General features: G+C 71.3%; 396 protein-coding genes, 1 tRNA gene, 1 other RNA gene and 3 pseudogenes (2 of these 401 only partly in view). 180 read left to right on the top strand and 221 right to left on the bottom strand.

Annotated elements, in window-relative coordinates:
* Positions 1-245: the 5' end (the start) of a hypothetical protein gene (locus tag IPH07_19740; GenBank protein ID MBK6919637.1), read on the bottom strand. It extends 874 nt beyond the left edge of the window; the window shows 245 of its 1,119 coding nt (coding positions 1-245); it begins with the start codon at positions 243-245; the stop codon falls past the left edge of the window.
* Positions 246-350: 105 nt separating this feature from the next.
* A complete protein-coding gene (locus tag IPH07_19735; GenBank protein ID MBK6919636.1) occupies positions 351-1,781 on the bottom strand; it encodes an NCS1 family nucleobase:cation symporter-1 in 1,431 nt (476 codons plus the stop codon).
* A 199-nt stretch (positions 1,782-1,980) separates the two neighbouring features.
* Between IPH07_19735 and IPH07_19730 the strand changes: the two genes are divergently transcribed.
* Both IPH07_19730 and IPH07_19725 read left to right on the top strand, forming a co-directional pair.
* Positions 1,981-3,363: a hypothetical protein gene (locus IPH07_19730; GenBank protein ID MBK6919635.1), complete on the top strand. Its 1,383-nt coding sequence runs from the start codon at positions 1,981-1,983 to the stop codon at positions 3,361-3,363.
* A gap of 209 nt (positions 3,364-3,572) precedes the next feature.
* The gene (locus tag IPH07_19725; protein MBK6919634.1) at positions 3,573-4,922 is read left to right on the top strand and encodes a hypothetical protein; all 1,350 of its coding nucleotides are present in this window, start codon (positions 3,573-3,575) and stop codon (positions 4,920-4,922) included.
* Positions 4,923-5,005: 83 nt separating this feature from the next.
* Here the strand turns inward: IPH07_19725 and IPH07_19720 are convergent, their stop codons facing one another.
* The 4 genes from IPH07_19720 to IPH07_19705 all read right to left on the bottom strand — a co-directional run bounded on the left by IPH07_19720 (position 5,006) and on the right by IPH07_19705 (position 8,845).
* Positions 5,006-5,644, bottom strand: a complete 639-nt coding sequence (locus tag IPH07_19720; protein MBK6919633.1) for an NAD(P)-binding domain-containing protein — start codon at positions 5,642-5,644, stop codon at positions 5,006-5,008.
* Positions 5,645-5,674: 30 nt separating this feature from the next.
* Positions 5,675-7,072, bottom strand: coding sequence for a dihydropyrimidinase (gene hydA, locus IPH07_19715; GenBank protein MBK6919632.1), 1,398 nt, complete (start codon positions 7,070-7,072; stop codon positions 5,675-5,677).
* Positions 7,073-7,217: 145 nt separating this feature from the next.
* Positions 7,218-8,261 carry a hypothetical protein gene (locus IPH07_19710; protein MBK6919631.1) on the bottom strand — a complete coding sequence of 348 codons (1,044 nt, stop codon included), beginning with the start codon at positions 8,259-8,261 and terminating at the stop codon, positions 7,218-7,220.
* Positions 8,262-8,410: 149 nt separating this feature from the next.
* Positions 8,411-8,845 carry a rhodanese-like domain-containing protein gene (locus tag IPH07_19705; protein ID MBK6919630.1) on the bottom strand — a complete coding sequence of 145 codons (435 nt, stop codon included), beginning with the start codon at positions 8,843-8,845 and terminating at the stop codon, positions 8,411-8,413.
* An 83-nt stretch (positions 8,846-8,928) separates the two neighbouring features.
* Here IPH07_19705 and IPH07_19700 point away from each other — a divergent pair, with 83 nt between their 5' ends.
* The 9 genes from IPH07_19700 to IPH07_19660 all read left to right on the top strand — a co-directional run bounded on the left by IPH07_19700 (position 8,929) and on the right by IPH07_19660 (position 20,493).
* Positions 8,929-10,344 (top strand): hypothetical protein, encoded by a 1,416-nt coding sequence (locus tag IPH07_19700; GenBank protein MBK6919629.1) that lies wholly within the window; start codon positions 8,929-8,931, stop codon positions 10,342-10,344.
* Positions 10,345-10,583: 239 nt separating this feature from the next.
* The gene (locus IPH07_19695; protein ID MBK6919628.1) at positions 10,584-12,908 is read left to right on the top strand and encodes a hypothetical protein; all 2,325 of its coding nucleotides are present in this window, start codon (positions 10,584-10,586) and stop codon (positions 12,906-12,908) included.
* A gap of 278 nt (positions 12,909-13,186) precedes the next feature.
* Positions 13,187-14,680 (top strand): CoA-acylating methylmalonate-semialdehyde dehydrogenase, encoded by a 1,494-nt coding sequence (locus IPH07_19690; GenBank protein MBK6919627.1) that lies wholly within the window; start codon positions 13,187-13,189, stop codon positions 14,678-14,680.
* Positions 14,681-14,691: 11 nt separating this feature from the next.
* Positions 14,692-14,952 carry a hypothetical protein gene (locus IPH07_19685; protein MBK6919626.1) on the top strand — a complete coding sequence of 87 codons (261 nt, stop codon included), beginning with the start codon at positions 14,692-14,694 and terminating at the stop codon, positions 14,950-14,952.
* A 1,355-nt stretch (positions 14,953-16,307) separates the two neighbouring features.
* The gene (gene preA / locus IPH07_19680; GenBank protein ID MBK6919625.1) at positions 16,308-17,576 is read left to right on the top strand and encodes an NAD-dependent dihydropyrimidine dehydrogenase subunit PreA; all 1,269 of its coding nucleotides are present in this window, start codon (positions 16,308-16,310) and stop codon (positions 17,574-17,576) included.
* 98 nt (positions 17,577-17,674) lie between these two features.
* The gene (locus IPH07_19675) at positions 17,675-18,160 is read left to right on the top strand and encodes a hypothetical protein (GenBank protein MBK6919624.1); all 486 of its coding nucleotides are present in this window, start codon (positions 17,675-17,677) and stop codon (positions 18,158-18,160) included.
* 134 nt (positions 18,161-18,294) lie between these two features.
* Entirely contained in the window at positions 18,295-19,377 is a 1,083-nt protein-coding gene (locus IPH07_19670) for a hypothetical protein (protein ID MBK6919623.1), read from the top strand.
* Positions 19,378-19,450: 73 nt separating this feature from the next.
* Positions 19,451-19,870, top strand: a complete 420-nt coding sequence (locus IPH07_19665; GenBank protein MBK6919622.1) for a transcriptional repressor — start codon at positions 19,451-19,453, stop codon at positions 19,868-19,870.
* A gap of 86 nt (positions 19,871-19,956) precedes the next feature.
* Entirely contained in the window at positions 19,957-20,493 is a 537-nt protein-coding gene (locus tag IPH07_19660) for a peroxiredoxin (GenBank protein MBK6919621.1), read from the top strand.
* A gap of 85 nt (positions 20,494-20,578) precedes the next feature.
* Here IPH07_19660 and IPH07_19655 read toward each other — a convergent pair whose 3' ends face one another.
* The 4 genes from IPH07_19655 to IPH07_19640 form a co-directional block, all read right to left on the bottom strand.
* On the bottom strand, positions 20,579-23,269 hold the full coding sequence (locus IPH07_19655) for a hypothetical protein (GenBank protein MBK6919620.1): 2,691 nt from the start codon (positions 23,267-23,269) through the stop codon (positions 20,579-20,581).
* Complete coding sequence (locus tag IPH07_19650; GenBank protein MBK6919619.1) at positions 23,266-24,924, bottom strand: ATP-binding protein; 1,659 nt, start codon at positions 24,922-24,924, stop codon at positions 23,266-23,268. Before IPH07_19650 ends, IPH07_19655 begins: the two co-directional genes overlap by 4 nt.
* On the bottom strand, positions 24,921-26,603 hold the full coding sequence (locus tag IPH07_19645; GenBank protein MBK6919618.1) for a hypothetical protein: 1,683 nt from the start codon (positions 26,601-26,603) through the stop codon (positions 24,921-24,923). Before IPH07_19645 ends, IPH07_19650 begins: the two co-directional genes overlap by 4 nt.
* Before the next feature lie 119 nt (positions 26,604-26,722).
* Entirely contained in the window at positions 26,723-27,451 is a 729-nt protein-coding gene (locus tag IPH07_19640; GenBank protein ID MBK6919617.1) for a hypothetical protein, read from the bottom strand.
* 254 nt (positions 27,452-27,705) lie between these two features.
* Between IPH07_19640 and IPH07_19635 the strand changes: the two genes are divergently transcribed.
* Positions 27,706-28,647 (top strand): glutathione S-transferase family protein, encoded by a 942-nt coding sequence (locus IPH07_19635; protein MBK6919616.1) that lies wholly within the window; start codon positions 27,706-27,708, stop codon positions 28,645-28,647.
* Between the two features lie 112 nt (positions 28,648-28,759).
* Here the strand turns inward: IPH07_19635 and IPH07_19630 are convergent, their stop codons facing one another.
* Both IPH07_19630 and IPH07_19625 read right to left on the bottom strand, forming a co-directional pair.
* Positions 28,760-30,472 carry a hypothetical protein gene (locus IPH07_19630; GenBank protein MBK6919615.1) on the bottom strand — a complete coding sequence of 571 codons (1,713 nt, stop codon included), beginning with the start codon at positions 30,470-30,472 and terminating at the stop codon, positions 28,760-28,762.
* A 197-nt stretch (positions 30,473-30,669) separates the two neighbouring features.
* On the bottom strand, positions 30,670-31,734 hold the full coding sequence (locus IPH07_19625) for a hypothetical protein (GenBank protein ID MBK6919614.1): 1,065 nt from the start codon (positions 31,732-31,734) through the stop codon (positions 30,670-30,672).
* Between the two features lie 251 nt (positions 31,735-31,985).
* On the opposite strand from IPH07_19625, the gene IPH07_19620 reads away from it, so the two are divergent.
* The 4 genes from IPH07_19620 (at position 31,986) to IPH07_19605 (ending at position 37,860) form a co-directional block, all read left to right on the top strand.
* A complete protein-coding gene (locus IPH07_19620; GenBank protein MBK6919613.1) occupies positions 31,986-32,969 on the top strand; it encodes a thermonuclease family protein in 984 nt (327 codons plus the stop codon).
* On the top strand, positions 32,957-34,189 hold the full coding sequence (locus IPH07_19615; GenBank protein MBK6919612.1) for a hypothetical protein: 1,233 nt from the start codon (positions 32,957-32,959) through the stop codon (positions 34,187-34,189). The genes IPH07_19620 and IPH07_19615 overlap by 13 nt, the downstream gene beginning before the upstream one ends.
* Positions 34,190-34,224: 35 nt before the next feature.
* The gene (locus IPH07_19610) at positions 34,225-35,850 is read left to right on the top strand and encodes a hypothetical protein (GenBank protein MBK6919611.1); all 1,626 of its coding nucleotides are present in this window, start codon (positions 34,225-34,227) and stop codon (positions 35,848-35,850) included.
* Positions 35,851-35,964: 114 nt separating this feature from the next.
* Complete coding sequence (locus tag IPH07_19605) at positions 35,965-37,860, top strand: sigma-70 family RNA polymerase sigma factor (protein ID MBK6919610.1); 1,896 nt, start codon at positions 35,965-35,967, stop codon at positions 37,858-37,860.
* Between the two features lie 87 nt (positions 37,861-37,947).
* Here IPH07_19605 and IPH07_19600 read toward each other — a convergent pair whose 3' ends face one another.
* Positions 37,948-38,709 (bottom strand): hypothetical protein, encoded by a 762-nt coding sequence (locus tag IPH07_19600; protein ID MBK6919609.1) that lies wholly within the window; start codon positions 38,707-38,709, stop codon positions 37,948-37,950.
* A gap of 109 nt (positions 38,710-38,818) precedes the next feature.
* Between IPH07_19600 and IPH07_19595 the strand changes: the two genes are divergently transcribed.
* On the top strand, positions 38,819-39,736 hold the full coding sequence (locus IPH07_19595) for a metallophosphoesterase (GenBank protein ID MBK6919608.1): 918 nt from the start codon (positions 38,819-38,821) through the stop codon (positions 39,734-39,736).
* 13 nt (positions 39,737-39,749) lie between these two features.
* On the opposite strand, the gene IPH07_19590 is transcribed toward IPH07_19595, so the two are convergent.
* The 4 genes from IPH07_19590 to IPH07_19575 all read right to left on the bottom strand — a co-directional run bounded on the left by IPH07_19590 (position 39,750) and on the right by IPH07_19575 (position 44,035).
* Positions 39,750-41,279, bottom strand: coding sequence for a serine/threonine protein kinase (locus IPH07_19590; GenBank protein ID MBK6919607.1), 1,530 nt, complete (start codon positions 41,277-41,279; stop codon positions 39,750-39,752).
* 81 nt (positions 41,280-41,360) lie between these two features.
* Positions 41,361-42,008, bottom strand: a complete 648-nt coding sequence (locus IPH07_19585) for an SAM-dependent methyltransferase (protein MBK6919606.1) — start codon at positions 42,006-42,008, stop codon at positions 41,361-41,363.
* 16 nt (positions 42,009-42,024) lie between these two features.
* A complete protein-coding gene (locus IPH07_19580; GenBank protein ID MBK6919605.1) occupies positions 42,025-43,680 on the bottom strand; it encodes a VWA domain-containing protein in 1,656 nt (551 codons plus the stop codon).
* Between the two features lie 100 nt (positions 43,681-43,780).
* The gene (locus IPH07_19575; GenBank protein ID MBK6919604.1) at positions 43,781-44,035 is read right to left on the bottom strand and encodes a hypothetical protein; all 255 of its coding nucleotides are present in this window, start codon (positions 44,033-44,035) and stop codon (positions 43,781-43,783) included.
* Here IPH07_19575 and IPH07_19570 point away from each other — a divergent pair.
* The 3 genes from IPH07_19570 (at position 44,034) to IPH07_19560 (ending at position 46,904) form a co-directional block, all read left to right on the top strand.
* Entirely contained in the window at positions 44,034-44,873 is an 840-nt protein-coding gene (locus IPH07_19570) for a hypothetical protein (GenBank protein MBK6919603.1), read from the top strand. The two genes, IPH07_19575 and IPH07_19570, sit on opposite strands and share 2 nt — an antisense overlap.
* Before the next feature lie 120 nt (positions 44,874-44,993).
* Entirely contained in the window at positions 44,994-45,479 is a 486-nt protein-coding gene (locus IPH07_19565) for a hypothetical protein (protein ID MBK6919602.1), read from the top strand.
* Between the two features lie 267 nt (positions 45,480-45,746).
* Positions 45,747-46,904, top strand: coding sequence for a metallophosphoesterase (locus tag IPH07_19560; protein ID MBK6919601.1), 1,158 nt, complete (start codon positions 45,747-45,749; stop codon positions 46,902-46,904).
* Positions 46,905-46,935: 31 nt separating this feature from the next.
* Here the strand turns inward: IPH07_19560 and IPH07_19555 are convergent, their stop codons facing one another.
* From IPH07_19555 to IPH07_19540, 4 genes are all read right to left on the bottom strand, one after another.
* Positions 46,936-47,730 carry a cupin-like domain-containing protein gene (locus tag IPH07_19555; GenBank protein MBK6919600.1) on the bottom strand — a complete coding sequence of 265 codons (795 nt, stop codon included), beginning with the start codon at positions 47,728-47,730 and terminating at the stop codon, positions 46,936-46,938.
* Positions 47,727-48,854 (bottom strand): aminotransferase class III-fold pyridoxal phosphate-dependent enzyme, encoded by a 1,128-nt coding sequence (locus tag IPH07_19550; GenBank protein MBK6919599.1) that lies wholly within the window; start codon positions 48,852-48,854, stop codon positions 47,727-47,729. The genes IPH07_19555 and IPH07_19550 overlap by 4 nt, the downstream gene beginning before the upstream one ends.
* Positions 48,855-48,976: 122 nt before the next feature.
* Positions 48,977-50,710 carry a cobalamin-dependent protein gene (locus tag IPH07_19545; protein ID MBK6919598.1) on the bottom strand — a complete coding sequence of 578 codons (1,734 nt, stop codon included), beginning with the start codon at positions 50,708-50,710 and terminating at the stop codon, positions 48,977-48,979.
* Positions 50,707-51,888 (bottom strand): hypothetical protein, encoded by a 1,182-nt coding sequence (locus IPH07_19540; protein MBK6919597.1) that lies wholly within the window; start codon positions 51,886-51,888, stop codon positions 50,707-50,709. The genes IPH07_19545 and IPH07_19540 overlap by 4 nt, the downstream gene beginning before the upstream one ends.
* 346 nt (positions 51,889-52,234) lie before the next feature.
* Between IPH07_19540 and IPH07_19535 the strand changes: the two genes are divergently transcribed.
* Positions 52,235-53,473 carry a YcaO-like family protein gene (locus IPH07_19535; protein ID MBK6919596.1) on the top strand — a complete coding sequence of 413 codons (1,239 nt, stop codon included), beginning with the start codon at positions 52,235-52,237 and terminating at the stop codon, positions 53,471-53,473.
* 118 nt (positions 53,474-53,591) lie between these two features.
* Here the strand turns inward: IPH07_19535 and IPH07_19530 are convergent, their stop codons facing one another.
* The 5 genes from IPH07_19530 to IPH07_19510 are packed head-to-tail and all read right to left on the bottom strand — an operon-like array spanning position 53,592 to position 58,545.
* Entirely contained in the window at positions 53,592-53,765 is a 174-nt protein-coding gene (locus tag IPH07_19530; GenBank protein ID MBK6919595.1) for a hypothetical protein, read from the bottom strand.
* Between the two features lie 59 nt (positions 53,766-53,824).
* Positions 53,825-55,228, bottom strand: coding sequence for a radical SAM protein (locus IPH07_19525; protein MBK6919594.1), 1,404 nt, complete (start codon positions 55,226-55,228; stop codon positions 53,825-53,827).
* Positions 55,225-56,712 carry a radical SAM protein gene (locus IPH07_19520; GenBank protein ID MBK6919593.1) on the bottom strand — a complete coding sequence of 496 codons (1,488 nt, stop codon included), beginning with the start codon at positions 56,710-56,712 and terminating at the stop codon, positions 55,225-55,227. The genes IPH07_19525 and IPH07_19520 overlap by 4 nt, the downstream gene beginning before the upstream one ends.
* Before the next feature lie 10 nt (positions 56,713-56,722).
* Complete coding sequence (locus tag IPH07_19515) at positions 56,723-57,544, bottom strand: SDR family oxidoreductase (GenBank protein MBK6919592.1); 822 nt, start codon at positions 57,542-57,544, stop codon at positions 56,723-56,725.
* On the bottom strand, positions 57,541-58,545 hold the full coding sequence (locus tag IPH07_19510; protein MBK6919591.1) for a methyltransferase domain-containing protein: 1,005 nt from the start codon (positions 58,543-58,545) through the stop codon (positions 57,541-57,543). The genes IPH07_19515 and IPH07_19510 overlap by 4 nt, the downstream gene beginning before the upstream one ends.
* A 134-nt stretch (positions 58,546-58,679) precedes the next feature.
* Between IPH07_19510 and murE the strand changes: the two genes are divergently transcribed.
* On the top strand, positions 58,680-59,936 hold the full coding sequence (gene murE / locus IPH07_19505; protein ID MBK6919590.1) for a UDP-N-acetylmuramyl-tripeptide synthetase: 1,257 nt from the start codon (positions 58,680-58,682) through the stop codon (positions 59,934-59,936).
* Positions 59,933-60,859: a C40 family peptidase gene (locus IPH07_19500; protein ID MBK6919589.1), complete on the top strand. Its 927-nt coding sequence runs from the start codon at positions 59,933-59,935 to the stop codon at positions 60,857-60,859. Before murE ends, IPH07_19500 begins: the two co-directional genes overlap by 4 nt.
* A gap of 35 nt (positions 60,860-60,894) precedes the next feature.
* Here the strand turns inward: IPH07_19500 and IPH07_19495 are convergent, their stop codons facing one another.
* Together IPH07_19495 and IPH07_19490 are read right to left on the bottom strand one after the other, a co-directional pair.
* The gene (locus IPH07_19495; protein MBK6919588.1) at positions 60,895-61,398 is read right to left on the bottom strand and encodes a sigma-70 family RNA polymerase sigma factor; all 504 of its coding nucleotides are present in this window, start codon (positions 61,396-61,398) and stop codon (positions 60,895-60,897) included.
* Positions 61,399-61,438: 40 nt separating this feature from the next.
* Complete coding sequence (locus tag IPH07_19490) at positions 61,439-61,651, bottom strand: DUF2892 domain-containing protein (protein ID MBK6919587.1); 213 nt, start codon at positions 61,649-61,651, stop codon at positions 61,439-61,441.
* Between the two features lie 211 nt (positions 61,652-61,862).
* Here IPH07_19490 and IPH07_19485 point away from each other — a divergent pair, with 211 nt between their 5' ends.
* Entirely contained in the window at positions 61,863-62,315 is a 453-nt protein-coding gene (locus tag IPH07_19485) for a hypothetical protein (protein MBK6919586.1), read from the top strand.
* A gap of 70 nt (positions 62,316-62,385) precedes the next feature.
* Here IPH07_19485 and IPH07_19480 read toward each other — a convergent pair whose 3' ends face one another.
* From IPH07_19480 to IPH07_19445, 8 genes are all read right to left on the bottom strand, one after another.
* Positions 62,386-64,053, bottom strand: a complete 1,668-nt coding sequence (locus tag IPH07_19480) for a Mur ligase (protein ID MBK6919585.1) — start codon at positions 64,051-64,053, stop codon at positions 62,386-62,388.
* A 5-nt stretch (positions 64,054-64,058) separates the two neighbouring features.
* Positions 64,059-66,842 carry a cyanophycin synthetase gene (cphA, locus tag IPH07_19475; protein ID MBK6919584.1) on the bottom strand — a complete coding sequence of 928 codons (2,784 nt, stop codon included), beginning with the start codon at positions 66,840-66,842 and terminating at the stop codon, positions 64,059-64,061.
* A gap of 48 nt (positions 66,843-66,890) precedes the next feature.
* The gene (locus tag IPH07_19470; GenBank protein ID MBK6919583.1) at positions 66,891-67,703 is read right to left on the bottom strand and encodes a polysaccharide deacetylase family protein; all 813 of its coding nucleotides are present in this window, start codon (positions 67,701-67,703) and stop codon (positions 66,891-66,893) included.
* Positions 67,704-67,767: 64 nt separating this feature from the next.
* On the bottom strand, positions 67,768-69,135 hold the full coding sequence (locus tag IPH07_19465) for a HAMP domain-containing histidine kinase (GenBank protein ID MBK6919582.1): 1,368 nt from the start codon (positions 69,133-69,135) through the stop codon (positions 67,768-67,770).
* A gap of 5 nt (positions 69,136-69,140) precedes the next feature.
* Positions 69,141-69,818, bottom strand: coding sequence for a response regulator transcription factor (locus IPH07_19460; GenBank protein ID MBK6919581.1), 678 nt, complete (start codon positions 69,816-69,818; stop codon positions 69,141-69,143).
* 74 nt (positions 69,819-69,892) lie between these two features.
* Complete coding sequence (locus IPH07_19455; GenBank protein ID MBK6919580.1) at positions 69,893-73,030, bottom strand: efflux RND transporter permease subunit; 3,138 nt, start codon at positions 73,028-73,030, stop codon at positions 69,893-69,895.
* Positions 73,031-73,035: 5 nt separating this feature from the next.
* Positions 73,036-74,085 (bottom strand): efflux RND transporter periplasmic adaptor subunit, encoded by a 1,050-nt coding sequence (locus tag IPH07_19450; protein ID MBK6919579.1) that lies wholly within the window; start codon positions 74,083-74,085, stop codon positions 73,036-73,038.
* A complete protein-coding gene (locus IPH07_19445; GenBank protein MBK6919578.1) occupies positions 74,082-75,353 on the bottom strand; it encodes a TolC family protein in 1,272 nt (423 codons plus the stop codon). Before IPH07_19445 ends, IPH07_19450 begins: the two co-directional genes overlap by 4 nt.
* A 105-nt stretch (positions 75,354-75,458) precedes the next feature.
* On the opposite strand from IPH07_19445, the gene IPH07_19440 reads away from it, so the two are divergent.
* The 3 genes from IPH07_19440 (at position 75,459) to IPH07_19430 (ending at position 78,698) form a co-directional block, all read left to right on the top strand.
* The gene (locus tag IPH07_19440) at positions 75,459-76,118 is read left to right on the top strand and encodes a YdeI/OmpD-associated family protein (GenBank protein MBK6919577.1); all 660 of its coding nucleotides are present in this window, start codon (positions 75,459-75,461) and stop codon (positions 76,116-76,118) included.
* 104 nt (positions 76,119-76,222) lie between these two features.
* Entirely contained in the window at positions 76,223-78,049 is a 1,827-nt protein-coding gene (locus IPH07_19435; GenBank protein MBK6919576.1) for an amidohydrolase family protein, read from the top strand.
* The gene (locus IPH07_19430) at positions 78,003-78,698 is read left to right on the top strand and encodes a TetR/AcrR family transcriptional regulator (GenBank protein MBK6919575.1); all 696 of its coding nucleotides are present in this window, start codon (positions 78,003-78,005) and stop codon (positions 78,696-78,698) included. The genes IPH07_19435 and IPH07_19430 overlap by 47 nt, the downstream gene beginning before the upstream one ends.
* On the opposite strand, the gene IPH07_19425 is transcribed toward IPH07_19430, so the two are convergent.
* From IPH07_19425 to IPH07_19410, 4 genes are read right to left on the bottom strand one after another with little or no spacing between them, the layout of a single operon-like run.
* Positions 78,603-79,928 carry a hypothetical protein gene (locus tag IPH07_19425; GenBank protein ID MBK6919574.1) on the bottom strand — a complete coding sequence of 442 codons (1,326 nt, stop codon included), beginning with the start codon at positions 79,926-79,928 and terminating at the stop codon, positions 78,603-78,605. The two genes, IPH07_19430 and IPH07_19425, sit on opposite strands and share 96 nt — an antisense overlap.
* Before the next feature lie 53 nt (positions 79,929-79,981).
* Entirely contained in the window at positions 79,982-80,875 is an 894-nt protein-coding gene (locus tag IPH07_19420) for a transcriptional regulator (GenBank protein MBK6919573.1), read from the bottom strand.
* A 31-nt stretch (positions 80,876-80,906) separates the two neighbouring features.
* Positions 80,907-81,740 carry a cyanophycinase gene (locus IPH07_19415; protein MBK6919572.1) on the bottom strand — a complete coding sequence of 278 codons (834 nt, stop codon included), beginning with the start codon at positions 81,738-81,740 and terminating at the stop codon, positions 80,907-80,909.
* 21 nt (positions 81,741-81,761) lie between these two features.
* A complete protein-coding gene (locus IPH07_19410; GenBank protein MBK6919571.1) occupies positions 81,762-82,931 on the bottom strand; it encodes a beta-aspartyl-peptidase in 1,170 nt (389 codons plus the stop codon).
* 205 nt (positions 82,932-83,136) lie between these two features.
* On the opposite strand from IPH07_19410, the gene IPH07_19405 reads away from it, so the two are divergent.
* Positions 83,137-83,658, top strand: coding sequence for a GNAT family N-acetyltransferase (locus IPH07_19405; protein ID MBK6919570.1), 522 nt, complete (start codon positions 83,137-83,139; stop codon positions 83,656-83,658).
* Positions 83,659-83,706: 48 nt separating this feature from the next.
* On the opposite strand, the gene IPH07_19400 is transcribed toward IPH07_19405, so the two are convergent.
* Genes IPH07_19400 through IPH07_19390 form a run of 3 tightly spaced genes read right to left on the bottom strand, consistent with a single transcriptional unit; the run spans position 83,707 to position 86,390 of the window.
* Positions 83,707-84,621, bottom strand: a complete 915-nt coding sequence (locus IPH07_19400) for a radical SAM protein (protein ID MBK6919569.1) — start codon at positions 84,619-84,621, stop codon at positions 83,707-83,709.
* A gap of 59 nt (positions 84,622-84,680) precedes the next feature.
* Positions 84,681-85,484, bottom strand: coding sequence for a hypothetical protein (locus tag IPH07_19395; GenBank protein MBK6919568.1), 804 nt, complete (start codon positions 85,482-85,484; stop codon positions 84,681-84,683).
* Between the two features lie 60 nt (positions 85,485-85,544).
* Positions 85,545-86,390: a transcriptional regulator gene (locus IPH07_19390; GenBank protein ID MBK6919567.1), complete on the bottom strand. Its 846-nt coding sequence runs from the start codon at positions 86,388-86,390 to the stop codon at positions 85,545-85,547.
* A 177-nt stretch (positions 86,391-86,567) separates the two neighbouring features.
* Between IPH07_19390 and IPH07_19385 the strand changes: the two genes are divergently transcribed.
* On the top strand, positions 86,568-89,411 hold the full coding sequence (locus IPH07_19385; GenBank protein MBK6919566.1) for a protein kinase: 2,844 nt from the start codon (positions 86,568-86,570) through the stop codon (positions 89,409-89,411).
* A gap of 7 nt (positions 89,412-89,418) precedes the next feature.
* Here IPH07_19385 and IPH07_19380 read toward each other — a convergent pair whose 3' ends face one another.
* Positions 89,419-90,819 carry a rhodanese-like domain-containing protein gene (locus tag IPH07_19380; protein MBK6919565.1) on the bottom strand — a complete coding sequence of 467 codons (1,401 nt, stop codon included), beginning with the start codon at positions 90,817-90,819 and terminating at the stop codon, positions 89,419-89,421.
* Between the two features lie 140 nt (positions 90,820-90,959).
* On the opposite strand from IPH07_19380, the gene IPH07_19375 reads away from it, so the two are divergent.
* Complete coding sequence (locus IPH07_19375) at positions 90,960-92,105, top strand: hypothetical protein (protein MBK6919564.1); 1,146 nt, start codon at positions 90,960-90,962, stop codon at positions 92,103-92,105.
* A gap of 38 nt (positions 92,106-92,143) precedes the next feature.
* On the opposite strand, the gene IPH07_19370 is transcribed toward IPH07_19375, so the two are convergent.
* The 4 genes from IPH07_19370 to IPH07_19355 are packed head-to-tail and all read right to left on the bottom strand — an operon-like array spanning position 92,144 to position 95,485.
* Positions 92,144-93,229, bottom strand: coding sequence for an SUMF1/EgtB/PvdO family nonheme iron enzyme (locus tag IPH07_19370; GenBank protein MBK6919563.1), 1,086 nt, complete (start codon positions 93,227-93,229; stop codon positions 92,144-92,146).
* Positions 93,226-94,134: a hypothetical protein gene (locus tag IPH07_19365; GenBank protein ID MBK6919562.1), complete on the bottom strand. Its 909-nt coding sequence runs from the start codon at positions 94,132-94,134 to the stop codon at positions 93,226-93,228. The genes IPH07_19370 and IPH07_19365 overlap by 4 nt, the downstream gene beginning before the upstream one ends.
* 39 nt (positions 94,135-94,173) lie before the next feature.
* Positions 94,174-94,911 carry a PEGA domain-containing protein gene (locus IPH07_19360; protein ID MBK6919561.1) on the bottom strand — a complete coding sequence of 246 codons (738 nt, stop codon included), beginning with the start codon at positions 94,909-94,911 and terminating at the stop codon, positions 94,174-94,176.
* Positions 94,904-95,485: a sigma-70 family RNA polymerase sigma factor gene (locus tag IPH07_19355; GenBank protein ID MBK6919560.1), complete on the bottom strand. Its 582-nt coding sequence runs from the start codon at positions 95,483-95,485 to the stop codon at positions 94,904-94,906. Before IPH07_19355 ends, IPH07_19360 begins: the two co-directional genes overlap by 8 nt.
* 263 nt (positions 95,486-95,748) lie before the next feature.
* Between IPH07_19355 and IPH07_19350 the strand changes: the two genes are divergently transcribed.
* From IPH07_19350 to IPH07_19320, 7 genes are all read left to right on the top strand, one after another.
* Positions 95,749-97,020, top strand: coding sequence for a hypothetical protein (locus IPH07_19350; GenBank protein MBK6919559.1), 1,272 nt, complete (start codon positions 95,749-95,751; stop codon positions 97,018-97,020).
* A 110-nt stretch (positions 97,021-97,130) separates the two neighbouring features.
* Positions 97,131-98,081 carry a hypothetical protein gene (locus IPH07_19345; GenBank protein MBK6919558.1) on the top strand — a complete coding sequence of 317 codons (951 nt, stop codon included), beginning with the start codon at positions 97,131-97,133 and terminating at the stop codon, positions 98,079-98,081.
* Between the two features lie 12 nt (positions 98,082-98,093).
* The gene (gene pyrC, locus IPH07_19340) at positions 98,094-99,125 is read left to right on the top strand and encodes a dihydroorotase (GenBank protein ID MBK6919557.1); all 1,032 of its coding nucleotides are present in this window, start codon (positions 98,094-98,096) and stop codon (positions 99,123-99,125) included.
* A 91-nt stretch (positions 99,126-99,216) separates the two neighbouring features.
* Positions 99,217-100,476 (top strand): pyridoxal phosphate-dependent aminotransferase, encoded by a 1,260-nt coding sequence (locus tag IPH07_19335; GenBank protein MBK6919556.1) that lies wholly within the window; start codon positions 99,217-99,219, stop codon positions 100,474-100,476.
* Between the two features lie 177 nt (positions 100,477-100,653).
* On the top strand, positions 100,654-100,815 hold the full coding sequence (locus IPH07_19330) for a DUF1328 domain-containing protein (GenBank protein ID MBK6919555.1): 162 nt from the start codon (positions 100,654-100,656) through the stop codon (positions 100,813-100,815).
* Between the two features lie 104 nt (positions 100,816-100,919).
* Positions 100,920-101,426, top strand: coding sequence for a hypothetical protein (locus tag IPH07_19325; GenBank protein ID MBK6919554.1), 507 nt, complete (start codon positions 100,920-100,922; stop codon positions 101,424-101,426).
* 46 nt (positions 101,427-101,472) lie between these two features.
* Complete coding sequence (locus IPH07_19320; protein MBK6919553.1) at positions 101,473-102,342, top strand: BON domain-containing protein; 870 nt, start codon at positions 101,473-101,475, stop codon at positions 102,340-102,342.
* A 114-nt stretch (positions 102,343-102,456) separates the two neighbouring features.
* Here the strand turns inward: IPH07_19320 and IPH07_19315 are convergent, their stop codons facing one another.
* The 8 genes from IPH07_19315 to IPH07_19280 form a co-directional block, all read right to left on the bottom strand.
* Complete coding sequence (locus tag IPH07_19315) at positions 102,457-103,524, bottom strand: hypothetical protein (GenBank protein MBK6919552.1); 1,068 nt, start codon at positions 103,522-103,524, stop codon at positions 102,457-102,459.
* A gap of 13 nt (positions 103,525-103,537) precedes the next feature.
* A complete protein-coding gene (locus IPH07_19310; GenBank protein MBK6919551.1) occupies positions 103,538-104,350 on the bottom strand; it encodes a hypothetical protein in 813 nt (270 codons plus the stop codon).
* 21 nt (positions 104,351-104,371) lie between these two features.
* Complete coding sequence (locus IPH07_19305) at positions 104,372-106,153, bottom strand: hypothetical protein (protein ID MBK6919550.1); 1,782 nt, start codon at positions 106,151-106,153, stop codon at positions 104,372-104,374.
* The gene (locus IPH07_19300; GenBank protein MBK6919549.1) at positions 106,153-106,899 is read right to left on the bottom strand and encodes a hypothetical protein; all 747 of its coding nucleotides are present in this window, start codon (positions 106,897-106,899) and stop codon (positions 106,153-106,155) included. Before IPH07_19300 ends, IPH07_19305 begins: the two co-directional genes overlap by 1 nt.
* Positions 106,900-106,995: 96 nt before the next feature.
* Complete coding sequence (locus IPH07_19295) at positions 106,996-108,468, bottom strand: alpha/beta fold hydrolase (protein ID MBK6919548.1); 1,473 nt, start codon at positions 108,466-108,468, stop codon at positions 106,996-106,998.
* A gap of 5 nt (positions 108,469-108,473) precedes the next feature.
* Positions 108,474-109,139 (bottom strand): SdpI family protein, encoded by a 666-nt coding sequence (locus IPH07_19290; GenBank protein ID MBK6919547.1) that lies wholly within the window; start codon positions 109,137-109,139, stop codon positions 108,474-108,476.
* Positions 109,136-109,447 carry a winged helix-turn-helix transcriptional regulator gene (locus tag IPH07_19285; protein MBK6919546.1) on the bottom strand — a complete coding sequence of 104 codons (312 nt, stop codon included), beginning with the start codon at positions 109,445-109,447 and terminating at the stop codon, positions 109,136-109,138. Before IPH07_19285 ends, IPH07_19290 begins: the two co-directional genes overlap by 4 nt.
* A gap of 81 nt (positions 109,448-109,528) precedes the next feature.
* The gene (locus IPH07_19280) at positions 109,529-110,797 is read right to left on the bottom strand and encodes a hypothetical protein (protein ID MBK6919545.1); all 1,269 of its coding nucleotides are present in this window, start codon (positions 110,795-110,797) and stop codon (positions 109,529-109,531) included.
* A gap of 103 nt (positions 110,798-110,900) precedes the next feature.
* Here IPH07_19280 and IPH07_19275 point away from each other — a divergent pair, with 103 nt between their 5' ends.
* Entirely contained in the window at positions 110,901-112,454 is a 1,554-nt protein-coding gene (locus IPH07_19275; GenBank protein MBK6919544.1) for a hypothetical protein, read from the top strand.
* 24 nt (positions 112,455-112,478) lie between these two features.
* On the opposite strand, the gene IPH07_19270 is transcribed toward IPH07_19275, so the two are convergent.
* The 3 genes from IPH07_19270 to IPH07_19260 form a co-directional block, all read right to left on the bottom strand.
* A complete protein-coding gene (locus IPH07_19270) occupies positions 112,479-113,045 on the bottom strand; it encodes a hypothetical protein (protein ID MBK6919543.1) in 567 nt (188 codons plus the stop codon).
* 129 nt (positions 113,046-113,174) lie between these two features.
* Positions 113,175-114,068, bottom strand: coding sequence for a hypothetical protein (locus tag IPH07_19265; GenBank protein ID MBK6919542.1), 894 nt, complete (start codon positions 114,066-114,068; stop codon positions 113,175-113,177).
* Between the two features lie 117 nt (positions 114,069-114,185).
* A complete protein-coding gene (locus tag IPH07_19260) occupies positions 114,186-115,394 on the bottom strand; it encodes a hypothetical protein (GenBank protein ID MBK6919541.1) in 1,209 nt (402 codons plus the stop codon).
* Between the two features lie 155 nt (positions 115,395-115,549).
* On the opposite strand from IPH07_19260, the gene IPH07_19255 reads away from it, so the two are divergent.
* Entirely contained in the window at positions 115,550-116,845 is a 1,296-nt protein-coding gene (locus IPH07_19255) for a hypothetical protein (GenBank protein MBK6919540.1), read from the top strand.
* The gene (locus IPH07_19250) at positions 116,842-118,080 is read left to right on the top strand and encodes a metallophosphoesterase (protein ID MBK6919539.1); all 1,239 of its coding nucleotides are present in this window, start codon (positions 116,842-116,844) and stop codon (positions 118,078-118,080) included. The genes IPH07_19255 and IPH07_19250 overlap by 4 nt, the downstream gene beginning before the upstream one ends.
* Here IPH07_19250 and IPH07_19245 read toward each other — a convergent pair.
* The 5 genes from IPH07_19245 to IPH07_19225 are packed head-to-tail and all read right to left on the bottom strand — an operon-like array spanning position 118,065 to position 129,080.
* Positions 118,065-119,255, bottom strand: a complete 1,191-nt coding sequence (locus IPH07_19245) for a thioredoxin domain-containing protein (GenBank protein ID MBK6919538.1) — start codon at positions 119,253-119,255, stop codon at positions 118,065-118,067. The two genes, IPH07_19250 and IPH07_19245, sit on opposite strands and share 16 nt — an antisense overlap.
* A gap of 36 nt (positions 119,256-119,291) precedes the next feature.
* Entirely contained in the window at positions 119,292-121,574 is a 2,283-nt protein-coding gene (locus tag IPH07_19240; protein ID MBK6919537.1) for an ATP-dependent Clp protease ATP-binding subunit, read from the bottom strand.
* The gene (locus IPH07_19235; protein MBK6919536.1) at positions 121,571-125,290 is read right to left on the bottom strand and encodes an ATP-dependent Clp protease ATP-binding subunit; all 3,720 of its coding nucleotides are present in this window, start codon (positions 125,288-125,290) and stop codon (positions 121,571-121,573) included. Before IPH07_19235 ends, IPH07_19240 begins: the two co-directional genes overlap by 4 nt.
* Before the next feature lie 34 nt (positions 125,291-125,324).
* Complete coding sequence (locus IPH07_19230) at positions 125,325-128,690, bottom strand: ATP-dependent Clp protease ATP-binding subunit (GenBank protein MBK6919535.1); 3,366 nt, start codon at positions 128,688-128,690, stop codon at positions 125,325-125,327.
* Positions 128,691-128,750: 60 nt separating this feature from the next.
* Positions 128,751-129,080: a hypothetical protein gene (locus tag IPH07_19225; protein ID MBK6919534.1), complete on the bottom strand. Its 330-nt coding sequence runs from the start codon at positions 129,078-129,080 to the stop codon at positions 128,751-128,753.
* Between the two features lie 222 nt (positions 129,081-129,302).
* Here IPH07_19225 and IPH07_19220 point away from each other — a divergent pair, with 222 nt between their 5' ends.
* Together IPH07_19220 and IPH07_19215 are read left to right on the top strand one after the other, a co-directional pair.
* Positions 129,303-130,568, top strand: coding sequence for a transposase (locus tag IPH07_19220; GenBank protein MBK6919533.1), 1,266 nt, complete (start codon positions 129,303-129,305; stop codon positions 130,566-130,568).
* Between the two features lie 21 nt (positions 130,569-130,589).
* Positions 130,590-131,822 (top strand): CoA transferase, encoded by a 1,233-nt coding sequence (locus IPH07_19215; GenBank protein ID MBK6919532.1) that lies wholly within the window; start codon positions 130,590-130,592, stop codon positions 131,820-131,822.
* Here the strand turns inward: IPH07_19215 and IPH07_19210 are convergent.
* The 5 genes from IPH07_19210 to IPH07_19190 are packed head-to-tail and all read right to left on the bottom strand — an operon-like array spanning position 131,819 to position 138,996.
* On the bottom strand, positions 131,819-133,567 hold the full coding sequence (locus IPH07_19210; GenBank protein MBK6919531.1) for a glycosyltransferase family 39 protein: 1,749 nt from the start codon (positions 133,565-133,567) through the stop codon (positions 131,819-131,821). The genes IPH07_19215 and IPH07_19210 overlap by 4 nt on opposite strands.
* On the bottom strand, positions 133,564-134,514 hold the full coding sequence (locus IPH07_19205; GenBank protein MBK6919530.1) for a hypothetical protein: 951 nt from the start codon (positions 134,512-134,514) through the stop codon (positions 133,564-133,566). Before IPH07_19205 ends, IPH07_19210 begins: the two co-directional genes overlap by 4 nt.
* Positions 134,511-137,180, bottom strand: a complete 2,670-nt coding sequence (locus IPH07_19200) for a hypothetical protein (GenBank protein MBK6919529.1) — start codon at positions 137,178-137,180, stop codon at positions 134,511-134,513. The genes IPH07_19205 and IPH07_19200 overlap by 4 nt, the downstream gene beginning before the upstream one ends.
* The gene (locus IPH07_19195; protein ID MBK6919528.1) at positions 137,177-137,815 is read right to left on the bottom strand and encodes a class I SAM-dependent methyltransferase; all 639 of its coding nucleotides are present in this window, start codon (positions 137,813-137,815) and stop codon (positions 137,177-137,179) included. Before IPH07_19195 ends, IPH07_19200 begins: the two co-directional genes overlap by 4 nt.
* The gene (locus IPH07_19190; GenBank protein MBK6919527.1) at positions 137,812-138,996 is read right to left on the bottom strand and encodes a glycosyltransferase family 2 protein; all 1,185 of its coding nucleotides are present in this window, start codon (positions 138,994-138,996) and stop codon (positions 137,812-137,814) included. Before IPH07_19190 ends, IPH07_19195 begins: the two co-directional genes overlap by 4 nt.
* Before the next feature lies 1 nt (position 138,997).
* On the opposite strand from IPH07_19190, the gene IPH07_19185 reads away from it, so the two are divergent.
* Both IPH07_19185 and IPH07_19180 read left to right on the top strand, forming a co-directional pair.
* Positions 138,998-139,756, top strand: coding sequence for a methyltransferase domain-containing protein (locus tag IPH07_19185; GenBank protein MBK6919526.1), 759 nt, complete (start codon positions 138,998-139,000; stop codon positions 139,754-139,756).
* A 58-nt stretch (positions 139,757-139,814) separates the two neighbouring features.
* Entirely contained in the window at positions 139,815-140,651 is an 837-nt protein-coding gene (locus tag IPH07_19180; GenBank protein MBK6919525.1) for a hypothetical protein, read from the top strand.
* Between the two features lie 102 nt (positions 140,652-140,753).
* On the opposite strand, the gene IPH07_19175 is transcribed toward IPH07_19180, so the two are convergent.
* Positions 140,754-141,296, bottom strand: coding sequence for a TetR family transcriptional regulator (locus tag IPH07_19175; protein ID MBK6919524.1), 543 nt, complete (start codon positions 141,294-141,296; stop codon positions 140,754-140,756).
* Positions 141,297-141,329: 33 nt separating this feature from the next.
* On the opposite strand from IPH07_19175, the gene IPH07_19170 reads away from it, so the two are divergent.
* The gene (locus tag IPH07_19170) at positions 141,330-142,682 is read left to right on the top strand and encodes an AarF/ABC1/UbiB kinase family protein (GenBank protein ID MBK6919523.1); all 1,353 of its coding nucleotides are present in this window, start codon (positions 141,330-141,332) and stop codon (positions 142,680-142,682) included.
* 22 nt (positions 142,683-142,704) lie between these two features.
* Here the strand turns inward: IPH07_19170 and IPH07_19165 are convergent, their stop codons facing one another.
* Both IPH07_19165 and IPH07_19160 read right to left on the bottom strand, forming a co-directional pair.
* Positions 142,705-144,012, bottom strand: a complete 1,308-nt coding sequence (locus IPH07_19165; GenBank protein ID MBK6919522.1) for a sigma-54-dependent Fis family transcriptional regulator — start codon at positions 144,010-144,012, stop codon at positions 142,705-142,707.
* On the bottom strand, positions 143,987-145,258 hold the full coding sequence (locus IPH07_19160) for a HAMP domain-containing histidine kinase (GenBank protein ID MBK6919521.1): 1,272 nt from the start codon (positions 145,256-145,258) through the stop codon (positions 143,987-143,989). Before IPH07_19160 ends, IPH07_19165 begins: the two co-directional genes overlap by 26 nt.
* A gap of 162 nt (positions 145,259-145,420) precedes the next feature.
* Between IPH07_19160 and IPH07_19155 the strand changes: the two genes are divergently transcribed.
* Positions 145,421-146,056: a hypothetical protein gene (locus tag IPH07_19155; protein ID MBK6919520.1), complete on the top strand. Its 636-nt coding sequence runs from the start codon at positions 145,421-145,423 to the stop codon at positions 146,054-146,056.
* 55 nt (positions 146,057-146,111) lie between these two features.
* On the opposite strand, the gene IPH07_19150 is transcribed toward IPH07_19155, so the two are convergent.
* Positions 146,112-146,741, bottom strand: a complete 630-nt coding sequence (locus IPH07_19150) for an RNA polymerase sigma factor (GenBank protein ID MBK6919519.1) — start codon at positions 146,739-146,741, stop codon at positions 146,112-146,114.
* 83 nt (positions 146,742-146,824) lie between these two features.
* Here IPH07_19150 and IPH07_19145 point away from each other — a divergent pair, with 83 nt between their 5' ends.
* The 15 genes from IPH07_19145 (at position 146,825) to IPH07_19075 (ending at position 170,807) form a co-directional block, all read left to right on the top strand.
* Entirely contained in the window at positions 146,825-149,509 is a 2,685-nt protein-coding gene (locus IPH07_19145) for a serine/threonine protein kinase (GenBank protein MBK6919518.1), read from the top strand.
* A gap of 161 nt (positions 149,510-149,670) precedes the next feature.
* The gene (gene hsdR, locus IPH07_19140; protein MBK6919517.1) at positions 149,671-153,057 is read left to right on the top strand and encodes a type I restriction-modification system endonuclease; all 3,387 of its coding nucleotides are present in this window, start codon (positions 149,671-149,673) and stop codon (positions 153,055-153,057) included.
* Between the two features lie 12 nt (positions 153,058-153,069).
* Entirely contained in the window at positions 153,070-154,494 is a 1,425-nt protein-coding gene (locus IPH07_19135) for an N-6 DNA methylase (GenBank protein ID MBK6919516.1), read from the top strand.
* Positions 154,491-156,674, top strand: a complete 2,184-nt coding sequence (locus IPH07_19130) for a restriction endonuclease subunit S (protein ID MBK6919515.1) — start codon at positions 154,491-154,493, stop codon at positions 156,672-156,674. The genes IPH07_19135 and IPH07_19130 overlap by 4 nt, the downstream gene beginning before the upstream one ends.
* Positions 156,674-157,606 carry a three-Cys-motif partner protein TcmP gene (gene tcmP, locus IPH07_19125; protein MBK6919514.1) on the top strand — a complete coding sequence of 311 codons (933 nt, stop codon included), beginning with the start codon at positions 156,674-156,676 and terminating at the stop codon, positions 157,604-157,606. Before IPH07_19130 ends, tcmP begins: the two co-directional genes overlap by 1 nt.
* A gap of 3 nt (positions 157,607-157,609) precedes the next feature.
* On the top strand, positions 157,610-158,404 hold the full coding sequence (locus tag IPH07_19120; GenBank protein ID MBK6919513.1) for a phage Gp37/Gp68 family protein: 795 nt from the start codon (positions 157,610-157,612) through the stop codon (positions 158,402-158,404).
* A gap of 7 nt (positions 158,405-158,411) precedes the next feature.
* Positions 158,412-160,226 carry an AAA family ATPase gene (locus tag IPH07_19115; GenBank protein ID MBK6919512.1) on the top strand — a complete coding sequence of 605 codons (1,815 nt, stop codon included), beginning with the start codon at positions 158,412-158,414 and terminating at the stop codon, positions 160,224-160,226.
* Between the two features lie 42 nt (positions 160,227-160,268).
* Positions 160,269-160,754 carry a hypothetical protein gene (locus IPH07_19110; protein ID MBK6919511.1) on the top strand — a complete coding sequence of 162 codons (486 nt, stop codon included), beginning with the start codon at positions 160,269-160,271 and terminating at the stop codon, positions 160,752-160,754.
* 78 nt (positions 160,755-160,832) lie between these two features.
* On the top strand, positions 160,833-161,966 hold the full coding sequence (locus IPH07_19105) for an ImmA/IrrE family metallo-endopeptidase (GenBank protein ID MBK6919510.1): 1,134 nt from the start codon (positions 160,833-160,835) through the stop codon (positions 161,964-161,966).
* Between the two features lie 2 nt (positions 161,967-161,968).
* Positions 161,969-162,475 carry a DUF4411 family protein gene (locus tag IPH07_19100; protein MBK6919509.1) on the top strand — a complete coding sequence of 169 codons (507 nt, stop codon included), beginning with the start codon at positions 161,969-161,971 and terminating at the stop codon, positions 162,473-162,475.
* Positions 162,476-162,862: 387 nt separating this feature from the next.
* Positions 162,863-163,291, top strand: coding sequence for a hypothetical protein (locus tag IPH07_19095; GenBank protein MBK6919508.1), 429 nt, complete (start codon positions 162,863-162,865; stop codon positions 163,289-163,291).
* A gap of 45 nt (positions 163,292-163,336) precedes the next feature.
* On the top strand, positions 163,337-164,998 hold the full coding sequence (locus IPH07_19090; protein MBK6919507.1) for a hypothetical protein: 1,662 nt from the start codon (positions 163,337-163,339) through the stop codon (positions 164,996-164,998).
* Positions 164,991-167,057 carry a DUF2029 domain-containing protein gene (locus tag IPH07_19085; protein ID MBK6919506.1) on the top strand — a complete coding sequence of 689 codons (2,067 nt, stop codon included), beginning with the start codon at positions 164,991-164,993 and terminating at the stop codon, positions 167,055-167,057. The genes IPH07_19090 and IPH07_19085 overlap by 8 nt, the downstream gene beginning before the upstream one ends.
* A 156-nt stretch (positions 167,058-167,213) precedes the next feature.
* Positions 167,214-169,301: a proprotein convertase P-domain-containing protein gene (locus IPH07_19080; protein ID MBK6919505.1), complete on the top strand. Its 2,088-nt coding sequence runs from the start codon at positions 167,214-167,216 to the stop codon at positions 169,299-169,301.
* A gap of 168 nt (positions 169,302-169,469) precedes the next feature.
* Complete coding sequence (locus IPH07_19075; protein MBK6919504.1) at positions 169,470-170,807, top strand: ATP-dependent 6-phosphofructokinase; 1,338 nt, start codon at positions 169,470-169,472, stop codon at positions 170,805-170,807.
* Positions 170,808-170,911: 104 nt separating this feature from the next.
* On the opposite strand, the gene IPH07_19070 is transcribed toward IPH07_19075, so the two are convergent.
* Entirely contained in the window at positions 170,912-171,340 is a 429-nt protein-coding gene (locus IPH07_19070; protein MBK6919503.1) for a PDZ domain-containing protein, read from the bottom strand.
* A gap of 184 nt (positions 171,341-171,524) precedes the next feature.
* Between IPH07_19070 and IPH07_19065 the strand changes: the two genes are divergently transcribed.
* On the top strand, positions 171,525-172,565 hold the full coding sequence (locus tag IPH07_19065; GenBank protein ID MBK6919502.1) for a DUF459 domain-containing protein: 1,041 nt from the start codon (positions 171,525-171,527) through the stop codon (positions 172,563-172,565).
* Between the two features lie 88 nt (positions 172,566-172,653).
* The gene (locus tag IPH07_19060) at positions 172,654-173,847 is read left to right on the top strand and encodes a penicillin-insensitive murein endopeptidase (GenBank protein ID MBK6919501.1); all 1,194 of its coding nucleotides are present in this window, start codon (positions 172,654-172,656) and stop codon (positions 173,845-173,847) included.
* 61 nt (positions 173,848-173,908) lie between these two features.
* Here IPH07_19060 and IPH07_19055 read toward each other — a convergent pair whose 3' ends face one another.
* The 3 genes from IPH07_19055 to IPH07_19045 form a co-directional block, all read right to left on the bottom strand.
* Positions 173,909-174,622, bottom strand: a complete 714-nt coding sequence (locus IPH07_19055) for a hypothetical protein (GenBank protein MBK6919500.1) — start codon at positions 174,620-174,622, stop codon at positions 173,909-173,911.
* Positions 174,623-174,726: 104 nt separating this feature from the next.
* Complete coding sequence (locus tag IPH07_19050) at positions 174,727-175,653, bottom strand: hypothetical protein (GenBank protein ID MBK6919499.1); 927 nt, start codon at positions 175,651-175,653, stop codon at positions 174,727-174,729.
* A 69-nt stretch (positions 175,654-175,722) separates the two neighbouring features.
* Positions 175,723-175,962 (bottom strand): hypothetical protein, encoded by a 240-nt coding sequence (locus tag IPH07_19045; GenBank protein MBK6919498.1) that lies wholly within the window; start codon positions 175,960-175,962, stop codon positions 175,723-175,725.
* A gap of 119 nt (positions 175,963-176,081) precedes the next feature.
* Between IPH07_19045 and IPH07_19040 the strand changes: the two genes are divergently transcribed.
* The gene (locus IPH07_19040; GenBank protein ID MBK6919497.1) at positions 176,082-176,543 is read left to right on the top strand and encodes a hypothetical protein; all 462 of its coding nucleotides are present in this window, start codon (positions 176,082-176,084) and stop codon (positions 176,541-176,543) included.
* 25 nt (positions 176,544-176,568) lie between these two features.
* Here the strand turns inward: IPH07_19040 and IPH07_19035 are convergent, their stop codons facing one another.
* The 5 genes from IPH07_19035 to IPH07_19015 all read right to left on the bottom strand — a co-directional run bounded on the left by IPH07_19035 (position 176,569) and on the right by IPH07_19015 (position 180,516).
* Positions 176,569-177,138: a sigma-70 family RNA polymerase sigma factor gene (locus tag IPH07_19035; protein ID MBK6919496.1), complete on the bottom strand. Its 570-nt coding sequence runs from the start codon at positions 177,136-177,138 to the stop codon at positions 176,569-176,571.
* A gap of 33 nt (positions 177,139-177,171) precedes the next feature.
* Complete coding sequence (locus IPH07_19030) at positions 177,172-178,206, bottom strand: hypothetical protein (GenBank protein ID MBK6919495.1); 1,035 nt, start codon at positions 178,204-178,206, stop codon at positions 177,172-177,174.
* Between the two features lie 101 nt (positions 178,207-178,307).
* The gene (locus tag IPH07_19025) at positions 178,308-179,156 is read right to left on the bottom strand and encodes a pirin family protein (protein MBK6919494.1); all 849 of its coding nucleotides are present in this window, start codon (positions 179,154-179,156) and stop codon (positions 178,308-178,310) included.
* On the bottom strand, positions 179,153-179,752 hold the full coding sequence (locus IPH07_19020) for a hypothetical protein (protein ID MBK6919493.1): 600 nt from the start codon (positions 179,750-179,752) through the stop codon (positions 179,153-179,155). Before IPH07_19020 ends, IPH07_19025 begins: the two co-directional genes overlap by 4 nt.
* Before the next feature lie 47 nt (positions 179,753-179,799).
* Positions 179,800-180,516, bottom strand: coding sequence for a DsbA family oxidoreductase (locus IPH07_19015; protein MBK6919492.1), 717 nt, complete (start codon positions 180,514-180,516; stop codon positions 179,800-179,802).
* Between the two features lie 164 nt (positions 180,517-180,680).
* On the opposite strand from IPH07_19015, the gene IPH07_19010 reads away from it, so the two are divergent.
* Complete coding sequence (locus tag IPH07_19010; GenBank protein ID MBK6919491.1) at positions 180,681-182,855, top strand: metallophosphoesterase; 2,175 nt, start codon at positions 180,681-180,683, stop codon at positions 182,853-182,855.
* A gap of 180 nt (positions 182,856-183,035) precedes the next feature.
* On the opposite strand, the gene IPH07_19005 is transcribed toward IPH07_19010, so the two are convergent.
* From IPH07_19005 to IPH07_18990, 4 genes are all read right to left on the bottom strand, one after another.
* A complete protein-coding gene (locus IPH07_19005; GenBank protein ID MBK6919490.1) occupies positions 183,036-183,557 on the bottom strand; it encodes a hypothetical protein in 522 nt (173 codons plus the stop codon).
* Between the two features lie 399 nt (positions 183,558-183,956).
* On the bottom strand, positions 183,957-184,454 hold the full coding sequence (locus IPH07_19000; GenBank protein MBK6919489.1) for a hypothetical protein: 498 nt from the start codon (positions 184,452-184,454) through the stop codon (positions 183,957-183,959).
* A 201-nt stretch (positions 184,455-184,655) separates the two neighbouring features.
* The gene (locus IPH07_18995) at positions 184,656-185,948 is read right to left on the bottom strand and encodes an RNA polymerase sigma factor (GenBank protein MBK6919488.1); all 1,293 of its coding nucleotides are present in this window, start codon (positions 185,946-185,948) and stop codon (positions 184,656-184,658) included.
* A complete protein-coding gene (locus tag IPH07_18990) occupies positions 185,945-186,994 on the bottom strand; it encodes a hypothetical protein (GenBank protein ID MBK6919487.1) in 1,050 nt (349 codons plus the stop codon). Before IPH07_18990 ends, IPH07_18995 begins: the two co-directional genes overlap by 4 nt.
* 426 nt (positions 186,995-187,420) lie before the next feature.
* Between IPH07_18990 and IPH07_18985 the strand changes: the two genes are divergently transcribed.
* The gene (locus tag IPH07_18985; GenBank protein ID MBK6919486.1) at positions 187,421-189,409 is read left to right on the top strand and encodes a sigma-70 family RNA polymerase sigma factor; all 1,989 of its coding nucleotides are present in this window, start codon (positions 187,421-187,423) and stop codon (positions 189,407-189,409) included.
* Between the two features lie 176 nt (positions 189,410-189,585).
* Here the strand turns inward: IPH07_18985 and IPH07_18980 are convergent, their stop codons facing one another.
* Positions 189,586-190,653 (bottom strand): hypothetical protein, encoded by a 1,068-nt coding sequence (locus tag IPH07_18980; GenBank protein MBK6919485.1) that lies wholly within the window; start codon positions 190,651-190,653, stop codon positions 189,586-189,588.
* Between the two features lie 108 nt (positions 190,654-190,761).
* Here IPH07_18980 and IPH07_18975 point away from each other — a divergent pair, with 108 nt between their 5' ends.
* The 3 genes from IPH07_18975 to IPH07_18965 all read left to right on the top strand — a co-directional run bounded on the left by IPH07_18975 (position 190,762) and on the right by IPH07_18965 (position 193,022).
* Positions 190,762-191,658 (top strand): hypothetical protein, encoded by an 897-nt coding sequence (locus IPH07_18975; protein ID MBK6919484.1) that lies wholly within the window; start codon positions 190,762-190,764, stop codon positions 191,656-191,658.
* A 161-nt stretch (positions 191,659-191,819) separates the two neighbouring features.
* On the top strand, positions 191,820-192,311 hold the full coding sequence (locus IPH07_18970) for a cytochrome c maturation protein CcmE (protein ID MBK6919483.1): 492 nt from the start codon (positions 191,820-191,822) through the stop codon (positions 192,309-192,311).
* A gap of 60 nt (positions 192,312-192,371) precedes the next feature.
* Entirely contained in the window at positions 192,372-193,022 is a 651-nt protein-coding gene (locus IPH07_18965) for a DUF4328 domain-containing protein (protein MBK6919482.1), read from the top strand.
* 45 nt (positions 193,023-193,067) lie between these two features.
* Here the strand turns inward: IPH07_18965 and IPH07_18960 are convergent, their stop codons facing one another.
* The 3 genes from IPH07_18960 to IPH07_18950 form a co-directional block, all read right to left on the bottom strand.
* Positions 193,068-193,658, bottom strand: coding sequence for a PepSY-associated TM helix domain-containing protein (locus IPH07_18960; GenBank protein MBK6919481.1), 591 nt, complete (start codon positions 193,656-193,658; stop codon positions 193,068-193,070).
* Entirely contained in the window at positions 193,651-194,373 is a 723-nt protein-coding gene (locus tag IPH07_18955; protein MBK6919480.1) for a molybdopterin-dependent oxidoreductase, read from the bottom strand. Before IPH07_18955 ends, IPH07_18960 begins: the two co-directional genes overlap by 8 nt.
* Positions 194,374-194,517: 144 nt before the next feature.
* On the bottom strand, positions 194,518-195,195 hold the full coding sequence (locus IPH07_18950) for a hypothetical protein (GenBank protein ID MBK6919479.1): 678 nt from the start codon (positions 195,193-195,195) through the stop codon (positions 194,518-194,520).
* Between the two features lie 113 nt (positions 195,196-195,308).
* Between IPH07_18950 and IPH07_18945 the strand changes: the two genes are divergently transcribed.
* From IPH07_18945 to IPH07_18925, 5 genes are all read left to right on the top strand, one after another.
* Positions 195,309-198,002 carry a serine/threonine protein kinase gene (locus tag IPH07_18945; GenBank protein ID MBK6919478.1) on the top strand — a complete coding sequence of 898 codons (2,694 nt, stop codon included), beginning with the start codon at positions 195,309-195,311 and terminating at the stop codon, positions 198,000-198,002.
* A 36-nt stretch (positions 198,003-198,038) separates the two neighbouring features.
* Positions 198,039-198,647 (top strand): sigma-70 family RNA polymerase sigma factor, encoded by a 609-nt coding sequence (locus IPH07_18940; GenBank protein MBK6919477.1) that lies wholly within the window; start codon positions 198,039-198,041, stop codon positions 198,645-198,647.
* Positions 198,648-198,750: 103 nt separating this feature from the next.
* Positions 198,751-199,467 (top strand): hypothetical protein, encoded by a 717-nt coding sequence (locus IPH07_18935; protein MBK6919476.1) that lies wholly within the window; start codon positions 198,751-198,753, stop codon positions 199,465-199,467.
* 130 nt (positions 199,468-199,597) lie between these two features.
* A complete protein-coding gene (locus tag IPH07_18930; protein MBK6919475.1) occupies positions 199,598-200,029 on the top strand; it encodes an acyl-CoA thioesterase in 432 nt (143 codons plus the stop codon).
* A 58-nt stretch (positions 200,030-200,087) separates the two neighbouring features.
* On the top strand, positions 200,088-201,482 hold the full coding sequence (locus tag IPH07_18925; protein ID MBK6919474.1) for a hypothetical protein: 1,395 nt from the start codon (positions 200,088-200,090) through the stop codon (positions 201,480-201,482).
* Here the strand turns inward: IPH07_18925 and IPH07_18920 are convergent.
* The 6 genes from IPH07_18920 to IPH07_18895 all read right to left on the bottom strand — a co-directional run bounded on the left by IPH07_18920 (position 201,445) and on the right by IPH07_18895 (position 207,699).
* Positions 201,445-202,896, bottom strand: a complete 1,452-nt coding sequence (locus IPH07_18920) for a hypothetical protein (GenBank protein ID MBK6919473.1) — start codon at positions 202,894-202,896, stop codon at positions 201,445-201,447. The two genes, IPH07_18925 and IPH07_18920, sit on opposite strands and share 38 nt — an antisense overlap.
* Before the next feature lie 54 nt (positions 202,897-202,950).
* Positions 202,951-203,580 carry a hypothetical protein gene (locus IPH07_18915; GenBank protein ID MBK6919472.1) on the bottom strand — a complete coding sequence of 210 codons (630 nt, stop codon included), beginning with the start codon at positions 203,578-203,580 and terminating at the stop codon, positions 202,951-202,953.
* Positions 203,577-205,082, bottom strand: a complete 1,506-nt coding sequence (locus IPH07_18910) for a DUF1585 domain-containing protein (protein MBK6919471.1) — start codon at positions 205,080-205,082, stop codon at positions 203,577-203,579. The genes IPH07_18915 and IPH07_18910 overlap by 4 nt, the downstream gene beginning before the upstream one ends.
* Positions 205,083-205,126: 44 nt before the next feature.
* Complete coding sequence (locus IPH07_18905) at positions 205,127-206,095, bottom strand: hypothetical protein (GenBank protein ID MBK6919470.1); 969 nt, start codon at positions 206,093-206,095, stop codon at positions 205,127-205,129.
* Complete coding sequence (locus IPH07_18900) at positions 206,088-206,714, bottom strand: RNA polymerase sigma factor (GenBank protein MBK6919469.1); 627 nt, start codon at positions 206,712-206,714, stop codon at positions 206,088-206,090. Before IPH07_18900 ends, IPH07_18905 begins: the two co-directional genes overlap by 8 nt.
* A gap of 139 nt (positions 206,715-206,853) precedes the next feature.
* On the bottom strand, positions 206,854-207,699 hold the full coding sequence (locus IPH07_18895; protein ID MBK6919468.1) for a helix-turn-helix transcriptional regulator: 846 nt from the start codon (positions 207,697-207,699) through the stop codon (positions 206,854-206,856).
* Positions 207,700-207,814: 115 nt separating this feature from the next.
* Between IPH07_18895 and IPH07_18890 the strand changes: the two genes are divergently transcribed.
* Both IPH07_18890 and IPH07_18885 read left to right on the top strand, forming a co-directional pair.
* The gene (locus IPH07_18890) at positions 207,815-208,492 is read left to right on the top strand and encodes a dienelactone hydrolase family protein (GenBank protein MBK6919467.1); all 678 of its coding nucleotides are present in this window, start codon (positions 207,815-207,817) and stop codon (positions 208,490-208,492) included.
* 82 nt (positions 208,493-208,574) lie between these two features.
* The gene (locus IPH07_18885; protein MBK6919466.1) at positions 208,575-209,663 is read left to right on the top strand and encodes a DUF3524 domain-containing protein; all 1,089 of its coding nucleotides are present in this window, start codon (positions 208,575-208,577) and stop codon (positions 209,661-209,663) included.
* Positions 209,664-209,706: 43 nt separating this feature from the next.
* Here the strand turns inward: IPH07_18885 and IPH07_18880 are convergent, their stop codons facing one another.
* Positions 209,707-209,883 carry a CPXCG motif-containing cysteine-rich protein gene (locus IPH07_18880; protein MBK6919465.1) on the bottom strand — a complete coding sequence of 59 codons (177 nt, stop codon included), beginning with the start codon at positions 209,881-209,883 and terminating at the stop codon, positions 209,707-209,709.
* 47 nt (positions 209,884-209,930) lie between these two features.
* Between IPH07_18880 and serC the strand changes: the two genes are divergently transcribed.
* From serC to IPH07_18865, 3 genes are all read left to right on the top strand, one after another.
* The gene (gene serC, locus IPH07_18875) at positions 209,931-211,064 is read left to right on the top strand and encodes a 3-phosphoserine/phosphohydroxythreonine transaminase (GenBank protein ID MBK6919464.1); all 1,134 of its coding nucleotides are present in this window, start codon (positions 209,931-209,933) and stop codon (positions 211,062-211,064) included.
* Positions 211,061-211,774, top strand: coding sequence for a suppressor of fused domain protein (locus IPH07_18870; protein ID MBK6919463.1), 714 nt, complete (start codon positions 211,061-211,063; stop codon positions 211,772-211,774). Before serC ends, IPH07_18870 begins: the two co-directional genes overlap by 4 nt.
* A 73-nt stretch (positions 211,775-211,847) precedes the next feature.
* A complete protein-coding gene (locus tag IPH07_18865) occupies positions 211,848-212,687 on the top strand; it encodes a putative metal-binding motif-containing protein (GenBank protein ID MBK6919462.1) in 840 nt (279 codons plus the stop codon).
* Positions 212,688-212,739: 52 nt separating this feature from the next.
* On the opposite strand, the gene IPH07_18860 is transcribed toward IPH07_18865, so the two are convergent.
* The 10 genes from IPH07_18860 to IPH07_18815 all read right to left on the bottom strand — a co-directional run bounded on the left by IPH07_18860 (position 212,740) and on the right by IPH07_18815 (position 222,550).
* Complete coding sequence (locus IPH07_18860; protein ID MBK6919461.1) at positions 212,740-214,233, bottom strand: hypothetical protein; 1,494 nt, start codon at positions 214,231-214,233, stop codon at positions 212,740-212,742.
* A 35-nt stretch (positions 214,234-214,268) separates the two neighbouring features.
* The gene (locus IPH07_18855; protein ID MBK6919460.1) at positions 214,269-215,405 is read right to left on the bottom strand and encodes a hypothetical protein; all 1,137 of its coding nucleotides are present in this window, start codon (positions 215,403-215,405) and stop codon (positions 214,269-214,271) included.
* Positions 215,406-215,493: 88 nt separating this feature from the next.
* Positions 215,494-215,790, bottom strand: a complete 297-nt coding sequence (locus tag IPH07_18850; GenBank protein ID MBK6919459.1) for a glutaredoxin — start codon at positions 215,788-215,790, stop codon at positions 215,494-215,496.
* 150 nt (positions 215,791-215,940) lie between these two features.
* On the bottom strand, positions 215,941-216,765 hold the full coding sequence (locus IPH07_18845) for a hypothetical protein (GenBank protein ID MBK6919458.1): 825 nt from the start codon (positions 216,763-216,765) through the stop codon (positions 215,941-215,943).
* 188 nt (positions 216,766-216,953) lie between these two features.
* Positions 216,954-217,616, bottom strand: coding sequence for a DUF4349 domain-containing protein (locus tag IPH07_18840; GenBank protein MBK6919457.1), 663 nt, complete (start codon positions 217,614-217,616; stop codon positions 216,954-216,956).
* Positions 217,617-217,677: 61 nt separating this feature from the next.
* Positions 217,678-218,145: a hypothetical protein gene (locus IPH07_18835; protein MBK6919456.1), complete on the bottom strand. Its 468-nt coding sequence runs from the start codon at positions 218,143-218,145 to the stop codon at positions 217,678-217,680.
* Between the two features lie 124 nt (positions 218,146-218,269).
* Positions 218,270-219,643, bottom strand: coding sequence for a hypothetical protein (locus tag IPH07_18830; protein MBK6919455.1), 1,374 nt, complete (start codon positions 219,641-219,643; stop codon positions 218,270-218,272).
* A gap of 231 nt (positions 219,644-219,874) precedes the next feature.
* Positions 219,875-220,627, bottom strand: a complete 753-nt coding sequence (locus tag IPH07_18825; GenBank protein MBK6919454.1) for a PH domain-containing protein — start codon at positions 220,625-220,627, stop codon at positions 219,875-219,877.
* A gap of 28 nt (positions 220,628-220,655) precedes the next feature.
* Positions 220,656-221,183, bottom strand: coding sequence for a PH domain-containing protein (locus IPH07_18820; protein MBK6919453.1), 528 nt, complete (start codon positions 221,181-221,183; stop codon positions 220,656-220,658).
* 26 nt (positions 221,184-221,209) lie between these two features.
* The gene (locus IPH07_18815; protein ID MBK6919452.1) at positions 221,210-222,550 is read right to left on the bottom strand and encodes an acetyl-CoA hydrolase/transferase family protein; all 1,341 of its coding nucleotides are present in this window, start codon (positions 222,548-222,550) and stop codon (positions 221,210-221,212) included.
* A gap of 107 nt (positions 222,551-222,657) precedes the next feature.
* Between IPH07_18815 and IPH07_18810 the strand changes: the two genes are divergently transcribed.
* The 3 genes from IPH07_18810 to IPH07_18800 are packed head-to-tail and all read left to right on the top strand — an operon-like array spanning position 222,658 to position 224,519.
* Complete coding sequence (locus tag IPH07_18810; protein ID MBK6919451.1) at positions 222,658-223,548, top strand: hypothetical protein; 891 nt, start codon at positions 222,658-222,660, stop codon at positions 223,546-223,548.
* A 39-nt stretch (positions 223,549-223,587) separates the two neighbouring features.
* Positions 223,588-224,244, top strand: a complete 657-nt coding sequence (locus IPH07_18805) for a hypothetical protein (GenBank protein ID MBK6919450.1) — start codon at positions 223,588-223,590, stop codon at positions 224,242-224,244.
* Between the two features lie 11 nt (positions 224,245-224,255).
* A complete protein-coding gene (locus tag IPH07_18800) occupies positions 224,256-224,519 on the top strand; it encodes a GIY-YIG nuclease family protein (GenBank protein MBK6919449.1) in 264 nt (87 codons plus the stop codon).
* 31 nt (positions 224,520-224,550) lie between these two features.
* Here IPH07_18800 and IPH07_18795 read toward each other — a convergent pair whose 3' ends face one another.
* Positions 224,551-225,744: a hypothetical protein gene (locus IPH07_18795; protein ID MBK6919448.1), complete on the bottom strand. Its 1,194-nt coding sequence runs from the start codon at positions 225,742-225,744 to the stop codon at positions 224,551-224,553.
* A 103-nt stretch (positions 225,745-225,847) separates the two neighbouring features.
* Here IPH07_18795 and IPH07_18790 point away from each other — a divergent pair, with 103 nt between their 5' ends.
* The 3 genes from IPH07_18790 to IPH07_18780 all read left to right on the top strand — a co-directional run bounded on the left by IPH07_18790 (position 225,848) and on the right by IPH07_18780 (position 230,121).
* Positions 225,848-226,252: a hypothetical protein gene (locus IPH07_18790; protein MBK6919447.1), complete on the top strand. Its 405-nt coding sequence runs from the start codon at positions 225,848-225,850 to the stop codon at positions 226,250-226,252.
* Positions 226,253-226,588: 336 nt separating this feature from the next.
* Positions 226,589-228,562 (top strand): DUF4139 domain-containing protein, encoded by a 1,974-nt coding sequence (locus IPH07_18785; GenBank protein ID MBK6919446.1) that lies wholly within the window; start codon positions 226,589-226,591, stop codon positions 228,560-228,562.
* Positions 228,563-228,576: 14 nt separating this feature from the next.
* A complete protein-coding gene (locus IPH07_18780) occupies positions 228,577-230,121 on the top strand; it encodes a mucoidy inhibitor MuiA family protein (GenBank protein ID MBK6919445.1) in 1,545 nt (514 codons plus the stop codon).
* A 9-nt stretch (positions 230,122-230,130) separates the two neighbouring features.
* On the opposite strand, the gene IPH07_18775 is transcribed toward IPH07_18780, so the two are convergent.
* Positions 230,131-231,522 carry an efflux RND transporter permease subunit gene (locus IPH07_18775; protein ID MBK6919444.1) on the bottom strand — a complete coding sequence of 464 codons (1,392 nt, stop codon included), beginning with the start codon at positions 231,520-231,522 and terminating at the stop codon, positions 230,131-230,133.
* A gap of 40 nt (positions 231,523-231,562) precedes the next feature.
* Between IPH07_18775 and IPH07_18770 the strand changes: the two genes are divergently transcribed.
* The gene (locus tag IPH07_18770; GenBank protein MBK6919443.1) at positions 231,563-232,618 is read left to right on the top strand and encodes a transposase; all 1,056 of its coding nucleotides are present in this window, start codon (positions 231,563-231,565) and stop codon (positions 232,616-232,618) included.
* An 83-nt stretch (positions 232,619-232,701) separates the two neighbouring features.
* Here the strand turns inward: IPH07_18770 and IPH07_18765 are convergent, their stop codons facing one another.
* From IPH07_18765 to IPH07_18755, 3 genes are all read right to left on the bottom strand, one after another.
* Positions 232,702-233,433 carry a hypothetical protein gene (locus IPH07_18765; GenBank protein ID MBK6919442.1) on the bottom strand — a complete coding sequence of 244 codons (732 nt, stop codon included), beginning with the start codon at positions 233,431-233,433 and terminating at the stop codon, positions 232,702-232,704.
* 436 nt (positions 233,434-233,869) lie between these two features.
* Positions 233,870-234,229, bottom strand: a complete 360-nt coding sequence (locus tag IPH07_18760; protein ID MBK6919441.1) for a hypothetical protein — start codon at positions 234,227-234,229, stop codon at positions 233,870-233,872.
* Positions 234,230-235,017: 788 nt separating this feature from the next.
* Positions 235,018-235,209 (bottom strand): hypothetical protein, encoded by a 192-nt coding sequence (locus IPH07_18755; protein ID MBK6919440.1) that lies wholly within the window; start codon positions 235,207-235,209, stop codon positions 235,018-235,020.
* A gap of 539 nt (positions 235,210-235,748) precedes the next feature.
* Here IPH07_18755 and IPH07_18750 point away from each other — a divergent pair.
* Positions 235,749-237,644, top strand: a complete 1,896-nt coding sequence (locus IPH07_18750; protein ID MBK6919439.1) for an ABC-F family ATP-binding cassette domain-containing protein — start codon at positions 235,749-235,751, stop codon at positions 237,642-237,644.
* Between the two features lie 14 nt (positions 237,645-237,658).
* Here IPH07_18750 and IPH07_18745 read toward each other — a convergent pair whose 3' ends face one another.
* Positions 237,659-238,555 (bottom strand): pirin family protein, encoded by an 897-nt coding sequence (locus tag IPH07_18745; protein MBK6919438.1) that lies wholly within the window; start codon positions 238,553-238,555, stop codon positions 237,659-237,661.
* A gap of 54 nt (positions 238,556-238,609) precedes the next feature.
* Positions 238,610-238,918 (bottom strand): hypothetical protein, encoded by a 309-nt coding sequence (locus IPH07_18740; protein ID MBK6919437.1) that lies wholly within the window; start codon positions 238,916-238,918, stop codon positions 238,610-238,612.
* 34 nt (positions 238,919-238,952) lie between these two features.
* On the opposite strand from IPH07_18740, the gene IPH07_18735 reads away from it, so the two are divergent.
* Positions 238,953-239,807, top strand: coding sequence for a DMT family transporter (locus tag IPH07_18735; GenBank protein MBK6919436.1), 855 nt, complete (start codon positions 238,953-238,955; stop codon positions 239,805-239,807).
* Between the two features lie 58 nt (positions 239,808-239,865).
* Positions 239,866-240,252: a hypothetical protein gene (locus IPH07_18730; protein MBK6919435.1), complete on the top strand. Its 387-nt coding sequence runs from the start codon at positions 239,866-239,868 to the stop codon at positions 240,250-240,252.
* Positions 240,253-240,262: 10 nt separating this feature from the next.
* Here IPH07_18730 and IPH07_18725 read toward each other — a convergent pair whose 3' ends face one another.
* From IPH07_18725 to IPH07_18705, 5 genes are all read right to left on the bottom strand, one after another.
* Positions 240,263-241,234, bottom strand: a complete 972-nt coding sequence (locus IPH07_18725) for an NAD-dependent epimerase/dehydratase family protein (protein MBK6919434.1) — start codon at positions 241,232-241,234, stop codon at positions 240,263-240,265.
* Positions 241,231-242,526: an aspartate kinase gene (locus IPH07_18720; protein MBK6919433.1), complete on the bottom strand. Its 1,296-nt coding sequence runs from the start codon at positions 242,524-242,526 to the stop codon at positions 241,231-241,233. The genes IPH07_18725 and IPH07_18720 overlap by 4 nt, the downstream gene beginning before the upstream one ends.
* Positions 242,523-243,710, bottom strand: a complete 1,188-nt coding sequence (locus IPH07_18715; protein MBK6919432.1) for a hypothetical protein — start codon at positions 243,708-243,710, stop codon at positions 242,523-242,525. Before IPH07_18715 ends, IPH07_18720 begins: the two co-directional genes overlap by 4 nt.
* Before the next feature lie 119 nt (positions 243,711-243,829).
* The gene (locus tag IPH07_18710; GenBank protein MBK6919431.1) at positions 243,830-244,330 is read right to left on the bottom strand and encodes a hypothetical protein; all 501 of its coding nucleotides are present in this window, start codon (positions 244,328-244,330) and stop codon (positions 243,830-243,832) included.
* Between the two features lie 50 nt (positions 244,331-244,380).
* Complete coding sequence (locus IPH07_18705; protein ID MBK6919430.1) at positions 244,381-244,734, bottom strand: hypothetical protein; 354 nt, start codon at positions 244,732-244,734, stop codon at positions 244,381-244,383.
* Positions 244,735-244,774: 40 nt separating this feature from the next.
* Between IPH07_18705 and IPH07_18700 the strand changes: the two genes are divergently transcribed.
* Entirely contained in the window at positions 244,775-246,601 is a 1,827-nt protein-coding gene (locus IPH07_18700; GenBank protein MBK6919429.1) for a hypothetical protein, read from the top strand.
* Positions 246,602-246,628: 27 nt separating this feature from the next.
* Here IPH07_18700 and IPH07_18695 read toward each other — a convergent pair whose 3' ends face one another.
* Positions 246,629-247,063, bottom strand: a complete 435-nt coding sequence (locus IPH07_18695; protein MBK6919428.1) for a tellurite resistance TerB family protein — start codon at positions 247,061-247,063, stop codon at positions 246,629-246,631.
* Positions 247,064-247,513: 450 nt separating this feature from the next.
* On the opposite strand from IPH07_18695, the gene IPH07_18690 reads away from it, so the two are divergent.
* Entirely contained in the window at positions 247,514-248,458 is a 945-nt protein-coding gene (locus IPH07_18690; GenBank protein ID MBK6919427.1) for an FHA domain-containing protein, read from the top strand.
* A gap of 3 nt (positions 248,459-248,461) precedes the next feature.
* On the opposite strand, the gene IPH07_18685 is transcribed toward IPH07_18690, so the two are convergent.
* The 5 genes from IPH07_18685 to IPH07_18665 all read right to left on the bottom strand — a co-directional run bounded on the left by IPH07_18685 (position 248,462) and on the right by IPH07_18665 (position 254,786).
* Positions 248,462-250,720, bottom strand: coding sequence for a bifunctional SulP family inorganic anion transporter/carbonic anhydrase (locus IPH07_18685; GenBank protein MBK6919426.1), 2,259 nt, complete (start codon positions 250,718-250,720; stop codon positions 248,462-248,464).
* Positions 250,717-250,887 carry a hypothetical protein gene (locus IPH07_18680; GenBank protein ID MBK6919425.1) on the bottom strand — a complete coding sequence of 57 codons (171 nt, stop codon included), beginning with the start codon at positions 250,885-250,887 and terminating at the stop codon, positions 250,717-250,719. The genes IPH07_18685 and IPH07_18680 overlap by 4 nt, the downstream gene beginning before the upstream one ends.
* Before the next feature lie 333 nt (positions 250,888-251,220).
* Positions 251,221-251,583 (bottom strand): hypothetical protein, encoded by a 363-nt coding sequence (locus IPH07_18675; GenBank protein ID MBK6919424.1) that lies wholly within the window; start codon positions 251,581-251,583, stop codon positions 251,221-251,223.
* Positions 251,584-251,649: 66 nt separating this feature from the next.
* Positions 251,650-252,522: a hypothetical protein gene (locus tag IPH07_18670; protein MBK6919423.1), complete on the bottom strand. Its 873-nt coding sequence runs from the start codon at positions 252,520-252,522 to the stop codon at positions 251,650-251,652.
* A 44-nt stretch (positions 252,523-252,566) separates the two neighbouring features.
* Complete coding sequence (locus tag IPH07_18665; GenBank protein MBK6919422.1) at positions 252,567-254,786, bottom strand: protein kinase; 2,220 nt, start codon at positions 254,784-254,786, stop codon at positions 252,567-252,569.
* Positions 254,787-254,904: 118 nt separating this feature from the next.
* On the opposite strand from IPH07_18665, the gene IPH07_18660 reads away from it, so the two are divergent.
* The 3 genes from IPH07_18660 (at position 254,905) to IPH07_18650 (ending at position 259,457) form a co-directional block, all read left to right on the top strand.
* Complete coding sequence (locus tag IPH07_18660) at positions 254,905-256,209, top strand: hypothetical protein (protein ID MBK6919421.1); 1,305 nt, start codon at positions 254,905-254,907, stop codon at positions 256,207-256,209.
* 35 nt (positions 256,210-256,244) lie between these two features.
* On the top strand, positions 256,245-256,997 hold the full coding sequence (locus IPH07_18655; protein MBK6919420.1) for a GAF domain-containing protein: 753 nt from the start codon (positions 256,245-256,247) through the stop codon (positions 256,995-256,997).
* A gap of 303 nt (positions 256,998-257,300) precedes the next feature.
* Entirely contained in the window at positions 257,301-259,457 is a 2,157-nt protein-coding gene (locus IPH07_18650; protein ID MBK6919419.1) for an amino acid permease, read from the top strand.
* 172 nt (positions 259,458-259,629) lie between these two features.
* Here the strand turns inward: IPH07_18650 and pstB are convergent, their stop codons facing one another.
* From pstB to IPH07_18630, 4 genes are read right to left on the bottom strand one after another with little or no spacing between them, the layout of a single operon-like run.
* Complete coding sequence (pstB, locus tag IPH07_18645) at positions 259,630-260,412, bottom strand: phosphate ABC transporter ATP-binding protein (GenBank protein MBK6919418.1); 783 nt, start codon at positions 260,410-260,412, stop codon at positions 259,630-259,632.
* Positions 260,409-261,272, bottom strand: a complete 864-nt coding sequence (pstA, locus tag IPH07_18640) for a phosphate ABC transporter permease PstA (GenBank protein ID MBK6919417.1) — start codon at positions 261,270-261,272, stop codon at positions 260,409-260,411. The genes pstB and pstA overlap by 4 nt, the downstream gene beginning before the upstream one ends.
* Entirely contained in the window at positions 261,269-262,195 is a 927-nt protein-coding gene (pstC, locus tag IPH07_18635) for a phosphate ABC transporter permease subunit PstC (GenBank protein ID MBK6919416.1), read from the bottom strand. Before pstC ends, pstA begins: the two co-directional genes overlap by 4 nt.
* A complete protein-coding gene (locus IPH07_18630; protein MBK6919415.1) occupies positions 262,192-263,151 on the bottom strand; it encodes a PstS family phosphate ABC transporter substrate-binding protein in 960 nt (319 codons plus the stop codon). Before IPH07_18630 ends, pstC begins: the two co-directional genes overlap by 4 nt.
* A gap of 197 nt (positions 263,152-263,348) precedes the next feature.
* Here IPH07_18630 and IPH07_18625 point away from each other — a divergent pair, with 197 nt between their 5' ends.
* Positions 263,349-264,833, top strand: coding sequence for a hypothetical protein (locus IPH07_18625; protein MBK6919414.1), 1,485 nt, complete (start codon positions 263,349-263,351; stop codon positions 264,831-264,833).
* Between the two features lie 11 nt (positions 264,834-264,844).
* Here the strand turns inward: IPH07_18625 and IPH07_18620 are convergent, their stop codons facing one another.
* Complete coding sequence (locus tag IPH07_18620) at positions 264,845-266,182, bottom strand: cation:dicarboxylase symporter family transporter (GenBank protein MBK6919413.1); 1,338 nt, start codon at positions 266,180-266,182, stop codon at positions 264,845-264,847.
* 119 nt (positions 266,183-266,301) lie between these two features.
* Here IPH07_18620 and IPH07_18615 point away from each other — a divergent pair, with 119 nt between their 5' ends.
* Positions 266,302-267,576, top strand: a complete 1,275-nt coding sequence (locus IPH07_18615; protein ID MBK6919412.1) for a GNAT family N-acetyltransferase — start codon at positions 266,302-266,304, stop codon at positions 267,574-267,576.
* A gap of 75 nt (positions 267,577-267,651) precedes the next feature.
* A complete protein-coding gene (locus tag IPH07_18610; GenBank protein ID MBK6919411.1) occupies positions 267,652-268,935 on the top strand; it encodes a 1-acyl-sn-glycerol-3-phosphate acyltransferase in 1,284 nt (427 codons plus the stop codon).
* Positions 268,936-268,947: 12 nt separating this feature from the next.
* On the opposite strand, the gene IPH07_18605 is transcribed toward IPH07_18610, so the two are convergent.
* The gene (locus IPH07_18605; protein ID MBK6919410.1) at positions 268,948-269,598 is read right to left on the bottom strand and encodes a protocatechuate 3,4-dioxygenase; all 651 of its coding nucleotides are present in this window, start codon (positions 269,596-269,598) and stop codon (positions 268,948-268,950) included.
* Between the two features lie 471 nt (positions 269,599-270,069).
* Here IPH07_18605 and IPH07_18600 point away from each other — a divergent pair, with 471 nt between their 5' ends.
* Together IPH07_18600 and IPH07_18595 are read left to right on the top strand one after the other, a co-directional pair.
* Complete coding sequence (locus IPH07_18600) at positions 270,070-270,759, top strand: response regulator transcription factor (GenBank protein MBK6919409.1); 690 nt, start codon at positions 270,070-270,072, stop codon at positions 270,757-270,759.
* Positions 270,756-272,264 (top strand): HAMP domain-containing histidine kinase, encoded by a 1,509-nt coding sequence (locus IPH07_18595; GenBank protein ID MBK6919408.1) that lies wholly within the window; start codon positions 270,756-270,758, stop codon positions 272,262-272,264. The genes IPH07_18600 and IPH07_18595 overlap by 4 nt, the downstream gene beginning before the upstream one ends.
* On the opposite strand, the gene IPH07_18590 is transcribed toward IPH07_18595, so the two are convergent.
* Positions 272,216-272,680 carry a PTS sugar transporter subunit IIA gene (locus IPH07_18590; protein MBK6919407.1) on the bottom strand — a complete coding sequence of 155 codons (465 nt, stop codon included), beginning with the start codon at positions 272,678-272,680 and terminating at the stop codon, positions 272,216-272,218. The genes IPH07_18595 and IPH07_18590 overlap by 49 nt on opposite strands.
* A 135-nt stretch (positions 272,681-272,815) precedes the next feature.
* On the opposite strand from IPH07_18590, the gene IPH07_18585 reads away from it, so the two are divergent.
* A complete protein-coding gene (locus IPH07_18585) occupies positions 272,816-273,526 on the top strand; it encodes a 4'-phosphopantetheinyl transferase superfamily protein (protein MBK6919406.1) in 711 nt (236 codons plus the stop codon).
* A gap of 23 nt (positions 273,527-273,549) precedes the next feature.
* Here IPH07_18585 and IPH07_18580 read toward each other — a convergent pair whose 3' ends face one another.
* The 5 genes from IPH07_18580 to IPH07_18560 all read right to left on the bottom strand — a co-directional run bounded on the left by IPH07_18580 (position 273,550) and on the right by IPH07_18560 (position 278,075).
* Positions 273,550-274,455, bottom strand: coding sequence for an alpha/beta fold hydrolase (locus IPH07_18580; GenBank protein ID MBK6919405.1), 906 nt, complete (start codon positions 274,453-274,455; stop codon positions 273,550-273,552).
* 112 nt (positions 274,456-274,567) lie between these two features.
* On the bottom strand, positions 274,568-275,008 hold the full coding sequence (locus tag IPH07_18575) for a CBS domain-containing protein (GenBank protein ID MBK6919404.1): 441 nt from the start codon (positions 275,006-275,008) through the stop codon (positions 274,568-274,570).
* Positions 275,009-275,109: 101 nt separating this feature from the next.
* Positions 275,110-276,717, bottom strand: coding sequence for a hypothetical protein (locus IPH07_18570; protein ID MBK6919403.1), 1,608 nt, complete (start codon positions 276,715-276,717; stop codon positions 275,110-275,112).
* Between the two features lie 6 nt (positions 276,718-276,723).
* Positions 276,724-277,149 (bottom strand): peptidoglycan-binding protein, encoded by a 426-nt coding sequence (locus IPH07_18565; GenBank protein MBK6919402.1) that lies wholly within the window; start codon positions 277,147-277,149, stop codon positions 276,724-276,726.
* 215 nt (positions 277,150-277,364) lie between these two features.
* Positions 277,365-278,075 (bottom strand): pseudouridine synthase, encoded by a 711-nt coding sequence (locus IPH07_18560; protein MBK6919401.1) that lies wholly within the window; start codon positions 278,073-278,075, stop codon positions 277,365-277,367.
* Between the two features lie 113 nt (positions 278,076-278,188).
* Between IPH07_18560 and IPH07_18555 the strand changes: the two genes are divergently transcribed.
* Together IPH07_18555 and IPH07_18550 are read left to right on the top strand one after the other, a co-directional pair.
* Positions 278,189-280,156 carry a radical SAM protein gene (locus tag IPH07_18555; protein MBK6919400.1) on the top strand — a complete coding sequence of 656 codons (1,968 nt, stop codon included), beginning with the start codon at positions 278,189-278,191 and terminating at the stop codon, positions 280,154-280,156.
* A 201-nt stretch (positions 280,157-280,357) separates the two neighbouring features.
* Entirely contained in the window at positions 280,358-281,209 is an 852-nt protein-coding gene (locus IPH07_18550) for a hypothetical protein (protein MBK6919399.1), read from the top strand.
* A gap of 44 nt (positions 281,210-281,253) precedes the next feature.
* Here the strand turns inward: IPH07_18550 and IPH07_18545 are convergent, their stop codons facing one another.
* Both IPH07_18545 and IPH07_18540 read right to left on the bottom strand, forming a co-directional pair.
* Positions 281,254-281,667, bottom strand: a complete 414-nt coding sequence (locus tag IPH07_18545; protein MBK6919398.1) for a hypothetical protein — start codon at positions 281,665-281,667, stop codon at positions 281,254-281,256.
* 126 nt (positions 281,668-281,793) lie between these two features.
* Complete coding sequence (locus tag IPH07_18540; protein ID MBK6919397.1) at positions 281,794-282,762, bottom strand: ribulose phosphate epimerase; 969 nt, start codon at positions 282,760-282,762, stop codon at positions 281,794-281,796.
* A 281-nt stretch (positions 282,763-283,043) separates the two neighbouring features.
* Between IPH07_18540 and IPH07_18535 the strand changes: the two genes are divergently transcribed.
* Positions 283,044-283,559 (top strand): hypothetical protein, encoded by a 516-nt coding sequence (locus IPH07_18535; protein ID MBK6919396.1) that lies wholly within the window; start codon positions 283,044-283,046, stop codon positions 283,557-283,559.
* Between the two features lie 25 nt (positions 283,560-283,584).
* On the opposite strand, the gene IPH07_18530 is transcribed toward IPH07_18535, so the two are convergent.
* Positions 283,585-284,280, bottom strand: a complete 696-nt coding sequence (locus IPH07_18530; GenBank protein MBK6919395.1) for a hypothetical protein — start codon at positions 284,278-284,280, stop codon at positions 283,585-283,587.
* A 217-nt stretch (positions 284,281-284,497) separates the two neighbouring features.
* Here IPH07_18530 and IPH07_18525 point away from each other — a divergent pair, with 217 nt between their 5' ends.
* The 3 genes from IPH07_18525 to IPH07_18515 all read left to right on the top strand — a co-directional run bounded on the left by IPH07_18525 (position 284,498) and on the right by IPH07_18515 (position 288,810).
* Positions 284,498-286,315 (top strand): serine/threonine protein kinase, encoded by a 1,818-nt coding sequence (locus IPH07_18525; GenBank protein MBK6919394.1) that lies wholly within the window; start codon positions 284,498-284,500, stop codon positions 286,313-286,315.
* Positions 286,312-288,261 (top strand): protein kinase, encoded by a 1,950-nt coding sequence (locus IPH07_18520; protein ID MBK6919393.1) that lies wholly within the window; start codon positions 286,312-286,314, stop codon positions 288,259-288,261. Before IPH07_18525 ends, IPH07_18520 begins: the two co-directional genes overlap by 4 nt.
* A 147-nt stretch (positions 288,262-288,408) precedes the next feature.
* Positions 288,409-288,810, top strand: a complete 402-nt coding sequence (locus IPH07_18515) for an anti-sigma factor antagonist (protein ID MBK6919392.1) — start codon at positions 288,409-288,411, stop codon at positions 288,808-288,810.
* An 18-nt stretch (positions 288,811-288,828) separates the two neighbouring features.
* On the opposite strand, the gene IPH07_18510 is transcribed toward IPH07_18515, so the two are convergent.
* The 4 genes from IPH07_18510 to IPH07_18495 form a co-directional block, all read right to left on the bottom strand.
* Positions 288,829-290,745, bottom strand: a complete 1,917-nt coding sequence (locus IPH07_18510; GenBank protein MBK6919391.1) for an alkaline phosphatase D family protein — start codon at positions 290,743-290,745, stop codon at positions 288,829-288,831.
* Between the two features lie 117 nt (positions 290,746-290,862).
* On the bottom strand, positions 290,863-291,396 hold the full coding sequence (locus tag IPH07_18505; GenBank protein MBK6919390.1) for a hypothetical protein: 534 nt from the start codon (positions 291,394-291,396) through the stop codon (positions 290,863-290,865).
* Between the two features lie 95 nt (positions 291,397-291,491).
* Positions 291,492-292,364 carry a universal stress protein gene (locus IPH07_18500; GenBank protein ID MBK6919389.1) on the bottom strand — a complete coding sequence of 291 codons (873 nt, stop codon included), beginning with the start codon at positions 292,362-292,364 and terminating at the stop codon, positions 291,492-291,494.
* 146 nt (positions 292,365-292,510) lie between these two features.
* A complete protein-coding gene (locus tag IPH07_18495) occupies positions 292,511-292,984 on the bottom strand; it encodes a hypothetical protein (GenBank protein MBK6919388.1) in 474 nt (157 codons plus the stop codon).
* A 203-nt stretch (positions 292,985-293,187) separates the two neighbouring features.
* On the opposite strand from IPH07_18495, the gene IPH07_18490 reads away from it, so the two are divergent.
* Positions 293,188-293,850, top strand: a complete 663-nt coding sequence (locus IPH07_18490; GenBank protein ID MBK6919387.1) for a hypothetical protein — start codon at positions 293,188-293,190, stop codon at positions 293,848-293,850.
* Between the two features lie 10 nt (positions 293,851-293,860).
* On the opposite strand, the gene IPH07_18485 is transcribed toward IPH07_18490, so the two are convergent.
* Positions 293,861-295,165 carry a hypothetical protein gene (locus tag IPH07_18485; GenBank protein MBK6919386.1) on the bottom strand — a complete coding sequence of 435 codons (1,305 nt, stop codon included), beginning with the start codon at positions 295,163-295,165 and terminating at the stop codon, positions 293,861-293,863.
* Between the two features lie 299 nt (positions 295,166-295,464).
* Between IPH07_18485 and ssrA the strand changes: the two genes are divergently transcribed.
* Positions 295,465-295,827, top strand: a transfer-messenger RNA (tmRNA) gene (ssrA, locus tag IPH07_18480).
* Positions 295,828-295,970: 143 nt separating this feature from the next.
* On the opposite strand, the pseudogene IPH07_18475 reads toward ssrA, so the two are convergent.
* Both IPH07_18475 and IPH07_18470 read right to left on the bottom strand, forming a co-directional pair.
* Positions 295,971-296,983 (bottom strand): annotated as a pseudogene (locus tag IPH07_18475) (IS3 family transposase).
* A gap of 49 nt (positions 296,984-297,032) precedes the next feature.
* Positions 297,033-297,377: pseudogene (locus IPH07_18470) on the bottom strand (transposase).
* Between the two features lie 280 nt (positions 297,378-297,657).
* Between IPH07_18470 and IPH07_18465 the strand changes: the two are divergent.
* Both IPH07_18465 and IPH07_18460 read left to right on the top strand, forming a co-directional pair.
* Positions 297,658-299,403: an RNA-directed DNA polymerase gene (locus IPH07_18465; GenBank protein MBK6919385.1), complete on the top strand. Its 1,746-nt coding sequence runs from the start codon at positions 297,658-297,660 to the stop codon at positions 299,401-299,403.
* A gap of 227 nt (positions 299,404-299,630) precedes the next feature.
* Positions 299,631-300,341, top strand: a complete 711-nt coding sequence (locus IPH07_18460; protein ID MBK6919384.1) for a hypothetical protein — start codon at positions 299,631-299,633, stop codon at positions 300,339-300,341.
* 105 nt (positions 300,342-300,446) lie between these two features.
* On the opposite strand, the gene IPH07_18455 is transcribed toward IPH07_18460, so the two are convergent.
* From IPH07_18455 to IPH07_18440, 4 genes are all read right to left on the bottom strand, one after another.
* Positions 300,447-303,518: a type I restriction endonuclease subunit R gene (locus tag IPH07_18455; protein ID MBK6919383.1), complete on the bottom strand. Its 3,072-nt coding sequence runs from the start codon at positions 303,516-303,518 to the stop codon at positions 300,447-300,449.
* A 320-nt stretch (positions 303,519-303,838) separates the two neighbouring features.
* On the bottom strand, positions 303,839-304,921 hold the full coding sequence (locus IPH07_18450; protein MBK6919382.1) for a virulence RhuM family protein: 1,083 nt from the start codon (positions 304,919-304,921) through the stop codon (positions 303,839-303,841).
* A complete protein-coding gene (locus IPH07_18445) occupies positions 304,918-306,201 on the bottom strand; it encodes a restriction endonuclease subunit S (GenBank protein ID MBK6919381.1) in 1,284 nt (427 codons plus the stop codon). Before IPH07_18445 ends, IPH07_18450 begins: the two co-directional genes overlap by 4 nt.
* 7 nt (positions 306,202-306,208) lie before the next feature.
* Positions 306,209-308,098, bottom strand: coding sequence for an SAM-dependent DNA methyltransferase (locus IPH07_18440; protein MBK6919380.1), 1,890 nt, complete (start codon positions 308,096-308,098; stop codon positions 306,209-306,211).
* A gap of 714 nt (positions 308,099-308,812) precedes the next feature.
* On the opposite strand from IPH07_18440, the gene IPH07_18435 reads away from it, so the two are divergent.
* Complete coding sequence (locus tag IPH07_18435) at positions 308,813-309,202, top strand: hypothetical protein (GenBank protein MBK6919379.1); 390 nt, start codon at positions 308,813-308,815, stop codon at positions 309,200-309,202.
* Here IPH07_18435 and IPH07_18430 read toward each other — a convergent pair.
* Both IPH07_18430 and IPH07_18425 read right to left on the bottom strand, forming a co-directional pair.
* Positions 309,199-310,212 (bottom strand): IS3 family transposase, encoded by a 1,014-nt coding sequence (locus IPH07_18430; protein ID MBK6919378.1) that lies wholly within the window; start codon positions 310,210-310,212, stop codon positions 309,199-309,201. The genes IPH07_18435 and IPH07_18430 overlap by 4 nt on opposite strands.
* 49 nt (positions 310,213-310,261) lie before the next feature.
* Positions 310,262-310,606, bottom strand: a pseudogene (locus tag IPH07_18425) (transposase).
* 78 nt (positions 310,607-310,684) lie between these two features.
* Here IPH07_18425 and IPH07_18420 point away from each other — a divergent pair.
* The 4 genes from IPH07_18420 to IPH07_18405 all read left to right on the top strand — a co-directional run bounded on the left by IPH07_18420 (position 310,685) and on the right by IPH07_18405 (position 313,913).
* Positions 310,685-310,912: a hypothetical protein gene (locus tag IPH07_18420; GenBank protein ID MBK6919377.1), complete on the top strand. Its 228-nt coding sequence runs from the start codon at positions 310,685-310,687 to the stop codon at positions 310,910-310,912.
* Positions 310,913-311,304: 392 nt separating this feature from the next.
* Positions 311,305-312,183: a hypothetical protein gene (locus tag IPH07_18415; protein ID MBK6919376.1), complete on the top strand. Its 879-nt coding sequence runs from the start codon at positions 311,305-311,307 to the stop codon at positions 312,181-312,183.
* A 171-nt stretch (positions 312,184-312,354) separates the two neighbouring features.
* Positions 312,355-313,011 carry a hypothetical protein gene (locus tag IPH07_18410; protein ID MBK6919375.1) on the top strand — a complete coding sequence of 219 codons (657 nt, stop codon included), beginning with the start codon at positions 312,355-312,357 and terminating at the stop codon, positions 313,009-313,011.
* Positions 313,012-313,076: 65 nt separating this feature from the next.
* Positions 313,077-313,913: a hypothetical protein gene (locus tag IPH07_18405; GenBank protein ID MBK6919374.1), complete on the top strand. Its 837-nt coding sequence runs from the start codon at positions 313,077-313,079 to the stop codon at positions 313,911-313,913.
* Between the two features lie 640 nt (positions 313,914-314,553).
* On the opposite strand, the gene IPH07_18400 is transcribed toward IPH07_18405, so the two are convergent.
* The 5 genes from IPH07_18400 to IPH07_18380 form a co-directional block, all read right to left on the bottom strand.
* Positions 314,554-315,297, bottom strand: coding sequence for a hypothetical protein (locus IPH07_18400; protein ID MBK6919373.1), 744 nt, complete (start codon positions 315,295-315,297; stop codon positions 314,554-314,556).
* A 225-nt stretch (positions 315,298-315,522) separates the two neighbouring features.
* Positions 315,523-315,957 (bottom strand): hypothetical protein, encoded by a 435-nt coding sequence (locus tag IPH07_18395; protein MBK6919372.1) that lies wholly within the window; start codon positions 315,955-315,957, stop codon positions 315,523-315,525.
* Between the two features lie 7 nt (positions 315,958-315,964).
* On the bottom strand, positions 315,965-316,600 hold the full coding sequence (locus IPH07_18390; GenBank protein MBK6919371.1) for a hypothetical protein: 636 nt from the start codon (positions 316,598-316,600) through the stop codon (positions 315,965-315,967).
* 223 nt (positions 316,601-316,823) lie between these two features.
* A complete protein-coding gene (locus IPH07_18385; GenBank protein MBK6919370.1) occupies positions 316,824-317,348 on the bottom strand; it encodes a hypothetical protein in 525 nt (174 codons plus the stop codon).
* A 135-nt stretch (positions 317,349-317,483) separates the two neighbouring features.
* Complete coding sequence (locus IPH07_18380) at positions 317,484-318,581, bottom strand: carboxypeptidase regulatory-like domain-containing protein (protein MBK6919369.1); 1,098 nt, start codon at positions 318,579-318,581, stop codon at positions 317,484-317,486.
* Positions 318,582-318,772: 191 nt separating this feature from the next.
* Here IPH07_18380 and IPH07_18375 point away from each other — a divergent pair, with 191 nt between their 5' ends.
* Complete coding sequence (locus IPH07_18375; protein ID MBK6919368.1) at positions 318,773-319,966, top strand: hypothetical protein; 1,194 nt, start codon at positions 318,773-318,775, stop codon at positions 319,964-319,966.
* 13 nt (positions 319,967-319,979) lie between these two features.
* On the opposite strand, the gene IPH07_18370 is transcribed toward IPH07_18375, so the two are convergent.
* From IPH07_18370 to IPH07_18355, 4 genes are all read right to left on the bottom strand, one after another.
* On the bottom strand, positions 319,980-320,471 hold the full coding sequence (locus IPH07_18370; GenBank protein ID MBK6919367.1) for an SRPBCC domain-containing protein: 492 nt from the start codon (positions 320,469-320,471) through the stop codon (positions 319,980-319,982).
* A 40-nt stretch (positions 320,472-320,511) separates the two neighbouring features.
* Positions 320,512-320,871 carry a winged helix-turn-helix transcriptional regulator gene (locus IPH07_18365; GenBank protein ID MBK6919366.1) on the bottom strand — a complete coding sequence of 120 codons (360 nt, stop codon included), beginning with the start codon at positions 320,869-320,871 and terminating at the stop codon, positions 320,512-320,514.
* A gap of 99 nt (positions 320,872-320,970) precedes the next feature.
* Positions 320,971-321,705: a hypothetical protein gene (locus tag IPH07_18360; GenBank protein ID MBK6919365.1), complete on the bottom strand. Its 735-nt coding sequence runs from the start codon at positions 321,703-321,705 to the stop codon at positions 320,971-320,973.
* Positions 321,706-321,842: 137 nt separating this feature from the next.
* A complete protein-coding gene (locus IPH07_18355) occupies positions 321,843-322,406 on the bottom strand; it encodes a hypothetical protein (protein ID MBK6919364.1) in 564 nt (187 codons plus the stop codon).
* Positions 322,407-322,550: 144 nt separating this feature from the next.
* On the opposite strand from IPH07_18355, the gene IPH07_18350 reads away from it, so the two are divergent.
* On the top strand, positions 322,551-323,351 hold the full coding sequence (locus tag IPH07_18350) for a DUF4253 domain-containing protein (GenBank protein MBK6919363.1): 801 nt from the start codon (positions 322,551-322,553) through the stop codon (positions 323,349-323,351).
* A gap of 3 nt (positions 323,352-323,354) precedes the next feature.
* Here IPH07_18350 and IPH07_18345 read toward each other — a convergent pair whose 3' ends face one another.
* Both IPH07_18345 and IPH07_18340 read right to left on the bottom strand, forming a co-directional pair.
* Entirely contained in the window at positions 323,355-324,317 is a 963-nt protein-coding gene (locus IPH07_18345) for a hypothetical protein (GenBank protein ID MBK6919362.1), read from the bottom strand.
* 86 nt (positions 324,318-324,403) lie between these two features.
* Positions 324,404-325,786 carry a VCBS repeat-containing protein gene (locus tag IPH07_18340; GenBank protein ID MBK6919361.1) on the bottom strand — a complete coding sequence of 461 codons (1,383 nt, stop codon included), beginning with the start codon at positions 325,784-325,786 and terminating at the stop codon, positions 324,404-324,406.
* Positions 325,787-325,930: 144 nt separating this feature from the next.
* Between IPH07_18340 and IPH07_18335 the strand changes: the two genes are divergently transcribed.
* From IPH07_18335 to IPH07_18300, 8 genes are all read left to right on the top strand, one after another.
* Entirely contained in the window at positions 325,931-326,530 is a 600-nt protein-coding gene (locus tag IPH07_18335; GenBank protein MBK6919360.1) for a hypothetical protein, read from the top strand.
* Positions 326,531-326,606: 76 nt separating this feature from the next.
* Positions 326,607-328,259 (top strand): hypothetical protein, encoded by a 1,653-nt coding sequence (locus tag IPH07_18330; GenBank protein MBK6919359.1) that lies wholly within the window; start codon positions 326,607-326,609, stop codon positions 328,257-328,259.
* Positions 328,260-328,293: 34 nt separating this feature from the next.
* Positions 328,294-329,760: a hypothetical protein gene (locus IPH07_18325; protein ID MBK6919358.1), complete on the top strand. Its 1,467-nt coding sequence runs from the start codon at positions 328,294-328,296 to the stop codon at positions 329,758-329,760.
* A gap of 865 nt (positions 329,761-330,625) precedes the next feature.
* Entirely contained in the window at positions 330,626-331,714 is a 1,089-nt protein-coding gene (locus tag IPH07_18320) for a slipin family protein (protein ID MBK6919357.1), read from the top strand.
* 69 nt (positions 331,715-331,783) lie between these two features.
* A tRNA-Pro gene (locus tag IPH07_18315) sits at positions 331,784-331,859 on the top strand.
* A gap of 249 nt (positions 331,860-332,108) precedes the next feature.
* Entirely contained in the window at positions 332,109-333,116 is a 1,008-nt protein-coding gene (locus tag IPH07_18310; protein ID MBK6919356.1) for a hypothetical protein, read from the top strand.
* Positions 333,117-333,245: 129 nt separating this feature from the next.
* Entirely contained in the window at positions 333,246-334,511 is a 1,266-nt protein-coding gene (locus IPH07_18305) for a hypothetical protein (GenBank protein ID MBK6919355.1), read from the top strand.
* Between the two features lie 106 nt (positions 334,512-334,617).
* Positions 334,618-335,232: a sigma-70 family RNA polymerase sigma factor gene (locus IPH07_18300; GenBank protein ID MBK6919354.1), complete on the top strand. Its 615-nt coding sequence runs from the start codon at positions 334,618-334,620 to the stop codon at positions 335,230-335,232.
* Between the two features lie 18 nt (positions 335,233-335,250).
* On the opposite strand, the gene IPH07_18295 is transcribed toward IPH07_18300, so the two are convergent.
* From IPH07_18295 to IPH07_18270, 6 genes are all read right to left on the bottom strand, one after another.
* A complete protein-coding gene (locus tag IPH07_18295) occupies positions 335,251-336,936 on the bottom strand; it encodes a DUF1588 domain-containing protein (GenBank protein MBK6919353.1) in 1,686 nt (561 codons plus the stop codon).
* Positions 336,920-337,429 carry a hypothetical protein gene (locus IPH07_18290; GenBank protein ID MBK6919352.1) on the bottom strand — a complete coding sequence of 170 codons (510 nt, stop codon included), beginning with the start codon at positions 337,427-337,429 and terminating at the stop codon, positions 336,920-336,922. The genes IPH07_18295 and IPH07_18290 overlap by 17 nt, the downstream gene beginning before the upstream one ends.
* Positions 337,387-338,250: a DUF1552 domain-containing protein gene (locus IPH07_18285; GenBank protein MBK6919351.1), complete on the bottom strand. Its 864-nt coding sequence runs from the start codon at positions 338,248-338,250 to the stop codon at positions 337,387-337,389. The genes IPH07_18290 and IPH07_18285 overlap by 43 nt, the downstream gene beginning before the upstream one ends.
* A 23-nt stretch (positions 338,251-338,273) precedes the next feature.
* Positions 338,274-338,702 (bottom strand): hypothetical protein, encoded by a 429-nt coding sequence (locus tag IPH07_18280; GenBank protein MBK6919350.1) that lies wholly within the window; start codon positions 338,700-338,702, stop codon positions 338,274-338,276.
* Between the two features lie 65 nt (positions 338,703-338,767).
* Positions 338,768-341,833, bottom strand: a complete 3,066-nt coding sequence (locus IPH07_18275) for a serine/threonine protein kinase (GenBank protein MBK6919349.1) — start codon at positions 341,831-341,833, stop codon at positions 338,768-338,770.
* A gap of 55 nt (positions 341,834-341,888) precedes the next feature.
* Complete coding sequence (locus IPH07_18270; protein MBK6919348.1) at positions 341,889-342,587, bottom strand: ubiquinone biosynthesis protein; 699 nt, start codon at positions 342,585-342,587, stop codon at positions 341,889-341,891.
* 171 nt (positions 342,588-342,758) lie between these two features.
* Between IPH07_18270 and IPH07_18265 the strand changes: the two genes are divergently transcribed.
* Both IPH07_18265 and IPH07_18260 read left to right on the top strand, forming a co-directional pair.
* Positions 342,759-343,421 (top strand): TetR/AcrR family transcriptional regulator, encoded by a 663-nt coding sequence (locus IPH07_18265; GenBank protein MBK6919347.1) that lies wholly within the window; start codon positions 342,759-342,761, stop codon positions 343,419-343,421.
* Complete coding sequence (locus IPH07_18260) at positions 343,418-343,855, top strand: hypothetical protein (GenBank protein ID MBK6919346.1); 438 nt, start codon at positions 343,418-343,420, stop codon at positions 343,853-343,855. The genes IPH07_18265 and IPH07_18260 overlap by 4 nt, the downstream gene beginning before the upstream one ends.
* A 53-nt stretch (positions 343,856-343,908) precedes the next feature.
* On the opposite strand, the gene IPH07_18255 is transcribed toward IPH07_18260, so the two are convergent.
* Genes IPH07_18255 through IPH07_18240 form a run of 4 tightly spaced genes read right to left on the bottom strand, consistent with a single transcriptional unit; the run spans position 343,909 to position 347,361 of the window.
* Entirely contained in the window at positions 343,909-344,538 is a 630-nt protein-coding gene (locus tag IPH07_18255) for an ATP-binding cassette domain-containing protein (GenBank protein MBK6919345.1), read from the bottom strand.
* Positions 344,535-345,218 carry a molybdate ABC transporter permease subunit gene (gene modB, locus IPH07_18250; GenBank protein MBK6919344.1) on the bottom strand — a complete coding sequence of 228 codons (684 nt, stop codon included), beginning with the start codon at positions 345,216-345,218 and terminating at the stop codon, positions 344,535-344,537. The genes IPH07_18255 and modB overlap by 4 nt, the downstream gene beginning before the upstream one ends.
* The gene (modA, locus tag IPH07_18245) at positions 345,215-345,955 is read right to left on the bottom strand and encodes a molybdate ABC transporter substrate-binding protein (GenBank protein ID MBK6919343.1); all 741 of its coding nucleotides are present in this window, start codon (positions 345,953-345,955) and stop codon (positions 345,215-345,217) included. The genes modB and modA overlap by 4 nt, the downstream gene beginning before the upstream one ends.
* Positions 345,952-347,361, bottom strand: coding sequence for a hypothetical protein (locus tag IPH07_18240; GenBank protein MBK6919342.1), 1,410 nt, complete (start codon positions 347,359-347,361; stop codon positions 345,952-345,954). Before IPH07_18240 ends, modA begins: the two co-directional genes overlap by 4 nt.
* Before the next feature lie 154 nt (positions 347,362-347,515).
* Between IPH07_18240 and IPH07_18235 the strand changes: the two genes are divergently transcribed.
* Positions 347,516-348,391 carry a helix-turn-helix domain-containing protein gene (locus IPH07_18235; protein MBK6919341.1) on the top strand — a complete coding sequence of 292 codons (876 nt, stop codon included), beginning with the start codon at positions 347,516-347,518 and terminating at the stop codon, positions 348,389-348,391.
* Positions 348,392-348,395: 4 nt separating this feature from the next.
* Here the strand turns inward: IPH07_18235 and IPH07_18230 are convergent, their stop codons facing one another.
* The 3 genes from IPH07_18230 to IPH07_18220 are packed head-to-tail and all read right to left on the bottom strand — an operon-like array spanning position 348,396 to position 352,206.
* On the bottom strand, positions 348,396-348,854 hold the full coding sequence (locus IPH07_18230) for a DUF192 domain-containing protein (protein MBK6919340.1): 459 nt from the start codon (positions 348,852-348,854) through the stop codon (positions 348,396-348,398).
* Positions 348,851-351,136 carry a c-type cytochrome gene (locus tag IPH07_18225; protein MBK6919339.1) on the bottom strand — a complete coding sequence of 762 codons (2,286 nt, stop codon included), beginning with the start codon at positions 351,134-351,136 and terminating at the stop codon, positions 348,851-348,853. Before IPH07_18225 ends, IPH07_18230 begins: the two co-directional genes overlap by 4 nt.
* 59 nt (positions 351,137-351,195) lie before the next feature.
* Positions 351,196-352,206, bottom strand: coding sequence for a hypothetical protein (locus tag IPH07_18220; GenBank protein MBK6919338.1), 1,011 nt, complete (start codon positions 352,204-352,206; stop codon positions 351,196-351,198).
* 235 nt (positions 352,207-352,441) lie between these two features.
* Here IPH07_18220 and IPH07_18215 point away from each other — a divergent pair, with 235 nt between their 5' ends.
* From IPH07_18215 to IPH07_18185, 7 genes are all read left to right on the top strand, one after another.
* Positions 352,442-353,482: a hypothetical protein gene (locus IPH07_18215; GenBank protein MBK6919337.1), complete on the top strand. Its 1,041-nt coding sequence runs from the start codon at positions 352,442-352,444 to the stop codon at positions 353,480-353,482.
* Between the two features lie 59 nt (positions 353,483-353,541).
* On the top strand, positions 353,542-354,111 hold the full coding sequence (locus tag IPH07_18210) for a sigma-70 family RNA polymerase sigma factor (GenBank protein ID MBK6919336.1): 570 nt from the start codon (positions 353,542-353,544) through the stop codon (positions 354,109-354,111).
* On the top strand, positions 354,108-354,914 hold the full coding sequence (locus tag IPH07_18205; GenBank protein ID MBK6919335.1) for a hypothetical protein: 807 nt from the start codon (positions 354,108-354,110) through the stop codon (positions 354,912-354,914). Before IPH07_18210 ends, IPH07_18205 begins: the two co-directional genes overlap by 4 nt.
* A gap of 29 nt (positions 354,915-354,943) precedes the next feature.
* Entirely contained in the window at positions 354,944-355,627 is a 684-nt protein-coding gene (locus IPH07_18200; protein MBK6919334.1) for a hypothetical protein, read from the top strand.
* 232 nt (positions 355,628-355,859) lie between these two features.
* A complete protein-coding gene (locus tag IPH07_18195) occupies positions 355,860-356,537 on the top strand; it encodes a hypothetical protein (GenBank protein ID MBK6919333.1) in 678 nt (225 codons plus the stop codon).
* 24 nt (positions 356,538-356,561) lie between these two features.
* Positions 356,562-356,921 (top strand): phage holin family protein, encoded by a 360-nt coding sequence (locus IPH07_18190; protein MBK6919332.1) that lies wholly within the window; start codon positions 356,562-356,564, stop codon positions 356,919-356,921.
* Between the two features lie 174 nt (positions 356,922-357,095).
* Positions 357,096-357,728: a hypothetical protein gene (locus IPH07_18185; protein ID MBK6919331.1), complete on the top strand. Its 633-nt coding sequence runs from the start codon at positions 357,096-357,098 to the stop codon at positions 357,726-357,728.
* 20 nt (positions 357,729-357,748) lie between these two features.
* Here IPH07_18185 and IPH07_18180 read toward each other — a convergent pair whose 3' ends face one another.
* Positions 357,749-358,207: a hypothetical protein gene (locus tag IPH07_18180; protein ID MBK6919330.1), complete on the bottom strand. Its 459-nt coding sequence runs from the start codon at positions 358,205-358,207 to the stop codon at positions 357,749-357,751.
* A 232-nt stretch (positions 358,208-358,439) separates the two neighbouring features.
* Here IPH07_18180 and IPH07_18175 point away from each other — a divergent pair, with 232 nt between their 5' ends.
* Together IPH07_18175 and IPH07_18170 are read left to right on the top strand one after the other, a co-directional pair.
* Entirely contained in the window at positions 358,440-359,498 is a 1,059-nt protein-coding gene (locus tag IPH07_18175) for a trypsin-like serine protease (GenBank protein MBK6919329.1), read from the top strand.
* 196 nt (positions 359,499-359,694) lie between these two features.
* On the top strand, positions 359,695-360,777 hold the full coding sequence (locus IPH07_18170; protein MBK6919328.1) for a hypothetical protein: 1,083 nt from the start codon (positions 359,695-359,697) through the stop codon (positions 360,775-360,777).
* Between the two features lie 63 nt (positions 360,778-360,840).
* Here IPH07_18170 and IPH07_18165 read toward each other — a convergent pair whose 3' ends face one another.
* Entirely contained in the window at positions 360,841-361,596 is a 756-nt protein-coding gene (locus IPH07_18165) for a hypothetical protein (protein ID MBK6919327.1), read from the bottom strand.
* Between the two features lie 164 nt (positions 361,597-361,760).
* On the opposite strand from IPH07_18165, the gene IPH07_18160 reads away from it, so the two are divergent.
* Positions 361,761-362,378: a sigma-70 family RNA polymerase sigma factor gene (locus IPH07_18160; GenBank protein MBK6919326.1), complete on the top strand. Its 618-nt coding sequence runs from the start codon at positions 361,761-361,763 to the stop codon at positions 362,376-362,378.
* A 39-nt stretch (positions 362,379-362,417) separates the two neighbouring features.
* Here IPH07_18160 and IPH07_18155 read toward each other — a convergent pair whose 3' ends face one another.
* On the bottom strand, positions 362,418-363,035 hold the full coding sequence (locus IPH07_18155; protein ID MBK6919325.1) for a hypothetical protein: 618 nt from the start codon (positions 363,033-363,035) through the stop codon (positions 362,418-362,420).
* 137 nt (positions 363,036-363,172) lie between these two features.
* Here IPH07_18155 and IPH07_18150 point away from each other — a divergent pair, with 137 nt between their 5' ends.
* Positions 363,173-365,974 carry a serine/threonine protein kinase gene (locus IPH07_18150; protein ID MBK6919324.1) on the top strand — a complete coding sequence of 934 codons (2,802 nt, stop codon included), beginning with the start codon at positions 363,173-363,175 and terminating at the stop codon, positions 365,972-365,974.
* On the opposite strand, the gene IPH07_18145 is transcribed toward IPH07_18150, so the two are convergent.
* The 3 genes from IPH07_18145 to IPH07_18135 all read right to left on the bottom strand — a co-directional run bounded on the left by IPH07_18145 (position 365,958) and on the right by IPH07_18135 (position 370,366).
* On the bottom strand, positions 365,958-367,298 hold the full coding sequence (locus tag IPH07_18145) for a hypothetical protein (GenBank protein MBK6919323.1): 1,341 nt from the start codon (positions 367,296-367,298) through the stop codon (positions 365,958-365,960). The genes IPH07_18150 and IPH07_18145 overlap by 17 nt on opposite strands.
* Entirely contained in the window at positions 367,277-368,611 is a 1,335-nt protein-coding gene (locus IPH07_18140) for a hypothetical protein (GenBank protein MBK6919322.1), read from the bottom strand. Before IPH07_18140 ends, IPH07_18145 begins: the two co-directional genes overlap by 22 nt.
* A 96-nt stretch (positions 368,612-368,707) precedes the next feature.
* Entirely contained in the window at positions 368,708-370,366 is a 1,659-nt protein-coding gene (locus tag IPH07_18135; GenBank protein ID MBK6919321.1) for a VCBS repeat-containing protein, read from the bottom strand.
* Between the two features lie 206 nt (positions 370,367-370,572).
* On the opposite strand from IPH07_18135, the gene IPH07_18130 reads away from it, so the two are divergent.
* A complete protein-coding gene (locus IPH07_18130) occupies positions 370,573-373,506 on the top strand; it encodes an insulinase family protein (protein MBK6919320.1) in 2,934 nt (977 codons plus the stop codon).
* A 44-nt stretch (positions 373,507-373,550) separates the two neighbouring features.
* Here the strand turns inward: IPH07_18130 and IPH07_18125 are convergent, their stop codons facing one another.
* Positions 373,551-374,936: a hypothetical protein gene (locus IPH07_18125; protein ID MBK6919319.1), complete on the bottom strand. Its 1,386-nt coding sequence runs from the start codon at positions 374,934-374,936 to the stop codon at positions 373,551-373,553.
* A gap of 164 nt (positions 374,937-375,100) precedes the next feature.
* Positions 375,101-376,780, bottom strand: a complete 1,680-nt coding sequence (locus IPH07_18120) for a hypothetical protein (protein MBK6919318.1) — start codon at positions 376,778-376,780, stop codon at positions 375,101-375,103.
* A gap of 9 nt (positions 376,781-376,789) precedes the next feature.
* On the opposite strand from IPH07_18120, the gene IPH07_18115 reads away from it, so the two are divergent.
* The gene (locus IPH07_18115) at positions 376,790-377,119 is read left to right on the top strand and encodes a DUF2325 domain-containing protein (protein ID MBK6919317.1); all 330 of its coding nucleotides are present in this window, start codon (positions 376,790-376,792) and stop codon (positions 377,117-377,119) included.
* Positions 377,120-377,189: 70 nt separating this feature from the next.
* A complete protein-coding gene (locus IPH07_18110; protein MBK6919316.1) occupies positions 377,190-377,774 on the top strand; it encodes a helix-turn-helix transcriptional regulator in 585 nt (194 codons plus the stop codon).
* A gap of 115 nt (positions 377,775-377,889) precedes the next feature.
* On the opposite strand, the gene IPH07_18105 is transcribed toward IPH07_18110, so the two are convergent.
* The 5 genes from IPH07_18105 to IPH07_18085 form a co-directional block, all read right to left on the bottom strand.
* A complete protein-coding gene (locus tag IPH07_18105) occupies positions 377,890-378,663 on the bottom strand; it encodes an inositol monophosphatase family protein (protein MBK6919315.1) in 774 nt (257 codons plus the stop codon).
* Between the two features lie 52 nt (positions 378,664-378,715).
* Positions 378,716-379,750 (bottom strand): hypothetical protein, encoded by a 1,035-nt coding sequence (locus tag IPH07_18100; protein MBK6919314.1) that lies wholly within the window; start codon positions 379,748-379,750, stop codon positions 378,716-378,718.
* Between the two features lie 83 nt (positions 379,751-379,833).
* Positions 379,834-380,334 (bottom strand): SRPBCC family protein, encoded by a 501-nt coding sequence (locus tag IPH07_18095; protein ID MBK6919313.1) that lies wholly within the window; start codon positions 380,332-380,334, stop codon positions 379,834-379,836.
* Positions 380,331-380,705, bottom strand: coding sequence for a winged helix-turn-helix transcriptional regulator (locus IPH07_18090; GenBank protein ID MBK6919312.1), 375 nt, complete (start codon positions 380,703-380,705; stop codon positions 380,331-380,333). Before IPH07_18090 ends, IPH07_18095 begins: the two co-directional genes overlap by 4 nt.
* 131 nt (positions 380,706-380,836) lie before the next feature.
* A complete protein-coding gene (locus tag IPH07_18085) occupies positions 380,837-381,937 on the bottom strand; it encodes a hypothetical protein (GenBank protein ID MBK6919311.1) in 1,101 nt (366 codons plus the stop codon).
* Here IPH07_18085 and IPH07_18080 point away from each other — a divergent pair.
* The 3 genes from IPH07_18080 to IPH07_18070 all read left to right on the top strand — a co-directional run bounded on the left by IPH07_18080 (position 381,909) and on the right by IPH07_18070 (position 385,553).
* Positions 381,909-382,214: a hypothetical protein gene (locus IPH07_18080; protein MBK6919310.1), complete on the top strand. Its 306-nt coding sequence runs from the start codon at positions 381,909-381,911 to the stop codon at positions 382,212-382,214. The two genes, IPH07_18085 and IPH07_18080, sit on opposite strands and share 29 nt — an antisense overlap.
* A 232-nt stretch (positions 382,215-382,446) precedes the next feature.
* Entirely contained in the window at positions 382,447-384,252 is a 1,806-nt protein-coding gene (argS, locus tag IPH07_18075) for an arginine--tRNA ligase (GenBank protein MBK6919309.1), read from the top strand.
* Positions 384,253-384,341: 89 nt separating this feature from the next.
* The gene (locus IPH07_18070; protein ID MBK6919308.1) at positions 384,342-385,553 is read left to right on the top strand and encodes an acetyl-CoA C-acyltransferase; all 1,212 of its coding nucleotides are present in this window, start codon (positions 384,342-384,344) and stop codon (positions 385,551-385,553) included.
* A gap of 22 nt (positions 385,554-385,575) precedes the next feature.
* On the opposite strand, the gene IPH07_18065 is transcribed toward IPH07_18070, so the two are convergent.
* Complete coding sequence (locus IPH07_18065) at positions 385,576-385,920, bottom strand: hypothetical protein (GenBank protein MBK6919307.1); 345 nt, start codon at positions 385,918-385,920, stop codon at positions 385,576-385,578.
* A gap of 152 nt (positions 385,921-386,072) precedes the next feature.
* Here IPH07_18065 and IPH07_18060 point away from each other — a divergent pair, with 152 nt between their 5' ends.
* Both IPH07_18060 and IPH07_18055 read left to right on the top strand, forming a co-directional pair.
* Positions 386,073-386,654 (top strand): hypothetical protein, encoded by a 582-nt coding sequence (locus IPH07_18060; protein MBK6919306.1) that lies wholly within the window; start codon positions 386,073-386,075, stop codon positions 386,652-386,654.
* A complete protein-coding gene (locus IPH07_18055) occupies positions 386,654-387,412 on the top strand; it encodes a homocysteine S-methyltransferase family protein (protein ID MBK6919305.1) in 759 nt (252 codons plus the stop codon). The genes IPH07_18060 and IPH07_18055 overlap by 1 nt, the downstream gene beginning before the upstream one ends.
* On the opposite strand, the gene IPH07_18050 is transcribed toward IPH07_18055, so the two are convergent.
* Complete coding sequence (locus tag IPH07_18050; GenBank protein ID MBK6919304.1) at positions 387,382-388,794, bottom strand: hypothetical protein; 1,413 nt, start codon at positions 388,792-388,794, stop codon at positions 387,382-387,384. The genes IPH07_18055 and IPH07_18050 overlap by 31 nt on opposite strands.
* Positions 388,795-388,923: 129 nt before the next feature.
* Between IPH07_18050 and IPH07_18045 the strand changes: the two genes are divergently transcribed.
* From IPH07_18045 to IPH07_18035, 3 genes are read left to right on the top strand one after another with little or no spacing between them, the layout of a single operon-like run.
* The gene (locus tag IPH07_18045; GenBank protein MBK6919303.1) at positions 388,924-389,478 is read left to right on the top strand and encodes a sigma-70 family RNA polymerase sigma factor; all 555 of its coding nucleotides are present in this window, start codon (positions 388,924-388,926) and stop codon (positions 389,476-389,478) included.
* Entirely contained in the window at positions 389,475-390,491 is a 1,017-nt protein-coding gene (locus IPH07_18040; protein MBK6919302.1) for a FecR domain-containing protein, read from the top strand. Before IPH07_18045 ends, IPH07_18040 begins: the two co-directional genes overlap by 4 nt.
* Positions 390,492-390,500: 9 nt before the next feature.
* Positions 390,501-391,724, top strand: coding sequence for a hypothetical protein (locus IPH07_18035; protein MBK6919301.1), 1,224 nt, complete (start codon positions 390,501-390,503; stop codon positions 391,722-391,724).
* 19 nt (positions 391,725-391,743) lie between these two features.
* Here IPH07_18035 and IPH07_18030 read toward each other — a convergent pair whose 3' ends face one another.
* The 3 genes from IPH07_18030 to IPH07_18020 form a co-directional block, all read right to left on the bottom strand.
* On the bottom strand, positions 391,744-392,829 hold the full coding sequence (locus tag IPH07_18030) for a hypothetical protein (GenBank protein ID MBK6919300.1): 1,086 nt from the start codon (positions 392,827-392,829) through the stop codon (positions 391,744-391,746).
* Entirely contained in the window at positions 392,798-393,805 is a 1,008-nt protein-coding gene (locus tag IPH07_18025; protein ID MBK6919299.1) for a hypothetical protein, read from the bottom strand. Before IPH07_18025 ends, IPH07_18030 begins: the two co-directional genes overlap by 32 nt.
* 94 nt (positions 393,806-393,899) lie before the next feature.
* Positions 393,900-395,411 (bottom strand): trypsin-like serine protease, encoded by a 1,512-nt coding sequence (locus tag IPH07_18020; protein ID MBK6919298.1) that lies wholly within the window; start codon positions 395,409-395,411, stop codon positions 393,900-393,902.
* Between the two features lie 127 nt (positions 395,412-395,538).
* Between IPH07_18020 and IPH07_18015 the strand changes: the two genes are divergently transcribed.
* Positions 395,539-396,201, top strand: coding sequence for a glutathione S-transferase (locus IPH07_18015; GenBank protein MBK6919297.1), 663 nt, complete (start codon positions 395,539-395,541; stop codon positions 396,199-396,201).
* Between the two features lie 94 nt (positions 396,202-396,295).
* Here the strand turns inward: IPH07_18015 and IPH07_18010 are convergent, their stop codons facing one another.
* Complete coding sequence (locus IPH07_18010; protein MBK6919296.1) at positions 396,296-397,066, bottom strand: PEGA domain-containing protein; 771 nt, start codon at positions 397,064-397,066, stop codon at positions 396,296-396,298.
* A 154-nt stretch (positions 397,067-397,220) separates the two neighbouring features.
* Here IPH07_18010 and IPH07_18005 point away from each other — a divergent pair, with 154 nt between their 5' ends.
* Entirely contained in the window at positions 397,221-397,931 is a 711-nt protein-coding gene (locus IPH07_18005; GenBank protein ID MBK6919295.1) for a hypothetical protein, read from the top strand.
* A gap of 79 nt (positions 397,932-398,010) precedes the next feature.
* On the opposite strand, the gene IPH07_18000 is transcribed toward IPH07_18005, so the two are convergent.
* The 4 genes from IPH07_18000 to IPH07_17985 form a co-directional block, all read right to left on the bottom strand.
* Positions 398,011-398,337 carry a hypothetical protein gene (locus IPH07_18000; protein ID MBK6919294.1) on the bottom strand — a complete coding sequence of 109 codons (327 nt, stop codon included), beginning with the start codon at positions 398,335-398,337 and terminating at the stop codon, positions 398,011-398,013.
* 164 nt (positions 398,338-398,501) lie between these two features.
* On the bottom strand, positions 398,502-399,227 hold the full coding sequence (locus IPH07_17995; GenBank protein ID MBK6919293.1) for a hypothetical protein: 726 nt from the start codon (positions 399,225-399,227) through the stop codon (positions 398,502-398,504).
* 893 nt (positions 399,228-400,120) lie between these two features.
* Positions 400,121-402,490, bottom strand: coding sequence for an endopeptidase La (gene lon, locus IPH07_17990; GenBank protein ID MBK6919292.1), 2,370 nt, complete (start codon positions 402,488-402,490; stop codon positions 400,121-400,123).
* A 52-nt stretch (positions 402,491-402,542) separates the two neighbouring features.
* Entirely contained in the window at positions 402,543-403,445 is a 903-nt protein-coding gene (locus IPH07_17985) for a PDZ domain-containing protein (protein ID MBK6919291.1), read from the bottom strand.
* Positions 403,446-403,657: 212 nt separating this feature from the next.
* Here IPH07_17985 and IPH07_17980 point away from each other — a divergent pair, with 212 nt between their 5' ends.
* The gene (locus tag IPH07_17980) at positions 403,658-404,341 is read left to right on the top strand and encodes a response regulator transcription factor (GenBank protein ID MBK6919290.1); all 684 of its coding nucleotides are present in this window, start codon (positions 403,658-403,660) and stop codon (positions 404,339-404,341) included.
* Between the two features lie 22 nt (positions 404,342-404,363).
* Here the strand turns inward: IPH07_17980 and IPH07_17975 are convergent, their stop codons facing one another.
* A complete protein-coding gene (locus IPH07_17975; protein ID MBK6919289.1) occupies positions 404,364-406,313 on the bottom strand; it encodes a protein tyrosine phosphatase in 1,950 nt (649 codons plus the stop codon).
* Positions 406,314-406,487: 174 nt separating this feature from the next.
* On the opposite strand from IPH07_17975, the gene IPH07_17970 reads away from it, so the two are divergent.
* On the top strand, positions 406,488-407,774 hold the full coding sequence (locus IPH07_17970) for a VCBS repeat-containing protein (protein MBK6919288.1): 1,287 nt from the start codon (positions 406,488-406,490) through the stop codon (positions 407,772-407,774).
* A 29-nt stretch (positions 407,775-407,803) separates the two neighbouring features.
* Here the strand turns inward: IPH07_17970 and IPH07_17965 are convergent, their stop codons facing one another.
* On the bottom strand, positions 407,804-408,568 hold the full coding sequence (locus tag IPH07_17965; GenBank protein ID MBK6919287.1) for a sulfite exporter TauE/SafE family protein: 765 nt from the start codon (positions 408,566-408,568) through the stop codon (positions 407,804-407,806).
* Between the two features lie 94 nt (positions 408,569-408,662).
* Between IPH07_17965 and IPH07_17960 the strand changes: the two genes are divergently transcribed.
* Positions 408,663-409,016, top strand: a complete 354-nt coding sequence (locus IPH07_17960; GenBank protein ID MBK6919286.1) for a hypothetical protein — start codon at positions 408,663-408,665, stop codon at positions 409,014-409,016.
* Between the two features lie 24 nt (positions 409,017-409,040).
* On the top strand, positions 409,041-409,763 hold the full coding sequence (locus IPH07_17955; GenBank protein ID MBK6919285.1) for a metallophosphoesterase: 723 nt from the start codon (positions 409,041-409,043) through the stop codon (positions 409,761-409,763).
* A gap of 10 nt (positions 409,764-409,773) precedes the next feature.
* On the opposite strand, the gene IPH07_17950 is transcribed toward IPH07_17955, so the two are convergent.
* Positions 409,774-411,342, bottom strand: coding sequence for a M20/M25/M40 family metallo-hydrolase (locus IPH07_17950; GenBank protein MBK6919284.1), 1,569 nt, complete (start codon positions 411,340-411,342; stop codon positions 409,774-409,776).
* 122 nt (positions 411,343-411,464) lie between these two features.
* Between IPH07_17950 and IPH07_17945 the strand changes: the two genes are divergently transcribed.
* Together IPH07_17945 and IPH07_17940 are read left to right on the top strand one after the other, a co-directional pair.
* A complete protein-coding gene (locus IPH07_17945) occupies positions 411,465-412,328 on the top strand; it encodes a DUF4349 domain-containing protein (GenBank protein MBK6919283.1) in 864 nt (287 codons plus the stop codon).
* A 2-nt stretch (positions 412,329-412,330) separates the two neighbouring features.
* A complete protein-coding gene (locus IPH07_17940) occupies positions 412,331-412,939 on the top strand; it encodes a hypothetical protein (protein ID MBK6919282.1) in 609 nt (202 codons plus the stop codon).
* Positions 412,940-412,966: 27 nt separating this feature from the next.
* Here IPH07_17940 and IPH07_17935 read toward each other — a convergent pair whose 3' ends face one another.
* Complete coding sequence (locus tag IPH07_17935) at positions 412,967-414,520, bottom strand: hypothetical protein (GenBank protein MBK6919281.1); 1,554 nt, start codon at positions 414,518-414,520, stop codon at positions 412,967-412,969.
* Positions 414,521-414,611: 91 nt separating this feature from the next.
* Here IPH07_17935 and IPH07_17930 point away from each other — a divergent pair, with 91 nt between their 5' ends.
* The 3 genes from IPH07_17930 to IPH07_17920 are packed head-to-tail and all read left to right on the top strand — an operon-like array spanning position 414,612 to position 417,218.
* Complete coding sequence (locus IPH07_17930) at positions 414,612-415,328, top strand: hypothetical protein (GenBank protein ID MBK6919280.1); 717 nt, start codon at positions 414,612-414,614, stop codon at positions 415,326-415,328.
* 36 nt (positions 415,329-415,364) lie between these two features.
* Positions 415,365-415,934 (top strand): hypothetical protein, encoded by a 570-nt coding sequence (locus tag IPH07_17925; protein MBK6919279.1) that lies wholly within the window; start codon positions 415,365-415,367, stop codon positions 415,932-415,934.
* Positions 415,935-415,964: 30 nt separating this feature from the next.
* On the top strand, positions 415,965-417,218 hold the full coding sequence (locus IPH07_17920; protein ID MBK6919278.1) for a hypothetical protein: 1,254 nt from the start codon (positions 415,965-415,967) through the stop codon (positions 417,216-417,218).
* Between the two features lie 38 nt (positions 417,219-417,256).
* Here IPH07_17920 and IPH07_17915 read toward each other — a convergent pair whose 3' ends face one another.
* From IPH07_17915 to IPH07_17900, 4 genes are all read right to left on the bottom strand, one after another.
* Entirely contained in the window at positions 417,257-418,549 is a 1,293-nt protein-coding gene (locus IPH07_17915; GenBank protein ID MBK6919277.1) for a hypothetical protein, read from the bottom strand.
* Complete coding sequence (locus IPH07_17910) at positions 418,546-419,733, bottom strand: sigma-70 family RNA polymerase sigma factor (GenBank protein MBK6919276.1); 1,188 nt, start codon at positions 419,731-419,733, stop codon at positions 418,546-418,548. The genes IPH07_17915 and IPH07_17910 overlap by 4 nt, the downstream gene beginning before the upstream one ends.
* A 16-nt stretch (positions 419,734-419,749) precedes the next feature.
* Positions 419,750-420,814: a hypothetical protein gene (locus IPH07_17905; GenBank protein ID MBK6919275.1), complete on the bottom strand. Its 1,065-nt coding sequence runs from the start codon at positions 420,812-420,814 to the stop codon at positions 419,750-419,752.
* Positions 420,815-420,895: 81 nt separating this feature from the next.
* Positions 420,896-421,231, bottom strand: coding sequence for a gamma-glutamylcyclotransferase (locus IPH07_17900; protein ID MBK6919274.1), 336 nt, complete (start codon positions 421,229-421,231; stop codon positions 420,896-420,898).
* Positions 421,232-421,430: 199 nt separating this feature from the next.
* On the opposite strand from IPH07_17900, the gene IPH07_17895 reads away from it, so the two are divergent.
* Complete coding sequence (locus tag IPH07_17895; protein MBK6919273.1) at positions 421,431-421,613, top strand: hypothetical protein; 183 nt, start codon at positions 421,431-421,433, stop codon at positions 421,611-421,613.
* Here the strand turns inward: IPH07_17895 and IPH07_17890 are convergent.
* The 4 genes from IPH07_17890 to IPH07_17875 all read right to left on the bottom strand — a co-directional run bounded on the left by IPH07_17890 (position 421,607) and on the right by IPH07_17875 (position 427,401).
* Positions 421,607-424,558, bottom strand: coding sequence for a serine/threonine protein kinase (locus IPH07_17890; GenBank protein ID MBK6919272.1), 2,952 nt, complete (start codon positions 424,556-424,558; stop codon positions 421,607-421,609). The two genes, IPH07_17895 and IPH07_17890, sit on opposite strands and share 7 nt — an antisense overlap.
* A 37-nt stretch (positions 424,559-424,595) precedes the next feature.
* On the bottom strand, positions 424,596-426,248 hold the full coding sequence (locus IPH07_17885) for a VCBS repeat-containing protein (protein ID MBK6919271.1): 1,653 nt from the start codon (positions 426,246-426,248) through the stop codon (positions 424,596-424,598).
* A gap of 91 nt (positions 426,249-426,339) precedes the next feature.
* A complete protein-coding gene (locus IPH07_17880) occupies positions 426,340-426,711 on the bottom strand; it encodes a hypothetical protein (protein MBK6919270.1) in 372 nt (123 codons plus the stop codon).
* 93 nt (positions 426,712-426,804) lie between these two features.
* The gene (locus IPH07_17875) at positions 426,805-427,401 is read right to left on the bottom strand and encodes a sigma-70 family RNA polymerase sigma factor (GenBank protein MBK6919269.1); all 597 of its coding nucleotides are present in this window, start codon (positions 427,399-427,401) and stop codon (positions 426,805-426,807) included.
* 34 nt (positions 427,402-427,435) lie between these two features.
* Between IPH07_17875 and IPH07_17870 the strand changes: the two genes are divergently transcribed.
* Complete coding sequence (locus IPH07_17870; protein MBK6919268.1) at positions 427,436-430,009, top strand: serine/threonine protein kinase; 2,574 nt, start codon at positions 427,436-427,438, stop codon at positions 430,007-430,009.
* 203 nt (positions 430,010-430,212) lie between these two features.
* On the top strand, positions 430,213-431,451 hold the full coding sequence (locus IPH07_17865) for an RNA polymerase sigma factor RpoD/SigA (protein MBK6919267.1): 1,239 nt from the start codon (positions 430,213-430,215) through the stop codon (positions 431,449-431,451).
* 19 nt (positions 431,452-431,470) lie between these two features.
* Here the strand turns inward: IPH07_17865 and IPH07_17860 are convergent, their stop codons facing one another.
* Positions 431,471-432,928 carry a deoxyribodipyrimidine photolyase gene (locus IPH07_17860; protein ID MBK6919266.1) on the bottom strand — a complete coding sequence of 486 codons (1,458 nt, stop codon included), beginning with the start codon at positions 432,926-432,928 and terminating at the stop codon, positions 431,471-431,473.
* A gap of 115 nt (positions 432,929-433,043) precedes the next feature.
* Here IPH07_17860 and IPH07_17855 point away from each other — a divergent pair, with 115 nt between their 5' ends.
* From IPH07_17855 to IPH07_17830, 6 genes are read left to right on the top strand one after another with little or no spacing between them, the layout of a single operon-like run.
* Positions 433,044-433,973 carry a MerR family transcriptional regulator gene (locus IPH07_17855; protein ID MBK6919265.1) on the top strand — a complete coding sequence of 310 codons (930 nt, stop codon included), beginning with the start codon at positions 433,044-433,046 and terminating at the stop codon, positions 433,971-433,973.
* A 58-nt stretch (positions 433,974-434,031) separates the two neighbouring features.
* Positions 434,032-435,396: an allantoinase AllB gene (gene allB, locus IPH07_17850; GenBank protein ID MBK6919264.1), complete on the top strand. Its 1,365-nt coding sequence runs from the start codon at positions 434,032-434,034 to the stop codon at positions 435,394-435,396.
* On the top strand, positions 435,393-436,460 hold the full coding sequence (alc, locus tag IPH07_17845; protein ID MBK6919263.1) for an allantoicase: 1,068 nt from the start codon (positions 435,393-435,395) through the stop codon (positions 436,458-436,460). Before allB ends, alc begins: the two co-directional genes overlap by 4 nt.
* Before the next feature lie 11 nt (positions 436,461-436,471).
* Positions 436,472-436,987: a 2-oxo-4-hydroxy-4-carboxy-5-ureidoimidazoline decarboxylase gene (gene uraD / locus IPH07_17840; GenBank protein ID MBK6919262.1), complete on the top strand. Its 516-nt coding sequence runs from the start codon at positions 436,472-436,474 to the stop codon at positions 436,985-436,987.
* A gap of 17 nt (positions 436,988-437,004) precedes the next feature.
* Positions 437,005-437,346 carry a hydroxyisourate hydrolase gene (uraH, locus tag IPH07_17835; protein MBK6919261.1) on the top strand — a complete coding sequence of 114 codons (342 nt, stop codon included), beginning with the start codon at positions 437,005-437,007 and terminating at the stop codon, positions 437,344-437,346.
* 8 nt (positions 437,347-437,354) lie between these two features.
* Positions 437,355-438,788, top strand: coding sequence for a phosphoenolpyruvate kinase (locus IPH07_17830; protein MBK6919260.1), 1,434 nt, complete (start codon positions 437,355-437,357; stop codon positions 438,786-438,788).
* 7 nt (positions 438,789-438,795) lie between these two features.
* Here the strand turns inward: IPH07_17830 and IPH07_17825 are convergent, their stop codons facing one another.
* On the bottom strand, positions 438,796-438,987 hold the full coding sequence (locus IPH07_17825) for a hypothetical protein (GenBank protein MBK6919259.1): 192 nt from the start codon (positions 438,985-438,987) through the stop codon (positions 438,796-438,798).
* Positions 438,988-439,584: 597 nt separating this feature from the next.
* Here IPH07_17825 and IPH07_17820 point away from each other — a divergent pair.
* Together IPH07_17820 and IPH07_17815 are read left to right on the top strand one after the other, a co-directional pair.
* Positions 439,585-440,193, top strand: a complete 609-nt coding sequence (locus IPH07_17820) for a hypothetical protein (GenBank protein ID MBK6919258.1) — start codon at positions 439,585-439,587, stop codon at positions 440,191-440,193.
* Positions 440,190-442,040: a PQQ-binding-like beta-propeller repeat protein gene (locus IPH07_17815; GenBank protein MBK6919257.1), complete on the top strand. Its 1,851-nt coding sequence runs from the start codon at positions 440,190-440,192 to the stop codon at positions 442,038-442,040. Before IPH07_17820 ends, IPH07_17815 begins: the two co-directional genes overlap by 4 nt.
* Before the next feature lie 81 nt (positions 442,041-442,121).
* On the opposite strand, the gene IPH07_17810 is transcribed toward IPH07_17815, so the two are convergent.
* The 6 genes from IPH07_17810 to IPH07_17785 all read right to left on the bottom strand — a co-directional run bounded on the left by IPH07_17810 (position 442,122) and on the right by IPH07_17785 (position 450,282).
* Positions 442,122-443,462 carry an acetyl-CoA C-acyltransferase gene (locus IPH07_17810; protein ID MBK6919256.1) on the bottom strand — a complete coding sequence of 447 codons (1,341 nt, stop codon included), beginning with the start codon at positions 443,460-443,462 and terminating at the stop codon, positions 442,122-442,124.
* 60 nt (positions 443,463-443,522) lie between these two features.
* The gene (locus IPH07_17805; protein ID MBK6919255.1) at positions 443,523-444,947 is read right to left on the bottom strand and encodes a 3-oxoacyl-ACP reductase; all 1,425 of its coding nucleotides are present in this window, start codon (positions 444,945-444,947) and stop codon (positions 443,523-443,525) included.
* A complete protein-coding gene (locus tag IPH07_17800; GenBank protein ID MBK6919254.1) occupies positions 444,944-445,918 on the bottom strand; it encodes a hypothetical protein in 975 nt (324 codons plus the stop codon). Before IPH07_17800 ends, IPH07_17805 begins: the two co-directional genes overlap by 4 nt.
* Before the next feature lie 36 nt (positions 445,919-445,954).
* Positions 445,955-447,886: an acyl-CoA dehydrogenase family protein gene (locus IPH07_17795; protein MBK6919253.1), complete on the bottom strand. Its 1,932-nt coding sequence runs from the start codon at positions 447,884-447,886 to the stop codon at positions 445,955-445,957.
* Between the two features lie 14 nt (positions 447,887-447,900).
* On the bottom strand, positions 447,901-448,566 hold the full coding sequence (locus IPH07_17790; GenBank protein ID MBK6919252.1) for a TetR/AcrR family transcriptional regulator: 666 nt from the start codon (positions 448,564-448,566) through the stop codon (positions 447,901-447,903).
* A 192-nt stretch (positions 448,567-448,758) separates the two neighbouring features.
* The gene (locus tag IPH07_17785) at positions 448,759-450,282 is read right to left on the bottom strand and encodes a hypothetical protein (GenBank protein MBK6919251.1); all 1,524 of its coding nucleotides are present in this window, start codon (positions 450,280-450,282) and stop codon (positions 448,759-448,761) included.
* A gap of 150 nt (positions 450,283-450,432) precedes the next feature.
* Here IPH07_17785 and IPH07_17780 point away from each other — a divergent pair, with 150 nt between their 5' ends.
* The 8 genes from IPH07_17780 to IPH07_17745 all read left to right on the top strand — a co-directional run bounded on the left by IPH07_17780 (position 450,433) and on the right by IPH07_17745 (position 458,953).
* Positions 450,433-451,383: a hypothetical protein gene (locus IPH07_17780; protein MBK6919250.1), complete on the top strand. Its 951-nt coding sequence runs from the start codon at positions 450,433-450,435 to the stop codon at positions 451,381-451,383.
* 127 nt (positions 451,384-451,510) lie between these two features.
* The gene (locus IPH07_17775; protein ID MBK6919249.1) at positions 451,511-452,389 is read left to right on the top strand and encodes a hypothetical protein; all 879 of its coding nucleotides are present in this window, start codon (positions 451,511-451,513) and stop codon (positions 452,387-452,389) included.
* 107 nt (positions 452,390-452,496) lie between these two features.
* Complete coding sequence (locus IPH07_17770; GenBank protein ID MBK6919248.1) at positions 452,497-453,081, top strand: RNA polymerase sigma factor; 585 nt, start codon at positions 452,497-452,499, stop codon at positions 453,079-453,081.
* Complete coding sequence (locus tag IPH07_17765) at positions 453,078-453,866, top strand: tetratricopeptide repeat protein (GenBank protein MBK6919247.1); 789 nt, start codon at positions 453,078-453,080, stop codon at positions 453,864-453,866. The genes IPH07_17770 and IPH07_17765 overlap by 4 nt, the downstream gene beginning before the upstream one ends.
* A gap of 33 nt (positions 453,867-453,899) precedes the next feature.
* Complete coding sequence (locus IPH07_17760) at positions 453,900-454,964, top strand: class I SAM-dependent methyltransferase (GenBank protein MBK6919246.1); 1,065 nt, start codon at positions 453,900-453,902, stop codon at positions 454,962-454,964.
* Positions 454,958-456,694 (top strand): bifunctional isocitrate dehydrogenase kinase/phosphatase, encoded by a 1,737-nt coding sequence (aceK, locus tag IPH07_17755; GenBank protein MBK6919245.1) that lies wholly within the window; start codon positions 454,958-454,960, stop codon positions 456,692-456,694. The genes IPH07_17760 and aceK overlap by 7 nt, the downstream gene beginning before the upstream one ends.
* A gap of 67 nt (positions 456,695-456,761) precedes the next feature.
* Positions 456,762-457,703: an FHA domain-containing protein gene (locus IPH07_17750; protein ID MBK6919244.1), complete on the top strand. Its 942-nt coding sequence runs from the start codon at positions 456,762-456,764 to the stop codon at positions 457,701-457,703.
* A gap of 86 nt (positions 457,704-457,789) precedes the next feature.
* On the top strand, positions 457,790-458,953 hold the full coding sequence (locus tag IPH07_17745) for an FHA domain-containing protein (GenBank protein ID MBK6919243.1): 1,164 nt from the start codon (positions 457,790-457,792) through the stop codon (positions 458,951-458,953).
* A gap of 126 nt (positions 458,954-459,079) precedes the next feature.
* On the opposite strand, the gene IPH07_17740 is transcribed toward IPH07_17745, so the two are convergent.
* Positions 459,080-461,373 carry the 3' portion of a thrombospondin type 3 repeat-containing protein gene (locus IPH07_17740; protein ID MBK6919242.1) on the bottom strand. It continues 1,723 nt past the right edge of the window, so only the last 2,294 of its 4,017 coding nucleotides appear in the window; its start codon lies beyond the right edge, outside the window; the stop codon is at positions 459,080-459,082.

The raw sequence follows: 461,373 nt of genomic DNA, 5'->3' as shown, positions 1-461,373 counted from the left end.
AACAGCGGTGTGGTGCCACCCTCACCGAGTGACTCGCCAGCCGAGTCGGCCTCACCGCCGTCGCTCTCGACCGCCGTGCCGCCGCTCTCCTGCGAGCCGCCGCGCTGCGAGCCGATGCTCGAGATGCCGCTGCCGCCCGCGGTGCCGCGGCCGTCGTCGTCGCCGCCGCACGCGGCCAGTCCCAGCGCTACCGCGATGGCTGCGCACGTCGTCCCTCGACCCAAGTTGGCTGTGGTGTGCTTCATCCGGCCCTGACCCCCGGTAGACCACGTTCGACCCGCGAGTTTCCAGGCTCCCGCGGCGCGATTCGTCGGGGTCCTCCGCGTGGCAGCGCGGCGGTGTCAGCTTCGTCAGGAATCCCGTCGCGCGTCCGGCTCGCGGATGCGCCCCATGCCGAGGCGGTACACCAGCGCGGCGAGGCCGAAGCCGATGAACCATGTATAGGCGTAGAGCTGGTCGAAGATCGCGGGGACCGCGTCGACCCACGCCACCGCGTGCAGGAAGCCGGGCACGTTCGGGGCGACGCCGACGACCAGCGCGATCACGGCCCAGCGATTCCACCCCCGCGCGTACTCGTAACGACCGCCACGGCGGTACAGATCGGCGACCACCAACACGCGGTCGCGCACGAGCCAGTAGTCCGCCACGAGGATGCCGCCGATCGGTCCCAACAGCGCGCCGTAGCCGTTGAGCCAGCCGAAGACGTAGTTGTTCTCGAGCTTCCAAGGAAGGATCACGAAGCCGAGTGCGGCGGTGAGGTAGCCGCCGAGCTTCACGCTGATGCGCCGGGGCGCGAGGTTGGCGAAGTCGTTGGCGGGGGAGACCACGTTGGCCGCGATGTTGGTCGAGAGCGTCGCGACCACCAGGCCCAGCAGCCCGAGCACGACCACCAGCGGCGAGGAGAAACTCGCGATCAACGTGCTGGGATCCCAGGTCCCGGTCGCGCTCGAGACCGCGGCGCCGATGAAGGAGAAGTACGTCATCGTGGCCGGCAGGCCGAGGGTCTGGCCGACGACCTGGTCCCGCTGCGTGCGACAGAACCGCGAGAAGTCGGGGATGTTGAGCGCGAGCGTCGCCCAGAACCCGACCATCGCGGTGAGGAACGGCCAGAAGGTCGACCACCACGCGGCGCCGTGGAGGCCCTCGCGGCCGAGCAGCGCGCCGGTGCCGTGGGTGCTCCAGGCCCACACCAAGAGCGCGGTACCGCCGAGCAGCAACAACGGCGCCGCCGCCGACTCGAGCCACTTGATGGCCTCCATGCCGCGCGCGATGAAGTACACGTTCACGAGCCAGAAGGCGGTGAAGCACGTCAGCTGCACGCCGTTGATGCCGAGCACCGGCCACGCTGCACCGCCGCCGTGCCCGGCCACCGCTGCGATGGCGTAGATCGCCTTGCCGCCGATCCAGGTCTGGATGCCGAACCACCCGCAGGCGACCAGCGCGCGGGCGACGGCGGCGAGGTTGGCCCCGCGGACGCCGAACGATGCGCGGGCGAACACCGGGAACGGGATGCCGTAGGCGGTGCCCGGGTGGGCATTGAGGATCATCGGGACCAGCACGATCACGTTGCCGAGCGCGACCGTGACGATCGCCTGCAACACGCTCATGCCGGCCTCGACCATGTCGGCGGCCAGCAGGTAGGTCGGGATGCAAACGGCCATGCCGACCCACAGCGCGGCGACGTGCCAGCGCGACCACGTGCGTTGCGCCGTCGGCGTCGGCGCGAGGTCGTCGTTCCACAGACCAGGTTCGTGGGGCACGGGGGGCAGGGCGCCGGACATGACGGGTGGAGATACCGCGGCTCGCCGCCGAGCACGAGGTCGAAGCTCGCGGCGCGCGCCGCTTTCGGTGGGGGTCGGCGGGCGCCTGGAGGGCGGTGGGGCTCGCCGCCGACCCGACGAGAAATTGTTCGGAACACTCCAAGGCGCGGTGATCCTGCGCTATCCTTTCCTCCTCTAGCTGGGGACGAGGATGGGGACGATGACGATGCGGGGACGAACTGCACTTGCGACGCAGCTGCTCTGGGCGCTGCCACTGCTGGCGTGCGGAAATTCCGACACGCTCGCGGGCGGCGAGTCGACCGGCAACACCAGCCTCACCGGCGGCGGATCGTTGACCACCTCGGTCGGCACCGACGGCACCACCGGCAACACACCGACGACCGCCGACGCCACGACTGCGACCACGCAGACCACCGCGGAACCGGGCGACTCGAGCGGCGAGCCGTGGGACACCGGCCCGAAGTTCGACGTCAACATCGACGGCTTCTGTGCGATGCGCGAAGCCGGTGTCTACTGCACGAGCGAGAACCGTGCAGTCGAGTGCGACGCCAACGGCGAAGAGATCGACAGCCAGAACTGCAACCCCGACAAGTGCCTGCCGGACGTCGGCTGCGTCGAGTGCTTCGACGGCGACGTCTCGTGCCTGGCCAACAAGGTCCTGCAGTGCAACGTCGACGGCGTGCCCCACTGGGAGGTCGTCGAGGTGTGCAACCCGGCCAACCAAGAGGGCTGCGACGTGCCCTCGGCCTCGTGCGTGCCGCTGCAGCCGGTCGGCACCAACGTGCCCACCGGTGAGTACTACCAGTTCGCCGATTTCCACACCGGCTCGGGCTTCCTCGGTGGCTACGACGTCGACGGCTTCGACGACAAGCTCTACGTGCTGGGCAACTGGACCAACATCATCGACGTCTACCAGATCGAGCTCGAGGACTCCGACGGCGACGGCAAGCTCGAGCCCAATCAGCACCCGAACAACCCCGACGCGATGGGGCCGATCGAGAACCGCGTGATCACGCACCTCGAGACGATCCCCGCCTTCGGCACGCCGTCGCCGAGCGTGTCGGAGCTGTTCGCGCTCGACGACCGCCTGTACATCGGCGGCAGCCAGCTCACCGAGAACATCCTCGGCGTCGGCACCAGCGTGATCGCGACCCCGCCGGGCTGGCTCGGCGGCTTCTCGCAGATCGGCCACGACGACGTCAACGACGTGTGGTTCGCGTCCAACGAGAGCTACCGCCGCGTGATGCAGTACGACGCGAGCGACAACAGCTGGGGCATCGCGTTCTACTATCCGTCGCTCGCCGGCGACCACATGGACGGCATGGAGGTCGTGCCCTCGCCGACCACCGGCGTGGTGTACGTCTACGTCTCGGACATGACGAGCGACTTCATCGGGCAGTATCGCCTGCACCCGGTGCAGGGCTGGATTCAGGAGAACCTGTTCAGCTACGTCGGCACCGCCGGAGTGCTGCTCGAGGGCATGGGCTTCGGGCCGCTCAACCACTTCTGGGCGACCGGCGGCGAGTCGCTGTACGAGCTCGGTGGTGGCGACCTCGCGGAGTTCACCGAGCCCCCGGGCTGACCCGGCGCCAGGGATCTGTCACTCGCAGGCCCCGCGATAGCTCCAATACCTGATCTGCGCCGGTGCGCCGGGCCTCTTGGGGGCCCGGCGACCCCGCGTGGGCTCTCCGTTTTTCTCGCGCTGCCCTTGTGACCACTCGCCGACGGCGGGTTATCCTGGGAACGCGGAGCTCGTGTCGTGGGGGCGCGAGCAGGACGAGGGGGAGAGCAATGAAGACCAAACAACTGTTGTGGGCACTGCCGCTGTTGGCGTGCGGGACCTCGTCGCCCGGCGGCGCCGATGATTCCACCGTGAGCATGACCAGCCTGACGGGGGGCTCGCTGACCTCGACGCCCGACACCGACGGCACGACCGCGGGCTCGAACAGTGCCGGCAGCGACGACGCGGTGTCGACTCTGCCCGGCGACTCGAGCGGTGTGGCCGAGGGCGGCCTGAAGTTCGACACCAACCTCGACGGCTTCTGTGCGATGCGCGACGCCGGGGTCTACTGCACGAGCGAGAATCGGGCGGTCGAGTGCGGCAACCAGGGCGACGAGGTCGACAGCGAGGACTGCAACCCCGATCTGTGCCTGCCCGGCACCGGTTGCGTGGTCTGCCTCGAGGACCAGTACTCGTGCCTGGCCAACAAGGTCCTGCACTGCAACACCGCCGGTGTCCCGTTCTGGGAGACCGTCGAGGTCTGTGACCCTTCGGCCAACGAGGGCTGCGATCTTGCGATGGGCACCTGCGTGCCGCTGCAGCCGGTGGGCACCGCGACACCGACGGGCGAGTACTTCCAGTTCGCCGACTTCCAGACCGGCGCGACGCAGTTCTCGGGTGGTTACGACGTCGACGGCTACGACGACCTCCTGTACGTCCTCAACGGCAGCATCGTCGACGTCTACCAGGTCGCGTTGCTCGACTCGGACGGCGACGGTCAGCTCGAGCCCAACCAGCACCCCAACAACCCCGATGCGATGGGTCCGATCGAGGAGCGCACGATCACCAAGCTCTCGAGCTTGGCGGCGTTCGGCACCCCGTTCGGCAGCGTCTCCGAGCTGTTCGCGCTCGACGACCGCGTCTACATGGGCGGCACGCAGCTCACCGAGAACATCATCGGCGTCGGCACCAGCGTGGTCGCCACGCCGCCGGGCGGGTGGTTCGGCGCGTACTTCTCGCAGATCGGCCACGACGACGTGCACGACGTCTGGTACGCGTCGAACGAGAGTAACCGCCGCGTGATGCAGTACGACGCCAGCGACAACAGCTGGGGCATCGCGTTCTACTACCCGCCGTTGGCCGGCGATCACATGGACGGCATGGAGGTCGTGCCTTCGCCGACCACTGGCGTCGTCTACGTCTACGTCTCGGACATGACGAGCGACTTCATCGGTCAGTACCGGCTGCATCCGCAGCAGGGGTGGATCCAGGAGAACCTCTTCAGCTACTTCGGCACCGCCGGCGTGGTGGTCGAGGGCATGGGCTTCGGTCCGCTCAACCACTTCTGGGCGACCGGCGGCAGCTCGGTGTACGAGCTCGGCGGCGGCGACCTGGCCGAGTTCACCGATCCGCCGGGCTAGCAGGGTCCGGAAGAACGCGAAGCGTTCTTCCGGACACCCGACGGTCCCGTGCCCGACGGTCGGGCACGGGCGCCGCGCCAGCGCTATGCGGGCGGGCGCCCCACCAGCTGCCACGCGATCTCGCGACCCTGTCCACCGGCCATCGCCAGGTGGATCCACAGGATCGCGAGGTTCTCGAGCAGGCTGGCGTTGCGCAGCGGCCCGCAGTCGACCGGTGCGAAGCCGGCGGTCCGCGCAAGCTCGGCGATCGCCGCCTTCGCGTCGGCGTCGTCGCCGGCGATCGGCACCGTCACCGGCCCGGCGGCCGTGCGTGGGTCGCCGTGATACTCGTGCCCGAAGGTGTTGAAGGCCTTCACGACGCGGGCCGACGGCACCGCAGCCGCGATCGCCTGCGCCAGCGAGCCCTCGGGCGGCGGATTCCACACCGGGCCCCGATCCATCTTCAGGCAGTTGTTGGCGTCGACCACGATCTTGCCGTCGAGATCACCGAGTCCGCGGGCGACGTCGACCACCACGTTGGCCGGCAGCGCCAGCACGATCGCGTCGGCCTGGGCCGCGGCCTCGGCCGGGCTCGCGAACCCGACGTTGGGCCCCGCGAGCTTGGGTAGATCCTTGCCGCCGCGCACACCGAAGATCACCCGCACGCCGCTCGCGGCCAGGCGCGTGCCGAGGTCGCCACCGACATTGCCGGGGCCGATCACTGCAACCGTTCGAATCGTCATCGTCATCGTCGCTCGCGCTCCTTCATCGCGCTACAGGCCCCACGTGCCACGGCGCTGGAACTGGCCCTGGCCGGCCTTGCCCAAGAAGCTACCCGCTCGCACCAAGGTCTGCCCCCGCTGCATGACCAGGGTCGGGGCCCCGACGAATTCACGGCCCTCGAGCGGGGAGTAGTCCACCCGCATGTGCAGGGTCTTGCTGGTGATGGTGTGGCGCTTCTCGGGATCCCACACCACGATGTCCGCGTCGGCACCGATCGCCAGGGTGCCCTTGCGGGGGTAGAGCCCGAAGATCTTGGCCGGCGCCGTCGAGCTGATCTCCACGAAGCGGTTCATCGAGAGCTTGCCCTCGCGGACCGCCTGCCACAGCAGGTAGAGCCGGGTCTCCACGCCGGGCATGCCGTTGGGGATCTTGCTGAAGTCGCCGCGGCCGAGCTCCTTCTGGTCCTTCATGCAGAACGGGCAGTGATCGGTCGAGACCACCTGGAGATCGTAGTTGGCCAGGCCGCGCCACAGGTGATCGTGGTGGTGCTTGGGCCGCAGCGGCGGCGTGCACACGAACTTCGCGCCCTCGAACTCGTCCTCGGGCGTGCCGCGCAGATCGTCCTCGCTGAAGAAGAGGTATTGCGGGCAGGTCTCGGCGTAGGCCGGCAGCCCGCGGTCCCGGGCCTCCATCACGCGTTCGAGCGCGCGTTGGGCCGAGAGATGGACCATGTAGACCGGCACGTGGGCCATCTCGGCCAGCGCGATGGCCCGCTCGGTGCCGGTGGCCTCGGCGACCTCGGGGCGGGTGAGCGCGTGGTAGATCGGCGCGGTGTGGCCGGCTGCGAGCGCCCGCTCGACCAGCACGTCGATCGGCTGACCGATCTCGGCGTGCATGCAGATGAGCGCGTCGAGCTCCCCGGCGCGCAGCATGGCGCGGAAGATCGACTGGTCGTCGACCATCAGCACACCGGGATAGGCCATGAACAGCTTGAAGCTGGTGATGCCCTCGCGGACCAGGTCGCCCATCTCGCCCAGCACCGGCGGCGGCACGTCCGTGACGATCATGTGGAAGGCGTAGTCGCAGACCGCCTTGCCCTCGGCCTTGGCGTGCCAGGTGTCGAGTGCGGACTTGAGCGAGCTGCCCTTGGGCTGGATCGCGAAGTCGATCAGGGTGGTGGTGCCGCCGCAGGCCGCCGCGGTGGTGCCGCTCTCGAAATCGTCCGATGAGGTGGTGCCGCCGAACGGCATGTCGAGGTGGGTGTGGGCATCGATGCCGCCGGGGAACACGAGCTGGCCCTTGGCGTCGACGGTCTCATCGAAGGCGCCGAGGGCGGCGGCGCTGCCGGGGCGCAGCAGCGCCGCGATCTTGCCCTGCTCGACCACCACGTCGGCGGCGAAGGTGTCGGTTGCGGTGACGACGGTTCCACCCTGGATCAGCGTGCGCATGCGGGCGCGATCCTATCAAGCGCGGCCCCGCCACGCGACCGTCGGCGCCACGCCATCGTCGGCGCCACGCGACCGTCGGCGCCACGCTCCGCCGGACGCTTCGCTTCGCGGCGTGCTCGCGTCGGGGCCCCCTTACCGCGGCCTGCTAGCCGGGCGGCACGAACTCGTCGCAGGCGGTGACGATCGACGACAGCGCGCTGTCGAAGAAGGCCGCGTAGTTGGGCTCGCAGACCGAGACCCACGCGCCGTACTCGAACGACTCGACCCACGCGCGCAGATGCAGCGACGGCTGCGAGCCGCTGTTGTCGGTCGGATCGAAGGGCGGGCACAGGCCGCCCGTCACGTCGGAATCGCCCAGCAGGCCCAGCATCACGACCGCCGACGCGTTGCCGTGCTTGGCGGTGACCAGTGCGTCGTGCCAGCTGTCGGCGTCGCCGGGCGAGGCCAGGGAGTCGTCCTCGTCGGAGATCAGCGTGACGATCAACAGCGCGTCGTCGCGCAGGAACCCCTCGTTGCACTCGCCGGCGCTGGCGAGGGGGCCGAGCGCGGTGAGCAGCGCCTGTGCCGGGCGCTCGCTGGGGTCACCGTCGATGCCGACCGCGGCCATGCAGTTGAACGCACCGAATGGGTCGGCGAGCGTCGCGTCGATGAAGCGGTGGCTGCCCAGGCCGCAGTCGTTGCCGGCCGCATCGGTGACCCGACCCGCGCCCAGGAGCTCACCGCACGGTCGCGGACTCCACGGGCCGCAGGGCTCGCCGTTGCACTCGCAGTTGCAGCCGTCCGGACAGTTGGCGTTGCACCACAGGCCGCAGTCGAACGAGTTGTACATGACCTCGTAGCAGCCGTCGCCGACGCCGACGTCGGTGTCGACGACCATCACGTGGAAGTCGTCGCCGAGCATGCCCTGGATCGAGGTGATGAAGCCGGGCACGCTGGCGATGAGCTGCTGCTGCTCGTCGGCCATCGAGGCGGAGTTGTCGACCACGAACACGAGATCGATCTTGCTGCAGCCCATCTGCGGCTCGACGCCGGCGAGGTCGAGCTTGTCGCCGCCGCTATCGGAGCCGCTGGCATCGCCGGCGGAGCCGAGCGTGGTCGCGGCACCCGTGATGCCCATCGTGACGCCCGCGCTGACGCCCGCGTCGGTGCCGGCCTCGCGCTCGCCACCGCAGGCGAGCGTCAGCAGCACCGCCAGCCATGACGTCGATGGCCGCCGGGGCGCGGATGTGCGGCGCAGATTTCGACCCACGCCCCAGCTTGTCGCGGGCGCGTGCCGACGCGCAAGGCCGCGGCCCCATGGCCTACGCGATTCCGGCGTGTCCTCACCGCAGGCGTCGGTCACCACGCCGACATCGGGCCGAGGTCGAAGACGTCGGCGTGGCCCTGGGCCTGCAGGATCCGCGTGGCCTGGGCGCTGCGGTTGCCGCTGCGGCAGTAGACCACCACCGCCCGCTCGCTCGCGCCCAGCTCGCCGATGCGCGCCGACAGCTCCGCGACCGGTATGTTCATCGCACCGCCGATGTGGCCCTGCTCGAACTCTTCGGGCGTGCGCACGTCGAGCAGGACCGCGCCGTGCTCGACCCGCGCACGCGCGACGGCGCCGGGGGATTGCACGGCCGCCGTCCCTGGCTTCGCGGCGCTCGCGTTCACGTCCGCCGCGCTCGCGGCGGCCGTGCTCCTGCAGCCCGCTGTCGTCGCCGCGGTGAGCAGCAGCACCAGCGTGACCGTGGGCCGAAGGGCGGCGCCCCACCCAGACGGTGCATCGTCGTTCATGTCGGTGGGAGCCCACCGCGGGGCCAAAGGGTTCGCGGTCGCGCAAGGGTTCCGACCCGGCTGCTACGCTTGGAGGTCCGCCGATGGTCGACGCGCAACAGCCCGCCACCACCGGCCCCGCAGACCCGGAGCAACGGCTCGGCCTGCGCGTGGCCGCGGGGCTCACCCTGGTCGTCGCGCTCGCGCGCGTGGTGGTGTGGATCCGCGTGGCTGGTCTCGAGGCCCAGGCCGAGGGTGCCGAGCTCGGCAGCGAGGCCTGGCAGCACACGCTCGACGGCGTCATCACGTTGCAGACGCTCCTGCACCACGTCGACGGGGTCTACGTGCTGGCGATCGCGGCGCTCGCGTCGGCGTGGTCGCGCGGGCGGCCCGCGGTGCGCGTGGCCCAGTGGATCGCGGTGATCTCGACGCTCGCGCAGACCGGGGCGATGGCCCTGCTCAGCCAGGGTGGCGACGAGCCCTTCGAGGTCCGCGAGGCCCGCTTCGAGCTCGCGCAGCACGTGATGGCGTGGGCCGGCCTCGGGTCGACGCTCGCGCTGGTCGGCATCGCGGCCGGTGCCGCCAGTGCACGTTGGGCCCGCACCGTCCTGACGGTCGTGGTCGCGCCGTGGGTCGTGCTCGCGGTGCTCGGCCGCGCCGGTGTCGACGTCTCCGCGGTGTCGCCGTCGCAGTGGGGTGCGTTGGCGACCGCGCTGATGGCATCGCTGGCGATCGCGTGGTGGTCGGCGGCGTCGCGCGAGGCGCACGGCCGCACGCCAGTCCACGCTCGCGCGATCCAAGGGCTGTGGCTGCTGCAGACCGCGCTGTTGCTGCGGATCGGCGCCTCGGTGATCGCGTCGACGGGGCTCGCGGTCGCGATGTCGGCCCGACGCGGCGTGGGGGCGCTGCTGGTGGCCCACGTGATCACCCACGCGCTGCTCGCCGCGACGGCGCTCGTCGGCCTGCGTCGCTACGCGTCGCTGCCCGCCGCGGGCCATCGACGTGACGTCGTCGGCTGGTTGGCGGCCTGCGTCGTGCTCGGCGTGGTGCTCGAGGTCGCCGCTGCGCTGGCGCTGTGGCGGTGGCTGACGGCGATCGAGGGCCCTGGCGAGGGTCCGTTCGGCATCGTATCGACCGCGAGCCTGGTGCCGCTGCAGCAGGCGGCGACCTGGATCGGGCGTGCCGCCGCGGTCACGGGGCTGGTCACCGTGCTGTCGTTGGTCGCGACCCTGCGGCACACGGCGCGCTGGCTCGCGCAGCACCTCGAGGACGAGCGCGGCCAGCTCATCGCGTTCGTGACCGTGCTGCTCGCGGTGGCCATCGCGATGGTGATGGGGGCACTGACGCTGCTGCGCGAGGCCTCGCCGCCACCGACGTTGATCGTCATCGTCGGCGTCGGCGTGATCGCGACCTCGCTGTGGTTGCTGTCGGCGTGGCTGCGGCTGTTCGGCGCCCTGCGAGGGGCGCTGCAGGCCGGACGCGGGGCGGCGGACTCGAGGGCCGTGACGGCTCGATTTTGAACCGCAGAGGCTCGGCCCCGCGGCCATGCGCGGTCGATTCGTTGGCGAGACTGCATCGGTCGTGGCGCCGAGCGTTGCGGGAAACACCAACGTCCGACGGAACGTAGCGGGGATGGTCGCCGGCCTCGTGCCGCTCCGGGCGGTGCGCCGGGCCCCGTCGCGTCGGGCTATCATCCGTGGCCCCCATGCGTCGACGAATCATTTCACTTGGTACTGCAACCCTCGGAGTGCTCGCGGCGATGACCGCATCGAACCCGGCTGCGGCGGCCGTCAGCACGCCCGATGCCGCCGGCTATGCGTGGTACGACCAGGCCAGCGGCGCGACGTACAACTACGTCGACATCTCCGCGACCGGTACCAACGTCATCAGCGGCGACGACTCGCGCACGTCGCTGGCATTGTCGGTGCCGTTCACGTTCTACGGCGTCTCGCTCAACCAGGTCGACGTCAGCACCAACGGCTTCATCGCCAGCGCGACCCCCAACTCGGACTTCGGCAACACCTGTCCGCAGCCGGGCTTCGTCGACGGCGGCGGTGCACGCATCGCCGTGTTGCACGACGACCTCGTCTCGACGGTGTACCACCAGTACTTCAACGCCGCCCAGGCCACCGCGATCGGCTTCCCTGGTACGACCAACGGCGTCACCATCGTGCAGTGGGTCGGCACCCACTTCACCGGTAGCACGGCGATGAACGCCCAGGTGGTGCTGTTCCACGACTCGGGCGCGATCCAGATGCAGTACCTGGTCGACGTCGACACCGGCAGCGGTGCGACCATCGGCATCCAGAATGCCGCCGCCACGATCGGTCTGACGTATGCCTGCAATACCCTGGGCAGCATCTCCCCTGGCGCCACCGCGGTCCGCTTCGCACCCACGCCGCAGGACTTCCACATCAACGAGCTGCGGGTCGACCAGGATGGCACCGACAACGACGAGTACGTCGAGATCGTCGGCCCACCCGGCGCGGCACTCGACCGCCTGGCGTACGTCGTGCTCGGCGACAGCCCGACGGGTTCGATCGAGAGCGTCACGTACCTCGGCGGGCGCTTCATCCCGTCGGACGGTGTGTTCTTGCTGGCCGAGAACACCCTGAGCCTGGGCACGCCGGATCAGGTCGGCAGCCTCAACTTCGAGAACACCGACACCGTCACGCACATGCTGCTGCGCGACTTCAGCGGTGCACTCAACGGTGACGTCGACACCAACGACGACGGCACCCTCGACGTGACGCCGTGGAGCTCGGTCGACGACGTCGTCACGCTGGTCAACGCGACCAGCACCGAGTTCGACTACGGCCCGGGCGCCAGCTGCGTGGCCGGAACCGACTGCAACAGCATCGCGACCGGCAGCGGCCCCTTCCAGGTGTTCCGCTGCGGTGACGGCACCGGCAGCTACAACCTCGGGCCCAGCAACTTCTCGGCGGTGCCGGTCGTCGACAGCCCCGGCGAGCCGAACCACTGCGCCTGCGGCGACGGCATCCCCGTGAACGGCGAGACCTGCGACGAAGGCGGCAACACGGTCGCATGCGACAGCGACTGCACGCTGCCCAGCTGCGGCGACGGCCTGAGCAACCCCGCCGCTGGCGAGGCCTGCGACGACGGTGGCGAGTCGGCGACCTGCAACGCGGACTGCACCGCCGCGGTGTGCGGCGACGGTGTGCTCAACGCGGCGGCCGGCGAGCAGTGCGACGACGGTGGCGAATCGGCGACCTGCGATGCCGATTGCACGCCGGCGGCCTGTGGCGATGGCACCGCCAACGTGACGGCCGGCGAGACCTGTGACGACGGCGGCGAGTCGGCCACCTGCGACGTCGACTGCACCGCGGCGGCGTGTGGCGACGACGTCGTCAACGTCAGCGCGGGCGAGCAGTGTGACGACGGTGGTCGCTCGGCGATGTGCAACGCCGACTGCACCAACGCCAGCTGTGGCGACGGGGTCGTGAATGCAGCGGCCGGCGAGGCCTGCGACGACGCGGGCGAGTCGGCCACCTGCAACCTCGATTGCTCGGCGGCGAGCTGCGGCGACGGCATCGTCAACGCGACCGCCGGCGAGGCGTGCGACGACGCGGGCGAGTCGGCGAGCTGCGACGACGACTGCAGCGACGCCAGCTGTGGTGATGGTGTGCTCAACGCGACCGCGGGCGAAGCGTGCGACGACGGCAACACCGACGACGGTGACGGCTGCTCGGCGATCTGCGAGGAGGAGAGCGGCAGCTCGAGCGGCGGGTCCGACTCGGGCGGGAGCTCCGGCGGCTCGGACAGCGGTGGCTCGGACAGCGGTGGCTCGGACAGCGGCACCACGGGCGTCGCCGATACCAGCGGTGGCACCGCGGCCGATAGCTCGGGCTCGGCGAGCGCCAGCGACACCGACGCGACGGCCAGCGCGAGCGCGAGCGACAGCGACACCAACGCCGACTCGGGCGACAGCTCGGGCACCGCGGGCGCCGGCGGCACCGACAGCGGCTGCAGCTGCAACGGTGGTGCGGGCGATGCCGGCAACGCCGGCTGGGCGGGCCTCGGCCTCTTGGGCCTGGTGGCCACGCGTCGCCGCCGACGTCGCTAGCACGAGGGGCGAGCGCCGGCGTGGAAGCGCCGGCGCTCTCGCCTGTGCGCGTGGGGGCCCGCTTCGGCCCTGTGGTCGACATCGCTCCCCGGTTGGGGCGCGCGTCTTGGTCCGTCGCGGAGGTGGCGCGTCGGGGCCGGGCCGTGCTATGCGGGGCTTTCGGCCGTAGCGAACGGCGGAGGGCGACAGGACCGTTCTTGGTCGCGTGCCCGCGTCCGTCCAAGGGAGCATCGATCCCGTTCGCGTCGGTCCTGACCCACGTGGGGAGTGACGAGTTCATGCGCACCATCGAACATTGGATCGCCGGCAAGGCCTCATCGCGCGCGGCCGAACGCAGCGGCGACGTCTTCAACCCTGCGACCGGTGAGGTCACCGCCAAGGTCGCATTCGCGTCGCCCGGCGACGTCGATGCCGCGGTCGCGGCCGCCCAGGCCGCGCTGCCGGGCTGGCGCGACGCTTCGCTGGCCAAGCGCACCAAGGTGATGTTCGCGTTCCGCGAGCTGCTCGAGCGCCACAAGGTCGAGCTCGCGAAGCTGGTCACCGCCGAGCACGGCAAGGTCGCCAGCGACGCGCTCGGCGAGGTCAACCGCGGGCTCGAGGTGGTCGAGTTCGCCTGCGGCATCGCGCAGCTGCAAAAGGGCGAGTTCTCCGAGAACGTCTCGAGCGACGTCGATAGCTACTCGCTGCGTCAGCCGGTCGGCGTAGTCGCCGGTATCACGCCGTTCAACTTCCCGGCCATGGTCCCGATGTGGATGTACCCGATCGCGATCGCGTGCGGGAACACCTTCGTGCTCAAGCCCTCCGAGCGCGATCCGTCGGCAGCGAACTTCTGCGCCGAGCTCATGCAGCAGGCGGGCCTGCCCGACGGCGTGCTCAACGTCGTGCACGGCGACAAGGTCGCGGTCGATCGCATCCTCGTGCACCCCGACATCGCCGCGGTCAGCTTCGTGGGCTCGACCCCGATCGCGCAGTACATCTACGAGACCGGCACCCGTCACGGCAAGCGCGTGCAGGCGCTGGGCGGCGCGAAGAACCACATGCTGGTGCTGCCCGACGCCGACATGGAGCTCGCGGCGGACGCGGCGATCGGTGCCGCCTATGGCTCGGCGGGCGAGCGCTGCATGGCGATCTCGGTGCTGCTGACCGTGGGCGATGCCGCCGATCGGCTGATCCCGATGTTGCGCGAGCGCATTGCCAAGCTCGCGGTCGGGCCCGGTGAGGATCCGAAGAGCGAGATGGGCCCGTTGGTCACGCGCGCGCACCTCGACAAGGTCCGCGGCTACGTCGACGCCGGCGTGGCCGAGGGCGCGGTGCTGCTCGAGGACGGCCGCGATCCCAAGATCCCCGGTGGCGAGCACGGCTTCTTCCTGCGGCCGTGCCTGTTCGACCGCGTGACGCCGGCGATGACCGTCTACAAGGAAGAGATCTTCGGCCCCGTGCTGGTGGTGGTGCGCGCCGCGACCTACGACGAGGCGTTGGCGATGATCCACGACAACCCGTACGCCAACGGCGTCGCCATCTTCACCAACGACGGCGGCGTCGCGCGCAAGTTCCAGCACGAGGTGCGCGTGGGCATGATCGGCGTCAACGTGCCGATCCCGGTGCCGATGGCCTACTACTCCTTCGGCGGCTGGAAGGCGTCGTTGTTCGGCGACACCCACGTGCACGGCCGCGAGGGCGTGCACTTCTACACCCGGGGCAAGGTCGTCACCGCGCGCTGGCCCGACCCGCGCTTCCGCGGCGTCGACCTCGGCTTCCCGCAGAACCGATGAGAGGTGGGGCGATGGCCAGCATCATTGCAGTCAGGGTCGATGGTCGCGGCGAGGTCCGCGACGGTCACAAGCGCAGCGACACCACCGTGGTCGCGAAGTGCGATCTGTGCGACGCCGTGGTCGACGCGGTGGCATCGATCACCCCCGCGGCCGACGGCGCGTTCGCGTGCAAGGTCTGCCTGCGCCAGCGACTCGAGGCCGTCACGGTCGCGATGTACGAGCTGCGCGAACCCGGCAACACCGGCCTGCCGTGGGGCAAGCTGAGCGGCTAGCCGCCAACCCCAGAACCAACCTCGAGAAAGGACTGCCATGGCCAAGCTGGACAGCAACCGCAGCGAGACGGCATTCGCGGACTTCAAGCCGCCGTACGACCGCGACCAAGCGGTCATCGAGGCCAACCGCTGCCTGTACTGCCACGACGCGCCGTGCGTGACCGCGTGCCCGACCGGCATCGAGATCCCGGAGTTCATCCGCAAGATCGCGACCGACAACGTCAAGGGCGCCGCGCGAACCATCTTCGACGCCAACATCCACGGCATGAGCTGTGCGCGGGTGTGCCCGGTCGAGGTGCTGTGCGTGGGGGCGTGCGTGCACAACCTGCAGGACGTGCCGCCGATCCAGATCGGCAAGCTGCAGCGCTACGCCACCGACCTCGCCTACGCCGAGGGCTGGCGCTTCTTCACCCCTGGCGCGCCGACCGGCAAGAAGGTCGCGCTGGTCGGCGCGGGGCCGGCCTCGCTGGCGTGTGCCCACGAGCTGCGTCGGTTCGGCCACGCGTGCACGATCTACGAGAAGCGCGGGCTCGCGGGCGGCCTCAACTCGACCGGTGTCGCGCCGTACAAGATGCGCGCGGACCAGTCGCTCGCCGAGGTCGAGTGGATCATGGGCATCGGCGGCATCGAGCTGCAGACCGGCGTCGAGGTCGGCGCGCGCCCGACCTGGGCCGAGCTCGAGGCGTCACACGACGCCGTCTTCCTCGGCTTCGGGCTCGGGCCCGACACCGCGCTGGCAGTGCCGGGCGAGGAACTCACCGGGGTCTGGGGCGCCGTCGAGTACATCGAGCGCATGAAGCTCTCGAAGGTCTCCGTCAGCGCGGTGCGCAACGCGGTCGTGGTCGGCGGTGGCAACACCGCGCTCGACGCCGTGCGCGAGTTGCTGGGCCTCGGCGCGCGCACCGTGACGATGGTCTACCGCGGCACCGAGGCGGCCATGAGCGGCTATGCCCACGAGTGGGAGGCGGCACGGATCGACGGCGCGCGGGCGCTGTGGCAGGCGCAGCCGGTGGCGGTGCTCGGTCGCGATCGCGTCGAAGGCCTGCGGTGCCTGCGGGTCGACGACGACAAGCGCCCGATCCCGGGCACCGAGTTCGATCTCGAGGCCGAGCTGGTGCTGCTGGCCATCGGTCAGGGCAAGCTCGGGGAGCTGGTCGCGGCGCTGCCGGGTATCACAGTGGCGCGCGGTCGCATCGTCGTCGACGAGCACGGCTTCACCGGCCGGCGCGGCCGGTGGGCCGGCGGCGACTGCGCCAACGGCGGCAAGGAGTCGTCAACGCCTCGGCCGAGGGCAAGAAGGCCGCGCGGGCGATCCATGCCGCGCTCGGCGGTGTGGCAGAGAAGGGAGCCTGAGCATGGTGGACATCAGCGCGAACTGTGGCGGCATCCGCTCGCCGAACCCGTTCTGGCTCGCCTCGGCGCCGCCGGCCAACTCCGGCGCGCAGATCCAGCGCGCCTTCGATCACGGCTGGGGCGGCGCGGTGTGGAAGACGCTGGGCACGCCGATCCAGAACGTGTCGAGCCGCTTCGGCGGGGTCGACTACCGCGGCTCGAAGAACATCGGCTTCAACAACATCGAGCTCATCACCGACCGCCCGCTCGAGTCGAACTTCCGCGAGATCTACGAGACCAAGCTGAAGTACCCGAAGCACGCGATCATCGTGTCGCTGATGGTCGAGACCCGCGAGGAGTGGAAGGACATCATCAAGCGCGCGATCGATGCCGGCGCGGATGGGCTCGAGCTCAACTTCGGCTGTCCCCACGGCATGTGTGAGCGCGGCATGGGCTCGGCCGTCGGGCAGGAGCCCAAGGTCAACCAAGAGATCACCTCCTGGGCGGTCGAGTACTCGAGCGTGCCGGTGCTGGTGAAGCTGACGCCCAACGTCGCCAACATCGTGCCCCACGGTCTGGCGGCGCAGCGCGGCGGTGCCCACGGCGTCTCGCTCATCAACACCATCAAGAGCATCATCGGCGTCGACATCGAGCACTTCGTGCCGCAGCCGTTCGTGGCCGGCCGCTCGACCAACGGTGGCTACTGCGGCGCGGCGGTGCGGCCGATCGCGCTGCACATGGTCGGCGCGCTCGCCCGCGAACCCGAGTTCCGCATCCCCATCAGCGGCATCGGCGGCGTCACCAATTGGCGCGATGCGGTCGAGTTCCTGCTGCTCGGATCGAGCTCGGTGCAGGTGTGCACCGAGGTCATGCTGCGGGGCTATCGCATCGTCGAGGACATGATCGAAGGCCTCACCAGCTACATGGAGCGCAAGGGCTTCGAGAAGCTCGACGACATGATCGGCAAGGCGGTGCCGAACTTCACCGAGTGGGGCGAGCTCGATCTCAACTACGAGACGGTCGCGAAGATTGACGCCAGCAAGTGCATCGGTTGCCACCTTTGCGTGGTCGCCTGCGACGACGGGGCCCACCAGTGCATCCACCCCGCCAAGGACACCCGCGTGCCGGTGGTCGACGAGGCCGAATGCGTGGGGTGCAACCTGTGCCAGATCGTGTGCCCGGTGCCGGGCTGCATCACGATGGCCCCGGTCGACAACGGCTTCGCGCCTGCGACGTGGAACGAGCACGTCGGCGACGGCCGGCCGCTGCGGCCCAAGAAGGCCGCGCACTAGCCTACGGTCCATCCCCCGCGGTCCACCCCCGCCGTGCAACCGTGCGCGACCCCGTGTCGTCGCGCACGGCACGGCGGTTGCTCGCTTGGGTCGGCGACATGCCCGACCGAAGGTACCTGCTCGTCCTCGCGCTCTCCCTCGTCGCGTGTGCACGCGAGACCACCGCCCCGGCCGACGCGCCAAGTGAGCCGGCGGCGAACCTCGCGGTCACACCGGCGGCGGCCGACGCCGACCCCAACCCCGGCGGTGCCGGCGAGGTCGATCTCGAGGTGGTGAGCCTGCGGTTCGTCGCCCGACTCGACACCGAGCTCGATCTCGACGACAGCCAGGCGACCGCGCTGCGTGAGATTTTCACCGACTACACGGCGCAGCTGCAGCCGCACATCGCGTACATCCGGTCGAAGCCATCCACCGTCGCCAAGCTGCAGGCGGCCCGCGAGCGCCGACCCGAGATCCGGCAGCTCCGCGCGGCCAACGACGCTGCGATCGCGCCGGTGCTGACGCCCGACCAGTTCGCCCGCTATGTGCAGCTGCGCGACGAGTTCCGCGAGCAGCTGCGCGAGCGCTTCCTCGAGGGGGTCTGAGGTCCGGCCGGCGGGCGCGGCCGCGGCCAGACGGCCACCGCGGGCGTCTCCGCTTTCTTGCCGGGCCGCGCGCGATCGTGGCATCTGGCGGGCAAGCCATGATCGGGCGACGTGCGCGTGGATTCGGGGCGGCGGTGGGTGCCGCGGTCGTGCTGGTGGGGCTCGCCGGCTGCGGCATGATCCTGAACCGCAGCGCCGAGACCATCCGGCGCCAGCAGAACCGCGCCGACCCGTTCGCGACCGGTGAGGACATCGGCACCAAGCGCAAGCCCGCCGAAAAGCCGGCCCGCGCCATCGTGCACACCGCCAGCTACGACGCCGCCGATGGCCTCGTCGACGGCGCACTCGATGCCATCAGCGAGCCCAAGCGTCGTGAGCAGCTCGATGCACTCGGTGACAGCCTCGAGCTGCGTGTCGGCGGCGTGAGCAAGACGGCGGGCGAGTCGATCATCGTCGGCATCGGCGAGAAGGTTCCCGCACTGCGGCCGGTGTTGGCCGAGATGATCGGTGGGCTGAAGTCCGATCTGCACCTCGATCCCGAGGGCACCGCGCGCCGCGTGACGCGGGCGGCGTTGTCGGAGGCCGGCGACGGCATGCGCACCGAGCTGCGGCCGCAGATCCGCAAGCTGGTGTCCGACGACATCATCGGCTCGATCCGCGGCGGCATCGATCAGCTGATCGGCCCGCAGCTGCAAGAACGCGTGCGCGACCACGTGGTGCCGGCGATGAAGGAGCTCACCAAGGACGCACCGCAGCTGGCCGAGGATCTCGGCAAGGGCGCGGCCAAGGGCCTCGGCGACGGTATCGCGGCGTCGCTCGACACGGTCGATCCCAACAGCCTCGGCAGCCGCATCAAGGCGCTGATGGGCGATGCCAAGGGCCAGGTCGACGACTGGCTCTCGCGCGCGTTGCTGCTGGCGCTGGTGGTCGCGTTCGCGGCGATCGTCGTGGCGGTGTTCAAGTGGCTCGGCGAGCGCAGCCGGCGGCAGGCCGCCGTGGCCGCGCGGGTCGGCGCCGAGGAGCAGGCCAAGCGCCACGAACGCATGCTCGAGCTGGTGACCGCGGCGATCCACCAGGTGGGCGCCCGCGGCTCGCTCGAGGACTTCCGCGAGACCATCAAAGCGCTGTCGAGCGACGGCGCGCCGCTCGAGACCCGCGCCGCGCTCAACGAGTTCCTGACCCGCCGCAAGCTCAAGCTCGAGACGCCGCGCGCGTGAGCACGAGCTCGCGGCGCGCGGGTGGTGACGACCGCTTGAATCCGGCGCCTTTCGGCGTCACGATCGATCGTCGATGCCGGCTGCCGCCGACCAAGTGATCGAGCGCCTGCGCGCAGCGGGCATCCAGCCCTCCGCGCAGCGGGTCGCGGTCGCGCGTTACGTGCTCGTCACGCAGGAACACCCGTCGGCCGATCGCGTGTGGGCGCAGGTCAAGCGCAGCCTGCCGGTGATCTCGCGCGCGACCGTCTACAACACCCTCAACCTGTTGGTGCGCAAGGGCCTGCTGCGGGAGCTGGCGCTGCGCGAAGGCAACGTGGTGTTCGACCCCAAGCTCGAGCCGCACCACCACTTCATCGACGACCGTACCGGTCGCATCGTCGACGTGGCGTGGGACGCCGTCGATCTGCCGGCGCCCCGCGTGCCGGGGCTGCAGGTCCGCGAGTGGCAGGTCGTGATGCGCGGCCGCGTGCAGTCTGCGCGCACGCGGCGTTGAGTGCGGCCGCAGGTGCGCACGCACACGGCACCCCACGCGCGCGTCGGTCTAGACAAAGTCTAAATCGAGACACAGACTCTGCCGCGATGCTGACGATTGGAGACACCCTTCCGGAGTTCCGCCTGCAGGCCGTCGTGGACCGCAAGCCCGGCCACGAGTTCGCCGAGATCACCGGCGCGAGCCTGCGTGGCAAGTGGGCGGTGCTGTTCTTCTGGCCGATGGATTTCACCTTCGTGTGCCCCACGGAGATCGCCGAGTTCGGTCGGCACGAGAAGGACTTCGCGGCCCGGGGCGCCAAGCTGCTCGGCGCCTCGACCGACACCCACTACGTGCACCTCGCGTGGCGCGAGCAGCACCCCGATCTCCGCGAGCTGCCGCTGCCGATGCTGGCCGACACCAAGCGCGAGCTCTCGACCGCGCTCGGCATCCTGCACCGCGAGGACGGCGTGCCGCTGCGCGCGACCTTCATCGTCGACCCCGAGGGCGTCATCCGCCATGTCTCGGTGAACGACCTCTCGGTCGGCCGCAACGTCGACGAGACGCTGCGCATCCTCGACGCGCTGCAGACCGGCGAGCTCACCCCCTGCGGCTGGCACAAGGGCGACAAGACGCTCTCGGGCTAGCAGCGGGCGTCGTTGCAGCGCCGAGCAACGCCGCGATGGGGCCCGAGGGCGGCGTCATTGCGGCGCGGAGTTTCACCACGGCCTGTCAGGCCACGCTCGGCGCTCGTGCGGCCCGCGCCAGCGCATCGGCGATGCGCCCGGCGCTCGCCGACGATCGGGCCAGCAGCTTCGCGACGATCAACATCGCCGCGAGGCGCAGTTGCTGGGGCGTAGCACCGCGTCGCAGCGCGGCGCCGATCCAGGCATGGCGGGCGCCGATCTGCAGGCGGTCGCCGCGGCGGGCGACCGCCGCCCACGAGAACGTGCGCCGCTCGAGTCGGAGCGCTTGTCCGAGCGCCGCGGCGCACAGCTGCTCGAGCGCATCGACGGTGGGCTCCGGGCGCGTCGACCGGGACACGCTGCCGGGCTCGAGCGGCGGCTCCGCGGTGGGCACGTGGGCCCGCGCGGCGACGACGAACTGCCGCAGTGCGGCGTAGCGTGGGCTGCGAGGGTCGGTGCGGACCATGGCCTGCGCCGCGAGCCTGCAGCTGCGCCAGCCGCACTGCAGCAACAACCGCTGCAGCGCCTCGGGGTTCGCATCGTCGCGCTCGCGCAGCGCGAGCTCACCGCGTAGCGCGGCGAACGGTGAAGGCAGCACGCTCGTGATCAGCGACACGCCATCGATGCTGATGGTCACGCCCGCGCTGTCGCCTTCGAGCACGACGTCGAGGTGGCCGAGCAGGTCGGCGTCGGTGAGGTCGACGCGGAACGTGGCGACCTCGCGCACCGCGGGCGTCGGCGCGGACGTGGCGACGACCGGGCGCGCCGCATCGAGCCCGCGCGGCGGCGCGCGGGTCGGCGCCGGGGCGTCCGCGTGCGGCGCGAAGGGCAGTGCCCCGAACAGCTGCGACCAGACCGACTGACCCAGGGCCGAGGGCACGCATGCCCGCGCCAGCTCGGGCGCCAAGGCAGCGGCGGAGCGTGCCCATTCGAGCGCGGACTCGAGGGTGAGCGCACCACCGTCATGCCGGTGCCCGATCACACACGCCAACAGCGGGTGCTCGATCCAGCGCAGCGCGCCGGCTGGGCCACCGTCGCGGTGGAGCCCGACGTCGGCGGCCGTGAGGGCGGCGAGCTCCGATCGCAGGAACGTGCAGCGTTCGACTTGCGCCGCCGTGGTCGCGTGGCCGGACGCGTGCGCGACCAGCTCGTGCAGACGGCCACGCACGAAGCGGTGCGCGTGCTCGAGCAGCGCCCGCGTACGCGGCGAGGGGGTATCGGGGGGCAACAGCTGCGCCGGCGTGTCGTCGCGCGCATGCACGAGGATCGCGACGCCCGGGATTGTCCGCTCGGGGGCATCGTCGAAGGCGCAGCGCACACCGGCGCGCAGCAACACCGCGGTGCCGTTGGTCGTCATGCCCGCGCGGTGGATGAACACCGACACGTCGAGCTGCTGCAGTGGTTCGGTCTCGGCGACGGTGCGACCCAACGTGAGCAGGGGCAGGCTGGCCTCGGCCAGCGCGGTCCAGTCGCCGCGGGCACTCGCCTCGTCGAGCCGCACCTCACTGGCGGGCACGATCGGGAGCTGCGGGAGGTCGCGTCGCAGCAGCTCGAGATCGGACGGCCACATCACCAAGGTCTGCGCGCGCCACCTGGGCGGGACGGCGGCCGCTTCGTGGGGCCACGCCACCACCGCAGGGATGCCGGCCGCGGCGGCCCGGCCCAGCTCGGAGAGGTCGTACGTGCGTCCGTCGGCGGCCTGGACTCGCGCGAGCGCGTGCGGCCACTGGCAATCGACGATCGCGCGACGCTGACCGCCGCCGACGCGGGGGTCGGCGATGGGCCATCGCACGCCGCGCGCGACCAGGTCGTGCAGCCACGCCGCCAAGAGCGTGCTCGCCGGATCGGGCACCACGCTGCGCTCATCGAAGGTGAGCGCGAGCCCGGGAGCGTCGATGATGCCGGCCAGCACCGACACATCGACGCCGTGCTCCCGCATGGCGGCGTCGAGGTCGGCGCCCATCAACACGCCGTCGACCAACAGCCGTAGCCCGCGCTCGCGCGGCGTGGGCCAGTAGCGGGCGGTGGGCGTCGCGCCCAGGCGCACGTGCGGCAGGTCGGGCATCGTGCGCAGCACGCCGCCGTAGGCCTCGACGGTGGCACCCGGCACGGTTCGGTTCAGCACCTTGAGCGATTCGAACGCGCCGTCGTCCCCCGCGAGTCGCTCGAGACCCTCGTTGATCGACCGAAGCGTGATCTCGAACTCGAGCGCGTGGGGTGACGCGGTCGTCACGACGGCGATGTGCTCCTCGTAGTCGAGCATGGTCGGGTGCACCGCCGCCAGCGAGAACGTGTGCTGGTGGGTGGGCGTGCGAACCAGCAGCGCGCTCGGACCCAGGGCGAGCGCCTCGTTGACCGCGCGGCCGAGCAGTCGCTGCGCACGGGTGAGGCGCTCGTCGGCCCGACTGCGCACCGCGGCCCCGACCGGCTCGAGCGCAACGTCGAGCAGCGGTAGCGGCGACATCGACCACAGCGTCGCGGGGTCGAACGCGAAGCACAGTCGGGTGCTCCGCAGGACACCGTGGCGCGCCACTTGGAACCGCAGGTCGCTGTATGGGGTCAGGCTCAGCACGCTGCGCGCGAGCGTCGACACCCAGCCCCACCGCTGCAGCCCGTGGCGGTTGCGCAGGCGACCGAGGGCCTCGGCCCGCGCCAGCGAGAACGTCCTGCGCTCGCTCTCGCCGATCGAGGGGCGCCGACGCGACGCCAGCAGCGTGTGCAGTGTGTCGCCGCTCATCGTCGCCGCGGGACCTTCTGACGCGCGAGCTCGTCGTCGATGGCGCGGCGCACCGCCTCGAGGTCACCGCGGAGGATCGTCGTGATCGCGAGCGCGAGCGCGGCGGGTCCGACGGTGATGTCGTGGTCCGGCATGCACGCGCCGATGGCGTACAGTGGGTGCCGATCGTCGAGCCACAGCGGCACCGGCTCGCGGATCGACAGTGGCACCACCGGCACGACCGCGTGTGTGGTTGCGCCGGGCAGGCCCACACCCAACGGTAGTCGCCCGTCGCCGCCGAGATGCCCGCGTCGCACCGAGGCCGCGACACCGGCGTCGACGAGCAGCGCACATGCCCGCGCGACACCGGGATCGAGCTCGCCTGCGGCCGGTGACACCTCGCGGACGAGCTGTTCCCGCGATGCGCAGTGGAGCTTGCGACTCGCCAACAGCGGCGCGAGCCACGGCTCCTCGTCGTCGTCCGAGGCCCACAGCTCCGGCACCACGCCCGTCAGCAGGTCGAGCTCGGCGGCCTCGGGCGACGTCCGCGAGACCACGCCCCAGCGCGCGGCCTTGCGCAGCGCGAGGAGGTTGGTCGCACCATCGCGGGTACGGAACAGCGGATGCGTGTCGAGCACGCGCGCGGGGATCGAGCGCTCGCAGGCGACGTGCGCGTGCAGGAACGTGTACTGCCGCTGACGCTCCTCGTCCCACGGCGCGGCCGACTCGACCAGCTGCCGGATCTCCGCGAGCGCACGTTCGCCCAGCTGCCCGATCATGTCGCCGATCCGCTGCTCGATGAGGCGGCGGCCGGCGTCGTGCAACACGCGATCGCGACCGATGTCGGTCGACAGCGAAGGGGAGCTGGCCCACACGTCGAGGTGGTCGAGGCTGCCTGCATGCTGCGACGCCAGCGCGGGCAGCACGTGCTGCGGCTCGCCCTGTGCGAGCACGAGGCCGTGCCGCAGCAACACCGCGCGGGGTTCGCTGGTGAACGACACGACGATCGTGGTGTCGGCGCTCGCGTGCACCGCTTCCAGGGGCTCTCCGCCCGGCCGCCGCTCGTGGATGCGTTCGCGTCGCGCGCTGGCTTCGTGACCATCACCGAGATCGCAGAAGTCGATCGCGATGGGGCAGAAGCGGCACCAGCGATGCAGGCTCCGTCGCACCGCCAGCGCGATGCCGGCGTACTCGCTGGCGTGTCCGCGGCGCAGCAGGCGGACGCACGTGCCCTCGATCGGATCGACGAGCCGTCGCTTGACGTAGGCCGCCTCGGCGTCGAACTCGATCTCCCAGCCCTCGTCGCGGCGGCCGGTCTGCACCAACACGACCTCCGGCTCCCACGCGAATACGCTGACGAAGCCGACCCCGAAGCCGCCGGCCATGGTCAGGTCGCGGGTCTTCTGCGAGGCGAACATGCGCGTGAACTGGTCGTCGATGATGGCCTCGTCCATGCCCGAGCCGGCGTCCGTCACCGCGATCTCGAACACCACGCGGTCACCACCGCCGTCGCGGTGCATCGACAGCGCGACCTCGCAGCTGTCGCTCTGGGCGTCGATCGCGTTCTGCACCAGCTCGCGCAGGAAGTCGTACGGCGAGGCGAACTGCTGCACCAGTCGCTCGAGCATCGCGGACGCGACGCTGGCCGTGGCATCGCGCTCGCGCGCCACTGTCACGGCATCACGCCGTCGAAGACGATCGCCTGCCCGCCACCGAGCGGCGCGGCGTGCTCGAAGTCGGCGCTGCCGCGGGGGCGACCGCCGTCGAGGCGCACGTCGCCGAACAACAGGCGCAGCTCGCCGGCGTCGTGGGACGACGCGGCGAGCCCCTGCAGGGCCAGCGGCGCCGCGAAGCAGTGACTGGCGATCTCGACCCACGCGTCACCGTCGAGCGAGCCCTCACCGGTCGCGCACAGGCCTTCGTCGTCGATCGTCAGGCGCAGGAACGCGGCCGCGGGCGGGTCGACCGTGTCGGGCGCGACGATGTCGTCCTCGACTGCGGTGCTGTCGTCGCCGAAATCGGCGCGCCACTGCACACGCAGCGGCTCGTCATCGGCCGGTCGACACACGGCGAAGTAGGGACTGTCGGAGGCGAGGCTCACCCTCGCCATGATGCACGCCTTGGCGAACGGTTCCACGTGGCTGTTGGCCGACGACGCGAACGCGGTCCACACGCCCGCCGGTGCCCCCGAGCGGTCGTCGTGCACGAAGAACCCCGAGTCGTCGCTGCCCCACACGTCGCCGGAGTCGACGGTCATGCCGAGCACCGCGCCCTCGGCCACCACGGTCGGCTCGCAGCTCGCGCGACACGCGAACGGCCAGCCGTCGTCGTCGTGGGTGCGCGCCCACGGGTCGACCTCGGCGTTGACGTTGTCGGTGCCGAGGTGGTGTACGCCGGCGTTGCGTGCCGCTTGCCACTGGTCGGCGTCGGCGATGCCCCACACGCGGGTGATGAAGCCGGCGTCGGCGGCCCCCGCCGCAGCGTCGAGGCGCTCGACCGGGTAGTTGAAGACGACGGTCTGCGGCCACTGCTCGGCGTCGCCGAGGCCGTCGAGCTCGGGCGCGACCAAGGCCCGTCGATGCTCGGGATCGTCGTCGTGGTACGCACGCAGCACCGCGGCACCGCCGGTCAGCACCACCAGCACGCGGCCGCGCAGCGAGGCGAGCGTGGGCCAGCCGCAGCCGTCGGGGCCGACCGCCGCCTGCACCGTGCTCGCGCCGTTGCAGCCCTCGCGCAGCTCGGCGCCGTCGACGAGCGCGCTGCCGAAGGCCGCCTCGAGTGCGGCATCGAGTGCGGCCGGATCGTGGGTCTCGTCCCAGTCGTCCTTCAGATCGATCCACAAGGTCGTGACCTCGTGCTCGGGCACCGCGTGGGTGAACGCGGTGATGGCATCGAGGCAGTCGTCGAGGTGGGTGCACCAGGTCTCGTCGTCGAGGACATCCTGGTGATAGACGTACCAGCTGCCGGCTTGGGTCGGCTGCAGCGTCTTGCCGACGTGGATGTCGAGCTCGAGCGAGCGCACGCGGTGGTACACGAGCAGATCGATCGGCGCCTCGAGCCGCTGATAGCTGTTGTGTGCCGACTTCTGCGCGACCTCGTCGTAGCGCAGGCCCGCATCGATCGGCCCACCCGAGTCGCTGCCCGAGTCGCTGCTGTCGCCGTCGACCCCGGTGCCTGCGGTGCCGCTGGCCCCGGTGCTGCCGCCGTCACTGCCCGCATCCGTGGTGGTGTCGCCGATGGGCGGGCCGCCGCTGCTGTCGGCGCCGGTCGAGCTGCCGCCGCCGTGCTCGGCGCCCCCGGGCCCACGCGCGCAGCCGAGCACCAGCACACCGCATCCGAGGACGAGTCGTCGCATCGACCGCCATCGTAACCGGCGTGGCCGCGCGGCGTGGCCACGGATCACCCGCCGAGGTGATGCGCCTGCGGTCTCGTTGCACGGCGCCTACGTAGCAGTACGCAGGGCGCTGGCGCCGACTAGGGCGTCGGCGGCTGCGACAGCGCCAGCGCCTCGTCGAAGAATTCCGGCCGTGCGGCGACGGCCGCGATGCGGTGACCGTTGGCGCAGCCGATCTCGTCGCGCTGCGAGCCCGGGCCGATCGCCACGCCCACCAGCGCGCCACCCTCGGCGAACGCACCCGCGCCGCCGTCACCGTGGCAGTTGGGCGGCGCCTTGGTGGCCTCGAGCTCGTCGCCCTCGAGGCAACCCGACCACAGCCACCGCCCGCGCGCGTCGCCGCGCACGACGTACAGTGGCGCCACGCTGGTGAGGCCGCAGCCATCGTGCTCGTCGTGGAGATCGGCCGGCACCAGACCCCGCACGGGCTCGCGCAGTCGCAGCGCCGCGAGGGCCTCCTCACCCGCGATCTCGGGGTCGGCCTCGATCACGACCTCGTCGATCGCGAAGCGTCGATCGGACAACGCATCGAAGCCAACGCCGAGGTGGCTGGGGTGCCAGCCGTCGACGCACCAAGCCGCCGTCACGACGACGTCGGGTGCCACCAACGTCGCGCCGCACCACGGCACGATCGGTGAGTCCTCGAGCTCCAACCAACCCGCGGCGGGCAGCGCGACGGCGCGCGAGGGCCCGCCCGGTAGCGCCGCGGTGACGAGCGCCGACTCGACGGCATCGTCGTGGTCGTCGGAGAAGCCCGCGACGGCGAGTGGCCCGTCGTCGTCGGTCGACGCGGGATCACAGGCGAGCACGGCGGAGGCGAGCAGGACGGGGCAGATGCGAGTGATCCGAGTTCCAAGGCGCACGCGCAGAGGCATCGCAAGTCGCGTTCCACTCGCGCTCTCGATGCGGCGTGGCGACCATCTAGCGTCCGCAGCGTCGAGCAGCGATGATTCGGACGCGCGCGCCTGCGCTCGAGTGGGCGCAGGTGCACGCGCGGGCGCCGTCGAAAATTGCCGACGACACGTCCCCGCGAGCGCTCGAGCTGGGCCATCATGCCTGCACCATGGGACACGTCGAAGAGGGGCGCTGGGTGCGGGCGGATGGCTTTCCGAGCGATCGCGGGGGTGCCTACGCGCGACCCGCGAGCAAGTTCCGGTGCACGTTGGGAGCGCAGGACGTGGCCGCCGGCCGCTATCATCTCTACGCGTCGTACGCGTGCCCGTGGGCCCATCGCACGCTCATCGCCCGTGCGCTCGGCGGGCTCGAGTCGGCGATCTCGCTGTCCATCGTGAACCCCTTCATGGGCGAGGATGGCTGGACATTCGCACCCGCCGACGGGGTCATCGTCGATCCGATCCACGGCGCGGAGTTCCTGTGGCAGGTCTACGTCGCGGCGCAGCCGGACTACACCGGCCGCGTCACGGTGCCGATCCTCTGGGATCGCGAGCGCAACAGCATCGTCTGCAACGAGTCGCGCGACATCCTGCGCATGCTGACGACGGTGTTCGCCCCCATCGGTCGCGCCAGCGTCGAGCTCTCCCCACCCGCGCTGCGCGAGCGCATCGATGCCGTCATCGATCGCAACTACGACGCGATCAACAACGGCGTGTATCGGGCCGGCTTCGCGCGCAATCAGGAGTCCTACGAGGCTGCGGTGGTGCCGTTGTTCGCGGCCCTGGACGCGTGGGAGCGCGAGCTCGAGCACCAGCGGTTCACCTGCGGTGACCAGCTCACCGAGGCGGACATCTGCCTGTTCACGACCCTGGTGCGCTTCGATGCCGTGTACCACGGCCACTTCAAGTGCAACGTGCGGCGGATCGTCGACTACCCCAACCTGTGGGGCTTCGTTCGCGACGTCTACCAGACCCCCGGCGTGGCGGCGACGGTGCGGCTCGATCACATCAAGCAGCACTACTATCGCAGCCACGGGCACATCAATCCCACCCGCGTGGTTCCGGTCGGCCCCGCGCTCGACCTCGACGCGCCCCACGGTCGCGGCGGCTGACGGCCGCGGCGGTCTCGAGCCACCGACGATCGCGAGCCTGCAGACGCGCGAAGGGGTGCGCCGCCGATCATGGCGGGCACCCCTTCGTCGCGTGAGCGCTCGGCTCGGGCGGCTAGTTCGGGATGTAGAGGATCTCGAGCCCGTCGCTCAGATCCGGCGTGTTGCAGCTGAACTGCACGCCGCCCGACACGCTGTCCTGCTGCAGGCCCACGGTGGCCTCTGCACCGAAGTCACCTGCGTTCGCCGCGCTCTGGACGTCGGGGTAGCAGACCGTGATGTTGCCGGTCGCCTCGTCCATCATGGCCTGGAAGCGCAGCAGGTCGGTGGTGTCACCGCTGTAGTGCGGCACGTCCCACTGCACGATGAAGCGCTGGCTGCCGGGCAAGCCCAGCGTCTGGTAGCGAACCGCACCGGCGGCGTTGGGGTTGAGGTCGTCCCAGAACACGAAGAGGTCGTCGTCCGAGGGGTTGGTCGCCGAGGGCATGCAGACGTTGCTGAACGACATGTACGTGCCGTCGCCGCCGAAGTGGATCGCGCCGTTGGACTGGATCGTGACCTGGTCGAACAGCGTGCCGTACAGCGGGAAGCTGAAGCCGATGTTGGCGACCGCTTCCGAGTCGTCGGTGAGTGAGGCGTTGGTGCCGGTCACGCTGATGTCGTCGCACGGCAGCACCGGCGGGGTGAACGAGTAGCCGTTGTAGAAGGCGTCGCTGCCGAACAGCAGGCCGGGGATGTCGCAGCCGCCGAAGTCGTAGGTGCAGCTGCCGCTGCACGCGAGCTCGCCGCCCTCGAGGCCCAGCGACGCACAGGTCGCGCCGCCCAGCAGATCACCGTCGCAGGCCTCCGAGCCGTCGATGACCCCGTTGCCGCAGGTGCCACACGAGGCGGTGTCGAAGCCACCGCACGCGGGCAAACACGCCAGCGTGCCGCTGTTGAAGCCGAGGCCCTGGCAGGTCTGGCCGCCGACCGAGAAGCCGTCGCAGAACTCGTCGCCATCGACGATGTCGTTGCCGCAGTTGCCGCAGGTCGAGAAGTCGAAGCCGGTGCAGTTGGCCGCGCACGACACGACGCCGCTGTCGTAGCCGTTGTCGGTGCAGAGCTCGCCCGCGACGTTGTCACCGTCGCAGAACTCGGTGCCATCGATGACGCCGTTGCCACAGTCGCCGCAGTCGCTGAAGTCGAAGGTGCAGTCGGCGTTGCAGTGCAGTGCGCCGCTGTCGTAGCCCTGGCCGACGCAGCTCTGACCGCCGAGCGAGACGTCGCAGTCCTCGCCGGCGTCGATGATGCCGTTGCCACACTGCGCGCAGCCGGTGGTGTCCAGCGAGGCGCAATCCGCCGCGCACGCTAGTGTGCCGCCGTCGAAGCCCTCGGTCATGCAGGTCGCCGCGCCGAGCTCGGTACCGTCGCAGACCTCCTTGCCGTTGATGGTGCCGTCGCCGCAGTTCGCCATCGTGCACGCCGACAGGTCGAAGGTGCAGTCGGCGTTGCACGCGAGTGTGCCGCCGTCGTAGCCCTGCGCCGCGCAGTCGGAGCCGGCGAGGTCGCTGCCGTCGCAGGCCTCGGAGCCGTCGACGACCCCGTCGCCGCAGCTGCCACCGTCGGTGGTGTCGGCGAGCGTGTCGTTGGTGGTCGAGGTCGCGTCGGTGTCCGTGTCACCCTCGGTCGCGGTCGCGGTCGCGCTGGTGGTCAGCGTGTCCGAGGCGGATGGGTCGGCGGCGGTCGAGGAGCTGTCGTTGCCAGTGCTGGCATCGGTGTCGGTGACGAGCGAATCGCCACCGCCGTTGCAGGCGGCGAGCGCCAACGCGGCGCCGCCGAGGAGTTCCAAGGTGCTTCTGCATGGTGGGCCGCACAGTAGCAGTGTCGGATCCGAACGGTGACGGTGCGTCGACGGGGCGCATGCCCTCGTGACACAGCTCGACGCACACCGAACGCGGCACGAGTGATCTGGCGCCGGGACTCTGCGCACGTCAGCGGGCGCGCTCTCGATCTCGCGCGCCAGCCTTGGCAGTCTCGTGAGGCTCGTCAGGGGCGACAACAGACCGTGACGGGCTCGCTCTCGACGACGTCACCCAGGAGTTCTCCCCCACCGACGTTGGCGTTGCACGAGCCCTGCGAGGTGATCGCCGCCGAGAAGAACGTGACGCTGTCGCCGTCCGAGGAGTTGAGCTGGAGGCACTCGCCGCCGCTGGTGAGGGTCGCGTCGAAGAAGCCGACGCTGCAGATCTCGACGTCGATCTCGCAGCTCTGGCCGGACGGTGAGCACGTGCATGCGCTGCACTCGCGGGTGTCGTCGAACCCGCGGTGATGGAGCGTGCGGTCGTCGAAGCCGACCGGGCACGCGAGGTCGCCGTCGTGGGAGATGCACACCGTGGCGACATCGGGCAGGCAGGTGCCGCCATCGCACGCTGCGCCCGCGGCCGGGTCGCCGCACAACACCGCGTCGGTCTGCCAGCTGGGTGTCGCCGGCACGTCGACGAACGACTGCGAGCACGTGGCGTCGACGACCGCCGACATGCACTCGTCGTCGACCGGCGGGTCGTCGCAGCTGCCGGCCGGCGTGAACGACTGCCCCGAGTTCTCGAGGAAGAGGTGACAGCTGACGCTGCCGATGTTGCACGAGCAGCTGCACTGCGGGACCCCGGGCACCAGGCCCTCGTGGACGTCGATGCCGACGGTCGGGAACTCGGCGGGGCAGCTGCCGTCGCCGAGGACGAGCGGGCCGTTCCAATCGTCGGGGATCGTCGGCACGCAGACCTCACCGCCGCCGCAGCTGCCCTGCGTGGGATCGGTGTCGCTCTCGCTGGTCGAGTCGGTGCCCTGCGTGGTGTCGACGGCGGTGGTCGAGCTCATGGTCGTCGACGCGGTGGTGCTGTCGGTGGCAGTGCCGTCGGTGGCCGAGGTGGCAGTGGTGTTGCCGCTGGTGTTGCCGCTGGTGTTGCCGCTGGTGTTGCCGCTGGTGTTGCCGCTGTCGCCGGAGGTCCCGTCGGTCGCGCCGCCGTCGCCGTTGCCCGCCTGCGTCGGGTCGAAGCACGCGCCGATCAACGAGAGCCCCAGCACCACACCACCGACTCGACCGCGTCGTTGCACCCGGCGACCGTACGTCAAGTGACGTACGGGCGTCGACGGTGCCACGCGATCCCCGAGGCGACGTGGGGTCGTCGCCGATCCGTGACCGCCGCCCGAACGCGACGCGCTCGCCGCTGCCCGGCGATTGCAGCGCCCCGACGGCCCTCGGGTGACGCGCGAGGGCTTTGGCGCGAGGGGTTGTCACCGCCGGTCGTTGGGGGCTAAGAAGGCCCGCCCGCCAGCTCGGCGGGACGTTGTTCGAAGGAGCCACCATGCCGTCGCAGACCAGGTCGTCGTTCGTCTCGGGTTCGTTCGCGCTGGTGATCGCCGTCTTCGTGGGGATTCCCCTGTGGCTCTGGGCCGCCCCGGCCGAGGCCGCGCAGGTACGCACGCGCGTGATCTTGAACGGCGAGGCGGTGCCGGTGTCGTTCAACGATGGCGACAGCTTCCGCGTGCTCGCTGGGACCTACAGCGGCGCGCAGGCGCGGCTGGCCGGCTTCAACACGCTCGAGTCCCACGGCCCGGTGCACGCGTGGGGCAGCTGGACCGAGAAGGAGATGTACGTGCTCGCCAAGATGGCGATGTACCACGGTCGCCGCGGCGTCTGGCACTGCGAGAGCGACGGCAAGACCGACACCTACGGTCGCATGTTGACGTGGTGTCCGGACCTCGCCGAGTCGATGGTGCGGCTCGGGCTCGCGCACGTGATGAGCGTCGACGACAGCCCCGGCAAGCCGGAGCTGATCGAGGCCCAGCGCGAGGCCCAGCGGGCGCGTCGCGGCATCTGGGCCCACGGCATCCCGCCGTTCGTGCTCACCTCGCTGCACTCGGTCGAAGAGGACACCACCGGCGAGGGCACCTACAACCGCCTGGTGTCGACCGACGACGGCCACTCGGTGAAGTGGAAGCACACCGACCGCTACAGCGAGTGCGCCAAGATCTGCCACATGGTCTACGAAGCCGACGAGGCCAAGGTCGACGAGGTCACCGAGGCCGTGGCGACCGATCCCAAGGTGGCCGGGATCGTCGGCAAGCTGTCGCGCGAGGAGCTGCGCCAGGCGATCCTCGAGTTCGCCAAGTGGCGGCACACCAGCCGCGCGATCGCCAAGGACCGACGCCTCGAGTTCGAGGCCTACCTGCAGGGCAAGGCCGACGCCGGCGCGTTCGGGAGCAGCCCGGGGGTGCCGGGCTCGTGCATGGTCCACGTGCCGTTCGAGCGCCGCTACGGCGGGGGTCGGGCCGCATGTCTGCGTTGACGCGTCGTCGCATCGCGCGGTGGCGGACGGCTTCGCTGCTGCTGGGGTCGTTGCCTTGGGCGTGCTGGCAGGACCCGCAGCTGCCGGTCGTCGGCTACGAGAACGACGACCTGTCGTGCCAGGACGGGATCGACAACGACGGTGACACCCTGGTCGATTGCAGCGACCCCGACTGCCTGGTCGAGTCGACGCTGTGTGGCGAGGTCGTGCCGGAGTTCCCGGTCGATGGCGTCGAAGACGACCCGATGCTGTGCCACGACTTCGTCGACAACGACGACGACGGCCAGTTCGACTGCGGTGACCCGGTGTGTCGCTCGATCCCCGAGACCTGCTGCGTGCGGGAGAACACCGACGCCAGCTGCAGCGATGGGCTCGACAACGATCAGAACGGCTTCGCCGACTGCGCGGACTTCGGCTGCCGCAACGGCATGTTCGTGACGGTCTGCGACGAGGGCACCGACGCGACCTGTGCCGACCAGCGCGACAACGACGGCGACGGCAAGACCGACTGCGACGACTCCGACTGTGCGGGCCTGCAGCTGTGCGTCACCGACCCGGGTCCCGAGGACACCCCGGAGCGCTGCAGCGACAACTCCGACAACGACGGCAACGGCTACACCGACTGCGCGGACTTCTCGTGCTCGATGTCGCCGAACCAGCAGATCCTGATGTACTGCGCGAGCCTGCCGGCCGAGAACACGCTGGCGGCGTGCAGCAACGGCGAGGACGACGACAGCAACGGCTACATCGACTGTCAGGACTTCTCGTGCACGAAGTCGGGCAAGCAGGAGATCCTCGAGTACTGCGCTGCGCAGCCGATGGAGGTCTCGGTCGAGGCCTGCAGCAACGGCGAGGACGACGACCACAACGGCTTCATCGACTGCCAGGACTTCTCGTGCTCGCAGTCGACCGATCAGGCCGTGCTCGACGTCTGCGCCGCGGTGCTCGAGATCACGCCCGAGGCCTGCAGCGACGGCGTCGACAACGACGAGAACGGCTACGCCGACTGTGCGGACTATTCGTGCGCGCACAGCAAGGACGCCGACGTCCTGCAGGTGTGCCAGGAGAGCATCGGCGTCTCGGCACAGGCGGTCGACATCAAGTGCACCGACGGCCTCGACAACGATGGCGACGGCTTCATCGACTGTGACGACTGGGACTGCAGCCACAACCCGCTCGGCACCAAGTGCCCGATGCCGCGCGTGTGTGAATCGCCATGACCGCTCCTTCTGCCCAAGCCAACGAGACCACTGACGTGACTTCGCTTCCCTCGTCCCCCCTCGCGTGGTGTCGCCGCATCGGCGTGTTCGGAGTGCTACTCGCGGTGCTGTGGCCATGGTCGGCGGTGCGCGCCGCCGAGCCGGTGACGGTGCCCGATGCGGCGGCCGAAACGGCGCCTGTCGGGGGCCGCGGCGGCGACGTGCCCCCGCCGGTCAGCGCCACCGAGACGCAGTGCGGCGACGGCCAGGACAACGACGGCGACACCGTCTACGACTGCGGCGACGCCGACTGCAAGGACGACCGCGCCTGCCAGCCCGGCGGCAACGAGACCGGCGAGGCCGCGTGCCACGACTGGGTCGACAACGACGACGACGGCTACGTCGACTGCGACGACTTCGATTGCAACGGCACCGAGACCTGCAAGGGCTCGTGGGACTCCGCCGCGGGGGTCGGGGTCGCCGGCGGCGCGGGCGGCCCGGGCGACGTCAAGGTCGGTCGCGGTCAGACCGAGGCCGATCTGCTGGGCAAGAACGGCGACAACGACGGCGAGCGCGACAACATCGTCTGCGCCGACGGCATCGACAACGACAACGACGGTCGCACCGACTGCGACGACCTCGGCTGCAAGCTCTCCAGCGAGGTCACGGTCTGCCAGCCGTCGAGCAACTTCCGCCTCAGCGTGGTCGCCCGCGTGGCGCAGAGCTTCGACGTGCAGGAGAAGAAGTCGAACACCGAGTTCGACGTGCTGCAGCTGCGGGCGCTCGGCGAGATGCCGTTCATCCAGAACTCGTTCTTCTTGATCTCCACCCGGCTCGAGAAGACCCCGCGGGTGGTCTTCGCGATGTTCCAGGTGCCGCTGGGCAAGAAGGGCCACTACATGAACGTGAACAGTGGCGGCGGCGGGTTGTCGCTCGAGCTGGTGCGCTCGGTGCACAAGCGCATGCTCGCCGACCCGGCGTTCTACGTGTACAACGCGTTCGAGCAGGGCAACGGCGCCGCCATCGAGTTCGGCGGCCCGATCGACAAGCGCGGCAAGTACCTCTACCGCACGTTCCTGGGCGGCGGCAGCGGTCGCTTCGCCGGCAACATCGGCGGCACGTTCTTCCCCGACAACAACAACAACTACACCTTCTCGGCCGGCGCGCAGTTCTGGATGAACTTCGTGGGCTACTACAACCGCTGGGACACGCCGTTCATCTACACGCCGTCGCCGCTGGCGGTGGCGCTCGCGGTCGGTGGCAAGTACGACCAGCGCTCGCAGGAGCGCTATCCCGCCACCAACGTGCAGTTCATCGTGCGTTGGCGGCGTCTACAGTTCTCGGCCGAGAACTACACGAAGCGCGAGTTGGTCTTCAAGAACTGGCAGACCGCGTACAACGTGCAGCTGGGCGTGCTGGCGATCTCGAAGCGGCTGATGTTCGCGGCCGACTTCGGGCAGTACCTGGCGACCAAGTTCGAGGATCCGCCGGCCGTGCTCGGCTACGACCTGAGGCGGCAGATCCAGGAGCTGCAGTACCGCGCCGCCGCCCACGTCTACCTGTGGCGCGACGTGCTGTACCTGACGGCGATCTGGCGTGACCGCCGGCTCGAGCCGCCCGCCGGCCAGACCGGCATCCAGGTCCAGCAGGACCTGCGCCTGCTGCTGACCTACCGCTGGTAGGCGGCGAAGAAGGCCCGCGCGGGGTCGCCCTGGGGGCGCCCGCAGGCAAGGCCCCAAGTTTTTTTCGCGTGCCCTGTCATGTCGCGGCGGTTCGCCGTGTCATGGGGGCAGACGATGGAGCTTGGTACCGATGCGACGCCGGCGATGGCGATGGGTGAGGGCGGCTTCGCGGCGCTCGTGGACCGCTACCACGCACTCGTGTGCGCGGTCGCGTACGGCGCAACCGGGGACCATGCGCTCTCGGAGGACGTTGCGCAGGACACCTTCGTGGTCGCGTGGCGTGGCCGTCATACCCTGCGCGATCCGTCGCGAGTGCGCCAGTGGCTGTGCGCGATCGCCAGGCACCTCGCGCTCAACACCCGTCGCAGTCGCCAGCACGAGCCGTTGGCGGACGACGCCGCACTGCCGGCCGATGTGGATCTGCACGCGCGACTCGAGCACGCCCAGCGTGATGCACTGGTGTGGCAGGCCGTCGCGGCGATCCCCGAGACGTATCGCGTCGCGCTGATCCTGTACTACCGCGAGGACAAGTCGATCGCCGAGGTTGCGAGCGCGCTCGGCATCACGGAGGCCAACGCGTTGCAGCGACTCTCCCGCGGGCGGCGACAGCTCGAACGCGGCGTCGAGGACCTCGTCGAGCGTTCGCTCGCGTCGAGCAGGCCCGGTCGCGAGCGGCGTGATGCCGTGCTGGGCGCGGTCGCGACGCAGAGCATCCCCATCGCATCTGCCGACGCGGCGCTCGAGGCCGCCCGCGTCAGCGTCGAGTCCGCCTCGTGGAAGGTAGTCATCATGAAAGTTGCAATCGGAGCGGGTGCCATGGTCGCAGCGGTGACGATGGTGCACTGGGGCTGCGCGGGCACTCCCGAACAGGAACCTGTCGCGGCCACGTCGCGGCACACCAATGTCGAGGTCGAGCGTCGCATCGACGATGCAGATCGTGACGCGGCGCAGCGCGGCCAGAGCGAGCAGGTGACGCGAGCGCGGGCCGGTGCCGCCGCCGGGACCACGCGGCCCGAGCTGCCGACGTACCGTCTCTCGATCCTCGACGCCGGCAGCGTCGCGGTGAACCTTGCCGGCGGACCATCGGAGCTCATGAGTGCCAGCGAGGCCCTCGGGATCGAGATCCCGGGTGAGCCCGCGAGGGCCCAGCGGCGCCTCGTCGGCCGTGTCGTCGATGCCTCGGGTGCGCCCGTGGCCGGCGCGGTCGTGATCGCAGGTGCGCACCTCACGATGTCGCTCGACACCTCGGTGTCCGCGCAGGCGGGAGACGAGACCGACGCGCAGGGGCGCTTCGCGCTCGACGTCGCGGCCGACGACGCGTGCGCCGTGCTCGCGCTCCACGGTGCTGGCTGGTCGCAGTTCGAGCGCATCGCGGCTGGGGCCGACGAGGCCACCATCGAGCTCCAGCTCGACGCGCCGGCGCGCGTGCACGGCGTCGCTCGCCGCGGTGGCGACCGACAGGACGGCGCAGTGCTGCTCACCGATGCGAGCCGGAGCGTGCTCTGGTCGTACCCGACCGACGACGATGGTTCGTTCGCGATCGTCGTGCCGCGCGGGGCCTTCACGCTCGGCTTCCGGCCCGGTGAGCGGCACGCCGTGGGTAGTCCGCTCCTGCGCGAGCCGGTCGACCTCCGGGCCGGGGTCGATCTCGAGTGGAATCCCAACCTCGCGGTGGGTACGCGCTTGGTGGTCGACGTGCCCCTGCCACCTGGCGATGCCGAGCGCCTGGGGATGATCTGGGTCGGCGTGGTGCCCGGTCGCGCTGCGCCTGCCGACGCGGCGGCCCTGCGCGAGCTGGCGAAGAAGGACGATACGGCACGCCTGCGGGGCTTCGGCGGCGAGGACCTCGAAGAGCTGTTCGAGTTCGAAGACCTCGCGGCCGGTAGCTACACGGTGTGTGCCGACGCGGAAGCACGCCGCGGTGCGGCCACGGGATCACTCGCGTTCGCGTGCCAGGCGATCACCCTCGCCGAGGGCGAAGACGTGCGCGAGCTGAAGCTGACGTGGTGAGTGGCGAACGGTAGCTAGTCGCTGGCGTCCCCTCGACGAATCCGAGCATCGCAGCTGCTCGGGCGGCGCGAGGTCGCGCGGGGGCGATCACTCGTCGAAGCCGAGCGGCAGCGCGTGCACGGCTGCCATCGCGGTGATGGCGATGCCCTGCAGCTCGGGCTGCTCCGTGGGCGCGACCCAGGCCCACTCGGGGCGCGCGGCGATCATCGCCGCGATCGCGGTGCGATCGCGGCGCAGCTGCAGCACCGGGTCGGGCAGGTGGCGTCGGATGAGCTTGAGCCGCGCGACCCACAGCAGCACCTCGAGGGTGAGCGGCGCGATCGCGGTGGCGCCCTCGGGCTTCAGCTCGCCGCCCAGGTTCTTGTCGAGGCGGCCCTGCGCGAGCAGGTGCCAGCGCGCGTCGCCCTGCAGCTCGCACTCGATGCGGACCTCGTCGTTGGCGACGTCGGCGACCTCGCCGTAGTCGGCGCCCATGGTCGGCAGGCGGTGCGCGGTGCAGGTCGCGGTGTACGAGCGCGCGGGGCCGCGGACGGTGAGCGTGAGGTCGTAGCGCCAGCCGGGCTTGCGCGGCGCGGCCTCGGGGGTGCCGAGGTCCTGGCCGATGGCCTGCTCACGCACGCGCGCGCGCTCGATGGTGAATGGGCCGAGCTCGTACTCGCCGAGGCCGGCGCGCTGGCGCTCCCATCGCGGCGACTTCGCGAGCGTGGGGTCGACGGTCTTGAGCGCCGCACGACGCACGCCGTTGCAGCCGATCGCGGCCAGGCCCACCAGCACCAACGGCAGCACACGGGCGACACCGGCGCGTCCGCGGACGCGGATCGAGTTCGTGGTGGAGCCGGACGATCGCACGCGCGTGGCCCTGACTAGCACTTGGGGCCGGTCGTCGTCACCTGTCGATGGGATGGCCCGCGATGCGGTGGTTTGCGCGCGTGCGCGGCGGCCTGCTAGAAGCGAGGGCGTGCACGTGCCCACCGCAGGACGCATCGCTCCCCGGGCCTGCGCGGCGTTGCTCGCCGCCACCGCCTGCCACGCCGCGCCGGCCGAGCCGCCGGCGTCGCAGCAGCTGCGGGTGGCCCAGCCCGGTGACGCGGTCGAGTTCGCGATCATCGGCGACTTCGGCAAGGCCGGCCCCGCCGAGGCCGACGTCGCCGCGATGGTCGTGGGTTGGACGCCGGCGTTCATCCTCACCACCGGCGACAACAACTACGACTTCGGCGCGGCGTCGAGCATCGACGAGAACATCGGCCAGTACTACCACGCGTTCATCGCCCCCTACACGGGCAAGTATGGCGCGGGCGCCAGCGAGAACCGCTTCTTCCCGGCGCTCGGCAACCACGACTGGCGCACCGTCGATCTGAAGCCGTACACCGACTACTTCGCGCTGCCCGGCAACGAGCGCTACTACGCGGTGTCGTGGGGCCCGGTCGATGCGTTCATCGTCGACAGCGACAGCCATGAGCCCGATGGTGTCGACGCCAATGGCAAGCAGGCGCAGTGGCTCGAGCACGCGCTCGCCGAGGCCGACGGCCCGTGGAAGCTGGTGCTGATGCACCACCCGCCCTACAGCTCGGGCGATCACGGATCGAGCGAGGTGATGCGCTGGCCCTACCGCGAGTGGGGCGCGACCGCGGTGATCGCCGGCCACGATCACCACTACGAGCGGCTCGAGGTCGACGGCATGCTTTACTTCGTCAACGGCCTCGGCGGAAACCCCGATCGCTACGCCGTCCATCAGCCGCTGCCCGGGAGTGCCAAGCAGTACAACGACGACCACGGCGCGATGCGGGTCTACGCCGACGCGCAGGGCATTCGCTTCGACTTCGTGAATCGCAAGGGCGAGCTGGTCGACACGGTGTCGCGCAAGCGCGAACCCTGACGGCGAGCGGCCGTCAGCGCGGCTCAGGGGTGCCCGCGGGCGCGGGGGTCGGTGGCGGCTCGCTCGGCGCCTCGGCGGCGGTCGTCGACGGCGGCGTCGATGGTGTCGGCGCAGCGGTGGTGGGGGCCGGCGGCGGCTCGCCGGTGCTGCCCTCGGCGGGTCGCGTGGGCTCGTCGAGATCGGCGAGCCCGGGCAGCTTGGGCGACGTCGCGTCGGTGTCGCGGTCCTGCTCGGCCTTCGGAAGCGCGTTGCGATCGCCGACCGGGCCCGCGCCCGTGTCCGCCGGCGGCGCGTCCTTCGGCTCGCGATCGGTATCGCCGTCGGTGTCGTGCTCGTCGCGCTGCGGTGGCAGCTCGAGCACCGAGGGTAGACCATCGGCGCCGCTGGTCGCGGGCGGCTGCGGCGGTGCGGCCGGGGGCGCGGCGGGCTCGGCCGCGGTCGTGCCGACCATGCCGGCGTCGACGGGCGCGGGGTCTTCGTCCGCGGGCTGTCGCGACAGCCACACGGCGAGTCCGATCGCGAGCGCACCACCGCCCGCGATCATGCCGAGCGCGAAGCGGGACCACCCACCGCTGCGCGGCTCGGGCAACGGTGCGCGCGTGCGCTCGAGCGCTTCGATGAGCGCGTTCATGTCGGGAAAGCGCGCTGCGGGCTCCCGCGAGAGCCCGCGCGCGAGCGCCTGTCGCACGCCGAGCGGCACGCCGGGCAGCTCGGGCGGCAGGCCCGGCAAGCCCTCGAGCGTCGCGGCCATGAGGGCCGGCAGGTCGCCGCCCTTGAACGGACGATGACCGTAGATCGCCTCGTAGAGCGCGACGCACACGCTGAACTGATCCGAGCGCCCGTCGGTGGGCTGGAACAGGAACTGCTCCGGGGCCATGTAGGCCGGCGTGCCCATGAACGCGCCAGTGGTGGTGAGCGTCGCCGCGAGCGCGTCGAGATCGGGGCGGGCGCGGCCGTCTTGATGCGGCACCACGTCGTCGCCCGCTTGCGTCGCGAGCCCGAAGTCGAGCACCTGCACGGTGCCGTCGGCGCGCACGAGCACGTTGCCGGGCTTGAAGTCGCGGTGCACGAGGCCCACGGCGTGCACCGCCGCGAGTCCGCGCGCGGCCTCGCAGAACACCTGCACGATCTCGCCGCAGGTGCGGTGCTCGGCCGCCAGCCAGGTCTCGAGCGTGACGCCGGCGACGTACTCCATCGCGATCCACACGCGACCGCGGATGCTGCCGACGTCGAACACCATCACGAGGTTGCGATGGGACACGCGCGCGAGCGCTTGGGCCTCGCGCAGCATTCGCTTCTGTTGCTGCTCGGACTCGGAGCCCTGCACCGGTCGCAACAGCTTGATCGCGACCACGCGGCCGAGCTCGGGGTCCTCGGCGGCGAACACCACACCCATGCCGCCCTCGCCGATGCGCTCGCGCACGCGGAAGCGGCCGACGAAGTCCCCGGGCTCGATCGGGCGCTTGTCGTCCTCCTCGACCGGTCGACCGTCCGCGCGGCCCGAGGGCAGCGTGTGGGTGAAGCGCGGGTCGTCGTCGGCCATCTGGGGGGGCGGCGTCGATGATGGTAGCAAGCCGATCGGCCCCGCGCGCGCCGGCGAGCTCGCCTTTGGCGCGCGGGGTGGTCAAGGCAATGTCAGCGTACCCGCCTTGCGCGCACGCTTGGGCGAGCGCTCGACGCCGACGGCCGCAAAGCCGTGGCGATTCGCGACCGCCAACATCGTCCCGACGCCGCAGAACGGGTCGACCACCGTGCGGCACGCGGTCGCGCTGCGCAGGAACTCGCAGATGCGATCGCAAGCCTGCGTACCCATCGCGCGCGACCACGTCATCTCGCCCAGCTCGGGCAGCACATCGGGCGCGCCGTGTCCCTGCGGCAGTCGGCCGTTCACCGAGAACGCGAGCACGTGGGTGTAGAGCGGCCGCCCGAAGCCGAGCGTGCCGGCGGGCTTGCGACACACGATGCGATGGAAGAGACACGAGGCACCGGCCTGGTCGGCGCCGGTGTGCACGAGGTGGCCCTTGTCGATCCAGCGACCGTCGTGCTTGATGTCGCTCTGGTAGAAGATCGCAACCGCATCGGGGTGCACGCGGGTGCAGCACAGCCGCGCGGCGTCGATGAACCAGGTGCGCCAGGCGTCGAGCGTGCCGCCGATCTCGCTGTGATCGGGCATCGAGGTGACGACCGCGTGCGCGGGGCCGAGCTCGGCGGTCGCGAGCCACACGAGCGCGTCGCCGCAGATCACGGTGCGCGTCGGCGCGTCGGGGGTCACTTGCGGTGGTGCGAGCTCAGAGGTCGTCACAGGTCACGCCGGGCGGTCCACGCAGATCGCAGTGCACCGCGATCGACGTGCCCGACGGTACCGGAACCTCCGGCCGTCGTTCCACCACCAGCTCGAGGTTGAAGCCGGTGGTGACGCAGTAGGCCTCCATGTCGTCGACCTTGCGGTTGGTCGAGCCGTCGACGTCGTCCAGCACGCGGTAGCACGCGTCGACGCCGGGGCCAGGGAAGCTCCACACGTCGCCGTTGAGGGCGCAGGGCTCGACCAGGCGATCGGGCTCGCCGAGGTCGGGTGGGAACTGCTCGATGAGCTCGCAGCTGGGCTGCACGCCCGGCGCTGGCTGGAGGTCGAGCACGCAGCCGCCGACGCAGGCCTTCTCGTTGATCTCACCGATGGCACCGGCGATCGACTCGAGCGCGACGCCGTAGTCGTCGGAGCAGACCGAGAACACGTTGGGTTCGTCGGTGGCGAACGCCTCGACCACGCCGCGCAGGCGCACGTCGGGGATGCCCGGCGGATCGTCGATGGTCTCGAGCCCGCGGTTGCACGCCGGGCCGATGCCGAACTCGACGTTGAAGTCGGGCAGGTCCGAATCCTGGAACACGATCTCGTGGGTCTCGGGATAGTCGAGCGGCACACCCGCGATCAGCGAGAGCAGCACCTGGCCCTGGTGGCCGGCGGCCTGGCGCTGCAGCGACAGCTCCTTGATGGCATCGACGTAGCGCTCGGGCGGGTAGAGCACGGCCTCGTCGGGCGGAGACGGTGTGCCGTCGCGGCCCTTGTTCTGCGCGTAGCAGGTGTCGTAGATGCCGGGGCCACCCTCGCAGGTGACGCCCGCGTTCCAGCACGCGCCCGAGGTCGAACGCTCGGGGGTGGTCCAGAACGGCAGGCCCTCGTACTGCAGCCAGGTCTGCTGATCGATCGAGCCCGAGCAATCGGCCTCGTCGGTGAGGAAGATGACCGCGAGCAGGGCGTCGTCGCGCAGGAAGCCACCGTTGTCGGCCTGCAGCACCTGGTACATCGCCTCGAGCGGGCTCTCGTAGCCGGGGCCGTTGATGCCCGGCGGGCCGATGCATTGCAGCGCGTCGGCCATGTCGACGCCGGCCGGTAGGTTGGTGGTGCCCTCGCTCTTCTCGACCCACGGCTCCGACAGTGCGATCGACTCGTAGGCGCAGTGATCGAGGCAGCCGCGCTGGCGCTCGTCGATGGTGCCGAAGGTCCACTCGAACAGGAAGTCCTGCAGGCGGCCGCGACAGCTGGTCGCTCGCAGCACGCCGTCGGCCGCGGTGGTGGTGATGCCGATGCGATAGTTCGCGCCGACCTGCTGTGACTCGAGCACCTCGACGAACGATCGGAAGCTGCGGGTCAGCGTGCCCTGCTCGCCGCCCATCGAGCCCGAGTTGTCGACCACGAACAGGATGTCCACGGCGCGACGCAGGCGGAGATCGATCGGGCACAGGCCGGTGGCGGGATCGCACTCGACCACCACGCCGGTCGATGTGCCGGGTGCGCCGGTCTCGGTCTGACCAGGACCGTCGGTGCCGGTGTCACCGCGATCGTCGCCACTCCCGAGCACAGGACCGAACAGGCCCGTACGCCCACACGACGCGAGTCCGGCCAACACCAACTGGACCCGCGCGACCTCGCGCCACGACCACACCACGGCACGATCATTCGCCACGCGCACGCCGCCGTCAACCGGCGGGGGATGCTCCCGTTCGTGCACGGGGTGATCGCCGGAGGCGGGGGCCTGCGTTGGGCTGCTAGGCTCGCGCCATGCAGACGACGGGGCGATGCGCAGGAACGACGGCGGTGTGGGTTGCGATTGTGACGGCGCTCGGGTGCGGCGGTGGTGGCGGGACCTCGACCGACACCTCCACGGGTGGCGCCGAGTCCACCTCCGACACCGCCTCGACCACGTTGACCACCGACACCAGCGCGAGCGAGGCGTCGGCGAGCTCGAGCTCGACCAGCGCCGAGACGTCGACCACGAGCGCCGACAGCAGCGGCACCACCATGGCTGCGAGCGAGTCGAGCGGCAGCTCGGGCGCAGGGTCGTCGAGCAGCAGCTCGGGTGACACCGAGGGCTGCGTGCCCACCGAGGATGTCGAGGCGACGTGCGACAACCTCGACAACGACTGCAACGGCTACGTCGACGACATCGACGTCGGCGGTGACGGCATCTGCGACTGCCTGTCGATCGGCATCCTCGGCGCGACCGGCTATGCGCCGACCTCGAACTTCGAGGCCTGGCTCACCGCCAACGGCACCTCGGTCACGCGCACGCTGCTGCAGAACCAGCCCGGCGTGGTGACCGACGAACTCCTCGCCGACTACGACCTGGTGATCATCGATCGCGTCGAGCGCGGCCTCGACGACGCCGAGGCGCAGGCGATCGAGGACTTCGTCAAGGTCGATGGCCACGGACTGGTGACGCTCATCGGCTACAACTTCGACAACAACAATCCCGTGCCCGAGGTCGATCGCGCCAACACGGTGGTGGCGCCGTTCGGCCTCGCCTACCAGGGCGGCTACCTGCACGACGACTTCGGCGTCACGCCGACCTTCGATCAAGGCCATCCGATCGGCATGGGTCTGCTCGACGTGAACTACATCGGCGGCGTCGCGCCGGCCGACCTCGAGGACCAGGGCACCTCGGCGATCTTCGCGACCGTGCCGATGGGTGACGCCGGCATCGCCCACGAGACCGCAAGCGGCGGCCGCGTGGTGATGTGGGGCGACGAGTGGGTCACCTTCGACAGCGACTGGGTCGGCTTCGCCGACGTGGAGCTGTTCTGGACCAACGTGCTCGCGTGGGCGCGGCCGCAGGAGTTCTGCGCGCTGCCACCGAGCTGACGGGCCAGCGCGTCGCCGAAGTCGAACAATCGCGGTGACGATCGCGTCCCGCGGATTGCAGCGTACTTGCGGGACGACTCGACGGGCGCCATGACGCAGCCGCACGAAGACACGCACGCCTTGGCCACGACCGCGACGCCGCGCCCCGAAGCGATGTGTCGAGCCCTCTCCGATCGCGTGCTGCGCGGACACACCGGTGCGCTGCTGCTTGCGTGGCTCGTCCTGTCGGTGGTCTTCTTCGGCATCCTCGGCCCTGCGCAGGCGCTGCTCATCAGCGTGCTCTCGGGCGTGCCGCTGTTCGTCGCGGGCTGGCTGACGCACGGCCGGCAACGGCGCGAGCTGCTGCGGCTTTTCCGCGAGGGCGAGCTCGTGTGGGCGACGGTCGGGCCGCCAGCAGCCTCCGAGTACCAGCGGCGGACCGTGGCGGCGTCGTACTTCTCGCTGGCCTTCATGCTCGACGGGGTGCCGCGGCGTGCCGATGCCGGGGTGTTGCGCCAGCAGGTTCCCGCCCAAGGGACGTACGTCGTGCTGTTGGTCTCGCGTGCGACGAAGACCGCGGTCGCGTACCCGGAGCGTGCGACACCGATCCGCGTCCGCGTCCGGTGACGGGCTCCGCTCGAGGGACTTCGGGAACGGCGTCGAGCATCGTGCAAGTCGCTGCCGGCGGCCGTGGCTCGGACGGGTGACGGGCCGCCGCCGGGGTCGGGGATCGGGGCGGCCGGTTCGCGGGTGCGCGCACAGTTTCCGCGAGGTCTGGCCACAGACCGAGCCACGATGGCACGCGCTCCGCGATTCCCACTCGCCCTCGCGCTCACGCAGCTGACGTGCGCGGGCGTCGATTCTGGCTCACAGCCTGTCGGCAGCTCGTCGGCCGTGCCGAACGCCGAAGGCTCGGCATCCGGGCACTCCGGTGAGTCCGCTGGCGCAGCAGCGAGCACCGCGGCTTCGACCAGCGGGTCGAGCTCGGGCGCGACCACTGACGCGGCGGCCAGCGACGGCGACCTCGGCGATACCGATCTCCTGCCGCCTTCGCCGTTCTCGTTCCTCATCTACGGCGACACTCGAGCGGGCGGCGGTTGCGAGGGCAACGCGGCGCATCTTCGGCTCGTCGAGCGCATGGTCACCGAGTCCAACTGGGACTTCGTGGTGCACCTGGGAGACATGACCACGGGCTACGACGCCAGTACATGCTTCACCCACGCGGGGGATTGCACCGAGGCCGACGCTCACGGCAACTTCGCCGAGCAGATCGCACCGCTACGGGCCAAAGACGCCCCGCCGGGTCTGCCGACCGCGTTCATTCCGGTGGTCGGCAATCACGATGACAATCACGATTGGGTTCCAGATGCGTGCGGCGATCGCCTGTGCGACGTGTTCGATGTCTCGGCGCTGCTCGATCACCCGACCCCGGCCGGCGACCCCTGTGGCGCCGACTTTCCCGACCAGCTCTACTACTCGTTTCGCTACCGTGGCGTACTCTTCGTGGTGCTGCGCGTCAACGATGACTACCACGATTTGTTCGCGTGTAACGGCTTCGAGGCCGGCTACGTCGACTGCGCCGATTACTGCGCGAACGCCCCCTCCTCGCCGACGCGGAGCGATCGTTGCTACAACGTCCATCAGTACGATTGGTTGCGCGAGCTGCTCGGAGCCGCCGACGGTGACGCCGAGATTCGTCACCGGATCGTGCTGCTCCACGCGCCGCTGTACACGAGCTACGACGATCACGCGCCGACCGCGTCGTTCGGTGCGCTGGTGCCCTTGCTGGAGGAACACGACGTCGATTTCGTGTTCAACGGTCACAACCACACCTACGAGCGCACGGTTCCGATCCGGGCCGACGACGCAGCCGACGACGGAGTGGTCTACATCACCACGGGTCACGGTGGGAGCGAGGGTGGTGGTCCGCTCGGCGCTTGGTTCACTGCGGCAGCTTCGGGCTCGTATCACTACATGCGGATCGACGTCGACGACGGCGGCGTCCACGGGGTCGCGATCGATCTCACCGGCAACACCATCGACGCGTTCTGAGCGTCGGTACGATTGGCCGCGAGCGTCGTGCTCACCGCGGGAGCCACTCGCGGAGCGCAGCGCAGAGCTCAGCCGGCGATCGATCGGCGGGAGCACGCCAGGAGCGTGAATGCTCGAGCAGCTGGCGGACCGCCTCGACCACCACGTCACTGCGCGATGGGCTCGTCATTCCGAAGCTGAGGGAGATCGACATCTCGTCGAGACAGCTGACCTCGTGCCAGCAACCCGCGGGCACGAACAGCGCGTCACCGGGCCCGAGCACCGCGTCGGCCCGCGGCTCGATGCGTGTGACCGTCTCGAGCTCACGGCGGCACCAGGCGAGCGATGGTGGCACCGTTTCACCGATCCCATAGTTGCCAGTGGGGTACTCCACGCGCGGTGAATCGCTCAGGCACCAGCGCTTTGTGCCGGTGAGTTGGATGCTCACGTTGTCCAAGGCGTCGAAGTGCCACGCCGAGCGAGCACCTGCCGGAGACACGAAGATGCCAGCGTGGCCTCGCACATGCCCCCAGCGGGGGCACAGCTCGGCGAGCGCAGTACGGAGCTCGCCGACGCCGTCTTCGGCCGTCATCCAGTAGAGCGTGTGGCCTCGCGCGAGCCACCGAGGGCCGCGGTCCGCGGTGCAGAACACCCGCTCCTCGCCAGGCAGGCTTCCCCCGAGCACGCGCATCCGAGCGCCACGCGTCGTCAGGAAGCGCCAGGGGTCGTCGAGCAGTCCGGGCACGAGCGCCGATGCCAGGTCCAGCGAGATGCCGGCGCTCGGCCACGGTTGCGCACTCGGCGGGTCCCGCAGCCGTGCGAGCTGGTCGAAGAGTTCCTCGCTCATGTTGGATCGGCTCCCCCAGGCCCTGGCGCAGTGCGCATGGCCTCGAGCACGCGTTCGAGGTCAGCGTCGACGTGGGCGGTGGAAAGGAACATCACCAGGGTCGTGCCATTGACGGCGCGCGCATATACCCCCTCGACCGCGAGATGGAGCGCGGCCAGATCAGCGAGGTGAGGTGCATCGAATACCACCGCGATCAGGGCACCGCGCGCGCTGACACGACCGAGACGGCGTGCGGCGACGACCTCACCGAGCGCAGCGGCGAAGCGGTTCGTAGCCTCGGCAAGGCGGGCGTAGTCCACTTCGCCGCGATCGATCGCTGCGAGCACGGCATCGCAGGCGGCGGTGGCGAGCGCGCTGCGATTGAAGGTTCCCGCCACGAGGCAGCGCGGGTGCACCACCTGCACACCCCGCGCGTCCGAACCTTCGCCCATCCAGGCCTCCGTCGTCGCGAGGATGCCGATGGGATGCCCGCCCCCGAGCACCTTGCCGAGCACGAGCACGTCAGGACGCAGACCAAGTTCGATGGCGAGTGGCCGCGGGCCGAAGCGGAAGCCCGTGAGCACCTCGTCGACGACGAACGCCGCACCGAGCTTGCGTGCGAGCGCGCCGACCTCGGCGAGAAAGTTGATTGGGCACGTGCTCGGGGCGAGCGCCGAGATGGGACTCGCCACCACGGCGGCCAGCTCACTGCCGCGGCGCTCGAGCTCGGCGAGCGCCTCGTCTCCGCCGAATGGCAGCACCATCTGCTCGCTGCTGCGACGCTCCAACACGACGTCGGCGTGCCCGTGGTAGTGGCCCTCGAAACGCGCGACGAGGCGTCGGCCGGTCCTCGCGCGCGCAATCCGAATCGCCGTCATCACCGCCTCGGTGCCCGTCGTCCCGAAGTGAACCACGGGAAGGTCGCAAGCGGTCCGAATCCGCCGTGCGGCGTCGACGTAGCTGCGGCCGACGAGCCCGGCACCCAGGCCGGCAACGAGGGTGGACTGGAGCGCATCGGACAACAGCCTCGACCCGTGTCCGAAGAAGTGGACGCCGAACCCCATCGTCACGTCCACGTGCTCGTGCCCGTCGAGGTCCCAGATCCGACTGCCTTCGGCTCGCGCGACCAGCAGCGGCGGCAGCACGCGTGCGAGTGCGCCGGACGGCTGGCCCATGGGGAGCGCGACCAAGCCACCATCGCGCATGCACTCGCGCGATCGTTCGGTGCGCCGAAGATACTGCGTGACCAACGAGGCGAGCTGCTTCTTCATGGCGACAGCACGAGCCGCAGGAGCGGCGGGTCGAGCGGGATGGAGTACTCGTGGACGAGGATCGAGCAGACCAGCGGCCACGCCGACCCGACGTGGGGCCGCAATAGCGCTCGAACGCCGCCGTCACGATGAGCCGAGTTCCACAGCGCACGCGCTACTGCGTAGTCCGACGCCGCGGGAGCCCCACCAGCGGCGGGCGCCAGCCCGAGATCCTCCCACAGCGGGCCGAGACGCTCGTGCAAGCGCGTCACCACGTCGGCGTAGGCGAGCGACTCCGCGGCGATCCCGACCCACGCGGCGAGTCGGCGACGGCGGGGGGCGACGAACGCCGAGTCGTCGCGGCCGCGCCGGTGGGCGTCGCACAGCACCACCGTCTCGAGGTACCGCTGCAGCGCCGCGAGGCGCCCAACGCCGCCGAGCGCCTCCGATAGCGCTGCTGGCACGGTGAAGCGGGGCCGGGTCGCATCGCCGTCGTCGTCGTAAACGCGCAGCGCCGTGATCGCGAACGCGCTCTCGGCCACGCGTCGGTCGGCGCCGGGCAGCATCCCTGCTTCGTCGAGGCGCGTCAGCACGGTGCGCAAGCCGGCCGCGGTGAGCGTGGGGGCGGCGAGGAACAGGCCGAGATGTCGGCGCCGATCGACGGCCCAGTCGTCGGTCCGCGACGGGTGTACGCGGGCGTGGTCGCGCATCGCGGTCATGAAGCGCACGGCGTGGCGGCTGCGGTATGGCATGCCGCCACGGCGGAGCTCGTCGTCATCGAGCGACGGCACGTCATTGAAGCCGCCGAGAAACCACCCCGAAGCGGTCATGTCCTCTAGCTCCGCGTGCGTGAGATGGGGCAGCGCATACGTGGTCCACGACAGACTATCCTCGCCGCGCGAGGCATTGAGATCGCGCATCCGCTCCGTGATCTCCGTCAGCATGGCGTTGCCCCCAACGTTGGCCTCGGAGCACACGAACCACAGCTTTCGGAGCCCTCGGTGCGCGATGCGGGCCACGTCATCGAAGACCGCGTCGAGATCGCGGCGGCGGACCGTGCGACCCTTCACCTGCGGTTCGGCGCAGAAGAAGCAGCGATGTGGACAACCCCGCGCGACCTCGACCGCGACCGTGGGCGCTTGGGCGCTGGCCAACCACTGCGGGCCGTAGAATGCCTCGAGCTCGTCCAGCAGCTCCTCGGTGTACTCGGCGCCGTCGAAGGGCCCGAACGTCTGGCGCGGTCCGAGCCCCTCGTGCCCGAGGTAGTTTGGGGGGGCCGCGGTGAGCTTGCGCTCCGCGAAGGCGTCGAAGCACTCGAACAGTGCGTCGGGCTCGCCGACGATCCCGGCATCCGCCTCGAGCGCGGCCAGGGTGCGCTGGGGCTGGATCCCAAAGCCGAAGCCACCCACGATGATCGGCACTTCGGTGTGGCGGCGCAGCATCCGAATCACATCGCGCGTGTCTTGCACCGGCAGGTATTCGCGGCCGTCGCTGCGGTCGTACTCGCGAGCGTTCATGCTGTCGGTCTGGCGCAGTGTCAGGCCGATCACGCGCGGCCGCAGCTGCCTGACGGCGGCGGCGAGCACTCGCTCCCACGCCGGACGAGGGACGCGGAGCAGGTCGAGGCGCCGCGATGAGACGCCCGCGCGTCGCGCGAGGGCACTCACTTGCACGAAGGCGTAGGGGAAGATCGGGCGCGAAGGGTAGTTCGACGCGTTGAGCAGCAGGAAGTCCGCGGGCAGCAAGTTCATGCGTGTCTCCCGTGGCTCGCCGCGGCCAGGACTCCCGTGCGCACCAGCGCGTCGATCAGCTCGCGCAACCCTGGGTAGGTCTCAGGCGCGAACGGATCGCCCGAGAGGATCGAGCGCAGCGCGCCATCGGTCGACGGTTGGTCCGAGCGCACCGTGAGCACTCGACCACCCGCCACGACCTCGACGCCGGCGTCGACGGTCGCGACGCGGCAGCTCCGGGGAGCGACGCAGACCAGCGCCGTCCGGTGGCGCGGCAGCTCGACGGGGGGCGGCCATGCGAGCAGCCCCTGCGCGGAGCGCCACGCCAGCAACTCACGCGGCTGCACGGTGGAGAACTCCGGCGCGGGTAGGTCGCGGGCTCGACCGTCGCGGAGAAAGACCTGCTCGAACCCGGGCCGCGGCGGTTCGCGGCTGAGTAGCACCACGTGGAAGGAAGCGTTGACCTGGTCCTGCGGGCACGCGACGTGCCACATGCCCTTGGGGATGTACAACAGGTCCGTAGGTCCGACCTCGATCCGCTGTGCGAGGTGTGCGACGTCGTCCGGTGACAGGCCGGGGATGCGTGCTTTGCTGGCGTGCGCTCCGTCGCCGAGCGCGACCACGGCGGGGTGGTCTTGAAGCACCTCGCGCGGCCACACCTGGAAGCTCTTGCGACCCAGGACGGGCATGACGAGGACGTTCATGTTGTCGCAGTGGATGCCGACCTGCGTACGGCGATAGGTGCCGAAGAACGCGGCGCTCGTCGTGCCGCCGGACGGAAACGGCAGCGACTCGAGTGCGAGGTCGAGCAGGCCACATACATCGCGGTGAATCCTGGGATCGAGCGCGTGGACGTGGTTCACGATGAAGCCGAGTTCGTCCTCGCCGGTGGTTGCAGCGAGCCGTCGCAGGTAGCCCACGAGGTCGCCGTCCTCGCGCACCGGTGCGTAGTCGGCCCACTCGGGATCGGGGAGGTGGAGCGCGTCCGGGCTGTGGCCGCGATAGAGCTTCAGCGGCGGCAGGCTGGAGTAGGGCCCGCCGGCGGCGCGGCGGAGCACGCCCTCGAACAGCGCATCGAGCGAGCCGAGTCCCTCGGGGACGGCGCCGGGAAAAAGCGCAGCGTCGCGTTCCCATGCGCCGGCCGCGAGTTTCTGCCACAGCGCCGGACCGACGATCGAGACCTGGTCTGAGTCGGGCATCGTTGGCCCGACAGAGGCGCGAGACCAACTTCGGATCACCGTGATCCGACGGTGACCCCGAGATCTCCAACACGGCACGATGCTGGCGCTCGAGCACCCCGATGGTTGGCTATGGCTGCGTAGCGCGGAGGCTTCGGTGTGCCGAGAGTGCCTGCGCCGGTGGTGGCCCACCGCGGCCCAGCCGCGCGTCGTCGACCCGGCGGGCATCGACGCCATTCGGGACGCCGTGGCGGCGCTCGAGCACCACGGCGTCCAGGGCGATCGGTGGTGGCTCCTGCGGCCGACGAGGGGCCGCGTTGCCGTTCGCGCGGTCACCTCGCACCCATGCTGCACGCAATGTCCTGGCGTGCTCGAGCGCGTCGGCCCCAAGGGCCAGCTTCGCGTTGCCCTGGAGGCCCTGAGCTCGTTGGTGCACCCGCTGCGCGGGCCGCTGCATGGTGTGGAGGTCGTCGGACGCGCCGATGGCATCGACATCACGGCGGTGGCCTGGATCACACGTGACGACGGCAGCCTGCACCGCGCGGTGGGACGCGGCAAGGGGGCTGGGCCGGCGCAGCTGGTCGGCGCGCTGGGCGAGTGCCTCGAGCGCGTGACGTTCTTCAGCGATGCGCCCGATACCGATCCGTTGCCTGCGTCGATGCTCGTCGGCGAGGTGATCGATCCTCGCGAGATGGGCCTGTTTCGGCGCGAGCAGTACCGCACGCGCGCCGTGAGCTGGCAGCCCTACGCGGCGAAACAGCCGATCCCATGGCGGCGCGCGGACGACCTCGCGAGCGGCTCTGCCGTGTGGATCATGCACGAGGCCGGACGCGGCGGCGCGCCACTGTGCCGCGGGACCACGAGCGGGTGGGCCGTGCATGTCGATCGATCGAGCGCGCAGCTCGGAGGGTTGCTCGAGCTCGTCGAGCGCGATGCGATGCTTGCGGCGTGGTACGGCCTCACGATGCCCCGAAGGCGCCCGGTGCCTCGCTCCGCGCTCGCGGAGAGTCTCGAAGCGCGCGGGCTCGCGCTCCACATCGCACGGCTCTCCCACGAGACCTCCGTGCCCGTCGCCATTGCCGTCGCCGAAGGGGTACGCGAGGGCGTGCTCGCCGTCGGCGGCTGCGCGTCATCGTGCGCGGCGGCGTCGACCCTCGACGATGCGATCCACACCGCCCTGCGGGGCCTCGTCCAGAAGATCGAACTACTCGCGCCGCTGCCGGCCGACACGCGGACACGGGCGGCCGCCCAGCTGGCGATGCCTGGCGACCACCTGCGCTACTACCTCGACCCGCGGCACGGTCACACGCTGCGCACCTTCGTCGATGGACCGTGCGATGACATCGAGCCCGAGCCGCTCGATGGACTCGACGACCTCGTCGCCCGACTGGTTGGGGCGGGGTATCGCGTCCTCGCGGTGGACGCGACACCGGCAGTCGCGCGAGCGGTCGGGCTGCACGTGGTCCGAGCTGTCGTCCCGGGCCTCCTGCCGCTCGCGTTCGGACCGTTGGCGCAGGCCCGCCTGGGTGGCTTGAACGCGCGGGCGCGTCGCCTCGGATGGGCTCGAGCGCCTCGACTCGTGCGGACGGATCCCATCCCCGACTGACGTTCCGCGGGTCTGCGAGGCGTTGGATCGCGGCCGGCCGGACGTCATCGTCGCGAGGGTGCGCGAGCGGGCGCCGCCCCTCTTGGAACGGCGCCCGCTCGCTAGTCGACGCTGTGCGCTACCAGTCGCAGTCGCCCGGAATCGGACCCCCTGCGCCGGGGATGCCCGGACCCGGCAGCGGTCGCGGATCGATCGAGATGCCGCCCAGCACGTTCGCCAGGGTCTCTTCGTCGAGCTCGTCCGCGAACTTGCTTTCGTCGACGAGCGGTTGCTTGTTCTTCTTGTCGTTCATGTCTGCTCTCTTGCTTGTCTCTGCTGAAACGACGACCCGAGAATCGGGTCGCCGAGTCGCTAGAGCGGCGCACCGGTGGATCGGATCACGGGAAGTCGACGAATCATCTCCGGCAGATCGATCACCGGGCAGCCGTGGCACAGCGGTGGAGTCACCCCGAGCTCGAGTGCGAGACGATGGCGGCGGCGCGCCGGCGAGGCCCAGATCTTCGCGATGTCGGGGTAGTCGTCCACGTGCCCGGCGTCGATTGGCCCGGCGTGGAAGATCCCCTCGTTGCAGTAGCTCCACGTGCCATCCGCGCGCAGCAACAGCGTCGTCGTCGCCTCGCGGCAGCGCGGGCCGGGGGGCGCCTCAGCATGCGCATCGCCCCGAAGCAGCAGAACCTCCCGCGGTAGCTCGGCCGCATCGCCGTGAAAAGACTCGCGGACGCTGCGTTCGATCGCCCGAAAGCGTGTGTCCAAGCGCCGCGCCGCCGCGTGCCCGTCGGTGTCGCCCGCAAGGTGCCGCACATACTGTGGGTAGAATCGTGGTGGCGACAGCCCGCGGCTGCGGCAGAGGTCGATCAACGAGCGCCAGTCGTCACCGTCCTCGTCGAGCAACACGCAGAGCACGTGGATCTGCAGCGGCGAACCGCGTCGCTCGACCACGGCGAGGAGCGTGTCGAGATTGGCCAGTAGCTGCGGCAGCTCGAGCCCGACGCGCTGAGCCGCAAACTTACCGGGATCGGTGGTCTCGATCGACAGTGCCAGGTGGTCGAGGCCGCTGTCGACGATCCGCTCCGCGAACCGAGCGATCATGGTGCCATTGGACACCAGGCTGGTCGTCACGCCGGTGCGCACGACGAGCTCGATCATCGCCCAGAGCTCGGGGTGGAGCATGCTCTCGCCCAACCCGGTGAAGCTCACCTTTTCGAGCTGACTGGGATCGACGCCGGCCCACAAGCGGGCGAAGCTCGACAGTGGGAGGTGGCTCCGTTTCGTCAGCGAAGGGTTCGTACAGAAGCCGCAGCGCAGGTTGCAATAGGTGGTCGGCTCGACCTTGAGGATCTTCGGCTGGACGCCGGCGTCGTAGTCACAGCTCGGCGCAACGCGGCGTACCGGGCCGGGGGCACCGTGCAACCGGCGTAGCCGCGTGCTGATGTCGCTGCGCGTGGTCGTGCTCAGGCCGCGCAACACCAGGCCCTCGCCCACCGCCACGTCGCCGGCGTGTGCGGCAGGGCGCACGATCAGTGGTTCGGACCTCAATCGCTGCGCGAGCAATTGGGCGAGCGACGCATCGGGGGCCTGCACGCGCCCGTCCCGGGCTTCGACCGTGAGTCGCTCGCGTCTGAGAATCCAATCGTCGCCGAACGCATCCAGCTCGATGGTGACCGTGGCGGACGCAGCCCGGGCCGCCGCTGCGCGGACCACGTCCGCGACGTCCGCGTAGTCGGGCCACGGCAGGGGTTCGGCCGGCTCCCTCACGTGCGACCTCCGAGGGGGAGCGGGTGCCCTGCGTCGTCGGCAGCGAGCACCCGCAGCAGCAGATCGGTAGCGTTGCCGTCCAGCCGCAAGAGCGCCGTCGAGGCGACCCGTGCGACGATCCGCCCGCGGAGCTTGGGCATCACGGTATCGCCGATCAGCGGAATCCACAGCTCCCCGTCGGACACATCGCGGAGCTCTGCTGGATCTCTGGCCTGAACCCGCACTTCGCCGGCGCTTGCATCGACGGCGAGCACCGCGACCGGCTGCGTTCGTTCGCCCGCGACCAGCCAGGCGGGCCTGGGAAACCCAGCGCGGCGCGCAGGCGGGCCCGACTCCTCGCCCGCGATGCCGCGGCGCCGTAGCTCGGCCACGCGTGCATGGATCTCGTGGGGCTCGTACCCGGCCCTGACCGCGCGTGCTTCCAGCGCGGGTGCATCGTCGCCCGCCGCGAGGCCGCAGCAGACGACGAGGCTGGCGCAATCGAGTTCCACCGTCGTCTCGGAAACGAGATCGATGACGTGATCGGGGTGACCGGGAACGAATACATAGCGTGGCATCAGTCCGAGGCGGCCGCGCCGTAGGCCCTGCAGCTGCGACAGCTGGCGGTGCAACGGGCGGATGCGGTGCAGGTGGACCGGCGCCTTGCAACTCCCGCACGGGCGCGCCGGGAGGGCCTCGCCGAGCGCCGCGGCGCGACGGATCGCGACGAACGGCTCCGACCGCCACACGCTGGCCACGCTCGTCTCGAAGACATTGCCCAGCACGCGTTGGCGAGTCCAGTCCTGGCAACAGAGGATCGCGTCGCCGTCGTGGTGGATGGCGAGGCTGAAGAGCGGAAGATGGCACGTGGGTTCGACAGGCACGTCCAAGAACCCACTGCGGAGCACGGTCCCCGTGCGATCGTGAAACGGAAACACGCGGTAGCGGGTGCCGCGTGCGCGGACCGTGTCGAGGAATGGCTCGAGCTCGGCGAGGTTCGTTGCGGAGTAGCCAAACGACAGCAACAGGGTCTTCGGCCCTCCGGGTAGTGCCAGCGCAGCGTCCACGTTCTCGCTCACGCGATCGAAGCGCGCACGGGGGACCAGCTGAGCGAACGTACGGGCAGTCGCGGCGTTGAGGCTCACGACGATCGTGTCGATGCCGGCATCGATCAGCGCTGCCGCACGCTCTCGCTCGAGCGCCAAGCCATTGGTCGTGATCCCGACGAAGGTGCGGCCCCCCGACGACTGCTTGATCCACCGCACGCGTTCCTCGAGCTCTGGATCGAGCATCGGCTCGTTCTGGAGGTCGAGCACGATCTCGCGGAACTCGGGGTGGGCATGGCACTCCTCCATCAGGCGTACGAACCGCGCCCACGGCATGCGCTGCTTGTCGTCGTTGCGGCGCAGCTCGGGGTGCGGGCACATCGAGCACGCCATGTTGCACTTCGCGTGGGTCTGCAGCTGGATGTGTCGGGGGAATGAGAGCAGCTCGAGGTCGGGCATCGTTGCGTCCTCACGGTTGCGAAGTCGGAGCTGGTCCGCCGGGGCCCAGGCCGTAGGTCACCGGGGTGCCGACCAGGTTGAGGGTGCTGCCAGTCACGAGGCCGCCCGGATCCGAGCACAAGAAGCGCACGACCTCGGCGACACCCGCCGATGTCTCGCCGGCGGACGACGTGGTGGCGTCCTGCAGTACATCGAGCGGCAGGTTCCGTACTCCGCTGACCGCGACGTCGTTGAAGGTGACGCCGTACCTACGCTCGCTCCGCCACATCGTGCGCGTGATGCCGGCGCGAGCATGCTTGCCCATGAGGAACGGCCAGCTGTCGTGCACGAACGGATGGCCACGCCGCAGGAGGAGGTGGTTGTTCCAGTACTCGGGCTGGACCAGGAAGCTCACGATGCGCCCCCAGGCACGGCGCCGCATGCCGGGCAGGCACGCTCGTACGAGCGCGAGCGGCCCGACCACCTCGATCGCCAGCGCGCGTGCCCAGTCTTCGTCGCGTGTGTCGATGAGGTCGCGGTGGGGAAATGCGCTCGAGCCCTCGGCGTTGATCAACGCGCCGATCGGGCCCAGCTCGGCTTCAATCGTCTCGACGAGCTGCGCGGCGGCGCCGGGCACCGCGGGGTCGACCCGATCCACACGCAGCTGCACACCCCGTCGTGCCAACGCGTCGCGGAGCCGCTGTTCGAAGGCGTCGACGTCGGCAGAGGCCCGCTTCGTTGCGGGGCGGTGGACCACTGCGATTGCAAAGCCTGCCTCCGAAAGCGCGAGCGCACACGCGAGCGCGAGCCCTTCGTAGAGGCCATTGGTCACCAGCGCAACGCGAGTGCTCACTGTGCGCGTCCCTCGTCGGGCCGACGTGCCAAGAGCAGCTGCGGGGCGTCGTTGGCGTCGTCGATCGCGTGGACGTCGACAAAGCCGGCCTCGATGAGCCACGTCGACACCTCCGACGCGCGGTAGCTGCGTCCGTGCGAGTACACGAGCAGCGTGAGCGACACGAGGGTGCTCTCGAGCGGTCGGGTGCCGGACTCGTCGGTGTGGAGCCCGCGAATCACGATCCGGCCACCCGGCGCGAGCGCGTCGAAGACTGCCCGGAGCAATGCGAGGTTGTCTTCGCGGGTGTTGCTGTGCAAGACGTTCGAGATCAGCGCGGCGTCGAAGGGACCAGGGAGCGGCGGCCGGCGATAGTCGCCGGAGACCACCTCGACGCGCGTTGCCTCTGGCTGCCCGCGCAGCCGGCGAAGGGTGTACGGGCAGATGTTCTCGCGTTCGAGCACGGTCGCTCGCAGTCGAGGGTAGCGGCGGCAGAATGCTCTCGCGTAGGTCCCTGGCCCGCCGCCGAGGTCGAGCAGTCGTTCGCAGTCGCCGAGGTCCACGGCCGCGGCGATTGCGTCTGCGCGCCCTTCCAGCTGCGCGAGGTCGTCCATCGCGCCCATCCACACGTCCACCCATTCGCCGCGCTCGTCGAGCACCACGTCGGGAGAGATCGGCCGGCCCTGCGCGACCACGGCTGGCAGGTGGGCCATGCCGCGATAGACCTGCTCCATCCATGTCACCAAGGAGGTGACCGAGTTCGGTCCGTCCGCGAGCAGGCACCGCCGCGCGACCTCGGTGAGACCGTAGCCCGCCGCGTCTTTGGAGAGGATCTCCAGTCCGACCAGCAGATCGGCGAGCCGCTCGACCCCGGCCGAGGAGAGTCGAAGGTTCGCGGCAAGCCGCGCCGCATCGCACGGACCAGAGCGCAGTCCCTCGAACAACCCGAGCGAGGTCGCCACCTGCAACGCGCGCGCGGCCTTGAAGCCTTCTGCGATCTCGACGAGTCGTGATGCGTCCATTGCGCCCTCGCCCCATCCGGGGCACCGGGGTAGAGCACCGACGGGGCGCTTCGGATCACGGAACTCCGACGATCTCGTCCGCGATCCGATCGGCTCGCTCGGACTCTACCTACGCGATGACCCGCGTCCGTCCCGTGTCCCCCGCTTTCGCCTGGGCCGATCCGATTCGAACGATCGGCATCACCGGCACGAACGGCAAGACGTCCACCACCCACCTACTGGAGGCCATCTTGCGCGCTGCGGGACATTCGGTCCTGCGCGTGAGCACGCTCGGCTACGCGTGGCCGGGGCATGACTACGAGCACCTCGACCCTTCCGACCCCGCCGCCACCACCGCCACCGACGTCGGCATTCCGATCACCGACGACGGCTTCTTCGGGGCGGCGGAGCGCGCGATCGCGGCTGGCGCGAGGTGGGCCGTGCTCGAGGCCACGAGCTACGGCTTGGGCACGGGGTTCGCCCGCCGCTGGCGCTTCGACGAAGGGATCTTCACGAACCTCGACATCGATCACCTCGCTTCGCACGGTTCGTTCGAGCGCTACCTCGCGGCCAAGGCTCAGCTGTTCCTCAACCTCGGGCCGGGGCGCACCGCGGTGCTCAACGCCGACGATCCCCACGCCGCGATGATTGCCCGAGTCACGCCGCCAGACGTGCGGCTGCGGTGGTTCTCGGCGGAAGGCGAACCCTCCGCGGATCTGGCCGCGTCGCGAATGGACGTGGGCCTCGACGGAACTCGGGTGGAGTTGCTCGAGTCGTCACTGGCGGAGGCGCTCGGCGGATGCCTCCACACCCGCATGATCGGGGAGGTGTTCGGCGCCAACGCGCTCGCGGCCGCGGTCATGGCGGACGCGGTGGGAATCGATGCGGCCGCGATCCGAGCCGGCCTGGCCGCCTGTCCGGTGGTGCCCGGCCGCTTCGAGATCGTCGCCCACGAGCCCCTCGTGGTGGTCGACTACGCCCACTCTCCGGAGGCGATCGACCTCACGATCGCGCAGGCGCGGCGGCTCGCGCGGGGCAGGGTCGTCGTCGTCGGTGGGGCGGGCGGCAGCTGCTCGTCCGACAAGCGCGGCCCCATGGGCACCGCGATGGCGCACGCCCATCGGGTGATCGTGACCTCGGACAATCCTCGCTGGGAAGATCCGGCCGACGTCGCTCGCCCCGTGGCCGAGGCGGTCCGCCGCGAGGGCACCGAACTCGTCGTGGAACTCGATCGCGCGACGGCGATCGCGATCGCGATCCGCACTGCCACCCCGGACGACATCATCGTGATTGTCGGCAAGGGCCACGAGACCTGGCAGGTGGTACGCGGTGTCACGCTGCCGTTCTCCGATCAGCACGAGGCTCGTCGCATCGCGGCGGAGCGCCGCGCGGTGCCGGAGTCGCGGGCGTGACCCGCTCCGACGTCGCATCGCCTCGCGAAGTCGACGCGATCGTTACGGCGACGGTTCGTCTCATCGAGGGATGCCGCCGGCGGCTGGAGCAGCTGCATGGCGCAACGTTGCTCGAACTCAGGATTGCGGCACAACCACGCCGGCGACGCTTGCGGCTCGGTGGGCGAGTGTTGGTGCGGCGTGCGCTGTCCGTGGTCGTCGACGACATCGTGGCGATGCTGCCGGCCCCTTGGTGTTGCGATGCGACCGCCGTGCGTGTGGCTGCGCCACGTCGCTGGCAAGCGCTCGGCCCGGGCGTCACCCGCGTATATGCGGCACACCCGGGCCTCACGGGACGTTGGGCGCTGGCGACCGAACTCGTGCCCAACGATGGTGCCGTCGGGATCCTCCTCGAACGCCAAGGGTGGACCTGCATCCGAGCGCTGGACGCAACAGTGGGCTGGATCGACGCCAGACTGGGTCCACGCTGCCCGGCGCCGAGCCTCCCGCGTCCGACGACGACCGATGCGCGGGTGATGCCGGCGGTCGCCCGCACCTGGTGCTCGGTGCCATATCGGCTCGGCGGGCGCACCCGCGCTGGCATCGACTGCTCGGCTCTCGTGCAACGTGTGGCCCTCGACGCCCTCGGTGTGGTGTTGCCCCGCCACTCCCGCGATCAACTCGGGTTGGGATGTCGGCCGCAGGTCGGCCCCGAAGCACCAGGCACGCTCGTATTCGTGTGGGGCGCGAACGAGCCGTGCGGGCATGTTGGCATTCGCACCGAAGCGGGTACGGTCGTGCACGCATCGACCAGCCGAGGGCAGGTGGTGGAAGACTCGCTGACGCGGTTCCTGCGCGACGCGAGCGACGTCGCGCACGTGCCGTTCTCCGCGATGCTGCCGGCCTCGGCGGCTACGGATGCAATCGCACAACGCGATGGCTGATCAAAGCAGCGATGCGCCGCCACCATCTCGCAGGCTCACGCCGCGCTGCCCGCGAGCAGGTACTCGCGGGTCAGCTCGCGCGCGCGGTGCAGGCGGCTCTTGGTGGCCGCGACCGAGAGCCCGAGCTGCGCGGCGATCTCGTGCAGCGTCAGCTCTTCGAAATCACGGAGCACCACGATCTCGCGGTAGTGCTCCGGCAGCGACTCGAGTGCGTGGGCGATGTCGAGGCGCAGCGCCGCGGGCGTCCTCGCGTGCACGAGCGCCTCGACCCGCGCTTCGTCCCACGGGTCCCAGCGCAGGGTCGTGCGCGCCAGCCGACGACACTCGCGGCGGACTACGCGGAACAGCCACGTCGACAGCGCGCGGGTGTGCCGCAGCGATGCGACGAAGCGCGACAGCACCAGCAGTGATTCCTGGATCGCGTCGTCGACGTCGCTGATCGAGCAGCTGCGCTGCGCGTAGCGACGGATGTCGCGGTGACACAGCACGAGCAGGCGATCGATCGCCGCGGGCTCGCCGCGGCGCGCAGCGTCGATCAGGGCGACATCGATGGTGGCCGACACGTTGCGTGAGCTCCCGTCACCCGATGCGACGACCGACCATCGCGCACATCGGGCAGTACCCGACCAGGCCGGTCACCAACAACGATACCGCCGAGATCGCCACCAGCCAGCTCCACGGCGACGACAGCCACATCAGGCCCACGCCGGTGGCGGCCGCGGCCGCGAGCACGCGGACGAAGCGTTCGATCGGGGGCACGTTCTTCACATACAGCGAGCGAGCGATGGTCATGGACACCTCTGCAGCCCCAGAGGCGCGACGACCCACGTTGGATTCGCGGTCTCGCCCGTGAGATGTCTCCGGCGGGCCGACCGACGTGGCGGCGTCGCGCGCCGCGAGCCCGCGGATTGCAGCGCGATCGCGGACGACGACGTGCGTCATGGCGCAGCCGCACGATGACACGCACGCCTCGGCCACGACCGCAACGCCGCGACCCGAAGCGATGTGTCGAGCCCTCTGCGACCGCGTGCTGCGCGGACACATCGGTGCACTGCTGCTTGCGTGGCTCGGCCTGACGGCGTTCGTCGTCTTCGTCATCGGTCCGGAGCAGGCGGTGCTCATCAGCGTGCTCTCGGGCGTGCCGCTGTTCGTGGCGGGCTGGCTGACGCACGGCCGACAACGGCGCGAGCTGCTGCGGCTTTTCCGCGAGGGCGAGCTCGTGTGGGCGACGGTCGGGCCGCCAGCAGCCTCCGAGTACCAGCGGCGGACCGTGGCGGCGTCGTACGTCTCGCTGGCCTTCATGCTCGACGGGGTGCCGCGGCGTGCCGATGCCGGGGTGTTGCGCCAGCAGGTTCCCGCCCAAGGGACGTACGTCGTGCTGTTGGTCTCGCGTGCGACCAAGACCGCGGTCGCGTACCCGGAGCGTGCGACACCGATCCGCGTCCGCGTCCGGTGACGGGCTCCGCGCTGCCTGCCCTCGAGTTGCCCTGGTACTGCGACGAACAGCCGGACGGAAGCGACGTTCCTCAGACCACTGCCGTACGCTCGGTGTGGGCGAACACCGCCACCATGTCGCCGGCTCGCGCCCACGCACGGGCACACGCGATCGCAGCGCGCTCGTCGGCGGCGTGCTCGATCGCATCGGCGGCGATTCCCGCCTCGAGCAGGCCCTGCTGCAGGATCGCCGGCACCTCGCCCGGCGTGCGACCCCGCAGGTAGTCGGGCTTGTCGTGCAGCACCACGTGATTCGGCTGCATCGCCGCGATCTCGTGGCCGAGCGCGCGCAGGGCCTCGTCGCTGCGATCGCCGGCCATGCCGAAGCTGACCGCCAGGCGACCGCCGCGATCGCGTCGCAGCGCCGCGACCACGTCGCGCTGCTGGCGGAGGCCATCCTTGTTGTGGGCGAAGTCCAGCAGGTAGAGCACGCCGTCTTTCTCGTGGCGCTCGAGTCGGCCGGGGTTGTCGTGGCCGTCGCGATCGAACCGCTCGAGCCCGCCGACGATCGCATCGCGCGGCACCCCGAGCGCATGCGCGGTCGCGGCCGCGCCGGCGGCGTTGGCGAGGTTGTAGCCGGCGGCCCCGTGCAGGCCGATCGCGATCGCGTCGGCGGCGAGCCAGCGCTCGCGTGTCTCGCCGACCGCGTGCACCAGCGCGCCGTCGTGGAAGTACCACGCCTCGCCGCCGGACCGCAGGTGCGTGAGCACGGTCGGCGCGTCGGCGTGCAGCGAGAACCACACCACCTTCGCCACGAAACGCTCGGCGACGCGCACCAGCGGTGCACTGTCGGCGCCGACGATCGCGTGGCCGTGCGGCGGCACGATCGCGCCGATCACCGCCTTGGCCTCGGCGAGCTCGTCGACGGTGCTGATGCCCCACTCACCCAGGTGATCGTCGCTGACGTTGGTGAGCAGCGCCGCGTCGCACCACGGCAGCACGAAGCCGCGTCGCAGCAATCCACCGCGCGCGCTCTCCAGCACCGCGACCTCGAGGGTCGGGTGTCGCAGCAGCCGCCGCGCCGCGCCGGGCCCGGTGCAATCGCCCTCTTCGATCATCACGCCGTCGACCACGATGCCGTCGGTCGAGGTGTTGCCGACGCTGCGCCCGGCCTCGCGGAACATGCGGGCCAGCAATCGTGCGCTCGTGGTCTTGCCGTTGGTGCCGGTGATCGCCACCACCGGGATGCGACCGAGCTGCGACCACGGCACCGCGTCGACCTGCGGCACCGCATCGAGCGGCCATGTGCGACCGCGGACGCCGAGACCGATCGTGACGCCGTCGTCGTCGAAGAACCCCGGCAGCCCGCGGGTTGCTGCGGCGTCCAGCAGCGCGAGCACATCGGGGCGTCGCTCGGCGGTGATCGCCGCGGCCAGCTGCGCCGCCGCGATCGCCTCGGGTGCCGCGGGCAGGCCGGCCGCGGTCGCGAGCGCCCAGTCGTTGACGTCACACGCGGCGTACAGCACGTCGTCGTCGGCGGTGAAGCCGAGCGCACCGCCGGTGCCGTCGGCATACGGCCGCGCGAAGCAACGCGCGCGGGCCCAGCCCAGCCGCGCGAGCATCGGACGCAGCACCGCGAGCCAGCGTGCGTGCAGCTCGTCGAACGACTCGCCGGGCGCGAGCGCGAGCTCGGCGGCCGCCCCCGGCACGCGAGCGTACAGCGACGGCCCCGTGAGCCGCCTGGATTCGGGTGGCTGCATCGCCGCTAGTCTTCGACCTCGCGCACCAGTCGCACGCCGCGCTCGTCCTCGACCAGCGTGCCGCGCAGGTCGGTGATCCGCGGCGTCGGCATCGTCGCGCTGGGCTCGATGCGCGGGCCGCCCTCGGGCGCGGGCTCGTCGGACACGGTCGCGTCCTTGAACTTGGTGATCTGCTTCCAGCTGCGCGAGATGCGATCGCCGAACACGACCAGCAGATCGCCAATCTTGCAAGACGCCAGCGCGGCATCGATCGAGGCCTGCTCGTCGGGGATGACCTCGATGCGCGCGGCATCGACCTCGCAGGCCAGCAGGCCCTTGCGCAGCAGGCCCGTGATCTGGTCGCGGTCGCGGCCGCGGGTGTCGTCGTCGGTGCGCAGGATGAAACGATCGAACGCGCCGGCGGCGGCCTTCGCGATCTCGAGCAGGTCTTCGTCGCGGCGATCGCCGGGCGCCGCCAGCACGCACACGCGCTCGCCGGCGACCTCGAGCCGGCCCGCGAGGTCGGCGATCGCCCGCACGGCCGCGGGGTTGTGGCCGTAGTCGAGGATGACCTTGAACGGCAGCTTGTCGTAGACGTTGAGGCGGCCCGGCGCCTGGAAGAACGTGGTGTCGAAGGTCCGCAGGCCCTGGCGGATGTTCTCGACCTTGCAGCCCATCACGAACGCCATCAACGCCGCGAACATCGAGTTCTGCACGTTGAAGAGCGCCTTGCCCTCGAGCGTGGCGGGGATGAGGTGCGCCCACAGCAGCGGGATGTGGCTGCCGCGATCGTAGAGCGTGATCATGGCGCCGTTGATGCCCTCCTCGAGCACCGCCGCCGCTCCGCCGGCGCGGATGTGCTGCCGCACCAGATCGTGCTTGGGGTTCATCGTGACGTACGCGATGCGCTTGGCGTCGGTCTGCCCGCCCATCAGCAGCACGCGCTCGTCGTCGGCATTGAGCACCGCGACGTCGCGGGCGACGTCGACGACGATCCGCTTGACCTCGGCGAGCTGGTCGAGCGAGTCGATGCCGCCCATGCCGAGGTGGTCGCTGGCGACGTTGAGCACGCAGCCGACGTTGCACGAGCGGTAGCCCATGCCGGCGCGCAGCAGGCCGCCGCGTGCGGTCTCGAGCACCGCGAAGTCGACCCGTGGGTCGCGCAGCACCATCTGTGCGGCCATCGGGCCGGTCATGTCGCCGACCACGGTGCGCTCGCCGTCGATGTACACACCGTCGGTCGTGCACAGGCCGACGGTGAAGCCCGACATCTTCTGGATGTGCGCGAGCATGCGCGACACCGTGGTCTTGCCGTTGGTGCCGGTGATCGCCGCGATCGGGATGCGGCTGGGCGTGCCCGGCGGGAACAGCATGTCGATGACCGGGCCGGCGACGTCGCGCGGGGTGCCCTCGGTGGGCGACACGTGCATGCGGAAGCCGGGCGCCGCGTTGACCTCGCAGATCGCTCCGCCGCTGACGCGATGTGACTCCGAGATGTCGGGGATGATGAAGTCGATGCCGGCGACGTCGAGGCCGATACCGCGGGCCGCCCGCACCGCGACCTCGCGGTTGTCGGGGTGGACCGCGTCGGTGAGATCGATGGCGGTGCCGCCGGTCGAGAGGTTGCCGGTCGAGCGCAGGTAGAAGGTCTGGCCGGCCGGCAGCACGCTCTCCGGCGTCAGGCCGGCCTGCTCGAGCAGACGCATGGCCTGGTGATCGAGCTCGATGCGGGTGAGCACCTTCTCGTGGCCGATACCGCGACGGGGGTCGGCGTTCACCTGCTCGACCAGCTGCTCGATGGTGTGCTCGCCGTCGCCGATCACGTGGCCGGGCACGCGCTTGGCGACTGCGATGAGCTCGCCGTTGACGACCAACATGCGGTGATCGAAGCCGGTGATGTAGGTCTCGACGATGACGTGGCGCGAGTGTTCCTGGGCCTTCTCGAACGCCAGCCGCACCGCGTCCTCGTCGCCGAGGTCGATCGATACGCCGCGGCCGTGGTTGGCATCCAGCGGCTTCACGACCACCGGGAAGCCGAGCCGCCGCGCGGCGTCGGCGGCCCGCTCGGCGCTGCGCACCACGTGCTGCTTGGGCACCGGCAGGCCGAGGTCGGCGAGGATCTTGTTGGTGAGTTCCTTGTCGGAGGCGATGTCGACTGCGATGTGCCGGGTCTCGGACGTGACCGTGGCCTGGATGCGCTTCTGGTAGCGGCCGTGGCCGAGCTGGACCAGCGAGTGGTCGTTGAGCCGGATCCACGGGATGTCGCGCTCCTCGGCGGCGCGGATGATCGACGCGGTCGAGGGCCCGAACTGTCGCCGCTGCGCGAACGCGATCAGATCGTCGAGTTCGGTGGGGTAGTCGAGCGGCTCGTCCTTGCCGCTCGGTCGCAGCTCGGGCGGCAGCAGCGAGTGGATGAGTCGCATGGCCAGCTGGCCCGCGGCCTCGCCCACGCGCTCCTCCTCGAACTCGTAGACCACGTGGTATTGGCCCGGCTCGTCGACGCTGCGGGTCTTGCCGAACGAGACCTTGGCGCCGGTGAGCACCTGGATCTCGATCGCGAGGTGCTCGAGCACGTGGCCGAGCCAGGTGCCCTCGTCCTCGCGCATGCGTCGGATGAAGCCGCCGTGGCTGCCGTACGAGCAGGTGTGTTGCTCGAGGGTCGGCATCACCGCCAGCAGCGCGTCGACGAAGCCCGGCAGCTTCGCAGTCGGCCACGCCTCGAGTGCGCCGAGGTCGACCCGCAAGCGGATGACGGGGAAGTGCGCGTAGAGGTTCGGCCCCCGGTAGATGCGACGCTCGAGGATCTTCATCGAAGATCCAAGGTTGTAGACCAAATGCCGCGGGCCGTCACGGGGACGTCAGTCGAGCTGCGACACCGGCACCACGCGCAGGCCCTTGCGGCGCAGGCCGGCGAGGATCTGCGGCAGTGCCCGTACGCTCGCCCACTCGCGATCGTGTAGCAGCACGATGTCGCCGGGCCGCGCCGCGTCGACCACCGTGCGGGCGATGGTGTCGGCGTCGGCCCCCGCGGAGTCGAGGCTGTCGACCGACCACAGCACCAGATCGTCGCCGCGCCCGTGGACGATCGCGACCGCGGACTCGGGGAAGCGTCCGAACGGCGGCCGCACCACGTGCGGCGTGGTGCCGGTGGCATCGGCGATGGCGTCGGCGGTGTCGTCGAGCTCGCGCTGTAGCTGCGACGGGAACAACAGCTTCCACGATCGGTGCGACCAGCCGTGGTTGCCGAGCTCGTGGCCGGCCGCGGCCACCGCGGCGGCGGCCTCGGGGTGGCGCTGCACCTGCTCGCCGAGCATGAAGAAGGTTGCGTGTGCATCGTGCTCACGCAGGATCGCGAGCACCCGTGCGGTCGAGGCCGGCCGCGGACCGTCGTCGAAGCTGAGCGCGATGCGGTCGCCCTCCCGTGCGCCGAAGTAGCGCGTGCGCGGGGCCGGCGGGTCGACGTCGTCGGACCTGGGCGTGACCGGCGGTACGATCGCGGCGTGGGCGACTGCGTGCTCGCGAAGCACGGGCGCAGGCGCGGGGCTTCGCGGCGACGGGGCGTGGCGCGACACCGGTGCGGGCCCGCGCGACGTGTCGCGTACGAACCACCCGCCGGCGGTGAGCAACGCGGTCACGCAGGCGGCGATGGTCAGCCGGCCCGGGAGCGACATGCCCCGGCACCCTCGGCTACGACCACGCGGCGGCGCAAGAAATCGGCGAACCGCGGGCTCGCGGTCAAGCGCCGTCGGGCCCGAGCTCGAGCACGAAGACGGCCCCGTTGCCGCCATCGGGGCGCTCGGCGACGAAGCAGCGGCCGCCGTGGCGGCGCGCAACCTCGGCGACGATCGCGAGCCCGAGGCCCTTGCCGCGCACCGCCCGATCGGCGCGCTCGAAGGCGTCGAAGATGCGCTCGCGCGCCTCGGCCGGCACGCCGGGGCCGTGATCGGAGACGCGGATGCGCCAGCGCGCGTCCACGTGCTCGCGTGCCCCCTCGACGCGACCATGGTCGCGCGAGAACTTGATCGCGTTGTCGAGCAGGTTGTCGAGCGCCTGTCGCAGGACCGAGCGCGCGAAGGCTGCCTCGGCATGGGGCACGTCGGCGAGCTCGATCATGATGCCGCGCTCCTCGGCCACGGCGCGCGCGGCGTCGACGGCCTCGTGCAGGAGCTCGGCGAGGTCACCCGCTGCGAGCTCGAGCGGAGCGCCGCGCAGGGCCGCCATGTCGAGCAGCCGTGTGGCCAGCTCGGTGAGTCGATCGACCTCACCACGCTGATCGGCGAGCACTTCCTCGAGCTGTGCTGCGTCGCGGTGGCGACGTAGCGCCACGTCGATGCCGGCGCGCATCGCCGTGAGCGGCGTGCGCAGCTCGTGGGCGGCATCGGCGAGCAGGCGGTCTTGCGCCTCGCGGGCCGCCGACAGCCGCAGCGTGGTGTCGGCGACCGCGTCGCGCAGGGTCTGGATCACGTCGCCGTAGGCATCGGGCGCTGGCGTCGAGCCGAGCTCGCCGGCGCGCAGTCGCTGCATGTGATCGGCGAGCGCGGTCACGCGCCGGGTCAGCTGCCGCGCCTGTGCGACCTGGATCGCCGCGAGCAGCAGCACGACCACGGCCACCGCGATCGAGGTGAACTGCCAGTAGACTCGCACCGCCCGGTCGTGGGTCTCGAGCGAGGCCGCCAGCCACAGCCCGTGGGGTAGCCCGCTGGGCGAGCGCACCTGCATCCGTAGGACGCGCCGCGGGGTGCCGTCGATGTCGGCGTCGTCGAGCTCGGCCTCACCGGTGAGCCGGTCGGGATCGAGCGAGGTGGGCACCCCGGCGCCGTCGGGATAGCGCACGATGAGTTCGCCGCGGGGACCGTACAGCGCCCCGAGCGGCGCGAACTCCCGCACGCGGGCGTCGAGCGGCGACTCGACGAGGTGCAGGTGCGGCGCGTCGGCGCGATCGAACAGCGACACCGCCTCGACCGCGGCCTGGCCCAGCAGCGCGCGGTCGATCTCGCGGTGGAGAATGCGATCGAGCGCGACGCCGCCGACCACCAGCGCCGCCAGCAGCAGCGCGGCGGGCAGCACCGCGCCCACGAGCAACAGCCGGGTTCCGAGCTGCACGCGCGTCAGCCCCCGTCGACCTGCAGGCGGAAGCCGACGCCGCGCACGGCCTTGATCGAGGTGTGCGCGGCAGCGATCCGGGCCAGCTTGCTGCGGAGGTAGCCGACGTACACGTCGAGCACGTTGGGGTCGCCGTCGTAGTTGGTGCCCCACACCGCGCCGAGCAAGTGGCTGCGCGAGAGCACATCGCCGACGTGGCCGAAGAACTCCTGACACAGCGCGTACTCCCGCGGGGTCAACGCGATCTCGGCGTCGCCCCGTACGAGTGATCGCCGGCGACCGTCGAGCTTGACGTCGCCGGCCGTGCGCAGCTCGATCTGCCCGCTGCTGCGGCGGTGCAGCGCCTCGAGGCGTGCGAGCAGCTCGGCGAAGTCGAACGGCTTGACGAGGTAGTCGTCGGCGCCGACCTTGAGGCCGGCGACCCGCTCACCGACCTGGCCGCGCGCGGTCAGCATGAGCACCGGCGTGCGCAGGCCGCCGCTCCGCCACTGACGCAGGATGTCCAGGCCGTCGATGTCGGGCAGCATCCAGTCGAGCACGATCACGTCGTAGTCGATGTCGCGGGCCTGCTGCAGCGCCGCGCGTCCGCTGGAGCACACGTCGACCTGGTGGCCCTCCTCCACCAGGCCGCGTCGCACGATCTCGGCCACGCGGGGTTCGTCCTCGACCAGCAGCAGCTTCACGGCGATGTCCTCGCGGAGGCCCGGGCCCTCGCCGGAGTCGCCGCGCGACGATGATACGCCCGACGGGGGCCCGATCACGAGGGCACCGTCGCCGCGGCTTCGGTGTCCGCGGGGTCCGGGTGAGCGCCGTGGCCGAACCACCGCGCGCCCAGCTGGTACAGCGCCGGCAACACCACCAGCGTGAGCAACGTCGACGTCACCAGTCCGCCGACCACCACGGTCGCGAGCGGACGCTGGACCTCCGCGCCCACGCCGGTCGCGACGGCCATCGGGATGAAGCCGAGCGCCGCCACCAACGCGGTCATCACCACCGGTCGCACGCGCTGCCGCGCGGCCGTGATCGCGGCCGCGCCCGCGGCCATGCTCTCGCGCTGCAGCTGGCGGATACCCGAGAGCAGCACCACGCCGTTGAGCACCGCGATGCCCGACAGCGCGATGAAGCCGACCGCCGCGGAGATCGACATCGGCATGCCCCGGCTCGCGAGTGCCAGCACGCCCCCGACCCCGGCGAACGGCACGTTGAGGAAGATGAGCAGCGCAGGTCCGAACGCGCGGAACAACGCGACCAACACGATGACGATGCCGACCATCACGATCGGCACGACCACGGCCATGCGCGCCTTGGCCTCCTCGAGCGTCTCGAATTGCCCGCCATACCGCACCCGCTGCCCGCGCGGCACCACCTCGGCCGCCTCGATCGCCGCGCGGGCGTCGGTGACCACGTCGCCGAGACTGCGTCCGCGCACGTTGAAGCCGACGATCACGCGACGCTGCGCCTCGTGGCGGTTGACGAGCGCCGGCGTCGGCGACATCTCGACGTCGGCGATGCGCGACAGCGGCACCAAGCTGCCGGTCGCGGTCACCACCTGCGTGGACGCGAGGGTCGCGGCGGTCGCGTCGGTGCCCAGGCGCAGGCGGATCGGTACCTGCACCGGGCCGTCCCACGTGGTGCCCACCGGCACGCCGGCCCGCACCGCGCGGACCATGTCGAGCACCGCCGTCGCGTCGATGCCGAGCTGCGCGGCGTCGAGCAGGCGTGGCCGCACATCGAGCACCGGCACCGACGGCGGCGCCATGATGCGGGCGTCGTGGGCACCGTCGACCTCGCCGACGATGCTGCGGACCCGCTCGGCGGTGTGCTGGAGCTCGGTCAGATCCTCGCCGTAGATCTCGACGGTGACGTCGGTGACCGCGCCGCCGAGCAGCTCGTTGAAGCGCATCTGGATCGGCTGGGTGAAGCCCGGCGACGACCCCGGGGCCTCGCGCGCGATGGCGGCTTCGATCTGGGCGATGAGGGTGTCTTTGTCGAGGCCGGGGCGCCAGCGCTCGCGCGGCGCCAGCTGGACGAACACGTCGGCCATCTCGAGGCCCATGATGTCGGTGGCGACCGCCGGGCTGCCGATGCGCGAGACTACACCCTCGACCTCGGGCGCTGCGGCGCGCACGACCTGCTCGAGGTGGGTGGCATCGGCGATCGAGCGCTCGAGCGAGATGTCGGGGCTGCGGGTGGTCTGGATCACGAGGTCGCCCTCGTCGAGCTGCGGCACGAAGGCCGAGCCCAGTCGCACGTAGGTCAGCACGCCGACGACCAGCAACGCGGCGGCCGGGACGACGATGAGCAGCGGCGCGCCGGCGGCCAGTCGGAGCACCGGTGCGTACATCCGCTGGATCATGCGCACGAGGAACGGATCGCGAACCGGCACGTGGCGCGGTCGCAGCCACGCGGCCGACACCGCCGGCACCCACACGATCGCCAGCACCAACGCGGTCAGCAGGGCGAACACCACCGTGAGCGCCATCGGCCGGAACATCTTGCCGTCGACGCCCGCCAACGAGAGGATCGGCACGTAGACCAGCACGATCACCGCGACCGAGAAGGTCATCGGCGCGGCCACCTGGCCCATCGCGGAGGCGATCGTGGCACGACGCAGGGTGGGCTCGTCGCGGTCCCGGATCGACGGCAGTTCGTGGAACGCACGCTCGACCATCACCACCGCGCCGTCGACCAGCAGCCCGAAGTCGATCGCGCCCAGACTCATGAGGTTGCCCGGCACGCCGAACGCGACCATCGCCGCGACCGCGCCCAGCATCGACAGCGGGATCACCGACGCCACCACGATGCCCGCGCGCAACGACCCCAGCAGGGCGACCAGCACGACGATGACCAGCACCGCACCCTCGGCGAGGTTCTTGCCCACGGTCTGCAGGGTCGCGAGCACCAGGTCGCTGCGGTCGTAGACGACCTCGATGGCGACGTCGGCGGGCAGCAGCGGCACCAGCTGGTCCATGCGCTCGTGGACGCGGCCGACCACCTCGAGCGCGTTGGCGTGCAGCGCCATCTGCAGCATCACGTAGACCAGCTCGCCGCCGCCGTTGCCCGTCGCCGCGCCGATGCGCGGGAGGTCGCCCCACACCACGTCGGCGACGTCGGCCACGCGGATGATCCGCTCGTGGCCCTCGGGGTCGCCGTGGCGCACGATCGCGGCGCCGAGATCGACGGGCCCCTGCGGCCACACCACGCCGCGCAGCAGCGCCTGCCCGCCGCCGGCGGGGATCGAGGCGCCGGCCGCAGCCCCGGTGGCGCGCTCGAGCGCGAGCTGTAGCTCGGCCAAGGTCACGCGGTTCTTGGCCAGCTTGCGGGCGTCGGCGCGGACCTCGAGCGAACGTCGGCGACCACCCCACGTGTTGGCCTCGACGATGCCTTCGACCCCACGCATCATCGGTGCGACGCGCAGCTCGGCCAGCTCGAGCAGCTCGGCCTGCGATCGCTCGGGTGAGGACAACGAGATGTGGAACACCTCGCCGAGCCCGCCGGTGAAGGGGCCCAGCTGCGGCGGATCGACGCCCTCGGGCAGCTCGCCGGCGAGGTTGCCGATGCGCTCCTGGACCTGCTGTCGCGAGCGCCAGGGATCGACGTCGTCGTCGAAGACCACGGTGACCGACGAGATGCCAAAGCGCGACAGGCTCCGCTGCTCGACCACGCCTGACAGCCCACCGATCGCGATCTCGACGCGGCGCGTCACCAGGCGCTCGACCTCCTCCGGCGTGAGGCCGGGGGCGCTCGTGAGCACGATGACCTGGTTGCTGGTGATGTCGGGCAGCGCATCGAGCTGCAGGCGACGCACGCCGACGGCGGCCACCGCCGCCAGCATCAACACCACCACGATCACCGCGACGCGGTGACCGATCGCGCCGTGAACGATGCGTGCGATCGCGTTCACTCGTCCTCCACGGGTGTGATCCAGGCTGCGCCGTCGCCGGCGACCTGCTCACCGAGCGCGAGCTCGCCGCGCACCAGCGCCGAGCTGCCCGATCGACCCACGACCTCGACCGGGACCGGTCGCACGCCCTCGCCGTCGCGGGCGAACACCACCATTCGCCCGTCCTGCCATGCGATCGCGCGCTCGGGCACCTGCAGCGCGCCGCCTTGCACCGCGTGGATCAGCACGTGTCCGCGCACGCCGTGGGGCAGCGGCGTGCGCGTGGCCGGATCGAACCATAGCCGGAGGCTGCCGTCGCTCGGATCGACGACTTGCGCCACCGGGGTCGCGGCGAGCTCGACCTCGCGACCGTCGGGCATCGCGAACTTCAGCGACGCACCGGGGGGCAGTGGTTGCGTCGCGTGGACCTCGATGCGCGCGTCGGAGTCGCGGGCCAGCGAGATCAGCGGGCCGGTGGCGGCGTCGTGCATCTCGCCGACCACGGCCTCGATGCCGGTGACCGTGCCGTCGGCCGGCGCGCGCAGGCGCAACACCCCACGCTCGTAGACCGCTCCGCGCTCGCCGATGCCCGCACCCGTGACGATGGCCTGGGCCTCGCGGCGCTGCGCCTCGAGCTCGGCCAGGGTCGCGCGCAGATCGAACAGCTCTCGCCCGCCGACCAGCCCCTCACCGCGCAGCGCGTCGAGCTGATCGATGCGCTTGCGCTGGAGCTCGATGCGCTCGGCGGCCGAGGCCGCGGTGGCCTGCGCGCGCACCAGTTCGGGCACCAACACGTCGACCAACACGTCGCCGGCGTGGACCGAATCGCCCACGCGCACGCGAATCGCCGTCACCTTGCTGGGATACGTCACAGAGATCTGCGAGCGCGAGCTCGCGTCACCGACGACCTCCGCGGCGAGCTCGGTGAGGCTGGGATCGCTGGGTGCGACCACCGCGACCCACGGGCTGCGCGCCGAGCTCTCGTGGGCGGTGTCTGCCGTCGGCGGTGGCGTCCATGGCTGGGTGCAGCCGCCGAGCAGGCTTGCGAGCGCGAGGCGGCGGATCATCGCGGCGCCTCCAGCTCGGCCAGCAGCAACCACGTCTGCAGTCGCGCCCACGTCTGCGCGCCCTCGGCCGCCACCAGGGCGTTCTCGGCCGCGAGCACGCGACGTCGTGCCGAGAACAGCTCGAACACCGTGCCTTCGCCGACGTCGCGGGCCTTCTCGTGGGCGGTGGCGGCCGCCCGCAGCTCGGGCAGCAGCGCGCCACCCAGGTTCTCGACCACCACCTGCGTGTGGTGCAGATCGTGGAGCGTGGTCGCCAGTCGCGAGGACAGCGCGCGCTGGGTGTCGGCGGCTTCGGCCTCGAGGCGATGGACCTCGCTCATGATCTCGCCGTGCTGTCGCACGCCCGCGCCGCGGGTCGGCACCGACAGCGCGACGATGCCGTAGGCGAGGAATCCGTCGCGCTCGTCGCGATCGATCTGGCCGCCGAGCGTCAGCTGACTGCCACGGTACTGCGCGCGGCTCTCGACCGCGTAGGCGCGCTTGGCCACCGCGGCGAGCCGGAGCGCCTGGACCTCGGGGAGCTCGCCGACGTCGGCGAATCGCCGGGCGATCTCGGCCTCGTCGGGTAGTCGCGGATCGGGCGTAGCGCCGTCGGCGACGAGCGGCCGCCACGGGTCCTCGCCGACGTCGCGCGCCAGCTGCAGTCCGAGATCGTGGACGCGGCCCTCGAGCTCGAGGTGACGCGAGCGCACCTCGGCCGCGTACGCGCGGGCCTCGGCGACGTCGGGGGCGAGGATCAGCTCCGCGCGGAGCGCAGCCTCGGCCCGCGCGACCCACTCGATCGCGACGTCACCCTCGTGGCGGGCCAGCTCGAGCTCGCGCTGCGCGGTGTGCAGATCGATCCACGTGCGCGCTGCCTCGAGGCGGTGGGCGAGCTGGCGAGCGCTCAGCTCCGACGCCATCGCCGTGCGCTCCGCCTTCGCGGCCTTGCGGCGCGCGCTACCGAGGCGACCGAGGCTCCACGTCTGGGTGATCATCGCCTGCGGCGTGAACGCTTGGGCTTCGCGGGGGAGCAGCCGCACACCGGGCTGCAGCCAGATCTGCGGCTGCGCGATGGTGCCGGAGATCCGGCGATCGCCGAGCTCTCGCTCGCGCACCGCCTGCGCGCGGATCTTCGTCGACGGCAGCTGCTCGCTGAGCCCGATCGCCTCGTCGAAGGAGAGCGCGCGGCCGCTGCGATCGAAGTGGGCGCCGTCGTCGGGCGGTGGCACCGGCCCCGGGGCGGGAGCGGCGAGCACGAGGGCGAGCACCAGGGACGTGGCGGACACGGGGTGGTTGTAGCAAGGTGGTCGAGCGCAGCCTTTAGAGCAGCCTGAGAAGACTCTTAGGTTCGCGTGCGTGGACTGCGTTCGCTACCATCTGCGCACCTGGGCATGGCCACGCCACGATCTCGCTCCGCGACCCGCAAGGCCGCCGAACCCACCGCCAACGCCGGCAAGCCGGCAGAACCCGTCGAGAGCTTCACCGATGCGGCGGCGTTCGATCGCTGGCTGGCGGCCCACCACGGCACCAGTGGGCCGATCCTCCTCAAGCTCGGGAAGGGCGGTCATCCACCGCACCTCACGTACGCCGAGGCGCTCGACGTCGCGCTGGCGTGGGGGTGGATCGACAGCCAGAAGCGTGCGCTCGACGACACTGCGTGGCTGCAGCGCTTCGGACCGCGGCGCGCGGGTGGACCGTGGTCGAAGATCAACGTCGCCAAGGCGCAGGCGCTGATCGACTCCGGCCGCATGCGTCCGCCTGGGCTCGCGCAGGTGCAGCGCGCCCAGGCCGATGGTCGCTGGCACGCCGCGTACGACTCACCGAAGGCGGCGCGCGTGCCTGACGATCTGCAGGCGGCGCTGGCGAAGAGCGCGAAGGCGGCGCGCCTGTTCGCGACGTTGGATGGCACCAACCGCTTCGCGATCCTGCATCGGGTGCAGACCGCGAAGCGACCCGAGACCCGCACGCGACGCATCGCGCAGTTCGTCGAGATGCTCGCGCGCGGGGACGTGCCGTACCCCGACCGGCTGCCCGCCAAGTCCCGCCGATAGGCCGCGAACGCAGGTTTGCGGCGGTCGTGCCCACGCCGGGTTGGCAGGCCAAGTTAGATAGCGTTCACTATCTAAGTTCGGACCGCCGCCGGAGGACAGCCGCGATGCAGACGCTCATTCGCAACGGACTCTTCTTCGACGGCACCGGTGCGCCGGGGTGCGTGCGCGACGTGTTGGTGACCGACGGCGTCGTCGCGAGCGAGCAGGAGGCGGCCGCCGTCGATCCGCGCGCGGTCGATCGCGTGATCGAGGCCGACGGCCGCTGGGTGATGCCGGGCTTCATCGACATGCACACCCACTACGACGCCGAGCTGCTGGCGGCGCCGGGCCTGCACGAGTCGGTGCGTCACGGCGTGACGACGGTGTTCGTCGGCTCGTGCTCGCTCAGCACGATCCTCTCGTCGCCCGAGGACTGCGCCGACTTCTTCACGCGCGTCGAGGCGCTGCCGCGCGAGCAGGTGCTGCCGGCGCTCACGCGCCACAAGACCTGGTCGACCCCGGCCGGCTACATCGAGGGGCTCGAGCAGCGACCGCTCGGGCCCAACATCGCGTGCTACCTGGGCCACTCCGATCTGCGCACCTCGGTGATGGGCCTGTCGCGCGCCGTCGACCCCGACGAGCGCCCCACCGCCGACGAGCAGGCCCGCATGGAGGCGATCCTCGAGGAGGCGCTCGATGCCGGCTACCTGGGCCTGTCGACCATGACCAACCCGTGGGACAAGGTCGGTGGTGAGCGTCATCGCTCGGCGCGACTGCCATCGACCTACGCCACCTGGGGCGAGTACCGCCGCTTCCATGCGATCCTGCGCCGCCGCGATCGCGTGCTGCAGAGCGCACCCAACATCACCACCAAGGTGAACGTGCTGCTGTTCCTCGCCGCCAGCGGCGGCTGGGGCGTCCGCAAGCCGCTCAAGACCACGCTCATCAGCGCCGCCGACACCAAGGCCAATCCCAGCCTCAGCGACGCGATCACGGCGCTGGTGTCGTTCACCAACCGTTCGGCCGGCACCGAGTTCCGCTGGCAGACGGTGCCGATGCCGTTCGAGGTCTACGCCGATGGCATGGACCTGGTGGTGTTCGAAGAGTTCGCCGCCGGCGAGGCCGCGCTGCACCTGGCCGACGAGCTCGCGCGCAACGAGCTACTGCGCGACGAGGCCTACCGTCGCAGCTTTCGCAAGGACTACGACCGGCGCTTCTCGCCGCGGGTGTGGCACCGCAACTTCTACGACGCGGAGATCGTCGGCGCCCCCGAGGCAGCGCTCGTCGGCCGCACCTTCGGCGCGATCGCGGACGAGCGCGGCATCCACCCGGTCGACGCGTTCCTCGACCTCGTGGTCGCCCACGGCGCGCGGCTGCGCTGGCGCACGACGATCGCCAACCACCGTCCGCGCAAGCTGGTCGAGCTCGCCAGCCACGACAGCGTGCAGATCGGCTTCTCCGACGCCGGCGCCCACGTGCGCAACATGGCGTTCTACAACTTCGCGCTCTACTACCTGCGAGAGATCCGCGATGCCGCCGCGCAAGGCCGCCCGGTGGTGCCGCTCGAGCATGCCGTGCACAAGCTCACCGGTGAGCTCGCGCAGTGGTACGGCATCGATGCCGGTCGCCTGCAGCCCGGCGACCGCGCCGACCTCGTGATCATCGACCCGGCCGGGCTCGACGCATCGCTGGCCGACTACCACGAGGCCCCGATGACGATGATGGGCGGGCTCTCGCGCATGGTCCGGCGCAACGACGGTGCGGTCACGGCCACGATGATCGGCGGCGAGGTGGTCTACGAGGACGGTCGCTTCGCGCCGGGCTTCGGCACCACGCGCCGTCACGGCTCGTTCCTGCGGGTCGGCGTGGCCACGCCCGCGGTGCGGGTGCAACCGGAGCACGAGCATGCCGAGCGCGCCTTCGAGCCGTCGTACACAAGCCGCGCGTCGTGAGTCGACCTGCAGCCGCCTGCTGGCGGCGACCATCGAGTGCCTGGCCGAGCTGGGCTACGCGGGCAGCTCGGTCGCGGCGATCTGCGAGCGCGCCGGCGTCTCACAGGGTGCGTTGTTCCGCCACTACCCGACGCGTCGCGACGTCATCGTCGCGGCCGCCGACGCCATCGGGCAGCGCCACCTCGACGCGTTCGCGGACGCCGAGCTCGATCCGCGGGTCGAGGGCTTCCGGCCCTTCGTCGAGCTCATCCGCGGCATCTGCCGCACCCCGCTGCACGCGGCATGGCGCGAGATCATGATCGCCGCGCGCACCGATCCCGAGCTGCGGCGCGCGGCCTCGTCCGGGCTCGGACACTTCGAGGCGGCGATCGTCGCGCTGTGCGGACGCTCGCTCGGCCTCGAGCCCGCGGCCGCGGGCGCTGCCGCGGTGGTGCTGCTGTCGGTCATGCACATGTTCGACAGCGAGGCGGTCACCGTGGTCGTCTACGGCAACCAGGCCATCGAGGCGGCGCGGGTGGAGTGGGCCGCGCGGATGCTCGAGCGCGAGCTCGCCTCAGACCGGCACGGTGCAGAAGCCGAGCAGGCAGGCCATCGTGTCCGGACACGTCGTGGTGTCGTCGCACGCGAGCACGCAGTGCGTCGGCGCTAGCTCGCACAGGCCGCCGGCGCATGACTCACCGCCCGAGCACTCGCCGTCGCCGCTGCAGGGGTCGTAGGTCGAGTCGGGATTGAACGCGCACACCGGCACCGCATCGCCGGTGGCCCCGTCGGGGCAGACGCCGCTGCCGTCGCAGGGCGGCGCGCAGACGTTGTTTTCGATGTCCGTGTCGATGCCGATGCCGACGCTGCCGCTCGGGCAGCCGTCGCCGATCGCGGGATAGTTGGGATCGCCGTCGGGGCTGCCGGCGTCGGAGCTGCCCTGCGAGGCCTCGCCCGCGTCGGTCGTGCCGGTCTCACCGCCGCCGCTGGTGTCGAGCCCACCGCTGGCGTCGGTGCCGGTGGCGTTGGTGGTGCTCGCGGTGCTCGCGGTGCTCGTGTTGCCGCCGCTGCCGTCGCCGCCGCCGGTGTCGGCGTCGGTGCCCGCGCCGACACCGTTGCAGGGCCCGGCCGCGTCGGTGGCCTCGCCGCTCGGCAGGGTGAGCGTGCCCAGGTCGACGGCGTGATCACTGGCCGGGATCGGCACCTGGAAGGCGAACGGGCCGAAGCTCTGTGTGCCGACGATCGGGACCTCGATCTCGACGGTGGCGGCCGCGTCGATGGTGCCGCTGGTGTTCAGCGAGCCGGTGTACTGCGCGAGCCCGCCCGCCGCGGTCGCACACACGCCGGTGAACACCGTCGACAGCTCGCCGCCCTCGATGGCGAGCACCAGCGAGGCACCCGGCACGGAGGGGATCGGCACCCGGCCCAGCTCTGCGGCCGGGAGGGTCGCCGTGGCCGGCACCGCGGTGTCGATTGCGAACGGCTCGAAGCCCTGCATGACGGGATCGATGGCGTAGGCGAAGGTCTCGACCACGCCTTCGTACTCGATGCCCATCGTGTCGATGCGCGCGCTGACCTCGAGCGCGAGCGCGCCCTCGACCGCGAGCGTGCCGCTGCCTGCGACGGGCATCAGCGCGTCACCGTCGGCGGTGGCCTGGGCGTGCACGGTGACGCCACCGCTGGCGGTCGCGGTGGCGCGGATCGACACCGGGCTGCCTTCGGGCAACCATCCGCTGTCGTAGTCGAAGCCCGGGAGGAAGTCCTGCTGACCGTCGAACGCCAACAGCGCGGAGCCGCCTCCGCCGTCGCCCCCGCCGCATGCCAGGGGGCCGAGCGCCAGCGCGAGCGCGAGCGGGAGGGAGCGACGCAGGGCGGGGGACGAAGCGACGAACATGCGCATGCGGAGCAGGAGGCGGGAGCTCGCCCCAAGTCGCACGCGATCGCGAAAAAAATCTACTGGGCGCTTGGCGCCAGGCCGCGGGCGATGCTGGCGTCGAGCTGGCTACGCAACAGCCGCAGCACGCTGTCGAGCTCGTGTTCGGCGAGCGCAAGGGTCGCCCGCAGCTCGCTGCGCGTGTCGTCGTGCAGCTGCTCGCGGATGCGGACCAGCCATCGCGCCGCGGTCGCTCGGTGTACGCGGTAGATCGCGCCGATGTCGTCGATCGCGAGCTCTTCGAGCAGGTGGTAGCGCAGCACGTTGCGGTCTCGGGGCGGCAAGCGGGCGAGCGCGCGGCCGAAGGCCTCGCGGAAGCCCGCGCGGTAGGTCGCGAGCATCGCCGCGAGCTCCGGGTCTGGCCCCGGCGACATCAGGTGTTCGAGCTCGTCGTCGTCACCAGCGTCGGCGGCGGCTCCACGTCGCTGCGATCGCAGCGCCTCGCGGACCAGTGCGACCTTCAGCCAGCTGCGCAGATCGCCGTGGCCACGGAACGCGAGGATCCGCGGCGGCCGCTCGCGCTCGTGCACCAGCAGCCGGGCGCGGTGCTGCTGCAGCAGCTCGTCGATGGCGCCGGCGTCGAGGCCCACGCGGGCGAGCGTGGGGCGCAGCGAGGCCAGCAGGGCGTCGAGCTGGTCGAGCGCTGCGCGCTGACCCTTGGCGCACGCGCAGGCCAGCCATAGATCGCCGAGGTTGATCCGTGCGATCGCAGCGATCGCGGCCGCCACGTCGTCGTGGTCGCCGACGCTGGCGCCGAGTGCCGCGGCGAAGTCCTCGGGCTCGGTCACCACGCCCGCCCGCGCGGCGGCGGCCCGCGCCGTCGCCTCCGCGAGCGCCGATGCGTCCCCGGGACTCGCGCCGGACAGGCCCGCAGCGGTCACGAACGCGGCGATGGCAGGAGAATCGCGGGGCACGCTCGCGAACACGATAGCAGATGCGGCGCGCCTACTCCGAGCTGCGTGGCGGTGTCGCGGTGCGCGTGCGCAGGTCGAACTTGCCGCCGGGCGTGAGCACATGGAGCTTCACGTTGGTCAGGCAGATGGCGTCGCCGGAGCTCGCGAAGCCCATCGACGAGTGCTCCAGCGACGATGCATCCACGACCGTGATGGCGCCGGCGCCGACCACCTCGACGACATCGTCGGCGTCGATGAAGGCCGCGGTGTCCTCGTCGAGCCCGAGGCCGACCGCGAAGGGGTTGTAGGCCAGCGCCGCCAGCAACCGCCCCAGGCGGTCGCGCTGTCGGAAGTGTTGATCGATGATGACGCGGTTGGTGAGGCCGAAGCCCGGCGCCAACGAGACCAGCCCCGCGCGCGGGGTCGCGCCGCTCTCGCCGAACGCGATCATGTGCTCGGAGAGGATCGCGGCCCCGGCCGAGGTGCCGCCGACGATCACGCCGCGGGCGTTGAGCGCCCGGATCTGTCGCGCCACCTTGGTGCCGCCGAGGATGGTCGAGATGCGCAGCTGATTGCCGCCGGTGAGGAACACGCCGGTGGCCTTGGCGAGCTGCTGGTTCCAGTCCTCTCGATCGGCGTCGCGGCGCTCGTCGAAGGCGAGCACGTCCACCGCCCCCGCACCGAGCTCACTGAAGATGCCCTCGTACCTGGCCCCGGTGTCGCTCTGACGCGACGCGGTGGGGATGACCGCGATGCGGGCCTCGTCGCCGCCGGCGAGCTCGACGAAACGGCGCAGGATCACTGCGTCGTGTTGCTTGTCCTCGGCACCACCGACCGGGACGATGAAGCCGCGGTCAGTGCTGGGATCGACCTTTGCTGGACACATGGGAGTTGCTGACGTCGGGTGCTAGGCGGTTTCGAACGGGCCGGTGTGGATGGGCTGCCGATCGCGGAGCCACACGCGGCCACGCGCCACGACCGTGTGCAGGGTGCCATCGTCGTCGAGCGCGAGCAGGTCGGCGCAGCCGCCGACGCCGATGTGCCCGCGATCGAGTCGCAAGAGCCGGGCGACGTTGCGCGTGAAGGGGCCGAGCGCCGCGGCCGTGGACAGGCCCAGCGCGAGCGTGCGCTGCAGCGCGGTGAGCAGCGCCCCTGGTCGGCCCACGCCCATCGCGGTCATGCGGCCGTCGGCGTCGAAGGTCGGCATGCAGCCGCCGCCATCGGACGAGCAGGTGATGCGGTCGATCGAGACCCCAGCGTCGAGGCAGTCGGCGATTGCCTCGTGGGCTGCGATCGCGCCGCCCAGGTCTTCGTCGGGGAACGCGGTGATGTCGATGGTGCAGCCGTGCTCGCGTGCGAGCGCCTGCGCCTCGCGCAGCAACGCGGGATTGCGATTGACGTGGGTGGGATGGAACATCGAGGCCGGTAGCTCCGAGCCGTCGATCGCACGTCGGACCAGGTCCAGGCCGCGCACGCCGTCGCCCATGTGCAGGTGCAGCACGCCGGCCTTGCCCGCCATCATGCCGCCGACGTGCACGTCGGCCGCGATGCGCAGGAACTCGTCGAGGGTCGGCTGCGACGAGCGGTGATCCGACAGCGCGAGCTCGCCGACGCCGATCACGGGATCGATCCACACCAAGTCGCCGCGCACCGAGCCGGTGAGTGTCGGCGGCGGTACGGTGTAGCTGCCCGAGTAGCACCACGCCGACAGGCCCTCGGCGCGCAGGGCCAGGGTACGCGCGACCAGCTCGGCGACGGTGCGCGTGGTCGAGTCGGTGCCGAGCACTCCGACGCAGCTGGTGATGCCGCTGTGGGCGAGCATGCCGGCCGACAGTGGTGGCACGCGCGTGTGCGGCCCGGCCTCGCCGCCACCGCCGGTCACGTGCACGTGCGCATCGACGATGCCCGGGATCACGCGGCGACCCTCGAGCGCGAGCGTGGTGCAGCCGCCGAACGCCTCCGGAAGCTCGGGCAGCGCGGCGCCGATCGCAAGCACGCGCGTGCCTGCGATCAGCACGTCGACGCGACCGGCCGGCTCCGGTGTCCACAGCTCGACGTCGTGCAGGCGCAGGAACATCGTTCGCGCGGAGGATAGCGCACGCGGTGCGCAGCGGGGCCGGGCAAATGCGGCCCGGCCGCAAGCGCAGCGACAGATCGCGGCTTTCGCCGCCGTTCCAAGCCGCCACGGACGGTGCGGCGGCAACCGTCGCCGGACGCCGGTCCGAGCCGCCTCGCGCGCGTCGCTGCTCCCGGGGTCGCGGGTGCGCTGCTACGATCCCGGCATGTCGACGGCGCCGCTCGGACCCGGTGCGTGTCTGCGCCCGTTTCGATCGGGCGACGCCGACGCGCTCGTGGCGGTCGCCAACGATCGCGAGGTGTGGCGCAACCTTCGCGATGGCTTCCCGCATCCTTACGCGCGCGGCGATGCCGAGCGTTGGATCGCCTACAACGAAGCGATCGATCCGCCGCTGAACTTCGCGATCCTCTGCGACGACCGTGTCGTCGGCGGGGTCGGGCTGGTGCCGGGCGTCGACGTGCACTGCCACAGCGCGGAGATCGGCTACTGGCTCGGTCGTCACTACTGGGGGCGCGGGCTCGCCACCGCCGCGGTGCGTGCGACCGTCGAGTACGCGTTCGCTCGGCTCGCACTGGTGCGCCTGCACGCGGGCGTGTTCGCGTGGAACCCCGCGTCGGCGCGCGTGCTGGAGAAGGCGGGCTTCGTCCGCGAGGGCACCATGCGCAAGTGGGCCTTGAAGGACGGTCACTACGTCGACGCGTGGGCCTACGGGCTCGTTCGGGAGTAGTCGCCAGCGCGACCGGCTGGCCTCGACGCACGCGCGCCGCGGGGCGGGCTACGCCGGGACTGCGTGGAACTCGGCGTCGCCGTAGCGCGCCAGGTAGTCGGCGCGCACGCCCGGGCACTGCGAGGCGAAGCGGCAGCCGCTGCACGCCGCCACCTGCTGCGACCCCGTGATCTTGCTGCGCCGCAGATCGAACACCGCGTCGGGGCTGACCACCCGCACGCCCTGTGCCGCCGGATCCCACGCGTGGGGGTGATCCTCGCCCAGCACACAGCGCGGCAGGTGCAGCGATCGCACCGACATGCCGTGCGCGCGCGCCCACGCCAGGCCTTCGTGCACCGCCGGCATCACCTCGGTCATGCGCGGCATGGACGCGAGGTTGTCGCGGTTGCCGTCGCTCAGCGAGACGAACCACAGATCGGCCGCACGCACGCCGAGCGCGTGCAGCCACTGCAACGCCGCGGGCAGCCGCGCGAACGTGCTGCGCTGCAGGATCACGTCGGCGCTGGCGTCCACGCCGGCCGCGACCAGCGCCCGCAGGCCCGCGACCATCGCCCCATGGGTGCCGGCGCGGCGCACGAGGCTCTCGTAGGCGGCGGGTTCGTGGGTGTGGATCGACACCGACACGCGATCGACCCCCGCGGCCCGCAGCCGCGCGAGGTTGTCACCGGCGCCGAGCAGCAGTCCGTTGGTCTGCAGCTTGATGTCGTCGAAGCCCAGCGCGCGGGCGTGCCGGACCAGCGCGAGCAGGTCGCGGCGCAGGGTCGGCTCGCCGCCGGTGAACGAGACCCGCGAGATGCCCTCGCTGCGCGCGCGGACCAGCTCGGCGACCACCGCGGCGGTCGGCAGCGCGCGGCGCCGCATGGCCTCGGTGATGGTGCAGTAGTCGCACGCGAGGTTGCAGTCGTAGCCGAGGATGACGTCGAGCAACGTGACTGCGAACGTGTCGTCCGTCGTGGTCGCCATCGTCGACGATTGCACCCCAGCGGCGGTGCGCTTGTAAAGGCCGCCCGAGCAGCGCTGCTTCAGCCCGACGCGGCCTCGCACACCGCCATCACCGTCGGCAGCTGCGCAGCGGCGTGATCGACCCAGTCCTCGCCGGCGACAGCAACCGTGCCGCTCTCGCCGGCGTGCTCGCCGATGATGAACGTCGCGTCGAGTGCGATGCCGGCGTCGGCGTAGGCGTCGATGTCCGAGGTGGCGTTGCCGTAGGCGTAGTCGAAGCGCCAGCCCTGGGCCTGGAACATCGCCAGCTGCTCGGCCTTGAACGTGCGCGCGCCCTCGCCGACCACGAGGTTGGGCGCCAGCACCAAGGTGGTGGTGGTGGTGTCGTTGGGGAAGCCGTGCTCGTCGAGCCAGCGCGCGGTGGCCTCCTCGGCGGTCTCGTTGGTGCCGGCGACCACCAGGGTCTGGGAGCGCGCGGTCAGGTAGAGCACACGGTAGCCGAGCTCGGCGTAGCCGGTGACGAGCTCGGCGGCGCCCTCGCGCTCGAGCGGATCGTAGCTGCCGTCCGACAGCTGCATGAGGAACTCTTCGTCGGAAACCGTCAGCGTCTCGTCGATGTCGGTCACGATCGCAGGGAACTCGTCGGTGCACGCGCCGCCGGGCCCGCTGCTGCCGCTCTCGTCCGGCATCGAGGTCGAACCGTCGACGCCGCCGCTGCTGCCACCGCCGCTGCTGCCACCGCTGCTGCTGCCGCCGGCCGAGGAGCCGTCGCTCGAGCCCGCGCTGGCGTCACCGGACGATCCACCGCCGTCGCCGTCGGACGAGCACGCGACGAGGGCCAGGGACGAGCACAGGGCGAGGGCGCGAAGCCAAGGCGTGGGCATGGCCAAAGCCATACCGCATGGGGGTGCCGCGGTGCCAGTGCGCGGTCGCGGTCGCAGCTGCTACCCCGGCGGCGTGGCCTCGTCGGCCTCGTCCTCGGGGAAGAGCGCGCCGAGGCTGACGTCGAGCTGGCTGCGCACGAGCCGATCGAGGCTCGAGAACTCGGAGCTCGGCACCGCGAGGTGCTCGGTCAGCCACGCGCGCGTCGACTCGAGCAGGGCGGTGCGACTCTTGGCGATCCAGCGCGCGACGGTGGCTCGGTGCACGCCGTAGACGACGCCGATCTGATCGATGTTGAGGCCGTCGACGAAGTGCATCCGCAAGATGGTGCGCTCGCGCGCGGCGAGGGCCCGGCAGGCCTCGACGAGCCCGCGGGTGAAGTCCTCGCGGTAGCGCTGCTTCACGTAGTCGACCTCGACGTCACCGACATCCGGCAGCGCGAGTGCTTCGGCCCAGCCGTCGCCGGTGAAGCGCTCGGCCCGCTTGCGCTCGCGCAGCAGCGAGAGCCCCGTGCGGACTGCCGCCACGGTGACCCACGCCACCAACGCGCCGCGGCCAGCGAACTCGCCGATGCGGGGCGGCTGCTCGGTGTCGCCGGCGAGCAGCTTGGTGCGCAGGCGCTGCTTGACCTCGTCGAGGAAGCTGTCGGTATTGTCGAGCCCGCGCACCGCGGCGTCACAGGCCCCGAGCACGTCGCGGTCGAAGCGCCGCAGTGCTGCGTCATCGCCCCGCAGGCACGCGCAGGCCAGGAACAGGTCCTCGAGCGCCAGCTTGGGGAGTACGGCCTCGTCGCCGCCCCCGAGCACGCCGCGGACGTGTGCCGCGTAGGCGTCGAAGGCCAGGCGGAGCTCGGGGAAACGCGTGCACGCACCCGTCCACGCCGATCGCAGGACCTGCTCGGAGTCCATTCGTGGTCGATGGTACCAGGGTCGTGCCCTGGCAGCGCGTGGAGACATCGACAACCCGGGTGATCCGTCGACGCGTCCCGACCGAAGTTGTCGCACGCGCACCCGACGAATGCGATCGGGGGTTGCCGTGACCGACGCTTCGCGGTCCACTGCGGCTCGACTACGCTGGCCGCCGTCGTGAACGTCCCGACCTCGCCGTGTCCGCCGGAGCAGGCCCTCATCGAGCTGTCGCAGGGGCGTGCGGACCGACCGGAGCCGCTGCGTGAGCACCTCGACGGTTGTGATGACTGTCGCGTGGTGGTTGCCCGACTGCTGACGGGCGCGAGTGGTCTGCCGGGCGTGGTCGCGGGCCGCTATCGCGTGCTGCGGCTGCTGGGGCGCGGCGGCATGGGCGAGGTGCACGAGGCGATCGACACCAACCTCGAGCGCCACGTCGCCATCAAGACCCTCGACGCACGCGCACTCGATCGCGACGACCCGGAGCATCGCGTCGCTCGGCTGGTGCGCGAGTCGAAGACCATGGCGCGCCTGCGCCACCCCAACGTGGTGGCGATCTACGACGCCGGGCTCTTCGACGGCCGCGTCTTCGTGGTCATGGAGCTGGTCGATGGCATGACCCTGCGTCGCTGGTGTGCCCTGCGCCCGCGCCCGTGGACGCAGCTGCTCGAGGCGTTTCGCGCGGCGGCGCTGGGCCTGCAGGCGGCCCACGAGCAAGGCATCGTGCACCGCGATTTCAAGCCCGACAATGTGTTGGTCGACGGTGGTGGTCGCGTGCAGGTCACCGACTTCGGCCTCGCCCAGGCCGATGACGAGCACCGCAGCGGCGAGCCGGTGCCGCTGTCCGACGCGTTGCTGCTCGACGACAGCGGCTCGCTCACGCAGACCGGGACCGCGGTCGGCACGCCGGCGTACATGGCACCCGAGCAGTTCCGTGGGCTCGCGATCGACGTGCGCGCCGACGTGTTCGCGTTCTGCGTCGCGCTCTACGAGGCGCTCGCCGGCAGGCGGCCGTTCGAGGCGTCGAGCGCCCGCGGTATCGTCGAGGCGCAACGTGCCGGCGCCTCCGACGAGCCGTTGCGCGCCCGCGGGATCCCGACGTGGCTACGCGCCGCGACGCTCGCGGGCCTCGCCTGCGATCGCGACGCGCGACCGCCCGACATGGCGGCGGTGCTGCGCTCGCTGCAGCCGCCGCAGCGGCGGCGGTGGTGGGCACTGGCGGCCGCGGTGACGACGGTCGCGGTGGGCGTGGGTGCGCTGGGCCGCACGCGCGAGCTCGAGGCGTGTCGCGGTCGCGAGCCGCTCGCCGGCACCTGGACCGAGGCCGCACGTCACGAGCTCGCGGCGCCGCCGGCGGTCGAGGCTCGCATCGAAGGTTGGGCGGCCGCGTGGGGCAGCGCGTGGACCGAGGCCTGCGCTGCCACCGATCCCCGCGCCGGGGAGCAGCGTCGCGCGTGCCTCACGGGGCAGCGCGCTGCGTTCACGGCGCTGCTCCAGCGCGCGGGCGAGCTCGACGCGGTGGCGATCGAGCGCGGGCTCCCACGCGTCGCGTTGTGCCGCGACGGCGACCTCGCCCGTGAGATGCCGGAGCCCGACGATGCCGCTGGTCGCGAGGCGGTTGCGCTGGTGCGCGACGAGCTGGCGGAGGTCTCGGGCTTGCTGCTCGCCGGTCAGGCGCAGGAGCTCGAGGCACGCGGTGAGCAGCTCGTCACACAGGCGCGCGAGCTGGGTTTCGAGCCGTTGCTCGCGGAGGCGCTCGCGATGCAAGCCGTGATCGAGGTCGAGGCGGGGCGGCCGCTCGACGGACGCGCGCTGCTGCTGGCGTCGGCGCAGGTCGCCAGCGCCAGCGGTCACGACGTCTACGCGGCCCTGGCCTGGAACGAGCTGGTCCACGTCGAGCTCGAGCACCTGCACGATCATGCGCGCGGGCACGAGTACGTGGCCAACGCGCGCGCGGCGATCGAGCGCTTCGCGACCTCGCCGGCGGCCGCACGGGCGCGCGTGGCGATCGACTTCGCGGAAGGCATGTTGCTGTGGGACGAAGGCCGCAGCACCGATGCGCTCGCGCGCTTGGCATCGGCCGAGCAGGGCGCTCGCGCACACGCGCCGGACGAGCTCGATGGCATCCTCGAGGGCACCGCGCTGGTGCTCGAGGACGCCGGCGAGGTCGAGCGCGCGCTCGAGCTGCACACCACGGTCACCCAGCGGCGGCTCGAGGCGCTGGGCCCCGATCATCCGCAGCTGGTGATGTCGTACGTCAACCTCGCCAGCTCGAACTTCTCCGCCGGTCGCGTCGAGCTCGCGCTCGAGCTGACCAGACGCGCGGCCGCGATCGCGCTGCGATCCCGCGGCGAGCTGCACCCCGACTACGCGATGACCCTGCACAACGAGGGCGAGCTGCTGCGGTACCTCGGTCGGTTCGAGGAGGCGATCGCCGCCGAGCAGCGTGCGCGGTCGATCTTCGAGGCGGTGCTGGGCGGCAAGAACCTGCGGGTCGCGTCGTCGATGATGGAGGAGGCGGGCGGGATGCTCGGTCTGCATCGCTACGACGACGCGGTGGCGCTCATGCGGCGCGCGCTCGAGATCCTGGACGATCGGGAGCAGTGGTTCGAGGCCGCTGCGGGGCGGGCCAACCTCGCCGACGCGCTGCGCGAGGCTGGTCACCCCGAGCTCGGACTCGCCGATGCCCGCACCGCGGTCGAGCGGCTGCGTGCGGGCGCGCCGGAGCGACCGGAGTTCGCCTACGCCGAGCAGGTACTCGCGGAGATCGAGCTCGAGCTCGGCGACCTCGAGACCGCGCTGCCGCTGGCCCGCGCCGCCGCGGCCGATTGGTCGCACGCCGGCTTTCTGCCCTACGACGCGGCGCTGTCGAAGTTCGTGCTCGCGCGAGCGATCGATCGCGGCGGCGGCGACCCGGCCGAGGTCGACGCGTTGCTCGACGAGGTCGAGGTGGCGTGGGCCGATGCGCCGCCGGTGTGGAACGAGCGCCGCGCTGCACTGGCGGCCTTCCGCGCGCGCCGCTAGCCCGAGGTCAGCCCGGCACCACGCCGCCCGACTCCACGTTCCATAGGCCCGGCGACCAGGTCACGTCGAAGATCGGCAGGCCCTTGGCGAGCACGCCGAGGGTCGCGGTGGCCTGCGTGCCCGCCATGGCATCGAGCGTCGCGAGCAATCGTTCGGGATCCAGCCGCGGCACCAACGCGCGCTGCTGCAGCGCAAACGCGACCAGCTGCCGTCGCAGGAAGCCCACCACCTGCGGGTGGGTCACGAACATCTGCGTGCCCTCGCACGAGGGCGAGATGAGTGGGATCGGCGAGAACGGCTGCAGCTCCTGCTCGACGAACACGCGCAGCACGCCGCGCTCGGCGTGGCCTCCGGCCAACGGCACGAACTCGGCCTCGATCGCGCCGTCCCATCGCGCCTGCAGGAACGCGCGCACGAACGCGGAGGTCAGCTCGCGTCGCACGCCGTAGCGCTCGGAGTCGCTCCACAGCAGTCGCACGTGTCCGCAGCCGAGGTGTGCCGGCTGGACCATGTGCTCGAGCAGGATCTCGCGCAGCTCGAGCGGCGGGTCGCTGATGAACGCACGCCACTCGAGGGTCTCGAACACGTTCGCGAGCGCGGCGTCGAGCCGTCGGTCGCTGCGCAACGACTTGATGAGCAGGTTGGCGGTGTGCACGTCGGTGTGCATGTAGAAGCGCCCCAGTGCATCGAGCCGCCGGGCCAGCAGCGCGCGGACCTCCTGCGGCGAGAATGCCTTGCCCGACTCGCGCTCGATGGCCCCGAGCAGCAGCAGGAACTCACCGGCGTCGCCACCCAGCGTGCCGACGACACTGCTGTCGTCGCGACCGTCGACGCACGACATCCGTCCGTGCAGCAGCAGCGCGGCCAGCCTGATGAAGCGCACCGCCGCGGGATCACCCACGTGTCGCTCGATGCGCTCGATCGTCAGCGCGGCGTCGGGTGCGGACGCGGCCGGTGCACCGCGGAGATGATCGGCGCGCTCGAGGATCTCGCGATCTCGCGAGGTGCCGAAGCCGAGGTTCTTCCACGCGACCATGCCACCCTCGAGCGCGGCGACGAAGCGCAGGCCCTCGCGCTCGAGCAGCTTGGCCAGCTCGCCGGCCCGCTCACCCCCGCGGGAGATCAGGATCACCGGGGTGTCCCGCTCCACGCGGGTCGCCAGCGAAGGCGCGCGCCCACGGGGGATCCAGTCGGAGCCCGGGATGTGCCCCAGCGGCCCGACCAGCTCGTCGGGCTCGCGCACGTCGATCAATCGGACGTTGCGCCCCTGTCGCGCGACGAACTCCGCCGGCAGCAGGCCGATGCCGCTGGGCGAGCGCACCAGCGAGGCAACCCAGTTCACGCGGAACAGGCGCTCGCCCTGGGATACCGCGCCGATCGGGGGGATGAGGGGATCGTCGTCGGACATCGGGGACGATCATAGCGAAGGCGGTCGTCCAAGCCCCCTGCCCGATGCGGCGGGCAGCCGGACCCGCGCAGCCGCGAGCGCGTGGGCGTCACCCGGGAAGTTGGCCAGGGCGGCGCGGTTGCGGTACCTGTGGGGCGCACGTGCGCGCGCATCGGATCGCCCTGTGGCTCGCGGTGGGTCAGCTGGCCTGCTCGCCGGGTCGCGCACGCACGTCGTCGTCGCCGGAGCCGGCCGCCCCCGTGGTCGTGCCCGCGCCGACGCGCGAGACGCCACGAGCGATCGAGCCGCCGCCGCCCGTCACCGTCGTGTCGCCGCCGGCCGCGGTCGAGCCCAGGACGCCGCAAGTCGATGCGACGCTCATCGAGGGTCCCGCCGCGCCGGCCCCGGCGTCGCCGGCCCAGCACGCCCGCCTGCTCGACTCGCCCGAGGATCCCGAGCCCAAGCTGCGTGGCGGCATCGTGAAGGAGCTCGAGGACGTCTCGTACATCGTCGGTAACGAGTGGTCGCTCGACGCCTTCCGCGAGGTCATCACCGGCCTCGGCGGCGGCTACGTCGGCGTCGGGCCCGATCAGGCCTATCTCATGATGGGCTGGCAGCGACCCGAGTTCGCGTGGCTCATCGACTACGATCCCAAGGTCATGCGCGTGCACGCGATGTACCACGCGCTGCTGCGGCACTGCGGCTCGCGCAAGGAGTTCCTGGCGGCGTTCGAGCCGGAGGCGACCGATGCGATCGCGGAGGTGCTCGACGACGCCGTCGCCGACGATCGCGTGCGTCGCTTGTATCGCAACAACCGCGACATGTTCCGTTGGCGCCTGCGCAGCATCGAGCGCAAGCTCGCGCGGCGTCGGGTCCCGAGCTGGCTCACCGACGACGAGACCTACGCGTTCGTGCGCGAGCTGGTGCTCGGAGGTCGCGTGCGTGCGCTGCGGGTCAACCTGCTCGACGAGCTCGGCATGGTCGGCATCGCCCAGGCCGCGCGTGAGCTCGGCGTGGTCGTGCGAGTGGTCTACGTGTCGAACGCGGAGGAGTACTGGGAGCAGTACGCCCCGCAGTTCGAGCGCAACCTCGCGGCGCTGCCGAGCGACGCGCGCTCGCTGCTGCTGCGCACGCGCCTGGTGTGGCAGGTCAATCGCGACTACGTCTACAACGCGCAGCCGCTGCAGGATTTCCTGGCGTGGCTGGCCGCGCCCGGGGTCGAGACCCTCGAGGACGTGGTCGGTCCCAAGCCGCCGGCGCAGCGCGATCGCATCAACTTCGTGCTGACGACCGCGCGGCCGCCCTGACCACGCGGCGTCGCTCCGCATGCTCGCGGGTCGCGGCGCTACAGCCCACGCTCGCGGTCGGGATTCGGCTCGCCCTCGCGGGGGGCCTCGGCGGCGAGCGGCTTGCCGCGCAGCGCTGCGGCCTGCTCGAGCGAAGCCGCACAGCGGAAGCCGTAGTGATGGAAGGGGCGATTGTCCGGCGGCTGTGCGCGACGGATCGCGCCGTTGCCCAGCTGGCCGCTCCAGTACCACGAGCCGCCCTTGACCAGCTTCTGGTCGTGGCCGGGGCAGGGCTCGACCCCACCGCACGGACCCTTGGGATCGACACCCATGCACGCGTCGCCGCAGCTGGCGTAGTCGGGCGCGTACCAGTCGGCGACGTACTCCCAGGCATTGCCGACCATGTCGTAGAGGCCGTAGGCGGCGGCGGGCCGCGAACCGACCACGAAGGTGCGGCCCTTGTAGGGCTCCGAGCTGCGCGCCATCGGTGTGCCGCAGCTTCGGCCACGCTTGTCCTTGATCACCGCGCGACGACAGCTGGGGCGCTCGTCGCCCCACGGGTGCAGCGCGCCGGCATCACCGCGAGCGGCCTTCTCCCACTGCGCCTCGGTCGGTAGCTGCTTGCCGTGGGCCTCGCAGAAGGCCTTCGCACCGCGCCAGGTCATGCCGACGATGGGCTGATGCGGACGCGAGAAGTCGGGATAGAACGGACCGCCCTTGGGGCACGCGCCCGCGCGCACACAGGCCTTGTACTCGGCAATCGTGACCTCGAAGCGGTCCATGTAGAACGTCTGCAGGTGCACCGTGGCGGCCGGTCGCGTGTTCTCGGGACCATCGTCGGTGCCGCGGATCATCGCGCCGCCGGGGATGCACGACATGTTGGCGGGCGCATCCTCGCAGCTTGCGATCGCGGTGCCGTCGGGCAGTCGCGCTGCGCCGGCGTCGACCGCCGGCGTGGCCGGGGCCGGCGCGCCGGCATCGTCCGCGGGCGTCGTCGCGGCGTGCGATGCGAGTGCGAGCGTCGGCGGCGTCGGTGCCGGCGCGGGGGTGGCCGAGGGTTGCTGCGCCGGCACCGGCGATGGGCTCGGCGTCGCGTGGGTGCAGGCCAGCACCAACATGTACGGCAGCAGCGCCCGCGCGCTCATGGTCCGCCCTCGGTCGGCACCACGCAGGCGCCGACCCAGTCGTAGAGCGGCGGGCCGTCGCCGGGATCGAACAGTCGCACGCACATGTGCTCGGGCGCGCCGGGACAGCTGGCGGAGGCGTCGGGATCGCGGGTGTCGCAGAACGGCGTGCAGCAGCCCTCGGCGTTGCCGCACTCGAAGAACTCGGGCGGATCGGCGCAGAGCATGCCGGAGTCGCACTGGTTGGTGAAGATGCACGGGTCGCCGTAGGCGCCACCCGGACCCGAGGCATCGTCGAGACACGTGAAGTGATCCTGGATGCGGTAGCAACCGCGATCACCCGGGCAGTCGGCGCCGAAGGGATCGCACGAGCTCGTGCACAGCCGTGGGATCGCATCCGGCGGTCCGACGCAGCGCGCGGTGGTGTCGGCGCAGACGAGGTCGGGCTGCTCGGCGTCCTCCATGCACAACGCGACGCAGGTGCCGTCGAGGGTCTCGGCGTCGTAGACCACGCAGGTGAGTCCGCGATCACAGTCGTCGAGGCCGCTGGCCGGCCACTCCTGCATGGTGCACGCCTGCCCGCTCGCTTGCGGCGACGCGACCACGTCCACGCAGCGCGCGGCGTTCGGCACCATGCCGCCATCGCTCGCGAACGGCGAGCACTTGCGACCCATGGGGCACTCGTCGCGGTAGAGGTTGCACGACACCGGCGCGCCGCCATCGGGGTCGGCCACGAAGCCGCCCGAGTCCGCGCTGCTGCCGGAGCCTTCCGAGGCGCTGTCCGCCGCGGAGGCGCCGGTGCTCGTGCCCGAGCCCGAGCCCGCCGACGTCGCCGTGCTCGGGTCGGTGCTGGACGTCGAGCTGCAGGCCCACGGCTGCACGAGCACGAGCACCAACATCGCAGCATCGTGCCGGCCGAGGCGCACGGGCGGCATCATACTTCGCCCGGGCGCGCCGTGGGCCCCTCAGTCCGTCGCGTAGGGGTTCTTCAAGTCGATCGTGTCCGACGGCGCTGCGCCGCGGCTGGGTGCGGGAACGCCGAAGGGGTCCTTGAGATCGGACGCGCCTGTGCCCGAGACCACCGGCCGCTTGGCGCGACGGGGCGGTGGCGGCACGAACGCCCCGATGTCGAGCGCGGGCGCGGCCGGGATCGGCACCAGCTTCACCGACAGCTGCAGCACGTCGTCGGGGATGTCGATGCGCTGCGTCCACGGCTCGAAGCCGACGCGCTCCACCTGCACCGTATGGGGCCCGAGCGGGAGGTTGGTGAGCACCACCGGCGAGGTGCCATCGCGCAGCGCACCGTCGAGGCGGACCTGTGCATCCTGGGGCTCCAGCGTGAGCACGACGTGGCCGCTCACCGGCGCCGCTGCGGCAACGACCGCGGGCGCGGGCGCGTCGGCCCGTGGCTCCGTCGGTGGTGCTCCCGTGCTCGGCGCGATCGCACTGGGCGAGGCGGGGGCCTCGCTCGGTTCCCGCGGTCGCATCATCACCAGGCTCGCGACCGCAGTGGCGGCGATCGCCATCGATACCGCCGCGATCGCCCACGGCAACCGTGATGCCGTCGGCGCGGGGGTCTGTGCACGTGGGGGATGCAGCCGATCCATCACGCGATCGGTGAAGTCGCCGGGGAGTGTGGGCACGGTCAGGGCCTCCAGGAGATGCCGCGGGGGCAGCTCGTCGTCGTGGGTCGGTTCAGCCATGGCGAAGTCCTTCGAGTCGACGCTGCAGCGCGGCGCGAGCCCGCCACAGCCGCGACTTCACGGTGCCGAGATCGATCTCGAGCGCCTCGGCGATGTCGCGGTAGTCCATGTCGTGGTAGGCGCGCAGCACGAAGGTCGCGCGGATCTCGGGGGCGAGTTCGTCGATCGCGGCCGCGATCGCGCCGCCGATCGCGGCGCGCTCGATCGCGAGGTCCGGCAGCACCGCGTCGCTCGCCGCCGACGACATCATCGCGACCGTGGGCAGCGGCCGTCGACGCAGCTCGTCGATCGCACAGCGCGTGGCGATGGTCAGCGCCCAGGTGCGGAACTTGGCCTCGCCGTCGTCGCGAAAGCCGGGCAACGCGCGGACGATCCGCAGCAGTGCGTCCTGGGTGAGGTCCTGCGCGAGCTCGCTGCGTCCGGCCGAGCCCAGCATCCGCCACATCAGTCGATGGACCGGTGCCTGCAGGTGCAGCACGATCTGACGCTGCGCCCACGGCTCTGCCCGACGCGCGGCCGCGAGCACGCTGGCATCGGGCGCAGGCGCGGCCTGCGTCGAGAGCGGCTTCACCATCGGCACGGGCGATTGTCTCGGAAGTGGGCGCGCCAAGGTTCCCCGGCGCGTGCGGGAACTTTGCCGGGGGGCTGGGTCACCCTTCGGTAGGGCGACCGCACCGGTCACCCGAACGCGGGCCCGAACGCGGGCCCGAACGCGGGTATGATGGCGAGGCTGCAATCATGAGACTTCTTGCAACGTCCCTGGGGTTCGCGTCGGTGCTACTGGTCGGTTGTGGCGAGGATGGGCGCCAGCCCGAGCAGCAGACCTCTGGGCTCTCGCTGACGTCGGTGGCCAGTAGCCTCGGGGGCAGCGACGAAGGCATCGACACCGACGCCAAGCTCGACCTCGGTGGCGCCGACGGCAGCGGCGGTCAGGCCGAGGGCAGCGGCGACTGTGTGCCGGCGCCGACCAACGCGACCCTGCACGGCACCGTCTACGCGCCGAACCTGCAGATCCCGATCAGCGGCGCGCTGGTCTACGTGTCGAGCCAGGACCCCGAGCCGGTCCCCGACGGCGTCTACTGTGCCGAGTGCGTCGGCGTCCCCTGCGACGCCAACTTCGTGCTGACCAACCCCGACGGATCGTTCGAGCTGCCGGCCGCGGCGGGCTCCGGGCAGAAGCTGATCGTGCAGAAGGGCGAGTTCCTCCGCGTCACCGATCTCGAGATCGCCGAGGGCGACAACGACGTGGCGCCGACCAACTCGAGCCTACCGGGCGAGTGGAACCCGGACGCCGGCATGTGGATCCCGCGCGTCGCGGTCGTCAACACCTTCAACGACAGCATCTTCAACATCCTCGCCAAGATCGGCATGGGCAGCGTCGACGGCAGCGGCGCGCTGGTGAACGGCTCGCAGAACTTCGACCTGCTCACCCAGCCCGACGGTGGCGCGCTGCTCGACGACCTCGAGGCGATGCGTCGCTACCACATCATCTTCATCCCGTGCATGTCGCAGGTCGGCATGGGCTTCTTGTCGGAGCTGCGCGCGCTCAACATCCGCCAGTGGGTCGCCGAGGGCGGCAAGTTCTACGTCACGGACTGGGCCAACGAGTACATCTACCAGACGTTCCCGAACTACCAGACGCTGAACGGGCAGGACTTCGATCCCGACCTCGACTACTACGACACCACCGGCACCGTGCTCGATCCGGAGCTGCTCGCGTGGCTGCAGGCGCTCCCGCCCGCGCTCAAGGACATCGGTGGAGGTCATCCCAACCTGTTGTCGTTGCCGCAGGTCGAGCTGGTCGACAACTGGTCGGGCATCGACGCCATCCCGCCGGTGATCACGCAGGACGACATGGGCAACGACGTCGACGTCGGGCATCACTCGTGGGTCGAGGGCGTGTGTCACGCGTGCTCGCCGGTCGGGGACGCGCGGCCGATGACGATCAGCGCCGACTACGGCTGCGGCCGTCTGATGTTCAGCACCTACCACACCGACGAAGGTGCCCACGCCGGGCTCACGCCGCAGGAGCTGATCCTCCTCTACATCATCCTCGAGATCGGGGTGTGCCACGACGCACCGCCTCCGCCGCCGCCGCCGGTGGGATGAGGCTTGGCGTCGGTCGGGCCAGGCCGGCATACTCCCAGGCGTTGCTGGGGTCGGTGCGACCGCGCGGGGGCGCGGCCGTCTGGCTCGATCGAGGAGTGCTCCACTTGTCCATGATCGTTCCACGCGCGGCGCTTCGCCGTCGCGGCTCGCTGTCGACCGCGGTGGTCGTCGCGATGCTCGCGGCCTGCAACTTCGACAGCACGGGGGTGCCGACCACCGGCGTCGTCACCGATCCGACCATCGGCGACGGCGGCACGCAGGGCACCACCACGGGCGAGCCCAGCACCGCCTCGACCACGGTGGACTCGCAGGAGGGCACCGCGACCACGGGCACGACCGGCTCCGCCGCGAGCAGCGGCTCGAGCGAGGGCAGCACCCACGCGGCGACGGACAGCAGCGGCACCGCGGGCGCGACCGAGGGCTCGAGCAGCGGCAGCGGCAGCGAAGGTGGCTCGAGCACGGGCACCGACGGCAGCAGCAGCGGCGGCAGCAGCAGCGGCGGCAGCAGTGGTAGCAGCGGTGGCGCCGAGGGCTCGAGCAGCGGCGGCTCGACGGTCGGCTCGAGCAGCACCGACACGGCCAGCACCACCGACCCCGTCAGCACGACCGACGTCGCCAGCACCACGGACCCTGCCAGCACCACCGACGTGGCGGGCACCAGCACCGACGCGGGCACCACCACCGATGCCGCCAGCACCACCGATGCGAGCAGCACGGGCGGCGCGTCGGGCACCGGCACCGACACGGTCGCTGCCGGCACCGACGTCGGCACCAGCGACGCCGGCTCGAGCAGCGGCGACCCGGGTGGGGGCTCGTCCGGCAGCGACGGCGGTGCATCGGCCTGCGATCCGGACGCCCAAGACAACGCCTGCATCACCTGCACGAAGGCCTCGTGCTGCGCGGAGTTCGAGCTCTGCGATACCGACGCCGCGTGCGTGTGCGTGCGCGAGTGCCTGGTCGCGGGGGACGTGCTCGACAATTGCGCGTCCAGCTGTGGCAGCAGCGCGTCCGCCCAGGCCCTGGTCGATTGCGGGCAGACGCAGTGCCCCGAGTGCGGGTAGATCTCGCTCGACATGGATCGCATCGAGCTGCCGCGCCCCGACGACTGGCACCTGCACCTGCGCGATGGTGACGTGCTGCCGGAGCTCGTGCGGCACAGCGCCCGGTTCGGCCGCGCGATCGTGATGCCCAACCTGCGGCCGCCGGTCACCGCGGTCGCGGGTGCGCGGGCGTACCGCGAGCGCATCCTCGCGGCGCGCCCGCCGGGATCCGACTTCGAGCCGCTGATGACGCTCTATCTCACCGCGGCCACCACCACCGCCGAGATCGACGCGGCCGCGGCCGACCCCTTCGTGCATGCGATCAAGCTCTACCCCGCGGGGGCCACGACCAACGCCGACGCCGGCGTGCGCGACGTGCTGGCGTGCGACGAGGTGCTGCGCGCAATGGCAGCCGTGGGGTTGCCGCTGCTGGTCCATGGCGAGAGCATCGATCCGCAGGTCGACGTGTTCGATCGCGAGGCCGTGTTCGTGCGCGAGACGCTGGCGCGGGTGATCGATCGCCACCCCACGCTGCCGATCGTGCTCGAGCACGTCAGCACCGCGGAGGCGGTGGCCTTCGTCGAGGCCGCGCCGGCCCACGTGGCGGCGACCATCACCGCTCATCACCTCCTGTTCGACCGCAACGCGATGTTCAAGGGCGGCCTGCGTCCGCACATGTACTGCCTGCCGGTGCTCAAGCGCGCGCACCACCGCGAGGCGCTGGTGCGCGCGGCGACCTCGGGCTCGCCGAAGTTCTTCCTCGGCACCGACAGCGCGCCGCACGGTCGCGGCGCCAAGCAGGCACCGTGCGGCTGCGCCGGCGTGTTCACGGCCCACGCCGCGCTCGAGCTCTACGCCGAGGCCTTCGACGCCGCCGGAGCGCTGCCGCGCCTGCCCGACTTCGCGTCGCGCTTCGGGCCCGCGTTCTACCGGCTGCCGGTGGCCACGAGCCGCGTCACCCTGGTGCGCGAGCCCTGGCGGGTGCCCGCGAGCTACCGCCTGGGTGACGACGAGCTGGTGCCGCTGCGGGCCGACGAGCTGGTGCAGTGGCGGTGGCTGCCGTAGCTCGCCGCATCGACGATCGTTCGACGCACGCCGACGACATTGCGAGTGGTCGCCGCGGGCTGCTAGCTTCGCGCCGGTGAGCGAGCCCTCCATGACGGCCGTGCGCGCGGTGCCCCGCACCGGCGTCATCTTCGTGACCACCGAGGCCACGCGTCGCGGCTACGACGCGACCGATCCCGAGTGGTGCAACCTCGGCCAAGGGCAGCCCGAGACCGGCGATCTGCCGGGCGCACCGGCGCGGGTGCTGCAGGTCGCGATCGATCCCAGCGAGCACGACTACGCCCCGGTCGGCGGGGTCTGGGAGCTGCGCGACGCGGTCGCGCAGATGTACAACCGCATCTATCGCCGAGGCCTGCGCTCGCAGTACTCGGCCGAGAACGTGTGCATCAGTGGCGGTGGGCGGGTCGCGCTCACGCGCGCGCTGGCGAGCCTGGGCGGCGTGAACCTCGGGCACTTCCTGCCCGACTACACCGCCTACGAAGAGCTGCTCGACATCTTTCGCGGCTTCTCGGCGATCCCGATCCTGCTCGAGCCCGAACGTGGCTACGCGATCGACATCGCCGACCTGCGTCGCGAGGTGCTCGGGCGCGGGCTCTCCGCGCTGCTGGCCAGCAACCCCTGCAACCCCACCGGCAAGCTCATCGGCGGTGACGACCTCGGCCGCGTGGTCGCGCTGGGGCGCGAGCTCGACTGCACCCTGCTGCTCGACGAGTTCTACTCGCACTACGTGTGGATCGATCGCTTCGGCGGCGAGCTGCCGGTGGAGAGCGCCGCCCGCTACGTCGAAGACGTCGACCGCGACCCGGTGGTGCTGTTCGATGGCCTCACCAAGAACTGGCGCTACCCGGGCTGGCGGGTGGCGTGGACGGTGGGGCCCAAGCGGGTGGTCGAGGCGGTCACCAGCGCGGGCTCGTTCCTCGACGGTGGCGGCACCCGTCCGCTGCAGCGGGCCGCGCTGGCGTTGCTGACCCCCGAGCACGTCGAGGCCGAGACCCGGGCGATCGCGACGAGCTTCCGCGAGAAGCGGCGGCGCTTCGTCGCGCGGCTCCGCCAGCTCGGCGTGCGGCTCGACCGCGAGCCCGAGGGCACGTTCTACGCATGGGGCGACGTGTCCGGTCTGCCGCCACCGTTGGCCGATGGCATGTCGCTGTTCGAGCAGGCGCTGACACAAAAGGTGATCGTGGTGCCGGGCGCATTCTTCGACGTGAACCCCGGGCATCGTCGCGCGCGCCCGTCGAGGTTCCATCGCTACGTGCGCTTCTCGTTCGGCCCGGCGATGGACGTGCTCGACCGCGCCTGCGATCGCCTCGGCGTGTTGATCGAAGAGGCCGCCGCGGGCCGCATCGGCTGAACGCGAGCGCTCCGCCCGACCGTGCGTGCTCGGAGCGCACGATCGTGGCCGATCCGCACGCGGGCCCGCGGGCGGCCGCGACGAAGGCACGCGCGACCCATGGGCATTGCTGCGCATGACCCCGTGGCGCGGGTTGGCACGCGCCTTGGAATGGCAGGGCAGCGAGGAATCAAACCCATGCTGCAAGCCGCCATCGCTCTCTTCGTCATCGCTCTCATCGCCGCCGTGTTCGGATTCGGTGGCCTCGCCGCGGGTGTCGCGGGCATCGCCAAGATCGTGATGTTCGTGTTCCTCATCGGTGCCGTCATCTCTCTCATCGTCGGCCTCGTCCGCCGCTAGTCGCCCGCCGACGGGGTGAGTGATCGAAGGCCCGCCGAGCCCGCAGTGCGGATGCTCGAGGCCCACTCACCCCGTCGCGAGCGCATCCCTGACTGGAGGAACCCATGAAGACCATCGTTGCCATGTTCACCACCACCCTCGACGCACAGAACGCGGTGCTCGCCCTCGAGCACATCGGCGTCGCGCCCAAGGACGTCAGCTTGCTGGTGGCCGAGAACGCCACCGGCGAGCACTTCAAGGTCGTCGAGACCAACAAGGCCGCGCAGGGAGCCGTCGGCGGCGGCGTCGTCGGCGGGTTGCTCGGCGCGCTCGCGGGCACACTGGTCGCCATCGGCATCATCGTCGCGCCGGGCGTCGGCTTGGTCGCGGCGGGCCCCGTGATCGCTGCGCTCGCCGGTGCCGGTGCGGGTGCGGCGGGCGGTAGCCTGGTCGGCGGACTCGTCGGCATGGGCATCCCCGAGCACGAGGCCAAGGCGATCAGCGAGCGGGTGACCCGCGGCGGCGTGCTGCTGGCCGTGACCCCGCGCGACGAGGACGACGCCGGCCACATCCGCGACGCCCTGCGTCAGGCCGGCGCGACCTCGCTGTCCAACGTGTCGCAGGCCGCGTAGTCGAAGTCGTCGGTAACCATCCGAGAAGCTCGCCGCGCGAGGCCGCATGTCCGACCCCGACACCCCACCTCGACGGCCTGCGACGCCGGCCGACGGGACTGACCTCCGCGAGATCGTGGTGGTGGCCCCGTCGGCCCTGGGCGACTCGATCGTCACGGCACTCGGTGCCGATGGCGGGCGCGCCGTACGACTGGCGTCCTTCGACGATGCACTCGCGCGCGTACGACCCTCCACCTTGGCGCTGATGGTCGCGCTCACGGATGCGCCGACCGCCGCGCGAGAGGTCTGTCGACGCGTGCACGGCCACGCAGGTGGTCGCCGCGTGCCGCTGCTGTTCGTGGTCGAGCGCGGCGATCTCTCCGACTCCGACGCCCGACGCCTGCACGACTTCGGTGCCACCGCGGTCCTGCAGTGGCCGGAGGACGCGGGGCTGCTGCGACGGTTCCTGCCCGAGCTGCTGGCGTTGCCGCTCGAGACGGCCGACGAGCCCGATGCGACCGACGCACTGCGGGCCGCGATCCATGCCCGTCTCCAGGGCGACCGCGTGCTCGCCGACAAGGTCGACGTGCGCGTGCATGGTGGTGTCGCCGTGCTGCGCGGTGCGGTGCCATCGGCGTGGGCGCGCAGCCGGCTCTCGCGCATCGTCGCTGCGGTGCCCGGCATCACGGGCGTGATCGACCTCGGCGTGATCGTCGATCACCCCGACGTCGACGACGAGGCGCTGCAGGCCAGCGTCGACGAGACCCTGTGCTCGGTGGGCAACATCGAGGGCCGGGGCCTGCGGGCGACGGTGCGTGATGGCGTGGCCGTCATCGGCGCAGCTGCAGACGACGCGGTCGACCCCGAGGTCGTCACGCGGGTCTGCAATGCGGTGCAGCAGATCCCCGGTGTTCGCCGCGTGCTCGACTGGGTCTAGTGCCTCAAGGTGCGGCAACGCAGCGAGGCGCGGTCAGGGCGGTGCTATGGCCCATCACAATCCCTGTGTCGAGGTACTAGTCGCACCGCTGGTGCAGCGGCAGCTCGCGGCTGGTCAGAAGCGAACGCGCAGTCCGGCGGACCAGCCCTCGCGCGTCGGTGCGACGCCGAACGCCAGGCCGTGTTCCTGCATCGCACGGAGGTACTTGCGTCGCTGGCGGGCACCGCGGATGGTGATCGGGATGCCAGCGCCGAGCGAGGCGGCCCCGACGATGGTCAGCGGTAGGTAGAGCCCGACGCACGATGGGCACACGCCCAGCAACACGACGCCGGAGATGAACAGCGGCGCGCCGAGAACATCGAGCACGACGCCGCCTGCGATCAGTCCGCCGCCGGTGGCGGTGGGCACGGGCTTGGGCCGGTGCACGCGCAGGCCCGCGATCGCGTCCTTGCGCATCACGAAGACCTCGCCGGTGTCGTGCTCGATCAGCGTGAAGGTCTCATGCTGCACCGCGCCGACGATGCCGCGCTTGCGACCGCCACCGACGAGCTGCACGTCGACGTCGAAGCCGTCGACGCCCTCCCAGGCTGCATCGACCACGCTCGACGCCGGCGCTGGCGCGGGCACCGGTGTCGCGTCGGTCGGGGCCTCGGCGACGCCGACCGGATCCTCGCCGTCCGCGGGCACATCGCTCGGCGCGTCGGAAGCGATGGCCGCGTCCGTCGTCGGCACCGTCGGGGTCGCCGCCGCTTCGCTCGCCTCGGGCAGCGTCGGTGACGCGGGCAGCTTGGGTCGCTGCACGCCGGCTGCTGGGGCCGCGATGGCCTCGGCCGCCAGCGACAACGGCAGGCACGCAGCGACGAGCCACGGCGCGCGGCGGCGACGGGCGACGCGACGCCCGCCGCCGTGCAGCTGCACGTGCGCGAGATGACCGTGGACGTGCGCGCGCACGTGCCAGGCGTCGATGGGCGGCGGCGCGGGGGCGCGATCGGGCGCGGGGATCGACGCTGCGACCGTGGCCACGAACAGCGACACGCTGGCGGGCCCGGCCGCGTCCGCGGGCCGTATCACCACGCATGGCTCGGCGGCGCGCGGGCGACCGCAGAACGCCGCGATGTCGGGCTCGCCCGCCGTCGACACGCGTGCACGCAACCGCAGCGACAGCGAAGGGGCGGACGTCATCGATGCAACCATATCATCGCCTCGCCAGCATGTCGGCCAGCGCGGCGGCCTCGGCCGCGGCGTGCTGCTCGCGGATGAGCGGCCGCAACATCGCGTCGGTCTCGCCGAGGTGGGCGACGAAGCTGGCATCGAGCGCGTGCCCGCGGTCGATGGCGTCGTACAGCGCGTCGAACGTGGCGACGATCTCGGGCGCGAGGCCGCGGCACGCGGCACCCAACAACTCCCCGTCCGGCGCGTCGACCTGCGTGCCCGCCAGCTCGGGCTTCACGGCCGCCACGGCCGCGTCGAGCGGGCCTTCGACACCCAGCCAGCGCAGGGTCTCCGTGACGACCCGCTCCGGATCGCGTCGCAGCGCGCCGAAGCCGACCACGTGGACGGCGTAGCCGCGGATCGCGAGGTCGCGGATCAGGCCATGCAGGTCGCACCACCACTGCAGCGCGGGTGCCAGTGCATCGCCCGCGCGCGTGCCCAACAGCCGCTGCAGTCGGCGCGTCGAGATCACGCTCGCGCGCCAGTCGCGGACGGTCGCGACCACGTGATCGAGGAAGGCGACGTCGGTGCGCACGAGCCCGGGCGCGAAGACCTTCACCACGTGGCGACGGGTCGCCTCCGGCGCGAGGTAGGCCCCGCTGACGGGGTGCGGATTGGTCGCGTGGTAGATGCCGGCGACGAGCTCCGACTCGAAGAAGCCCTCGGGGTTCGCCGCGCGCAGCGTGCGAGCGCTGTCGAGCGGGAAGCGCTCACCGATCCACGGCAGGCCCGCCGCCGTGAGCACCTGCATCCACGCCGACGTGCCCGCGCGCTTGCTGCCCGTGACGACGATCATCGGCTGTCGCGCACGGCTCCGTCAGCGGGTGCGCAGGAACGCAGCCAACGCGCCCACGTCGTCCTGGGGCGCATCGGCGTGGCCGGTGCCGTCCAGCATGTCGCGGACCGCGTCCTCGAGGGTCAGCGCGCGCGCGTCGTGCATGTAGGGGGGGCGCAGCGCCACGCGGTGCAGGCTCGGCACCTGCAGCAGCTCGCCGCGGAAGCGGTCGGAGCGGCTGCCACCGAGTTCCGGCCCGGTGTGGCAGCTGTCGCAGGCGTAGCGCGAGAACGCGGCCTTGCCGGCATCGACCAGCTCGCGCGGGTCGGCGCCGTTGTCTGCCGGTGCATGCCGCTGCGCGAACAACCACTGCGCGAACGAGTCGCGCCGTTCGGGGCTCTGGCGCATGCCACCCATGCGGTGCGCGAGCACCTCGCCCATGATCATGTCGAGGTCACGCATGTCGCCGCTCCAGTGGTAGGGCGCGGAGCTCGCGAGGTCGATGTCGAGCGACTGCGTGCGGCGGGGCCCGAGCTGCACGAACGACCACACGTGACCGTCGTCGGTGCCCTCGGGGTGACACGAGGCGCAGCTCAGCTGCGAGTCGGTGGCGCGGTGGAAGATCTCGTGCCCGGTGTCGTACGCCGACTCGCCGGGTAGCGGGATGATCGACAGCACGCCGGCGTCGAGCACGGCGAGCTGCGCCGGCTCGCGGCTCTGCATGATCAGCGTGTCGGCGTCGAGGAAGGCCACCGAGGTGATCTGACCGGCAGCCAGCAGTGGCTGCTTCGGCGCGTCGTCGAGCAGGCAGGGCCGCTCGCCGGTGTCGAGCACCATCACCGTCGGTTCGCCTTCTTTCGCGCCCGGCATCGCCAAGGCCCAGCGCGAGTGGTCGGCGTTCGTCGCGACGTCGACCGTCAGCCGGGCGTTGCCGAGGTCCTCGCTGCTCAGCAGGACCGGGGGGTCGCTGCGCACGTCGAAGAAGCTCAACGCCGCCACCGACAGGCCTGCCCCGCACGAGAAGCCGCCGCCGCCGCCGCCGTACGAGGGACCGTCACCCTCGCCGCCGCCGTCGGCCTCGTCGCCACCCGCGTCGTGGCTCACCAGGTCGATCGCGTTGGCGGACTGCCGCTGGTGCAGCATCGCGATCGTGCCGTCCGGGAGCGCCCAGGTGCGCCACGCGACGTGGCTCTGGCGATCGCTGGCGTCGAAGTCGCCCGCGGGCCCGATGCGCGCGCCCTCCGGGGCCTGGAGGCTCGCGTCGCGGAAGCGCGAGAGGTGGCGTCGTCCATCGACGAGGACGACGTCGCGGAGATCGGGCTCGAACAGCTCGCGATCGAGCTCGGCGCCGTCGTCCTCGGCGAGCTCGACGACGGTGCCGTCGGCACACGCGACATGCAACGATGCCGCCTCGGCGTCGTAGGCGAGGCCGCGCGGATCGGCGCACACCGGCACGCGTCGGAGCACTTTGCCCTGCGCGAGGTCCAGCGTCGCGATGGCCCCTGCGCCACGCAGCACCACGTGGGCGAGGCCGCTGCCGCCCGCCACCACGCGGCCGGGCTGGTCGCCGGCGGTCAGCGTGATGCCCTCGCGTGCGACACCCTGCCCGAGGTCGACCAGGTGCACGCGATCGCGGTCGGGGTCCGCCGCGACCGCGAGCTCACCGATCAACACCATCGTGCCGCCGATGATCGGTGCCGGGCGCGAGCGCGCCTCGATCGGCGCGCGGTCGTCGAGCGGATCGAGATCGATGTGATCGTGACAGCCGCCCAGCACCGAACCGAACACCGCCAACCCCAGTCCACGCCACGTCGCCGAATGCATCACGAACTCCTCATCCGTCGTCGAGGCAGGGTGATCCGCGCCCGGCCCGCGACCCGATCCCAGTGTAGCCCGATCGCGAAGCCGATGCGATAGGCGCCCTTGGCCCACACGACCTGTCCGCGTCGCGAGTAGTCGCGATCACGGAAGCTGAAGCCCTGCTCGAGCGCGACACTGACGCCGAGCTTCGCGATCGTCCACGCGAAGCGGATGGGCACGCGCAGGTCGGGATCGACTGCGTGGTGGAGCCCACGTTCTGTCTTCGCGCGGTGGACCAGCAGGCCCGCGGTGAGACCGATGCTCAGGAAGACCGGCGCCCGGGCCAGACGGCCGCGGTAGAGCGCACCGCCGCCGATCGGCGCGTCGAGGGCGGCGACCGGGGTGCGTCGCGGATCGACCAGCAGGCCGGTCGCGAACACGCCGGAGATGCCACGCATGGCACCGATCTCGACGCTCGTCAGCAGCGCCGCGTCGAGCTGCCGGGGGCGCCACAGCGGGCCGGCCATCAGGTCGAGGCGAACGATCCGGGTGGTGCGGGGATCGGGCTCGCGGTGCGGCTTCGGCCGCGGCGTGGTGCCGAAGGGCGTCGCCGGCGTCGACGCCCGCGGGTGATCGGCGGTCGTCCAGCTGGCGACCGGCGCGGGGGCCGGACTCGGCTCGGACGACGGCGGCGCCTCGAACCGAAACGGCTCGGGCTCGGGTGCGGCCGCGAGCGACCACGCGACGCAGTACGACGACCAATGCAACAAGGGGCGCAGGGATCACTCTTAGCGAGAAGCGCCCATGCGCGCACGGGAAATCTCGCGATCGCGAGCGACGGTGGTGCTTGGCGCTGCCGCCGAGCTTCAGCGGCCGCGTTGCGCCGTGATGAACGCCGTCATGCGCTCGAGCACCTCGGGCGCGACGGTCTCTTCGATCGTGCCGTACTCCGCGAGCTCGCCGGTCTTGGCGTGCTGCATGAGGTGGTTGAGGCCCTCGAGGCGCACCAGCTCGACCTTGCGGTTGCCGGCCTTCTTCAGGGTCTTGCCGATCTCCGGCAGGTTCTGGTCGGTGTCGACCTGCAGATCGAGCGTGCCCGAGAGCGCCAGCAGCGGCACCCGGACCTTGCGCAGGTCCGGCCGAGGATCGAAGCGGATGAAGTGACGAAACCACGGCGTCATCAGTCCCTCCACCTGGGCGTCGACCATCTTCGGGTCGATGCCGGGCTCGCTCGCCATCAAGGTGCGCAGCTCCTCGCGCTGGCGGGTCGCGTCCATCTCGCGGGCGACCACCGCGAGGATCTTGCGCTCTTGCTCGACCGCGTGGCGAACCTCGGCGTCCGACTTGCCGCCGGCGCGCAGCAGTCGCTCGACCTGCCGTGTGAGCACCTCGCTGCCGGGTACGCCCGGACCTGCGATCATGATGACGAACGCGATCTTCGGATCGCGTGCGGCGGCGACCGGCGCGATGATGCCGCCCTCGCTGTGGCCGGCCACGCCGACCCGCTTGGGATCGATGCGGGCCTGGGTGCGCACGAACTCGACCGCTGCGAGTGCGTCGCCGACGAAGTCGTCGGTGGTCGCGACCTTGGGATCGCCACCCGAGCCACCGACGCCGCGATCGTCGAGCCGCAGCGTCGCGATGCCGTGGCGTGCGAAGTGGTCGGCGATGACCAGGAACGGCTTGTGATCGAAGAGGGTCTCGTCGCGGTCCTGGGCGCCCGAGCCGGTCGCGAGCACGACCGCGGGGAAGGGGCCGTCGCCGGCGGGCACCGTCAGCGTGCCCGCGAGCTCGATGCCGGCGGCGGGGTTGGGCACGCGCACGTCGATGGCGTCGTAGGGGAAGGGCGCCTTCGGGGTCTGCGGCCGAGCCGGCTTGGAGAACGCGACGTACGCCGCCTCCGTCACCGGCGCGAGCTCGCACTCGAAGGTGTGCCCGCCCTGGGTGAACGAACACGCGTCGAGGTCGCCTTCGTCGTCGATCGTCACGTTCCAGGCGGCGTTGATGGCCGTCATGGCGAATGCGAGGTGCTCGTCGTCGATCACGATGTCCGACAACGCGAGATCGCGGGCTCCCTGGGCGGGGATCTGCAGCAGGCCCTTGGCCCCGTCGCCCTCGCGGTGCAGCCATACCGCGAAGGGCAGCCGCTGACCCATCACCACGATGGCGCCCTGCAGGTGCATCTCGAGCGGCTCCGTCGTCGCCGCCGGCGGAGCCGTCGTGGCCGGCGTGGTCGCGCCCGCGGTCGCGGTGGTCGGTGCGACCGTCGGCGGTCGATCGGTGCAGGCGGGGATGGACGCGGCCAGGGATGCGAGGGCCGCGAGGACGATGCGTGGCATGGGGGTCACTTTCGTGCGGGGGTGACGTGGCGCCGGCGCCACGAGAGATACGAGGCGAGTACACCGGCTGCTGCGGCGATCAGCATGCCGGCGGTCACGACCACGCCGCCACGGCGTGCGTCGGTCAGGAAGGTGGTCGCGAGCCCGACGAGCCCGACCGCGACGAACGCTCGCCCGGTGAAGCGCTGGGTGGATCGCCATACCTGCTCGTCGGCGAGGGTCCAACGCGTGCGCACACCGATGACGTGGTTGCTGGCGAGCTTGCCCATGACGTTGCCGACCGCGACGAGGAACACCGAGAGCACCAGCGGTAGCACCTGTGCGGGAGACGACGAGAGCCCGGCGACGTGGCCGAGCACGGACAGGTGCAGCATCGCGAACAGGCTGGTGATCGCGAGCGACGAGACGTCGACGGCGTGCTGGGAGCGTCGCAGGTTGGCGCCGCGGGGGTCGATGCGCGGCGCCAACATCATCACCCCCACCACCGCCAGCGCCACGCCGGGCGCGAGCAGCAGGCCGGCGGTCTTGCCGACCCACCGGTCGGCGCGGAGCTGCAGGTCGAAGTGGATCGGGATGCGCACGTCGTCGGGGAGCACGGCCGCGCCCCAGAGCGAGGCCAACGCCATGATCCCGACGATGATCAACGCGGGAAACAGTGAGCTACGGCTCATGGTGCGACCTTGCGTGCGCGGGTGGTGCGGCCGCGTGGCCGCATGCCGATGTCGAGGCTGTTCATGAGACCGAGCAAGGCCTCCTCGAGCACCGAGATCTGCAGGCGGTAGGTGATGCTGGTGCCCTGCTTCTCGCCGTCGATCAGGCCGGCGGCCTTCAGCACCGAGAAGTGGCCCGACAGCGTCGGCTTCGACAGCTCGAACGCATCGGCGAGCTCGCCGGCGGTCATGTCCCGCTCGCGGAGCAACGCGAGGATGCGGCGGCGGGTCGGGTCGGCCAAGGCCTTGTAGACGGCATCGAGGGGCATGGGATGTTGCTTCGGTATTTCGGCAACGACCGAACTATGGATCGACCGGCGGCCGGGCGCAAGCGGCCGATGATCGGCTGATCAGCCGTCGCGCGGGGGCCCGATCGCGACGTAGGTCGGGCCCGGGCTCGGCCACGGCACGCTGGTGCCCGCGCTGCCGTCGAGCGGGATCACCAGCAACGCGTCGCCTCCGCCGGCGCCGGAGAACGCCAGCCCGCTGTCGACGTCGACCGCGACGCCGAGGGGGAATGATCGCAGCCCCGCGAACGCGGTCGTCCACACCACCGTCGAGGGGTCGGCACCGACATCGATGCGCACGAACGCAGTCGCGTCGTTGGCCAGCGTCAGCAGCACGTGCTGCGTGCCGGGGATCTGCGTGACGCCGTAGGGGAAGCCGCCGGGTGCGTCGCCTTGATCCCGCACGACCGGCGCCGCGGGATCACCGACGTCGATCACGGCCCAGTTCGACGGCGTCAGCGAGTTCGCGACCACGGCGAGGTCGGTACCCGGCACGAACGTGACGCCCGAGGGGTCGTCGGAGACCTCGAGTGGGGGTGACATCGTGCCGGCGGGATCGCTGGTCTGGAACACCCTCACGCTGCGACTGCTGACGACGTTGAGGATGCCGAGCGCGCCGCTGTGGTCGATCGCGACCTGCTCGGGCCCGACGCCGACCTCGATGTCATCGACGACGGCCAGCGTCGCCATGTCGATCACCGACAGCGTCGAGCCTGGAGCGCCGCTGTGGCCGTAGTTGGCCGAGTACGCGAGCGCGCCGTCGGGCGCGAACGCGAAGCCCAGCGGCACGTGGGCGGTCGCCAGCTCGGCGACGACCTCGCCGGTGTCGAGATCGACCACCAAGGCCGCGCCCTCGAGCGGCAGGTCGGTGAAGCCGAGCGTCTGCCCGACGATGCCGTCGAAGAACCCCGGCGAGATGGCGACCAGGGCGGTGTGGCCATCGGGTGCGATCTCCACCTCGATCGGTCCGGGCGCGTAGGCGCTCAGATCGATGGTGCCGCGCACGATGTCCGCGGGCTCGCGGGCACCGGCCGCGACCGCGTCGTAGTCGATCCGCGTGAGCGTGCCGGCGAGGAAGTCGGCGGTGACCATCCAGCGCGAGGGCGGTGGCAGCTCGCCGCCGGAGCCCGAGCTGTCGACGCCGCCGCTCGAGGCGTCGCCACTGCCGGCGGTCGCAGTGCCGGTGTTGGTGGCCGCGGTCGTGGTCGATGCCGGACCGCTCGGGTCGCTCGCGGTGGTGCCCCCGCAGGCGATCGCGGCGGCGACGAGACCGCCGAGCGCATGCGCACCAGGGAGACGCCGCACCGACACCGACCACGTGTGCACCTGCATCCACGCCACGATGCCCGTTGCGCCCGGCGATTGGCAAATCGCATCGTCGTCACCGCCGTCGCCAGCGCGCTGCCGGGCGCGAGGCGCTATCATGCCGAGCGACATGCAGCGTCTCTTCCGCGTGCCTCTGAACCGCCGTGTACGACGTTCGTTGCTGTCGCTCGGCGTGGGCTTGGCGGCCGGCTGCGGCGCGGCGGCGAGCACCGACACCGGCGCATCGAGCTCGGACGACGGCGCGCACGGCCACGCCGAGAACGAGGTGGTCCACAGCTTCGGCGTGCTCGAGCTGGCGCCGCACGAGGAGACCCAGCCGTGTCTGCAATGGACCATCGGCAACGAGCAGCCGCTCTATGTGCAGACCGTGCGGCTCACCAACGATGGCGGTTCGCACCACTCGAACTGGTTCGTGGTACCCGAGGACAGCTTCCCCGGCGAGGACGGCTACTTCGAGTGTCAGTCGCGCGGGTTCGCCGAGATCGAGGCAGCGGTCTCGGGCACGGTGCTGTTCGCCCAGTCGACGCAGTCGCGGGTCGACGAGCAGCGGCTGCCCGACGGGGTCGTCGTCAAGATCCCGCCGCATCACAAGGTCGTCGCCGGTGGGCACTTCCTCAACCTCGCGGATGCGCCGTACAGCACCGAGCTGCGGATGACCTTCGAGCTCGTGCACCCCAAGGACGTGCGCGTGGTCGCGGCGCCGTTTCGCCTGACCTACTACGATCTCGACATCCCCGCCGGTCGCCAGGCCCGCTTCGGCGGCGACTGCGACTTCTCGGCGCTCTACCAGGACCAGGTCGGCATGCCGCTCGACCTGAAGCTCTACTACGTCACGCCGCACTACCACTACCTCGGCGACTACTTCGACCTGTCCATCATCGGCGGGCCGCGGGACGGCGAGCAGGTGTTCCAGCTCGATGGCTTCGACGCCAGCAGCAACGGCAAGAGCTTCGACCCGCCCATCGATCTCACCGGCGCGCAGGGCTTTCGCTTCACCTGCGGCTACGACAACTGGCGCGACAAGGACATCGGCTGGGGCATCGGCGACCAGGAGATGTGCGTGATGTTGGGGCTGGCCGACTCGGCGGTGCTGATGGACGCCTCCGTGCAGTCCGGCGAGATCGTCGGTGAGCAGGACGGCGTGGTGATGAACCAAGGCGCGTGCGCGGCGATCGGCCTGCCCAAGAACACCTCGCAGGCAATGCCCACGGCCGAGGAGATCGCCGCGCCGCTGTACGTGCCGCCGTCGTCCCCCGGCGATGCCGACCTGCCGCCCGCGCCGGTGTGCGTCGATCTGCCCGCCGACACCGTCGCGCACGAGCCCGCCACCCTGACGAGCGTGTCGGCGACGCTGTTCGAGTCGAGCTGCGTGTTCTCGTCGTGCCACGGCGGTGCGGCGGCCGCCGCCGGGCTCGACCTGCGCGCGGCCGATCTGCACACGACGCTGCTCGATCACGCGGTGCAGGCCAAGACGGCGCTGCCTCTGGTGGCCCCCGGCGATCCCGAGGGCAGCTATCTGTTCCGCCTGCTGTCGCAGTGCGAGCCCACCGACGACGACGGCAACACGGTCGCACACATGCCGTACAACTCGCTCACGCTCGCGCGGCCCGAGCTCGTCGCGAAGGTACGCGATTGGATCGCCGCCGGCGCGCCGGCGAACTAGCGCCCCACTCGTGCCACCGATCGGTCAGGCGCAGACCATCGAGCTGTCGAGCATCACGCACTCCATGCCGCCGGGGCAGGTCTTGCCGCCGCTACAGTCGAGCGCGCACACCTGGTGCTCGGCGGCGTTCACGGTGGCGGTCACGCACGCGGGCTGGGCGGTGCCACCGGGCGACGGCGCGCAGTCACCGGGGATCTCGCAGGCGTCGGTGCAGAACCCGAGCCCGGCCTGCGGCACCGCGCAGTAGACCAGTCCGAAGCAATCGGTCACGTCTTCGCATGCCGAGTAGGCGCCGTCGGTGGGCTGCCCGTCGGCGCCGGTCGTCGATGGATCGACGCCGCCGGAGCTCTCGGTACCGTCGCTGCCGGTGGCCGAGGGGTCGCCCTCGGAGGACGAAGCACCGTCGCCCATCGAGCTCGCGGTGGTGGAGCTCGCGGTGGTGGAGCTCGCGGTGGTGGAGCTCGCGGTGGTCGAAACCGTGGTCCCGGCGTAGGTGGGGTCGCCCAGCGAGGTCGCGCCATCTTCGGTGTCGACCGTGCACGCGAGGCCCAGCATGGGCGGCAGCAGCCAGACGAATCGGTACGACGGCACGTTGGCAAGTATGCCCGACAAGCCGCGCGGCGATCCACAAGTGGACCGCCGCGCGAGCGGGCGACCGAGGCTTTTGGCCGGCACGCCGGCGTGCGCGAGGCCACGCCCCGTGCGGTGCCGCGGCGCCGACTACATCGTCCCCGACGACGAGCCGCTGCCGCTGCCGCCACTCGAGCCGCCGCTGCTGCTGCTGCCGCCGTCGCTGCTGCTGCTGCCGTCGGTGGTGCCGCTGCCCGAGTCGCCGCTCGAACCGCCGCTGCTGTCGAGACCCGAGCCCGACGAGTCGCTGCCGGTGGTGCAGCCGACCAGCTCGATCTGGTCGAGGAAGAAGTTGGTCAGGCCGTCGCCGGTGATCGCCGCGCTGAACGTGACGGTGTGTTCCATGCCGTCGGCGAAGTCGCTGACGTCGAGCGAGACCGGCGTGTAGCCCTCGAAGCCGGTGTCGAGGTCGGTCACCATGAACACCACGGTGTCGTCGATCTGCGCCACGAACACGTCGCCGCCGGTGCCACCGGAGTCGTTGATCGAGAAGCGGAACGAGAGGTATGCGGTCTCGCCATCGATGGTGACCGACTGGCTGACGGCGGCCTCCTCGAGTGCGCCGTCCGAGCCGCCGTACCAGGCGTACCAGTCACCCGCATAGGGGCCGGCGCCCGGGTCCTCGGTGCACGTGGCGTCGCAGATCGGCGTGTTGAAGTTGGTCGAGGACTCCGTCCACGTGGCACTCGGGGTTCCGCCTTCGAAGCCGCCGTCGACGATGATGTTGCTGCTGCACTCCCCGATCGGCCCATCCGTGGTCGACCCCGCGGTGTCGTCACCGCTGTCGGCCGAGGTCATCTGTCCGCTGGCGTCCGAGGTCGTGAGGGGGTTGGTGGTCTGCGTGTCGCTCGCGGTCTCGGTGCCGCCGGTGTCATCGTTCGAGCCACCGGTCGTGATGATGCAGCCGGCGCTGAGCACCGCCCCACACATCCACGACCACAAGCCCAACTTCGCAACCGGACGAACCCCTGTGAAAATGCGCATGGCAACCTCTTCGACTGCAAGCAGTACCACGGCATTTTGACGTGGTTTGGAGCAAAGCTGATCGGGAATCGGCGCACGGCCGCGCACGTGGCTCGCTGCGACACGTGGGCGCGTGCGTCACCAGCCCTCGTAGACGCAGACCGCGGGCCCGCGCGTGACGCTTGCGCGGCACACGTCGCCGTCGCAGGACGTGCCGACGCCGCACGCGAGGGTCTCGCGGCACGACTCGCCGAGCTCGGGCAGACGATCGCAGTAGCCCGCCGGGCAGTAGCCGCTCGCGCACTCGCGGTGGCCCATGCAGGCCTCCCCGAGCGCTGCGCCCGCACGGCACACGCCGTCGAACGTGTCGGTGAAGTCGCACCAGGCCCCGACCGCGCACTCGCCCGAGGGGCACGGCGCGCCGACCGGCGGCGGTCGCTCGCAGATGTACGAGTCGTAGTTGCAGGCCAGGCCCTCGTGACAGCCGACGTCGCAGGGGTCGCCTTCGCCGCCCGGGGCCGTGCAGGTCTGCGTGGCGCCGCTGCACGACAGACCCTGCACGCACGACGTGTTGCTGCACGACTCACCTTCGCCCGCCGCCATCACACAGCGGCTGGTGAAGTCGACGTCGTTCCACGCGCAGGCGAGCCCCTCGCGGCACTGCGCGAAGTCGCAGTTCTCGCCGAGACCCGGCAGCGAGCGACACACTTCGGTGTTCCAGTCGCAGTAGCTGTCATCGTCGCACTGGCCCTCGAGACAGGCCGAGCCCGCCGCTGGCGCCTGGGCGCAGCGACCGGCGGGAAACAGGCACCGCAGCCCCTCGGCGCAGCGATCGAGCGAGGTGCCGGCGTCGGTGTCGAAGCAGCGCGCGCCCTCGGGTAGACCGCTGAGCGCCGCGCAGGGCGCGACGCAGCGGCCTGCGTCGCAGAGCAGCCCCTGCGCGCAGCTGCTCACCAGCGCATCGTGTCCATCGCAGCTCTCGCCCTCGGCGCGGTCGCCGTGGAAGACCTGGCAGAAGTCGCGACACGGGTTCGCGGTCCCGGCCGCCGGCCACGAACAGCCCGCGTCCTCGAGTTGGGCGGCGATGGTCTCGACGCACGCCGCATCCCACGTGAGTCCGAGATCGCCGCCGGCGCGCAGACGCGCGAGCCAAGTATCCTCGAGCTGCGACGTGCACCCGCCCTGCGCGGCCGTCAGCTCGCAGGCACAGTCGCTCGCGGCCTCGCACTGGCTCGCGGCCAGGGCGCCCAGTTGCTCGCGTCGCGCGGCGAAGACCGCGTCTTCGTCGGGCACGGTCGAACACGCCAACATCCAAACCGCGGGCACGAGCGCACCCAAGGACCACATCGAACGAAAGCCATCCATGTTCATCACCCAAGCGGGCCCAGCTGCCCGTCGCGGGAATTTTGCGGGCTTCCGGGCAATGTGACAAGCGCCATCACGGGACCTGCGTGCGCCGGTTATTGCTGGCGTTCCGTGGGTCCGTGGTACCTGCGTGACGCGTGGGTCGATCCGTGAAGGCCGGCGCCGCCGCCGGGCTGGTGCCGATTCTGGCGCTCGGCCTGGTCATGCCCGCGCATGGCCGGGACCGGCCGCGTCGTGGCGGCGCGGTGCAGCGCTCGAGCGCGGCCGAGCCGCGCCCGCCCGGGTGCGATCGTGTGCGGGCGCTGTGCTGCGAACCCGGCGAGCCGACGTGCACGCGCCCCGGCGCTGCGCGGGTGCTGCTGTTGTCCCTCGGTGCGCTCGCGGGGGCCACCGCGGCGACGGTGCTGTTCGTCCTCGGTGACCGCCTCGCCAAGGGCGATCCCGCCGTCGCCCTGGTCGGGACCGGTGCAGTCGCCGGTGCGGGCGCGCTGCTCGGGGTCCTCGCGGGCCGCACGATCGGCGACGGTCCGAAGCTCGACGATCGCGTGCGCCGCGAGAGCCTCGGCATCGGGCTCGTGACGAGCAGCAACAGCGTGCAGGACGAGCGGCGCCCACCCACGATGTCGCTGCGCGTCGCGCCGACATGGTGGTTCCGCGACGGCAGCAGTCGCATGCGCTTGCTGGGCGAGCTCGGCGGTTGGCTGGGGGCGGAGCGGCAGGTCGACCCGCGGCCGCAGCTCGCACAGGGAGGCGCGCGGCCGGTCACGCTCGAGCAGCGGCGGCTCGCGATGAACCTCGCGATCGATCTCGCGGTCGCGCTGCCGTACCCGGCGGTGCGTCGCTCGGCGCACCTGGGCCCCGCGGAGCTGCGATGGCGGCCCGAGGTGGCGTACCGCCGTGACTGGCTGTCGCTCGGTGACGGGGCGGTGACGCCGGTGGAGCGCACGATGTTGCTGCCGCTGCTGGTCGGTGCGCGCTGGCACCTGTCGCCGCGGCAGCGGTTCACGTTCATGGCCGGCCCGCGCTTCGACATCGTCTCGAGCGCCGCGCCGGGGGCACGCACGCTGCAGCGCGGCCGCGCCCAGCTGGCGCCGTTGTACGCCGAGGCCTGGTACGACCTCGACGTGCCGTTCACCGAACGCCCGCGTCGCGACGGTCGCTCGCGCCGCGCGGGGGTATCGGGGCTGGTGAGCCTCGGCTATCGGCACACTCGGTTCGACGGGCGCGGCATCAACTTCGGCCCCGTCATCGGCTTCCTCGGTGCGGTGCACGTCGACTTCACCGTGCGCGTGCGGCCGGTCGGCTCGCGCTACGCGTTCCAAGGCGGCGTGGGGGCCATCGTCGGCAACGGCGTCGCGCTCACCTTCAACGCCGGCACCGTGTTGCCGCCGCTGCTCGGCGCCGGTCGCCGCAACTCCGGAGGCCGTCGATGAAACCCCCGTCATGGCGGCTCTGGCCGCCGTTGGTCCTGCTGTGCGCCCGACTCGAGCTCGGCTGCGTGCAGCCCGAGTGCAGCTCGCCGGAGTACGGCAACCCCGAGTGCCGCGTGATCGCCGAGAACGACCTCGCGCGTCTGCACACCGCGGGCGACGTCGAGGTGCGCTTCCAGGAGCCGCAGGTGTCGAGCACCGCATCGTGGAGCGCGACCGGCCTGCTGCGCGAGCTCGATCCGCGGGCGGTGCACGCCCGCGTGGCCACGCCCGGCGCCTTCGCGCTCTCGTTCGAGCGCACCGACGCGGCGACCACGGCGCTGCATGTCGTGCTCGACAACGTCGATCCCACCGCCACCGTGATGGTCGGCGCGACCGAGGTGTCGGCGGTGCCCGGTAGCACGCGGCGCGAGCTCGACGTCACGTTCGACGACGACGCGCCGGTGTGGATCCGCGGCAGCCGCAGCTGTCCGTCGCGCTTCCGCGTGGCATTCACCGCCGACATCCAGACCAACCCGCTACAGTTCGAGCGCATCGTCGATCGTCTGCGCGAGGAGCATCGCGAGGCGCAGGCCGCTGGCGAGCCGCTGGTCGCGTTGGTGGTGGCCGGTGATCTGGCCGAGAACTCGCGCGAGGACGAGTTCGAGACCGTGGCCGAGATCCTCGCGCGCCTGCCGTTCCCGACCGCGGTGGTGCCCGGCAACCACGACGTGTATCGGCCGCTGCATCCGCTCTACAACCGGCGATTCGGCCCCGGGAACTACGCGTTCACGGTCTGCGACGTGCACGTCGCGATGCTCGACACCGGCAGCGGCGCGATCGCCCGCTCGGTGCAGGCGCGTCTGCCCGAGCTGCTCGATCGCGGCGATGCGCGGCACCTGGTGGCGGTGATGCACCATCCGCCCTACGCGGGGGTCACCGGCGCCGGCTGGTCACGGGAGGATCTCGCCGCGCAGACCCTCGCCGAGTTCGCGCTCGCGGGCGTCGACCTGGTGATCGCCGGCCACGCCCACGCGCTGCACGACTTCCCCCACGTCGAGGTTGCCGGCACGTCGCTGCACGAAGTGGTGGTGGGCACCGGTGGCGCCTATCAGGGGGTCGGCGTGCCACGCTACGGATACCTCCGTGCCAGCTTCGACGGTGACCAGCTGCGCACGTGCTTCGTCGAGGTGCCGCCGCCGGGACTCGACACCGCCGCGAGCGAGCCGCTGCGCACGCTCGACTACTGCGCCGATTGAGCGGTGGGTGGCGCGAGCAGGCCCTCGATGACGCCCGCGAGCACCTGCGGTGGCATCGCGCCGGTCCACTTGTAGCCGTTGATGAAGAAGGTCGGCGTGCCGGTGATGCCGTAGGCCATGCCCAGCTCGGCGTCGAGCGTGACCTTGTCGGTGGCCGTGGGATCGACCATGCATCGATCGAAGGCGGCGACATCGAGGCCGACCTCACCGGCGTAGCCTCGCAGCTGCTCGCGCTCGAGGTCGTCTTGGTGTTCGAAGAGCACCGCTGCGAGCTCCCAGAACCGGTCTTGCCGACGCGCACACTCGCCGGCGACCGCCGCGGCGCAGGCGTGCTCGTGGCGCGTGTCGACCCGCGGGTTGCAGCTCTTGTCGAGCGGGAAGTGGGCGAACTCGACCGCCACGCGTCGCCCGGTCGTGGCCAGGTACTCCTCGATGCCGAGGAACAGCTTGCGGCAGTGCGGGCACTGGAAGTCGCCGAACTCGACCAGCACGACCTCGGCATCCGCCGGTCCACGACGGGGCGCATCGGGGACTCCGACCTCCACCGGCGGGCTCTGTCGCAGCTCGGCCACCAGCGCCGGGATGATCGCGGCGTCGCGCTCCTCTTCGAGCGCCGCGCGCTCGCGGCCGTACCAGGTCATGGTGCCGACCACGGTCAGCGCGAAGACCCCCGCGGCCACGGCCGACGGCAGACCGAGCGCGTCGTCGAGCACGTCACGCCACGCGAGTGCACGATCGCGCACGCGCAGCGCCAGCCACAGCTGCACGGCGTTGATGCCGTACCAGGCCACGCAGAACGGACACCACGCGCCCTCCATCACCGAGAACACACCCATCGTGAGCGACACGACCAAGGCGATGCTGGCGAGCACCACGATGCCCGCGCGGTAGGGATCCTCCCAGCGATCGCGGCGGTGCCATGCGAGTGTGGTGAGCACGGTGATCGCGAGCGCGCCTGCCATGCCCAGCGTCGCGACCGGGATGCCGACGAGATCGCCGAAGCGACCCGCGGTGACGCTGCAGCCGGTCGACGAGAACTGGTGGCACGCGCTCGCGAGCCCCGCGCGACCGACCTCGTAGTCGAGGTGCACCAGCGTCAGGTACAGGCCGTCCGCCACGCCGAGCAGCGTGACGACGAACAAAGGCAGCCAGGGGCGGGGCGCAGGCTCGGACACCAGGGCCCCTAGGCTCGCGGTCGCGCGCGTCGGCTGTCAAGCCGGGCGCGCATCGTCGATCACCAGCACCACGCGACCCGCTCGGGCCGCGACCGGCACCCCGGCGGTGCACACCACCAGCTCGCAGTCCTGCAGCCGCGGCTGCTCGGCGAGCAACGCGGCGACCGGTGCCACCAGGCGCTCTTCGATCACGCGCTTGAGCGGGCGTGCGCCCTTGGTGGGGTGCCAGCCGCGCTCGGCCAGCCACGCGCGCGCGTCGGGTTCGACGCGCAGGCGCAGGCGGCGACGCACGAGCCCGGTGCGTTGCGCGACCTGGGCCAGCTCGAGCTCGACGATGCGGCGAATGTGCTCGGGCGACAGCGACCCAAACGGAATCACGTGATCGATGCGATTGAAGAACTCCGGCCGGAAGTGGCCCCGAACCGCACGCAGCAGGTCGTTGGCCCCGTCGCCGGCGTCGCCGAAGCCGGCCGCGGCCTGGGCCTGCACGCCGATGTTGCTGGTCATCACGCAGATGGTCATGCGGAAGTCGACCAGGCGCCCATCGGCGTCCGTCAGGCGACCCTCGCCGAGCATGCCGAGCAGCAGGTCGAAGACCTCGGGGTGGGCCTTCTCGATCTCGTCGAGCAGCACCAACGAGAGTGGCCGCTCGCGGACGCGCTCGACCAGGCTCCGCACGCCGCGGCCACATGCGAGCAGGCGCTGCGCAGCGCCGGGCAGCATGTACTCGCTCATGTCGATCCGCACCAGCGCCTCGGCCTTGCCGAACATGTAGCGCGCGAGCTGCTTGGCGAGCTCGGTCTTGCCGACGCCCGTGGGCCCGACGAAGAACAGACTGCCGATCGGGCGTGCGGGGTCGTTGAGTCCGGCCTTGAGCCGCGTGAGCACGCGGGCGGCGACCGAGCAGGCCTCGTCCTGGCCGATGACGCCCTCGCGGAGCCGCGCTGCGATGTGCGACCGATCGGCGCGGCGGGTGTCCGAGATGATCTCGAGCGGCAAGCCGGTGATCTGTGCGAACGAGGTGCTGACCTGTTCGGCGCCCAATTCGACGTGTCCGCCGTGTTCGTCGGTGTGCAGCTTGGCGAGCGCGTCGAGCGTGCGAAAGCCCTTGCCCGGGAATGCGAGATCCCGCTGGAAGAACTCGAGGTGCTGTACCAGTCGCCGCCAGCCGGGGCCGTCGATGGTGATGTCGGCGCGCTCACGCGCGAACCACGTCGCCAGCAGACCCACCATGGCCGCCGCCGGCGGGGGCTCGAGCGGCACCAAGTGGAACAGCGACAACAACGACGGTGCGCGCTGGGCCAGCCGCTCGAGCTCGTCCGGCGTGCACTCGGAGATCACCGCGATCGCGCCGGTCTGTAGCGCGGGCTGCAGCAGGTCGGCGATCGACGAGCGCCCGGTCTGCGCGGCGAGCACCGGCGCGAGTCGATCGAAGTAGAGCAGGTCGCCGGTGCCGGACAGCGCCGCGACCAGCTCGAGGCAACGCTGCTCCCACATGCCGAGGTAGACCATGCCCGCGACGATGCGATCGGCGGAGGTCGCCCACAGCCGCGGCGGTGGGTCCTCGCTGTCGCGCTTGCCGAGCATGCGTGCGAGCGCCCGCACCCACGTGGTCTTGCCGCAGCCGGCGGGCCCCACCAGCAGCAGCGAGCGTGGCTGCTCGCGCAGCAACAGCGGTAGCTGGGCGCTGAAGTCGAACTGGCCCACCAGCCGTCGACCGGGCCGTCGCCGCTCGCGCTCGACCCAGTCTTGCGCGATGGCGGCCAACACCGGCGCGACCTCGCGTTGGTCACGCTCGGGGGCCGGGGCCACGCGCGCGTTGGCGGGCGGCACCCACTCGATCACGCGCTCGTCGGTGACGTCGTGGAGGCCGTAGATGCGCGCGGCCTGCTGGCCGAGCAGCGCCGTGGCGACCGCGTGGCGCACGATTTCGGGCGCGAGCTCGAGGGTCTCGACCACGAACAGCCACGACAGCGCGGGCACCAACACCTTGAAGCCGCCCTTGCCCAGCGGTGCCCACGCGTACCCGATGCGGATCGGCAGCTGGCGCGCGCCGATCACCGCACGCTTGCCGATGATCGACTGCGGGTGCACGGTGATGCTCGCGCGGCGCAGGGTCAGCGGTTCGTGCCACGCGAAGTCGTCGGCCAGTCCCGGCTGCTCGGCCACCGCCAACGCCAGCTGCGCGAGCACCTGCTCGTCGTCGTCGCCGTAGGCGGTCGGCGGTCGCAGCTCGGGCGGGCGCGTGGGCAGCAGCCGTGCGGTCCGACGACCGTCGTGGTGGGTTGCAATGTGCACGCGATAGCTCGGGCGGGTCATGGCGCGGTGTCCCCCTCGCCGCCTTGCGGGTCGGGCCGCAGCATCCACAGCGTCGGCAGCACGTCGGCGAGCCGCGCGACGTGCAGGCGCAGCACGTGACCGAGCGGGTGATCCTCGACGGTGATCGGCGCCGGCGCGCCGCTCGGTGCGGGATCGAAGTGGTACTCGCGCACGATCGGCGGCACCGCGTCGGGGTTCTCCGGCCGTTGCGCCGCGCTGCCGTGCTCGAGCGCAGCCGCGAACTGCTGCCGTCGCAGCACCACCTGACGGGCGAACGACGCCGCGTCGACGCCGGCACACGGGCGCACGTGCACACGCACGATCTCGGTGGCGCCCGACAGTGCGTGACGCACGTGGCAGCCATGTTCGGCGAGGAACCGCGTGCGCACGCCGGGGCCGGTGATGCGCAGGACGATCTGCTCGCAGGTGCCGCGCATCGCGTCGGGGAGCTCGTCGTCGAAGCGCACGATGGTGTCGCCGAAGGCCGCCACGCGCTCGTCGACGTCGACGCGGGCCCCCGCGTACGCCTCGGCCAGCCACTCCAGCAGTCCCGCGCGTGGCCGTGCGAAGCGACCCTCGGGGCGCGTACGGCTGACGCGCGTGAGCTCGAGCAGCACCGCGTGTTCGTCGGGATCGTCGGCGTGGGCGATCGCGACCTCGAGCAGTCGCAGTCGATCGAGCAGGTCGAGCACCTGCGGGCGCGTGCGCAGCGGCAGCGCGGGCACCTGCCCGCGGGGGTCGAGTGCGCGCAGGACGATCTCGTCGTCATTGGCGACGGCGCGGCGGGCCCAGCCGAAGCGCTCGGCCTCGACCAGCTCGCCGTGCACCTCGGCCTGGCGGGTGTCATCGGCGAGCAGGGGGTCGTAGTCCGCCTGCACGCGCAGGCGATCACGCAGCTCGAGCAGCTCGCCACGCAGACGGTCGAGGCTGTAGGCGGTCTGCCCGGCCGCGGTGTCGCCGGCGGCGGAGCGCGAGACTTGCTCGCTCATGGTCGCGCCCAGCCGCACGAGCGCAGGGCTGTCGAGCACCGTCTCGACGCTCGTCAGTGCGTCGGCGAGTCCGCGTCGGAGCTGTCGTGCGTTGCGGTCGAGCAGCAGCTGCATCGCGCCGGGGTCGGCCCGCCAGGTGGCCTCGATCAGGTGCTCGCCGTGGAGCGCGAGTTGGCCGTCGCGCACGTACAGCCAGAACACACGCATCGCCGCCAGCGGGCCGCCGGCGATCTCGTCGGCCAACCACGCGCCGACGTGATCTTCGAGCCAGCGCTTGAGCGAGCGGGCACCGTCGCGGGCGGCGAAGCCCCGCGCGACCACGAAGTCGATCACCGCCGGCGTGAAGCGCACGAACACGTTGCGCTCGACCAAGCCGTCGCGGGTCAGCAGCTGCTGCAGCTCCCGGTGCGCGATGCGAGTGGCGCCCTCGACCGACAACGGATCGAACGGCACCACGCGGTCGATGCGGTTGAACAGCTCCGGCGCGAAGAAGTCCTGCACCGCCCGCACGAGCTCGCGTCGCGCGTGCTCGGGCCGCTCGCCGAGGCCGATCGCGCGCTCGGTGGTCGCGCCGAGGTTCGAGGTGAGCAGCACCACCGCGTGGCTGAAGTCGACCACCTGGCCGGCCGCGTCGGTGAGGCGGCCGTCGTCGAAGACCTGCAGCATCAGGCCCAGGATCGCGGGATCGGCCTTGTCGATCTCGTCGAGCAGGACCACGCAGAACGGCTGCGCGCGCACGGCCTGGGTGAGCACGCCCTCGGGGCGCGCGCGGTCGCCGACCAGCCGCGCGACCGCATCGGCGCCGCCGTACTCGCTCATGTCGAGTCGGATCAACCGCTTGGGATCACCATAGAGGTACTCCGCCACGCACTTGGCGAGCTCGGTCTTGCCGGTGCCGGTGGGGCCGGAGAGCAGCAGCACGCCGTAGGGGCGCGCGCGGTCGTCGAGCTGCGTGCGCATCCGCAGCACGATGTCGGTCACAGCATCGACCGCGGTCGATTGTCCGAGCACCTGCTCGGCGAAGCTCGTGCGCACGGTGTCGACCGCGAGCGGTCGCTGCGGCACCAACAAGAGCTCGGGCACGCCGGTGCGCTTGGCCAACAGCCGCACCACCGCCGAGTGTCCGACAACGGCCGGCGGTGGTGCCTCGTCGAAGCGGGGGTCGATGGTGCCGTAGGCCGACGGTGATGCGACCGCGTGGACGCGCTCGGTGATCGCCGGCCAGACCCCGGTGGCGGTGAACTGGTCGACGGCCTGCACCGCGGCGTGGAGGCTGCCGCCCGAGAGCTCGCGCCAGCGGCGGATCGCATGCAGGCGACGGCCGGCGGCGACTTCCTGCTCGACCAGGTCGAGCTCGAGCGAGAAGCCGTACTCGCCTCGCGCGAGTGCGTGCAGCAGCTCGATCGACTTGCCGGGCTCGGCCGTGCTCGGCGACAGCGCACCGCCGAGATCGGCGATCGTGCGGAACGCCGCGGCGTCGAACCCCACGCCGTGGTCGACCTCGAGCCGTCGCGCGCTGTGGTGGACCAGGCGTGCGGTCTCGCGGGCGTCGGTGGCATCGACCCAAAGTGTCGTCAGCGCGGCCGCGAGCTCGGGCGCGTCGTCTTGGAGCAGCTGCAGCTGCTCGGCGGTGCACTCGGCCAGCACCGTCAGCTCGCCGCGCGCGATCGGCCCGCGGAAGAAGGTGGCGAGGTTGCGGTCGGCCTCGCGACTCTCGCCGATGCGGCCCCACGCGTGCAGGTCTTCGATCCACAGCAGCGCGCGCTCGGTGCGGCACGCTTCGAGCAGGTCGACGCAACGCTGCTCCCACTGGCCGAGGTACGACATCCCCGCGATCAGGCGGCTGCCACGGATCGACCACACCGCGTGGACCTGATCGAGGTTGCGGTGCACCGCCCAGCCGTCGGCCTCGAGGCGATCATGGATCGCGCGGCGCAACAGCGTGCTCTTGCCGCAACCACTGGGCCCCACCAGCAGCACCGAGCTGCGCTGGTCGCCGCACAGCAGCTGGCGCAGCTGCTGCGTCCACGGCGAACGCTCGGCGCCGAGCGGCGCGTCGCCTTCGGCGATGAGCTCGGTCTCGTTGCGGCCGAGCTCGGCCAGCAGCGCCGCGCCGCGCTGGCGCGGGTTGGCGCCCAGCGCAGGGCGGTCCTCTGCGCCCGGCCGATCGTCGACCAGCTCGAGCAGCCCGCGGCTGGTGGCGGTGAAGCTGAACAGACGCAGGGTCTCGCGGGGGCTGGCGCGCAGCTGCTCGATCGCCAGTGGGTCGAGCGACGACCAGCGCTGGCGGAAGTAGCTGCTGGCCTCGTCGGCGAGCGTTCGCTCCGGCGCGTGCGGGAACCACTCGTGCGGGCGCAGCGGGTGGTAGGCGATCCACAGCGGCGCGTCGTCGGTGCCCCCGCGATCGCGTGGCTCGAGCACGAGTGAGAACCTGCCGCGCACGCGTCGGCGCGGCTCACCCAGCAACATGTCGAGCTCGACGCCGTGCAGCGTGCGGCCGGGCACGAACTCGAGCGCCTCGAGCTGTGCCGGCCACAGCTTGGCGATCGCGCGTCGCAGGTGCTGGACGATGCGTTGTTGCAGCTTCAGCGCGCTCGGGCCCCGCTCGAAGCGGTCGAGCTCGCCCAGGCCGAGCGTGTGCCAGTACAGCGTGGCGCCCTGTCGGCGCTCGAACACCGTGACCCGCAGATCACACAGGCCGCGCAGCGATGAACGGGTGTCTACCATTCGAGTCGAGGGCGCACGGTGGGGCTCGGGTGAATCACTCGGGGAGCTCGGGTTGTAGATCGAGGCCTTCGCGCACGCGGCGGATGAACTCGCCGAACCACAGCCGGGGCACGGTCGCGGGGTCCTCGAGATCGACGCCAGGCGCCGTCGTGAGCCCGAGCTGCGACAGCTCGAGCACGCCGTCGGCGAAGCGATCGCGCAGCGCGGCCCGGCGATGGGGCTGCTCGTTGGTCTTGTACGGCAGCGGGGCGAAGTGCTCGGCGCCGAGCTCCGGCATGCCCAGCTCGGCGCGCCAGGTCAGCGCGCGCAGCTCGAAGTGCGAGGCGCCGAGACCTTCGGCCGGCCACACCCGATGCAGGCCCGCCTCGAGTTCGAGCAGGTTGCCGGCGAACTCGCCGCGCACGCGCACCAACACGCCGCGCCAGCCGGCGGCGGTGCGTGGGTCGTCGAGCTCGTGCCGGGCCTCGGCGAGGGTGTGGGGCGGGCCCCACGGCAGCGGCGGCCACGGGGGCGCGTGCTCGCCGGCGCGGTGGAGCGTGACCGTCCATCCCCGCGCGGTGCTCCATGCGTCGAGGCAGCGCAGCCAGAGCGCCAGCGCCTCGAGGTCGTCGAGCGCCGCGCCCACCAAGGTGATCGCGTCGCGGCGCTCACCCTCGAACATCGCATGGACGAACTCGACCTCGAAGCGCGCGTGCGCTTGCTCGGCCTCGACGACCAGCTCCTGCAGCGGCTCGCGCTCGGCTTCGGCGGCCAGCGCGAGGTCCTCGATGGTCTCGAGGGTCGCGACCGCGTCGCCGAGCCGGGACAGCACCACACGCGCGCGCTCGTGCTCGCGCAGCGCCGCCACCGTCGTCGCGTCGTGGCGGCTCGCACTGGCCAGCTCGGCGGTGAGGTACGCCATGCGTTGCTGCAGATCCTCGATCCGCGAGATCCGCAGTGCAGCCGCTGCGCTGCGTCGCAGACGCGCGATGCGATCGAGACCGCGTGATGCGGGGTTGGCCGCGGCGCCGCCACGGCCAGGCCCACGGATCCACGCGACCTGCAGCGGCGGTGCCGGCTCGATGTGCTGCGCCGCAACGCCAGCGAGCGCGGCCTCGAGATCGTCAGCGGCGATCACCACGCGTGCGCCGTCGGCCTCCGCACCCGCGAGCGAGAGCACGCGGGCCAGCGGCGCGACCAGGTGATCCTCCAAGTGGCGACGCAGGGCCCGCGCGCCGTAGGTCGGCGAGTAGCCGTCCTGCGCGAGCCGGGCCAGAGCCGGCTCGGTCACGACCAGATCGATGTCACGCTGGGTGAGCCCGCGTCGCTCGCGGATGCGCTGCAGCGACACCCGCGCCACCTCGGCGATCTCGCGGGCATCGAGCGATGCGAACGGGATCACGGCGTCGATGCGATTGACGAACTCGGGACGGAAGTGGCGATCGATCTGCGCGAGGTAGTAGGCGCGCTCGGCCTCACCGCGGGGGGCCACCGCCGCGCCGAAGCCGGGGCCGTCGCCGTGCGGGCGATGGCTGGCGCCGAGGTTGCTCGTCATGATGACGATGGTGTTCGCGAAGTGGGTGGTCTGCCCGCGCGCGTCGGTGAGTCGTCCCTCGCCGAGCACCTGCAGCAGCAGATCGAACACCGCGCGATGGGCCTTCTCGATCTCGTCGAGCAGCAGCACGCAGAAGGGCTGCTGTCGGACCCGCCGCGTGAGCTCGCCGTCCTCTCGGGTGGTGCCACGGATGAGCCGCTCGGCCGCCCACGGATCGGCATACTCGCTCATGTCGAAACGCACCATCCGACCCTCGGCGCCAAAGAGGATCCGCGCGAGCGTCTTGGCGACCTCGGTCTTGCCGACGCCGGTGGGGCCGACGAAGAGGAAGTTCGCCAACGGCTTGCCGGGCGGCTGCAGGCGGGCCTTGATCGTGCAGAGCGTATCGATGACGCGCTCGATCGCCTCGGGCTGCCCGATCACGCGGCGACGAAACTCCGCGGCGAGCGCGTCGCGGCGCATGCGTTCGTCGTCGCGCAGCAGAAACATCGGGATTCCCGTGCGCAGGCTGAAGGCCCGGTGCACGTCGTGCGTGCCGATGCGGTGCGGCGTGCCGTCGTCGTCGATGTCGTGCTGGTGGATCGCGCGCAGCTCCGCCCACAGGCGCACCGCGCTGCCGGGCAACGCACGCTCCGGCAGGTAGCGCTCGCACAGCTCGACCAGCGGTGCGATCGCAGCCTCGTCGAAGTGCGCGTGCGTTGGTTCGCGCCCGGCCACGAAGCGATCGTGCGCGAGCACGGCGTCGTGGCTGCGCGCGGCCGACAGCGGCGCGATGTCGACGCGGTGGAAGCACGACAGGATCGGTCCGTGCTGCTTCTCGAACTGCTCCAGCGCCGAGGCGGTGCACTCTCCGATGATGCGCACCCGACCCTCGACGATCGCCGAGCGCATGTTCGCCGCCAGGTCCTCGACGCCACCGCTCTTGCCCGCGAAGAGGTCGGCGAGGTTGTCGAAGTAGAGGACTGCGTCGAGCCGTTCGGCGGCGCGCATGACCTGCTGCACCCGCTGCGAGAGCTCGCCGAAGCCCGACTGACCGGCGACCAGGGCGGCGCCGGAGCTGGCGATGCAGCGGCCATTGCGGAACCGTTCGGCGTGCTGCAGCAGCATTGCGTCGAGCACGGCCGTCTTGCCCACCTGCGGTGGTCCGACCAGCACCACGCAGGTGCGCTCCTCACCCGCGAGCAGTGCGACGAGCCGCTGGATCTCGGGCTCGCGACCGACCACTGGCGGGAGCCCGCGCTCGATCGCGGCCAACCGATCGTCGCCGATGGTGCGCAGCAGCTCCTGCGCGACGTTGCGCTCGTGCCGGCCGGCGCGGTCGCGCCGTGCGGCAGCGCGACGTCCCGCATCGCCGATCTCGGGCCGCTCGACCTGCAGCGGCACGAAGACCAGCTGCTGCGAGCGGACCGGCAACAGCCGCCGGAAGCCCGCGTCGTCGAGCTCGCGTGCCGCCACGCGGCGCTCGACCTCCTCGACGACGCGCGCGCTCGTCGACTCGCCGGGCGCGACGTAGATCACCTCGCCGAGCGGCAGCACGTGCACCCAGGTCGCGGTGCCGTCGGGCACGCAGACGCAGGGGATCGCGAGATCGCCGTCGCTGTCGAAGCGCGGCGGCAGGTCTTCGCGCCGCAGCGCCACCGGGATTTCGAGCAGGGTGGTGGTGGGTGGGAACGCGAAGCCCGCGATCGCCTCGGCATCGACGCGCGCGAGGTGCTCGCGCAGGAAGAGGGTCTGCGTGGTGATGGCTTCCTCTCGGGTGCCCGCACGGCAGACCAGATCGGGGGCCCCGAGCGCGAACGCGTAGACCGTGCCCGAGGCGTGGGTGCGCACCACCAGCGGGAGCTCGAGATCGAGGATGACGGCCACGTCGCCCTTGCGATCGTAGGCCGAGCTTGCGGGATTGTCATGGCCGGCGTGCAGCCGGTACTAGCGCCCCCGGAGGTGGAGGTCGAGGAACTCGCGGACGTCGACGGCAGCGCGGAAGCCCTGGAGCTCGGCCGTCATCACGCCGTCCACGAACAACTGCAAGCGCGGGATGCCGCGGATGCCGAGCCGCTCGGCGAGCACGAACTCGTGCTCGGTGTCGACCAGCACCAGCTCGAACAGCGTGGGGCGTTCGCGGTGTAGCGACTCGAGCGTCGTCGTGAGCACCCGACACGGGCTGAACCATGTCGCGCCGAACAGTACGATCACGGGTCGCTGATGCGATCGTTCGAGCACGACCTGCTCGAAGGCGATGTGTGGCTCGTTGTTCACGGACTCGCCCCCTCGCGCTCGCAAGCTAGGGACGGGCGCCGACGCGACAACCCGCGAGCACGTCGATCGCGACGCGCAGGCTCTGCGCTCGGGCGTGGCCAGCGGTGGCCACTCGCGGCCGCAGTTGGCCGCAGTGGGCCGGCCGTTGCGGGGAAAGCAGCTCGTCCACGCGATGCTTCGCCGGCGGTGATGTTGGCACGACCGTCGCACTGCGACGCCGCCATGGACGGGCCTCCGACGCGCAGCGATTCCAGCCGAGTCCTCGAGCAGCTCGAGCTGTTGGGGGTCGACTCGGGCACGTTGACGCGGGCTGGTGTCGCGCGGCCAGAGGAACTCGCGCGACACTGGCGCGGCGAGCGGGCGCCGTGTGCGGGTCGCGCGACGTTGCGCTGCGTCGGCTGTGGGCTCGAGGCATCGCTGCAGTTCCGCTGCGAGGGGCACTGCGAGCGCTCGTGCGAGCACGCCGAGCGGGCCGCTTCGGCGCTGCTGCGGGCGATCCCGCGGGTGCCGGTGCGTCACTGGGTACTGTCGCTGCCCGGCGCCCTGCAGCTGGCCTCGGCGGTCGATCAGCGCTTCGTCGCGGCGCTGTGCCGCGAGTTCATCGCGCTGGTGTTCGAGTTCGTGCGCAGGCGCGTCGGCGCGCAGCACCCGGGGGGTGTCGAGTGCGGTGGTGCATCGCTGGTCCACCGCGCCGCGCGGGCGCTGGTGTTCGACGTGCATGTCCACGCGCTCGTGCTCGACGGCGGCTATGTCGTCGACGGTCGCGGCCCGCCGACGTTCATGCCGCTGGTCGACGAGCCGACCGCACAGGAGCTGGTGGAGCTCACCCGCGCCGTGCGCGAGCGACTGCTCGCGCGATGGCGGCGGCGCGGCAGCCCCGAGGACCGCGAGCTGTGGCGGCTCATGCTGGCGCAGTGGGCCGAGCTTGGGCCGGTCGCGACCACCGCGGTGCGGCGGGTGCGGATCGAGTCGGTGGGGCCGGCGACGCCGCGCAAGGTCGGGGTCGGTGCGCGGCGCGACGGCTTCGGCGTGCACGCGATGCGTCGCATCGAAGGTGAGTCCCGCACCGCACTCGCAACGCTGGCGCGATACCTCGTGCGGGCCCCAGTGTCGCTGCAATCGCTGTCACCGGGGCCGCGCGGCATTCTGCAGCGGCTGCCGCACGCCTTCGCCGACGGCACCACCCACGTCGAGTTCGCGCCCGAGGAGCTCGCGCGCCGCCTGGTCGCGCTCACGCCGGGACGGGCGATCCATCGCGTCTCGTACCACGGTGCGTTGGCCCCGGGGGCGGCGGCGAAGTGGCGCGGTAAGCCGCTGCAGCTCGCACTGGTGCGCGAGCCCGGGCCCGCGCCGATGCGGACCCGTCGCGCACGTGCGGGCTCGGTGCTCGCGGAGCCCGAGTGCACGCGCTGTGGCGAGCGCATGCGGGTGATCGCGCTCGAAGAACTCGCCGACGCACCGGTGTTCGACAGTGCGAGGCCAGCATGATCGAGCTGATAGAGTCGCCCGATGGACGCTCGTCCCGCGCTCGACGGCATTCGCGTGCTCGACTTCACCCAGAACCTGCCCGGCCCGTGGGCCACGCTGGTGCTGGCGTCGCTCGGGGCCGAGGTGATCAAGGTGGAGCCGCCCGCCGGTGACACCGCGCGGCTGACCCCGGAGCTGTTCGAGATCGTCAACGCCGGCAAGCGCAGCGTCATGCTCGACCTCAAGCGCGACGACGAGGTCGCGCGACTGCACGGACTGCTCGGCGAGGTCGATGTGGTCGTCGAGGGCTTTCGACCGGGCGTGATGACGCGGCTCGGCTGCGACGCGGCGCAGGTCCGCGCGCGGCATCCGCGGCTGGTGTACTGCTCGATCAGCGGCTACGGGCAGTCGGGCCCCCACGCCACGCACCCGGGGCACGACCTCAACTTCCAGGCACTGACGGGGGTCTGCGATCTCAGCCGCGATCGCGAACAGCACCCGCTCGGGGCTGCGCTCCCGATCGCCGACCTGTCGGCCGCGGCGACCGCGGTCTCGGCGATCCTCGCGGCATTGTTCGCACGCGAGCGTCATGGCGTGGGCGCCACGCTCGACGTCGCGATGGTCGACACGCTGCTGGCGTGGTCGCACGCGTGGGCCGACGGACTCACGCCCCGGGACACCCGGCTCTCCGAGACGCTCTCGCGTGTGGTCGGGCCACGTGCGGGCGCGGCGGGGCTCGCGGGCGCGGCCGCCGGACGGCTCTCGCGGTGGCTCGAGGGCCCCGGCGCGGCGGCGCGGGTCGACGCGTTCGGCCGCGGCCTGCGACGCACGGCGATCTACCGCCGGCTCGCGCGGCTGCGGCTCTACGCGCTGCCGCACTACGGCCTGTTCCGCACCCGCGACGATCGCTGGCTGTCGATCGCGATCGTCGACGAGGACAAGTTCTGGCGCGCGCTGTGCCGCGGGCTCGCGTTGCCGGCGGTTGCCGCGGTGCCGCTGCCGTTGCGCTTCGTCGGTGCGGCCGCGCTGCGGGCCATGGTGGCGCGGGCGGTACGTCGCGAGTCGCTGGCGCACTGGCTCGCGCATTTCGATCGCGAGCAGGTGCCGGTGGCACCGGTGCTGCGGATCGCCGACGCCCTCGCGGATCCGCAGCTGGCGTTCCGCACCGCCGGGGTCCTCTCCGGCGCGCCGGTCTCGTTGACGCATCGTCGGCTGGGCCCGGCGCCGCGGCTCGGTGAACACACCGTCGCGCTGCTGGGCGCGCGCGACTACTAACGTCGGGCGCGCGGGTCGACGTAGACGCTGGTCAGGGGCACGCCGTCGAGCGTGACGACGTGGGTCGGTGCGACCTCGCCGAGCTGCTCCCACAGCTGGTACTCCCACGTCGCCATGTGCAGCTCGTGGAAGACCAAGCCCGCCTGGGCGCGCGCGAGCGGGACGCTCTCGATGCCGGCGGGCCAGCGACCCTCGCGGCGGTACTGCAGCACCGCGAGTTCGTGGACGTCGTGCACGTAGAGCCGCCGCGCGCGGCCCAACCACGTCGGGAGCTCGGGTAGCTCGCGGGCGATCGCATGGCCCCAGAAGCCGCGACCGAGACCCAGCCGCGCGCCCCCGCGGGCGCCACCGACCACCGCACCGTACTGCGACATGCCGAAGGGATGGGCGTCGACGGTGGCGATGGCACCGGGCGCGAGACACAGCAGCAGCGCCAGCCACGGCCGCCACCGCGGCGCCTCGACGCGGCGCCACAGCGCGATCCAGGCCCGTGCGGCGAGCAGTGCGACGAAGGGGTAGGCGGTGATCCAGTGCTTGGTGCCGCCGAAGATCGGCGTGGTCGGCCACGCGATGAGCAGCAGCGGGAACAGGGCCATGATCAGCAGCAGCAACCCGTCACCGCGGGGCCAGCCCGGCGGCAGCGGAGTCGCGGCCGAGCCGACGGCCGCGGCCTCGGTGCCCGGCGCCGCCAGCTCGTTGCCCGGCGCCGCCAGCTCGTTGCCCGGCGCCGCCAGCTCGTCGCGCACCGAGACCACGGCGCCGGCGATCGCGAGCGCCACGATCACGCTCGGCACCGTCGCCAGCGTCATCACGAACGGATACGCGATCGGCATCGGCGGCTGGTTGTAGTTGGTGCCGAGGAATTCCATGTTGTAGTAGGCGTGCTGACGGTGGAAGGCGAAGTACTCGCCGATCCGCGCGACGGGCTCGGCCCACAGCCACGGCCACAGCAGCCACGCCACCAGCGGTCCGAGGATCGCCATCGACACCAGCGAAAGCGGCAGCCACTGACGCCAGCGCAGCACGTGACCGCGGCGTCGCGCGTGCAGCAACGTGACGGCGTGGTGCAGCGCCAGCAGCGGTCCGAGGAACAGCGCGTTGTGCTTGATCGCGATCGCGACCCCGAGCACGACGCCGGCCGCGATGCCCCAGCCGCGGCTGCGCTGGGCCGCGCGGTAGGCCAGCACGACCGCGAGCATCGCGACCGCGACCGGCACGTCGAACGCGTGCAGCTGGGCATGGAACGCGACGTGGGGCAGGAGTGCGAAGGCGCCGGCGGCGAGCAGGCCCGCCAGCACACCGCCCCACGCGGCCGCGGTCGCGAACAGCAACGCGACGCCCAGGCCTGCGAGCGCCTGCGCGGGCAGCCGCATCGCGGCACCCTCGGTCATGATCGGCCACATACCACCGTCGTCGCGGATGCCGTCCTCGGCGGTGCCGGGCTGGGGCGGCTGGGCAAACGCGAGCGCCGACACGCCGGCCAGCAGCTTGAGCAGGGCAGGGTGCTCGTGGTTGATGCGGAAGTAGCGGTCGCGCTCGGCGCGGGCGAGCGCCTTGCCAGGCTCGCGGACGACGTGGGCGGCCCACGCGGCGTACTGGCGGCTGGCCGCGAAGTAGATGCCCTCGTCGCGCACGTAGCCGACCTCGACCGACGCGCGCGCGAGCACGAGCGTGGTCAAGAGGCCCAGCAACGCGGCGATCCATAGCCGCCGTGTCCGTGGCAGCGCTGGGTTCGCGTCGCTCATCGGTTGCCCTCCAGCGCGCGCAGCTCCAGGCAGATGGTCCGCTGCGGCGTGACGTCGTAGCCGCGGGCGGTGAAGCTGCCCGACAACGCGGCGGTGACCGTGATCTCGAGCGCGTGCGGGCCGGGGGTGGTGGCGATCTCGAATGCGCGCCAGCCCTCGATGTCGGCGATGGTCGTGCGCCGCACGAGCTCGCCATCGATGCGAACGACCAGATCGATCGGTGCGTCGTTGCGCAGCCGCGCATTGTAGTCGCCAGCGCCGAGGTGCCCGCGCAGGCGGTCGCCCAGCGCCACGTCGGGCCAGCGCACGGTCACGGGGGTGCCGTCCTTCACGGTCATGCCCAGGCACGCGCGCGGGCGGTAGTCGATCTCGACGATGCGCGGGCCGACCTCGCCCTCGTCACAGCGCCCGCGATCGCGCCCGCGACAAGGCCCGGTGTCGGTCGCGATCTCGCGACCGATCGCGCTCGCGGTCAGGTCGTTGACGAGCCGCGCCGCGGGCTGCTCGTAGCGGGTCCACGTGAACGGTCCGACGTCGACGCGGGCCAGCGCGTGGGGGCGCGGCAGGCCCTCCAGCGCGACGTCGAGCGCGTCGGACCAGTCGCGTCCGAGCCCGATCACGTCGAAGCGCGCGACGCCGTGGAGGTCGGGGGCCATCAGCGCATCGGGCTCGCGCAGGGCCGGCACGTGCATGCGTGCGCTAGGCCCCAGCCACTCGTCGGCGAGCAAGAGGGGCACCGGCTCGTCGCGGGCGGCGATGGTGTCGGCGAGCTGCGACCACGCGGCGTCGTCGAGCGGGTCACGGGCGAACCACGCGGTCGCGACGGTCTCGAGCGCGGCAGCGCCGACGAGCACCCACGCCAGCCGATGCGCGCGCCCACGCGGGGCGGGCGTGGTGACACCGGGCGCGGCGGCGGCGGCGACGGGCGGGCTCGATGGGGTGCTCACGGGCCCTTGGGTGCGCCGAGGTCGAGGTCGAAGCCGAGCTCCGGCGGTGCGAGGCCATCGCTCTCGATGCGCACGCGCAGGTCGACGGTGGTGCCTGCGGCGGCGTCGGTCGGCAGGTCGAGCCACTGGCGTCCGGGCCCGTGCGGGACCTTGCGATCGAAGATCGTGATCCAGCCACCCTGGCCGTCGGAGAGCTCGATCACCAGGGTGTGGCGACCCTCGGGGCGCATCTTCGCGGCATCGTCGTCGAGCGCGAACCACCCGGTCAAACGCTCCGTCAGTGTGACGGCGGGGAACCGCACCTGCGTCGCGGGCCGCGTGGGCGCGGAGCCGTCGGGGCGCGGGCGCACCCGCGATGGCTGCAACAGCACCGCGGGGTGCACCAGCATGTCGGTCTTGAGTGGACCTGCGTGGGCGCCGTTGACCTCGGCGATTCCGTCGTCCACCCAGCCGATCGCCTGCGTGCGCTCGCGTTGGTGGCCACTGCGCACCTTCATCGCCCACGCCGCCACCGCCAGCACGGCGGCGGCGGCGACCATCCATGGGCGCAGCCACGGACGGCGCGGCGGGCCCTGCCGGGGGTTGCCACCACCGCCGGCGATCTCGAGCGCGAGGTCGATGCGATCGGCGAGATCGAAGCGACGCGAGCGTACTCGCAGCAACATCGTCACGGCCGCGGCGAGCAACGAGATCGCGAGCGCGAGCACATCCTTGCCGCCCCACACGCGGTAGCGCAGGGTCCACAGCCCGTCGCGCGCGGGCGCAGCGATGAGGGTGGGCTCGGTGCCGTCGTCGCCCTCGGCCTTGCCGCCCCGCAGCGCGCCGCTGCGCCGCTCGGCGATGGTGGCATCGGGCCCGTCGCCGACAGCGGGCGTCTCGACCCACGTGACCTCGCGGCCATCGTGCTCGAGCTGCCAGCGGGGGTAGCCGGCGATGTCGAACACCAGCCGCGTATCGGGTGCGGTGCCGGTCACGCGCAGCTGCACGATGCCGCGGCCGGGATCGTCCTGCAGGACCTCGAGTGCACCGGTGCCCAGCAGCCGCGCCGAGCCCTGCGGTGCCCAGCGCTTGCGCTCCCACAGCTTGAGCGCGCCGAAGCGTTCGACCACCACCGCGTCACGCACGCTGCCGCGGCGCGTGACCACGTAGCGCACGTCGAGCCGATCGAGCAGCGCCGGCGTGTCGGCCTCGGGCTTGTGCACGAAGTTGTCGCCGGGCGTGAAGCCGGCCTTGTACATCGGCACGCCGGTGCGCACCGGCATGTCCATGAACCAGTGGAGGTTGCGCGGCGCGGCGACCATCACCCGCCAGCGCACGTCGCCCTCTTCGCGGCGCTTGGCGTCGAGCCACTGCGCGAGTGCGGCGTAGTCGTCGGTGAGGCTGGGGTCCTCGGGGTCGTAGGCGACCTGCGGGGCCCCGACCGCCAGCTTCGACATCACCTCGGCGCTGTCGCGGACGCACCACGCCAGCATGCCGACGCCGACGAGACCGAGCGCGATGCCGGCGATGCGCGCAGGCCCGCCACGTCGCAGCCCGCCGAGCACGGCCCGCCACGCGAGCCCAATCGCTGCGCCCGCCGCCAGCAGCAGCCCCGGCTTGCACGCGATGAGGAAGCGCTGCCACTGCATCTGCCCGAACGCTGGCGAGACCAGATCGAGGCGCAGGTCCCACAGCGTGTCCTCGGCGGTCCACAGCCACAGCAGCACGCCGCACGCGGCGAATACACGCGCCGCCGGGTTGCCGAAGATCGCCACCGCCACCACGCCGACCGCGACCAGGCTCGACACCGCCATCGGCATGCCCTGGATGAGGTGGCCGCGCTGCGCCTGATCGACCATCCACGACAGCGGCTGCCACAGCCAGCCGTAGCTGACCATCCACATCCGCATGCCGCCCATCGGCCACACCCACCACGCCGCCAGGCCGAGCCCGAGCAGCAGGGCGATCGCGAAGGCGACCACGGTCGGCACCAAGCGCGCGCGCGTCCGCAGGCCGCTCGCGATCGCCAGCGGCACGCACAATGCGAGCACCACCAGCGTGATCGGGTGGGCCAGCAGCGCGCCGCCGAACGCGAGCGCGGCCCGCCCGATCGCGGCGGCGCGCGGCCGGGCGTCGTCGCAGTCGGCGGCCAGCATCGCCTCGCCCAGGCCCAGCCACGTCAGCGTGTTGGCGAGGGTCTGCGGCCACACGCCGTAGTCGACCGTGTAGATCCAACCACCCTCGCGGTAGGCCCCGGCGTCGCACAAGCACAGCAGCGCGGCCACCAGGCCCGGCAGCGGCCCGAGCCCGCACATGCGGCCCAGGCGGAGCAACGCCCATCCCTGGCTCACGAACACGACGGTGAAGCCGAGCGCATAGGCTTGGTGCCAGTCGAGCAGCCCGATCGAGCACACGCGCAGCAGCACCACCAGGGCGTCGCCGAGGATCGGATAGACCTCGCCGATCGGCGTGCCGAAGAACCACACCTCGCTCCAACCCCGCGGCGCGCCGTGGGCGAGCACGTCCGCCCAGGCCCAGATGCGCGTGAGGTGGACCGTGTGGTCCTTCGACAGCGGTGGGTGGCCCAGCGGGATCGGCCACAGCAGCCACAGGCCCACCAGCGTGACGAGCACGAAGCTCGCCACGCGCACCTGTCGATCGCGCGGGGACGGGGCGGGCGCACTCATGGGTGGGGTTCGCCGAGCAGGATCGTCCACGGCAGCGGCGTGCGTCGCTCGAGCACGCGCATGCGGGTGCTCGCGAGCGCCACGAACTCGCGCCGGCTGAAGTGCTGGATGTGGCCGGGCGTGTTGCCCAGGGCCCGGAGGTAGCGTCCGCGGGCGAGGTTCATCGCGCGCCATAGCGGCTCCCACGGCGCGCTGACGAGCACGCGGCGCCCCGCGACGCGCGTGAGCTCGGCCAGCCCGCGCGCAGGCTCGGCGATGTGCTCGAGTACCTCGCAACAGACCACGAGATCGAAGCTGTCGTCCTCGAACGGCAGCTCGTAGATCGAGGCCTGCACGCGCTCGATGCTGGGGTCGAGCCGCGGTGAGATGCGATCGAGCACCAGGTCGGAGGCCACGAAGCGCTTCGGCTGCGGCGCCGACGACCACAGCTGTTGTGCGAGCAAGCCCTCGCCGCAGCCGACCTCGAGCACGGTGCGTGCGCCGACGCTGCGGTACAGCCCGATGACCGCGTCGAGGAAGCCCCGCACCAGCGCGCGCGCGATCGGATTGCGGGTGCCGTACTTGTCGTAGTGATTGCCGACGATGTTGTCGACGCCGTCGGGGTCGCGGCCCCGTCCCTGCGCGGCGGTGCTCACGTGGCCTGCTCGCGGCGAGGGGAAGACGCGATCGCGTTCGCGGTCGCGGCCGCGTCGGGCAGCAGCGCCAGCGCGGTCGCGTCGGGCAGCCACGGTGCCGCCGCGGTCGACTCGATGCCCTCGGTGGCCGCTGCCGCGCGGCCCGGCGACTGGCCGTGGGCCTCGAGCCTTCGCACGCGCAGCAGCACCTCCTCGGTGAGTCGACGGTTGGTCGCCAGTAGATCACCGAGCAGTGCCATCAATGCCACGAGGATCGACAGCACGACCGCACCGACGCCGACCAACAGCGACTGCACGTGCCCGGAGTAGTCGGGATCCTGCACGTAGTAATAGAGGAAGCGCAGCCCGAGGCCACCGCCGACCAGGAACAACACCACCGCCAGGAACCCGAAGGTCTGCACCGGCCAGTAGAGGTTGTAGGCGCGCAGGATCACCGCGCCGTTGCGGCGCACGTACTCGAAGATCGAGCGGAACAGCCGCGACTCGCGGGCCTTGGCGTTGGTCTGGATCGCGACGTTCTCGATGGCCAGGCCCAGGTGCCCGGCCTGGATGATGGTCTCCAGCGTGTACGTGAAGCGGTTGTGCACGAAGATGCCGTAGGCCGCGCGTCGCGACAGCGCCCGGAAGCCGCTGGTCGAGTCCGCCACCGTGGTGCCCGATGCACGTCGCACCACCCGTGAGCCCCAGCGCTGCAGCACCCGCTTCACGAACGAGAAGTGCGCGATCGCGTCGGTGTTGCGATCGCCGATGGTGAGGTCGGCGCGCCCGGCCAGGATCGGCTCCACCAGCCGCGCGATGTCGCTGCCCTTGTATTGGTTGTCGGCGTCGGTGTTGACGATGATGTCGGCGCCGAGCCGCAGGCACGCGTCGAGCCCGGCCATGTGCGCGGCGGCCAGCCCACGGTTGCGGGGGAATCGCACGATGTGGTGGACGCCGAGCTCCCGCGCCAGCGCGCTGGTGCCGTCGCTGCTACCGTCATCGACCACGAGCACCTCGATGGCGCTCACGCCGGGGATGCTGCGCGGGAGATCGGCGAAGGTCTGCGCGAGCCACTCTCGCTCGTCGAGACACGGGATCTGGATGAACAGCCGCACGGGCGCTTCGCACCTTTGTACCACGGCGACCGCGACGCCCGCTCGACAAGCTCCCGTGCTTGCCGGCAAACTGGCGCGTGCTCGCATGATGCTCGGCAAGCTCGATCCGGCGGCGCTGCTGTGCGGGGCCGCGCTCGCGTGCGGGTCCTGCCGTCGCGTCGAACAGACCGACGAGGCCGCGTCACCCGTGAACGTCGATGCAGACGCCGAGGCCGCCGAGCCGGTGCCGGTGGGACCGTCGGCCCCACCGCCGAGCTTCGAGGGCCGCCCGATCGCAGCGACCATGAGCCATCACGGCGCCGAGTGGCTCACGCGACCCGAGCGCGAGGTCGAAGAGGATCCCGACGCGCTGCACCGCGCGCTGGCGCTGCGCCCCGGCCAGGTCGCGTGCGACGTCGGGGCCGGCAACGGTTACCACAGCCTGCGGATGGCCGCGGCGGTGGGCCCCGACGGGCGCGTCGTCGCCAGCGATCTGCAGCCCGAGATGCTGGCGTTGCTGCGCGAGCGGGCCGATGCAGCGGGCCTACGCAACATCGAGACCGTCAGCGCGAGTCAGACCGATGCCGGGCTCCCTGCCGGTGGCTGCGATCTCGTGCTGCTGGTCGATGTCTACCACGAGCTGGCCGATCCATCGGCCATGCTCGCGTCGCTGCGGGCCTCACTGTCGCCGGAGGGACGGCTCGTGCTGGTCGAGTTCCGCGGCGAGGACGACGCCGTGCCGATCAAGCCCGAGCACAAGATGACGCGCGATCAGGTCCTGCGAGAGCTCGAGCCCCGCGGATTCCGGTTGGTGCAGGACGTGCCGGGTCTGCCGTGGCAGCACGTGCTCGTGTTCCGTCGCAGCTGATTCGCGGTTGCCCCCGGCGGCGCAGCCGTGGCATCCTCGTGCGCATTGGAGTGTGCACATGCGTAGGTTCATGCGTGGGATCGGGTGGTCGTCGTGTTCGTGTCTATTGGCCATCGCGTGCAGCGACGACGGCGTGTCCGCCAGTGGCGAGACCGGATCGAGTGGTGACGCCACCTCGGCGACGACCGCATCGACGGGCACGCTCGACGGTACCGACACGATGACCACCACCAGCGCGAGCACGGCCGCGCCGACCACCACGGACGCCACCACCGGGCCGGGCGACACCGAGTCGGGCACCACGGTGGCGGACTCGAGCGGTGGCGGCAGCACCGGTGGCGGCAGCAGCGGTGGCAGCGGATCCGACAGCGGCAGCAGCGACACCGGCTCGAGCTCGGGTGGCATGGGCTCGTCGAGCAGCGGCGAGGCCGTGCTGCCCGACATCAGTGGCTCGCATCTGCTGGTCATCTCCACCACGCTGGCGCCCGATCTGCCGCTGCAGTACGACGTCACGGTGGTGCAGACCGCCAACGGCGGCGGCGCGCTGCTCGACATCTCGATGCAGCCGCTCACGCTCGACGTCGGCAGCACGACCACGCCCCGCCTGCCGCTGGGCGCCCCGCTCGTGTTCGACGACGTCGCGGTGGCCGCCGACGGCAGCTTCTCGATCGACGTCGGGCAGCTCGACATCGACGGCCTGACCAACCCCGTGACCGGCAGCGATGCGACCGCGCAGAACGTCGTGCTCGACGGTCAGCTCGTGAGCGACGACAGCTGGTGCGGGACCGTCACGGGTGATCTCACCGTGCCGTTGATGTTCGACCTCGGGGGCACCACGTTCGCGGGCACCGGCTACGTCGGCGCGCTGCCGGCGGTCTCGGACCTCGGCTGCTGAGCCGGGTGCGATTGGGTCGGCGCCCTCGGTCGTCCTCGAACGAGGCCGTCGAGCGCAGCCCCGCAGGCGAGGGGGTCGGCGGCGTCGGTGTCGACGTCCGCCTCACGCGTCGCCGAGTCGTCGCAGCCGGGTGAACGCGCGGTTGAGACAGCGGGTCAGCGGAACCTCGCCGTCACCATCGAGCCAGTGATCGATGGCGGCCTCGAGCGCGGTCGCGAGCGCGCCGGCGAAGACCGCGGCCTCGAGGTCGTCGCGGGCGTGCTTGGTGCGGCGCAGCAGCTCCGCGAGGGCCGCACGCAGCACGCGGAGGTCGCCGGCGGTGACCTGCAGCAGCGCCGGGGTCGCGCGCATGAGTCGAGCGCGGCGCAGGATGCGATCGCGATCGCTCGCATACACCTCGGCCAGTGCCCGCTGCAGCGCGCGCTGCATCGCATCGATGACCCCGTGGGTCTCGAGCTCCTGCGTCAGCACGGCCAACAACATCGGGTCGTACTCGTCCCACAGCACCACGCGCTCCTTGCTGCCGAAGTTGCGATAGATCGTGGCCGGCCCCACCTCGGCGGCGGCGGCGATGGCCTCGATCGACACCGCGTCCCAGCCGTCGCGCTCGAAGAGCTCGAGCGCGACCGCCTGGACCCGGCGCATCGCGACCAGGCGTCGGCGGGTGCGTCCGTCGACTTGACTATCGAGAGCATCTCTCATATGATAGATTCTATCAGAATCGAGGCGCCGATGGCCGACCCCACCCTGCGCGAGCGTCTGCTCGCCGATCACGACGCGATCCCGACCTCCGCGCTACGACGCCTGTGGCGGACCGGGCGCAGTGCGCTCGGCGTAGGCGCGGCGCTGGTGCGCAGCCGTCGCGGGGACGAGCTCGACCTCAGCCAGCTCGAAGGCGTGGTCCACGAGCTCGGGGGCTTGAAGGGCGTCGCGATGAAGGTGGGCCAGATGCTCGGCTACCTCGACGCCGGCATGCCACCCGAGCTGCGGCAGATGATGTCGACGCTGCAGACCGCGGCACCCAGCGCGCCGCTCGAAGAGGTGCACGAAGTCCTGCGCGAGGCACTCGGCGAGCGCGCGCAGGCGCTGATCGACACGCTCGAGCCCGCGCCGCTGGCGGTCGCGAGCATCGGTCAGGTCCATCGCGCGTGCCTGCCCGATGGTACGCAGGTCATCGTGAAGGTGCGCCACCGCGGCATCGAGGCGGCGCTGCGGGCTGACTTCCGCTCGGCCTCGCTGGGCAAGGTCTTCGCCGCGATCGCGGGCACGCCGGCGATCCGCGACATCATCGAAGAGGCGCGCACGGCTTTCCTCGAGGAGTGTGACTTCGAGCTCGAGGCGTCGCGGCAGCAGCGGTTCGGCGAGATCTTCGCCGACGATCCCGATGTCGTGATCCCGGCGATCGAGCCCGCGTGGTGCGGGCCCGGCGTGTTGGTGGCCCGGTTCGTCGGTGGCCGCTCGCTGGCCGAGTTCCTCGCGACAGCGCCCGCGCAGGCCGAGCGCGATCGCATCGGCGGCGCGCTGTTTCGCTTCTGGGTGCGGACCCTCTACCGCGAGGGCCTGTTCCACGCCGATCCGCACCCGGGCAACTTCGCGATCCTCGACGACGGCCGCGTCGCGCTCTACGACTTCGGCTGCGTGCGGCAGTTCGACCGCCCGCTGCTGCAGGGTTTCGCGCGCCTGGGCGAGGCGACCCGACGCGACGACCCTGCGGCGATGTCCGCCGCGATCGCGGGCCTGGGCGGCGTGCCGCCCGGCGACGACGCCGGCCGAGAGCATCTGCGTCAGCTGCTGCGCGGCTTCTTCGGCCCGCTGCTGCACGAGGGCGCGCGCGCGATCGCGGCGGACGAAGGCTTCGAGGCCCGCACGATCATGCGCGACAAGCTGGCGGTCGGCCGGCTGCAGCTGCCGGGTCGCACGCTGTTCCTGTTCCGCCTGCGCTTCGGGCTCTACGCCGTGCTCGCACAGCTGGGCGCGGTGCTCGACTGGAGCGCACTCGAGCGCAGCTGGGCGCGCGCGCTGGTGGCGTGACGCCTGCGCCCGCGTCGGGCCGTCAGAGCCCGTGCTTCTTCATGCGATCGATGAAGGTCACCCTCGACATGCCGAGCCGGCGGGCCGCTTCGCTCTGGTTGCCGTCGCTCGCCTGCAGGGCCTCGGCCAGCAGGCGGTGTTCGAAGGCCGCCACCTGCTGGCGGAAGCTGCCGCCGTCGGTCGCGGCGACGCTGCGGCGCGCGTGGGCCTCGGGGCCGATGCGTCCGCCGCCCGACAGCGCGACCAGCCGTGCGATGGTGTTGTCGAGCTCGCGGATGTTGCCGGGCCATCGCTGCGCCGTGAGCTCCTCGATGAGCTCCGGCGTGAGCTCGACGTCGTCGAGCCCGAAGCGCGCGGCGTGGCGCAGCGCGAAGGCCTGCGCCAGCGCCGGGATGTCCTCCCGCCGTGCGCGCAAGGGCGGCACCACCAGCTCGACCACCGCGAGGCGATAGAACAGATCCTCGCGAAAGCGGCCGGCCGCGACCCAGGCGCGGAGATCACGGTGGGTGCACGCGACCAGCCGCACGTCGACGCGGCGCGGTGCATCGGCGCCCACGCGACGGATCTCGCCGTCCTGCGCCACACGCAGCAGCTTCGCCTGCAGTCCCGGCGGCAGCTCGGCGATCTCGTCGAGCACGAGCGTGCCGCCGTCGGCCTGCTCGAAGTAGCCGCGGCGCTCCGCGATCGCCCCCGTGAAGGCGCCGCGCACGTGGCCGAACAGCTCGGACTCCGCGAGCGACTCCGGCACGGCCGCGCAGTTGAATCGCACCAGTGGACCGCTCGCGCGCGCGCCGTGGACGTGCAGCAGCGCCGCGATCGCCTCCTTGCCGGTGCCCGTCTCGCCGGTGACGAGCACGTGCACGTCGCGGGGCGCGACCCGCTCGACGAGCGCCAGCAGCCGGCGCAGCGCCGGTGAGTGGCCGACGATGCGATGACCGATCGCACGCTCGGCGGCGGCGATGCGATCGCGCCGGCGCAGCAGCGCGAGCTCGGCTGCGCGATCGACCACGTGCCGCAGCTCGTCGACGTCGAACGGCTTGGCCAGGTAGTCGTGGGCGCCGGCCTTCATCGCCGCCACGGCGGTGCGCTCGGAGCCGCGGGCAGTCAGCAGGATCACCGGCACCCCGGGGCGCTCGTCGCGGATCCGTCGCAGCAGCGCGAGCCCATCCATGCCCGGCATCGAGAGGTCGGTGACGACCACGTCGACGCCCTCGAGCAGCGCGAGTGCCTCCTCGGCCGATCCCGCGCGGGCGGTGGTGTGGTGCTCGAGCACCTCGCCGAGCGCGTAGGTCACTGCGGGCTCGTCATCGACGAGCAGGATCTTTGCCATGGTCTCCCCCGGTGGGTAGCGACACGGTGATGGTGGTCCCGCGCCCGGGCGTGGATGCGATGCTCAGGTCGCCGCCGTGCATCCGCGCGACGCTGCGGGCGAGCGCGAGTCCGAGGCCGGTGCCGCCCTCCCGCCCGCTGCGGAACGGCTCGCCGGCCGTCGCGGCCGCCTCGTGGGTCATGCCCACGCCCTGATCGTGCACACGCAGGTGCACCGACGTCGCATCGCTCGCGCTCGCGAGCGTCAACACACCGCCGCGCGGCATCGCCTCGATCGCGTTGCTGCAGAGGTTGGTGAGCGCCTCGCGTAGCCGCCGAGGGTCCGCGAACACCCGCGTGGCGGCGATCTCGAGCGCGATCGTGACGCCGGACTCGGCCGCACGGGCCTCGAGCACGAGCGCCAGCTCGCGCAGCAGCGCGACGAGGTCGACAGGCTCGGGCGCGACGTCGGTCAGGGGGCGCGCGAGCGAGAGGTACTCGGACAGCGTGTGCTCGACGCGATCGATCTCCGACAGGGCCACGCGCATGCGCTCACCCTCGCGTGCGCTCGCTGGCGCCGCGGCGGCGAGCTGCACCAGCGCCTTGATCGAGGTCAGCGGATTGCGGATCTCGTGGGCGACCTTGGCCCCGAGCGCCTCGGCCTCTCTCGCGCGCGCGGCCGCCTCGACGATCGCGCCGCGCCGCATCGCGTCGAGCGCGGCCGCGGTGCGCACGTGGGCATCGCCGAGTCCGACGATCGCGAGCCAGAACAGCGCCAACGCGACCAGCCACGAGACCGCCGCGATGCGACCGGCCGCCGCGGGCACCGGTCCCACCGGCGGCATCAGCAGCAGCACCGCCGCGATCATCACTGCGGCGCCGAGCACGAGCCGCGCGCGCCGGCTGCGGCCGAACGCGGCCAGTGCCACGACCACCGGCGCCGCGAGCACGGGTAACAGTGGGCTGGCCATGCCACCGGTGCACGCGGCCGCGAACGCGAGCGTCGCGAGGGTCGCGAGCAGCGAGATCGTCAGCCAGCGCTCGCTCACCAGGCGTCGACGCAGCACCAGTGCCTCGATCGTGAACGCGGACAGACCGATCGCGAAGGTCGTCGCGACCAGCAGGAGCTGCCAGCGCGGTGCATCGGTGGCCGCGAGCAACGCGGCGTTGGCCGCCACGCCGCAAGCGACCACGGCCGGCCGCAGGCGCAGGAACGCCGTCGAGGCGGCGCGCAGCTGCTCGACGCGCAGGCGATCGTGGGCTTCCACCGAGGGCGAGCATGCAGCCAAGCGCTGCGCTTGGGAACCGCATCCCAAGTCTGTCGAAGCCGCGACAGCCTGTCGGAATTCCGACAGCCGTCGAACCCACGCGTCCACCCGCAATCGAAGCGGCGCGGCTGCGGCATGGCCGATGCACTGGCGTTCGCCGACATGAACGCATCAGTCATCGCCGCGCGCATGCGCGTGCTCCTCGGCCTCGTCCTCTGGCTCGCGCTCGCGCTCGTGCTCGGCGCCAGCGGTGTGCTCACGATCGAACGGCGGCCGCTGGTCCCGCTCGCGATCGCAAGCTCGACGATCGCCCTGGTGCTGCTGGGTCGCCGCCGCGGCGCGCTCGCGACCGTGGCACAGAGCATCGACGTGCGCGTGCTGATCCTCTTCCATGCGATCCGCGCTCCGATCGGCGCCGGCTTCCTCGCGCTCGGCGCCGATGGACGCCTCGATCCGCTGTTCGCCGAGGTCGCCGGCTGGGGCGACATCGCGGTCGGCATCACTGCCGTCATCGCGGCGATGGGTGGCGCGCGGCCGAGCGCGACCTGGATGCGGGTGCGGCTGGTGTGGAACGCGTTCGGGCTGGCCGACATCCTCGTGGTCCTCGTGATCGCCCAGTCGATCCTGCTCGGCTCGGATCACCCGCAGACGATGGCGGGCCTGCTGGTGATGCCGTGGCCGGTGATCCCGCTGTGGGTGGTGCCGCTCGTGCTTGCCACCCATGCACTCTCGTTTGCACGCCTGCGCGCCGGGAGGCCCGCGTCGACGGCGAGCGGCCGGCTCGCGGCGCCGACGTAGCGCGGGGGTCGAGCGCGGCGCATGCAAGCTTCGCGAATGCGCCGCCGCGGGGAACTCAGCGTGGCGTGGCCTCACCGGCCCGGCGGGCTCGCATCGATCGCACCCAGCGATCGAAGTCGTCGGCGGTGGTCTCGACGAGCTCGCCGGCGTCCTCCATGCGCGCGAGCGCTTCGCGGAGCTCCTGCTTGCCGCGGCGCAGGCGACTGCGCACGGTGCCGTGGGGGATCTCGAGGATGTCGGCGAGCTCCGCCGACGTGAGGTCTTCCCAGTAGTAGAGCTCGAGGAGCACCTGCAGATCGAGCGGGATGCGTCGCAGCGCCCGCAGCAAGGCGCGCTGCTCGGCGCGTTCGCACAGCAGCGTGTTGGGCCCCGCCCCGGCGGCGATCGGCTCCTCGACGATCTCGGCCATCGGACCGCGCCTGGCGAAGCGCTCGCGCTGCTTGAGCAGGCGGTGCCGGGCGATCGCGAACAGGAAGGTGCGGAAGCTGCTCTCGGCGCGGAAGCTGTCGCGGCTGCGCACGCACTCGAGCAGGGTCTCTTGCACGAGGTCGTCCACGTCGGCGCCGAGCTTGTTGCAGAAGAAGCGGAACAGCGCCTCGAAGTGGCGCTCGAACAGCTGCTTGCCCGCGCCGACGTCGCCGGCGCGCCAGCGATCGAGCAGGTCCAGGTCGGCGTCGTCGGGCATGCGCGGCTAGAAGGTAGCAGCCTCCGGAGATCCGATGCGGACCTCGTGCGCGCCCGGGCTTGCTACCATGCGACCCGAAGGCCTTGCCCGAGTCGATCGACAGCGACGACGACGATCTCGACCTCGCAGCGGTCGACGTCGATCGCGAGGGCCTCGAGGTCCAGCAGGTCCGCGCGCGCGCGTACGCCAAGCTGTTCGGCGAGGCGCCGCCCGATCCGCCCACCGCACGCATCGGCCGCTTCGAGCTGCGTCGCGAGGTCGGTCGTGGCGGCATGGGCGTGGTGTACGCGGCGTTCGATCCGCAGCTGCAGCGGGCCGTCGCGCTCAAGGTCGTGCGCGCCGCCGGGGTCGAGCGCGGCGCCCGTGGACAGCGTCGACTCCTGCGCGAGGCACGGGCGGCGGCGCGGCTGTCCCATCCCAACGTCGTGACGATCTACGAGGTCGGCGAGGAGGCCGGCGCAGTGCACATCGCGATGGAGCTGCTCGACGCGGTCACGCTGCGACAGCACGAGCAGCGGCTGCGCGGCGATGCGCGGGCGATCGCGCGGGCCTATCTCGCCGCGGGGCGCGGGCTCGCGGCCGCGCACGCGGCGGGCCTCGTGCACCGCGACTTCAAGCCCGACAACGTGCTGGTCGCCCGCGATGGTCGCGTGTGCGTCACCGACTTCGGCCTCGCGATCGCACGCGGCGACGCCGACGACCGCGACGAGTCGGGCGAGCTCCCGCAGCTGCGCGCCGACGACCTCACGACCCACGGCGTGCTCGGCACGCCGCCGTACATGGCACCCGAGCAGCTGCGGGGCCAGGGCGCGACCGCGCTCGCCGATCAGTTCGGCTTCTGCGTCGCGCTGTGGGAGGGCCTCGCGGGGCGACGACCGTTCGCCGGCGACGACGTGCCCCAGCTGTGCGCCGCGATCGAGGCCGCACGCTTCGCGCCGGTGGCCGAGGGCGCGCAGTTCCCCGCCGCGCTGCGGGCGATCTGTCGACGCGGCCTCGCGGCCGATCCGGCGCGGCGCTTCGCCTCGATGGACGCGCTGCTCGATCGCTTGGCGACGGCGATCACGCCGGCGCGCTCGCGGCTGCTGCCGGTGTTCGCGGTGGCGGGCCTCGTGGGCGGCACGGCGCTGTGGTGGCGCAGTGAGCAGCAGGCCTGCAGCGGTGGCGGCGATCGCATCGCGACCGTGTGGCACGCCGATCGGCGCGCGGCCCTGGGGCGCGCCTTCGTCGACACTGGGCTGCCGTTCGCGGCCGACGTCGCGCGCGAGCTCGATCGCCAGCTCGAGCAGTACGCCCAGGCCTGGCAGGACGGCTATCGCGAGGTCTGCGAGCGCACGCGCGTGCGCGACGAGGCCTCGGAGACGGCGCTCGATCACGGCATGGCCTGCCTCGACGATCGTCTCGCGCGCCTCGACGCGACGCTCGGCGTGCTCGAGCGTGTGGAGCCCGAGCTGGTGGAGTCGGCGCTCGCGGTCAGCTCGTCGCTGCCCGCGCTGGCGCCGTGTCGCGCCGCCGATGCGCCGGCCGGGGCGATCGCGCTGCCGGAGGACCCGCGGGCGCGCGCCGCCGTGCAGGCGCAGCTGTCGGCGATCGAGCAGGGCGCGGCGCTGCGTCGCGGCGGTCGACCGCAACAATCCGATGCTGCGCTCGCCGAGGCCATCCACGCTGCCGCAGCGCTGGGCTATCCGAGCCTGCTCGCGCTCGCGCAGCTCGAGGCCGGCGAGACCGCGCTCGCGCTGGCCGACGAGGCCCGCGCGGCATCGTTGCTCGAGCAGGCGATCACCGCTGGCGACCCTGCGACCATCGCCCACGCGTCGGTGGCCGAGGCTGCCGTCACGCTGCAGCAGGGCGATGCCCGCGGTGCCGTGGCGGTCATCCGCGCGGCACGCATCGCCGTTGGTGCGGCCGGCAACGCGCCGCCCTTGCAGGCGCGGCTGTGGCAGCTCGACAGTCGCGCCGCCTATGCCCGCGGTGATTTCGCCCGCGCGCTCGAGGATGGTCGTCGTGCGCTCGCGGTGGTGATCGATCTGCACGGCGAGCGCAGCCTCGAGGCCGCGGCTGCGATCCACGTGATCGCGGCCGCGTTGCACGGTCAGGGGGCGTGGCGCGACGCGGTCGACGAGAACGAGCGCGCGCGAGTGATCCGCGAGGGCCTGCTCGGCCCCCACCATCCGCTGGTCGCGGAGTCGTGGACCAACCTCGGCGGCTCGTGGCTCGCGCTCGGCGAGCTCGAGCGCGCGCGGCAGTGCTATGCCGAGGCGCGCGCGATCGACCTCGCCGCCTACGGCGAGGAGCACCCCGCGGTCGCGGAGCTGCTGCTCAACCGCGGCACGATCGCCGCGCAGCAAGGCCAGCGCGAGGCGGCGCAGGCCGACTTCGATCGAGCGCTCGCGATCCTGCAGCAGCGTCTCGGCCCCGATCACGTGCGCGTGGCCCCGGCGCTGCTCGACCTCGCCGGGCTCGCGCTCGAGCGCGGTGACCTCGAGATCGCCGCGCGCCAGGCCCAACGCGCGCTCGAGCTGTTCGAGCTGCATCGCGGCGACGCGCACCCGAGCCTCGCGATCCCACTCGGTTATCTCGCCGCGATCGCGAGCGCACGCGGGGATCACATGCGTGCGGTCGAGCTCTCGCGCCGCGCACTGGCGATCCGCGAGGCCGCCCTCGGCGCGCAGCATCCGATGGTCGAGCGCTCACGCGCGCAGCTGCGCGACGCCGAGGCTGCGGCTGCGGGGGGGCAGCGCGTAGAGAATGCGGCCGCGCCATCGGGGTGAGCCCCACGCGGAGCGCATCGGTGGCCCACTGGCCAACGCTCGGCCGAGCAGCGGCTCGCGGGCGCTCGTCATCGCGCGTGGCGATCGGTCGCGGATGCACGGCCGGAGTGCTGGTGACGCGCTGCCGCGGTGTGTAAGATCGCTGCGCTCGAGACCCAGCGTTGCCGGAGGCACAACAGACATCGCGGAACTTCGGGTTCCTGGTCGTTCACGATCCGCTGCTCGACCAGCTCGGCGCGTTGGCGGAGCGGTACTTCGCGGAGGATCCGAGCACGTGCCTGGTCAAGCTGCGGCAGTTCGGAGAGGTCCTCGCGCAGCGGACGGCCGCGCGGGCGGGCCTGTATACGACGCCGCAGGAGAGCCAGGGCGAGCTGCTCGGGCGGCTGCGTGACGCGGGGCTGCTGCCGCGCGAGGTCGGCGACCTCTTCCACGGGCTCCGGAAGGTGGGCAACGTCGCGACGCACGACATTGCGGGCACGCACCGCGACGCGCTGTACCAGCTGCGGATGGCGGCGAAGCTCGGGGCATGGTTCCACCGCACGTTCAGGGACCGCACCTTCAAGCCCGGCCCATTCGTTCCCCCGCCCGATCCCAAGGCGGAGAGCGCCGCACTCGCGGCCGAGCTGCAGCGGCTTCGCGAGGAGGTCGCCGCCCAGCAGAGCGCGGCCGAGGCGGCGCGCGCCGAGGCGGCGGCCGCGGCGAGGGACAAGCTCACCGCGGAGCAGCGCGCGGAGCAGGAGGCCGCGGATCGGGCGATCTGGGAGCAGCTCGCGGCGGACGCCGAGAGAGAGCAGGCCCGCCTCGCGGAGGAACTCGCGGCACTGCAGAGCCAGGCGACCGCACCATCCGCCGCCGAGGTTGCAAAGATCGCCGAGCGTGCGACTGCGGCTGCAGAGCACCTCGAACTCGACGAGGCCGATACGCGGCGGTTGATCGACGAGCAGCTCCGAGCGGCGGGGTGGGAGGTGGACTCGGCCGAGCTAACGTACGCGAAGGGGGCGCGCCCGATCAAAGGCAAGAATCTCGCGATCGCAGAGTGGCCGACCAGTAAGGGTCCGGCGGACTACGTGCTGTTCGTCGGGTTGATGCCCGTTGCCGTGATCGAGGCGAAGCGCAAGGCCAAGGACATACCCGGATCGCTCGAGCAGGCCAAACGCTACAGCAGCGCCTACGCGATGCCGGCCGAGCAGATCACGCCTGGGGGCCCGTGGGCGAAGTACCGGCTGCCGTTCCTGTTCGCGACCAACGGCCGGCCATTTCTTCGTCAGCTGCAGACCAAGAGCGGCATCTGGTTCCTCGACGGGCGCCGGCCGCAGAACCTGTCGCGGCCCCTCGAAGGCTGGTTCACCCCTGGCGGTCTCGCCGCGATGCTCGAGCAGGACATCGACCAAGCCGACGCCCAGCTCGCGGCGGAGCCGACCGAGTATCTGGGGCTGCGCGACTACCAGATCGCGGCGATTCGCGCCGCCGAGGCGGCGATCGAGCGCGGCGATCGGACGTGCCTGCTGGCGATGGCGACCGGCACGGGCAAGACCCGGACGTGCATCGGGCTGACGTACCGGCTGCTCAAGACCCGGCGATTCCGGCGGGTGCTTTTCCTGGTCGATCGCAGCGCGCTGGGCGAGCAGACCGCGAACGCGTACAAAGACGCGCGGCTGGAGAACCTGCAGACGTTCACGCAGATCTTCGACATGAAGGAGCTCGACGACATCAAGCCCGACTCCGACACCAAGCTCCAGATCGCGACCATCCAAGGCATGGTCAAGCGGATCCTCTTCCCCACCCGCGAAGAGGACATCCCGACGGTGGATCAGTTCGACTGCATCGTGGTCGACGAGTGCCACCGCGGGTACCTGCTGGACCGCGAGATGGGGGACGTGGAGTTCCAGTTCCGCAGCGAGGGCGACTACATCTCGAAGTATCGCCGGGTGCTGGACCACTTCGATGCGGTGAAGATCGGGCTGACCGCGACGCCGGCGCTGCATACCACGGAGATCTTCGGGCGGCCGGTATTCCAGTACAGCTACCGCGAGGCGGTGATCGACGGCACGCTCATCGATCACGAGCCACCGATCCAGATCGTCACGCAGCTGGCCGAGGACGGGATGCACTGGCGCGCGGGCGAGCAGATGCAGCTCTACGATCCCCACGCAGGGACGCGCGACACCGTGCTGCTGCCCGACGAGGTCGACCTCGAGATCGACAGCTACAACCGGCGGGTCGTGACCGAGAACTTCAACCGGGTGGTGTGCGCGACCTTGGCCGAGCACATCGACCCGAGTCTCGAGGGCAAGACGCTCATCTTCTGCGCGACCGACAGCCACGCGGACCTGGTGGTGACGCTGCTCAAGGCGGCGCTGGCGGAGAAATATGGTGAGGTCGAGGACAATGCGGTCCTGAAGATCACGGGGGCGGCGGACAAGCCACTCGAAATGATCCGGCGGTTCAAGAACGAGGTGAACCCGACGATCGCGGTGACGGTGGATCTGCTGACCACGGGGATCGACGTGCCGTCGATCTGCAACATCGTGTTCCTGCGCCGGGTCCGCAGCCGCATCCTGTACGAGCAGATGCTCGGGCGGGCGACCCGGAAGTGCGACGAGATCGGCAAGGAGGTCTTCCGGATCTTCGACGCGGTCGACCTGTACTCGGGGCTCGAGGCGGTCAGCACGATGAAGCCGGTGGTCGCGGATCCGAAGATCCCGTTCGCGCAGCTGGTGCAGGAGCTGGCGGCCGCGAAGGCGCACGACGTCGCGCAGGCGGTGCTGGATCAGCTGGTCGCGAAGCTGCAGAGCAAGCACCGGCGGATCAAGGGCGGCGCGGCAGAGCAGTTCGAGACGGCCGCCGGGATGACGCCGAAGGAGCTGGTGGTGTGGCTGCGCCACGAGTCGCCGCAGGCGGCGTCGGAATGGTTCGCCGGGCACGGGCCGGTGGTGACGATGCTGGATCGCAGTGCGGGAGATGGGTCGCGGCTCATCATCTCGGACCACGAGGATGTGCTGCGGCGGGTCGAGCGGGGGTACGGCAAGGGCGAGAAGCCCAAGGACTACCTCGACAGCTTCGCGGGGTACCTGCGCGACAACCTGAACCAGGTGCCGGCGCTGCTGGTGGTGACGCAACGACCACGCGAGCTGACGCGGGCGCAGCTGAAGGAGCTGCGGCTGCTGCTCGACGAGGCGGGGTACACCGAGGCGGCGCTGCAGACGGCGTGGCGCGAGACGACGAATCAAGACATCGCCGCGTCGATCATCGGGTTCATCCGCCGCGCGACGCTGGGGGACGCGCTGGTGTCGTACGGCGAGCGGGTGGACCGCGCGATGAAGACGATCCTGGCGAGCCGGCCGTTCACGCAGCCGCAGCGCAAGTGGCTGGAGCGGATCGGGCAGCAGCTGCGGGTCGAGACGATCGTGGACAGGGAGGCGTTGGATCGCGGCCAGTTCAAGACGGGCGGCGGATTCAAGCACATCAACAAGGCGTTCGACGGGCAGCTCGAGTCGATCCTCGGCGACCTCCACGAGGCGCTGTGGGCGACGGCGGCGACGGCGTGATCAAAGCGAAGCATGAACACTCAAGACATCGTTGCTCGACTCTGGAACCTGTGTAACGTCCTGCGGGATGATGGGATCACGTACCACCAGTACGTCACGGAGCTCACGTATCTGTTGTTCCTGAAGATGGCGAAGGAGACGGAGACGGAGGGGCAGCTGCCGAAGGGGTACCGGTGGGCGGACCTCGAGAAGAAGGAGGGGGTCGAGCAGCTGAACTTCTACCGCGCGCTGCTGCTGCACCTCGGGTCGGAGGGTTCGAAGCGGGTGCAGGCGATCTACGTGAACGCCTCGACGTCGATCAAGGAGCCGCGGAACCTGAAGAAGATCGTCGACGCGATCGACGAGCTGGACTGGTACTCGGCGAAGGACGAGGGGTTCGGGGATCTGTACGAAGGGTTGCTGGAGAAGAACGCAGGGGAGAAGAAGTCGGGGGCGGGGCAGTACTTCACGCCGCGGCCGCTGATCGACTCGATGGTGCACCTGGTGAAGCCGCAGGCGGGGGAGCTGGTGCAGGACCCGGCGGCGGGGACGTGCGGGTTCCTGATCGCGGCGGATCGGTACATCAAGGAGGCGACGGACCAGCTGAGCACGCTGAAGGAGAAGGCGCAGGTGTTCCAGATCCGGGAGGCGTTCTACGGCTGCGAGCTGGTGCACGACACGCATCGGCTGGCGCTGATGAACCTGATGCTGCACGGGATCGAGGGGGAACTGCACCTCGCGGACACGCTGTCGCCGCAGGGGGCGGAGCTGCCAAGGGCAGACGTGATCCTGACCAACCCGCCGTTCGGGACGAAGAAAGGCGGTGGGCTGCCGACACGGGAAGACTTCACGTACCCGACGTCGAACAAGCAGCTCGCGTTCCTGCAGCACATCTATCGCGGGCTGAAGGTCGGTGGGAGGGCGGCGGTGGTGCTTCCGGACAACGTGCTGTTCGAGGACAACGTGGGGGCGCAGATCCGGGCGGACTTGATGGCGAAGTGTGATTTGCACACGATCCTGCGGTTGCCGACGGGGATCTTCTACGCGCAGGGGGTGAAGACGAACGTGTTGTTCTTCTCGCACGGGGCGAAGGAGACGGGGAACACGAAGGCGGTGTGGATTTACGACATGCGGACGAACGCACCGGCGTTCGGGAAGCGGACGCCGTTTACCAGGGAGCACTTCGCTGGGTTCGAGGCGGTGTTCGGGGAGGATCCGCTGGGGAAGAGCAAGCGGAAGGATGAGGGGGAGAGTGGGCGGTGGCGGAGGTTCTCCCGGGAGGAGATTGCGGCGCGGGGGGAGAATCTGGATATCACGTGGTTGAAGGACGACGGGCACACGAACGCGGAGGACTTGGCGGCACCGGAGGAGATCGCGGCAGATATCCTCTTGAACCTCGAGCGGGCGACTGAAGAGATCCGAGCACTGCAAGCTTCCCTCGGCGGAGAGTCGGCGTGAGCGGTCGCGCCGCAACCATCAACGTCGTCCCCGGCCTGCATGCACTCTCGGTTGGAAGGACCGAGATGCCTGCTCCGCGTGGGTGGACTTGGGTTGCCCTCGAGGAGGTGGCGAGGCTCGAGAGCGGGCACACTCCCAGTCGAGAGCACCCCGAGTACTGGGACGGCGGAATACCTTGGATCGGCATCAAGGACGCCCGAGCCCACCACGCTGGTGTGATCTTGCAGACACTTCAGACCGTCACGCAGGCCGGCATCGACAACTCGGCAGCTCGCGTCCTCCCGACTGGTACCGTTTGCCTTTCGCGCACAGCGTCGGTTGGATACGTCGTCGTGACCGGCCGCGAGATGGCTACCAGCCAAGACTTCGTGAACTGGATCTGCGGTCCCGCTCTGGATCCGCACTTTCTCAAGTACCTGTTCATCGCGGAGAACGAAAGCCTCCATCGCTTCAGCAAGGGAACCACTCACTCGACGATCTACTACCCGGAGGTGAAGGCGTTTTACATTTGCCTTCCACCCCTCGCCGAGCAGAAGCGCATCGTCGCCAAGCTCGAGGAACTGACCGCCCGGAGCCGGCGGGCAAAGGAGGCGCTGGATGCCGTGCCCCCGCTGCTCGACCAACTCCGCCAGTCCATCCTCGCGGCCGCCTTTAGGGGGGATCTCACGGCGGACTGGCGGGCGAAGAACCCGAATGTCGAGCCTGCTAGCGATCTCATCTCCCGCCTGAGCGAGGAACGGCGGGAGCAATGGGCGACTGCGGAGCTAGCGAAGCTCACTTCGAAGGGCAAGCGACCGACAGATGGCGCGTGGAGATCGAAGTATGTTGAGCCTCCGAGTCTAGACCAGTCGAACTTCGACCCCATTCCCGCAAGCTGGCGCTGGACACCGCTTGAATCGGTGAGGGCCGGGGACGCGCCCATGGTGTACGGAATCATTCTTCCTGGGGAAGACGTGCTCGGGGGTGTTCCATATGTGCGGCCGGTGGACATCGCCACGGACGGCACAGTTGATATCGCCCAGCTGAAGCGCACCACCGCCGAGATCGCCGATGAGTATCGACGGTCAAGCCTGGAAGCTGGAGACATCATCCTGTCGATCGTTGGGACGATCGGCAAGGTCGCCGTGGCATCGCCTCTGCTCGCGGGGGCCAATATCACGCAATCATCTATCCGCATACGACCAGGTGCGCCGACGTCGACGGAGTTCCTGAAATGGGCCCTGCAGGCGCCCTGCCTTGTGCGACAGTATGACCACTTTAGGTTTGGAAACGCCGTTCAGAGGCTCAACGTCGAGCATGTCCGTCAGCTCGTCCTACCCCTACCGCCGTTAGATGAGCAGGCGGAGATCTGCGCGGTCATTCAAGCGGCGCTCGCGCGCCTTGCCCATCTTGAGTTGGGCCCACTGTTCTCGCGGCTCGAGAGCCTCGACGCGAGCGTATTGGCACGGGCTTTTCGCGGAGAACTGGTTCCCCAAGACCCGGACGACGAGCCAGCAGCCTCTGCGCTAGAGCGGGTTCGCGACGACCAAGTTGCAATCCGCAGCTCCGAACCCAACCCTAGGCGGCGCGGTCGATCTGCACGTTCGAAGGCCGAAGCCGAGACTGAAGGTTCCGACGAGCAGCCGGATGTTCGCGAGCAGGCGGCCTCGTCACAAACAGAACCCGAGTTGAGTACTGTTCCTGAGGATGTGGTCCATGACGAGATCTTCACGGCCTTGTGGACACTAGGCTCGCTCAAGGACGATGACGCCGCGCGGCGCGTGGCCGTACACATGCGTCAGGCCCGACACATCACCACCAATAATGGCATCTCCAGCCCCCAACTCCTCGCCGCGATCGACTCCGCCGTCGCCGCCAACCACCTCGACCGCCCCCTCCCCAACCACGTCCGCGCGATCAAACCCGACCCCACCTCCTACACCTCCGACGACTGGCACCACATCCTCCTCACCACCCTCCCCGCCACCCGCACCGATCGCGAGACCGCGATCCGCACCGCGGCCGAGTACGCCCGCGACAACCTCGGCCTCCGCTTCTCCCGCCTCCGCAGCGACGGCCACATCGTCCAGGCGCTCCGCTGGGCGATCACGACCGCCATCCGCCGCGGCGATGTCCTCCGCCACGGCTCCACGCACATCTCTCGCATCCCCGACGATCGCCGGGCAGAATCCACAAAGTGATGTCGAAGTCGGGCAAGACGCGCGGACCTCGGCATGCGAAGACGCATGTCTTCGGCGGCTCGTGGACCGACGAGAAGCTCGAGCTCCTCTCCGGCTACCTCAAGGCGTACACGACCGCGCTGAAGGGCAACCCTTCGAAACCTCGGCACTTCATCACCGGCTACATCGACGCGTTCGCCGGGACGGGGTCGCGAGCGGCGACGCGTGAGCCCTACGCCCCCCAGGGCGCCTTCGACTTCCCGGACCTGGCGCTCCCGGACGCGCAGCACCTGCTCGATGGATCCGCTCGCCTCGCCCTTCGCACCGAGCCGCGCTTCGATCGGTACATCTTCATCGAACGCAGCCCCGATCGCTGCGCCGACCTCGAGGGCTTGAAGGCCGAGTTCCCCGACCTCGCGAAGGACATCCTGATCCGCCAGGGCGACGCGAACGCCGAGCTTCAAGACCTGTGCAGCAAGGACTGGCGGACCCGACGCGCCGTCCTCTTCCTCGACCCGTACGGCATGCAGGTCGATTGGAAGACGATCGAGGCGATCGCCGCCACGAAGGCGATCGACCTCTGGCTCCTCTTCCCGCTTGGCATCGGCGTGAACCGCCTCTTGACGAAGTCGGGTGACATCCCGGCGAGCTGGCGTAGACGGCTCGATCTGCTCCTCGGGACCGACGACTGGTACGAGGAGTTCTACCGCGTCGAACGGCAGCCGGGGCTCTTCGGCGACGTCGAGCACGTCGAGAAGGCGACCCTCGAGACGATCGGCCGCTACTTCAACGAGCGCTTGGCATCGATCTTCGCCGCCGTGGCGCCGCAACCGCGGGTGCTGAAGAACTCCGCCAACAACCCGATGTATCTCTTCTGCTTCGCGGCCGCGAACGAGAGGGGCGCGAAGATCGCCCTGAAGATCGCGAACCACTTGCTCACCAAAGGAGTTTGAATCATGGCGCAGGGCTCCGGCATCGAATGGACCGAATCCACATGGAACCCCGTGACCGGCTGCAACAAGATCAGCCCGGGTTGCAAGCACTGCTACGCCGAGCGCATGGCGGCCCGCCTGCACGCGATGGGTCAGCCGAACTACCGCAACGGGTTCGCGCTGACCCTGCAGCCGCAGATGCTCGAGATGCCCCTGCGCTGGCGGAAGCCACAGACGATCTTCGTCAACTCGATGAGCGACCTCTTCCACGATGACGTCCCCCTCGACTACATCGAGCGCGTCTTCGATGTGATGCGACGCGCGCACTGGCATCGGTTCCAGGTGCTGACCAAGCGGGCGACGCGACTCGCCAAGGTCAGCTCGCGGCTGACATGGTCGCCCAACATCTGGATGGGAGTCAGCGTCGAGAGTGAGAAGTACCGGGGCAGGATCGACGCGCTGCGCGCGACCGGGGCGGCGGTCAAGTTCTTGTCGCTGGAGCCCCTCCTGGGCCCGCTGCATGGGCTCGACCTGCGCGCCATCGATTGGGTGATCGTTGGCGGAGAGTCTGGCCCGGATGCACGGCCCATGGATCCCGCGTGGGCGCTCGACCTTCGCGACCAGTGCCGACGCGCGCACGTCCCGTTCTTCTTCAAGCAGTGGGGCGGCACCAACAAGAAGCTCGCCGGCAGAGTGCTCGACGGCAGAACCTGGGACGAGATGCCGAGGGCAGGGGCTGTGGGCGCCGTCGGGGCACCGTCCACCCGCCGTCCGCCACCGGCCGTGAGCACCCGGGTGTCGTTACCCGTGACGCGGTGAGGGACCCGTGCACCTCAATCGAATCCAGCTCGCGGGCTACCGCTCGTTCTCCCCGGATGCGCCGTTCGAACTGCGTGACCTCGGACGAATGAATGTGCTGCTCGGGCCCAATGGTGTTGGGAAGTCGAACCTCGGTCGCTTCGCGTCCTGGCTCCGCCAAATGCTCGAAGAGATGAACCGGGCACTGGGCCAGCCCTTGTATACCAATCCGTTGTTGCTGCGCCCGTCCCATGAGCCGGTGGACTCTTGGCAACTCGGCGGGGCAGATATCATCGCGAACTTCTGGGTCGATGCGGCCCAGCTCCCGAGCACGATCGCAGCGCCCGCGCGCTGGCTCGATCCGGAGGGGGGGCTGCAGGTGGAGTTCAAGGCGACGCTTCCGCAGGGTGGGGCCTGGTTGGCCACGCTGCAGCCGATCGCGGCTACTGGGCAACACTTCTTCCGTGCGGACTCGCCCGATGTGGCACACCCAGAAGTGCTCACGGCGAATCTCAGCTACCGGTCTGGTCACGGCAACGAGGAACATGGTCAGCGGCCGCTGGCGCTCGATCTTTGCCAGTTACTTCAGCGGCGGTGGCTACATGTGCACGCGCTGCGACATCCTCACGCCCCCGGGTCTCTGGGAGACCGCACGCGTCGTGAGGTCTACGAACTCTTCAAGAATGAGGCCGCGGCGCGGCGCTGGCAGGGAATTCGCCGCCGACTCGAGGCGTGGACGGGCCGCCTGCTCGGGCAGCGCGTCAAGCTGGACGTTCTCGAGTATGATTTTCGTGTCACTCGCGGCTCGCCGCAGCAGTCCGAGTTGCAGCTGGCGCTTCAGCAAGCTGGCGATGGTGTCGCCCAGTATGTCTACCTGCTCGCGGGCCTCCTCTTGCATCCCGAGGATCCTGCGGTGGTCTTCATCGACGAACCAGAGGCGCACCTCCACCCCGGCGCCACGCTCGAGCTTCTTCGCATCATCGACGAAGAACTCCCCCACGTGCAAGCGATCATCGCCACGCACAGCCCGGCCGTGGTCGACGCGCTGGCCCCCGATTGGAGGTTTTGGCGCGTCTCCCGTGACGACAACGGCGCCAGCCGAGCCGAGCGGGTGGAGACGCAGGCCAGCCGGATCGCGGCCCTCGACTCACTCGGCATCCACGCCAGCCAGATCTTCATGGCGCGCACCGTCGTCTGGGTCGAGGGTCCCTCCGACGTCGTCTACTACCGGGCGCTGCTTGCCGAGGTCGACCCATCGCTCGTCGCAGGTCGCGACTATGCCTTCGCGCTGTTCGGCGGCAGCAACGGCACCCACTTCGCGGTGGACGGGGACGGGAGCCTCGGCGAGGTGATCGTCGATGTCCTTCGCCTGGCGCACCGCAACGTCTTCATCCACGACAAGGATGCAAAGCCTGCCTCGCGCGCCCGGGTGGACCAGTGGCGCGAGCAGATCGAGTCTGCGGGGGTGAAGGGGCAGGCATTCGCGACCCCAGGCCGCGAGGTCGAGAACCTCGTGCACCCGGAGGTACTCCTCGAGGCGGCGCGGGCGACCGTGAAGACCGTCGCGGCGAAGGCTCGACGCATCACGGTGACGTTCGGCGCTGCGATCGATCTCGGCCCAGACAGCCCGTTCGCGCCTGCACTCGCGAACAGCGTACGCGGCCGACCAGCGAAAGCGCTCCGCGACTCGGTCGCCGCGCAGCTCCACAACAAGAAGCACCAGCTCGCCCGCGAGGTCGCACGCATCGCAGCCGAACGCAGGAAGGGGGACAACGCCAAGTCCGTCTTCCGCCCTGAAGCAATCGCCTGGGCCAAGGAGGTCGTCGACGCGATCCGTCGATGATCCAACACGCTCGCGCCCTCCCGCTCCTGACCCGCCCGCGACATGCCCAGCACCCTTCACCGCCTCTTCACCTTCGCCAAGGCCACCCGCGCCGAGGCCCTCGAGAACTTCACCACCGAGGCCCTCGCCGCCGCGATCACCGACGACCCCGCGCCCCTCGTCGCAGCGCTCGCCCACGTCCCCGGCCTCCAGATCCCACCCACCACTCGCCTCCTGCGCGTCGACACCCAAGTCCCCGTCGATGGCGGCACCGTCGACCTCGTCGTCGCCTTCGACACCATCACCTACTGGTTCGAGGTGAAGGCCCACGGCGGACTCCACGGCGACCAACTCGCGACCTACCGCCGCGCGATCGCGGACGACACCTCGGGCGAGTCGATCACAGCGGGCATCGAGCATGACGATGCGGTCGCCTGGTTCCGTGCCCGCATGAGCGAGCTGAAGACGGTCGGGATCCTGGGCGTGCTCCCAGAGTTCCGACGTGCCCCCGACGCCGACCCGGCCGACGAGGTCGATGCTGAGTCCTGAGCCGCAACGCCTCGCCGCTTCCGCCGTCGCCCCCAACTCGCCCCCCTCCCCCACCTGTGGTAACGCTTCCAAGGTCCGATGCCGCGCTCTGTCGCCAGCCTCAGCCCCACGGTGCTCGCGTGGGCCATCCGCGAGTCCGGCCTCACCGCCGCCGACCTTGCCGATCACCTCGACGTGCCCCCGGCGACCCTCGACGCGTGGACACTTGGCACATCCTCTCCTTCGCTCACGCAGGCACGAAAGCTCGCGGCCCGCTTGCGCCGCCCGCTCGCCGTCTTCTTCCTCCCCGCGCCGCCAGAGCCCGCTCGCGCCGCGGCCAAGTTCCGCCACCCTCCTGACTCCGATCGCGACGCCCTCAACCCGAAGGAGACGGCGTACATGCGCGAGGCCATCCGGCTACAGCGCCTGCTCGCGTGGTTGCTCGAGGAGCTGGATGAGCCCCACGTCCGGCTCCCGAGCATCGCGAAGCTGTCACCCGAGGACGCGGGGAACCGACTGCGCGCCTTCATCGGTGCGCCCGCAGATCCGACGGCCTTCACCGCCTCGCAGTACGTCGCCGCATGGCGTGCGGCGCTCGAGCAGCGGGGCATCTCGGTGTTCTTCTTGCCGCTCGGCGCCGACGGGTGCCGCGGATTCTCGCTGGCCCACCCGCGTGCGCCGCTCATCGTGGTCAACACCGCCTTCTCCGCGCCGGCGCGCCTGTTCACGATGCTCCACGAGCTCGGCCACCTCGTCCGCGGCACCGACTCGGTGTGTTCGACGGATGCGGTGATCGGCGCGGCCGCAGACCCCGAGGAGCGCTGGTGCGAGGCGACCGCGGCCGCGACGCTGATCCCCTGGCCGGAGTGCGCCGCGTTCATGACGGCGAAGCTCGGATGGCAGGGCGAGAAGGTGACCGAGCTGGCGCAGGCCAAGCGCATCGCGACCCACTTCCGCGTGAGCCTGCGAGCGGCGGTCCTGCGACTGATCGAGCACGGGGCAGCGAGCTGGCCCCTCTTCCGCGCCATCCCGCCCGCCGCCGACAGCAAATCAGGCGGCGGCGGTGGCGAGGGGCGCACGCGCCTGCAAGCGCGACGCGATGAACTCGGCGAGCGCACGCTCGACCTCGTCGCCCGCGGACTGCGTCGTGACCTCCTCGGCCGCGGCGATGTCGTCGCCTACCTCCGCGTGCCCCCGCTCGCGCTCGAACAAGAGGCGGTCGGAGCCTCGTAGCCATGCTGGTCGACGATGACGATCACCGCTGGGTCATCGACACCTGCTCGCTCTCGCAGATCCACTGGACGTATCGCCAAGACTCCAAGCGGCTGTTCGCAGCGTTGGGCCAGCTCGTCGACAAGGACCGACTGTTCTTCCCGACGCAAGTCATCACGGAACTCAGCGCGGTCGAGGACCCGTTCCCTCCGCATCTCTGGGCCAAGAAGCACAAGAAGCCCGCAACCCGGCACGGCGAGTGCCTCGACGAGCTGGCCGAAGTCCTCTCCGACTCGCAGGTCGCCAGCGTCGTCGACCCCGACAAGTCGTTTGGCGCCGACGAGGCCGACCCGCACATCCTCGCCCTTGCGTTGTGCCTGAAGAAGGCCGGTCACCAGGTGACGGTGGTGACCGAGGATCGCAGAGACAAGGGCGGCAAGCTCTCCGTCGTCACGGCATGTGGCCTCCTGCGTGTCTACGCGTTGCCCCTCGCGGCGTTCTTGCGCCGCTTCGAGCTGATCCCGTTGTGACTCGCGAAGGCGCAGCCCGCTACTCCCACCCGCGTCCATGACGACGCGCGCCGCTTCGCCACGCGGCACGAACTTCCCTGGCCGACACGACAGCGCCCGCCGAGCACCCCGCGTACAGCTCGAGAGCGCGGCCCGCACCCGCGGCCTCTCGGCCCATCGCGGGACTCCGAAGCTGGTGTCGATCCCACGGCCACGGCCCGCACGGATCCGCGCGCGAGCGCCCGCGCATGCGCGAGTTGGGAGCCCGTGCACCCCGTCGAGGTCCACTTCCCACCGGCAGCTGTGAGCCGCCATACCGCGGAACAATCCTACGAACCGCGGGCGTCGTCGCAGCACTGAAAAGCCGAGAGACCTCGCTCGCGCGTACGGAATTCCGAGCACCGGACGATGTCTTCCTTCCACGAGACCCCGATGAAGCACCTCAAGCTCGCCCTGTGTTCGGCCGTGACCTCGGGACTCCTGCTCGCCGCGCTCGCGCCCGGTGAAGCGGTGGCGGCCTCGGGGAGCAACGCGCTGGTGCGGGTCGAGGTGATCGATCACGGCGCCGGCACGCGCACGCGGGCGACGAAGGCGGTCGGCTGGGCCGAGACCGCGAGCATCGATCTCGAGCTGTCGGGCCATGCCCACGCGCTGTCGATCACGCCGCACGCCGTCGCGCAAGGCATCGCGCTGGACTTCGATCATCGTCGCGATGGCACCGTGGTCGCCGACGACCTCCGCCTCGGCAGCGCCGACCGCCGCGTGGTCGTGGACGACGCCGACACCACGGTGGTGATCACGGTCGTGTCCGTGAAGACCACCGTCGCGGCGCAGTAGCCCCGCTCGCCGCCCGCGCACGAACGCTGCTACGCTTGCGCGGCCTTGAGCGAGGCCGCAGTGCACGCCGAAGCGCCGGTCGGCCCCGCCGCCTGGGTGCCCCGAGCGCGGGTGAGCGCGACGACCGTGGTCGCCGTGGTGGTGCTCGCGCTGGCGCTGCTGCACGGCTGGCGCTGGGCCTTCCTCTGCGACGACGCGTACATCTCGTTCCGCTACGCGCACGACCTCGCGCGGTACGGCGAGCTCGCGTTCAACGTCGCGCCGCTCGAGCGCGTCGAGGGCTACACCAACTTCGCGTGGGTCGTGGCACTCGCGGTCGGCGAGCGCGTAGGGGTCGCGCCGCCCGACGCCGCGCTCGCGTTGGGGATGCTCGCGCTCGCGGCGATCGGCCTGCTGGCGTTCACGCTGGTGCGCGTGCTCGGCGGCGACGTGCGCTTCGGCGTCGTCGCGCTCGGCCTCGTCGCTGCCAGCCCCGAGGTGGTGGTGTGGGGCACCAGCGGGCTCGAGACCGCGGCCGCGGCCGCGGCCGTGCTCGGCACGATCGCGGCGTGGCATCTCGGGCGCGTGCGCATGGCCGGCAGCGTCGCGGCGCTGGCGGTGCTGCTGCGCCCCGATGCGGTGGTGATGCTGGGCGCGTGGGCGCTCGCGTGGCTCTCGCTCGAGGGCCGCGCCTACTGGCGCGCGCCGACGCGGCCACCGGTGCGCGTGCTGCTGCAGGCCGTCGCGCTCGCGATCGTGCCGGTCGCGGTGCACCTGCTGTGGCGACGGGCCTACTACGGGACGTGGACGCCCAACACCTGGGCCGTGAAGGCCCACGGCGCCGCCTTGCGCGACACCTGGGGTGTGGCCTACGTGCAGGCATGGAGCAGCGCGACGTGGCTTCCATACTTGGCGTGGGTGTTGCCGCTGCTGCGCCGTCGCGCGCTGCCGCTGCTCGCGTGCGCGGCCGCGTCGGTGCTCTACGCGTGGTCGGTGGGTGGCGACTTCATGGCCTACTCGCGCTTCCTCGTGGTCGCGTCGGTGTTGCTCGCCGTGTTGATCGCGTTGGCGCTGTCGCGCGCGAGCGAGCTGCTGCGGCGTCGCTGGCCGCGTGCGCGCGCCGGCACGGCAGCGTTGCTGGCGATGGGCGGCGCGCTGGCGATCGGCCTCGCATGGCAGGCCGATCGCCGCTTCGATCGCGATCGTGCGAAGCCCGAGGGCTGGCTCGACGGCAAGTGGGAGGGGGTCACGGCGATGCATCGCTTCGCGGCGGTCGGCGTGGCCGCGGGCGCATGGTTGGCGCAGCACGTGCCGCCGGACACCGTCATCACGGTCGGGGCCGCGGGCGCGGTGCCGTATGCCTCGGGCCTGCCGACGATCGATGCGTTCGGGCTCGTCGATCCGGAGATCCCACGCATGTCGCCGCCGCCGCTGCGACCGGGCAGCGCGGTGCGGCCTGGGCATCAGCTGTTCGCACCGCCCGAGTACATCCGCGCCCGCGATCCCGATCTGCTCTGTCACGTCGGGTTCCGCGGATCGCAGCCGCCCCGCGAGGCCGAGGCGCGGCCACCGTTTCGCAGCGGCTACGCGTGGGCGTGCGTGCAGCCCGGTGCCGACGCGGCGATGGGGCCGGGCGGCGAGCGCTTCGACCCTGGTGTCTACTGCTGTCGACGCCCACGCGATCGCGTGGTCGGCCCCTTCGGTGCGGTGGAGGCGGCCCATGAGTGAGCCGCGCTGGCACGACGTCGTGCGCAGGATCCTCGCTGCGCTCGCGATCGCGTGGATGCTCGCGTTGGCGGTGGTGTTCGTGCTGCGGGTGTCGTTCCCGCTCGAGCTCGAGTGGATGGAAGGTGGGGTGCTCCACCAGGCGCTGCGGTTCCAGCGGGGCCAGGCGCTGTACCCACCGCCGTCGGCGGAGTTCGTGCCTTTCCTTTATACGCCGCTGTACGCGATGACGGTCGGCGCGCTGGGCTGGCTGTTCGGTCTCGACTATCCGCTCGCGCGGGCGGTGAGCATCGCGTCGACGATCGCGATCGCGGCCGCGATCGCACGGGCGGTCGCACGCGAACACAAGCCGCGGCTGCACGGCCTCGTGGCGGTGGGCCTGGTGTGCTCGGGCTATGTGTTCGGCTTTCGTTGGCTCGACGTCGGCCGCCCCGACGCGATGTTCCTCGCGCTGGTGGTGTGGGCGCTGGTGCTGCTGCGCGAGTCGTGGGGCGACTACCGCAAGGCCGCGCTCGCGGGCCTGCTGATGGCGCTGGCGTTCTGGACCAAGCAGACCGCGGCGGTGTTCGTGATCGCCAGCGGCGTGGGGGCGCTGTTGGTCGCGCCGCGTCAGCTGTGGGTCTACGCTGGCGTGATCGCACTCATCGATGGCGGCGGGCTATGGCTGGCCAACCGCGCCAGCGATGGTTGGTTGTGGACGTACGTGTTCGAGCTCCACCAGGCCCACGCGTTCAACCACGAACGCTTCGAGCGCAAGACCTGGGGCATGTTCGTGCACGCGGCGCCGTTCCTCACCGTGCTCGCCGCATGGTTGGTCGTGCGCTTCGCGTGGCCGTGGCTGGCGCGCTCGCGTCGGCTGCAGGGCGCCGAGGAGCAGCGGCTGCGCGCACGCATCTCGGCCAACCGCGGCGTGTTGTTCTGGACCCTCATCGCGCTCGCGTCGGGGCTGGTGAGCGCGCTCGGCTACAGCACGCAGTGGGCCGAGCCCAACGCGTTCCTGCCGGGGATCGTCTTCGGTGCGCTGTGGATCGGGGTGGTGTGGCCGACAGGTGGCCGCGCCGAGCTGCTCGCGGGATCGTTGATCGCAGCGCAGCTGGTGTTCGCTGCCGCACTCGAGCCGATGTACCAGCCGATCCAGAGCGGTGGCCTGGGGGGCCTGGGCGACAGCTATGCGTTGCAGCGGATGCACCGCACCATCCCCGATGCAGCTGCGCGGGCGCGGGCCGAGCTGCTGCGTGAGCACCTCACCAGCGGCGCGCGCGAGGTCTTCGCACTGCACCGCCCGTGGTGGTCGATCCTCGCCGGCGGCGACGGGCACGTGGGGAGCATGGGCCTCGCCGACCTCTCCGCGGCCGATCGACGCGACGCCGAGGCGGCGATCCTCGCGCGCCTGCGGGCGGGCGAGTTCGACGAGCTGTGGTTCGAGGGCGAGCCGCCGGCATGGCTGCGCAACGCGTTGCGCGGTCGCTACAAGGTGATCGAGCGCTTGCAGGGTGAGGACCGTGTGCGCCCGCTGTCGGGCTGGATGTCCGAGGCCGGTGTGGTCACGGCCTACGTGGCAGACCAGGTCCACATGGCCCCCATCGTCCCCGCCTCGGTACCCACGGACGCCGTGGTGCTCGCCGACTTCGAGGACGGCACCCTGCAGGGCGTGCGGACACGCGGCGGCTTCGGACGGCGGCCGGTCACCGGCTTCACCGGCGAATTGCCGCAACCCGCGGGGTACGGCGGCGAATTCTGGCTCTCGAGCGCGGGCGCGTCGGGACGTCTCGAGGAGCACGGCGAGGCCGAGCTCGGTCCCATCGCGCTCGCCCCGGGTGAGGCGATCCAGCTCGGTGTCGCGCGCCTGGGTCGAACCGGAGCAACCGGCTGTGAGGTCGTCGTGCTCGACGAGCACGGCGCCGCAGTGGCGACGTTCGTGGTGCCCGCCACGAACGCCGTGATCGCACGTCAGCAATGGCAGGCCCCTACCGCCATGCAGGTGCGCATCGTCGTGCGCGATGCCGACGCAGCCGCCGCGATCGCGATCGACGACGTCTGGCGTGTGCGCTCGGCTCCGTGAGCCCACTCATTCCGCAACGCGGGGTCTGCCGCAGCGTCATCGCTTTGCAAGCTCGCGGTGGTTCCGCAGTCCGTGCGACCTGTGGTAGGCACACTCGTCTTGCAGTGGCCGTGGCGGCGGCCACCGCTTCTCCACCTTTGACGCGAGAGGACTCCCATGAAGATCACGAACCGACTTTCCATTGTGGTGCTTGCTGCGATTCCCCTGGGCTGCCCCGGCGACGACACCTCGGCCACGAGCGTCGCCGACTCGTCGACCAGCGACAGCGACAGCAACAGCAACAGCGCGAGCAACAGCAACTCGGCCTCGAACACCAACGGCGAATCGAGCTCGTCGTCGGACGGCACCACCACGATGACGTCGACCACGGTCGCCGACTCGTCGTCGACCGACCCGACCAACGGCAGCTCGTCGACCGACCCGACCAACGGCAGCTCGTCGACCGACCCGACCAACGGCAGCTCGTCGACCGATCCGACCGCGGGCAGCAGCTCGTCGGGCGGCATGGGCTCGAGCAGCTCCGGCGGCATGATGGACACCTGTCCGGCGAACGACCTCGGCAACACCGTGCCGAGCTCGATCACCGTCGACACCACCGGTCTCGGTGACACCTTCACGCCGAGCTGCATCGGCATGGGCGGCATCGGGGGCGAGGACACCACGGTCTCGTTCACGGCACCGGCCGCGGGCACCTACTACTTCTCGACCGCGCGTCCCGGCACCACGGTCAACGACACGGTGCTCTACCTGCTCGACGGCGACTGCATGGGCGCCGAGCTGCAGTGCTCGGACGACGCCCTGGCTGCCCAGTCGCTCGTCGTCGTCGATCTCGCCGCCAACCAGACGGTCGTTGCGGTGGTCGATGGCTACGGTGCGGCGAACTCGGGCTCGATCGAGCTGTACGTCGGCCAGACCGCCGACGGCGTCGACGGCGGGACCTGCTGCACCGAGCAGACCGGCGTGATGGGCTGCGACGCGGCGGCCGTCGAGGAGTGCGTCTGCGGCGTCGACGGCACCTGCTGCGACACCGAGTGGACGGCCGACTGTGCGGACCTCGCGGTCGACTTCTGTGGCGCTGCGTGCGTGTTCCCGGCCTGCTTCGAGCAGACGGGCACTTGCGATGCGCCCGCGGACGATTGCTCGTGCGTCGGCTGCGTCGACGACGGGGCCTGCGGGTTCGACGACGACTGCGTGTGTGACGACTGTGCCGATGACGGCTTCTGCAGCAACCCGTTGAACTGCAATGACGACGGCAGCTGCGATCCGTACTCCGAGGGCTGCGTGTGCGCCGACTGTGCCGACGAGGACGTCTGCAACGGCGGCACCGTCGGCGCCTGCACGATCGGTGCGGGCACGACCTTCACCGACAACGTCGGTGGCGCGATGCTCGACCCGGGCACCATCGACCTGACGCTCGACGTCGCGGGCGTCGATGCCTACGACTGGGACGTCACCCTGGCGCTCAACCTCACGCACACGTTCTCGTCCGACGTCGACGTCACGCTCGAGTCGCCCTCGGGCACCATCATCGCGATCACGACCGACAACGGCGGCGGCAACGACAACGTCTTTGCCGGCACGACGTTCAGCGACAACGCGGCCGCGCCGATCTCGGACATCGTGTTCGCCAACAACGTCGCGGTTGCGTCGGCGCAGGCCGAGGGCGCGTTCGGTGCGTTCCGCGGCGAGGACCCGAACGGCACCTGGACGCTGCACGTCGGTGACGACACCGCGACCGACTCCGGCACCGTGGTGAGCTGGGGCCTGACCATCACCCCGGCCAACCCGGCGCCCACGTTCGACCCGGTCGTGACGGCCTCGGGCTCGCCCGGCACGGCGATCATGGACAACGCCACGGTGCAGGCGACCCTCGACATCGCGGGCGCGACCTCGATCTGCGACATCACGGTCACGACCGACATCGCCCACACGTTCCCGGGCGACCTCGACATCACGCTGGTCTCGCCCACGGGCACGACCACCGTGATCACCACCGACAACGGCGGCACCAACGACAACGTCTTCGCGGGCACCGTGTGGGACGACGACGGCGCGGCGGCGACGGACTTCGTCTACGTGAACCTCACCCCGGCGTCGCCGCTGGCCCCGGAGGGTGCGCTCTCGACCTTCCTCGGCGAGAACCCGACGGGCACGTGGACGCTGAACGTCGGTGACGACGCGGGCGGTGATGTCGGCACGATCAACTCGTGGTCGATCGACATCACGCCGTGCGACTGCCAGTAGCGTGAGCGCCGCGAGCCTTCGCCAATGGCGGGGGCTCGACGGTTCGAATCCAACGGGAACGCGGCCACGACGGCCTCGTTCCCGTTTTCGCATGCGCGTGTCGGGGTGAAGCCACCGCCCGCGCGCCTGGGAGGCTCGCAACCCGGGGCTGCTACAGTGGGGCCCGCGATGTCACCCGTCGACGACACCCAGTGGCCCTCGCCGCCCTGGCGCGTGCGCGTGCTCGGCCCCGCCCGCGTGCCCTCGCCGCTGCAGCTCTCGCTGCTCCCGGGCGACGAGGTCCCGGACTACGTCGGCGACGACGAGCGCGTGCTGTTCGACGTCGAGTTCCGCGAGGGCGACACACCGCGGCCCGATCGTGCGTTCGAGCGCGCGGGCCCGCGCGAGCACATCTACTTCGAGCCGGGCCGCACGACCCTGGCGGTGGTGACCGCCGGTGGCTTGTGCCCCGGCATCAACAACGTGATCCGATCGCTGGTGCTGACCGCCCACCACCGCTACGGCGTCAAGCGACTCCTGGGGATCCGCTATGGCTTCGCCGGGCTCGATCCCGCCGCCGGTCTCGAGCCGCTCGAGCTCACGCCCGACGCGGTGCAGCACGTGCACAACCGCGGCGGCTCGATGCTCGGCACATCGCGGGGGCCGCGGGACATCGACACCATGCTCGATCGCCTCGGCGAGCTCGGTGTCGACGCGCTGCTCGTGGTCGGGGGCGACGGCACCATGCGGGGCGCGCACGCGCTGGCCGAGCGCGCGCAGGCCCGCGGGCAAGGCATCGGCATCATCGGCGTGCCCAAGACGATCGACAACGACATCGACTTCGTCGACAAGACCTTCGGCTTCGAGACCGCGGTCTCGATGGCCCGCATCGCCATCGACGCTGCGCACACCGAGGCGACCTCCGCCCAGCGCGGCATCGGCCTGGTGCGGCTGATGGGGCGCGACGCCGGCTTCATCGCCGCCCACGCGACGCTCGCCAGCCGCGACGTGAACGTGTGCCTGGTGCCCGAGGTGCACTTCAAGCTCGACGGCGAGAACGGTCTGCTCGCGCACCTGCAGCGACGACTCGACGCGCGTGGCCATGCGGTCATCGTCGTCGCCGAGGGCTGCGGCAAGGTGCTCGCCGACACCAGCGAGACCCGCGATGCATCGGGCAACCTGCGCTTCGCCGATGCGTCGCTGGACATCGGTCGCTACCTCGAGCGTCGCCTGGTCGAGCACTTTCGCGACCTGGGTGCACCGGTGTCGCTCAAGTACATCGACCCCAGCTACATGATCCGCGGCGTGCCGGCCAACGCGATGGATGCCGTCTTCTGCGATCAGCTGGCGCGCTCGGCCGTGCATGCGGCGATGGCCGGCAAGACCGACCTCATGGTCGGTCGCTGGCACGGCAGCTTCACCCACGTACCGCTGCCGCTCGTGCTGGCCTCACGACGCCGCATCGATCCGGATCGCGCGCTGTGGCTCGCGGTCACCGAGACCACCGGACAGCCGCGCTTCCACTGAGGCCCGACGCGCGAACGCCCGCCCGATGGTGCATCGGACGGGCGTCTCTCGCGGGCCGTGGCGCGGGCCTTGGCGCGGGCCTTGGCGCGGTCCAAGATGCGTGGCTAGTAGCTCATGCGCACGATGTCGCGGGCGATCACGTAGGACTTGTGACCCCCGCACGGGAACGCGACCTCGAGCTCGACGCTGGTGCCCGGGGCACCGCGGATCGCCGCCGCCCAGGCGTCGACCGTCGGCGGTGCCTCGCCATCGACCGCGACCAGCCGCATGCCCTCGCGCAGGATGCCCTCGGCGGGCGCGCCCGGCAGCACCTGCTTCACCACCACCGTGTCCGAACCATCGCGCTCGATCACCACGCCGATGCCGCTGTACGTGTACGCGCGCTCGACCGCGTGGCCGGGGCACTCCGACAGCGCGACCGTGCGAATGACCGCCGTCGAGGTCGCGACTGCGCCTGCAACGACGATCGCGCCGAGCACCGCGCGACGAGCGAGGCGCCAACGAGTGAGGGAGGAGTGGATCGAGTCACGCATGCTGGTCGGACCTTCGAAGGGAGGAGACGCCCAGTCTCCCACCGCTTGCTGACGTTGGCCAGGGTCTTGGTGGATGCGCGGTTGACGACGCGCGCGGTGGGACCGCCTTGTATGGCGGGATTTTCTCGGATATTTCGCAAGCGCCGCCACGAGCGGCTAGCGTCCCACGAGACGACGACCCGCCATGATCGCGCGCTCTAGGTTCACCTTCTCCCCTCGATCACTCTGGGATCGCACGTGCGCGAGCGCGATCGCGACAGGTCTGTTGCTCGTCGCGTGCCGGGCCGAGCCCGGGCCGGCGCCGGAGTCGACGCAGCCGCAGCCGGTCGCCGCCGCGCCCGCGGCGGAACCGTCGCCGACGCCGAGCCCGACCGCGACGAAGCCCGAGGCGAAGCCCGACGCCACGCTCACCAAGACCAGCGCGCCCGTCGCGGAGGTCGAACCGTCGCCGACGCCCGAGCCGGAGCCACCGGCGGCGCCCGCCGGACCCCACGGTGTGCTGATCCTCGGCGACAGCCTCGCGGCCACCGGCTTCGGCGCCCTGCTCGAGAAGAAGCTCGACGCGCACCCCGACATCGTCTGCCATCGCAAGGGCAAGAGCGCCTCGGGCCTGGCGCGCCCCGACTTCTTCGACTGGACCGCCGAGGCCAAGAAGCAGATCGAGCTGCGCAAGCCCGCGCTCGTGGTCGTGATCATGGGCGGCAACGACGGCCAGGACATGACGCCCGCGACGAAGAAGGGCAAGCGCGTGCCGTGGGCCGACCGCGAGGCGTGGGCCGCCGACTATCGCGCGCGCATGGACGCGTTCCTCGCCGACATCGACGACGACACCCGCAAGGTGGTGTGGCTGGGCCTGCCGACCATGGGGCTCAAGTCGCTCGAGACCAAGCTCGAGCTCATCCGCGAGATCCAGAAGGATGCGGTGCTCGCCCGCGGCGAGACCTACGTGGACACCGCGCCGATGGTCACCACCGACGACGGCGCCCTGCTCGAGCAGGCCAAGGTCGGGAGCTCGCGCAAGCCGCAGACGATCCGCGCCGAGGACCGCATCCACTTCACGATGGCCGGCTCGGAGTACTTCGCGGATCGCGTGTATCCCGAGGTGCTCGCCGTGCTCGGGGTGCCGGAGAAGGTGGCGACGGCGGACGCCAAGGGCGATGCGCCCGCGAAGCCGACCCCCGCGGCGGCCCCCAGCGCGACCGGTACTGCGGCAAATGGTGGCTGAGCCCACCAAAAATTTTGCCGGCTGACGGGTTGCTCCCACTCGCGATCGTGGGCTAGCGTGTCGAAGCTCCCGCGATCGGGAGTGCGCCATGCGAACGTCGCAACGCACCCATCCCGTGATCGAACGCCTCGCGACCCGCACCGGTCGCGTGCTCGCGCTGGCGGGCGTTCTCCTGACCCCCGTCCTGGCGCCCGGCTTGGCCCAAGCCGCCGACGACCGTCAGGACGACGCCGCCTCCGAGCGCAGCGGCAGCCCCGGTCCCAAGTCCGAGCGGACCTTGGTGAAGCACCGGGTGGTGCCGTACGAGAGCGTCGACAGCATCGCCACCCGCTACGGCGTGACCCGGGCCGAGCTCGAGCGGTGGAACAAGGTCCTCAAGGGTGGCCAGCTCAAGGCCGGCTGGACCCTCAAGGTCATGGCCAGGGTCGTGCCGCCGCCCCGGCAGAAGATCTCCTACGAGGTGCAGTTCGGCGACACCTGGCAGAAGATCGCGCAGCGCTTCCACGTGCCCGAGGGGGATCTCCACCGCTGGAACCGCAAGGTGCCGCGGCAGTTCAAGGCCGGCCAGGCGCTGGTGGTCTACACCGACCCCAAGCCCCGGCGCGTGAGCGCGGTGGCCTCGGTCGAGCCGGGCAAGGCCGGCACCCTCGGGCAGCTCCCGGGGGAGGGCACCCTGACCCTGCCGGAGTTCGACGTGCCCCAAGGCGGCCTGTCGGTCGGGCGGCCCAACCGCGGCAAGCTCGTCAACGGCGTGGCCCTGCCCGAGAGCGATCTCTACACCGTGCGGCGCCCCGAGGAGGCGTTCGGCAGCAGCCACACGATCCTCAAGCTGCAGCAGACCATCTCGGCCTTCCGGCAGAGCTCGGGCTACGACGGCAAGATCGTCATCGGCGCCATCAGCCTCGAGCACGGCGGCCGCTTCCGCCCGCACCACTCGCATCAGTCCGGCCGCGACATCGACATCCGCCTGCCCAAGAAGGCCGGCGCGAGTCTCAAGAGCGAGTCGCCCAACGACATCGACTGGGCCGCCTCGTGGGTGCTGATCCAGTCGTTCATCGAGCACGGCGACGCCACGTACATCTTCCTCGACTACAGCCGGCAGAAGCGGCTGTACGAGGCGGCCAAGGCGGCGGGTGCGTCGTCGGCCGAGCTCGACAAGGCGCTGCAGTACCCCCGTCCGCGCAACACCAACAACGGTGTCGTGCGCCACGAGGAGGGGCACCTCATCCACGTGCACGTGCGCGTGAAGTGCCCCGAGAATCAAGTCCGCTGCGAGGACTGATCGCGGCGGCGACCGTCGGACGAGGCGTCCGCGCGAGCGTCAGGTCGTTCGCGCGTCGACGTCACGCCGGTAGCAGGATCATGCCTTCGGCGCGAGCGTCTCGATGAACGAGCCCAGCCCGTCGGCGGCCGGACCAGGCTCCGGCGCCGCTTCGGCCTCGACCGCCGTCGAACGGGCGAACCAATCGCAGCTCGCCAGCCCCAGCAGCAGCAACACGGCCACGCGCTCGGCAGCTGAAGCCATGCAGCCCCTCCACCACGAGCACGTGGCGTGCAGCGGTCGCGAGCTGCACCTCGGCGCCGCCGCGACGGATGCGGGGCTCCCCGCCGCGCAGGCGAGGACGCTGATCGAGCGGCATCACGCCGGTGCGCGTGGCGGAGCGCGACAGCTCGACCGAGCAGCTGGGGCCCTGTGGCAGATCGTCGATGCGAACGCTGGAGTTCGCATCGAGGCGCACGTCGATGCGATCGCCCCCGGGAATCCGCATCCGCACGGTCGCGCCGGCGTAGGTGACCCCCGTCAGGCCCACGCAGACGATCTCGATCCACGTGGTCGCTCGCGGCGCCTCGGGTCGTCGGCCGCCGTCGTCGCGCGGTCGGGTTCGGGTCGCGTCGTCGGCGTGGCGCAGGCCCTCGGGTCGCGCGGCAGACAAGCGCGAAGGCCTCGACACCAACAGCAGCGTGCCGCTCACCAACGCGTGCGCGAGCGCGTCGGCGACGGTGTCGTCGTCATCCATGCGACCGGCCTCGATCGCATGCCGCGACGAGAGCGGCATGCGCCCAAGGGTTCTAGCCCGATCGCGTGGGACTCACAAGCTGACCCGCGGGTGCAGGTCTCGGGTGGAGCGAGCCGTCGCTCGCTCCACGCGTCACCTGCCTGCTATCCGCAGACTGCGTTCGAGCACGCCTGGCCCATCGGGCAATCGGCGTCCGACATGCACGGTTGACCGCCACCGCCACCGCAGCCGGGTGCGGTCGGATCGGCGCAGCACGGGTCGAGCATGGGATTGCAACCACCGCCGCCGTCGCCACAGATGCCATTCTCGCAGACCTCGCCCATGACGCAATCGTCGTCGGTCATGCATGGCGCCCCGCCATCACCACCGCCACCGCAGCCGGGCGCGGTCGGATCGGCGCAGCACGGGTCGAGCATGGCATCGCACTGTCCGCCGCAGACGTTGTCGACGCAGGTCTCGCCCATCGGGCAATCGGCGTCGGTCATGCAAGCCTGGCCGCCACCGTCATTGCCACCGTCGGTGCCGCCGCAGCCGGCCGGGTTGTCGCAGCAGGTCGGATCCGTCATTGGATCGCAGTTGCCACCGCTGTCGCCCCCGCAGACGTAGTCGATGCAGCTCTCACCCATCGGACAGTCGGCGTCGGTCATGCACGGCTCGCCGTTGCCACCGTCGGTGCCGCCCTCGGTGTCACCGCAGCCGGCCGGGTTGTCACAGCAGGTCGGGTCGGTCATCGGATCGCAGCCGCCGTCGCCACCGGCACACATGCCACCCTGACAGGTCTGGCCCGGCGCACAGTCGCTGTCGGCGTTGCACGGACCCGCACCGTCGTCGCCGTTGCCGCAGCTCGGATCGATCATCGGATTGCAGTTGCCCTCGGCGCCGCCGCCGTCGCCGTCGGTCGCGTTGCCGTCGGTGACGTTGCCGTCGGTGGCATCGCAGTTGTCCACCATCGGGTTGCACTCCTCGAGGTTGTTGCCGCCGAGGTCACCCTTTTGCAGATCGCACGCGAGCGCCGCTGCCACCGTCGCCACACAGAAACCGAGCCCGAGTCCAATTCGAATGCTTCGCATCGTCATCCTCCGAAGTAGTCCATGCAGCGCGTGGGTCGATCCGTCTCGCGTGCGATCGAATTCGTCTCGTCAGTCGGCGTCGGGGCACAGCCCACGCACGCGGGCGAGCAGCGGCGAGCCGGCGTGGTCGCGCTCGAACGTCGCGGCCGCCTCGCGGACCTCGTCGGCACGGCCGAGGTTGCACAGCGCTCGCATCCGCGTGATCTCGCGTTCGGCCGCGAGCGACGAGCTCGGGTAGCGCCCGGCGTGCGCGGCGACGGCTGCGAGCGCCCGCGCGGGTGCACTGGCGGCGAGCGCCTGCGCGGGCACGCAGCGCCGCGATCTCGTCGGCGTCGATGGTCGCTTCGGCAGCGACGGCCGCGGGCGGCTCGGTGGGCGCGGGCAGGGCTGGCACCTCGTCGACGCTCGTGGCCTCGCGCGGCGCGTCGATGACCGGCGCACGGCGGCCCGCGCGAGGCGGCGCGATCGCGGTCGCGTCGTCGGATGCCGCGGGTGTGGGCGTCGGCGAGGGGGTCACGCTGGGCGTCGCGGCCTCGCGCCGCTGCGGTGGTTCGGCCGGCACCGGTGCCACGGTCTTCACGTCGTCGACGACGCGCGCCTGCGACGACGACGGCGTGCGTCGAGCGTCGCTGGCCGCCTGCGGGCTCACGTGTCCGCCATCGCTGGCGAGCCACGAGGGCAGCTGCGCGCCGAGCCACAGCAGCGCGGCGGCGGCGGCGGCCGCGAACAGCACCACCGGTGCGCCGCGCCGCGTGGCGGTGCCCGTGCCCGTGACAGGATCGTCGTCGCCATCCTCGAGTGCGACGATCTCACCGGCGCGTGCGCGTGCGGCCAGGCCCTGCCAGCCGCGCGTGCGCTCGTCGTCGGTCGGTCGGTGCAGCTCGCGATAGGCCGCGAGGTAGCGCTCGTGTTCCGTCATGCTGCACCTGTGTCGCGGTGGAGGGCCACCGTGCTGTGGAACTGTTGACGCGCCAGTCGCAGTCGCGAGTACGCGGTGTTGAGCTTGATGCCGAGCGCATCGGCGACCTGCGGCATCGGCATGCCCTCGATCTCGGACAGCACGAACACCATGCGGCGGTCCTCGTCGAGTCGCTCGATGAAGCCCGCGACGATCGCCGCGGCCTGGCGGCGGGCGATCGCGTCGTCGGGATCGTCGGCGCGCACCAGCTCGGGTGGCAGCGAGTAGCGGCGCGGTCGCTCGGCGATGCGGCGATGGTTGCGAGCGATGCGTCGCGCGATGCCGAACAGCAGGCCGCGGATCTCCCCGCGGTCATCGAAGGCCTCACGGCGCCGGTGCAGCACGAGGAACACGTCCTGCACCGCGTCCTCGATCGTCGCCCGCTCGACGCCGAGGTTCTGCAGCACCCGCCACACGAAGTCGTGGTGGGCCTGGTACATCCGCGCGAGATCGGCGAGCTCGCCCGTCACCGTCTCGGGCTCCCGCTCGATGCGGGCGCGTTCGCGCAGGCTGGTGATGGAGGCCACCTCGGATCTACATGCCGCGAGGTGGCGCATCCGTCACGGTCGGCGGCGTCTTCGTGGGTCGGCGAGCACGATCTCGAGGCCGGCCAGCACCCGGACCCCCACCGCCGCGCGCCAGATCGCGCCCTCGTTGCGGATCTCGAAGCGCGGCGATCCGAGCGGTATCGCAGCATGCGCGTCGATCATCACGCGGAGGCGCCGGTGGGCGCGAACCGCGAGCCCGGCGCCCAGGTCCCATGCCGCCCAGAGGACCTGGTCGTCGAGGTTGAGATCGAGGTTCTCACCGCGCCCGAAGGCCGAGCCCAGCTCGATGCCGGTGCAGCCCGGCATGAGCTCGACGCGACGACCGAGCCGCGCCTGTGCACAGCCCCGAAGCGTCGCGGTGGTGAGGAGGATGCGGGCCTTCGCACCGCCGTCGGAGCTGGCCTCGCGCGGCAACCACTGGCTCGCCATCGCCTCGACTCGCAGCCATCGCCAGGTGAGTGCGACCGCGAGCGCGAAGCCGGCCCCGATCTTCGGCAGCCCGCCGGCCTCGAAGCCGGCGCTCGCCCGCACCGCGAAGCCCGGGCGCGTGCGCCACCGCGGCGGGGGTTGCTGCGGCGCCGCCGAGGGCGTCGGTGCGGGGGCGATCGGTGCCGCCGCGCGCGGGCCCGGCGTCGGCGGTGGCAGCGGCTCGAGCGGCTCGAGGTTGGCCTGATCGATCGCCGAGGTGACGAGCGCGGCGGTCAGCTCGGCCGCGACCTCGCAGCTGTCGACCACCCACGTGCGCGTCTCGTGGCCGGTCGCCGAGGTCGTGGTCGCGGCGAGCTCGAGCTGGCCGGCGTCGAGGGCTTGCACCTGCGCGTCGATGCGCAGCGCGAGCGGATCGCCCGGGGCCGGTGGCACACCGAGGCCGGCGCGGATCTCGGCCGACAGGCGCATGAGATCGGGGCAGCCGTCGAGGCCGCGCCAGCGCAGCTGCACCGCGCCGAACGATGCGGCCGGCTCGCCCGCCCACGGATCGACATCGGCGTGCGCCGGGTCGGGGGCGAGCAGCAGTCGTGCCGCGACGATCGATGCCAGGGGCGCCATCTAAGGTTGCGTGGCCTGCGGTTGTAGCAGGTCTGTCGCGGGGCGCGAGCGATCGTCCGCGCGTGTCTCGGGCGTCGACGCGAAGTGGTCGCGCATCGTCGTCAGTCGACGAACGGGCCACGGTGGCGAATCGGCTGGCGGTGCGGCCGTCCGGTGAGCCACGCGAAGCGAGCACCCGCGGCGCCGCGCACCTGCACGGCGCCGGGGCCCAGCGACGCGGCGGTGCGGGCCGGGATGTGCTCGTCGCCGATCGTGATCTCGCCGGCGAGCACGTACAGCAGGCCGTCGTGCGCCGTGGATACCTCGCGCTCGAAGCTCGTGTCGGCCAGCAACTCGACGTCGAGGTAGTCGACCTCGGTGTGCAGGGCGACCGGCGAGTCGCCACCGGCGATGGTGCGCACGCGCAGCCCGTCGACCTCGCGCACGGGCATGTCGCGACCCGCGATGCCCTCGTACTCCGGCGCCATCGTCTTGCGCGAGGCCTCGAGGTTGACCCACAGCTGCAGGCCGCGGTTGCTGCCGCCCGGCCCCGGCATCTCCGAGTGCCGCGCGCCTGCCCCCGAGTTGAAGCGCTGGGTCCCGCCCGCGCCGATGGCCGAGCGGTTGCCGAGGTTGTCCTCGTGGTGGAACTCGCCGGCGATCATGTAGGTGAACGCTTCGAAGCCGCGGTGGGGGTGCTCGGGGAAGCCGGCGGGCTCGGTGACGTCGAAGTCGTCGAGCAGCACGAACGGATCGAGGTTCGCGAGCGTTGGCCCGGGGAACACGCGGTGCAACGTCGCGCCCGCGCCGTCGGTGGTCGCGCGCGCCTCGATGCGCTGGCGGATCTGCGCCAGCCCCGATCGCGGTGGCCGCACGATGGTGGTGCCCTTGCCCTCGCAACCGATGATCGCGGGCGCGAGCGCGACGGCCGGCAGCGAGCGCAGCAGCTCGCGACGACGCCACGGCCTCATGCCGGCGGCACCCAGAAGCAGAGGTTGTCGAGGCACTCCATGCCGTCGGGGCACAGCTTGCCCTCGCTGCAGTCGAGCGCGCAGCCCATCTCGTCGTTGGCGAGGATCGGCGCGCACACGACCTCGGCGGTGCCGGTCGCGGGCGCATCGAAGCAGTCGCAGGCGTCGACGCAGCCGCGGATGAAGCACACGTTGGCGTCGGCGTTCGAGGACGCCGACAGGCAGCTGATGGTCCCGACGCTGCGTCCGGTGCCCATCCAGTTGCACAGCGTGTTGTCGATGGTGCCCATCTCGTCGCGACACGCGTTCCACTCGCCGACCACCGGCGGATCGCAGGCAGGCCCGGTGGTGGCGCCACCCGAGCTCGAGTCGGCGGCGCCGCTCGAGCTGGTCTCGGCGCCGCCGGAGCTGGCTTCGGCACCGCCGGACGAGCTGCCCGTGCCGACGTCGGTCGTCGAGCTCGAGCCCGCGGTCATGGCCGTCGTGGTCGGGTCGGTGGTGGTGGGGTTGGTCCCACTGCCGCCGTCGTCACCACCGCAGGCGGTGATCGCGATGCACGTCAGCAGCATCCGAATGCGTCGAGACCATGGCGTCATGGGATCCGAGGATGACCGATCGCCCTCGCGCCGTCACCCGGGTACGCCTACGCCGGTACGTCGCAGCCGTCGGGGCCACACGCGAGGGGGTCGTCGGCCGCGGGCGCCTGCTCGGCCTGCTCGCTGCGCGCCTGCTCGAGCACCTTGCGGAGCACCGCGGCCGGCTGCGCACCGGAGATGCCGTAGCGGCCGTCGACCACGAAGAACGGCACGCCGGTGATGCCGAGCTCCCGCGCCTTCTTTTGCTCGGCGCGAACCTCCTGCGTGTACGCATCGCCGGCCAGCGTCGCGCGGGCGCGCTCGGGATCGAGGCCGGCCTGCGCGGCGAGCTCGACCAGCACGTCGTGATCGGAGACCGCGCGACCCTCGTGCATGTACGCGCGGAACAGGGCCTCGACCAGCTGTGGCTGCCGGCCCTCGAGCGCGGCCCAGTGCAGCAGCCGGTGCGCGTCGAAGGTGCGCACCGGCACCACGCGATCGAAGCGGAAGTCGAGGCCGTCGGCGGCACCCACCTGCGTCATGCGATCGATCATCTGCTGCGCCTGCTGCATCGACGCGCCGTACTTGCGCGCGAGTCGAGCGACCAGATCGAGGCCCGGCTCGGGCTGCTGCGGCGCCGCCGGGTCGAGCTCGAACGCACGCGAGACCACCTCGACGTCGCCGAGATCGCCCGCGCCCGCGATCGCCTGCTCGAGGTGACGCTTGCCGACCCAACACCACGGACACGCGATGTCCGACCAAACTTCGACGCGAAGGGGTTTCACCTTGGTGTCCAAGCTAGCACGGGTGATCGCGCGCGTCGGCCCGCGTCGCGAGCGTGCACTGGCCCACGCGATCGCGCGCGGGCCGTGCGCGTGGTTGCGACTCCTGCGTAGCGGCGATCGCCGGCGCGGGTCGACGCCGCGGTCGCTGCAGTACGCTCGCGACCATGGGGCACTGCAAGGGCACGCAGGCGTGCATTCGAGGTTCGGCGCAGCTGGCGATCGCGAGCGCGTTGCTCGGCGTCGTCGGATGCGGCACAGGGGGATCGGGCGGTCGCGGTGACGACGGCGGCGTCGGCTCGGGCGACAGCACCGCGGCGGGCAGCTCGGGCGCGACCAGCAACGCGGCCGACAGCAGCGACAGCGGTCACGACGACGCGCCGCTGCCGGACATGGGCGTGCCGGTGCCACCGACCTGCGGTGACGACGATCCGGGCGCCGCGCTCGAGCTGGTCGGCGCGGGCGAGGGCGTGCACGTCGGCCTGGTGCCCGCGCTCGGGCTGGCGGAGTTCACCCTCGAGGCGTGGGTGCGCTGGGATGGCTATGGCACCACCGCGTCGTCGGGCGTCGGCGGTGTGGCGGTCGAGCCGATCCTCTCCAAGGGTCGCGGCGAGGACGACGGCAGCACCGTCGATTGCAACTACGTGTTCGGCGTCGATGCCCAGGGCCACCTCGCGGCCGACTTCGAGGATCTCGCCAGTGGCCTCAATCATCCGGTGACCGGCACCGCGGTGCTCGAGACCGGCGCATGGCACCACGTCGCGGCGAGCTTCGACGGCAGCAACTGGCGGCTCTACCTCGACGGTTCGCTCGACGCGACCGCGTCGACCGACGGCGCGAGCCCCCGCAACGACAGCATCCAGCACAGCGGCATCGGAACCACCTACGACTCGATGGGACGCGCCGCGGGCTCCTTCGATGGTCGCATCGACGACGCGCGCATCTGGGATCGTGCGCTCGACGAGGCCGCACTGCAGGCGGGCATGTTCGCCGCGCCGCCCGACACCACGGGCCTGGTCGCCCACTGGCCGCTCGACGCCGTCGACGACGGCAGCGTGCCCGAGCTCGTGGGCGGCTTCGTCGGCGAGCGCACCGGCGGGGCGTGGTCGCTGCCGGGGCGGCCGCGGATCGCCTCGGCATCACCGAGCGCGACCAACCTCGCGCCCGTCGAGACCGCGCCGTCGGACGCCGTGGTGCTGTCGGTGCAGACCGCCGACGCCGACGCCGACGAGCTGCGCGTCGAGCTGTGGGGGCGCCCGATCCCGGAGCTCGAGTCGTTCTCGATCGCGGTGCTGCCCGACACCCAGTACTACTGCGACGGCACCCATGGTGGCAGCGCGCAGATGTTCTACGACCAGACCCAGTGGCTGGCCGACAGCGCCGAGTCGCTCGACGTGCGGGCGGTGCTGCACGTGGGCGATCTGGTCGACGACGGCCACACCTACGTCGAGGAGTGGATGGTCGCCCAGAACGCGCTCGAGCGCCTCGAGGACGCGCTGCCCGATCGGCCCGAGGGCGTGGCCTACGGCGTCGCGGTCGGCAATCACGATCAGGCCACCAACTCGTATCCCGGCCAGACCGGCTTCTACAACCAGTACTTCGGCACCACGCGCTTCGAGGGTCGCGACTACTACGGTGGCCACTTCGGCGATCGTAACGACGCCTCGTTCATCACCTTCGGCAGCGGCGATACCCAGTTCGTGGCGCTGTTCTTCGAGTACGACCAGCCCGGCACCCCGACCGACAACACCGGCCCCGACGCCGACGTGCTCGCGTGGGCGCGTCGCGTGCTCGCCGATCACCCCGATCACTACGGCATCGTGGTGCAGCACTCGTGCCTGGTCGGCACCGGCAACGGCGTCACCGTCGACACGCCGTTCTCGGCCCAGGGCCAGGCCCGCTGGCAGGCGCTGCGCGGCGAGCCCAACCTGCGGCTGATGGTCTGCGGTCACGTGCAGGACGAGGGCCGTCGCACCGACGTCGCCGCCAGCACCGTGCACTCGCTGCTGTCGGACTACCAGTTCGACGGCATGGGCGGCTCCGGCAAGCTGCGCCTGATGAGCTTCCGCGCCGACCTCGGCGAGCTCGAGGTACAGACCTACTCACCGCACTTCGACCAGTGGTACGAGACCGACGACGCGCACTTCGTGCTGCCCATCGATCTCGACCACGGCGGCGGCGAGTTCGAGCTCATCGGCACCGTCGAGCACGTGCAGGCCGGCAGCACCGTCGACCTGCCGTGGTCGGGGCTGGCCGCGGGCGGGCGGTATGAGTGGTTCGCGCGGGTGACCGACTGCACCCACAGTGTCGACGGGCCGCGCAGCGAATTCACGGCGGAGTGATCGCTCGAAGGGGGCGGCGCGGGGCACAGCTGCACGGCAAGGCTCGTCGACATCTGCACCTCGAGCGCGAGGCCTGTGCCCGCGAGGAGAGGTCGAGGGCTGCGGGGTGCACGAGTAGGCTGCCATCGAAGCACGATCGCGACGCGAGTCGCGCGTGTTCCACGGCGCGCGCGCCGGAGTTCACGGCTTGGGGAGCTTGGCGTCGAGCTCGTCGGCGCTGCGCAGCGATCGCGGGCGGGCCTGCAGCACGACCGCAGGGCAAGCGAGCGTGGTGACGACCATCGTGACGAGCATGCGAGTGCGCGAGAAAGGCAGGTCGAGCACGCCGGCGTAGGCGAGGGCGGCGAGGATCCCGATCGCAGCACACGCCGAGACGGCGATCGCGATCACCAACCACGACCCGGCGATGAACGCGATGCCGCGCGGGTGTAGGCGAGCGAACAGCCCGCGCACGAACCCGGCGTAGTCGGCTCGGCAGCTGCGATCGTCGGTGGCGATCGTCCGCTCGGTGCCATCGGCGAGCGTGAGGACGCAGGCCTCGAGCGTCCCGATCCGTGCGACCCGCACGGATCGGATCGCGGCGAACTCGACCCGCCGCGGTTCATCGCCGACCGACGACGAGAACACCACGGCCGCGTCGTCCGAGGCCACGACGAGCTCACGGCCTTGGTGACGAAGCGCGACCCGTTGCGTTCCCATCATCGCCGCACGAAGCTACCGCGACGCCCTCGGCCGAGCAACGCCGTGGTGCCGGCCCCGACGTCGCTACCGTTGGGACTCGAAGCCGCGCCACTTCCCGGTGGCAGAGCGCGAGCCACGGGATCAGCACGGCCGAGTCTCGAGCGCGTGCGATGGATCGCGCCCATCGCGGGTGTCGACGCGAGTGTCCTACGCCCGGTCGCGGGGTGCGTTGCGTCGGGAGTTCGAGTCGCGTGTCCATCGTCACCGGTGCCGAGGACCTCAGTGCGCACCGTCGCCGGACCGGACAGGAAAATCCTTGGTTCGCCGGCGGAGACGGACTGGGGGTTCACGGCCCCGCCTTCGATGCGCGCAACGAGTGTCGATCGCAGCCGCGGATCATCGGATCATCGGATCATCGCGTCACTGCGGGCACGCGCAACCGCACTCCGGCGGTTCGTAGGTGACGGGGTCCCCTGGGATCATCGTGCAGGGCTCGAAGCCGGCCGCGGCGGCTTCGCACTCGAATGCGTCGTCGAGCGCGACCAACTCGACCGCGCCGATCTCGAGGCCCAGCAGGTTGAAGTACACCCGCGTGAGTCCATCGGGGCAGGTCGAGTCGCCCGCGCCTTGGCAGCCATCGGCCGCCGACGCCAGCACGCACTCGCCCTCGAAGCCGGTCTCGACCACGTCGCACGTGCCACCGGCGACGACGATCGTTGGCACCCACGCGCAGGTCTCGAGCGCGCTGTCGACCGCTGAGCACTCGGCTTCGGACTGCGCCGCCTCGCAGGTGGTCGGAAGGCCCGCCGTGGTCTCGCTGGCGCTTTCGCTGCCGCTCTCGGCGTTGCTGGTGGTCGCAGTGGCCGAGCTCGATGCTTCGCCGGTGGTCGTGCCCGTCGCCGTGCTCGACGACTCCATCCCCGAGGATGAGGTGTTGTCGCCGTCGGACGCCGAGCTCGAACCGACCGTTGTCGCGCTGACGCCGATCTCCTTCGAGGGGCCGACGCACCCGACCCACAGCAGCGCGAGTGCCCAACAGCGACCCCCGCGACCAACCCATGACTGCGATGTTTGCCAAGCTTGCATGCGAACTGTGGTCTCCGGTCGTGGGGGTTTCTGTCAGCGCGTGGGTGCTGCGAGCTCGCAGTCCTGCGACACGCGGGCGACCAGCGGCGAGCGCGGGTGTCGGCCCACGAACACCCGGGCCTCGCCGCGGCCGGCCGCGCGTCGCCCCGCGCGACACAGGGCGATCGCGCGGTAACCCTCGCGCTCGCTCGCGAGCTGACCATCCGGAAAACGTCGGACGTGCTCGGCCAGCAGCGCGAGTGCGGCCTCCGGGTCGTCGCGATCGATGGCGGCCTTCACCGCTGAGATCTGCTCCACCTCGGCGGCGAGCGCAGCCGCGAGTGCGTCGGTGGGGGCATTGCCCGGCGGGCTTGCGCGCGCCGGCGTCGTCGGAGTCGCGGCGCCGGGTGCGGGCGATCGCACCGGGGCACCCACGACGCCCACGGGTGCGAGCTCGGCCGGCAGCGGCGGCGCATCCTCGATCGTCGCCGGCGTCGGCGCGGGTGCGGCCACGGCCGCGAGTGCAGGCGTGGGTGACGGCGCGCTCGCTCGGCGGGTGACGACGGTCGCGGTGATGCCGATCGCGAGCGCCGCGAGCACGCCGATGCCCTTTGCGCCGAGCCACGCACTCGCGGCCGCGACCGCGGTGGTCGCGGTCACTTGGGCTGGGTTGCCGAGCCGCATGGCCAGCACCGCCGCGACGCGGCGCGCGGTCGCAGGTGTCGCCGCGGTGCTGCCCTTGGCGTCGGCGACCAGTTCCTCGGCGTCCGCGGTGACGCCGCGTCGTGCCAATGCGCGCTGCAGCTCGCGCCGCGCCGACTTGATGCGAGAGTAGGCGGTGTCGAGCTGGATGCCGAGGAACTTCGCGAGCTCGGGGCCCGAGAGGCCTTCGAAGACGTGCAGCGTGAGTGCGGTGCGCTTGTCGTCGTCGAGGTCGGCAAGCGCGCGCAGCAACAGCGCGCCGCGCTGCGCCTGCTCGAGCGACGATTGTGGATCGTCGCGGTCGGTCGGTTCGACCGCCAGCGCCCGCAGCTTGTGCTCGGCACGCGACGCGCTGCGGCGATGTCGGAACGCGACCCGTCGCACGATGCCGAACAACCAACTGCGCAGCGAGCTACGGCCCTCGAACTCGCCGAGACGGCGATGCACCGTCACGAACACGTCTTGGACGGCGTCCTCGACGCTGGCGCGCGGGACCCCGAGGCGCAATAGGCACGCGTAGACGAAGCCGAAGTGCTCGCGATACAGGGCGGCGAACGCAGCCGCGCCCCCATCGTCGCTCGCGATCCGATCCAAGAGCTCCACCGGTCCGCCCTCGCAGTCTCCGGCTCCCGGGTAGTCTGTCACGGAAATCGCACCTCGAGCCCGGCCGCCACGCGCACGGCGACCGGGGCCGCGACGAACACGGGATCGAGGTCGCGCACATGGAAGCCGGGGCGACGCAGGGTCGGGCTGACGCCCAGTCCCGCGAGCAGTCCCACGCGGCGGATCGGCGACCACACCAGCGCTGCGTCGAGGGGCAGGGCGGCGAACAACGCCGCGGCATCGCGGTTGTCGATCGCGCCGAAGCTGCGCCCTCGCATCATGCCGAGCTCGATTCCCGCGCAGATCGGGAACTCGAGCCGTTGCCATCGCGGGGCGTAGCAGCCCGAGGCGCCGAGGGTCCAGAGGTCGATCACGCCGCCGAGGCTCGGACGGTCGGCGTAGCGGCTGCGTTGGCCCGGCAGATAGCGCCCGCGCAGCTCGGCGCGGGCCCGCGGCCACCGCACCGCCAGCGCGCCGCCGAAGCTCGCGTCGGCGATCGCCGGCAACACGCGGAGGAACTGCCCGCCGATGTCGACGCGCAGTGCTGCATCCACGCCGCGCGTGCGCGTTCGCATCGACGTCTCGACCGGCGCGCGCGTGTCGCTGGCTCGTGGCGTGGGCGGTGGCCGCGACGGCGGAGCCGCGCTGGTGACGGCAGGCGGGTTCGTGATGTCCTCGTCGACCTGCGAGCCGAGGGGCGGCGCGGCTTCGTCCGGCGGTGCGCCCGACCGTGTGGTCGGATCGGCGGCAACCGCGATCAGCAGGCCGGCTGCGGCGGTGAGGGCCTCGCACGAGGTGCCGCGGAGCTCGCGTCGAAAGGCGCCGTCGTCACCTTCCAGCACCAGCTCGAGCATCCACGTGCTGTCGTCGAGCCGCTCGATGCGTCCGCGCGCCAGCGTCCGACGCAGCGCCGTGGTACCGGCACGGCGTTGTACGTGCTCACGCACCTGCGCTGCATCGGGACAACCATCGGGCGCCGACCACGTGAGCTCGAGCGGATCGTCATCGCCCGGGCTTTGGGCCACGACGACGTCCGGCGGCCCGAGCAGCCCGTGCAGCGCCAACGCGATCGTGGCCACCAGCGTCACGACCGATGGACGCTACCACGGCCGCGCGCTGCAGCGCCTGATCACGGGCGGCCGTGTTGCGCGCGTTGCTGACTCACGGGATCGGCGGCGCGTCGCTGATGCGTGCGACCGCGCTGCCGCCGGCAGGCGTAGCTGACGTTGCGGTCGACGGATCATCGCGGGCGCACCGAAGTCGCTGACGGTGGGGTTCGCCTTGCCGGAGAAGAGAAACTGCGCGACCGAGAAGGGGTGTTCGACATCGCCTGGCACCGCCCGCACCTCGACCTCGTCGGTGGGGTTCGATCCGCTGCAGGCGCCGGAGCGTGCGCGGGCCCGTACGGCACCCACGGTAGAACGGTAGAACGACCGCCCACGCGGCGACGACGGCGACCGCCGCGGGAACCACGGCGAGCGTCAGGTCGTGGAAGGCTGGCGACACACGTCGTCGTGACGAGCCCGCCGCACCCGCCCGCTGCACTTCGCGCCCGCCGAACCGCCGACGAGGGCGCGCCCCACGAGGCCCCGCAGTCCGACCCCGCACTGTTCGATGCGGCGCGTGGCGGTCGCCTCGATGCCTTCGGCCCGCTGATCCAGCGCCACCACCGTGCCGTGCTCGCCGCGGCGTTCGTGGTGCTCGGCGACGCCGGTCAGGCCGACGACATCGCCCAGGAGGCGTTCGTCACCGCGTGGACCAAGCTCGACGAGCTCCGCGATGCCTCGCGGCTGCGCGCGTGGGTCTGCGGCATCGCGCGCAACCTCGCCCGCAACGCACGGCGACGGCTGCGGCCCGAGCCACTGGCGTCGCGTCACGGCCCCGCGAGCGCGCCCGCAGAGGTCGAGGAGCACACGGCGGCGCGCGAACAGGCCGCGCTCGTGCGTGCGGCGCTGCACGGCTTGCCCTCGCGCTATCGCGACGTGCTGGTGACCTACTATCTCGAGGAGCAATCCATCCACGAGGTCGCCGAGTCGCTCGGACTCTCGGTCGCGGCGGTCGAGCAACGCCTCAGTCGTGGTCGCAAGCGCCTGCGCGGTGACATCGAGCGCATGCTCGCGGTGCAGCTCGCACCGAAGCGATCGCGCGAAGCCGCCGCGTGTGCCGTGCTGCAGACGCTGCGCATGCAGCCCCGCGCGGCCGCACGCACGCGGGTGACGCGATCGCTGCCGGTCGCCGCCGTGGTCTGCTGTGCGCTCGCGGCCGCGACCGGTGTCGCGGTCGTCGCCGGTGCGACGGCGTCGTCGCGGGCCGTCGAGGCCCACGACCCACCCGCGCCGCCCCCGGCCTCACCGCGGGTCGTCGCCGCAGCACCGCCGCGATCGATGCCACCGGCCGCGGTGCCGCAGGTGCCGCGCGCGACCCCGCGGCCGCGAGCCCAGCTCGCCGCGCCCATGGCCGAAGCCGTGCCCGCGGCCGCGTTCCACATCATGGAGCTGCCGTGCGGGCGCTCGCTGGTGTCGCCGCCGGACGCTCACGAGTATCGCGCCGCCATCACCGAGATGTATCGCCTCGCGGCGCTCGCATCGGAGCTCGACGGCAACGACTACGAGTGCGGCGGTACCACCACCGCAGACGCGACCGCACTGCGCGAGCTGCAGGGTCGCGTCGTCGACGTCCACGGCGTGCCGGTCGCGCGCGCCATCGTCATCGCCGACGGCGCGATCGAAGCCAACGAGGTCTTCGAGGTCGACCACGTGGCCGAGACCGACGAACGCGGCGAGTTCGCGATGCCGATCGCGGCCGACGACGTGATGATCTGGGCGCTGCACGAAGGTGGACAGCGGGCGCGACTGGTGCGGGTTCCGGCCGGTGACACCGATGTCGAGCTCGAGCTCCGACTCACCGCCGGCGGCACCGTGTCGGGCTCCGTGCACCGTGGCAAGTGGCCCGAGCACGGCACCGTGCGCGTGCAGGCGCTCGACAGCGAGCTCGCGATCGCGCTCGCGACCACGGCCGGCGGCACGTTCGAATCGCCGACCGTCAGCGCAGGCACCTACGCGGTCGAGTTCGTGCGTGACTGCGTCTACGACTGCGCCGCCGTGGTGCCGACGCGTGCCGTGGTCGTCGTGCGTGCGGGCGCCGACGCGCAGGTGCAGCTGCACGTCGATCCCAGCCGCGACGCCGACGTGCGGCCCGAGATCCGACTCGACCACTCGATCTACGAGCTGCACGCCGACGAGTTCCGCTACGTCTACGACCCCGACGTGAACCGCACCATCACCATGTCCGCGGTGAGCACCGACGGCATCGACGCGAGCTGGGAGCTGATCGCCCCGCAGTTCACCCTGCCCGAAGGCGACTACACACTGTGCGCACGGCTGGCGGATCCGTCGGCGCCCGACGCCCAGCTCGAAGGCGCGCCCGCACCCGACTGCCAGTCGTTGCACCTCGAGGGCGCGAAGATTCACGCGCCGGTGTTCGACCTCCGTCGCCGCCGCTAGCGCACGACCGGTCGCATCCACCTTCGAGCAGCCGCGGTGCAGCACCGGCACCACCTTGGCGATGTCGGCGTCGTCGATGACCACGGTGAAGTTGATGCTGCCCGTGCCGAAGGTCGTCATCTCCGCGTTGACGTCCGCCTCGGCGATGCAGTGCGGGATGCGCCGTGCTCATCGGCTCATCGGCCACCGTCGGCGAGCTGCCGCTGCACGCCGCGCAGCACCGGCCCCTGCAGCACCGCCGCGAGCATCGCGAGCGAGCGCGATCCCGCTGCCGTGCTCACGGGCTCTGCCAGCGCGGCGTGGACCCGCAGCTCGCCCGGCTCGGCGCTCGCGAGCGCGAGGCCGAGGTCGTCGAAGCGCAGCGTGCTGCCCTCGATGAAGCTGCGCACGGCGTCGCGCACGGGTGCCGGTGCGGCCGCGGCGAGCACCTGCGCGAGCACCTCGACGAGCGCGGGCGGTAGCTCGAGGCCGAGCAGCTCCGGGGGAAATGGCAGGGCCCGCGCGATCGGGCCCCGCGGCACGCCGTCGCGATCGAGTCGCGCGACCTCGCCGAGTCGCTCGCCGCCGACGCGGACGCATGCGATCACGCCGCCGTCGTCGTCGGGCACGAGCGCGTGGGTCGGATCGCCGGCGTCGTAGGGACGGCCGTCGATCCACGCGCGATCGATCCCGTCGCGTCGCTGCAGGCAGATGCCGGGCGCGGGCCAGCTGCGATGATGGGGCGTGGGCACGAAGCTGATGTCGGGCTCGACGATCCGTCCGCGCCACGCGGCGTGCTCGAGCGCGTCGTCGAAGCACTGACGTGCGTGCGTCTCGTCGCCGTCGATCGTGAAGCTGTGGCGCAGCGACTCGAACAGCGCGGGGGTGGGGTAGGGCCCGCGGTAGCGCAGACCGGGTACGCCGGCGTGGCGCGCGAGCGTGGCCACCAGGTCGAGCACGCAGGTGCCCGCGCCCGGCGGCAGCGCACCCGGGCGATCGACCGCGGGGATCCGCGTCGGGGCCGCCCACGCGACCGCGCTCATGCTCGCGATCGCACTGCCGCGGTGCAACAGGCGATCGCAGCGTCCGAGCAGGAGGTCGTCGCCGGCCAACGGCGCCAGCTCGATCGCATCGTCGCGATCGGGCAGCCGAAGCCACGCGTGCGCGAGCGCGTCGCCGTTCCACTGCAGCTGCCACGCGAGCAGGCCCGCAGGGTCATGGGCCCGCACGGGGCGGCCCGCGTCATCGAGCTGCAGCGCCAACATCGCTCGCCGGCGACCGTACCACGGCGATGTGCGGGCACGCGCGCGCGCGCTCGCCGACGCGCGACCGCACGCGGCAGGCTCGCGCAAGCCGGGCTACCATGCTCGACCATGTCCCTCGTCTCGCCGACCTCCTGCAGCGCGATCGCTCTGGTGTGCTCGATCTCGCTGGGCTGCGGCGACGCGGCGTCCAACGACGGTGACACGGATGCGACCACGCAGGTCGCCGACACCAGCGACGGCACCACCGACGGCACCGACACGGATGTGCCGGGGAGCGACAGCACCACCGCCGATGCGCCCGTGCCCGCGGGGCTGCCGTGCGACACGCCGTTCGAGTACCAGGGCCACGCCGGTTGTCAGGCGATGGTCGAGGGCCTCGAGGTGAAGTTCTTCCCGCCACCGCCGGGCCAGCGCGTCGATCGGCTCGCGATCTACCTGCACGGCGACGGCGCGGCCGACTACATGGAGAACTGGGCCTTCTCGGAGGACCTCTTCGCGTGGACGCAGCCGCGCAACACGATGATCGTCGGTGTGCTCTCGCCGGCGTTCTACGACGACGGCACCGTGGCCTTCGGCGCCGCACAGCCCTCGCATGCCGAGCAGGTCGCGGCCACCATCGAGGTGTTCCTCGCCGCCTACGAGCCGCAGTACGCCGAGCAGAGCCTGTACTGGGGGGTCTCGGGCGGTTCGTGGTTCTTCGCCAGCTCGTTCATCGCCCACGTCGGCCATCGCGTGCCCGGCGTGTTCGCGGCCAGCTGCGGTGGCTCGGGCAGCTCGTTCGGGTGGGCGTGGGATCCCATGACCGACACCGCCACGCGCGACGCGATCCCGATCTACTTCAACTACGGCACCCAGGATTTCCTCGCGCCCAACATCATGGGCAGCATCGCGGAGTTCGAGGGCATGGGCTTCGCGGTGGATTCGCTGGTGCACGAGGGCGCGATGCACTGCGATCATCCCATCTCGGCGCCGACGATCGAGTTCTGGTCGCGCTACGTGCCGTGAGCCCCGTCCCCTCGAGCAGGCGCGCGCTTGCGGGCGCGTCGGTCACATCGCGGCGATGGGCGACCCCCCGTTCGGGTGGGCCGATGGTACCGCCGCGTTCGCGCGGCTGTTCTCGGACAGGGTCCACCGGCGTCCTCGGTGATTGCTATGCTCGTGCGCCCGTGCCCGCGCGACGACGCCTTGTGTGGTTCCCGCTGTGTGTGGCGCTGCTCGCCTGCGACGCCCTGGTGTCGCGCGGCGCCGGCGATGCGACCCCGCGCGAGGCCGACCCCGGGGCGAGCGATGACGAGGATGCCAAGCGACTCGCCGCGCTCGTCGTCGACGCCATCGTGCCGCCCGCGGTGACGCCGACGCTCGAGCTCGACGAGATCACGTCGGCGCACCGTGGCGCCCGCGTGCGCGTGCATGGCCACGTCGCCGCCGATCCGATCCTGCAGCGTAGCGGCGGCGATGCGACGGCCGCCCCGGCGTATCGCTTCGTGATCGAGGGTCGCGGCGCGCGGCTTGCGATCGACTACGACGGCGCGCTGCCGGACCGGTTCCAGAACAAGCTCGAGGTGATGATCACCGGCACGCTGTCGAGCGACGGCGCCAGCCTGCACGGCGACGATCTCATCGCGAAGTGTCCCGACCGCTACGAAGCCGCGCCTTAGCGAGCGGGGCGGGGAGGCGGTCGCTGCAACCGACGCGGAGGTGTGCGCGTCCACTCCGACGTGCGTCCAACTCCGTCGGATCCATTTGCCAAGATTCGCGCCCAGGGCGGCGCCCTCGTCGTCCTGCTCGGCCTGCGCGCGGGGATGCGCGTCATCGACTACTTGGTCGCCAAACTGACGTTTCCGCCGTCGGGATCGACCCTCACCGAGGCGGAGATCGACCGCATCCGGATGATCGACGGTGGCCTCTACGGCCTCGAAAACCTGGTCACGCTGGTTGCGATGATCCTGTTCTTGGTGTGGATCCACGGCTTGTTCGTCGCGATCCGTGCCAGCGGCCGCAGCACCCGGTGGTCGCCCGGCATGGCGGTGGGTGGGTGGTTCATCCCGCTGGCGAACATGGTCCTGCCGTGGCTCACCGTGCGCGACGCGTTGCGCTCCCTCGACCGGCCCGCCGCGCTCGCCGGTGCATGGTGGATCGCGTGGCTGCTCGCGATCCCATTGACGATGCTGCACGGATTCCTGACGCAGGTCAGCCTCGTGCCCGAGCTCGGGCGGGCGCTCGAGGTGCTGCCGGCGGAAACCCTGCGCACGATCTACGAGCTCGGGCCCAAGACCTTCTGGCCGCGCTTCGTCCTCGACACCGGGGCATGGGCCCTCCTGCTCGTCATCGTGACGTCGCTGCGCGCAGCGGTGAGCTCGCGCCGCTAGAGCGGCCAGCGACGGGCATCCGCGGGGTTCGTCGCGCCCAAGGGCTCACGGCCCGCCGAAGAACCACAGGTACCCGAGCGGCAGACCCACGCCGATGGCCGTGATGATTGCCCCGCGCCCCACCAGCCCCTTGCGCCCGGGAATCATGAACAGCCCACTGGTCGCCAACACCAGCAACGCGATCGCGTAGCCATCGGCGAACCACGTCCACGCCTTCTTGCCGCGGTTCAAGTGCAGCCAGTTCGCCACGCGCAGGAACACGCGCGGCTTCTGGCCCTCCTCGAAGACGTGCCCGGTCTGGGGGTTCGCGTGCAGCGTGCGGCCCTCGAACGCGATCTCGAGCTCCTCGTCGCTGACGCGGTAGATGTCGACGGGCGCCTCGTCGATGCCGGCCGCGCTCGCGACCGCGGCCGCGGCCGCGGTGTCGTCGTCGGGCAGCGGTGCGGCGACGTCGAACTCGCGCTCGACGTTCGCGAAGTTCGGATCCCAGTCGGCGAGGTGGTTCACCGCCAGGCCCGATACCGCGTAGACCAGCGTCAGGCCGACCGCGAGGTAGCCGAGATCGCGATGCAGCGCGCGCAGCCACGGCCGCAGCTTGAAGCGCCGCCGGCCCGGCGCCGCAGCTCCGTCAGCCATAGCGTTCCTCGGTCCAGGGATCGGCGTGGTTGTGGTAGCCGCGGGTCTCCCAGAAGCCGGGCTCGTCGCGCTTGACGAAGCGAATGCCCTCGAGCCACTTGGCGCTCTTCCAGAAGTAGAGATCGGGCACCAGCGCGCGCACCGGTGCGCCGTGGGGCCGGGCGAGTCGCTTGCCGTCGAGCTCCCAGGTGACCAGCGCGTCGTCGCCGGTGGCCTCGGCCCAGCGCACGTTGGCGGTGTAGCCGTGTGCGCCCTCGAAGATCACGTGGCGCACGCTGTCCTTCACGCCGGCCTTCTTCGCGAGGTCCTTGATGCGGACGCCCTTGAAGCGCGCGCCGAGTACCGTCCAGCCGGTCACGCAGTGCACGTCGACGGTGCGCTCGACCGCGCCGAACGCCACCAGCGCTGCGAAGTCGAGCTCGAAGGGGCTCTCGACCTCGCCGTGCACGCGCAGGCGATACTTCGAGACCGCCGACTCACCGGGCTCACCACCCATGGGCTTGAGCGCCTCGATCACGCGCTGGCCGGGCGGCACGCGGGGCCGGCCATCGGGCCGATTGTCGGCGTGCGCCTTCGGGGTCGCGACCACGTACAGCCCGCCCGCCAGGCCCGTCACGATGGTGCCGGCGGCGGCCTTCAGCAGGAAGTCGCGGCGTGCCAGGCCGCGCTCGCGCGTGTGCTCGCGGTTCGACAGCTCGTCGGGGTCGTCATGCATCGTCGCGTCGGTCCTTGCTTGCAAGAGGGTATGCGATGCCGACGCCCGGGGTTACCGAGCACGGACATCCGCGTTCGATACGGGCGCCGCGACCGGGCCGGATCGCCCGTGCCGCGCCTGCGCCGGCTCCGCCTGGCACGTCGGTCAGCGCGGGATCGTCACGGCGAGGCCCAGCTCGTAGAAGCCGCCGGTGAAGCGGCTCGCGCGGTTGGAGTAGTTCCACAGCCCGACCCCGGCCCACACCGAGACGCGCTCGACGAAGCGCAGCTCGAGGCCGGTGCTCCACGTGGTCCACACGGTGACGGGCACGCTCTGCGCGCCCATCACCTGCGCGCGGATGCGGGTGTAGAGCGCGGGCACGCGCCATCGCAGCGCACCACCGAAGCCCGCGTACGCCCCACCCGCCGGGCGTTGGTACCACCGGCGATCGGTGTCACAACCCTCGGCCGGCTGGCAGTTGGTGCCGCCGACGCCGGCCCCGATGCCGAGCTCGTTGTCGCCGACCAGCGTCAATCGTCGCCGTGCGGGCACGCGGCCCGTGATGCGCGTACCCGCGAAGCCGAGGGCCCAGCCGCCCTCGCCGGTGGCCGCGGCTGCGAACTCGCCACCGCCCTCGATCGCCACCCGCGGCGAGACGCCGATCGCGAGCGTCGGGCCGCCGTAGGCTGGGGCCCCGCGCCCGGTCGCCGCGCCCGCCACCTCGACATCGCCTTCGTACACGCGGCCGGGCGCGCCGCCCATCTGAGTGCGCAGTGGTGGGGCGAAGGTCGGGGCGCACGCCGACGCCAGCAAGACCCCCGAGAACAGCACGATCCGGTGCATCGGCGCCGAGGATCGCACGATCCCCGCGGAAATTCTCGCTGGCTGTGATCGTTTGCCGCGCTCGCGCGTCCTTCTCTCGGATCCGGGATTTGCCCTGGTCTGCTGGGTTTGGAATGAGTTGCGCAACGACGCACGGCCACCACGAGGGCCCGCCCGCGGCATTCGAGCCCGGGGCCGCTGGCGCATCCACGTTGGCCCGCGCGCTGCGGGTCGATGCCGAGGATCCCGAGGTCGCCCGCGCGCGAGCGGCCATCGAGGCGCGGCTGCTCGGGGGGCCCCGCGCCGCGTCGATGATCGGGCGCTACATCGTGGTCGAGCGGCTCGGTGCCGGTGGCATGGGCATCGTGTACGCGGCCTACGATCCCGAGCTCGATCGAAAGGTCGCGCTCAAGCTGCTGTTCCGGCGCGACGCGGGCGACGTGGATCGCGAGCGGTTGGTGCGCGAGGCCAAGGCCATGGCCAAGCTCGCGCACCCGAACGTCGTCCACGTCTACGACGTGGGCGAGCACGAGGGGCGCATCTTCATTGCGATGGAGTACGTGCGCGGCAGCACCCTGCGCGCGTGGGCGCGGGCGGAGCGACGGACCTGGCGAGAGGTGCTCGCGGTGTGCCTCGACGCCGGCGAGGGGCTCGCGGCGGCCCACGCCGCCGGCATCATCCATCGCGACTTCAAGCCCGACAACGTGTTGATCGGTGAGGACGGGCGCGCCCGCGTGCTCGACTTCGGTCTCGCCCGCAGCGCGAGCGAGCCGACCTCGCCGGAGCGCGAAGCGTCGGAGGCACCGGAGGCACCGTCGCGATCGCAGCGCGGCACCGTCACGCGCACGGGGGCGGTGTTGGGCACGCCGGGGTACATCGCGCCCGAGCAGCTGCGTGGCGCGGCGCCGGATGTCCGCGGGGACCAGTACTCGTTCTGTGCGACCGTGTGGGAGGCGCTGGCCGGCGCGCTGCCGCGGGCACGGGCGATGGCCGTCGGCAACGATTCGACGGCGGTCCCGCTGGTGTCGGATCCGTCCGGCCCCGCTGCGCCACCGCGCGGTGCGATGCCTCGGTGGGTCGAGCGCGTGCTGCGACGCGGGCTCGGTGAACACGCGCGTTACCCCACGCTCGATGCACTGTTGCGGGCGCTGCGTCGCGATCCGGCGGTGCGGCGGGTGCGTCTCGCGGTTGCGACCGCGATGCTCGCGACGGTCGCCGGCGCGTTCGCGATCGGGCTCTCGGCGCGCGCGCCCGCGGCGGGCGACGACCCCTGCGGCGGCGGAGCCGAGCGCCTGGGTGAGGCGTGGTCCGGCGATGATCGCGAGCGAGCGATCGTCGACGTGCAGTCCCAGCCGAGCGACTTCGCGGCCGAGCTCGCGCCGCGTCTGCGCACGCAGCTCGACGAGTTCGCATCGCACTGGACGGCCCAGTATCGCGACGCGTGCCTGGCCCACCAGCGGGGCGAGCAGTCGTCGGCGCTGCTCGACCGACGGATGACCTGTCTGCATCGCGGACGCAGTGCATGGGGCACCGTCGGTCGCGTGCTCCGAGAGGTGCGGGTCGATGATCTCCCCGGTGTCGCGCTCGCGGTCGGCACCCTGCCGGACCCGGACGCCTGCGGCGATCTCGAGCGGCTGTCGGGCAACGAGGTGCCGACGTCCCCGCGGTCGCGCGCGCTCGCGGAGCGACTGAGCGCGGCCCAGACCGAGTACGTGCTCGGTCATGCCGAGGTGGCGCACGCGCAGCTGGAGTCGCTGCTGCCCGAGGTGCGCGAGCTCGACGATCCCATGCTCGCAGCCGAGGCCCTGCTGACGCAGGGCAAGGCGCTCATCGATCTGCGACGTCGAGGTGACGCCGCGGCCGTGCTCGGAGAGGCAGTGCGTGCGGCGCTGCGTGCCGATGCGGACGAGCTCGTGGTGGAGGCGTGGGGCCAGCAGGCGTGGGCGGTCGCGACGGGCGCGCAGATCGAGCACACGCGGATCCCCGAGGGCCGCGAGATCATCACAGCGATCGCCGAGCGACACGGCGACAGCCTCGCGACGCTGTCGCTGTACAACAACCTCGCCGGCGTCGAGCTGGCCGCGGGGCGCCGCAGCCTCGCGCAGCCGCTGTACGAGCGCATCCGCAAGCTCGCACCGGGGGTCTCCGGCCGCGCGGCACAGCGGACCCTCGCGCAGGCGCTGGTCGGCTCGATGGAGTTCGAGCGCGACCCGGCGGCGCGCGCTCGGCTGGGTGCCGAGGCGGTCGAGCGCATGCGTGCCGCCGCGGGCGACGGCCATCCGCGCACGTTGACGGTGCGGCGACTGGCCCTGAACTACCACGAGTCCCTCGACGAGGTGCTCAAGATGGTGCCGCCGCTGTGCGAGGACCTCCGCCGATTGGAGGGCCAGCGTGGGCGGAACCTCGCGGAGTGCGAGCGCTTCCGCGTGGTGCTGCACGTGCTCGCACGGGATCACGCCGCGGCGATGGCCGCCGCGCGGCGCTGGCTGGCCGCGCTCCCGTCCGATGGGCAGGCGCTGCCCGCTGCCTACGTCGCGCTGCTGCGCGGCGATGCGGTGACCGCCGAGCAGGGCTTCGCCGCGCTCGCGAAGCCGCTCGAGGCCGAGTCCCGGCGACCGTGGTGGTCCGATGCCGAGCTCGGTGAGCTGGAGGCCGCGATCGGTTGTGCTCGACGTGCGCAGGGGCGTGGCGACGAGGAAACATACTTCGAGCGGGCGCTCCACCATCTCGGCGGCGATGGTCAGCGCGAGGTCTCGGGCCATGGCCGTTGGATGATTCGATTTGCCACCGCGCTGCGCGACGGCGAGTTCTGCAGGCCGCGCGGCTGAACCCCGTGGATCACGAGCATGGTACCGTCACCCTGGATGACCACCGACTTCGAGCTGCTCGCGGCGTGGCGAGCAGGCGATGTCACGGCTGGCTCGGAGCTGTTCGCCCGTCACTTCGCGCAGGTCTATGGCTTCTTCCGCAGCAAGCTCGAGTATGCCGCCGAGGACCTCACGCAGGAGACCTTCCTGCGCTGCGTCGAGGCCCGCGATGACTTCCGCGGCTCGGCCAGCTTCCGCACGTACCTCTTCACGATCGCCCGCAATGCGCTCTACACCCACGTGGTCCGAAAGGCCAATCAGCCCAAGGACCCCGACTTCGAGGTGACCTCGATCGAGGACCTCGACGACTCGCCGAGCGCGGCGTTGGCGTTCCAGGAGGACCACAAGCTCCTGGTCCACTCGCTGCGCCGCCTGCCGCTCGAGCTGCAGGTCGCGCTCGAGCTGTACTACGTGCAGGGCCTCCGCGGCGCCGAGCTGGTCGAGGTGTTGGGCTTGCCGCCTGGCACCGTGCGCAGTCGGATCCGACGGGCGCTCGAACAGCTGCGCACCAACATGGCGCGGCTATCGGCGTCGCGGAAGCCGATTCGCACGACCCTCACCGACCTCCGCCGGTGGGCCGCGAGCGTGCGCGCGGCGCCGACGTAGCCCCGCGCGGTCGTCGATTCGTGGGGCGATTCGGTGATCATTTCAGCGGCGGCCGGGTCTGATAGGCGCAAGGCCGATGACGGCGGAGGTTGGGATGGATCACGTGAAGACGACGACAAAGTTGGGGTGGATCGGAGTGGTTGCGGTGCTGGCGCTGGCGGGTTGCGACCGCGATCCATTGGTGCATCAAGATACGAAGCACGCGCAGAAGATCTACGAGGGGCGTGCGATCGGATGGACGAAGTGGGCCCTCGAGCAGCCCTGGTCGACGGGCCCGGTGCGCGACACCGACGGCAGCGCGTGTGCGCTCGAGCAGCACGGCAGCGTGTGGTACCTCGCCGGGACCACGGGTGGCGCGGTGGAGCGTGCGTGCACGGTGCCGGCCGATGCGCACATCTTCTTCCCCTTGATGAATCGCTGGGTCGCACCGACGCCGGACTCGATCATCGAGGACGACCCCGAGAACGACCTCGCGGCGTGGCTGGCGTTCGTGGTCGAGTACTTCGCAGAGCGCCGGGCGCAGACCTGCGCGCTGAGCCTGCGGCTCGACGACGAGGACCTCCTGCCGGACCTCGAGAGCATGGACGAAGAGCTCTACGTCGACGTGCTCGATCAGTTCACCGTCAACATGGGCGATGACAACTTCGCGACGGACTTCGGCGGCACCGCGGGGCCACGCGTCACCTGGGTCGATGGTCACTGGGCGTTGTTGCGGCCGCTGCCACCTGGCGATCATACGCTGGAGTTCGGTGGAACCCGGTGCGTGGACGGCGAGGCGGTCTTCGAGACCAATGCCACCTATCAGCTCCACGTCGAGTGAGTGCGGGGCCGTCCTTTGCGACGCGGCGGGGCGGCCGCGTGATCACGGCCGTAGGCCCGCGCGCGCGCGATCGGGCGCCGATCCGCGCGCGGGCCCGGACATTCGCTACGCTCACGCGCAGCCATCCGACATGCGATTCTTCGAGGCCATCCACGGCGTCTACTTCGACGATCTCGATGCACTGCAGATCCTGCACAACTCGCGCTACCTGCTGCTGTTCGAGCGCACGATCGGCTCGTTCTGGACCCGCACGATGGGCTGGGGCGGGGTGCTGTCGGCGGCGGAGGATCCCGATCGCTACCACCTCGTGCGCACCAACCACATCGAGTACGAGCGCCCAGTGACCGGCGTCGGCGAGGTGCGCGTGCGCATCTGGGTGGAGAAGCTCGGCCGCACCAGCCTCACCTTCGGCTTCCGTCTGCTGCCGATGGACGAGGACGTCGAGTACGCCCACGGCTCGCGCGTGGTGGTGTGCATCGATGCGGGCAGCCATCGACCGACGCCGTGGAGCGACGCGTTCCGCCGGCGGATCGGGCCCTATCTGCGCGACGGCGGCGGCTGACACGCAGCCGTGAGAACGGTTGCGGGCCGGCTCGGTCCGCGCGACGCTCGACGTCCCGATGCTGACTTCCTTTGCGGCGATGGTGCTCGCGATTCCGGCGCCGTGTTACGGCGTCGATCCACCGGCGCTCGAGGGCAGCCACGTCTGGGTCGAGTACCCCGCGTCGCTGTCCGAGACGCAGGCGATGACGGTGCTCGAGGCCTCCGATGCGGCGTGGGACATCTACGAGCAGGAGCTGGGGTGGTTGCCGCCGTCGCAATCCATCAAGATGCGCGCCGACCTCGCGACCGACACCGCCTACGGCCAGTGCGTCACGGTCGCGTGCGAGGACGACGACGTGCCGCTGTGCTCGATCTTCGGGCCGGCGTTCGACGACAACGAGCACGCCCAGACGTCGGCCCACGAGATGGGCCACGCGTTCCAGTACGCGCTGATGGGCAGCTACCTCGACAGCCTGGCATCGTGGGCGTGGTGGATGGAGGGCACCGCGAGCTGGATCGAGAACTTCTACGCCGAGGATCCGCGGGTGTGGTCGCGCGTCGGGCAGTACGTCGCGAACCCGCAGTGGGGCCTGCACAGCGACTTCTCGGATCTGTTCGCGGGCGTGCGCGGCGATCACATGTACGGCACCGCGGTGCTGGCGTACTTCCTCGAGCAGGAGTACGGCGGGCCCGACACGGTGCGCGCGACCTGGGAGTGGGGCGCCGAGCACAGCGGTGAGAAGATCTTCTTTCGCGATGCGATCGAAGGCATCGGGCTGTCGTTCGACGAGGTGTGGCCGCACTACCTCGCAACGTTGAGCGTGCTCGACCTCGAGGGCGGCGAGAACGTCGAGGCGATTCCCGGCCACATGGTCATCAACGCGCTGCCCGGTGAAGGCGCACCACCGGCCGCGAGCCTCCCCGAAGGCCTCGGCTTCGGCGTGGTCCACCTGCCCGCGACGCTGGGGATGGCGGGGATGGATCTGCGGGTCGAGCTCGATGCCGAGGCCGCGGTGCCATGGCACGCCGTGCTCGCGCGTACCGACGGCGTGACCCCGGGCAGCGCGGTGCTCGACTACGCCGTCGCGACCTGGGACGACGCTGGCCACGGCGAGGTCGTGCTGACCGGCTTCGACGGCAGCGCCGATGCGTTCTTGGTGGTGTCGCCCGAGTCGATCGAGAAGCACCCGTTCGGGTATTCGTTGCGGGCCGAGCTGGTGCCCGCGGGCGCGGCCGACGGCTCGACCTCGTCGGATGCGTCCACCACCGACGGTGGGGCCACCGCCACCGGCAGCGACGACGGCGGCAGCGAGACCACGACCGCCCCCGCGAGCGAGGGCGCTGCCGGGTGCAGCTGCAGCAGCGCGCACGGAGCCGGTGGCGCTGCGTGGTGCGTGCCCGTGGTGGCCGTGTGGGCTCGACGGCGACGCAGTGCTAGCGCAGCAAGCCGGCCATCTCGCTGCGCCCGCTGAACTCGATCCCGAAGGTCTGCGCGATGAGGCTGTAGACGTCGGCCTCGCGCTTCTCGTCGTGGGGATCGGCCACTCCGGTGGCGCCGTCGAAGCCGTGGGTCAGCAGCGTCGTGGGGTCGACGCCGCCATAGACCGCGTTGCCGCGCAGCAGCGGTGAGATGAACAGGCTGCCGTTGTTGAGGTGGTGCGCGGTGCCCCACGCATTGGCGCCGGCGGGTCGTCGCTTGTCGCGGCCGAAGTCGGTGGCGACGTAGATCATGCTGCGATCCCACATCTTGCCGAGACTCGGATCGCCGAGATAGTCGGTCTGCTGCAGCAGCGTGATGAGGCCATCGATCGCGAGCATCAGCCGGCCCCACATGACGTTCTGCGCGATGCGATGGTTGCTGTGGCTGTAGTCGAAGGCCAGCGGCGTTGCGACCACGTCCTCGCCGTGGAACTCGGGCGCGAAGTCGAGGGCGATGGTTGCGGTCGCCGACAGGCCGAAGTACGTCAGCAGGAACGCGAGCGCGGCCTGCTGCTCCCACTTGTCCTCGTAGAGGTGGCCGAAGGTCTCGGGCAGGATGCTCTGCAGCGGCGACGCGGCCAGCCCGTACTCGGCGGGCAGGCGATCGGGTGGCAACAGCATCAGCTTGGAGATGAGGTCGAGCTCTTCGAGCGCGGGCGACAGCTCGCGGCGGGTCGTGAGGTAGTCGCGACGCAGCGGCGCATCGCGGAAGGTCTGGCCGAACGGGCTGGCGTCGTCGAGTCGGTCGCGCACGCCGCGGGCGCGGGCGATCGCGGACGCCGAAGGGGCACCGACGAGCCCGCGCGAGCCGTGGGTCGAGAGCGCGAAGGTCAGCGGATCGGCGACGATCTCTGCGCGTGCGAACGCCGACAGCGTCGGATCGTCGCCGGGCTCGACGTAGCCGCCGGTCGCCATGTTGACGTTGGGCAGCGGCAGGCCAGCGCCGTGTCGCTCGGCGACGGCCTCCGCGATCGTACGACCGCCGTGCACGCCCGCGCCGGTCAGGGCCCGCTTCTGCGCGATGCCGTGATTGACCGAGGTGCACGCGTGACCGACCACCGCCATGTCGCGGTAGTGCTTGGCGAGGAAGTCGGGCAGCGGGTAGCTGTTGGCGAACACGAAGTACTCGCCAATCGGCGCCACCGCGCGGAGGTTGCTGCCGGACGGCTGCACGATGAGGTCGTCGGGGTAGGCGTTGATGGTGTCGGCGAGTGCGGCGTCGCCGACCTCACTGACCGCGACCGGCAGGAAGCTGTCGATGATGCTGCCGCCCCCCGCGGCGCACACTACGAACAGCAGCTTGCGATCGATGGCGGCGTCGCCCTGCGAGGGGCCAGCGGCGCGGCCGCGGCCGATCGCCGCTGCGATCGCACCGGCTCCGGCCGCGGCAGCACCCCCGCGCAGCAGTGCACGGCGCGAGAATGTGGAAGGGAGAGCGTGCGTGCGTGTCATCGTGGGCACCTACAGGAAGAGGAACTCGGTGGTCGTGGCGACGGTGAAGCACGTCAGCTGGGCGAAGTCGGCGGCTGGAATCGCCGCGCCGTCGCCGTCGAGCGCCAGCTCGCCGAGCAAGGTCCGCTCGGCGGCCGTGGGATCGCGCTGCAGCATGCGCCGGTACAGCGTCGTGATCGTCGCGTCGAAGGGCTTCGTGTCGGGCGCAGGCGCGGCGGCGTCGAGATCGAGATCGGTGAACACCTTGGGCTCGCCCTCTCGATCGGCGTTCACGCGGCGGGTGCATGCCGCCAACGCCATGCGCTCGCTGACCAGCGGCGTGGTCACCAGCGGCTGGCCGAGTGGTCGGTACAAGCCCTGGCGGAACGGATCGTGGCCGCCGAGGCTGGTGAGGTGCACGAGCTCCGCGCACGAGTACTCGCCCAACTCGGTGCAGACCTCGCTGGGGTCGAGCTCGAGCGCGCGCGAGAGATCCTGCTCTAGCGCGTGTGCGCGCTTCCACAGCAGGTGATTGCGGGTCGACGCCGGCTGAGGTCCGTCGCTCGCATCGTCGGCTGGGTCGTCTTTGCACGCGCCGACCAGCAGCGTGCAGCCCAAGAGCAGTCGAGCAGTGGTGCGGATCATGATCGTGTCGCTCATGGGGTCCCGAAGGCCGCGGTGTCGACCAAGCGATGGATGAGGCGGTTGGCCGAGTGGCCGTCGTCGAGCAGCGAGCGCGCGAGCTCGTCGAAGTCGTCGTGTTCGTCGGGCATGGGCCCGCGGCCGAGTGCGTGCTCGAACAGCGTCAGCGTCATCGCGCGGCGGAACGAAGGGCTGTTCGCCGCGAGCGCGCCCCACTGCACGACATCGGCGACCGGCTGGCCCAGCAGCATCGACGTGCGCGGTGCGTCACTCCACGCGGGGATCAGCGTGCTCGGCCGCTCCTCGACGTAGATGCCGGTCTTCATGCCCTCGAGGACGATGCCGTTGTAGTAGGCGAACGCGTACGCCAGCGGGTCGAGCGTCGAGTGGCACTGCGCGCACGCGGGTGCACCGACGCCCTTGTCGTCGATGTCGCTCGGCTCGCCCGCGACCGGCGAGATGCCCTCGTGCTTCGAGATGTCCATGCCCAGGTACGCGCGGTAGGCCTGGGCGGCGGTCGTGCGTGGCAGCTCGCTGAACATCGTGTTCGACATCAGGAACCACTGCGTGGTCAGCATGCCGGCGCGATGCTCCGGCACCAGCGGCTGCCCGCCGTCGATCGCGGTTGGGTCCGGCGTCGGGATCACGCCATCTATCGTCGACAGCGCGCCGGTCTGCGGATCTTCGACCACGTGGTACTGCGCGGTGAGCAGCCCGCGGATGTCGCGGTCGTCGCTCATCAGGTAGCGCCACAGCCGGTAGTCCCAGTGGTAGTCGGCCAGCACCACGCGGAAGCCGGCGATCACGACCTCGGTGTCGGCACCGACCGACTGGATCGGCTTGACCTTGGGATCCGCGAGCTCGCGCAGGCCGGTGGTCCGCCACCACGATGCATCGAGGCACCCCGCGAGGTCTTCGTGCAGCCGCGCGCGGGCATCGTCGTCGGATAGCGCGCGGATCGTCGACAGCGCGTCGTAGTCGGGCGAGTGGCCGCAGTAGAGCACCATGGCGCGGCGGTAGGCGAACCCAACGTCGTACTCGCCGAGCCGGTAGTGGTCGTTGCCCGCCTCGGGCGCGAGCGGTGGCAGCCACAGCGAGTCGGCGCGGCCGGGGTTGGTGCCGAGCAGGAGTTCTTCGAGGTTGATCACCCCGTCGCCGTCGGCATCGTCGTCCTCGATCGCGTGCAAGGCGTCGGCGAGCCCCTGCTCGACCGGCGTACCGCCGAGCGCGGTCAACAGCGACATGCCGAACTGGTTCCACGCCACCGGGTCGGTCGAGGGGTGGCACAGCTCGCAGGTGACGAGCGCGCCGTTGCACTCGGGGTGCTCGGGGTAGACCTCGCAGAACTGCTGCGGCACGGTGGGACGCGCGAGTGCAGTGCTCGCGAACGCCATGGCCGCGGTGCAGAGCACCAGCGCCAGGCCGCCGGTGCGCGCGCGGGCGTGGTGGCGCGAGCGCCCGCGTGCGTCGAGGCGCGCGCGCAGGGAGCGTCGCTGCGGGCGAGGTTTCGTCTTCGTCATCGTCGCCGAGTGAGTCGCGCGAGCGCACCCGGCTTTCGGTCCCTCTAGTCGAGTTGTTGCTCGCAATGCGGTGCCGGGTCGACGACGAACACGACGACGCCGACCAGCATCACACCGACGATCGCACCCCACACCAAGTAGCGACCCCAGCGCGCCCAGTGCGGTAGCTCTGCGGGCGCACCGCGGCGGATCGAACGCAGCACGACGGCAGCGAGCACCACCTGCAACGACGCGGTGGTGCACAGCATCGCCACCACCACCGGCGGCAGATCCAGCACACGCGTCAGCGCCAGGCCCGCGACCGCAACGCTGAGCACCAAGTTGCACAGCAGCCCCCACAGCTGCAGGCGATACAGGCCGACGATGCCGGCGATCATCGCCAGTCCGCACAGGCCCGGCGCGACGTCCCGCCACCGCATGCCCGAGCTCCACGACACCAGCGTCTGGGCGTCGGCGACCGCGAGGATCATCATCAGCGTCAGCACCCCGTGGTGGGCGATCGGTGCGAACGAGCCGCGGTACCGCTCGGGCTCGAGCCCATGGTCGCGCAACGCCAGCAGCGCGCCGCAGCAGGCGAGGTTGGCCGCCAGCGCGGTGATCGGCACCACGTGCGGATCGGTGATGTTCACCAGCGCGCCGAGCACCGCGGTCGACCACAGCAGCGCGCGCAGCAGCATCTGCGCGCCCGCCGTTCGTGCGCCGAGGAGCACCAGCGACACGAACACGGCGGTTGCGGGCAGCGCCACGACCGCCAGCACGTCGACGTGCGAGAGCGCCGCGACGGTGCGCGTCGGCAGCAGCTGCGGCTCGGCGACGTTGATCGCGGCCGCGGCCAACGGCAGGCCCAGCAGCGCGCGGATGGTCCACGCCCTGCGCGCCGACGCTGCGTCATCGCGCGCGACCACCTGCCAGAGGCGATCGACCGCGACATCCGCGGGCCGGTAGTCGGCGTGCTCGCGCTGCGCCTGCTCGACCAGCGCCTCGAACGCATCGCGGGGTGGTGTCTCAGACATCGTCGCCTCCGCTGACGGCCGCGCGCACCTGAGCCTCGGCCTTGGCGACGCGCCCGTACAAGGTGGAGATCGGCACCTGCAGCAGCACCGCTGCATCCTGCCAGGAGCGCTGCTCGATCACCCGCAGCACGAAGGCCTCGCGCAGCGCGTCGGGCAGGTCGCGCACGGCCTCGCGGAAGCGCTCGAGCGCACGCCGTGCCGAGAGTTCCTCGTCGGGCGGCGTCGGGCCGGGCGGCTCGGTGTCGACACGCCGCGCATCGATGTGGCGCCGACGCACGCGTTTCGAGAGGTGCGTGCGTGCGACGTTGATCGCGATGCCGTGCAGCCATGTGCCCACCGCCGAGCGGCCATCGAAGCTCCCGATCGAACGATGGGCCCGCAGGAAGGTCTCCGCGACGAGGTCGTCGACCGCGGCATCGTCCTGGACCAGCGCGCGGATCTGCCGAGCGATCGCGACGCGGTGCTCGCGGTAGAGCGCCGCGGTGGTCGCCCGCATGTCGCCCATCGTCGCCGGTGAGTCCACGCGCTTGGCCGTCAGCGGCGCGTCGGCTGGATCACGCGGCTCGGCTCGCGACGCGATGGGGGCGAGCGCGAAGCACAGGGTGGACACGGTCGGCACGGGCGCGGCAGGGGTCCGGGGATCGTGAGTCGCGCGAGCGGGGGCCGCTTTCGGCCGGGCCGGACGAAAAAGCGACGAACGCCTCCGATGCGCGCCCTCTGGCCGGCTCGCGCGAGCCCACGTCGGTGTCAACGCCAGGTCAGCGCATCGCTCGGACGTAGGCGCCGGGGGTCACACCCGCGATGCGTTTGAAGTGCCGGTGCAGCTGGCTCTGATCGTACAGCCCGACCTGCGCCGCGACCTCGGCCTGCGGCACGCCGCGCGCGAGCAAGGCGCCGGCGAGGCCGATGCGGCGATGCGTCACGTAGGCGTGCGGCGGCAGCCCGACCTCGTTGCGGAAGGCACGGCAGAGCCGGAACTTGTCGAGTCGTGCGTGGGCGGCCAGAAACTCGAGCGAGATGGTCTCGGTGAAGCGCTCGTCGAGCAGCGCGCGCGCACGCTTCACCGCGCTGGTCCAGGCGCTGCGTGGGCGCGACGGCTCGCGGTGCTCGGAGGTCAGCTCGCACAGCGCCCGCAAGGCATCGCAGCTCAGGGCTTCGAGCGCTTCCACGCTGGCTTCGCTGCGCATGACTGCGCCCTCGAGGGCGCGATGCAGCGCCGCGAGCGGTGCGACGCGGGGATCGTCGCAGGGGAGCGCGTTGTACCGGGGAGGCGCCACCGTGGCGCCGAGGGTCGCCCGCGCCTCGTCGACCACGCGCGCGTCGAACAGCACCACCTGGAAGCGTCGCATGCCGCGTCGCGCATGCTCGGCGAACACCTCTCCGGGCACCTTGAGATCGACGGTGCCGGGGCGACTGGACCACCGCTTGCCTCGCAGCGACCACTCGGACTCGCCGCTCGAGTGCAGCGCGCACGCGTAGCGATCGGTCACGCAGGTGAACAGATGCCCGTCGCTGCGGAACTGCCCCACGCTGACACCGGGAAGCGTCGCGGGACGCGTGAACGCGACCTGGGTGCGCCCGAGCTGCACGGCCGAGAGGTCCATGGCGGCACGATACCAGCTGCCTGCGAGGCGTGCCCGGGGGCCGTGCCGCGGTGCGGGCGCGCGGCTGCCAACTTCGCCCAATCGCGGAGCACTTGCGAGGGTGCATACGTCGAGCATGACGACGCAGGTCGAGTTTTCCACGCAGGCTGGTACCCGCATCGCTGGCGCGCTCGCCGAGCCTCCGGGGGCGGGCAAGGTGGGTGCGGTCGTGGTGATCCACGAGTGGCACGGGCTCAACGAGGTGATGAAGCTGCACTGCGAACAGTTCGCGCAGGCCGGCTTCGTCGCGTTCGCGCCTGATCTCTTCCACGGCAAGCTCGCCGCCGACGACGGCGAGGCCGCGAAGCTCATCGCCGAGTTCGACTTCCAGCGGGCCGTCGGCGACATCGGCGAGACCGTCGCGTACGCGCGCGCTCACGTGCGCTGCAACGGGCGCGTCGCGGTGGTGGGCTTCTGCCTGGGGGGCGCGCTCACGCTCGCGGCCGCGCGCTTCGTGCCGGGCTTGGATGCGGCGGTGCCGTTTTACGGGCTGCCGCGGCTGCCGGCCGACGCCTTCGTCGGCATGGCGACGCCGGTGTGTGGCCACTATGCGCGCGTCGACGAGTGGGCCGATCCGGCGCTGGCCGAGCAGATCCAAGGCAAGGTCCGCGGCGGCGGTGGCGAGATGGAGGTCCACGTCTACGACGCAGGGCACGCGTTCATGCGCTCGACCGACGCGTCGCGCCACGAACCCAAGAGCGCCGCGCTGGCGTGGCAACGCACGCTCGAGTTCCTGCGCACGCACCTCGGCTGACGTCGCGAGAACCCGTACCGCGACGATACGCCCGGTGACTCCCGCGGGCAGCTCGCCCAATCCATGCGAGACTCCCCCGCGCGTGCGCGTGCTCTACCTCGAGCCCTTCGATGGCGGTTCACACGCGGCCTTCGGCCGCACGCTGATGTCGGCGCTACCGTGGCAGTGGACCGCGATCACCCAGCCGCCGCACCACTGGAAGTGGCACATGCGGCAGGCGGCAGTCGACGCCGCGCTGCGACTCGAGGGCCTGGGCGCGACGTTCGACCTCGTGTTCGCGTCGAGCTACGTGCCGCTCGCCGAGCTGGTCGGCCTGGTGCCGCAGCTCGCGGGTGTGCCGCGGGTGCTCTACTTCCACGAGAACCAGCTCGACTTCCCCACGCGCACGCCGGCGCTCGATCGCGACCTGCACTACGGCGTCACGCAGCTGGTGAGCGCGATGGCGGCGAGCGTGTGCGTGTTCAACTCGCAGCACAACCGCGACAGCTTCCTCGGGGCCGCGCGCGCGCTGCTCGCACGCATGCCCGATGGGCCACGGGGCGCGTGGGTCGATCGCATCGCGGCGCGCAGCGAGGTGTTGCCGGTGCCGCTCGAGCTGCCCGACGTCGCGCCGCCGGTGGTGGCGGTCGATCGCGATCGCGGCCCGCTCTTGCTGTGGAACCACCGCTGGGAGCACGACAAGGATCCCGACGCGTTCATCGGCGCGCTGCGGTGGCTCGACGCGCAGGGGCTCGCGTTTCGGGTCGCGATCTGTGGGCAGCGCTTCACCGAGGTGCCGGAGTGTCTGCGCGACGCACCGTCGTGGCTCGGCGATCGCTTGGTGCAGCACGGCGCGGTCGCGTCGCGCGACGACTACCTCGCGCTGCTGGGGCGCACCGACGTGGTGGTCTCGACCGCGGTGCACGAGTTCTTCGGCGTCGCGGTGCTCGAGGCGATCCACTGCGGCGCGCAGCCGGTGGTGCCCGATCGGCTGTCGTACGTCGAGCTGATCCCACCGCGGTATCGCGTGGCCGACGAGGCCGCGCTGCGCGATCGGCTCGCGTCGCTGTGCCGGCACTACGCCGCCGGCGAGACGCTGCGCGCCGATCGGCGCGACGTCACACGGGCGCTCTTGGCCGACGCGGTGATGCCTCGCTATCGCGCGCTGTGCGAGCGCCTCGTTGCCCGTTGACGCGCGTTCGCGTTGGCCAACTCACGATCGGGCCCGCGCGCCGCTACTCGCGTCGCACGGTCGCGCTGGCGCCGGCGTCCTCGTCCCAGTGCACCTCGACCACACACGGCCGGCAGCAGACGTCGCAGTCCTGCACGCTCGTGCCGACCGCGTCGGGCTCGATCCACAGCTCGAGCGACTCGCCGCACCACGGACACTGCGCCGTCACCTCTTCGCCCATGCCGCAACACTCTAGCAGCCCGCGATGGAGCTGATACCGTGGCGGCCATGACCCGTCCGTACAATCTCTCGGCCGGCCCCGCGATCCTCCCGCCCGAGGTGTTCGAGCGCACCGCGGCTGCGGTCCGCGAGCTGGCGCTGCCGGGCGACGACGCGCTCGAGTCGAAGCTGTCGATCCTCGAGATCAGCCACCGCAGCAAGACCTTCGAGCGCATCCACTTTGGTGCCATCGCGCTGTGCCACGACGTGCTGGGGATCCCGCGCACGCACAAGGTGTTGTTCCTGCAGGGCGGCGCGAGCACACAGTTCGCAATGGTGCCGATGAACCTGCGACAGCGCAGCAAGGCGTGCTGCTACATCGACACCGGCGTGTGGTCGAAGAAGGCCATCGCCGAGAGCAAGCTGCTGGGCGAGACCCGCGTGGTCGCCAGCGCCGCGAGTACCGACGGCGGTGTCGGCTACGATCACATCCCCGCGCTGCCTGACGCCGCGACCTACCGCGACGGTAGCTATCTGCACGTCACCAGCAACAACACCATCTACGGTACCGAGTGGGAGCAGCTGCCCGCGATCGAAGGCGTGCCCTTGGTGGTCGACCTGTCGTCGAACATCGGCAGTCGCCCGATGGGCATCGAGCACGTCGCGATGGGCTACGCCGGCGCGCAGAAGAACCTCGGCCCCTCGGGTGTGACGCTGGCGTTCCTGCACGAGGACCTGCTCGCGCGCGAGCCGGACGGCGTGGTCCCGACCATGCTGCGCTACACCACCCACGCCAAGGAGGACAGCCTCTACAACACCCCGAACACCTTCGGCATCCTGGTGTTGCTGCACGTGCTCGAGTGGATGCGCGATCACGGCGGCGTGGAGGGCGTGGGCGCGGTCAACCAGCGCAAGGCCGACAAGCTCTACGCGCTGCTCGATGGCAGCGCGCTGTACCGCCCGCACGCCAAGCCCGGCAGCCGCTCGCGCATGAACGTCACGTGGACGCTCGACGGCAAGGACGACGCCGAGCGCGACGCCCGGACCAAGAAATTCCTCGCCGCGGCCGAGGCCGCCGGCTTCTCGGGGCTCAAGGGGCATCGCCTGGTCGGCGGCTGCCGGGCCTCGATCTACAACGCATTCCCCGAGGCCGGCGTCGACGCGCTGGTGGCGTTCATGCGGGAGTTCGAGCGGGTCTCGTGAGCGACTATCCCATTGCCGCGCCCGGCTGGGCGGCGATCGACACCGTGTGCTCGGCGATCCACCGCAACACGCTGCCGCACCAGTTCACCAGCGCGACCGCCTACGATCTCGACAGCGCCAATCCGCTGCCTGCGATCTGCGCCTGGGAGGCGCAGACATCGGTCGGTCCGCAGTGGCACTACGTCACCTACGGCCTCTCGGAGCTGTTCGAGAAGAACTCACCGGTGCCGCACATCTCGGGCTTCGGCTTCGAGCTGTGCCTGCGATTGCCGCGGGAGCGCGTCGCCGAGGGCGTCGAGCAGCGACCGCCCACGTGGCCGCTGCGAATGCTGCAGGGCATCGGTGGCTACGTGATGTCGGGCCACGGTGAGCTCGACACCGGGCACATCATCGACATCGGCGGGCCCATCACCGGCGGTGACCCAGCCACCGCGCTCGAGGGCGTCGTGTGCGTGCCCGACCCGCAGCTCGCCGCCAACGGCAAGCTCGAGGGTCCGTTCGGCAGCGTGCTGTTCCTGCTGCTGGTCGGCCTGTGCCGCGACGAGATCGACTCGATGCAGGCCGAGAGCTGGGACCTGGTGCGCAAGGTCGGACTCTGCAGCGAGCTCGCACCCGGCGGCGCGACCGACCCCGCCCGCGGCAGCTGGCGCACCGATCCGCGGCGCGCGGCGGCGTTCCGCCGCTACGAGCTGGGCGTGTTGCTGTCTTGACGTCGGCCCGGCCGAGCGCCGGGCCTGCGCGGCGATCGATCCGCTTTCTTGGCGTTGCCGGTATACTGCAGGGATGTTGCGCGTCTTCGCGCCTGGGGGACGTCTCGGTCGTGGCACCGCGGCCGCGCTCGCGTGGCTGTGCACCGCCGCCTGTGCCACCGGTGACACCGCGTCGGGTGACGAGGCGATCAGCTTCGGCCCCGGTGGCAACTCCAACGCCACGCCGACCACGGGTGGCAGCGGCGTCGACACCACCGACGGCGTCGACACCAGCCCGTCGGGCAGCATGACCAACGGCTCGGGGGTCGACACCAACGATCCCGACTGTGTCGACGAGGACGGCGACGGCTACGGCGAGAGCTGCATCGCCGGCACCGATTGCAACGACGACGATCCCGACGTCAACCCCGGCGCACCCGAGACCTGCGACGGCACCGACGAGAACTGCGACGACATGATCGACAACGGCTGCGAGTGCCCCGACGACGGCGTCAGCGGCAACTGCAACATGCCGACCGATCTGGGGCCCCTCGAGGTCGGCGGCAACGTGCTCGGCGTGGTCGGCAACGTGCCGCAGCAGGACGGCATCGACTGGTACAAGGTGCAGTTCCCCGCGGCCGCGCGCCCCGGCGAGGGCACGCCGACGATCCAGTTCGCGATCAACGAGGACGACGCATTCGTGTTCGACGTGGTTGCGGGGCAGTGCGAGGCCGCGGGCGCCACGTGCAGCACCGGCGGCATGAACGGCGCGGCGATCGGACTGACCAGCTGGTCGTTCGTCGACGACGACCCGATGTGTTGCACCCCGCCCAACGACTCCATGGTCGCGTGGCCCAACGACACCTATCTGCGGGTGTATCGCACGACCGACGGGGCCAGCTGCGCGGCCTACCAGCTGCAGGTCTCGCGCTAGTAGCTCGACACAGGGATTGTGACGGGCCATGACACCGCCCGGACCGCCCGGCTCAGTCGGCCGCGATGCCCTCGGGCGCGACCACCTGCGGGGGCGCGACGCCCGGCGGCGCGTCGGTCGAACGCCGCACCGCGTCGCCGTCCATGTCGATGTCGCAGGTCATGCGGTCGCCCTTGGGCACCACGCGCCACGGCGGCAGCGACGGCAACGGCGGCGGATTCTCGCCGCAGCCGGGGTCCTCGGCGTCCTTGCGACCGTCGTAGTCGTTGTCGACGCCGTCCGTGCACGACGTGATCGACAGCCGTGACTCGGGGTCGGGGTTCACCGTCAGCAGCGTGTCGGGCAGCGCGTTCCAGGTCGCGTCGAAGAACGCGTGGTACTGCGCGGCGAGCTCGGGGCTGCGGATGAGCAGCGTGTTCTCGTCGTTGTTGTACTCACCCGAGCTGGTCCAGTTCATCGAGCCCGCGATCACCGAGTGGCCGTCGATCGCGGCCGACTTCATGTGCATCTTGCCGCCCCAGTTCTCGACCTTCACGGGGATGCCGGCGGCGCGCAGCAGCTCGTGTTTGCTGTACTCGTTGCGCGCGCCGGTCGCGTCGATGATGACGCGGATCTCGACCCCGCGCTGGTGCGCGGTGATGAGGTCCTCGGCGATGTGCTTGTGGGTCAGGAAGAACACCGCGATGTCGATGCGCTCGCGCGCGTGCTTCAGCAGCGGTCGCACGCCGTCGCGGATGGGATCGTCCTGCGGCGAGAAGCGCAGCTCGACCTCGGCGTTGCCCAGCGACACGCGCGCGGGGCCGTGGGGCAGCTTCTGCGTGTGATAGAAGCCGCGCCCGTACATCTGCTCGAACTCCTGCGCATAGCGGCTCGCGAGCTCGCGCGAGTGCGCCACCACCACGAGGTTCGCGTTGTAGCCACCGCTGCAGGAGTCGCTCACGTTGGTCGAGCCGGTCCACACGTGACGGCCGTCGACCACGAAGAACTTGTCATGCATGATCGCGTCGCTGTCGCCGAGCTGTTCGCGGCTGGCGTGGGCCGCCAGCAGGCAGCCGTCGCCGAGATCGTAGGCCAGACACTGCACTGGGCCCAGAGTGTCGGGCGGTCGATCGCAACGGGGCTCGCCGCCGATGTCCTTGCGCGCGCGCTGCTTCGCCAGCCGCAGGTCCGACTGCTGGTCGCTGTGCACGTCGCCCAGCGCTTCGACCATCGCGTCGGTGCTGCTGTAGTAGTTCTTGCCCTCGCGATCGCGGTCGACCACGCCGCGGACCTTCACGCCGCGGGCCTTGGCCGCCGCGAGCGCGGCCATCACCTGTGACTGGTTGCGCACGCCGTAGATCGCGAAATCGATGCTGGTCTGCGCGCCCTCGATGAGCCGGAGCAGGGAGCTGCACAGCGGCACGTCGCAGGTGTCCGCGGGCGCCGGGCGGTCGCCCGGCTGGTAGAGCAGCAGCTCGAGCTCGCCGTCGGGATCGGCGATGGTCGGTGCCACGGGGGCGTCGCGCCCGGGCTTGGGGCACGCCGCGAGTGCGAGCACGGCCGGCATCGACAGGAGCAGGGGCGTCGTTCTTGGGTGGCGCATCAGAACTCGGACTCGACGATCTCGGGGTGGGCTCGTACGAACGCGATCGCGGCGCGCTCCGACATGCCCGCTTGGCGCAGGGCCGCGGTCGCGACGCCGCCGATCTGCGAGTAGGGCAGGTACGCCCGCGCGAAGTCGACGTCGTGCTCGGTCGCGTAGCGCAGCGCCTCTTCGATCTCGGCGACCACCGTGGGCAGCGTGCGCTCGTAGAGCTTGCGCAGCTTGGCGTCCTTGGTGGTGCAGTAGCGGGTCGCGTCGAACTTGTGCGTCACGCGGACGTTGCGGGGCTGGAACGTCCGCAGCGGGTTGTCGTCGACGAGGATCACGCGGGTCAGCGACTCGTCGAGGATGCGGAGGTCCTTGGCGGGCTCGACCACCGGCGTGCCGTCCTTGCGCGGCTGCAGCACCAGGTGGCTGTTGGTCAGCACGCCCGCGATCGCGGGATGCTCGGGCAGCGGCTTGCCGCCGAACTGCCACGCCCGGAGGTTCGCGACCGTGGGCTCGTCGAGGTAGGCACTGAAGATCACGATCGCGCCGCCGAGCGCCGCGATGCGATCGAGCGCCGCGGCGGCACCTGGGGCGAGCTCCAGCTTGCGCCGCGTCGGCTTGGGCCGCGTGTGCTCGACCTCGAGGTCGTGGCAGCCGGCGGCGGCGGCGTCGTAGAACTGGTCGTAGAGCGTGTCGTCGAGGTCGAACACCACGATGAACCGCGCCTTGGCCAGCAGCTCGACGGCGCGGCGGTCCTCGAACTGACCCGCAGTCGCGCGCGCGAGTGCGGCGTCGAAGTGGGCGGCTGGGCTGCCGCCCGGGTCGCTGCGTGACAGATCGCGATAGTGGTTCTGCAGCTCGACCGCGCGGTCGCGGCCCAGGCCGTGCTTCGACATGAGCGCGGCGATGTCGAAGAAGCGCATGTCACCCGCGTTGGTCTCGGCGTAGCGGTCGGCCCAGGCCGGCCGCGCGTCGAGGGTCACGGCGGCCAGCGGATCGGTCGCGGTGGGGGGTGCCGGGGTGGCGGCGTCGGAGGCGGTGGGGCAGCTCGGTGACGTCGTGGGTGGCGCGCCCGTGGCGGACGCCGTGGCCACGCACGCCGTAGCGGCGCCGAGTGACGCGAGCACGAGCGATCGGAGCAGGGGCATGGGCGCCCCAACCATCGCGCAGCACCTGCGGGCGCGCAAACCCTCGCGCTCGCGGAGCGCGGCGCGTCGCAACGGCGCCCCTGGCGGGTCACACGACGCCGTCGGCGATCGCCTGCTGCAGCTCGTCGGCGCCGCCGATCAGCTTGCCGCCCACGAACACCTGCGGGAACGTCGGCCAGCCGCTCCACAGCTTGATCGCGAGGCGCTCGCGCCAGGCGCTGAAGTAGCTGCCGTACTCGATGTACTCGAACGGCTTGCCTGCGCCATCGAGTGCCTTGCGCGCGCGCTTGCAGTGCGGGTTCTGGGCCATGCCGACCACGACGATCGGCTTGTGCTCGACCGCCTCGGCCACGCGGGTGACCACCTCGGTCTGCCAGCGCGACATCTTGTCGAGGGCCTTGGCGGAGATCTGGGACTCGGGGAGCTGGGGTCTTGGCACGATCGTCACGCGGTGTAGCATCGAATCGCCGCCGACGCCGATCCGGTTACGGCTGCGGCCGCCCGAAGGGGGCGGGCCGCGGACATCGCCCTGCGCTCACGCGCGACGACGACGGGTCGCGATGAGGCCGAGCCCGACCAGGCCCATCAGCAGGCCGAGCCCACGCGAGCCCGGGCTCACCGCGCAGAACAGGTCGCCGGTGCCGCTGAAGTCGAACTTCACGTCGACCTTCACGCCCTTGGCCTCGAGGGCATCGATGCAGTCGTCGGTGTCCGCCGCCGCGACGTACTGGCCGTCGCAGAACAGGCTGCCGTCGGTGTCGCAGGTCGCCGTGCAGTTCTCGGCGAAGGCCGCCTGGCACTCGGCGAAGCCCTCGGCCTGGCAGTCGATCTGGCAGTCGAGGTTGATCGCCGCGGTGCACGAGCCGCCGCAGCACGACTCGCAGTCGGCCACGCAGTCGGTATCGGGACCGGTCACCTCGCAGCTGCCGTCGCACTCCGCCGAGCAGCTGGCCTCGCAGCTCGAGCGGCAGCGGGTGCCGTCGGCATCGCCGGCGCACAGCGAGTCGCAGTCGGCGGTGCAGTCGGCCTGGCATGACGCGCTGCAGTCGAAGCTGGCCGGATCGGCGAGGCACTCGGCCTGGCACGCGCCGGTGCACGAGGTGGTGCAGTCGACGTCGGCGGTCAGATCGCAGTCGCCGCTACAGCGCACCTCGAGGTCGGCGGCGCAGGCGTTCACGGCTGCCTTCACGTCGCAGCTGCCCTCGCAGGTGGTCTCGTAGCGCAGCTCGCAGCGGGTCGCCGCGTCCACCACGATGCCGCCACAGGCAGCGACGCCGGCGTGGGCGGTGGCGGATCCGAGGGCCGCGAGGGCGAGGGCGGTGAGGGGCAGGGCGGTGGCGAGCGTGCGGATCATGGGCATGGTGGTGGGGCTCCGACCACGAGCGGGCGTCGAGGGACGCCGCCGCAGCGGTCGGGGGCCGCGGGTTGCAACCGCCGGACCAGGCCTGCACGGCGACCCTCGTGCACGATCGTGCATGGCCCACGGCCGCAGGCGCCCGACACCGACGTCCGACTGCGGTGGAACGCAACGCTGCGGGCTGCCGCGGGTCACCGCTCCAGGAACGGCTTGTCCGGCACCCGGACGGGTCCACCGATCGCGGCCGTGCGGGTGAACGTCACGTTCAGCTGGGCCCGTCGGGTCTGCTGCAAGGCGTTGTCGATCTGCGACTGCAGGCTCTCGCGCTCGCGGCTGCAGAGCTCGCGCTGAGCCACGAAGGCATCGAAGAGATCGTGCTCGAGAGCGCTCCGCATGAGTCGCTCGAGCTCCAGGTCGGCGCGGTTGAGCTTCTGCAGCCGGCCATCGAGCTGCCGCACGCTGTCGGTCAGGTCACTGACGCTGGCGTTCTCCGACGCGATGGTGCCGGGCAGCTGCGCGAGCGCGTGGCGGACCCGACCCATGGCCTCGGGCGGCAGCTGCAGGTAGATCGAGGCCTGCTCGGGGCTGGACGACAGACTCGTGACGTCGCCGCCGGCCTCGCGCGCGATCGCCTGCAGTGCGGCCGCGGTCTCGATCGGCTGCGCGACCTCCATGGCGACGTTCACGTAGCTGGCGACGATGCGACCGCCGGGGAGCTGCGGCGCCGGGCGCAGCGGCGCGATCGCGGCCACCGGGGCGACCGCAGGGGTCGCCTCGAGCGGCTCTTCGGTCGCGCCGCGGCCGGCGCAGGCCACGAGCAGGAGAGAAAGGATCCACGACCGGTGGCAGCGCATGTCGACCTCCGCCGACGTCGCAGCGCCGGCACCGGCCCAACGCGCGCGGGCGCGGATCGATCTAGGTCGCGGCCGCGCCCCGCAGCGCCGCCAGCCGCTGCGCCACGCGGGCGATGATGCTCTGCTCCGCGGCAACGGCCTCGCCATCGGCCCACGCCCCGTGGTGCAGGTGCACCAGCAACTCTTCGAGTCCCGCGGGGGCGATGCCCTCGAGCAGCGCGTCGAGTGGTTGGGCGGCCGCGGCGTGCACCGTCGGATCGGCGACGCTGTCCGGCGACAAGCGCAGCAGCGACTCGGCCCAGATCGCACCACGGGTCGCCAGGTCGAGGCAGCAGCGGTCCATCGTCGCCTCGAGCATCGTGCGCTCGCGGGCGTCGAGCACGCCGTCGGCGACCATCAGCCGCATGAGCACGCGGCACGCGAGGTACTTCTCGCGGCGATCGTCCCGCAGTACCTCCTCGACCGCGGCCAGCGCGGCTGCGCGCAGCCGGGGATCGGCGGCATGGGGGTCGTGGCGCGCGGGAGCCATCGAGGTTCGATCATGCCACGGGGCCGGCCGTGCCACGAGCCACGCCGGCTGCAGGGTAGCCCGAGCGTCATCGGCCGCTCGCTCGTGCCCGCGCGCTGACGCGGGCCGAGCGGCAGCCCGACGATCAACCGCTCGGCGTGCCGCCGCCGGCGTTGGTCAGCGCGTAGCCGGTCATGTCGCTGTACGTGTAGGCGCCGACCAGGCCGTAGTACGAGGTCACGGTGCCGGTGACCTTGTCGATGCGGTGGGCGCCGTCGCCGTAGGCGACCGTCCACACGTAGCCGTAGTAGTCGATGCTCACGCCGTAGGAGCCCGGCGTCGGCCAGTTGGCGGCTGGCAGCAGGGTCTGGCGATCGATGCCGACCACGCCGCTGCCGTTGGCCATCCACACCAGGCCGTCGTCGCCGGCCTCGGCCATGCAGCCGGAGTAGCCGCCGCCGTTGCCGGTCATCCATGTCTCGCTGCTCGGGTCGAAGCGACCGAACGTCGACGAGCACGCCCACACGTAGCCGTCGGAGTCGACGGTCATGCCGTAGCTCGACACCGGCACCGGCCAGGTCGTGTAGGCCATGTCGTCGAGATCGACGCGCACGAGCATGACGCCGCCGAGCTTGGTGCCCCAGAAGTTGCCCTCGCCGTCGACCGCACCGCCGTAGATGCCGTAGTAGTCGTTGGGGAAGCCCGCCAGCGTGACCATGTCGATCACCGCGCCGTCCTCACCGTCGAGCAGCAACACGTCGGTCTGCTGACCGACGCGACCGGCGGTCCACAGCGCGATGTTCTCGTACTGGCAGGTGTCCTCGTTGAAGGTGCCCTGCGTCCACGCGACCGGTCGCTGGCTCTCGTAGTTGAACGGGGTGTGCCACGCGATGCACTCCTCTTCGCCCCACGCGAGGTAGCTCGAGTCGCTCGAGGTCTGGATGCCCGGCGTGCCGTTGGACTCGTTGCAGCGATCGGGCAGCGCGTAGATCTTGGTCACGCCGCCGGAGCGGTTGGCGACCGCGACGTCGCCCTGGAGGTTGACGCTGGTGCGCGATGGGCTGCCGTTGCTGTCGGGCCGCACGATGTAGCGGCCGACCTCGGTGACCGTCTGCGTGTCGATCTTCGAGATCGTGCCCTGCGTGCTGTTGGCGGCCCACAGGTAGGAGAACTCCGGCTCGCCGTTGCCCATCGTGCAGGGCTTGCCCGCGAAGTCGGGCGTGACGCCGAGGTCGAACTTCGGCCCGCCGGCGGTGGTGTTCGAGGTGGCGGCGGTGGTCCCATCGGCCGCGGTGACGCCGGTCTCACCGACACTCGCGCTCGTGGTGTCGCCGGTCGTGCCGCCGGTCGCGGACGCCCCGGTGAGCGAGCCGATGCCGCTCGAGTCGTCCCCGGCACCGGTGGTCGCCGCGTTCTGCGAACCGACGCAGCCGAGCCCGAGCCCGAGGCCGATGCACGCCAGCCATGGAAGATGGGCGACAGAAGAAACCCGTGAGCGTCGTGCCTGCTGAACTCGCATCGTCGAAGACTTGCCCCCACGGGAACCCTCGCATGAATCGCGCAGGTGATTCAACCCATCGACGCCGCGGGGATCGGCCCGCATCGTTCACGGCGGTACACCCAAGCATGGTGGTCCGAGGGGCGTGACTCTCCTCGCGGTGCTCGCCCCCCAAGTCCAGCAGTGGGCCGGATTCGTCGTTCGTTTTGGCGGTTTGATTTGTTGGCTTCCCGCGTCGAGCTCGCGAGCGGATCAGATCACGTTGCCGTCGCTGCGCACGTGATGCAGCCGTGCAGCGGCCTCGCGCGCGCTGCGGGCGGTCGCGACCAGTGCGTCGAGCGTCGCCGCGAGATCGCCCGTGGAGGCTGCGGTGGGCGGCGCGTTGCGGTCATCGGGATCGCCGAGCCCGGCGTCGCCCTGCTTCATGCGCTCGACCACCGCGCGCTGGACTGCGGCGGCATCGCTCAGCCCCCGCAACACGCCGACGTGCATCGAGTGGGCGCGGGGGTCGGCGCCACCGCCACCGCCGCCGGCGGTCTGCACCTGCACGTCGGCGATGCCGAACATGCGCTGCAGTGGGCCCTGCTCGACGGTGACGTTCTGCACGTTGGCGTAGGTCAGCGTCATGTCGTGCACGACCACGATCCCCTCGCGGATCCGCAGGCTGCGATCGGTGATCACGTACCAGCGGTTCTCGTAGTCGAGCCGTACCAGCGCGTAGCCGAGCACCGCGATGAACGCAAAGCCGAGCCCGAAGGCCCACTCCGCGAACCGGAGGATCGTCGTGACGAACGCGGGCTGATTCGGCGCGCCGGCGAGTGTCTCGAGCGATGCGAAGGTGGTCGCGAAGGCAAACACGAACACCAACCCGCGCAGCGCCAGCGCCGTCAGGCGATAGCGCAGGTACGCCGGTGCCGCGAGCACGACCTTGCCGCGGTGTGCCGCTGCGGGCGGGGGCGGCACCGCACAGATCTCGGTCACCAGTCGCAGGAACGCGTTCCACATGGTCGTTGGCCGTGGTTGCAGCCCTGGGCTATCGCGGCGCGAGCGCGGCGAGGGCATCGCGGACGCCGGCGAGCTCCCGGGTGACGGTTTGTAGCGCCTCGGTGAGCGCGGCATCGGGGGCGGCGGCGGGCTCGTCGAGCTCGCCGCGCATGCGCGCGTAGAGAAAGTCGCGCACCGCTTCGTACTCGAGCAGGCCCTCGATGGTCATCTCGGCGGTGGCCGAGCCCGAGGCGGTCTGCACCAACACGTCGGCGAGGCCCAACCAGCGCTGGAACAGGCCCGAGCGCAGGTGGATGTCCTGGATGCGCCGGTAGGTCAGGTTGATCTCGCGACGAAAGAGGATGCCCCAGCGCATGTGCACGCCCTCGGCGTCGAAGCGGTAGCGCATGCTGTGGAAGCGGAAGTAGAGCAGCGGCAGCAGCAGCACCAGCCCGGGCCCGGTGAGCAACGCACGCAGCACGTACAGCGTCCACAGCTTGCGGTGGGGCCGCTCGATCACCGCGATCGCCGGTGGGATCGCGCCGGCGCGGGCGCGAGGTTGCAGGGAGGTCGACATGTCGCGGTGCTCCACGACAGTGTCGGTCATGTCGACGGCAACGGGAAGTGCCGCAGGCCCACGAACTCGCGCTGCAGCTCGGCGCGGAAGTCGGGGTGGGCGATCGAGATCAACGCGAAGCCCCGCTCGCGCAGCGTCATGCCGTGCAGATCGACCGCGCCCCACTCGGTGACGATCCAGCGCACGTGGCCGCGGGTGGTGACGACGCCGGCGCCAGGCTGCAGCGTCGACACGATGCGCGAGCGCTGGCCGTGCTGGGCGGTCGAAGGCAGCGCGATGATGGCCCGGCCTCCGGGCGAGCGGGCCGCGGCATGCATGAAGTCCATTTGACCGCCGATGCCGGAGAAGATGCGGTGGCCGATGCTGTCGGCGCACACCTGCCCGGTCAGGTCGATCTCGAGCGCAGAGTTGATCGCGACCACGCGCTCGTTCTTGCCGATGAGGTTGACGTCGTTGGTGCGATCGCAGCCGTGGAACTCGACCAGCGGGTTGTCGTCGACGAAGTCGTACAGCGTCCGCGAGCCCGAGACGAAGCTGGTCACGATGCGGCCGGGGTGGACCTTCTTGTGGCGGTTGGTGACGACCCCGGCGGCGACCAGGGGAAGCAGTCGATCGGAGAACATCTCGGTGTGCACGCCGAGCTCGTGCTTGTCGAACAGCCGCGCGAGCACGGCGTCCGGGATGGCGCCGATGCCCATCTGCAGGGTCGAGCGATCGTCGATGAGGTTGGCGACCTGCTCGCCGATGCGCTGCTCGACCGCGTCGGGCTCGCTGGGCGCGTGCTCGTGCAGCGGTCGGTCGGTGCAGCAGAACGCCGAGATGCACGACAGCGGCAGCATTGCGTTGCCGTGGGTGCGGGGCATGCGTTCGTTGATCTCCGCCAGCACCAAGGGCGCGCTCTCGATCGCAGCGCGGGCACAATCCACCGAGGTTCCGAGCGTGCACATGCCGTGGCGATCGGGCGGCGAGACCTGCACGATCGCGGCGTCGAGCGGGATGCGACGGCTGCGGAAGAGCGCCGGGATGTCGGACAGGAACACCGGCATGAAGTCCGCGCGGCCGGCCGCGACGCTCTCGCGCAGCGGGCCACCGGTGAACAGCGACACCGAGTCGAGCCGGCCGGCGAACTCCGGCGCGGCGAACGGCACCGCGCCCTCGAGGTGGAGGTGATACAGCGTGACGCGCTCGAGGTCGCTGCGCTGGCACAGCGCCTCGACCAGCGGCGTGGGCGTCGCGGCGGCACCGTGGACGAACACGCGCATGCCCGATCGCAGCGGCGCGACGACGTCGGCGGGCGCTCGGCCGCGCGACCGCCAGGGCGTGGGTTCGGTGGGGCGTGGCTCGCAGGGGGACGTGGGGGTCGCCATGGACGCGCACGAGCATCGCAAGTTTTTCCCGCCGTGCGCGGGGGCAGCGGCCTGCTACGATTGCGGCGATGAAGCGAGGTGGGTGGGCGATGGCGATGGCTTACGCGATGACGACGAAGCGCATGGCGATGACGTGGCTGGCGGGTGCGGCACTGACAGTGGGCTGCGGGCCGGTGGTCGACGGCGGCGGCGGGAGTGACGACGGGGCTAGCTCCGACGGCAGCGGCAGCGCGACGACCGGCGTGTCGACCCTCAGCACCAGCACCGGTCCGAGCACCACCGACTCGCCCACGACGGCGTCGGTGACCACCGACGTGACCATCACCGCGACCGCGACGGTCACGACCGATCCCACGACCGCGACGGTGACGACCGACCCCACGACCGCGACCGACACCGGCGGCGGCCTTCCCAACGACTCGATGTGCGAGTTCGACTCCGAGTGCGCGTCGGGCCACTGCTACGTCGCCGGTCCCCTCGGGGGGCTGTGTGGCGAGTGCAACACCGACGCCGACTGCGACGTCGGCGGCTGCACGGCGCCGAACCCGTTGGCGATGCCGCCGCAGGGCTCGCGCTGCAACGTCGGCGAGTATGGCGGCGGTTGCATGAGCGACGACGCCTGCGGCGATGCTCTGGTGTGCGCGTCGATCATCGATGTGCCCGGCATCATCGAGGTCGCGACCTGCAGCGAGTGCGTGGCGGATGCCGACTGCGACGCAGGGCAGCTGTGCGCGCCCGACATCGCGGTCGTGCAGGTCACCGGGGTCAAGCGCTGCGTCGCCGAAGGATCGCTCGCCAACGGTCAGAGCTGCGATCTGCAGGGCAGCGGTGACAGCTCGTGCGCGTCGGGACACTGTGCGCTGGCCAGCGTCATGGGCATCCTCGATCTCGGTGTGTGCAGCCAGTGCGAGAACGACGTCGACTGCGGCGCGGGTCACCCGTGCCAGGACGCCAGTGTCGATCTCATGACCGGCCTGCAGCCGGCGATCTGTCTGTAGCCGCGCGCCGTGGCCGGGCTGTGCTAACGTCGCGCCGCCGTGATCCGCCGCAGTTGTTCCGTCGTCGCGATGTGTCTGGCCCTGGGGTTGCCGCCTGCGCTCGGCTGCGGCGGTGGCCCGTCGAGCTCGAGCTCGATCGAGAAGGCGCTCGAGGCCCCGAAGAAGGAGGCGCCGGCCAAGGCTGCGGGCAAGCCCAAGGAGAAGCCGGCGCCCGATCCCAACGCGGCGCCGTGGACGGTCGATGCGATCCGCACCGCGATGACGGTCGGCACCAAGGTGTCGTGGTCGCGCAGCGGCACCGACGCCAAGGGCAAGAAGGTCGGCGGGACCCTGACCTACGCGATTGCCAAAGCCGGCGACGACGGCGTCACGACGACCTACACGATCGACCCCGATCCCGGCACCAACGCCGCATCGTCACAGCTCGCGACCGCGCCGTGGTCGACCCTCGGCCCGTTCTTCGCGATGGAGAAGCCGACGGTCACCGTCGAGGGGCGCGAGAGCGTGACCGTGCCCGCGGGCACCTTCGAGTGCTCGCGCGCGCGGATGCAGGACTTCTTCGGCAACCAGAAGACCGTGTGGATGATCATCGACAAGCCCGGCGTGCTGGCGAAGATCGAGGACGCCGGCAACGCGGGCGACGACGCCGACAAGACCGCGATCGTCTACGAGCTGGTCGCGCTCCCCGCAGGCTGACGGCGTGGCCGATGGCGCAGGACGATCACTGGAGCGTCTATGTGCTGCGGTCGCGCTCGAGCGCGCGCACCTACGTCGGCATCGCGCTCGACGTGAAGCGCCGCGTCGCGCAGCACAACGGACGCCTGCCGGGCGGGGCCAAGAGCACGCGCGCGGGGCGGCCGTGGCGGGTCGGCAAGGTCTTTGGTCCCTTCGAGACCCGCGGCGAGGCGCAGCGCGTCGAGGCCGCGATCAAGCGCCTGCGCGGAGCTGCACGGCTGCGCTGGCGCGCGTGAACGCGCGGCACGTCACAGCTGGACCAGAGGATCATCCACCCCGATGCTGGGTTCGCATCGGCGGACCCGCGGATGTCGGAGTGCCCCCATGATTCCCCTGGTCATCCTCTCGAGCTTCGCGGTCCCCGAGCCCCTGCGCGCGCGGTGGTACGCGCAGCCGCTGCAGCCACAGGCGCTGACATGGCCGCCGGGCATGCCGCTGTTCGCCGGCACCGAGCCGCCGCGCTTCGACTCGGTGCGCTCGTTGATGACGAGCCTGGACGGGCTCGACGGCGCACCCAACCACTTCGCCGCCGACGCCCAGGGGGTGCGCGGATTCCTGCTGCCCGACGCGGTGCAGGAGCTCCACCAGGATCTCGCCTGCGCCCTGCGTCAGCTGGGATCGCTCGGCGTGCGCGGCACACTGGCGTTCCTGGTGTTCACCGAGCAGATCGGCTTCGTCGTGGAGCTCGACGGCGAGGGTGGCACCGCGAGCTGGCGCCCGACCTCGGAGATCTTCGCCGACGAGGGGCTTGCGCGGGCCTTCATGATCGAGATGGAGTTCGTCAACGCGTGGGACCGCGACACCTCGCTGACGCGGGCGGCGTTCTTCGACGCGCAGCGCGAGCTCGGCATGGCCGCGATCGAGTCGCAGCCCCACCACGAGGACGTGCTCGCGCGGCTGGATGCGGTGCCGGCGGCCACGCTGTTCGAGTGCATGCGCGAGGGTGGCGTCACCGGCCAGCACGACCGTCCGCTGCACGAACTCTACCCCGATCCGAGCGCGCTGGCGGCCGCGGTCGCGGCCCGCGAGCCGGCGGTGCGTGCCGCGGCGATCGAGCTGCTCACGCTGATCGACGAGCCCGCGGGCGAAGCGATGGTCGGCGCGTTCGTGAACGACGACTCGGAGCACGTCGTGCGGCACGCGATCCGGGCGCTCGGACGCATGCGCTCGGATGCGGCATTCGAGCGCCTGCTCGAGCTCGACCCGCGGCGCCTGCTCGGGTTCGTGCAGCTCGCCTTCGGTCGCGCGCTCGAGCACAGCCGCGCACCCGGAGCCGAGCGGATCCTCCGCGCCGCGCTCGAGGGGCCGCGGCTGCGACCGGCGGCGTGGTCCGAGCGTGCGCCTGCCGCCGATGATCCGGCCCGCGAGCGCGACATCCTCCACGCGCAGGTGGTGATCGAGACCAGCGCGATCCGTCGCCTCGCTGACGTCGAGGTGCCACTGTTCGCGATCTTCGAGCATCACCCGGTCGCGGCGGTGCGGGTCGCGGCCGCCAGCGCTGGCGCGCCTCGGCGGCTCGCTGGCACAGTCGCAGCAGCTGCCGCTGCAGTACGCGCTGATGGGCATGGGCAAGGCGCTCAACCAGGACGACGAGCGTCGCGCGGTGCTGTGCGGCGTCGACACCAAGGACGAGTCGATGGGCATCGTGCGGCTGAACGAGATCGACGCTGCGACGCTGCAGGCGTTGCTCGACGAGGGCTTCACCCACCCGTCGCTCCAGCAGAACGACGCCCCGTCGGTCGGGCAGTTCGCGGGCATGGCGGCCTCTCACCCCGAGCTGCGCTTTGGCGGCTATGCGGTGCCGGCGTCGCGCGCGGACTACCGCATCAGCCTCGACGCGGTGCGCGTGCGGCTGGACGCGGTGCCCGACGATCGACGCGACGAGGTGGCGGCGCTGTTCGACCAGCTCTCGCGCTCGGCGACCAACTGCGACGCCGCCGAGGGCGAGCTCGCCTGCTGGTGGACCTGAGGCAAGCGCGGGCGTGCGAGCGGCCGGGTGGCCGCGCGCGCGCGCTGGGGCCGTGCATCGGGCCATTGTCACGGATGGCGTGCGAGCTGCGTTGGTCGGGTGATGATGTCGCCCTCGCCCCGGAGCTCGCCGATGCCCACCGCCGCCGCCGACGTCCCCGTGTTGTCCTCGATCCTGCGCAGCGTCATCGTCCACCGCCAGGGCGCCGTGTGCGAGCGCATCGCGGCCTTGACGGAGGTCGGCGACGCGCGAACCCTGCGAGTGGTGGGCCTGCCGCTGGCGCTGGTGGCCGGCTCGCTGCGCGCGCGTGTCACCGGCGGCGGCGACGACCTGCGCGTGGTCGACGTGCGGCCGGCGTTCGAGGTCGAGCTCGGCGGCGAGGTCGACCTCGCGATCGAGCAGCGCGAGCTCGAGTCCGCCGAGCACGACTGCGCCGCGCTCGAAGATGCGATGGCCCGCGTGGTCGCAGAGCAGGGCGAGCTGCTGGCCCTGACGCCGCGATTCCGCGAGCCGCCGCGGCGTGAGCCACCCCGCGCCGCGCCGCTCGACGCGATGCTGACGCTGGCGTCGTTCATCGACGAGCAGGTCGAGGGGCTGCACGCGCGTCGGCGTGAGCTCTCCCGCGCACTCGTCGACGCGCAGGAGCGCGTGCGGCTCGCGCGTCATCGCATCGCCGAGGCCTCCGCGGCCACGCGGACCGAGCGCTCGCGCGTCACGCGGGCGGCGTGGGTGATGCTGTCGGGTGCACCCCCGGTCGGCAGCGCGCTGGCGATCGAGTATCGCGTGCCCGGGGCCCGCTGGGTGCCGAGCTATCAGCTCACGCTCGACGAACAGGGCGGCGCGCAGCTGGTCATGCGCGCCGCGATCGCGCAGGCCACCGGGGAGGATTGGTCGGCGGTCGAGCTGTCGCTGTCGACGGCATCCCTGGTCCGCCGCACCGAGGTGCCGAAGCTGACGGCGCTGCGAATCGGACGACGCCAGCCGCCGCCGCCACGCGCGGGCTGGCGCGAGCCGCCGGCGGGGCTCGAGGGGTTGTTCGCCGACTTCGATGCGTTCGAGGCCCACACACGTCGGCGTCTGCGGGCGGTGCCACCGCGAGCGGGTACGAGCGCGAAGGCACCGGCCAGCGCCGACGCGCGCGCGAACCTCCCCGGCGCGCCACCGCCACCGCCTGCCCCCGCACGGCCCACGATGGCGCCGCAGATGCCGGCTCCGATCGCGGCCAGCCCCGCGACGTTGGCGGCCCCGGTGCCGATGCCACAGGCGGCGAGCTTCGGTGGCATGCAGCAGGAGCTGCGTCGCGCCGAGTCGATCGCGGCGCCGAAGGGCCGCGCGAGCATCGGTGGTGGCGGGGTGGAGCGAGAAGCGGCCGATGACGCGATTGCGCACGACGGTGTGTCACCCAGCGAGCCGTCCGCGATCGCGCCCTCGGCGGGGCTGCTCGACTACGGCGCGGTCCGCATGGCCGGGCTCGACGACGGGCAGCGCGGGCGCTTGATCCCGGCGCCGCCGCTGTCGCAGGCGCTCGCGCGATCGGGCGCGCGCGCGACCGATCCCGATGCGCTCACCCGCCGCGTCGCGACGGCCGAGCGTGCCGCGCTCGAGGTCGCGACGCTGCCGCTGCCGAACGCGAGCGTGGCGGTCGACGCGACCTTCGGCTTCGACCACCGCTACGATGCCCGCGCGGCGGTCGACGTGCCTGCGACCGGCGCGTGGGTGACGGTGCCGGTCGCGGCGTGCGAGGTGCGACTGCGGCCGCGCTTCGTGTGCGTTCCCGCGGTCGAGCCGCAGGTGTACAGCACGCTCGAGCTCGACAACCAATCCACGCGTGCGCTGCTGCCGGGCCCGGTCGATGTCGTGCGCGGCGGTCAGTTCGTGCTCGCGACCTCGCTGCCGGCGATCGCCCCGGGCTCGAGCGGCAAGCGCCTCGGGCTCGGCGTGGAGGAGGGCATCAAGGTCGCCCGCAACACCCGCTACGAGGAGACCACCGGCGGCATCTTCCGCGGTGCGGCGCTGCTGCTGCACACCGTCGAGGTCGAGGTCGGCAACCGGCTGGCGACGCCGATCGAGCTCGACGTGCTCGAGCGCGTGCCGGTCGCGGCCGATGGCGAGAAGGATCTCGAAGTCGAGGAGCAGGAGATCACGCCGACCTGGCAGGTGCTCGACGCGACCCACGATGGCGAGCAGATCGCGGGCCGCCGTCGCTGGCGCGTGACGGTGCCCGCCGGCACGAGCGCGACACTGGTCGCGAAGTACACCATTCGCATGCCGGCCGATCGCATGTTGGTCGGCGGGAACCGCCGCACATAGGGAGGAACGCCGCCATGCCAAACGACGTCACGAATCCCGAGTCCGCGCTGCCCGTGCGCGCGGTGTCGTTGCTGGAGGATCGCGCACAGGTCGAGCGCCGCGGCGAGCTGACGCTCGCCGGTGGCCGCCGCACGTTCGAGATCACCGGCATCTCCATGCTGGCGGTCGACCGCTCGCTCGAGGTCACCGCCGAGGGGGCGAGCGTGGTCGATGCGGGTCTGCACCGTCGCCTCCGCGAGCGTCCGGCGGGTGGTGTGTTCGCCGACGCGAGTGCGCTGCGCCGCCGCGTCGACGAGCTCGAGCAGGAGCTGCGGGCGCACGACGACGCACAGGTCCGCATCGAGGTGCAGCGCCAAGCGCTTGCGACCGCGCGCGCCGACGTGCTGCGGGCGATCGCCGAGGGCGTCGGCGCGGGCGTGGCCGATGCGGCGCAGTGGCACGCGCAGCTCGAACACGCGTCGCAGCGGGGGCTCGCGCTGGACGGGCGGCTTCGCGACAACCGACGCGAGCACGACGCGTGCGCGCGACGACTGACCGACGCCCGCGCGGCGCTGGCGGTGGCCGAGCAGCCCGAGCCCGAGCGCGAGTGCCTGCTGCGGATCACGCTCGAGGGCGAGGGCGCCGCGCGGGTGCGCGTGCGCTATCAGGTGCCTTGTGCGGCGTGGCGGCCGGCGTACCGCGCGCGCCTGCACGGTGGCGTCGTGACCATCGAGCAGGACGCCGTGCTGTGGCAGAACACCGGCGAGGCATGGCGCGACGTCGAGATCTCGCTGTCGACCGCCCGTCCTACGCTCGGTACGACGCCGCCGTCGTTGACCGAGGATCGCCTGCACACGCGGCCGAAGACCGACACCGAGAAGCAGACCGTGGACGTCGCAGTGCGCGAGGTCGACATCGCCGACACCGGCGAGGGCCGCCACGAGGACGCGCTGCCCGGGGTCGACGACGGCGGCGAGGTGCGGCGGCTCGTGCTCGCGAGCCGCACCGATCTGCCCAGCGACGGCGAGCCCCATCGGGTGTCGCTGAGCAGCTTCACGGCGCCCGCGACGGTCGAGACGCTGTGCGTGCCGGAACTCGGCACCGAGGCGCAGGTGGTCGCACGCTTCGCGAACCTCGGCGCCGAGCCGCTCATGGCCGGCCCGGTCGACGTACTGCGCAGCTCGGGCTACGTCGGCCGCACGCAGCTCGGCTACGTCGCGCCCGGCGAGGCCGTCCGGCTGTCGTTCGGCAGCGAGGACGGCGTGGTGGTGACGCGCCGCGTCGCGGTCACGAAGGATGCCAGCCGCCTCACCGGCCGCACGACCCAGCGCACCACCGTCACGCTCGCGATCAGCAACGCCAGCCCACTGGCGCGCACGCTGGTGGTCGAGGAGCGCGTGCCGGTTTCGGAGGTCAAGGAGGTCGAGATCGAGGTCGACGCGCGGGCGTGCAGCCCGGCCCCGCGCGAGCTCACCCGCGACGGCATCGCGAAGCTCGAGCTCGAGCTGCCGCCCCACGGCACGCGGACCGCGAGCTTCGTGTGGGAGCTGAGCGCGGCAGGCAAGGTCGCGGGGCTGTGAGGCCCGCGATCAGTCCGCGGACAGCGGCAACGGCATCCGCACGATCGACGCATCGCCCTCGAGCCCCAGCTCGCGCGCGGCGGCCTCGAGATCCAGCCCGGCGAGCCCGACCTCCGCGACCAGCAGCGCGCACGCTTGCCGGTCGCACCGCATCCGCGGCGCCACGCGGGTCGTCGAGATCGTCGCGACCTCGGTCAGCGCGATCGCATGCCCGTCCGCGCCCGGTACCGTGACGCCGACGAGCGCGTCGGGGCCACCGTCGCCGATCCGGACCGCGACCTCGGTACCCTCGGCGTCGTCGCGTCGACCGACCACGCGCCCGCGCGAGGACGCGAGCTGCACCGCCTGCGCGAGCTCGCCGACCGCGACCCCGAGTCGTGCGGCGCGCTCGCGATCGGGGGTCACGACCAGCGTCTCGATCGCGGGCGTGGTCATGACCTCGACCGGCGCACCGAGCTGACGCGAGGCCCACTGCGCGAGCACGGGCGTGACCCGCTCGCGCACGGCGGGGTCGTCGGCCAGCACCGCGAGCGCCTCCCGGGGCACCGCCGGCGCGTCCGCCAGGCGCAGGCCCACGCCCGCGGGCAGCTGGGCGGCGAGCGACGTGAGCACGGGCGCGAGCGCGTCGCCGTGCTCGCCCGAGAGGCGCAGCCGCAGGCCGATGCCGCCACCGGGCACCTCGCACGTCGTCTCGGTCTCGATCCGGATCGTCGCGATCGCTGCGGCCTGGGCCTCGCCGAGGCCAGCGCGCTCGAACAGCTGCGCGGGCTCGATCGCCGCCGCGCCGAAGGCACTGCCGCCCGCGGTCCCTAGCAGCTCGGCCACGCGCTGCGGCGCGATGCCGAAGGCGGCGGTGCGCACGGGATCGATCTCGATCACCGTGCGCTGCACCGGGCCGCAGCGACGGACCTCGCGTACGCCGGTGACGGTCTCGACGCGCGTGCGCACCTGCGCGGCGATCGACGACAGCTGGGCGGCGCTGCGCGACGCGCCCTCGACGTGCAGCCACTGCAGCTCCTCGTCGCGGGGGTGCGACTCGACCATCGGCGGTTCGAGCCCAGGCGGCAGCCTCGCTGCGATCTCGCCCATCGTCTGCCGCAGCTCGAGCGCGGGCACCATCGGATCGTCGACGTCGATCGCGAGCCAGCAGGTCACTGCGTGCGGCGTCACCGTGGTCCACAGGTGCTGCGCCGCGTGACCGGCGATCGCGGCCTCGATCACCGTCGCCGCGTTGTCGAGGTCATCGGGGGCGTCGCCCGCTGCCGCCACGCGCACGGCGATCCACGACGGCGCCGGGGCGGCCGCGACGGTGGTGTCCGCGGCGGCGGCACGCGGGCCGGGGTCGGTCGGTGGCTGGCGACACGCGAGCAGCAGCGTCGCGGCGAGGACTTGCACGCGCACGGAAGGTGCCGGTCGTAGGGCGCGGTCAGCAAAGTACATCGTGCAGCTGCTGGCGGCGCAAAAGTACCGCTGCCGCTGCGGCATCGGGGTACGCACGGCGGCGAAGCCGGTCAGCCACATCAAGGGCGGGCGCTACTCGATGGACTTCGCGGTCGACGTCGCGGTCGACAAGTACATCAACCATCTGCCGCTCGATCGACAGCGTCGCATGATGGGTCGTGCAGGCCTCGAGATCGACACCCAGACACTGTGGGATCAGATCGAGGCACTCGCGCGGCACCTCGAGCCGAGCTATCAGGCCCTGCGGTCGTACATTCTCGACGCCGATGTCGTGGGCGCGGACGAGACGTGGTGGCGGCTGATGGACGGCAGCGGCTCGAAGCGCTGGTGGGCGTGGTCGCTGACGGTACCCGATGCGGTGTGGCACGGCATCGCGCCGAGCCGCTCGGCCGCGACCGCGCGCGGCTTCATCGGCGACTTCGAGGGCACGCTGATGGTCGACGGCTACAAGGCCTACGAAACCCTGGCCGCCGACCACGGAAGGATTCGCTTGGCGCACTGCTGGGCGCACGTCCGGCGCGCAAGTACTTCGAAGCGGAGCGAAACTACCCGCAGTGCGGCGAGGCGCTCGACTTGCTCGGCGAGCTCTTCGCGCTCGACCACGAGACCGAAGACCCCTCGCTCCTCGAGGGCGAACGTCGTGCGCACGCCGAGCGCGCGCGACTCGAGACTCGCAACGCCCGAGGGCTTCACCATCGAGGAGAACTTCCGAGACTCGAAGGATCCTCGCTTCGGCTTCGGGATGTCTGCGTCGAGGATCTCCACGCCCGAACGCCGTGACCGGCTGTTCCTGATCTCGGCGCTCGCGGTGGTGCTGCTGACTCTGCTCGGGGCGGCTGGCGAGGAGATCGGGATCGACCGCTATCTCAAGGTCAACACATCGAAGCGTCGGCAACTCTCGCTGCTGCGGCAGGGCTCCGAGTGGTACGCGCTGATCCCGATGATGGAGACAGCGCGACTCCGGAAGCTCATGACCAAGTTTGGTCAGATGATCCAAGACCATGCCCTCTGCCGCAGAGTCGTCGGCGTCGTATGAGGCGATGCCTCAGGTGTTACCCATGTACCCGGGTCAGTGTTACCGATCATCCCGGTTGCTCAGTTGGAATCGCAGCAGCACGATCACTCAGAAACTCCGATGCTGAGGCTAGCCGTGCCTTCAGAGCCCTCACGCAAGACGATTACGTATGTTCCCTCCGTCAACTCTAGGTCGACTGGCACGGGTGGGAACCCGGGCGTGTCAAGAGATGCGAGGAGCACGACTGGGACCTGCTGAGAGCAGTCCCCACATTTTCCCAGGTACGCAGTCGCGTGTTCAAGTGCAATCGCAACCGACGCCGTCTGATCGACGGAGAAGCGAATCACGCGCTCCATTCTAAACGCGCCCCCTTTGGGCAACATGGCGTCATCTTTGTATCCCAGCGTGGTTAGATCGTCGCAATCAATCCCGACTTCTGTGAGCGGCAGCTCCATCGGAGTGGCAGCGCTGCAAAACCAAAAATCATGTGCACATCGCGGAAGGCTCTGAAACGCATCCATCGAGACGTCGAACTCTTCGCCGATGGAGATGGAGTACTGCGCTCGGAACTCGGCTTCATCAGCGTCTGGCAAGTCGGCAGCGTCACGGAATAGACTGCGATAGCGCTCCACCCCTGTGCGATCCACGAGAAAACGCGCGAACATGGCGGCGCGCACATAATCAGTCGAAGTCAGTTGTCGGTTCCAAAGAAAGGTCGGCGCAATCTCTTGGGCCTCATTCGCAGTGATGGCGAGAGGCGCGAGAGGACCGAAAGCCTCGGCGGTGCCCTCCTCCAGAGAAGGCAGCGATCTTCCATCAAGGTCGATCTGCATCAAGTGCACGAGTTCATGATACTGCCCAAGTTCTTGACTGATCCAGGCAACGCCGTCAACCGCACAGCTCGGAAACTCCCCGCACGGGACTTCAGGAGACCGCGTGGTACGCACCTGCGCGCGGAACTCCCCTGGGTCCGTGCCGGCGTAGGCATCAGAGAACCACCGGATGAAAGCGTCGTACGAGGCCGCCTGGCCCCCGCATGCCCGCAGGCTTTCGTCCTCGTAGTAGATGTCGACGAACTCCCCCTGCTCGTCCGGGGGACGCGGACCTCCTTCCACACACCCGGAGATCGCGGCGGCGACAACCGCTGGCCCGACACGAGTCGTTCCATGATCACGCGCGACGCTTTGTGGTCGTCGGTCATGTGCCTCGTGGACGCGGCGTTCGGCTCGCTTGCAGCGCGGTCCCGGGTCGCATCGCCTCACGCGGGCTACGCTACGCCGCGAAGTCCGCGCCGTCAAGCTGCTGCTCGTAGAAGGCCACGCGACCGCACGCAGCGTCGGATTGCAAGAGCAAATAGTACGAATCATCAGCGTCGACCGCCAGCCCCACGACATCGATGCGCGCATCCTCGTCGCTCGTGATCGCTGTGTCCCAAAGTGCCGCTCCTGTATCGTCACGTGCTTGCAAAAGGGCGATCGCATTCCCGTCATCCCAGGACGATGCAGCGATCACGTCTCCGCGATCGATCCGCTGTGAGCCGACCAAAAAGGGATACGCTGACGCAGGCGCCGCAGCCGGTAGGTTGACCGGCGTGCTCGATGCGATCTGGCCGTTGGAATCGAAATCATACAATCTTCCGGGGGGCGCCTCGGGCAGGTCGCCGTATGCGTATGCACGCGCGCGCCACCATCCCGTCGCTGGATCGGAGATTAGGTGGACGCTCCGCGTTGTAATGCTCGTACCGACTTGAGTTGGAGGGATGGGCGTGGTCCAGAGTAGGCTCGCTGGGAGACGGTCGATGTCAAAGGCTGCAATCCACGCAGAGGAACTCGAATATCCACCTACTGCTACAATCTTGTCGGTCGCCGTGACCGCAAGCGCAGTCGCAGACGACATGCCGTCAGGGGTAAACGCAATCTGGAGCGCGAGTGATCCATGCGAATCGAATGCCGCTAATAGCGCCTGGGTGCCGGCGCCACCAGATGTCTCGCCCACAAGCCAGGCCAGTTGCTCTTCATCTTCTCGTCGCCGGGTGACTCCGAATGCTCGGTCCTGGGTCGCCCCGCCGTCGTAGCGTGATGTCCACACCACAGTTCCTGGTGGAAACAGGCAAGTCGGTGGACAAGCACTCGGCCCGAGCGGATCCCCATCACAATGCTCGCCCGTGTCAACGACTCCGTTGCCACAACGTCCGTGGGGTCCGCCGACGTCGGCAACTTCGCCGAGGTCACCGTTGCTCTCCACGCTTCCCTCGGAAGGCCAATCCGTCGAACCTGAGCCCGTTTGCGTGGCCCCAGACACCGTCGAGGTCGATGAGCTTCCGAATGATGAACTGTCGGAGCGACAGGAGACGAGTGCGCCCAGATAGCATGCCCTGCGAAGTCGCTCGCGCCAGCGTTGGCCGCGTTTGGCCATGTATGTCACATCCCCTCGGGGAAAATGCCTTCGCCAGTGAGCGCGTCGAATGTCGGTGATTCACGATCGCTGTCTTCTGCTATCATGAGAAAATACACCCGAACGCTGTTGCTCCCACAGAACGGATCGTTGTGGCCGCTGACATTCACTCCTGACAGGCGTAACAGAACTTGCTTGTCGTCCGGCGGGTCATGCATGAATAGCCAAGACTTGTTATCGTAGGGATCAGGCCGACGAAACCGAACTGCCCGAGCGATCTGCTTCGCCGTTCTCTTCTGTGTCGGCGGCGGTAGCGTCGCCAGAGCTACCGGAGCCACGCTCGCAGGCGGTCTTCCCGTGTTGATCTGAATCAGTGTGGTCCGAAGCGCAGGGCTCAGTCGACCCAGTCGACCCGGACTCGTCGGTCGTCTGCTGACACGCAGACAGGCCCAAGAACGTCGCGGCGACCACCGCGCGTGGGCACAAGGCGGGGCGGTGGATACGCGTGGGCCTCCGTGGCGCCAATTGCCCATCCATCCTCTCAGGGGAACCCATCGCGCACGCGATGTCAACTGCCGCGAACGACACAAGCGGCGGCGGTCGGTCTCCTCGGCCCGGCGCTAGCCGCGTCACACACGCGGCCGCGCGTCACTCTCGAAGCGTTCCGCATGAGCCGTGGGCTGATCAAACCCCGCGCACGCCCGGACGCCCGCACCCTTGGGTTCCGCGGCCGGGCGCGTATACTCGCCCGCCCGACGTGACCATCTTGAGCGCCCAGGGCGTGCGCCGGACCTACGGCACACGCGATGTCCTGCGCGACGCCTCGGTGTCGCTCGCCGCGGGCGAACGCGTGGGCATGGTCGGTCGCAACGGCGCCGGCAAGAGCACGCTCGCGCGCATCCTCGCTGGCGCGGAGCAGCCCGATGCCGGTCGCGTGGTCGCGCGGGCGGGTCTGCGGGTGGGCTACCTCGAGCAGCAGCCTGCGTTCGCGCCCGGTGTCAGCGCCCTCGATGCGGTGCTCGGTGGTCTCGATGCCTGGCAGGCCGCGCTCGCGCGTCACACCGAGGCTGCGCGACGGCTCGAGCAAGGTGATGGCGACGAGGCTGCGCTCTTGCACACGATGGCCGAGGCCGCGGCGGCGGTCGAGGATCTCGGTGGTTGGGATCTCCGCCATGCGGCCGCGAGCATGCTGACCCAGCTCGGTGTCACGCGTCACGACGACGAGGCCGCGCGGATGAGTGGTGGTGAGCAACGGCGGGTCGCGCTCGCAAGGGTGCTGGTCTCGGCGCCCGACGTGGCGATCCTCGACGAGCCGACCAACCACCTCGACATCGCGGCGATCGAGTGGCTCGAGACCTGGCTGTCGACGCGCTTTCGCGGCGCGCTGGTGATGGTGACCCACGATCGCTACCTGCTCGACCGCGTCGCCGAGCGCACGCTCGAGGTCGATGACGGCGCGGTGTTCTCGTACGAGGGCGGCTGGGGCATGTACCTCGAGGCCAAGGCCGAGCGCGACGCCCATGCCGATCGCGTGGAGTCCAACCGCCGCAACTTCCTGCGCCGCGAGCTCGAGTGGCTGCGCCGCCAGCCCAAGGCCCGCACCACCAAGTCGCGCGCGCGCATCGATCGCGTGGAGGCGGTGGCCGATCGCGCCGCGCCCAAGGCCGAGAAGACCGCGATGCTGCGCACCGAGTTCGTGCGCAGCGGCAACATCATCCTCGAAGCCGAGGAACTCGCCGTCGCCCGCGGTGGACGCACGCTGCTGCACGATCTCACGCTGCGACTGTCGGCCGGCGAGCGCATCGGCATCGTCGGCCCCAACGGCTGCGGCAAGAGCAGCCTACTGCAGACGCTGCTGCTGCAGACGCCGCCGGCCGCCGGCACCGTGCGGCTGGGCAAGAACACCAAGGTCGCGTGGCTCGACCAGCTGCGCACGTCGTTGAAGGACGACGCCACCGTGTTCGACAACGTGGTCGCGGATCGCGGTGAGATCGAGATCGGCGGCGAGCGCATGGACGGCTTCGGCTACCTCGAGCGGTTCCTGTTCTCGCGCCACGATCAGCGCAAGCTGGTGAGCACGCTGTCGGGCGGCGAGCGGGCCCGCGTGGCGTTGGCGCGGACGCTGCGTGACAGTGCCAACCTCGTGGTGCTCGACGAGCCCACCAACGATCTCGACGTTGCGACCCTTGCGGCGCTCGAGGAGGCGCTGCTCGACTACGCCGGCTGCGTGCTGGTGGTGACCCACGATCGGTGGTTTCTCGATCGCGTCGCGACCTCGATCCTCGCGTTCGAGGACGATCGCGTGGTGCTGCATGCTGGCGGCTACACCGACTGGCTCGCGCGACGCGAGGCCGCCGCGCCGGCGCCCGTGGCCGTACCGAGCAAGCCCAAGCCCGAGCCCGCCGCGGCGGTGCGATCGAAGGGCCGCGGCCTCACCTTCACCGAGCGGCACGAGCTCGCGGGCCTGCTCGAGAAGGTCGACGCGGCCGAGCAGGAGGTCGCGCGGCTGCAGGCGCAGCTCGAGCAGGCCGAGTTCTTCACGCGGCCCGAGCCCGAGCAGCGGGCCTTCTTCGTCACGCTGGACGCTGCGCGGGCCGAGGCGGCGCGGCTGGGTGCGCGCTGGACCGAGCTCGCCGAGCGCGACGAGAGCTGACGCGCGGACGCGGGCTATGGGCCGCGCGGCTCGGGCAGCGGCACGCGCGAGGCATCGCCATCGATGCGTCCGAGCGCGTCGTCGCGCCAGGCCTGCTTCGCGGCCTCGATGCGCTCCTTGCTGCTCGCGACGAAGTTCCACCACATGTGGCGCACGCCGGGAAGCGGGGCGCCACCGACCAGCAGCACGCGGGCGTCATCGCGGGCCTCGACCTCGACCGCGGCGCCCTCGCGCAGCACCAGCATCGTGCCGGCGCCGTGGGTCTGACCGGCGCATTGGAGCACGCCGTCGGCGACGTAGATCGCCCGCTCGGGGTGGCCGTCGTCGATCGCGAGCGTCGAGCCGCGGGTCATCGCGGCGTCGACGTAGAGCGTCGGTGAGCACACCCCGACCGGCGAGCGTTCGCCGTAGGCGGTGCCGGCGACCACCCGCAGCGTCACGCCGGGGCCGTCGATGCGCGGCAGCGTCGCGACACCGTGGTGATCGAAGCGCGGTGCCATGTCCTCGAGCTCGGCCGGGAGTGCGACCCAGCTCTGGATGCCGTGCACGGTCGCACCACCACCGCGCGCCGCCTCTGGACTGCGCTCGGAGTGCACGATGCCGCGACCGGCGACCATCCAGTTCACGTCGCCGGGCCGGATGCGCTGGCGCGAGCCGAGGCTGTCGCGGTGCTCGATCTCGCCGTCGAACAGGTAGGTCACGGTCGCGAGCCCGATGTGCGGATGCGGCGGCACGTCCATGCCGAGTCCGGGCGGCAGCGCGGCGGGGCCCATGTGATCGAAGAACACGAACGGTCCGACCTCGCGGTGTCCGATCGACGGCAGCACGCGACGCACGCCGAAGCCGGCGACGTCGCGCGGCCGCCCGGGGATCGTGCGCACGAGGATCGCGTCGCTGGCGTCGGTGGACATGGGCTCGCCCATGCTATCAGGCGCGACGCGAGCGCGACGCGGGCGCGGCCGCGTTCAGTACGCCCGCAGCACGTCGGGCCCGACGTCACTCGCGACCAGGCAGCTGCCGACGTCGCGGCGCGCTGGATCCGTCACCGGACAGGCGTAGCCGCTGGGGCAGGGGCGATCCTTGGCGCACGCCATCGTGCAGCGCTGCTTGCCGGCGACCTGCATGCAGGTGTCCGCAGGGCTCTTGCACTGCGCGTTGTCGGTGCACGCGCCGCCCAGCTCGATGGTGGCCGGGCGTTCGCAGGCCGGCGCGGCGAGCACGAGGCCCAGCGACAGGCCCGTGATCCACGACGCGATGACGCCGGAGGTCGACATGCGAACGCCAGGGTAGCACCATCGCCGCCCGTCGATGCCGCGCTCCTCGAACGCAACCGCGATCGCCGTGATGCTGCTGGCGGTCGCCGTGTTCGCGGCGATGGACGCGGGCCTCAAGCTGCTGGTGCCGTTCTACCCGCCGCTGCAGCTATCGGCGCTGCGCGGCGCGGCGTCGCTGCCGTTCGTGCTGGCGTGGGTGCTGCCGAGCACGAGCATCGCGGGGCTCGTGCGCGTGCGCTGGCGGCTGCACCTGCTGCGCGGCTTGCTCGGCACCGCGATGATGGCGAGCTTCATCTTCGCACTCGACACCCTGCCGCTGTCGACCGCGTACACCATCTTCTTCGTCGGTCCGATCTTGGTCGCAGCCCTCTCGGCGCCGGTGCTGCGAGAGCGCACCAGCCTGCGCAGCTGGGTTGCGATCGTGGTGGGGCTGGCCGGCGTGCTGGTGGTGCTGCGACCCGGCGCCGAGGGCCTCTTCACCGGATCGGCGCTGATGATGCTCGTGGCGGCCACCTGCTATGCGCTCTCCAACCTGACCGTGCGCGTGCTGTCGCGCACCGACAGCACGCAGGCGATGGTGCTGTGGCTGATGGTGCTGCTCACTGCGATCGCGACCCTGGCGTCGTGGTCGCAGTGGGTACCGATCCGCAGCGACGACTGGCCGGTGTTGCTCGGCATCGGCGTGGCCGGCACGATCGGGCAGTACGCGATGACGCGGGCGTTCTCCCTCGGCGAGCCGGCGGTCGTGGCCGCTTTCGAGTACACCGCGCTGCCGTGGGCGGTCGGCCTCGATCTCGTGGTCTGGCAGGTGCTGCCGGACCCAATCACGTGGGTGGGTGCGGCCATCATCGTGGGCAGCGGCTTGATGCTGCTGCGAGCCGAACGGTAAAGCCGCGCGGGCGGGCTTCCCATCGGCGCGCCGGCAGACGACACTTCGGAGGCGCACCATGCCCCGGTTTGCCAACCCCCGTCATCCCACGTCGATCACGCAATTGTCCGATCGACAGCGCGAGCAGCTGCAGAAGGTCTCGCCCCAGCTCGACGGCTCGACCGCCGACCCCGCGCTGGGCTTCACGCGCGAGCGCTTTCGCGGGCTCGAGCTGTGGGACGTGGTCGACGACGACGGCGTGGTCCGCTACGAGGTGTGGTTGCACGACATCGACGCCGGCTTCGCGTTCCGCGGCGACGGCACGCCGATCGGTCGGATCGCGCAGTTCGGCCTGACCTGCGAGGGCGACGACGCGGGGTGGGACTTCATCGCGAAGGCCGCCGCGGCCACCGAGTTCGGCGACTCGGACGCCGGCGGCATCAGCTGGGCGCGCGACGCCGGGTGAAGCGCCGCGGCTACAGCACGCCGCGATCGCGGAACCACGCGTAGGCGTCGGCGATGGTGTCGGCGCTCGGCCGCGGCGCGTGCCCGAGCTCCGCGATCGCGCGTCGGCTGTCGATGCGGCCGGCCCGGAGCGCGTGCAGCGACTCGCTGGTGTACAGCGGCTCGCGACCGCTGACGCGACCGAACGCGTCCATGAACGGCGCGCCGACGCGGGCGACCCACATCGGCACGGTCGCCCGCGGTACCGCACGACCGCACGCCGCGGCCGCCAGCGCGCTGACCTCCGAGACCCGCAGGTAGCGACCGCCCACGAGGTAGTTCTCGCCGTCGCGACCGCGCTGCGCCGCCGCCAGCGTGGTCGCGACCAGGTCGCGCACGTCGACGAAGTCGAAGCCGCCGTGGATGAGCGCGGGCAGGCGGCCGCGCGCGAACGCGAGGAAGAAGCGACCCATGCGCGAGGGCTTGAAGTCGAACGGCCCGATCACGCCGGTGGGATTCACGATGACGAACGGCACCCGGCCGGCGAGCTCGGCCCGCACCGCGGCCTCGCCAGCGGCCTTCGAGCGGTTGTAGTAGGGGTCGCTCGGCTTGGGTCGCGGCGCGAGCTCGTCGATGGCCCCGGGGCCATGGTCGAGGTCGAACGCGTGGCACGAGCTCATGTGCACGTAGCGCTGCACGCCGGCCTCGCGCGCAGCCCGGGCGACGGCGGCGGCGCCCTTGACGTTGACGCGCTCGACCACGCCACCCCGGTCGCCGAGGATCGAGATGGTCGCGGCGAGGTGGAACACGGTGTCGACCCCTCGCATCGCCGCGGCGAGGCTGTCGGCGTCGGTCACGTCGCCGCGGGCATGCTCGAGCGCGAGCCCGTCGAGCGCGGCGGTGTCGCCCCGCACGAGCACGCGGACATGATCGCCCCGCTCGAGCAACGCACGCACGAGGTTGCCGCCGACGTGCCCGCTGGCACCCGTCACCAACACCGTCATGTCGCCGCCCCTCCGAGCCCGAAGCCGTCGTGGAGCGCGCGCAGGGCCAGCTCGCCGTAGCGCTCGTGCACCACCACCGAGATCTTGATCTCCGAGGTCGAGACCATCTGCACGTTGATCGACTCGCCGGCCAGGATCGCGAACGCCTTGGCCGCGACACCGGCATGGGTGCGCATGCCCAGGCCCACGATCGAGATCTTGCAGATGTCGCGGTCGGTCGTGATGCTGGGCGCTGCATCGCCGAACTGCACGGCCGCCAGCGCAGCGGCGGCGCGATCGAGGTCGGCCTCGGGCACCGTGAAGGTGACGTCGGCGCGGCCGTTGGCGCCGGCGTTCTGGATGATCATGTCGACCACGATGCCGAGCGCCGCCATGCTCGCGAAGATGGTCGCGACCACGCCCGGCACGTCGGGCACGCCGACCAGCGTGAGCTTGGCTTCGTTGCGCTCGAGCGCGACACCGGAGACCAGCACCGATTCCATCTGAGGCTCCTCTGGCACGATCATGGTGCCGGGTCTGTCGTCGAAGCTGGTGCGCACGTGCACGGGCACGCCGTAGCGCATGGCCAGCTCGACGCTGCGGATCTGCAACACCTTGGCGCCCTGGCCGGCGAGCTCGAGCATCTCTTCGCAGCTCAGCCGCGCGATCTTGCGGGCCGTCGGCACCACGTTGGGATCGGTGGTGTACACACCGTCGACGTCGGTGAGGATCTCGCAGGTGTCGGCCGCCAGCGCGGCCGCGAGTGCGACCGCCGAGGTGTCGGAGCCACCGCGGCCGAGCGTGGTCACGTCGCCGGCATCGTCGGTGCCCTGGAACCCCGCGCACACGACGATGGCCCCGCGATCGAGCTCCCGTAGCAGGCGCTCGGCGTCGACGCCGACGATGCGGGCGCGGCCGTGGCTGCGATCGGTGTGCAGCCCCAGCTGCGCGCCGACCAGCGAGAGCGCGGTGCCGCCGGCGTCCTGGATCGCCATCGCCAACAACGCGGCGCTGACGACCTCACCGGTCGCGACCAGCTGATCGAGCTCGCGGGCGTGCTCGGGGGCATGCTTGGCGGGCGCGACGTAGGGGCCCTTGCGTGCGCCGCCCTCGGCCTCGGGGTGCACCAGCGCGTTGGCGAGCGCGATCAGGCGGTTGGTCTCGCCGGCCATCGCCGACACCACCACCACCAAGCGTGCACCGCCAGCGGCGGTCGCCAGGCAGCGCTGCGCGCAGCCACGGATGCGCTCGAGCGACGCGACCGACGAGCCGCCGTACTTCTGCACGATCAGCGGACGGCCGTCGGTGCTCATGGGTCGACGCGGACGACGCGGTTGCCGAAGCCGTCCGCGAAGTAGAGCTTGTCGTCGGGGCCGATCGCCAGCCCCATGATGCCGTCGGCGTCGGTGGACATGCGGCCGAGCTCGGCGCCGTCCTCGAGCGAGAACGCGAGGATCTCACCGGTCGCGAAATCGGACACCAGCAGCCGCCCGTCGTGCAGCACCAGGCCCGAGGGCCGCTGCAGGCCACTCACGAACGGCTCGAAGGCCACGCCGTCCCAGCCGGTGTACTCGGTGGCGCCGTCCCAGTTGTTGGGCAGGTCGCCGTTGCTCGCGCCGCCATCGAGGTCGAGCCACATCACGCGCCCGGTGCCGGTGTCGGCGAGGTAGAGCCGACGCGCGTCGGCGTCGATCTGCATGTGGCTCGGGACTTCCTGCACGCGCGTGACGACCGCGTTGAGGTAGCGTCGGATCACGCCGTCGACGTGGCTCGAGCCGCCAGGGCCGTGGTCCATCATGAAGTCGTAGCGCACGACGTGGCCGTTGCCGCCGTCGAACGCCCAGTAGACGTTGTCCGACTCGTGCGCGATGCCCATGCACAGCGGGCTCTGGTGCAGCATGTCGAGGTGGCTGCCCTCGAGCGGGTTCGGCGGAAACTCCTGGTTGACCATCGCGAACACGTCGAGATCGGCCGACCACAGCGTCGGGCCCATGAAGTCGTCGGGGGTCTGCGGGCCGACGTTCCACTCGTCGCGCGACTCTTGGCACGACGCGAAGCGGTTGCCGACGCCGAACGCCAGCGACGACACGTAGGCCATGAAGTGCTGCCCGTAGGCGTCGACGCGCAGCTCGGCGGTCTGCGTGGCCTCGCCCGGGTCGCTGACGATCACCACGCCGTGGATGGCACCGTTGACGATCCACAGCTGCTCGGGGTGATCGGGTGCGAACTCGAGGTCGCGCGGCACCGAGAGGCCGTCCTGCGCGGTCGCGATCACCGTGAGCGTCGCGCCCAGCTCCGGCGCGTCCGGGAAGCCGCCGGTGCTGTCATCGCTGCCGCCGCCACTGCTGGCGTCGACGCCGGTGTCGGCACCCGTCGAGCCGCCCTCGGCTGCGGAGCTCGAGCCCGCGGGCGCGGTCGAGCTGGCGTCGTCGTTGCCCTCGCCGTTCGCGCCGCCCCCGTCACCGCAGGCCGCGAGGACCGCGAGCAGGAGGGGCACGGCAGCGAGAGGGGTCGAGGTCGCGCGCGGCATGGGCCGACGGACGCTACGCGAGCGCTCGCGGCGGTGCAAGCCGCGCGGGACGTCAGGCGGCGCAGCTGCAGGCGCAGGCGCGATCGCTACGGGCACGGCGTGCCGCAGGCGTTCACGAGGCCGTCGTCGCAGATCACGACCTCGGTGTCGCAGGTCACGATGTTGCAGTCACCGTTGGCGCTGCTGGGGCACGTCAGCGTGCAGCTCGAGCCGGCCTCGCAGCGGGCGTGACACGGCGGCGCATCGCACGTGAACGCGCAGCTGCTGTTCGGACCACAGGCGCACTCACCGTTGGCGCAGCTGCCATCGCACTGCGGGTTGTCGCCTTCGCAGTTCACGTGGCATGGCGGGGCCGCGCACGCGAAGGTGCAGCTGGCCGATGCCCGGCAGGTGCAGTCGCCGTTGGCACACTCGCCGCTGCAGCTCGAGCCCTCCTGGCAGTCGAGGTGGCACGGCGGCGCGGCGCAGGGGATGTCGCAGCTGCCGTCGACCGGGCACACGCAGGTGCCGTTGCCGCAGGGGCCGTCGTGTGGCGCGCACGAGGCCGCGAGCAACCCCACGACGAAGCCCAGCGCTCGACGCATCATTGCCGCCAAGCACACCACGGGCGCGTGCGGTCGTCCAGCCGCCGCGCTTCTCAGCCGCCGGTGGCGATCTGCGCCTTCACGATCAGGTAGCGCAGCGGCGCGTCATCGCGATCGTTGACGAGCTCGAGCGATGCGCCGAGCGGCAGGTGGATGACGGTGCCGGGTCCGAAGGGGTGCGCCACGCCGTCGACGCGTGCCTCGCCGCAGCCGGTGGTGCCGATGACGATCTCGGCGTCCCGCTGCTGCACGTGGCGGCCGACGCGACCGCCCTCCGCGAGCTCGCACGACAGCACGGCGGTGAAGGGCGACGCGCTGGCCGAGCCCAGCAGGTCCCACACCAGCACCGTACCGCGGCCACCGAAGAGGTCCTCGCGCACGCTCGGGGAGCCGCGGCCGATCTGCATGGCGCGATGGTATCGTGGATGCCTGGCGACGATCCGCACCATGACTGCCCTGCGTTCGACCTCGTGGTTGGTCCCCTTGCTGATGGCCTGCTCCGCCACCGACCCCGACGCCAGCGACGGCGACGGCAGCGGTGGGCCCAGCGCGAGCTCTGCGACCGCGAGCGCGACCGGCATGGGCTCTGCGGATGACACCGCCGACAGCGGTGGTCACGATCCGCCGCCGCCGCTGCCCGCGGTGTGCGACGGCATCGACGCCCAGGACATCTCGAACCCCACCGTGAGCATCGCCGGCGCCGACTGCAACGAGGCTGCGATCCGCAGCGCGGTGGAGGCCGGCGGCACGATCGTCGTCGACTGCCCCGATGCGCCGGTGGTGTTCACCTCGCAGATGGTGATCGACAGCGACACCGTGATCGACGGCAATGGCGTGACGGTGTTCGACGGCGGCGGCACCACGCGGCTGCTCTACAAGGGCCCCGGCCCGACGCTATGGCTGCAGAACCTGACCATCCAGAACGCGCAGGGGCCCGAGGCGCTCGGCGACGCCAGCGTCACGCAGGCCAACTGGTTCGACTGGGCCGGCGGCGCGGTGGTGGTGCAGTGCCACGACAACTCCTTCGATGTCGGCGGCGGCCTGTTCGCGAAGAACTTCACGTGCACCGACAGCCGCACCGGCCAGCACACCCGCGATCCCGAGACGAATCAGATCCTCGATACCGGCAGCGGCGGCTGCGTGTACTCGTTCATGTGCACGTTCCACTGCGACGGCTGCGACTTCCGCGACAACCACGCGACCTTGGGCGGTGCGGTCGCGACGCTGGGCGCCAAGGTGCAGGTCACCGGCACCAGCTGCATCGGCAACCAAGCCCGCTTCGACGGCTCCGACAACGACAACCAGGGCTACGGCGGCTGCTACTACCAAGACGGCACCGAGACCGCGCCGGGTGAGGACGAACTCAACTACGTGCGCTTCTGCGGCAATCGCTTCGAGGACAACGTCGCCGACGTCGCCGGCGGCACCATGGAGTTGTTCTACCGCCAGGGCACGCACACCAGCTTCGAGTTCCAACAGAACCTGTGCCGCAACAACCACGCCGACGGGGCCGCGCAGGGGCCCGTGCAGAGCGGCAGCGTGGTTGGCCAGGGCGGCTGCCTCTACGTCTACGTCGACACCGAGACCCACATCGATTGGGCGCCCGATGTCGGACCCGACACCTTCGTGGTGTCGCGCAACGCGTTCATCGACAACACCGCGCTGCGGCTCGGTGGCGGCGCGGCCATCTACAACATCTGGGACACCGCGGCGCGCCTCGACGCCAACCTCTTCGTCGGCAACGGTGTGCTCACGGAGGATCAGAGCGCCGGCGGTGGCGGTGGGCTCGGGCTCATCGGTGCGTTCTTCCCGGTCGAGTCCAACACCTTCGTCGACAACACCGCGAACAATTGGTCCGGTGGCGTGCACCTCGGGGCCGGCGGCGTCGCGCTGCGCAACAACCTGTTCCTGCGCAACGCCGCCCACACCTCCGAGGGCGATCCACGGGTCTCCGAGGCCGAGCACGTCAACTGGAAGCTCGACGAGACCGACGACGGTCAGGACAACGGCTTCCTCGTGTTCGCCAGCGGCGGCAACTTGTTCTCGCCGTCGGCAACCGCGTGGGGCGAGCCGCGACCCTCGCCCGGCGCCGCGGTGACGGACGCCGATCCACTGCTCGGGCCGCTCGACGAGCTCGCGTTCCCACCGTCGCTGCCGCTGCTGCCCGGCAGCCCGGCGATCGACGCCGGCGTGGCGACCGAGGCCGCCGGACCGGACATCCGCGGACAGGCCCGCGACGACCGCCCCGACATCGGCTGCTACGAAGCGCCGTGATGGGGCGGACGTCGAGCCGCGCGGCGACTACTTCTCGTACTTGCGCTGCAGCACCCAGATGATGGTCTGGGCGGTCTGGTCGTCGATGCCGAGCAACCGCTGCATGGTGGTGAGCAGCTCGTCCTCGGCCTCGTCGACGTCGCCCGACGCCAACGCGATGTCGGCCGCGAGCACGTAGGCCTTGGCCTTGAGCGCGGGGGTCGACAGCTCGGTCAGTGCGTTGACCGACTCCTTGAGGTTGGGATAGCGGCGCACCATCTTCTGCGCCTCGGCGACCACTTGGCCGAAGTCCCGCTCCTTGAACTCGGGCAGGGTCGTGGCGAACCCGCGCACCACCGCGATCTCGGAGTCGTCGATGTCGCCGTCGGCGCCGGCCATGAGCAGCATCGCATGGGCCAAGAGGACGTCGTCGGTGGCCTTCTTGGTCGAGGCCATGCCAGAGAGGCGAGAGAGCAGACCCATGGATGTTCTCCTTCTCGGGGCGGTACCCGAGTCCTGCTCGACACTACGACAGGGTGGCCAGCAGCGACAACCGCAGCGGTTGGGAGCCGTTCGCGTGGGTTTCGCGAGCGTCGGCGCGGGTGGTGGTCCGGCGCGCGGTCGCAGCCGGGGCGAAGCGAGCGGCGGCACGCCAAACCGGGCGCGCCGTCGATGCCATCGCGGTTTCACCTGCGACCCAAGGTCGCTGTCCGGCGCCGTTGCCTCGACGCGAGCGCGCCTCGCATCGCTCGACGAGGGCGAGTGTGCGCGCAATCGCGAAGGCGGCGGTGAAGCGAGCGAGCGTCGCGGTTGCCCGATCGATCGCCCGATCGGTCGACCGTCGTCGTGGGTTGCTGGGATTGCCGATCACGTGCGTCCGCACGCGAAGGAGCGAGCGCCAAGCCCACGCGTTCGTGATACACGTGGCGACCGATGCTTCTTGTCCTCCGCGCGCTGTCGGGCGTGCATCCGGGCACGATCTTCCTGCTCCGCGAGCGCACGACCCTTGGTCGCGCCGCGATCGCCGACGTGCAGCTGGTCGGTGACGCGGTTTCACGCTTCCACGCCATCATCGAGCGCGACGAGCACGGACGTCTCGTGATCGCCGATCTCCACAGCAAGGCGGGGACCTTCGTCGACGGCACGCGGGTGCAACGCGCCGTGCTCGAGCCGGGCGCCATCGTGGAGATCTGTGGGTTCCAGCTGCGGGTCGAACACGCCGCCGAGGACGCGCTGCGCAGCGGCGGCGCGCCGGCCAAGGTCTCCGGCTTCCAGGCGGTGCAGCAGACCCGTCGCGTCCCACTCGAGCCACCCGCGAGCGCGCCGACGCTGGCACCACCGCGACGCCCGACCGCGGTACCGGCACCGCCGCCGGCGTCGAGCTCGACGGCCCCGCGCGAGCGCGAGCCCGCGTGGCTGGAGCTCGTGCGCGAGCTGGTCGAGTACCGTGCGCTGCGCGAGGACGGCGTCGCGACCCATGGTCCGATGGCCCCGGCGGCGATCCGCTTCAGGGCACTGCACGCCCGTTTCTCGACCGCGGGCTCGGGCTCGGTCGATCGTCCTCGCCGCTCGAGTCGACGCTTCGCGTGCGACCTGCCGATCATGTTGGGCTCGTCGCGCGGCACCGTGGTCTCGACCCTGGTCGGCCGACTCATCGACGTGGGCGCCGGCGGTGCGAAGGTGCTGGTCGATCATCCGCTCGAGGTCGGCGACGCGTGCTGGTTGCTCATCGCCACCGGCGAGAGCGCGCGCTCGGGCATCGCGTTCCAGTCGCAGATCGTGTGGCAGGACCTCGGTCCGCGGGCCGGCCTGTGCTTCGTCGGCCGGCCCACGGTCGGGCCCGAGGTGTTGCCACCGCTGTGGACGCCGGCCTCGTGAGCGTCAGCCCGCGATCGCCGTGAGGTTGTCGCTGGGGCCCGCGCTCGGTCGGATCGGAACGAACGCACCGCGCTCGGCGTCCCACGCCTCGATCTCGGGGCCGTCGATGTCGTAGAACCACCCGTGGAGCGTGAGCTCGCCGCGCTCGACCGCCTCGCGCACGATGTCGTAGCTGCGCAGGTTCTCCAGCTGCAGCAGCACGTTCGCGCGGGCCAACGCGTCGCCGCTGGCGTGGGCGGGCACGCGGAGCTGGACGTGGCTGGCGTGTCCGAGCCACCGCGCTGCGCTCGGTAGCCCCGGCGGGATGCCATCGCGGATCGCCGCCATGGCGCCACACCCCGAGTGCCCACACACCACGATCTGTTTCACCTTGAGCACGCCAACTGCGTACTCGACCCCCGCGCCCTCGGCGGGCATGCCATCGGCGCCGGTGGGCGGCACGATGTTGCCGACGTTGCGGTGCACGAACACCTCACCGGGCTCGGCGCTGGTCATGAGCAGTGGCGAGATGCGGCTGTCGGAGCACGCGATGAACATCGTGTGCGGCGCCTGGCCCGAGGCCAGGCGCTTGAAGAGCTCGCGATGGCGCGCGCGCGCGACCTTGCGGAAGCGCTCGACGCCGTCGGTCAGACGCTCGGCCGGGTCGGTGATGCCCTCGCGACCCAGCATCCGCTGCGCCTCGTCTTCGGTCGCGACGGTGTGCGCGGCGAAGTGACCGTGATGGTCGTGCGTCATGAGGGTCTCGGGCAGCGGACCCTCGTACAGGATCGCCAGGGCGCTGCCGCGCGCGCGGATCTCGTTGAGCATCTGTGCCAGCGCGTCGCCGCCGCTGATGTCGATCGCGGTCACGCCGGTGAGGTCGACGATGACGCCGCGGGTCGCGTCGAGTCGCGGCACGCCCGCGCGCAGCTCGTCGAGGCTGTGCAGCCCGAGGAAACTGAGCGCACCCTCCAGCGTGATGCGGTAGGGCCCATCGCCGCCGACGCTCACCACCCGCGCGTCGGTACGTCCGAAGCGAACCGCGGCGATGGCCAGCGAGACCGCCACGCCGATGCGGATGCCGGCGACGAGGTCGAACGCCACCATCGCCGCGAACGTCAGCAGGCACACCAGGCCCTCGGCGCGCGAGATCCGGAACAACGAGTGCATCTCCCGAATCGCGATCATCCGCACCGCGATCGCGAGCAGGATGCCCGCCAGCGTGGGCATCGGCACCATCTCGACCCACGGCGCCAACGCGACCACGATGAGCAGCACCACCAGCGAGTGCACGATCGCCGAGCGACGGGTACGGCCGCCCGAGGTGAAGTTGAGGCTCGAGCGCGCGATCACGCCGGCGCCCATCATGCCGCCGGTCGCGACCGCGGCGAGGTTCGCCAGCCCCTGACCGACGATCTCCTGGTCGGGATCGTGGGGCGTGGCGCGGGACATGCGATCGAGGGCGCTGGCCGAGAGCAGCGTCTCGAGCGTCGAGAGGCCGAAGATGACCACTGCATCGCCGAGCAGGGACGCCACGTCGATGCCTCCCGGCGAGAGCATCGGCAGCGAGAACAACGTGCGCGGGATGGCGCCGACGCGCTCGACCTGCAGGCCGAGTCCGACCGCCGCCACGGTCGTGAACACGACGGCGAACAGCGGCCCCGGCAGTCGCGGCCATCGCCGCGAGGCGAGCAGCACCAGCGCGAACGTGAAGCCCGCGATCGCGACCGCGGCGAGGTTCGAGTGCTCGAGCAGCTCGCCGATGTGCGTGATGACGTCGACCACATGGGCCTGATCGGGCGCGGGCAGGCCGAGGGCGCGCGGCAGCTGGCCCACGAAGATGAGCACGCCGATGCTGGCGGTGAAGCCCAACACCACCGGCAGCGGCACCAGCCGCGCGATGCGGCCCAGGCCCAGCAGGCCTGCGGTGAGCTGCATCGCCGCGGCGAACAGCGATGCCAGCACCAGGCCCGCGAGCCCGTGCTCCTCGACGATCGAGGCCACCAGCACCGCCATCGCTGCGGTCGGTCCACACACCGACAGCGGCGAGCCGCCCATCAGCGCGCCGACGATGCCGGCCACGATCGACGTGACCAGGCCATACGCGATCGGCAGATCGCTGGCGATCGCGACCGCCATCGACAGCGGCACGGCCATCAGCGCCACGGTGGTGCCGGCCGAGAGGTCGGCCATCAGGTGCTCGCGCCGCAGCAGTCGTCGCCACTGCGGGCGCAGGGCCGCGAACCCGAGACCTCGCAATCGGATGCCGTCGCGCGCGCTCATGTGGCCCCCTGATTGCTGGCGAGCCCAACGACGATTGCCGTGAGCACCGGCAGCGGTGCGAAGCTGAGGAGCGACCGGCACCGCGTGCACTCGGTCAGGTCGAGCTGGACGACGATGCCGATCGCGATCGCGGCGAGCAGCGCCGCGAGGCTGGCGTGTGCGGCCACTCGGGCGCGGGGCCGAGCACCGGGCCGAGCACCAGAGAGGTCACGATTGCTTCGGGAGAGGCCGCTCGCTCGGTCGCGAGGGCGATGGTCGATCACGGAAGGCAGCATGGTCGGTGGATCACTTCGGGCGATGCGTGGGCGGCGTGGCCTCGGGGCCACGTCGTCGACGTCGCTTGGTCGTTGGGGAGGTTGGGGGATCGCGTGCGGCTGGACAGCCGCGCGCGGGGCCTCACCCGCGCGGCCGTCCAGCACGACGAACGGCAGCGCGGGTGCAACGCGCGCGCACCGGCGAGCACGCGACACCGGGTCACGTGCCGCTCGGGCGCGCACGGCTCAAGCGAGCGCGTCGATGGGGGGCGGGATCGCGTAGCGCCGCTGCTGCCGGCGAACACGGACCGGGCGCGGGTCGATCGCGTGGCTGCCGGGCAGCTCCCGCGACGGACGTGCCAGGCGCTGCATCTCACCGCGGAAGCGGTGCCGCTCGAGTCGCCGTGCCTGGGCGAACTGCCCCGACTCCGCGAGGTCCTCCTCGAGCTCGAGGGTCGTCGGCGCGGACTCCCGCGTCTCGGACTCGAGCTCGCGCGCGTTGCTGCGCGCGGGGCCCAGCATCGCCAGCAACAGCGCTAGCAGCAGCGTCCACGGTGCGCTCGAGACACGGCCCACCGCGGCGGCGCGTGGCTGTGTCGAGTTCACCATCGGCGAGGCGAGTATAACGCGGGTGGATCCACTGCGCCACCACACGCCTCGCGCTCGCCCGCGGCTTCAGAAACGGCCGCGGACCACGAGCCCGACGCCGTCGGTCGATGCTTGGGGCGTGATCGCGGTGGCGCGAGCGGCCCGCTTGCGACCCACGACCACCAGCCCGATGCCGGCACCCAGCACCGCGACCCCGGTCGCCGTGGTGATCGCGGCCGGCACCACCGTGCGATAGACCAGCGGGATGCACGGGCCGCCGCGCGGATCGGTGGGGCACCCGGCACGCTGACCCGCGAGGGCGAACAACACGATGCCACCGAGCGTGCCCGCGATGCCGGCGCCGGTCAGTGCCCAGCCCGCGTGCAGCAGCGGCTGACGGGGAGCCACCACGGTCGCGGCGGTCGGTGTCACCGGGCGTGGCGCCACGGGGGCGGGCTCGACCGCGGGTTCGCCGGTGGTCTGCGCCGGCATCATCGCGCGCTCGATCGCGAGCTTCGCGTCGAGCGTGCGCTCCTGCACCAGGCGTCGCAGGTCGGCTTCGCTGCAGATGGTGCACACGTCGTCGAACGAGGCCACCACGCGGTCCTGTTCGAGATCGTGGACCTCGAGACGCACGGTGTAGTCCGACGACTTGGGCTCGGCGACGGCGGTGGTGACGACGAAGCGCGCACCGATCGCGGTGGCCAGACGCCCGCGGCAGCCGCCGTCGTTGCCACAGGCGGCTCCGAGCTCGGCGAGCGCCCGATCGACGCGCTCGCGCGGGACCACCTCGATCGCCGCGGTCGCGAGCTCGCGTTCGATGGTCTCGAACACCAGGACACGCTGATCGACCGCGAGCTCGGGCGCGACCGGGGGCAGCACGCCCACCACGGCGGTGGGCTCGTCATCGGCGGGCTGCAATGTGGCCAGCGTGGCGAGCAGCAAGGACGCGGTGATCATCGAGTCGACCTCGCGAGGGTTGGGGACGACGCTTCAGGCACGGCTCACCGTGACCCCGTGCGTGCAAGCGCTTGCAGGCGATCGTCGGCCTGCGCGACGCCGAGGGCCGACGCGGCGCGCCACGAACGCTCGGCGGCGGCGTAGTCCTTCGACTTGAACTGCGCCTCGCCGAGGCGCAGGAGATAGCCGCCGTTGCCGGGAGACAGCTTCACGGCCTTCTCGCCGTACTGCACCGCCTCGACGTACGCACCGACCTGGAAGTGGAGGTCGCGCAGCGCGTCGAAGGCGGGCGCGTAGCGTCGATCGATGCGGGTCGCGTCGAACAGCTTGCGCAGCGCGGCCTCACGCTTGCCCTGGGCCTTCAGCTTCTTCGCCTGCGCGACCATCTCCTTGGCCTGCTCGCGCGCGAGCTTGGGATCCTTGGCGTCCGGGTTCGCCTCGGGCTCGCCGTCGGGCGTGACCTCGGTCGTCGGTGAGAGCTCGCCGTCGGCAGTCGGCTCGACCGCGGGCTCGACGGCCTGCGCGACCGCGGGGGGCGGCGTCGCCGGGGCCGCGGCCGCCGCCACGATCGTCGCCGCGGCGTCGGCCCCGACGTGCGAGCGCTCGCGTCGGCGCTTCGCGGCGCGCTCCCGCACGCTCGTCATCACGCTCGCGAGCCGCTCGGGTGGGGCGGTCTGCTCGGACGATGCCAACACCGGTGCTGCGAGCTCGGCGAGCTCGGCCGCGGCGGCGAGCTCCTCGGGGGTGAAGCCACCGCGCTCGGCACGGTCGCGCAGCTCGGCGATCTCGCCCGCGAGCACGCCGCTGCGCTCGCGCGCACGACCGATGGTCGGATCGAACAGCAGGGCTTGCACGTAGAAGTCGCGCGCGAACACGCGGCCGCCGTCGGCCTCCCAATAGTCGTCGCCCAGGCGCGCCAAGGTGTCGGCGAACTCGCGGCTGAGCGTGTCGGCCTCGAGATCGCCGGGGCCGTCGGTGGCGTCCTCGAGCGCACGCAGGGAACCCACCGCGCGCAGGGCGGTGTGCTCGGGCTCGCGGACGTCGGGGTAGACCCAGTGCGCGCGCGAGGCCCACAGCCGCGCGTCCGCGGCCAGGCTCTGCACCGCGCTGGGGGCTGCCTCGGTCGACTGCGGACGCAGCATCACCGCCGCACCGGCGGCGGCGGCGGCCAGGAACAGCGCACCACTCGCGACCAGCCACGCCGGACGGCGACGCGGCGGCGCGGTCGCGGCCCGCAACGCCGCGAGCAGTGCGTTCATCGTCGGGAATCGCTCCGCAGGATCGGCCCGCAGCCCCCGCAGGATGATCTCCCGCAGCTTGGTCGGCACCTCGCTGCGCGGCGGCGGCGGATCGATCTGGCCCTGCCGCACGGCGAACGCCAGCGCGAGGCGATTGTCGCCCGAGAAGGGGCGCTCGCCGTAGAGCGCTTCGTAGAGCACGACGCAGAAGTTGAACTGATCGCTGCGCGCGTCGGTCGGGGTGCCGAAGTGCTGCTCGGGCGACATGTACGCCGGCGTGCCCATGATGCTGCCGTGCCGCGTCAGCTGGGCCGAGAGCACCGAGCCGGCGCGATCGGGCAGGAACGAGTCGAGCGTGCGCTCGGTGTTGCGGACGTCGGGCTCGTCGTCGCCGACCTCGCCGGTGGATCGCGCGAGTCCGAAGTCGAGCACGCGCACGCGGCCGTCGTCGCCGACCATCGCGTTCTCGGGCTTGAAGTCGCGGTGGACGATGTCGCTGGCGTGGGCGGCGGCCAGCCCCTCGCCGGCCTGAAGCAGCAACGCGAGGCGCTCCGCGAGGCCGTGGCCTCCGCGATCCAGCCACTCGCGCAGCGTCACACCGCGCACGAACTCCATGGCCACGAAGATGTGACCCTGGACCTCGCCGACCTCGTACACGTGCACGACGTTGGGGTGCGAGACCTTGGCCATCGCCTGGGCCTCGCGCATCAGTCGCGTGCGACCGGAGAACTCGACCGAGATGTCGGCGGCCAACACCTTGACCGCGATGCGCCGATCGAGCTCCTCGTCGAATGCGGAGTAGACCACGCCCATGCCGCCCTCACCGAGCTGCTTGAGCACGTGGTAGCGACCGATGCGCTGGAGACCACGCGGCAGGCGTGCGCGAGGATTGACCTCGACCGGATCGACCGGATCGACCGTCGCGTCCGCTGCCGCTGCGGGGGCCGGCTCGGTGATCTCCGTCCTCGCCACCACGGCGGTGCCGTGCGCGGGCGTCGGGGTCCAGTGTTCGGTCCGTTCGACCACGTCGATCGAAGATACGCCGGCCGCCGCGTCGCGGGCCTCGCGAGACCGCGCACTGACATCGACGTGAAACCGCGCCCACGCGGCGTGCCCTGGGTGGTGGGTGGTAGCTTGCACGCACATGGCACTGCGACGACTGGCGACTGCGGTGGGTGGCGGCGTCATGGTGCTCGCAGCCTGCGTGGCCATCGATCCCGACGCCCGGCTGTGCGCGGTCGGGGCCGCGGATTGCAGCTGCACGCTGGGCGGGAGCTGCGACGCGGGGCTCGAGTGTCGCGCGTCGATCTGCGTCGATCCCAACGCGGTCGCCGACAGCTCGAGTGGAACGATCGATCCCGGCAGCAGCAGCAGCGGCGCCGTCGCGACGACCGAGACCGGCGATCCGAGCGTCGATCCCGGCAGCAGCGGCGAGAGCTCGGGCGGCGGCAGCGACCAACCCAACGTCGTGTTCGTCACCTCGCAGCTGTATGCCGGCGCGGCGCTCGGAGGTCTCGACGGCGCCGACGCGCTGTGCCAGTCGGTGGCCGAGTCGGCCGCGCTCACCGGCACGTACCGCGCGTGGTTGTCCGACGCGCAGACCTCCGCGAGCTCGCGGATGGGCAGCGCGCGCGGCTGGGTGCGCAGCGACGGCAAGCCCTTTGCCGTCGATCTCCAGCAGATCATCGAGGGGCGCGCGTTCTATCCGCCGGTCACCGACGAGCACGGCAACCCGGTGCCGATCCCGGACTACGTGTGGACCGGCACCGGTGTCGACGGCAACTTGCTCGACGTCGATGGCTCGCTGATGTGCAGCGGCTGGACCAGCGACACCGGTCAAGGCCTGATGGGGACGCTGGGTGCGGGGCTGGGCTGGTGGACCGCGTATGCCGCGTCGAACTGCAGCTTCACCGCCCACCTCGTATGCCTCGGTGTCGACGGCGACGCCGACGTCGCGCTGACGCCGACCGCGGGTCGCTTGGCCTTCGTCAGCAGCGGCTACGTCGGGCCGAGCGATGGTCGCGACGCTGCCGATGCCCTGTGCGCGAGCGAGGCCGCGGCCGCCGGCGCGGACGGCAGCTTCCTCGCGCTCATGGCCAACACCGGCGAGAGTCCGGGCGCGCGCATGAACGCCGCGGGGGCGCCGTGGGTGCGCGCCGACGGCGTACCGATCTTCCTCGACGGGCAGGTGTTCGGCACGACCCTCGCGGCGCCGATCCTGTACGACGCCGAGGGCGTGCCGACGCCGCTGGCGATCGCATGGGCGGGGGCCTACGGCGTCGACCAGATCGCGACCGACGCCGACAACTGTAGCGGCTGGACGGCCACCAGCGGCTTCGCCGCGATGTTCTCGGTGATCCACGCCTACTGGCAGGGCTGGACCATCGATGGCCACTCGAGCGCGCAGGAGTGCCAATCTCCCTACAGCGTGATCTGCTTGGAGCAGTAGCGCGGCCGCGAGGGGCCACGTTACGATCGGCAGAGGTGGGCGTCCGCGCTGCTGCGTGTTTTCTCGAGGCCGAGCGCCTGGCGGGTGTGCTCGGCAAGATGCGTCTGGCGTCGATGTGCTCGGTGACCTCGGGGGAGGCCGCCTCGATCGCCGAGACCCCAGAGCTGCTCGAGCGGCTCGAGCGCGGCCTGGACCGTCTGCGCGAGCAGTTTGGCGGCCGCGCGACGGCCCCGGCCAGTGCGCCGTTGGCCCCCGACATGGAGGTCGCCCAGGATCTGCGCCGGCACGTACGTGCCCACCTCGATCTTCTCAGCCAGCGCTCGCTGTGGCTGCGCGATCCCAAGGCCGCGATCCGGCGCGTCGACGAGACCGCCGCGGCGACGTTGCGGGTGCATCGCGTGAGCGTGTGGTTGCTCGACGACGGCCCGCTGCGGATCCGCTGCGTCGACCTGTTCGAGCGCGCCGAGGGGCGGCACAGCGACGGCCTCGAGCTGCGTGCGACCGACTTTCCCACCTACTTCGAGGCGCTCGCGACCGAGCGGACCATCGCGGCCCACGATGCCAAGCGCGATCCCCGGACCGCGTGCTTCGCCGAGAACTACCTCGAGCCGCTGCAGATCGAGGCCATGCTCGACGTCCCGATCTGGGCTGACGGCCGCATGCGGGGCGTGGTGTGCCACGAGCACATCGGCGCGCCGCGGGTGTGGAACGCCGATGAAGAGACCTTCGCGTACCTCATGGCGAGCTTCGTGGGCATGGCGCTGGAGCTGTCACCGACGTCGCCGTGACGCTCCGCCATCGCGCGCCTGCAGCAGGCAACGCGGGTGGTCGCCGGCGGGTCGCAAGGGGCCCCCGTTCGGCGTGACCGCGCCGTCCCGGCGACGGGCACCCACGGATCGCAGCGGTTGTCCACGACCTCCCGCACGGGCGGGGTCGGCCTCGATCGGCGGCGCCCGACCCATGCGCTGCCACGGGCCGACGCCCCAGAATTCGCCGTCCGTCACCGCTTGCTCGGGCCGCGGCCGAGCTCGGCACGTCGAGGGGTGATTGCGACAAGTCGTGCACGGGTGCATTAACCCGCGCAGCGAAGAATGTCGGCGCCCGAAGACGGTCATCGCAAGCTCAGCTGGCGCGAGGGGCTCTACCTCGTCGGCCCCGACCCGCTGACGTCGCCGTACTACTCGTCCGGCGCGCTCATCGTGGCGGGCGTCGGCTTCGCGACGCCCGCGTTCCAGCTGGGGCTCTACGCACTGCTGTTCGCGCTGGCGCCGATCTACGTCGAGGCCGTGCTGCTGACGCTGTCCAACGGCGGCACCTACGTGATGACCCGCTACGCGCTCAGCCACCTGGGCAAGGTCGCGATCGTCGCCGCCGCGATCGTCGGGGTCGTCATCTCGTTCTCCTACGTCGCGACCGCGATCGTGAGTCTGCTGTCCTACAGCGACTACGTCAGCTCGATGGTCGACGAGCTGAAGGGCGCGCGCACCCTCGCGGCCATCGCAATCTCCACCGTCCCGGCGATCGGCTTCGGCGTGTGGGTGATGCCCCATCGCATCCGCCAGACCCTCAGCACCGTCGCGGTGACGTCCCTGGTCGCGATCTCGCTGTCGGCGGTGATGCCCTCGGGCGTGGTCGTGATGTTGCCGCCGCTCATCCTGTTGTTCACCCTCAACAACTACGGCCTGCGCGAGAGCGTCAAGGTCAGCAAGACCATCTTCCTCTTCAACCTGCTGGTGATGGGCGTGACCATCTTGCTGGGGTTGATCTACCTCGTGTTGCACGGGGTCGACCTGACCAACTTCATCGACGGCGCCACTGCGCTGCGCCCGGTCCACGAGGCCCACGCCGAGATCGCCGCCGCCGGCCACATGGCCGAGGGCAGCGGGCGCTCGATGTTCCTGCCGGGCTTCGCGACGCTCGGGGCGGCGCTCATCCCGGTCGCGCTCGGTTCGTCGATCCTCGGCGCCTCGGGTGTCGAGTCCGTGATGAACATCCCCGAGGAGCTCGAGAACCCACGCGCGGACGTCCGACGCATCTACCGCGCGATGTTGATGACGCTGCTGGTCATCGGTGGCTCGTTGTCGATCCTGGTCTTCATGATCCTCTCGCCCTCGCAGCTGGTCGGCGCGTCGGGCTATCTGCTCGCGGAGCTGGGAGAGACCGTGGTCCGCGGTGTCACCGGCAGTGACACGCTCGGGCGGCTGTGGAACATCGTGATCGTCGCGAGCGCGGCGCTCATGCTCATCGGTGCCACCAACACCGGCTTCGCCGGCGCGCGTGGCCTTTGGGTCACGATGGCGCGCGACAACCTGCTGCCGCGTGCGCTGCTGGACGTCAACGAGCGCGGGGTCTTCGACCGCATCAACCTGCTGTTCTTCGTGGCGATCTTCGCGGTCTGCTACGAAGCCGACGCCTCGACCGAGGTGCTCGAGCGGTGGTACGGCGCCAGCTTCGGCTTGGTGATGCTCTCGGGCGTGGTCGCGTTCATCCTGCTGCGACGCTTCAAGGCCAGCGACCGTCGCGTCTGCCGCGCACCATTCCCCGTCAAGATCGGCGGGGTCTCGGTGCCGGTCGCCGCGCTGCTGGGCCTCGCGCTGCTGTCGCTGGCGCTGCTGGGCCTGTACGACCGCTTCGGCGATCAGATCCGCGACCTGCGGGCGCTGCTGGTGACCGCCGCGATCGCCGTGGGTGCGATCTTGCTCGGCTACAACCATCGGCCGCTGCTGCGCGCGGGCTACAACTACTTTCGGCGTGTGATCGAGTCGGTCGAGAGCGACGCGATCGAGACCGAGGACCGCACCATCGTCGTCGCGGTCGGCGGGGTTCGCATCGGCAACCTCCTGCGACACACTGTCGACATCGCGCGGGCCCAGAGCATCGCCAGCGGCATCCCGTACCGACAGATCGTCGTGTTTCACATGACGCGCACGGTCCAGCGCGAGGTGGTGTATCGAGTGAAGCGCGAGTCCATTCGTCCGGCCGGGATCGACGGCAACGTCGTCCGCGTGCACACCGAGCTGACCGAGATCGCCCCCGACGACATCACCGTGTATCTCGCGCTCGTGCCCAATCGGCACACCGAGAAGGACACCCTGCACGCGGCGATGGACGAGTTGGTCGACTTCCACGCCCGCCACGGCTTCCGCGGGCACATCGTGATCATCGGCGACTACGGCATCAGCGACCAGGACAAGCAGGAGTTGCAGGAGCGACTGGTCGGCTCGACCCTGCTGCCGGTCTCGGTGTAGCGCTGAGGCTAGTACCTCGACACAGCGATAGTGACGGGCCATGACACCGCCCTGACCGCGCCTCGCTGCGTTGCCGTACCTTGAAATACGCCCGGTATTCCGGCGGCACGGCGCCTCGCGGAGTCGCGGCCATGACGGCGTTCTGACCCATCACTATCGCTGTGTCGAGGTACTAGCCGAACTTGCCCGTGATGTAGTCCTCGGTCCGGCGGTCCTCGGGCTGCGTGAAGATGCGGTCGGTGTCGGCGACCTCGATCAGCTCACCGTGCAGCAGGAACGCGGTGCGTCGGGACACGCGCGCGGCCTGCTGCATGTTGTGGGTGACCAGCACGATGGTGTAGCGCTCGCGCAGCGAGTTCAGCAGGTCTTCGATGCGCGTGGTCGCGATGGGGTCGAGCGCCGAGCACGGCTCGTCGAGCAGCAGCACCTCGGGCTCGACCGCCAGCGCCCGCGCGATGCACAGGCGCTGCTGCTGGCCGCCCGAGAGCACCGTGGCCGGCTCCTCGAGACGATCGCGGACCTCCTCCCACAGCGCGGCCTGGGTCAGCGCGTGCTCGATGAGCGCATCGCGATCCTGGCGCGTCCGCGTCCGCGTGAGCCGCAGACCGGCGAGCACGTTGTCGCGGATCGACATCGTCGGGAACGGGTTCGGCTTCTGGAACACCATGCCGATGCGGCGCCGCAGCAGCACCGGATCCACACCATCGGCGTGGACATCCTCGCCGTCGACCAGCACCGTGCCCTCGTGACGGGCGCCGACCACCAGCTCGTGCATGCGGTTGAGGCAGCGGATCAACGTCGACTTGCCGCAGCCGGACGGGCCGATGATCGCCGACACCTGCCGCGGTGCGAGCTCGAGGTCGATCGCGCGCAACACCTGCTTGGCGCCGTACCACGCCGAGAGCCCTCGCACCGTCAGCTTCGGCGCGCCGGCCGTGTCCGCACGCTCGTTCATGTGTGCCTCTGCATGCGCCCGCGCAGCACGATCGCGACCCCGTTGAGTAGCAGCAGCGTCGCCATCAGCACCAGGATGCCGGCCGCCGCGTTGGCCGTGAAGCCCGGCTGCGGTCGCGTGGTCCAGTCGAAGATCTGGATCGGCAGCGCCGAGAAGGGCGCTTGCAGGCCGTCGGGCAAGAAGTCCATGTATCCCACTGCGCCGAGCAGCAGCAGCGGCGCCGCCTCGCCGAGCGCGCGGGAGACCGCGAGGATCGAGCCGGTCAGGACCCCGGGCAACGCCATCGGCAGCACCACCCGTCGGATCGCCTGCCAGCGCGAAGCGCCGAGCGCCAGCGCGCCCTCGCGGATCTCGGAGGGCACCGCGCGCAGGGCCTCGCGGGAGGTGAGGATGATGATCGGCAGCACCAGCAACGCCAGCGTCAGCGCGCCGGCGATGAGGCTGCGGCCCATGCCCAACGCGCGCACGAACAGCTCCAGGCCGAGCAGGCCGTAGACGATCGACGGTACGCCCGCGAGGTTGGCGATGTTGAGCTCGATCCAGCGCGCGAGGCGTCCGCGCCGGCCGTACTCCTCGAGATAGATCGCGGTCGCGAGGCCCACCGGCACGGCGATCGCCGCCGTCGCGCCGACGAGGCACAGGCTGCCGACGGCGCCGGCGAGGATGCCCGCCGAGCCTGCGTGCCGCGAGGCGTAGCTGGTGAGGAACTGCCAGTCGAGGCGCTCCAGGCCCGCGATGGCGACGCCGCCGAGCAGCACCGCGAGTGAGATCACCGGGAGGATCGCCGCCAGCAGGCACAGCAGCGAGAAGCCGCGCTCGAGCAGGCGGCTGGGGCCGCGTCGCTGCACCGTGGGGCTCACGTCGCCCCCGTGGCCACGCGCGCGCGGTTGCGTCGCGTCAGACGTCGGCTGAGCAGGTTGGCCGCGAACGTGAACGCGAACAGCGTCGCACCGATCACGAAGATCGTGCGATACGCCAGGGTCCCGCTCGAGGCGTCGCCGATCCCGACCTGCACGATGTACGCGGTCATGGTCTCGACTGGCACCCGTGGATCGAGGGTCACGCGGGGTTGCTGTCCGGCCGCGATGGCGACGATCATCGTCTCGCCGACCGCGCGGGATACCGCCAGCAGCAACGCCGCGGTGATGCCGGGCAGCGCGGTGGGCAGCACCACGCGAAAGATGCACGCCAAGCGCCCCGCGCCCAGTGCGAACGCACCCTCGCGCAGCTCCCTCGGCACCGCTGCCATCGCGTCCTCGCCCAGTGACGTGATCATCGGGATGATCATCACGCCCATCACGATGCCCGCACCGAGCGCGTTGAAGCCGGCCAGCCCTGGCACCACCTGCTGCAGCGCGGGTGTGACCACCACCAGCGCGAAGTAGCCGTACACGATGGTCGGGACCCCGGCGAGCAGCTCGAGCGTGGGCTTGAGCACCGTGCGCACGCGCGGCCGCGCGAGCTCGCCGAGGTAGATCGCCGCCAGCAATCCGAACGGCAGTGCGACCGCGATCGCAATCGTCGAGGTCAACAGCGTGCCCACCACGAGCGGCCAGATCCCGAAGTGTTGCTGGCTGAACAGCGGCGTCCACTGGTCGTCGAGCAGGAACGCCGACAGCGGGACCTCGCGGAAGAACGCGAAGCTCTCGCCCAGCAGGACCACCAGGATCGCGGCGGTCGTGGCGATGGAGATCAGCGCGCAGCCCAGCAGGCCTCGCTCGATCACCCGCTCGTGCAGCGGCTGCCCGGGCCGCCGCCGTGCCCGCTGCCGCCCGGCGTTCATCGGGCCGCCAGCAGCGCTGCGCTGGCCCGCAGCAGGTCGTCGCCGACGAAATCGGAGCCCGAGCGGCGCTCGTCGAAGCGCGCACGCACGCGGTCGTATGCGGCGGCGGAGAGCGGGACGTAGCCGACCTCCCCCGCGAGCATCGGTGCGCTGCGCAGGTAGAACGCGACGAAGCTCTCGACCGCGGGGACCTGCGCGGCGCGGTCGGACACGTAGAGAAACATCGGGCGCGAGAGCGGCTGGTAGTGACCCAGCGTGACCGACTCCAGCGACGGCGCGATGGCACCGTCGCCGTTCTCGGCGATGCCATCGTCGACCGGGATCAGCTTGAGGCTGGTGCGATTCTCCCACCAGTACGCAAAGCCCATGAAGCCGAGCGCGTGGGGATCGTGGCGGATGCCCTGGACCAGCATGTTGTCGTCTTCGCTGGCGGTGTAGTCGCCGCGGCTTGCGTGCTCACTGCCGACGATCGTGCGGGTGAAGTAGTCGTAGGTGCCGGAGCCCACGCCGGCACCGAACAGGTGCAGCTCGGCGTCGGGCCAACCCCTGCGCACGTCGCTCCAGCGCATCACCACGCCCTGCGCCGCCGGGGCCCACATGCGGCGCAGCTCCTCGACCGTGATGTCGTCGATCCACCACGCGTCGGGGTGGACCAGCACCGCGATGCCGTCGAACGCGATCGGTAGCTCGATGGCGGCGATGCCCGCGGCCGCGCACGCGTCGAGCTCGTCGGGTTGGATCGGACGCGACGCGCCGGCGATCGCGATCTCGCCGCGGCACAGCTTCTTGATGCCGCCGCCGGTGCCCGATGCTCCGATCGTCACGCGCGCGCCGAGCGTGCCGCGGAATTCCTCCGCGACGGCCTCGGTCAGCGGATAGACCGTGCTCGAGCCGTCGATCGCCAGCAGGTCGCCGCGATCGCCCCCGGTGCAGGCACCGCAGGCGTACAGAATCATGGGGATCGCGCAGCGCATCGCCGTGGGTCCTCCAGCAGAGCACGGGGATGTGACACGGCAGTGACGCAGGGGGAGGATCTGCGGGCGCCAACTCACGATGGTCTGCGACGAAACCGTGTCGCGATGGCCGCATTGTCACCTCGACGTCACGTGCGAACGCGTTGGCCGTCACGTACGGGTGACATCGTCCGGCCGCCGTGCCGACCCTCGCGACCTCGTGGATCTCGTTCCTCCTCGCCGCCCAGCCCCCCGAATCGCCACGAACGTTGGCCCCCGACGTGCCCATGGCGGTGGCCGCCGACGGCACCACGGCCATCGACGTGGCCCCGCCGTCGTCGCCGCAGTCCGGCGCGGCCGAGCCGGGCGCGGGCGCGCAGGGCGAGGCCACGGCCGCGATCGACGCGGCCGCCGTGCCCGCGCCGGTCGATCCCTCGCCACCCTCGGCGCCGGCGCGCACGCCCGCGGTGGCCGCGACCACCGCGACCATTCGCACCGCAGAGCACGGCGCAGTCTCGAAGGTCGAGGAGTCGGTGTACCGCATCGGCAAGGGCTGGAGCATCTCGAGCAAGGACCAGCGCTTCTCGTTGCAGCTGCGCGGGCGCATCCAGTTCCGCTACGACCTCGAGGTGCCGCACCGCCCCGACGCCACGCCGCAGCACTCGCTGCAGATCCGGCGCGCGCGCGTCGTGCTGATGGGCCACGTGTTCAGCCCCCACGTGAAGTACCACTTCCAGTTCGGCTTCTCGCCGCGCGACATGCAGAACGACCTGCCGAACGAGAACGGCAGCATCCGCCGCAACCCGCTGCGCGACGCGCGGCTCGAGTTCGACCGCCTGCGCGACTTCACGATCTGGATGGGGCAGATGAAGGTGCCGTTCTCGCGACAGCGCATCATCTCGTCGTCGAACATGAACCTCGTCGACCGCTCGCTGGTCAACGCGGAGTTCAACCTCGACCGCGACCTCGGCGTGCAGGCGATGTCGAAGGACCTCGGCGGGCTCGGCAACCACCTCGCCTACTACGCCGGCGTGTTCATGGGTGAGGGGCGCAATGCGTTCGAGCTCACCGACTTCGGCCTGCTCTACGTCGGCCGCCTCGAGGTGCTGCCGTTCGGCAAGTTCGACGACTACACCGAGGGTGACCTGGCGCGCTCGCGCAAGCCCGGCATGAGCATCGGCGCTGCCTATGCCTTCCACGACGACGCCCACGCCGCGCGTGGCAACGTCGGCGATCGACCGGCGGACGACGGCACCACCGACTTCCACAACGCGACCGCAGATCTGGTCTTCAAGTGGCGCGGTCTGTCGGTGTCGACGGCGGCCCACCTGCGTCGCGGTACTCAGCGCCGCGGCGGCGCTGCGCTCGACGACACCGGCACGCCGATCGCGACAGCACCGGCGCGCCAGGGCGTAGGCTGGTACGGACAGCTCGGCGTGATGTTGCCTCGCATCCCACTCGAGCTGGTGGGGCGCTATGGCTTCGCGCGGGCTGTGTTCGGTCGCAGCTCGCTGCCCGACGCCGACGAGGCTGGCGGCGGGCTCAACTGGTACTTCGTGGGGCACGACCTCAAGCTGCAGCTCGACTACTTCCGCAGCTGGGACGAGAGCATGGGCACCAGTCCGGCCGAGGCCGCCCGCAACGGCACCGACCGCGTACGCGTGCAGGTGCAGCTTTATTTCTAGTGGCCCTGGGCTCACGGCGGATCGACGCCGAGCTCGGCGCGCGTGTGCTCGTCGACCTGCTCGAGCCCGAACACGCGCTCCCATTTCGCGATGACCACCGAGGCCAGGCCGTTGCCGATGACGTTCACCATCGTGCGCGCCATGTCCATGATCTCGTCGACCGCCAGCAGCATCGCGACCCCGGCCTCGCCGGGGAGACCGAAGCTCGCGCAGGTGCCTGCGATGATGACCAGGGTCGCCCGCGGGACCCCGGCCACGCCCTTGGAGGTGAGCATGAAGGTCAGCAGCATCGCGATCTGCGTGCCCAGCGGCATGTCGATGCCCGCGGCCTGCGCGATGGTGATCGACGCGACCACCAGGTACAGCGTCGAGCCGTCGAGGTTGAACGAGTAGCCGGTCGGGATCACGAAGCTGGCGACCCGACGCGGCACCCCGAACGCGACCACGTCCTCGAGCAGGCGCGGCAGCGCGGCCTCGCTCGATGCGGTGGAGAATGCGGTCGCCGCCGGCTCGCGAATGGCCCGCAGGAAGCCGCGCACGCGGATGCCGGTGACCACCATGATGGGCAGGAACACCAGCACGAACAACAGCGCGAGCGCGAGGTAGAGGCTGCCGACCAACGCCGCGTACTTGCCCACCAGGTGCAGCACCGCTGGCCAGCCCTTCACGAACACGCCGTCGATCTCGCGGCCCGCTGCCATGTGGCTGACGTTGTAGGCCATCGCGCCGAAGACCCCGAGCGGCGTCAGGCGCATGACGAGGTCGGTGTACTTGAACATCACCTGCGAGACGGCCTCGAAGAACGACAGCACGACCTTGCGGTGCTCCGCGCCGACCCGCGTGAGCGAGATGCCGAACAGCGTCGCGAACACCACCACCGGCAGGATGTCGCCCTTGCCGGCGTGCTCGACCAGGTTCGACGGGAACAGGTGCAGCGCGATCTCCCAGCCGGACTTCTGCTGCGCCAGCTCGACGGTCGCGTGGCCGCTGAGATCGATCGGCAGCCCATCGCCGGGTCGCAGCCAGTTCACGACGCCGAGGCCGATGAACAGCGCCAGCGTGGTGACGATCTCGAAGTAGAGCAGCGCCTTGCCGCCCATGCGGCCGACGGCCTTCAGATCGCCGGTCTGCGCGACCCCGACCACGATGGTCGAGAACAACAGCGGCACGATCAGGCCCTTGATCAGGTGGATGAATGCGGACGAGAGGAACTTGAAGAGGTCGTAGGCGCCTGGGTACTGGTCCTGCGGCGCGAAGCCGCCCGCGACGATCCCCAGCAGCAGACCCATGAAGATCCAGAAGGTGCTGCGGGCCCAGAACGGTCGCGACGTGGGCGGTGCGGCAGACATCGGCGGATGCACGATACCGCGAATGTCTGCGCACGCGGGCGCCGATTCACGGTGGTTTCATCGGCGCTTGACCCTGGCGAGGGCGTCGCCGTCATCACCTCTGGCTAGCCTGGGAGGTGATGTTCGACCTCGATGCCTACGTCGCGCGACTGAGGTCGCGCGCCGATGATCTCGCGCTGCGCCAGCGACCTTGCGGTCTGTCGATCGCGCTGTTCGACTCGATCGCACACGTGCGCGACGCCGATTGGGACGCCGTCGTCGGTTCGCGGCTGTTCATGGGGCGCGACTACCTCGCGGCCTTCGAGCGCGCACGGCCGCCACGGATGGGCTTTCGCTACGCGGTCTGTTACGAAGGCCGCCGCCCGGTCGCAGTCGCGAGCTACCAGCTCCTCGACATCGCGCTCGACGCGTTCGGTTCGCGGCTCGAGCCGGCCATCGCGACGCCGCAGTCCGAGCGGTTGCGCGAGCGCCTGCGCGATGTCCGGCGCAACGTCGTGCGTAGCGTGGGTGATGCGATCGGGGAGGGCGGTGCGCAGCGGCTGCTGATCAACGGCAACGCGCTGGTCACCGGCGAGCACGGCCTCGCGGTCGCGGCCGGCTTCGACCCGGGCCGCGCGATGCATGCCCTCGCCGAGGCGACCTATCGGCTGCGCCGCGCCGAGAAGCTCGCGGGTGGCGTCGCCTCGGTGCTGGTGAAGGACTTTGGCGCCGGCGCGCGCCTCCACGCCGACGAGCTGCTGCGGTTCGGCTACCACGCGTTCGAGGTCGATCCCAACATGGTGGTGGCGATCGACCCGGGCTGGCGGCGCTTCGACGACTACCTCGGGGTGTTCTCGGCCAAGTACCGGCGCAAGGCCAAGGACGCGCAGAAGAAGTCCCGCGCGCTGCGGTGTGAGCGACTCGATGGCGCCGCGATCGAGCGCCATGCCGCGCGCCTGCACGCGCTCTACCTCGCGGTGCACCACAAGGCCCGTCTGCGGCTGGCCAACCCCGGCCCCGACTACTTCCCCGCGCTCGCCCACGCGCTGGGCGACGCGCTGGTGGTGCGCGGCTGGTGGCTGGACGACGCGTTGGTCGGCTGCAGCGTCGCGCTCGGCCGTGGCGACGTGCTCGAGGCCCACATGGTCGGTATCGACTACGACCACAACCTCGATCACGGCATCTACCCGAGCACCCTCTACGGCTTCGTCGACGACGCGATCACGCGTCGTGTCCGCGAACTCTCGCTCGGCCGTACCGCGCTCGAGATCAAGAGCTCGATCGGCGCGGTGCCGCGACCGATGACCTGCTACCTGCGCCACGCGAACCCGGTGGGGAACCGGTTGCTACGGCCGTTGGTGGCGCAGATCAGCCCGTCGCCGTGGTCGCCGCGGAGCCCCTTCCGCGAGGCCTGAGCCGCGGATGCCAAGGCAGACCTCGCGCGGCCCCGATCGCGCCGCCCCGTGAGCCATCCGCTACCATCGCCGGCGGTGCCGTCCGTGCCCGCTGCCGAGCTCCGCACTCGCTTCGCGCGCCTGCTCGCGGGCATCTGGTTTCGCTCGCTGCAGACCCGCGGTGAGCCGCCGCCGGCGGGCCCGGTGCTGTGGGTGCTCAACCATCCCAACGGCCTCGTCGATGGGGTCGCGGCCGCGGCGGCGCTGCCGGGCGCGCCGCGTTTCATGGGCAAGGCGACGCTGTGGAAGGTGCTGCCGCTCAAGCCGTTGCTGGCGATCTTCCAGCCCATCCCGGTGCATCGCCGCGCCGACGGCGACGTCGGGCCCGAGGCCACCGCTGCGACGTTCGCTGCGGTGCACGAGGCGTTCGCGCGCGGCGAGTCGGTTGCGCTGTTCCCCGAGGGCATCAGCCACGCGTTCCAGGATCTCGCGCCGCTCAAGACCGGTGCCGCCCGCATCGTGTTGTCGTCGCCGATCGCCGTGCAGGTGGTACCGGCGGGCCTGGTCTACGGCCAGCGCGAGACCTTCCGCCACAGCGCGTTGGTGCGGCTCGGCGCGCCGGTGCCCATCGACGATCTGCGCGCGCAGGGGGCCACGCCGGCGGCAGTGCACGAGCTGACCGCACGGCTGCGCGCGGCCATGCTGCCGCTCACGCTGCACGGCCCCGATGACGCGCTCTCGCGGCTCGCGGAGCGACTGGCGTGGCTGCTCGCCGATGGTCCGCGTGAGCGCGCCGATCTCGAGGGCGTGCGCGCGCGTGTGCGGTTGCTCGGTGAGCGACTGCGACAGCTGCCGCTCGATCAGCAGCAGCGCGTGTTCGAGGGGGTCGAGCAGGCCGACGCCGCGCTGGCCCGCAGCGGCGTGCGGCCCGATCAGGTCGGCTTCGCGTACTCGCGGGGGGTCGTCGCGCGGTGGTTGCCCGGCTTCCTCGCCCGTCTGGCGATCGCGCCGGTGGTGCTGCCGCTGGCGCTGTGGTGGTGGCCGGTCTATCGCGTGACCGGCTTCGTCATCGATCGCATCACGCTCGATCTCGACGTGGTCTCGACCTACAAGTTCCTGCTCGGGCTGGTGCTGTTCCCGCTGTGGCTGCTCGCGAGCGTGGTGCTGGCCGGGCTCCGCTTCGGCGCGTGGGGGGTCATCGCCACCGTGCTGGCGGCGACGATCGCATTCGTCGTGTTGCCGCTGTCGGAGCGGCTGCGCGAGGACGTGCAGGCGATCCGCGGCTTCATGCGCCGTCGCGATCCGATCCACGCGGCGCTCGTCGAGCAGCGCGCGGCGCTGCTGACCGCGTTCCCCGAGCTCGAGACCGTGCCGGGCTGACGCCGCGCCCGCTCAGATCTGGCACAGCGGCGTGCCGGTCGAGGTCCGCAGCACCAGCGTGCGCCACGCCAGCATCGCACCGTCGGACTGTCGCTCGGTCTGCAGCACCACGTTCTCGATGTCGCCACCGCCGATCACGTTGTCGTTGGCGTTGGTGGTGTCGCGGGGGCCACGATCGCTGTAGACCGGCTCGCTCGCGACGATCTCGTCGGACAGCGCGTCGTCGAAGAACAGCTGCGAGGTGACGAACTCGGTGCCACCGATGCGGATCTGGAAGTGGATGTGGATCGTGCGGCCCGAGTACCAGCCGGGGAAGCAGGTGTCGAAGTCGACGCGGCCCTCGGCGTCGGTGGTCTGCACGCCTCGCATCCAGCGCGCGGCCTCGGCCGCGGGGTTGCCGAGCGTGCACATCGCGGAGGCGTCGTCGCCCGAGTAGTAGCCGTCGGCGCTGGTGTGCCAGACGTCGACCTCGGCGTCGGCGACCGGGTTGCAGTCGGTGTCGACGATCTTGAGTGCGAGCCGCACCGGCAGGCCCGGCTGTCCCTCGCTGATGTCCTTGCGCTCGATGGTGTCCGCGTAGCAGGGGCCCAGGGTCGCGGCGCAGGTCAGCTCGCAGACCGGGCCGAGTCCGCGCGTGAACGGGTCGGGGTAGTTGCCGCACATCGACGCGGTGCCGCCCGAGGCCCAGCCTTCGATCGTCGCGCACGCGCCGGTGTCGCTGCTCGAGGCATCCGCTGCGCCACTCGAACCATCGCTCGAGCCGCCGCCGCTGCTGTCCGCGACCCCGGTGCTGCCGGTCGCCGAGGCCGACGCACCGCTCGAGCCGCCGCTCGAGCCACCGCTGCTGCCGCCCCCGCTCGAGCCGCCGCCGCTCGACCCATCACCGCTGCTGCCGCTGCCGCTGCCGTCGTCGCCGCCGCAGCCGGTCAGCGCGACCACGCCCGATGCGGTCGCGAGCGCGCCGAGTCCTCGCAGCACGCGACGGCGGGTGGTGTGGGTGCGGGCACGGTGGAGGGCGCGGCGTTGCATCGCCAGCAGGTTACCGCGGCGACCTTGCGGGATTCCTAACTCGATGCCGCCGATCGAGGCGCGACCGTCGTCGACTGCGGATTGCACGGTACAGTGCTTACAGTCGTGAAGCCCACCAGCCCATCCGCGCCGGCAGTGCTCGTGGTCGAGGACGACGAGCAGCTGGGCGCGCAGATCGTCGCCCACCTGCGGGATGCCGGCTTCGATCCGACCCTGCTGCGACGCGGGCGGGCGCTCACCGGTGACGATCTCGCGCTCGTGCAGCTGGTGGTGTTGGACCTGATGCTGCCCGGTGTCTCGGGCATGGACATGATCGCGCAGATCCGGGCTGCCGCGGCGGTGCCGATCCTCGTGCTCAGCGCCCGCAACGACAGTGCCGACAAGGTCCGCGCGCTGCAGCTCGGCGCCGACGACTACATGACCAAGCCGTTCTGGCCCGAGGAGCTGGTCGAGCGCGTGCGTGCGCGGCTGCGACGACCGACGCTCGCGCCGCAGGGGGCGATCGAGCTCGGTCGCCTGCGCATCGACCGTTCGGCCCGCGAGGTGTGGGTCGACGGTGTACGTGTCGAGCTGACGCGCGTCGAGTTCGAATTCTTGCTCGCGCTCGCCGAGCGCCCCGGCGCCGCGATCACCCGCCGCGTGCTCGTCGACCGCGTACTCGACCCTGCGCGCGATGGCGACGCCCGCACCCTCGACGTGCACGCCTCGCGGTTGCGCAAGAAGCTGGGCGTGGAGGAGTTGATCGAGACGGTGTGGGGTATCGGCTATCGCCTCGCGCACGAGGGCGGCCGATGAAGCTGCGCACCCGGTTGGTGTTGTCGTCGGTGCTGGCGATCGCCGCCACGGTCGCAGCGCTGGCGATCTACGACGGCGTCGCGCGCCGCCGCGCCGCGCGATCGCTGCTCATCGAGATCGCGGCCGAGCACCTCGCGACGCAGCGCGAGGCGTGCGAGGCCGAGCCCGGTGGTTGGGGCGGCGAGTGGGTCGGCCCCCGTGGTCATCGCGGGCCTCCGGCGGGTCGTCACCGGCCGCCGCCCGGCAAGCACGAGCCGCCGCCGCATGAGCATGCGCCGGACGAGCCGCGACCCCGCCCGCCGCGCGCGTGGGCCTACGACGGTGAGCTGCGGGCCCACGCCGCCGACGCGCCGGCGTTGTTGCCCGCGTGGCTCGACGCGATGGACGACGACGGCATCGCTGCGCTGCCGCTGTCGTGGCGCAACGACGACGTGGCGGCGGTGTTGCGCACGCCATGGGCGGATGGCCCCTGCCGCTACGTGCTCGTGCAGGGCTCGACCGGTAGCTGGGGTGCGGTGCTGCCGAGCGGGCGGGTGTGGTTGCTACCGGCGGTGGTGGTGCTGGCCGCGGTCATGATGGTGGCCGGGCCGATGATCCGCCGCATCCGTCAGCTCACGCGGGCGGTCGAGCGCTCGGCATCGTCGGCGTACGATCTGTCGATTCCCGCGCTCGGCTCCGACGAGGTCGCGGAGCTGGGGCGAGCCTTCGATCGCGCAGCCCGGCGCGTGCGGGACGAGCTCGAGCAGCGCATGCGCAGCGAGACGGCGCTGCGCGAGTTCCTCGCCAACACCACCCACGACCTCATGATCCCGCTGACGGTGCTGCAGGGACACCTCGCGGCACTGCGCGACCGCGTGGCAGGGGGCCAGGTGCCCGACGCCGACATGCTGCGCTCGGCGATGAACGAGGCCCACTACATGGGCGCGCTGGTGCACAACCTCGGAGCGGTCGCACGCCTCGACGGCGCGGCCCCGAGCCTGCAGCGGACCCGGGTCGATCTGCGCGACGTGGTGTCCCGCGTGCGCGCGCGCCACCGGCCGATCGCGCGCGAGGCCGGCGTCGAGCTGGAGGACGCGGTACCGGCCGAGGCGGTGCTCGTCGACGTCGACGTCACCCTCATCGAGCAGGCCGTCAGCAACGTCGTCTACAACGCGGTGCGTTACAACCACCGCGGCGGCCACGTCGCGATCGTGCTCGAGCGCGTGGGCGACGACCGCTTCGCGCTGCACGTGGTCGACGATGGCCCGGGCATCGCCCCCGAGCAGCTCGCGCGTGTGCGGGAGCGCGGCGTGCGAGGCGACGACGCTCGCACGCGCGCGCCGCAGGGGCAGGGGCTGGGTCTACCGATCGCGCTGCGCGTCGCCCAGCTCCACGGTCTCTCGCTCGAGTTCTCCGCGGTCGACGGCGGTGGGCTCGAGGTCGTGCTCGCGGGTGATCGCTGCCGGCCGCAGACCGATCACGCGCCGCGCAGCGACGCGTCGTCCTCGAGCGCGCGACTGAGCTGACGCAGGACGCCCATGCGGTCGGGTGCGAGCAGCAGCGCCGCGATCGCCCCGGGCGCGATCAACATCCGACCGAGGATCGCCAGCGCCTGCAGGTGTTGGATGCCATCGGGTGGGGACACCAGCGCGACCACCACCCGCACCGGCTCGTCGTCGGGCCCGCGGGTGGTGAGGCCCGACGGCGCCAGCCCGACGGCCGCGAGTGGGTGCGCGACGTCGAAGCGCGCGTGCGGGATCGCGACCCCGTGGCCGAAGGCGGTGCTGCCGAGCGCCTCGCGCTCGCCGAAGCCCGCGCGCAGCTCGGCGCGCCCGAGTCCGTGCACCTGCGCGAGCGCGGCGACCAGCTCGTCGACGACGCCCTCGACATCGCGGGCGGCGACGCGATGGACGATGGTGTCGAGTGTGACGACCGGGGTCACGGCCGGCTAATTGCCCCCAAGCGAGGCCCGTGGTCAACGGGCCCGCGGTCACGGAGCGCGCGAGAACCGCAGCCTTGCGCATCGGGCGACGCAACCGCCGCGTCGACGTGCGATGCCTGCTAGAAACGTCACGTGATGGTGGTGCACGTGTTCGTGGAAGCGATCCGCGCGCCGTTGGTGTGCACCGCGGGCGCCGCGACGCTGGACGAGGCGGTGCGCGTGCTCGATGACGGGGAGATCGCCCGCATGCGCACGCTCGCGTTCGAGGCCGATCGTCTGCGGTACGCCGCGGCGCACCTCTTGCTGCGGCGTGCGTTGACGCAGCTGCAACCCGGCCGCGAGGCCCACGCGTGGCGGTTCGTGCGGGGCCCGTACGACCGCCCCGTGCTGCACCCCAGCCATCCCGAGCGCGTGAGCTTCAGCCTCACCCACACCGCGGGCGTGGTGGCCTGTGCGGTTGCCGATGCGACGCTCGAGGTCGGGATCGATGCGGAGTCGTTCACCCGTGCAGCGCCGCTCGAGCTGGCGGCCGCGAAGTTCGCCGCCGCCGAGCGCGAGTGGCTCGCGGTGCACGACGGCGAGGCGCGTGCGCGTGCGTTCTACGAGCTGTGGACCCTCAAAGAGGCCTACCTCAAGGCCCGCGGCCTCGGACTGGCGCTGCCGCTCGATTCGCTGACGGTGGTGCCGGGTGATCCGCCGCGCATCGAACTCGCCGCAGAGCTCCACGACGATGCCGCGCGCTGGTCACTGTCGCTGCGTCGCCATGCCGATGCGGTGGTGGCGATCGCCGTCGGCCGCCGCACGGCTGCACAGCCGCCGCCGCGGCTCGTCTGGCACCCCGGGTGACACGGCTTCGCCGGGGCCCGGCGTCACGCGCAGCCGAACTGCAGATCGGCAAGCACGCGCTCGTGCTCGGTCGCGACCGCGATCACGCCACGCTCGGCGAGGAAGGCATCGACCTGCGGCCACAGGCTCGCGGCCGCGCTGGTGCGGAAGAACCCGAAGTGGCCCACGTGATCGATCGGCAGTGAATCGACGCCGATGTGCCGGTGCTCGACATCGGCGGCCTGCCAGCGCTGCAGCAGCCATCGCACGTTGGCGGCCGGCGCGAACGCGTCGTCGTCGAACGTGAGCGCGAGCAGCGACCCGCGGTAGCTCGCCAGTGCGTCGCGCAGGTGGGGCAGCTCCGACAGCAGGTAGTCGGGCGAGGTGCACCACCGCGCCCACTGCAGCGCGACCCCGGGTGGCAGGTCCTCGCCGAGGCCCGCCCAGGCCGGCAGATGGCCGAAGCTGCGGACCATGCCGGGGATGACGCCGTGCATCAGCAGCCCCAGCCACAGCCGTCGCGGGCCCTCGAAGCGCCCGACCCAACCACCTTGCGCACCGACCGTGACGATCGCATCGGCGGCCGGCCGCAGCGCGGCCGCGATCTGCCCGCCGAAGCTGTGGCCGACGGCGACCAGCGGCACGCCGGTGCCGCGCCGCGCGACCCAGCGCTGCACCACCCGCGCGTCGTCGATCCAGTCCGACATCGTCACCGGGTCCTCCGACAACGGCATCGAACGCGAGGCTCCGACACCGCGATAGTCGTAGGTCACCACCGCGACCCCACGGGCGGCGAGGTGCTGCGCCCACGCGGCGTAGAAGCGCTGCGGCACCGCGGTGGCGCCGTGGATCACCACCCAGGCGCGCGGCTCGACGTTCGGCAGGTAGCGCGTCGCGCCCAGCGGGCGGTCGTCCAGCGCGGGGATCTCGAGCTCGTCGGAGCGGACCATGGAGTGGTTCTTGAACCCGAAGCCGCCCAGGCGCCCCCGAAAACCCGCGCAGACCGGGTCTGCGTCGATGCAGTCACCCAGCCCGCGACGGTGCCGTCCCTGCGGGGGCGGCTCACGCCACGTCGTCGGGGTCGTCGTCGCGCTCGCCGTGGGCGCGCAGCAACGAACCCAGCGCCCGACACAGGTCGGTCACCGTCACGATACCCGCGAGCTTGCCGTGCTTGGTCACGAGCGCAGAGCCGATGTGCAGGTCGGCGAGCCGGTCGGCGACCTGGTCGAGCCGCGCATCCACCTCGACCACGAACGGGTCGCGCGTGCACACCGACCACACCAGCAGCGGCACCGCAGACTCGCGCCCGCCGAGCACGTCGGTGGCCACGCCGATGTCCCGCGCCGAGACGATCCCGACCAGTGCGCCGTCGCGCATGACGGGCAGGTGATGGATGCCGTGCTCCTGCATCATCGCCCGTGCGACCGCGACGCTCTCGTCGGCCTGCACGGCGTAGGGGAAGGGTGTCATGGCCGTGAGCACGCTGCGGATCGGACGCGGCATGTCGCCATCATCCATCGGAACCCCGTCGCGCCGCTACGCCAAGTGTGCTGCGGTGGACGAACGCCGTGCTGCAGGGCTTGCGTGCGCGGCCGCCTCGCGCGTCAGAACACGCCGGGCCCGATCCGAAACGGTGGCCACGGTGGGGCCTGTTGCTCGAAGTAGTGCACGCGCGACACCGGCTCGCCTTCGTGCGCACGGGCCTCGACGTTGGCCAGCGCGTGCGCGTGCCACAGCGCGAACACGGCGTCGGGATCGTCGAGCCGGGGGTCGTCGGCCGCGAGCAGCAGGTGCTCGGCCATCAGGCGCCGTCGCAGGTCGGTGGCCAGCGCGGCGTCGACCACCACCGCGTTGATCTCGGCCTCGGTGCGGAACCCTCGATCGTTGACGTTGGCGCTGCCGACGGTGAACCACTCGTCGTCGATGATCATCACCTTCGCGTGGACGTCGATGGGCACCCATGTGCGGCCGCCCGCGGCGGGATCCGCCGCCACCAGCAGCCGCGTGAGCTGGAAGTCCGGGCGGGCAGTCCGGATGGCGGTCGCGGTGGCGGCGGTGTAGTAGCCGCTCGGATCGAGGAACGAGACCTCGCCGTCCTTGATGGGCCACGCCACCACCACGACGTGCAAGCGAGGGTTGCGAACGATCGCGCGCGCGATGGCCTCGCCGATCGCCGGGCTGCGAAAGTACTGGTTCTCGATGTAGATGTAGCGTCGCGCGTTGCGAATGGCGCGTTCGTAGGCGGCGAGGATGCCGTCCTCGCCGCCCGGTGTGGTGCGGACGATCTGCACCCACGTGTCGCCGGCGACGGCGTGGGCCGGCGCGGCGGCGTCGAGCTCGACGTTGGGATCGCTGCCCAGCCGGGTCCGGATCGCGTCGACCAGCCTCGCGGTCGGGCTCTTGCGCCGGGCCGCGAGCGACTGCTGCCAGCGCTGGGCGAAGTTGAGCACCAGGTCGCCGACCGCCGGCCCCTCGAGTCGCACCATCAGATCGTGGCGCGGCAGGAACGGCGGCAGCGACTGTCGTCGCACCGCGGCCTCGCGGGTCCAGGCATCGCTGCGATGGGGGAAGCGACGCGGGTCCCAGGGATCGTGGGCGGTGGTGTCCCAGTCGTTCTCCTTGATGTTCATGCCGCCGCAGAAGCCGATGCGACCGTCGACGGTGAGCGTCTTCTGGTGATAGCTGCCGGTGATGCCAGGGTGGTCCTGCTCGAGCACGTCGATGTTGTCGTGCCCGCGCCAGAACCACCGTCGCATCCAGCGATCGAGGATCGGCGTGTAGACCATGCCCCAGATCAACAGTCGCACGCGCGCCCCCGCGTGGGCGCGTCGCTCGAGGATTGCGCCCATGGTCTGCTCCGCGCGCGCGTCGGGCTCGGTCAGCGCGTCCGCAAGTGGCCGCCGTAGCTCGCTGTCGGGGCGGCACATCCAGGTCGCGATCTGGATCTCCTGCGTGGCGTGTTCGAGCGCGTCGGCGACGGCTGCCCATGCCGCCTCGCCGTCGACCAGGACCTCGACGCGATTGCCCCCGCGTGGCGGCGAGTAGGGGGCGATCGCTTCGGGGCTGGGCGGCGTGGCCTCGGGCGTCAGCGCGCCGGGCACGCTGGGGTGCGCGAACCAATCGAAGACGACGACACGGTTGCTGGGGCCGAGCGGATCATCGGCGAGCGCGACGGTGAACGAGACCGCGTCGGGCGTGGTCGCATCATCCATCGCGCGTCAGCTCCCGTGCGCGCGCCGCAGTGCGGTGGCGGTGTCGGCATCGAGCAGGCCGGTGTCCGGTAGCTGGGCCTGGCGCTGGAACGAGGCGATCGCCGAGCGCGTCATGGGCCCGGCGTCGCCGTCGACCGGCCCGGTGAAGAAGTTGAGGTGGTTGAGCCGTTCCTGCGCGCCGGCGACGGTCTCGGGCGCGGGCAGGCCACCGAGCGTCAGCGCGAAGCGTCGGTACGCCACCACCAGCTGGGCGGTGCGGGCCCCCGCCGGCACCCGCACCTGCAGCCGACCGCGCTCGTCGAGCGCGCCGTGCTCGGTCACGCCGTCGTCGAACTGCAGCGTGTACGGCCGATCCGCGAGCGCCGTGCCGGCGCTGTCGACCAACTCGAGGTTCAGCCACGACGTCGGCGGAGCTTCGATCGCAACGCTCACGCGCGCATGGTGGCAAACCCGGCGCGTGCTCGCCAGTGTCGAGCGTGGCGCGGCGTGGATCCCCCGCGCGTGGATCCGGGGGCGCGCCGCCGCTGCACCGCGCGAGCGGTGTTCGCCGCCCGTGCGCGCGCCGAACCGCCGTACTGGCCGATCGGACGCTGGCGCACCGCCGCGCGCGGGGATCGTGCCGACCACGATCGGCGCGCGCGGGCGCTTCAGGGTCGTCGTCGCTCGGGCGGCGGGGCCAGGCCGGCGACCTCGTCGGCCGTCAGGTCGCGCCAGCGGCCGCGCGCGAGCGTGCCGAGCTCGATGTGCATCACGCGGATGCGACGCAGCGCGACCACGCCGTGATCCAGCGTCGCGCACATGCGCCGGATCTGTCGATTGAGGCCCTGGGTGAGCACGATGTGGATCGTCTGCGGTCCGCTGCGCCAGACCCGGCAGGCGTGGGTCACCGCGTCGCCGATGTCGACGCCCGCGGCCATGCGCTGCACGAAGTCGTCGGTCACGCGGCGATCGACGCCGACCACGTACTCCTTCTCGTGGCCGTGCTCGGCCCGCAGCACCTCGTTGACGATGTCGCCGTCGTTGGTGAGCAAGATCAGACCTTCGGAGTCCTTGTCGAGACGGCCGATGGGGAAGATGCGCTCTTCGTGCCCGACGAAGTCGACGATGTTGCCGTGCACGTGGCGCTCGGTGGTGCACGTGATGCCGCCGGGCTTGTGGAGCGCGATGTAGACCGGGCGCTCGAGCTTGCGCGGACGTCCGACCGGCGCACCGTCGACGGTCACGACGTCGCCGTCGGCGACCTGTGTGCCGAGCACCGCGACCGCGCCGTTGACCTGCACGCGTCCCTGCGCAATGAGCGTGTCGGCGCCGCGCCGTGACCACGCGCCGCTCTCACCCAGGTACTTGTTGAGTCGCAAGGGGGCTCCGACCGCCGCGGAGTCTACCCAAGCGTGCGGCCCGACACGACCCGCACGCGCGTGACGAGGGTCCCGTTGCGCCGCGGTGGCTGCTACGCTGCCACTCGCCCCGCATGTCGTCGCCGCGCCTGCTGTTGTTGACGCCGCCGATGACGCAGCTCAACACGCCGTATCCCGCCACGGCCTACCTCATGGGCACGCTGCGACGTCATGCCCCCGAGATCGCGGTCGCGCAGGTCGATGGCAGCATCGAGCTGTTCCTGCGGTTGTTCTGCCGCGAAGGGATCGCGCGGGTGGTCGACGCACTGCCGGCCGCGCACGCCAGCGCGAGCGTGGCGTTCGTACGCGCCCACGGTGCCCGCTTTCGCGACAGCGTCGACGCGGTCGTGCGGTTCCTGCAGGGGCGCGATCCCACGCTGGCGCTGCGCATCGTCGGACGGGAGTGGTTGCCCGAGGGCCCGCGCTTCGCCGCGCTCGCGGCCGACGACGACGACGACGACCCCATGGCATGGGCCTTCGGCAACCTCGGCCTCGCCGATCGGGCCAAGCACCTCGCGAGCCTGTTCATCGACGATCTCGCCGACGCCATCCGCGAGGGCATCGATCCGCGCTTCGAGCTCTCGCGCTACGGCGAGACGCTGGCCTCGTCCGCGAGCAGCTTCGAGCCGATGTTGGCGGCGCTGCAGGGGCCGCCGACGCTGGTCGACGATCTGCTCGACGCGCTCTGTGGTGAGCTGTGCCCCGGCGCCGCGCCGGATCTCGTGGGCCTGTCGGTGCCGTTCCCCGGCAACCTCTACGGCGCACTCCGCATGGCGCGGGTGTTCCGCGCGCGCTGGCCGGGTGTGCGCATCGCGATGGGCGGTGGCTACGTCAACACCGAGCTGCGCGAGCTCGACGATCCGCGGCTGTTCGATTGGATCGACGACCTCACGTTCGACGACGGCGAGCGACCGCTGTTGGCGTTGCTCGGGCGCCTGTCGCAGCCCGACGCGCCGCTGCTGCGCACGATGCAGCGTCGCGGCGGCCGTGTGGTGATGCAGAGCGACCCCGCGCTCCACGACATCCCGCTGCGCGACGCCGGCACGCCCGACTACGAGGGGCTGCCGCTCGATCGCTACGTCTCGCTGTTCGAGATGCTGAACCCGATGCATCGCCTGTGGTCGGACGGGCGCTGGAACAAGCTCACCATCGCCCACGGCTGCTACTGGCGCCGCTGCAGCTTCTGCGACGTGACGCTCGACTACATCCAACGCTACGAGCCGGCCGCGGCGGACGTGTTGGTGGATCGCATCGAGCAGATCGTCGCGCAGACCGGCCAGACCGGCTTTCACTTCGTCGACGAAGCGGCGCCGCCGGCGGGGCTACGGGCGCTCGCCGAGCGACTGCGGGCGCGTCGCGTCGACATCACCTGGTGGGGCAACATCCGCTTCGAGAAGGCGTTCACGCCCGAGCTCGCCCGCGCGCTCGCGGCTGCGGGGTGCGTGGCAGTGAGCGGCGGTCTCGAGGTCGCCTCCGATCACCTGCTCGAGCGCATGAACAAGGGCGTGAGCGTGGCTCAGGTCGCGCGGGTCACCGATGCGTTCACACGCGCCGGCGTGATGGTGCACGCGTACCTCATGTACGGCTTCCCCGGCGAGACCGCGCAGGACACCATCGATGCGCTCGAGCGCGTGCGGCAGCTGTTCGCCGCCGGTTGCTTGCAGTCGGCGTTCTGGCACCGGTTCGCCGCCACCGCCCACAGCCCGATCGGGCGCGACCCGCAGACGTTCGGCATCCGTCTGCGCGCCGCGGCCCCCAGCGGTGCGCCACGCTTCGCCCGCAACGAGCTGCCCTTCTCCGATCCGACCGGCGTCGATCACGATGCGTTCGCCGCCGGACTGCGCGCCGCGGTCTACAACTACATGCACGGCCTGGGACTCGAGCGGGACGTTCGGACGTGGTTCACAGCCCCCGCGCAGGCGGCCGGACGCGATCGTGCCCACGGCGGTCGCGGCAGCCGGGCGCGCCGCCGCGAGGGCCCGTCGCTGCCCGCCCCCACCGTCGCCCCCGACGTCATCGCGCGTGCGCTCGCGCAGGGCTAGTACCTCGACACAGCGATTGTGACGGGCCATGACACCGCCCTGACCGCGCCTCGCTGCGTTGCCGCACCTTGAAATACGCCCGGTATTCCGGCGGCACGGCGCCTTGCGGAGTCGCGGCCATGACGGCGTTTCTGACCCATCACAATCCCTGTGTCGAGGTACTAGTCGAAGGCGGTGCGCCGCGGCTACGCTAGTTGTGTGATGGGCGTGCGTGGTGCCTCGATGGCGGTGGTGATCGCGTGCGCATGCACGCGCCCGAACCCGTTGTTCGGCGGCGGCGAGTCGGCCACCGGCGACGGCACCACGACCTCGCAGGGCAGCGGCTCGGCGACCGCGAGCGAGGCGAGCACCACGCCCGTCACGTCCGCGGACGCGTCGTCGGGCACCACCGGCGTCTCGTCGAGCACCACCGGGAGCGAAGACGGCAGCTCGGGTCACGCGGCCGACATGGGTCCGGCGTGCACGCTTCCCGAGCCGCTGGAGCTCGGCATCGCCGTGGTGCAGGACGGCGTCGACATCAACGCGTCGTGCGAGGTCCTCGAGCTGTACGGCGTGCTCGAGCGGGGAGTCGGCTCACTGAGCATCGTCGACTGCGGGGGCTGCGACCTGTGCGTCGGGAGTCCCTTCACCATCACCATCACCGGTGTCGCGCTGCCGGTGCTGCCCGAGTGCGCGCACGTCGTGCTGTGGGGCACGACCGTCGACAGCGTGTGCGCGTGGGAGGGGCTGGCGGTCTTCGACGACGGCGCCATGGAGCCCCACTACGTTCTCAGTCTGACGCAATCGCCGAGCGACATGGTCTTCCCCGGCTTCGCCGTCATGCCCCATGTGCTCGACGCCTGTCCGACGCCCAATTGCCCGGAGGCCGCGCTGCTGCGGCTCGATTTCCCCGGCAGCGGCGACACCACGATCGCGCCGGACGATGCGCCCAAGCCGATGGAGCTCGCCTTTCCGAACGCGCCGGCGGCCGCGAAGTGGATCGTCGACGATCTCCAGTCGATGCTTGCGCCCGATTGCCAGCGCCACGTCGCCTGGACCGCGACGCGCCCGTGACGTCGCTGCGACCGCGGCGCGGACCCGGGCGCGCGGCCGCCACCTCAACGCCGGGGCACCAGCAACGCGTCGAGCCCGAGCCAGCGCAGGCATGCGTTCGCGACCGCGGCGTCGTCCTCGAAGCCGTGGCTCGAGTCGAGGTCGGCCTCACCGTCGTGCTCGAGCACGAAGTACTCGATGGCCGCGTGCAGCACCGACTGCTGCACCCGTGTCATCGCGCCGTAGCCCGCCAGCGCCTTGTCGAGCCGCAGCGCGATGCTGTCGGCGAGCGAACTGTCGACGACGTCGCGTTCGCGCGCCGCATCTTCGACGTCGGCGCCCTGCACCGATAGCCGGTTGCGCAACCATGCCGCGGTCGCGGGCTCGGCGGGGAACGCTCGCGTGAATGTGCTGCGGGCCTCGCGGGGCAGCGCAGCCAGCAACACCGCAGGGATACCGTCGGAGCTCGCGTCGGTCATCGCCGCCAAGGTAGCCGCTTTGCCGTGCAGTGACCGCAATTGAAGAAGGGCCCGCGTTGGGGCCCTCTTCGACCAGTGCGGCCGCCGCGGCACCCCCTTTGGTGGTGCCGCGTCAGCGCTGGCGCATCACTGCGGGATGATGCAGATGCCGACGTTCTCGTAGCCGGGAGGGGCCTGGCCGGCGTCGTAGAACGGCGTGCACTCCTGGCCCTGGCCCATGCAGGTCGCGGCCGGATCGCTGGTGTCGCAGTACTCGCTGCAGCAGCCGGTCGAGCCCATGCAGTTCGGCACGGTCGCCGCGTCGGCGCAGAAGAGGCCCGGGTCGCAGACGTTCAGGAACTCGCAGGGGTCGCCGAAGCCACCGGTCTCGCCGCCCGCGTCGGGCGAGCAGAAGAAGCCGTTGGGCTCGGGGTAGCAAGCTTCCTCGGTGCCGCAGTCCTGCAGAAGAGGATCGCAGTAGGGCAGGCAGAGGATCAGCACGCCGTTGTTGGTGATGGAGCAGCCGGTGGCCGGGTCGGGGCAGACGGGCGCGGCCTCGGTGCCCATGCAGAAGCCGACGCAGGTGCCCATGTTGGTCTCGCCGTCGACGGCCCAGCACATCGAGCCGATGTCGCAGCTGTCGATGCCGCTGACGCCACTGCCCTCGACCGTGCAGGTGTCACCGACGGCGTCCGGCGCCGCGTCGAGCGGGCTGCATCGCGTGGCGTTCCACGAGTTGCCGCCGGCGTTGTCCCACGGCATGCACTTCTCGCCCTTCGGACAGTCCTGCGCCCAGACATCGCACTCGTTGCTCACACCGCCACCGTCGGGATCGATGATGAACACGCCGGCCGTTGCGCTTGCGGTCGCGTCGGTGGTCGTCGTGTCGTCGGACGCGGTGGTCATCGAGCCCATCGAGGGATCGTTGGAGGTGCCGGTGTCGCTCGCCGACGGATCGGTATCGGTATCGGTGTCGTCGGTCGTGTTGCTCTGCGTCGTCGAGGGCGACGTCGCAGAGGTCTCGTCGTTCTTCGGCGCACCGCAGGCCGCGAGGGCGAGTACGAGGGTGGTCGAAGCGAAGAGGGAACCGGTCTGGGCGATGGAGAGCGTCCGCATGGATCGGACTGTAGGCAGGTCTGCGCGCGGGAGACAACCAAATCCAACAAGCCTGGGATAAGGCGCGTGTGAACGGGGGTTATGCGGGATTTTGCGCGGCTGAGGCCACGGCGGCGCCGCGCTCGCCGATGCCGGCCCCGCGGGCCGCCGCGACGCGATGTCGTGGCCCGGGTCGACCGCGCGCCGCGATGGCGCGGGTCCGCGGCCGTGGCGATCGCCAAGCCCTCGCGACGCGTCACCCCAGGCCCCCTTGGCACGCACGTTGCTCTGTCGGGCATGCGATGCAGCAGCCAGCCCGACGACCGCTCCACAATTTCATCGCCGCCGCCTGCGTCGCGATCGGCATGCACGCTGGCGTGCTCGTGCACGCCCTGCTCGCGCCCGAGGTGCCGACGTCGGTCACGATCGGCCCGGTCTACGTGGGCTCGCCCCACGTCACCGCGACGACGCCGGCGCAGGGCCCGACGGCGGTGCACTGTCGCAGTCGCAACCGCTGCACCATCGATCGCGTGGCGCTGCTGCACGAGCCGATGCCGTTCGCCCGCGGCACCACGCTCGCGCCGGTCGCCGATGGCCTGCGGCTGCAGGGCGCCAACGGCCTGCTCACGCGGCTCGATCTCCGCGACGGCGACGTGCTGCAGACGCTCGACGGTCATCCGCTGCGCGATGGCGCCGATCTCGAGACTGCGATCGCCGGGCTCGGAGACGACGGCTTCACCTTCACGCTGCGTCGCGGACATCGACAGCTGCGCAAGCGCGTCGACTTCGCGCAGCCGTCGCTGCGCGTGAGCGTGTGAGCGCGCGAGCGCGGGCGCCGTCGGCTCACGGTGTCAGGCACACCGGCGTCTCGACGTCGAAGTGCCCCGGCACGACGGTGCCGTGGCCGAAGACGGCGGCCAGCAGGCCGCAGCGCTCGGGCTCGGTCTCGGCGTCGCAGTCGCGCGCGTAGGCTTCGACGAACGCGGGGCTCACGATGCGCTCGGGCTCGGGGGCGAGCGCGATCGAAGAGTACGCGGGCACGTCACCGAGCTGGAGCTCGAGTTGCTCGTCGAGGTGGCACAGCCCGCAGCCGTTCACGCCGCCGATCAAGACGTGGCGGTAGGGCTCCGCGTCGTCGATGGGGGCCTCGACGGGGAACCCGATCTCACCCTTGAGCGAGCGGCCGGGCGCGGTGAACTCGGCCAGCTCGAGGCCGTGCGAGCCGTCGCCGATCGGCACCACCGTCATGATCAGCGCGTCGCCCATGATGAACAGGCGGGGGCTGTCGGGATCCTCGCTGGGCTGGGCCGAGAACGGCGACACCGCGGCCACCAGCGACAGCGGTCGATCGAGCACCTCGAGCACGCACGTCAGCGTCACGGGCATCGGCAATGCGTTCACCAGCGCGACCACCTCGCCGATCGAATGCGGCGAGGTCGTCACGCCGTCGGGCCTGGCGCAGGTGGCTTCGACCTCGAACGGCGCCGGCGCTCCGGTGTCCGCGTCGTCGGAGGGCGCGCCACAAGCGAGCACGGCCACGCAGCACGTGAGCAGACCAGCCGCCCGTCGCCGCGGGTGCGTCGTGGATGCCGCCGCGCCCATCATCGCAGGCCACGATACACCCCTGTCTCACCGTTGTGCCCGCAGTCCCCGCGGGCCGCCGGCGCGGTCGCCCGCAACAAAACCATCGTCGGCGGGGTCGGAGCTCCAAGATGGGCACCTCGCGCCGGTCGACATGAGCTCCGCCCTCGCGCACTTGCAACACCCACGTGGCAGACTCGCCGCCAACGTGCGCATCGGCGAGGTCCTGGGCAGTGGCGCGGTCGGTCGGGTGGTCCGCATCGAGGGGGCCGAGCGCGCGCTGGCGGGCAAGATCCTCCACGCGTCGCACCGCGGCGACGCGGCCGCGCAGGCGCGGTTCGTCCAGGAGGCACGGGTTGCGGCGAGTCTGCGCCACCCGCACATCGTCGAGGTGCTCGGCATCGAGACCATCGAGGGCGAGTCGGTCTTGCTGATGGAGTTCGTCGACGGCCCGACACTCGCGCAGCTCGTCGCGCGTCGCGATCGCCTGCCCGAGCACGAGGTCATGGCGCTGCTGCGCGGCATCGCGGCGGGCCTGGCCCATGCCCACGAACACGGCGTCATCCACCGCGATCTCAAGCCCGCCAACGTCTTCGTCACCAGCGCGGGCGTGCCCAAGATCGGTGACTTCGGCATGGCCCGCGGCGCCTCGCTCGGTGACGGCGATCGCGACGCGCTGAGCGTGCTGGGCACGCCCGACTACATGGCCCCCGAGTGCCTCGACCCGCTCGCGGTCGATGGTCGCAGCGATCTCTACGCGCTCGGCTGCATCGCCTTCGAGTTGCTCACCGGCGCGCCGCCGTTCACCGGCGCCACCCCACACGCGGTGCTGCGAGCCCATCGCGACGACGATGCCCCGGCGCTGCCCGCCGAAATCACCGCCGGCCTGCGCGGTCTGGTCGCCTCGTTGCTCGCCAAGGCGCCCAGCGCTCGCCCGCAGGCGGCGGGGGCCGTGCTGGAGGCGCTCGATCGCTTGCTGGCCGGGGAGTCGATCTCGCTGGCGCTGCGCGACGACGGCGATCGTCCGCGCTGCGCCGCGTGTCTGCGTCCGCTGGTGCCGGGGGTGGCCGCGTGCCTGCACTGCGGGCGCGCGCTGCTGCGCCACGAGCCGGGTCGCTCGCGCGTGATCGTCACCGGGCCGGGCGAGGTCGGCGACAAGCTCGACAACACGCTGCGCCTGCGGCTGCACGCGTTCCTGCGCGACGAGCCGGGGCTGCGGCTGCAGGCCCGTCGCGCGCTGGAGAAGCGAATCCCCCGCCTGCCGTTCGTACTCGTCGATGGCCTCAGCGAGGCGCAGGCGGCCGCCGTCGCGACCGCGCTCGGATCGCTGGGCCTGCAGGCGCTCGCGACCGAGGCTGCCGCGCTGTCGCTGCCGGCGATGCGCCGCAAGGCGATGATGCTCAACGGTCGCGTCGCGCTCATCGTCGCGACCTCGAGCGCCGGCGTGATCCACTCGCTGCCGGGGCTCGGCGGCCTCGCGATCGCCGGCCTCGGCATGGTCTTCGGTGTGACCTTCGCGGCCGGTCGCACCGTCACCCGCGTCGCGAAGGGCGACACGCCAGTGCCGGCGGCGCTCGACGCCGCGCTGCAGCGGCTGGTCGCGGCGCTGCCGGCCGTGACCGCCGGCCGCCATCGCGACACCGTGCGGGCGGTGGCCGAGCGTGCCATCTCCCTGGCCCTGCGCCCGCAGCTGCGGGGCGACGAGCTCGTCGACGAGCTCGCGCGCGCGGTCGATGCCGCCACCGCGGCCGCGGGCACCCTCGATCGCCTCGACCGCTCGCTCGGCACCGGTCTGGGCGGTGGCACGCAGGCCGATCGCGAGCTGCTGCGCGAGCGCGACCTGTGGGCCGGCCGTCTGCAGCGCGTGCTCGCCGAGCTCGAGGCCATCGAGCTGCGCCTCGCCCGGGTGCACGCGCAGCACGATCGCGACGGCGACGACGCCCTCGCGGCCCTGCGGGGCCACGTCGAGGCGCTCGAGGAGGTGCAGTCGTGAGTGCCACCATCGCCGCCGCGGCGCCGCGCCCGATCGGCGCACCCTCCGGTCTCGAGCCGCTCACGGGCGCGCGCAGGGTCGGCAGCGAGCTGCGTTGGAGCGTGTCCTACGACGGTGTCGAGGCCAGCTTCGCGCAGCTGGCCCCCGAGCTCGCGCGCGATGCCACCGTGCGCGCACGCTTCGTGGACGACGTCGAGCGCATGGTCGCGCTCGACGTGCCCGCCCACGAGGCTCCGTTCGCCACCGGGCCCGCGCCCGATCCCCGCGACCCCGAGGCCGCTCCGCCGTGGCGCCTGCGTCGGCAGCCGCCCGGGGTCACGCTCGACGCATGGTTGCTCGAACACACGCCGGCGTCGATCGAGCGGGCGCTCGCGCTCGTGCGCGCCGTCGCGTCCGCGGTCGCGCAGGTCCACGCCCGCGGCTTCGTCATCCGCGATCTCCAGCCCCGTCACGTGGTGATTCAGACCGACGGCGACGCGGTGACGGCCGCGGTGCTGGTCGACATCGGCCTCTCGCGCACCGACACGCTGTCGAGTCGCACCGCCGCCAGCCTGCTGGTCGAGGACTCGCCGTACACCGCGCCCGAGTGCCTGCGACGCACCACCGTCGATCGCCGCGCCGATCTCTTCAGCCTCGGCGTGCTCGCCCACGTCGCGTTGACCGGGGTTGCGCCGTGGGGGGACGTCGGCGCCGTCACGCGCCCCGCGACACCGGCACCCGCGGCGAGCCAGCTGCGGCCCGAGCTCGGTGCCGTCATCGACGGCGCGATCGCGGCGGCGCTCTGCGAGGACCCGGATCGCCGACCCGCGAGCGTCGAGGACTGGCTGCAGCTGTTCGAAGGCGGGGCCGTGGTCGCGCTCGCGCACGTGCGCTGTCAGGCCTGCGGCGCCGACGTGCGTGCGGGCCAGCGGCTGTGCCTGTCGTGCGGACGCCAGGCCGTGCAGTTCGGCCACGCCGCGCCCGACAGCCTCGACGTCCAGATGCTGGTGTTGCCCAAGGCCAGCGAGGAGGCACAGTTCGCGCAGCGGCTGCGCGATGCTCTCGCGACCATCGCGGACGGCGAGCTACCGCCGCTCGACTTCCTGATCGGGGACGAGCGCATGTACTCCAAGCGCGAACGTCAGGCCCGCATCCGCCTGCCAGCCAAGCTGTTCGGCCGGCTCACGCCCGCGACCGCGACGCAGCTGCAGCGCTACTTCGAGGCGCGCGGCATCGCCACGCGCATCCGTCCCGATCGGCCGAGCACCCGCGCGCCGGTGGTCGCGGCCATCATCGGTGGCGCCGGGGCCCTCACCGCGGGTGCGGCCCTGCTCGCGGGCAACGGCATCCTCGCGATCTTCGTGCTGCTGTTGTCGTTCTCGGTCGCCTTCGCGTTCGCGCGCCGTCGTCGACGCCGCCGACCGAGCCCCGACCCGTTGCTGCGGTTGCGGGCCGCACCGGCCGCGCTGCCGGCCTCGGACCCGTGGGTCGCGCGCCTGGCCGCGCTGCTCACGGCCGACACCGCCGCCGACGTGCGCCCGCGGATCGCCCAGCTCGCGCTGGCGCTGCAGAACCTCGTCGACCATCGGCTCACGCACCATCGTGAGCGCGCCGAGATCGATCTGGTGACCGCGCCGATCGAGCGCTTGGTCGCGCTCATCGAGCGGGAGGCCGGGCGCGTGCACGAGATCGATCGCGAGCTCGCCACCCTCGACGAGGGCGCGCTCGTCCGCGCCATCGCACGCAGCGAGGCGCGTGCCGAGCCCGAGCACGAACGTGCGGCGATCCGCCTGCGACTGGCTCGCCTGCGCGTGCTCGAGGACGCCCGCGCGGCGGCGTTCGGTCGACTGCTCGACGGCGCGTCGCTGATCGAGCGCGCGGTGGCCATGGGTCTGCGGGTGCGCGACGAGGGCGTCGAGCACGAGCGCTGGGTTGCCGCAGCACTGCAGGCGTTGGACGGCGAGTGACGCGTCGCGCGGCACGCGGATGTCTCGCCGCCACGCGATCGATTGGACAGCCTCCGGCGGTTCGAGCCTGCAGCCGGTGCTGCACCGCCCCTGCAGCGGTGGCCAAACGGCCACGCGTGCCTTCGCTACGCTGCCGATGTGGGAGACGTGACCCTCTCGGGTTCGCCCGCACGACTCACCGTCGTGATGCGCGGCAAGCTGGATCAGACCACCGCCGTGGAGCTGCGCAGCAGCGTCTCGCGGTGGATCGAAGAGCGCGGTGAGCCGCCCGAGGTGTTGTTCGATCTGCGCGACGTCGAGGACTACGACATCCTCGGCCGCGGTGAGCTGGTCGCGATGCACGGTGCGCTCGCCAACGCGGGACGCCGCTGCGCCTACGTCACCACGCACCCGCGGATCCGCGGCCTCGCGATCCTCACGATCGGCGAGGTCGGTGACGCCGGGTCCCGTGCGGTCGCCACCCTCGAGCAGGGCGATGCGTGGCTGCGCCGCCGCGCGACCGCCGAGACGGCGATCGAGCAGGGCACCGACCCGCGCCGTCGCGGCTGACCCGACCCGCCAACGCGACTACTGCAGCGAGGAACGCGGGATCACCCAGCTGTCGCGCTCGTCGCCGTCACTGTCGATGATGCGAGCCGTGAGCGTGGGGTCGGCGGCAGCGGTGTCGATCTCGAGCCCGATGAAGAAGTTGTCGCCGTCGTAGCAGCCCAGCAGATCGGACTCGTTGTCGTCGCAGCCGTTGTTGGGGTTGGCCAGCGGCGACGAGGTCAGCTCGGGCAGGCCGTAGCCACCTGCAGCCCCCGGTAGCAGGCGCAGCTCGGCGCGATGGACGTCGCCCGAGAGCAGCACGACGCCGGCGACGTCGTGATCGGCGATGAACTGCCGCAGCCGCGTCTGCGCCTCGGGGAACACACCCCACGAGTCCGAGTGATCGAGCAGGGTGTACTGGCTGCCCGACACCACCAGCTTGAAGGTCGCGTCGGAGTCGGCCAGCGCGTCGTACAGCCACTCCTCTTGCTCGTCACCGATGACCGAGTCGTCGAGCCCTCGCCAGTAGCGGTCGTCGAGCAGGAAGATCTCGACCTGGCCGTGTCGCTGCGCGCTGAAGATGCCGGCCAGCTCCTCGGTGCCGTAGCTGGCGTTGGCCCAGTACTCCTGGAACACCCGCAGCGCGTTGTCCTTGCCCGCCGCGGTGCCGTCGAGGTTGTTGCCGACATAGTCGTGGTCGTCCCAGACCGCGAGGATCTCGCTCTCGTGCAGCAGCTCGCGGCGCTGCGGCCGACCGTGGGCCCAGCGGTACCACTGCCGCAGCGCGCCGACGTTGCCGGTGTTGCCGTAGTGGTTGTCGCCGATGAACATGAAGATGTCGGGGGCCCAGTCGCGGATGGTGCCGAAGATCGGCTGCGCGTCGTCGTGGGTGCACGAGCCGAACGCGACGCGCACCTCACCGGCGGCGTCCGGGCGCGGCGCGGTCTCGAACGACCACGGGCCGTGACGTTCGCCCTCGATCTCGAGGTCGAACCACCACTGCGTGTCGGGCTGCAGCCCCTGCACGTGCACGGTCTGCGTGAAGTCGGCGCTCGCGAGCGGATAGCCGTGGTGCACCACCGGCGCGTCGGCCAGCGCCTCCGCGGTGGCGGCCACGCGCAGGCGTACCGCTCGCGTCGCGTCGGTGCGGTACCACAGCCGCGCGCCGTCGGGATCGGCGGCGCCGATCATCGGCCCGAATGTCAGCGGGCTGTCCCAGGCCGTCGCGCAGTGGTTGTCGAGGCCCTCCGGGTCGACCCACGACGCCACCTCGACCGCGCCGCCGTCGCTGCCGAGGAACACATCCATGTCGTTGCGGCAGTAGATCGGTTCGCCGTCGAACGCGACCCCTGCGGCGACCGGGTGCCAGCGATCCTGGCCACTGCCGGCGGCGACGCGCAGCTCGAAGCGATCGAGCTCCTCGCGGGGGATCTGCAGGTCTTCGAACGCGTACACGTCCCAGGCCCCGAGCTCGCGATCGTTCCAGGTGGTCGGGATGTCGAGCGACCAGCAGTGTCCGTCGCCCAGGCACGCCTCCATCGCAGAATCGGTGTTGGCGTTGGTGTCGGTGCCAGTGCGGATCGAGATCGTCACGATCGAGACCATGTCGGTCGAGGGTGGCGGTCCCGGGTCCTGACAGCCCGCGCCGTCGGTCGGGATGCCCTCGTCGATCTCGCCGTCGCAGTCCTGGTCGATGCCGTCGCAGATCTCGGCCGCGTCGGGGCTGCCGGTCGGGTCGCCGCCGTTGCAGTCCGTCGGCCCGCTCGAACCCGAGGAGCTGTCGGCCATCGTGCCGCCCTCGGCGCTGCCCGATGCGTTCGTGCCCACGCCGGTGCCGGAGGTGTCGCCACCCGACGTGCTCGACGCGACGCCACCTTCTTGATTGCCTCCGCTGCCCCCGCCACCGCCGTGACAGGACAACGTCAACCCCAGACCCACCACGAGTGCCGCCCGCATCGGCGCATCATGCCAAGGCCGCGGTGCGCGTGTGGGCGGTCGCATGCGCAGGCCTGCGTAGCCGCGGCGATTTCGGTGGTTGCTCCACGGCGCGGCGCAGCCGCGCTGGCGGGGCGATCACGCGGTGGCGTTGGCGGGCACGGCCGTGCGCGCGCGTACCATTGCGGCTTGCATCGCATCGGCCAGCTCCTCGACGCTGGCCGGCTCGCAGCCCTGCTGTCGCAGCAGCGCCAGCAACCACTCCGCCGCCGCGGGCTTGCTGCCGTGCGCGCGCGTGGGGTACACGGCCCGGGTCAAGAACATGAGCGAGGTCAGCACGCTGCGGATGATGGCGCCGACGAAGCCCTCCTGCTCGATCACGATCGCGGAGCCGCGGCAGATCGACGTGGGGTCCGTCATCAACACGCGGTAGCGCTCGCGCGCGGCCTCGCCGGGTGGATCGCCGGCCCCTGCGACGACCGCACAGTGGACGATCGCGGCGTGCTGGTGTCCGCGCTCGGCCAGCCGCGCCAGCGCGTCCATCAACGCGGCGGCGTCGTCGGCGGTCGGCGATCGCCGAACGACCACCAGCACGAAGCACCGCCACAGCGCCATGAGCTGGGTGGGCGTGTCACGCATGACCTCGAGGTCCGTCGGCATTCTCGCGAGCACCACGGCATCATGCCGGCGCCATCGCCGTCAAGCGCCCTGCGCTCCACGTCGACCCCGTGCGTGCCGCAGCGATTGCGGTGCGACGATGCTCGCGGTCACGTGCCGGGCGGTACGAGGTTCGGCACGATCGCGACGGCGCGATCGGCAAGCCGCGCGAGATCGGTCCCCACGCTCGAGCTGAACAGACGATCGGCGACTCCCAGCCGCCGGGAGCCGGTCACGATCACGGGCGCACGCTCGCGCGCCGCGACCGTGAACAGCGTGTCGACGACATCGCCTTCGACGACCAGCGCCTGCGCCTGCGGGCAGCCGACCTTGGCGAGCCACGCCACCAGCTCGGCGGGATCGAGCGCAGCGTGCGGATCGCGGGCGAGCTGCACCGGCGACTCGAAGTCGGGCGCGTACTCGCGGGGTGTCGTGCCCTGCAGCGCCAGCAGCGGCCGGCCGAGCGAGCCCGCGAGCCGTGCGGCGAAGCGAGCGGCCTCGACCGCGGGCTCGCGTCCATCGGTCGCCAGCAGCACGGGTCCGGCACCGATCTGCTCGCGGGTGAGATCCGGCGGCACCACCACGACCGCGCTCGGCAGCGTGCGCACGAGCCTACGCGCGACTCGACCCAGGCGCTGCAGCGCGATGGCGTGGGCGGGCGCGATGCGACCGAGCAGCAGCGCATCGATCCGCTGCTCGCCGATGCTCGCGGCCAGCCCCTCCTCGGGTGAGTCGCTGAACGCAACGTGGGCACTCACCACCACGCTGCGGGCGTCGGCGTCCTGCAGGGCGGCGTCGAGATCTCGCTGCGCGCGAGCGACGACCTCGTCGGCGAGGTCATCGCGCAGGCTCACCCGCAGCCGCTGATCGATCACGTGCACGCCGACGATCTCGGCGTCATCGGTGTGCTGTCGCAGCCACGACGCAAACTCGATGGCGCCGCGACTGCGCGCCCGTGAATCGATGCCGAGGGCGAACCGCATGATTCGATCAGCCTAGCAGCCGGCCCCCGGCCGCCCGCGCGCAGCTCGTGCGGCGATCGCCGGCACCGTCGCGGGGGATTGTGCGCGCGACCACGACCGTCCGGCCACCGCGCGTCACTGCATGGTGGCGCGACGAGGGCGTCGGCTCAACACAACGTACCGGTGTCGCACGCCACCTCGACGGTGAAGTCGACCGGCACGTGCTCGGGGGCGCAGGCCTCCTCGCCGCACACCGCGAAGCGCAGCTCGCCGGCGACCGCGAGCGGCCCGCGACCGCTGGGCTCGAAGTGGTACACCAGCGCCAGCCCTTCGGCGTCGAAGCGGGCGGTCTCGATGGTCGCCGCGGTACCGGCCTCGACCCGCGCGTTCGCGTCGATCTCGAGGCGAGCTGCGTAGTCGAGGTTGATGTGCCATGGCGCGTGGGCCTGCACCGTCACGCGGGCCTCGACCGGTTGCCCTGCGACCGCGCGTGCGGGCGCCTTCACCTCGAGCTCGTAGCGCGGCCCGTCGGCCGGCGCCGCCGCCTTCGCATCGCCGGCCGGCGCACGCTGCTCGACCGAGCACGCGACGAGGGTCGAGATGGCGACGAGCGCCGTTCGCAGGGGGCCGAGGCAGTGCACGACCAGCAGAACGTCACGGCGGGCGCCGATGTATCGCGATGTCGCCCTGACGGGCGCTGCGGGCCGTTCTTCGCCCTCGCGGGCACCCTTGGCGTGGCCCCCGCGGGGCCCCGAATGTGGCCCTCGCCACACGCGCGGACCTGTGGCGCCGCGGGCCCGAGACGGATCCGCGGGCTCGCCCCCACTCACCGAGCGTGATGACCATGCACTCCCTCGCGCTTCGTTCTGGCCTCCTCGTCCTCGCGATCGCTGGCCTCGCCGGCGGCTGCAACCTCGATCTCGGCGACCTCGTCGGTGGTGGCGACACCGGCGACACCGACGGTGACACCGACGGCGACACCGAGTCCGCGGGCATGGACTCCGGCGAAGGTGGCGGCGAGGGCAACGCGCTCTCGATCTCCGGCGGCGGCGAAGGTGGTTCGGGCGCAGAGGGTGGTTCGGGCGCCGAAGGTGGTTCGGCCAGCGAAGGCGGCTCGGCGGCCGACAGCACCGGCGGTGGTGGCGAGATCGACGGTGACCTGCTGGGCCTGTGGGCCGGCGAGGTCGACGGCGTCGGCATCGGCTTCGGGTTCTACGACGACGGCAGCTACGAGCAGGCGACCGTGCTGCAGGGCGAGCAGGACGGCTGCGCCATCCTGATCCAGGAGTACTACGTCGGTAGCTACGTGGTCGATGGCGACGCGCTCGAGCTCACCCCGGTGGAGGGCGAGCAGCACATCGACCAGTGCGGCGAGATCACCGACAGCGCCGACGTGATCGATCCCTCGGCGTGGACCTGGTCGATCGCCGTCGACGACATCGGCGAGGCGCTCACCCTCACCAGCGGCGACTCGACCCTGGTGCTGTACCGCAGCGAGGGTGCCTGACGCGTCCCCGTCAGGGGGCGTGGTCGGTCCACGACGTCGCGCACGCCATGCGCAGCGCGCCGTCGTGGTGGCGGATCCGGCACAGCCGCCGCTCGACGGGCGGGCCGTCGTCGCCGTCGGTGTACATCTGCGACAGCGCGAAGATCTCGTAGCCGTCGAAGCGCACGCCCACGCCGCTCTGCAGATATGTGGAGCGGCGTCCGCCGGACTGATTCGGGGTCGTGACATCGAGCGTCACCGCCCGCCAGCCCTCGGGTAACTGGCGCGCCAGCGTGAAGGTGGCCACGCTGGCGGGCGAGTCGTCCTTCACCGAGCGGTGCACGTGGGGGATCACCGCGATGGGGTTCGCGTCGTCGTCGGGCCACCACCAGAACGGCTTGCCCTCGAACGCCTCGTTCGCCATCAGCCCCGGCGGATCGACGAGCTCGGGGCTGCCGCTGCCGTGCATGCCGGTGAGCCCCAGCTCGGTCTGCAGCGTCTTCCACGGCAGGGTCTTGCCGACCGCGCGCATGCGTTGCTTCGGCCGCGTGGAAGGTGGCGTGAGCGACAGCGTCACCGGTGTGGTGAATGCAATCGCATCACCGAAGCGAAAGTCGCCCTCGAGCATCGTGCTCACGCATGCATCGGTCGGGTGGTCCATGCAGCGCTCGAACGCGTCGGCTTCGTCGCCGCCCTCGCCGGTGCCCTCGACCAGCGCCGCGAACCATGGCTCCTTGCGCAGGGCCGCCAGATCGCCGTCCTTCTTGGCCTTGCCCGCCACCGTATCGCCGCCGCGATCGATCGCCTCGGCGAGCGCAATGCGGGCATCGTCGGTGCGGCCCGCCAGCGAAAGTGCACAGGCGAGATTGAACGCATCTTTCCACGGCATGCGCTGCGCCATCGCGAGGACGGCGAATCCGCGGGCAGCCTCGGGGTAGCGCTTGGCCTTGTAGTCCTCCCACGCCTTGGTCTTCGTCGCGGCGAGATCCGGCGCGGGGGCGGGCGATCGCGACGCCCCGAGCTGCTCGGCGAGGGTTTCGAATGGCGTGGGTGCGGGCGTGGGCGTGGTCGTGGGCGCCGGTGGTGCCGACGGTGCGACGCTCGGCGTGCTCGCCGGGCCGGTCGCGGGCGTGGTCGCGGGGGAGGGTGGTGTCGCGGTGCTCGGAGGTGTCGCGGTGCTCGGAGGTGTCGCGGTCGCGGGTGTGGGCGTGGTCGCGGGCGTGGTCGCGCGATCGGGTGACGGCGTGGCCGCGGCCTTCGCGACCTCGCCGTCGTCGGGGGTGCGATCGCAGGCGATCGCCAACAGCGTGCAGTGACACCACGTGCGCAGCTTCATGTCGTCGGGGCGAGGCTAGCAGTGCCCGCGCGCGCGTCGGCGTGCGGGCGTGCGAAGGGTGCGATCGCATGTTCGTCTCGCGGCCTCGCGCACGTGGCCATGGGATCGCGCCCACGCCGGCGCGCGGGCTCGGCGGGTTGCGATCTCGGACGGGGCAGGGCGGTCGTCTTTGCAGGCGCCGTGCGGGCCCATGCGAGCCATGCGCCGCTGGTCTTGCGCAGCCCGGCCTGCGGACGCATACTGCCGGGCCGGTTCGCGCTGCGCCTGCTCCCGGGTTCGGCGCGCTCACCGGTCACCACGGGGGTGCAACGGTTTCGACGGGGGCACGGAACGAAGAGACTGCGTGTCGCGGATCCCAGGCCCCCGCGTCAAAACGACCTGGGAAACCACAGCTGCCAACGACAGCAACTACGGCCGTATGGCCCTCGTCGCCTAAGAACCGACGACGCGTGCAGGTGAGGAGCTCGAGTAGCCTGCACGCGTGGACACACGAGCTGGTCGTCACGAGTGTCGCGGCGTGACGGCAAGATCAAGCGGCTGGGCGAAGGGATCGCTTGCCTGTAGGCGTGCCCCGAGCCGAGATCAAATCTGCAGGCCACACACGTGAAGAGGTCCTTTGCGAAGGCCTTCGGACCCGGGTTCGACTCCCGGCGCCTCCACTGAATTGATGCCGAGATCGGCGAGCGACGCGGGTCCCGAGGTGAGCTCACCTCGGGACCTTGGCGTTTCTGGGCGCGTCGCCGAAGGGGCGCCAGATGTGCGATGCGGCATGTGTCAACGAGAATGAGATTTTTGGGTTGAGAGTTTAGTGAAGTCCGAGTTCGATCTCCGAGCGATTCTCGGGTGGGTTGATCCAGACTGCCTTGGGAGCGTGGGCACCTGCGGTGGGCCTGCGACGAAGCGCTCTGGGTTCTTCGCGAAGGCTTCGTTCATCACGAGCTGGCGCTGGCTGAGGACCTCGGCGGCGCGTCCGAAGAAGACGTCGGCGGGAGTGAGGCGAGCGATGCCGGAGTGCCGGTGCTCGTCGTTGTACCAGGCGAAGAAGCGCCGGCAGAAGTCGCGCGCGTGGTCAAAGCTCTCGAAACGCTCCGGGAAATCTGGGTGCGACTTGAGGGTGTGGAACTCGGACTCGGAGTGCGGGTTGTCGTTGCTGACGCGCGGTCGGCTGAACGACGCCGTGATCTCGAGGTCGCGCAGCAGCTGCTTCACAGTCTTGCCCCTGGGCACGGGCCCGCGGTCGGCGTGCAGCTTGAGCGTGCCCGGTTCGATCCCGTGGCGGTTGCACGCCTCGCGGATCAGCTTCGCCGCGAGCTCGCCGCTCTCCTCGTGGGCGAGCATCCAGCCCGGGTTGTAGCGGCTGAAGAGATCGATGATCACGTACAGCGGGTAGTAGGTGTACTTCACCGGGCCGCGCAGCCACGTCACGTCCCACGTCCAGACCTGGTTGGGTGCCGTGGCGATCAGTTCAGGTCGCGCGTACTTTGGGTGCCGGGCTTGATCGCGGCGCTCGCGGATCTCGTCCTGCAGCGCCAGAATCCGATACATCGTGCGGGGATGGCAGAGGTAGTGCTGCTCGTCGAGCAACGTGGCGTGCACGGTCGCCGGCGCCTTGTCGACGAAGCGCTCGGAGTGCAGCACCTCGAGCACGTTGGTCCGCTCGGTTTCGGAGAGCGCGCGTGAAGGTCGTCGACGTGGTCGGCGGGGGCCATGCAGGGCCGGCTGCCGCCAGCGGTACGCAGTGCTCCGCGGCACGCCGAGCGCCTCGCAGGCGACCGCCACGCCGAGCTGGCCCGCGAGTTCGTCGACCGCTGCCTTCACGTCGGCTCCTCGGTGTCGTCGCTGTCCAGCCCCAACACCTCCGAGAGTTTTTTTGGACCTCGATGATCTTCTCGGCCTTGCGCAGCTTCTCGCGCAGGCGCTCGTTGTCACGCCGCAGCTTCTCCAGCTCGGCCTGCTCCGCCGTCTGCTTCGGCTTGGGTCCGCGTTTGCGCTCCAACGCCTTCAACGTACCCTCGAGCCTCTGCCCGCGCCAGCTCGTGAGGTGCGACGAGTACAGGCCCTCTCGCCGCAGCAGTGCGCCCACTTCGCCCGGCTTCGTGCAGGCGTCGGCATCCTGCAGCACGCGCAGCTTGTACTCCTTCGTGAAGCGCCGCCGATGCGCTCTCTCTCGGGTCTCCGTCTCGACCTTCCGTGGGTTCGCGCTCGATGTCATCTCGTACATGGTCCCTCGCGCCCCTCAGTAAATTCCGGCTCGGCAGTGTCTCATCCCTCGTTGGCACAGGGGGATGCGAACGGGCGGCTCCTTCGCTCCGTCGAGTCTGATCGGCAACAAGTAGCGCGAGCCACGAGCGCAGCTCCAGAAGGTCGTTGACGGGCTGGTCGGCAGCATCGACGATCTGCGGTGGCGACCGGATCAAGGTCTAAGGGGTGCGAGTCGCACCCGCCGCCAACGGCACTGCTTCTTACCGTGATTCGGTCGCCACTTCGTCGCGATGCTCGACTTGAGGAACATGCGTGATGCGAGCGACCTCGCGAAGTACCTCGGGATCTCGGAAGGACGCGCGCGCCAGCTTCTCGTGGCCTCCCCGGAGGAGGTGTTCAAGACCTACGAGATCCCGAAGCGCGGAAATCGGGGCGTGCGCGAGATCTGGGAAGTGACCGAGACCTGGGCCGCCGACATGTACAAAGGCCTCGCGCGCAGGCTCAACGCGCTCTTCGTCGGCGCGCTCGCTGGTTTCCCCCACCCGTCCGCGCACGGGTACGTCGCTGGCCGATCGACGTGGACCAATGCGCTCGCGCACCTGGGTCAGCGACGCGTACTTTGCACGGACATACGGGCCTTCTTCAAGTCCATCCAACACGAGCGCGTTCGACAACTGCTTCTGCGATGCGGGCTGAACAATGAGGCGGCCGCGGCCCTCTCGCGCATCTTGTCCTGGGACGATCACGTGCCGCTCGGACTGCACACGAGCCCCATCGTTGCGAACGCCGTGTGCCACGACCTCGACGCGCGCCTGCGCGCGTTGGCGCCGGCCGGACGCTACACCAGGTATGCGGACGACTTGTTCTTCTCCGGGCCCGAACTCCCGACGCGGAACGATGTCGCTGCCGCGCTCGCCGCCGACGGCTTCGAGATCGCACCACGGAAGTGGGGTTTGGCGAAGGCGGGACGCGGTCTCTACGTCACCGGCCTCTCGCTCGAACATGGCGACCGACCGCGCGCGCCGAGGAGCATGAAGCGACGGCTCCGCCAGGATCTCCACCACGCTGACAGGTACGGTCTCCGGCAGCATCTCGGGCGTCGCGGCTACCCGTCGTTTCAGTCCGGCATCAACAAGATCCACGGGACCATCCAGTACCTCCGGGGCATCGAGCGTGACCTCGGAGATCGGCTGAACAAGGAGTGGATGGAACTCCTCGGCCGGGAAGGCGTCGCCGTTGCCTATCCGACGCAGGAACGCCTCGCGGGCCGCACCGTGCTCTTCCTTCTCGACGAGTCGGTCCCGCCAGACCGTGACGTTCTTCTGCTGTGCCTCACGGTCGTCGAAGATGTCGAATGGGTCTCGGCAGAAGTCCAGCGCTTCCTGGATGATCGCATCGCGGACACGATGACCGCCGAGAGCGAACGAGCAGTGTTGAAGCAAAGGGGACTCCACTGGAACGAACTGACGCCCGACAACCGAACGCGAGCCACCGAGCTGCTGCGGACCCTTCCGTTTCGCTCATTCGTCGCCTACGCGGCACTGCCGAAGCAGGACAAGGCTTCATACGCCGAGACGTATGCTCGAACTCTCGCCCAACTCCTACGCGACCGGATGATCCGCTACGACGGATGTACGCTGAAGATCGTGGGCGAGGAGAACCCAAGGGTCGGCAGAAGGCTCCTGTCCGAAATCGCGAACTCGATATTCAGCGAGCTCGAGTGCCTCGGTGCGCGTAGGCCGGCCGCGGTGCCGAGCTGCGAGGTCCTCTCGAAGGGGAGCAACCCTGCGCTGCCCCTGCCGGATCTCGTTCTCGGAGTCCTCGGAGACTTCGCGCTTTCGATCGTCCGCTCTGAACGCGAGGAGGTGGGTGATGGCAAGAAGAAGCGGAGGTCCGGCGACCAGGCGAGCATCCGCTTCGAACAGATCAGCCACAAGGTGAAGGCCATCTACGACCTGCAGTCGGGCGTCGTCTACTCGCGCCGCAACCCATTCACCGCCTGGCCGCTCGACAACGCTTCCACGGGGGGCGAGTGACTCGAAGCTCGCCGCCTCCAGAACTCGACCTGCCCGGCGTCGGTTGGATCCGCACGGAACTCGGATGTCTACCGCTCCCGCCGCTTGACGGAGATCTGATCTACATCGGCTCCGACGCCGCTGGGGAACATGCCGCAAGTTCCGTCAACGTCGTAACGGCGGTCTATGCAGCGATGTACGGTTCGGCGCAGTGGGAACTCGGACGTCGCGCCGTTAGGCAACGGTTCATGTCCGACGGACGAAGGATGGCATACAAGCGACTTAACGACAGGCAGCGCAAGGCTGCCCTCGACGGCTTCCTCGACAGCGCAAGCCAGATTGACGGGCTCGCCGTATCCCTTGTCTTTCCCAAGAGCATCCCGCACGTCTGGGCCCCACCAGGGATTCTTGCGATTTGGCAAGGAAGTGTCGGCCTCAAGGGAAAGTGGACGCACTCTGCGTTCGAGCGGCTGATGCGCACCGCAACCCTGATCTCTTTATTGATTGGTACATTCGGAAAAGACGGCCAGAACGTTTACTGGATTTCGGACGAGGACGCGATCTTCGCCACGCCCGAGCGATCGGCTGACGCTGCTCGACTGATGTCTCAGCTGGCCAACCTGCATGTCCGCCATCAACCTGGGGAACTTGGGATCGGCACGGTAACCATCGACCCCGGCGATCGAGCCGAGGAAGACCTTTGCGCAGTCTCCGATCTCATCGGCGGCGCGCTCGCCGAGATCTGCACCGACATGAACTCGGGCGAAACGGGCGAAACGAACCGATCGCAACGCTGGTTGTCTGCGAATCTCAGTTGGAAGGCACAAGAAGTCGGCGGATGGATTGCGAAGCGTCACGCAGGACTCAGGATCGCGACGTTCATGTTTGAGAATGATGGCCAGAATCAGTTGGGCGTTCGCCGCCTCGATCTCGAACCCTCGGCGCTCTGGCACCCCTGAGCCGCAAGAGCCACTGCGCGTGACCGAGCCGTAGTAGATGGGCGCTTCCGGCAAACGCCGAGTCCCGAGCTGAGTCGTGAGCTCACCGCGGACATGACCACGCCACTACGCGACCCACGCCTGTGACAGGGTCTCCGCCTGCTGCAGCACCGTGGCGGTCGCGCTCTCCTGCTTGTCGGGCGGATAGCCGTGCTTGCGGAGGATCCGCTTGACGATCACGCGCAGCTTGGCGCGGACGGATTCCTTGACCGTCCAGTCGATGGTCACGTTGTTCCGAACCGTCTCGACCAACTCGCGGGCGATCGTCCGCAGCGCCTCATCGCCGAGCACCTTCACGGCGCTGTCGTTGACCTCGAGCGCGTCGTAGAAGGCGACCTCGTCCGGGGTCAGGCGCAGGAGCGCGCCGCGCTTGTCGGCCTCTCGGATGTCCTTGGCGAGCGCGATGAGCTCCTCGATGACCTGCGCGGCCTCGATCGCGCGGCTCTGGTACCGACGCACCGACTTGTCGAGCATCTCGGAGAACGACCGCGCTTGCACGATGTTGTGCCGGGATCGCAGCTTCACTTCATCATTGAGCAGCTTCTGCAGCAGCTCGACCGCGAGATTGCGGTGCTTCATCGACTGGACCTCGGCGAGGAACTCGTCGGACAGGATTCCGATGTCGGGGTTCTTCAGGCCAGCGGCCGCGAAAATGTCGATGACCTGGTCCGAGGCGACGGCCTTGGACACGATCTGTCGGATCGCGTGATCCAAGTCGCCGGAGAGCTTGCGCTCCGAGGTCGAGAACTTGGCGATGTCCGCTCGCACCGCCTGGAAGAAGCCGACGTCGTCGCGGATCCGGAGCGCCTCGTCGTGCGGGACCGCCAGCGCGAACGCCTTGGACAGCTCGGTGACGCCCTGCAGGAGTCGCTGCTTGCCGTCCTCCTGGCACAACACGTGTTCCTTGGCCGCCGACATCGTACTGAGCCGCTGCGCCGCGCTGCCGGTGAGTGCGGGCTTCCAGTCGAAGCCATCGAAGATCCCGCAGCACAGCTCGTACCGCTCGAGCATGACCGCGACCGCCTCGCCCTGATCGATGGCGGTATCGCCCTGGCCTCCGCTTTCCGTGTACGTGTGCAACGCGCGACGGAGCTGATCGGCGAGCCCGAGGTAGTCGACGACGAGGCCGCCGGGCTTGTCGCGGAAGACCCGATTGACCCGCGCGATCGCCTGCATGAGGCCGTGGCCCTGCATCGGCTTGTCGACGTACATCGTGTGGAGGCACGGGGCATCGAAGCCCGTGAGCCACATGTCGCGCACCAGGACGATCTGCAGCGGGTCCTCCGGGTTGCGCAGTCGCTTGGCGAGAGCCTCGCGCCGCGACTTGCTGCGGATGTGTGGTTGCCAGTCCTTGGGGTCGGTGGCGGAGCCCGTCATGACGATCTTGATGGTGCCTGCCCCGTCGTCATCATCGTGCCAGTCTGGGCGCAGGGCCACGATGGCGCGGTAGAGGTCCACGCAGATCCGGCGGCTCATGCACACGACCATGGCCTTGCCTGCCATCGCCTCCGTGCGGGCCTCGAAGTGACGCACGAGATCGTCGGCGATGAGCGCGAGCCGCTGCTCGGTGCCGACCAGGGCCTCGAGCGCGGACCACTTCGTCTTGAGCTTCTCCTTACCGTCGAGTTCCTCTCCCTCGGTGGCCTCCTCGAACTTCTCGTCGAGCAGCGGGCGCTGGCTCTCGTCGAGCTGGAGCTTGGCGAGCCGGCTCTCGTAGAAAATCGGGACGGTCGCGCCGTCCTGCACGGCGCGTTGGATGTCGTAGACGCTGATGTAGTCCCCGAAGACCGACCGCGTGTTCTTGTCGGTCGACTCGACCGGGGTGCCAGTGAAGCCGATGAACGAGGCGTTGGGGAGCGCGTCCCGCATGTGGCGGGCGAAGCCATCGATGAAGTCGTACTGACTTCGGTGGGCCTCGTCGGCGATGACAACGATGTTCTTGCGATCCGACAGCAGCGGGAAGCTGTCGCCCTTGGCCTCGGGCATGAACTTCTGGATCGTGGTGAAGACGACCCCGCCCGCCGCGACGCTGAGCAACTCGCGGACATGCGTGCGGTCGCGGGCACGCTCGGGGGTCTGGCGCAGGAGATCCTTGCACCGCGAGAAGGTGGTGAAGAGCTGCTCGTCGAGGTCGTTGCGGTCGGTGAGCACGACGAGCGTGGGGTTGTTCATCTGCGGGTGCAGCACGACGCGCCCCGCATAGAACGCCATGGTCAGGCTCTTGCCCGAGCCCTGCGTATGCCACACGACGCCGACGCGGCGATCGCCCGCGGCATGGGAGGCGCGCACGGTGGCCTCCACGGCGTTGGCGACGGCGTGGAACTGGTGATATCCGGCGACCTTCTTCAGATTGACCTCGCCGTCGTTCTCGAACACGACGAAGTAGCGGACGAGGTCGAGGAATCGGTGCTTGTCGAAGGCGCCGCGGAGCAGCACCTCGAGCTGCGAGACCGCGGCCGGGGCGAGCTGCTCGCCGTCGACGGTGCGCCACGGTCCGAACCGCTCCTTGCTCGAACTGAGGGTGCCGATGCGGGCGTCGGCGCCATCGGAGACGACCAGGAGCTCATTGAAGACGAACAGGGACGGGACCTCGGCCTTGTAGGTCTCGAGCTGGGCGATGGCGCCCCAGATGGTCGCGTTCTCCGAGGCGAGGTTCTTGAGTTCGACGACGGCGAGCGGCAGGCCGTTGATGAACACGACGATGTCGGGGCGACGTTTGTGGCTCCCTTCCGTGATCGTGAACTGGTTGACGACGAGCCAATCGTTGTTGTCGGGATGGTCGAAGTCGATGATCTGCACCGGGTCGTAGCCGATGGTGCCGTCGGGCCGGAGGTACTCGACGCTGACGCCGTTGACGAGGCAATGGTGGAACTCGCGGTTGGCGTCCACGAGTTGCGGCGAGGTGATCCGGCTGACGCGGCGGAACGCCTCCTCGATGGCGTCCGCGGGTACGGTGGGGTTGAGCCGGGCGAGCGCGTCGCGCAGGCGACCGGCGAGGATCGGCTCGTCGAACCTGGTGCGCTCGGCGGCGGGCTCGTCGGGGGCGATGGCGGGGCCGAACAGGGTGGCGTAGCCGAGCTCGGCGAACCACTCGAGGGCGGCTTGTTCGACGACGGACTCGGTGAACGGGGCGGTCATGCAGCCATCAATCCGGATCCACAAGCGGGTTGGCAGGGCGACGGCATCTCCACCCGACACGGGACGGTGCGGTGGGTCGTCATGGGCGCGCCGCCTCCACGATCCTGGGCATCATCGCCTGCCGCTGGTCGTGATGGAAGTGCCGCGATCGGCATCGTGGTGGCGGCCGGAAGCGATCGCGGGATTGGCCAAAGTGACGCGCCGCGTGGGCCGGGTCGACGATTCCGAAGTCAGCGATGCGATGGTTCGGGAATCCTGGACGAAGTCGGGTGCTCGCGCTGGCCGGTTTCGCGCGTGCGTGCCTCGGCCGGGGGGCCTGGTCATCGCTTCTTCGCCCTCGACTTGGGCTTGGGCGGACTCGTCTCGCGCTGCTTCGCGGGCCGCCGCGTGGGGCGGGGAGCCTGTAGTTGTTTGGCGACCTTCTCGAAGGCGGCGTCGACCGCCCGTGGCTGGGCATCGACGCGTTCGTGGTACCGCGCGTACTCCTGCTCGGCGCGCAGTCTGGCGGTCTCAGCAGAGACGGTGCCGGCGTGGTCGAGCAGCGCGCGACCGGAGGCCTTCAGGAACTCGTCGAGCTTTGCGATCCAGTCCTGCATCGTCATGGGCCTGCGCTCGAGGGCCTGGAGCTCGGCGTACTCGATGTAGAGGCTGACGATGCGGTGCAGGACCGCCAGCTCCTGCTCGGTGAGGTAGTTCTTCGCGATGAGGGCGTCTTCCTTGCGCACGACGCCGTCGGGCCGCGTGGTGTGCATCCCCATGTTGGGCTTGTCCGCGTCCGCGCGAGCATGGACGATCTCCGCGGCGGTGTGGCCGTGGGTCGCGAAGTGCATCTTGTTCTGGACCGTCGCGAAGAACCGCTGCGAGGCGTTGGCGTCCGGCTCGTAGTCGACGCTGGTGGCGTAGATGTCGAGGACCTTCTGGTAGAACCGACGCTCGGACGCCCGGATCTCCCGGATGCGTTCGAGGAGCTCGTCGAAGTAGTCGCGATGGCCGGGCCCGGGCGGGTTCTTGAGCCGCTCGTCGTCCATCGTGAAGCCCTTGACCAGGTACTCCTCGAGGCGCTCGGTCGCCCAGCGGCGGAACTGCGTGCCGCGGGGGGAGCGGACGCGGAACCCGACGGCGAGGACGACGGTGAGGTGGTAGTGCTGGACGGGGCGAGAGACCTGCCTGGAGCCCTCTGTGCGAACTATTAAGTGGGACTTAATCGTTGCCTCGGGGGTGAGCTCGGCCTCGGCGTAGATGGCCTTCAGGTGCAGGTTGATGTTGGGGACGGAGGTCTGGAAGAGCTCCGCCATCTGGAGCTGCGTGAGCCACAGGGTGTCGTCGGCGAAGCGGCACTGGACACGGGTCCGGCCATCCTCGGTTTGGTAGAGGATGATGTCGGCGCGGGGCGGCGAGGTCATGCTGGGGATCCGAGCGCGTCCGCAACGTGGGTGACGTCGAGTTCGCCGGACAGGAGGCGAGGGAGGAGGGTGTCGCGCATGTCTTCCAGCAGGCGGGCCTCTATCAAATGCGCCCACGACGCCGAGTACCAAGCGGTCGCAATTCCCTCAAAGGCATCTGCGACACGAGAGTTCGGAACGACTATACTCTGAGCGTAGATGGCGTTTCTGTTTACTCCAGGAACGGCGGAGTCTGCAGCAAGACGCGGCAATCTCATTCGCTCAAGCCCGCGGTGCAGGTAGCGGAGGCCCACTACGTCAGACCTGCGCTGAACGTAGAACGCCGTGTCTATCACGAAGAAATCGGACGGCGCCCAAGTAACAACACCAGGATTACCCTTTCTCCCCACGACGATTCCAGGTCCACTAACCAGAGCCACATCATGCGATCCGATCTGACCGTTAGATCCGAACACTAGGACGCCCCCAGCACGCCGGCCCTCCTCCTTTAGGGCCTTTCCGTATTCGAGTGACAACAGTTCGCCAACGGCCGCCACCCGCCACCCCTTCGGGATCTCGCCCAACTCCGACTGCTCGAACTCGCTCGGAAACAGCTTCGCGGTCTCGGCGTCCATGCCGCTCGGCTGTCGGCCGTCGGCCTTGGCGCGGACGGGGTCGAAGTCGACGAACCACGACTTGAAGAGCGCCCGCGCCATGGCCTCGAGCGTCTCGCTCATCCGGCGGTTGAGTTCGATCTTGTCGTCGAGGCTGCCGAGCATGTGAGCGATGGCGCGCTGGGTGGCGAGCCCGGGAATTGGGATGCTAGTTCGCGCTATGTCCGCACGGCGAATTCGATGTCGAGTCGTACCTGTGGCGAGCGAAGCTGCCTGGGCGAGGTACGCGGGGGAGTTCAGGGCAGCGGCAAGGAACGCTGGCTGCAATACGCGCGGGTCAGCGCGCACAATCGCCACATCAACAGCTGTTACGCACCTCCACGGGAGATCGTGGACGAGCCAGGCGCGCCCAATCGGATCCGGCATTCGCGCGATCAGGATGTCGCCTTCGCGAATCTCCGTGCAGTTCAGTCGATGGAATGTCTCCTCCGTCACCCACCTATAGTTTCCCGTCTCAACGAAAGTGCCTCGGCCAACATTCGAGATCTGGAGCAATCGGTACCCACTCGCGCCTTGATCCTTTGACTCGATCCAGTCACCGTCGGCGATCAAGGTACAGACATCGCGCAGCGGTGCTGTCGCCCATGAGTCTGGATGTTGGACTGGGACGGGAAGTACATCGCTCACGTCAGTGCTAGTGCCCATACCCCAACCCCCTCAGGTTCCCCCGAATCACCTTCTCCAACCGCGCCCCCGCCTCGAACTGCGCCTCCAGCTCCCCCACCAACCGCTTCATCTTCACCTCGAACCCCTCGGCATCCTCCACCACCTCCTCCGCCCCGACATACCGCCCCGGCGTCAGCACGAACTGATGCCCGGCGATCTCCTCCGTCCGCACACTCTTACAAAACCCCGGAACATCCGCATACCCGCCGCCGGCATCCCCGCGCCAAGCGTGATACGTCCCGGCGATTCGCCCGATGTCCTCCGCCGTCAGCTCCCGATGCACGCGGTCGACCATCGACCCCATCTTCCGTGCATCCACGAACAGTGTCTCCCCACGCCGGTCCCGCATCTTCTTCCCGCGCCCGCCCAGCCCGTTCTTCTTGTCCCGCGCCAGGAACCACAGGCACACCGGGATCTGCGTCGAGTAGAACAGCTGCCCCGGCAGCGCGACCATGCAGTCGACCATGTCGCCCTCGACCAGCGCCTCGCGGATCTCGCCCTCCCCCGACTGCTGCGACGACATGCTCCCATTCGCGAGCACGAAGCCCGCGATGCCAGTCGGCGCCAGATGATGCAGGAAGTGCTGCACCCACGCGAAGTTCGCGTTCCCCGCGGGCGGCACCCCGTACTTCCAGCGCACGTCCTCCCGCAGCCGGTCCCCACCCCAGTCGCTGTCGTTGAACGGCGGGTTCGCGATCACGTAGTCCGCCTTCAGATCCCGGTGCATGTCGTGGTGGAACGACCCCGCCTCGTGCCACGCGATGTTCGCGTCGATCCCCCGGATCGCCAGGTTCAGCTTCGCCAACCGCCACGTCGTGTGGTTGCTCTCCTGCCCGTAGATGCTCACGTCGCCGATGCGGCCGCCGTGCGCCTCCACGAACTTCTCGCTCTGCACGAACATCCCGCCCGAACCGCAGCACGGATCGAACACCCGCCCCTTGTACGGCGCCAGCATCTCGACCAGCACCCGGACCACGCATTGCGGCGTGTAGAACTGCCCGCCCTTCTTCCCCTCGGCCGACGCGAACTGCCCGAGGAAGTACTCGTACACCCGCCCGAGCACGTCGCGTGAGCGGTTCTCCTTGTCCCCCAGTCCGATCGTACCGATGAGATCGATGAGCTCACCCAGCCGCTGCTTGTCGAGCGCCGGCCGGGCGTAGTCCTTCGGCAGCACCCCCTTCAGGGTCGGGTTCTCGCGCTCGATCGCCACCATCGCGTCGTCGAGCAGCTTGCCGATCGTCGGCTGCTTCGCCTTGCCCTGCAGCTGCGTCCACCGGGCGTCCTTCGCCACCCAGAAGATGTTGTCGGCCCGGTACTCGTCGGGGTCCTCGGGGTCGGCGCCCGACTTCTTGTCGGCCTCCAACGCCGCGTGCTTCTCCTCGAACGCGTCCGAGATGTACTTCAGGAAGATCAGCCCCAGCACGACGTGCTTGTACTCGGCCGCGTCCATGTTGTTGCGCAGCTTGTCCGCCGCCTGCCACAGCTTCGCCTCGAAGCCCAGATTTGCCCCCGACGACGACGCGCCCGTGCCGTGCTCCGCTGCCTTCTTGGCCCGCGGCCGCTTCGGCTCCGGGCTCTCCAGCACGAGCGGTTCTGTGGCCTCGTACTCGACGTCCTCGTCCTCGTCTTCGTCCTCGCCGCCCTCCGCCAGGCGCACGGATCCACCTCGACCTTGCCCCTTGAGCAGCACCCCGTCTCCCACCAACGCATCGCGGACCTCCGCGTACGTGTCGGCGTCGACCTCGTGCCCGAGCGCCTCGCCGAGCGCCTGTCGCAGGCGGCCATTGCCGATGCTCGTCCCATCGGCGGGGACCAGTTCGAGGAGCTTGGTGCGGAGTTTCTTGCGTGACGTGGACATCTGGCGGTAGCGCAGTGGGCCCGAAGCACTGCGGGCAGGCTCGAGGCGCGGGCAGTTCAAGGCAGCACACGGACCGGGCCCTCGGGGGCGCCACCGCATGTTGCGCGCGGCGAGGTTACCCCAGCCGCCCGGGCGTTCGGCACGGCGCCGACACCTGTCGCGGGCACTGTCGGGGCCGTCCCTGTGCACAGCTCGGCCAACCGATCGACAGCGGGGGCGATGACGAGCGCTCAGCATCCGGGCCAGGTGCGCGACTGGCTGCCCCGGTCGGCGACGAGATCTCGACGCCGGCCTCGAAACGCGGCCTGACCGGATCGTCGCTGTGGGCTTCGCCGACCAGCCCGCGCCCGGTCCCGCCGACGGCGGCTCTGCGCGCCGCTTGATCGGGATAGCTCTCGCGGAGGTGTTCGTTCTCGACGACTGGGGGCCTCCCGGGGCCTCCCGCGATCCGCGATGCCGAGCGCCATGACACGCTCGAGAACATCCCTTCCCGACCAGCGACCTCAGCGGCGATGTCGTCGGTCTCGTCGCCACTCTTGCTGATCGCGAGAACGCGTGGCGGTCCGGAGATGCCGTACGGAAGAGTTCCTCGCCTCGTGGGATTGGCCGGGCTGAGGACGGTGCCGGAGATCACTCCAACCGGTTCAACGCCCTCTTGTCGGCGGTCGAGGGCCGAGTTGCGCACGCCAGGTTCTTCTGACACCTTGAGCGGTCATGGCTCGTGATCCGGATATCACCGAGACGATCGACCGAATCCTTGCGTCTGCTCGTCGGCAACCTGCGAGTCCTTCGGATGCGCCAGACGAGGCGCAGTTCCTCGCGCGCATGCACATTGTACAGCTGCTTTCCAACCTCGATGACGAGGAGCTGCGGGACCTCGTGTTCGCATACTACGCGGGGCGCCATACCTTCGACGGCTGCAGTGGAACGTCGAGGCTCGTGCTGCGGACGTTGTCCCGCAGTGAGTCTATTGCAACGCTGAGCGGCAGTATTCGGGAACTGTTGAGGTATCTCACTGCGTACAAGCAGGAGATCGGCAAGCTGACGTACTTCGAGCCCGCGGCATGTGTCAACGAGAATGAGATTTTTGGGTTGAGAGTTTAGTGAAGTCCGAGTTCGATCTCCGAGCGATTCTCGGGTGGGTTGATCCAGACTGCCTTGGGGAGCGTGGGCACCTGCGGTGGGCCTGCGACGAAGCGCTCTGGGTTCTTCGCGAAGGCTTCGTTCATCACGAGCTGGCGCTGGCTGAGGACCTCGGCGGCGCGTCCGAAGAAGACGTCGGCGGGAGTGAGGCGAGCGATGCCGGAGTGCCGGTGCTCGTCGTTGTACCAGGCGAAGAAGCGCCGGCAGAAGTCGCGCGCGTGGTCAAAGCTCTCGAAACGCTCCGGGAAATCTGGGTGCGACTTGAGGGTGTGGAACTCGGACTCGGAGTGCGGGTTGTCGTTGCTGACGCGCGGTCGGCTGAACGACGCCGTGATCTCGAGGTCGCGCAGCAGCTGCTTCACAGTCTTGCCCCTGGGCACGGGCCCGCGGTCGGCGTGCAGCTTGAGCGTGCCCGGTTCGATCCCGTGGCGGTTGCACGCCTCGCGGATCAGCTTCGCCGCGAGCTCGCCGCTCTCCTCGTGGGCGAGCATCCAGCCCGGGTTGTAGCGGCTGAAGAGATCGATGATCACGTACAGCGGGTAGTAGGTGTACTTCACCGGGCCGCGCAGCCACGTCACGTCCCACGTCCAGACCTGGTTGGGTGCCGTGGCGATCAGTTCAGGTCGCGCGTACTTTGGGTGCCGGGCTTGATCGCGGCGCTCGCGGATCTCGTCCTGCAGCGCCAGAATCCGATACATCGTGCGGGGATGGCAGAGGTAGTGCTGCTCGTCGAGCAACGTGGCGTGCACGGTCGCCGGCGCCTTGTCGACGAAGCGCTCGGAGTGCAGCACCTCGAGCACGTTGGTCCGCTCGGTTTCGGAGAGCGCGCGTGAAGGTCGTCGACGTGGTCGGCGGGGGCCATGCAGGGCCGGCTGCCGCCAGCGGTACGCAGTGCTCCGCGGCACGCCGAGCGCCTCGCAGGCGACCGCCACGCCGAGCTGGCCCGCGAGTTCGTCGACCGCTGCCTTCACGTCGGCTCCTCGGTGTCGTCGCTGTCCAGCCCCAACACCTCCGAGAGTTTTTTTGGACCTCGATGATCTTCTCGGCCTTGCGCAGCTTCTCGCGCAGGCGCTCGTTGTCACGCCGCAGCTTCTCCAGCTCGGCCTGCTCCGCCGTCTGCTTCGGCTTGGGTCCGCGTTTGCGCTCCAACGCCTTCAACGTACCCTCGAGCCTCTGCCCGCGCCAGCTCGTGAGGTGCGACGAGTACAGGCCCTCTCGCCGCAGCAGTGCGCCCACTTCGCCCGGCTTCGTGCAGGCGTCGGCATCCTGCAGCACGCGCAGCTTGTACTCCTTCGTGAAGCGCCGCCGATGCGCTCTCTCTCGGGTCTCCGTCTCGACCTTCCGTGGGTTCGCGCTCGATGTCATCTCGTACATGGTCCCTCGCGCCCCTCAGTAAATTCCGGCTCGGCAGTGTCTCATCCCTCGTTGGCACAGGGGGCCGAGATGGCCTGCGGCGATGGCGACCGCACCGTTCTCGTGCGCTCCCCGTTCTCCGCGAGCTACGTTGCGGAGTTCAAGGCGGCCGTACCTCCCGATCGGCGCCGCTGGATCGCCGCCTACCGAGCGTGGAGCATCAGCGAAGACTACGTGTCCATTGTCAAGCGACTCCTCGCGCGCCACTTCCCATCCGCCGAACATCCCGAGAACAGCGATGATGCGGCCGTCGACTGACATCTGCGGTAGATGCGGGCACCTCCACATCTGGGGTGCTTCGGGTGCTTCCGCGCCGGAGGCTTCCTCGGCTCCGCTGAGGATGAGTCGCGACTGAGAGGCCCGCGCGACCGGGCGTTGCATTGTGCTCGGCGTGGCCACCGACCGCGGTCGACCGCGCCCAAGCAATCGGCCGTGGGAGCACGCAGCCCCGTTCGCGATTGAGTGAACGTGTCGGCTCCCCGCAGGACACCCCCCATCCCCCCCAGGACACCCCCCACCCCCCGCAGGACACCCGCCCCCCAACCCCCCCGTCCTGCTCCCACCCCCCATCCCCCCGCTGCAACACCACCCCGCTCACGACCGACAGCGCCCATGCGGCCGACCGACTCGCCCGCAGAAAGCGACTCATCGTGACCACCTCCTCCTCCAACTCCAACGCGGCCAAGAACCTCGTCGCGAAGCTCGTCGCCGAGGCTTCCGCCCTCGACCCGCGGGCGTTCGCGATGCCGGTGCCGCTGCACGTGCTGCTCGGCGAGGCGGTGGATGTGGCGCGGTTCGTCGAGCACTACTGGAAGCGCGAGGCCGGCGGCAAGAACGGTGCGGTCGCGCGGCCGGGGCTCGAGGATGCGGGCAGCAAGCACCTGGCGCGCTCTATCGGCACGGAGATCCTGCAGCTGCAGGCGCTCGTGCAGCAGGCGCAGACGGCCTATCTGCTCGCGGTGCCGCCGCCCGATGATCAGGTGGTGCAGCGGGCGTCGTTCGTGGTCGACGAGCTGTCGGCGGCGCTCGAGTGGGTGTTCGACGACGGCGTCGACGACGAGCGCGCGGCCAAGCTGCAGGCGGTCGTCGATGCCCATCGCGACGAGCCCGACAGCGAGGATGCGCTCGCGAGCGAGCTGGCGGACTACGGCGCGCTGGCGGCGGAGTACGCCGACGAGCTGGGCGAGGTCGGCGGGTTCGACCACGATCTGATCGCCGAGGCGCCGAAGCTGGTCGCGGCGCTGCGCGAGCGCTCGGCTGGGCGCATCGCCGGTCATGCCGACGAGGGCGCGCGTCAGCTCGAGCGACGCAATCGCCTCACGATGTTGCTGATGGCGAAGATCTCGCGCGTGCGCGCTGCGGCGCGCTACGTCTTCCGCGAGCACGACGACATCGTGCGGCAGGTGACCAGCGCCTACGAACGCCGCCGCCGCAGCGCCGCCCGCCGCCGCGCCGCGGCCAACGCCGGATCGACACCGACCACGGCGACCGACACCACCACCACCGATCCTGCGGCGACCCCGAGCTGACCCGCACCCCCCGGTGCGACGCCGTGAACACGACGGCGCCGCGGTGCCCCTGCGGCGTCGTCGTCGTCTCGGCGGGGGTACGATCGCCCGATCCCCACATCGCCCGCTCCCGAGCCCACGCGATCCACCCGCCGACCCCAATCGACCGCTTCTCGACAGATGCAGCCCCCCGTGCAACCCGATCCCTTCCGGTCCACCGTCGGAGACATTCGCGCGTGCCTCGAGGCGCTCCGTGAGGCCGATCGCCTGCTCGACGCCGCCCCGCGAACGCAGCGCGCCGAACTCCGTCGCGTGCGTGAAGTCGAGCGCGCCCATGCGACCGGGCCGATGCGTCTGCGGGAAGAACACCTCCTTCGCCGGACCGTGCTCCGCACGCCAGTCGCGGAACCGTCGCTGCAGCGTGCGCAGCTGCCCCGCGTCGAACTTGCCGGGGTGTCGTCGCTGCAGCTCGGCGAAGACCGTCTTCGCCTCGAGCCCGCCGTCGAGATCCGCCTCGAGCAGCGGCACGACCTCCGTCGACCACACCTCCGCGAACGGATCCTCGCGCGTCCGCCAATCTCGATCGCGCTTCGTCTGCGACGGCAACGCGCCCGTCTCCCACGTCCGCGCGCTCCGCTCGCTCATGCCCGCCGCCGCTGCCGCTGCTGCCTGTGTCTTGCCTTCCATCCGCTTCCTCCTCAGCAAGCGGACCTGCGCGTCGGTGACCATCTCGACCCCGTTCTGGGGCCGATCCAGCATCATGCCGGGGCGCTTGCCCAGGCCACCTCCCGCGCCGTCCGCATCGCCGACGGACCGGCAAATCTAGTCGTCGTTGACCGGCAGAAGTAGTTGTCGCTGATCAACCGACAGTCAGCCCGTGCTACGCTGACAGCGTGGTAGGTGCACGAAGCGGCATGGCCGTATGGGTCGTGGTAGCCGCGCTCACGGGCTGCGGCGCCGCGGTGGACGTCCCGGTATGCACTGATCCACCACAGCTCGAGCTCACTCATCCCGATGGGCTCGAGGACGACCTCGTCGATGCGGCCGTGAAGCATGCGCAAGAACGGCTCGACGAGTTCATGAGTCCGCTGCATGGCTACGCGTTCCAGGGTCGGTTCCAGTCGACGTCGGGCGACGAGAACGTGTCCGTGACGGACGCACGCGCTTTGCTGCTCATAGAAGGTGACTGGGTGCGTCTGCATCTTTCGGACGTCGCCGAGCCCGAGGCACTCGTGCTCGACTACCACCCTCCCTGGGTTTCCGACCGCATCACGGCCAACTCCCAGCACGTCGTCTGTCCGGCGGAGCTACCGGTTCCCGAGCCCGCGGAGCCCTTCCTGCTGCCAGCGACGCTCTGCGAGGGGACGAACAACAGAGACGACACCGAGCTCTCGATCGACATCGTGCCCGTCGCTGCCGACGACATCGACTGGAACGACCTCCTCTTCCTCAACGACCTCCGAACGGGCGGGACCCCGTACAGCAGCGAGTTCGAGTCCTCCGGCCGCGCCCACACCGTCCTCGACCAGGCGTCGTACCGGTCCGGTGCCGGTGACATCCGCGTCTACGTCGACTACGAAGCCCGCTGGGAGATCGACCGGGACTGCCTCGCCAGCCACGCGATCGTCACGATCGACATCCTGCACGCCGAGCGATGCGACATCTCTGGCCACACCCACGGACGCTACGACTCGTACTGCGTCACCATCGCGACGATCGATGGTCGGCCCCAGTGGGCCTCCGGCTTCTGACGTCGGGGCGGGACGAGCTCACCCGAGCTCATCCCGCGGCGTCGGTCGGCATCGGTCGATACCCGTCGACACCGGTCGGTCCACACGAAATCCCGCGAATTCCCCGTCCCACGACCCCTGCGCGCCGGTTCGACGCCCGGCGCCTCCACTGAGAGAACGACGACCGTGGCGTCGTACGGGGATCCCGAGGTGAGCTCACGTCGGAATCGTGCGCTTCGGCCATCGGCGAGGTGGCGGGCCGTCCTTTCTTCCTCGGGTTGTCCAATCCGCGGGATCGAGGTCGGTACGATGGGGCGATGACTGCACTCGCCCTATCGATGCACGACCTCGACCCCAAGTCGCCCGTCGACAGGCCACGCAGGTACAGCAGCGGCAGCACCTCGGCCACCTTGGGCGCTCTCCGCATGTACGGCAGCAAGATCGAGCTCGAGAACCTCTGGCGATCGCCGGCTTCGTCGACGCCTTCTTCATGCTCGGCGCTCACGCGAGGCACAACTTCGGGCAATACCTCGCCGGGACTGCGAAAGTTGTTCTCTCCACACGGGGCACGAACGCACTCCGCTTGCTGCCACGCCGTCGCTGAGCTGAGCGCTCGGAGGATTCGGCGGCGGGCATCTGACCAGGGTCTTCCTGGAAAGGGTCAGCCGTCGACCGCTCTGCCGATCTTGAACTCGAACCCTTCTTCGATCTCGGCGTACCCGACCACGCGAACGCCGAGGGCGGCCAGCTCGGCCTCCCTTGGGTGGCGAGCATTCCGAACGGGATGCGGCCACACGATCCATCGCTCGCACGGCGCATGCAGTTCGACCCGTCGGCCGAGGATCACCGAATAGAGCTCACCGAAGAGGTCGGCGTGCTCGTCGACCAATGCGGCGTAGTCGGTGACCTGCTCGACCAGCCGCTTCATCTGCCGCGCAGGTTTCAGCTCGATGGCCGCGGGGAGGTCTCCGTGCAGGGCAAGGATGTCACAGACGATCTCGCCGTTCTCCACCGGCAGCGACAGCTCGTCGGTCACGAACAGCAGCGGCGCCTCTTGCTCGTCGAGCTGAAGGTCGCGGATGTGTCGGCGGTTGCGGCAGGCCCCCGCGAGTAGGAACGACTGTAGCCGCTTCTCCGGTGTCTCTCGCGTGTGGTCACAGGCGACGCAATGCTCCGCGTACTCGCGCTCGAAGTTCGCCGCCAACCCTACGATGTTCGTGATGGTGGACTTGCCACGCTGCGGCCGGTCCGGTCGCAGGCCAATGATCGAGATCGCGGTGGATGATGGCCGGAAGTGAACCTCGCCGAGGTGGGCGTCACGCACGTCGGCGAGATGTGCTTCGATCCTGCGTGCCCATTCGATGGTTCGCTGAAGGCGTTCCCGCTGCCGGTCATGCGTCGTCATCTCCAGTTCAGGTCGACCCAGGTGATGCGGGGCTCCAGAGGCACGCCGTCCCACGAGGGCGGTGCACCGATGTCGAGCACGAAGACCTCGCCGTCGAGCGCAGCCAGGATGGAGCGAACGTCCTTCTCCTTGTCGGGTGCAGTCGGATCTGTTGCGGACCAAGCTCGGCGCAGCGCATCGCTGCCGAGCCGAGCCCGTCACGGTCCACATCGTCGACCACCTGCGTCAATGCTCGTTCCACAGCCCCGCTTCCAGGCGAGCCTCCGCCTGCACCCGCAGCTCGCCAGCGTCGTTGCGGTAGACCTCGAAGTTGCCGATGTAGCGGAGGTCGTCGGGGAAGAGCTTCGCCTTGCGGTCCAGCAGGCTCTGGATGACGGCGGCACCCGCAGCCGGGCCTGGGATGCTGCTCAGCAGCCGTCGGGCCTCGTCCGCGTACTCGGATCCCTTGCCGACCTGCTCCATGACCTGGGCGTTCCAGATCGTCACGGCGATCATCAGCACGCTGCGAACCTGCTCCTCGGTGGGCTCGATGCCGGTGTCGTCGACGATGCCGTCGATCAGCGGCTGCGCAAACTCGACGAGGTGCAACGAGATCTTCCCCTGCTGCATCTGCTTGCGGGCGCCCGAGTGTCGCCCAGTGCGGTCGGTGAAGGAGCCCATCGCGGCGCTACTCCACGGCCTGGAGGTACTTCTTGCCCTCGAGCCTGTCCACCCATCGGGTCGCGGCCTCACCCCGGTTCACCGTCTCGACGAGCACCGTGCCGTCGCGGGAAATCTCGACGGTCGTCTTGATGCAACGACCGCGGACGTAGTCGGCGTGCCAGTGCAGGCGACCACGCACGAACTGCAGCCCGCGAAGCATGTCGGCCGCGCTCCACTGGTCGTCGTCCTCGAACCACCTGCCCGAGACGCCGCGGGGGCGACCGTCGTGGAAGCTGAGCACGCCGATCGTGTAGATGAGGCCGAACGAGAACGTCTCCACATCGTCTTCGGGCATCCGCAAGACGATCCGGACGTGGCTGTCCTCGTCGCCGACCGTGGGTTCGACCTTGGTCTCGACGACCTCGAACTCGACTGCGGTGCCGGTCCGGATCAGGTCGTGTTCGATGGGCTCGTCGTCGTGGGTCACGGACGCGAGGTTACCGCTGCCCGTTGAATGGTGTACGTGCGGTGCGATCTCCACGGCCGCTGGGCCGGCCCGCGCAAGAACTCTGGGATTCAGCGCCCTTGGGCGTGCATCCGTCAGGGCCGATGCCAGGGGGCCGCGCTTCGTCGACGTGCTTGCCGATCCCTTCTTGCTCATGCCGCCGTCGACACCATGGCGGCGTCCGGCGCTGCGGCAACCGAGAACGTCGCACGCGCACGTGTGGTTGGGCGCGGTCGCCCGGCATCACGCGCGAAACGGCGTCGCCGCACGACGCCTACCTCGGACCGCCCCACGCAAGGGCGAACGCGGGGCTCGACATCCAGCGCGCGTGCGGCCGTCCACGGCCCCGCTTCTCGTCGCGCAGCACGTGATCGCCCGATCAGCCGCCGAGCTGGATCGTGTACTCCGCCTGCTCGATGCTCCCACAGCCGGCACCGTGGGGCTCGACGGCTCCGTAGGCGATCGGCTCGGCCGTGAGCGTGCCGAGCTCCACGCCGGCGCGCAGGACCCGGAGGCGCAGCGCGTTCGGCTTGCCCTTGGTCTGCAGCTGGCCGATGCCGCCGTCGGTGCGCAGGCCGTAGACCTCGAGCGAGGGGCAATCGAGCTGCGCGCGCGTCGTGGGGCCCACGACCCGATCGCCGTCGGTCTTGCTGGGCGCGACGTCGGAGACGACGAGTGCGCAGCTCTCGGCCCTGCCGTCGATGGTGAGCTCGAGGTCGAGCGTGGTGTCGCGGGTGATCGCGGGCTGCAGCTCGATGAGCACCCGTGGCGGCGGCAGGACCATGCTGGGACAGGAGGGCGCGACCGAGCCCTGCGCCTGGACGGCCGTGGGCGATGGCGACGGTGCGGCGTCGCCGGAGCTCGCGGTGCAGCCGTGCAGGGCACCGAGGAGCGAGGCGGCCACGAGGAGGCGGCGGGCGAGGTTGCGAGCGGGTATGCGGCGACGTGGCATCGTCGAACCATTTCGTAGCGCGGTCGACGATGCCGTCAATGTCACGGCGCGATCACCCGACGCGCGCGGCCGGGCCGCGGGCCTCGATCAGTACGAGCACCCCGAGGCGGCGTTGGCCTTCTTGCGGCAGGCGTCGACGTCTCCCTGCACCTGCGACGGGAGCTTGTAGCAGCCGAGCAGTGCGGAGAGGGCCCCGCGGGCGCCCTTGTCACCGCCACCGGCGGTCCAGTACTTCGCGTGCACGTTCGCGACGCACTTGACGGCGGCGCCGAACAGCGGGAGGCCGCACTTGTCGAACTCCTTGGCGTACTTGCTGGGATCGCAGGCCGCAGGCGCGGTCTTGCCGGCGTGCGCGAGGTCGGCGGCCACGGTGACGTGGCAGGTGCCGCGGACCTCGCGGCTGATCATCTCGTAGCCGCCTGCGCCGTCGGAGAACGAGACGACGTAGCCGCCGGCAGGCAGCGCGGCAAAGGTGACGAGGCCCGAGGCATTGCTGGTGCCGGTGCGATCGACGACGCCGGTCAAGGTGACGGTGTGACCGGCGACGGCCTTGCCGCCCCGGCGAACGGTGACGACGATGTCGCCGGTGCCCTTGGCGTCCTCGCAGCCCTGCTTGGTGCGCGGCTGCTTGGGCGGCAGATTCGCGGCGTAGCCCCGGGGCTCGACCTCGCCGACGTTGCAGAACCAAAACGCGTCGGCGATCGCGTCGTCGACGACCGCGGGGGTCTTGGCGATGCCCTCGCGCATGACGATGATGGGCGGCTTGCCAGCGGGTTGGTCGTAGCAGACCGAGGAGAGCCCCTGCGGAATCATCGTCCAGTAGTTGCCACCGGCCGCGCGGGCGCGCAGCGCGGGGACCTGCTGATTGGCGATGTAGATGCCGCCGATGCGGCCGTCCTTCACGGCACTCGAGATCTGCGAGGCGGTGAACTGCTCGAACACGTTGCCGCCGAACATTCGCATCAACGAGTACTGGGCGCTGACGTCGATGCGTGCGTCGATGATGTCGGTGGTCTTCCACGGCTCGGGCTCCTGTGCAGGGGCCTGCAGCGGGCGGAGCTGCTGCACGGCCTTCTTGTCGAGCTCGAGCGTCGGCGCAGCGACTGCGACGCTCGAGGTGAGGAGGCAGGCGGCAGCGAGCGCGCCGGCGCGGGCGAGGCGAAGGGGGCGGTGGATGGCGGTCATGCCGAGCAGTGGGCCCGTGCCGGCAGTTGTGACCGCGCCGGCGCGTCGATCGCAGGGATTCGTCGTCGCCCGCGCTGGGGGACGCCAAGGCGCCCCGCCGTGCCGTGCTCGCTTCGGCTGTCCATTCGGCCACGCGGGGCCGGTGCAGATTCCCGTGATCGAAATCGCCACCGCCCAGTCTTGGGCAGGCGATGTCGAAGCCGTTTCCGCGATCTTCTCTGCGCCGCTCGCTCCTCCCCGCGCTCACCCTGGCCGCGCTTGCCGCCGCGTGCACGGCCGAGGACGACTTCGAGGGCGTGCTGGCGCCCGAGGACGAGGAGGCGTTCCGGGTCCACTTCGACGCCATGAGCAACAACTTCGAGTACGTGCAGGACGATGGGGTCGGCGCGCGCGCGACGGCCTACCTCGAGCTGCCGATCAAGAACGCCAACGGCACGCCGGCGGCGCCCGTGGGTGGATTTGCGGTGCGTGGGACGTGCGGTGTGACGTTCATCTCGCCGCACTACGCGATCACGGCGGCGCACTGCGTGGCGGCGCCGCACATCGCCAACAACACCCAGCCGATCACGGTGAGCCACCTCGACATCAGCGACATCAGCTACTGGTCGCTGGCGTTCTCGTCGACCTTCGACGGCAACTTCCCCAACTTCGAGCCGCTCACGCAGGCCGCGCAGGACCTGGCGGGGTACCAGAAGACGTCGATGCAGTGCACGGTCTCGGCGCGCTGCGGATCGTCGAACAACATCAACTGCGCGATCAATGCCGACGTCGCGATGCTCTACTGCCCGACGCGGCCGAGCAACGCGCAGTGGATCCCCATCGCGGCCGACGATCCCGTGGCCGGCACCGGCGCGGTCGAGATGTACTGGTATCACGAGGTGCTGTTCATCCCCAGTGACCTCGCGGATGTGGTGTATCCGCAGGACCTCGATCGCTGGGATCACTACACGATGTACAACCCGTCGGTGCCGAACGAGGTCGAATCGAAGCGCAACAACTTCCACTACCTCGCGTCGCCGATGAACTCGATCCTGCCGCTGCACTCGGTGCCGTGGTCGGGCGGTACGCAGCGGCGACGCATCGGCGCCGGCAACACCGATCTGTTCGGCTGCCACGGCAGCTCCGGCTCGGGGATCCTGCAGCGCAACGCGCAGAACAACCTCGAGCTACTCGGGCCCGCGCTCGGCGGGCCCGGCTGGGCGAACTCTCGCCTGTGCCGCGACCCCGAGGAGTACGCGCCGGGCACGACGGGGCTGACCTACACGCCGAATGCGTCGGTGCGGCAGCTGCAGACCGCGTACCAGTGGTCGCTGTACTTCGATCGCAATCCCATCGTCTGGCAGCCGTGGACGCCGATCGGGCCGGGGCTCGACCCGACGCCGTGAACCCGGGCGCGTGCTATTCGGGGTTGGCGAGGGTGCTGTCGAGCTGCACGTAGCAGGCCTCCATGCCCTCGTCCATGCCCGAGCCGAGCGCGCCGTCGCGGGCTTCCTTCGACTCGTAGCGCTGCGTGATCCGCATGTGCGTGACGTCGCCGTCGGCGGTGAACTCGTGGGTCTCGATGAGCGAGCCGATGACCTGACCCGAGGCGAGCGCCATCAGCTCGGTGTGGACCGCACGCTCGTGGAGCACGACCTCGGTGAAGACGCCCTGGAGCGTCATCACGGGGTCGTGCTCGCCGTCGGTCCACGCGAGGCTGAGCTTGCCGCCCTCGCGGGGGTCGCACTCGATGCGGCTCAGCGTCAGCCCCGGCGGCGGCAACATCCAGCGACGCATCTTGTCGGGGGTGAACATCGCGGCCCACACCAGCCGACGCGGGGCGTCGAAGCTGCGGGTGAGCACGAGGGTGGTGTCGTCGGGCGTGGCGATCTGCAAGGGTCGGTGTTGCACGGGATGATCCTGGGCGAGGGTTGCGAACGGAGAGAACGAGTCAGCGTCGACGACGACGACCGGCGTCCTCCAGCTTCATGTCGTCGAGCACGGCATCGAGCGCCTCGAAGCGCGCCTCCCAGTGCTCGCGGAACTGCTCGGTCCAGCGCGTGACGGCCGCCAGCGGCGCGGCGCGCAGGCGACACAGGTGCTGCCGGCCGTCGACGCGGCGACGGACGAGCATCGCGCGCTCGAGCACGCGCACGTGCTTGGTCGCAGCCGGGAACGTCATCCGCAGCGGTGAGGCGAGCTCGCTGAGGTTGCGCTCGCCGCCGGAGAGCTGCCGCAGGATCGCGCGACGGGCCGGGTGCGCCAGCGCGTGGAACACCAGGTCGAGCCGGGCGGAGCGATCCGAAACCATGCGGTTTACTATACCGAATGGTTTCAGATGGTCAACGCCCCATGGCAACGTGGGCCCGACGATCGCGGCGGCCGCGGTTCCTTGCGGGTTGCGAGCGGCCTACAGCTCGATGTCGTCGACGCGCTTCGCCGCGCCGAGCTCGAGCGAGTACACCTTGCCCGCGTCGATCAGCACGAACAGCATCGCATCGGCCTGCAGCGGCACCCAGTACTCGTCGGGAAGCTGCCGCGGCATCGGGCGGAAGGCCTTGGGGTAGGCGCGTTGGAACGCGCGCAGCGGCGACCCGATCGCGACGCCCTTCGAGGTGCCCTCGGTACCGTCGAAGGCGATCGCGATGGCGGCGGCCCGCTGCACCCCGTCGACGGTCTTGGACCGCACCTCGACGGTGATCGAGCCGTCGCGCAGCTGTTGGCTGTAGTAGCTGGTCGGTCCGGGCGTGCTGCTGTCCGGCGTGACCTGGCGAGGCTCGCCGTCGATCGCGAGCCCGGGTCGGACCTCCCGCAGCTGCGCGACGGTCATGCCCAGCCCGAGCCCCGCGAGCGTCTCGTCGAACGCAAGCGGCGGTGCGGGCTCGGGGTCCGCGGACGACGGCGTGGCGGCGGCCGGCGACGGCGTGGCGGCGGCCGGCGCTGCCGGGGGCACCGGAGTCTTCGACGTGGGCGCGGGCGCCGGTGCGGGTGTCGGCCTCGCGTCGTCGTCGGCCGCGCGGGTCGCCGTCGCGGGGCTCGTCGGGGGCGACGCGTCGCGCGAAGAGGCCGCCGTCGCGGGTGGCGTGTCGCTCGCGTCGCAGGCGGTCGAGAGGAGCGCGCAGACGATGAGGACGCGATCGAGCATGCCCCAAGCGTACGCCCCGAGCGCGGGTGGCATTCGATCGGCCGGCGCGCACGCTCACGCGGCGGCGAGGGCCTGGTGCGGCGCGACCGGCAAATGCACCGGCCGCAGCGCCGCCCACGTAGTCACGCGCCGCGGCGTCAGGACGCGGAGGCGCGCTGCAGCGGCGGTCGGGTGGCCGCGAGGTACGTGATGCGGATCGAGTGCGCGCCGCCGATCTCCTGCAGCTGCGCGTCGCGGCTGCCCGCGCGCGGGGCCGACAGCGCGATGATGAAGTCGTTGAAGACGTCGAAGCCCAGTGGCCCGCCGCAGACCTCGAGGCAGCCGATCGAGGCGTAGACGTCGTCGCGCGAGAGCGGGTTGTCGGGGCCGTCGTGGATGAGGAAGTTGCCGGTCACCTGCCACGCGCCGCGCTCGGGCGAGTCGGCGCTGTGCACGGTGTAGGTCGAGATCCACGACTTGATGACGTGGGTCTGCTGCTGCGCGAGGCCGACCATCGCCGGTCGGCCGTTCTTGGGGCAGTGCACGCCGAAGCGGAACACCTCGAAGTCGCGCTTGGCGTGCTCGCCCGACGGTAGCGTGCCCTCGACGGTGAGCGCGTAGGTCGGCATCACGAACAGGCCTTCGGCCTCGCCGTACGGATAGGCCCAGGTGTACGCGCGTCCGATGGGACGATTGCCGACGAGCATGGTGACTGGACGCATGGGACCCCGGGCGTACTACGTCGCAGCGCTCGGAACCGATCAGGTTTTCTCGCGGCGTGGCCGTTGGAACTCGCGCGCGACCTGGTGCGAATCCACGGGCAGAGCCGTCGCGATGCGCGCGCGCCTGCGATAGCGTCCTGGGTGATGCAGCGACGCGCCGATCGAGCCGGAGACCCCGCCACCCTCGAGCCCTCGGCGCTCACGCAGCTCGGGCTCGCGACCTGTCGCGCGGCGCGGCTGCGCGGCGACGCCGACATCGTGGCGCAGATCGAGGCCGTGCCGTCGCCGAGCCTCGCGCGACGATGGCAGCACATTGCCGAGGGCTTCGCGGGCCACGGCCTGTGGCCGTTGGTGTTCGAGATGCTGCGCCGCACCGAGGACCGGCCGTGGTTCGCCGGCGAGATCGGCTTCGACGCCGGGACCGATCCCGCCGACCACGACGCCGCCGCGGTGCTGTCCGCATGGTGGGCTGCGATGGTGCCGAGCCAGGGCGAGTCCGACGATGCGTTGGCCGTGCTCGCGCCGTTCGATCGCCGCTTCCCAGGGCTCGCGCCCGCCACCGCGCAGGCCCCCGACGATGCCGCGTTCGTGCTGAGCGTCGGTGCTGCCCAGGGGCGGCTTGGCGTGGTCGGCGTGACGCGCCCGGCCGACGCGGTCGCGGTGCTGCAGTGGACCGGCCCGACCAATCACTACAGCGACATGGGCCAACTCGCGGCGGTGCTGCGCACGTGGGAGGACCGCTTCGGCGCGTACGTGGTCGGCATCGGCTTCGACACCCTGCAGCTGGCGGTCACGCGACCGCCCACGAACTTCGAGCACGCGTGCCGCATTGCCGCCGAGCACATGGCGGTGTGCTCCGACTGCGTCTACCAGGGCGAGGGCAGCATCGAGGCCTTGGCCGAGACACTGGTGGGCGCGACCTCGTGGTCGTTCTGGTGGGACTAGTACCTAGCGCGCTGCCGCCAGACGCGGCGCGGCTGTCCGTCGCCGCTCGATCGCGAGGCGGCGCCTCGCCCATGCGATCGCGAGCAGCTGGGTCGCGAGGCCGAGCAAGAGGTACACCACCTGCAACCAGCTGAAGCTCTGGATCAGCAGGTACTCCACGGCGATCCACACCGCGGTCGCACCACCGGCGACGAATGCCGTGGTCGACGCGAGGCGATGGCGCGCCGCGACCAGCCACGCGGCCGCGGCGTTGCCGAGCCCGACCACCCCGAGCAGCAGCACGCCCGGCACGACAAACGTGCGAAACGGCGAGTGGGCGAGCAGCGCGGGCGTCAGGCCCTGGGCGCCGCCGTGCGGGTGCAGCAGCAGCTGCAGTCCGCCGATCATCGCGGTGACGGCGACGAACCACGCCACCGCCTGCAGGGCGGTACGCAGCGTGCGATCGCGGACCAGCGGCGCGTGGCCCGAGGTCACGGGCGCCCGCGCGAGCGCGTCGGCGATCCGCCGCGCCCACGCGTCGACCGCCTGCATGTCGCGGAAGTCACCGGACTTGCCGCCCTCGGCCATCGCGTGCGCGATGAGGCCGTGGGCGTCGCGCGCGAGCCGGCCACCGAACGTCGCGTGGCCGCGGGCGTCGAGTCGTCGCTGGATGCGTGCGACCGCTGGGGTCGGCGGTAGCTCGCGCTGGCTGGCCGAGTCGTCGAGCGGCCCGCTCGAGAACAGCCACACCGGCAGCTGCAGCAGGGCGTCGATGTGTCGTCGCGCGAAGCGACGCGCGGCGCGGTGCCAGAGCCCCGCATACAACGCGCCGCCGATCACCACCGCGTCGAAGTCCGCCAGCTCGACGGCGGTGGCCGCCGAGCGCAGCTCGACCGCATGGCCGCACGACGTCAGCGTCGTCGCGACCTGACGGGCCAGCCCCTCGGTGCCGCCCCGCTTGCTCCCGTAGACCACGAGCACCCGCATCGACGGGAAGACTGCCGTCGCCCCGCGCGGGGGGCCAACGCAAAGTCCGCGACGGCGATGTCGTCGCAGGATCTGCGCGCCCGCGATCAGCCCCGATCGGACATCAGCAGGCAGAGGCTCTGGTCGGAGCCCATCGGCGCCACGAGGTCGGGTACGCAGTCCTCGTTGAAGTCGCCGGCCACCATCGAGAACACCGGCATCGGGCAGGCGAAGGCCACGGGATCGGAGAACGTGGTGTCGCCGTTGGAGAAGCGGATCTCGATCGCGTTGCCGTCGCGGGTCAGCAGGTCGTCGTCGCCGTCGTCATCGATGTCGGCCACACGCACCCGCGTGAGTGCATCGTCGATGACCGTGCCTGGCGTGGTCGAGATGCCACCCGCGGCCTCACCGTAGAAGATGCGCAGATCGTCGGAGGTCGTCAGCACCAGATCGAGCAGCTCGTCGTCGTCGAGCAGGCCCACGTCCGCGCCCGAGATCGCCGAGCCCGTCACGATGGTCGGCAGCGCGGTGAACGTGCCGTCGCCGACCCCGCCGTAGACCAGCAGCTCGGTCGAGCCGTAGTCGGCGGTGACGACGTCGGGCACGCCGTCGCCGGTGACGTCGGCGGCCCGCACGGCGCTGCCGGTGTTGGTGCCGTAGTGCGACGCGGTGCCGAAGGTCTCGGTGGGCTGGCCCAGGCGGATCTCGAGGTCGGAGGCGCCGACGTAGGCGAGATCGCGGACGTCGTCGCCGTTCAGATCGGCGATGTCGATCGCGCGCACGTAGGTGAAGTCGAACACCTGCGGGGTGGGCCAATTGCCGGCCCCGTCGCCGCGCACGACCCATAGCTCGACCGGGCCCTCCATGTGCACGAACAGATCCAGGGTGTCGTCGGCGATCGCCGCCAGCCGCACGGTGTCGGGGAAGCCGTTCATCTGCAGCGGCGTGATGCCGTCGCTGGCGATGACGCCGGTGCCGTCGCCGAAGAAGGTCTCGACCGCACCGCCGGCCCGCGAGAGCACCACGAGGTCGAGGTGGCCGTCGCCGTCGATGTCGCCGACGTCGACATCGTTGGCGTCGTGCCCCGCCAGCAGCATGTTGACCTGGTAAGGCGCATCGCCCACCGTGGGCGCGCCGCCGGGGCAATCGGAGACCTCGCCGCCGCTCGACGACGAGTCGCTCGCGGTGTCGGTCGAGTCGCCCATCGTCATGCTGGACATGGTTGCGCTCGAGTCGTCGACCGTGCCCGTGGCGCTCGCGGTCGTGGTGCTCGCGGTCGTGGTGGCGGTGGTGGACGCCGTGGTCGCGGTGCCGCTCGACGTGCTGCCGCTGCCGTCGGTGCCACCGCTCTGCTCGGTGTGCGAGGGGTCGAAGCAGCCGCCGCAGGCCAGGGCCCCGAGCCAGAGCGCCGCCCTTCGCACCGTGCGAGCGGCATCGCGGCGGTGCTGGAGGAACGACGGTGTCGAGGGGCTGGGGGCAGCGCAAGTCATGGAGAACATCGTACCCCAGCATCGGATCGCCGCCACCCCTGGGGCGTCGCCCACCGCGGCGTACCGCCCGACGCCGACGGTGCGTCGCATCGGCCGCGGGCGAGCGGCGCCGTCGGCCCGGACATGCTACCCCTCGATGACGCCATGGCGACGCAGCGATCACGACTCGGGCGGGTGTTCTCCCTCGGCATCGCGGCGGCGCTGATCGGCCACGGCGCGCCGGCGCAGGCGTGCGTGTGGGACGGGAGCATGGAGCTCGAGATGGCGACCGATGCGCTCGAGCGCGGCGACTACGTCGACGCGGTCGACACCGCCATGAACGACGACTACGTCACCGCGGCGCTGCCGGCCTCGCGACTCGAGGACATCGCGTTCAGCCTGCAGAAGGTCGCGGCGCTGGCGGTGGTGCGCAGCCACGGCCGCGTGTTCGCGGTGCGTCCGCGCAAGATGACGATCGCGGAGCGCGTGGGCATGAACCTCGCCTGGGCTCAGCTGGTGCTCACCTATCGCGTCGCGATGGGCTACGACGATCCGCGCGACCGGCTCGCGCTCGCCGAGGCGCTGGCCGCCGATCCCTACCAGCGCGGGCGAGCGCGGGAGATCCTGCGCGCGCTCGCCGACGCCGATGTCATGCCCGACCGTCGCGGTACCGAGCTGCTGCGTCGGCTGGACGGCGCGTTGGCAGCGGCGGCGCCGGCCGGCGAGCCCGCCGGTCGCGGCCTGGTCCCGTCGCACGCGCCATGACGCGCTGCCAGATCTGCGCCGATGAGGCTCGTGCGAGGCTCACCCGTTCCGAGCGCGCATTTGCTAGCGTCCACACATGGCTCCGATCCAGCGCCTGCTCTCCCCCGTGGTCGCGTCCCTGCTGCTCTCGGCATGCGGTGAGACCGGTGACGCGCAGCCCAGCGGCACCACCGGTGATGACGGCGCGACCCCATCGACCTCCGCGGCCGACTCCACCGGGGCGGTCGACGGCACCGGGGCCGAGGGCAGCACCACCGGTGCGCCGACGCCCGCGATGATCCCCGCCCGGGGCATCCACATCGACTGGGTCGAGGCCAACCAGGGCGTGGGCGTGCCGATCGGACAGGACGGCGCGTGGGTCGGGCCGGCCGACCGACTCGCGCGACTGCTGAAGAACCGCGTGACGTTGATCCGCGCGTTCTGGACGCTCGAGCCCGACTTCGAGCCGCGCGAGATCGAGGCGCACCTGCTGCTCTCGTGGCCCGACGGCACCACCGAGCGCATCGTGCAGACCAAGCTGGTCGACGGCGACGCCTTCATCGGTGATCTCGCGCGGGTGTTCTTCTGGGGCATCGAGGCCGAGCGCGCGGTACCGGGGCTGAGCTACGCCATCGAGCTGTACGAACACGATCCCGCCTATGCCGAGGGCGCGCCCGAGAGCCCGCCCTACTTCCCGGAGGTCGAAGGCGCGCCGGTGTTGGTGGGCATCGAAGACAGCTACCAGCTGATCAAGGTCACGCTGGTGCCGTTCAACTACGACGATGGTGGCAGCTGCGTCACCGAGCCCGACACCTCGGAGACGACGATGCAGCTGTTCCAGGATCTCATCTTCATGATGAATCCCATCGATCGCCTCGAGTTCACGCTGCACGAGCCGGTCGACTGGAACACCCCGCTGTCGAACTTCGGACAGCTCAATTCGTACCTCAGCGACCTTCGATTCGAGGAGAACGCGCCGCCCGAGATGTACTACTACGGGCTCGTCGACGTGTGCTCCGGCGGACTCGGCGACGCGGGCGGGCAGGCATTCGGCATCCCCTCCGATCCGACGATGGACCTCGCGTACCAGCGGGTCTCGTCGGGGTTGTCGCTCGACCCCGACTGGTCGGCGGAGACCTTCGTGCACGAGGTCGGCCACACGCAGGGCCGGTACCACGTGTACTGCAACGGCGAAGAGGGCGGACCCGACCCGAGCTACCCCAACGAGGGCGGGGTGGTCGGCGAGTGGGGCTTCGGCGTGGTGGATTTCGATCTGCGCCACCCGACGGTGAACAAGGACTACATGACGTACTGCCACCCGGTGTGGGTCGGCACCTGGGGTTGGAACAAGGTGCAGCCGTTCGTCGAGACGCTGTCGACCTGGGATTCCGGCTATCCCGGCGGCGGTGCGCCGGCGGGCGATGATCCGTACTCGGGGTCGCTGCTGGTCGGTACGATCGGCGCGCACGGCAGCGAGGACTGGATCACGGTGCCCGGCGGGCTCGGGCGCGCGGTGCCCGGCGAGCTCGCGATCGATCTCGCCTACCACGACGGCCGCAGCGTGCGGATGCCCGCGCTCGTCCGCACGCTGCCCGACAGCCTCGATCGACAGATCGTCATGCCGTTGCCGCAGGACTTCGCGGGCGTCACGGCGCTGCACCGCGTCGAGGAAGGCCAGCGCCTGCCGATCGATCGCGCGGCGATCCGCGAGCGGCACCAGCTGCGTGCGGTCCGGCGCGACGCGCCCTGACGCGCGTCCGGGCTGCAGTATGCTGCGCCCCACGATGCGCATCGGCCGGTCATTCGCGGTGGGGTGGGTGCTGTTGTTCGGCTGCCGTCCGCGCGCCGAGGTTGCTGCGCCGGCCGCGAGCGACCGCGTGTCCGAGTCCGCGGACTACGACACTGCGATCTGGGAGGCGCCGCCGGCCGCGGTCGCGCAGCGCTTCACCACGCTGCAGCGCGAGGGCGTCGCCGAGGCCGGCACGATGGGCGTGGTGCTGCTCGATCGGCGGCTCTCGCAGGTCGCCGCGGCCGAACTCACCCGCCCGACCGCGTCGCGCGCGGAGCTGGTGGCCCGTGCGCGGCGCCTCGGCTCGCCGTTCGTGCCGGTGCACGCAATGGTGTTGCGCGAGCCGCTGCATGCCGGCGCGGCGATCGAGATCCTCGCGGCGGTGCCGGGCCAGGGGCCCCTGCGCGTCGGTGTCGCGGCGGCCGACGATGGCAGCACCGCGTTGGTGTTCGCACGGGGCTTCTTCGTGCTCACGCAGCCGGTGCCGCGTCGCGGCGCGCAGCGCCTGGGCTTTGCCCTCGCGCCGCCGGTGTCGGGCTTCGTGCCGGCGGCGCTGGTGGTGAGCGCCGCCGGCGTCGAGCGCCTCGCGGCCGAGTCGGTCGCCGGAGCATGGGTGGTCGCGCGCGAGGGTGGCTTCGACGGCACCGTGGTCGGCATTCTCGGCACCACGGCCGCCGAGCGGGTCAGCCATGGCCGCTACGCCGATCGCGTCGAGCTGTTCGGCGTACTGCGGCTGGGTGATGCGCCGGCGTGGCCCGGCACCGATGGCGACGACCTCGTGACCGCGCTGTCGTCGCTGCGCGCGACGTGGGGCACCACGCCGCTGCACTTCGGTGACGAGCTCGCGCCGCCTTGCTCCCAGCTCGCGAGCAGCGTCGGTGGGCAACCGGTCACGCTCACGCAGCAGTGCATCGAGTGGCCCTCGGGCGGCAGCGATCGCGAGCGCTTCGCAGGCTTGCTCGACAGCCCGCTGGCGTTCGAGTCGCTCGCGCGGCCCGACTGGCACGTCGCGCAGCTGCGACGTGATCCCGATCGCACCAGCATTCGATTCGCGCGCACGTTCGCGTCGCGCACGCCCGCGCAGGCCCGCGCCGAGATCGAGCAGGCAATCCTCGCGCGCTGGCCGGCCATGACCCACGATGCGCTGGACGACGCGCCACTCGCCACGCTCGTCGAGGGCTGGGCCGCCGGGCCGCATTCCCTCGAGGCCGACGCCGCGATCGCGGAGCTCACCGCCCAGCAGGCCGGCCGATGGACCCCGACGAAGCGATGGTTTCGCATCGCGTGGAGCGACCAGGAGCTCCCGCGCTTGCTCGATGCGCTCGCACCCGACGCGACGCCCTCGGCGTACGCCCTCGCCGTGACGCGCGGCGTGGGCTCGGAGGGGGAGCCGCGATACTTCGTGATTCTCTACCTCGCGCTCCCTGCGATGGATGCCGCGGCGACACCGACGCCGAGGTGACGGCGATGAATGCTCGCGCGAGAATTCGTTCGCGACGCGCTTGACAGTCCATGCCGGCTGCTTCATAACCCACCACCGACGTTCACCGGAGTTCACCGACGATGTTTCGCCCCGCCCACGATTCCCGCTCGCGCCGCCTGCCCAGGCAGCCGTCGTGCGGTCGTGCCGACGGCTGAGACGTCGCGCGTGTGATGCCCGAGTGATTCGTCGCTGAATCGTCGTCGGTCGCCGCACGCCGGCGCTCTCGAGCCCACGCACGGCCGCGAAGCGACGGCCCCGATCCGGCCCCGATCCGGCCCCCATCCGGCCCCCATCCAGCGGGACGCGGGGGGCGAATCGGCGCCGACTCTCAGATTTCACGCCTCGAGTGGCGCCGCAACCCGATGCCGTGGATGGTCCACGGCACCGTCGGTCCGCGTCGTTCCACACGTTGGGGGTGTGAAGGATTCCGGGTTCGAATCCCGGCGATCGGGCGGTCTGACCGCGCGATTGGCAACTGGCTGCAATCGGATTCTCGCAATCCGAATCCAACGAAAGCGAAGAAAGAGATGAGGGGCGGCGCGCCCGAATCACACTTCGTGCGGACCACGACATGGGTCCGCATGGGTGTGAGGGTGGCCAAGAACGTCCCCTGCGCAGCGAATCGCCTCGCGATCGTCCTCGATCGCGTCGTCGGTGCACCACCATTCGCTCGACCGGCGCACTCCGGTGCGTCGCCGTCGGCGTCTTCGGTCTCACCACCGACGCGTGCGGTCCCCGGCCCGGACGCCAAAGCGCCTCGGCTCGCCGCCCCTCGTCGCCAACCTCGCGACCCCAACGAGAGCACCGCCATCGCCATGTCCATCGATTCGAAGGGAGAACGACCATGAAGACGATCATCATCCAGGAGTCCAAGCGAGGGATCGTGCGAAACGACGGCCGCACCGTCGGCATCCTCCTGCCCGGTCGTCACTGGTCGTGGCGATGGTCGGCACGCACCACCGTCGAGGTGGTCGATGCCCGGCAGATCGCCACGGCGTCGGCGCCCGACCTCGAGCGGGTGCTGACCGCCGACCTCGGGCAGGTGCTCGAGGTCGCCGAGGGGACCGTCGCGCTGGTGCGGCGCGATGGTCTGCCGCTGCGGGTGCTCGACGCCGGGCGCTGGATCGTCTGGCACGGTGAGGGCGAGGTCGCGATCGCGATCGCGTCGCTCGAGCCGCTGCGCACGTCGGTGCCGTCGTCGTTCTGGGCGATCGCAGGGTCGCAGCGCATCGTCGATCTCGTGGTCCGGCCGCACGAATGCGTGCTGGTCTACGTCGACGGCGCCTTGGCCGAGTCCTTGGGGGCCGGCCGTCACGGGCTCTCGACCTTTCAGCGCAAGCTCGACTTCGTGCGGATCGATCTCCGCGAGCAGCAGCTGCTGATCTCGGGGCAGGACCTGATCTCGGCCGACAAGGCCACGCTGCGACTGACGCTGCTGCTCAAGTACGCGGTCGTGGATCCGGTCGCGACGGTGCAGACGGTCGCAGATCTCGGCGAGGCGCTCTACGCCGAGGTGCAGATGGCGGCCCGCGCCGCGATCGCAGGGGTCACCCTCGATGGCTTGCTCGAGCGGCGGGTGGAGGTCGCGCGGGACATGACCGCGGCCGTCACCGCGCGCATCGAGGCGTGGGGTGTCGCGCTGCGACGACTCGAGATCAAGGATGTGGTGCTGCCCGGTGAGCTGCGTGAGCTGATGAACCGGGTGATCGAGGCCGAGAAGCGGGCGGCGGCGCAGGTCATCCTGCGTCGCGAGGAGGTCGCAGCGACGCGGTCGCTGGCCAACACGGCCCGCCTGCTGGAGAACAACCCGGTGCTCCTGCGACTCAAGGAGACCGAGGCCATGAAGGAGATCGCGGACAGGATCGAGAACCTGACCGTGGTCCTCGCGCCGAAGGACCTGCAGGACGTCCTGCGACTCGGCGCACGCGAGTGAAGCACGATCGCTGCCGCACACCGACGTGCGGCGGCGATGGCCCGGCCTCGAGATGGCCGCGGCCGCCTTCGGGGTGAGGTGCAGCTGGTGGCACGCCGCGCTTGGGACGCGGAGGCGGTGGGTTCGAATCCCACGACCCCGACCACGAGCAACGACAAAGGAAAGGAAGGACGACATGTTCCTCGTACTGTTGAAGTGGCGGTACAGCATCCGCCCCATCGGGCGCACCGCAAGCGCGGGTGCGCCCGCATGGCGACCGAACGCGCCGACGTCGACGTCGGCGTCGCGCACCCTTGGTGGTGCGCGGCACCAGCAATGCAACGCGTGTCGAACGGCGTACCCGAGGATGCCCGCGTCGCGGCGCCGCCGTGCTCCGGCGTATGCTGCTGCGACCGTGATCGACGCCAGGCTTCGTTTCGCATCGTCCCTCCTGTTGCTCGTCGCATGTGGCGACGTCGCCTCGCCGATGGGCGGCTCGTCGAGCGAGGGCACCGGTAGCTCCGGTGCGACGCTGACGACGAGTACGTCCGCGGCCAGCACGGTTGCGGGCACGACGGGCGCCGCCGACAGCTCGGACTCCGGTGGGGGGCCGACCACCGGCGATACGTCGGGCTCCTCGGGCGGGCCGCCGGTCGACATGGGCGTGCAGCCGGTCGATCCCTGCACCGAGACCGCGTTCTGCGAGGACTTCGAGGACTACACCGAGGTCGCGCTCGCCGACGGTCAGGAGTTCGGGCCGTGGCGCGCTGCGCTGTCATCGGGCGGTGCGCTGATGGATCTCGATGGCACCCACACCGTGTCGGGCGATCATGCGCTGCACGTCGTGCTCGATCAGGGCACCGAGTCGGGCGGACGGCTCTTCACCAACGGTGGCGTGCCGATCCTGGCGGACACGCCGACCCACGTGTACGGGCGCATGATGATGTACATCGCGCAAAACGGCACCAGCGTGCACTGGACCTTCTTCGGCGTCAGCGGTGAGGCCGAGGCCAGCTCGCCGCTGGCCGGCAACTACGCCAGCTACATCATGAGCTCGCTGCCCCGCGACGGCGTGAACACCTACAGCTTCGTCGACGGGCTCTCGGGCGGCCCCTACTATCAGGACTGTTGGTCGCAGGGCATGCAGCCGATGCCGACCGACACCTGGACCTGTGTCTCGTTCGAGATGGACACGCTCGGCCGGCACCTGCGCATGTACAACGACGCCGACCCCACGCCGATCGTGTCGGTCGACGAGACCGGCCAGGGCTGCGTGTCGCCGGCGCCCGGAGACTCGACGTGGTGGGGCCCGGAGATCGATACGTTCTTCGTCGGCGGCTGGAGCTTCCACGAGATGAACGCTCCGCTCGAGCTGTGGATCGACGACGTGGTGTTCGACACCGCGCCGGTCGCGTGCCCATAGCCCTTCGGAGATGACAGACGGGCGAGCCCGGCTACGCCCACGACATGCGGCGGTGTCGGGCCCGGTGGATCGTCCGCGCGCCACGAACCAACGGCGAGCGGCGGCGTATCCCGCGATCGGAGAATGCCCATGCCGATCACTCGAGGGTTGTCGTTTGCTGTGTTGGTCCTGTCGTCGGCCTGCGTCGCCGATGGCGATGATGTCCGAGGGTTTCGCGACGAGGAGGCCGAGCAGGCCTTCCCCGGCGTCACCCCGGAGGCCGTCGGTCACGGTTGGTTCGCGGTCCACGATCGCCTGCGCGAGATCGACTATGCGGTCGTGCGCGGCTGGGCGGTCGCCGAGGGGGACATCGTGCTCGGTCGCGCCGACGGGCTGAGCGCGCTGCAGCGGGGGCAGGCTGCGCCGCCGCGCGCGGCCGCCAACCCCGACCTGTTGTGGCCGGCCGGCGTGGTGCCGTTCGCGGTCGCCGACGATCTCGGCGAGCAGGGCCGTGCGGCGGCGCTGGCCGCCATCGACTACTGGAACACGCACACGGCGGTGCGCCTGGTCGAGCACGCCGGCGAGCCCGACTACGTGGTGTTCGTGCCCGGCGACGGTTGCTCCTCCTACGTCGGGCGCCAGCAAGGTCCGCAGAACATCACCATCGGACCCGGCTGCGGCACCGGGCAAGCCGTGCACGAGATCGGCCACGCGGTCGGGCTGTGGCACGAGCAGAGCCGCTCCGACCGCGACGAGAACATCATCGTGAACTGGGATGCCATCGGCCCCCAGTACGTCGGCAACTTCAAGACCTACGTCGAGCGCGGCGCCGCCGGGGTCGATCTCGGGGCGTACGATCTCGGGTCGATCATGCACTACGGCTCGTTCTTCTTCGCGACGGGAGACGAGCCGTCAATCACGCGGCTCGACGGCAGCCTCATCGAGGCCCAGCGCGAGGTGATGTCGCCGGGCGATCTCGCCGGCATCGCGGCGCTCTACGGCGAACCGACGGGGCCCGGTGGCGGCGGCGGTGAGACCGGTGGTGGCGGCGGTGAGACCGGTGGCGGCGCGCCGGGTCCGTGCGGCGTGATGGCACCCGGTGACGTGCTCGGGGCGGGCGAGATGCTGGGATCCTGTGATGGCCGCTTCACGCTGGTGATGCAGCCGGAGGGCAACGCCGTGCTCTACTTCAACGGCGTCGGTGCGCTGTGGGGCAGCGGCAGCGAAGGCACCGGCGGCAGCTCGCTGGTGATGCAGGCCGACGGCAACCTCGTCATCTACGGGCCTGCCGGTGCGCGCTGGCACAGCCAGACCCACGGTCATCCCGGCGCCGCGCTGTACGTGCAGGACGACGGCAACCTCGTGATCTACGACGGCGGCACGCCGCTGTGGCACACCGGCACCTGCTGTCACTGACGACGGCGTCGACTTCGTCGTGTCTGCGACCGCGCGGCGCCATCGCTGCACCCGTGCGCTCGGCTCGACCGCGGCGCGCGGGCGGGTTAGCGTAGCGGCGCCGCGCGTGGAGGAGACTCCCGACATCGAGCTGCTCGAACGCTGGCGCGGTGGCGACCGCGACCAGGGCAACGCGCTGGTGCGACGACACTTCGCCCTGGTCTCACGGTTCTTCCGGCGCCGCGTGAGCGAAGGCCACGCCGATCTGATCCAGCGCACCTTCCTCGGCTGCGTGGAGTCACGGGACCGCGTGCCGGCGGAGCTCCCGTTTCGCGTGTACTTGCTGGGCATCGCGCGGCGGGTGCTCTTCGATCACCTGCGCGCGGTCGGCCGTCGCGCGCAGCACGAGGACGACGCGCCGCTGCTCGAGTCGCAGGGGTCGCCCAGTCGTGTGCTCGACGACGCACGGCAGCAGCGGCTGCTGTTTCGCGCGCTGCGACGCCTGCCCATCGAGCTGCAGCTGACGCTCGAGCTGCACTACTGGGAGCAGCTGAAGGTCGAAGAGGTCGCGCGGGTGCTCGAGATCCCCGGTGGCACCGTGAAGAGTCGCCTGGCGCGGGCACGCACGCTGCTGCGCGAGGCCATCGGTGCGTGCGAGGCCGACCCCGAGCTGCGCCGCACGACCTCGCAGGGCATGGACGCGTGGCTGGCGTCGATGCGGCGTCGTCGCGAGGGTTGTTGATGCGTGCGGCGGGTGCCGTCACCCCCGCAGGCCGCGCGCGAAGCGAAACGCGTCGCTGCGAGCGAAGTCGGCCAGCGTCGCCACGAGGTCACCGCCGCGGTCGCGATAGGCCTGCTCGAACGCGCTGGCGATCCACGCCAGCGCCGGCTCGTGGTCGATCTCCACGCCCAAGGCGTAGCGGGCGAGCTGGCGCGCGAAGCAGGGGCGCAGCTCGGGATGGTCGAGCAGCGCCCGCGCGAGCGAGCGGGCGTCGTCGAAGACCACATCGTCGAGCTGTCCCGAGGCGTCGATGCTCACGCCGTTGTCCTGCGTCTGCACGCGTCCGATCGCGTCGAACTGCTCGAGGCCGAAGCCGAGCGGATCGACGGCCGCGTGGCAGCCGGCGCAGTCGGGTCGCTCGAGGTGCTGCTCGACCTGCTCGCGGCGCGTGGTCCCCGACGGCGGCTCGCCGAGGTCGGTCGGCACGTTCGGCGGTGGGTCGGGCACGTCGCGGCACAACAGGCGTGTGGCGATGAAGCGCCCGCGTCGGGTCGGCGACGTGAGGGCGTAGCTCGAGCGCGCGGTGAGCATGCCGGGCTCGGTCAGCAGCCCGACGCGGGGCTGCGCCGCGCCCAGCTCGACCCGCGTCAGCTGGTCGCCCGCGATGGACTGGCCGTAGTGGCCCGCCAGCTGGGGGTCTGCGAACGCGAAGCCGGCGTCGAGGATGGCGAGGAACTCGCGGCCGTCGTGTCGCATCGCGACCGCGAGCTCGGCAACCGCGGCGCGCATCGAGTGCAACATGGCGTCGTCGAGCTCGGGGAAGCGCTCGGGGTCGATCCGTGCACGCTCGACGAGCGCGAGGTCGAACATGTCGGTCGCGAATGCACGCACGCCGTCGTCGATGCGTGCGTCGTCCTCGAGCATGCGCACGATCTCGGCCTCGTAGCGGGCAGCGTCGCCGAGCCCCGCGGCGGCGGCCTCGAGCAGCGCGTCGTCCGGGGTCGTGTCCCACAGCAGGAACGACAGCCGCGCCGCCAGCTCGTAGTCGTCGAGCGCGAGCGCATCGCCAACTTCACGGCCGTGCTCGATCACGTGGGTGAAGTTCGGTGAGAGCACCATCGCGGTCAGCGGGTACGAGAACGCGGGCCAGAACTCGGGCAGCTGCTGCTGCGCGAGCTCGAAGATCGCCGTGTAGCGCTCGAGCTCGTCATCGGTGAGCGGCCGTCGGAACAGCCGCAGGCCGAACGCCTGCACGATGCTGCGCGCACAGTCGGCGGGTGCGGTGCCGTCGCCCGCACACGCGCCCCAGCGCGCGCGCCAGGCATCGTCGGCAACCGCCCAAGCGGCGATCTCGCGCGCGGCGGCCTCGTAGGCGGCGACGTCCCCGCGCGAGGGTGTGAGCTCGCGGCTGGCGATCGCGACCCAGCCCTGGACACTGAGATCGTCCGGTAGCACGATGGCTGCGGCGAGTGCCGGCGAGAACAGGTCGCCGACCGCGTGGCGCAGGCGCGAGCGGGTCAGACGCGACATCGACAGCGTGGGTAGATCGCCGTCGTCGGGCACGCCGTTCGGTCCGCCGTCGTCGCTCGCGCCGTCGTCGTCGGTGGTCGCATCGCCGCCCTGGCTGGCAAAGCGCCCGTCGTCGTCGAGGCCGTGGTAGCAGGCGCCGCAGCCCAGCACTGCGGCGATCATGGTGGGGCGGCGCCACTCAGGTCTCGAGCTCATGGATCACCTCCGTGGTCTGTGCGTCCTGGCTGCCCCAGCTCTCGAACGGTGCGCCCAGGGCACGCATGACCGTGAGCGCGGCGCGACTCGTGGGCCCGGAGCTCGGCACGTGCAGCCCGCCGCGTAGCCCACCGCCGGCGCGACCCGCCACCAGCGTGAACATGTTCTCGAACCCATGGTTCGAGCTGGTCTCCGTCATGGCGAGGATGCCGGTGTTGTCGAGCACGGTGCCGGCACCCTCGGGATACTCGGCGAGCGCCGACAGCAGGGTCGCGAACGCCTCCATGATGAACGACACCGACAGCAGTAGATCGGGGTGCTGCTGGTGCCCGAGCTCGTGGTGGTTATTGCTCAGCTGGCCGAAGTCGACGAACGAGTTCTGTTCCATGAACTGGAACGAGAACACCCGCGAGACGCCGCAGGCCATGCCCAACGCGACCAGCTTCGCCATCACGGCGTTGACCTCGAGCGCGGCCGCGGCGTTGTCGACCATCCAGTCTTCGATACCGTCGGTGACGCCGTCGGCGTTGCACGCGACCGTGGTGCCGATGGTCTCGATCTTCGCCTCGATCTCGCGCACGCCGTCGAGGTAGCCCTCGAGACGCATGCGGTCGTGCGCGCCGAGGCGGCCCTGGAGATCGACGATGTCCTGCCGACACGCGTCGAGGTAGGCCAGGCGCAGCTCGCCGTCGTCGAAGCTGCCGGGCGGCGGCTGGCGCCCGCGAACATGTCCTGGTAGACCGCGCGGGGGTCGAGCTGCGCGACGTTGGGCGCGTTGGGCCCGCTGTGCGAGATGGCGTGCCAGCCGGTGCCGGACTCACCGCTGCCGTAGCCGGTGACGCCGACGATCATCGCGCGGCGAGGTGCATCGTCGAGCACGTCGGCCATCACCTGATCCAGCGAGGGCGCCGTCATGGCGCCGCCTGCGGGCGGATGACCGGTCAGCTGTGCGGCCGCGCCCATGATGTGGCGGTTGGTCGAGGGATCGCCGAAGCTCGGGCACGACAGGCCCGAGACCATGGCGATGGCGTTCGCGTGGGCGGCCAAGGGCGCGAACGGTCCCTGCAGCTCGAGTGTGCCGCCGCCGGGCTGCCAGCCCTGGTGGACACCGGCGGCGAAGAACCACGTGCCGAAGCGACGCGGCAGCGCGGTGCCGTCGGCGTAGGCGCGTGCGTTGCCGTCGAGCATGGCGTCGAGCGTCGGTAGCCCGATCGCCACCGGGACCCCAGCCGCGAGGCCGCGCAGGAGCTGGCGTCGGCTGGGTCGCCACGCGGGAATCGTGCGAACGGGACGTCGAGCGGGGTTCTTCGTCATGGTGCGCTTCCTAGCAAGGGGCATCAGCAGTGGCCGCAGCCGAACGACTCGATCTCGGCGACACAGGTGGCATCCCAGGCGTCGACGCAACAGCTCGCGTCGTGCTGGCAGACGCAGCCGCGCAGCGCCCCATCGAGGCACAGCGGCAGTGTCATCGGCTCGCAACAGGGTCCGACGTGCTCGGGGACGCCGGTCCCACTCGAGCCGGTGTCGCCGCTCGAGCTCCCGGCGTCGGTGCTCGCGGTCGTGCCGTCGGTGTCGCCGGCGCTGCTGCCCTCGGTCAGCAGCTCACCGCTGTCGGGGTCGGGCAGCGCGACGAACGAGGTGCCGTCGGACTCGCTCTCCTCGTGGAATCCGGCCACCGGGTGGGGCGGCCGCCGTTGCTCGAGGTCGCCGCGCGCGCAGGCGACGGAACACAGCAGCGACGAGACGATGGCGCAGTGGCGTGTCACCGCTGGCTGCATACGCGGGCGCGGCGATCTGGTTCACGCCCATCGACCGCGGCGCCGCCCCGAGGTCAACGGTTGGCGAATCGTGTGAGCCAGGCCGCGACCTCGGCAGCCTCGGCCGACGAGCCATCCGCCGCGAACAGGGCCTGCGCGGTCTCGGCCCGTCGACGGCGCTCGTCGAACGGGAGCGTCGACAGCCGCGCGATCGCGAAGGCGGCGTAGGCATCTGCCAAGCCGTGGGGACGCTCGGGGGGGCGCGGCTCGCTGAGCAGGTACTCGGACACGGCCTCGGCCTCGTCGCCGCGCAGCTCGAGCAACTCGGCGACCTGGTAGTGCAGGTTCTCGCGATGCGACGCGGTGGCGCCGGGCGTGCGCAGATACGCCTCGATCGCTGCGTGCGCGTGGGGTAGCGCGGCCGGCCCCTGCACGGCGACGCTGCTGATCGCCACCGACGCGCTCGACAGTGCACAGCGGCGCGCAGTGGCCGCGGTGCGGTTGCAGTCGATGAGCCGCGAGGCCTCGTCGAGGGCCAGCGCTTCGACGCTGCGTCCGCTCCGCCGCAGCAGGCGAGCGAGCAGGGAACGTGCGAGCGCGCCGGCCTGCGGATCGCGACCGCCCTGGCGCGAGGCCTCGAGCAGCTCGCGGGCCTCGTCGAGCAGTGCCGCGCCGTCGCGGCGGCTGACCGCGACCAGCTGCATCCGCAGTCCGCGTGCGCGCAAGACTGCGCCGTTGCGATCGCCGAGCCGGCGTCGTGCGGGCGGCAGGTGTCGATCCAAGCGCGACACCGCTGCCCGGCGCTCGCCTTCGTGGGAGGTGAGCAGCGCGAGTAGGGTCGCGCTCTCGAGGGTGCGCGAGGCGTCGATCCCGAGCGCGCGCTCGCGGATCTCGACCGCCCGCCGCGCGTGCGGGAGCGCGTCGTCTTCACGACCCTCGCGCTGCGCGATGATGGCCGCGTTGTGGTGCGCCGTCGAGGTCATCACGTGGTCGGGCCCCAACACGCGCACGTGGCGTTCGACGAGCGCCGCCAGCTCGGCGCTCGAGTCGATGGTGAGGCCCAGCTCGGCCTTCACCAGCACGCGCAGCATCTCGGCGTCGAGCGTCGCGGGGTGATCTTCGCCGAGTCGCGCGGCCAGGCGCGCGGGGAGGTCGTCGACGAGCTCGCGGGCGCGGGTCTCGTCGCGGATGCGGTAGCGTCCGAATGCGACCTCCTCGAGGGCGGCCAGCGCGAGCGGATGCTCGTCGCCGAAGCGATCGCGCTGGAGCTCGTGGATACGGGTCCAGTCGTCGACGAAGACCTGGTGCTCGTCGACGCTGGCCGCCGCGTGGGCCAGACAGCGCCGCGCGTCGACCTCGACGTCGGGCGGGGGCGCGGTCGCGGCCAGTCGCGCGCGCGCCAGCTGCATGTGACTCCGCGTGCTCCCCGAATCGCCGCGCATGCCGGCGGCCGCCCCGAGGCACGACAGCGCAACGGTCTCGGTGTGGTCGAGCCGGTGCTCGGTGGCCAGTGCGAAGACCTCTTCCAGCGCCGGTGTCGCGGCCGGCTCCTCGCCCTCTGCCATGGCCGCGCGGGCGCCCAACAAGAGCGCCTTGGCGTGCGGCGCGGGGGCGAGCTCGGGTGAAGTGAGCAGCTCTGCGATCGCGACCCGAGCGGCGGACGTGCGTCCAAGCGCGAGCAGGGCCTCGGCCGCGGCGACGCGCTCGTACTGCAGCACGGTCGCGTGGTCGACGACCGCGCTCGCGCCGGTGCACTGCGCGGGGTCGGGCAGGGACCCCGCGAGCACGTGGGCGTCGTCGACGTTCTCGGGCGCGCCACTGCCGAGCACACCGAGCACGCCCGCGAACTGCGACGCCTGTTGCTCGAGACACGCCAGCGTCGCGGTGGCGTTGGCGGACGGCGCTGCGCAGGCCTCGCGCGCGCGGTCGCGGTGGCGCTCGACCCAGGCGTCCAGATCGTGCGACGCGTTGGTCCAGCTGACCGGCGCGTGGGCACGCCCGCTGGCGACGAACGCCGCCTCGAGTCGGCTGCGGCCGGCGTCGTTCCACAGCGCGTCGATGGCTGCGGTCGGCTCGCAGGTCGGCGTCCGCGAGGCCAGCACGGCGACGGATGCGATCGCGCCCGCGGTGATCGCCGCGGCCGTGCCAAGCAGCAGCGCTCGACGACGCCCGCGGCCGCGTCGCAGCGCCACCAGCAGCGCATCCATGCTGTCGTGGCGCAGGTGGGGCTCGACCGCCATCGCGCGCCGCAGCACCGGCTCGAGCCAGCGCGGCAGCGGGCGGTGACCGCCCTGCGTCGGCGTCGTGAACTCGGCGCGGATCGGCGCGTCGAGGGTGTCGCTGGCGCGGGGAATCGTCCCGCACAGCGCCTCATGGAGCGAGGCAGCCCAGGCGTACTGATCCGATCGCGGGGTCGCCGGGGCGCCGCGTCGCTGTTCGGGCGCCATGTAGCGCGGCGTGCCGGCGATGCGGTCGCCGGCCGCGTCGTCGTCGTCGAGGCCGGGCTCGCGCAGCCGCGCGAGTCCGAAGTCGAGCACCTGCGCCCGCCGGTCGTCATCGATCACGACGTTGCCGGGCTTGAAGTCGCCGTGCACCACACCCACGCGATGGGCCGCGGCGAGCGCGTCCGCCAGCTGCTCGAACACCTCGATGATGCGCGAGCCCGTCGGGGCCGCAACCAGCCACTGCGTGAGCGGCCGCCCGCGCACGAGCGCCATCACGATGTAGACCCCGAGGGTCGGCACGCCGATCGCCTGCGCGCGCGCGTGGGCCTCGCCTTCGAGCTCGTAGGTGCCGACGTCGAACACCGCGACGCAGTGCCGATGCTCCACCCGCGCCAGTGCCCGGGCCTCGCGTCGCAGCTCGTCGGTGCCACCATCCCCACCCAGGGACGACAGCGCGATCAGCTTGATCGCGACCCTGCGATCGAGCTCGGGATCGTCGGCCTCGTAGACGCGTCCGAAGCCGCCGCGCCCGAGTAGTCGCACGAGGCGGTAGCGCCCGATCTCGAGCGGTGTCGGCGTGGCGCCGAACAACCCCGCCTCGACCGCGTCGAGTAGATCGAGATCGTCGACGTCGCTGGACCCGGGCGTGGCCGCACCGAGCACGCGCGTCATCGACTGGGCTTCGGGGCTGGTCACGGCGGACGTCCATCGTACGCGGCGACCGGCCCGCGATTCGAGGGGCGCCGCGCGATCACGCGGCGGCGGCGAGTTCGTGGGCCCAGAACGGCTCGTAGGGCCGCGGCGCGCCGACCCGGAGCAGCGTGCGGACCTCGTCGAGATCGTGGTCGAGCAGGCGCTCCCACTCGACCGCGGGCAGCCACGCCGACTGCAGGCCCCTCACCAGGCCATCGAGGATGAGCGCGCGCGCGTCCGGATCCGCGGCGCGAAGCAGCGCGGCGGCGACCAGCAACCCGATGCCCGGTGCCCGCGTCTGCGCGAACGTGAACGCCAACAGCGAGGACTCGCCGATGAGGTCGCCGTGGTAGCCGAGCACGACGTGCCACAGGTCGTGGCTGTCGCGCAGCCGATCGGCGAGCCACGCGTCGGTGGCGTCACCGCGGCGCTCGCCGGCCTCGCTGGCGTGCACGAGGCCCTCGGCGGTGAGCTGCCCCTCGTCGAGGAACGCGAGGTAGGCCCGACCGAGCGTCCCCGCCGGCAGGGCCGCGAGCGCGTCGCGATCCCGCAGGCGCGGCAACAGCTCGGGGCGTTGCACGAGCAGCGCGGCGCCACGGCGCGAAGCCGCGAGCCGGGCTCGCAGGGCCCGCGGCGCGCCGCCGGAGATCGCCGACAAGAGCCGGAACACCGCCGCGGTGTCGTCGGGGTTGCGCAGCACCGCGCGCAGCGCTGCGAGGGCTTCGAAGGGGTGGAATGCCAGGGCCGGGCGCATCATCGAGGTCTCTCCTGTTGCTGACAACGTTGTAGATAGCGCTATCTACAACGTTGTCAACAGTGATTCGACGCCGCGTGACATCGCGGGGGATTTCCCGCAGCCTGGAGGCCGGTCGTGACCGCCCGCAGCCCCCGAGCCGCCCGCGCCGCGCGGGCTCCCCGAGCCGCCCGCGTGCGTCGCTCCGCCGAGGCCGCGCACGAGCAGATCCTCGATGCGGCCGACAAGCGGCTGGCCGAGCACGGCCCCCGCGGCATCCGCTTGCAGGACATCGCGCAGGACGTCGGCGTGTCCCATCCGACGATCCTCCACCACTTCGGCAGTCGAGAAGGGTTGGTCGAGGCGGTGGTGGATCGCGCGCTCGCGTCGCTGCAGTCCCGCGTCATCGCCAGCTTCGCCGCCGGCAACCTCGAGGCCGGCGAGGGCGCCGCGTTGGTGCGTCAGATCATGACCACGCTCGGCGACCGCGGCCACGCGCGGCTGATGGCGTGGTTGGCACTCGAGGGCCGAGCGCCCGAGGATCCCGCGAAGCTGCTCTCGACGCTGGCCGCAGTGATGCACGGTCGCCGCGTCGCCACCACCGCCTCGCAGGCGCCGGCCGAGGACACCCTGTTCATGGTGATGCTGGTCTCGCTGGCGCTGTTCGGCGAGGGCGTGCTCGGTGCGAGCGTGCTCGACAGCGCCGGGCTGGCGCGGGATGCCGACGCGCGCGAGCGCTTCCATGCGTGGATCGTCCGCCTGGTCGAGGCCCACCTGCACGGACCCGGCCTCGTGGCCGAGCCCACCGTGCCAGCCCGCGCGGTCGCGCGGCGATCGGGGCCGCGGCGCAAGCCATGAGCGACGCGGCGGCACGGCTCGACGCGGTCGAGCTCGATGATGGCGTCGGTCCGCGCTGGTCGGAGCGGGGTCCGATCGTCGTCTACGACGGCTTCGAGGAGCCCGACGCGCTGCGGGGCCGCGTCATCACGCCGATGTGCGTGGCCTGTCGCGCGCCGGTCGTCGTCGCGGTCGACGTCGTGCTGGGGCGCGGGCACGAGCTCGGCGCCCAGCCGCACTGGCAGGACGCCGTGGTCACGACCTTCGGGCTCGACGAGCGCTGGCTCGAGGCGTTCCACATCCTGCGCACGCGACTCGGCCTGACGCCGTACCTGCTCGAGTGCAGCTGCGCGGCCTGTGGCGCCCGGCACGTCGCCGTGCTCGGCTACGGCGAGTTGCAGCCGGCACGCTACGTGCTCACCTTCGAGGGGCTCGCACGCGTGCGCGAGGGCTGACGCGCCGACGCTCGGCGCGAGGCGACGGCGAGGCGACCGCGCCGCTCGTGCGGTCAGCCGGGCGGCGGCACGCCGAGCTCGATGATGTCGTCCGCGAGTCGCTCGAGGTCGCGCTCGTCGTGCGAGATCAGCACCACCGGCACGGGATGCCGTGCCAGCCACGCCACCAGCACGTCGATCACCGCAGTGCGACGGGCGCGGTCGAGCGCCGCGAACGGCTCGTCGAGCAACAGCGCCCGCGGCCGCGCGAGCAGGGCCCGCGCGAGCGCGACCCGCTGACGCTCCCCGCCCGAGAGGTTCCGCGGTGCGCGATCGAACAGCGCGTCGATGCCGAGCGCGCGCGCGAGCTGGTCGCGTCCTTCGATGTCGGTGCTGCTCGACCACTCGAGGTTGCGCGCGACGTCGACGTGGGGGAACAGCCGCGCGTCCTGGGGCACCCAGCCCAGCTGCCGCTGCCATGGCGGCACGAACACGCCGCGCGCATCGTCCTGCCACAGCTGATCGCCGAGCATCACGCGGCCGCTCGCGCGGCGTTCGACCCCCGCGATCGCGCGCACGAGCGTGGTCTTGCCGACGCCGGAGGGGCCGGTGACGGCCAGCCGCCCACGCGCGCTGCGCAGGCGCACCGGTGCCGACGCCCACGGCCACGTCAGATCGAGCTCGAGGCGCGCGGCGTCACTCATCGCGTGAGCTCCAGCCGGCGTCGCTGCCAGCGGACCAGCAGCTCGTATCCGCCGAGCGCCAGCACCGAGATCGCAATGCTGGCCCACGCCAGCGCCGCCGCGTCGCCGCGGCCGTCCGGACGATCGAGCAGGGTATAGATCGCGATCGCGATGGTGCGGGTTTCGTCGGTGTTGCCGGCCAGCACGATGGTCGCGCCGAACTCCCCCAGCGCCCGCGCGAACGTCAACGCCGCGCCGCCGGCGATGCCGGGCAGTGCAAGCGGCAGACTCACCCGCCACAGCACCCGCCACGGTGCGTCGCCCAACGAGGCTGCGAGCTCCTCGTAGGCCGGATCGATGGCCGCGAACGCAGCGCGCGTCGACATCACGAACAGCGGCAGTCCTACCACCAGTGCCGCGATGATCGCCGCCGCGGCCGTGAAGGGGATCTCGATGCCGAGCGCGGCGAGCCACGGGCCCAGCAGTCCGCGGGTGCCGAGCAACGACAGCAGCAGCATGCCGGTGACGACCGGGGGCAGCACCATCGGTGCGAACACCAGCGCAGAGACCACCGACTTGCCGCGGAACTCTCGACGGGCGAGCCACCAGCCCAGCGCGATCGCCAGCGGCAGCGACACTGCGGTGCACCAGGCCGCGACCTGCAGCGAGAGCGCGATCGCACGGCCCGCGTCGAGGCTCATGGTTGCGTGAATCCTGCGGCGCGGAATCTCTGCGTGGCGACGTCACCCCGGCACCACGCGACGAAGGCCCGCGCACCCGCGGGATCGTGGGCGCCGCGGAGCACCGCGGCGGGATAGACGATCGGCGGGTGGCTCGTGGCCGGTAGCTCGAAGGCCACGCGCACGGCGGGCTCGACCGCGGCGTCGGTGGCGTAGACGATGCCCGCTGGCACCTCGCCGCGGGCGACCCACGCCAACGCGGTACGCACGTCGTCGCCGTCGACGATGGCCCGCGGCGTGACGCGCAGGTGATCGAGCGCCGCGCGGGCGTACTTGCCGGCCGGCACCTCGGGGCCCGCGAGCGCGAGGCGCTCGAGTCTCGCCAGCCCGGCCGCGTCGGTGGGCGTCGTCGATGCGTCGCGCGGCACCACCACCACGAGGCGGTTGCCGAGCAGATCGACGCGGGTGTCGGCCTCGATGAAGCCCTCGTCGGCGAGCGTGTCCATCCACCGACGATCGGCGCTGATGAACACGTCCGCGCTCGCCCCCGCGCGGAGCTGGGCGGCGAGCTTCGAGGTGCCCTCGAAGATGGTCTCGGGGGCCGTGACCCCGGCCTCGGTCGCGTAGAGCGTGGCGATCTCGGCGATGACCTCGGTGAGGCTGGCGGCCGCGAACACGCGCAGTCGATCGCGATCGCCACGGCGGCAGGCGGCGAGGCTCGCGACCGCCGCGAGCCAAGTGCGACGGGACCACGTCATGCTCGCGTCCTTCGTCGCGGCGCCCGAGGTCGCGCCACGCGGAAACGGTTGCTCTGCCCGGGGTAGCCGAAGAACGCCGACAGCCGCGCCATTGCCATCCACGACAGCGTGCGACCCGGCGAGTCCATCGGCGCCTGATCGTAGTGCGAGACGTAGCCGGCCAGTGCGACCGCGAGGAAGTCGACCGGCCACCACTTCATCGCGAGCGCGCCACCGGTGACGCCGCCATCGGCGACGTCGCCGGCATGGTGGCCCAGCGCCAGTCGATCGACGCGCAGGGCGAGCTCGAGCGCGCCGCCGTCCCACGGCGCGTCTGCGGCCGCGCGCGCGGCGGGGGCCCGGCCGACCTCGCGGGGCGTGCCGAGCACGACCCACGCGATCTCGCCGGTCAGGCCCCACGATCGCAGCGACGGCAGCGTGACCCGCGGGGTCTCGGCGTCGGCGTCGTCGTCGATCGCCGTGCGGGCCTCGTCGGCGAAGCCGGCCTCCGCCGTGATGCGCACCGGGCCGAGGTAGGCGACCGCGTGCAGCTCACCGACCAAGCGTCGACCCCGCGTGGGTCCGCCCTTCCAGAAGGTGTAGCCGCTCGCGATGCGCCCGCTGTTGGCGGCCCGATCGGGGGCCTCGTCGACGAGTCCTGCGGCGCCCAGGCGCAGGCCCAGGCGGCGATTGTGCCCGGCGACCCACGCACGTCCGAGCACGAGATCGACGGCGGCGTAGCCCGCCGGCGTGCGGTTGTCGTTGCTCGAGAGGCCGCCGCTACCGTTGCCGGCGCGCACGACCGCCTCGATCGGCGCGCGCTCGGGTCGCACGCGCACCTCGGCCCCGACGTCTCGGCGCACGCGCATCGCGTTGACCACCGGCGCGCGATCGGGGAACGGCAGCGCGTGCACCGGCTCGTAGCGGAACGAGGGGAACAGGGGGGTCTTGGCGTAGCCGGCCCCGATCTCCAGCCATGCCTGGGGTCGGAACACGACGTAGCCGTCGAGCAGGTAGGGCACCGCCGTGCCGACCGTCTCCAGCGTCGCGACCGCGTCGAACCATGGCGCCGGCCTCACGCGCGCGCCGAGACGGAAGCGACCCAGCGCGAAGCCATCGGTACCCTCGACGGCATCGCCCAGCGTGCGTGCATCGATCTCACCGAGCAACGTCGGGCTCACGATCGGCTCGCTGGTGGCCGCGGGTGGTGGGCTCGGCGGTGGCGCCGTCGCGCTCGCCGTGGCCGCCGACGCGGCCGGTTCGCGCGGCGATGCGGTGGTCTCGTCGTGCGCCGCGAGCGACGCGTCGTCGTGGGTCGTCGCGCCGGCATCGAGCTCGGGCGTGGTCGGCCCGCGGTAGGTGCGATCCGTCGCGGGCTCGAGCGCAGACACGATGGCGGCGAGCAGGACCGTGGAGGGCGTCGGCATGGTGGACACGCCGTCGGGAAGCGCGCGGAATGTTGATGCCGCGTGGTTACCTTCTGTGTCAACATCGTTCGAGATCAACCCGCAGATGGTCCAGAAGTCCCCGAACCCACGCCGTCCCACGGCGGCCCCGCGGCCGACGGGCGACTCGACCACGATGCTGACGACGGAGGAGATCGCAGGCCTGCTGCGCGTGCACCCCAAGCACGTGTACCGCCTGATCGCGCGGGGCCTGCCGGGTCGTCGCGTGGGCGGGCAGTGGCGCTTCGATCGCGACGAAGTGTTGCGCTGGTCGGGCTTGGTGGTGCCGGTCGATCGCGCCGCGGCGACCCACCACGCACCGTCGCCGAGCTCGCCCGCTCGCCCGCCGCTGCTTTCGGCCAACGGCGACGTGCTCGTGCAGATGTTGCTCGAGTGCCTCGCCGCCCGTGGCCATCTGCTCGGTTGGGTACGCAGCGATCGCGATCGCGCGCTGGCGTCGCTCGTGCGTGGCGAGGTGCTGCTCGCCGGCAGCCATGGTCGGCGCTTCCCCGCCGCGCAGGACGGCATTCGCTTCGCGCGCATCCACTTGGCGCGACGCGAGGTCGGCCTCGCGGCGCCACCGGGGGCCGCGGCGCCGCAGCTGCGCGCGATGGTGGGTCGGCGCGTCGCCTACCGACCACCGACCGCGGCGATCGTCGAGCACGTCGAGGCGGCGCTGGCGGCCGCCAAGATTCCTCAGCGTCGCGCGCTCGCCGAGGCGGCCCTGTTGCCGTCGCACGAGCACGTGTGCCTGGCGCTCGCCAGCGGGCGTGCCGATATCGGCGTGACCACCAAGGCGTGGGCGCAGCGGCTCGCGCTGCCGTTCACGACGCTGGCGAGCGAGGACTACGGGCTGCTGCTGCGCGCCGAGGACCTCGCAGACCCCCGCGTGGTCGCACTCTGCGAGTGTTGCCGGCGCGGCGATCTCGGCCGCGGGCTCACCGACGTCGCCGGCTACGAGCTGCAGGGCAGCGGCACGATCCACTACGATCTCGGCGACGACGCGGGCTGAGGGATCACAGCCCGATCACGGTGTCACCGACCGCGAACTCCCACGCACCGGCGTCGAGCTCGAGCACGCCGTCGACCTCGAGGTCGTCGCCCACGATCGGACAGCCCGCGTCGCAGCGATCGCAGGGCTCGAGGCCGGCGTGCCACCGCACGACGCGGCCGTCGGCGATGAAGGCGACGTCGATCGGGTCCACCAGCGCGCAGCCCCACACCGGCAGCGGCGCGGCGGTGCTGCCGGGGTCGTGGCGCAGCAACAGCGCTTCGCGATCGCACCTCCGGTAGCGCCAGCCGCGTTCGCGCGCAGCGTCGGTGTCGGCCAGCTCCGCGACCAGCGGGACGCCATCGATGGTGAGCGACACGTGGGCGTCGAGTCGCTGCGCGCGGGCGTCCTCGGAGCACGCCGCGGCGCCGTCGCAGGCGGGCAGCGGCAGCAGCCACAGCGAGGCCGCGATCGCTCGCCTCACAGCCCCTCGAGGAACGCGAGCAGGGCCTCGCGCTCCGCCACCGACAGCGCGTCGTACTCGGCGCGCGCGTCTTCGGCCTCGCCGCGGTGCGCGACGATCGCGGCCTCGACATCGACGGCGCTCGCATCGTGCATGTACGGTGCGGTGTCGGAGAGGCCCCACAGCGGCGGCGTGCGGAACTCGAGCATGCTCGCGGGCCCGTCGACGATGCCGGGCGTGTCGTCATCGCAGACCTGATGCAGGAGCAGATCGCTGAACAGCGGCACCGGACCGTCGGCGCCGGCGAGCTCCGGCGTGTGGCAGTCGCCGCAGCCGATGCTGTCGAACACCGCGCGACCCTCGGGCACCGCGGCCTTGGGCACCGGCGGCGCGAGATGGGACATGAAGAACGTGAGGTGATCGAGGCTCGCGCTGTCGATCTCGGGGTCGGCGCTGGCGTCGTCGTCGGCTGTGCTGCCGAAGCTCAGCCCTGGTTCGACGGGCACCGTGAGCCCGAGCTCCGCCGACATGGCGTCGCGCGAGAACTCGCGCAGCGAGGGCACCTGGGCCTTCCAGCCGAAGCGGCCGATGCGGCCATCGGGCAGCCGGTATGCGACGCCGCTGATGCCGTCGCCGTCGCTGTCGTCGGGGTCTTCGCCGGCGATGATCGTCGCCTCGGCGATGGCATCGATGAGACCAAGGCCGAGCACGCTCGGCGGCTGTCGGCGTTCGAAGACATCGATGTCGGGGCCGGCCTCGCGGCGCGGGAGCCCCGGTACCGACAGCTTGTGCAAGATGGTGCCGTAGGTGGGCGCGACGAAGGAGCCGCCGCCGAGGGTGCCGTGACGCATCACGTCGACATCGAGCGGGCCAGCGCCACCGATCACGGGATCGAAGTGACACGCGCGGCAGCTGTCGCCGTTGAAGTAGGGCCCGAGCCCGGCGGTCACGGCCATGTTGCGATCGAACAGCTCGCGGCCGGCGAGCCAGGCCTCGCGCCCTTGGTCGTCGAGTGGCGGCGGCGCGCCGGGTTCGCCAGCTTCGGGGATCGGCGCGTCGATCGGCAACAGCCCGCTCGAGTCCTGACCGCCGAGGCTGCCGAGGAACGCCACCAGCTCGTCCTGCTCGCCGGCGCCCAGCGCCTCGAAGGCCTCGCGCGCGCGCGCAGCCTCGCCGTCGTGGGCCGCGATCGCTTCGGCGAGGGTGTCGGCGCGGCCATCGTGCAGATAAGGGCCGAGCTTCGACAGCCCCCACAGCGGCTGGGTTCGGAACTCGCGACCGCTGGCGAGGTTCTGCTGCATGCCATCGGCCATTGCGTCGCCCATGTCGTGCAGCAGCAGGTCGGAGTACAGCGGCAGGCCGCCGCGTGGGCCCACGAGCACGCGCACGTGGCAATCGGCGCAGCCGATCGCATCGAAGTGATCCGCACCGCGCAGGGTCTGCTCGGTCGGCTCGTCCGGCGCGGGCACGGCCAGCAGCATCGAGAACGACACCAGGTCGAAGAGGTCCTCCCCGGAGAGCTCGGGATCGGGGTGCGCGTCGTCGTCGACCAGCGGCTCGTCGGGGGCGGCGGCCTGCCGCGGCACGTCGCCATCGGCGGGCGCGGTCGAGTCGACCGGCAGCGCGGCCTTCTGTGCGTCGGTGAGGGGATTGGTGGTGATGCCGAGGTGGTTGTTCAGCGGCCCGCGGATGAAGCCCTCGATGCTCACCGTCTGCGACTTGCGACCGAAGCGGCCCACGAAGCCGCGATCATAGTTGGCGCGGCCGCTGATGCCGTCGCCGTCGCGATCGTCGGGATCCTCGTTGGCGAGGATCGCCTCCGCGGGCAGCTCGGCCAGCAGTCCGACGCCGAAGAACGCGATGGGGTTGCGGCGCGCCTGCAGGTTGACGCCGTCGGTGAGGCCGGGCCGCGTCGGTGCGCCCGACACACCGTAGGCCGTGACGACGCCGCCGTGGGGCGCGGCCACGAAGGTGCCGTCGGCGAGCGTGGTGCCCTCGAGGTAGAAGTCGCGGTAGCGCGGGCCGCTGCCGCCGAGCACCGGACGCTCGTGGCACGCGCCGCAGGAGGCCACGTTGACCAGCGGGCCGAGGCCGTCGTCGGGCGTCATGCGTCGACGCGCGACCGCTTGTCCGCGCACGAAGGTCGCGCGTTGCTCGGTGGTGGCCGAGGGCAGCACCTCGCCGAGCTCGGCGAAGATGTCGTCGGCGAGCGCGGGTTCGGGCGCCACGGGATCGTGACAGGCAGGCAGCAGCCCGGCGAACAGCCACGGGATTCGAGCACGTGCATCAAGTCGCATCTTCATGACCCATCTCTCCAACATCTACGACGAACGTCTGTGGCTCGCGGCTGCGCCGGCGATGACTACGGCGAAGCGCGCGTGCGCGACACCAGCACGCCTCGCCACGGTGGCGGCTCCAGCAGGTTGCCGCCGACGGCGAAGCGCGTGCCGTCGTCGAAGCCGAACACCGCGTGCAGCGCGTAGGGCAGCACGCCGGCGACCTTGGTGGTCTCGAACTCGAAGCTGCCGGGACTCAACGTCGCGATGGTGCCCCGATCGCCCACGACGATTGCGTCGCCGGATGTGTCGACCCACACGCCGTTGCAGCCGGGCAGCGCACCGAGGGTCTGCACCGTCCACGCGGCGCCGTCGAAGCGCGCGAGCGTGCCGTTGGCGCGGCCACCGACCGCGACGATGTCGTCGGCGCCGGTGCCCCACAGGCTGATGAGATCGTTACCGGTGCCGGAGGGCGACTGCGTCCACGCCGTGCCGTCGAAGTGCAGGATGACCCCCGCATCGCCGACCGCGTGCACGTCGTCGGCGGCGGTGCCCCAGACCTTGAAGAGCGCCTTGGCGTCGCGATCGAGCGGCGGCACGTCGACGCTGTGCCAGCTGTCGCCCTCGAAGTGGACCAGCACCGGCGGCCCCGTGAACGCGTCGCCACCGACCGCCCACACGTCGTCGACGGCGCTGCCCCAGACACCCCACAAAGGCGCGTCCACGCCGGTCGGCTGCGGCTGCCAGCCGCCACCGTCGTCGCGCAGCGCCGCGCCGGCGTTGCCGACGGTCCAGGTGGTGCCGCCCTGCCCCCAGACCCAGTTGAGCAACGGCGTGTCGGCCGGCAGCTCGACCTTGGTCCAGGCCTCGCCGTCGCCGTGCAGCATCAGCGCGTTGCCGGCGTCGGCGAGCGACGCCTGCTGTCCGCCGACGGCGAGCACGTCGTCGGCGGCACGGCCCCACACGCTGAGCAACGCGCCGTCTTGGGTCTCGATCGCGAGCTCGAACGCTCCGAGCTCGCCCTCCGGAGGGTCGGGCTCGGCGGGGCACCCCCCACCGAGCATCACCACCAGACACCACCACCATTGCTGCGCCAAGCCTGCCACCCTCGATCCTTCACGAGTGTGGCCGTTCGATGCGACGCGGCGCAACCCGGGGATGCGCGCGTTCGCTGCGTGCAGGCCGTCGGCGGGGCACGTCGCAGGCGTGCCCGGGCCGCGTGGCTCGCGTCGTCGCGGACGAGCGCCCGGCGTGGGGAACGTCCATGACGCGCGAGTCGTGAGACCCTGACGGGCGGCCGCAGAAGTCGCGCGCCGGGATCGAGGCATCGAGGTGTGGTTTGCGTGGTGGCTTGCGCTCGTCGGCGCGCCGGAGCTGACGCTCGACTGGGAGGCACCCGCCGGCTGCCCGGATGCGCAGGCGCTGCGACACGATCTCGAGCAGCGCTGGTCGACCGTTGCGACCGCGGTGGTCCGCGTGCGCGGGCGCGTGGTCGCGGCGGCACGCGGCGGCTTCGCGCTGCGGCTGCAGATCGAGACCCCCGACGGCGCCGCATCGCGTGAGCTCGTCGCCGACGACTGCGGCGAGCTCGCAGAGGCCGCTGCACTCATGATCACCATCGCGGCCACAGGTCCGGCCGCACCACCACCATCCATCGACGAGGTGCATGGTCGCGCGGGCGCCGAAACTTCGCCGCCCGATCCGATGGCAGTGCCAGAGCCTGCGACGCCCACGTCCTCGGCCCCCGACATGCCCGCGGTGACCCCGGACATCGCCGCGATCACCACGGGCGGGCCCGCGATCACCACGGAGGTGCCTGCGGCGACCGCGGCCGTCGACGCACGACCCCGCACGACGGGTCGTGACGGTCGCATCGCGCGACCCCGCGTCGCGCTCGAGCTCGCCGGCGGCGTCGATGCGCGCGCGGTGCCGGGCATCGGCGGCACACTGCTCGCACACGTCGGCGTGCACTGGCCGCGGCTGCGCGCGCAGGGCTTGGTCGTCTACGCGATCGATCGCACCGTGGGTGAGGTCCCGGCGGCGCGTCATCGCGTGCTCGCCGGCGGGCTCGAGCTGTGCGGCCTCGGGGTCGTCGGTGCGTGGGCGATGGGCGGCTGCGGCAGTGGTGAGGTCGGCCGCCTGCACGCGCAGGGCACCCGCGGTGTCGACCTGCGCGGCCGCGGGGTCCCGTGGCTCGCGCTGGCCCTGGGCCCACGCTTCGAGCGCGCGTTCGCCGGGCGCTTCGGTGCCTTCGTCGCCGTGGCGGTGGTGGTGCCGCTGTCGCGTCATCGCTTCGACATCGGCGGGCGCGACGTCGGCGAGGTCGCGCCTGCCGGCGTGCGCGCGGCCCTGGGCCTGGCGGTGCGACTGTGAGTGCCCGCCGGAGGGGGCCTCGCGATTTCTCCGTGCAGGCGGGAAACCACCCCTCCGAGGTGCGAGATCCCCAGCACGGCCACCATCCCGACGACCGCGCGCCGTCGTTCACCGCGATCTACCGCGAGCACTTCGCGTTCGTGTGGCGGCTGGCGCGGGCGCTCGGGGTCGAGCGCGCGGCGCTCGACGATCTCGTGCACGAGGTCTTCCTGGTCGTGCGCCGACGGCTCTGTACCCTCGCGGTCGAGCGCGGCGTGCGGGCGTGGCTCGCCGGCATCACGCGCAACCTCGTGCTGCACCACCGGCGCGCCGCCTGGCGACACGCGCGACGGCTCGCGGTCGTACCCGAGCCCGAGCCCGCGATGCTGCCCGACGACGGCGTCGCGCGCTCCGAGGCCGCGGCCGCGATCGCGCGCTTCCTCGACGGCCTGCCGCCACCGCAGCGCGAGGTGTTCGTGATGATGGAGATCGAGCGCATGACCGCCCGCGAGGTCGAAGCGATCGTCGGCGTCAACCATCGCACGCTGCACACGCGACTGCGGGTGGCGCGGCGGGCCTTCGCGGCCTTCGTCGCGGCCCTCGACGGCCGCTCGCCCGCGCTCGTCACCTCGGAACCGGAGCCGACATGAACACGCACGAGCACCGTCGACGACAGCTGCTCGCGGACTACCGCGATGCGATCGCGCCCCACGACGACGACGCGGCGCGGGCGTGGGCGCGCTTGCAGAGCAGCCCCGACGACGAGGCACCCGAGCCGCTCGCCCGCCCGGGTCGCGGCGCGTGGTGGTGGGGCCTCGCCGCGCTCGCGGCCGCGGCCGCAGCGGTGTGGCTGGCACGACCGGCCCCCGACGCGTGCGTGGCTGCGGTCGGGCCGGATCACGAGCTGAGTGCGCACGCCAGTCGCGACGCCGATGCATCGGCGGTTTGGGGAGCTGCGCCCGCGGGCGCACCCCTGCCGGCCGAGCTGCCGCGGCTGCACGTCGACCCGACGGGGTCGTCGGTGCCCGTGCACGCGCCGTCGCCACGCGAGCCATCGCCCGCATCGTCGGCACCAACGGACGACCTGTCGGCCGGCGCGTCCGGGCCCCGCGAGTCGCCGGGGCCCGCCGACGCGTCGCGCGCTGCCGAAGCGATCGTGCCCGCCGACGCAGCGCGGCCCGGCGACTCGCTACGCGCCGAGCTCGATGCGATCGCACAGGCCCGCGAGGCGCTCGATGGCGGCGAGCCCACGCTGGCGATCGCCCGCATCGCCGAGCATCGCCGGCGCTTCCCGACCGGTGCGCTCGCGATCGAGGCCGCCGCGATTCGTGCGGCCGCGCTGTGTCGCAGCGGCGCCCCGGCGCAGGGTCGTGCCGAGGCGCGCACGCTGCTCGAGCGATCCGAGGCGGCCGCGTACCGTGCGTTGCTGCGGGAGAACTGCGGGCTGCAATGACGACGACGCGAGCCGGGAAACCACTCCCCATGCAACGACCTCTGCGACTCGCTCCCATCCCACTGCTCGCCGCGGCGCTGCTGTGCGCGTGCACCGTCAAGGGCGTCGACCTCGGTGACCTCGACACCGATCAGGGCTCCGCCAGCGACGACGCCACCGCAAGCGAGGTGGCGTCCGCCGACGCGTCGGCCAGCGCCTCGGGTGCCGACGGCACCGGCGCGGTGCTGCCCGACATCGGCCGCCCCTGCGACCACGGCCTCGACGCCGAGCACGTGCCCGAGTCACGGCTGCTCACCACGCCGGCGCCGGCGTGCGGCGGCGACATCTGCCTCTACGCCGACGATGTCGTCGCGCAGGCAGGTCTCTGCACCACCGATGCCGAGTGCAACGCCATCGGCGGGGATCGCTTCGTCTGTGATCCCGACACCAGCGCGTGTCGCCTCGGCGTCGACTACTTTCGCGCGCGCTCGATGTGCAGTGCGGTCTGCGAGTCGGACGCCGACTGCGTCGCCGACGGTGACACCAACTGCATGACCGGCTTCAGCTGCACGCCGATGTCGTCGATCGGCGCGGCCTGCTGCCAGCCGGTGTGCGTGTGCAACGACGATCTCGACGAGGCGAGCGCACTGCAGCTGGCGTCCGACTGCGCCGACGGCACCGTGCAGACCGGTTGTTGCGAGGACCACCCGGGCCAGGGCCTGTGCCCCGGGTGATGCCCGCGCGCGCGCACGAGGGCCATCCGTGCGTGCGCGCTGGAGCCCGACCGAGCGCCTGAGCACGCGCGAAGCCGTGCGCGTGCTTCCGGGGCGCCCGCGTGCGGGCGAATGCTGCGTCCCCGCACGGTCGGCCCGATGGTTGCAGTCGCCCTCGATCCGAGCGCGACGTCGCGAAGCTCCGCATGTCAACCGCGGGGATCGACGCGCGCCGCCATCGGAGTCCATGACCATGCACCGCACCGTCCGTCGCACCGCACCCCTGGCCCTCACCGTCCTCGGTGGCCTCGCCCTCGCGAGCGTCAGCAACACCGCGTCGGCGGCCGACGTGCAGAAGCGCGGCGGTCAGATCGAAGGCATGATCGGCGGATCGGGCTGCATCCCCGGTCGCGCGCCGTGTCGCCAGGATGGCGTGCTGCTGCAGGGCGGCACGCGGCCGTCCTTCGGCACTGGCGTGGCGCTCGGCTATCGCCCGGTGAAGTGGTTCATGTTCGGCGGCATGTACCGCTACGGGATGTTCAATCCCGACTACCGTGTCGACGGCGACTCGGGCTATCGCAGCGCTGCACAGCACACGTTCGCGGTGATGTTCCGGCCGATCCTGCCGATCTGGCGCTTCGACTTCGGCCTCAACATCGCGCCCGGCTTCGGGCGCCAAGTCTTCCATCTCGACCACGGCCGCGATCGCGACCTCTCGCAGGGCTTCTCGTTCCTCACCGGCCCCACGGTCGACGTGTTCCTCACCAGGCGCTTCTTCCTCGGCGCCGAGGTCGACTTCATCTTCAATACCCAGCGGCGCGTGTGTCAGCGTCGCGGTGACACCACGACGTGCAGCAACACCCCCGAGCGCAACGTCGCGCCGACCCACCAGGTGCTCTTCGGCCTCCACCTCGGCGGCACGTTCGGCTGACGCCACCCGAAAGGAATCACGGCCATGATCCTCCATCTTCTCATCAGCTGGTTGGTGCTCTCGCTCATCGTGTTCGCGACCGCGGCGTTGCTGCCGGGCTTTCGCGTTCGCGGCTTCGGCGGCGCGGTGATCGTGGCGACGTTGTTCGGGCTGTTCAACGTGCTCATCGGTTGGCTGCTGTTCGTCGCCATCGGCATCGGTACCCTCGGCCTCGGCTTCCTGCTGGCATTCCTGACGCGATGGTTCGTCGACGCGGTGTTGCTCGAGATCGTCGATGCGGTCAGCAAGAGCCTCGAGATCGAGAGCTTCGGCTGGGCGCTGGGCGCGGCGGCGATGATGAGCGGCCTGAGCCTGCTCGCCGACCTCGCGATGCATGCGCTCTGACGGCGCTGCCATCGGCCCGCGAGCGGCGCTGTCCGAGAACGTCGCCGGTGATCCTGCATGCCCCCGCGCGACGCGGCCCGCCGGTACCAGCCGGCGCTCGCTTCGACGCTCGCGCAACTCTCGTGGGGGTGCGACGTTTGACAGTCGCCACGCCGGCGCCGGACAACTTGCCCGATGACGAAGACCATCGATCGAATGTGCGCGCAGTGGCTGCTGCTGCTACCCATCGTGGCTGCCGTTGGCTGTGACGCCGACGACGGGCCGACCGGCGACGCCACCGAGATCATCACCACCGTGCGGCTGCGGTTCACCCCGGCGGCCGGCACCGCGATCGAGGCCGCGTTCCGCGACCCCGACGGCGACGGCGGCATGCCGCCGACCATCGACGCGATCGCGCTGGCGCCCATGCAGACCTACGATCTGACCGTCGAGTTCGCGAACGAGCTCGTGATGCCCGCGGAGGACATCACCGTCGAGATCGAGGGCGAGGCCGCCGCGCACCAGGTGTTCCTGCTCGGCTCGGCGGTCGACGGACCGGCGACCGACAACCCCGGTGCCGCGCTCATGCACGCCTACGCGGACACCGAGGCCGACTACGGTGCTGGCGGCACACTCCCGGTCGGGCTCGTCAACACCATCACCACCGCCGCCCAGGGCCAGGGCGATCTCATCGTGATGCTGCGCCACATGCCGGCGCTCAATGGCACCGCGCAGAAGCACGCCGGGCTGGCCGAGTCGCTCGCGATGGGCGAGCCGCTCCCGGGCGAGGTCGATGCCCAGGTCACCTTCGCGGTGACGGTGCCGTGATCGCGTGGGCGGGGCGCTGCTCAGGTCGACTCGACGCTGGGCAGTAGCTCCGCCGTCGAGGCGTCCTTGCGCGGTCGTCCGCGTCGACGGGGCGCCAACGCGGCCTCGTGGCGGCCACCGCCCTGCGGCAGCACGATCGCGTCGAGCAGCGGCTGCAGCTCGTCGCGATCGCGGGCGTAGACCTTCGCGTACGCGAGTGCAGCGGTGGCCGCGGTCGCGAGCTGGGCGTTGGCCTCGCAGGTGCGTGCGCGGGCGTCGTCGAGCGCACGCTCGAGCGCTTCGACCTCGCGTTGGGCCTCGAGCACCGTGCTCGCCCGTGCGGCGAGCACGTCGGCGTCGAGCTCTGGGAAGCGCACCGTCGCCAACGGCCCCTCGAACAACGACAGCACCGCGCGTGCACCCGCGGGGATGGGGTCGCGCAGGGGGCCCTCGGTGGCTTCGGGCACGGCAATCAGGGTCTTGGCGGGGTTTCTGCCCATCGTTCGGCTCCTTGTCTGCTCATACGTTCAGTACACGAGCGAGCGCCACCGGGCAACCCAAAAATCGCTTCGGGCGGGCGGCCCATCGGCCGGCTCGAAGTGGCCCACGCGGGCCACTTCGGCCACCGCGTGCGCGTCGCAACTGTGCGGCATCACGGTGGGCGAATGGGTGCACGAGGGCTGCACCGCCGCGGCCGCGATGTTCGAACGACCCCTTCGATCCCTCTTCGTGGTGCTCGCGATTTCCCCGTTCACCCACGGCTGCAGCGTCGACACCGCGTCGCGACCCATGCCGCGCATCGTCGGCGGTGTGCCCGTCGAGATCCGCGAACACCCCCATCAGGTCAGCCTCGAGAGCGACGAGGGCCTGCGCTGTGGCGGCGCGATCCTTTCGGCGCGCTGGGTCGTGACCGCGGCGCACTGCGTCGACGACTCGCCGCCCGGCCTGCGTGTGGTCGCTGGCGTCACGCGGCTGTCCGACGCCGATGCAGGCTTCGGTCAGCGCCGCGACGTCGCGCGCGTCGTGCTGCACCCCGGCTACGACTGGGGCAGCTCACCGATGACCGACGACGTCGCGCTGCTGCGTCTACGCCACCCGTTGGCGTTCGACGACGAGGTCGCTCCGATCACGCCGGTGTCCCCCAGCGATGCCGACGCGGGCTTGACCGCGCCCGGTGTGATCGCGACGGTGTCGGGCTGGGGCGCGCTGCGCAGCGGCGGCGCGCCCATCGACGCGCTGCGTGCGGTCGACCTGGCGATCGTCTCGAACGCCGAGGCGACGCGGGCCTACGGCACACGCATCGAGGCCGATCACCTGGCCGCGGGCGGGCCCTCGCGCGGGGGCCGGGACGCTTGTCAGGGCGACAGCGGCGGGCCGCTCGTGGTGCCGGACGACGACGGCGTCCCGCGGCTCGCGGGCTTGGTCAGCTGGGGGGCCGGCTGCGGGGAGCCATCCGCGCCGGGGATCTACACGCGGGTGTCCTTCGTGCACGGGTGGCTCGTGCGGACGATGGCGGCCGGCGATGCGCCGCCGGCCTGCGCGGTCGGGGAGTGGAGCTGCGGCGACGGCACCTGCATCGACCCGGCGTGGACCTGCGACGGCGGTGCGGACTGTGACGACGGCACCGACGAGCAGGGCTGCGAGGCGGAGGAGGACGACGACGGCGACGGCGGCGGCTACTACTGCGGTGACACGCAGTGGCTGTGCGACGAGGCGTGGTGCGTCGAGCTCGAGGCACTGTGTGATGGCATCGAGGACTGCGACGACGGCACCGACGAGCAGGATTGTTGAGCGGTCGCCTTGCTCGACGCGTCGGCGCGCTTCCGGTCGTCCGAGCGCCGGCACCGCCGCGCGTCACATTCCGGTCACCCAAACGCGAGCGACGCTCGCGTTCGGGGCGGGCCTTGTCGCCGGCGTCTCGGGTGGGCTACCGTCCTGACCTGAAGGGGCGGTCGCGATCCTCGTGTGGCGACCGTCGTGATTGGCAATGCGCGATAGCTTTCTCTTCGGAACCTTGCCGCTGTTCACCGGTTGTTTGGCGTTCCTGCCCGGTTGCACGGACAGCAGCGGCAGCGAGACCAACGCGGACTCGTCGAGCGGTAGCACCAGCACGATGACGGCCACGTCGACGGCCGACGAGACGGGCTCGTCCGAGTCGTCGAGCAGCGACGTCACGACCGTCTCGACGACCTCGCCCACGACCACGGCGGAAACCACCGGCGATCCGCAGTGCGGCACCGGCAGCTGCGGCGAGGATGCACCCAGCGGTTGGTTCGGGCCCACGATCTACGCGCAGATTCCCGCGGGCAGCGAGATTCCAGCATGCCCCGCCGAGTACCCGGATCCGGGGCCGACGCTGCTGGCGGGCTTCAACGACCCGCCGCCGGCCGAGTGCACCTGCGAGTGCAACCTGAGCGGTGGCGCGGCGTGCCAGGGCTTCGTCCGCGGCCACACGCAGTCCAACTGCTACGACTACAACTACTACAACTACGCCAACGTGTCGCCCGGCATGTGCGCGAACATCGAGCTCGACGGCTTCGTGAACGGCTTCTCGTTCGGCGGCTATCCGCCGCCCACGTGCATGAAGGAAGCAAACGAGGACATCTCGCCGGTGGCGTGGGACGCCACCATCCGCAGCTGTCGCCTGCCGGAGACGCCGCTGGTGTGCACCGATGGCGTTTGCTTGCCGCCGGCGCCCGAGGGCTTCGAGGCGGTGTGGTGCATCTACCAACAGGGCGACGTCGAGTGCCCGGCCGGTGGCTTCACGCAGAAGCAGATCTTCTACACCGGCGTCGAGGACTCCCGCGATTGCAGCAACTGCTCGTGCAGCAGCGTCGGCTACAACAGCTGCTACAACGAGGGGCTGCTGCAGGTGTTCGGTGGCCCCGACTGCGCCGGCGAGCCGGTGGCGGAGGTGCCGTTCGGCAACGGCCAGTGCTCGGCGGCGATCGGCAGCTCGGTGACGGTCACCTTCGGCGACGAAGCGCCGTGCTCGGTGATCAACCCCTCGCTGCCCGAGGGTGAGGTCGCGACCGCGGGGCCGTTCACCTTCTGCTGCACCGCGCCGTAGCAGCCCGCCGGCGGCACCCCGCGGCGACGGGCAGCGCCCGCGGGCGACCGTCGTTGCGCGCCTTCAGGTGTCGCCCTCGACCGTCAACACCCAGGTCGCGAGCCCGTCACAGGCGTCGGCCTTGGGCCGGATCTCGATGGCCACCCATGCGCGGTCGTCGATGCCGTTGGCGACCCCGGCCTCGCCCCAGCTCATGTGCACGACGTCGCTGGGGCCGGCGGAGGTCGACTGTTGGGCCACGCCGCCGCAGCCGGTCGAGCCCCCGGCCGCGCCGCGGTAGACGAAGAGGTCGAAGTCGGCGCCGGGCGGGCTGTCGAGCGTCGCCGTGAAGCTGACGGCCTCCCCGGTCAGCGCGTCGTTGTCCTCGGTGACCTGCAGCGAGATCCACGTCGGCTCGGAGCCCTCGGCCCCGAGCAGCGGCGAGGCAGCATCGCCGCTGACTTGTCCGATGACGGTCGCGGTCGCGCAGGTCGCCAGCTGCGGGCACGAAGGTGTGTCGCCGCCCGAGCTCGACGAGCTGCCATCGCTGCCATCGCTGCCGCCCGCGCCGGTCGAGTCCTCGACGCCGGCGCTGCTGCTGGCGCCGGCGGTGTCCCCAACCGATGGGTCGTCGACGGTGTCGCCCGTGTCGCCGTCGACGACGCTCGTTGCGATCTCGCTGTCGCCGTCGTCGGCCTCACCGACGCCACCGAGGGGCGGCGCGTCGTCGGGCTTGGCTCCGCCGGCGCATGCCGGTGCCGACGCGAGCGCACCGACGCAGAGCACGCGCACGGTAGTGACGGCCCACGACGGGTACACGATGTCGTTGCAGCGCGGCAAGGACCCTCGGACGATGCTACCACCGTCGCGAAGCGCCCCGTCGAGCCGGGCGCGCGCCCTCGCTCGTGCGGGCAGTACCCCGGTGCGCTACGATCGCTCGCAGACGACGAACCGTGGCCGATGACGAAGAACGCGACGACAGCGGGCCACGCGGGGCCGCCGAGATGGGCGACCTCGCGCTGCTCGATCGCTGGCGCGGCGGCGACTCCACCGCCGGCAGTGCGTTGTTCGAGCGGCACTTCGACGCGTTGTGCCGATTCTTCCGCAACAAGTTGGCGGCGGGTGACGGTGTCGACGACCTGATCCAGCGCACGATGCTGGCCTTGGTCGAGAGCCGCGATCGCTTCCGCGGCGAGGCGAGCTTTCGCACCTATCTGTTCACGATCGCCCGCCACGAGCTCTACGCCCATCTCAAGCGCAGCGGTCGCGAGCAGGCGCGCTTCGATCCGCTCGTGCACTCCGTGCATGATCACGGCCCGTCGCCCACCACGATCCTCGCGCAGCGAAAGGAGCAGCGGATGCTGCTCGAGGCGCTGCGCCGGGTCCCGCTCGAGCTTCAGGTCGTGCTCGAGCTCTACTACTGGGAGGACCTCGCCGCCTCGGAGCTCGCGCGCGTGCTCGAGCTGCCCGAAGGCACCGTGCGCACGCGGATCCGCCGCGGACGCGCGCTGCTCGAGCAAGCGCTCGGCGAGCTCGGCGAGGGCGAGGCCGAGCTCCACTCGACGCTCGCAGGTCTCGAGGACTGGGCGCGATCGGTGCGCGCGCAGGCCGGCGCGCGCTGAGGCCCTGCCGCGCCGGCGCGAGTGCCCGCCTCGACGCGCCTAGGACGCGGTACCTGTGAACGGCACCGCGAACTCGCACGGGAACGCGACGCCCAACGCGGCGGAGGCCGCGGCGCAGTCGGAGCCCACACAGTCGATGCGTCCCAGCTGCTGGCCCACGATCGAAGTGCTGCTCATCACGGTGCCCTCGACCGACACCAGGATGTTGCCGACCACGTCGTAGCCGGGCACCTCGTCGATCGTGCCGGTGAGGCGTTCGTCGCACGCGAAGCTGCCACCGCCGGCGCTGCACACGAACGGCGCCGTGGTATCGCCAGGCGTGATCTCGAAGGTGCCGGCGCCCGTGGTCGTGATCTCGAACATGCCGAAGCCGTTGCTCGGCTGCGCGATGAAGCTGCAGTCGTTGGTGGCACCGGCGGTCTCCTCGTAGCGCCACGTGCCCGCGCGGGGGAGCGCCTCGCCGCCGCCGTTGCCGTCCGCGGCGCCGCCGGCCTGCGTTGCGCCGGACTCACCTTGGGGTTGGGCGTTGGTGTCGTCGGCCGACGCGCTCGAGTCGGCGCCGTCGTCGTCGTCGCCGTCAGCGTCGGTGACGACGCAGGCAGGCGCGATGGCGAGCAGGCAGGACAGGCGGAGCGCAAGGCGAGGGAATCGGGGCATCGTCGAATCTCCGGCGGCGGTAGAGCAGCACCGGCCCACCGACGATTGCGGCGCTGCGCCGGGCCGGTGGCGGCGATCACAGCCGTCCGCCGCAGTGGCGAGGGGCCGGCTCCGAATTGAGCGATGATGAGGTCACCGTGGACGACCGCGCGCACGAGGAGCGGCTGGAGGGGCGCGTGCGCGATGCGGCGCCGCTCGGGCGCGACCTCCAGGCGGCCCACTGGCACGCCAACGTCGCGAGCCGGTTGTTCGGCACCACCGTCGCACCGCCACGCATCGGCCGCTATCGGGTGATCGCGCGGCTCGGCGAGGGCGCCAGCGGTGTGGTGTGGTCGGCGATCGATCCGGAGCTCGATCGCAGGGTCGCCATCAAGCTGCTGCACGCGCGCGCCAGCGGCGACGAGGGCGATGCACTCGTACGCGAGGCCAAGGCGCTCGCGCGGCTCTCCCACCCCAACGTGGTGCCGGTGTACGACGCCGGCCAGCACGAGGGCCAGGTGTTCGTCACGCTCGAGCTGGTCGAGGGCCGCACGATGCGGCAGTGGCTGGCGACGCAGCCGCAGTGGCGGGAGATCGTCGAGGTGTTCGCACAGGCGGCGCACGGCCTGCACGCGGCGCACTGCGCCGGCATCGTACACCGCGACGTGAAGCCGGAGAACATCCTCATCGGCGCCGACGGACGGGTGCGTGTGTCGGACTTCGGCATCGCGCGCGCGTTCGGCCGCGACGAGCCGCACGCGCTCACTCGGAGCGATACCGCGTCGTCGACCGCGGGCGTCGGCACGCCGGCATACATGGCCCCGGAGCAGTTCTTGTGCGACGCGGAGCAGGCGCGCACCGATCAGTTCGGGCTTTGCGTCGCGCTGCACGAGGCGCTGTACGGCGAGCGGCCGTTCCAGGGGCGCGATCGCATGGCCCTGGCCGCGGCGGTGACCGCCGGGCGTCGTCGCCCGCCGCCCGAGGGCGCCGCGGTGCCGCGGTGGCTCGAGCGTGTGGTGGCCCGTGGGCTGCAGACGGCGCCCGCGGCTCGCTTCGCTGACATGGCGGCGCTCGCCCGCGAGCTCGAGCGTGGCCATCGGCGTCGTCGGTGGACGTGGCTGCCGTTGCTCGCTGTCGGGCTCGGCGCGGCGGGATTGGCGATGGCCGCGACCACGCCGGCGCGTCCGGGCTGCAGCGAGCGCGACGATCGACTCGCGCAGGTGTGGAATCCCGAGGTCGCGCAGCAGATCCACGCCGCCTTCGCCGCGACCGGTCTCGCCTACGCCGACGAGCGGTCGGCCCAGCTGGCGGCGGCGTTCGACCGATTCGCGCTCGCGTGGCGCGAGGCCCATGCGCAAGCGTGCAACGAGCACGGGCAAGACGACGCGGTCGCACTCGCGCAGCAGTACTGCCTGCACACGCGGCTGCTCGAGCTGTCGTCGCTGACGGCGGCGTTCACCCGCGCCGACGCAGCGGTGGTCGAGCACGCCGCGATCGGAGGTCGCGCGCTGCGTGCACCCGCGGAGTGTCTCTACGCCGCCCCGACCGCGCCGGCGCACGACCCCGCGCAGGACCTCGAGCTGCGGGCGGCGATCGCCCGCGCGCGTGCGCTCGGCGACGTCGGCAAGCTCGTCGACGGCCTCGCTGCGGCCCACGCCGCGGTGGAGCAGGCGCGTACGCTCGGCGATCGATCGCTGGAGTCCGAGGCCCTGCTCGCACAGGCCGAGCTCGAGAACCCGCTGGTCGGCTCGCGCCTCGAGGTCGACCCGGTGGCGACGATGCACGCCGCAGTGCTCTCGGCCGAGGCCGCGCGCCGCGGCGATCTGCTGGCGATCGCGATGGTCATGTCGGTCGAGGCGGGGGTCTTCCGCGGCGACTACGACGGCGCACTCGCGCTCGCACCCCGCGCCCGCGAGGCCGTCGCGGCGCTGGGCGATCCGCCCGAGCTGCTCGGACGCGTCGAGCTCGCGCTGGGCGAGCTGAGCACGATGCAGCGCGACGACGGCGACGCCTTGTCGGCGCTCGAGCGCGCGCGGGTGTCGTTCGAGCGCAGCGGTGCGAGCAGCCGCCGTTGGCTGGCGCAGACCTACAACCTGCTGGGCGAGACCCACTTCCGCCACGACGAGTACGACGACGCGCGGCGCGACTACCAGCAGGCCGTGGCGATCGCGATCGCGGAGCTCGGCAGCCGCCACGTCATGGTCGCCAACGCCACCGGCAACCTCGCCGAGACCTACTTCCTGGCCGGCGACCTCGACACCGCCGAGCGCCACTTCGCCGATGCACTGACGATCCGTCGCGAGATCTTCGGCGAAGACTCGGTGTGGGTCATCCACAGCATCGCGCACCTCGGCGACATCGCCCTCGAACGTGGCGATGCCAGCGCGGCGCTCCGCCACTACCGCGACGCGCTGGCGCGACACGAGCGGCAGCCACGGCTCGAGCAGGCGCCCGCACCCGAGGACGAGGTCGCCAACGTCTTTCGCGATCTGCAGATCTGGCTGCAGACCGCCTGGCTGCGCAACGGCGCAGCCGCGGCGTTGCTCGAGCTGGGGCAGCTCGACGAGGCGCTGGCCGAGGCCGACGCGGTCGCGGACGTGGGGCTGCCCGACGATGTGCAACATCCCGACCTCACGCGGCGCATCGACATGCGCGGGCAGGTGCTGCTGGCGCAGGGCCACGTCGACGAGGCTGCCGATGCGCTGGCGGCTGCACTGGCGCGGCTCGAGCGTCGCTACGGCAGCGCGGCCCGACCACTGGTGTTCGCGTTGGTCGGGCTGGGTCGCGCGCGGCTGCTGCAGGGCCGTGTCGCCGAGGGACGGGCATCGATCGCGCGTGCGCTCGCGATCCTCTCGCCGACCCCCGGCGCCCATGCGCGGCTGCGCGAGCAGGCCCGCGCGGCGCTGGCGGGGCTCGACGCCGTGCCCGCGGAGCCGCCCGTCGTCAGCCCGCGGGGTTGATGACGAGGTCGAAGCCGACCCCGGTCATGTCCGAGTACGTGTAGGGATGATCGAGTCCCTCGGTCGCCACGGTGGTGCCGCTCGCGGGGTCGTAGCGCAGCGCGAGCCCGGCGACCTGATCGGGCAGCCACACGCGACCATCGACATCGACCGCGACGCCCACCGGCGTGTCGCAACCCGGCAGCGCGATGGCGTCGTCGAGCACCGCCATCGCGTTGGTGTCGATCTCGACCAGCGCGCAGGGGTAGTTGGCCGCGATGAACGCATGCCCGTTGCGATCGATCGCGAGCCCGCGGAGGATTCGGCCACCGACCTTCCCCGGCACGACGAGCGTCGTGAAGGTCTCGTCGGCGGGATCGAAGCGACTCACGTCGCCCTTGTTGCCGGCGATCCACGGCCGGCCGAAGCCATCGAGCGCGATGCCGTAGCCGTCGGTGCCCTCGGGCAGCTCCCAGCGATCGACCGCGAGCGACTCGCCGTCGATGCGCACCAGCGGGCCTGCGCGGCCGAGCACCCAGAAGTCGCCGCTGGCGTCCACCGCTCCACCGTACGGGCCCCACACCTTGGCCGTCGACGACATGTCCCAGTCGGGCACCTCGACCTCGTCGAGGGTGCTGCCGTCCTCGCCGTCGAGACGACGGAAGTAGCCGCGGTTCTGTCCGCGATGCCACCAGCCGACCCACAGGCGACTGCAGGGATCCGCACCGGTGCCGGCGTCCCATGCAGTCGGGCGCGGGCCTTGGTGATTGAGCGGGTCGCCACCTCCGCCGGCGAGCTCGGCGTACCAGCGCACGCACTCGTCGCTGCCCCACGGCAGCACGTCGTCGGGGCCGCTCGAGGTGTCGATGACGCCGTTGTGGTTGAGGTCGTCGCAGCGATCGCTCGCGGCCGCGATCTTGGCGGTGCCGCCCGCCCGACTCGTGACCGCAGCATCGCCGACCCGGTTGACCGCCGTGCGCGACGGATCGCCGTCGCCCTCGTAGGGGCTGGTGTAGTAGCGCGCGACCTCGACCGCGGTCACGGTGTCGATCTTCGAGACCGTGCCGGCGGTGGAGTTCGCGATCCAGATGTAGCTGAAGTCGAAGCTGCCGACGCCACCGCCCTCGCCCGGCTGGAGCGCCGGGCAGCGCTCGGCCGGCATGAGGCCGGTGTCACCGAGCGCGTCGAGCTTGTCGCCGACGGTGCCGTCACCCACGCCGCTGTCGGCCACCGCCGAGGCCAGGGTCACGGGCCCGGCGGTGTGGGTCTCGTCGCGGGGCCCGGCGCCGCACGCCGTGGCGACCGTGAGCACGAGCGCTGGCGTCAGCCCGCGTTGTCGTGGCAACCCCAGATCTCCATGCGCAGCTCCCAGTCCCAGTCCGAGTTGATGTGCGTGCCGTTGCGCCGCACCGACCACCACGCGCCCTGCGTGAGCGAGACGTGCTGATCCTCGGGGACCACCTGCGAGGCGTTGAAGAGCTGGTCGTCGCCGTCGAGCGAGAGCGCGCCGGCGAGCAGGTTGGCGACCACGCCGACGGTGGGGAACACCCAGCCGTCGACGCCGGGGATGTCGACGCCGTTGGCCGCCATCGCTGCGTCGCCGACCGCCATCACCAGATCGGCATAGCCGTTCGAGGTGTCGGACTCGATGCAGTAGTAGGTCAGCAAGAGGTTGCCCTTGGGCGCCGCCAGGCTGCTCTGGCCCCACACGGTGCCACCGTCGACCGAGTAGACCTGTGAGTCGCCCTCGTCGAGCGCGGGGGTAATGGGCGTGATCTTGATCTCCGCCGCCTCCGAGGCCTCGGCCGTGATCGCGCAGTAGACCTCGTCGTTGGCGAAATCGTCGTCCTCTTCGTGGACGTCGAGCCGCGCGACGCGGACCCGCAGGCGCGGGTCGTCGCACGGCGCGGTGAACGGTCGCGTCGGCGCCACCAACTCGGTGGCCGCGACGGCCTCGTGAGCGGCCGACAGCGGGTGCGCCGCACGATAGCTCCCCGGCGCGGTGAGCCCGACCGCGGCGAACTGCCGTCGCACCGCTGCGGTCGCGGTGGGGTGGGCGGCGAGGGCCGAGCGCAGGGTGGCGACGATCGACGGCTCGCCCTTGGTGGGCTCGGCCAGCGCCGCGGCCAGCAGCCGCGCGGCCGGGGTCGCCTGCTCGACGTGGGTCTGCAACATCGCGACGATCTCGTGCGGCGGTACGTAGGCCATCATCGGATCGTCGAGGAAGTCGGCGTGGGTCTCGATCATCGGCGGGATCTCGGCGCCCTCGCAGCTCGGCGCGAGCGTGCACGGCTCACAGACGCCACAGTCCTGCTCGCAGCCGTTGCAGTCCTCGTCGGCGTCGCAGGTGCCGTTGCCGCAAGGGTCGGGCTCACCGCTGGAGCTGGAGTCACCGCTGCCGTCGCCGCTGCCGTCGGCCGTGCACTCGCAGCTGTCGTAGCCGCTACCGTCGGGCAGGCACGCCTGCACGCCCTGCACGCCGCCGCTGCACGCACACTCGATCTGCGTGCCCGGCACGCACGCAGGGGCGTCGTCGCCGGAGTCGGTCATCGGCATCGTGGTGCCGGTGGTGCCGAGCGTCGGATCCACGCGGCCGTCGTCGCCGCCCGCACAGGCGGCGACCATCGTCACCGCGATCAAGACCTGCTTGTATGTCATTGCTGCAACCCCCTGCTCGTCAGGAGCGTAACAGTGTTGCGACACGGGGAGTGGTTCGAAGCGCGGCGGGCTCGGAGCGCGCGGTCGCGCGCGCCGTCATCCGCGGGGCTGCGGCTGGCACAGACCGCCTTGCTCGATCTGCGCCTGGGTGCGGAAGGTATTGAGCAGGCCCCAGTGTTTGGGCTCGTGCTGCGGGATGGTGCCGTCTTCCCGCACGTTGGTGACGTGATAGCTGTGCTGATTCCAGATGCGGCGCGCCTGCACCCACCGATCTCGCACGTCACGCACCGCACGCACCGTGAACTCGACCTGGCCGCCGAACAGCAGCGTGTTGGAGGCGACGAGGATCTCGGCGGAGCCGTCGTTGTCGATGTCGGCGACGGTCGGGTACTCGATGATCGTGCCGGAGCGATACGGCACCTGCATCAGCACGCTGCCGGCGTCATCGAAGACGTAGACCGTGCTCTCGTCCATGTAGATCGCCTGCGCCACGCCTGCGCCGATGAAGTCGAACGCGGTGCCGCCGGACTGCCCGCTGGCGTCGAGCACCGGCGCGGTCCAGACGATGCTCGCATCGCGGTTGTAGATGCCGTAGTGCGTGGGATCGGCGGCCCCGAACTCGCGGTCGTCGTCGAGGTCGTAGTTGTGGATGTTGATCGGCCGGTTCATGTCGGTGGGGTTGCCCGCCGGCGCGGTCGGGCCCCACACGAGCGTGCCGTCGTGTTCGAACATGACCACGCCGTTGTTCAGCGCGTACAGGACCTCGGGCTCGGGGTCGTCGTCGAGGTCGGCGACCTGGGGATGCGACCAGCCGCCGCTGGCCTGGGGCACGTTCCAGTAGAGCGTGCCGTCGGCGTGGAAGACCGCACCCGAGACCAGGATCTCCATCTGATCATCGCCGTCGAGGTCGGCGATCGCGGTCGCCGAGTAGCTCTGATCGTTGGCGGGCTGGCTCCACAGCAACGCCCCGGTGTGATCGAACAGGTTGGCGCCGGCGGCGATCTCGACGTCACCGTCGCCGTCGACGTCGGCGAGGGCCACTGCGCTGGACTGCGCGCCGTTCCACACCGCGCTGCTCTCCCACTCGAGCGTGCCATCGTGTCCGAACGCGACCAGGTGCGCGGCGCCGTTGGGCCGGCTGGTCACGATCTCGACCATGCCGTCGCCGTCGATGTCGCCCAGGGCAGGGGTCCCGCCCCACTGCACCATCTCGTCGCCGGTGTCGAAGTGCGGCACCCCGGTGGCGCCGTCGAGCACGTAGATGCGCGCCGGCGGCGTGTCGCCCAGCGGTGGCCCCGCGACCACCACGACATCGGGGATGTCGCACAGGTCGATCTCGCCGTCGCCGTTGTCATCGGTCATGTTCGCGACCAGCGGCGTCACGATCGACTCGGCGAACCCCGGCGGACCCATGAAGTCCCACTGCGTCACCGGCTCGAACGCGTCGGGCGGCGCGAACTCGGTGCAGTCGCCCACGCCGTTCATGTCGTCCTCGACCTTGCAGCTGGGCGGCAACACGCCGGTGGTGCCGGTGGTCTCCTCGACCGGCACGTCGAACTTCACGCCCTCGGTCGCGGAGCCCGAGTCACTGCCGGCCGTGGTGAGCGAGGTGCCGATGGTCGCGGTGGAGCCGGAGCCGGAGTCGCTGCCGTTGTTGGTCGTGGTACCGGTGAGCCCCGCGCTGGCGTCCGAGCTCGACGCATCGCCGCCGCCGCAGGCCGCCAGGGAAATCAGAAACAGCCAGGATCTACGCATCGTCGCCCACCCCTTCGCACGCCGCCGCGAGGGGCGAGCGCGCGTCCGAACGAAGATGGTCGCGCACGGCGTGCGTCCCACGCAAGGCCACCCGTGCTCGCGCCCGCGGTCGACCGCTGCGGCGTGTCGCCCACGCTTGCCGCTCGAGCGCTGGTATCCTACGCGCCGACGCCCGCTGCAGCCACCGCGTCGGCCCCGGATCGCACGTGCACCTGCTGACCTCGCTCTCCCTGTCGCTACTGTTCGCGCTCACGCCCCCGAAGGATCGTGGGGGCCCGGAGGTCGCCGCGGTGCCGTGGCCCGCCGATGCTGCCGAGGCCGCGGCGATCGAGGATCCGTTGCAGGTCACGACCTTCGTGCTCGACAACGGCTTGACCGTGATGCTGAGCGAGAACCACGCGCGCCCGGAGGTGTTCGGCGCGGTCGCGGTGCGCACCGGCGGCAAGAACGACCCGCCGGACAACACCGGCATGGCGCACTACCTCGAGCACATGCTGTTCAAGGGCACGCAGGATCTCGGCACCACCGACTGGCGCGCCGAGCAGCCGGTGCAGCAGCGCATCGAGGAGCTCTACGAGCGGCTGCGCAGCGCCGACGCCGGCGCACGGGCGGGCATCCAGGCCGAGCTCGCCGCCGCGGTCTCGCAGTCGTATCGCTACGCGGTGCCGGGTGAGCTCGACGCGCTGCTGGGCCAGATCGGTGGCACCGGCGTCAACGCCTTCACGACCTACGACGAGACCGTCTACCACAACACGTTCCCCGCCTCGCAGCTGCAGGCGTGGCTGGCGATCTACGCCCACCGCTTCGAGAACCCGGTCTTTCGCCTGTTCCCCACCGAGCTCGAGGCGGTCTACGAAGAGAAGAACATCGCGATCGACACCACCGGCTACGAGCTGTTCCGTCGCTTCATGCGCGCGGCCTTTCCGCAGCATCCCTACGGCACCAACGACGTGCTCGGTGAGGTCGACCACCTCAAGCGACCGTCGCTGCGCGCGATGAAGGCCTACTTCGAGCGCTGGTACGTGCCCGGCAACATGGTGCTGGTGCTGTCGGGCGACTTCGACACCGCGACCGTGCGGCCGTGGATCGAGGCCGAGTTCGGCCGCTGGGCCGGCAAGCCCACGCCCGCGCCGCCGGCCCGCACGATCGCACCGTTTCGCCCCGGCGAGCGCGTCGCGATGCGGCTGTCGCCGATCCGCGTGGGCGCGGTCGCGTTCCGGACCCCGCGCGAGGCCGACCCCGAGTTCGCCGAGCTCTCGGTCGCGCGGCTGTTGCTGTCGAACGAGCAGCGCTCGGGGCTCATCGATCGCCTCTCCGACGACGGCAAGGTGTTGCTGGCGATGCACGTGCCGGCCGATCTCGCGGACAGCAACCTCGACGTCGTCGCGTACGCGCCGCGCCTGCTCACGCAGAGCTTCGCCGGCGCCGAGCGGCTGGTGCTGCGGCAGTTCGAGCGCATCGCGAAGGGCGAGTTCGACGCGGCCGAGTTCGAGGCCCTGCGCACCGCGCTGCTGACCAAGGCCGCGCTGCGGTGGGAGGACAACCGCGAGCGCGCGCTCGCGATGGCGCACGCATTCGTGGCCCGCGGCGGCTGGCAGGGGCAGCTCGACTACCTCGCGCGGCTGCATGGCATGACCAAGGCCGATGTGGTGCGGGCCGCCGCGCGCATGTTCGGCGCCTCGCATCTGACCATCCGCTCGCGCGCGGGCTATCCCAAGAAGCAGCGACTCGAGAAGCCCAAGACCCCGCCGGTCACGCCGGTGCCCGGCGCTCACTCGAGCTTCTACCGCGCGATGCAGGAGCGGCCCTCGCCGGCGCCGAAGCTCGCGCTGGTCGATCCGGCCCGCGACCTCGACCACGCGAACGTGCGCGAGGGCGTGACGCTGCACGGCAACGGCAACCCGTTCAACGACATCTACACCCTCGAGCTGCGCTTCGGCGTCGGCACCGACGACATCCGCGAGCTCGACATGCTCGCCGACGTGCTCGGGCGCATCGGCGGCGAGCACATCCCGCGCGAGCGCTTCCATCGCGAGCTGTTCCGGCTGAGCACCACGCTCGAGGCCCGCGCCGAGTCCGATCGGTTCGTGGTCACGCTGCAGGGGCCCGAGCAACATCGCACCCGTGCGCTGCGCCTGCTCACCGAGCTCCTCGACGCGCCGGCGTTCGAGCGCCGGCCGCTGCGACAGGTGCGTCGCGAGATCTGGGGCTACCGCCGCATCGGTCGCAAGGACGCCGGCAACGTCGCCGACGCGCTGCGCGAGCGCGTGGTGTGGGGGGAGCAGTCGAAGTACCGCCGCGAGACCGGACCGGGCGGCGCGCGGGCGCTGGGGCCCGAGCGGCTGCGCCGCGCATGGCGACGGGTGCAGGACTACGCGATCGAGGCCCGCTACGTCGGACGCAAGCCGCTGGTGGAGATCGCCCGCGCGCTCGATCACGCGTTGCCGCCGGGCGTGGCCCAGCTCCCGGCCAAGCCACAGGTCATCCCCGCGCGGGTGCTGCCGTCGCAGACCACCGTCTACTTCGTGCCGCGACGCGACGCGGTGCAGACCCGACTGTGGTTCGCAGTCGACGGCGCCGCGGTGGTGCCGGCCGATCGCGCGGCTGCCGACGCCTTCAGCGAGTACTTCGGCGGCGGCATGGCGGGCCTGGTGTTCCAAGAGGTTCGCGAGCTGCGGGCGCTGGCCTACTCCGCCCACGGCGACTACGAACGCGACGACGAGCCGCAGCAGCACGGCTGGCTGCAGGGCTTCGTGGGCTGTCAGGCCGACAAGACCTTCGAGGCCATCGACGTGATGCTCGGACTCATCACGCAGATGCCGAGCAAGCCCGAGCGCATGGGCATGGTGAGGCAGGCGCTCTCGCGCAGCCAGGAGACCGCGACGCCGCCGTTCCGCGAGTTGCAGGCCGAGCTCGAGACCTGGCGCCGCCGCGGTCACGACGGCGATCCTCGCCCCGAGCTGATGGCCGGCTACGCGCAGATCGAGTTCGACGACATCGAACGCTTCTATCGCGAGCACGTCGCCCAGCGACCGGTCGCGATCATGGTGGTCGGCGACCCGCGCAAGGTGAAGCCCAAGGATCTCGCGCGCTACGGCAAGGTCGTGCGCGTGCGAGAGGGCTCCCTCTACAGCCGCTGAAGCGAGGCCCCGCGGGCGCCGACGCCGGCCAGCCGGTGACGGGCTCAGAACGCCATCTGCAGCTGCACGCGCAGCTGATCGGTGCCCTGGCGCAGCGCCGCGCGCTTCCACAGCCGGAAGTAGTCGAGCTGCAGCTTGAGGTTGTGGCCGGCGAAGTAGTAGTTGAGCCCGCCGCCGATCTCGCTCGAGTCGCCCAACGCCGTGTTGGACCCCTGCGAGAACACCTGCGAGATGCGGAACGCTGGCTCGAGGTATGTGTGCGGCAGCAGGAAGCCGAGCTGCGCGAAGTAGCCGTGGCCGTTGCGCGGCGCTGCGGTGGGGATCGGATCGCCCGCGTCGTCGACGGTGTCGCCGGGGTTCCGCATGCCGCGACGCCACAGCCAGCCGCCCTCGAGGTAGAGCCCTGCGAACTTCACGAGCGCGTCGGCGGTCGCGTTGTGCATGTTGGTGGTGCCGCCATCGGCGGGCGCGTTGCCCAGGACGCCGCGATCGGCGTGGGCGCGATCGATATACGCGTACGCGGCCCCGAAGCTCATGCGCAGCTTCTTGGCCCGCGTCAGATCGGCGGCGTCGTAGTCGTCGAAGAGCCCCAGCGGCAGCACGTCGACCCGGCCGGTGTACAGCAGCCCGCCGTCGCCGAGCCCCTCGGCGTTGCGACCCTCGCCCATGAACACGCCGGCGAAGTAGCGCAGGTGCCCGAGGCCGAGGAAGTCCTCGGAGCGGATGTCGAAGCCGATGTCGCGATCGAGGTTGAACTCTGCGTTGGCGAGCGAGCGGTCGACGAGCAGCGGGTTGATGTCCTGGATCAGCCGCTCGCGGCTGTACTGCGGCCGATACATGCCCACGCGCAGCGTCAGATCACGCAGGTAGTCGAACTGCATGTACACATCCCACGCGGGATGCGAGTGCAAGCTGCCGTCGCGCAGCTGCAGCTCGCGGGGCGCGAGCGCGAGCTGGATGAAGTACTGGTTGTGCGGGCCGAACAGGTGGCCCCAGAACACCGTGCGCAGGCGTCGGAGCTCGAGGCCCTGCCGCAGCGCAGCGCCGTCGTGGGGCTGCTGTAGCGTGTACTGGAAGCCCGTGCGCAGCGAGAGGTTGAGCGCGAACCGGCCGTCGGTGCTGCGCAGCGACAGGCCCTTGCCCGGCGTGAACTTCGGGCTGGTCGTGTCGAGCGGCGCGGGCGTGGTGTCGAGGCCGTAGGTCGGCGCAGCGAAGCTGGGCGCCCTCGCCGGGGCCGTGACGGCGCCGTCGGATTTCACGGGTGTCGTCGGTGCGGGCGCCACGGCCGTCGCCGGCGCGGCCGTCATGGTGGCCACGGGTGTCACGGGTGGCGCCGTGGCGGGCGCTGGCGCGGCGTCGACACCGTCGTAGGTCCGTGCGGGGTCCGTCGCCGGCGCGACGTGGAGGAGGAGCGAGAGGAGGAAGGTCATGGGCCGAGGCCTGCCCAAGGGGCGGCAGCGGTCATCTTACTGACTAGCTGTACCTTTTACTGAACTTCGCCGGAGGCCGCTGCAGGTGCCCTTCGGGGGTCGTCTAGCGCCCGCCGCTCGCGTGTCTTCGCCGCTCGGCGCGGACGACTTGCGACGCAGGAGCGTCACTGCATCGGGCAGGGCGCGGGGTCGGGGCACGGCGTCGGATCGAGCGGATGCGGGTAACTCTCGATGCAGAACGCGATCGATTCGAAGGTATTGGTGGCTTGATAGTCGATGAGGTCGCCCATCCAACCGCGGTCGATACCGTGCCCGGCGCTGTTGCGAATCAGCGTGTTCGTGACGAGCTGCCCAGCGGGCGCCGGCTCGCCGAGGAAGCGGATCGCCCCGTCGTGCGGCCGCGTCCCGGACCACGCGCACGTCGAGCTGCCGATCTGGCTCGTGCCGCCGGCGTACTCGACGACGGCATGCTCGATCGCGCTGCGGGGATCGGGCTCGTTCCAGAAGTAGATGCCGTACCAGTCCCCCGCCGCCGGAGCCTGGGCGGACGACGTGAAGCGAATCGGTGCATCTTGGGTGCCGACCGCGACCAGTGCGCCGCGTGCTGGGCCGCTGTGTGACCCATAGTCGAGGTGCAGGCCGCCTCCTGGGCCGAACGCAAGCTCGACGCCGGGCTCGATGGTGAGCAGGGGCACCGACGCCGCTTCACCCGTGACCCGCAGCTGGGTGCCGGTCTCCGGCGTACCCACGATGTACGGCACGCCCCGATCGTGGATCGTTGCGTCCTGGGCGATGCTCGCAGGACCGCTACCCACCAAGAAGATCGCGTCGACCTCGTTGCCCGTGTACTCGCCGCTCGGCAGCGTCGACACCCCCTGGGCCCACATGTTCACCGGGTGCCCTGCGTTGCCGGTCGCGACGAGTCCCGCCGAGTCGGCAGAGAATCGGGCTCCGTCGCGCAGGATGATCCCCTGCGAGTCCGAGTCGCGCACGGTCACGTGATCAAATCGGAGCGCGCCGACGCCTTCGACGTCCACGCCCTGTGCGTCGATCATGGCCGCGGCGAGGCCGACGGTGCTCCCCACCGCGCCACCACCTGCGATCGTGGTGTACGAGAGTTCGAGCGGACCGCCCTGCCAGATCCGAATGTTGCCCCACGGGCTGCCGGGCTCGAGCTGCGCGAGCTCGATCGGCATGGCTTCGGTTCCGTGGCCGACGATCCGTCCGGCGTCGCGAACCACCGCGCCGACGTCGGGGGCGAAGAGCACCCGTGTGCAGGGCTCGAGCGTCAGCGTCGCGCGGATCGTGATGTTGTGGTCGACGATGTAGGGGCTGCCATCCGCGGTCCACGTGGCGTCCGTCGTCACGTCGCCCGCCATCGTCGGACCCGCGCCGGGGGCTGGGCACTCGCTCGGTGCGGGGGGCTCGCCGGTGCTCTCGCCGTCCGTGGTGGAGGCGACCTCGCCAGAACTGGTCTCGAGGACAGAGCCCTGTGCGTTCGGCGTGCATCCGCCGGGACACAGGGCGAGGCCGAGAACGATGAAACGACACGAATCCATGGACATGCTCGCATGTGCCGGCCGACGTCGCGGCGGCTCCTCGGTGCATGGGTGGGACCACGCCCCGAGTTCCGTCCCGCACGCGCTCCCGCCTCGTCCGGGTTCGGGCGCCTCGTTGCACGCCTGGATGCACCATGCTAAACGGAGTTCAGTATGCCGAACGTTCAGGCGGCGCGGGACTGCGGTTCGAAGCGGATGCGCACAGGGACCGACGACCGCTCGGATCCGTGCAGCGACAAGATCCGGCCGCAGTCCCGCGCCGTGCTGATCGTGGGTGGGACGCACCCGGCGCCGGTGGAGGCGCTGCTCGAGGAGAAGGGGTTCGAGGAGGTGCAGTGGTGGTGCGGTCAGCGGCACGACCAGTTCAGGCGGCCGATCCCGCGGACCATCGGCCTCGTCATCGTGCTGACCGACGCGATCAACCACTCGATGATGCGGTCGATCCGGCTGCGCTGCCGGGCGATGGACATCCCGGTGGTCTGTTCGCGCTCGCGCAAGAGCGAGCTGCACGGGCACCTCGACCACCTCGACCACCTCGACCACCTCGACCAACTTGGGGGTGCGCCCGTCAGGCTGCTGACCGGCCGTCGCACGAAGATGAACGGGGTCCGTCGCCCGTGGTAGGGTGCCGCGCATGGCCCGCACCGCAAGGTCGACCACCCGCGCTCGCCCGTCCCGTGTCGCTGCTGCCACCGTGGCGGTCGCGCCCGCCGAGACCTCGGACGGTTTCACCCGCCAGGTCGGTGAGCGGCTGCACGCGATCCGCCGCGCCCGCGGCTACTCGCTCGACGAGCTCGCGGCGCTGACCGGGGTGTCGAAGGGCACGCTGTCGCAGATCGAGACCGGCGGCACCAACCCGACGCTCGGCGTGCTGTGGCGGATCTGCGACGGGCTCGGCCTGCCGTTCGCGTCGATGCTCGGCGAGGGTCGCGTAGAGGGGGGTACGGTGGTCCGCAAGGGCGATTCGGCGGTGATTCGCTCGAGCGAGGGCGAGCTCGCGAGTCGCCCGCTGACGCCGGAGCGCGCGCTGGGAGACACCGAAATCTACGAGCTGCACCTCGCGGCGCGCTCGACCCACGTCGCCGATGCCCATGCCCCCGGGACGCGCGAGGGAATCATCGTGGTCGCCGGTGTCGTGCGCATCCGGGCGGGCAGCGCCACGTACGACCTCGGCTCGGGCGACACGCTCAGCTTCGCGGCCGACGTGCCCCACAGCTACGAGAACCCCGGCAGAACGGACGCGCGCATGTACAACGTGATCGTCTACGGTCGGCGCTAGGCGCTCGCTCGGTCAGCATCTTGACCGCTCGTTAATCATACTGCACGCTCGGGCGCATCCAGGCCGGCCTGCGACGGCGGCGCGGCCTCGATCGCACGTGAGGCGACCGCGCGTTCTACCCGCGGATCGCGGACATCACCGCCGGCAGCAGCGCGCCGTTGGTCGCGACCGCCTCGGGTGCGCGATGGGTGGCGTTGCCGCTCCAGTCGGTGAAGCTGCCGCCGGCCTCGACCACGCACGGCATGCACGCGGCGGTGTCCCAGATGCTCATCACCGGGTCGAGCACGATCTCCGCGCGGCCGGTGGCGACCAGCGCGTAGGCGTAGGCATCGGACCAGCCGCGATCGAGCAGGCACTGCGCGCGCACGCGCTCGAACGCGGCGCCGCGACCGTGGTCGTACAGCAGCTTGGTGCCGCAGGTGCACAGCCGCGCCTGCGACAGGCTCGCGGTGTCGGAGACGTGCGCGCGGCGGCCGTTCCACCAGCAGCCCTGGCCCTTCGCCGCCCACACCGTCTCGCCGAGCGCGGGCAGGTGGATGACGCCGGCGACCATCTCGCCCTCCCACTCGAAGCCGACCAACACCGCATAGAGCGGCACGCCGCAGATGAACGACACGGTGCCGTCGATCGGATCGAGGATCCACCGCCCCGGCTCGCGACCTTGGGTCTCGCCGTACTCCTCACCGAGGATGCCGTGACTCGGGAACGCCTGCTCGATGCGCTTGCGCAGGCGCTCCTCGGCGCCGCGATCGGCCGCCGTCACTGGCGAGCGATCGGCCTTCAGCTCGTGGGGGGTGCCCGCGTTGAAGTAGCCCAGCGTGAACGAACCGGCCAGCTGTGCGCTCTCGACCGCGAACGCGGTCAGCTCTCGGAGTTGTTGCGGATCCATGACCGCCCGCGAGTGTACCGCCTCCGCGACGACGCGCCGTGGCGGTGCGTTGCTAGAAGTTGACCTGCCCGTAGAGCGCGCCGACCAGCTGGGTCGCCGCGGTCTTGGTCGGAGGGTAGATGTCGAAGGTGCCGACGAAGCTGACGACCCACCACGACAGATCGAGCTGCAGACGCACGCCGGCGCGCGGCTCGGGGTACACGCGGATCGGCACGCCGACGCCGGTGCCGACGCTCGGCAGCACCACGAGCACGCTGTTCTGCCGGGTCTGGTGCTGCACCGACGGCACGATGACGGCGTTGGTGGTGTCGGACTCGCCGACCAGGGCGTAGATGACCCGCTCGGGATACGCGAGCTCGTAGCCGGCACGCACCCGCACGGCGCGGGACGAACCCCAGCCACCGCCGGCGGCGAGCAGCGGACCGCCGCGCACGAACCGACGACGCCACTCGAGTCTGCTGACGTCGTTGACCGTGAGCTCGGTTCGATCGCGACCACGGCTTCGGTGTCGGTGCACAGGAACCGGCGGGTCGACCCGGAGCTCGCCCGGGATGTCCTCGTCGATCGTGAGCGCGAGCTCGCCGCCGCTGCTGATGAACCGCAGGGTGTGCTTCGCTTCGGTCCGCAACGGGCTCACCGCGAGGTGACGGCTGCGGATGCCATGGGGGTGACAGCCGCAGCGATCGGCGGGCAAGGTCAAGGTCCCCGACAGCACCAGCTCGATCGGTGCGCCGCGGGTGGCCGCGACCTCGAAGCTCACCTCGTCGGTCGTAGAGCCTTCGACGATGGTGCCATTGGGCAGCTCCAGCCGCAGCTCGCCGTCATCCGCGGGCGGCAGCGAGCCGGCGATCGTGGCACCGGCACCTGCAGGAACCACGAAGACGTGGGTCGATCGCCAGGTGCAGCGGGCCGGGTCGCCGCCGTCACAGCGCAGCGACGCGTGCTGCTGCGTGGGGGCGAGCCCGTCGAGCCGTGGCAGGGCCACGGTCGGTGGGCCCTTGCACTTGCATGCCATGGCCGTAGGCGCGTGCAGCCAGACCGCGGCCGCCGCAGCCATGGTCGCGAACAGGGGCAGGACGCGTCCCATGGGCGCCGGAACGCCCGACGGGGCGCCCGGCTTTCACGGGGGGTTCGGGCCCCGAGCCACGTCCCGTGGGCTCGCCGCGGCGGCTAGCCCGATAGCCCACCGACGACCTCGCCGAGCTGGCGCAGGCTCTCGCGCATGCCGTGTTCCATGCCGGTCGCGATCACCATGTCGCGGACCTGGCGGGAGGGATACACGACGTGTTGTGTCATCGTGGTGGTGCCGTCGTGCTCGACCAGGGTGACGGTGACGGTCGAGCCCGCGTCGGGGAAGGGATCGAAGATCTCGGTCGAGACCACGCGGTGCGGCGCATCGATCTCGAGGTACGTGCCGTGGAAGCCCACGAGCTCACCACCGACCGTGCGCATCTCGTAGCGCCAGCTGCCGCCGACGCGCAGGTCGATCTCGCAGCGTGTCATCTGTCCGCGCGAGGCCGGGGCCCACCACCTTCGCACGTGCTCGGGGTCGTGCAGCGCCCGGAACACCAGCGCCGCGGGGGCGGCGAAGCTGCGGGAGATGCGGATCTCGGCCTCGCCGACGAGGTCCATCGTGGTGCCGTCGCCGGCGTTCGAGTCGGTTGCGTTCATGTCTTCGCGCGCTTCTGCGGCCCTCGCCGCGGTGATGGCCGACCGGGGTCTTCGCCCGGTGTGGCCCGTTGCATGTCCGCGAGCACGGCGTCGATCCCCGCGAAGCGCTCCTCCCACAGCGCGCGGTAGTCCGCGAGCCAGTCGAAGAGCTGACGCAGCGGCGCCGCGCGCAGCCGATACAGTCGCTGCTGCGCGCGTGCTTCGACCTCGACGAGGCCGGCCTGCTTGAGCACCTTGAGGTGCTTCGACACCTGCGGCTGCGGCAGCGCCAACGCCTCGCCGATCTCGCCGACCGGTCGCTCACCGGTGCGCAGCAGATCGACGATGCGCAGACGACTGCCCTCGGCGAGGGCGACGAACGTCTCGAGCATGCACGGGCAGTCTGCGCGGACTGAATATTCCTGTCAAGGAATATTCGCCTCGAAGGCATGCCTGACCCGCCACGGGCTGCGTTGCTGCGCAGCGCCGTGGTCCCGCTCCGAGGCGGGATGCGAGCTCGTGGCTACGGACAGTCGCTGTCGTAGCCCGAGCGGAACGTGCGCCCGCTCGCGAACGTCAACAGGTGCGTCTGCCCGCCGTAGGGCCCGTAGGTGTAGAGGTTCGAGCCGTCGACCAGGGTGGTACCCGACATCGCGGGGCAGCCACCGAGGCAGGTCCAGTTCCCGCTGGCGAAGGCGTCGGAGGCCGAGGGGATCGGATAGTAGGTGGTGTTCACCGCGCGCACGCCGGTGCCGTTGGGGGTGCCATCGGTCTCGGCGTCGAGCAGCGCCTGGTAGGTGTCGCGCACGATCACGACCGGGCTGGTCTCGCCGGCGGGGATCGCCTCGAGCTGCGCTTCGCTGTGCCAGTTGCCGCCGATGTATGCGCCGTCGGAGGCCAGGCGGATGTACGACTCGCCGGTGTACGGCGCGGTCTCGGTGAGGGTCGGCGGACCGGCGAGCGCGAGGTAGTCGTCGGGGCCGCTGCCCTGCAGCGAGAAGCCCATGCGCAGGCGGAAGGGCGGCGGGAAGGTCTCGCCGAGCGCGGGTTGGGTGTCCCACGGCAGCGGCCGCTCCCAGGTCTCGACGTGCATGACGATCTGCCCGTTGTCGACCCACAGGAAGCCCGACGCGAGCGTCGTCGTGCTGCAGTCGGCCGAGGTCTCGGTCCACATGAAGTTGCCCTGGTCGTCGACGTCGAGCACCGAGTCGAAGCCGTTCGGCTGATCCCAGTTGAGGCCCCACACGCCCACGAGATCGAGGTCGAGCACGTTGGTGCCGAACGCCGGCGGCGGGTCGAAGCCGCCGCCCGCGGTGGGGTCGGTGTCGGTGCCGGCGGTGGGATCGGTGTCGGTGCCGACGGTGGGATCGGTGGTCGACGACGTGGTCGGATCGGTCGTGGGTCCGACGGTGGGATCGGTGGTCGAGGTGGGGTCGGTGCTCGACACCGAGGGATCCGTGGTCGTGCTCGCGGTGTCGCTGGTCGAGCTGCCCGAAGGGTCGGTGGTCGACACCGATGGGTCGGTCGAGCTGGTGCCGACGGTGTCGCTGTCGCTCGTGACCGTGCTGCCCTCGGTGGTGTTGCTGGTCGTGAAGGTGTCGCTGGTCGTGAAGGTGTCGGTCACCGTGTCGCTGACCGTGCTGTCGACCGAGCTGGTGACGGCGTCGGCGGACGTCGTCGTGAGGGTCTCGAAGGTCGAGTTGGTCGTCATCGTCGCGCCGGACGTCGAGTCGCCCGTCGAGTCCGCGGCGGGCGACGTGCTGTCGTCGTTGCAGCCGGCGAGCAAGGTGGGCGCCACCGCCCAGAGCGACCAGAGACCATGGAACGCGAACGCAGTCCTACGCATGACGGGGGCGATGGTCGCAGCAGCGGGGATTCGTGTGGCGGTCGACATGAAATGATCGTCCTCGGGTGGCCTCAGGCCATGCCGCAGCTACGGCGTGCACACCCATCCCTTTCATCGTGTCGCGGCGACCGATCGGGAGCGCCAAGACGGGCCGCGATCGCCGGCGTGGCGATCATGACGCGCCCCGAGCGTGGCGCCGCGTCTGGCGCGATCGCTGGAGACCGGCCAAACCGCGGTCCGCCTCGCCGTTTGCGGACACGCGGTGGGCTCGTCTACGCTTCCGGTCGATGACGACCGCGCTGCAGCAGGACGTCGCGGCCGCGATCGTCGCCGCGCTTCCCCCCGGTGCCGACATGGACGCCGCCCAGGTCGCGGCGGCCCTGACCCGGCCGCCCGATCCGACCCTCGGCGAGCTCGCGTTCCCGTGCTTCAAGCTGGCCAAGGCGCTGCGCCGCGCGCCGCCGCAGATCGCGACCGAGCTGGCCGCGGCGCTGCAGGGCGCGCCCGGGCTGAAGGCCGCAGCCGCGAGCGGCGGCTACGTCAACCTCGAGCTCGACCTCGGCCACGCCGCCGCCATCGTGCTCGCGCCGCTGCTGCGCGGGCCACAACGGGTCGAGGTGTCGCGCGCCGAGCACGTGATGGTCGAGTACTCGCAGCCCAACACGCACAAGGCGTTCCACGTCGGGCACATGCGCAACCTCTGCCTCGGCGACGCGCTGGTGCGACTGCTGCGATGCGACGGCTTCGACGTCATCGCCGCCAACTACCTCGGCGATGTCGGGGCCCACATCGCCAAGTGCCTGTGGTGGTACCTCGACATGCTCGACGACGCCGGTCGTGTGCCGCCCGACCAGGCCCGCGGCGAGTGGCTCGGCGAGCTGTACTCGGCCGCCAGCGATCGCCTCGCGACCCTCGAAGACGCGGCCAAGGCCGGCGACGCCGGCGCAGTCACCGAGCTCGCGAAGGCCAAGGCCCGCACCACCGAGATCCTGCAGAAACTCGAGGCCCGCGATCCCGAGCTCACCGCGGTGTGGCGCGAGACTCGGGCGTGGTCGCTGGCCGACTTCGACGAGATCTACCGCTGGTGCGGCGTCACGTTCGACCGCGTGTTCTACGAGAGCGAGGTCGACGAGCCGGGCCTCGCGTTGGTCGAGGAGTTCCTCGCCAAGGGCGTGTTCGTGCGCAGCGAAGGGGCGGTGGGCATCGTCAACGACGAGGTCAAGCACATGCCGTTCTTCATGCTGCGCAAGCGCGACGGCACCAGCCTCTACGCCACCAAGGACCTCGCGCTGGCGCGCCTCAAGTTCGAGGAGCACCACATCGATCGCTCGATCTATGTGGTCGACGCCCGTCAGAGCGACCACTTCCGCCACGTGTTCCTGACCCTCGCCAAGATGGGCTTCGCCCAGGCTGCGCGCTGCGAGCACGTGCCCTACGAGATGGTCGAGTTGCCGAGCGGCCCGATGGCGACGCGCTCGGGCAACGTGATCCTCTTCCGCGCGCTGCGCGAGCGCATGACCAGCTACCTGCTGTCGCAGTACCTCGCCAAGTACCGCGGCGAGTGGAGCGACGCCGAGATCGAGACCTGCGCGCACCAGCTGGCGCTCGGCGCCATCAAGTACGGCATGCTGTCGCGCGACGTGAACCAAAAGATCGTGTTCGAGCTCGAGGCGTGGCTCGAGCTCGAGGGCAACACCGGGCCGTACCTGCAGTACAGCGCGGCGCGGGCCGGCTCGATCCTCCGCAGGGCCGCCGAGCAGGGGCTCGCGACCGCGGCGGGGGCCGACGCTGCGGCATTGCAGGCCACGCTCGCGACGCTCGGCCAGCCCGAGGAGCGCGAGCTGGTGACCGTGCTCGACGGGTTGCGACCTGCGCTGGCGCAGGCGGCCGCGAGCCTGCGGCCGTCGCTGGTTTGCGCGTACCTCCACGAGCTCGCCAAGTCGATCAACCGCTTCGTCAACTCGAAGCAGTGCCGCGTGCTGCAGAGCGAGGGCGAGGTGCGCATCGCACGGCTGACGCTGGTCAGCGCGGCACACGAGGCGCTGCGCTTCGGGCTGCTGCAGCTGGGCATCGAGGCCCCGGCACGGATGTAGCGTGCGACCTCGCGTACGCGACCCGTGAGATCGCGCAACGGCTCGCACCCAGGCGGTTCGTCGGGAGTCGTGATAAGGCCAGCGTTCCCATGGCCGATGACTCCCGCATCCCCGTGATCGTCGACGCGATCCGCACCCCCATCGGTCGACTCCGCGGCGCGCTGGCGCCGGTGCGCCCCGATGATCTCGCCGCGTTCGCGGTGCGCATGATCGCCGAGCGCAATCCCGCGGCGATCGAGCAGGTCGAGGACGTGGTGTTCGGCGCGGCCAACCAAGCCGGCGAAGACAACCGCAACGTCGCGCGCATGGCCGCGTTGCTCGCCGGCCTGCCGATCGAGGTGCCGGGTGTCACCGTCAATCGCCTGTGTGGCTCGGGCATGGAGGCGGTGCTGCACGCCAGCAAGGGCGTCATCGCGGGCGAGGGCGAGGTCTACGTCGCCGGTGGCGTCGAGAGCATGACCCGCGCGCCGTTCGTGATGCCGAAGGCCGACGAAGCCTTCGCGCGCAAGGCCGAGCTGTTCGACACCTCGCTGGGCTGGCGCATGACGAACCCCGCGATGCAGCGGCTGTATCCGGTCGAGGGCCTCGGCGAGACCGCCGAGAACGTCGCCGAGCGCTACGGCGTGTCGCGCGAGGACCAGGACGCGTGGGCGCTCGAGTCCCATCGCAAGGCCGCGCACGCGCAGGACGAGGGCTGGTTCGACGACGAGATCGCACCGATCGAGGTGCCGCGCGGTCGCGACGAGGAGCCGCTGCGCGTCGGCGCCGACGAGGGCGTGCGCCGCGACACCACGCTGGCCAAGCTCGCGAAGCTGCAGCCGGCATTCCGCAAGGGCGGCACCGTGACCGCGGGCAACAGCTCGTCGCTCAACGATGGCGCGTGCGCGCTGCTCGTCACCTCGCTGGCCAAGGCCCGCGCGTTCGATCTGCGCCCGCTGGCGCGCGTGGTCTCGTGGGGGCACGCCGGCGTGCACCCGGGCGAGATGGGCATCGGCCCGGTGCCGGCCAGCCGCAAGGCGCTCGAGCGCGCCAAGCTGACGGCGGCCGACATCGACGTCGCCGAGCTCAACGAGGCCTTCGCGAGCCAGGTGCTGGCGTCGATGCGCGCGCTCGAGCTCGACCCGGAGCGCGTCAACCCGCAAGGCGGTGCGATCGCGCTGGGGCATCCGCTCGGCTGCTCGGGCGCCCGCATCCTCACCACGCTGGTCTACGGCCTGCAGCGCACCCGCGGCCGCTACGGCCTCGCGACCATGTGCATCGGCGTGGGGCAGGGGATTGCTTGCGTGATCGAGCGGCTGTGATCGGGGGCAGTCGCCGCCGCCGTCACGGCGCGTCGACGCGCACGAGCTCGTGACCGTCGACCGTCATGTGCCAGCGTCCGTCTTGCTGGTGCGGTGGCGCGGTGACGTCGAAGGTGGTGTTGAAGAACGCGAGGCCGACGACGAAGTCGTCGCCGTCGAAGCTCTGGACCGGCGCGTTGACGTCGACGCTGCCGTCGTCGGAGACGCGGTGGTACGAGCAGCGACCGCCCTCGGTGATGGTCAGGTCGACGCCCTTGCCGGTCCAGTGACCGGCGTAGGCGAGCTTGTCGTCGGGCAGGGGCTTGCTCGAGCAGGCGACGCCGAGGACGGCGAGCGCGAGCAGGGCGGAAGTCCGAAGCGGCGGCATGATCCCGGAGACTGCGCCGGGGCCGAAGTGATCACGGGCGCGTGACCGCGGCGACCGGGGCGCGGCTCCGGGCGCGCGTGCGTCCGCCGCCAGCGCGCGGGGGGCCGCGGCAAGTTGGCCAAAGCCGCGCGGGTTCGCATACGATGCCGGCCATGATGTTTCGCGCTTCGCTCGTGCTCGGCTCGCTGCTCGCGGCCCTCACTGCCTGCCCCGCCGACACCGGTTCCGACGACGACGGTGCCTCGTCGCCCTCGACCAACGCCGACAGCTCGGCGGGCTCGGCCAGCGGCGGCGACGATGCGGCCGCGCTCGGCTGCGCGTTCCCGGAGATGATCGACGGCACCAACGGCGCCACCGAGCCGCTGCAAGACGCCTGGGGCGCCGCCTGCTCGGGCGATGCCGAGTGCGTGGCGCTGCTGGGCGACGGTGCGGTGTGTCTGAACCAGGCGGTGGTCTACGAGCTGCCGCTCGGCTACTGCAGCAAGCCCTGCGTGCTGCCCGACGCCAACACCCGCTTCGTGGCCGACGACCCGATGTGCGATCCGGCCGGCGGTGTGTCGTGCGTGGGCTCGAAGGGCACCTTCGAGTACTGCGCGCGCGAGTGCACCGACGACGCGCAGTGCGACCGCGACGGCTACATCTGTCGGCAGATGCCGATCATCGCGATGCAGGACGATCCCTCGATCTGCCTGATGCCGGACTGCTGCCAGGGCACCTGCGACCCCAACGACTGATGCGCCTGCTCGACGGCGCCACCGGGACCGAGCTGGCGCGCCGCGGCTTCGAGCTGCGCGCGCCGGCGTTCTCGGCGGCCGCCAACCTCGAGGCGCCCGCGTTGGTGTCGGCGATCGCAGCCGACTACGCGACCGCGGGCGCGGCGATGATCACGACGAACACCACCTGCGCCCACCGTCACTACGTCGGCGACGACGTGGCGCGGCAATGTCGGGCCGCCGTGGCGCTGGCACGTCGCGGGGCCCCGAGCGCGCAGGTGGCGGGTGCCGTCGCGATGCTGCCCGCCGCGGTCGAGCCCATTCGCCGTGCGCAGCAGTATCGCGAGACCGCCATCGCGCTGGTCGAAGCGGGCATCGATGTGCTCTTGCTCGAGAGCTTCGTCGATCTCGACGAACTCGCACGCGCGCTGGAGGTCACGCGCGGGCTGCACCCGCGGCGGTGGGCCGCGGTGGTGCCGACGCCGACGCTGCACGCCGCCGCGCTCGCGGGACTCGAGGTCGAGCACGTCGCGCTGCACTGCGCGGCGCTCCCGACGATCGCGGCCGCGCTCGAGCTCGCGCCGGGCGGCGTGATCGAAGCGGCGTACCCCAGCTGCGCGCCGGGTCAGGACGACGACGCCTTCGCGGCGCAGCTGGTCGCGCTCGCGCGACGACACGGATTGGCGTGGATCGGCGCCTGCTGTGGCTCGACGCCCGCGACCATCGCCGCGCTCGCCCACGCGCAGGTTCAGCAGTCGCCGTTGTCGCCGACCTCGTAGGTGCCGTCGGTGCGCCCGGCGGCGCCGAGTTGCTCCACCAGCGCGTCCACGCTGCAGCTCGGCAGCGCGGCGTTGTCGTGGATGTACAGGTCGCCCCACGCACCGACCGCGACCACCCCCGCGAGCCCTTCGAGGTCGGCGAGTGCCGGGTTGTCGGTGAGCGTGATCGAGAAGTTGTCGCTGTCGTGCGGCGCGGGGTCTCCCGCCGCAAAGTAGGAAGCGTCCATGCGCGTCACGCCGAGCAGCGCGTCGAGGTCGGTGACGCCGGTGCGATCGAGGTCGAGGTAGCCGATGCGCCGCAGCGCTGGCCAGCTGGGTAGCGTCGTGAGGCTCGGCAGCTCGCGCAGCGAGAGCTCGAAGAGGTAGTCGGACTCGAGTCCATCGAGGGCCGAGACATCGTGCAGCGCCGGGCACCGCTCGAGTTGGATGCTGGGTAGGTCACCGGCGACGCCGTCGCGCGCCGGCGGTTGGCCCACCACCCGGCGCAGGCCCGCCAGCCCGTCGAGGTCAGCGAGCGCGGCGAGCGAGGTGAGCTCGATGGAGCTGGCCTCCTCCAGCGCTTCGAGGCCATGCAGCGACGTGAGCGCGGGGCTGTTGGTGATCCGCAGCGAAGTGGCGGTGCGCAGCGAGGCGAGGCCCGCCAGGTCGGTGGCCGAGGGCGACGAGAGCGTCATCCCACCGACGCTCTCCAGTGCGCCCAGCGACGCGATGACACCCGCCGGCACGCCGTGCAGCGCCAGCGCGTCGGCCGTGCGCAGCCCATCCAGGTGCAGGTGGGGTGACGCCGGCAGGGGGTTCGGCTGCGGGCCGAGGTCGAGGTTCAGCTGGCCGATGTGCGTGACGCCCACGAGCGCCGTGATCGATGCACTCGGCTCGACCTCCGCGATCATCACGCGGTCGAGCTCGTCGACGCCGATCGGCGCATCCCATCGCTCGAGCGCCGAGAGCCGCACGAGCTCCACGCTCGTGAGGGTCGTCAGGTTCGCCGGGGCCGCGAGCTCGCGCAGGGCCGGCAGGTCCCACAGGCTCATGCCGTCGTCGATCTCGCGCAGGCCCGACAGCCCCGAGGTGTCGTCGAGGGCCGTAAGACCCGAGAGCGAGAGGCCACCGACGTGCTGCAGGTTTTCGAGCCCGGAGAGGTCGCCCAGCGCGGGAAGGTCCGCGATCGTGAGCCCGCCGTCGACGTGCTCGAGGCACCCCAGCGCCATCAGCGAGGTGGTGCCCTCGGGGATCTGGAGATCGCCGCCGACGCGGGTGTAGCCCTGCAGCAGGTCGAGGTCGAGGCCGGTGAACGTGCCCGCCAACACCTTGGGTGCGCAACGGCCGTCGTGATCGACGGCATCGGTGGTGCAGCCGCCCAGTGCGGTGCACAGGGCCAACATCAGGGTCCGGAGCCGAGCTCGTGGGGTCATGGCCACCTCGGCAAACCACCCGCCGGTCGATTTCCCGATCGCGGCAGGAAATTCCGCCGATGCTCGTGTGCCGAGACGTCGTCGACCTGCATGCCCGCCATGCTCGCACCCTCGCTCGCGGCCGCGCTGCCGCAGGACCGCCGCGCGCGGCTGGCCGAGCTGTACGATGCCCACGGCGAACGAACCTACCGGCTGGCGCTGCGCTACGGTAGGGGGGATCGCGGGTTCGCGCAGGACGTCGCGCAGGACGTGTTCGTCGATCTGATCGAGCGCATCGACGACGGCGCGCTGATCGACAACGTCGGCGGGTGGCTGTACCGCGCCACCGTCCACCGTGCGCTCAACCTGCTGCGGCGCGAGCGATTCTTGCAGCTGGCGCCGGTGCGCTGGGTGCTCGGCATGCAGGCACCCGCGCCCCGCGAGCCCGACAGCATCGTGCTCGAACGCGCCGAGCTGCGGGCGCTGCTCGCGGAGATCGACCGACTGCCCGATCGCCAGCGCGTGATCGTCTGCATGCGGCACTTCGATGGCACACCGCAGCTCGAGATCGCCGCGATCCTGGGCCTGTCACCCGGCTACGTCTCGAAGCTCCTCACGCGCGCCGAGGCCCAGCTCGCGCGCGCCCGCGACTGCGAAGCAAAGGCGGCGCCATGATCGACCGACCGCTGCACGACGATCTGCAAGCCCTCGGCGCGGCGCTCGACGCCGTGCCGGTGCCGTCGACGCTGCGACGCCACGTGCTCGAGGCGCCTCGGGGCCGCAGGCGATCGTCGCCGGCGCGTGTGTGGATCCCGATCGCGAGCTTCGCACTCGGCGTGGCGCTGGCGTGGTGGTGGCTGCCGCGGGGGGTGCCGGCCTCGCCCGCCTCCGCGGTGCCGGTGGCACCGGTGGCGGTGGCGCCGAACCCCACCGCGCCGCTCCCGACCCCGTCGCCGCAGGACGCATGCGCGACGACGCTCACCGGTGTTCCCGCGGAGGTCGCCGCGCCGTGTCGGCTGCGGCTCGACGAGATCGGTGTCGAGGTCGAGGTCTGGGCCGACGCGCAGCTCGCCCGCCGCGATCGCACGATCGTGTTGCTTGCGGGCGCCGCGAGCTTCGACGTGCGACCCGTCGGTGACGCGCCGCCGGTCGAGGTCGACGTGGGTGCGGGCCGCGTGCGCGTGATCGGCACGCGCTTCGAGATCCAGAACCTGGGCCCGCGTGGTCACCTCGACCTCATCCACGGGCGGGTCGAGTTCGTCGACGGCGCCGAGGTCCACGAGGTGCTGCCGGGCCAGCGCTTCAGCTGGGATCGCCGGCCGGCCGAGCCCGCGCGGGCCCCCGACCTGCCGGTGCCTGCGCCGCGGCCCGCCACGCCCGCACAGCGGCAGAAGCCGTCGCAGCCGGCCGCTGCGGTCGATCTGGGCGAGCTGCTGGACCAGGTCGCGCGCCTGCGTCATGCCGGCGACTACGACGATGCCGAACGATTGCTTCTCGGCTCGATGGCGGCGGTGCACGATCCCGACACGCTCGAGGTGCTCTCGTTCGAGCTCGGCACCCTGCTCGAGTTGCACGGTGACGACACGACTGCGTGCGCGCACTGGCGCTCGCACCTGCGCCGATTCACCAAGGGCAGCTCCCGTGCGCGCGCCGGCGATCACCTCGCGCGCTTGGACTGCGGTGACTAGTGCGCCGCGGTGCACGAGAGCCGCGTTGCGACCGACATCTCGCCCGCGCGGGTGTTCGTGGGCCTGACGATCGCGATGTGGTGGGTCGTGTCGGCGATGCCGGCGGTGCGCGTCGAGGTCGACGACGGGGCGCTCGCCGCAGGTGATGTCCGGCGCGTGACCGGCCACGTCATCGAACGCCTACTCGAGGGCGGCGTTGCGATCGATCCCGGCGCTACGACGCGTCTGACGATCGCGCGTCGCGACGATCGCTACGTCGTCACGGCGCACGCACGCGGTGTCGCGCCCGCGAGCGCCGAGATCGTCGCCGGTGGTCGCGATGCGGCGGTCGTCGAGCTGGAGCTGGTCCAGGTCGCCGTCGATCTCGCGCGCGCCGGCGCGGATTCCACGGCGGCAGTGACGGATGGTGTGCACGTCGTGATTGCGCCCGGTGCGGCCGCGGATCGCCGCGACGTACTCGCGGCCTTCGCTGCCCACGGCGACGTGATCGTGCCCGAGTCAATCGACGCCGCTCGCACCCTGTGCGTCGATCGTCGCGACGGCGGTCACGCGGTCGCGCAGGGGCACGATGCCGATGCGTGCATGCGCTCGCTCGCCACCGCGGTCGAGCACGGCGCGATCGAGGACGCGCGTGAGCAGCTCGATGCGGCGGCGGCGAGCGTCACGTCGACCGCCGCGGCGCCGCCCGAGGTGCCATCGCGACCGCGCGAGCCGGTGGCGACGCCCGCCGCGAGTCCCACCGCGCCGCGTCGGCGCCCGCGTTGGTCGGCCGCTGGGCGCATCGGCGTGGGGTTTGCGTGGCGACCACGCGCGGTCGATGCCGCGCCGTCGATGGGCGCGGAGTTGGCCTCCGATCGTGGGCTCGCGCTCGGCCTCGACCTCGCGGTCTTGCCGACGCGCAGCTCCGAGATCGTCACCGTCGACACCCAGCTGGCGGCGGGCCTCGGCTACCGCGCGCAGCTGGGCCGCGCGCTGCATCTCTCGGTGCTCGCGAGCGGTGGCATCAGCGTGCACGGGGCGCGCGTGGGGGACGAACGCTTCGTGCGGGTCGACCCACTGCTGGGCCTGCCGATCCAGCTCGAGGGTCGCGTGGCACCGCGGGTGGCGCTCGGTGGGCGACTCACGGTGGCGACCACCCTGCGCGCGCGCGCCCACGCGATCCAGGGCTTCGAGGTGTGGCGGCGCGGCGCGTGGGTGGTGATGCTCGCCGCGGTGGTGCGCTTCGGTCGCTGACGATCGCGCGCCCTCGCCATCACTTCGGGTGGGCGAGGAAGAAGTCCATCACCGCTTCGCCCCACACGAACGCGTTGTCGCCCTCGCACCTGAACGAGAACACCTGGCCGGGTGCGTCGCCGGGGTCGGTGCTGCCGGGGAAGCAGTGGCCGAGGATGAGCGGCGAGGCGGCGGCGTAGTCGTGCTCGATGTACTCGAGCACCATCTCGTCGCTCTCGTGGCGGATCCAGCGATGGCTGCCGTCCTGCTCGACCTGCATCGCCGGCCCGAGCCCGAAGTGCTCGACGACCGCGTCGATGCGGGGCTGCGCGCACGCGATGTTCACCAGCGCGTCGGTGGTGCCGTGCAGGTAGAGAATGTCGAGCGGCTCGCTCGGCGCGTGGGTGTCGTCGAAGACGCAGTCGGGGAACGCACCGCCGCCGTTGCCACACGCGGCGCCGGGCGCCACCGAGGCCAGCACGTCGGCGTGGTCGCACGCGAAGCGCCAGCTCATGAAACCGCCCTGGGAGAAACCGGTGAAGTGGATGCGATCGGGGTCGACCGCGAACACCGTCGCGACCCGCTGGAGGAACGCGAAGACCTTGTCGTCGTCGGTCGCGGGGTTCCAGCTGGCCAGCGGCGGCGCAGGGTTGGCGTTGGGCTGCAGGACGATGAAGTCGTGCTCGGTGCCGCGGGCGCGCATGCCGGTGTTGGCGTCCTGCATCTGCGCGCTCATGGTGAAGCCGTGCACGTCGACGATGAGGCCGCAGCCGCCGGCGAGGCACTGCGGCGGCACCTCGAGATCGTAGGTGATGCCATCGCACGCGAAGGCGTGGTGGCCGGCGGCGGTGTCGGTGATGCAGTCGTCGGGCTGCGGGCCGCCGGTGTCGGGATCGCTGGTACTGCCGCGGGTGCCGTCGGAGCTGCCGCCAGCCGAGCCCGACGCATCCGTGCCGACCGTCGAGCCGGTATCGACGGTGGTCGTGAAGGCAGACGTGACCTCGGCGCCGCTGGTCGTGCCGCTGTCACCCGCGCCCGAGCCGGCGCTCGGGTCGGAGCCGCATCCGAGCAGTAGCAGTAGCGCCCAGAGGCGTTCAGGCCGGGGGTTCGAAGTCGTCGCAGGCACTCTTGATGACACCGATCGCCTCGAGGAAGAACGGACCGTAGGGCTCGCAGATGGGCCCGACGAAGCCGTAGGTGAACATGTTGGTGAACTCGAGGATGCGGGTCGCGACCTCGGCCCCATCGATGCCGCCGTTGCACTTGTCGAGCGCGGGGCACTGCGGCTGCTCCGCGGGGCCGACCAGCGACAGCACCACGACCTTGCTCTCGTCGCCGCCCTTGGCTGCGATCACGGCCTGGAACCAGCCGTTGGGATCGCCGGACGAGCCCGGCTGCGGCTCCTGCATGCAGCCGTCGACCTCGTGGTCGTCTTCCTCGTCGGTGATGATGATGACGACCAGCAGCGCGTCGTCGCGCAGGAAGCCCTCGTTGCAGCCGCCGGGACCGGCGAGACCCGGCGAGAGTGCAGCCGACAGCGCCGTCATTGGGCGCTCGTTGCCGTCGCCCGAGGTGCCGATCTTCGCGACACAGCCGAACTTGGTCTCGAGATCGTCGGTCTCGTTCATGTAGCGGCCACCCGACATGAACGGCCCGCAGTTCGCGTTGCTCGCATCGGCACCCGCGGTGCGCGTGATGAGCACGCCATCTTGCAGCGAGCACGAGAAGTCGCCAGCGTAGGCGTCGCTCGAGATCACGCCGACGTTGTAGCCGTTGGTGTCCGCGAGCTCTTGCCGCATCGCGGTGATGAACGAGGGGAAGCTGGCTGCGAGGTTCGACTGCTCGTCGGCCATGCTGCCGGAGTTGTCGATGACGAAGAGCAGGTCGACCTTCTTGCAGCCGGCGTCGCTGCTGCTGTCGCCGCCCATGCCACCGTCGCCGCCCAGCACGTCGAGCTTGTCGGCGGTGTCGCTCACCCCGCTGGGATCGATGCCGGTGGTCGCCGACGACGACACGCTGATGCCCGACGCGGTGGCGTCGTCCTGCTCTGGCGTCCGCTCGTCGCCGCATGCCGCCGTCCACGACAGCGCCGACACGATCACGCCTGCGATCGTGCGCGACGCACGAGCTTGTATGCCCACGGGTGCCACGATCGGCATCATGGGCACCCACGCGTGACTGCGTCAACGCGCGCGGCTACGTCGCAGTGCGCAGTCGTCGACGTGCGCGCGCGAACATCGACATCATGAGCACCATGGGCAGCGCCACGAGGTCTCGGACGCGAACTGGGCTGGTTGCGCAGCCGCAGCCCTGGGCACCTTCGCCGCCATCAGCCGGAGGATCGGCGGGCGCTGCGTCGTCACCGGTATCGTTGCTCTCACCCCCATCGGAGGTTCCCGCATCGCCGGTCGCGTCAGCGCCGGTACCGTCGCTACCGCCGGTCGTGTCCTCGCCCGGTGGGTTCTCCGGTGCGGCCACGCCCACGCCGATGGCGATCCAGTCGCTCTGCGTGACGTTGCCGGCATTGTCGGTCGCGACCAATCGCAGGTTGTAGCCGCCGGCCGGGAAGGTGGTGTTCCACCGGTACGGCGCCCAGTCGAGCATCTGCGTGACCATGTCGCCGTCCTCGGGGGCGATGATGAGCTCGAGGTTGGCGACGCCCCAGCCGTCGCCATCGTCGGCCTCGGCCTCGATGTGCAGCTCGGCCTGTCCGCCGCCATCGACCTCGAACATCTGGTTGCCGACTGGCGACACCACCTTCAGGCTCGGCGGATCCGTGTCGGGGTAGTCGGTCAGCGGGTTGCCGCAGACCTCGGAGAAGCCCGCAAGCGGCCCGGTCTCACAGCCGCCGTTGTAGCTGCCTTCGCCACCGGTCTGCGGATCGATGGGAAAGCCCTGGCAGCCCCACGTCGGCTGCCAGGTGCCGTCGGCGTCGAAGCACGGCGTGACGTCGATGCCCGACTGCGACTCGATGAAGTCGATCGCGCTCGAGGCGATCACGCTGCCCGCGGTGCCACCACACACGCCGGGGTTCGACATCTGCGCCCACGAGTGGATGCCGATCACGCGCCAGGTGTCGTCGCCGCCCTGCGCCGAGCGCAGCTTCACCATCACGGGGCCGCCGGAGTCGCCGCTGCAGATGCCCTCGCCGCCGGAGCCTGTGATGATCTCGCCGACGTTGGTCACCGCCTGGACGTTCAGCTCGACGAACTTCTTTCGACCGCTGTTGCCGTCTTGATCGTTGCCATAGCCGACGTGGGTCACCTGCGTGCCGGGGCCGAGGATGGTCTCCTCGCAGCCGAATGCGATCGGCGTGACCGGGATGTTGGTGACCGGGGTGGCGAGCTTGCAGAACCCGTAGTCGTTGCCCTCGCCGGTGTCGCTCCACGCGGGGTTCGATCGGCAGTACTCGGTCTCGGCCAGCTGCACCGCGCTCGAGGCCCGCTCACCGAAACGGATCGTGGCGGTCTCGTCGTTGGGCACGCAGTGCGCGGCGGTGAGGATGATCTGCGGATGCACGAGCGTGGCCGTGCATGCGCCGCCGTTGGTGCTGAGGTACGCGACCGACGGCCAGCCGCACTGCTCGGTCTCGCCGCCGCCATAGATCTGCGTGGTCGGTAGCGGCACCGCGAGGCTGTCGACCGGCGGCGCCGCGTCGGCGAACAAGGGGACGACGATGGCCGCGGGGACGAGGATGGCGAGCATCATGGGCGGCCTGAAAGCTCCCATAGCTGACGCCAAATCGCAACATAGGTCACGAGAAGCGGGCAATAACCGGGTTCGGGACCGGGCAATGGCCGGGCGCCGCGCCGGCCGGTCCGTGGTAACTGCGGGCGTGATCACGCTCCATCACCTCGAGACCTCGCGTTCGCACCGCGTGCTGTGGATGCTCGAAGAGCTCGGCCTGCCCTACGAGATCGTCCGCCATGCCCGCGACCCCAAGACCATGCTCGCGCCGGCCAAGCTTCGCGAGATCCATCCCCTGGGCAAGTCGCCGACCATCGTCGATGACGGGCGCGTGTACGCCGAGTCGGCCGCGATCCTCGAGTACCTCGTCGATCGCTACGGTGACGGTCGCTTCGTGCCGGCGAAGGACAGCGAGGACCACGCGCGGCACCGCTACTTCATGCACTACGCAGAGGGCTCGCTGATGCCGTTCCTGCTGATCGAGCTGGTGTGCTCACGCGTGCGCTCGGCCCCGCTGCCGTTCTTCGCCAAGCCGATCGCGCGCCGCATCGCCGACGGCGTCGGCCAGACCTTCACGCACCCCAACCTCGCACGGCACACCGAGTTCATCGACGCCGAGCTCGCGCGCGCGCCGTGGTTCGGCGGCGTCGAGCTGACCTGTGCCGACGTGCAGATGAGCTACCCGGTGGCCGCGCTGGTCGAGCGCGCGGGCAAGCACGGGCCCACCGATCGCGCGCGCGAGTACCTGTCACGGATCCGCGCACGGCCGGCGTTCCAGCGGGCAGTCGAGCGCGGCGGCGAGATGTTCTGACGCTTGGCCGGCGATGGCGACGGCGTCGCGGGGGCCCACGGCGCGAGACCGACACCGACCACGCCACCGACGCACGCGTCGGGGCGCCCCCAGTTCAAACCCCCTTGTACTCGTTGTCGATGATCCGCTTGCGACGCTGGTACTCGCCCTTGTCGATGGTGCCTTGGCGGTACAGCTCCTTGATGACGAGCAGCTTGTCGATGCGGCGCGCCTTTAGCTTCCGCACGGCTTGATCGTAGGTGTCGCGGTTGATCTTGCCGGCCTGGTAGTCCGCCTTCGCGGCCGCGACGTTGTCGTAGGGGAGGCTGCTGCTCTTGGGTGCGGGCTTGTCGATGTCGGCCGGCGGCGTCGCGGTGCCGCTGCTGCTCGGCGTGGTCGGGAACGAACTGGCGGACTTCGCCCCGCTGCTGGTCGCACTGGCGGGCTTGGGCCCGGCGCTCGCCTTGGCGTCGGCGGTCGGTGGCGGCTTGTCGGCCATCGCGACGGCACCCGTGTCGGGCCCGTCGAGCGGTGCAGCACCGGTGGTCGCACCACCGTCGTCGTCGAGCGGCGTGAGCGTGGCGACGACGGTGGGGTCGCTATCCGGCCCGACCGTGATCTCCTTGGCGAAGAAGCCGTCGGCGGTGACGAGCACCGAGGTCTGCCGCTTGTACTTGAGCACGTAGGGCGTGACGCCGAGCTCGGCGCCCTGCAGCGTGACCGCGGCGCCGCTGGGGACCGAGGCGATCGTGACCTCGAAGACCTGCGGGGCCGACGCGGGCGCGGGCTCGACGGGGGCAGGCGGCGGCGCGGGGGCGGGATCCTCCGCCTGCGTGCAGGCGCCGAGCAGGAGGGTGAACGTCGCGAGCGCGCGCAGACGGTGCATGCCGACGAAACCTAGCACGCGGCCGCGTCGTGGGCCGTGGCCGGCGCCACCAACCAATGCCGTGCGAGGATGCACCGTGCTCTGGCGCGCGTTCCCGGCTCCATGGTCCTGCTCGTTCGTCCTGGTGGGCGCATGCCATGGCGCGGCCACGCCCGTGGCCCCCGATGGGGCGGCTGCAGCCGGCGCCGCCGCGCGGGTCGATCTCGTGGCGGTCCGCGATGCGCTCGCGGGTCCTGACGCCGACGACGAGCGACGGCACGACCTCGAGCTGAGTGCGCGCCTCGTCGCGCTCGCGCTCGCACGAGCGTCGTCGATCGCCGTGCTGGTCGACGAGCATGGCGCTGCGTTGCGCGGCGAGGCCCCCTCGACGCGACCCGTCGTCGATCTCACCGCGGTCACGATCGATGCCCTGCGGCGGCCGCCGCTGTCGACGTTCCACTGGTTGGTCGGTGCGTGGTCGGGTCGCGACGGCGAGGCGACGATCCGAGAGACCTGGTGCCCCCGCGCCGACGGCAGCCTGGTCGCCGACAATCGCACCACCGTGGGCGATCGGCAGGTCGCGTTCGAGCGCATCGCGATCGCCGACGACGACGGGCGTGCGGTCTACCTCGCTCGCCCTGGCGGCCGCGAGGACGCGACGCCGTTCCACCGCACCGACCCGGGCACTGCACCGGCGGCGGTGTTCGAGAACCCGACCCACGACTTCCCCCACGGCCTGCTCTACCTGCGCGACGGCGACGCGTTGCACGTCACCGTCAACGGCCGCGAGCAGGGCGAGCTGCGCACGCTCGAGTTCCACTGGACCCGCGAGGGCGATGTCGACGCGCTGGTCCGCGCGTGCGCGTCGCTCGAGACCGCGAGGTGAGCGGTCCGCGAGCTCGACGACGATCCGTGCGCCGATCAGCCGCGCGCATCGCCGCTCACCGCAGTTGCGCGGCCGCGTCTCAGATCGTCACCGACTGCGCGACCACCCAGGCAGCGATCGATACCGACACCAACGTCGCCGCGTAGCGGACGACGTGCGCGCGCGTCGAGGGCTCGCCGTCGGCGGTGCTGCCGTGGAAGCGCAGGGTGTCGATGGCGCGGGCCGCGATCGCGGCCCCCAGCAGGACGACCAACACGATGTCGGTGGCGCCGAAGGTCCAGCGCTCGCTGTCGGCGATGAGCGCGATCAAGAGCAGAACGACCGGCAACGCCGACATCCACACCAGACGAAGCAGTGCGTTGCCGCTCGGCGAAGGGGCGATGGACGGATCACGAGAAGGGACCATGGGCGCCTCCCGCGGAGCTTCTCCGCGGGGGCTGGCGGCCCGACCAACCCGGATCCTGCAGCCGCACGTCGGCTGCACCCTGTAGGGAGCCTAAGGCCCGAGGTCGCCTCTCGCAACCCCAACGCGCAAGTTTTCCCCGCGCACGCGATCTGCGGCGCACGCGTTCAAGCGTCGCTGCGGAAGACGACGGCGCCTGTCGCCTGCTCGTCGTTGGAGCTGTGGTCGCGCGCGCTCGCGAGGCTGATGAACTCCTGCTCGAGCTCGCGAAAGCGCCACTGCGTGCCGCCGTCGTCGTCGATGACGAGCTCGCCGCCGTGCTCGAGCAACCGTCGCTGCAGCTGGTCGGGATCGGGGGCGACGCCGGTCGACTCGCGCCACGTCTGCGTGAGTTCCTCGATCGTCACGCCCCGTCGCTCGCTCGCCGCGGCATGGATCGTCTGCAGCATCGCGCGCGAGCCTGCGGCCTCGAGCGCCGCCGCGCGGCGCCGCAGGAAGCTCGGGTAGCGCAGCAGCGGCACCGCGCCGAGCGCGAGGCCGCCGAAGCACGGCAGCTCGGCGAGGTACCACGGCAAACCCATCGCCACACCGACACCCGCGAGCGCCACCACGAAGGCCCAGGTTCCGATGATCACCGCGTTGCGTCCGCTGGGATTGCCCGCGAACTGCGGCCGCGGCACCGGTTGCAGCCACGCGGGCGTCGCGGCCTGCTCGGCCGGCAGCGCCGCCGTGGTCGGTCGCAGGGCTGGGAACGCGTGGAGGATCGCGCCGTCGTCGTCGACCTCGACGTGGCCGTCGTAGTCGACCACCAGCGTGGTGAGCAGTGCCTCGGCCTGCGCCGGTGGCAAGCCGGTCACGCGCTCCACGTCGGAGCGACGCGATGCGACCGGCACGGGCGCGAATCTCCTGCGTCACGGCGCGGCGCAGTCGCTGCGGATCGTCGCGCGCGACGGGGGGCCCGAGGAACAGCCGGTTCACCTGCTCGTAGAAGTGCGCCTTGCGACCCTGATCCCGCAGCGCGCGGGCCTGTCCGTCGTTGGCGAGCGCGGGGTGCATCGACCAGTAGAGCCCCTCGGACACCAGCTCGAGCACGCCCCACACGATCAGGCCGGCGCCCTCGAGCGGGCCGTCACTCTCGCTGGCGAACGCCAGCGCGATCGCGGCGATGAGTAGTCCGATGGCGAACACGCCCGCGTAGCCGACCAAGAAGATCGTGAGTCCCAGGCGCGCGACCCAGCTGGCGACGGTCGTCGCGGCGCGCCCGACCCGTGCCAGCGCCTCGCGTCGCGCATCACGTTTCTGGTGGTCGATCGCGAAGCCCTGCGGGAACCGGAACAGCAGCTCGCCACGCTCGGTGACCGCGAGGTGTCCGCGATGGCGCAGGCTCAGGCGATGCAACCCGCGCTCGGCGTCGGCCAGCGACAGGCCCGAGCGCGCCGCCGCGTCGGCGATCGTCACCTCGGCGAGCCCATCGCCGAGCGCGGCGCGCAGCTCGAGCGCGTGCGCGTCGGCCGAGCGCGCCGGCACGGTCTCGACGGCGGGCGCCAGGGCAGTCGATGGTTCGCGTGGCGCCGGCGGCAGGGGCATCGAAAGCACTCGTCGCGGGCGTGCCCGCATCGCTTGGCGACAGCGTAGTGGCGGCGGCGATTCCCCGCCACGTCCAGCTCGCGATGCACGAGCGCCCCTGGCCCCCGCTCGCGTCGTCGGCGGGCCGTTCGTCCCCGGGGAGGACGAACGGCCGCGCGCGCGCAAGGGGGGCCAGGGGCGCACTGCCCTCGGCGGTTCGCTACACCGCGGCGGCCGCGGGTCCGCTGGCCGCGACGCGGGCTCCGCTCGCGTCGGGTTCGAGTGCTGCCTGCAACACCTCGAGCATGTCCTCGGCGAAGAGGATCTCGAGCTCGTCACGCACCTTCTCGGGGATGTCGTCGACATCGCGCTGGTTCTTGCTGGGCAGGATCACCCGCTTGATGCCCGCGCGATGGGCCGCGATCACCTTCTCCTTGATGCCACCGACCGGCAGTACGCGGCCGCGCAGCGTGGCCTCGCCGGTCATCGCGGTGTCGGAGCGGACCTTGCGTCCCGTGAACAGCGAGGTGAGTGCGGTGAACATCGTCACGCCCGCCGAGGGCCCGTCCTTGGGCACGGCACCCGCCGGCACGTGGATGTGTACGTCGTGGGTCTCGATGACCCTCGGATCGACACCGAGTACGTCGGCGTTGCTGCGCACGAACGTCAGTGCTGCCTTGGCCGACTCCTGCATCACCTCACCGAGCTGACCCGTGATCTGCAGGCCGCCCTTGCCGGCCATGCGCGAGGTCTCGATGAAGAGGATGTCGCCGCCGACCGGCGTCCATGCCAGGCCGGTCGCCACGCCCGCCACCGCGGTGCGCTCGGCGATCTCGTTGAAGAAGCGGACCTTGCCGAGGTACTTCCCGAGATCCGCGGCGTCGATCGACAGCTGCGGGGTCTTGCCCGCGTGCCCTCGCACGCTCTGCAGCGCGAGTGCGCGACACAGCTTGGTGATCTCCCGGGTCAGCTGGCGCACGCCCGCCTCGCGGGTGTAGTCGCGCACGATCGCATCGAGCGCGTCGTCGGTGATGGTCAGGCTCTCCTCGTCGAGCGCGTGCTCGGCCAGCTTGCGCGGCACCAGGTGGCCGCGGGCGATGTGGCGCTTCTCCTCGGCGGTGTAGCCGCTCAATTCGATGATCTCGAGTCGGTCCCGCAGCGGGGCCGAGAGCGGCTCGAGGCTGTTCGCGGTCGCGATGAACATCACCTCGGACATGTCGAACGGCAGCTCGAGGTAGTGGTCGGTGAAGCTCTTGTTCTGCTCGGGGTCGAGCAGCTCGAGCAGCGCCGCCTCGGGCGAGCCCATCCAGCCCTGCGTGAGCTTGTCGACCTCGTCGAGCAGGATCACCGGGTTCTTCACCTTCACCTTGCGCAGCGCCGAGATGAGTCGACCCGGGAGCGCGCCGACGTAGGTCCGGCGGTGGCCGCGGATCTCCGCCTCGTCGCGCACGCCGCCGAGCGCCACGCGGATGAACGGGCGCCCCGTCGCGTCGGCGATCGACTGTCCGAGCGAGGTCTTGCCCACGCCGGGTGGGCCCGCGAGGCACAAGATGGTGCCGCGGGTGTTGCCCGACAGCTTCAGCACCGCGAGGTGCTCGAGGATGCGCTGCTTGACCTTCTCGAGCCCGAAGTGATCGGCGTCGAGCTTGGCCGCGACCGCGTCGATGTCGAGCGAGGTGTCGGCGCGCTTGTCCCACGGCAGATCGGCGATCCACTCGAGGTAGTTGCGCGTGACCTGGGCATCGGGGGCCGCGGGATTGAGGCTCTCGAGCCGCTTGAACTCGCGATCGACCAGCTTCTGCGCCTCCTCGGGCAGGTTGGCATCGGCCAGCTTCTTGCGCAGCAGGTCGTTGTCGCTGGTGCCGTCGCCGTCGTCGCCGAGCTCCTTCTGGATCGCACGCAGCTGCTGGCGCAGCATCGCCTCGCGCTGGTCCTTGCCGAGTTCGCGACGGACCTCGTCGCCGATCTTCTGCTTGAGCTCGAAGCGAGCACGGGCCTCGGCGATGAGCGTGGCGCACAGTCGCAGCCGCGCCGCGACGTCGACGGTGTGCAGCATCTCGATCTCGCGGGTGCGATCGACGTCGAGCCCCGCAACCACGCGGTCGGCCAACAGCCCTGGGTCCTTGGCCGCGTCGATGATCTCGATGAGCTGCGGATTCGCGGCCGCTGCGAGCGCCTTCATGTGGGTGCGCAGCTCCTCGGCGAGGACGTCGACCAAGGTCTCGTCGACCACGACGTCTGCCCGGGTCTCGACGCGGGCGCGCAGGTACGGCTCGCTCTGCAGCAACTCGTCGATGTGGAAGCGCGCGAGGCCCTCGAGCAGCACACGGTAGGTGTTGCCCTCGCGCACACGCTGGACCTTCACCACGCGGGCGTAGGTCCCGATGTCGTGGAGATCGATGCGACCGGGGTCGTCGACGTCGGGGTCGCGTTGGATTGCGACACCGACGATCGCGCCGGGCTCGAGACGTTCGACCAGCGCGACCGACCGGCGACGGCCGACCGGCATGCTCATCGAGGAGCCGGGCAGCAGCACGCCGCTGCGCAGCGGGAGCAGAGAGACTTCGGTGGGGTACTTGATGGAGCTCATGGTGGGGTCCTTCTTCGAGCGCCGACTGAGGAGAGCGGCGAAGGTGTTGGGTTCAGCTGGCCTGGGTGGCCTCGACCTCGATGCGAATGGTTTCGGTGCCGCGCAGCACCGCGAGCGTCACGCGACGACCCGCGCGATCCTCCAACGCCGCGCGCAGGTCGGTCGGTGACACGACCGGCTCGTCGTCGACGGCAATCACGATGTCGCCCATCTGCATGCCCGCCTTCTGGGCGGGGCCTTCGTCCTGCAGTGCGACCACGATCACCGCGCCGCGTCGTTGGAGCTTGGCGGCATGCTCTGCGGGTAGCCGCGCGGGGTAGACTCCGACGCCGATGTAGCCGCGTGGCAGGTGGCCGTGCTGCTCGAGCAGGGGCAGCACACGCGCCAGCGTGGCGTGGGGCAGCACCACCGATGCGTCGCGCGCCAGGCCACGCATGGCCAGGCCGACCGCGCCGCCGTCGGGACTCATCACGAGCGCGCTGGAGAATCCGCGGGGCAGCTCGCGATCGATCTCGATGTAGCGCTCGAGCGTGCCGCCGCCGCCCAGACGGACGCTGCCACCGACGACCCCGAGCACGCCGAACGCCGCGCGCACGCTCTGCCCGGGGCGCGAGAGCGCGAGCACCGGCTCCGCGACCCGCAGGCTTGCGGTGTCGCGCCACACCAGCGGCGTGGCCTCGCCGAGCGCCTCGGTGGGTACGCGCAGCAGCGCGAGGTCGAGTCCGGGATCGCGCCCGATGATCTCGGCCTCGGACGTCACGCCCGCAGCCGTTGTTACGGCGACGGCGTCGTCGCGATCGACGATGTGCAGTGCGGTCACGACCAGTCCGGCGGCGGCGCCGGTGGGCTGCCACCGCACACCGGTGGCCGCACGATGTCGGCGTCCTTGGACGCGTACGAGGCCGGCGCCGGCGGTGGCGGCGAGATCCGGCAGGCGATGGTGGAGTTCGTCCATGGGCTTGTGTTGGTCCTTCGAGTCCACATCGTGGCGACCCCGAGGCCCGGCGAAAGTCGCCCGAACGGACGGATCTGCAGGTGGGCGCGCCCGCACGATTGGCCAGCTGACGCCCGGCGCGTCACCGGATCCACGCAGGTCGGTTGACGTCTGCATGGATGGCCTCAAGCTGTCGCGACGAAGGTCGCGTGCGGCCTCGTGCTCCGGCGCCCATGAACCGCATCGACACCACCATCGACGTCCTCGCCCCCGACACCACCCGCGCGCTCGTGCTCGCCGATGACCCGCTCGTACGAGAAGGTCTGGCCCGCCGGCTCGGGCTCGCCGCCGCGGGCGAAGCGGCGCTGGCCGACGACCTCGGCGACGCGGTGCTACGCAGCGGCGCCAACGTGGTGCTGTGGGACTTGGGGCCGATCGGGGAGCACGAGCCCGAGCTGGTGGCCGCGCTCTCGCGATTGCAGGTGCCAGTGGTGGCGCTCGCGCCCGCGGCGATCAAGCGGCGCGAGCTGGTCGCGGCCGGCATCGCCGGTGTGGTCGGCCGCGAGAGCCCCAGCGCCACCGTCAGCAGCGCGCTGGGCAGCGTGCTGCACGGCCTGCGCGTCACCGATGCGATGCTGGCCGACGAGCTCGACCGCGACCTCGAGCTGGGCACCGACCTCGAGCCCACCGCTCGCCCGGTGACCGGCACGCGCGAGCCCGACAGCCTCACCGCACGTGAACACGAGGTCGTGCAGCTGATGGCCGAGGGCCTGTCGAACAAGCAGATCGGCGACCGCCTCGGCATCAGCGCCCATACTGCGAAGTTCCACGTCAACGCAGTGCTCGGCAAGCTCGACGCCAGCACGCGCACCGAGGCGGTCGTCCGCGCGGTCCAGCGCGGCGTCGTGATGCTGTGACGGCGGCGCGCCAACCAAGCGACTAGCGCAGGGCGATGTCCCACTTCACGCGCTCGAACGAGCGCGCGAAGGCGTCCTCGTCGGCCTCGAACGCGCGGCGCTCGTGCTCGTGGGCGTCGTAGAACCACACGAAGTCGAGCTGGGCCTCGGCGCGCCCGCGCTCGGCTGCGAAGAGGCCCGCGATGGCGTTGGCCGGGAGGGTCTTGCGACCGGCCATGTCGACCAGCGGGATGCGCAGGCCGGGCTTGTCCGGGCCCGGCCGGTACGAGCGCCACACCAGCTCGGTACACACCAACGCGTGGTCGGTCGCGAAGTCGAAGTCGTAGTCGTAGGGCTTGCCCTCGTGGGCGAAGGCCTCGACCACGGCCTGCGCCTTGGCGCGGCGATCGAGCCGCGGCCGCAGCACCGCCAGATAGTCGCCCGAGGCGTGCGCGAGGGTGTTGAGGCTGACGCCCTCCGAGATGGCCTCGATCACGCGGTAAGGGCCCTCGGCGGTGCCGGCCTGATAGCGCAGCCATGCCGAGGGATGCTCGCGCGCGAGGTAGTCGGTGAGTCCCTCGTCACGGCCGCTGCGTCCGCGCAACCACGCGCGCACCTCGGGATCGTCGTCGAAGTAGGCCGCGAGCTTGTCGGGCGCGCCGAGATAGAGGATCGCGTGGGGCCAGAAGCCCGGCAGCCCGACGTTGCTGACGTACCAGTTCTTGCGCGACAGCATGACGTCGCCGGGCTCGGCCGCGGCGTCCATGCGCTCCTGCTGTGCCTCGTCGATGAGGTACCAGCCGGGGCGACGCACGCGGGTGTCGCCCATCCACTCCGCGACCTTGCTCTGCGCCGGGTACCACGCCCGTCGCACTGCGCGTCGCAGCACCTGCACGTCCGCGGCCAGCTGCATGTCGGTGCGGGCCAGCATCCCCAGCGCGGTGACGGATGCGATGTGCGCCTCGATGTCGCGCCACAGCCAGGACACGCCCAGCCCATCGGCCTCGGTCTCGCCCTCGAAGGCGCTCGCGAGCCAGCGCAGGTACTGCTGGCCTGCGATCACGCGCGCCTGATCGCGGGCGCCGAGCAGCTCCTGCTTGAAGCGCGACAACGATCCGGCCGGCAGCGCGAGTGCGTCGTGGGGCGCGTCGAGGAACTTGACGGCGTTGGGGTTTCGCTCGACCAACGCGACGAAGCGCGCGGCCTTCTCGTAGAGTGCGAGCTCGGCGGCGAAGGTGAGCAGGAAGCTCCGCAGGTGACGATCCCGCTCGGCGCGGGACGGATCGAAGCGGTACCAGTCCTCGTAGAACTCGCGGATCTGGTCCAGCGCGAATGCGGCGTCGTGGAGTGCGGCCCACGACTGCCGCAGCGCGGTCTCGTCCTGTGGACCGAGCACGGCGTCTGCAGCGAAGGCCGACTCGCGGCGCGCCAGCGCGTCGATGATGCTGCGGAGGTTCTCGTCGTACTCGCGGTACTGCGTGGCGTCGGCCGCGAACGCGCGGTTGAACTCGGCCGGCGACATCGCGGTGAGCGGCGTCGGCTGCGTGACCCAGAACAACACCAGGCGCACCGTCAGCGCCAGCGCGAGCAGGCCCAACACCACCAGCACCCGTCGACGCACCCGGCGGCCCTCGGGCGTCATGCGGTGCACGCCGCCGGAGAGCACCCCGCCCACCAGCACGGCGGCGAGCGAGACCGCCGCGAGCACGAGCAGGATCCCGAGCATGCTGGGCAGCCAGCGGACCCCGCGGTCGGCGGCAAAGAAGCCGAACACCACGCCCACGCCGACCGGCAGCAACCCGCCGCCGCCGAGCGTCAGCGCGCGCCCGAGCCGCGCGCGATCGAAGCCCGGGGCCACTGGCGCCGGTGCAGCCAACGACGCGCGCACGGTGCTGTCCAGCTCATCGGTGGCACCTGCGACTTGCGACGCGTGCTCCGCCGTGGGGCCGCCGATCGACGGATCTCGCTCGGGAACCTCGTCGTCGGGGGCCACCACTACGAAGTCACCACGCGTCGATCACTACACACCACCGCCGGCGGCGACGGCAAGTGCGACCTCGCAGGAGCCTCGATGTGCTCGCGAAACGCCGGGTCGTGCGCGCCGTGGTATCGTGCAACGATGGCGCGTCGCGGGCCCAGCGTGTGGGGCGGACGATGCCGCGTCGGCATGACGTTGGCGGCTGCGGCCGTGGCCTGCACCGGTCATCCGATCGAGGCCGACGATGGGCCCGCCACGAGCTCGGCTGCGTCGACCTCGGTCGCGGCGGTTGACGACACGTCGGGCTCGGCACCCTCGTCCGACGGTGGCGCAGCGGCCTCGGACGCGACCGGGCCGGTCGAGGCATCGTCGAGCGCGGGCACCACCGATGGCGACGACACCACCGGTGGGGCCGTGGGCGGCTGCGGGGACGGCATCCCGATCGCCGGCGAGCTGTGCTGGCTGGCGGTCATGCGGGTGGCGATCGCCGACGTGATCGACGTCCAGGTCGGTGACATCGACGGCGACGACCGGCCCGATCTGCTCGTGCTGCCCGAGCGCGAGGCTCCGCGCGCGGCGGAGGTGCTGCCGCTGCTGCGCGACGCCGCCGGGGTGTGGAGCCCTGGCGCCGCGCTTGCGCCCGGGGTCGCGCTGGCCGAGATCGCGGTCGCCGATCTGGACGAAGATGGCTTCGACGACGTGATCGGGGCCGACGAGGCCGCGGCGCTGGTGACGATGCCGGGCAGCGCTGCGGGCCTCACCTCGGGGCTGTTCCAGTACTCGTATGCACCCCACGGGCTGCTGGTCGTCGGCGATTTCGACGACGACGACGACATGGACATCGGCATGCCGTGGACCAGCAAGCCCGAGATCGACTACTGGACTGGCAACGGTGACGGCGCCCTGGCGTACTGGGAGTTCTCGCTCCACGCCGGCGTACTCGATGGCTACGTCGATGCGGTGGTCGGCGACTTCACCGGCGATGGTCTCGTGGACGTACTCGCGAGCTCGACCACCGGCTACCTCGACGTGCACGTCGCGGCGCCCGGGCAGGCACCCACGGTGACCGTGAACGCCGGCGGCGGCATGGCAGCGGCAATCGACGCGGCCGATCTCGACGGCGACGGCGCGCTCGACGTCGTTGGGCTGGTGCCCGGCAGCGGCACGCTCGCGCTGCTGCGCGGCCTGGGCGACGGCACGCTCGACGCCGCGGTGCCGTTGGTGGTCGACGCCGCGATGCTCGACGTCGCGGCGGGCGACGTCGACGACGACGGCAACGTCGACCTCGTGCTCGTCGGTGACGATCTGGTGCAGGTGTGGCGCAATCACGGCGAGGCCGATCTGCAGCCCACGGCGCCACTGCTCACGGCGGGCGGCGGGCGGCGGATCCGGATCGCGCGGCTCGACGACGACGGGCTGCCCGATCTCGTGATCGCCGGCGACGCCGGCGTCGACATCGTGATGTCGGCGCCCTGACGGGCGTACGATCGGCGATCGTCGCGGCCTCAGATCGCGCGCAGCAGCATCGCCGCGCCGCTCACGGCGACCGTCACGATCACGAACCATCGCACGATCTCCGCGCCGGCACGGACCTGCCACGCGGCGCCGATCCAGCCGCCGATGGCCCCGCCGATCGCCAGCGCGACGCCCTCGCGCCACAGCACCTGCCCCGCGCTGGCGAACATCGACAGCGAGACCAGCGTGAAGCCCAACACCAGCGCGACCTTGATCGCGTTGGCGCGCACCGGTGCGTGGCCGAGCCCGGTGACCAGCAGCGCCAGCAGCGGGAAGCCCACGCCGACCTGCAGGAAGCCGCCGTAGGCCCCGATCGCGAGCGACGCGACGTGGCTACCCCAGCCGGGGCTGCGCGGTGCCTCCGGCACACTGAAGAACCGCGCAGGGCGCAGCAACAGGGCGACCGCCCACAGCACCAGCACCACGCCGAACAGCGGTCGCAGCAGTGCCTCGTCGAGCTCGGTCGCCAGCCACGCGCCCGCACCTGCGCCGACGATCATCGCGGGCAGCAGGCGCGCGACCAGGCGCAGATCGCCGAGACCCTCGCGACGGAACGCCAGCACCGACGTGACGTTCTGTGCCAGCACGCCCACACGCATGGTGCCGTTGGCCGCCATCGGGCCCAGGCCCAGCGCCATCAGCGTCGGCAACACCAGCAGCCCGCCGCCGCCGGCCATGGTGTTCACCACGCTCGCGATCGTCGCGACCACGACCAGCAGCACGAGCCCAGCCGGCCCCGCGAGATCGATCGCCACGGCCTGGAAGCATGCCTGGCTTGGGGCCGCTTTGGGGCGCCACGATCGCGCCGGCTTTTTGCGATCGCCGGCGGCGGTGCGCCAAGATGCGGCGATGCAGCCCGATCGACGCGTGCTCCGCAGCCCCAACCCCACCCGGGCGATCCGGATCTTCCTGGCCCGCAACGTCACCGAGCCCGAGGTCCGCGCGGCCGTGGTCTCCGACGTCGACGGCCTGTTGCTCGGCGGCGTCGGCGACGTCGACCTCGACGCGTTGTCGGCGGTCGGCTCGGCGGTGGTCGACGGCACCCTCGGTGAGCGCGCCGGCGACTTCGGCTTCTCCCGCCAGGAGCTACACGCGCGAACCCTGACGATCGGCGAGGACACCTTCGTGCTCACCTCGCTCGGCGGTCCGCTGCGCGAGGGCGCGGCGGTCGAGCAGCTGCTCGCGCGTGTGCTCGCGGCCTGATCCGAACTAGAATGGGGCGCGATCGTGCGGTGGGTCGTCGGCGACATCCAGGGCTGCGCCCGTGAGCTCGAGCGGCTGCTGCGCGAGATCCACTTCGATCCGGCGCAGGACGAGCTGTGGGCCGCGGGCGACATCGTCAACCGCGGACCCGACTCGCTCGCCGCAGCTCGGCTGTGGCGCGACGTCGGCGGCCGCGGCGTCATCGGCAACCACGAGGTCTATGCCCTGTGCGCCCGCAGCGGCGCATGGCCGCGCAAGCGCGACACGCTCGATGCATTGTTCGCCGCCGAGGACGGTGAGGCGCTGCTGGCGATGCTGCGCGGGCTGCCGCCGCTGGTGCGACTGCGCTCGCGTGGGCGTGGCCCCGACGCGTGGCTGGTGCACGCCGGCATCCACCCGCGCTGGACCAACCTCGAGTCGGTCGCGGACGCCGTGCACCGTGGTGTGCACGACGACGCGTGGCTGCAGCGTGAGGACGTCACCTTCGCGACCCGCGTGCGCTGCTGCACCGCCGACGGCGTGCGCAGCAAATTCGATCGTGCCCCGCAGGATTGCCCGCCACCGTACCGGCCGTGGGACGAATTCTACCGTGGCAGCAACCTCGTCGTGCACGGCCACTGGGCGTGGCGTGGCCACTACCGCACGCCGCGGGTGATGGGGCTCGACTCGGGCTGTGTGTACGGCGGCCGTCTGACCGCGTGGTGCCAGGACGAGGATCGCGTGGTGCAGATCGCGGCCGCGCAGTGACCCGCGCCGGCTACTCGCGCTCGGCGAGGATGTAGGCCATCAAGGCCATCGCGGCCGCGTTGCGCTGGATGTGATCGGGATCGATCTTGTCGATGGTGTCGGCGGGGCTGTGGTGCAGATCGAAGTAGCGGCTGCCGTCGGGTCGCAGTGACAGGCTCAGCACGCCGGCCTCGGTCAGCGGCGAGATGTCGGCGCCGCCCCAGCCGGCTTCGATGTCCGACGCACCCAGCGACGCGAACAGCGGCGCGAAGCGTTGCAGCGCGGTGACGGGGGCCTGGTCCTTGCCCGCGACGCCGAAGCCCTGGGGCGCGCCGGCGCCCGAGTCGGACTCGATCGCCGCGACGTGGGGCTCCTTGCCGTGGGCCTCGAAGTAGGCCTTGCCGCCGCGCAGCCCGAACTCTTCGTTGGTGAACAGCACCACGCGGATGGTGCGGCGCGGCGTCAGCTCGAGTTCCTTGAGGATGCGCGCGGCCTCCATGGCCATCACGCAGCCGGCCCCGTCGTCGCTGGCGCCGTCGCCGACGTCCCACGAGTCGATGTGTCCGCCGATCACGACCACCTCGTCGGGCTTCTCGCGGCCGACCAGCTCCGCGATCGCGTTGCCGCTGCGCGCGTCGGGGAGCCGCTTCGCACCCATCGACAGCTGCATGGTCACCGGCCCGCGGGCCGCGGTGCGGGCGAGGAACTCGGCGCCTTCGATCGTGACCGCGGCAGCCGGGATCTTGGGCACGGCGTCGTCGTAGCGCATCGCGCCGGTGTGGGGGTTGTCGAGGCTGACCGCGGTGACCGAGCGGATGAGCAGGGCGACCGCGCCGTGCTTCGCGGCCCGCGACGCGCCCTCGGAGCGCGGCCGCACTGCGGTGCCGTAGCCCGACTCGTCGCGCTCGTGGTCGTACGGCGGCATCTTCTGGTTGACGAGCACGATCTTGCCCTTCGCCTCGGTGGCACGGCGATCGAGCTCGTCGAGGTCGCCCACCACCATCAACGGCGCGCGCAGGGTGCCCTTGGTGCCGACGGTGCCACCGAGCCCGAGCAATCGCAGCGTTCGCGGCGTCGGCGTGAGCGCGACCAGGGATTCCTTGCCGCGCTGCCAGTGCGGCACCATCACCGGCTCGCGGCGTGCGTTGGCGAGACCGTCGCTGCGCATGGTCTCCACCGCCCAGTCGATCGCCTGCTCGAGGCTGCGGCTGCCGCTCGGTCGCGCACCGAAGCGATCGACCATGGTCGCGAGGCGATCCCACGCGCTGCGCTTGCCCTTGGCGTGGCCGGCGATCTTCGTCGCCGCGGCCTGGGCCCACTTCGGCGTGGGCCCACCGGCTGCCGGCGCGGCGGGCTTGGCCGGCGCACCGCCGCCGGACTTGGCGTCCGCGGGGGCGCCGAAGCCGTCGTCGTCGCTCGCCGCAGGGGCGGCGCCCTCACCCTCGATGGGCTCGACGTCGTCGTCGATCCCGTCCTCGTCGACGTCGGGCTCGGTGAGCTCGACCGGTGCGGTGGGTGGGATCGCACCGGGCGGCACCCGCTTGGCGCAGCCGCCGGGAACGAGTGCGACGAGGGCGAGGACGAGCAGGTGGCGCGGCATGGGCGCTAGAGCTTCGCCAACTTTGCCTGCCCGCGGCAAGTCGCGATGTGAGCCGGTGTTGTAAGGCGCGGTCATCGGCCGGCGTTCCGCGCCTACGAACCGCACGAACGGGGGACCTGACGATGGCGAGACTACGATTGCGATGGTTGTTGGCGCTGGGCCTGCTCGCGCCTGGTTGCATGAAGGGCGCATCGGCGCGGTCGTTCGAGGCCCCCGGCGACGCCGGTGGGACGGTGGAGGCGGAGTATGCCGATGCCGACTACGCGTCCTCGGACGACGCGCCGTCGATGACGTCGCGGGAGATGAAGAAGTCCGCGCGACGCGAACGCAGTGCCGACCGCAGCGCCGGCGACGAGAGCTACGCGCCGGCGCCGGTGATGGCGGCGCCCGCCGGCAAGCTCGGTGAGGTCGCCCCCGCCACGCCCGCGGTCGAAGAGCCGCGCCAAGCCCTCGACGGCCGGATGATCATCTACACCGGCGCGATGCACCTGTCGGTGTTCAATCTCCAAGAGGCGATGGACAAGGCCGAGGCGCTGCCCGAGCGCTACGGCGGCTACGTGCACTCGATGGAGGCGGGCTCGATGGTGCTCAAGATCCCCGCCAAGCAGCTGCGGGTGGCGATGAAGGAGCTCGCGGAGTACGGCGTGGTCGAGGCGCGTTCACTGTCCACGCAGGACGTCGGGGCGGAGTACACCGACATGGAATCCCGCGTGCGCGCGCTCGAGGGCACCCACAAGCAGCTGCTCGAGCTGCTGTCGAAGGCTCGCACGGTCGACGAGGCCTTGCACGTGCGTCAGGCGCTCGACCAGGTGAGCGCGGAGCTCGAGGTGCTGAAGGGGCGCATGCGGCAGATCGACTCGCTGGTGGCGTTCTCGACCCTCACCTTGACCATGTACGAGCGCGGACCCAACACCCCGACGCCGAGCAGCAACGACCCGTTCCCCTGGGTGGACTCGCTGGGTGTGGAAGCCACGGAGTGGAAGTGACCATGCGACGCATCGAAACCATCCTCGCAACCTGCTCGCTCGCGCTCATGACCTTGGTGGGGGGCGCTGGCTGCCGCTCGTTCGACCTCGAGCCCCCCGCGGGCTTCGCCGAGGTCAACGCCGGCAAGTACGGCGCCCGCATGAAGGCCGGCGACGACGTCGGGCTCAACCTCGCGGTGTTCGACAACGTCGACGGCGGCACGCTGCAGTTCTGGAGCGTCGATCTGGTCAAGAAGCTGGCTCGGCGCGGCTACACCCTCGAGGGCCAACAGCCCGCGCGCAGCAAGAACGGCGTGATGGGCACCCGCTTCGACTTCTCGTACCAACCGCCCGGCACCGAGGCCCACAAGTTCTACTCGGTGGTGCTGTTCGTGAGCGACGCGAACGTCGTCGCACTGCAGCTCGCCGGCGAGGCCGCGCTGCGCAGCACGTACATGAGCAAGGTCGATGGCATCGCCAGCGACACCGTGGTGCGGGGCTGCAGGTCGTGGACGCGCGTCTGCGACGGCCCCCAGCCCGACAAGCTCACCGCGCCGGCGAGTGCACCCGCGGCCGCAGCAGGCGATACCACCGAGCTCGCCAGCGACGACAAGCCCGCCGCGGGCTCGTGAGTGGAGCGCACGCCGACGAACGGTCGATCAGCGCGGACGCGCCTCGATCGTCAGTCGCGTGCGACCGGTGTCGAAGCTCGAGGACAGCTCGTAGGCCTGCGCGCGCGAGAGCGTGCGCAGGCCCGAAAACGCGGCGCCGCCGTCGAATGGTGGCGGCAGCTCGCCGGCGGGCGCCGACAACGTCCACGCCGAGACCTCGCCGCCCATCGCCCCGGGCGCACGGCGCTCGAGCGCGTCGGCGAACTCGGGCAGCCGATGCAGCCCGTGCAGCCCCGCGGCCTCGACCTCGGTGCCGCGCAGCGCGAAGCGCATGCCCTCGGGCAGCTCGAGCGCTCCGGGTGAGCGGCCGGCGAGTCGCAGCGCGTCGGTGTGGCCGAGCAGCGGCTCGTTGCCGACGGTCTGCGCCCACGCGAGTCCTTCGGCCGACAACAGCTGGATCGCGCGCAGCACCTTGCCATCGTGGCCGTAGGGGGCCACGAACGCCACGCGATCGAACAGCACCGGCGGCACGAAGCGGGTGTCCGTGGGCTCGACGAAGCGCTCGGCGAGCAGCGGCGAGGTCGCGATGGCGGCGCGATCGAGCTCCTCCAGCATCGCGCGATCGAACTCGACCAGGGTGCCGTCGTCGGGGGACGACAGCGGCGCGCGGCTGGTCACCGGCGGCGCCAGGGCGGCCGCCAGCGTGGTGACCTGCGCGGCGAAGATGCGGTCGGTCAGCGGCGCGCGTGGGACCTCACTGGGCGGCTGCGCGAAGTGATCGAGCACGAGCATGCCGTCGCGCTCGCGCACCACCACCAGCGCGCGACCCGAGTCCTGGCGCACCACCGCCACCACGTGCTCGAGATCCACCAGTGCGCGCACGTTGTCGTCGACGCGGGCGGGTAGCGGCTCGCCGCGCACGAACACCTGCGACCCACCGCCGTGGTTGGCGACCAGCGTCTGCACGTGCTCCACGAACCACCCCGGCCGGTCGGTCTTGCCGACCAGGCGCCAGTGCGTCCACGGCAGCTCGATCGAGCCCAGGGCGGTCTCGAGGGGCGCCAGCGCGACGGCGAGCTTGCCGGTCAGCGCGTCGGTGTTGCAGCCGGGCACCGTCGGGGTCTGCATGCACGACGCGACCAGATCGCGCAGGCCCAGCTCGCGCGCGGCCTCGCAGGTGCAGCGGCCGCCGATGCGCGTGGCCTCGCGGTCGACGCTGTCGTGCAGCGTGAGGATCGCAGGCAGGCCCGAGCTCGCGATGTCGATGGTCGAGCTCGCGGGGGCCTCGAGCACCGCGCACACCGTCGTGTCGCGCTGGAAGCCGAGGTCGTCGAGCGCGATCGGGTCGAGCTGCCGCGCGAGCAGACCGGTCGGCACCGGCGGCGCGGGCACGCCCTGGATCGCCGGCGCCGGCGGGTTGCGGCCCGCGGCCGTGCACCGCACCACCGCGGCGCGCTCGCCGATCCAAGCCAGCGGGTCGCGCTCGCGGCTGCAGGCCGCGAGCAGGCCGAGCACCGCCGCGACGCCGATGCGGGCGGGCGTCGAGCGAGGCCGGTGACCTCGCGGCACTGCCGTGCGCCGAGCGGCGAAGAACACGGGCATGGACGCGGCGAAGGTAGCACGAAGCGCGCGGGCCTCGAAGGCGACGGCGCGCGCGGGGAAGCGGCTATCATCGCCACCGGTGCTCGCCGCGATGCTCCGTTCGTTGCCGTGGGCACTCGTGCCTGCGCTCGTCGCGTTCGTGCTGGCGCCGCGACCCGCCGCACCGTGGTGGGCGCTCGCGTGGCTGTGCGTCGCGTTCGTCGCGTCGCGTCCGTGGCGACGGCCGGCGCAGCAGCGCGGCGCCACGCTGGTCGCGGTCGTGCTGGCGGCGGCCGCCGCACTCGCGGCCGCGCGCGCGCGCGGGCTCGTCGACGTCGCGTACCGCGACGACTGGCCGCATGTCGACCTCTCGCAGACCAACCTCGAGGGCGAACCACCCACGTGGCTCGAGGTCGCCGGGGTCCTGCGCGACGCATGGGTGCTCGGCGAGTACCGCGTCGGTGAGGGGGAGCTCCCCGATCAGTCGAAGGCCGCCGACGCGGTGCTGATCCCGATGACGGGTCGCGCAGGTGCGATCGTCACCGGCGGTGCGGTCGTGGTCGCACGCGTGCGGTCGGATCACCCCCGCGGCGAGGGTGTGGTGGTGCTCCGAGGCCACACCGAGGCGCTCGCGCCCGAGCTCGCGGCAACCCTGGTCGACCTCGGCGGACAGGCCTCGGCGCCGGTGCGCGGCGTCCTGCTCGACACGTTGCAGGTGCCGCAGCACCGCGAGGCCGTCACTGCGGCAATCGTCGCCGCGGCGCTCGCGTTGGCGGCGTGGATCACCGTCGCTGTCGCGCGCCGCCGCGATGGCGGCGTGTTACCGTAGCGCGTGCAGCAGCTGCGCTGGTCCACGACATGCGTGATGTTCGTTCTTGGCTGTGGTGCGCCCGCCGGTGACGTCGGTCCGGGCGACACCACCTCCACGTCCGCGGCCACGCAGGGCAGCAGCAGCGGCAGCTCGAGCGACGCGAGCACGACGACGACGACGGCGCAGGATGGCTCGACCGGCGCGCCCGTCGGCGACGGCGTGCTGCAGTGCGTCGAGACCTGCGAGGTGCCCTCCGAGTGCTGCTTGCCCGGCACTGCGTGCCCGGGGCCGTACCCCTCCAACGTCGATTGCGTCGACGGGTTGTGTGTGCGGCCGCAGTGTGACGACGACGCGTCGTGCACCGCCATCGACCCCGCGCAGACCTGCGCGCTGGTCGGCGGCCTGCGCACGTGCGTCACCGCCTGCGCCGAGGACGGCGACTGCGCTGCGCTCGGAGACGGCTACACCTGCAGTGCCGACACCGATGACGGCGCCGCGATCTGCTTCCTGCGCTGCGACGCACCGGGCGTGATCTGCGGCAACCAGACCTGTGATGCCGGCTCGGGGCTGTGCGCGTGCGCCAGCTCGGGCCAGTGTCAGTCGGACTGGGTCTGCGTCGACTGAACTGGCCCGCCGCGGGCGTATCATGTCGCGGTGTACTGCTCGCTGCGACGCGTCGACATCGTGACCGAGTCCCCCAGCGGGGAGCGCGTCCTCGTGCAGACCGATCATCGCGCGCCGGCCGAGATCGACGAGATGCCGGAGCTCTCGGTCCTGTTCGCGCTGGCCCGCGTCCTGCTGCCGCAGCGCGTGCCCGAGTGGGCCGGCGCGGTGGTGCGGTACGTCGCGCTGGGTGGCGCGCATCCGCTGGTTGCGCAGGCGGTCGCAACCGCGGGCGGCGAGCTGTACGTCGAACAGACGCCGGTCGATCTCTCCGAGGTCGCGCGCGTCGACCCGGGTGAGCTGGCGGATCAGGCGTTCGCGGCGCTGTCGCGACGCGTGCTCATGCGCGAACAGCTCGAGCTCGGCGAGTCGGCCCTCGAGGAACTCGAGCGCAGGCTCGCGGGGACCCCCGAAGAGGACGACGACGAGGTCGCCTACTGGACCGCGGTCGCCGAGCTGGCGGCGGTCACCGGCGAGGTCATGCGAGAGCGCTACGGCGGGCGATGGATCGCCGACGCGCACGGCTACGCCGACATCCCGTTCATGTTCCGCGGCGCCGACGACGACGCGCAATCCAACATCGTCGGCAAGGCGGTGCGGTTCCTCGCCCACGGCGAGGCCCAGAGCCCGCGTCTGCTGCTGCGCGCGTTCGAAGATCGCGGCACCCCCGACGGGCCGTTGTTGTTCACGCTCAAGCCGGCCAGCTGGGGGCTCGACAACGAGATGGTGTGGGAGTCGTTGACCACGCTGGCGCCACCGGGGACGGATGTGCCGGTCATCGTCTATGGCCACGATCACCCCAACACCTTCGCGATGTTCAAGCACGACCGTCCGCGCGATCGAGCGGTGATGCGCGAAGAGGCGCTCGCCAACCTCGCGGGCGTCGAGGTCGAGGTCGAGCGGGTCGAGCTGGAGCGGTTCTCGTTCTGGATCGCCCACGGCAGCTACTTCGCCGGCGAGAAGCTCCTCGACGTCGCGTTCATGCAGCGCATGCACGAAGAACTCGGCCCGTTGATCGCCGCGTCGGTGCCCGAGAAGGGGCGCCTGTTCCTGATGGCCGCCTCCGACGATGCCGATGCACTCGCGGGCTTCGTCGCGCTCACGCGCGGCGTGCACCAGCGCAACGAGGGCGGCCGTCAGATCTCACCGACGGTCTTCCTCGTCGCCGAGGGGCAGATCATCGGCGTGGCTGCGCCCGCGCCGGACGACGACGGCGGGAGCAAGCCGTCGCGGCTGTCGAACTGACGTCGTCCGCTTTCGTCGCCGCCGCCCTCGTCACGCACTCACGGCGCGATCGTGCAGACGAACGACGCCTGGCCTAGCTCGCTGTCGACCGCGTAGCCACCCAGCAACGCGACGCCGCCGTCGGAGGTCTGCGTGTGGTCGAAGGCGTAGGCGGCCGTGTACTCGGGTTCTGTCACCGACCATCGCACCGCCCCGTCGGCGTCGTAGGAGCGCAGCTCGAGGCCGAGCTCGGGCGCGTCTTCGTACGACAGCAACACGACCACGCCGTCGCGGTGGGGGACGACGCCGACCGGCCTGGGCAGCGGCCCCACGTTGGGCACGTCGTAGCGCACCGAGAGGAACTCGAACTCGCCGTCGAAGTGACTGATCGCGAGCCCGCCCTCGACGTTGCGGACGCCATGCCAGCCCGCGGTCGACTGCACCAGCGGTGCGATGAGGCCCTCGACGCCCATTGGGTCGTGGAAGCTGTAGCTGCCATCGGTGATCCCACCGAGCACGCCGCGTCCGCGATAGCCGAGGTTGTCGCCCGTCATGATCGAGAACCATGCGAGCACGCGGCCGTCCTCGACCGGCGCGAGGATGCGGCCGTAGCCAAGCCCGCTGCCGTCCTCGGTCCAGCGCCAGCTCGTGCTGCCGTCGGCGTCGTAGGCATCGACGATCTCGTCGAACGGGATGATCGGCGGGATGCGATCGCCGTACAGCACGCCGACGACGTAGACGTTGCCGAGGCCGTCGACGCCGACGTCGTGCCCCTCGAGGAACGGCCCGTCGGGGTTGCCTTCGTTGGCGGTGACCAGCTGCGACCACTGCACTTTTTTGGAGGCGTCGCGGCGCTCGACGACGTAGCCGTCGCCGGGCTCACCCTCGGTGGGGAGATACAGCAGTGCGATCTCACCGCCGGTGCCGATCGCGAACGCCCGGAGATAGCCGCTCGCGTCGCCCAGGACGGTCGCGATGTCGCCGTCGTCGCCGAGCTGCACGAGCATTGGGGCGCCCAGATTGGGTTGTAGGGCGAGCACCACCGTGTCGTCCGCGGCTCGCTCGATGCCGATCGCATTGGTCCAGTTGCTCGACGACCGGCAGGTCACCGCGACGTCGTCGCACGCGCCGATGCAGGTGCCATCGGTGGCGTCGCCCGCGGTGGTGTCACCGCTGTCGGCCACCGAGACCGCCGAGGACGAGGCATCACCGCTGCTGTGGTCCGCGGCCGACGCGATCGTGACGTCACCGCCGTCGCTGCCGCCGTCGGTGGCGGTCTCACCGATCACCCCCGGCCCGATGATGCAGCCGCCCGAGAACATCGCCGTCGCCAGTGTCCATCGCTTCGTCATTCGTGCTCCTGCACGTGGACATCTCCGGCACCGGCGAGGTTGATCATGCGCGTGTCGAGCTCGCGTTCGATCTGCCGTCGCAGGCGGACCAGGCGTCCGTGCCCCGCGAATCGGGCGCGGTGTCGGGCCAGCTCGCGACGCGCCGACGCGCTGTCGCCGTGGATCATCGCCTCGCGCGCGGCGATCAGCATCGCGATCTCGGCCTCGAGATCGGCGTCACCCGGCAACCCCACGGCCGCACCGACCCCACGGGGCGCGCGTGTGCGGTGCGACGGCGAGCCCTGGTCGCCGCTCGCATCGAGGACCGCGACCGCGCGTGCACCGGCCGCAGAAGGCAGCAGCGCGGGGGTCGTGCGCGCCGCATCCGTGTCGGCCAGTGCACCATCGTGCGCGGCGATCGGGTCGGCGCGGTCGGCTGCCTCGGTGGGCGCGGCCGCGAGGCCCCCCACCGCGACGGCGGTCGTCGTCAGCGCCACCGCCGAGATCGCCAGCTTGCCCGTCCAACCCCAGCCCGCCCCTCGCGCGATGGCGGCCGCGATCGGGGCCCCCGCCTTCGCGGCGGCGCCGATCGACGGCGCGATCGCAATCCATACCTGCGCGCGGGCGTGCTCGGGGGGTCGCGGCACATGCTCTGCGTGGGCGAGGACGTGCGCGCAGCCGTCATCGCCGAGCGCGGCGAAGTGCTCGAAGAAGCGGCGCCTTGCGGCCTGCAGGCGCGAGTATGCGGTGTTGGGGCTGATGCCGAGCGCGGCGCCGAGCTCGACGCGACCGAGCTGCTCGAGCTCGCCGAGCACGAAGGCCTCGCGCTTGTCGGCGTCGAGGCCGTCGAGGAATGCGCGCAGCTGCGTCCACGCCTCGTGCTCGCGCACCGCGGTCTCGACACAGATCGCCGCCGGCTCCACCGCTGCGAATGCGCGCTGCCGTCGGGTGCGTCGCGACTCACCGCGGCGGTATCGCCACGCGATCTTGCGGACGATGCCGAACAACCACGCCCGGCGCTCGCGTGCGCCGTCGAAGGCATGCCAGCGCCGGTACGCGGTCACGAACACATCCTGCGTCGCGTCCTCGCAGTCGGGCGGGGCTACGCCCAGGCGCGCGAGGCCGCGCCACGCGATCGGGAAGTGATCGCGGTAGAAGTGGCTGAAGCGCACGGGCGCTTCGGGGGCCTCGATGGGGCGGCTCATGGGTGGCGCCCCCCTGTCATCTCCGGCTCCGTCCGATCGGATCACGGGGCCGCCAATTTCGCCGCAAATGCCCCAGTGCGACCACGAATCCGAGGGTCGCCCGGACCCCGCCCGGCCCCGTCACGACCGCTGCCGCGGGGCGGTCGCGCAGCGCGAAGCTGGGGCGCCGCAGGGCCACGACGCCCTCGAGGCCGGCGTCGATCTGCACGCGCTCGTCGGCGGGCCAGCGCAGCGCCAAGCGGCCGACACCGGCGAGCCACAACGCGCGGCTGCGCTGCGGTACCGGGGCATCGTCGGCGATCGCCGAGACCACGCCCACCTCGAAGCCGAGGCACGGCCCGATGCGCAGGCGCGCCGCCACGAAGTCCGTACAGCCAGCGAGCGTGGTGTTCCACGAGGCCACGCTCGCGTGCACGCCGGCCACGCCGGTGATCGGTCGACGTCGCACGGCGAGGTAGCGCCCGCCCAGCTCCGCCCGCAGTCGACGCCAGGCGATCGCGGCAACGATGCCCACGCCGACATCGACGCCGGGGAGCTCGGCGCGGCCGACCACGCCGTGCAGGCCGAGCAACCCGCCGACCGCGGGAGCGGGCGGCGGACGCGGGCCGACGTCGTCGGTCACGATCGCGACCACCGCGAGCGGATCGACGATGGACTCGCTCGCGGATGGCGGCGGCGGGTCCGGTGGCGTGGGCGCGGGCGCGGGCGCGGGCTCGGGTGCCGCGGCAGCTTCGTCGGCGGCGGCGCTGCGCACCGCGAGGGTGGGATCGGCCGCGACCGCGACCACCAGCGCGGCGACGTCCGCGAGCGCGTCACAGTCGCGCGCGTGGTGCTGCTGCGTGGCCTCGGCGTGACCGACCAGCGCGAGCGTCAGCGCGAAGCCGTCACCGCTCCGCACGACCTCGGCATCGGCCACCGCGTGGGCCTGCGGCTCCATCAACAGCGCCTCGGTGCGTGCGCGCACCGAGGCCTCGTCGGGGCACTCGGAAGGCGCGCGCCAGTGCAGCTCGATCCGTGGCGACGACGTCGCGGCGCTCGGCTCGGGCACGAGCAGCAGCGTCAGCGCGGGTCCCCATCCCATCACCATCGTCGATGCTAGCAGGGGGCGGCGAAGCGTCGCGATGCGACGATGGCCCGCGCCGCCGCGCCGCCGCGCCCGCGCTCACGGCTCGGACCAACGGTACAGCCATGCCCGGACCCGGGAGCCGTCGTCGCAGGACACCTCGGCCTGCACGCGCAGGTAGGTCGGCGGCCCGGCGGCGACCTCTTCGTACGCGTCGAGGTCGGTGAAGTCGCCATCGATCTCCCACAGCTCTCCGCGGACGACGGCGTCGCCGTCGCGTAGCGCGGGGTAGCCGTCGATCATGTCCACGCGGCCGCGGACCTCCGCGTTCCCGAGCGGCCGTCCGCGCGCGGCGAGCAGGGCGTGGGCGGGGTGCCCGGCGCCCGCCCGCAGCGTGCCGTAGACGAAGAGCAGCGGCTTCGGACCCGCGGTCATCCGCGACCAGCATGGCCCTTGGCGAGCGTCACCGCGGGGGTGGCCGCGCGCCCCCGCAACGCCGAGGACTTGAATGTCACGTCGACGTGACGCTACAGTTGCGGGTATGCGACTTCGCCACGCCGATCTCCTCGCTGCCGCGACCGCTGGCGTAATCTGCCTTGCAGCTTCGGCGTGGGATGTCTTCGGGGGCACGCACGTGTCCGCAGCTGATGCTCGGGTCGAGGCCGCGATGTACCTCACGGCCGCGCCGACGCAGACCCAGCTGGAGGACGCGCGATGGCGCGTCAGCGACGGTCGCGACACGGCGTGGATCGATGCTCGCAGCGGCGAGCTCGTCGAGATCGCGTTCGAGCCCGTCGACACGCCCGCGCGTCAGTGATCGCGACGCCACTGCGCGAGCGCGGCGGCACGCGCAGCCCAGCGGGGTCCCGCCTCGACGTACGCGCGTCGAGCGGCCTCGGCCAGCTCCAGCGCGCGGGCTCGATCGTGATCGACGATCACGCGGGCGAGCGCGAAGCGTAGTTCCGCGCGTCGCTGCGGCGGTGCGCGCTCGGGCTGGATGCGCAGTGCGTGCTCGAGCAGCGCGGCGGCCTCGCCAGGGCGTTGCTGGGACTCGAGCACCTCGGCCAAGCCGATCGATGCATAGACGCGACGCGGATCGTCGCGGCCGCCGAGCTGCTCGAACACCGACAGCGCGTGGCGATAGCTGGCGGCCGCGGCATCGAGCTCGCCGAGCTCCCGCTGCGCGTCGCCCAGCAGGTCGAGGGTCTTGCCGACGGTGTCGTGCAGCTCGCCGAAGGCCTCGAGACGGATCTGCAGCGCGCGCGCGAGGTTGGTCCGCGCCTGTGCGGCGCGCCCCAGCCGCAGCTGCACCGCGCCGAGGTTGCCGAGGCCGGCCGCGACGTTGGGGTGCGACTCACCCAACACTTGGATGGCGACCTCGAGACCCGCGGCGTACTGGACCTCGGCCTCGGCATCGCGACCGAGGTCGGAGAGCGCGAGTCCCATGCCGTTGCGTGCCGCTGCGACCTCGGTGTGGTTCGCACCGTAGGCCGCCACCGCGATGTCGTAGGCCTGCTGCCACAGCGCGAGGCCCTCCGCCGGTCGATCCTGTGCCGTGCGCAGCATCGCCCGATTGCCGACTGCGAGGCCGTAGTCGGGGTGCCGTTCGCCGACGCGCAGTGCCAGCGTCGCCGTCATGCGATCGATCATCCGCTCGGCGTCCTCGTAGCGCTTGGCCGTGACGAACGCCCGCGCCAGCGCGTGGAACAGGAACGGGTCGTCGTGGATCGCCGGATCCTCGGAGGTGTCGGCCAGCTCGAGCGCCAGCGACAGCGACGCGAGCGAGGCGTCGAGGCGCCCACGGACGAGCTCGAAGTGCCCGATGTCGGTCAGCATCGGTATCCGGAGGTCGAGCGGGTTGCCCAGCCGCTCGAGCGCGCCGGTGGCGACGCGCCCGTAGACCTCGGCGGCATCGAAGCGAGCGTCGAGGCCGCTCTCGACCAACACGAGCTCCGACGCGCTGTGGGCAATCGCGCGCTCGTAGCCGCAGGCGAGCGCGGCCTCGAACGCGGCGGTGAAGCTCGCGGACGCCGGCGCCGGCAGGGCCCGTCGACGCTGCCAGCGGCCGCGGACCATGAGCGCGTCGACCTCGAGCGGCGCGTAGCCGAGGCCGCGCGCCCGCGCGAGCGCGGCCTCGATGCGAGGCTCGAGGTTGGCGTCGGCGTGCAGCGAAATCGCGGAGCCGATCGCGGCCAGCTCCGCACGGGTGTCATCGACGTCGCGCCGCAGCAGTGGGTCGTCGGGCAACGCGGGCTCGTGCAGGATCGCCTCGGGGTCGGCGCAGGCCTCCACGTTGGGCAGCGCGTTCGCGGCGGTGACGGCGTGCTCGAGCACGGCATCGCCGCCATCGGCGAGCGCGCGCGTGAGACCGTCGAACTCGTGGACGCGCCGGTCGATGCAGACGATGCGGCGATCGAGCGTCGCTGACGACTGCGTGCCGTGGACGTGGGTGGCTTCGCAGGCCTCGCGACGGCCATCCACGAGCTGGCGCGCGTAGTCGTCGAGCCGGGCCGTCACGGTCGCACCACTGGTCGCGGCCCACGGCTGCGTGCTGCTGGCGAACACCGCCGCGACCGCGTCCTGCCGCGGTCCGTCCCAGGCCCCGCGCAGCGCGTCGGGGTCGTCCGCGCACGGTGCAGTGGGGCGGGTGGTCGCGAACAGCACCGCCGCCGTGCCGCCGAACACCGCGGCGGCGAGCGCCGGCGGCCGCCAGCGTCCGCGGTCGCGCGCGAGCTCGGCGACGAACGATCGCATGTCGGCGAAGCGGTCGACGGGATCGAGGGCGATCGCGCGGTGCAGCGCGCGTCGCAGCCACGGCGGCACGCGCCGGGGCGGCGCGCCGTCGCGTGTCGCCGGGCTACGGATGCGCCCGGCGGTGACGTTCGCGGCCAGCTCGGCGAGGGTCTGCCCGGCGAACGGTCGCGTGCCCCACACCGCCTCCCAGAGCGCGACGCCGAGGGCGTACACGTCGCTGCGGGCATCCACCTCGCGGCCGCGGTACTGCTCCGGCGACATGTACAGCGGCGTGCCCATGATCTCGCCGGTGGCGGTCAGCGACACGTCGAGGCTGCGCGAGCCCGAGTCGCCGCGGCCGGTGGCGGCTTCGGTCGGCTCCGAGAGTGACGGCACGCTCGGGGGCGCGACCGCACGCGCGAGCCCGAAGTCGAGCACGCGCACCCGGCCGTCGCGACCGATCATGATGTTGTCGGGCTTGATGTCGCGGTGCACGAGGCCGACGTCGTGCGCCGCCGCGATCCCGCGCCCGGCGGCCACGAACACGTCGAGGATGGGCTGCAGGCGCCGCTCGTCCTGGCGCAGCCAGGTGCTGAGCGTCTGGCCATCGATGTACTCCATCGCGACGTAGATGCCCTCGGGCGTGCGTCCGACGTCGTGGATCGTGACCACGTTCGGATGGCTCAGCTGGGCCAGCGCCTGGGCCTCGCGAAGCAGCCGGGCGGAGCCGGCCTCGTCGTTGCTCACGCGCCCATGGACCAGCTTGAGCGCCACGCGGCGATCGAGCTCGGGGTCGTAGGCGAGGTGCACCACGCCCATGCCGCCGCGTCCGATGCGATCGATGACGACGAAGCGGCCCACCAGCCGGCCCCGCGCCAAGGTGCCGCTGGTGGCCGGGTCGGGGTCCGGCCCGGGCCGCACGGTGTCGGCGTCGCTCGGGGTCCGCAGCTCGTCGCCGCTGACGCGCTCGCGGCCCGCGGAGTGTTGGGTCGGCGCGTTGGCGGCGGCGTCGTCGAGCAGCGGCGGCACGAATGCCCGCCATCGTACGTCAAGGTGCCGCGTGCCGTCAGCCCGCCGGGGGAATGCACACCGTGCCGCCCTCGATCTGCGCGTTGGTGCGGAAGGTGTTGAGGAGGCGCCACGACGGCGGCTCGAAGTCGGGGATCGTGCCGTCCTCGTTGACGTTGGTCACGTGGTACGTGTGCTGATTCCAGATGCGGCGGGCCTGAATCCAGCGGTCCTGCGAGTCACGGATCACCTGCAGGGTCGGCGTCAGCTGCTGGTTCTCGAAGTTCTTGTTGGAGACCACGAGGATCTCGGCGGCGCCGTCGTTGTCGACGTCGGCCACCACCGGGTACTCGATGAGCGTGCCCGAGCTGCGGTCGACCTGCAGCGACGCGTTGCCGTCGATGTCGAACGCGAACAGGTGGTACTCGTCGGCGAACATCGCCTCGGCGGTGCCGTCGCCGAGGAAGTCGAAGGCGGTGCCGGCCGCGACGCCGCTGGGGTCCTGCACGTTGGCGATCCACATCACGCTGGCGTCGCGGTGGTACGCGGCGTAGTGCGACGCGGAGCTGACGGCGAACTCCGACACGCCGTCGCCGTCGAAGTCGTGCACGGTCGCGGGCCGGAACCACGAGAAGCCGCTGGGGTCGCCCGAGGGCCGCGCGTTGGCGTACTTCACGGTGCCGTCGTGCTCGAGCACGGTGATGCCCTCGGTGCTGATCACGAGGATCTCGGGGTCGTCGTCGTCGTCGAAGTTCGCGACCTGCGGGAAGCCGGGCGCGATGGTGTCGTCGTCGTACCAGACGGTGCCGTCGGGGTGGTAGGCGTCCTGGCCGCGGATGAACTCGAGCGTGCCGTCGCCGTCGAGATCGGCGGCGGTCGGGGCCGTCAGCGCCCCCGCGAGCAGGCCCGCCTGCGCCCCCGCGGTGAACAGCGTCGCGCCGGTGTCGCCCGCGACCACGACGCCTGCGACGTAGACCTCAGCGGGGCCCTGGTTGTCGAGGTTGGCGATGCCGATCGCGGTGCCAGCCATGGCGCTGAAGGGCGCGGTGCTGGTCCACTTCGGCGTGCCGTCGTGCTCGAACGCCACCATCGTGGCTGCGAACGGCAAGCCCGCGCTCGCGACGATCTCCGGCAGGCCATCGTCGTCGATGTCGCCGACCGCAGGCGTGGTGTTGGGGTCGAACATGCCCGGCAGCGAGAAGTGCTCGACGCCGGTCGCACCGTCGAGGATGTGGATGGCGCCGAACGCAGTGCCGACGTGCAGGATCACGTCGGGGATGTCGCAGACGTCGATCTCGCCGTTGCCGTTGTCGTCGGTGAGGTTGATGACCAGCGGAGTGTGGTACGACTCGCCGCCGTCCCAGCTCCACTGCACCTCGGCATCGAAGGCGTTGGGTGGCGCTTGATCGTTGCAAGGGACGGCGCCGCGCGGATCGATGTCCGCGGGGGTCTCCATCGTGCACGCCGCGGGGCCGTGGGCCATGTCCTCGCGGAACCCGACGTCGAGCGAAGGACCGCCGCCGCCGGAGCTGTCGGCGCTGGTGGTGCCGGAGCCGTCGGCTGCGACCGTGGTCGACGATGGCGCCGGTCCGGCGCTCGAGTCCGCACCGCCGCCGGTGCCCGAGTCGAAGGGATTGGTCTCGTCCTGACCGCAGGCGAGCGCGCCGGCGATCGTGACGAGGGCGAGCAGGCCGGTCCGCGTCGTCGTCATCCGGAGGGCGGGTGTTGACCCGGGCGGCACGGGGTTCCCGCGCGGGCTCGTGAGGAATCCGGCCGCGCGCGGCCGCGGCGGCGTGGCGGCGTCAGGTGCCGAAGGCGCGCCGCGCCAGCCAGGTCGCGACGTCGTCGCGGCCGAGCGTGACGAAGGTCAGGACCGCCACCACGAGGCCGAAACCGGCGGCGGCGAGGCCCACGTAGGCCAGCTGCGGCATCACGCGCATCACGGGCACCAGCTTCAGCAGCGACACCACCGCGCCGATCATGCCCAGTACCGACGCCGCGCGGACCAGCGCGCGCGCGGTCTCGCTGCCGCGCACGAGCCCGAGGACGGCGGCGCCGGTGAGCACCAGCGAGATCCACGGCGCGCGGGTCTCCGGCGACTGCGCGATCATCCACGCCATCAGGGCGAGGTGAAGTCCGAAGCAGGCCATCACTGCCTTGAGCAGGGTCGGCATGCTCGCCAGCGAGGGGACCGCGGAGGTGGGGTCGGGGCGTGACGCGTGCTCATGCATGCCAGCGAAGGCGGACACGCGCGGCGATCGACGCAGTCACCCCGCGTGGTCGAACTCACGGCTGCGGCGATCGAGGTCGCCCCGCAGCATCGCGAGCGCGGCAGGGTCGGTCTCGAGGGTCGCCAGCAGCTCGCGCAGGCGATCGCGGGCCCGCGTGATGCGGCTGCGGATCGTCGTCGCCGGGACCCCGAGGGCGTCGGCGATCTCCGGCCCGCTCAGCCCCTCCCAGTACGCAAGCTCGAGCACGCACTGCTGCTCGAGCGGTAGCTGCTGCAGCGCGAGCGCCAGCAGGCGCTGCCGATCGTCGCGCGCCAGCCGGCTCGATGCGGAGGTCACGAGGTCGGCCATCGACGTGATCGCGGGATCGACCTCGCGGAGGTGCCGGCCACGGAGGTGGTCGACCAAGCGATGCCGCGCAATCGCGAAGAGATACGCCCGCACGCTGACGCAGCCCATGCGATCGCGGCTCTCGACGCAGTCGAGGAAGGTGCGCTGCACGAGGTCCTGCACGTCGTCGCCGAGCTTGCTGCGGAAGAAGCGGGCGATCGGATCGAAGTGGCGCTGCAGCAGCGACTGGCCGGCGTTGCGGTCGCCACCGCGCCACGCGTGCAGCAGCTGCAGATCGTCGTCCACGGCGTCGATGCTACCATCGCAGGCACCGCGCGCGATGGCGACCGAACGCACCACGTCCGAGGCGCGCGCGGGCGCGCCGGCGAGCACCGACGCCGGGCTGTCGCGCGCGCTCGGCGAGCTGCGCCCGGCTCATGATGTGGTGCAGGCGCAGCTGTTCGCGTCGGTGACCGCAGCGCTGTTCGGCGCGCCCGTGGCTGCGCCGCGGCTGGGCCCGTACACACTCGTCGATCGCGTGGGCGCCGGTGGCATGGGCACGGTGTTCAGCGCGTGGGACGACCGCCTCGAGCGACGGGTGGCGCTCAAGGTCCTGCATCGCGGACACGCGCGGGCGCGTGCCGACGAGGTGTTGCGCGAGGCCCGAGCGCTCGCGCGGGTCATCGATCCCCACGTCGTGCCGGTGTACGACACCGGTCGCGACGCGCATGACGACGCCTGGATCGCGATGGAGTTCGTCGCGGGCACCGACCTGCGGGTGGCGGCGCGGCGCGAGCAGCCGACTGCGGTGGTGCTGGCGCGCTGGCTGGCACAGGCGCTGGCGGGGGTGCTGGCCGCCCATGCCGCCGGCATCCTGCACGGCGACCTCAAGCCCGAGAACCTCCTGCGGGGCGACGATGGCCGCGTGCGCGTGGTCGACTTCGGCATGGCGGTCGAACCCGAGGTCGGCGACGACGCGCGCGGTGGCACGCGTGGGTTCCTCGCCCCCGAGCTGATCATCGGCGGTCGGGCCAGCGCGGCCAGCGATCTCTACGCGTTCGCCGTGACCGCCGAGGAACTCCGCGGGGAGGCCGGCCTCCATCGCTGGCCACGTGCGCTCGAGCGTGCGCTGCGACGCGCTCGCGCTCGCGATCCAGCTCGCCGCGGTACGGCGGGCGAGCTGGCGGTGGCGATCGGCGGCGTGGTCCGCCGCGATCGCGACCGCCGTGGCCTCTTCGCCGTGCTCGCGCTCGGGGTCGTCGCGGGGGTCGCGACGATCGCCACCGGCGACGGCATCGATGCCTGCGCGCGGCTGGCCGACGACCCCGGCTGGGAGCAGGTGATGCCGCGCAGGGTCGCCGCTGCGCTCGCGCGCTTCGGCGCGGCGGGCCAGCGTGCCGCCGACGATCTCGCGCCCCGGCTGCAGGACACCGCACGCTCCTGGCACGCCACGCGCGAGCTCGCCTGCGCCAGCGCCCCAGCCCGCCGCGCGCAGCTCGACGCGTGCCTGCGTCGCAGCAATCGCGAGCTGCAGTCGCTCGTGCTCGGGCTCGAGACCGCCTCGAGCTTCAGCGGCAACGACGGCGCGCGGCTCGGCGAGGTCATCGGCGATCCGGCGCGCTGCGACGAGGGCACCGCGGCGCCGGACGGCGAGCGGGTCCAGCTCCACGAGCAGCTGTTGCTGACGCAGGTGCTGCTCGACGCCGGGGACTTCGCAGCCGCCGAGCCGCCCGCGCGCGCGGCATGGGAGCAGGCCCGTCGCAACGCAGATGCAGAGATGGTTGCGCGCGCGGCCTACCTGCTGGGTCGCACCTACGCGGTCGCGGGACCGGCCGCCCAGGCGCGCGAGCTGCTCGAGCGCGCGTACTACGTGGCCGAGGCCGCCGCGCTCGACGACATCGCGGCGGACGCGACGATCGTGTTGATGCACCTGCTCGGGGGCTCGATCGATCCCGAGGCTGCGCTGGGCTGGCGTCGCCCGCTCGAGGCCGAGCTCGCGCGCGCGGCGGCCGAGCCCGGCCTCGAGGCTCGCGCGCGCGTGGCAATCGCCCGCGCGGCCGAACGGGTCGGCGACCTCGCGACCATGCGCGTGCAGGCGCGCGAGCTGCTGCGGATGGTCGACGACGGTGAACTCGACGGCGATCCGGTCGCGCAGCTGCGCGCGCGCACGCTCTACGTCACGGTGCTGCGGCTCGACGGCGACGTACCGAGCCTGCTCGCCCAGCAGCTGGCCTCGCTGGCGATTGCGAGTCGGGCATTCCGGCCCGATCACCCCGACGTCGGCATCACGTGGGTCGGCGTCGGCTCGGCATGGGACGACCTCGGCGACGTCGAGCGTGCGATCGCGGCCTTCGAGCGCGGTATCCCGCTGCTCGAGCGCGCCGAGGTGCCACGGCAGCTCGCGCTCGCGCTGTACCTGCTGGGACGGGCGCAGCTGGCCGCGGGGCGCCTCGACCAGGCCCAGCACGCGTTCGAGCGCAGCGCCGCGATCTGGGCCACGACGGTGGAGGCCCACCATCCCGATCTCAGCTTGCCGAGCATCGGGCAGGCCGAGGTCGCCCACGCCCGTGGCGACTACGGCACCGCGCGACGGCGATACCACGAAGCGATCGAGATCCTCGGGCCCGATGACCCCACCGTGGGTTGGCCGCTGTTCGGACTCGGCGAGACCGAGGCCGCAGCCGGCGACGCCGCGGCGGCGCGGCTGCAGCTCCGCCGCGCGCGGGAGCACTTCGGCGACAACCCCATCATGACCAGCGAGACCTGGTTCGCCGAGGGCAAGACCTGGGCGCGCGAAGGTCAGTCGGCGCGCGCGCGGCAGTGCTTCGCCGCCGCCTCCGCGGCGATCGAGGGCATGGTGATCGGCCCCGAGCTGGCGACGGCGATCGCAGCCGAACTCGCGGCGCTGCCGTAGCGCCCGGGCCGGGTTCCCCGACCGTGCAGACGCATCGGCCGCCGATCGCGGGCCCAGGCCGGGCCGCGCGATCTCGGCGCGACGGCGGACCCGAGACCCAGGGTGTTCAAACATTGAACAAACACCTTGACCAACCTTGGACAAGGCGTCATCCTGGGGCAGTCGACGCCGCGCGTCGACCGAACAGGAGCGGACCCGTGACCATGACCCGACGGACCCCCAGCGTTTCGACCCGCAGCCACGGCGGTGGCCGCCACGCGGCCGACGAGATCATCGGTCGCTACCTCCACGAGCTCGACGCGCAGCCGCTCTTGCAGGGTGACCGCGAGACCCAGGCCGCGCTGCGACTGCAGGGGCTCAAGCAGCAGTACTGGCGCCGCCTCTTCGCGATCGCGCCGCTGCGCAGCGCGATGGTCGAGGTCATCGTCGCCGCACGTGCGCAGCTGCGCGGCGAGATCGATCTCGAGCCCCTGCGCGCGCTCTCGCGGCAGCGCGGCGAGCTGGCAGGCGCCGACGTCGAGGCGTTGCTCGAGTCACTGGCCTACGCCGACGGTGGCTGCGAGCTCGCCGACCGCTTGGCCGCCGATGTGCACGCGCTCGCCGACGGTGCGACGCCATCGAGCCTGCGACTGCGCCGCGCGGTGGAGTCCGGCGCGCTGTCGTCCGCGAGCGCGAGCCTGCACGCGTGCCGCGCCGCGATCACGGCCGCGCGGGAGGCGTTCGCCCGCGCCAACCTGCGTCTGGTCGTCACCATGGCCCATCGCTACCAGTCGACCGGCCGCCTGCCGCTCTCGGATCTGATCCAGGAGGGCAACATCGGCCTCATGACGGCGGTCGACCGCTTCGACCCCCGCCGGGGCTTCCGCTTCTCGACCTACGGTGCGTGGTGGATCCGACACGCGATCAGTCGCGCGCTGTCCGATACCGGTCGCACCGTGCGACTGCCGGTACACGTGATCGATCTGCAGTGCCGCGTGGCCAAGCTGCGCCGCGAGTTCGAGCGTGCGAACGGACGTGCGCCGGAACAAGCCGAGCTCGCCGCCGCGCTCGGCACCTCCGAGGCCAAGCTGCGCAAGCTCGACCTGGTCATGCGTGAGCAGTCGATGCCGCTCCCCGACGACGAAGAGGGCACCCGCGACGCGCTGCGCGACGCGCTGGCCGACGACGCGCCGGCCTCCGACGAAGATCTGCACGAACGTCGCTTGCTCGACGTGCTCGAGCGGGCCTTCGAGGAACTCGACGACGGTGCGCGCGACATCCTGCGGCGTCGCTTCGGCCTGGACGGCGACGAGCCGATGACCCTGCGCGAGGTCGGCGAGGCCTACTCGCTGTCGCGCGAGCGCATCCGCCAGCTGCAGCAGGGAGCGCTCACGCGACTGCGTGGCGCGCTCGAGCGCGACGGCTTCGCCCGCGCGGACGTCTGCGAGGGCCGCGAGGCATAGCCGGAAACGACGAGCTGCTTCACGCCAGCTGACGCTGGTCGCCGTAGCGGGCGAGATACGTCGCGAGCTGTAGCTTGCGTCGGGTCTGCTGGCTCGTCATGTAGCGCACGGTGCCGAAGATGGGACGCTCGGGACCCCACGGACGGTCGTAGCGGCCGAAGGTCCACAGGATGCCGCTGTACGAGTTGGGATCGCGCCCATCCAGTGCCCAACGGTTGTTGAGGTGGATGAGGTGCTCGAGCGCGACCCGCGGGTGCTCGCTCCACTGCAGCACGAGCTTGCCCCACAGCATGCGGAGGTAGTTGTGGATCGCGCCGCGTTCGCGCAGCTCGGTCTGGGCGGCGTTCCAGATCGGATCATGGGTCATGCCGCGCTCGAGTGCGTCGCGATCGTAGTGCCAGCCGCGGGGATCGCCGGCGTGCCGCTCGAGGGTCTGCAGCGCCCAGGTCGGGAGCGAGTCGTAGCGCTCCAGATCGTCGCGGTGGGTCGCGAAGTTGTGGCCCAGCTCGCGCCAGGTCACCAGCTGATCGAGGAAGCCCTCGACCGGCGACGGCAGCCCCCAGAAGCCCTCGCGCGCGCCGTTGCGCACCGCGCCGAGATCGGCGGGCGTCCAGTCGTGCTGCTTCCCGATCGCGCGCAGCACCGCGTGCGGGCCGATGTGGCCGACGTGCAGGTGGGGTGACAGGCCGCTGGTCGCGTCGCGGTCGGGGTGATTGCGATCGCCGTAGTGTCCGAGCCCCGACGCGAGGAACTCGCTCAGCCGCGCGGCCGCGGCCCGCGGCCCACCCTCGACGTCCACCCGGCCAGGGGCGTGGTCGATCGGCAGCCGTGCCAGCGCCGCGGGGGTCGCGGCGAGCGTGTCCACATCGGCGGCCGGCCAGCGGCGCATGATGTCGGCCGGTACCACCGCGCCGCGCACGACCGCGTCGCGCAGCGGTCGTGCCCGCGGGAAGCGTTCGAGATGGATCGGCAGCAGCTGCTGCAGCTGCCGCCGGAAGGCGTAGGCGGTCACCGCCGCGGTCGCGGTCGCTCGCAGGGGTACCAGCCCGACGCCGTCGATCGCCTCGAGGCGCACCGGTGAGGCGTCGATGCCCGCCCGCAGCATCGCGGGGAAGTGGAACGACGGGTGGAAGTCGGTCACGACCACGCATGCGCGGGCCGCCAGCGCGGCGAGCAGGCCCTTGCCGGCGCCCACGGTCGGCTCGACGTAGGCGTGCAGCGCGACGCCAGCCGCCGTCGCCGTGCGCAGGTTGTCGCGCATGCCGTCGAGCACGAACGCGTGGTGGCGATCGGCGGCCCAGGGGTAGTCGCACCGCAGCGCCTCGAGCACGAGCAGGGGCCGGCCCAGCTCGTGGCACCACGCCACCGCGCGGTCGAGCGCAAAGTTGTCGACCAGCCGACGGCTCGCTCGCATCCAGTACAGCACGTACTCGCCGTCGGGCCGCACCGGGGCCTCCGAGGTGACCACACGGCGCAGCGCGGGCGAGTCGGCGACGACGTCGTGCACAACCTGGAAACTACCATTGAACCAACCTTTGACAACCGAGCACCTCGGCCGTAGCTTCGGGGAACCGGAGGTCGGGACGACGTCGATCGCAAAGAGCACGGGCCGCGGCAAGTACCGCATCCACGCCGTCGAGGAGATCACCGGGGTCCCGGCGGCGACGCTGCGCGCATGGGAGCGCCGCTACGGCGTGCCGGTGCCCGCACGTACCTCGTCGGCCTACCGGGTCTACTCCGACGACGACATCGCGATCATCCGCCGGATGGTCGAGCTGTGCGAGAGCGGCATCGCCCCGTCGGAGGCGGCCCGCGTTGCGCTCGACGAGCGCATCGAGTCGGACCCGGCACCACCCCAGGCAAACGAAGATGCCTTCGCGCCGCTGCGCGAGCAGGTGTTGCGCGCCGTCGAGGCCTTCGATCCCCGCGGGCTCGAGCGCGAGCTCGAGCGCGCGGCCGCCTCGGCACCCGCGGGGACGATCGTCGACGAGGTCCTGCGACCGGTGTTGCTCGAGGTCGGCGAGCGCTGGCACGCGGGCACCATCACGGTCGCGCAGGAGCACCTCGCGAGCGAGGCCATCGGCACCATCTTGCGCCGCATGATCACGCTCGCGCAGCCCGAGGGCGATGCCCGTCAGGTGGTGCTCGCCGGCTTCGCCGACGAGGAGCACGCGTTCCCCCTGCAGATGCTCGCGGTGCACCTGGCGACGTGGGGGTACCGCGCGGTGCTGCTCGGCACACGCACGCCGCCCGCCGCCGTGCGGCAGGCCGTCGACGAGCTGGCGCCGGTGTTGGTGTGCCTGTCGTGCACGCTGGCCCCGAGCCCGCATCGCGCGCGCGAGCTGGTCGACGCCTACGCGGACGCGGTCGGCGAGACCCCGTGGATGGTCGGTGGTGCGGCGGCGGCCGGCCTGCAGCGCTTCGTCGAGGCACGCGGCGGCACGGTCGCGATGCCCGAGGCCACCCGCAACCTGCGGCCCTCGATCGATCGGCTGGCCGCGCGCCGGCGGCCGTCGCACTGACGCCGGCGTCGGCCTTGCGCCGCGCGGGACGGTTTCGCAAGCTCTAGGCCCCGTGGCCGTGCTTGCGCTGACCAGCTCCCGTGTCGTGCTCGACGACCAACTGCGCGACGCCACCGTGGTGATCGAGGGCGAGCGCATCCGCGAGGTGCGAGCAGGCCAGGTGGTGCGGCCCGGCGAGACCCACGTCACGGTCGATCCCTTCGTGCTCGCGCCGGGCGTGGTCGACAGCCACGTTCACATCAACGAGCCCGGTCGCACCGACTGGGAGGGCTTCGCGACCGCGACCCAGGCCGCCGCCAGCGGTGGCGTGACCACGGTCGTCGACATGCCGCTCAACTGCATCCCGGTCACCACCACCGCGGCCGCACTCGCCATCAAGTGCGAGGCCGCGGCCCCGCGTCTGTGGATCGACGTCGGCTTCTGGGGCGGCGTCGTGCCCGGCAACGCCGACGACCTCGCCGCGCTCGCGCAGGCCGGCGTGCTCGGCTGCAAAGCCTTCATGGTGCACTCCGGCATCGACGAGTTCCCCGCCAGCGACGAGGCGGTGCTGCGGGCGGCGATGCTGCGGCTGCGCGACGCCGGCGTTCCGCTGCTGGCCCACGCCGAGCTCGACGTCGCGGCCGCGCCGGCGCAGGGCGACCCGCGCTCGCATGCCTCGTGGCTGAGCTCGCGACCGTGCGCGATGGAGGACGCCGCGATCGCGCTGCTCATCCGACTCTGTCGCGAGACCGGCTGCGCCGTGCACGTGGTGCACCTGTCGTCGGCGGACTCGCTGCCGCAGATCGCCGCCGCCAAGCGCGAGGGCCTCCCGCTGACGGTCGAGACCTGTGCCCACTATCTGTGCCTGCGCGCGGAGGACATCGCCGACGGCGAGACCCACTTCAAGTGCGCGCCGCCGATCCGCGACGACGACAACCGCGCCCGCCTGTGGCAGGGGCTGCGCGACGGCACCATCGACTTCGTCGTCACCGATCATTCGCCGTGCACGCCGGCGCTCAAGCAGCTCGAGCGCGGCGACTTCCAGGTCGCGTGGGGCGGGATCGCGTCGCTGCAGCTGGGCCTGCAGGCGGTGTGGACCGAGGCGCGGGCGCGCGGCGTCGGCATCCCCGAGCTGTTCGCGTGGATGTCGAGCCGTCCGGCCGCGTTCGCGGGACTCGCCGCCCGCAAGGGCCGCATCGCGGTCGGTCACGACGCGGACCTCATCGTCTGGGATCCGGACACCGCCGCGACGATCCACGCCGCACAGCTGCGCTTTCGTCACAAGCTCTCGCCCTACGTCGGACGAACGCTGTACGGCGCCGTGCGTCAGACCTACCTGCGCGGCACCATCGTGTACGATGGTACCGCCGTGCATCCTGCGGCGCGCGGCGTGGCACTGCTGCACCGCGACCGCGCCCCCCGCACCCTCGGACGACCATCATGACCGCCAAGGATCTCCACGCCGCGACCTTCACGGGGCTCGTCAATCTCGCCGACGAGTTCCTCGGCGCGCAGGCATTGCTCGCCAACGACGAGTTCTTCGCGCCCAAGGAGAACCTGCTCAAGTCCGGCCGCGGTGTGTTCCTGCCCGACGAGTACACCGATCGCGGCAAGCTGATGGACGGCTGGGAGTCGCGTCGACGTCGCGGGCCCGGCCACGACTGGTGCATCATCAAGCTCGGCACGCCAGGCCGCGTGCGCGTGCTCGACATCGACACCAACCACTTCCTCGGCAACAGCCCGCCGTATGCGTCGGTCGACGCGATCGCGGCCGCGCCCGACGCCGACCCCGACGTGCTCGCGCGCGAGGGCAAGTGGTACGAGCTGCTGCCGCAGTCGCCGATCCGGCCCGGCTCGCAGAACATCTTCCCCATCAGCCACGGCGAGTCGTGGCCGCGCTCGTGGACGCACCTGCGCCTCAACATCTACCCCGACGGCGGCGTGGCCCGCTTCCGCGCCCACGGCGACATCGAGCCCAACTGGAACATGTCCGACGTCGACACCGAGGTCGCGCCGCGGCTGCAGCCCGGCGAGGTCGATCTCGCGGCGGTGCGCCACGGCGGACTCGCGCTGGCGTGCTCGGACATGTTCTTCGGGCCCATGAACAACCTGCTGTTGCCGGGCCGTTCGCAGAACATGGGCGGTGGCTGGGAGACCCGTCGCCGCCGCGGCCCAGGCTTCGATTGGATCATCGTGCGCCTCGGTGCGCCCGGCGAGATCGGCCTGCTCGAGGTCGACACCAACTTCTTCAAGGGCAACTTCCCCGACTGTTGCTCGCTCGAGGGCATCGATGCCCCGCGTGCACCGCTGACCGAGCTGGTCGACGCCTCGGCGGCGTGGCGCGGGGTGCTGCCCGAGACCAAGCTGCAGCCGCACACGCGCCACTTCTTCCGCGACGAGATCGTCCAGCGGGGGCCGTTCACCCACGTGCGGCTGTCGATCTACCCCGACGGCGGCATCAGCCGCCTGCGTGTGTTCGGCAATCGCGTGCAGGGCTCGACGCCGTGAGCACCCGCGCGATCGCGTCGGCCTTCGACGGCCTCGACGACGACGCCGCGGCAGCGTTGCTCGCGCGCTGCTGTGGCTCGCGCACGTGGGTCCGCGGCATGCTCGCGCGGCGCCCGTTCGCCGACGACGATGCACTCTTGTCCGCCGCCGACACGGTGTGGTCTGCGATCGAACCCGACGATGTGCGGGAGGCGCTCGCCCATCACCCCGCGCTCGGTGAGGACCTCGCGGTGCTGCGCGAGCGGTTCGCCAACACCGCGAGCTGGTCGAGCAGCGAGCAGGCCGGCGTGGGCGCGGCCGACGAGCACACACTGTTGGCGCTGCGCGACGGCAACCGTCGCTACCGCGAGCGCTTCGGCTTCACCTTCGTGATGTGTGCGACCGGTCGCAGCGCCGCCGAGATGCTGGCGGCGCTCCAAGGGCGCATCGACAACCCACCGGCGCGCGAGCTCGACGTCGCCGCACTCGAGCAGGCTGCGATCACGCGCCTGCGCCTGCACAAGCTCGCCGCCGGCCCCGCCGCGTAGACCAAGCAGCACCCAACATGGCCAACACGCTCACCACCCACGTGCTCGACACCTCGCTGGGACGGCCGGCCGCCGGCATTGCGGTCGTGCTCGAGCGCCAGCAAGGCAGCGAGTTCATCGAGATCTCCGCTGCCACCACCAACGACGACGGCCGCGCGCCGGAGCTGCTGGCGACCGGCGGACTGCTGGCCGGCGTGTACCGGCTACGCTTCGCGACCGCCGCGTACTTCGCCCGCGACGAGCGGCCGTGCTTCTACCCCGAGGTCGCGATCAGCTTCGAGGTCACGCGACCGACCGAGCACCACCACGTGCCGCTGCTGCTCAGCCCGTTCGGATACTCGACCTACCGCGGGAGCTGAACGTGGTGATGCCCGAGCCCATGGACCCGCTGCTGCAGCGACTGCAGGGCGCCAACGCCGAGTTCAACCGACACTTCGCGGGCGCGAGCCTGCGGCCCCAGCCGGTGCACACGCTCTACTGGGGGGCCCACCTGCTGCGTCCCGACAGCTGGCGTCGGCTCGGCGAGTCGGCCCGCGACGCGTTCGCGCGGTGGGCAGATTCGCCACCCCAGCTGGCGCGCGCGCTGGGCTTCCCCGGCGCCGACGCGCTGCCGCGTGACCGTCAAGGCGTCGATGCGATGTCGCTGCGCTTCGCCGACGATCCCGAGGCGTTGGCCCGCGAGCTACCCGACACTTGGCTCGCATGGGCCGTGCACGCGCGCGTGCGTGGGCGCCTCGCGACCGCGCCGATCGAAGATCTTCGCATCGACTTCGAGGACGGCTACGGCATCCGCCCCGACGCCGAGGAGGATGGTGACGCCCGTGCGGCCGCCAACGCGCTGGCGTCGGCGCTCGCCGACGGCAGTGCGAGCGCGTGCAGTGGCATCCGCATCAAGCCGCTCACCGATCCCTGCATGCGTCGCTCGATCGCGACGCTCGAGCGCTTCGTCGGCACGCTGGTCGACCGCCACGGCGCGGTGCCGGCGGGCTTTCGCATCACGCTGCCCAAGGTCCAGCACGTCACCCATGTCGAGGTCGCATGCGAGCTGCTGGCTCGCTGCGAGCGCGCGCTCGGGCTGCCGGAGCTGTCGCTGCCGCTCGAGTTCATGGTCGAGGTCACGCAGGTGCTGTTCGACCGGCATGGGCGCTTCCAGCTACCGGCGTGCATCCGCGCCGGCGGCGAGCGGCTGATCGCGGTCGCGCTCGGGGTCTACGACTTCACCGCCTCGGCCGGCATCACCGCGGCGTGGCAGGCGATCGATCATCCGATCTGCGACGTCGCCCGCGGCTTCATGACGCTCGCCTGTGGCGGCACCGCCGTGCAGGTCTGCGACGGCTCCACCAACGTGCTGCCGGTCGAACCCGACCCCGGGGCCAGCTCCGACGATGGCCAGCGTCGCAATCGCGAGGCCATCTGGCGCGCGTGGCGACTGATGCACGATCACGTGCGCCGCTCGCTCGTCGGCGGCTACGTGCAGGGTTGGGATCTCCACCCCGCCCAGGTGCCGGTGCGCTGGGCCGCGAACTATCGCTTCTTCCTCGAGTCACTGCCCGCGGCGAGCGAGCGGCTGCGCAGCTACTTGCAGCGCGCCACGGCGGCGACCGACGGTGCGGCGGTACTCGACGACGCCGCGACGGGTGCGGCGCTGTTGGGCTTCTTGCAGCGCGCCCGCGCCTGCGGGGCCATCGACGACGCCGCACTCACCCGCGCCGGGCTCGCGCCCGAGGAGCACGGGCTGCGCTCGTTCCCCGAGTTGCTGGCCCGCCGTCGTCGCGCCCGCGACGAGCGGGCGGCGGGCTGACGTCCGATCACTGCGTCCACGCCCACAGGCGCGTCCACAGCGAGGCCTCGGTGACGCGACGCCGCAGGCTCTCGCGCGCGCGTAGCTCTCGGCTCAGCCATTCGACCTGGCCCAACTCGGACCGCAGCTCGTCGAGTCGATCGCGATCGCTGGAGTCCGGGGCGGCGGGCACTGCGGGGCTGGGTTCGCGCGCGGCCATGCGAGCACTGCTCGAAGCAACGGCGATGCCAGCCCCGGCCGCCACCCGCGGCGTGGGGTGATTCCGTGGGTCGCCCGGTGACGCGAACGTCAACCGCGTTGCATCTCGCCCGGTCGCCATGATCGCGGTGCCCTGGCGTCGGCGGAGGTGACGTCGTTCTGACACCCGGGCCGGCATCTGCGCGCCGGCCATCGCACGGCGTCCGGGGCTCGCCAACCGGCGTCCACAGCCCCTGCCGAGGTGAGGCAGGGCCGTGCCATGCATCGCCGCCGGCGGCACGGATCGCCCCGATCGCGACCATGCCGATCGGAGCGACGCCGCCAGCGATCGTCGCGCCGGCGGTGAGCTGGCGATCTCGATCGGCCGGCGATGCGTGCTGCGCTACATCTGTCGCACCCGTACCGGGCGACACGCCGACGAACACCTTGGCGACGCACCGCACGCGCCCACGCATGGGCGGGCGCGCGAGATCCCGGATCGCCCGAGCTGCCCGTCGCGCTGCTCGGCCCGTCGGCGCGAAAGTTGAAGGCCGGCGCAAGGCGTCGCATAAACCCGGGTGGTGCCTGCGCCGTCGTGCGGGCCGATGGGTGACCTGGCGTGACACCGGAAGCGATCAGTTTGGCGTTCCTGTTGGGAGCGGCGGCCGCGAGCGGGCAGGACTCGGCGATGCTGCGCAGCACGGGCGCAGCGACGCACCCGGGGCACGCCGCCGACGCGATGCCGAACGTCCCCGAGCAGGCGGTGTCGGAGGTCTCGGCGCACCTGGTGGGCTGGCTCGCTGAAGCCTCGCCCGCGTCGCAACGGGCATTGCGTGAGCGCGTGCGCCGTGGCGCACCACCCACCGCACTCATCGCAATGCTCGATGCCTATCGCGATGCGCCGCGCGTCGAGTTGCTCGACGTCGTCGTCGAGCTCGCGAGCTACCGCCGCGCCGACGTCCGGGGGCACGCACTGCAGGCGTGGGCCGCGACCTCGGCGGCGCAGGCTGACCGCGCGATCGCGGCGGCGACGATCGACATGGATCCCGCGATCCGTCGCGTGGCCTGGGTGCTGGCCCGCCGTCACCCCAGTGCGGCCGCGCAGACCCACCTGCGCGAGATGCTGGCGCATGATCCCGAGCTCGCGCGCGAGCTCGAGGCCGCGACGGCGACCGCGGAGGTCGAGGACGACGTCGCCGACGACGAGATCCTCTGGGTGCCGGAGTGACGTCGGCAGCCGGCGCCCTGCGCTGGCTGTGCTTGGGCGCGTGGGTGGCGGTGGCGGGCGGCGGTTGTGCCCGCGTGCTGCCGGCGCAGGGGGCCGAGCACGGCAACCTCCTCGCGCACGCGCAGGACGAGGGCGCGACCGCGGAACTCGACGCCGAGGCGGCGGCGCTGCCGTTGGTGGTGATGGTCGAGCGCACGCGCGTGGTCGCGGTCGATCCGATCCACGGTCGCACGCGCTGGCAGCTGCCGCTGGTGGTGACGGGTCATCCGGTCGCGAGCGCACACCATGTGGTCCTGCCGATCCGCGGCAACCAACTGGCGGTGGTGGAGCGCGCCAGCGGCCACGTGGTCCACACGCTCGGCCTGGCCGGCGAGGCGCTCACCGGCGTGGTGATCCACGAGCCGTGGATCGTGGCCACGGTCCTGCACGATCGGCCCGACGTACGCGGCGAGGTGCTCGCGTTCTCGACCGAGACCGGTGAGCCGGCGTGGCGGCGCCGTTCGGCGGCGCCGCTGGGCATCCCCGACGTGGCCGGTGCGGTGGTGGCGGTGCCGACCGCCGATCAGGTGATCGCGCTGCGGCTTCGCAACGGTCGCGAGGCGGCGCGCGTCGACGTCGCGGCCGCGCGTCGGCAGGGCCTCGCGCTCGAGCGGGTGCGGCATGCCCAGGGGATGTGGTTGGTGGGCGGCGGCACGCGGTGGGTGACCGTCGGCGGTGGACAAGAGGACCTCGCGCCGCGGGAGCTGCTGGCGGGCCATGCCGACGCGTTCCGCATCGGCGATCGCATCGACGATGGCCACAGCGACGACGAGCGACTACGGCTGTGGTTGCGGTGGTCGAACGTCGACGCGACCCCGCGTGACGCGATGGTGCTCGCGCGTCGTACGGTGGTCGCGATGCGACTGGATCCGCAGGGCCAGCCGCTGCGCGCGCGCTGGCTGCACACCGAGGACGGCGAGGTCGTGGCCGCCGAGGTCACCGGCGAGCGGGTGGTGTTGGCGCGCGAGGACGGCGGCATCGTGGTGCTGTCCGACAGCGACGGTCGCGAGCTGCGGCGCATCGGCGGCGGCGAGCCGATCCGCGGGGCGCTCGTGCTCGGCGCGACCGAGGTCACGCGTCGCAACCCCCGGCTGCCCGACGATCCTCGCGTGCTCGCGCAGCTCGAGCGATTGCTGCTCGACGCCGACCCGCGGCTGCTGCCCGCGCAGCGGATCGCCGCTGAACTGCTGTGGCGGCACGACGACATCGCGGTCCGACGACGGGTCCACGCGCTGGCGCACGGCGAGCTGCGTGGCGACGACGCGGAGGCCAGCGTCGCGCTGCGGCGCCATGCGCAGGACATCGTCGAGGCGCGCTGGGGCAGCGCCTCGCCGGCCGAGCTGCGGGCCGGGCTCGCGACCCTGCAGACGCGACCCCGCTTCGGCCAGCCCCGCGCGGACGTGACGCCCGCGATCCGGCAGGCGCTGGCGTCGGCGCGCCCGGAGGTGGTCGCCGAGCTGGCGGCGCTGCTGCTGCACCCCGGCACCACCACCGCGGAGCTGGTCGACATCGTCGACGTGATCTCCCAGCTCGATGACCCCGGCGCCATCGAGGCCGTGCTCACGTTCGTACAGCGCTATCACGCCGACGCGGTCATCGCCGCGGAGTCGGAGGCGATGCAGCGCGCGCTGACGTGGTTGCTACACCACCACGACGTGCGCACCGCCGACGGCGGCAGCGTGGGTTCGGTGCTGCAGGCGATCGCCGACGATCCGCTGAGTGTGCCGGTGCTGCGCACCGTCGTCGTGCGCGGGCTCGCCGATCTGCGCGCCGTCGAACGCGACGACGCGACGGCTCAGGCGCCATGACGCCCTCGGGTGGTGCCACCCTTGCGAGCGTAGCGCGCGTCGGCAGCGCTGCGCGCCGCCGGTGGCACCGGCCGGGTTTGCTCAGCTGTCGGCGCGCTCGAGCACGGCCGCGGCGCCGAGGCCACCCGCCGCGCAGATGCCCAACAGCGCGAAGCGACGTCGCGACTCGTGCAGCTCGTTGGCCATCGTCGTGACCATGCGGGCCCCGGTGGCACCGAAGGGGTGACCGAGAGCAACCGAGCCGCCGTAGACGTTCAGGCGTGCGGGATCGACCTCGCCGACCGCCTTGTCGCGACCGAGTCGAGCCTTGGCGAACGCGTCGCTCCCGAGCATCTTGAGCACCGACAACACCTGCGCGGCGAAGGCCTCGTGCATGTCGACGAGGTCGCAGTCGGCCAGCGTGATGCCGGCCTTGGCCAGCGCCGCCGGCATCGCGAGTGCCGGGCCCATCAGCAGCTGGTCGGCGGGATCGACCCCGCGGTAGGCCCAGCTGCGGAAGAACGCCAGCGGCGTGTAGCCGAGTGCGCGGGCCTTCTCTTCGCTCATCAGCAACACCGCGGCCGCGCCGTCGGTGAGCGCACTCGAGTTGCCCGCCGTCAGGGTCCCACCCTTGGCGAACACCGGCCGTAGCTTGGCGAGCTTGTCGACGCTGGTGTCGGCGCGCACGATGGTGTCGGACGTGACGGTCTTGCCGTCGGGGGTCTCGACCTTGCAGATCTCGCGACGCAGACGGCCCGACGCGATGCCGGCCGCGGCGCGGTGATGCGAGCGCGCGGCGAACTCGTCCTGGGCCTCGCGGCTGATCTCGTTGCGCTCGGCCATGCGCTCGGCCGACTCGCCCATCACCTCGCCGGTGGTGCGCTCGGCGATCTTGGGCATCTTCGGCAACACCTCGGACAGCGGCATCAGCTGCGCGAGCACGCCGAGGTAGTCCTTGGGCGTGGCCTTGCCGAACGCCAGCGGCGCCAGGGCGTGCACGACCTTCTGCGGCAGCTTGAGCTCGGCGTTGCTGGTCGAGTCGGAGCCGCCGGCAATGGCGACGTCGCACTCGCCACGCTCGATCGCCGCCGCCGCCTGGGTGATCGCCTGCAGGCCCGAGGCACACGCACGCGTGACGGTGTGGCCCTCGACGTGGGCCGGCAGACGCAGGTCGAGCGCGATCTCGCGGGCGACGTTGGGCGCGAGGCCCGGCAGGATCACGCCGCCCCAGACGATCGCATCGATCGCGTTGCGATCGATCTCGGTCTTCTCGAGCAGGCTGCGCACGCACGCATCACCGAGCGCGATGGTGTCGAGCTTGAGGAACTCCGCGAACGCCTTCACGAAAGGCGTGCGCAGACCGGCGACGATCACGGCGCGGCGACCCTTGGGCGGCTGGTAGGAGTACGCGGGACCGTTGTTGCGGGCGGTGGTTTCGGACATGGCAGGCTCCGGCGGCGCGCGGCGAGGGCCGCGGGCGATGGGGTGGGGACGAGGAACGCGCTAGCGGCCGATGAGGGCGCCGCCGCAGACGCGCAGCACCTGGCCGTTGACCCCGTGGGCACCGGGGCTGACCAGGAACGAGATGGCCTCGCCGACGTCGCGCGGCAGGCCACCCTGACCGAGGTTGGACAGACGGCGTCCAGCCTCGCGGATCATGACGGGGATCGCGGCGGTGAGTCGGGTCTCGATGAAGCCCGGCGCGATCGCGTTGACGGTAATGCCGCGCGCGGCGGTGTGGCGCGCGAGCTTGCCGACATAGCCGAGGATCCCGGCCTTGCTGGCGGCGTAGTTGGTCTGGCCCATGTTGCCGGCGATGCCGGCCACCGACGACAGGCACACCACGCGGCCGTGGTCGCGCAGCGGACCCTCGAGCAGCGCCGCGGTCACGCGGGCGACCGACACCAGGTTCACGTCGAGCGCCTGCTGCCAGGCCTCTGGCTTCATCTTCGCGAGGGTCTTGTCGCGCGTGATGCCGGCGTTGTGCACCACGATGTCGACCCCGCCGTACTCGCTGCGCAGGTGCTCGACGATCGTCGTGGCGACGTCGGCGGTGCCGAGGTCGGCCAGCAGCACCGAGCCGCCGATGCGACGCGCGACCTGGGCCACCAGCGCGTCGTCCTGCGGTCGATCGAGGCACACCACGTGGGCGCCCTCGGCCGCGAGAAGCTCCGCGGTGGCCTCGCCGATGCCGCGGGCGGCACCGGTGACCATCGCGACCTTGCCGGCCAGGCCCCGCACCCACTGCCACGACTGCGGCGCGCGGGCCTCGTTGGTCACGGTGATCGGCTGTCCCGACACGAAGGCCGAGCGCGCCGACAACAGGAACCGCAGCACCGACTCGGCGCGGGGCTCCGCGCCGCGCTCGACGTAGACCACGTGCGCGGTCGAGCCGCGCTTGCCGACTTCCTTGGCGAGGCTGCGCGCGAAGCCCTCGAGCGCGGCGTGCGACGCTGCGACCTGGGCCGACTCGAACGAGCTCGGCGGGCGGCCGATGACGATCGCGCGACCGCAGCCGGCCAAGCGCGTCACCAGCGGGTGGAAGAACTCGTAGAGCGCCACCAGCTCGCTGGGGTCGCCGAGGTTGGTGGCATCGAAGACGAGGCCACGCACCTTCATGCCCTCGGGCAGGGCATCGGCCTGCACGAGCTTGGCGGGGCGACCGAAGGCCTCGCCGGGTTCGGCGAACGCCGGCAGCAGATCGGCGCGGGCCAGCAGCGGTGACGCGCCAGCCATGGTCAACGTCTGCGCCAGCACGGCCGTCATCGCGCCACCGGGCGCGGCACCGACCACGATGTCGTCGTCGTGCAGCGGGCGCTCGTCCCACGGACCCTTGGCGCGACGCAGCCGCGTGGGCACCGGGACCGGCAGTCCGAGGGTCTGGATCAACTTGCGGGCGGCTTGGTTCTCGAGCAGGAAGTCGCTCATGGTGTGCTCTCCGACGCGGTCGCGACCGCGGGCGTGGTGCGAACGAAGTGGCCCGCGAGGTACGCCGGACCGCCCGGGGCGTCGCCGACCCAGACCTCGTCGCCGCGGATGTACAGGCCCACCTTGGCGGGCAGCACCAGCGGCTTGGTGAACTTCACGTCGATCTCTGCGAGCGCGTGGATCGAGCCGGCGAAGATGGTGCGCTGCAGACCTTCGATGGTGCGGGCCAGGGTCGCGAAGCCGTGCAGGATGGTCGAGCGGAAGCCGGCCGCGCGGGCGTAGGGCTTCACCCAGTGCACGGGGTTGAAGTCGCCGGTGAGCTTGGCGAAGTCGAGCCCAGCGTTGGCACCGATGCGCCAGCGCTGCAGCTCCTCGGCGTCGGCGGGCACCCGCACGGTCTGCTTTTTCTCGCCCTCGGCCCGCGGGGCGCCGTTCGACTTGCCGGCCTCGCGGCCCCCGCCCAGCGGCACGATCGCGAACAAGTCGGCGACCACCGCCTCGGGGTGCTCCTCGGTGCCGGTGACGATGCGCTGGTGCAGCACCGCACGGCGACCGTTGTCGTCGATGTCCTCGAGTCGCGCCCGCACGTGCAGCGACGCGTCGGCCGGCAGCGGCGCGTTCATCCGCAGGCGGCAGCCACCGTTGAGCACCCGCACCAGCGGATACGGGATGCCTTCGAGGGTCTTGGCCGTCAGCGGGAAGCCCCACTGCGGGAACAGGTGGGCGGGCACGGTGCCACGGTAGGCGCTCGCGTCACCGCCGACGTTGCGCACGTAGTCCCGCACCAGGTCGGCGGGCCGCGGCGGCAGCGTGGCGGTGATCTCGGGCGAGGGCAACGGCGGCATCGCACCGCCCGAGGCGGGCTTGCCCATGCGGGCGTCGAGCTGTTGCCGCATGGCGGCCCACGCCGCATGGGCGAGGGTGGCGAGCACGGGGCCCTGCTGCAGCACGTGTTTGTTGGCGACGGCCATGGTGGTGGACTCGATCCTCGCGCGGGCGGTCTCTGATCACTCGGCGGCCGCAGCGTTGCTGCGGTCGTCGTGCTGCAGGCGCGCGAGCAGCTCGGCGCCGGTGGTCTGGATCTCGTCGAGCAGGTGGCGACAGCGCGGCTCGGCGCGCACGAGGTAGCGCTTGAGCACGTCGGCGCGCTCGGGGTGCTTGCGGGCCTGATCGAGCAGGACTTCGCAGATGGCCGCGTCGGTCATCATGCGGGTCAGTCGCTCGGCGTGGAGCATCGCGTAGGCGAAGTCGCGCTTGGGGTTCCAGTCCTCGAGGAACGCGTGGCGCCACTGCGACAGCGGCTTGTCGGACAGCGAGCGGACCTTGTCGGTCGCGGTCTTGCGCACCAGGAACTGCTGGGCGTCGAGCACCGTGTGCTGCAGCTTGGCGACGCGGCGCTCGAGCGGGTCGCGGGCCGACAGCGAGCGCCAGCGCGCTTGGGCCAGGCGCTTCACGAACTCCTGCGGCGCCTTCATGATCGCACCCAGGGCGTCCTTCATCGCCATCAGCGACTGGATCTGGCTGGTGCCCTCGTAGACCGGCATCACCAGCGCGTCGCGCAGGAGCTTCTCGGCGCCGTACTCCTGCATGTAGCCGTTGCCGCCGTGGATCTGCATGTTGCGGCGCGACATCTCGACGGCCTTCTCGGCCGCGATGTACTTGAGCAGCGGTGTGACGCGGCGGGCGTTGGCCTTGTGGCGCTTGGCCCGGCGCTCGAGCTGCTTGGTCTCGAGCTCGTTCTGGCCGGCGATGCGGGTGGCGAACAGCTCGTACTTGGTCGCGAGCTCCTCGTGATACGCGCCGTACATCGCGAGCGCGCGGATGCCCTGGATGTCGGTGCGCATCTCGTCGAGCAGGTCGGCGACCATCTCGTGGCGATCGATGGTCTTGCCCATCGACGGTCGCTGCGCGGCGTAGTCGCGGGCCATGCGGTAGGCCGCCTCGCACAGGCCGATCGACTCGAAGCCGACGCCCAGGCGCGCGTTGTTCATGAGCGTGAGCATGTACTTGAAGCCCTCGCCGCGCTGGCCGAGGAGGATCGCGGGCGCGCGGTCGAAGCCGAGCGCGGTCGTGCACGAGCCGTGGTGACCGAGCTTCTCCTCGATGCGATCGATGGTGACGTAGCGATGGCGGCGGCCGTGCTCGTCCTCGTCCCACGCCGGCACCAGGAAGAACGACAGCCCGCCGAGGCCCGCGAGCGGACCGTCCTCGCTGCCCGCCGCGGCCTTCTCGGTGCGCGCGATGACGAAGTGGTACTTGCCGTGGCCCGAGGTGATGAAGATCTTCTGGCCGGTGACGAACCAATTGCCGTGTTCGTCCTGCTCACCGACGGTCCGCATGGCCGCCATGTCGCTGCCGGCGTCGGGCTCGGTGATGCACATGGTGCCCCACGCGTCGCCCCGCGCGACCTCTTCGATGGCGTCCTTGAAGCGGGTATCGGTGATGGTGCTGCCGTCGAAGCTCGTCGAGCCCTCGCGGATCGAGAAGATGAGCAGCGCCAGCGCGATGCCGCCGTGGAAGCTGTGGTGGGCGGTGATCGAGACGTCGGCGCGCGCGAACAGCTCGGTGTTCACGAAGTAGAGCAGCAGCGGCGAGTTCATGCCGCCGAGCTCCTTGGGCACGCACAGCCAGTGCAGGTCGAGCGCCTTGATCTGCTCGAACAGCGCGGCCATGCGCTTGGGCATCACCGCCTCGCCCTTCTCGAGGTGGAACTCCTGACGGTCGATCTCGATGCCGGCGGGCGCGACCTCGTCGGCCACGAAGGTGCCAACCATCTGCGCCATCTGCCGGTAGCCATCGACGGTCTCGGCTACCGCTGCGTCGACGCCCGCGCCGTCCTTGCCCAGATCGCGCTCGGTCGCGCGGACCAGCGGACCCCACTCGATGCCCTTCTCGAAGTAGTACTGGAGATCGTCGTTGTCGTCGAAGTAGTTGGCCACGGGTTTGTTCCTTTTCAGGCGCCGGCGATCGCCGGCCGCGCGCGGACCGGCAGCTTGCCGGGCTTGCTGACGAAGAGGCTCGACTTGGCGACGCGCAGCATCTCCTGCAGCAGTCGCTCGCTGGTGTCGTCGTCGCCCTCGGCCTGGGCGAGCACCCGCGAGATGCTCGCGTGCGACGCGAAGCCGCACAGCACGAGGTTGATGACCTGCGCCACGTAGGCCTCGGGGTCGACGTCGGCGCGGACGCTGCCTTGCTCCTGGCCCTTGCGGATGTAGTCGCAGACGATCTTGGACCACGGCTGCACCCGCATCGCGACCAGCGGTGCGATCTCGTCGGGGCGATCCAGCAGCTCGCGCAGCAACAGCCGCGCGCGGTCGGGGTCCTCGCGGAAGAACGCGAGTGCCTCGACCGCGATCGCATCGAACTGCTCGGGGCCCGCCGTCGCCGCGCGCAAGATGCGAGGCACGGCCTCGTTCCAGTGCGCGAGCATCTGGTCGAGCACGCCCTTGCGCAGCTCGTCCTTCGAGGGGAAGTGGTAGAGCAGCGAGGGCTTGCGGATGCCGACCGCCTTGGCGATGTCGCGCAGCGAAGCGCCGACGAAGCCGTGGCGCGCGAACAGCTTGGTCGCGTGTTCGAGGATGCGCTGCGCCACGTCGCGCTTGTTCCGGTCGGTCGCCATCTGCGGTGTCGCCGTGCTGCTCGCGCCGCTCCGGTGACGCCGCGACGGCGGCCTACCCGGTGGGCAGAGCGGTCTCTACCACTCGGTAGGCACCACGGCAAGCGACAACCGCAAACGTGGACTCAACTCGTTGAAATCACGAAATGAAGTCCCGCCTTCCGGGTGCGGGGGAATTGCCCCCGAACGTGGGCCTCACGGCGCGAAGACGAACACGCCGCGCAGGTCCTCGGTGCGGGAGATGGGCGACGACATGTTCGGCGTCTCGCGGATCGAGGTCGCGCGGAATTGATAGTACATCCCCGGCATGAGCGCGGGTCCGTCGTAGGGCACCTCGACCGCGTCGGAGCCCGACACGCCCGGCACGTCGAGCACCTCCCACACGAGCGTGCCGAAGGCATCGACGACCCGCAGCTCGTAGTGATCCTCGCTCGAGTCGTCGGCCCACCGCAGCGTGGGTGGGGTCGTGACGGCCTCGGCGAGATCGGCACCGGGCCCCAACACGGCGAGCGCCTCGGTGACCTTGAACGACTCGGCGAGCGTGACCGCGTTGGTGTCGGGCACCGCGACGTGTTGCAGCTCGGTGCCCGCGATGGCCGCGTCGGGATCGCGGACCAGCGCGTCGTTCTCGAACGCGGCCAGCACCTGGTAGTCGCCGGTCGGTACGCCGACGATGGTGAAGCTGCCCGCGACGGCGGGGGCGAGCCCGGGATCCGGCGCGCGCAGGCCGAACGGCACCGGGCCGCGCTCGAGCAGCGGATCGTAGACGCTGGTCGGCACCAACACCACCGAGCTGGTCGCACCGCCCGGGGCGTTCACGATGTTGATCGATCCGTCGACGCTCGCCAGCGCGGCCGGGTCCTCGATCTCGACGGCGAGCACGAGGTCGCTCGCTGCACCGGAGATGCTCGTCGGCGTGACCGCGAGGCCGCGACGATAGCCGCGCACCATCGTCGCCGCGGCCGGCACATTGAAGATGACCCACGCGCCCGAGGCGTCGGCGATGCCGTAGGGCGCAGGTGCAGGCCCGCCCTCGGCGACCACCAGCGTGCCGCCGGGGACCTCGGCGTCGACGCGACCCGAGAGCGTCACACCGCTGCCGCCGGGAAGCGGCAGCAGCGCGACGATCGTGGTCGCGTTGTCGACCACGAGGCGCTCGTGCTGGTCGTCGTCGGTCACCGTGGTGGGTGACGCGGTGTCGACCGGCAGCGCGGTGCGCAGGCCGCCAGGGAAGATCGCGTAGTCCTGCGCCGCGGCGAGCAGCGTCCAGCGCACGTCGTCGGCGAGGTTGCCGTCGGCGTCGCGACGGGCCGAGACCTGCAGCACGTAGTGACCCTCGGCGTCCGTGCGAGCTGCGTCCCCGAGCGGTGCACCGGTCTCGTCGAGCGCCGCGACCAGGGCGTCGGCGATCGCGGCCTTGGTGACGCCATCGATCACTTGCCCGTGCAGCTCGATTGCGGTCGCGCAGGCGTAGCCGCCGTCGGCGGTCGGGCTCGGCTCGCACAGCAGGCCATCGGCGCAGGGCGACGGATCGCCGCTCGCGGCCGGCTCGCACGGCTCGTTCGCGCCGGGCTCGTCGTCATCGCCCGCGTCGATCTCCTTGTCCTTGCACGCGGATGCGAGCGCGAGGCACATCGCGACCGCAGCCCGGCCGAGGCGTGGTGCACTCGTCGCCACGAGGTTCGGCGGACACTGCGGGACTGCGTGCGTCGTGGTCATCGGCGTCATAGACCGCACGCCCGCGGCGCGTTCCAATCCCGGGGAACGCCTGCGGCGGGCGCTCCACCCCGGCCCGAATGCGTCCGCCGGGCCGCAGTTTTTTTCATCCACGTGCTGGAACGGTCGCGGTCGGGACGGTCCACCCCTGCGATGTCGATCACTCGCGCTGCGGCCGTTCCCGTCGTCTCCGTGTGGGTGCTCGCCGCCCTGGCGGGCTGTCCACGATCCGGCGTCGAGGAGTCGGGTGACTCGGGCACGAGCTCGGGTGGCATCACCGTGGGCTCGACCAGCGCGTCGAACACGACGGCCTCGAGCGCGAGCGCGTCGACCAGCGCGTCGACGGCCGACAGCGGCAGCGATACCACCGACGGCACCGACACCGCATCGAGCACGGATCCCACGCTCGGCGGCTCGGGCTCCGACTCCACCACCGGCAACGATCCCGGCAATCCCGTCGACTGCGGCGGGGCCATTTACGCCTGCGGCGACGGCGAGGACAACGACGGCGACGGCTTCATCGACCTCACGGACCCCGAGTGCACCGGCCCCTGCGACGACGACGAGAGCTCGTTCCAGACCGGCCTGCCGGGCGACAACATGGACTGCAAGCAGGACTGCTTCTTCGACGGCAACAGCGGCCAGGGCGACGACGGCTGCATCTGGGATCTGCGCTGCGATGCCGAGAACCCCGGCGCCAACGTCGGCTGCGAGTACACCGGCGGCAACAACTGCAACAACATCCCGCCCAACCAAGATCCAACGTGCGTGATGTTCTGCGAGCAGTACGTGCCGCCCGGCTGCGACTGCTTCGGTTGCTGCGAGGTCCAGACCCCGGATGGTCCGGTGCACATCTTCCTCAACTCGGGCCCCGACTGCTCGCTCGACAACCTCGACGCGTGTCAGCCGTGCACCTCGCAGATCGACGACTGCGGCGTGCCCTGCTTGCCGGAGGAATGCCAGGTGTGCTTCGGCGAGACCGAGCCACCGCCCGGCTGCGGTGAGAACACGTGTCCCGGCGGCGATACCTGCGAGGCCACCGCCGACTGCCCGACCGACTTCTTCTGCTATCTCGGCTGCTGCTACCCGCCGCCGCCCGGTTGATGCAAGACCACCGCGCGGCCCCGCTCGTCCGTCGCCCAGGAGCGACGGGCGGGCCCGTGCGCGGCGCTCTCCCGCTCGCGCGTCGCACCATTGCGCGCGGCCGTGAGCGCGTGGCAAACCAGCCGCGGTGTCGCTCGTGCTCGCGCTCGTGCTCTGGCTCGGTGACGTGCGCGTGCGCAGCGACGTGGTCGATGACGAAGCCACGCGTCGCGCGCTGACGGTGCGTGCGGGCGCCAGCGCCGATGCGTGGAGCATCGACGTCGACGATGGCAGCGCGCCGTCCGAGGTGCGCGCGACCCTGCGTCATCGCGGCGGGCGCGAGGTCCAGCGCAGCTTCGTGCTCGCGTCGGCCACCACCGAGGAACGCAGCCGAGAGCTCGCCGCCGCGCTGGCGCTGGTGATCGAGCAGCAGGCCCCGATCGACACCGCCCCGCCGACGGCGAGCCTGCAGACCGCCGTGCGCGATCCGATCGGTTGGTTGGCGGTCGGCGCACGGCTCGGTGCTGGGCGGCCCGCCGATGTCGACGGCGGCGCGACCCTGCGCGGCGGCGCGCGCTGGCGCTACGTCCAGGTCGTGGGCAGCTGGGCATCGGTGCATTCACGACGCGACCGGCTCGCGGTCGATGGCGTGCGCGTCGGTGGTGGGGCCGCGTTCGGCGGAAGCGTGGGCCCGTGGTGGATCGGGGGGCAGGTGCTGCCGCAGCTGCAGTGGTTGTTCGTGCGCGACCGCGGGCGTGCGCGGGGTGTCACCGCCACCACCGAGCTCGCAGCGCTGGCCCAGCTGCGGACGCACGGGGTGTGGCTGGGCCTGCGTGCGGGCCTCGAGCTCGCGACACCACCGGTTCGCCTGCTGGGTGCCGACGACGCGCTGCGGTTCGGACGCGCGCGCTTCGTGCTCGGCGTCGAGATCGGCCTGCAGCTGCCACCGGAGCGCAGGGCGTCGAAGGCACCACGCGGACGACGTTCGGCCGCATGGACGCCTGCGCCCCCACGAAGCCGCACGTGACCGCGAGTCACGGATGTGTCGGGTTCGCTCGCCGCGAGTTGGATCTGCGGCCCGCCGTGCGGTCCAACCGCTTCGAGTCTCCCTTGTCGGCTACCATGCTCATCGCGGTGGGGCGCACGCACCAGCTACCCGCGGACCTCGTCATCGCCGCCGCGCAGCGGGGGGACGCGGCTGCGCAGGCGGAGATCTTCGAGCAGCACCGCGGCCGGGTGGCTCGCCAGATCCTGCGCATGACCGGCGACGCGACCTGCGTCGACGACTTGGTGCAGGAGGTCTTCATCTCGGCGTTCACCGCCCTGGGGAGCTTTCGCAGCGATGCGCAGCTCGACACCTGGCTGTACACCATCGCGACCAACAAGGTACGCAACTGGTGGGACGCTCGCCGTCGACGTGCCGCGCGCGAGCACGCCGCGACGGTGGTCGAGCGAGAGCCGCCGCCGACCCCCGAGGAAGGGCTCGAGAGCGACGAACACCTGCGGCGCTTCTACGCCGCGCTCGGTGGGCTGCCCGACAAGCTGCGCGAGGCTTTCACCGCGCGCGCGGTCGAACACCTGAGTCTGGCCGACGCCGCCGCGGTGCTGGGCGTGCCGGTGTCGACGGTCTCGTACCGGACGCGGCGCGCGGAGACCCTGCTGTGTGAGGCGCTGGGGCTGCCGGCGCCGTTCGCCCGCGATGGAGAGCGCGAGCCATGAGCGAGCGAGACAACGCCATGGACGACGCGTTCGTGCAGTCACCCGCGCTCGCGCGGATGGTCGAGCTGGCCCGTGCGCAGCGAGTCCCGCCCTCGACCCTCGATGCCGCAGGGCTGGCCGCGGCGGTGCGACGGCGGCGGAGCATCCGCAACCGCAACGTCGTGCTCACCGCGGTCGCGCTCGCGGCCGGCATCGCGGCGTTGTGGTTCGGCCTCGAGCGCCGTCGGCTCGAACTCGACGCCGACGCCACCCCGGATGCCGCGGCGAACGTCGTCGCGCAGCCGGAGCGCGAGCGCGATGCAGCGGTGCGCGAGCACGGCGGGCGCGGCGACGCCCGCGGCCGCACGCGCGATGCCACCAGCGACGGCGCGGTGTCGACCGCGGCTGCGCCCGCACCGACGCCCTCGGGCGACGCGACGGCTCCGGATGCGGGGACGCCCGAGGCGCTCGCCGAGCCCCCGGACGAGCGCACTGTCGCGGCGCCGGCGAGCGCGAGCGAGCTGTCGCGTCAGGCCGAGGTCGCGATGATCGAGCACCGCCGTCGCGACGCGATCGAGCTGCTCACCCAGCTCGTGCGTCGCTACCCGACCCACGCCGCGGCGCGCACGGCCCTGCTCGACCTCGGTCGATTGCTGCGCGAGGGCAAGCGCGACGACGAAGCGCGCTGTGCCTACCGCCAGTTCATCGCGCGTTGGCCGGGCGACTCCACGCGCGCCGACGTCGAGCGCGCGCTCGCAGCCCTCGGCGACGGCCCCGAGTGCCGCGGCCTGCGCCCGCGTCGTTGACAGCACGGCCGTCCTGCTAGACTTCGCGACGTCGTGGCGTCGCTCCCTCTCGCCTCTCTCGTGCACGACGGGCTCCGTCGCGGCTCCTCGCTGGCCTACCGCGCGCAACAGCGCCTGCTCGTGCAGCTGTGCGGGCTCACGCAGCGAACCGCGCGGCGTGTGTTGCTGCACGAGCGCGAAGACCTCTCCCGCGCCGAGTTCACCGCGCTGCGGGAGCGCTACGACGCGTTGCTGCGCCGCGACCTCGCGAACGTGCAGGCAGGCGTGTATCCCCGCGCGCTGCTGTTCGGGCTGCCGTGGCAGCGCTACGCGCGAGCGCTGCCGGGGCTCGTGCGCGACGTCCCGGCGATGGTCGACCGCAAGCAACGCGACGGCTGGCGCGAGCTGCCCGCCGGGCTCGAGCTGCGCGACTACCCGCCGTACTACCGACGCACGTTCCACTGGCAGACCGACGGCTACCTGAGCCGACGCTCGGCGGAGCTCTACGACGTCAGCGTGGAGTTCCTCTTCGGCGGCACCGCCGACGTCATGCGGCGGCAGTGCCTGGTGCCGCTGCATTCCCTGGCGGCGCAGCTCGGGCGACCGCTGCGGGTGCTCGACGTCGGCTGCGGCACCGGCCGCACGCTGGCGCAGATTCGGCGCGCGATGCCCCAGGCCGACCTCGTGGGGCTCGATCTCAGTCGCTTCTACCTCGACGTCGCCCGCGAGCAGGTCGACGGGCTCGCGACCATCGAGGCCAGCGGCGAGCGCATCCCGCTGCCCGACGCCAGCGTCGACGCGGTCGTGAGTGTGTTCCTCTTCCACGAGTTGCCGCGTGCCGCACGGCGCACCGTGTGGGCCGAGGCGCGTCGGGTGCTGCGGCCCCATGGACGCTTCTTGGTGATCGATTCGGTGCAGCACGTCGATAGCCAGGAGATCGCCTACTTCGTCGACCGCTTCAGCCGCGAGATGCACGAGCCGTTCTACCCGGAGTACCTCCGCGATGACCTGCGGGAGGGGCTGAGCGGCGCCGGCTTCGAGGTCGAGGCGGTCGATCCCATCTACCTGGCGAAGCTCGTGACGGCGCGGCCGATGACCGCCGCGACCCCCGGATGCTGACCACAGCCGAGGCCGCGCTCGCGATCGCGGACATCGTCCACGAGGGCTTCGACACCTTCTACGGCGAGTTCCATCGCATCACCCGCGAGGCGCGTCGGTGGTTCGATGCCCGCGAGTGGAGCCGCGTCGACGACCTCCATCACGCGCGCATCGACCTGTACCAGTCGTACGTCGTGCGCACGCTGACGAGGCTGCGGCCCATCACGCGGGCGTTCCCCGAGCACATCGGGGTGTGGCACGAAGCCCATCGCGCCTACGTCGCGTTGGTGCACGGGCGCATCGACCGCGAGGTCGCCAAGACCTTCTTCAACGCCATCACCCGCAAGATCTTCCGCACCCGCGGTGTGAATGCGCAGGTCGAGTTCCTCGACCACGAGCTCGACACCGCCGACCTCGCGCCAGCGCCCGGGCAGATCCGGCGCGTCGTCGAGCACGACAGCGCCAGCGCCTTCGCTTCGGTGATGCAGCAGGTGCGGCCGGCGTTGGCGTGGCAGGACCCGCAGCGGGACGCCGCGTGGCTGCAGGCGCGGCACCTCGAGCACTGCGCCACGCAGGGCCTCGCGCCCGAGGTCCGACGCATCGACGTGTTGGAGACGCTGTTCTTCCGCGCGCGCGAGGGCTACGTGGTCGCGCGGATCCACGGCGCCGAGGGGCCACGGCCATTGTTGGTGCCGGTGCAGCCGACCCAGAGCGGCACGGTGGTCGACGGTGCCCTGTTCACCGTGGAAGCCATGCTGCAGGTCTTCAGCAGCACCCGCGCGTATTTCTTCGTGGACGTCAGCAAGCCGGCCGACGTGGTCGAGTTCCTGGGCACGCTGATGCCGCAGCTGACGGAGTCGGAGCGCTACATCGCAATCGCGCACCACCGGCACGGCAAGAGCCTCATCCACCGCGAGCTGATGGCGCACCTGCGCCACAGCACCGATCGCTTCGTGATGGCACCGGGCATCCCCGGTCTGGTCATGACGGTGTTCACGCTGCGGTCGTATCGCAACGTCTTCAAGCTCATCCGGGACCGCTTCGAGAAGCCCAGCGCGACGCGCGAGGGCATCCTGCGCAGCTATCGTGACGTGTTCCGCGGGCGCCGCGTCGGCCGCCTGGCGGACACCCAGGAGTTCGAGCACCTGGCGTTCGAGCTCCGCCGCTTCGAGCCCGAGTGCCTCGCCGAGCTGCAGGCGCGGGCGGGGAACTCGGTGCGGGTGGAAGGCGATCAGGTGGTGGTCTCTCACCTGTACATCGAAGAAAAGATGACACCATTCAATCTCTACCTCGAGCAGACCACGATCGAGCAGGCCGAGGCGGCGATGATCGACTATGGATTCGCGATCAAGGAGCTGGCCGGGCACAACATCTTTGCCGGTGATCTGTTGTGGAAGAACTTCGGTGTGACCGCCCACGGCCGCTTGGTGCTGTACGACTACGACGAAATCTGCCCGCTGCTGGTGTGCAACTTCCGGCACATTCCAGAGTCCTGCACGATCGAAGAGGAATTCTCGGATCAGCCATTTTATGCGGTCGCTGACGCCGATGTGTTCCCCGCCGAGTGGGCGCCGTTCATCGTGCCGCGGGAGCCGCGACTGCGCGCGGCGTTCCTGGCCCACCACGCCGACCTCCTCACACCCGAGTTCTGGCGCGAGAAGCAAGCCGAGGTGGCCGCCGGCGCCGTGCATCTGGGGCTACCGTACCTACCGCGCTTCCCCGCGCTGCAGCCCGTCGCGCCCGCGACGTGAGCTTCGCGGGTGCGAGCACGCGAACCCCGCGTCGCTGGATTGGTACAATCGACGGTGAAGCAAGGACATGCGTCGACAGCTACGAGCCACGGAAGGCGCACTCTCGGGTGCTGTCTTCGTCGTCCGCGGACGCACCCGCATCGGTCGTGCGAGCGACTCGGACATCCAGATCCTGCACGACGGCATCTCGCGTCAGCACGCCCAGGTGGTCGAGGACGGCGCCGGCAATCCGGTGCTGATGGACCTCGCGAGCAACAACGGCACCTTCGTCGGTGAGCGTCGCATCGTCCGGCACCGGCTCACGCCGGGCGACGAGATCCGCATCATGCGGGCGCGCTTCGTCTACGAGGAGGTCGACGAGGACGAGCTCGAGGCCGAGACCTCGGCCGTGTTCGCCGTGAAGGTGAACAGCGCCGAGACGCACCGCCGCACCGTCGATCACTGGCAGCTGGACCTGCCGGCGCCTCGAGAGCGCGCCGCGAGCGGTCGCGCGGCGGTGGCCGAGCCCGGCGCGGAGCGCCATCGCGTGATCGCCTGCCACCGCGACGGCAGCAGCTACAGCGGCGACATCCTCGGCGACATCCTCGAGTACCGCGCGTTGCGGCTGCGGTCGCTGCGAGGGGAAACGCTCGCCGACGAGGAGGTGCGGCGCTTCGGTGCCCTGCAGGGCGCACTGCACCAGCCCTCCGACGATCCCGAGCCGGCGGCGGCACAGCGCCGCTTCTGCCGCTTCCGCTGCGGGTTCCCGGCGCGGCTGCGCTACGGCGAGCACTTCGGCGATCGCACGCTGCGGGTGACGGTCGCCGATCTCGGCGCCGGCGGGGCCCAGGTCACGGTTCCGGGCGCGCCGCTCGAGGTCGGGCAGCTGGCGTGGCTGGTGGTCGACCTCGTGGTCGGCACGCGCCCGCGGACCATCGTGCTGACGGCGCGCGTGGTGTCGATCCAGGACGACCGCCTGGGGCTTCTGTTCGCGGGGGCGCCCGAGTGGGATCAGTGGCGCGGGCCGTGACCCGGCGCCTGCGCCCGCGCCGTGGCGGGCGCCATCACGACGTCGACGGCGGGCGGGGGCGGGTCTGCTAGATTCCGCCGTCAGCGATGCGACGCGTGCTCCGAGCGATGGCGGGCTTGCCGCACGACACCACGGTGGTGATCGAGCGGCGGGTGACCATCGGGCGGGCCTCCGACACGGATCTGCAGCTCGCCGATCCCGAGGTCTCGCGTCGACACGCAAAGGTCGAGCTCGACGCCGAAGGTCGCGTGATGCTCATCGACCTCTCGAGCATGACGGGGACCTTCGTCGACGGCGTGCGCATCGAACGTCGCGAGCTGCGGCCGGGTGACGAGATCGCGATCGCCCGCTTTCGGCTGCGCTACGAGGAGGTCCACGCGCCCGTGGCCGAGCGCAAGCCGCCGCCCAAGCGTGGCATGGAGGTGCTGCGGCAGACCCACCGCTTCGAGCCCGGGCAACACCCGGTCGAGGGCGCGGGCGTGCCCACGCCGCTGCCGGAGCCGGAGCCGCAGGTGGCCCAGCGCGCGACGGGGGACGGGCGCATCGCGGCGGTGCTGCGCGACGACACCGCCCAGATCGTGGTGCCGGTGGCCCCCCGCATGCCCGCCGCGGTGATGCCACGCGCGCCGCGTGGCTCGCTCGATCTCGCGGCCGATGCTCCGCTGCCGGCGCGGCCCGTGCCGACGCGAGCGGTGCCGCGTCCGCGGCCGGTGCCCAGCGGCGGCATCTCGGCGCCGCGCGGTGGCTTCGACGGCGGCGACCTGCGCAACGAGGCGATGTCGCTGGTGCGGTCGGTCTACGACTATCGCTGGCTGCGTCTGCAGCAGCTGCGCGGTGAGTTGCTCGACCACGTCGAGCTCGCGCGCCTCGATGAGCTCGAGGGGCAGCTCCAGCTGGGCGCGACGCCGTCGGAGGAGGGCGGCGGCCTGCGTCGCTACCGTCGCTTCGGCTGCGCGGTGCCGGCGTGGATCGCCCGCTTCGACGGCCGTCGCGTCTCGACCGCCGCGGTCGCCCTCGAGGACATCAGCGCCGGCGGGGCCCAGGTGCGCGCCGTGGATGCGCTGACCCTGGTCGAGAGCTGCTGGCTCATCGTCGATCTCGAGACCACGGACGAGCACCCGGTGGTGGTGTTTCGCGCCCGCGTGGTGTGGTCGTTGCCCGAGGATCAGCGGGTCGGCGTGGTGTTCTCGGGCAGCGTCGCGAGCGGGCTCGACGGCGTCGCGCTCGTGCGTGCCGACGCCGGCGTCTAGCAGAGCGTCCGGAAGAGCGCTTCGCGCTTCCGCACCCTGCTGGCCGAAAACGCGAGAGGCCGCGTCGTGGTGTCCGACGCGGCCTCGCGTGGCGCCCGAGAGGCGCCCTCGTCCGTGGGGCGTACGTCAGCCGCTCGAGCCGCCGTCGCCGCCCGAGCCGCTGCCGCTACCGCTGCCGCTGCCGCCCGAGCTACCCGACGAGCCGTCGGTGTCCTCGGCCGCGCACTTGTTCTCGATGCTGTAGTCGCCGAAGCAGTACTTGCCGTTGGTCGGCCAGACGCGACCGTTGGCGTCGATGTACACGCTGTTCTCCGGGTCGAAGTCGAACGGGCACAGGTCGCACGGGTCGCCGTAGCCGTCGTAGTCCTGATCGAACTGGGGCAGGAAACAGATGTTGTTCCACAGCGCGTCGATCGAGCCGGCGTCGTCCACGTTGAGGCGTGGGTTGTCGATGGCGGTGACACCCGCATCGGCGAGCGCGGCCTCGCAGCCCGGCGGCGGCGTGAGCACGCCCGGCATCTCCGCCACCGCCGAGGGCAGCTTGCGGCAGGTTCGCAGGGTCGGGTCCTCGGGCTCCACGCAGTCGACGCGGACCGGCAGACCATCCGGATCCTCGAGCGCGAGGCCGGTCTGGGCGTTGAGCAGGTCGCCGGTCATCTCGTCGGCGATCAGCTGCACGGTGCAGCAGTTGCCGTTGGCCTGCACCTCGAAGAACGAGAACGGCCGCGCGTCCTGGCGGATCGCGCAGTCGGAGTTGGTCTCGCAGATCTTGCCGACGAAGTCGCCGTCCTTGTCGTCCTCCTGCATGCCGCCGTCGGTGATCTGCTCGCCGTTGGCCGAGAACGGACAGGTGTCGCAGACGTCACCGACCGAGTCGCCGTCGGAGTCGAGGTGGTTGCAGACGCCGGAGGCGGTCTCGCAGATGCGGCCCTCGCCGCACTCATCGTTGGTGGCGCACTCGATGCGGTCGACCGGCTGACGCGGGCAGGCGTCGATCATGTTGATCAGGCCGTCCTGGTCGAAGTCGTCCTGGCCGCCGAGGCCGACCGGGCCGGCCGCGGTGTCGACGAGCATCATGCCGTCGCAGGCGTCGCCGACTTGGTTCTTGTCGTCGTCGCGCTGGCACTTGTTGGCGTCGTCGTACAGGATCGGCTCGCCGACCTGGTACGGATTGTCGACGGTCGCGCCGAACGCACTGAGGCCGTAGTCCTCGCAGTTCGCGAGCAGCACGCAGTTGTCGCAGACGTCGCCGATGCCGTCCTCGTCGGTATCCGCCTGTAGCGGGACGTTGCGGACCAGCAGCTCGGCGTCGATCGAGACGCCGTCGGCGTTGTTGTACTGGTTGAGCGTGCGGCGGCACGAGTCGCACTCGTTGCCGACGCCGTCCTTGTCGGAGTCCGCCGAGTTGGCGGCGGGGCCGGGGACGGTCGGGCACAGGTCGACGACGTCGCCGATGCCGTCGCCGTCGAGGTCTTCCTGGTTGGGGTTGAAGTAGTCGGGCGCGTTGTCACACGACAGCTGCACCGTGTCCTGGTCGCGGTCCTCTTTGCACTTCGGGACGTCGATCTTGAACTGGTACAGGAAGTCGGGCTCGCTGGCCCCGCCCAGCACGAGGGGCATGCCGCACGCGTCCCAGAAGGAGGCCTGGTAGGCGCCGCCGTCGGCCATGTCGTCGCGCTTGCCGAGACCCGGCACCAGCACGCGGTAGGTCGAGTCGACGTCGAGCACCGGGCCGAACTCGGCCGGGTCGATGCCGACGGCGAGGCCGCCGGTCGCCTGGTCGGCGACGTTGACGGTCAGGCACGGCGGGCTGCACGGGTCGGGCTCGCCGTCGCCGTCGCCGTCGCGCTCGTCGCTGGTGGAGACGCAGTTGGATCCGCCCGCGACCGGGATGTTGACGTCGTCGCAGCCCGGCGCGCCGATGATGACGTCGTCGGTCTTGTCCATCGGGTCGCCTGGATCGACGCGGACGATCTGGATCTTCCGCAGGTTCTCCGGGCTCATGTCGTACTTGTTCGAGAAGCGCAGGCCGAACGAGTCGCACGCACCGATGCGGAGGTTGTCGGTGGGGAAGCCGCTGTCCGGCACCACGTGGAACTCCGAGGTGCGGAACGCGTACTCGTTCTTGCCCTCGAGGGTGTTGCCGACCTTGTCCTTGATGTACTCGCCCTCGCCCGGGGTCGCGAAGGTCACGGTGTACTCGGAGCCCGAGCACATCGCGCGGTCGAAGTCCTCGAAGGACTCGCCGAGGAAGGCGTCGTTCTCGCGCCAGCCCTCGTGACGGTTGCGCTTGCCGATGATGCCGCGGCCCTCGGCGCACGACTCGATGTCGGCGCGGGGGATGCCGCCGAGGTCGGCGGGGCGGTACTCGACGCCCTTGATGGCCGGGTCGTAGACCACACCACCGCGACGCTCGACGA

Source organism: Deltaproteobacteria bacterium (genome assembly GCA_016709225.1).
Classification (GTDB): Bacteria; Myxococcota_A; Polyangia; order Nannocystales; family Nannocystaceae; genus Xiheibacterium; species Xiheibacterium phototrophicum.
The sequence above is the reverse complement of the archived record's forward strand: the minus strand, read 5'-3'. Positions and strand labels throughout refer to the sequence as shown.

What these genes read in the sequence shown, in the direction of transcription:
- IPH07_19735 (MBK6919636.1), bottom strand. Translation starts at nt 1,781, where the DNA reads ATGTCCGGCGCCCTGCCCCCCGTGCCCCACGAACCTGGTCTGTGGAAC.
- IPH07_19730 (MBK6919635.1), top strand. Translation starts at nt 1,981, where the DNA reads ATGACGATGCGGGGACGAACTGCACTTGCGACGCAGCTGCTCTGGGCG.
- IPH07_19725 (MBK6919634.1), top strand. Translation starts at nt 3,573, where the DNA reads ATGAAGACCAAACAACTGTTGTGGGCACTGCCGCTGTTGGCGTGCGGG.
- IPH07_19720 (MBK6919633.1), bottom strand. Translation starts at nt 5,644, where the DNA reads ATGACGATTCGAACGGTTGCAGTGATCGGCCCCGGCAATGTCGGTGGC.
- hydA (MBK6919632.1), bottom strand. Translation starts at nt 7,072, where the DNA reads ATGCGCACGCTGATCCAGGGTGGAACCGTCGTCACCGCAACCGACACC.
- IPH07_19705 (MBK6919630.1), bottom strand. Translation starts at nt 8,845, where the DNA reads ATGAACGACGATGCACCGTCTGGGTGGGGCGCCGCCCTTCGGCCCACG.
- IPH07_19700 (MBK6919629.1), top strand. Translation starts at nt 8,929, where the DNA reads ATGGTCGACGCGCAACAGCCCGCCACCACCGGCCCCGCAGACCCGGAG.
- IPH07_19695 (MBK6919628.1), top strand. Translation starts at nt 10,584, where the DNA reads ATGACCGCATCGAACCCGGCTGCGGCGGCCGTCAGCACGCCCGATGCC.
- IPH07_19690 (MBK6919627.1), top strand. Translation starts at nt 13,187, where the DNA reads ATGCGCACCATCGAACATTGGATCGCCGGCAAGGCCTCATCGCGCGCG.
- IPH07_19685 (MBK6919626.1), top strand. Translation starts at nt 14,692, where the DNA reads ATGGCCAGCATCATTGCAGTCAGGGTCGATGGTCGCGGCGAGGTCCGC.
- preA (MBK6919625.1), top strand. Translation starts at nt 16,308, where the DNA reads ATGGTGGACATCAGCGCGAACTGTGGCGGCATCCGCTCGCCGAACCCG.
- IPH07_19675 (MBK6919624.1), top strand. Translation starts at nt 17,675, where the DNA reads ATGCCCGACCGAAGGTACCTGCTCGTCCTCGCGCTCTCCCTCGTCGCG.
- IPH07_19665 (MBK6919622.1), top strand. Translation starts at nt 19,451, where the DNA reads ATGCCGGCTGCCGCCGACCAAGTGATCGAGCGCCTGCGCGCAGCGGGC.
- IPH07_19660 (MBK6919621.1), top strand. Translation starts at nt 19,957, where the DNA reads ATGCTGACGATTGGAGACACCCTTCCGGAGTTCCGCCTGCAGGCCGTC.
- IPH07_19655 (MBK6919620.1), bottom strand. Translation starts at nt 23,269, where the DNA reads ATGAGCGGCGACACACTGCACACGCTGCTGGCGTCGCGTCGGCGCCCC.
- IPH07_19645 (MBK6919618.1), bottom strand. Translation starts at nt 26,603, where the DNA reads ATGCGACGACTCGTCCTCGGATGCGGTGTGCTGGTGCTCGGCTGCGCG.
- IPH07_19635 (MBK6919616.1), top strand. Translation starts at nt 27,706, where the DNA reads ATGGGACACGTCGAAGAGGGGCGCTGGGTGCGGGCGGATGGCTTTCCG.
- IPH07_19620 (MBK6919613.1), top strand. Translation starts at nt 31,986, where the DNA reads ATGCCGTCGCAGACCAGGTCGTCGTTCGTCTCGGGTTCGTTCGCGCTG.
- IPH07_19615 (MBK6919612.1), top strand. Translation starts at nt 32,957, where the DNA reads ATGTCTGCGTTGACGCGTCGTCGCATCGCGCGGTGGCGGACGGCTTCG.
- IPH07_19605 (MBK6919610.1), top strand. Translation starts at nt 35,965, where the DNA reads ATGGAGCTTGGTACCGATGCGACGCCGGCGATGGCGATGGGTGAGGGC.
- IPH07_19590 (MBK6919607.1), bottom strand. Translation starts at nt 41,279, where the DNA reads ATGGCCGACGACGACCCGCGCTTCACCCACACGCTGCCCTCGGGCCGC.
- IPH07_19570 (MBK6919603.1), top strand. Translation starts at nt 44,034, where the DNA reads ATGGCTGCGAGCGAGTCGAGCGGCAGCTCGGGCGCAGGGTCGTCGAGC.
- IPH07_19575 (MBK6919604.1), bottom strand. Translation starts at nt 44,035, where the DNA reads ATGGTGGTGCCGCTGCTGTCGGCGCTCGTGGTCGACGTCTCGGCGCTG.
- IPH07_19555 (MBK6919600.1), bottom strand. Translation starts at nt 47,730, where the DNA reads ATGAGCGAGGAACTCTTCGACCAGCTCGCACGGCTGCGGGACCCGCCG.
- IPH07_19545 (MBK6919598.1), bottom strand. Translation starts at nt 50,710, where the DNA reads ATGAACTTGCTGCCCGCGGACTTCCTGCTGCTCAACGCGTCGAACTAC.
- IPH07_19540 (MBK6919597.1), bottom strand. Translation starts at nt 51,888, where the DNA reads ATGCCCGACTCAGACCAGGTCTCGATCGTCGGTCCGGCGCTGTGGCAG.
- IPH07_19530 (MBK6919595.1), bottom strand. Translation starts at nt 53,765, where the DNA reads ATGAACGACAAGAAGAACAAGCAACCGCTCGTCGACGAAAGCAAGTTC.
- IPH07_19520 (MBK6919593.1), bottom strand. Translation starts at nt 56,712, where the DNA reads ATGCCCGACCTCGAGCTGCTCTCATTCCCCCGACACATCCAGCTGCAG.
- IPH07_19510 (MBK6919591.1), bottom strand. Translation starts at nt 58,545, where the DNA reads ATGGACGCATCACGACTCGTCGAGATCGCAGAAGGCTTCAAGGCCGCG.
- IPH07_19490 (MBK6919587.1), bottom strand. Translation starts at nt 61,651, where the DNA reads ATGACCATCGCTCGCTCGCTGTATGTGAAGAACGTGCCCCCGATCGAA.
- IPH07_19485 (MBK6919586.1), top strand. Translation starts at nt 61,863, where the DNA reads ATGTGTCGAGCCCTCTGCGACCGCGTGCTGCGCGGACACATCGGTGCA.
- IPH07_19480 (MBK6919585.1), bottom strand. Translation starts at nt 64,053, where the DNA reads ATGCAGCCACCCGAATCCAGGCGGCTCACGGGGCCGTCGCTGTACGCT.
- cphA (MBK6919584.1), bottom strand. Translation starts at nt 66,842, where the DNA reads ATGAAGATCCTCGAGCGTCGCATCTACCGGGGGCCGAACCTCTACGCG.
- IPH07_19470 (MBK6919583.1), bottom strand. Translation starts at nt 67,703, where the DNA reads ATGTCGCTCCCGGGCCGGCTGACCATCGCCGCCTGCGTGACCGCGTTG.
- IPH07_19450 (MBK6919579.1), bottom strand. Translation starts at nt 74,085, where the DNA reads ATGATCCGCCGCCTCGCGCTCGCAAGCCTGCTCGGCGGCTGCACCCAG.
- IPH07_19440 (MBK6919577.1), top strand. Translation starts at nt 75,459, where the DNA reads ATGGCCACGCCACGATCTCGCTCCGCGACCCGCAAGGCCGCCGAACCC.
- IPH07_19435 (MBK6919576.1), top strand. Translation starts at nt 76,223, where the DNA reads ATGCAGACGCTCATTCGCAACGGACTCTTCTTCGACGGCACCGGTGCG.
- IPH07_19430 (MBK6919575.1), top strand. Translation starts at nt 78,003, where the DNA reads ATGCCGAGCGCGCCTTCGAGCCGTCGTACACAAGCCGCGCGTCGTGAG.
- IPH07_19425 (MBK6919574.1), bottom strand. Translation starts at nt 79,928, where the DNA reads ATGCGCATGTTCGTCGCTTCGTCCCCCGCCCTGCGTCGCTCCCTCCCG.
- IPH07_19415 (MBK6919572.1), bottom strand. Translation starts at nt 81,740, where the DNA reads ATGTGTCCAGCAAAGGTCGATCCCAGCACTGACCGCGGCTTCATCGTC.
- IPH07_19410 (MBK6919571.1), bottom strand. Translation starts at nt 82,931, where the DNA reads ATGTTCCTGCGCCTGCACGACGTCGAGCTGTGGACACCGGAGCCGGCC.
- IPH07_19405 (MBK6919570.1), top strand. Translation starts at nt 83,137, where the DNA reads ATGTCGACGGCGCCGCTCGGACCCGGTGCGTGTCTGCGCCCGTTTCGA.
- IPH07_19400 (MBK6919569.1), bottom strand. Translation starts at nt 84,621, where the DNA reads ATGGCGACCACGACGGACGACACGTTCGCAGTCACGTTGCTCGACGTC.
- IPH07_19395 (MBK6919568.1), bottom strand. Translation starts at nt 85,484, where the DNA reads ATGCCCACGCCTTGGCTTCGCGCCCTCGCCCTGTGCTCGTCCCTGGCC.
- IPH07_19390 (MBK6919567.1), bottom strand. Translation starts at nt 86,390, where the DNA reads ATGGACTCCGAGCAGGTCCTGCGATCGGCGTGGACGGGTGCGTGCACG.
- IPH07_19380 (MBK6919565.1), bottom strand. Translation starts at nt 90,819, where the DNA reads ATGTCCGACGACGATCCCCTCATCCCCCCGATCGGCGCGGTATCCCAG.
- IPH07_19370 (MBK6919563.1), bottom strand. Translation starts at nt 93,229, where the DNA reads ATGAGCGCGCGGGCGCTGCTGCCGTACATGTTGGTGCTGGCCTGCACC.
- IPH07_19360 (MBK6919561.1), bottom strand. Translation starts at nt 94,911, where the DNA reads ATGGCTGAACCGACCCACGACGACGAGCTGCCCCCGCGGCATCTCCTG.
- IPH07_19355 (MBK6919560.1), bottom strand. Translation starts at nt 95,485, where the DNA reads ATGGTGAAGCCGCTCTCGACGCAGGCCGCGCCTGCGCCCGATGCCAGC.
- IPH07_19345 (MBK6919558.1), top strand. Translation starts at nt 97,131, where the DNA reads ATGATCGTTCCACGCGCGGCGCTTCGCCGTCGCGGCTCGCTGTCGACC.
- pyrC (MBK6919557.1), top strand. Translation starts at nt 98,094, where the DNA reads ATGGATCGCATCGAGCTGCCGCGCCCCGACGACTGGCACCTGCACCTG.
- IPH07_19335 (MBK6919556.1), top strand. Translation starts at nt 99,217, where the DNA reads ATGACGGCCGTGCGCGCGGTGCCCCGCACCGGCGTCATCTTCGTGACC.
- IPH07_19330 (MBK6919555.1), top strand. Translation starts at nt 100,654, where the DNA reads ATGCTGCAAGCCGCCATCGCTCTCTTCGTCATCGCTCTCATCGCCGCC.
- IPH07_19325 (MBK6919554.1), top strand. Translation starts at nt 100,920, where the DNA reads ATGAAGACCATCGTTGCCATGTTCACCACCACCCTCGACGCACAGAAC.
- IPH07_19320 (MBK6919553.1), top strand. Translation starts at nt 101,473, where the DNA reads ATGTCCGACCCCGACACCCCACCTCGACGGCCTGCGACGCCGGCCGAC.
- IPH07_19315 (MBK6919552.1), bottom strand. Translation starts at nt 103,524, where the DNA reads ATGACGTCCGCCCCTTCGCTGTCGCTGCGGTTGCGTGCACGCGTGTCG.
- IPH07_19310 (MBK6919551.1), bottom strand. Translation starts at nt 104,350, where the DNA reads ATGATCGTCGTCACGGGCAGCAAGCGCGCGGGCACGTCGGCGTGGATG.
- IPH07_19305 (MBK6919550.1), bottom strand. Translation starts at nt 106,153, where the DNA reads ATGCATTCGGCGACGTGGCGTGGACTGGGGTTGGCGGTGTTCGGTTCG.
- IPH07_19295 (MBK6919548.1), bottom strand. Translation starts at nt 108,468, where the DNA reads ATGCCACGCATCGTCCTCGCGGCCCTCGCATCCCTGGCCGCGTCCATC.
- IPH07_19290 (MBK6919547.1), bottom strand. Translation starts at nt 109,139, where the DNA reads ATGAGCCGTAGCTCACTGTTTCCCGCGTTGATCATCGTCGGGATCATG.
- IPH07_19285 (MBK6919546.1), bottom strand. Translation starts at nt 109,447, where the DNA reads ATGCCCCTCGATGCCGTCTACAAGGCCTTGGCCGACCCGACCCGCCGC.
- IPH07_19280 (MBK6919545.1), bottom strand. Translation starts at nt 110,797, where the DNA reads ATGCAGGTGCACACGTGGTCGGTGTCGGTGCGGCGTCTCCCTGGTGCG.
- IPH07_19275 (MBK6919544.1), top strand. Translation starts at nt 110,901, where the DNA reads ATGCAGCGTCTCTTCCGCGTGCCTCTGAACCGCCGTGTACGACGTTCG.
- IPH07_19265 (MBK6919542.1), bottom strand. Translation starts at nt 114,068, where the DNA reads ATGCGCATTTTCACAGGGGTTCGTCCGGTTGCGAAGTTGGGCTTGTGG.
- IPH07_19260 (MBK6919541.1), bottom strand. Translation starts at nt 115,394, where the DNA reads ATGTGGTCCTTGGGTGCGCTCGTGCCCGCGGTTTGGATGTTGGCGTGT.
- IPH07_19250 (MBK6919539.1), top strand. Translation starts at nt 116,842, where the DNA reads ATGAAACCCCCGTCATGGCGGCTCTGGCCGCCGTTGGTCCTGCTGTGC.
- IPH07_19240 (MBK6919537.1), bottom strand. Translation starts at nt 121,574, where the DNA reads ATGACCCGCCCGAGCTATCGCGTGCACATTGCAACCCACCACGACGGT.
- IPH07_19235 (MBK6919536.1), bottom strand. Translation starts at nt 125,290, where the DNA reads ATGGTAGACACCCGTTCATCGCTGCGCGGCCTGTGTGATCTGCGGGTC.
- IPH07_19220 (MBK6919533.1), top strand. Translation starts at nt 129,303, where the DNA reads ATGGACGGGCCTCCGACGCGCAGCGATTCCAGCCGAGTCCTCGAGCAG.
- IPH07_19215 (MBK6919532.1), top strand. Translation starts at nt 130,590, where the DNA reads ATGGACGCTCGTCCCGCGCTCGACGGCATTCGCGTGCTCGACTTCACC.
- IPH07_19210 (MBK6919531.1), bottom strand. Translation starts at nt 133,567, where the DNA reads ATGAGCGACGCGAACCCAGCGCTGCCACGGACACGGCGGCTATGGATC.
- IPH07_19200 (MBK6919529.1), bottom strand. Translation starts at nt 137,180, where the DNA reads ATGAGTGCGCCCGCCCCGTCCCCGCGCGATCGACAGGTGCGCGTGGCG.
- IPH07_19190 (MBK6919527.1), bottom strand. Translation starts at nt 138,996, where the DNA reads ATGCGAGCACGCGCCAGTTTGCCGGCAAGCACGGGAGCTTGTCGAGCG.
- IPH07_19185 (MBK6919526.1), top strand. Translation starts at nt 138,998, where the DNA reads ATGCTCGGCAAGCTCGATCCGGCGGCGCTGCTGTGCGGGGCCGCGCTC.
- IPH07_19180 (MBK6919525.1), top strand. Translation starts at nt 139,815, where the DNA reads ATGCGTAGGTTCATGCGTGGGATCGGGTGGTCGTCGTGTTCGTGTCTA.
- IPH07_19175 (MBK6919524.1), bottom strand. Translation starts at nt 141,296, where the DNA reads ATGCGCCGGGTCCAGGCGGTCGCGCTCGAGCTCTTCGAGCGCGACGGC.
- IPH07_19165 (MBK6919522.1), bottom strand. Translation starts at nt 144,012, where the DNA reads ATGGCAAAGATCCTGCTCGTCGATGACGAGCCCGCAGTGACCTACGCG.
- IPH07_19155 (MBK6919520.1), top strand. Translation starts at nt 145,421, where the DNA reads ATGAACGCATCAGTCATCGCCGCGCGCATGCGCGTGCTCCTCGGCCTC.
- IPH07_19150 (MBK6919519.1), bottom strand. Translation starts at nt 146,741, where the DNA reads ATGCCCGACGACGCCGACCTGGACCTGCTCGATCGCTGGCGCGCCGGC.
- IPH07_19135 (MBK6919516.1), top strand. Translation starts at nt 153,070, where the DNA reads ATGAACACTCAAGACATCGTTGCTCGACTCTGGAACCTGTGTAACGTC.
- tcmP (MBK6919514.1), top strand. Translation starts at nt 156,674, where the DNA reads ATGTCGAAGTCGGGCAAGACGCGCGGACCTCGGCATGCGAAGACGCAT.
- IPH07_19120 (MBK6919513.1), top strand. Translation starts at nt 157,610, where the DNA reads ATGGCGCAGGGCTCCGGCATCGAATGGACCGAATCCACATGGAACCCC.
- IPH07_19110 (MBK6919511.1), top strand. Translation starts at nt 160,269, where the DNA reads ATGCCCAGCACCCTTCACCGCCTCTTCACCTTCGCCAAGGCCACCCGC.
- IPH07_19105 (MBK6919510.1), top strand. Translation starts at nt 160,833, where the DNA reads ATGCCGCGCTCTGTCGCCAGCCTCAGCCCCACGGTGCTCGCGTGGGCC.
- IPH07_19100 (MBK6919509.1), top strand. Translation starts at nt 161,969, where the DNA reads ATGCTGGTCGACGATGACGATCACCGCTGGGTCATCGACACCTGCTCG.
- IPH07_19095 (MBK6919508.1), top strand. Translation starts at nt 162,863, where the DNA reads ATGTCTTCCTTCCACGAGACCCCGATGAAGCACCTCAAGCTCGCCCTG.
- IPH07_19085 (MBK6919506.1), top strand. Translation starts at nt 164,991, where the DNA reads ATGAGTGAGCCGCGCTGGCACGACGTCGTGCGCAGGATCCTCGCTGCG.
- IPH07_19080 (MBK6919505.1), top strand. Translation starts at nt 167,214, where the DNA reads ATGAAGATCACGAACCGACTTTCCATTGTGGTGCTTGCTGCGATTCCC.
- IPH07_19075 (MBK6919504.1), top strand. Translation starts at nt 169,470, where the DNA reads ATGTCACCCGTCGACGACACCCAGTGGCCCTCGCCGCCCTGGCGCGTG.
- IPH07_19070 (MBK6919503.1), bottom strand. Translation starts at nt 171,340, where the DNA reads ATGCGTGACTCGATCCACTCCTCCCTCACTCGTTGGCGCCTCGCTCGT.
- IPH07_19065 (MBK6919502.1), top strand. Translation starts at nt 171,525, where the DNA reads ATGATCGCGCGCTCTAGGTTCACCTTCTCCCCTCGATCACTCTGGGAT.
- IPH07_19060 (MBK6919501.1), top strand. Translation starts at nt 172,654, where the DNA reads ATGCGAACGTCGCAACGCACCCATCCCGTGATCGAACGCCTCGCGACC.
- IPH07_19055 (MBK6919500.1), bottom strand. Translation starts at nt 174,622, where the DNA reads ATGCCGCTCTCGTCGCGGCATGCGATCGAGGCCGGTCGCATGGATGAC.
- IPH07_19050 (MBK6919499.1), bottom strand. Translation starts at nt 175,653, where the DNA reads ATGCGAAGCATTCGAATTGGACTCGGGCTCGGTTTCTGTGTGGCGACG.
- IPH07_19040 (MBK6919497.1), top strand. Translation starts at nt 176,082, where the DNA reads ATGACCGGCGCACGGCGGCCCGCGCGAGGCGGCGCGATCGCGGTCGCG.
- IPH07_19030 (MBK6919495.1), bottom strand. Translation starts at nt 178,206, where the DNA reads ATGGCGCCCCTGGCATCGATCGTCGCGGCACGACTGCTGCTCGCCCCC.
- IPH07_19025 (MBK6919494.1), bottom strand. Translation starts at nt 179,156, where the DNA reads ATGAGGCCGTGGCGTCGTCGCGAGCTGCTGCGCTCGCTGCCGGCCGTC.
- IPH07_19020 (MBK6919493.1), bottom strand. Translation starts at nt 179,752, where the DNA reads ATGACGCCATGGTCTCGACGCATTCGGATGCTGCTGACGTGCATCGCG.
- IPH07_19010 (MBK6919491.1), top strand. Translation starts at nt 180,681, where the DNA reads ATGGGGCACTGCAAGGGCACGCAGGCGTGCATTCGAGGTTCGGCGCAG.
- IPH07_19005 (MBK6919490.1), bottom strand. Translation starts at nt 183,557, where the DNA reads ATGATGGGAACGCAACGGGTCGCGCTTCGTCACCAAGGCCGTGAGCTC.
- IPH07_19000 (MBK6919489.1), bottom strand. Translation starts at nt 184,454, where the DNA reads ATGGAGTCGTCGAGCACGGCGACGGGCACGACCACCGGCGAAGCATCG.
- IPH07_18980 (MBK6919485.1), bottom strand. Translation starts at nt 190,653, where the DNA reads ATGTTGGCGCTGCAGCTCGATGACGCGGGCCGCCCCGTGCGGGCCCAT.
- IPH07_18975 (MBK6919484.1), top strand. Translation starts at nt 190,762, where the DNA reads ATGTCCCTCGTCTCGCCGACCTCCTGCAGCGCGATCGCTCTGGTGTGC.
- IPH07_18960 (MBK6919481.1), bottom strand. Translation starts at nt 193,658, where the DNA reads ATGGCTGACGGAGCTGCGGCGCCGGGCCGGCGGCGCTTCAAGCTGCGG.
- IPH07_18955 (MBK6919480.1), bottom strand. Translation starts at nt 194,373, where the DNA reads ATGCATGACGACCCCGACGAGCTGTCGAACCGCGAGCACACGCGCGAG.
- IPH07_18950 (MBK6919479.1), bottom strand. Translation starts at nt 195,195, where the DNA reads ATGCACCGGATCGTGCTGTTCTCGGGGGTCTTGCTGGCGTCGGCGTGC.
- IPH07_18945 (MBK6919478.1), top strand. Translation starts at nt 195,309, where the DNA reads ATGAGTTGCGCAACGACGCACGGCCACCACGAGGGCCCGCCCGCGGCA.
- IPH07_18940 (MBK6919477.1), top strand. Translation starts at nt 198,039, where the DNA reads ATGACCACCGACTTCGAGCTGCTCGCGGCGTGGCGAGCAGGCGATGTC.
- IPH07_18930 (MBK6919475.1), top strand. Translation starts at nt 199,598, where the DNA reads ATGCGATTCTTCGAGGCCATCCACGGCGTCTACTTCGACGATCTCGAT.
- IPH07_18925 (MBK6919474.1), top strand. Translation starts at nt 200,088, where the DNA reads ATGCTGACTTCCTTTGCGGCGATGGTGCTCGCGATTCCGGCGCCGTGT.
- IPH07_18915 (MBK6919472.1), bottom strand. Translation starts at nt 203,580, where the DNA reads ATGAGCGACACGATCATGATCCGCACCACTGCTCGACTGCTCTTGGGC.
- IPH07_18910 (MBK6919471.1), bottom strand. Translation starts at nt 205,082, where the DNA reads ATGACGAAGACGAAACCTCGCCCGCAGCGACGCTCCCTGCGCGCGCGC.
- IPH07_18905 (MBK6919470.1), bottom strand. Translation starts at nt 206,095, where the DNA reads ATGTCTGAGACACCACCCCGCGATGCGTTCGAGGCGCTGGTCGAGCAG.
- IPH07_18895 (MBK6919468.1), bottom strand. Translation starts at nt 207,699, where the DNA reads ATGGACCTCTCGGCCGTGCAGCTCGGGCGCACCCAGGTCGCGTTCACG.
- IPH07_18890 (MBK6919467.1), top strand. Translation starts at nt 207,815, where the DNA reads ATGACGACGCAGGTCGAGTTTTCCACGCAGGCTGGTACCCGCATCGCT.
- IPH07_18880 (MBK6919465.1), bottom strand. Translation starts at nt 209,883, where the DNA reads ATGGGCGAAGAGGTGACGGCGCAGTGTCCGTGGTGCGGCGAGTCGCTC.
- serC (MBK6919464.1), top strand. Translation starts at nt 209,931, where the DNA reads ATGACCCGTCCGTACAATCTCTCGGCCGGCCCCGCGATCCTCCCGCCC.
- IPH07_18865 (MBK6919462.1), top strand. Translation starts at nt 211,848, where the DNA reads ATGTTGCGCGTCTTCGCGCCTGGGGGACGTCTCGGTCGTGGCACCGCG.
- IPH07_18860 (MBK6919461.1), bottom strand. Translation starts at nt 214,233, where the DNA reads ATGCCGGCCGTGCTCGCACTCGCGGCGTGCCCCAAGCCCGGGCGCGAC.
- IPH07_18855 (MBK6919460.1), bottom strand. Translation starts at nt 215,405, where the DNA reads ATGCCCCTGCTCCGATCGCTCGTGCTCGCGTCACTCGGCGCCGCTACG.
- IPH07_18850 (MBK6919459.1), bottom strand. Translation starts at nt 215,790, where the DNA reads ATGTCGCGCTGGCAGACCGAGGTGGTCACCCGCGTGGCCGAGGCGGTC.
- IPH07_18845 (MBK6919458.1), bottom strand. Translation starts at nt 216,765, where the DNA reads ATGCCCATGATCCGCACGCTCGCCACCGCCCTGCCCCTCACCGCCCTC.
- IPH07_18840 (MBK6919457.1), bottom strand. Translation starts at nt 217,616, where the DNA reads ATGCGCTGCCACCGGTCGTGGATCCTTTCTCTCCTGCTCGTGGCCTGC.
- IPH07_18835 (MBK6919456.1), bottom strand. Translation starts at nt 218,145, where the DNA reads ATGGCTCCCGCGCGCCACGACCCCCATGCCGCCGATCCCCGGCTGCGC.
- IPH07_18830 (MBK6919455.1), bottom strand. Translation starts at nt 219,643, where the DNA reads ATGCGAGTTCAGCAGGCACGACGCTCACGGGTTTCTTCTGTCGCCCAT.
- IPH07_18825 (MBK6919454.1), bottom strand. Translation starts at nt 220,627, where the DNA reads ATGTGGAACGCGTTCCTGCGACTGGTGACCGAGATCTGTGCGGTGCCG.
- IPH07_18820 (MBK6919453.1), bottom strand. Translation starts at nt 221,183, where the DNA reads ATGTCGACCTCCCTGCAACCTCGCGCCCGCGCCGGCGCGATCCCACCG.
- IPH07_18815 (MBK6919452.1), bottom strand. Translation starts at nt 222,550, where the DNA reads ATGGCGACCCCCACGTCCCCCTGCGAGCCACGCCCCACCGAACCCACG.
- IPH07_18810 (MBK6919451.1), top strand. Translation starts at nt 222,658, where the DNA reads ATGACGACGAAGCGCATGGCGATGACGTGGCTGGCGGGTGCGGCACTG.
- IPH07_18800 (MBK6919449.1), top strand. Translation starts at nt 224,256, where the DNA reads ATGGCGCAGGACGATCACTGGAGCGTCTATGTGCTGCGGTCGCGCTCG.
- IPH07_18795 (MBK6919448.1), bottom strand. Translation starts at nt 225,744, where the DNA reads ATGCTCGAAGATCGCGAACAGTGGCACCTCGACGTCAGCGAGGCGACG.
- IPH07_18790 (MBK6919447.1), top strand. Translation starts at nt 225,848, where the DNA reads ATGGGCAAGGCGCTCAACCAGGACGACGAGCGTCGCGCGGTGCTGTGC.
- IPH07_18780 (MBK6919445.1), top strand. Translation starts at nt 228,577, where the DNA reads ATGCCAAACGACGTCACGAATCCCGAGTCCGCGCTGCCCGTGCGCGCG.
- IPH07_18755 (MBK6919440.1), bottom strand. Translation starts at nt 235,209, where the DNA reads ATGCATGACCCGCCGGACGACAAGCAAGTTCTGTTACGCCTGTCAGGA.
- IPH07_18745 (MBK6919438.1), bottom strand. Translation starts at nt 238,555, where the DNA reads ATGTCCACCGACGCCAGCGACGCGATCCTCGTGCGCACGATCCCCGGG.
- IPH07_18740 (MBK6919437.1), bottom strand. Translation starts at nt 238,918, where the DNA reads ATGTCGACCTCCGGCGTCATCGCGTCGTGGATCACGGGCCTGTCGCTG.
- IPH07_18735 (MBK6919436.1), top strand. Translation starts at nt 238,953, where the DNA reads ATGCCGCGCTCCTCGAACGCAACCGCGATCGCCGTGATGCTGCTGGCG.
- IPH07_18730 (MBK6919435.1), top strand. Translation starts at nt 239,866, where the DNA reads ATGCCCCGGTTTGCCAACCCCCGTCATCCCACGTCGATCACGCAATTG.
- IPH07_18725 (MBK6919434.1), bottom strand. Translation starts at nt 241,234, where the DNA reads ATGACGGTGTTGGTGACGGGTGCCAGCGGGCACGTCGGCGGCAACCTC.
- IPH07_18720 (MBK6919433.1), bottom strand. Translation starts at nt 242,526, where the DNA reads ATGAGCACCGACGGCCGTCCGCTGATCGTGCAGAAGTACGGCGGCTCG.
- IPH07_18710 (MBK6919431.1), bottom strand. Translation starts at nt 244,330, where the DNA reads ATGATGCGTCGAGCGCTGGGCTTCGTCGTGGGGTTGCTCGCGGCCTCG.
- IPH07_18705 (MBK6919430.1), bottom strand. Translation starts at nt 244,734, where the DNA reads ATGCAGATCGGCCGCGGCTCCCCGAGCGTGCGCGAGGACCTCTTCGGT.
- IPH07_18700 (MBK6919429.1), top strand. Translation starts at nt 244,775, where the DNA reads ATGACTGCCCTGCGTTCGACCTCGTGGTTGGTCCCCTTGCTGATGGCC.
- IPH07_18695 (MBK6919428.1), bottom strand. Translation starts at nt 247,063, where the DNA reads ATGGGTCTGCTCTCTCGCCTCTCTGGCATGGCCTCGACCAAGAAGGCC.
- IPH07_18690 (MBK6919427.1), top strand. Translation starts at nt 247,514, where the DNA reads ATGCTTCTTGTCCTCCGCGCGCTGTCGGGCGTGCATCCGGGCACGATC.
- IPH07_18685 (MBK6919426.1), bottom strand. Translation starts at nt 250,720, where the DNA reads ATGAGCGCGCGCGACGGCATCCGATTGCGAGGTCTCGGGTTCGCGGCC.
- IPH07_18675 (MBK6919424.1), bottom strand. Translation starts at nt 251,583, where the DNA reads ATGGTGAACTCGACACAGCCACGCGCCGCCGCGGTGGGCCGTGTCTCG.
- IPH07_18670 (MBK6919423.1), bottom strand. Translation starts at nt 252,522, where the DNA reads ATGATCACCGCGTCCTTGCTGCTCGCCACGCTGGCCACATTGCAGCCC.
- IPH07_18660 (MBK6919421.1), top strand. Translation starts at nt 254,905, where the DNA reads ATGGCACTGCGACGACTGGCGACTGCGGTGGGTGGCGGCGTCATGGTG.
- IPH07_18650 (MBK6919419.1), top strand. Translation starts at nt 257,301, where the DNA reads ATGTCGGCGCCCGAAGACGGTCATCGCAAGCTCAGCTGGCGCGAGGGG.
- pstB (MBK6919418.1), bottom strand. Translation starts at nt 260,412, where the DNA reads ATGAACGAGCGTGCGGACACGGCCGGCGCGCCGAAGCTGACGGTGCGA.
- pstC (MBK6919416.1), bottom strand. Translation starts at nt 262,195, where the DNA reads ATGAACGCCGGGCGGCAGCGGGCACGGCGGCGGCCCGGGCAGCCGCTG.
- IPH07_18630 (MBK6919415.1), bottom strand. Translation starts at nt 263,151, where the DNA reads ATGATTCTGTACGCCTGCGGTGCCTGCACCGGGGGCGATCGCGGCGAC.
- IPH07_18620 (MBK6919413.1), bottom strand. Translation starts at nt 266,182, where the DNA reads ATGTCTGCCGCACCGCCCACGTCGCGACCGTTCTGGGCCCGCAGCACC.
- IPH07_18615 (MBK6919412.1), top strand. Translation starts at nt 266,302, where the DNA reads ATGTTCGACCTCGATGCCTACGTCGCGCGACTGAGGTCGCGCGCCGAT.
- IPH07_18605 (MBK6919410.1), bottom strand. Translation starts at nt 269,598, where the DNA reads ATGTGCGGCAACTACCCCGACCCGTTCACGCGCGGACTCGGCCCGGTC.
- IPH07_18595 (MBK6919408.1), top strand. Translation starts at nt 270,756, where the DNA reads ATGAAGCTGCGCACCCGGTTGGTGTTGTCGTCGGTGCTGGCGATCGCC.
- IPH07_18585 (MBK6919406.1), top strand. Translation starts at nt 272,816, where the DNA reads ATGGTGGTGCACGTGTTCGTGGAAGCGATCCGCGCGCCGTTGGTGTGC.
- IPH07_18580 (MBK6919405.1), bottom strand. Translation starts at nt 274,455, where the DNA reads ATGGTCCGCTCCGACGAGCTCGAGATCCCCGCGCTGGACGACCGCCCG.
- IPH07_18575 (MBK6919404.1), bottom strand. Translation starts at nt 275,008, where the DNA reads ATGCCGCGTCCGATCCGCAGCGTGCTCACGGCCATGACACCCTTCCCC.
- IPH07_18570 (MBK6919403.1), bottom strand. Translation starts at nt 276,717, where the DNA reads ATGGATGATGCGACCACGCCCGACGCGGTCTCGTTCACCGTCGCGCTC.
- IPH07_18555 (MBK6919400.1), top strand. Translation starts at nt 278,189, where the DNA reads ATGTCGTCGCCGCGCCTGCTGTTGTTGACGCCGCCGATGACGCAGCTC.
- IPH07_18550 (MBK6919399.1), top strand. Translation starts at nt 280,358, where the DNA reads ATGGGCGTGCGTGGTGCCTCGATGGCGGTGGTGATCGCGTGCGCATGC.
- IPH07_18545 (MBK6919398.1), bottom strand. Translation starts at nt 281,667, where the DNA reads ATGACCGACGCGAGCTCCGACGGTATCCCTGCGGTGTTGCTGGCTGCG.
- IPH07_18540 (MBK6919397.1), bottom strand. Translation starts at nt 282,762, where the DNA reads ATGCGGACGCTCTCCATCGCCCAGACCGGTTCCCTCTTCGCTTCGACC.
- IPH07_18535 (MBK6919396.1), top strand. Translation starts at nt 283,044, where the DNA reads ATGCAGCAGCCAGCCCGACGACCGCTCCACAATTTCATCGCCGCCGCC.
- IPH07_18510 (MBK6919391.1), bottom strand. Translation starts at nt 290,745, where the DNA reads ATGCGGGCGGCACTCGTGGTGGGTCTGGGGTTGACGTTGTCCTGTCAC.
- IPH07_18500 (MBK6919389.1), bottom strand. Translation starts at nt 292,364, where the DNA reads ATGCGGTTCGCCCTCGGCATCGATTCACGGGCGCGCAGTCGCGGCGCC.
- IPH07_18490 (MBK6919387.1), top strand. Translation starts at nt 293,188, where the DNA reads ATGCACTCCCTCGCGCTTCGTTCTGGCCTCCTCGTCCTCGCGATCGCT.
- IPH07_18485 (MBK6919386.1), bottom strand. Translation starts at nt 295,165, where the DNA reads ATGAAGCTGCGCACGTGGTGTCACTGCACGCTGTTGGCGATCGCCTGC.
- IPH07_18465 (MBK6919385.1), top strand. Translation starts at nt 297,658, where the DNA reads ATGCTCGACTTGAGGAACATGCGTGATGCGAGCGACCTCGCGAAGTAC.
- IPH07_18460 (MBK6919384.1), top strand. Translation starts at nt 299,631, where the DNA reads ATGTCCGACGGACGAAGGATGGCATACAAGCGACTTAACGACAGGCAG.
- IPH07_18455 (MBK6919383.1), bottom strand. Translation starts at nt 303,518, where the DNA reads ATGACCGCCCCGTTCACCGAGTCCGTCGTCGAACAAGCCGCCCTCGAG.
- IPH07_18450 (MBK6919382.1), bottom strand. Translation starts at nt 304,921, where the DNA reads ATGACCTCGCCGCCCCGCGCCGACATCATCCTCTACCAAACCGAGGAT.
- IPH07_18440 (MBK6919380.1), bottom strand. Translation starts at nt 308,098, where the DNA reads ATGTCCACGTCACGCAAGAAACTCCGCACCAAGCTCCTCGAACTGGTC.
- IPH07_18435 (MBK6919379.1), top strand. Translation starts at nt 308,813, where the DNA reads ATGGCTCGTGATCCGGATATCACCGAGACGATCGACCGAATCCTTGCG.
- IPH07_18420 (MBK6919377.1), top strand. Translation starts at nt 310,685, where the DNA reads ATGGCCTGCGGCGATGGCGACCGCACCGTTCTCGTGCGCTCCCCGTTC.
- IPH07_18405 (MBK6919374.1), top strand. Translation starts at nt 313,077, where the DNA reads ATGGCCGTATGGGTCGTGGTAGCCGCGCTCACGGGCTGCGGCGCCGCG.
- IPH07_18400 (MBK6919373.1), bottom strand. Translation starts at nt 315,297, where the DNA reads ATGACGACGCATGACCGGCAGCGGGAACGCCTTCAGCGAACCATCGAA.
- IPH07_18395 (MBK6919372.1), bottom strand. Translation starts at nt 315,957, where the DNA reads ATGGGCTCCTTCACCGACCGCACTGGGCGACACTCGGGCGCCCGCAAG.
- IPH07_18390 (MBK6919371.1), bottom strand. Translation starts at nt 316,600, where the DNA reads ATGAGCAAGAAGGGATCGGCAAGCACGTCGACGAAGCGCGGCCCCCTG.
- IPH07_18380 (MBK6919369.1), bottom strand. Translation starts at nt 318,581, where the DNA reads ATGACCGCCATCCACCGCCCCCTTCGCCTCGCCCGCGCCGGCGCGCTC.
- IPH07_18375 (MBK6919368.1), top strand. Translation starts at nt 318,773, where the DNA reads ATGTCGAAGCCGTTTCCGCGATCTTCTCTGCGCCGCTCGCTCCTCCCC.
- IPH07_18365 (MBK6919366.1), bottom strand. Translation starts at nt 320,871, where the DNA reads ATGGTTTCGGATCGCTCCGCCCGGCTCGACCTGGTGTTCCACGCGCTG.
- IPH07_18360 (MBK6919365.1), bottom strand. Translation starts at nt 321,705, where the DNA reads ATGCTCGATCGCGTCCTCATCGTCTGCGCGCTCCTCTCGACCGCCTGC.
- IPH07_18355 (MBK6919364.1), bottom strand. Translation starts at nt 322,406, where the DNA reads ATGCGTCCAGTCACCATGCTCGTCGGCAATCGTCCCATCGGACGCGCG.
- IPH07_18350 (MBK6919363.1), top strand. Translation starts at nt 322,551, where the DNA reads ATGCAGCGACGCGCCGATCGAGCCGGAGACCCCGCCACCCTCGAGCCC.
- IPH07_18345 (MBK6919362.1), bottom strand. Translation starts at nt 324,317, where the DNA reads ATGCGGGTGCTCGTGGTCTACGGGAGCAAGCGGGGCGGCACCGAGGGG.
- IPH07_18340 (MBK6919361.1), bottom strand. Translation starts at nt 325,786, where the DNA reads ATGACTTGCGCTGCCCCCAGCCCCTCGACACCGTCGTTCCTCCAGCAC.
- IPH07_18335 (MBK6919360.1), top strand. Translation starts at nt 325,931, where the DNA reads ATGGCGACGCAGCGATCACGACTCGGGCGGGTGTTCTCCCTCGGCATC.
- IPH07_18330 (MBK6919359.1), top strand. Translation starts at nt 326,607, where the DNA reads ATGGCTCCGATCCAGCGCCTGCTCTCCCCCGTGGTCGCGTCCCTGCTG.
- IPH07_18325 (MBK6919358.1), top strand. Translation starts at nt 328,294, where the DNA reads ATGCGCATCGGCCGGTCATTCGCGGTGGGGTGGGTGCTGTTGTTCGGC.
- IPH07_18320 (MBK6919357.1), top strand. Translation starts at nt 330,626, where the DNA reads ATGAAGACGATCATCATCCAGGAGTCCAAGCGAGGGATCGTGCGAAAC.
- IPH07_18305 (MBK6919355.1), top strand. Translation starts at nt 333,246, where the DNA reads ATGCCGATCACTCGAGGGTTGTCGTTTGCTGTGTTGGTCCTGTCGTCG.
- IPH07_18295 (MBK6919353.1), bottom strand. Translation starts at nt 336,936, where the DNA reads ATGAGCTCGAGACCTGAGTGGCGCCGCCCCACCATGATCGCCGCAGTG.
- IPH07_18290 (MBK6919352.1), bottom strand. Translation starts at nt 337,429, where the DNA reads ATGGTCGACAACGCCGCGGCCGCGCTCGAGGTCAACGCCGTGATGGCG.
- IPH07_18285 (MBK6919351.1), bottom strand. Translation starts at nt 338,250, where the DNA reads ATGACGAAGAACCCCGCTCGACGTCCCGTTCGCACGATTCCCGCGTGG.
- IPH07_18270 (MBK6919348.1), bottom strand. Translation starts at nt 342,587, where the DNA reads ATGATGCGCCCGGCCCTGGCATTCCACCCCTTCGAAGCCCTCGCAGCG.
- IPH07_18260 (MBK6919346.1), top strand. Translation starts at nt 343,418, where the DNA reads ATGAGCGACGCGGCGGCACGGCTCGACGCGGTCGAGCTCGATGATGGC.
- IPH07_18255 (MBK6919345.1), bottom strand. Translation starts at nt 344,538, where the DNA reads ATGAGTGACGCCGCGCGCCTCGAGCTCGATCTGACGTGGCCGTGGGCG.
- modB (MBK6919344.1), bottom strand. Translation starts at nt 345,218, where the DNA reads ATGAGCCTCGACGCGGGCCGTGCGATCGCGCTCTCGCTGCAGGTCGCG.
- modA (MBK6919343.1), bottom strand. Translation starts at nt 345,955, where the DNA reads ATGACGTGGTCCCGTCGCACTTGGCTCGCGGCGGTCGCGAGCCTCGCC.
- IPH07_18240 (MBK6919342.1), bottom strand. Translation starts at nt 347,361, where the DNA reads ATGCCGACGCCCTCCACGGTCCTGCTCGCCGCCATCGTGTCTGCGCTC.
- IPH07_18235 (MBK6919341.1), top strand. Translation starts at nt 347,516, where the DNA reads ATGCTGACGACGGAGGAGATCGCAGGCCTGCTGCGCGTGCACCCCAAG.
- IPH07_18225 (MBK6919339.1), bottom strand. Translation starts at nt 351,136, where the DNA reads ATGAAGATGCGACTTGATGCACGTGCTCGAATCCCGTGGCTGTTCGCC.
- IPH07_18205 (MBK6919335.1), top strand. Translation starts at nt 354,108, where the DNA reads ATGAACACGCACGAGCACCGTCGACGACAGCTGCTCGCGGACTACCGC.
- IPH07_18200 (MBK6919334.1), top strand. Translation starts at nt 354,944, where the DNA reads ATGCAACGACCTCTGCGACTCGCTCCCATCCCACTGCTCGCCGCGGCG.
- IPH07_18195 (MBK6919333.1), top strand. Translation starts at nt 355,860, where the DNA reads ATGCACCGCACCGTCCGTCGCACCGCACCCCTGGCCCTCACCGTCCTC.
- IPH07_18190 (MBK6919332.1), top strand. Translation starts at nt 356,562, where the DNA reads ATGATCCTCCATCTTCTCATCAGCTGGTTGGTGCTCTCGCTCATCGTG.
- IPH07_18185 (MBK6919331.1), top strand. Translation starts at nt 357,096, where the DNA reads ATGACGAAGACCATCGATCGAATGTGCGCGCAGTGGCTGCTGCTGCTA.
- IPH07_18180 (MBK6919330.1), bottom strand. Translation starts at nt 358,207, where the DNA reads ATGGGCAGAAACCCCGCCAAGACCCTGATTGCCGTGCCCGAAGCCACC.
- IPH07_18170 (MBK6919328.1), top strand. Translation starts at nt 359,695, where the DNA reads ATGCGCGATAGCTTTCTCTTCGGAACCTTGCCGCTGTTCACCGGTTGT.
- IPH07_18160 (MBK6919326.1), top strand. Translation starts at nt 361,761, where the DNA reads ATGGGCGACCTCGCGCTGCTCGATCGCTGGCGCGGCGGCGACTCCACC.
- IPH07_18155 (MBK6919325.1), bottom strand. Translation starts at nt 363,035, where the DNA reads ATGCCCCGATTCCCTCGCCTTGCGCTCCGCCTGTCCTGCCTGCTCGCC.
- IPH07_18140 (MBK6919322.1), bottom strand. Translation starts at nt 368,611, where the DNA reads ATGACATACAAGCAGGTCTTGATCGCGGTGACGATGGTCGCCGCCTGT.
- IPH07_18135 (MBK6919321.1), bottom strand. Translation starts at nt 370,366, where the DNA reads ATGCGTAGATCCTGGCTGTTTCTGATTTCCCTGGCGGCCTGCGGCGGC.
- IPH07_18125 (MBK6919319.1), bottom strand. Translation starts at nt 374,936, where the DNA reads ATGACCTTCCTCCTCTCGCTCCTCCTCCACGTCGCGCCGGCGACGGAC.
- IPH07_18105 (MBK6919315.1), bottom strand. Translation starts at nt 378,663, where the DNA reads ATGGATCCGCAACAACTCCGAGAGCTGACCGCGTTCGCGGTCGAGAGC.
- IPH07_18100 (MBK6919314.1), bottom strand. Translation starts at nt 379,750, where the DNA reads ATGGGACGCGTCCTGCCCCTGTTCGCGACCATGGCTGCGGCGGCCGCG.
- IPH07_18095 (MBK6919313.1), bottom strand. Translation starts at nt 380,334, where the DNA reads ATGAACGCAACCGACTCGAACGCCGGCGACGGCACCACGATGGACCTC.
- IPH07_18090 (MBK6919312.1), bottom strand. Translation starts at nt 380,705, where the DNA reads ATGCTCGAGACGTTCGTCGCCCTCGCCGAGGGCAGTCGTCTGCGCATC.
- argS (MBK6919309.1), top strand. Translation starts at nt 382,447, where the DNA reads ATGACGACCGCGCTGCAGCAGGACGTCGCGGCCGCGATCGTCGCCGCG.
- IPH07_18070 (MBK6919308.1), top strand. Translation starts at nt 384,342, where the DNA reads ATGGCCGATGACTCCCGCATCCCCGTGATCGTCGACGCGATCCGCACC.
- IPH07_18065 (MBK6919307.1), bottom strand. Translation starts at nt 385,920, where the DNA reads ATGCCGCCGCTTCGGACTTCCGCCCTGCTCGCGCTCGCCGTCCTCGGC.
- IPH07_18060 (MBK6919306.1), top strand. Translation starts at nt 386,073, where the DNA reads ATGATGTTTCGCGCTTCGCTCGTGCTCGGCTCGCTGCTCGCGGCCCTC.
- IPH07_18055 (MBK6919305.1), top strand. Translation starts at nt 386,654, where the DNA reads ATGCGCCTGCTCGACGGCGCCACCGGGACCGAGCTGGCGCGCCGCGGC.
- IPH07_18050 (MBK6919304.1), bottom strand. Translation starts at nt 388,794, where the DNA reads ATGTTGGCCCTGTGCACCGCACTGGGCGGCTGCACCACCGATGCCGTC.
- IPH07_18045 (MBK6919303.1), top strand. Translation starts at nt 388,924, where the DNA reads ATGCTCGCACCCTCGCTCGCGGCCGCGCTGCCGCAGGACCGCCGCGCG.
- IPH07_18040 (MBK6919302.1), top strand. Translation starts at nt 389,475, where the DNA reads ATGATCGACCGACCGCTGCACGACGATCTGCAAGCCCTCGGCGCGGCG.
- IPH07_18020 (MBK6919298.1), bottom strand. Translation starts at nt 395,411, where the DNA reads ATGATGCTCGCCATCCTCGTCCCCGCGGCCATCGTCGTCCCCTTGTTC.
- IPH07_18010 (MBK6919296.1), bottom strand. Translation starts at nt 397,066, where the DNA reads ATGCACCGTCTGCGCGCGCTCGCGACGTTCACCCTCCTGCTCGGCGCC.
- IPH07_18000 (MBK6919294.1), bottom strand. Translation starts at nt 398,337, where the DNA reads ATGGTCCCTTCTCGTGATCCGTCCATCGCCCCTTCGCCGAGCGGCAAC.
- lon (MBK6919292.1), bottom strand. Translation starts at nt 402,490, where the DNA reads ATGAGCTCCATCAAGTACCCCACCGAAGTCTCTCTGCTCCCGCTGCGC.
- IPH07_17985 (MBK6919291.1), bottom strand. Translation starts at nt 403,445, where the DNA reads ATGGACGAACTCCACCATCGCCTGCCGGATCTCGCCGCCACCGCCGGC.
- IPH07_17980 (MBK6919290.1), top strand. Translation starts at nt 403,658, where the DNA reads ATGAACCGCATCGACACCACCATCGACGTCCTCGCCCCCGACACCACC.
- IPH07_17970 (MBK6919288.1), top strand. Translation starts at nt 406,488, where the DNA reads ATGACGTTGGCGGCTGCGGCCGTGGCCTGCACCGGTCATCCGATCGAG.
- IPH07_17960 (MBK6919286.1), top strand. Translation starts at nt 408,663, where the DNA reads ATGCAGCCCGATCGACGCGTGCTCCGCAGCCCCAACCCCACCCGGGCG.
- IPH07_17950 (MBK6919284.1), bottom strand. Translation starts at nt 411,342, where the DNA reads ATGCCGCGCCACCTGCTCGTCCTCGCCCTCGTCGCACTCGTTCCCGGC.
- IPH07_17945 (MBK6919283.1), top strand. Translation starts at nt 411,465, where the DNA reads ATGGCGAGACTACGATTGCGATGGTTGTTGGCGCTGGGCCTGCTCGCG.
- IPH07_17940 (MBK6919282.1), top strand. Translation starts at nt 412,331, where the DNA reads ATGCGACGCATCGAAACCATCCTCGCAACCTGCTCGCTCGCGCTCATG.
- IPH07_17935 (MBK6919281.1), bottom strand. Translation starts at nt 414,520, where the DNA reads ATGCCCGTGTTCTTCGCCGCTCGGCGCACGGCAGTGCCGCGAGGTCAC.
- IPH07_17930 (MBK6919280.1), top strand. Translation starts at nt 414,612, where the DNA reads ATGCTCCGTTCGTTGCCGTGGGCACTCGTGCCTGCGCTCGTCGCGTTC.
- IPH07_17925 (MBK6919279.1), top strand. Translation starts at nt 415,365, where the DNA reads ATGTTCGTTCTTGGCTGTGGTGCGCCCGCCGGTGACGTCGGTCCGGGC.
- IPH07_17915 (MBK6919277.1), bottom strand. Translation starts at nt 418,549, where the DNA reads ATGACGAAGCGATGGACACTGGCGACGGCGATGTTCTCGGGCGGCTGC.
- IPH07_17910 (MBK6919276.1), bottom strand. Translation starts at nt 419,733, where the DNA reads ATGAGCCGCCCCATCGAGGCCCCCGAAGCGCCCGTGCGCTTCAGCCAC.
- IPH07_17905 (MBK6919275.1), bottom strand. Translation starts at nt 420,814, where the DNA reads ATGGGATGGGGACCCGCGCTGACGCTGCTGCTCGTGCCCGAGCCGAGC.
- IPH07_17900 (MBK6919274.1), bottom strand. Translation starts at nt 421,231, where the DNA reads ATGACCGCGGGTCCGAAGCCGCTGCTCTTCGTCTACGGCACGCTGCGG.
- IPH07_17885 (MBK6919271.1), bottom strand. Translation starts at nt 426,248, where the DNA reads ATGACGACGACGCGGACCGGCCTGCTCGCCCTCGTCACGATCGCCGGC.
- IPH07_17880 (MBK6919270.1), bottom strand. Translation starts at nt 426,711, where the DNA reads ATGCCGACCCTGCTCAAGGCAGTGATGGCCTGCTTCGGACTTCACCTC.
- IPH07_17870 (MBK6919268.1), top strand. Translation starts at nt 427,436, where the DNA reads ATGGCGACCGAACGCACCACGTCCGAGGCGCGCGCGGGCGCGCCGGCG.
- IPH07_17865 (MBK6919267.1), top strand. Translation starts at nt 430,213, where the DNA reads ATGACCCGACGGACCCCCAGCGTTTCGACCCGCAGCCACGGCGGTGGC.
- alc (MBK6919263.1), top strand. Translation starts at nt 435,393, where the DNA reads ATGACCGCCAAGGATCTCCACGCCGCGACCTTCACGGGGCTCGTCAAT.
- uraH (MBK6919261.1), top strand. Translation starts at nt 437,005, where the DNA reads ATGGCCAACACGCTCACCACCCACGTGCTCGACACCTCGCTGGGACGG.
- IPH07_17830 (MBK6919260.1), top strand. Translation starts at nt 437,355, where the DNA reads ATGCCCGAGCCCATGGACCCGCTGCTGCAGCGACTGCAGGGCGCCAAC.
- IPH07_17825 (MBK6919259.1), bottom strand. Translation starts at nt 438,987, where the DNA reads ATGGCCGCGCGCGAACCCAGCCCCGCAGTGCCCGCCGCCCCGGACTCC.
- IPH07_17810 (MBK6919256.1), bottom strand. Translation starts at nt 443,462, where the DNA reads ATGTCCGAAACCACCGCCCGCAACAACGGTCCCGCGTACTCCTACCAG.
- IPH07_17805 (MBK6919255.1), bottom strand. Translation starts at nt 444,947, where the DNA reads ATGAGCGACTTCCTGCTCGAGAACCAAGCCGCCCGCAAGTTGATCCAG.
- IPH07_17800 (MBK6919254.1), bottom strand. Translation starts at nt 445,918, where the DNA reads ATGGCCGTCGCCAACAAACACGTGCTGCAGCAGGGCCCCGTGCTCGCC.
- IPH07_17790 (MBK6919252.1), bottom strand. Translation starts at nt 448,566, where the DNA reads ATGGCGACCGACCGGAACAAGCGCGACGTGGCGCAGCGCATCCTCGAA.
- IPH07_17785 (MBK6919251.1), bottom strand. Translation starts at nt 450,282, where the DNA reads ATGACCACGACGCACGCAGTCCCGCAGTGTCCGCCGAACCTCGTGGCG.
- IPH07_17780 (MBK6919250.1), top strand. Translation starts at nt 450,433, where the DNA reads ATGTCGATCACTCGCGCTGCGGCCGTTCCCGTCGTCTCCGTGTGGGTG.
- IPH07_17765 (MBK6919247.1), top strand. Translation starts at nt 453,078, where the DNA reads ATGAGCGAGCGAGACAACGCCATGGACGACGCGTTCGTGCAGTCACCC.
- aceK (MBK6919245.1), top strand. Translation starts at nt 454,958, where the DNA reads ATGCTGACCACAGCCGAGGCCGCGCTCGCGATCGCGGACATCGTCCAC.
- IPH07_17750 (MBK6919244.1), top strand. Translation starts at nt 456,762, where the DNA reads ATGCGTCGACAGCTACGAGCCACGGAAGGCGCACTCTCGGGTGCTGTC.
- IPH07_17745 (MBK6919243.1), top strand. Translation starts at nt 457,790, where the DNA reads ATGCGACGCGTGCTCCGAGCGATGGCGGGCTTGCCGCACGACACCACG.